Here is a 453,173-nt window from a genome sequence, read left to right as displayed (position 1 = left end):
CATATCGACCCCGTGGTGCTGGGCGCCTGCGCGACCGCCGGGGCCATCGTGGGCGACTCGATCGGCTACGCGATCGGGCGCAAGGGCGGAAAGCCGCTGCTGGAGCGGCTCGGGCGGCGTTTCCCCAAGCACTTCGGGCCGGACCAGGTGGCCGTGGCGGAGCGCTCCTTCGAGAAGTGGGGCATGTGGGCCGTCTTCTTCGGGCGGTTCGTGGCGCTGCTGCGGATCTTCGCCGGGCCGCTGGCGGGCGTGCTGCACATGCCGTACTGGCGGTTCCTGATCGCGAACGTCCTCGGCGGAGTCCTGTGGGCGGGCGGCACGACGGCCGTGATCTACACCATCGGGGTCGTCGCCGAGCCGTGGCTCAAGGGGTTCTCCTGGGTGGCCCTCGCGCTGGCGCTGCTGTTCGGGCTCGCGGTCACGGTGGTGGTGCGCGGCCGGATGAAGAAGGCCGCCGCGGCGGCGCGCGCCGAGGCCTCTTCCGAGTCGGAGTCGCCTTCCGCCTCGGCCGTGCTCGCCGACTGAGCGGCTCTTCCCCCGAACCGCCCCGTCCGGCCCCGCCCCGGGTTGTGGGGCGGGGGAGGGATCCTCAGGCGTCCGGGGTCACCGAGGCGCGGTGCTGCTTGGCCAGCTCGTTGTACATCAGGGCGTTGACCTTGATGCCCTCGCGCTCCTCCTCGGTCAGCTCGCGCCGGACCTTCGCCGGGACGCCGGCGACCAGCGAGCCGGGCGGGACGATCATGCCCTGCGGGACCAGGGCCTGGGCCGCCACCAGCGAGCCGGCGCCGATCACCGCGCCGTTGAGGACCGTCGCGCCCATGCCGATCAGGCAGTCGTCCTCGACCGTGCAGCCGTGCACGACGGCGTTGTGGCCGATGGAGACGCGCTCGCCGATGGAGACCGGGAAGCCGGGGTCCACGTGCACGGTGCAGTTGTCCTGCACGTTGCTGTCGGCGCCCAGGGTGATCGGACCGCAGTCCGCACGGAGCACCGCGGAGTACCAGATGCTCGCGCCCGCGCCCAGCCGTACGTCGCCGACGACCACGGAGGTGGGCGCCGTGAAGGCGGAGGGGTCGATCTCGGGGTTCTTCCCGTTGACACCCGCCACGAGTGCCTGGGCCGCCTGCTGCGTCATGTGTTCTCTTCCTCCGGCTGTACGTCGTGTCGCGCTACCGGCACCGTAGGGCACGCGGTCCGCGCCTCCCGAGATGGGGTGAAGATCACGGCGCGGTGCGGGGTCCGGCACGCTACGGTGACCCGGTGGCGAAGAACCAGAACACGTTCTCATCCCTGACGGCCGTGCGCCGTCGGCTCGCGGCACGCGTCGTCCACGCGGGCTGGCGCTGGATGCAGCGGGCCGGTGCGGTCACCGCGCAGACCCCGGGACCGTTGCGGTTCGGCGCGATCGGGCACGCGACCCGGCTCGCCTTCCCCCAGGGCACGGTCTTCGGCGAGCCCTGGATCAGGCTCGGCGACCACTGCATCATCGGTGAACAGGTCACGCTCACCGCCGGCATGATGCCGGACCTCGACCTCGGCGCCGAGCCCATGCTGATCCTCGGCAACGGCGTGGTCATCGGGCGCGACAGCCACGTCATCGCCGACGCCCGGATCGAGATCGGGAACGACACCTTCTGCGGCCCCGGGGTGTACATCACCTCCACCAACCACAGCTACGACGATCCGCACGAGCCCGTCGGCAAGCAGTGGCCGCGCAGCGCCCCGGTGGAGATAGGGCCGGGCTGCTGGCTGGGCACTGGCGCGGTGATCCTGCCCGGAGCGCGACTGGGCCGCAACGTGGTCGTGGCCGCGGGGGCCGTCGTACGGGGCGAGGTGCCGGACCACGCCGTGGTCGCCGGGGCGCCGGCCCGGATCGTCCGCCGCTGGGAGCCCGGCACGGGCTGGCAGCCGCCCCTGCGCACACCGGCGCCCGTGCCGATCCCCGAAGGGGTGACGCCGGAGCAGCTCCGCGCGCTGGCCGAAGTGGGGGAAGCCGAATGAACACCACGATCCGGGTGGGCCGGGCGGCCCGCGCCACCGGGCTCGTACTGCGGCCCTGGTGCGAAGCCGACGGCGAAGCGCTGGTCGAGGCGCACCGGGATCCCGCGATGCGGCACTGGCTGACGCGGCACGTGGACGACGCCGAGGACGCGCGGCGCTGGCTGGAGGAGCAGCGGCTCAACTGGGAGAGCGGGGACCGGCTGGGGTTCGCCGTGTACGAGGCTGCGGGCTCGGGCGAGGACCTGGACGCGGGCTCGGGGTCGCTGGCCGGGAACGTGGTGCTGAAGCGGGCCGCCTCCCGCTCGGGCTCGGCCGAGGTCGGCTACTGGACGGTGGCGTCCGCGCGGGGCCGGGGGGTGGCCTCCCGGGCCCTCGAAGCCGTCACGGACTGGGCGTTCGCAACCTTCTCGGCCGACGGCCCGGACCGGTTGGACCGGCTGGAGCTGATGCACCAGGTGGACAACCTCGCCTCCTGCCGCGTCGCGGAGAAGGCCGGTTACCGCCTCGACCGGGTCCTCCCGGCCGTTCCGCCCTACCCGCTGGACGGACATCTGCACGTCCGCGGGGCGAAGGACTCGAAGCTCTCGGCCGTCTCTTTCGGATCTTGCCGGACCTGACCGACAAGATCCGAAAGAGACGACCTAGCCGGCCGCGAGGAGGACCGTGCCCGCCAGGGCCAGGCCCGCGCCCGCGGCCTGGACCGTGCGCAGCCGTTCCTTGAGGACGGCGAAGGCGGCCAGCGCGGTGATCACCGGGTAGAGCGAGGAGAGCACGGCGGCCACGGTGACCGGTCCGTGCTGGGCGGCGAGGGAGTAGGTGCCGTTCGCGGCGACGTCCGCGAGCCCGACGAAGGCGAGCGCCGGCAGCAGCCCCCACAGGATCCGCAGCCCGCCCGCATCCGCGGGGAGGGCCGGGACTCCGCGCCGGGTCTGGACCCAGAGGGCGGTGCCGCCGACCGCGACGTTGGTGACGCGCTGCACGAAGAGCGCGAGGAACAGCCCCGGGATCGTGGAGGAGGCGGGTGCGATCAGGGCCATCACCGCGCCGAAGCCGAAGGCCGCCACGAGCGTGAGGACGACGGCCCGCCGCTGTACGGGGGCGCCGCGCAGCTCGGGGCCGCCCGCGAGGACGATGCCCGCGACGGCCACTGCGATCCCCGCGAACTGGCCGATGCCGGGCCGCTCGCCCAGCATCAGCCCGGCAGCCACCGGGACCACCACGCCGAGCGAGCCCAGCGGGGAGACCACGCCCATGGGGCCGAGCGCGAGCGCCTTGTAGAAGCTGAGCATCGCGACCGGCCCCACCAGGCCCGCCCCGACCGCGAACCAGAGCTGCGGTCCGGCCTCCCGCCAGGCGCCGGTGCCCAGCACGACCGCGCCCAGCGCGATGACGGCGACGATCTGGGAGGCCACGACCACGGTGAGGGCCGGGAGCCTGCGGGTCAGCAGCCCGCCGCCGAAGTCGGCCAGCCCCCACAGGACGGCTGTGGCAAGCGCGAACAGGGCGGTCATGGCAGGACCTCGCAGTACAGTGCGGTGGATGATGGAGTGCAGCGTCTTATACGACGTGCACACCGCACGATAGTTCAGCCTGTTGCACTGTGTCATTCAAAATCTTGGACTCCACGTCCATGATGTTGGACGGATTGGACGGTAGGGGTGTCGGACCTCGAACAGCTCACCCAGGCGCTGGCCCGGAATCTCAAGCGCTGGCGCGGTGAGCGCGGCTTCACCCTGGAGGCCCTCGCGACCCGTGCGGGGGTGAGCCGCGGCATGATCATCCAGATCGAGCAGGCCCGTACGAACCCCAGCGTCGGCACCACGGTCAAGCTGGCCGACGCGCTCGGCGTCAGCATCACCACCCTGCTCGACTACGACCGCAGCCCGCAGGTGCAGGTGGTGCTGCCGGGACAGGGGGTTCGGATGTGGTCCACCGCGGGGGGCAGCGGCGCGAGCATGCTGCTCGGCGACGACCGGCGCGGGCCGGTGGAGATGTGGACCTACCGCCTGGAGCCCGGCGAGGGGACCGCCTCGGATCCGCATCCGTCCGGCACCTTCGAGATGCTGCACGTCACGGCGGGGGAGCTGACGCTGGTGGTCGACGACGAGAAGTACCTCGTACCGGCGGGCGGTGCGGTCTCCTTCGAGGCGAACGCCCCGCACGCCTACCGCAACGAGGGCTCCGGGCCGATGGAGATGACCATGGCGGTCTCGATCCCGCCGGTGTCCCTGCCGACCGTTTCCGAGGCGCCGGCTCAGCGCTGACCGGCCGCCGTCCGCTGGCGAAGGAGCTCCGGCGGTCCACGGGGCTGCCCTTGGTCGCCGTGCGCAGGGCGGCGCGCTTCCCGCCGGGCAGGGCCGGAGCCGTGGTGAGCGAACCGGTGCAGCGGCCGCGCCGGAACTCGGCCCGCATTCCGTGGGCCTCGCCGATGCCCAGTTCCGCCGCCGCGCGCCGGACGATCTCGTACGGGCTCCCCGAGATCAGCACCGTCCGCAGCCCGGCCGAGTGCAGCAGCCGCACCAGCTCGTCGGCGAAGGGGAGGATCCGCTTGCGGGCCGCGGGCCAGGCGGCCTCGCCCGCCTGCTCCACATCCCTTCGGGGCGCACCGGCGAGGGCCCGCGCGAAGTGGGCGTAGAACCTGGCCGCGGTGGCGGCGTGGGCGGCGGCCCGCTCCTCGCCCTCGTGCCCGTCGGCCTTGCCGCCGGCGCCGTCACGGGCGCCGTCCTTGCCGGTGTCGTCGTGGTAGCCGGCTATCGCCGCGAGCGCCGCCCGGCCGGCCGCCGGATCGCAGACGCCGCCGGTGATCAGGGATTCCACGAAGGGGGCGGCGAGCGAGCCTTCCGCCAGGGTGCCGTCGAGGTCGAGGAGCCGAAGGTGTGCGCCTCAGAGCGCGGGGATCTCGATCGCCGGGCAGCGGTCCATGACCATGTCCACGCCGGCCGCACGGGTGCGGTCGTAGGCGGCCTCGTCGATCACGTTCAGCTGGAACCAGACCGCCTCGGCGCCCTTCGCGACGGCCGCGTCCGCGACCGCGCCCGCCAGGGCGCTGTTCACGAAGACGTCCACCACGTCCACCTTGAACGGGATCGCTTCCAGCGAGGCGTACCCCGGCTCGCCGTGGACCGTCTCGGCCTTGGGGTGCACGGGGACCACGCGCTTGCCGTACCGCTGGAGCACCTCGGCCACGCGGTAGGCGGCCCGCTCCTGGTTGTTGGACAGGCCCACCACGGCCCAGGTGTCGCCGAGCTCGGTGAGGATCTTGCGGATGGTCGCGGAATCGCCGTACACGTGTGCCGCCTCCTGCTGTTTTGCATGCCTGGTGACTACTGCCAGCTGGATCAACGGAAAAGACACATGTCCGATTCCCCGTAGGGTGGACCGGTGAAGGCAGACCAGTACGTGACGGTGTCCCGCGAGGGCGTGCACGAGACGGAGATCAACCGCTCGCGCTTCCTGTGCGCGCTCGCCCCCGCAGCGACCGAACGGGAGGCGCAGGAGTTCGTCGCACGCATCCGCAAGGAGCACCCCACCGCCTCGCACAACTGCTACGCCTACGTCATCGGCGCCAACGCCTCCGTCCAGAAGGCCAGCGACGACGGGGAGCCCGGCGGCACCGCCGGGGTGCCCATGCTCCAGATGCTGATGCGCCGCGACATCCGCTACGCCGTCGCCGTCGTCACCCGCTACTACGGCGGCGTGAAACTCGGCGCCGGCGGGCTCATCCGCGCCTACGGCGGGGTCGTCGGCGAAGCCCTCGACGCGCTCGGCACCGTCACGCGCCACCGCTACCGGCTGGCCACCGTGACCGTCGACCACCAGCGGGCCGGGAAGACCCAGAACGACCTGCGCTCCACCGGCCGGACCGTGGTGGACCTGCGCTACGGGGCTGCCGTGGAGATCGAGGTCGCCCTCCCCGAGGCCGACCTGCCCGCCTTCGAGTCCTGGCTGGCCGACAGCACCGCCGGCAGCGCCACCCTCACCCTGGGCGGGGAGACGTACGCGCCCTGAGCGGCCGGTGCGGGGCGGGGGAGGCGTTAGCGTAGAGGGGTTCAGGGTTCATCCAGCAGGGGGATACGGTATGCGCGGCGGGGCCGGCGAGTGAAGTTCCTGCACACCTCCGACTGGCATCTGGGCCGGTCCTTTCACCGGGTGAACCTGCTCGACGCCCAGGCCGCCTTCATCGACCACCTGGTGGAGACCGCGCGCGAGCGCGAGGTCGACGCCGTGCTCGTCGCCGGTGACGTCTACGACCGGGCCGTGCCGCCGCTGCCCGCCGTCGCGCTGTACGACCAGGCCCTGCACCGGCTCGCCGAGCTCGGGGTGCCCACCGTGATGATCTCCGGCAACCACGACTCCGCCCGCCGCCTCGGGGTCGGGGCCGGGCTGATCGGCCGGGCCGGGATCCACCTGCGGACCGACCCGGCCGGGTGCGACGACCCGGTGGTGCTGGCCGACACACACGGGGACGTGGCGTTCTACGGGCTGCCGTACCTGGAACCCGCGCTGGTCAAGGATGAACTCGGGGCAGGAAAGGTGAGCCACGAGGCGGTCCTGGGCGCGGCCATGGACCGGATCCGGGCCGACCTGGCCGGGCGCGCGCCCGGCACCCGCTCCGTGGTCCTCGCGCACGCCTTCGTCACCGGCGGGCAGGCCAGCGACAGCGAGCGCGACATCACCGTCGGCGGGGTCGAGGCCGTGCCGGTCTCAGTCTTCGACGGGGTCGACTACGCCGCCCTCGGCCACCTCCACGGCTGCCAGACGATCAACGAACGGGTCCGCTACTCCGGTTCCCCGCTCGCCTACTCCTTCTCCGAAGCCGACCACCGCAAGACCACGTGGCTGATCGAGCTGGGCGCGGAAGGGGAGATCGCCGGCGCCGAGCGCATCGACGCTCCCGTGCCGCGCGGGCTCGCCCGGGTTCGGGGGCCGCTGGAGGAACTGCTCTCCGAGGACGCGTACACCCGGTACGAGGACCGCTGGCTGGAGGCCACCCTCACCGACCCCGTCCGACCCGAGGACCCGATGGCCCGGCTCACCTCCCGCTTCCCCCACACCCTGAGCCTCGCCTTCGACCCCGAGGGGCGCACCGAGGACGGCGGCGGTTCTTACGCCCAGCGGCTCAAGGGGCGCAGCGACCAGGAGATCGCCGAGGACTTCGTCACCCACGTGCGCGGGGGCGGCGGCTTCTCCGACGAGGCCGAACGGGCCGTCCTCCAGGGCGCCTTCGACGAGGTACGGGCCGAGGACAGCCGGCAGGAGACCCACCGATGAGGCTGCACCGGCTGCGGATCACCGCCTTCGGCCCCTTCGCCGAACCGCAGGAGATCGACTTCGACGCCCTCTCCGGCGCCGGGATCTTCCTGCTGCACGGACCCACGGGAGCCGGCAAGACCTCCGTCCTGGACGCCGTCTGCTACGCCCTCTACGGTTCGGTGCCCGGCGCCCGCCAGGCCCCCGGCACCAGCCTGCGCAGCGACCACGCCGCCGGCGACACCCCGACCGAGGTCACCCTCGAACTCACCGCGGGCGGGCGCCGCCTGGAGATCACCCGGCGCCCCGAGCAGGACCGGCCGAAGAAGCGCGGCACGGGGACGACGAAGGACAAGGCGCAGAGCTGGCTGCGCGAGTACGACCGCGAGTACGACCGCGAGGGCGCAGGTGACGGGGGCGGGGAACGCTGGCGCGCGCTCAGCCGTTCCCACCAGGAGATCGGCGAGGAGATCGAGCAGCTGCTCGGCATGAGCCGCGAGCAGTTCTGCCAGGTCGTGCTCTTGCCGCAGGGCGAGTTCGCGCGCTTCCTGCGGGCCGACGAGGCGGCGCGGGGCCGACTGCTGGGCCGGCTCTTCGACACCCGCCGCTTCGCCGCCGTCGAGACCCTGCTGGGCGAGCGGCGCCGGACCGCCGAGGCCAAGGTCCGCGCCGGGGACGAGCAGGTGCTGCACACCGCCCAGCGCCTGGCGCAGGCCGCCGGAGACAGCGCCGACCTGCGGGCCTGGCCGCTGCCCCGGCACCAGCCCGGCGACCCCGGACTCGCCGAGGCGATCCGCGCCTGGGCCGCCGTCGCGCGCTCCTGCGCCCGTGAGCGGCTCACCGTCGCCGAATACGCGCTCGCCGCCGTCGAGGGGCGCCACGCCGCCGCCCGGCGGGCCGCCGAGGAGGCGCGCGAGCTCGACCGGCTGCAACGCCGGCATGCGGAAACCACCCGCCGGGCGGCCCTGCTCGCCGAGGCCGCTCCGGAGCGGGAGAGGGTGCGCGCCCTGCTCGACCGGGCCCGCCGCGGAGCCCTCGTCGCCCCCGCGCTGGAGCTGCGCGGAGCCGCCGCCGGGGCGCACATGGCCGCCGCGCACGCGGAAACCGTGGCCCGGGCGGTGCTCCCGCCGCAGTACGCCGAAGCGGGCACCGAGCAGCTGGCCACGCTGGAACAGGGGCTGCGCGGGGACCTCGGAGCGCTCGGAGCCGCCCGCCGGGCCGAGCAGCGCAGCGCCGAGATCCGCCGCGAACGCGCCCACCTGGAAAGGGAATCCCGGGCCGCCGAGGAACAGCAGCAGGAGGCGGCCGAATGGCTCGGCCGCTGGGACGACGCCCGGGCCGCCCTGGCCGGGCGGGTGGACGCCGCCCAGCAGGCCGCGACCCTGGCCGAGCAGCTCGCGGGCAAGCTGGAACCCGCCCGGCTGCACCTGCACGCCGCCGAGCGCCGCGACGCCTTCGAGGCCGACGCGGAGCGGGCCCGCGGCGAACTGCTCACCGCGCGCGAGGAGTCGACCGCCGCCCGGGAGCACTGGCTGGAGCTCAAGGAGACCCGGCTGCGCGGGATCGCCGCCGAACTGGCCGAGGCCCTGGTGGCGGGCGAGCCGTGCGCCGTCTGCGGAGCCGCCGAACACCCCGCCCCGGCCCGGCCGGCCCCCGGGCACGTGGACAGCGCCGCCGAGGACGCGGCGCACGCCCGCTTCGAACAGGCCGAGGAGCGCAGGGCCGAGGTCGAGCGCAGGCTGGCCGCAGCCCGGCAGGCCCGCACCGAAGCCGCGGCCGCCGCGGGCGGGGCCACCACCGCCGAGCTGCGCGCACTCGCCTCCGACCTGAGCACCCGGCACGCCGCCGCCCACACCGCGGCCGCCGGACTGCACGCCGCCCGCGAGCGGCTCGACCGCGCCGAGCGGGAGCACGCCGTGCGCAGCGCCGACCGGCTGGAGGCCGAGGTCCGGGCCGCCGGGCGGGCCACCCGCCGCGAAGCCCTCGACCAGGAACAGGCATCGCTGGAGACGGAGCTCGCACAGGTACGGGGAGACGCGCCCAGCGTCGCCGCCCGCGCCGAGGTCCTCGAGGACCGGGTCCGGATGGTCACCTCGGCCTCGGCCGCGCTGCGCCGGGCCGAAACCACCGCCGCACGGCTGAAGGAGGCCGACGGGCAGCTGGCCGACGCCGCCTTCAAGGCCGGGTTCGACACCGTCGAGGAGGCGGCCGACGCCGTACTCCCGGAGTACCAGCGCACCGGCCTGCAGCACCGGATGGACGCCTGGCAGGCGGAGGAGGCCATGCTGGCCGACCGCCGCGGGGAGCAGGACACCGCCGCGGCGGCGGCCCTGCCCCCGGCCGACCCGGAAGCCGCCGGGGCCTACGCGGACCGGGCCGCCGCGAAGCTCCGTAGCGCCGGATCCGCCGTCGACGCCTCCCGGGTGCGCTGCGCCGAACTGGACCGGCTCTCGCAGCAGGCGGAACGGGAACTGCGGGCCCTGGGCCCGCTGCGCCAGGCCTACGAGCGGGTGGCCCGGCTCGCCGGACTCACCGCGGGCACCTCCGCCGACAACGAACGCAAGATGCGGCTGGAGGCGTACGTGCTCGCGGCCCGGCTGGAGCAGGTCGCGGCGGCCGCGACGGTACGTCTGCTGCGCATGTCCGGCGGCCGCTACACCCTCGTCCACTCCGACGCCAAGGCCAGCGGACGCGGGCGTTCCGGGCTCGGACTGCACGTGGTCGACGCCTGGACCGGCAGCGAGCGGGACACCGCCACGCTGTCCGGCGGCGAGACCTTCTTCGCCTCGCTCGCCCTCGCGCTGGGCCTGGCCGACGTGGTCACGGACGAGGCGGGCGGTATGCGGCTCGACACCCTCTTCATCGACGAGGGCTTCGGCAGCCTCGACGACCAGGCGCTGGACGAGGTGCTCGACGTACTGGACTCGCTGCGCGAACGCGACCGCAGCGTCGGCATCGTGAGCCACGTCGCCGACCTGCGGACCCGGGTGCAGGCACAGCTGGAGATCGTCAAACAGCGCGGCGGCTCGGTGGTGCGCCACCGCACGGCCGCCGGAACGGGCTGAGCGGACGACGCGACGGACCGGCCGGCCCCCGTACGGAGGCCGGCCGGTCCGTCCGCGGTCAGAGCTTCGACAGCTCGTCCACCAGGTCGTCCAGGCCCAGCGAACCCTGGGACAGCGCCGCCATGTGCCACGCCTTCAGGTCGAAGGAGTCCCCGTGCGCGGCCCGCGCGTTCTCACGGCCCAGCAGCCAGGCGCGCTCGCCCAGCTTGTAGCCGATCGCCTGGCCCGGCATCGACAGGTAGCGGGTCAGCTCGCTCTCGACGAAGTCGGCCGGCCGGCCGCTGTGCAGGCCGAAGAACTCCTGCGCCAGGTCCGCCGTCCAACGCTCGCCCGGGTGGAACGGCGAGTCCGCCGGGATCTCCAGGCCCAGGTGCATGCCGATGTCCACGATGACCCGCGTGGAGCGCATCATCTGGGCGTCCAGGTAGCCGAGGCGCTGCTCGGCGTCCTTGAGATAGCCCAGCTCGTCCATCAGCCGCTCGGCGTACAGCGCCCAGCCCTCGGCGTTGGCGCTGACGAGGCCGACGCTGGCCTGGTAGCGGGAGAGCTGGTCCGCGACGTGCGTCCACTGCGCCAGCTGGAGGTGGTGGCCCGGAACGCCCTCGTGGTACCAGGTGGAGACCAGGTCGTACACGGGGAAGCGGGTCTGGCCCATCGTCGGCAGCCAGGTGCGGCCGGGGCGGGAGAAGTCCTCGGAGGGGTTCGTGTAGTACGGGGCCGCCGCGCCGCCGGGAGGGGCGATCCGCGACTCCACCCTCTTGACCCGCTCGGCGAGTTCGAAGTGGGTGCCGTCGAGGTTCTCGATGGCCTCGTCCATGAGGCCCTGGAGCCAGGCCTGGACCTCGTCCACGCCCTCGATGTGGGTGCCGTGCTCGTCCAGGTACTTGAGCACCTCCCAGGGGCCCGCTTCCGGCAGGATCTTGGCGGCTTCCGCCTTCATCTCGCCGAGCAGCCGGTGGTACTCCGACCAGCCGTAGGCGTACGCCTCGTCCAGGTCCAGGTCGGTGCCGTTGAAGTAGCGCGACCAGCGGGCGTAGCGCTCGCGGCCCACCGGGTCGGGCTGCCCCTCGATCGCCGGGGCGTACACGTCCCGCATCCAGTCGCGGAGTTCGACCACGGCGGCGGTCGCGGCGGCGGCCGCTTCGTCGAGCTCGCCGCGCAGGGCCTCGGGGCCGCCGGCCGCGAACTCGGAGAAGAAGCCGACGGAGGCCTCGCCCGCCTCGTCGGCCGCCCCGCCGGCCCAGCCGGTGAGCTGCTCGATGAAGGTGGCGGTGGGGCGCGGGCCGCCGTACAGGCCGCGGTCCAGGCCGAGGGCGAGGCACTCGCGGTAGCCCGCGTAGGCGGTGGGAACGGCGCGAAGCCGCTCGGCGATGGCGGCCCAGTCCTCGTCCGTGTCGGCCGGGGTCAGGGTGAAGATCTCGCGGACCGAGTGCGCCGGGGAGTGGATGTTGCTGACGGCGCGCAGGTCCTCGTCGGCCTCGTGGACCGCGAGCTCGGCGGTGAGGCGCTCGCGCAGCAGACGGGCGCAGCGGCGCTCGACGTCGGTGTCGGCGCCCGGCTGCCGCTCGGCGGCGTCGAGCAGTACGAGGGTGGAACGGGAGAGCTCGGCCGCGGCGGCGCGTCCCGCGGGGGAGAGGTCCGGGAGCTTGTCGGAGGATGCGGCGACACCGAGGTAGGTGCCCATGATCGGGTCGATGGCGATGAGGTCGTCGACGTAGGAATCGGCGACCTGGCGGGGCAGTCGTGCGGCGCTGTCGCTGGCGAGGATGTCTGACATGTGGACATCTTCATACGGGGGACGGGGCCGCGTCATCACCGAGTGGCCCCAAACTACTGTCGGGACGTCCGCGGGAGGGGCGCCGGACGTTTCCCGGAAGGCCGACACCGCCGCCGGAACCGGGCCGGATCCTGATCGGATCCGGCCCGGAGGTCAGTGCTGCGTACGGGGCAGACCGCGGGATTCGGCGGGGAGCTCGTACGGAAGCCGGGAGTTGACCGGGGTCGCGTCCAGCCGGGCCGTGATCACCAGGGTGCCCTCCTCGATCTGGTAGTCGAGGGGCAGACCGAGGCCGCGCATGGCGGCGACCATGCCGGTGTTGGAGGCCTGGGTGACGGCGTACACGCTGTCGCACCCGGCCTCGATGGCCATGCCGATCAGCCGGCCCAGCAGCTCGGAGCCGATGCCGCGGCGCTGCCAGTCGTCCTCGATGAGCAGCGCGACCTCGGTCTCGTCGCCGTCCCAGAGCAGGTGGCCGAGGGCGACGAGCTTGCCGGAGGCGGTGGTCGCGGCGAGGGTACGGCCGAAGCGCGGGCTCAGCAGGTGGCCGAGGTAGCGGTCGGCGTCGGCGACGGGGCCGTGGTAGCGCAGCGACAGGGTGCGCTCCGAGCAGCGGTCGTGCATCGCGCGGGCGGCGGCCAGGTCGGAGCCGTCGGCGCGGCGGACGGTGATCTCGTTGCCCTCGGGCAGCGTCAGTACGTCCTGGCTGCGCGGGACGCGCGGCCCGAGCCGGGCGTCGAGCTCGACGAGCGCGCGGGCGCGGGCGAACTCGGTCGGGGTGAAGGGCAGGTAGGGCCGCTCGATGGTGATCGCTCCGCCCGACGGGTCGCGCAGCCGCATGACCGTGGCCTCCAGGACCCCTTCGACCGGGGCGTCCGCGCCGGCGTTGGGGCGGCCGGAGAGGGTGGTGGCCGGGATGGAGTGGATGGTGCAGCGGCCGAGCAGCTGGCGCAGGGCGAGCGGGAGCTCGGCGGCGTCCAGCGCGGTGCGGGTCGCCAGGCCCAGGACGCGGGTCGGGGTGTCGACGAGGTCGTGGGCGTCGGCCCGCTCGATCCAGGTGCTGTGGCCGCCCGCGCCGGCGATGGCCCGGATGAGGTCGGCGGAGGGCAGCTGCTGCGGGGCGCGCAGCAGGAACTCGTCCACCGTGCCGCCCTCGGGGAGCGGGTGCGTCTGGAGGGTCAGGATGTCCACGCCGCTCCGGGCGAGGGCGGTGCAGATCGCGGCGAGGCTGCCGGGCTCGTCGCGCACCGTGGTCCGCATCCGCCACAGCGTGGTGGTGAGTGCGGAGTCCGAGGCCGGTCCGGCCGCGGTGGCGGTCGTGGTGGACACGGCGACGGCCGCCGCGCCCGGAGGGGCGGGAGCCGTACCCGGGGGCGGCGGCGCATGGCTGTGGCGCCGTGCCCACCAGGTGTGGAACGCGGCCGTGACCAGGAGCGCCACGGCCGAGGCGACGAGCATGACGGGGCCGCGCGGACCGTGTGCGACGAGATTGGCGATGCCGTCGGCGACCGCTACGGCGCAGAAGAGGGCGGCGAGTTCGACGAGGTCCCGGCGCCAGTGGTGGCGGTGGGGACGCTGGGAAGAGGCAGGAATACGCTCAGTCATGCAGACCACTGTGACGCAGGGGTGTTGCGTGATCACGAACGATCTGTGACCGACTGGTTAAGGATCCATCTGGCCGATTTCGCCCTGTTTTCCGGCTGATTTCAGATACCGCGCGTGAGGCGGGCTCCCGGGGCGCCCGCCGGGACCGGCCTCCGGGGGCGCCCGCCGGGACCGGCCTCATCCCCCTACTGTCCCACCCTTCCGGGCTGCAGCGTCTGTGTGAAGAGCACCCCGCCGCCCTGGCGCCGCAACCGGACGGTGAGCTCGCCACCGTCCCCGTCGATCTCTACCTCGCCGTAGTACGGGGGGTTCTCGGACGGGGACATGTTGGCGAGCGGCGCGGACTGCACGTACGCCGCCTCCGGGCCGAAGGTGGCGTCGAGCCGGCCCGCCGGGAAGCCGCCCGCCCCGATGGGGCCGGAGACGAACTCCCAGAACGGCGCGAAGTCGGTGAAGGCGGCCCGCTCGGGCGCGTAGTGGTTCGCGGCCGTGTAGTGGACGTCGGCGGTGAGCCAGAGGGTGCCGGTGACGCGCTGGTGCTTGATGTGGCGCAGCAGTTCGGCGATCTGGAGCTCGCGGCCGAGCGGCGCACCGGGGTCGCCCTGGGCCACGGCCTCGAAGTTCGCCGTCCCGTCGGCGACCACGATGCCCAGCGGCATGTCGGCGGCGATGACCTTCCAGGTGGCACGGGAGCGCGAGAGCTCGCGCTTGAGCCAGGCCAGCTGCTCCGAGCCGAGGATGCCGATGGGGTCGTCGGTCTGGCGGTCGGGGGAGTTGGCGTCGCGGTAGGTGCGCATGTCGAGGACGAACACGTCGAGCAGCGGCCCGTAGCGCATCACCCGGTACATCCGGCCCTCGGCGCGGCCGCCGCGCAGGTCGGTGACGGGGAAGTACTCGCCGAATGCCTGGCGGGCCCGGCCGGCGAGGGTGTCGATGTCCTTCACCGTGTACCGGGGGTCGTCGAGGATCTGGCCCGGGTACCAGTTGTTGCGCACCTCGTGGTCGTCCCACTGGGCGAGGACCGGCACCTGGGCGTTGAAGTCGCGCAGGTTGCGGTCGAGGAGGTTGTAGCGGAAGTTGCCGCGGTACTCGGCGAGGGTCTCGGCGACCTTCGCCTTCTCCTCGGTGGTCACGTTGTGCCACAGGGTGCCGTCGCGCAGGGGGACGGAGGCCTGGAGCGGCCCGTCGGCATAGATGGTGTCCCCGCTGAAGAGGAAGAAGTCGGGGTCGCGCAGCCGCATCTCGTCGAAGACGCGGTAGCCGCCGATCTCCGGGTTGATGCCCCAGCCCTGGCCCGCGAGGTCCCCGGACCACAGGAAGCGCACGTCGCGGCGGCGGGAGGCGGGGGTGGTGCGGAAGGTGCCGTGGACCGGCTCGCCGGTGCGGCGCGGGTCGTCGGGGTCGGCGAGGACCACCCGGTAGTGGATCTGCTGGCCGGGCGGGAGCTCGCGCAGGGAGGCGGTGCCGGTGAAGTCGGTGCCGGGGTCGAGGAGCGGGCCGCGGTGGCGGCGGACGGCGTAGCGGAACGATTCGCTCGGCGAGGTCTCGACGTACATCCGCGCGGGCCGGTCGGACCGGGTCCAGACGGTCGCCGAGTTGGCGGTGATCTCACCGGACTGGACGCCCCAGAGGGCGTTCGGGCGGCCGGACCGGGTGAAGGCGGGCGCGGGGGCGGCGTACGCCGGGAGGGCGAAGGCGCCGGACAGGGTGCTGGACAGGGCGAGCCCCACCGGAACGGCGAGGGATCCGCCGAGCAGGGAGCGTCGGGTGTGCGGCATCGGTGCCATCGGTGCGTCTCCATGGGCCGGCGGGACGGGCCGGACCAGTGTGCCGCCGTACACCGGCCGCACACCGGCCCGCCCACGTCGTGCACGCGAACCGTGCGTGAACACTGATGAGCGGGCGGGCCGGGCGGTGGCCGGGCGGATGAGTCTCCGTCAGCAGGTCACGGGGCGGGGCTGGTTGTGGCCAGGGGCGTCGTGCTCCTGCCGGCCTCCGTGCCCGTCGCCGTACGGGCCGTGTCCAGGACGACCCGGGCGACGAGCGCCGGGTCGTCGTTCATCGGGACGTGCCCGCAGCCCGGGAGCCGCACGAGGCGCGCGCCCGGGATGGTGTGCTTGGCGCGTATGCCCTGGCGGCGCAGGAGCAGCCGGTCGCGGCTGCCCCAGGCGATGGTGACCGGCAGTCCGGGCAGGTCGTCGGTGAACCGTACGGAGCCGCCCGCCGCCAGGGTGTCCTCGAAGCCGGTGGCCTCGCGCAGGGCGAGGGTCTCGGCGACCACGGCTTCGGGGGAACGCCGGGCGGGGCGCGCGTAGATCGTGCCGGTGAGCGCCGCCCGGCCCGCGCCGCTGCGGGAGAGCCGCTCCACGGCGGAGCGGGGCAGCGCGGTGGCGCCGACGCGCATGGCGCGCAGGGCGGCGAAGGCGTAGCGGCGCTCGCCCTCGGACCAGAAACCGGCGGGGGAGAGGGCGGTGACCGAGCGGGCCAGGCCGGCGCGGCCCATTTCGAGCGCGAGCAGACCGCCGAGGGAGTTGCCCGCCACGTGCGGGCGCTCGACGCCGAGGGCGGCGCAGAGCGCGCCGAGCGCCGGGGCGACGGTGCCGAGGTCGTACGGAACCCCGTGCGGCAGCGGCTCCGAGGCGCCGAAGCCGGGCAGGTCGACGGCGATCACGTCGTGTTCCGCGGCCAGGATGTCGGTGACCGGGCGCCAGGCCTGGAGGTGGTGGCCGATGCCGTGGAGCAGCAGGAGCGGCTCGCCCGCGCCCTTGCGCTCGTAGGCGGCGGTGGTCGTGCGGGTGCCCAGCGGCGAATCGATCGTGAAGGAGACCGTGGCGGTCATGCTGCTCCTCGTCGGGGTCGGGCGGACGCGTGTGAGACAGGTTGTCAGTAGTGTCTCCCGCCATGATTACCGCCGGGTAGCCCCCGACATCAAGAGCTCTGGTAGCGGCTGCCCGCGAACATCCCGTGAACGGGTTGATACATATGCCCGATCTGCCCGGCAAAGGGATGAGGATTGGTCTTGACCAAGGGGTAGCGCCGTCCTATCGTCGCAGGGATAGTGCAGGAACCTTTAATAAACAAAGGCGCGGAACTGCCGCTGGAACACGGCGATTGCAGCGATTGCAGGAGGAGTCAGGGTGGGGACCACGCAGCTCGAATCGGTGCCGGAGCCGAAGTACTGGCACCTCAAGACCGTCCTCACTGAGGCGCTCGACCGGGACTTCGCCGTGGGCGAGGTGCTGCCCAACGAGCGTGAGCTCGCCGCCCGCTTCGGCGTCGCCCGTGCCACCCTGCGCCAGGCCCTGGAGCAGCTGGAGCTCGAAGGCCGCCTGCAGCGCCGCCGCGGCGTCGGCACCACCGTCGCCCCGCCGCGCGTGGGCGTGGCCGTCGGCAACACGCAGCACGGCTGGCCCGGCGAGAGCATCGACGGCTGGGACCCGGTGGACGCGGCGGAGGCCGTGCCCGGTGCGGCCGTCCTGAAGCTCCTCGGTACCGCCGCCGGCGAACCGGTCCTCGCGGTGCGCCGGACCCGCATCGAGCAGGGCCAGGTCCTCGCCGCCGAAATGCTCTACGTGCCCGCCGCCTCGGTGCCCGGTCTCTCCGGGATCGACGCCCCGGCCGGTCCGGCGCGCGCCCGCGCCGTCATGCGGGAGCTGCAGCGGCTCGCCCTCGACGGGCAGGACCGCTCGGTGGAGCTCGGCTCGGCCCGCGCCGACGACGCGAAGGAACTGGACCGGCTGCCCGGCGCCCCGGTGCTCCTGGTCACCACCCGCTACTTCACCGCGGCGGGCACGGCGGCCGTCTCGGTGGCCACCTACCGTGCGGACACCTGCCGCCTCACCTTCGGTGACTCCGGCGACGTCCAGATCACGCACGACGCGCGCGTCGCTTCCTGACCCGACCCACCAGCTGCCGGGCGGCCCACAAGCTGCCGGCCGGCCCGCGAGGGCCGGCCGCGTCGGCTCCGGCTGCGAAAGCTCCGCGGAGCGATCCGCCGGCCCGGCCCTGGGTACGGGCCTTCGCGGGGCCCGGCCGCGCCCCGGGCCGACCGTGCCGCCCCCGCCCCCGAGAGGAACTATCGGCGGCGGGCCGTCACCGTCTTCTCCACCGCGAACAGTTCCTCTTCCACGTGGTCCAGGGCCAGCCGCAGCGCTCCCGTGGCCACCGCCGCCTCGCCGAGCATGGACAGGGCGACGCGCGGCGGGCGCAGGCAGTACCGCTCCAGCTCCCGGCGCAGGGGGTCCAGGACCCCGTCCAGGCCGGCCGCCCAGCCGCCGACCACCACCAGCTCCGGATCCATCGCCAGCACCAGCGCCGCCACGTCGTGGACCAGCCGCTGGATGAACCGCTCGACCGCGGCCACCGCGCGCCCGTCACCGCGCCTGGCCATCGCGAAGACCTCCGCCACGGCCGGCTCGTCCAGCGGGTGCAGGGGTTCATTCGTGGTCGACAGGAGCCTCTCCGGGGTGACCTCGCGGCCCAGCAGGTGCAGCGCGCCGATCTCGCCGGCGGCCCCGCCGAAGCCGCGGTGCAGGCGTCCGCCGATCAGGGAGCCCGCGCCGGGGCTCAGCCCGGCCATCACGAAGACCATGTCGTCCGTGTCGCGCGCGGCGCCCTTCCAGTGCTCGGCGACCGCAGCGGCATTCGCGTCGTTCTCCACCTGCACCGGACAGCGGAAGGAACGGCGCAGCCGTTCGCCGAGCGGCAGCCCGGTCCAGCCGGGCAGGGCCGTGCCGAGACGTACGGTGCCGTCGGCCTCCACGATTCCGGGGCTGCCCACGCCGACGGCCCGCAGGGAGTCCCGGGGCACTCCGGCCTTGCGCAGCAGATCGGCCACCGCCGTGCGCACCCGCTCCAGGCGCTCGTCGGCCGAAGCGGTCTCGGCGACCTCCTTGGTACCGGCGCCGATCACCCGCCCGTCCAGCCCGGACAGCAGCACGGCGATCCGGTGCGAACCGATCTCCACGCCGAGCAGGTGTCCCGCCTCCGCGCGGAAGCGGAAGCGTCTGGCCGGCCGCCCCTGGCGCCGCGCGCCTTCCTCCGCATCCGCTTCGACCACGAGCCCGGTGCCGATGAGTCCCTCGACGACCCCTTCGACGGTCGGCCGGGAGAGCCCGGTCACCCGCGTGAGATCGGTGAGGGTCGGTGATTCGGCGGCGCGCAGTGCCCGCAGTACGACGGCGGAGTTGATCCGCCGGAGCAGAGAGGGGTCCCCGCCGGTCAGCTGCCCCAACGTGTGTCCTCCCAGCTAGCGAGCTTGTCAGGCGGATCGTACTGCGGACCCGATGCGACGGCGAGAAGCAGCCCCCCATCGGCCGGAATCAGCCCCTCCTCCCGCTGGCGCTCCCGCGGCTCCCGCCGGTCAGGCAGGGGACACGAACCCGGACTCGTACGCGGTGATCACGGCCTGGGTCCGGTCGCGTGCGCCGATCTTTCCCAGGATCGCGCTCACGTGGGACTTCACCGTCTCCGTCCCGACGATCAGCTCGCGGGCGATCTCGATGTTGGTCAGTCCCTTCGCCATCAGCCGCAGCACGGCCTCCTCGCGCTCGGTCAGCGCGGCCCGCTCCAGAACCGTCCGGGCCTGCCGGTTTCCGTACTCGGCGGCGAGGGCGCGCACCGCCGCGGGGAAGAGCAGCGTCTCTCCTTCCGCGACCAGTCGTACCGCGTGCACGATCTCCGACGGCCGGGCCCTCTTCAGGAGGAACCCGTCCGCGCCCGCCCGCAGTGCCTGGTAGACGTACTCGTCGTTCTCGAAGGTGGTGACCACGAGGATCTTCGGCGGGGAGTCCACCGACCGCAGGACCGCCCGGGTCGCCTCGATCCCGTCGAGCAGCGGCATCCGGACATCCATCGCGACGACATCCGGTCGCAGCTGCCGTACGAGCGGGACCACGGAGGCGCCGTCGGCGGCCTCGCCGACCACCTCGATGTCGGGCTGGGCATCCAGGACGGCGCGCAGACCCGCGCGCACCAGGGGTTCGTCGTCGACGAGCAGTACGGTAACCGGCATCCGGTCAGCGTATTCGCTCCAGCGGAAGCCGTGCGCGCACCCTCCAACCGCCCCTGTGCAGCCCGGTGTCGACTTCCCCGCCGAGCAGTGCGGCCCGTTCCCGTATTCCGCGCAGTCCGCTGCCGCTGCCGGCCATGACGGTCGGCCGCTCCGGCAGCGGATTGCTCACCTCCAGGTCCAGCCGGTCGGCGACCATGTCGATCCGCACCCGTACCGGCACGGGACCGCAGTGCCTCAGCACATTGGTGAGGGCCTCCTGAAGGATCCGGTACCCCTCCTGGGTGACCGGTCCCGGCAACTGGTCCAAAGGGCCCGTGAGTTGCGCGTCGACGGTGGCGCCGGAGGCGCGCGCCGACTCCAGCAGCCGGTCGGCCTCCGCCAGGGTCGGGCGCTGGGAAGGCCGCTGACCGGACTCCCGTAGGACGAGCAGCACCCGTTCCAGGTCTTCCAGCGCGGCCCGACCCGTCTCCTCGATCGCGTTCAGGGCGCGGGCGGTGAACTCGGGGTCGCCCGCGGCCCGCGCGGCTCCCGCCTGCACGACCGCCACGGTCAGCGCGTGGCCGATCGAGTCGTGCAGCTCCCGCGCGATGCGGGTGCGCTCCAGCAATTGCTCGGTACGCGCCTCCAGCGCCGTCAGCCGCTCCGCCGCCGAGGGGCCCAGCAGCCGACGGGCTATGGCGGTGATCAGGTCGCCGAGCAGGACGATGACGACGAGCAGCAGGACCAGCGGCACCGGGGCCAGCAGCCACGCGGCCCAGGGCGGGGGAGTGAACGGCAGCACGTTGTCCGTGGTGACCGTCCCCCCGAGCGCCGTCGTGATCAGTTCGACCGTCAGCACCGGCAGCCATACCGTGGAGAACAGGGCGGCCATCGAGACCACGAGCCGGATCTCCAGCCACAGCAGCGTGCGCCAGCGGTCGCTCCACCGCTTGGACGCGACGGTGCTGAAGCTGTTCTCCTCCTCGCCCCGGGAGTCACGGTCGCGCGGCGTGAGGAGGAACTGGGCCTGGAGGCCCTCCGCCAGGCGCATCCAGGGCAGCAGCCCCAGCGGGACGACTATCAGCAACGGCGCCCACGGAGCCGCAGGTTCTATGAACATCCACACGGCCAGCATGAGCACGGGCACACACAGGTGCACCCAGCGCGAGTAGGTCACCGGTCGGAGCGCGGCGCGGAACAGTCGGTACATGCCCTCATCGTGGCAGGTCGCGGCTTTGTGGCGTCTCCCCCACGTGGGGGAGACGCCACCCTCGCTTGGGGGAGGAAGAGGGGTGGGTCGCACGGCGAACCTTGAGACATGAACAGCATCGAGATCCGAGAACTGACCAAGGAGTTCGGCCGTACCCGGGCCGTGGACCACCTCACCTTCGACGTCATGCCCGGCCGCGTCACCGGGTTCCTGGGGCCCAACGGCGCCGGGAAGTCCACCACGATGCGGCTGCTGCTGGGCCTGGACCGGATCACCTCAGGGACGGCCACCATCGGCGGCCGGCGGTTCACCGACCTTCCCGACCCCCTCCACCAAGTGGGCGCCCTGCTCGACGCGCAGTCGGCGCACGGCGGTCGGACCGCCAGGGACCACCTCCGCTTCATCGCCGCGGCCAACCGTGTTCCGACGAGCCGGGTGGAGGCGGTCCTCGAGCAGTCGGGAATCGCCGCGGCGGCCAAGCGGCGGATCAAGACCTTCTCCCTCGGCATGCGCCAGCGCCTGGGCATAGCGGCAGCCCTGCTCGCGGACCCCGGCGTGCTGCTGCTGGACGAGCCCACCAACGGCCTCGACCCCGAAGGCATCATCTGGATCCGCGAGCTCATGCGGGGCCTGGCCGCCGAGGGCCGCACGGTGCTCGTCTCCAGCCACCTGATGACCGAGACCGCCGCCCTCGCCGACCACTTGGTGGTGCTCGGACAGGGCCGCCTGCTGGCCGACACCCCGATGGAGGACTTCATCGAGGCCCGCAGCACCCCGAGGGTACGGCTGCGCACCACCGACCCGGTCCGGCTCCGGGCGGCCCTCGCCCGGGAGGACTTCGAGCTGGTCACCGCCCAGGACGGGCGGTGGACTGTGGAGGGCATACAGGCCGAGCGGCTCGGGGTGCTGGCCGCCGCCGAAGGCATACCGATGCTGGAACTGGTCGACGAGCGGGCCTCGCTGGAGGAGGCCTACCTCGATCTCACCGCCGAACACGCCCAGTTCGCCGCCACCCGCTGACCCGTCACTTCCAAGGAGGCTCCTTCATGAGCACCGCTCTGCCCACCGCCCCCGTCCTGCACTCGGAATGGATCAAGATACGTTCCCTGCGCGGCACTTTCGGAGCCCTGATAGCGGTCTTCGTAGCCACCGTGGGAATCCAGGCGCTGGCGGCCGCGCTGATAGGCCGGACGGAGGCCGGCGCCATGGGGGATGATCCGCTCCTCGCGGCCTTCTACGGGATCAACTTCGGCCAGGTCGCGGCCTTCGCCTTCGGCGCCACCGCGCTGTCCGGCGAATTCCGCAACGGAGCCCTGCGCACCTCGCTGACCGCGGTCCCCAACCGTGCACGGTTCTACCTGTCGAAGATGGCCGTGGTGGGCGGACTCGCCTTCCTGGCCGGACAGCTCGCCGGCATCGCGACGTTCCTCGGCGGTCAGGCGTTCATGGGCTCCTACGCCCTCGACCTGGGCAGCCCGGGAACCTACCGTGCGATCTTCGGCTGCGGCATGTACCTCACGCTGATGGCCCTGCTGGCAGCCGGGCTGACGGCCGTACTGCGCAGTGCGACGGTCACCCTGAGCCTGCTCATACCGTTCGTGCTGATGGTGTCCTTCGTCCTGGGCGCGGCCTCCGAGGGCGTCGCCCGGTACCTTCCGGACCGCGCGGGCCAGATGATGATGCGCCTGGACCCGTCGAGCGGCCTCGCCCCCTGGACCGGTCTCGGGGTCCTGGCCCTGTGGGCCCTGCTCGCGGTGGCCGCCGGATGGCTGTCCATACGACGCCGGGACGCGTGACGCCGGGCCGCCGGAAGCCCGTCCGGCGAGGCGGACAAATGCGGTGGACCGTGTGGTGCGGCCCTGCAAGGCTCTACGGATGATCATCCTTGCCGACGACCTCGGCCACCTCTCCTACACGGTCACCGGTGAAGGCCCGCCCGTCGTGCTCGTGCATGCCGGCATCGCCGACCACCGCATGTGGGACACGGTCGTGCCCGCCTTGGCGGAGCACCACACGGTCATCCGCTACGACCTGCGCGGGTTCGGCGAATCCGCACCCCCGTCCGGACCGTTCAGCGAGACGGATGACCTGTGCCGCCTCCTGGACCGTCTCGGCCACGAGAGCGTCCCGCTCATCGGCGCGTCCTGGGGTGGCCGTGTGGCGGTGGACTTCGCCCTCACCCACCCGGGGCGGGTGCGGTGCCTGGCCCTGCTGGCTCCGCCGTGGCCCGGCCATGACTGGTCGGCGGACATGGTGGAGTACGACGAGGCCGAGACAGCGGCCCTGGCCGCGGGCGACATCGACACCGCGGTCCGCGTGAATCTGGACATGTGGCTGCGCGGACCGTCCCGCGGCTGGGAAGACGTGGCCCCAGGGCTGGCCGAACGACTCCGCACCGCGGTACGGACGTCGCTGGTGAACCAGGAAACCGTCGCAGAGCACTCCCGAGGCCGCGCGGAGGGCGACATCGCCACGATCGGCGTTCCCACCCTGGTCGGAATCGGCCTCCTCGACGTCGCCGACTTCCAGGACATCGCCCGCCGGTACGCCACCGGGATCCCCGGTGCCACCTTGGTCGAGTTCGCGGCCGCGGCCCACCTCATCGCGCTGGACGCACCCGCCGAACTCGCCGCGGCGCTCCACCCGTTCCTCGCCCGCTGAGGAGGACGGGGACGGGCGGAGGTCCGGACCGTCTAGAGGCGAGTGCCTCCGCTGGCGTCGATGATCTGGCCGGTCACCCAGCGGCTGTCGTCCGAGGCCAGGAAGGAGACCACGTCCGCGATGTCCTGCGGTGTTCCCACCCGGCCGAATACCGATTTGGCGGCGGTCTCCCGCCAGGCCTCCTCGTCGAAGCGGAGCCAGCTCGCGTTGGAGTCGGTGTCGATGTAGCCGGGGGCCACCGAGTTCACGGTGATGTTCCTGGCCGCGAGGACCTTGGACAGGATCAGCGTGAAGGTGTCGAGCGCGCCCTTCGTCGTGCCGTAGGCGATGACCTCGGTGAGCGCGAGCCGAGTGACCGCGGAGGAAATGTTGATCACCCGCCCGCCGTCGCGGAGCCTGCCGAGGCCCTGCTGGACGATGAAGAACGGCGCCCGTACGTTCACCGCGACCATCTCGTCGAAGTCGGCCCGGGTCGCGTCCTCGAACTCGTCGCGCAGGGCGACCGCGACATTGTTCACGATGATGTCGAGCCCGGTGTCGCCACTGCCGTCGTACTTCGCCCGCTGCTCGTCGAACCCGTTCCAGAAGCGTTCGGTGTCCCCGTCCGTGCCGAGCTTCGCGCCGAAGGCGAACGCCCGGCCGCCGCCGTCGATGATGGCGTCGACGGCCTCGGCGGCGGCCTGCTGGCTCTCGGAGTAGTGGATGCCCACCAACGCGCCGTCTGCGGCGAGCTGTTCGGCTATCCCGCGCCCGATGCTGCGGCTGCTGCCCGTGACCACCGCGGTCTTGCCTGTCAGTCTGTCCACTGTCCTGGGCCCCTCAAGAGTCGTTCCGCTGGATGGAACTCGATGGACGACCCGAGGGTAGGTACGGCGTATTCCGGCGAGCACTCCGTTTCTTGCGGCCCTTGTGGAACGGTGCGGTCCGCCTTGGATCTCCGGTGGGCGGGCTGTCGCTAGCGCTGGTGCCGGATGGCGTGGACCAGGCCGGCGACGAGGTTCGCCCGCTCGGGCATGGCTTCGACCACCAGGTACTCGTGGTCGGCGTGGGCGCCGCCGCCGACGGCTCCGAGGCCGTCGAGGGTCGGTACGCCCAGGGCGGCCGTGAAGTTGCCGTCGCTTCCGCCGCCGACCGCCTTGCCTTCGAGGCCGGGGAGCAGCCGTTCGGCCAGCGCGAAGAGTTCGGACGAGGCCGACTCGGGCATCGGGGGGCGGCCGACGGATCCCTGTACCGAGATCTTCGCCTCGTCGAGGTGCGGGGACAGGGCCGCGAACGCCGATTCGATGCGCTCCTTCTCGCCGGCCGACTCGACCCGGACGTCGACGACGAGGGTCGCCTCGGCGGGGACCACGTTGTCCAGGGTTCCCGCGGCCGCGACGGTCGGGGTGACGGTCGTGCCGATGTCGGGCCGGGCGAGCGCCGCGATGTCCAGTACCTGGTGGGCCGCTTCGATCAGGGCGTTGACCCCGGCCGCGGGCTCGAGGCCCGCGTGGGAGGCCCGCCCCGCGATGGAGACCTGGAAGGTGCCGCAGCCCTTGCGGCCGGTCTTGAGGGCACCGCCGTCGGCGGCGCCCTCCATCACGAGTACGGCGCCGCAGGCCAGGGCCCGTTCCTCGATGAGGGGGCGGGAGGAGTGCGAGCCGACCTCCTCGTCGGCCGTCACCAGGATCTCGACCCCCGACAGGTCGGCGAGCGTGGCCAGGCCGTGCACGGCCTGCACCAGACCGCCGAGCATGTCGAAGACCCCGGGGCCGGTCGCGTGCCCGTTCTCGACCTTGAACGGGCGGCGTTCGAGGGTGCCGAGCGGGAACACCGTGTCGTGGTGGCCGAGGACCAGCACCTTGGGAACGCCGCCGGCCGACCAGTGGACGTGCGGACCGGCTTCGCTCTCCACCAGGACGGCCTGACCACCCAGGCGGCTCTCGATGAAGGCGGCGACGGTCTTGGCCGATGTCGCCAGGGCGTCGAGATCGCGCGAGGGGGACTCGACCTCGACGAGAGTCCTGAGGTCCTCGATCATCGCGTCAACACTCACCGGGACCGCCGTGTGCATCTTCATACCGCAAGGGTATCCAGCGCGCGCCGGTCCGCCCCGCGCAGATCGCCCGGACAGGGCTACGCGGCGCCGCCGCCGGGACCGGGGAAGGCGGGGGAGTCGGCGGCCGCGCGCAGGCGGGCGTACTCCTGGGCCATGGACTCGGCGGTCCAGTGGGCGTTGAGGCCGCTGGGGTTGGGGAGCGCCCAGATCCGCGTGGAGCCGATGGTGCGCTCCTGCGGGCCGATCTGCGCCTTCCGCTCGCCGAAGGCGGTGCGGTAGGCGGTGACTCCAACCACGGCCAGCCACTGGGGGCTTAGCCGTTCGACCTTGGCCGTCAGGAGGCGTCCGCCCTCGCGGAACTCCTCGGCGCTCAGCTCGTCGGCGCGGGCGGTGGCGCGGGCCACCACGTTGGTGATGCCGAGGCGGTGGGAGAGGAGTTCCTCCTGCTCCGCCGGGGCGAAGCGGCGCGGGGTGAAACCCGACAGGTGCAGGACCGGCCAGAAGCGGTTGCCGGGCCGGGCGAAGTGGTGGCCCGTCGCGGCGGAGAGCAGGCCCGGGTTGATCCCGCAGAAGAGCACACGCAGACCGCCCGCGACCACGTCCGGGAGGACGCGGTCGCGGGCGGCGTTCAGCTCGTCGGGGGTCAGAGGATCGACCCGGGGGTGTAGCCGGCGGCCTCCGGGTGCTCCTTGGTGATCTCCTCGATGCGCGAGACCACCGCGGCGACCTGGTCGCCGGCGGCACCGGTGAAGGACAGCTTGTCGGCCATCAGGGCGTCGAGCTGGGCCCGGTCCAGCGGCATCCGCTCGTCGGCGGCCAGCTTCTCCAGCAGTTCGTTGCGCTCGGCGCCCTGCTCGCGCATGGCGAGGGCGGAGGCCACCGCGTGCTCCTTGATGACCTCGTGGGCGGCCTCGCGGCCCACCCCGGCCCGCACGGCGCCCATGAGGACCTTCGTGGTGGCGAGGAAGGGGAGGTAGCGGTCCAGCTCGCGGGCCACGACGGCCGGGAAGGCGCCGAACTCGTCGAGGACCGTCAGGAAGGTCTCCATCAGGCCGTCGAGCGCGAAGAACGCGTCGGGCAGGGCGACCCGGCGGACCACGGAGCAGGAGACGTCGCCCTCGTTCCACTGGTCGCCGGCCAGCTCGCCGGTCATCGACGCGTAGCCGCGCAGGATGACCATCAGGCCGTTGACGCGCTCGCAGGAGCGGGTGTTCATCTTGTGCGGCATCGCGGAGGAGCCGACCTGGCCGGGCTTGAAGCCCTCGGTGACCAGCTCGTGGCCGGCCATCAGGCGGATCGTCTTGGCGATCGAGGACGGGGCGGCCGCCAGCTGCACCAGGGCGGTGACCACGTCGTAGTCGAGCGAGCGCGGGTAGACCTGGCCGACGGAGGTGAAGGCCTGGCCGAAGCCGAGGTGGGCGGCGATCCGCTGCTCCAGGTCGGCCAGCTTCGCGGCGTCGCCGCCGAGCAGGTCCAGCATGTCCTGGGAGGTGCCGACCGGGCCCTTGATGCCGCGCAGCGGGTAGCGGGTCAGCAGGTCGTCGAGGCGGCCGTACGCGACCAGCAGCTCGTCGGCCGCGGTGGCGAAGCGCTTGCCCAGGGTGGTCGCCTGAGCGGCGACGTTGTGGGAGCGGCCGGCCATGACCAGCTCGGCGTGCTCGCCGGCCAGCTTGCCGAGGCGGGCGAGGACGGCGACCGTGCGGTCGCGGGCCAGCTCCAGCGAGAGCCGGATCTGGAGCTGCTCGACGTTCTCGGTGAGGTCGCGCGAGGTCATGCCCTTGTGGACGTGCTCGTGGCCGGCGAGGGCGTTGAACTCCTCGATGCGGGCCTTCACGTCGTGCCGGGTGACCTTCTCGCGCTCCGCGATGGAGGCGAGGTCGACGGTCTCCAGGACGCGCTCGTAGTCGGCGAGGGCCTCGTCGGGGACCTCGATGCCGAGGTCCTTCTGGGCGCGGAGCACGGCGAGCCACAGCCGCCGCTCCAGCGTCACCTTGTACTCGGGGGACCACAGGACGGCGAGCTCCGCGGAGGCGTAGCGGCCGGCCAGGACATTGGGGATGCGGGGCTTGGCAGTCACGTGGAGGGATTCTACTTGGGCCGCGGCTGTGTGTTTACGCAGGTAGGGGGCCCGGCCCGGATTGTGGCTTGCTACGAGGGCCTGCGAAGGTCCACGAGGGCCTACGAGGGCCTACGGGAGCCGCTCGCCCCTCGGAGCCTCGTAGGCCAGCAGCTCCGGGCGCTTGGCCGGGCGGCCGTCGCCGCTGGAGCGGCCGGTCAGGCGGCGGCCGACCCAGGGGATCAGGTGCTGCCGCGCGAAGCTGAGGTCCTGTGCGCGGCGCCGGGCCCAGCCGGGCGGGAGTGAGGGCGGCAGTTCGGTGCGCCAGTCGGTCTCGGGGGGCAGGCCCAGCGCCTGCCAGACGGCCTCCGCCACCCGGCGGTGTCCCTCGGCCGTCAGGTGCAGCCGGTCCACGTCCCACATCCGGGGATCCCCGAGCACGGCGGCCCCGTACAGGTCGACCACGAGGGCCCCGTGGCGCGCGGCGAGCTCCTCGATGATGACGAAGAGCTCCTCCATACGGGGGCGGAAACGTTCCATCACGGGTCCGTTGCGGCCCGGGGAGCGCATCAGGACCAGCGTCTTGCAGGAGGGGGCCAGCAGGCCGACGGCCTCCTCCAGGTGTCCGCGCACCCGGCCCATGTCCACCTTGGGGCGCAGGGTGTCGTTCAGCCCGCCGACCAGGGCCACCACGTCGGCGCCCATGGCGGCCGCCGCCGGTGCCTGCTCCTCGGCGATCTGCCCGATCAGCTTGCCGCGGACCGCGAGGTTCGCGTAGCGGAAGCCGGGCTCGCGCGCCGCCAGGCGGTCGGCGAGCAGATCGGCCCAGCCCCGGTAGGAGCCGTCGGGAAGCAGGTCGGACATGCCCTCGGTGAAGGAGTCGCCGACCGCGACGAAACTGGTGTAAGACGCATTCATCTCCATGGCGGGAGCGATGCTACCGCGCGGTACGCCGTTCTCGCAGCGGTACCCCGCCCCCGGAGCCCGGGGACGGGGTACCGCGCGCCGCCTCGGCCTAGGCCGAGGCGGGATTGCCGAACAGCTCCCGCAGGACGTCCTCCATCGTGACCAGGCCCGTCATGGCGCCGTCCGCCCCAAGGACCGCCGCCAGGTGCGTACGGCTGCGCCGCATCGCGGTCAGCACGTCGTCCAGCGGCGTCTCCGCCCGTACCTGGGCGATCGGCCGCAGCGCCGAGACCGGGAAGGGCTCGTCGCGCTCCGCCGCGTCCAGGGCGTCCTTGACGTGCAGGTATCCCAGGATCCGGTGCTGTGCGTCGATCATCGGGAAGCGGGAGTACCCCGACTCCGCCGACAGCCGCTCCAGCCCGGCCGGGGTGATGCCCTCGCGGGCCGGAACCACCCGGTCCGCCGGCAGCACCACATCGGTCACGGGCCGGCGCCCCAGCTCCAGGGCGTCGTGCAGCCGCTCGCTCGCCCGGCCGTCGATGAGCCCCGCGTCACTGGAGTCCTTGACGATGCGGGCCAGCTCGTCGTCCGAGAAGGTGGCCGTGACCTCGTCCTTCACGTCCACGCGCAGCAGGCGCAGCAGGGCGTTGGCGAAGGCGTTGATCGCGAAGACCACCGGCTTCAACGCCCGCGCCAGGGTCACCAGCGGCGGCCCCAGCAGCAGCGCGGTGCGCACCGGCTCGGCCAGCGCCACGTTCTTCGGCAGCATCTCGCCGAAGAGCATGTGCAGGTACGTGGCCAGCGCCAGGGCCACCACGAAGGAGATCGCGTGGGTCAGGCCGGCCGGCACCCCGAAGAAGTCGAAGGCCGGAGTCAGCAGGTGCGCGATGGCCGGCTCGGCCACCACACCCAGCACCAGGGTGCACAGGGTGATGCCCAGCTGGGCCGCCGCCATCAGCGCGGACACGTGCTCCAGGGCCCACAGCACGGCCTTGGCGCGCCGGTCGCCCTGTTCGGCGTAGGGCTCGATCTGGCTGCGCCGGACCGAGATCAGCGCGAATTCCGCGCCGACGAAGAAGGCGTTGACGACCAGGGTCGCCAGGCCGATCAGCAGCTGGACGGCGGTCATCGGGCCTCCTCCCCGTCGTTGTCGGACGGCTCGGCCGGCGCGTGCAGCAGCACCCGCGCGGCCCGTCGCCCACTGGCGTCCACCACGTCCAGGTGCCAGCCGTCGAGCTCCAGGCTGTCGCCGACCACCGGGATCCGCCCGAGTTCGGTCGCTATCAGACCGGCCAGGGTCTCGTACGGACCGTCCGGCACGCGCAGGCCGATCCGCTGGAGCTGGTCGGTACGGGCGGAGCCGTCGGCGGAGAACAGCGGGCGCCCGGCGTCGTCCACCCCGGCCGAGTCCAGGTCGGAGGTCTCGTGCGGGTCGTGCTCGTCGCGGACCTCGCCGACGACCTCCTCGACGATGTCCTCCAGCGTGGCCACACCGGCCGTGCCGCCGTACTCGTCGATGACCACGGCCATCGTCTGCTTGCCGGACAGCCGGTCCAGCAGCCGGTCCACGGTCAGCGACTCCGGTACGAGGAGGGGTTCGCGCAGCAGCGAGGAGACGGGGTGGTGGTGGCGCTGCTCGGCGGGCAGCGCCAGTACGTCCTTGATGTGGACGGTGCCGACGACGCTGTCGAGGTTGCCCCGGTAGACGGGGAAGCGCGACAGGCCGGTGGCCAGTGTCGCGTTCGCGACGTCCTCGGCGGTGGTCTGCAGCTCCAGGGCGGTGACCTGGACCCGCGGGGTCATGACGTTCTCCGCGGTCAGGTCGGCGAGGTTCAGGGTCCGCACGAACAGCTCGGCGGTGTCCTTCTCCAGGGCGCCCGCCTTCGCGGAGTGCCGGGCCAGGGCCACCAGCTCCTGCGGGGTGCGCGCCGAGGCGAGTTCCTCGGCGGGCTCCAGGCCGAACCGGCGGACCATGTGGTTCGCCGTGCTGTTCAGATGGCTGATCAGGGGTCTGAACGCCCGGCTGAAGACCCGCTGCATGGTGGCGACCCGCTTGGCGACGGCCAGCGGAGAGGAGATCGCCCAGTTCTTGGGCACCAGCTCGCCGACGACCATCAGGACGACGGTCGACACCACGGTGCCGAGGATCAGGGCGGTGGTGGACGCGGCGCCTTCGGACAGCCCCATGGCCTTGAACGGGCCCTTGAGCAGGGCGGCGATCGAGGGCTTGGAGATCATGCCGATGACCAGGCCGGTCACGGTGATGCCGAGCTGGGCGCCGGAGAGCTGGAAGGTCAGGCTGCGGACGGCGGCCATGGCGCTGTCGGCGCCGCGCTCGCCGCGCTCGACGGCGCGCTCCAGTTCGCTGCGCTCGATGGTCGTCAGCGAGAACTCCGCGGCGACGAAGACCCCGCAGGCAAGGCAGAGCAGCAGCGCCAGGACGAGCAGGAGCACTTCGGTCATCGGTGGTTCACCTCCGTCCCATGATCAGTCAGGAGGAGGAGTGTCGCGCGATGTCGCGGGAGCGGATGACGGGGACTGGGAGGCTCGCCCATGGGCGGACGCTCACACCTTTCGTTACATGGAGAAACCGATGGATACATCGTAAAGGAAGGGCAAAGAGATCTGCTCACTCTTTTGGTGGAGCCCGTTCGGCCGTGATGGGATCCGCACATGAACGATCTTCACATCGAACCCGCCACGGCGGCGGACCTCGCCACCGTCCTCGACTTCTGGAAGGCCGCCGCCGAGGGCACGAGTATCAGCGACGACCTCGACGGCGTCGAGCGGCTGCACGCCCGGGATCCGCAGTCGCTGCTGCTCGCCCGGCGCGACGGCGAACTGGTCGGCACGGTCATCGCGGGGTTCGACGGCTGGCGATGCCACCTGTACCGGCTCGCGGTGCACCCGGCCCACCGCCGCCAGGGGATCGGCTCGGCACTTCTGGCCGCCGCCGAGGAACGGTTCGTGGCGCTCGGCGGACGGCGCGCGGACGCGATGGTGCTCAACCGGAACGAGCGCGGACAGCGCGCGTGGGTGGCCGCGGGCTACCACCCCGAGGACCACTGGACGCGCTGGGTGAAGCCGCTGAACGGGTGACGGCGCCGGCCCTCAGGCAGGCCAGGCCGTGAGGAACGACCGCTCCGACCACGTGCCGTGCAGGGGCGGTGCCAGCCAGCCGGGGGCCGCCGCGCGGAAGGCCGCGGGATCCAGGGCTCCGGCGCCCTCCGCGATCGCGCCGAGCAGGGGGAGCGCGGAGACGGCGGGCAGGTCGGCCAGGTTGCAGCGGGCCGCCAGGCCGGGGTCGGCGGGCCAGCTGCCGATGACCAGGCCCAGGGCGGCGAGGCCGCGGGTCCGCAGGGCTTCGGCGGTGAGGGCCGTGGAGTTGAGCGTGCCCAGGCCCGCCGGGGCCACGATCAGGGTCGGGGCTCCGAGCCGCCGGGCCGCGTCGGCCAGGGTGTGGCCCGCCTCGTCGAAGCGGACCAGGAGGCCGCCCGCACCCTCGACCAGGACCAGGTCGTGGGAGAGGGCGAGCCGGTGCGCGGTTTCCGCGATCGCGGTGGGGGAGACCGTCGGGAGGGAGGCGCGGCGGGCCGCGGTGTCCGGGGCCAGCGGCTCCGGATAGCGGGCCAGTTCCACCGTGGTGACGGCGGAGCCGGCCAGCCGGGCGGTCTCCGCCACGTCACCGGGCTCGTCCGGGCCCACCCCGGTCTGGGCCGGCTTGAGGACGGCCACCGAGAGGCCCGCGGCGAGCGCCGCCGCGGCGAGTGCCGAGGTGACGACCGTCTTGCCGATCTCGGTGCCCGTACCGGAGACCATGACGATCCCGGGCGAAGGCGCCGTGGACCGGGGTGCGAAGGCGCCGGGCGTGAGGGTGCCGGTCATGTCAGGCCTCCTTGGCGGCCGCGAGGACTCCGCGGCAGATGCGGGCCACGTCGGCGTCGCCCGTGACGAAGGGCGGCATCGTGTAGATCAGGTCCCGGAACGGGCGCAGCCACACGCCCTCCCGGACCGCGGCCCGGGTGGCGGCCGACATGTCGACATCGTGGTCGAGCTGGACCACGCCGATCGCGCCCAGGACCCGTACGTCCTTGACTCCGGGCAGGTCCGCGGCCGGTGCCAGGCCTTCGAGCAGGCCCGCTTCGATCCGCTTGATCTCGCGCTGCCAGTCCTGCCCGAGGAGCAGGTCGACCGAGGCCAGTGCCACGGCCGTGGCCAGCGGGTTGCCCATGAAGGTCGGTCCGTGGGCCAGTACGGGGACTTCGCCCCGGGAGATCCCGTCCGCCACGCGCTCCGTGCACAGGGTGGCGGAGAGGGTGAGGTACCCGCCGGTCAGCGCCTTGCCCAGGCACATCACGTCCGGGGTGATCCCGGCGTGGTCCGCCGCGAACAGCGCGCCCGTGCGGCCGAAGCCCGTGGCGATCTCGTCCAGGATGAGCAGGACGCCGAACTCGTCGCACAGCTCCCGCAGGACCCGCAGGTAGCCGGGGTTGTGGAAGCTCATGCCGCCCGCGCCCTGGACCACCGGTTCCACGATCACCGCGGCCAGTTCGTCCGCGTGGGCGGAGACCAGGGAGCGCAGGTGGGCCACGTACGCGGGGTCCAGCGGGGCGGAGAAACCGCTCGGCGGGGCGTCCGCGAAGAGCTGGCGCGGGAGCATGCCCGACCACAGCTCGTGCATGCCGCCCTCGGGGTCGCAGACGGCCATCGGCTGCCAGGTGTCCCCGTGGTAGCCGCCCCGCCAGGTCAGCAGCCGGGTCTTGCCCGGCCGGCCCACGGAGCGCCAGTACTGGAGGCACATCTTCACCGCGACCTCGACCGAGACCGAGCCGGAGTCGGCGAGGAAGACGTGTTCCAGGCCGGCCGGGGTGATCTCGACGAGCTTCGCGGCCAGCCGGACGGCGGGCTCGTGGGTGAGACCGCCGAACATCACGTGCGACATGCGGCCGAGCTGGCCGATCACGGCCTCGTTCAGCGCCGGGTGGTTGTACCCGTGGATCGCCGACCACCAGGAGGCCATGCCGTCGACCAGCTCGTCGTTGCCCTGAGCCGTTTCGGCCAGCCGCAGCCGGACGCCCGAGGCGGAGGCGACGATCAGGGGCTCCTGGCGTCCGGGCATCGGGCCGTAGGGGTGCCAGACGTGCTGCCGGTCCAGCGCGAGCAGTTCGGCGGCCGGCAGCGCGTCGGGCGAGTGGTGCAGGTCAGGCATTGGGAGCGAGGTCCGTTCCCGCGCCACGGCGGCGTACCGCCACCAGACCGGAGCGGACTTCGCCCGCCTCGGCCTGGGCGGGTACGGGGGCCTCGTGCCCGGCGTGCCCCGAGCAGCCGCCGCACGCCGAACCGCAGCCGGCCTCGTCCGCCGAGGAAGAGGAGGCGGACGAGCCGCAGACGGAGGCGCCCGCACCCTGCGAGCCGCAGCCGCCGGTGGCGGCCGCCGCCTGCTCGGAGCGGTGCGCGGGCAGGGTCGTCGTACCGGCGCCCTCCACCTCGAAACCGGCGTCCGCGATCATGTCGAGGTCGGCCTGTCCGGCCTGGCCCTCGCTGGTCAGGTAGTCGCCCAGGAAGATCGAGTTGGCCACGTGCAGTGCCAGGGGCTGCATGGTGCGCAGGTGCACCTCGCGGCCGCCCGCGATCCGGACCTCGACGTCGGGGCAGACGAAGCGGACCATCGCGAGGATGCGCAGGGCGCGCTGCGGGGTGAGGTTCCACTCCTTGGCGAGCGGGGTGCCCTCGAAGGGGATCAGGAAGTTGACCGGCACCGAGTCGCTGTCGAGCGCGCGCAGCGCGTAGACGACGTCGACCAGGTCCTCGTCGCTCTCGCCCATGCCCGCGATCAGACCGGAGCAGGCCGACAGCCCGGCGGCGTGCGCCTTTTGTACCGTGTCGACCCGGTCCGCGTAGGTGTGGGTCTTGGTGATCTGGCCGTACGTGGCCTCGGAGGTGTTGAGGTTGTGGTTGTAGGCATCCGCGCCCGCGTCCTTCAGGCGCTCCGCCTGGCCGTCCGACAGCAGACCGAGGCAGGCGCACACCTCGACGCCCTCGTTGTTCTCCTTGATGGCCTCGATGGTCTTGCCGACACGGTCCACGTCGCGGTCCGTCGGGCCGCGCCCGCTCGCCACCAGGCAGACCCGCTTCGCCCCGCCGGCCACGCCGGCGGCCGCGGCCTGGGAGGCCTCCTCGGGCTTCAGCCACGTGTACTTGAGGATCTCGGCCTTCGATCCCAGCCGCTGGGAACAGTACGAGCAGTCCTCCGGGCACAGCCCCGATTTGAGGTTCACCAGGTAGTTCAACTTGACCCGGCGGCCGAACCACTGGCGACGCACCTTGCCGGCCGCCGCGACCACGTCGAGCAGTTCGTCGTCAGAGGTAGCCAGCACGGCGAGTGCTTCTTCACGGGTCGGCAGCTCGCGCCGCAGCCCCTTGTCCACGAGGGTGTTCAGCAGGTCCATGACGCCGATCCTGTCCCACGTGACCACTCCCGGCCAAGGAGAGATCCAACAACATGGCTTGAAGAGAGTGTGTGTATCGCCACACCTGGCGGTCGAGTGGTGACAGCTAGGGTCGGTCACGTCTGTGGACTGCCGACAAAACGCGAGGACTGACGATGCCCGACCAGCACACCGCCGCCCCCGCGGACGTCTTCTCCTGGATCGACGACGCCGAGCGGGCCAGGGAACAAGCCGGACTTGTCCGGACGCTGCGCCCGCGCCCGGCCTCCTCGCCGCTCCTCGACCTCGCGAGCAACGACTACCTGGGGCTGTCCCGGCACCCCGAGACCGTGCGGGGCGCACGTGAGGCGGCCGAGCGCTGGGGCGGTGGAGCCACTGGATCCCGCCTGGTCACCGGCACGACCGAACTTCATGCGGAGCTCGAGCGGGAGCTCGCCGCCTTCTGCGGGTTCGAGGCCGCGCTGGTCCTCTCCTCCGGGTACGCGGCCAACCTCGCCGCCGTGTCCGCGCTGAGCGGCCGAGGCACCCTCGTCGTCTCCGACGCCGCCAATCACGCCTCGATCGTGGACGGCTGCCGGCTGTCCCGCGCCGAGATCGCCGTCGTCCCGCACTCCGACCCGCAGGCTGCGCGCAAGACCCTCGCCGGGTACGAGGGGCGGGCGCTGCTGGTCAGCGACTCGGTGTTCTCGGTGGACGGGGACGCGGCTCCGCTCGCCGAGTACGCCGAGGCCTGCCGGGCCGAGGGCGCGGCCCTGCTCGTGGACGACGCGCACGGACTCGGTGTCCTGGGCGAGGGCGGCCGGGGCGCGCTGGCGGCCGCCGGGCTGGCGGGTGCGCCCGGGGTGGTCGCGACGCTGACCCTCTCCAAGTCGCTGGGCAGCCAGGGCGGGGCGGTCCTCGGGCCGGCCAAGGTGATCCGGCACCTGGTGAACACGGCCCGGACCTTCATCTTCGACACCGGGCTGGCCCCGGCCGCGACGGGCGCCGCCCTGGCCGCCCTGCGCCTGCTGGAGCGGGAGCCGCAGCGTGCGGAGCGGGCCCGCGAGGTGGCCGCCGATCTGTACGGGCGGCTCACCGCGTCCGGCCTGACCGCGGCCCGGCCGGACGCGGCCGTGGTGTCGGTACGGGCCCCGTCGGCTTCGGCGGCACTGCGCTGGGCCGCCGACTGCCGCGAGGCAGGTCTGTCCGTGGGGTGCTTCCGCCCGCCGTCGGTGCCGGACGGCATCTCCCGGCTGCGGCTGACGGCGCGGGCCGATCTCACGGGGGACGAGATCGGCCGTGCGGTGGAGACGATCCTGCGGACCGCTCCGCAGGGGGCCACGGACCGCTAGGCGGACCCACGGGCCGGTGGGCCCACGGACCGCCGGACGGAGCTACGGGAGCAGGTCGGCCCGTACGGAGACGAGGAAACCGTCCCAGGCCGGCCCGGTGAAGAGCACGGCCGGGCCGTCCGCCCGCTTGGAGTCGCGGACGGCCAGCAGGCCGCCGGTGAGCACGGCCGTTTCCACGCAGTTGTTCATTCCGGTGCTGCGGCTACTGCGCCGCCACCTCGCGCTGTTCAGAAGTCCGCTGGTGGATAAGGGGGTTGCGGACACGGGGGTGCCTCCTTACGCGTCGTCAGCGAGGGCGCTGATGAGATCCGACGAATCGCGGGGCGGGAGGGCGTGCGCCTGAATGCTGCGGAACGCGGCGCTGTACGCCTCAAGGTCTTCCTTCCGCTCCAGATAGAGGCTACTCGTCAAATGGTCGAGTACCACCACATCCAGATCGGCGATGTTCGGAAATGAGAAAATAACGAACGGTCCGGTCAGGCCGAGATGCCCCCCCACGCTGAACGGCAGTACCTGCAGCCGCACTTGGGGCAGTCGCGACACCTCCACCAGGTACCGCAGCTGCTCGGCCATCACCCCCGGTCCGCCGATCTTCCGCCGCAGCACCGCCTCGTCCAGCACCGCGCTCAGCTCCAGCGGCGGATCGGCCCGCAGGACGGACTGGCGCGCCAGCCGTACGTCGACCAGCGCGTCGACCTTCGGCTCCGGAAGCCCGCCCAGCGCGGCCCGGGTCACCGCCCGCGCGTACTCCGGGGTCTGCAACAGGCCCGGCACCACCGAGAGTTCGACCGTACGGGCCGCGCGCGCTCCGGCCTCCAGGCTGATGAAGTCCCGGTACTCCTGCGGCAGCAGCCCCCGGTAGTCGTGCCACCACTGGCGCCCCCGCCCGGTGTCGGCGCCTGGGGCGGGGCCCGCCGCCGAGGCGGACAGGGCCTCCAGCAGCGCGCGCTCCTGCGGGCTCACGACCTCCCCGTAGGCATCGAGCAGCAGCCGGATGTCCTCCAGCTTGACGCCGCTGCGCCCTGTCTCGATGCGGCTGATCTTCGACTGGTGCCAACCCACGAGCCGGGCCGCCTCACCACTGGTGAGTCCGGACCGGTCGCGCAAGGCGCGCAGTTCCTCGCCGAGCTTGCGCCGGCGCACCGCAGGACCGTGCTGCACACCTGCCTCCTTTCACCGGCACAGGTCGCACCAGTCTGCCGTCCAAATACGCTCTTCCGTAGCAGAGTTCACCGCATCGAGCGACAGATATATGCATATGTTGGGGGATCGGCAGAAACGGCGGGACGATGGGTGGCACTCTGGCGTCCAGCACAGATCCGGGGCGATTGCGCTCCGGTGGGAAAGGGACCGTCGCCATGGCAGATCACCAGGAAGCATCCGTCACTCTGCCGAGCGATCCGGCTTCGGTCAGGGCCGCCCGCCGTTACGTCGCCGAGGTGCTGGACGGGTGGGGACTGCCCGAGGGGACCGACACGGCCGACAGCGTGCGGCTGATCGTCTCGGAGCTCGCCACCAACGCCGTGCAGCACACCTTCGGCCAGTCGCCCACCTTCACCGTGGACATCCGCCTCGACCGCGAGGAATGGCTCCGCGTAGGGGTCACCGACAGCCACCCGCGCTGGCCCAAGCGGCTCCCGGCCGCCGTCCAGCAGGACAACGGCCGGGGCATGGTCATCATCCGCTGGCTCACCGCGGAAGCGGGCGGCCGGCTCTCCGTCAGCCCGACGGAGGACGGCGGCAAGACCGTGTGGATCGCCCTGCCCTGGGCGGTCGGCGCCCCGGCGAGGACCACCCAGGGCTGCTGAGCCGCGGCCCGCGGAGCGGCCGACTGCCGGATCAGGCGCCGGCGCGCTCCGAGACGCTGCGCTCTATGCACAGTTCGTTGCCTTCCGGATCAGCGAGCACCACCCAGCCGGTGCCGTCCTCCCGGCGGCGGTCGTCCAGCAGCTTCGCGCCGAGCCCGATGAGGCGCTCGACGTTCTCGTCGCGGGTCCCGGTCGTCGGCATGATGTCCAGGTGGACCCGGTTCTTCCCGGACTTCTCCTCCGGGACCCGGATGAAGAGCAGTCCGGGCACGCCCGGCTGACCCGGCACCAGCAGGATCTCGGGGTCTTCCGCGAGGTCGTCCGGGTGGATCGGGAATCCCGTGACGGCGGACCAGAACTGCGCCAGCCGGTAGGGCTCCTGCGCGTCGATGGTGATGTGGTGGATGGGGTTCGCGAACATCGTGCTCCTCGTGGGTGTCGACCGCGTCGACGGCCGTGGCGGTCCTGTATACGGGAATCGGGGCCGAAGGCTCCCCGAATTGAACCGGGTACCTCCCCGAAACGTGGGTTAACTCGGCGGAAAAATGCGGTCCCTAGCGTGTCGGGCACGTCCTCCGGTCAATGAGCGCCCATGGATCGGCAAAGGGCTGGTCCGTGCTGTGGAAAGCCTTTCCCCGCGTTGGGGCAAGAGACGCTTGATACGGATACGCGCAGGTCAACAAAGTGTTGAAGCCGTCTAGGGTCGGCTCGGCGCGATGCTGATCATGTCCCGGAAGCTTGGTGATTGCTGTGCAATTGACCCCCCACGAGCAAGAGCGACTGCTCATCCACGTCGCTGCGGACGTGGCCGAAAAACGTCGGACGCGCGGTGTTCTCCTCAACCACCCCGAGGCGATCGCCCTGATCACCTCGCACATCCTCGAAGGCGCCCGCGACGGGCGGACCGTGGCCGAACTCATGGCCTCCGGCCGCACCGTGCTCTCCCGCGCCCAGGTCATGGAGGGGATACCCGAGATGATCCACGACGTCCAGGTCGAGGCGACCTTCCCGGACGGCACCAAGCTCGTCACGGTCCACGACCCGATCGTCTGAGAGGGAGTACCCCCATGATCCCCGGCGAAATCGCCTACGGGGACGGTCCGGTGCGCCTCAACGAAGGCCGGCCCGTCACCCGCATCACCGTGCTCAACGCCGCCGACCGGCCCGTCCAGGTCGGCTCGCACTACCACTTCGCCGAGGCCAACCCCGGCCTCGACTTCGACCGTGCCGCCGCCCGCGGACAGCGGCTCGACATCGCCGCCGGCACCGCGGTCCGCTTCGAGCCGGGCATCCCGGTCGCCGTGGACCTCGTACCGCTGGGCGGGCTGCGCACCGTACCGGGACTGCGCGGCGAGACCGGAGGGCCCCTCGATGTCTGAGATATCGCGCCAGAACTACGCCGACCTCTTCGGTCCCACCACCGGCGACCGCATCCGCCTCGCCGACACCGACCTCTTCGTCGAGATCGAGCAGGACCTCGCCGGCGGCCCCGGCCGGGCCGGCGACGAGGCCGTGTTCGGCGGCGGCAAGGTCATCCGCGAGTCCATGGGCCAGGCCCGCACCACCCGCGCCGAGGGCGCCCCCGACACCGTTGTCACCGGCGTGGTGATCATCGACCACTGGGGCATCGTCAAAGCCGACGTCGGCATCCGCGACGGCCGGATCTGCGGCATCGGCAAGGCCGGCAACCCGGACACCATGGACGGGGTCGATCCCGCACTCGTTATCGGGCCCGAGACCGAGATCATCGCCGGCAACGGGAAGATCCTCACCGCCGGAGCCGTCGACACCCACGTGCACTTCATCTCCCCGACCGTGATCGAAGAGGCCCTGGTCTCCGGCATCACCACCCTCGTCGGCGGCGGCACCGGACCCGCCGAGGGCAGCAAGGCCACCACCGTCACCCCCGGACCCTGGCACCTGGCCCGCATGTTCGCCGCGCTGGAGTCCTACCCCGTCAACATCGGCCTGCTCGGCAAGGGCAACACGATGTCCCGCGAGGCCATGTACTCCCAACTGCGCGGCGGAGCACTCGGCTTCAAGCTCCACGAGGACTGGGGATCCACCCCCGCCGTCATCGACGCCTGCCTCACCGTCTGCGAGGAGACCGGCGCCCAGGCCGCGATCCACACCGACACCCTCAACGAGGCCGGATTCGTCGCCGACACCCTCGCCGCCATCGGCGGACGGACCATCCACTCGTACCACACCGAGGGTGCGGGCGGCGGGCACGCACCCGACATCATCACCGTGGTGTCCGAGCCGAACATCCTGCCCAGCTCCACCAACCCGACCCGGCCGCACACCGTCAACACCGTCGAGGAACACCTCGACATGCTGATGGTCTGTCACCACCTCAACCCCGCCGTCCCCGAGGACCTCGCCTTCGCCGAGTCCCGGATCCGGCCCTCCACGATCGCCGCCGAGGACGTCCTGCACGACCTGGGGGCCATCTCGATCATCTCCTCCGACGCCCAGGCCATGGGCCGTGTCGGCGAGGTGATCATGCGCACCTGGCAGACCGCCCACGTGATGAAGAAGCGGCGCGGATTCCTGCCCGGCGACGGACCCGCCGACAACCACCGGGCCCGCCGCTACGTCGCCAAGTACACGATCAACCCCGCCGTGGCCCAGGGACTGGCCCGGGAGATCGGCTCCGTGGAGACCGGCAAGCTCGCCGACCTGGTGCTGTGGAACGCGGCCTTCTTCGGGGTCAAGCCCGAACTGGTCATCAAGGGCGGCCAGATCGCCTACGCCCAGCTGGGCGACGCCAACGCCTCCATCCCCACCCCGCAGCCGATGCTGCCCCGCCCGATGTTCGGGTCCTACGGGCGCGCCCCCGGCCTCAACTCGGTCAACTTCACCGCCCAGGCCGCCCTCGACGACCAACTGCCCGAACGGCTCGGACTCGGCAAGGAGTTCGTCGCCATCGAGAGCACCCGCAAGGTGACCAAGGCGGACATGCGCAACAACGACGCCATGCCCAGGGTCGAGGTCGACGCCGACACCTTCACCGTCACCATCGACGGCGAGGTGGTGGAACCGGCCCCGGCGGCCGAACTGCCCATGGCACAGAGATACTTCCTCTTCTGATGAGCCTCGCAGCCCTCCTCGTCCTCGCCGACGGACGCTTCCCCGCCGGAGGCCACGCCCACTCCGGCGGGGCCGAGGCCGCCTGCAAGGCGGGCCGGATCCACGACGCCGCCACCCTGGAGGAGTTCTGCCGGGGCCGGCTGCACACCGCCGGACTGGTGGCGGCCGCCCTCGCCGCGGCCGCCGCCGACGGACTCGACCCCGCCGCCCTCGACGAGGCCGCCGACGCCCGCACCCCGGTGCCCGCCCTGCGCACCGCCGCGCGCAGGCTCGGCCGGCAGCTGATGCGGGCCGCCCGGGCCACCTGGCCCGGGGCGGAACTCGACGCACTGGCCGCCGCGTTCCCGCGCGGGGCGCACCAGCCCGTGGTGCTCGGCGTCACGGCCCGCTCTGCGGGGCTCGGGGCGCTGGACGCCGCGCACGTGGCGGCGTACGAGAGCGTCAGCGGTCCCGCGACCGCCACCGTTCGGCTGCTCGGGCTGGACCCCTTCGAGGCGAGCGGGGTCCTGGCCCGGCTCGCCCCCGAGCTCGACTCCGTCTCCCGGCAGGCGCAACGGGCCGCCGTGCGCGCCCGCATGGAGGGACCGCGGACCCTGCCCGCGGCCTCCTCGCCCCTGCTGGACCTCGCGGCGCAGGCCCATGCCGACTGGCCGGTACGCCTCTTCGCCTCCTGAGGCCCGGAAAGCGGCCTCACGCGCCCTCACGCGCCCTCACCAAGGAGAACCCCCCCATGCACCTCGACCACGGCGTGACCTTCCCGCACCGCCACACCCACAGCGCCGACGCGGACCGCCCCGACGGCACCCGCCGCGCCCTGCGCATCGGCCTCGGCGGCCCGGTCGGCTCCGGCAAGACCGCCACCGTCGCCGCCCTCTGCCGGGTCCTGCGCGCGGAACTGTCCATGGCCGTCGTCACCAACGACATCTACACCCGTGAGGACGCCGAGTTCCTGCTCCGCGAGGCCGTGCTGCCGCCCGAGCGGATCAGCGCCGTCGAGACCGGCGCCTGCCCGCACACCGCCATCCGCGACGACATCTCCGCCAACCTGGAGGCCGTGGAAGAGCTGGAGGAGAGCGTCGGCCCCCTCGACCTGATCCTCGTCGAGTCCGGCGGCGACAACCTCACCGCCACCTTCTCCCGGGGCCTGGTCGACGCCCAGATCTTCGTCATCGACGTGGCCGGCGGAGACGACATCCCGCGCAAGGGCGGCCCCGGCGTCACCACCGCCGACCTGCTCGTCGTCAACAAGACCGACCTCGCCCCCTACGTGGGCTCCGACCTGGGCCGGATGGCCCGCGACGCCGCCGAGCAGCGCGGCGAACTCCCCGTCGCCTTCCAGTCCTTGCGCGGCGAGGAAGGCGTGGCCCCGGTGGCCGCCTGGGTCCGCGAGCGGATCGCCGCCTGGGCCGCCAAGTGAGCCCTGTGGTGGCCGGCGCGGCCCCCGCCGGAACCCCGGCCCCGGCCCACGCCCCGGCCCCGCTCCCGGCCCTCCCCCCGGCCGGGCTGCGCGCCACCGCCCGGATCGGCGCCGTGGCCGACGGCCGCGGCGGCACCGCCCTGCCCCTGCTGGCCGGTGAGGGGCCGCTCGCCCTGCGCCGGACCCGGGGCGAGGGGGCCGAGGCCGGGGTCATGCTGGTCGGCGCGATGAGCGCCCCCCTGGGAGGCGACCACCTCACGGTCGAGGCCGACGCCGGCCCCGGTGCCCGGCTGCTGCTGCGCTCGGCGGCGGCCACCCTGGCGCTGCCCGGCCGGCACGGGGAGCCCGCCCGCTACGACGTCCGGCTCGACCTGGCCGCGGACTCGGCGGTGCGCTGGCTGCCGGAGCCGCTGGTCTCCGTGCGCGGCAGTGACCTGCGGGTCCGCACCCGCGTCGAACTCGCCCCCACCGCCCGGCTCCTGCTGCGCGAGGAGCAGGTGCTGGGCCGCACCGGGGAGGCACCGGGCCTGCTGCGCAGCCGGCTCACCGTCAACCGGGGCGGCCGGCCGCTGCTGGACCAGGAGCTGGCCTGCGGCCCGGGAGCACCGGACGGCTGGGACGGCCCGGCGGGACTCTCGGGGCACCGGGCGATCGGCCAGCTCCTGGTGGTGGACCCGGAGTTCGAGACGGCTCCGCCGCGGGCCGCAATGCTCGGACCGTTCGCGGCGGCCACCCCGCTTGCGGGCCCCGCGGTCCTGGTCACGGCCCTGGCGCCGGACGCGCTGCAACTGCGCGAACTGCTCGACGAGGCTTGGCGCACCTACGGTTGGTGAAGCCCCGGATGAACGGGGTCCGAACCCGGGACGAACCAGACACCGCTCAGCGGTACACGCATTTCCGGATATCGGGTTGGCAAAGAACACGGCCGTGCTCTGTCGCACGGTCCATGTGAGGCGAAAGTATCCCCCTGCACGCCGACACCGACCCACCCGCCCGAACCACGCCGCCCATGGCGGCAGATGACGCAGGGGGAACAACCACGTGATACGCAACGCGGCGCTGGGGAGCGCCGCCACACTGATCACCGGCACGCTCGCGGCGAGCCTGCTGCTCGCCCCGTCCGCCTCGGCCGCCCAGGCCTTCCCGTCCGGACGTGACAACGGAGCTGCCGAGGCGATCGGTACGCAGATCGCCGCCGCGCGCGCTGCGCGCGCCGGGATCGACTGGAAGGACTGTCCTGCCGACTGGGGCTTCGCGGCCCCGATCCAGTGCGGCTATGTGAAGGTCCCGCTGGACTACAGCAAGCCGTTCGGCAAGACGATCGACCTCGCGGTCGACCGCGCCGTCAGCACCGGCACCAAGGAAGAGCGCCAGGGCGCGCTCGTCTACAACCCCGGTGGTCCCGGTGGTTCCGGAATGCGCTTCCCGCGCCGCACCACCACCAACAGCCCGCTGTGGATCAACACCGCCAAGGCGTACGACTTCGTGGGCTTCGACCCGCGCGGCGTCGGTCACTCGGCGCCGATCTCCTGCATCGACCCGCAGGAGTTCGTCAAGGCCCCCAAGGCCGACCCGGTCCCGGACAGCGAGGCCGACAAGCGCGCCCAGCGCAAGCTGGCGGCCGAGTACGCGGACGGGTGCAAGGAGCGCAGCGGCGAGATGCTGCCGTTCATGACCACGCCGAACATCGCGCGTGACCTGGACGTCATCCGTGCCGCCCTCGGCGAGAAGAAGCTGAACTTCCTCGGCGTCTCCTACGGCACCTACATCGGCGGGGTCTACGCGACCCTGTTCCCGACCCACGTGCGCCGCATGATCGTCGACAGCGTGGTCAACCCCGACCAGGACAACATCTGGTACGAGGCCAACCTCGGCCAGGACGTCGCCTTCCAGATGCGCTGGAACGACTGGGAGGACTGGGTCGCCAAGAACGACGCCTCCTTCCACCTCGGTGACACCCGCGCCAAGGTCGAGGCCAAGTGGCTCGAGCTGCGCGCCAAGGCCAAGGCCAACCCGCTCGGCGGCGTGGTCGGTCCGGCGGAGCTCCTGGGCTTCTTCCAGAGCGCCCCGTACTACGACTCCTCCTGGGTGCCCGTCGCCCAGACCTGGAGCAAGTACGTCGCCGGTGACGAGCAGGCCCTGATCGACGCCATCGCCCCGGACATGAGCGACATCCAGGGCAACATCGCGTCGGAGAACGGCAACGCCGTCTACACCGCCGTCGAGTGCGCCGACGCCAAGTGGCCGACCAGCTGGGCCAAGTGGGACCGGGACAACAGCAAGCTCCACGCCAAGTACCCGTTCCTGACCTGGTCCAACGCGTGGATGAACCTGCCCTGCGCGACCTGGAAGTCCAAGCAGAGCAGCCCGATCGAGGTCGGCGCCAAGCACGGTCTGGCCCCGGTCCTGATCGTCCAGTCCGAGCGGGACGCGGCCACGCCGTACGACGGCGGAGTCTCGCTCCACAACCGGCTCGCCGGTTCCCGTCTGATCACCGAGCAGAACGCCGGCTCGCACGGTGTCACCGGTCTGGTGAACCCCTGCATCAACAGCCGCGTGGACGCCTACCTGCTCACCGGCAAGGTCGACGCCCAGGACGTGAAGTGCGGCCCGCACGCCACTCCGGTGGCACCCGCCCCGGCCGCGGCGAAGTCCCTCGCCAAGACCGCGACCGCGGACGTCCAGGCGCTCGACGAGCTCCCGTCCATCCGCTAGCGGACACCAGGTAGCCGAATCGGCTCCCTGTGCGCGGGAGAAGGCTCAGCGCGTCTTGCGCCGGGCCTTCTTCCGCGCTTCCTCTTCCTCGGCCTTGACCTCGGCGGCGTACCGGTCCACGTACTCCTGGCCGGACAGCTCGAGGATCTCGTAGATGATCTCGTCGGTGACGGCCCGCAGCACGGCCCGCTCACCTTCCATCCCCTCGTACCGGGAGAAGTCCAGCGGCCGGCCGAAGCGGATCGTGACCCGCCGGATGCTCGGGATCTTCTGCCCGGGAGGCTGGATCTCGAAGGTGCCGACCATCGCGCACGGCACGACGGGCACCTTGGCGCCCAGCGCCATGGCCGCGACTCCCACCTTTCCCTTGTAGAGCCGCCCGTCGTGCGAGCGGGTTCCCTCCGGATAGATGCCGAGCAGCTCGCCCTTGGAGAGCACTCCGAGCCCCTCGCGCAGCGCGGCCTGCCCGGCGTCCTTGCCGGAGCGGTCCACCGGGATCTGCCCGGCGCTGCGGAAGAATGCCGCGGTGAGCCGGCCCTTGACGCCGGGGCCGGTGAAGTACTCGGCCTTCGCGAGGAAGGTGATGCGCCGCTTGAGGATCGCGGGCATCAGGAAGTGGTCGGAGAAGGAGAGGTGGTTGCCCGCGATGATCGCGGCCCCGTCCTCGGGGATGTTCTCCAGTCCTTCGATCCGGGGCCGGAACAGCAGCCGCAGCAGCGGCCCGAGGATCACGTGCTTGAGCAAGTGGTAGAACACCAGGCCGCTCCCGTCGACATCCCGTTGTCACGGACATCTTACGGACGGTCAGCCGCGGGACGCAGGGGGCGGTGGGGTCGGACCCGCGGGCGGGCAGGGCTTCCCGTTCGGGGCAGGGGGGATTCCGGGAGGGCGCGGGGGGCGTCGCGCACTCACACGCTGCGGGAGGCGGCCATTCCCGCGGTCAGTAGCCCCAGCACCACCCAGCCGAACCACAGCCAGCCGTTGCTGCCGAGGGCCACCGAGTACGTGGCGATTACCACCAGGGAGGCGAAGGTCATCACGGCCATCGCCTTCACGGATCCGGTCATGCCCCATGGTGGGGCCTGAGGGCGGTCCTCCGCTACTGGCCACGCGCCTGAAGCGAGGCGAGATATGAGTTGTACGCCGCCAGCTCCTGATCACCGTTGCGGTCCTCGGACCGGTCGGAGCGCTTCGCGGCCCGCTGCTCCGAGTGGTACCACTGGTAGACCAGCGCGATCAGCACCAGCACCGAGGGGATCTCGCTGAAGGCCCAGGCGATGCCGCCGCCCCACTGCTGGTCCAGGAGCGGGTCGATGCCCAGCGAGGCCGGCGGGTTCGCGTACGTCTTGACCATGGGCTGGCTCGCCATCATCAGCGCGATGCCGAAGAAGGCGTGGAAGGGCATTCCGGCGAACAGCTCCAGCATGCGCATCACGTAGCCGGGGCGGTGCGGGCCCGGGTCCACGCCCATGATCGGCCAGAAGAAGAAGAGGCCGACGGCGAGGAAGTGCACCATCATCGCGATGTGGCCGGTCTTGGACTCCATCAGGAAGTCGAAGATCGGGGTGAAGTACAGCCCGTAGAGGCTCGCGATGAACAGCGGGATGGTGAACACCGGATGGGTGACCACCTTCATGTAGCGGCTGTGCAGGAGCATGAGCAGCAGCTCGCGAGGCCCCTTGTGGCCGCGGGCGGCCGGCGGGAGCGCGCGCAGGGCCAGCGTCATCGGGGCGCCGAGCAGCAGCAGGATCGGGCTGAGCATGCTGATCACCATGTGCTGGACCATGTGCACGCTAAACATGACCATGCCGTAGTCGTTCAGCTTGGTGCACATCATCAGCATCACCGTCAGCACGCCGATGGTGAAGGCGATCGTCCGGCCGACCGGCCAGGAGTCCCCGCGCCGCAGCAGCCGCACCACGCCCCACCCGTACAGGGCCAGGCCCAGGAGCGAGCCGATCAGGAAGAAGGCGTCGAAGGAGAACTCCAGCCCGCGCCCGAGGGTGAAGGGCGGCAGGTCCATGTCCATATCCATGTCCATGCCGGCGTGCGCGAGGTAACTCAATCTCTTCACTCCCTTGACCTGTGATGCCCCACCACAGTAATGCCGCCCCCGGACGGAAAATCCGCCGGGGGCGCCCTTTATGGGAGTGATACGCAAAAGAGGGGAAAGATCACAGAACGGTCTGGGCCTCCGCGTACCGCTCGGCCGGGACCGTCTTGAGGGTCTGGACCGCGTCGTCGAGCGGGACCATCACGATGTCCGTGCCGCGCAGTGCCGTCAGCATTCCGAACTCGCCCCGGTGCGCCGCCTCCACCGCGTGCCAGCCGAAGCGGGTGGCCAGGACCCGGTCGTACGCGGTGGGCGTGCCGCCGCGCTGGACGTGGCCCAGGATGACCGGGCGGGCCTCCTTGCCGAGGCGGTCCTCCAGCTCCACGGCGAGCCGGTTGCCTATGCCGGCGAACCGCTCGTGCCCGTACATGTCGGTGCCGCCCGCCTCCAGCGCCATCGAGCTGCCCTCGGCGGGCTTGGCGCCCTCGGCGACCACGACGATCGCGAACCGCTTGCCCTGCGAGAAGCGCTCGCCGACGATCGCGGTCAGTTCCTCGATGTCGAAGGGCCGCTCCGGCACGACGATCGCGTGCGCGCCGGCCGCCATGCCCGAGTGCAGGGCGATCCAGCCGGTGTGGCGGCCCATGACCTCCACGACCATCACGCGCTGGTGGGACTCGGCGGTGGTCTTCAGGCGGTCCAGCGCCTCGGTGGCCACCCCGACGGCGGTGTCGAAGCCGAAGGTGACGTCGGTGGAGGCGATGTCGTTGTCGATGGTCTTGGGGACGCCGACGATCGGGAGACCGCCCTGGGAGAGCAGGTTCGCGGCCTTGAGGGTGCCCTCGCCGCCGATCGGGATGATCGCGTCGAGGCCGAGGTCCGCGACGTGGCCGCGGGCCCGCTCCACGCCGTCGCGCAGATGGGCGGGCTGGACCCGGGAGGAGCCCAGAATCGTTCCGCCCCGGGCCAGGATGCCGCTGACGGCGTCGAGGTCGAGCTTGAGGTAGTCGCACTCCAGCAGACCGCGCCAGCCGTCGCGGAAGCCGATGACCTCGTCCCCGTGGTCGACGACGGCGCGGTGTACGACGGAGCGGATGACGGCATTGAGCCCGGGGCAGTCGCCTCCGGAAGTGAGCACACCAATGCGCATGGCAGGAAGGACCTTTGCAACGTGGGCCGACGACCGGACCACGTCGTCCGGTTGGAACTACCCTGCACCCTACAAGTGGAACGCCGGTGGACTGAACCATCCTCCACATGCTGGTCGGACAAGTAGTACGAACGCACGTCGGCCCGGACTCCACCAGGGGAATCCGGGCCGAACGAGGGGTGCCGCCAGGGGGCCGTGCGGACTACGCGGGCTGCGCGGCCGCCGCGATCCGCTCCGCGCGCAGGGCGTCGTACCAGCGGTCGTCGATGGGCGGCAGCGCGTTCACATCGAGGGCCAGCTTCAGCAGCAGGTCCGCGATCTGCGGGTTGCGGGCCATCACGGGACCGTGCATGTAGGTGCCGAACACCGTGTCGTTGTACGCGCCCTCGGTGCCGTCACCGGTCCCGTTGCCCCGGCCCATCGACACCCGGGCGAACGGCCTCGCCGTCGGGCCCAGGTGCGTGACGCCCTGGTGGTTCTCGAAGCCCGTCAGCTGCGGCAGGCCGAGCCGCGGGTCGATGTCCGCCAGGACGTCGCCGACGCACCGCTCGCCCTCGCCGCGCACGGTCACCACGTCGAGCAGGCCGAGGCCCTGCTGGCGCTCGCCGACGTCGTTGACGAACTCCTGGCCCAGGATCTGGTAGCCGGCGCAGACGGAGAAGACGATTGCCCCGTTCGAGACGGCACGCTCCAGACCGCCGTCGCGCACCAGCCGCTCCGCGGCGAGGCGCTGCGGCCGGTCCTCGCCGCCGCCGATCAGGTAGATGTCGCCCGAGGTGGGGATGGGCTGGTCGCTGCGCACGTCCACGCGCTGCACGTCCAGGCCGCGCCGGCGGGCCCGGCGCTCCACGACGAGGGCGTTGCCCTGGTCTCCGTACGTGCTGAGCAGGTCGGGGTAGACCCACACCAGACGCAGGCTGTTGTCGCTCATGCTCTTGTCCTTATGGGTACTAGTTGCCGACGCGGCGGCGCACGTCCTGGAAGGCGGTGTAGTTGGCGATCAGCTCGATCTGTCCGGGCGGCGCCAGCTGCACGGCCTCGTCGAGGGTCTCGCACACCCGGAAGTCCAGGCCCGCGACTTCGAGGCGGACCGCGAGGTCCAGCTTGCGGTCGCCGATCACGAAGATCGGGTGCCCGGCCAGGCGCGGGTAGTCCACGTCCCACAGCCACGAGGTGTCGGTGCCGTCCGCGCCGCGGGCGTTCACGGACAGGATCACCGGGGTCGGCGGCGGGTCGATCAGGGAGAAGGTCTCCAGCCAGCCGGCCGGGTTCTTCGCGAGCAGCAGCCGCAGCTCGCGTCCCTGGAAGCTCACCACGTCGTAGCGGCCGGCCACGGCCTGCACCTGGTACATCCGCTCCAGCGCCACCTGCGGCGGGACGCCGAAGACGGCGGCCACGGCGGCCGAGGTGGCCGCGTTGGCCTTGTTGGCGCGGCCCGGCAGCTGGAGGTTGATCGGCCAGGCGCTGCCGTGCGGGTCGAGCACGTGGTCGCCGGAGAGCACCCAGCTCGGGGTGGGACGCCGGAAGCCGCACTCGCCGCAGTACCAGTCGTCGCCCGGACGCTGCATGACGCCACCGCAGGAGGGGCACGACCAGGCGTCGTCCTTCCACTCCTGGCCGGCGGCCACCCACACCACGTTCGCCGAGGACGAGGCCGCCCACACGATCAGCGGGTCGTCCGCGTTCGCGATGACGACCGCCTTGGAGCCGGAGAGGCCCTCGCGCCACTTCTCCGCGAGCATGCGGGTCTCGGCGGCGCGGTCCAGCTGGTCGCGGGAGAGGTTGAGCAGGGCGATCACCTTGGGGGTGACGTCCCGGGCCACCCCGGCCAGGTACTTCTCGTCCACCTCGATGACGCCGTAACGGGCGTCCGAGCCGCCCGCCAGGGCGGAGGTGATGCCCGCGGGCATGTTCGCGCCCAGCGCGTTGGAGACGACCGGCCCGCTGGCCCGCAGGGCCTCCGCGATCAGCCGGGTCGTCGTGGTCTTGCCGTTCGTCGCCGAGACGAGGACGACGTCGAGATGCTGCGCCAGCGCGCCCAGGAGATCGGGGTCGAGCTTGAGCGCGACCTTGCCTCCGATCACCGATCCGCTTCCGCGTCCCGCGGCCCGCGACACCGCCGCCGCGGCCTTGCCCGCCGTCACGGCCAGCTTGGCCCGCGGCGAAAGCGGCTCTGTGTTGCCTGCCATCGTCCCTTGTCCTCCTTGCGTCGGTCGCCCCCAGCCTATCCATGACCTGCCCGCGCCCTGACCGCGGCGCCCCCGGTCCGCCGAAGATCTCCTCATATAGTCGCCCGTCGTACTCTTACGGCCATGCGACAGCGCCCCATCCCCGGTACCTCCGGCATCGTCCGCACCATGAGCCTGCTGGGCGACCCGGTGCTCCATTCCGCTTGCGCGGAGGTCACCGAATTCGGACCGGCCCTCGACCGGCTCATCGAGGACATGTTCGCCACGATGTACGCGGCCCAGGGCGTCGGCCTGGCCGCGAACCAGATCGGCGTCGGGCAGCGGGTGTTCGTCTACGACTGCCCCGACGACGAGGACGTCCGCCACGTCGGGCACATCGTCAACCCGCGGCTGGTCTCCGCCGACGGGGACGAGTACGCCGGGCCCGAGGGCTGCCTGTCCCTGCCCGGGCTGGAGGCGTCCACGGTCCGCTTCGACGAGGCCGTCGTCGAGGGGGTCACCTCGGACGGGGCGGCCGTGCGGATCTCCGGGACCGGGTTCTTCGCGCGGTGCTTGCAGCACGAGTGCGACCACCTGGCCGGTGGCGTGTACGCGGAGCGGGTTACGGGGCTGCGGGCGCGCAAGCTGCGCAAGCAGATCCGCAAGACGGACTGGGGCGCCGCCGGGATCCACGTCCTGGGGGAGTGATCCCGGCGGAGCCGGGGTTCCCGGGGCTCCGCCCCGGACCCCGCGCCTCAAACGCCGGCGGGGCTGGATTTGCCAGGCGGGGCTGGATTTGCCCGGCGGGCTCAAGGTGCCCCGCAGAACTCAGAAGCCGGGGCCGTCCTCGCGGTTGCCGGCGGTGGCCAGGCGGCCCCACAGGAGGTCGGTGAGGCCGGTGACGAGCTCCGCGCGCTCGCAGGGGCGCTCGCCGAGCCACCAGTCGCCCGCGGCGTGCATCATGCCGACGATCCCGTGACCCCACACCCGGGCCAGGCGTTCGCCGCCGGGGCCGAGGTCCACGCGTTCTCCGATGACCTGAGCCAGCTCCTCGCCGAGGCGCCGCAGCAGCGGGGCCGAGTGCAGGCCCACGTCGAAGCCGCGTTCGGGGGCCTGGGAGTCCTCGGCCGGGTGCATGAGGAAGCGGTAGACCTGCGGGCGGGCCTCGATGGCGGCGAGATAGGTGTCGAGGGTGGCCTCCACCCGGCTGCGCCGCTCGGCGGGGGCGTCGAGCGCCGCGCGCAGCGAGTCGAGCAGGGCGTCCGTGTGCCGGACGGCGAGGGCCTGGTAGAGGCCCGCCTTGTCGCCGAAGTGCCGGTAGAGGATCGGCTTGGTGATGCCGGCCTCCGCGGCGATGGCGTTCATGGACGCCTTCGGCCCGTCCCGCAGGACGACCCGGTCGGCCGCCTCCAGCAGTTCCCGCCGCCGGCGCTCGGCCGTTCCCGGCTCGCCGGCCTGCTGTGTGCTCTCCATGACGTGTTCCACTCCCCGCCCTTGCGATGTCCTGACGCCCACGCAACGTAACACCCCGCACACCCTGGCGATCTCATCGGCGGTCCGCCGTTGCTGCTGCTTGACAGTGCTTACCGGCCGGTAACAGACTGGTCGGACAGATGGGGTTACCGTTGGTAACTGCTTGTACGGCAGCGCGATACGAAAGCTGGAGGGGACATGGCGGAGTTCACCATGGAGCTGAACGACGACCAGAAGCAGGTACGGGACTGGATCCACGGCTTCGCCGCCGACGTGATGCGCCCCGCTGCCGCGGAATGGGACGAGCGCGAAGAGACTCCGTGGCCCGTCATCCAGGAAGCCGCGAAGGTCGGCATCTACTCGCTCGACTTCTACGCCCAGCAGTTCTTCGACCCCACCGGCCTCGGCATCCCGATGGCCATGGAAGAGCTGTTCTGGGGCGACGCGGGCATCGCGCTGTCGATCGTCGGTACCGGGCTCGCCGCCATCGGCGTCGTCGCCAACGGCACCGAGGAGCAGATCGGCACCTGGATCCCGCAGATGTACGGCACCCCCGACGACGTGAAGGTCGCCGCCTTCTGCTCCTCCGAGCCGGACGCCGGTTCCGACGTCGGCGCGATGCGCACCCGCGCCGTGTACGACCAGGCCACCGACGAGTGGGTGCTCAACGGCACCAAGACCTGGGCCACCAACGGCGGCATCGCCAACGTCCACATCGTCGTGGCCGTCGTCGACCCCGAGCTCGGCACCAAGGGCCACGCCTCCTTCATCGTGCCGCCGAACACCCCCGGGCTCTCCCAGGGCCAGAAGTTCAAGAAGCACGGGATCCGCGCCTCGCACACCGCCGAGGTGGTCCTGGAGGACTGCCGGATCCCCGGCTCCTGCCTGCTCGGCGGCAAGGAGAAGCTGGACGAGCGCCTGGCGCGCGCCCACGAGCGGGCCAAGGAGGGCGGCGGCGAGCGGGTCAAGAACGCCGCGATGGCCACCTTCGAGGCCTCCCGCCCCGCCGTCGGAGCCATGGCCGTGGGCACGGCGCGCGCCGCGTACGAGGTCGCCCTCGACTACGCGAAGACCCGTACGCAGTTCGGCCGGCCGATCATCGACAACCAGGGCGTGGCCTTCCAGCTCGCCGACATGCGCACCTCCATCGACGCGGCCCGTCTGCTGGTGTGGCGCGCCTCCTGGATGGCGGTCGCGGGCAAGCCGTTCACCTCGGCCGAGGGCTCGATGTCGAAGCTGTTCGCGAGCGAGGTCTCCAAGAAGGTCACCGCGCAGGCGGTCCAGATCCTGGGCGGCAACGGCTTCACCCGCGAGTACCCGGTGGAGCGCATGCACCGGGACAGCGCGATCTACACCATCTTCGAGGGTACGAGCGAGATCCAGCGGCTGGTGATCGCGCGCACGATCTCGGGCATGCCGATCCGCTAGCGCGGGGCCGGACGGTGGCTGGACAGGGGCTGGAAGGGGGCTCGAGCGGGGCTCGGAGGGGCTCAAGGGGTCCCCTTCGGCGCAGGGGCCCTGTGCGGCGCGGGAGAGGGCCCCGTCAGCGCAGGAGGGCCCGCAGGGCGCGGCCGAAGAGGAAGCGGGCGGCGGCGGCCGTCAGGGGGGCGAAGAGGCGGGGGAGGCCGCGCAGGCGCAGCTCCTCGCGCCATTCGGCCTCGCAGCCGCCGCCGGGCGCGGGGCGGATTTCGATCTCCGCCCAGCCCGTGACGGCGCCACCGCGTTTGACCAGGCGGACCAGGCCCGCGGAGGTGTCCGCGGGGGGCTGCCAGACGGTCACTTCCATCGGGTCGTCGAACGTGATGCTTCCCACGCCCGTGCGGGCCGTGAAGCGCGTTCCGACGTGTGTGGGAGGCGCCGTCTCGATGATCGTCCGGGTGAGCGGAACCTGTGAGCCGTGGCGTTCCCAGTCGGTCAGCCGCCGCCATGCCTCGGCGGGTGCGAGACGAGTTCGGTGAATGATCCGGATAGCGGGCATGAGCGCATGGTAATCGGGCATACACACCCTGAACTGGACGGCGAATATGGGTTCCGTCCAGGGGTGGCGATCAGCAATACTCACCGCCACCGTGGATCGCGGATTCGACCGGGTGACCACCGGCCCTCCCGCCCCACTCTGCGAGGAGGTGCGCCATGTGCTCCCACCAGCCCCCCTGCCCGACCGCCGACAGCGCCGATCACGACGCCGCCCGCACCGTGGCCTTCCATCCTGAACAAGGCTGGAATCTGCTCTGCAACGGCCTCGTGGTCTTCGACGACACCGGTGAACTGCTCCCCGACGGCCGCACGGTGGAACCCCGCCGCCCGGCCCTGGTCTGAGCGAGGAGGCAGCATGCGCCAGCAGCTGATCCGCAAGCCCGTCCCCAAGCCCGCCCCCCGAGACCTGGATCTGCGCACACCGTCGGGCAGACCCCTCCCGTACTGACGGGAGCCCCGGGATTACGCGGTGTCCACCGGCCGCAAGCTCAGCCGGTGGGCGCCGAAGCACCACCCAGGAAGGCGTGCTCGTACGCCTCGTCGCCGATCGCCGCCCTGGCCTGCCGCTCGCCCTCGTCGCGCAACGCCGTCAGCGAGGGGGATCCCATCTGCGGCCGCCCGACCGTGCGCCACCACGCGTGCCCGGTGCCCAGCAGCCGCGCCGCCAGTTCGCCGTCGCCCATGGCCGCCACCGCCGCCGCGAGCAGGTCCAGGCCGAGCGCGATGCCGAAGCGGTCGCCCAGCAGCCGCTTGCCCGAGAGCATCGCCCGTACGTGCCGGGCAGCCTCCCCGTGGTGCCCGAGCCCCAGTGCCGCCACGGCCAGGACGTAGTCCGCGTACGCCCGCAGCCAGCGCTCGCCCAGCTCCGCGCAGGCCTCGCGCAGCCCTCCCGCCTCGTGCATGGCCTCCTCGAAGCGCCCGAGGTCGCACAGGGCGTAGGCGGTGGCCAGCCGGCACAGCAGCCAGCCCGGGCCGCTGGTGCGGCCGCCGTGGCCCGCGCGGGCCCGGGGACCCGCCAGCGCGAGCGCCCGTACCGGATCGCCCGGCATCAGCACCGCGACCGCGAGCAGATAGGCCGCGCGCAGCTCCGGTTCCGGGTCGGCCAGAGCGGCCGCCGCCCGGGCGCACTCCTCGCCGACCCGCCGGGCCGTCTCCAGGTCGCCCTGGACCAGGGCCGTCAGCCCCAGCGCCCACAGCCCCTGGGTGTACGCGGCTCCGGTGGGCCGGGCCGCGCTCAGGGCCCGTTCCACGAAGCCCCGGCCCTCTTGGACGTGCCCGCAGGAGAACCAGAAGAACCACAGGGCTCCGGCCGTCTCCAGGGCCGCCGCGGGATCCGAGCCGATCAGATGCTCCAGGGCGGTACGCAGCTGCGCGTGCTCCGCGGTCATCCTGCGGTACCAGTCCACCTGGCCGGGGCCCAGCCAGCCCCGCTCGGCGGCCTGCGAGAGCGCCGCGTACCAGTGGGCGTGCCGGTCGGCGAGGGTCCGTACCTCCCCGAGCTCCACCAGCCAGTCCTGGCCGTACTCGCGGATCGTGTCCAGCATCCGGTAGCGGGCGCCCGCGCCGCGCTCCCGCGTGATCCGCACCACCGACTTCGCGACCAGGCCCGACAGCACCCGCTCCACGCGCCCGGCGGGCAGCGGACCGCCCGAGCAGACCGCCCGCGCCGCGGCCACGTCGAAGTCCCCGGTGAAGACCGAGAGCCGGGCCCACAGCAGCCGCTCCACCGGCTCGCACAGCTCGTGGCTCCAGCCGATGGTGGTCCGCATCGTCTGATGCCGGGGGAGCCGGGCGGCGGCGGTGGTGTCGGACAGCAGGTCGAAGCGGACGCCGAGGCGCTCCGCCATCTGCTCCAGGGTCCACAACCGCATCCGGGCGCCGGCCAGTTCGAGGGCGAGCGGGATCCCGTCCAGGCGGCGGCACACCTCGAGGGCGACGGCCGCCCGCTCCGGATCGGCGAAGGCGGCAGCGGCCTGGGGGGTGGCGGCCAGGGCGCGGGCCCGGAAGAGGGCCAGGGCGTCGCTGTCGGGGCCGTCGCAGGGCAGCGGACTGACCTCGACCACCTTCTCGCCGGGGGAGGCGACCGGTTCGCGGGAGGTGATCAGGACCGTCAGCCCGGGGGCGGACTGCAGGAGTTCGCCGACGAGGTGGCGGCAGGCGGCGACCAGGTGCTCGCAGGTGTCGAGGACGAGCAGCAGCTCCTTGTCGGCCATCCACGCGCACAGTTCCTCGTCCAGCGGGCGCGGGGACTGGTGGGCGAGACCGAGGGCGTGCGCGACGGTGGCGGTGAGCAACTCGGGGTCGCGCAGGGGCGAGAGCTCCACCCACCAGACGCCGTCGCGGCGGTGCTGGCGGGCATCCGCGGCGGCGCGCAGCGCGAGCCTGGACTTGCCGACGCCGCCGACGCCCGTGAGCGTGACCAGCCTCTGCCCGCGCAGCAGTTCGTACAGCAGGCCGAGTTCACGCTCGCGGCCCACGAAGCTCGCCGTCTCCGGCGGCAGGTTTCCCGGCACGGCGCCAGAGTCTGGCTCAGCGGGGCCGTCCGCGGGATCTGGCTGATTGTTGTTGACCGAGTACTCACCGAACACGCATGTATTGTGCGCGATCTTCTTTCCCCGCAGTGCCGTTCGGGGCAGATCGGAGGGACGGAGTCTGGTTACGGTGCGGCGAGTACGACCCGCCGCTCGGCCGAAAAGGCTCCCCAATTGCCGTCGGGCAGCCGGGCCCGCAGCTTCACCGTCCATACGGTGCCCGCCGGTTCGGTGACCGAGAGGCGGTGTTCCGCGCGGCCGGCCGGGACCGCGCCCGTACCGAACTGGATGACGGTGGTGGGACGGCCGTTGACGTAGAGCTCGTACTCGCTGGTCTCCTTGCCGGTCGGCGGGGCGGTCCAGGCGAGGGTGACCGCGCCCGGTGAGGCGAGCGCCGTGAACTCGGCGGGGGCGGTGTCGGGCCGCTGCCCCGGACCGGCCGGAGTGGTCACGTCCACCGGCGGGCCGTCGGGGGAGGAGTTGTCGGCGCCGTCGCGGGCCCTGACCGTGAAGGTGTACACGGTGTCGGGCTGGAGGCCTTCCAGGGTGGTCTCGGTGGTGCCGGGGCCGACCGTGTGGATCCGGGCGGTGCCCTGGTAGACGTCGTACGCGGTGACCCCCGCGTCATCGGTGGCGGGGGCCCAGCTCAGCACCGCGGAGGTGGGTCCGAGCGCGCGTCCGGCCGCTCGGGGCGGGGCCGTCGGCGGCTGCCGGTCCTCGGCCTTGGCGGCGGGGGTGGTGGCGGAGGCGGAGGCGCTGGGCGGCGAGGTGTTCCCGGCGGCGTCGCGGGCCCGGACCGTGAACCCGTACGCGGTCTGCGGGGTGAGCCCGGTGATGTCCACCATCGTCTTGTCGGCGGGGAGCTCGCGGACCAGGCTGCCGGCCTGGAAGACCAGGAAGGAGGTCACCCCGTCGGCGGGGGCGGCCGACTGCCACATCACGTGGACCGAAGTGGCGCTGCCCGCCTGGGCGGTGAGCTCGGCGGGGGCGTGCGGGGGCGTGGTGTCGGCCGAGGTGCACGCCGTCAGGGCGGCCGCGGCGAGGGCCAGTGCCAGTGCCAGGGTCAGGGGCAAGGCCGGTGCGGGGGACGGGAGCCTCGCTGCGGTGCGTGGCGCGGGGTGGTGCACGGCGGCGCCCTCTTCCTCCGGCTCTTAATGGTCTAGACATATATGGCACGCCCTGCGGCGGCCGGGCAAGACCCGCGCGTTCGTCTTCTCCCGTCCCCGTCTGGCATTATTGCGATCTCTTTGCAATAAGCAGGATTTTTCATCAGATAGTGATCGAAAGCAGCAGGGAAGTGCACAGCATGAGGGCCCGGACCATACGGGGACCGGTCGGCGCGACCGCGGCCGCCGCACTCATCACGGGCCTCGCGGCCTGTTCGGGCCCCACGGGAGGAACCGCGTCCGCGGGACCGGACTCCGCCGTGGTGGGCATAGCCAACGAGCCGGAGACCCTCAGCCCCCTGCTGGGCTACGGCAAGGACGGCAACTCGAAGATCTTCGACGGGCTGCTGGCCCACGACGCGGACATGAAGCTGAAGCCGGCCCTGGCCCAGGCCCTGCCGGAGGTCTCCGCGGACGGGCTCACGTACACCTACCGGCTCCGCCAGGGCGTGAAGTTCAGCGACGGGCAGCCCTTCGGCGCCACGGACGTGGTCTTCACCTACCGGACGATCCTCCACGAGAAGACCAACAACGCCTCCAAGTCCGAGCTCGACGCGATCGCCGGCGTCGAGGCCCAGGGGCAGGACGCCGTCGTCTTCCGCCTGAAGTACCCCTACGCCCCGTTCGCCGAGCGGACCGTCCTGCCCATCGCCCCCGAGCACATCGCGGGCCGCCAGGACGTCAACAGCGGGGACTTCGCCGCCAAACCCGTCGGCACCGGACCGTACGTGCTCACCGCCTGGTCCAAGGGCGAGAAGCTCAGCTTCAAGGCCAACCCGTCCTACTGGGGCGGCGAACCCGCGGTCAAGAAGTTCACCATGGCCGTCATCAAGGACGACGACGTACGCGCCACCCGGCTGCGCTCCGGAGAACTGGACGGGGCGATCCTGCCGCCGAACCTGGCCGGGGCGTTCAAGGGCGACGAGGCGCGAAGGACATGGACGGCCAAGACCTTCGACTACCGCAACGTCACCATGCCGACCGACAACGAGGTCACCGGTGACGTGGCGGTCCGCCGGGCCCTCGACCTCGCCGTGGACCGCGGCGCCATGGTCGACAAGCTCCTCGAAGGCGCCGGCAAGGCCGCCTACGGCCCCGTCCCCACCGGCAGCCCCTGGTTCGCGGCCGGCACGGAGCGCGCGCACGACCTCGCCGGGGCCAGGAAGATCCTCGACGAGGCGGGCTGGGTGCCCGGCGACGACGGCATCCGCGCCAAGAAGGGCCTGCGGGCCACCTTCCCGCTGTGGCACACCTCCGGGGACAAGATCCGCCAGGACCACGCGCTGGCCTTCGCCTCCGACGCCAGGAAGGCGGGCATCGAGGTCAAGATCGAGTCCGGCAGCTGGGAGGTCATCGAGCCCCGGATGAAGACCGACGCCGTCCTCGCGGGCGGCGGCTCCCCGGCCGACCCCGACTTCGACCAGTACCTGACGCTGAACTCCTCGCTCGCGGGCGACGGCTTCAACAACATGGCCCGCTACGACAACAAGACGGTCGACCGGGCGCTCCTCGACGGCCGCAGGAGCGGCGACCCGGCCGCCCGCAAGGCCGCGTACGACACGGTCCAGCGCGAGCTCGTCAAGAACCCCGGCTACATCTACCTCACCCACATCGACCACCTCTACGTGGTCAACGACAAGTGGGACGGCCCCTCCACCCAGGTGGAGCCGCACGACCACGGCCTCGGCTCCGGCCCCTGGTGGAACATCGAGAACTGGAAGCCGAAGCAGAAGTGAGTCCGGCCAAGTGACCACCCGCACCACCCGCACCCGCACTGTCCGGCCTCCCTGGCGGCCGATGGCGCGCATGGCGGCGCGGCGGACCCTGTTCGCCGGACCCGTCCTGCTCGTCGTCACCTACGGGGTCTTCGCCGTCGCCGAGCTGTCCCCCTTCGACCCCGTCAAGGCGTACGCGGGCACCGCCGGGCTCACCGCCCCGCAGGCCGAACTGGACCGGCTGGCGGCCAACCTCGGCGTGGACCAGCCCCTGACCGCGCGCTGGTGGGAGTGGCTCACCTCGGCGCTCACCGGCGACCTCGGCACCTCCGCCGTGATGCGCCAGCCGGTCGCCGACGTCATCGGCGAACGGCTCGGCTGGTCGGCGCTGCTCGCCCTGAGCGCCTTCGCCGTGGCCCTGCTGCTGGGGACGGGGCTCGGAGTGCTCGCCGCGCGCAGACAGGGCGGGCTCCTCGACCGGGCCGTCTCCGCGCTCGCGTACACCCTCGAAGCGGCCCCGGCCTTCTGGCTGGGCCTGCTCGCCATCTGGTTCTTCTCGGTGCGGCTGGGGGTCCTGCCCTCCGGCGGCCTGACCGACGCGGGCAGCGACGTGGTCACGGCCGGGCAGGTCGCCCGCCACCTGGTGCTTCCCGCGCTGGTCCTGGGGCTCTCGCAACTGCCCTGGTTCTTCCTGTACGTCAGGCAGGGCGTGGCCGACGCGTTGGAAGAGGACCCCGTACGGGGCGCTCGTGCGCGGGGCGTGGGTGAGCGGCGGGTACTGCTCGGGCACGGACTGCGCTCCGGAATGCTCCCGATGCTGACCCTGATCGGGTCGCGGGTACCGGAGCTGATCACCGGCGCCCTGCTGGTGGAGACCGTCTTCAGCTGGCCCGGCATCGCGGCGGCCACCGTGCAGGCCGCGACCTCCGTGGACTTCCCGCTGCTGGCCGCGCTGACCGTGCTGGCCACGGCCGCGGTACTGGCCGGGAACCTGCTCTCCGACCTGCTCTACGGACTGGCGGACCCGAGGGTGGGCTTCGATGGCTGACACGGCAAGGGCCGCGGGCCCCGCGGGGGCGCCCGCGGCCGACGCGGCCGAGGTCACCTGGCGCTCCCGCGGGAAGGGCCGGCGCTCGACGCGCACGATCCGGGTGCGGAGCTCAGCGGTGTGCGTCGCGCTCCTCGCCCTGGCGGTCCTGCTCGTACCGCCGCTGGCCCAACTAGACCAGCAAACGGTCGACTTGTCGGCAAAACTCCTGCCGCCCTCGTGGGCCCACCCCTTCGGCACCGATGACGTGGGCCGCGACCTGCTGCTGCGCTGCCTGTACGGGCTGCGGGTCTCGCTGCTCGTCGGCCTGGTGGCGGCGCTGGCCGCCACCGTCATCGGCACGGCGGTCGGCGCGGCCGCCGGGGCGCTCGGCGGATGGACGGACCGGTGCGTCATGCGTGTGGTGGACGCCCTGTCCTCGATCCCGCACCTGCTGCTGGGCATCTTCATCGTGGCGATGTTCCGTCCGGGCGTGTGGCCGGTGGTCGTCTCCGTGGCACTGACCCACTGGCTGTCCACCGCCCGCATCGTCCGGGCCGAGGTGCTCTCGCTGCGCTCGCGGCCCCATCTGGACGCGGCCGTCTCGGGCGGCGCCTCCCGGCTGCGGGTCACCGTCCGCCACCTCGTGCCCGGCGTGCTGCCACAGGCCGCACTCGCGGCCGTGCTGATGATCCCGCACGCCATGTGGCACGAGTCGGCGCTGTCCTTCCTGGGCCTCGGCCTGCCCGCGCACCAGGCGAGCCTGGGCAACCTCGTCCAGACGGCCCGCGGTTCCCTGCTCGCGGGCGACTGGTGGCCCACCCTCTTCCCCGGGCTGTTCCTGATCCTCCCGACCCTGGCGATCGCCGGCCTCGCGGGCGCCTGGCGCGAGCGCCTCAATCCCCGACGCCGCTCGGAGCTGTCGCTGTGACCGACCACACCGCAAGCGGCCCCGCCGCGCCCGTCCTCACCCTGGACCGGCTGTCCGTCCGCTTCCGCATGCGCGGCGGCCGACACGTCCGGGCCGTCACGGACGCCACCCTCACCCTGGCTCCGGGCGAATGCCTGGCCCTCGTCGGCGAGAGCGGCTGCGGCAAATCCGTCCTCGCCTCCGCCCTCCTCGGCCTGCTCCCCGGCAACGCCGAAACCTCCGGCGCGGCCCGCCTCGCGGACGGCACCGACCTCCTCGCCCTCGACGAGCGGACCCTCGCCCGGACCGTCCGGGGCCGCCGCGTCGCCCTGGTCCCGCAGAGCCCGGCCGCGCACCTCACACCCGTCCGCACCATCCGGTCCCACCTCGAGGAGACGGTCCGGGAGCTGACCGGAGCCACCAAGCCGGAGCTCCGGGAGGCGGCCGAAGCCGCGGCCGAGCGGGCCGCGTTCCCCGGCACGCACCTCGACCGCCACCCCCACGAGCTCTCCGGCGGCCTCGCCCAGCGCGCGGCCACCGCCCTCGCCCTGATCGGCGACGCCCCCCTGCTCCTCGCCGACGAGCCGACCACCGGGCTCGACCGGGACCTCGTCCACCGCACCGTCGACGAGCTGAGGGCCCACACCCGGGCGGCCGGCCGCGCGCTGCTGATGATCACGCACGACCTCGCGGCGGCCCAGCGCATCGCCGACACCGTGGCCGTCATGTACGCGGGCCGCATCGTGGAAACGGCCCCCGCCACAGCCTTCTTCGGTGAACCAGGGCCTCGGCACCCCTATGCCCGCGGGCTCCTCGACGCCCTTCCGGAGCGCGCCTTCGTCCCGATCCCCGGCGCCCCGCCCGAACTGGGCGCCCTCCCGCCCGGCTGCGCCTTCGCCGCCCGCTGCCCCCTGGCCGACGCCCGCTGCCGCGCCGAGGTGCCCGCGCTCACCGAAGGGGTGGCCTGCCACCATGCTTGAGCTCACCGGCATCACCGCCGGATACGACCGCCGGGCCCCCGTCGTGCGCAACGCGCACCTGAGCCTGGCACCCGGCGAAGCCCTCGGACTGCTCGGCCCCAGCGGCTGCGGCAAGTCCACCCTGGCCAGGGTCGCGGCCCTGCTGCACCGGCCCGACCGGGGGACCGTGGCCTTCGACGGCCGCGCCGTGACCGGCTTCCGGCACAGGGCGCCGCGCTCCCTGCGCACCGGCGTCGGCGTGGTGTTCCAGCAGCCCCGGCTGTCGGCGGACCCCCGGCTCAGGCTGCGCGACCTCGTCGCCGAACCCCTCCGCGCGACCGGGCGGCGTAGCGAAGTCGACTCTGTCGTCCCCGAGTTGGCGGACCGGGTCGGCCTCGGCGACGACCTGCTCGCCCGGCGGCCCCACGAGGTCAGCGACGGCCAGCTGCAACGGGCATGCCTGGCGCGGGCGTTGGTGCTGCGGCCGCGCTGGCTGGTGTGCGACGAGATGACCGCGATGCTCGATGCCTCCACCACCGCAGCCCTGGTCGGCGTGGTCGAGGAGTACCGCGCGCGGACCGGCGCCGGACTCCTGGCGGTGGGCCACGACCCCGTGCTGCTCGGACGCTGGTGCGACCGAACGACCCGCTGGGAAGAGATCGTCAAGGATTGAACCCCGGTCACGGACGGTCAACACCCGTTTGGCGGACACGAGTTTCGCTCTAAGGGCCCTCTTCCTGCGCCACCATGGCGCCGCACAAGGAGGTGTTCCGATGGTGATCTCCCTCTCCGTCGTCGTCCTGCTCCTCGTCCTCGCGTGGATCTTCATGCGCGGTGGCGGCCTCAAGTTGTCGCACGCGCTCGTCTGCGTGCTGCTCGGCTTCTACCTCGCGAGCAGCAGCCTGTCGGCGACCATCCAGCACGGCGTCTCGGCCACGGCGGACGTGGTCGGCGGCCTGAAGCCCTGACCGGCCCCCGGGGCCCTGGCCGGGTCCCGGCGGGCTCCTGAAACCCTGACCGGCTCGCCGCACGGCCGGGGTGGGGCAGCTCGCCCCGGAACCGGCCGACGGCGGACGCTGACCGCATCGGCATTCATCCCGTTCCTCCATGGACTCCTTCGGCACTGCGACCTACCGTCTGGCGGCGGCGCGACGTCGGACGCGGTGTCAGCAGAGCCGCGGACCATGGAGGAAGCCCGGATGTTCCCAAGAGCGCTGAACCGTGCGGTGCTGCCGGCCCTGGCCGTCTTCGCGGTGGTCTCCGGATTGTCCCCGGCCGCCGCGGACGGGATACCCCTGGCCCCCGGCCACCGCCTGGTCAGCCACTACGAGGGCGGTCCCGCCACCGCCGCTCCGCTGCCCGGACAAGCCCCGCCGCAGCACCCGTTCATGGCCCCCAACGGCCGCAGCGGCATGCACTCCGACGCGTCGGGCAGCGCCACCTCCCCCTGGTCCGGGCCGCTCGGCAGGAAGCCGACGGTGACGAGCGAGAAGATCGCGGCCCTCGGCGGCGAATGCGCCACCGCCACCTTCGACTCGGCCGGCCGGCTGGTCACGGTGTGCGGCACCTTCAGCGGCTTCAAGGTGGAGCTGCTGGAACCGCGCACGCTCGCCCCGCTCGCGGAGTACCAGCTCCCGCAGCGCTCCTCGACGGTCCGGGCGATCAGCACCCTCGACCTGTCGAAGATCTTCAAGGACACCTCGGGCGGCGCCTACTTCTACCTGGACAACGAGGACCGGGCGGTGCTGGCCGACTCCCGCCAGCACATCCTGCGCCTCTCCCACGCCCAGGGTCCCGACGGCACGTGGCGGTTCAGGGCCGACGACGACTGGGACCTCACCGGCCAGGTCCCGCACGACTGCGCGGACTGGACCAACCTGCGGCCCACCGGCACCTGCGACCCCGTCACCTCCGTGATGCCCGACTGGAACGGCCGCATCTGGTGGGTCACCCGCCAGGGCCGGGTCGGCACCGTGGACCCGGCGACCTCGCGGATCCGCTCGATCCGGCTGCCGGGGGAGGAGATCCAGAACTCCTTCTCGGTGGCCGAGGACGGCGTGTCCATCGTCACCGACCACGCCCTCTACAGCTTCCGCGCCGACGCCGACGGCACCCCCGTCGCCCAGTGGCGCCAGACGTACGACCGGGGTACGGGGACCAAGCCCGGCTCGGTGAACCAGGGCTCGGGCACCACCCCGGACCTCTTCGGCGACGGCTACGTCGCGATCACCGACAACGCCGACGACCGGATGAACGTCCTGGTCTACAAGCGGGGCACGGACGTGCCCGAGGGACAGCGGCTGGTGTGCAGGGTGCCGGTCTTCGGAGCGGGCGCCTCGACCACCGACAATTCCCTGATCACCTGGGGCAACAGCATCGTCGTGGAGAACAACTACGGCTACGAGAACATCACCTCGCTGGTCCTCGGCAAGTCGGTCGTCGGCGGCGCCAGCCGCATCGACGTGCGGGCCGACGGCAGCGGCTGCGACACGGTCTGGCAGAGCCCGGTCCGCTCGCCCTCCGTGGTCCCCAAGCTCTCCACCGGGAACGGGCTGCTGTACTTCTACGAGAAGGAACCGAACATCTGGGGGATCGACGCCTGGTACCTGACGGCGGTGGACTTCCGCACCGGCGAGCGCCGCTGGCGCCGGCTCACCGGCACGGGCCCGCTGTACGACAACAACTGGGCCCCGATCACCCTGGGCCCCGACGGCACCGCCTACGTGGGCGTCTTCAACGGCATCGTCGCGGTCCGCGACAGCGGCTGAACCCGCCCCCGCTCAGCCGCCGACGCGCTCGATGGCCACCATCGCCGCGTCGTCCCCCAGCTGGCCGCCCGGTGCGTGGGCCAGGAGGTCCGCGCACAGGTGGCGCAGGAGGGCGTCCGGGCCGTCGCCGGGCCAGTCCGCGGCCCGCTCCGCGAGCGGGTAGAACGCACCCGAGGCGTCGCGCGCCTCGATGACCCCGTCCGTGTACAGGAGCACCACGTCGCCCGGCTCGAAGGAGAAGGACTGCGGGGCGAAGCCGGTGTCCACGAACTCCGAGAGGCCCAGCGGCGGAGCCGGATGGTCCACCTGGAGGGGTACGACGAGGCCGCCGCGCAGCAGCAGGGGCGGCGGGTGTCCGCAGCTGACGAGCCGCAGGGAGGGTTCCCCGTCGGGGATGTCGAGGACGGCCGCGGTGGTGAAACCCTCCGCCGGCTGCCCGGGGCCGTCCGCGTCCCGGTCGGGATCGGTGGCCACGGCGGCCTCCAGATGGGCGACGAGCCCCGGCAGATCGGCCTCCAGGTGGGCGGCGGCCCGGAACGCGCCGAGGACGATCGCGGCGTCCCCGACCGCCTCCAGGCCCTTGCCCCGGACGTCGCCGATGATCAGCCGGGTGCTCTCGGCGGTCCGCGCAGCCGCGTAGAGGTCGCCGCCGATCTGTGCCTCGGCCTCGGCGGCCAGGTACACGGAGGCGATCCGCAGCGGTCCCATCCGGTCGCGCAGCGGCCGCAGGACCACCTGCTGGGCGGCCACGGCCACGGAACGCAGCCGGGTGAGCTGCTCCTCGTGGAGCTCGCGCAGGTGTGCGAAGAAGGTAACGAAGGCCGAGATCAGCACCAGCGCGATGATCTGGAAGGTGTGGTTGAGGTCGGTGAGGGTGGTGCGGGCGATGGCGACCGCCACCTGCGCCGCCACCGCCACCGCCCCGACGAATCCGGTCATCCGGGGCCCCGCGAAGGAGGCGGTCAGGGCCGGTGCGGCGACGAGGAAGGGACCCAGATGGACGTCCGGCGGCGCCAGGACGTCGACCACCGTCACCACCGCGATCAGGGCGAACGGGACCGACAGGAGCACCGCGCGAGATTCCCGCAACCGGCGTGTGCGTGGGTACGGCGGCCGAGGATCCATGCCTCCTGCATACACCGCCGGGGCCCGGACCGCGCGGCACCGGCGCACGGCAGCGGGCTCCACCCGTCCCGGCCGGTGGGCCGGGGCGGGTGGAGCCCGGACGGTTCTCGGATCAGGGTGTCGCGGCGGGCGTCAGCTCACCTGGAGGGTGACGTCGTCCACGACGAAGGAGGTCTGCAGGGACGGGTCCTCCACGCCCTGGAACTTCAGGGTGACGGTCTGTCCGGCGAACCGGGAGACGTCGTAGGTCTTGAGCACGTAGCCGGAGGTGGCGTTCACGTTGGACAGGGTCTCCAGCGTCTGGCCGCCCACCGAGACCGTGAAGGTGTCGTAGACCGTGTTCTCGGTCTCGTCGGTGTCGATGTGCAGGTAGAAGCCGAGCTGGTACGAGGCGCATCCCGACGGGACGGTCACGGACTGCGTGGCGCTGTCGGTGTGGGTCTGGCCGTAGCCGACCAGCCACGCCATGTACGAGCCCCCGTGCGGGGCCTGGCCGGCCTGGTTGGTGATGACGCCCGAGGTGGTGGTCCAGGGGCTGGTGCCGCCCTCGAAGCCGCCGTTGGAGACGACCTGGCGCGGGGTGCAGGTGGAGGTGCCGTTGACGGTCAGCGTGTAGGTGGTGCCGTGGCTGACGGTGCCGGTGCCGGTGACGGTCAGGGTGTAGGTGCCGGGCACGGTGCTCGCCCCGACGGACACGGTGAGCGTCGAGGAGCTGCCGGACTGGACGGAGGTGGGGCTGAGCGTCGCGCTCACGCCGGCCGGGGCGCCGGTGACCGACAGGGAGACGGTCTGGGCGGCGCCGCTGACGGTGCCGGTGGCGACGGTGGAGGTCAGGCTGGAGCCCGGGTTCGCGCTGCCCGCGGCCGGGGAGGTGCTGATCGAGAAGTCCTGCGCCGGGGTGGTCCCGCCGACGGCCTGGTTCCAGATCGTGTAGGCGACGCCGTCGGCGCTGCGGTCCAGGACCGTCGCGTTGATGTTGCTCGAGGTGTCGCAGGAGCTGTGGTAGCAGGAGTCGTACGCCGCGTTCGCGGTGCCGCCCCACTTGGTGGCCTGTGCGGAGGTCTTGCGGGCGCTGGCGCCGGCCGCGTAGCCGGAGGTGGCGATGCCGCCCTGCTGGAAGGAGTAGTCGTCACTGCGGCCCTGGCCCTCGGTGTTCTCCTCGGGGGCGAGGTTCAGCGAGGTCCAGTACGCCTTGAGCGGTGCGGCGGCGGTGGAGGTGAGGTTGTTGATGAAGTAGCCGCCGTTGGGCGAGCCGACCATGTCGAAGTTGTAGTAGGCCTTGATGGCCGACTTCTGGGTGCTGGTCAGCTGGCCCACGTAGAACTTCGAGCCGTTGAGGCCCTGCTCCTCGTCGGTCCACCAGGCGAACCGCACGTGCTTGGTCATCGTCGGGTTCTTCTGGGCGAGGACCAGCGCGTTCTCCAGCAGGGTCGCTGAGCCCGAGCCGTTGTCGTTGATGCCCGGACCGGCCGAGACGCTGTCGAGGTGCGAGCCGAACATGATCGTCTGGTCGGCGGGGCCGCCGGGCCAGTCGGCGATCAGGTTGTTCGACGGGTAGGTGCAGGAGGAGCAGTTCTGCTCGGTGACCGTGTAGCCGGCGGCCTGCAGCTTGCCCTTGATGTACGCCACCGACTGGGTGTAACCGGCGCTGCCCGCACGGCGGTTGCCGCCGTTCTGGGAGGCGATGGTGTTCAGCTGGGTCAGGTGCGCCTGGACGGCGGCCACGTCGATGTTCGGCGCGTTGGGGTCGGGCGGCGTGGTGCCGCTCACCGTGAGTGCGTAGTCGACGGTGTGCGAGAGGCTGGTGCCCTGACCCTTGACGACCACGGTGGAGGTCCCGGGAGCCGCGTTCGCGGACGCGGTCAGGGTCAGCGTCGAGGGCTGGCCGGACTGCACGGTGGCGGGGCTGAAGGAGGCGCTCACCCCGGCCGGCAGGCCGGACGCGGTGAGGGTCACCTGCTGGGCCGTGCCGGTGGAGATCGCGGTGGCCACGGTGGTGGTGGCCGAGGCGCCCTGCTGGACGGTGCCCGAGGACGGGTTCAGCGAGAGCGAGAAGTCGCTGTTCTGGCCGCTCGGGGTACAGGTCGTGTCACCGGACTGGGCGGGCACGCTGATGGCGTCCCAGGCGGCCTTGGTCTTGTTGAACAGGTCGCAGGTGGCGTCCAGCGACTTGGCGGAACTCAGCGTCGCCGTACGGTACTTCTTGTACGACATGCTGGAGGTCTTCAGGAGCATGCCGCCGTAGAAGATCTTGCCCGCGTTCTGCACGCCGACGCCGGTCAGCGTCGACTGGTTGCAGGTGCTGCTGTTCGGCTTGCCGCCACCGGGGCTGGTGCCCTCGGCGAGCAGGTAGAACCAGTGGTTCAGCGGGCCCGCCGCCGCGTGCACCTCGGTGTTGGGTATCGAGGAGCTGTAACAGGACGGGTTGTTGCTGATGGCCGACGGGTTGTACATGTTGCGGATCGGACCGTTGCCCTGGAGGTTGATCATCTCGCCGACGAGGTAGTCCGGAGTGTCGTACGGCGAGGGCTCGTTGGCGTACGCCTCGGTCAGCGCGCCGAAGATGTCACCGGTGGCCTCGCCCAGACCGGCCTCCTGGCCGCTGGTGCCGCCGGGGGTGTTGGAGTCGATGGCGTGCCCGTACTCGTGGGCCACCACGTCCACGCCGGCGATCCACTCGTTCGCGCTGTTGTGCCCGATGGTGACCGAGCTGCCGTCCCAGTACGCGTTCAGGTCGCTCAGGCCGACCTTGCCCGGGAAGCTCTGCCCGTTGCCGCTGACGCCGTTGCGGCCGAGCCACTGGCTCAGCATGTCCCACTGCTTCTGCGCCGCGAACATCAGGTCCGTGCAGCCGGTCTCCTTGGAGGTGGCGTTGCCGGTGCCCCAGGAGTCCGAGGACTTGGAGAAGACGGTTCCGGTGCTGTAGTCGGCGCAGCTCAGACCGGGCCGGTTCGGGTCGCGCAAGGAGTACGTGGAGCCCGAGGCGGTGGTGCTGATGGTCAGTGGGTTCGGGCCGTTCCACTTGCTGGTGCCGGTGCCCGCGACCACCTCGTCGAAGCGGTCGACGACCTTGCCGGTGCGCGCGTCCACGAAGACGTGCAGCTTGCTGGGCGCGGTGGCGGTCCGCCCGATGAGCACCGTCTCCCAGGCCAGGACGGACTTGTCGTCCTTGAGCTTGACGACGAGCCGGCTGCTCTGGACCCGGTCGGTGGCGGCCTGCTCGCCGCGCGAGACGGCCTCGGCGGCCTTCGCGGTGACCGACGGGGTGGTCGCCACGTCGATGACGGCCGAGGAGGCCGACTGGAGGGTGCGGACCCGTCCCTCGCCGTCGGCGAGGACCACCGCGTCGCCGCCGACGACCGGCAGGCCGCGGTAGCTGCGCTCGTACGCGACGGAGTACAGGTCCTTCACCCAGGGGGTGACCAGGCGGCGCTCGTACTGCTGCTGGGGCGAGTTGACCAGGGTGTCGAGGCCGCTGCGCACGGCCGCGTCGGCCGCGGCGACAGCCCGTTCGGCCTTGGTCGGGGGCGCGGGGTCCGACTTCTGAGCGGCGGAGGCGGCGGTGGCCAGCGTGCCGGCGAGGCCCGCGGTCAGCACCATGGCCGCGGCTGCGGCCATCCATCTGGTGGGCTGCAAGAGTCCACTCCGATTCTGTGTGGGGGGTGAGAAAGAGATGAGAATCTGGCGTTCGCGGCTGAGTATGGGCGTGTCCATGACGAGAATGGGACATCTCTGCGTGCATAAGACCGGCGTTATGGTGCGGGCGGGTGACGCTGCGTAAGCTGCCGGGATGCAGCTGGAGTTGAGGCATCTGCAAGCCGTCTGCCAGATAGCGGAAACCGGCAGCCTGGGGGGAGCGGCACGGAGACTCGGCGTCTCCCAGCCCGCGCTCTCCGCCCAGCTGCGAAGGATCGAACGGGTCACCGGCGGCGAACTCTTCGTCCGCGGCCGGCGCGGCGTGGAACCCACCCCCCTCGGCCAGTTCGTCCTCGCCAAGGCGCGCCGGGTGCTCAGCGAAATGGACGCCCTCGGCGCCGAGACCCGCGCCCGGACGGCCGGCGCCCCGCTGCGCCTGGGCTGCATCCTGCTCGTGCTCGTCGACGGCCTGATCGCACAGCAGGACCTGGCCCTGTCCGGCCGCGAGATCACCGTGGACCTGGAGGACTCGGTGACGGCGCTGGTACGGATGCTCGGCGCCGGCCGCTACGACGTCATCGTGTACGGCGAGGTGAACGACCACGAGGTCCCGCTGCCCGGCGGAGTCCTGGCCCGGACCCTGGTCTCCAGGGAGCCCTTCTGCATCCGGCTGTCCGCACGGCACCCACTGGCCCGGCTCGAAGCCCTCGACCTCGCCGACCTGGCCGAAGACCAGTGGATGACCCTGGTGGAGGACGACGACGGCGGCCCCGAGGCGCTCGTCGAGGCCTGCGCGAAGGCCGGGTTCGCCCCCTCACTGCGCTACCGGATCACCGACCGCATGATGCAGTACGACCTGATCTCCGCGGGCCGCGCCGTGTCCCTGTGCCAGCCCACCGCCCCGGCCGTCGCGGGCACGGTGGTGCGGCCCCTGATCGGCGCACCGGTCACGGGGCGCATCCGGCTCGCCTGGAACCGCTCGACGGTCTCGGCCCGGCAGGCGGAGCTCTTCTACCGCTCGGCGGCCCTGGCCTACCTGGCCAACGTGGACAACAACCCCTTCCACCGGGTCTGGTGGGACCGGCATCCCGAGGTCCACCCGTCCCTGGACTGACCCCGTCGACCCCTCCAGGCGCACCTCACCATGCCTGCTCCCCGGGATGCGGGGAGGTCTGCACGACCTCGCCGACCCGCTCGGTCACGGCCGTGGCCTCCTCCCGGGGCAGTGCGTCCGTGATCAGTACGTCGACCTCGTCGAGGGTCGCGAAGGTGGTGAGCCCGACGGCCGACCACTTGGTGTGGTCGGCGAGCAGCACGCTGCGCCGGGCCGAACGCAGGAACGCCCGGTTGGTCTCGGCCTCCCCGAGGTTCGGGGTGGTCAGCCCGGTCGAGGTGCCCAGTCCGTGGCAGCCGAGGAAGAGCAGGTCCACGTGCAGGCCGCGGATGGCCTGGTCGGCTATGGGGCCGACGAGGGCGTCCGAGGGGGTCCGGATCCCGCCGGTGAGCACGACCGTGGTGGTGGACCCGGAGCGGCGGGCGGCTTCGAAGACCTCGGCGGTGCGGATCGAGTTGGTGACCACGGTCAACTCCGCTACCTCGGTGAGCTCCTTGGCCAGGGCGTGCGTGGTGGTCCCGGCGGACAGGGCGATCGCCGATCCCGGCATCACCAGGGAGGCGGCGGCCCGGGCGATGGCTCCCTTCGCGGCGGTCTCCCACTCGGACTTGGTCTCGAACCCGGGCTCGTGGCTGCTGGGTTCGCCGCCGAGCACGGCGCCGCCGTGCACCTTGCGCAGCAGCCCCTCGCGGGCGAGGGCGTCCAGGTCCCGGCGGACGGTCATGTCGGAGACGCTCAGGGTCCGGGTCAGCTCGTTGACCCGGACCCCGCCGCGTTTGCGCACCTCTTCGAGGATGAGGGCCCGGCGCTGATGGGCCAGCAGATTGCCGTTGTCGACCATCCCGAAAGCATCCTGAGGGGTCGATCAGAAGTCAACAGACCCCAACAGGCCTGTTCTTTACCGCAGTTGTGCTCATCGCCTTGACTTGTGGGAGCAACGGCAGTGTGATGTGGGCCGTTGCGGTGAAGTCCGTTCGGTCCTGAGGGATTGTGCGGAGAACCCGCCGGTCCGAACGCGCGCTTCCGCACACATTTCCCCGTGCCGCACCCCTCGGCTGACCCCTTCCCCAAGGAGCCGTTCGTGTACGCGTTACGCAGCACCACCTTCGGCCGCCGCCTGACCACGGCCCTCGCCGCGCTCCCGCTGCTGGCGGGCGCCCTCGCGGTGGCCGCTGCCTCGCCCGCCGCGGCCGTGGCCGACGGGCAGGCGCTCACCCCGCCCATGGGCTTCAACAACTGGAACTCCACCCACTGCCGGGCCGAGTTCAACGAGGCGATGGTCAAGGGCATCGCCGACCTCTTCGTCTCCAAGGGCCTCAAAGCGGCCGGGTACCAGTACGTCAACCTCGACGACTGCTGGGCCCTGCCCAACCGGGACGCCTCCGGCAACCTGGTCCCCGACCCGGTGCGCTTCCCGAACGGGATCAAGGCCGTCGCGGACTACGTGCACGGCAAGGGGCTGAAGTTCGGCATCTACACCAGCGCCGGCACCAAGACCTGCGATACCGCCGGGTTCCCGGGCGGACTCGGCCACGAACAGCAGGACGCCAACCTGTTCGCCTCCTTCGGGGTCGACTACCTCAAGTACGACAACTGCAACAACCAGGGCGTCGACGCCAAGAAGCGCTACACCGACATGGGCAACGCGCTGAAGAACACCGGCCGCCCGATCGTGTACTCGCTGTGCGAGTGGGGCCAGAACCAGCCGTGGACCTGGGCTGCGGACGTCGGCCACCTGTGGCGCACCACCGGGGACATCGGCGACAGCTGGTCCTCGATGATCGGCATCGCGCACGCGAACCAGCAGCTCGCCGCGTACGCCGGACCCGGCCACTGGAACGACCCGGACATGCTGGAAGTCGGCAACGGCGGGATGACCGCGGCCGAGTACCGCACCCACTTCAGCCTCTGGTCGATGATGTCCGCGCCGCTGCTGATCGGCTCCGATCTGCGCAAGGCGACCACCGAGACCTTCGACATCCTCTCGAACCCCGACGTCATCGCCCTCGACCAGGACCCGCTCGGCAAGCAGGGCACCGTGGTCTCCGCCAACGGCGGCCAGGTCGTCATGGTCAAGGAGCTCAAGAACGGCGACCGGGCGGTGTCCCTGACCAACGAGAACGGCTCCACCGCCACCCTCTCCACCACGATGGACGCGCTCGGCAACGGCAACCGCGCCCCGTACTCCCTCAAGGACCTGTGGAGCAAGGCGGTGACGACGAACACCACCGGGAACATCAGCGTCTCCGTGCCCGCGCACGCCACCGTCGTCTACCGGATCACCCCGGGGCCCCTGGTGGTCCCGCCCTCCGGCACCACCCCGCTGTCCAGCCTCTCCTGGACCGGCGCGAGCAGCGGCTGGGGGCCGGTGGAGAAGGACCGGAGCAACGGCGAGCAGGCCGCGGGCGACGGCAGGACCCTCACCGTCAACGGGGCCACGTACGCCAAGGGCCTGGGCGTGCACGCGGCCAGCAGCATCAGCTACCACCTCGGCGGAGTGTGCACGGCGCTGACCGTGGACGTCGGGGTCGACGACGAGAAGTCCTCCAACGGCTCGGTGGTCTTCCAGATCTACCGGGACGCGGTGAAGGTCGCCGACAGCGGGCTGCTGACCACGGCCGACCCGGCGAAGAGGCTCACCGCCGACCTGACCGGCGGCCAGACGCTCAAGCTCGTCGTCACCGACGGCGGCAACGGCATCAACTCCGACCACGCGGACTGGGCGGCTCCCCAGCTGACCTGCAACTGACCGACCCGAAGAGGGAGTACCCGTAGATGTCCACGCAATCGAACCCCGGCAGATCGCGCCGCACCGCCACCCTGACCGGCATGCTCGCCCTCGCGCTGACCGTCGCCGCCTGCTCCTCCGGCAAACCCTCCAGCGAGGACGACGGCGGCAGCGGCAGCGGGGACGGCGGGACCGTGAGCGGACAGATCTCCATCGCCTACCTGCAGAAGCAGGGCGATCAGGAGTACTTCGTCTCCGAAGCCGCGGGCGCCAAGAAGAAGGCCGAGGAACTGGGCGTCAAGCTCACGGTGGTCAACCTGGGCAACGACGCCTCGAAGACCATCACCGAGGTCAAGTCGGCCATCGCGCAGAAGAACAAGGGGATCATCATCGTCGTGCCGGAGTCCGCGGTCGGCCCGCAGGTGGTCGCCGAGGCCAAGAAGGCCGGAGTCACCCTCCTGACCTCGGATGACCAAGTGTGCGCCAGCGGGCCCAAGCCCGCCGACTGCGACAAGGCGGACCTGGTGGCACGGGTGGGCTTCTCCGGCACGCAGATGGGTACGGAGATCGGCAAGCGGGCCGCGGCCGAGTTCGCCAAGGCCCGGTGGAGCGCGGCGGACACCCGGATCGTCTACGCCTGGAAGCAGGACACCACCGTCTGCACCGATCGGATCAACGGGGCCAAGGCCGCCTGGAAGCAGGCCGGGGGCCCGGAGGTGCAGGCCATCGAGCTCGGCACGGACAACACCCCGGCCGGATCCCAGTCCAAGGTGGAGGCGACGGTCACGGCCAACCAGGGCGTCAAGCACTGGGTGGTCATGGGCTGCAACGACGAGAACGTCTCGGGCGGGGTGAAGGGCCTGAACAACGCGGGCGTCAAGGGCGCCGACATCATCGGGGTCGGCCTCGGGGCCTACCTGGCCTGCAAGGACTGGCAGGCCGGCGCCGACAACGGGATGCGGGCTGCGCTCTACATCCCCGGTGACGAGGTCGGGAAGCTGGCCGTCCAGGCGATGTACGACAAGCTCAAGAACGGGACTCCGTTCACCCCCGAATCCTTCGCCCCGACCAAGATGGTCGACGCGGGGAGCTGGAAGGCCGCGGGCTTCGGCTGCAAGTGAGGGAGGTGCGTGCACACGATGAACGCCACACGAGCGGCCGGACTCCGCGTGGCGGAGGTCTCCAAAACCTTCGCCGGGGTCCCGGCGCTGCGGGGGATCGGCCTGGAGTTCCCGGCCGGTACGGTCACCGCGCTGATGGGCGAGAACGGCGCGGGCAAGTCCACGCTGCTGAAGATCGTCTGCGGTGACCTGCCGGCCGACTCCGGCTCGGTGCTGCTCGACGGCACCGAGCTGCACCTCCACTCCCCGGCCGACGCCCGGTCGGCCGGCATCCGGCTCATCCCGCAGGAACCCGAGATCGTCCCGCACATCAGCGTCGCCGAGAACGTCTACCTCGGCGCCCTGCCGACCCGCGGCGCCCGCCGCTTCGACCGGGCCGCCCTGCGCCGACGCCTCGAAGCCGACCTGGTCCGCATCGGATTCGAGAAGGTCCTCGACCCCGACACCCTCGGCATCCACCTCACCGCCGCCCAGCGCCAACTCGTGGAGATCCTGCGGGCGCTGACCGGCGACGCCAAGGTGATCGCCTTCGACGAACCCACCTCCTCGCTCTCCGAGCACGAGGTGGAATCCCTCTTCGCCCTCATCCGGCGCCTGCGGGAACAGGGCCTCGCCGTCGTCTACGTGTCCCACCGGATGCGGGAGATCTTCCGGCTGGCCGACCGGGTGGCCGTCCTGCGCGACGGCGCACTGGTCGGGGTGAAGGAGGCCGGGGACACCGACGAGGCCGAGATCGTCCGCATGATGGTCGGCCGGGACCTGTCCGCGATGTTCGCCCGCACCCGCGTGGCCACCGACCGGGTGGTCCTCGACGTCCGCGAGGTCACCACCGACGACGTCCGCGACATCAGCTTCCAGGTCCGGGCCGGAGAGGTGGTGGCCCTGGCCGGACTCGTCGGCGCAGGTCGCTCCGAACTGGCCCGCGCCCTCGCCGGAGACCTCCCGCTGCGCGGCGGGACCATCGGCGTGGGCGGCCGGACCCTGCGGCTGCGCCGGCCCTGCGACGCCGTCCGGTCGGGCATCGGCCTCGCCCCCGAGGAACGCAAGTCCCAGGCCCTCTTCCTGGACCGCTCGATCCGCGACAACACCGCGCTGGTGGTGCTGGACCGGCTCAGCCGGCTGCGCTTCGTACGGCGCGCGGCGGAGCGGGAGCTGGCCCGGGAGTACACCGACCGGCTGCGGGTGCGCGCCCCGTCCATCGAGAGCGAGGTCCGCACCCTCTCCGGAGGCAACCAGCAGAAGGTGGTGCTGGCCCGATGGCTGGCCCGCAGGCCCGAGGTCCTGATCCTCGACGAGCCCACGCGCGGGATCGACGTGGGAGCCAAGGCCGAGATCTACCGGATCATCGCGGACCTGGCCGAGGCCGGTACGGCGCTCCTGGTCATCTCCTCGGAACTGCCCGAGGTACTGGGCCTCGCGGACCGGATCCTCGTCATGCAGGGCGGCCGGATCACCGGCGAGCTCGGCCGGGACGAGGCCACGGAGGAAGCCGTCCTCGCGCTGGCCATGGCGGACGACCTGACCGGAGACGGAGTACGGACATGAAGGCGACCCCCGCGACGCGCGCGGCGCAGGCACCCGCGCAGGAACACGTGACCGGGCCGGCCGCCCCCGCGGGCCCGGGCGGCGCCCGGCGCCGGGCGGCCGCCGCCCTCGCCGGGATCGGCGGCCAGAACCTCAGCCTGATCGGCGCCCTCGTGCTGGTCCTGGCCCTCTTCGGCTCCCTCAACTCCGCCTATCTGACCTGGGCCAACATCAAGGTCATCGGCGACGCGGTGACCATCTCCGGGCTGCTCGCCCTCGTACAGACCGTGGTGATCATCTGCGGCGCCCTGGACATCTCCGTCGGCTCCCAGGTGGGCGTGGCCTCGGTGGTCTCCGCGATGGTGTTCACCTCCACCGGCTCGAACGCCCTGCTCGGCATCGCCGCCGCCCTCGGCGTCGGACTGCTGGCCGGGCTCGTCAACGGGGCGGTCATCGTCTACGGCCGGATCAACCCGGTGATCGCCACCCTCGCCACGCTGGCCGCCTACAAGGGAGTGGCGCAGCTCCTGTCCAACGGCGCCGCCCAGGGATACGTCAGCGGGGACGACGTCTTCGTCTTCCTGGCGAACGGCGCGGTCCTCGGCATCCCGGTCCTGCTGTGGGTGCTCGCCCTGGTGACCGTCGCCATCCACCTGCTGCTGAAGTACACCGACATCGGCCGCAACATCTACGCCATCGGCGGCAACGACACGGCCGCCCGGCTCGCGGGCATCCACATCAACAAGTACCTGATCGCCGTCTACGGCCTCGCCGGAGTCGTGGCCGCCTTCGCGGGCGTCCTGCTCACCGCCCGCACCGGTTTCGGCCACCCGGTCTCCGGCAGCGAGGGACTGGAGCTCAAGGCCATCACCGCGGCGGCCCTCGGCGGCTGCCTGCTGGCGGGCGGCAAGGGCGGTGTCGGCGGCACCCTGCTCGCCATCACCCTGCTCGGCGCCCTCGACAACGGACTGACCGTGCAGGGCGTCAACCCGTTCTGGCAGAACGTCGCCCAGGGGACCCTGCTGGTCGTCGCCGTCGTCATCCAGAAGCGCCGCGCGGGCGAGCGTGCCGTGGGGCTGCCCACGTAACGGTCCCTGACGTCATTTCACACGCCGTACATGGAAAGGGCTTTCGGCTCCCTTTACGCTCTGGGGCATGGCAGTGGCCGCCACACCATTTCCCCTTCGAGCAGGAGGAAATACCGATGAGCGAGAGAGCCCGGACGCAGGTCAGCAGGAGAGGATTCCTCGCGGGCACGGCAGCGGCGGCAGCCGCGACCGCCGTGCCCGCGATCGGCCAGGCGGTGGCGGCCACGCCCGCGGCAGCCGCCGCGACGGCTTCCGCCGGCCGTCCGAACATTCTGCTGATCGTCACCGATGACCAGCCCAAACACACCGATTGGGCGATCCAGAAGACCATCGGCTGGATAGCCGGCCAGGGCGTGAAGTTCACCCACGGCCACGTCACCACCCCCCTGTGCGCACCCTCGCGGTCCTCGGTCTTCTCCGGCCGCTACGCCCACAACCACGGCGTCCGCAACAACGCTTCGGCGGCGGCCCTGGACCAGAACACCACCGTCCAGCGCTATCTGAAGCAGGCCGGATATCGCACCGGACTGTTCGGCAAATACCTGAATTCCTGGAAACTCGCCGACGCTCCGCCGCATTTCGAGGAATTCGCGCTGCTCCAGCCCGCGTACGTGGACGCCAACTGGAACGTCGACGGCACGGTCCAGACGATCAACGGCTACACCACGAACATCATCAAGAACCGGACGCTGGCCTTCCTGGACAAGGCGGCCACCGACGACCGCCCCTGGTTCGCCTACGTCACCCCGTACGCCTCGCACGGGCCCCGCACCCCCGAGCCCAAGTATGCGGGCACCGCCGTTCCCGAGTGGAACGGGCGCCCCTCCGTCACCGAGGACGACCGCAGCGACAAGCCGCCCTACATCCAGAACGCCACCGGCACCCTCGCCGACGGCCGCCGCATCCGCGCCGAGCAGCTGCGCACGCTGCTGTCCGTGGACGACGCCGTCCAGGCCTTCAAGGACAAGCTGGCGGCCCTCGGCCAGCTGGAGAACACCCTCGTCATCTACATCGGCGACAACGGCTTCGGCTGGGCGGACCACGGCTGGACCGCCAAGTCGGTGCCCTACGCCCCCGCCCACGAGGTGCCGTTCTACCTCTCCTGGCCCGCCGGGGGACTGGGCGCAGGCACCGTGGACGACCGCATCGTCGCCAACATCGACATCGCGCCCACCATCCTCGACGCCGCCGGGATCAGCCCCGACACCCCGCAGGACGGCAGTTCGCTGCTGACCCCGTACAGCCGGGACCACCTCCTGGTCGAATGGTGGAAACAGGGCACCGGAGCCGACCACAACACCTGGTCCTCCTACGTGGCCAAGGACGAGCAGTACGTGGAGTACTACGCCCTGCACACCGACGCCAGTGGCACGGTGTCCGGCACCGGGCAGGTGAAGTTCCGCGAGTACTACGACCTCGCGGCCGACCCCTACCAGCTCACCAACAAGCTCCACCAGGCCACCCCGGCGCAGGAACGGGACCTGGGAATCCCCGCCCTGGCGGCCCAGCTCGCCGCCGACCGGACCCGCTAGATCCGTACGTACTCACCGGAGCCACCGTGTCTTTGCCGCTTCCCTCCTGCTGCGCCCCGGGGCAGCACGCCCCGGCCGCCGCCCCGCTGTTCGCCGTGCCCGCGGTTCCTTCCGCTCCCGCGGCTCCGGCGGCTCCCGCAGCTCCTGCGGCCCGCCGGGCCCGCGGGCTGCTCGATCTGCCCGGCGGGCGGTTCCTCATGGGCACGCAGGACGCGGACGGATTCCCGGCCGACGGTGAGGGCCCGGTCCGTGAAGTGGAGGTGACTCCCTTCCGGATCGGGCCGACCACGGTGACCAACGCCCAGTACGCCGCCTTCGTCAAGGCCACCGGCCATGTCACCGAGGCCCAGGAGTTCGGGTTCTCCTTCGTCTTCGCCGGTCTGCTGGCGCCGGAGCTCGCTGCCGCAGCGCCTGCCGTGGCGGGCGTTCCGTGGTGGCGGGCGGTCTCCGGAGCCGACTGGAAGCACCCCGAGGGCCCCGGGTCCTCCATCGCCGCCCGGCAGAACCACCCCGTGGTCCACGTCTCCTGGAACGACGCCCAGGCCTACTGCTCCTGGTCCGGCACCCGGCTGCCCACCGAGGCCGAGTGGGAGTACGCGGCCCGCGGCGGCCTGGAGCAGCGCCGCTACCCCTGGGGCGACGAACTCTCCCCGGGCAACAGCGCGATGCTCAACATCTGGCAGGGCGAGTTCCCCGACCGCCCCACCGGTCCGCACCTGGGCACCGTGCCCGTGAAGTCCTACCGCCCCAACGGGTACGGGCTCTACAACACGGTCGGCAACGTGTGGGAGTGGTGCTCCGACCCGTTCGCGCCGGACGGCGCCTCGCGGGCCATGCGCGGGGGCTCGTTCCTGTGCCACGACTCGTACTGCAACCGCTACCGGGTCGCCGCCCGCAGCTCCAACACCCCCGACAGCTCCACGTCCAACATCGGCTTCCGGGTAGCAGGCTGAGGCGGCGTCAGCTCTCTCCGGCGAGTCCGGCCACGTGGTCGGCGATCATGTCGAGGATCTCGGAGGCTGCCTTCTCGTCGCCGACGGCGAGGAAGTTCAGGGTCACCCCGTCCGTCATGGCCGCCAGGTAGCGGGCCAGCACGGACACCGGGACGCTCAGCTCGAACGGGGTGATCCGGCGCAGCTCCTCGAGCAGCTCCCCGTACGTCTCGCAGTACAACTCGTACTGCCTGCGCGCCAGATGCCCGAACCCGGGCTGGCGCAGGGCGTACTGGGTGAGCTCGTAGGTGAGCATGTGCTCGCCCGGCCGGGCCGCCACGTGGTCCCAGTAGGCCTGGAAGCCGGCCCGGACGGTCTCGCGCAGGGTCTCCCGGGGCTGGATCGCCGCCTTCACGAGCGTGATGTAGTGGCCGGTGATCGTCTCCATGACCGATTCCAGCAGGGCTTGCTTGGAGTCGAAGCAGTAGTGGAAGACGCTCAGGGACACGCCCGCCTCGGCGGCGATCGACCGGGTCGTGGTCCGTGACACACCGTCGCGGGTCATCGCGCGGATCGCGGCCTCCGTCAGCTGCGTGCGCCGGTCGGTCAGCGGCATCCGTGCCATGTGTGCGTCCCCCTCGTTCCTGGTGGTGCTCCGCGCGCGGCGTCCGGGGCGGCCCGGCCCCGGACGCCGCGCGCGCGACCTCTCTCAGCTGCTGTATACGCCGACTTCGTACAGGGAGTAACCCCACTGGGTGCCGCGTCCCGCTCCGTGGACGCGTACGTACCGGGCCGGGACCCCGGCGAACTGCGTCGTGTCCAGACCGCCGTCACCGGTGGTCGTGGACCAGGCCGTCTGCCAGTTCGCCCCGTCCGTGGAGACCTCGATGCGGTACGACTTCCCGTACGCGGCCTCCCAGTCGAGGGTGACCCGCTTGACCAGGTTCACCGAGCCCAGGTCGAGCTGGATCCACTGGTCGTCGTTCCATTCGCTGGCCCACCGGCTTCCCCGGTCGCCGTCCACGGCCTTGCCGGACGCGAAGTTGACGAACGGGTTCCACCACTCCGCCGAGCTCGCGGAGGAGGCCGCGCCGGCCGCGAGGTTCACTCCGGCCCTGTGCTGCTCGGTGGCGCCCCAGGTGCGCAGGTAGGACTCGGCGCCCTGGAACAGGTCGTCGACCACGCCCTGCCCGCCGACCAGTCGGATGTCTTCGATCCAGTCGGGCACCATGCCGTAGTGCGCGGCGCCGTCGGTGTTGAAGTCCCAGGTGCGCTGGCCGGCGGTCTGCTTGTCGATGACCGAGCCGCCGTCGGTGCTGCGGAACGGGTACGTGACCGGGGTGGGCGCGTCGGCCCCGCGCGGGCCGGGCCAGCCGCCGACGCCGTTCATGTCGGTGCCGTAGCCGTAGCCGACGTGGTACTTCTCGCGCAGGGCGTCCGTGCGCTTGGCCTCCGCGCTGAAGGCCTCGGAGCCGCTCATGTACTGGGCGACGAAACCGCCGAGCTTGTAGAGCCGCTCCATCCAGCCGAGGTCCATCCAGCTGTGGGAGGAGATCACGCCCGGGTAGGACTCGGACTCCAGGATGTCGAAGGCCTGGCCCGCGGCCTTGACGCTCATGTGGTCCACTTCGAGCATCATCTTGCGCTTCATCATGCCGCGCACCGCGTAGTCACCGAGGTCGGTGAGACCCCGGGTGTTGCACTGGGCGCCCGAGGCGTACGAGGGCACCGCCACCCCGGCGGGCAGCTCCTTCACGGCGTTCGGCGCGGCCCCGAGTCCGATCGGGTTGTCGTGCTGCGGGCCCTTGCACTGCTCGGTCTGCCAGAAGGTGCCGGTCGACAGGAACTGCCCGACGTTGATGGCCGTTCCCAGGGCGCCCTCGTCGAAGCGCACCCCGCACAGGGCGTTGTCGAACTTGTGGCACAGGAACATGCTGCGCACGCCGAGCCCGTACAGCTCGTCGAGGCCCTTGTCGATGTCCTGCTTGCTGCACTGCGCGATGTCCAGGATCTGCTTGCAGCCGAAGGGCTCGGAGGTCTCGACGCCGAGCACGACGGCGAGCTTCCCCTGCTTGACGACCTCGCGGGCCTGCGCGGAGTCGGTGACGATGCGGAACCACCCCTTGCCGGGGCCGCCGTACATCTTGTCGATGTAGGCCTGCATGTCGTAGCTCTTCTTCGCCTCCAGACGGATGGCGGTCATCTCGTCGCAGCTGCGGTCCTTGAAGAAGTAGACCGAGCAGATCACGCCGTTGGTGACGAGGTCGTTGACGAGCACGCGCTGGCCACCGCGCCAGGCCCGCTCGATCCAGGCGTAGTAGTTCTGCTGGTGGGTCAGCGAGTCGTGGGCGGGCCAGTCCTTGAAGGTCGGCCAGCCGTCGGGGTCGTGCTTGCCGTCACCGCCCTTGGTGACGAAGTCGAAGATCGCGAGGCTGCCGTCCGGGTAGTGCTCGGGACAGTCCTTGAGCGCGTCGGCGACCCCGAGGTCGGAGAAGGGCTTGCCGCAGATCAGTCGGCCGCCGAAGCCCTCGTTGGACATGATGTGGTCGTGGGCGTCCACGAAGCCCCGTACGTTGCCCTGGGCGTCGGTGCCCTTGAAGGGCTCGCCGGTCACGTTGATCCCGGAATCGGGAGCGGGCCGTGCGGTGGGGTTCCACCAGCCCGCGTCGGCCGCCGCGCCCGGCACGGGGCCGAGCACCATGGCCAGCAGGCCGAGCAGCAGCGTCAGGATCGCGAGGGGTTTGCGTCTGGGGCGGGGGTGCGGGTGTCGGCTCATGGCCACTACTCACGTCCTCGGTCGGCGGAGGGCGCGGTCGAGGACACAGTCCACCGGGGGCATGACCACCCTGGCGCCTGATTGTCATGTCCCGCGCAAGCATTGCGTCGAGAATCGCGACTGCGCCAACCAGAGTCAAGAGTCCGGGACAACTGACCTGATGAATCGTCACTTTGGCGTGATCTGGAGGGTGCGCCGGGCGCGCGTCCCCATCGCACGTTCACATGTTCTCCGTTTCTGCTTCACCGATCCGTGTGCCCCATAGCGCTGTGCCCCGTGGATTGTCATGGCCGCGGCCATGGGTGGATGGCCGGTTTCAGTCCACGCACGGCTTGTGGGGAAGGGGGTGGCCCGATGCCTCGACCACGTTTTCTGTTCGTCTCATGGGTGGACGTCGAGAGACGTCACGTGCCTGCGCAGACGGCGGGGGGACTGCGCCGGGCACGGCGGGACGGCCTGGACAGCGGGCCCGACGCCGTGACCTGGCGCCTGGTGGGCGCCAACAACCACGAGCTGGGACGAAGCCCGTACGTGCACGGCACCCTGGCCGACTGCTGCGAGGCCGTCGAACGGCTCCAGGAGCGGATCGAAGAGGCCGCCCCGCTCGTGACCATGTCCACCGGAACGAGCGCCGGAGCCACCGGCACCGGCGCCTGGACCTGGCAGCTCGCCCTCGACGGCGACTGCGCCGCCGTCTCCACCCGCACCTTCCGCCGCCAGCGCGAATGCCGCCACAGCTGTCAGCTGTTCCTGGCCGCCGCGGCCGGGGCCCAGGTGGCCTCCGCGATCACCTACACCCGGCGGCTGCGCGGCCTGCGCCTGCCCGGCGCAGGCGACGTGCCCGGGCCGGCCCTGCGCGGGGGAGGCCTGCGATGACCGCCACCACCGTGATCCCTCCCGACGCGCCGCAGGACGAGCACGTCACCCCGCGTCCGCTCGCCAGGAGCGCGGACCCGGCCGACCGGGTCTTCCGCGGATCGGCCCGAACCGCCGGAGCGGCGGTGCTCCTCGTCATGACCCTGGTCGGCATCTTCCTCGGCGTCCGCCCTCAGGGATTCGAACGGGCAGCTGCTCTTCATGGAGCGGGTACCCCGGGCCGATGTCGTGCGCGCCATCGCCGCAGTGGACGAGAAGTAGGGGGGCATCATGCGTCGACGTATGGGACGACCGGGACTGCTCGGCGCGAGCCAACCCCCGTCGGCCCCCGCCCAGGCGGCCCCCGTGGACCGGGTCGGCCAGCTCACCGCGCTGGCCGAGCTGAAGGCGCAGGGGCTGCTGACCGACGAGGAGTTCACCGCGGAGACGGCCCGCGTACCGGCGTCCTGACCCGCCGCGGAGTCCCGCGCCCGGCAGCCGCGTTCGCCACGGCGGGCTCCGCGGGCCGGTCTGGGAGAGGGAACCGGGATCGTGCGGGCCGCGTCCCATCGCCGACCGGGTCATCCGCCGCGGGGGAGGTCAGGGAGGTCATGGGATGCGTGGACGAGCGGGGACGGTTCTCGCGGTGCTGCTGTTCGTGGCCGGCTGCGGCTCCGGAGCGTCGGCCCCCGGGCCGGGGGCCACGGTTCGGCCGACGGGCGGGGGCGTGGCCTCCGTCGGTGATGGCTGCGCGCAAGCCACGGACGTGACCGGCGCCGAGGTGACCGTCACCGAAGCGGACAACGGCCGCCGGATCTGCCTGGACCGGCACGGCAGCGTCCGGGTGTCGCTACGGGGGACGCCCGCCGCCACGGTGACCGTCTCCGGGACGGCGCTCGCCGAGGACGAGGGCTCGGGCCCGGTGTTCCGGGGCGTGTCGCCCGGTACGGCCGTGCTGAAGTCCACCGTCAGGTCCTGTCCGGAGCAGGCCCGGCCCGGCGCGGTGAACTGCCTCGCGATGGCGGCCTGGCAGGTCACCGTGGTGGTCCGCTGAAATCCTCGTCACCCGACGCCCCACGGCCGGACGGGCCCGGACCGATATCAGCGGTCCGGGCCCGCCCCCTTTCATGTGCGCGTCAGTGCGTCAGTGCGTCATCGCGTCAGCCGGTGGTGACCGCGGTGTCGTCGATCACGAACGAGGTCTGCAGGCTGGAGTCCTCGGTGCCGGTGAACTTGACCGTCACCGTCTGCCCCGCGAAGGCGGACAGGTCGAGGGTCTTCTGGACGTAGCCGGTGTTCTTGTCGAGGTTGGAGTACGAGGCCAGGGTGGTGGAGTTGGCCTGCACCGTCAGCTTGTCGTAGGCGGTGGCGGTGGTCGTCTCCGCGGTGTCGATGTGCAGGTAGTAGCTGAGGGTGGCGTGGCAGCCGGAGGGGATCGTCACCGACTGGGAGAGCGAGTCGGTGTGCGTGGCGCCATAGCCGTTGAGCCAGGCCTTCCAGGATCCGGAGTGCGAGGCCTCGCCGCTGCCGTTGTCGACCACGCCGGTGGTGGCGGTCCAGGGGCTGGCGCTGCCGGTTTCGAAGCCCGGGTTGCCGAGGAGCTGCGTGGCGCCGCAGCTGCTTCCGGTCGGGGTGACGGTCCAGGTGAAGGAGGTGCTGCCGGCCGCGTTGGTGGTGTCCTTGGCCGTGACCGTCACGTTGTAGCTGCCCGCGGTGGTCGGGGTACCGCTGATCAGGCCGGTCGAGGCGTTGATGGACAGCCCCGGCGGGAGTCCGGTGGCGCTGTAGGCGAGGGTCTGGCCGCTCGCGGAGTCGGTGGCCTGGATCTGGAGGGAGGCGGCGGTGTTGACGGTGGTGCTCCGGCTGCCGGGGTTGGTCACGGTGACGGTGTTCCCGCCAGTGGAGCCGCCGGTGAAGGCCGCGACGCCGTTGGGGGTGCCGAGACCGGTCGGGCCGTCGTAGCCGGACTTGGCGGTGCAGAGGTAGCTGCTGCCGCAGGAGCCGTTGGCGCCGCTGGTCACGTCGTTGAGCGAGGAGGTGTGGGCGTACGGGTACGAGGACGGGTAGCCGCCCGCGGCCGGGGTTCCGGCGAGGGCGTAGACGGAGGCGATGATCGGCGCGGAGGCGCTGGTGCCGCCGTAGACGTTCCAGCCGCTGGCCTGGTAGCTGTCGTAGACGGCGAGGCCGGTGGCCGGGTCGGCGACCGCCGAGACGTCTGCGACGGTGCGCTTGGCGCAGCCGCTGTCGGTCTGCCAGGACGGCTTGGTGGTGAAGCCCGAGCAGCCCGAACCGGCGCCGTTGCCGCCGGAGGTGGTGCCCCAGACGGACTCGGACCAGCCGCGCGTGGTGCCGCCGGCGCGGCTCAGCGAGGTGCCGCCCACGGAGGTGACGTACTGGGAGGCCGCCGGGTACTCGACCCCGTAGCCGCTGTCACCGGAGCTGACGGTGATCGCGACGCCGGGGTGGTTGAAGTACGAGGCGTCGGAGCTCGCGTCGGTGGAGTCCTCGCCGCCGCCGTAGCTGTTGGAGACGTACTTGGCCCCCATGGTCACCGCACGGTTCACGGCCGTGCCCAGGTCGGCCATGGACGGCTGGTTCGCCTCGACGAGCAGGATGTGGCACTGCGGGCAGACGGCGCTGACCATGTCCACGTCGAGGGAGATCTCGCCCGCCCAACCCGAGTCGGCGGTCGGGTAGGTGGTGCCGCCGTTCTGGTCGACCTTCTTGAAGCAGCCGTTGGCAGTGGTGCAGGCCGGGAGCCCGTACTGGGAGCGGTACGTCGCCAGGTCCGACTCGGCGTTCGGGTCGTCGTAGGCGTCGATGATGGCGACCGTCGCCCCGGCGCCCGCCGTGGCCGGAAGGGCGTACGCGCCCTGCAGATCGGTGGGGCCGTAGCCGGACGGCAGGATGTTCGGGGCGAGGCTGAGCTGCTGCTCGAGGTCGGTGCGGGCCAGGGCGTGGCAGGCCATGAAACCGGCCTTGGCGGGCTCCGAGCAGAGCCGCTGGGTGTGCACGGCGGTGGCGGCGGTGGTGGTGGGCGCCGCAGAGGTCGCGGAGGCCGCCGAGGGCGGGGCGAGCGCGAGTAAGCCGCCGGATATCAGCGCCGCGGTCGAGAACGCGGCGGTGGCGGCGCGACGCGTCAGGCTTCTGGCGCGGCTGGTGGGTTTCGATTGCAATGAACTGCCCTCCATGGGGGGTTGGATCACCGCGGCGCGGGATGTGGGCCCTCATGGCATGACATGTCATGGCCATGACATGTCAAAGCGAGGGGCGCCGCGGGCGACGAGTGGCGCGGGTTCATTGGTGCCGACATCGCTGCCGGCATCGCTGCCGGCATTGCTGCCGACTGCCACCACGTTCAGTGGTGGCCATCGACGAAGGTAGTGAGGAGCAGGCCCAAGGGAATACCCGCCGAGTGCAAAGGATTGCTCTCGGTCAGTGAACTCCGGGTATAGCGTGTGCTGCCATGAAGTTGGACGATGCTGCGGTCAACGACCTTGTGGGGCTTGGTCTTTCGCGCTACGAGGCACGGGTCTACCTCACCCTGGTGAGGCGGGAGTCGTACACCGCGGCGGAGGTCGCCCGCGCCGCGGACGTCCCCCGCCAGCGGGTGTACGACGTGCTCGACGCGCTGGTGCGCAGGCGCCTGGCCATCCCCCGCCCCGGACGGGTGGCGGCCTTCTCCGCCGTGGCGCCCGAGCTGGCCCTCACCCGGCTGATGACCCTCCAGAGGGAGTCGCTGGAGCGGCTTGACCAGGCCTCGGCCGCCCTCGCCGCGGCGCTGACCCCGGTCTGGACCGCCGGACGGACCCACACCGACCCGCTCGACTACATCGAAGTGCTGCGCGACCCCAAGGCGATCGCCGAACGGTTCGCGACCATCCAGGAACAGGCCGCCCACGAACTGCTCAGCTTCTGCAAGCCGCCCTTCGTGGCGCCCGCGGCCAACAGCGAGGGAGTCGAGGCGGTCCACCGGCTGCGCCGCGCAGGCGGTACGGCCCGCGCCGTCTACACCCACGACGCGCTCGGCGACGCGGAGGTGTTGGAGAACGTGCGCCGGTTCGGCGAAGCGGGCGAGGAAGCGCGCTTCGCCCCGGAGCTCCCGATGAAGCTGATCGTCGCCGACGCCTCACTCGTCCTGTGCGACATGCCCGACCCGATGGCCGAGACCCGCGCCACCACCGCCCTGTACATCGAACACCCGGCGCTGGCAGGCTGCTTGCGCCTGTCGTTCCTCACGGTCTGGGAGCAGTCCGTGAGGTTCCCCGAGTAGCCGGGCCGGTCCGGCTGCGGCGACGACGAAGCCCGGTCCGGCTGGTGGCCGGACCGGGCTTCAGGGGCTACGGGAGGCGCGGCAGCGTCAGCACTTCGCCGCCCGGGCCCGCTCCGCCGCGGCCATGACCGCATCGGCGATCCTGTCGGCCCGCACGCGCCGGCGGAACCAGCGCGCCATGTTGCTCTTCTGGCACACGATGGAGAAGGCGTTGCCGCCACTTCCGCGCACCCCGATGTCCATCCCGTAGTACACGCCGGACACGTCGGTGATGTCCACGAGCGGAATCAGCTTCCAGGACCAGAAGTTGCGGATGGCCAGAACGTCCTCACGGATCTCCATGCGGGCCCGCACCAGCACCACCGCGACATCGAGGACGACGCCGAGGGCAACTGCCATCAACAGCCAGTCCCCGCCAGTCCGATCACCCTGCTGGTGATCCTTTCGTTCCATGACTGTTCCGACATGTGCGACGACTCGTCTCCTGGCAGTGGTGCATTTACTTCGGCAGTTTCATCGGGCGTTTCTTCCGGTCCGCCTTCTTCAGGACGTCCCGTCCGGTCCACCCGAAATAGGTGTCGAGCCGTAGGCCGACGACAGCGGCCAGTCCGCCCACGGGCACGATCCAGAGCAGTCCGGTCACGATGCCGGCAAGGGCGACGCAGTATCCCGTGATTCCGATCCAGCGGAACCTTGCGCCCTTGGGTGCCCTTGCCGTGCGCCATGCGAAGAATACGAGGATCAGCGCGAGGATTACCCAGCCGACTGCCGGGATCTCAGAAGCGTGATATCCCTCGATCATGCGTTGCTCCTTCGATCGGGAAGGCGGCTCAATATCCGCTCATGACCCATCCGGTGCCCATGGTGTGGCCCGCCATACGGGCGCGGCCGGCCGATTGGTACATGGCGTTCAGGAAGTTGGTGTTTCCGCTTCCGAAGATGTGCAGTCCGCGGACCGCTTTCACCTTGGAGAAGCCGTAGTCGACGGCGACACCCCCGGCGAACTGGCCCCACCCACTGCCCGTGCGTCCTCCTTTGCCTTCTTGGCCCGCTTCTCGGCGTCCTCCTTGGCCTTCCGCTCGGCTTCCTGGCGCTTCTTCTCCGCGGCCTTCCGCTCGGCCCCGGCCTTGGCTGCGGCTTCACGGGCCTTTCGCTCGGCCTCCATCTTCGCCACCCAGGCCTGCCAGGCCCGGTAGGCGGCCTGCGCGGCCTCCCAGGCCTTTCGAGCCTGTTCCTTGAGCCAGTTGGTGATGGATCCGAAGAAATTGCCGTCAGGGTCCGAATTGATCAGCGGGTTGTTGTTGCCGTAGGTGTAGCCGTGCATTTGCTGCGGGTCGGTCGTATCGATGATCGGGTCGACCGAGATGAACCGTCCGAGCGTGGGATCGTACTCGCGTGCGCCGAGGTGGGTCAGGCCTGTGGAGTCCGTGGTTCCGCCGACGATCCCCTTCGGTCGGTTCGGGGAACGTAGCCAGGATCACCATCCCCAAGAAGGACTTCATCAGCGGGCGCCAGCACTCCTGGATGGTGCGCGCCGAAGACGGCCGGGCCAACTCCGGCTGGTCCGGGGTCTGTCGCTTCATCGTCGACCAGAACGTCCCGAGCACGCCGCCCGACATCAACTCACCGGAATTCCCGAACGGTGCGGGCGGCAAGCCCGAGCACACCTCTCCCGCCCGGACCGAGGGCAGCTTCACCTTCACCCCGGGCCAGGCCACAGGAGTCAAGAAGTACGAGTACTGGAGCGAGTGGTCCCAGCAGCGGGTCACCAAGGACGCCGAAGCCGACGGCCGACTGGCCGTCCGGCTCACCCCGCCCGCCGCCGGCCCGGCCCGGATCTACGCCCGCTCGCTGACCGCCGGCGGCAACCCCTCCGACGTGCAGACGTACCTGTTCTACGCCAACACCCCGGATATCAAGGGCGTCCCGGGTGACCTGAACGGCGACGGCAACGCCGACCTGTACGCACTGGAGTCCGCCGGCCGGCTGCGCATGTACGCGGGAATCGGCGACGGCACCGTCAGCAAGTGGCGCGAGGCGTCCGGGCTCTCCCTGGCAGGCTCCCTGATCACCCACCGCGGTGACTGGACGGACAACGGCTACGAGGACCTCGTCGCCACGATCGGAGCCAAGGGCAGCCGTACGGCCCACGTCTTCCCCAACAACGGGTACGGGTACGCGTGCAGCCGGTACGAAGAGCAGGCCCCCGACGCGGTCTGCACGGACGAACGCCGCGATCTGCGCTTCGCCGACCAGGCCGACGACCACATCAGGGACGCGGACCAGATCCTCGCCGTCGGCGATGTGGACGGCGGCCCCGAGGAAGGCGTCCCCGGCTACCCCGACCTCTTCGTCAAGGAGAACGGGCTCCTGTGGCTGTACTTCGGCAGCCCCTCCGGCTACCTCGACGACAACCGGGACCCGGTCCTGATCGGCGAGGGAAACTGGTCCGACTTCGACCTGGCCTCGCCCGGCGACCGCACCGGCAACGGCTTCGCCGACTTGATGACCCGGCACAGGTCCACCGGCGATCTACGCCTCCTGGAGTCCACCGGCCCTTCCATCGATGGCCTCGGTGGCCCGGCCGCGGGCACGCTCATCGGCGACTCCTGGACGGCGGCCAACCGCCCGCTGCTGACGGCGGCCCAGGACGCGGACGGCGACGGCCGACCGGACCTGTGGGCCACCACGGGCACGGGCGGACTGCAGTTCTACCCCAACGCCACCGGCCGCGGCACCCAGGTCGGCTCAGGAAGCTGGGAGGTGTTGTCCCAGCTGAGCTGACCCGATGTGAGCCGGGCGGGCCGGCAGGCCCTAGGAGTTGCTCCACCCGGTGGTGTTGGAATACGAGTCCAGCAGGTCCACCACGAAGATCAGGGTCGAGCCCGCCGGGATCAACCGCGAGGGCGACTGCTTGCCGTAGCCCAGGTGCGGGGGAACGATGATCTCGCGCCGACCGCCGACCTTCATCCCCCTCACCCCCCGGTCCCAGCCCTTGATGACCTTGCCGCCGCCCAGGGCGAACTTGTACGGCTCGCCCCGGTCCCAGGAGGCATCGAACTCCTTCCCGGTCTCGAAGGTCACCCCGACGTAGTGGACCCTGACCACCATGCCCGGCTTGACCTCGGCCCCGTCCCCGACGACCAGGTCCCGGATGGTCAGCTCGGCAGGAGCCTCACCCTCCGGAACCTGGACCTCGGGCTTCGTCAGTTCACTCATCGCAGCCCCGTCACTCTCCAACGGCAAGCCCCCGCGGGGACCGGCCGGACACATGGACAGCCCATGCGGTAGGTGCCCACGCTACCGAGAACGCCGACCGGTGCGGCGCCGCGGGCTACGCGTCGCCGGGAGCGTGCAGCTCTCCCGTCCGGGCCACGCGGGAGTACCAGTGAGCGCTCGATTTGGGCGTGCGCTTCAGGGGGTCGTAGTCGACGTGGATGGCGCCGAACCGTTTGGCGTAACCGTAGGACCACTCGAAGTTGTCGAGCAGGGACCAGAGGAAGTAGCCGCGTACGTCCACCCCGTCGGCGATCGCCCGGTGCACGGCGTCGAGGTGGGAGTGGATGTAAGCGGCCCGCTGCGGGTCGTGGACCGTGCCGTCCGGACCGACCTCGTCCTCGTACGCGGCGCCGTTCTCGCTGATGACGAGCGGCAGACCGGGGTACCGGGCCGCGGTCCGCGTCAGCAGGTCGTACAGGGCGCTCGGATCCACCGGCCGGCCCATCGCCGTACGTTCACCCGGAGCCCGGTGGAAGGCGACCTCGTCCGCGCCGGGCCAGGGCGAGTGCTCGCTGTTGCCGTAGCCGTCGTCCTGCGGCTTCCGGGCCCCCGGCGCCACGTGCGAGACGACCGTGGGGGTGTAGTAGTTGACGGCGAGCAGGTCCAGGGGCTGGTGCGCCGTGGCGGTGTCGCCGTCCCGGACGAAGGACCAGTCGGTCAGGTGCGCGGTGTCGACGAGCAGGTCCTGGGGGTACGCGCCCTCCAGCATCGGGCCGAGCCGGATCCGGTTGCCGACGGCGTCGATGCGCCGCGCCGCGTCCCGCTCCTCGGCCGACGGGGTCAGCGGGCGGAGCTCGTGGAGGTTGAGGGAGACCGCGATCTGCGCTTCCCCGGGCAGCGCGGCCCGCAGGGCCTGGACGGCGAGGCCGTGGCCGAGGTTGAGGTGGTGAGCCGCGCGCAGGGCTGCGACCGGATCGGTCCGGCCCGGGGCGTGGACGCCGGAGCCGTAGCCGAGGAACGCGCTGCACCAGGGCTCGTTGAGCGTGATCCGGCGCTTGACCCGGTCGCCGAGGGCGTCCGCCACGAGGCCCGCGTACTCGGCGAACCGCTCGGCGGTCGCGCGCTCGGGCCAGCCCCCGCGTCCTCCAAGTGCTGGGGGAGGTCCCAGTGGTAGAGGGTGAGGGCTGGTTCGACGCCGGCCGCGAGCAGCTCGTCCACCAGCTTGCGGTAGAAGTCGAGGCCCTTCTGGACTACGGGGCCCCGGCCGGTCGGCTGGACCCGGGACCAGGAGACGGAGAACCAGTAGGCGCCCAGGCCGAGTTCGGACATCAGCAGCCCGTGCGGCAAGGTCGTGCTCCGACGACGCGCCAACTGTGGAAGAGCTCCCACTGGTCGGCCCAGACCGTAGCGTCAACTGGCGCCAAGTAAAAGAGGGGTTGGGTGAATTCGCCGCGGAATGCATTCGACTCTTCACGCGTCTTGACGCCGCCGTGCGCCGTCTGCACATTGGGAGCGCTCCCACTGTGCGGAGCTTGTGCGAAACCGTTCTTCCACCCCGTCTCCCCGAGCAGCCGGAATCCCCCACCCCGAAGAGGAATTCGTATGCGATCTTCGCCGAGCCATGCCGCCCGCAGCTCGCTGGGCCTGCTGGGCGCACTGCTCACCGCCCTCGTCTCGATGGCCGCCCTGCTCACCGCCGCGTCGGCGTCGCAAGCCGACACCACGATCTGCGAAACGTTCGGATCGGCGACGATCCAGGGCCGCTACGTCGTCCAGAACAACCGGTGGGGCACCGGCGAAAGCCAGTGCATCGCCGTCACCGACTCGGGGTTCAGGATCACCCGGGCCGACGGGTCGGTCCCCACGAACGGCGCCCCGAAGTCCTACCCGTCCGTGTACAACGGCTGCCACTACACCAATTGCTCGCCCGGCACGAACCTCCCCGCCCAGCTCCGTACGGTGTCCACCGCGCCCACCAGCATCTCGTACGGCTATGTCAACGACGCCACGTTCGACGCCGCGTACGACATCTGGCTCGACCCCACGCCCCGCACCGACGGCGTGAGCCGGACCGAGATCATGGTGTGGTTGAACAAGGTCGGACCGGTCCAGCCCGTGGGCTCCCCGGTCGGCACCGCCACCGTCGCCGGGCGCCAGTGGGAGGTGTGGTCGGGCAACAACGGCTCGAACGACGTGCTGTCGTTCGTCGCCCCGTCGGCGATCAGTAGCTGGACCTTCGACGTCATGGACTTCGTCCAGCAGGCCGTCTCCCGGGGGCTGGCGCAGAGCAGCTGGTACCTGACGAGCGTCCAGGCGGGCTTCGAGCCCTGGCAGAACGGCACCGGCCTCGCCGTGACCTCGTTCTCCTCCACGGTCAACACGGGCTCCACCGGTGACCCGGGGACCCCCGGAGGCCCCACGGCCTGCAAGGTGACCTACGCGCCGAACGTCTGGCAGGGCGGCTTCACCACCGACGTCACCCTCACCAACACCGGCTCCACCAAGGTGAGCAACTGGAAGCTCGCCTTCACCCTGCCCTCCGGACAGCAGATCACCAACGCCTGGAACGCGAACGTCGCCCCGTCCTCAGGAGCCGTCACGGCCGGAAACCTGGCCCACAACGCAGAGATCCCGGCCGGCGGCCAGGCCGCCTTCGGATTCCAGGGCACCTACAGCGGCACCTTCACCAAGCCCTCCGCCTTCAGCCTCAACGGGAGCGCCTGCACCCTCGCGTGACACGCGCCCGGCCCCGCTCCTGACGGTCGTGAGCGGGGCCGGGTCGTGGTGCCCGTGGTCAGGATGCGATCGGGTGCTGCTCCAGGAACCGGGCCAGGGCCTCGGCGACCGGCCGGGACCGTTCGATGTGGAGCAGATGGCCGACGCCGCCGATGACGCACTCCTCGACGTCGGGCACGTTCTCGCGGAGGAACTCGGCGACCTCCACCCACAGCCGCAGAGTGTCGCTTCCCAGCAGGGACAGCACCGGTTGGCGGATCGCCACGGCGTCTTGCGGGCCGAACCGCCACTCGGCCAGGGCGGGGAGCTCGATCCCGAAGAACGTGTCGGCATCCTTGACCGCCTGCTCGACGCCGCCCGGCATGCGGTCCTCGAGCAGGGCCCGGCAGCGTTCCCCGTCCATGCCGCTGACGAGGGACAGGAACAGCTCGACGGCGCGTTCGGCATCCCCGTCGGCGTACGCCGCGAACGCGGGCGCCGCCTGAGCGAAGAACGCCTCGCCCGAGGGCACGGACAGCAGGGAGAGCTCCAGCAGGGCGACCGTCGCGATGCGGTCGGGGTAGTCCTGGGCCAACTGGGCGGCGACCGCCGCGCCGCTCGAGTGTCCGGCGACGTGGGCGCGGTCGATGCCGAGGTGGTCGAGCAGCGCGATGGCATCGGCGGCGTGGTCGGCGACGGCGACCGGCCCCGGGGTGCGGGTGCTGCCGCCCCAGCCGCGCTTGTGGTAGCGGACCAGCCGGTAGCGCTCGGTGAGTGCCGGTTCGGCGAGGAGCGGGGCGAACCCGTCGGCGAGGACCGGGCTGATGAGCAGGACCGGCTCCCCGGTTCCGCGGATCTCGTGTTCCAGCCGGATGCCGTTGACGGTGGCGGTGTCCATGATGTCCTCCTATGTGGTTGTGGCTCACCATGGAGGCGTAAGCAGGACGCTTACCGCCGTAACCGATCGAAACCGGGACCGAGGCAATGCCCGTGACTGACGCCACTGGGGACGGAACCGGCCTGGAGCGGGCGCGGAACGCCGCGGCCCGCGGAGCGTGGTCGGACGCCTACGCCGGGTTCCTGGCGGCCAGGGAAGCCGGCGATCTCGACCTGAAGGGGCTCGCCGAATTCGCCGACGTCGCGTACGCCGCCGGACACCTTGACGTCACGATCGAGACCTGGGGACAGCTCCACGGCGAACTGTCCCGGCTCGGCGAGGACAACGCCGCGGCCGGAGCCGCTGTGCGGGTCGCCATGCACCTGCTGTTCGACACCGCGCTCATGGCACCCGTACGAGGGTGGCTGCGCCGCGCGGACCTCCTGCTCGACCCCCTGCCCCCGCTGACCGCCGCGCACGCGTGGTTCGCGGCGGTGCGCACCTTCGAGCGCCTCCTCAGCGGAGACCTGGAAGCTGCGCGAGACTGGGCCGATCGGGCGATCGAGACGGGTTCGCACACCGATCCGGCGGCAGCGGCGATCGGGCGCGTGGCCCGGGCGAGACTGGTGATCCTCGACGGCGACGTGGAACGGGGCCTGGAACTCCTCGACGACGCCGGCACGGCGGCGATGGCCGGCGACCTCGATGCGCTGTCGACCGGAGTCGTCTACTGCGAGCTGGTGTGCGCACTGCAGGGCCTGGCCCAGTACGACCTGGCCGAACAGTGGACCGAGGCGATGGAGCGGTGGGCGCGCACGAACGCCATCGGCAGCCTGCACGGCCGGTGCCGGGTGCACCGGGCCGAGATCCTGCGGCTGCGGGGCCAGTGCGCGAGCGCCGAGCAGCAGGTGCTGCTCGCGTGCGAGGAGCTGCGCCCCTATGCGCGGCGCGAGCTGGGCTGGCCGCTGACGGAGCTGGGCCGGATCCGGCTGCGGCGCGGCAACCGGGCCGGCGCGCAAGAGGCGCTCCTCGCCGCCCATCGCCTCGGGTGGGATCCGGAACCCACGCTCTCGCTGGTCCGGCTCGCCGAAGGCGACGTCGACACGGCGGCCGCCGCGATCCGGGAGGCACTGGCGCGGCCGCTGCCGGTGCCGTCGAAGGAGCTGCCCCCCACCTCCGAGCTGCGGCGGGCACCGTTGCTGGACGCGCAGGTCAGGATCGCCATTGCCGGCGCCGACCTGGAGACGGCACGGGTCGCGGCCCGCGAGCTCGAGGAGGTGGCCGTCGCCTTCGAGAGCAACGCGCTCGCCGCATCGGCACTGCGGGCTCGGGGTGAAGTCCTGCTCGCCGAGGGCGATGCGGCGAACGCGTCCGTCCTCTTCACCGATGCCGTCCGGGCCTGGAACGAGGTCGGCGCCCCCTACGAGACGGCCGAGTGCCGCCTGCGGCTCGCGGACGCCCAGCGGGCCCTGGGCAACCTCCGGGCCGAGACCCTGGAGCGGGAGGCGGCCCGCACCGAGCTCGATCGGATCACCCGCGCTCCCGAGGCCGAGGAGCTGCAGACCGACCCGGGAGAGCCATCGGACTCCTTCGTCCGGGAGGGCGACTACTGGAGGGTCGTCTTCGACGGTCTGCGCATGACGGCGCGCGACAGCAAAGGCATGCACCACCTGGCCCGCTTGCTCGCCGCGCCGGGCCGGGAGTTCCACGTCCTCGACCTCGCCGCCGCCGACACCAGCGACCCGGCCGCCGCAGCCGGGCTCGGCCGCGTGGGCGACGCCGGTCCCCTCCTGGACGCCCGCGCCAAGCAGATGTACCGCCGACGGCTCGCGGAGATCGAGGAAGACATGGAGGAGGCCCGCGCCGACAACGACATCGCCCGGCAGGAACAGACCGAACTCGAACGTGGATTCCTGATCAGCGAACTCACCCGGGCCGTCGGACTCGGCGGCCGCGACCGGCACGCCGGCGCAGCCTCCGAACGGGCCCGGGCCGCCGTCACCCAGGCCGTACGCAAGGCCATCGGCCGTCTCCGCGACGTGTCGCCGCCCCTCGGTGACCACCTCGACCGGACGATCCGCACGGGAACGTACTGCGTCTACGTCCCCGATCCGCGCGTTCCTCCCTCGTGGCACACGTGAGGGGCGAGCACTAGGGTCGGCCCATGAGTACGGCTGACGACGACCGCGCCGCCCTTGACCTCCTCGACGCCCACATGGAAGACCTGTGGCGGGCGGCCGGCGAACTCCAGCGGGGAAACCGGGCCGTCGTCCCCGAGGCGCCTCGCGGGCTGGGCGGGGCCGTTGCCGCTGCGGACGGTGCGGCCGCGGAACTCCTGCGGTGGGGGTACGGAGAGCTGGCCGGCATCCCGCGCTCACCGGCCGACGCGTTCGCCCGCGGCGTCGGCAGCACCCTCATGGAGCTGCGGCGGCGCCGCAGCCCCTGGAACGCGGCGGCCCTGCGGCTGCTGCAGGACCCGTACGTCTTCCTCGCCACCGGTCCGCGCCGGCACGAAGACTGGGGCGAGGACGTGCTCGCGCTGATGCACCGCGAGGTCCTGGACCCGCGCGGCTGGCTGAGGATCGACGCCGACCGCACCAGCGATGCCCGCCACGTCGTGCCGGCGTACCCCTTCGATCCGCCGCCGGCCGCCGGGGTCCGGGACCGCCTGTACGAACTGGAGCCGACGGGAGCCGTCACCGCGCTTGCGCTCATGGCGGAGGAATGGGGCGACTGCCGGCCGGTCCGGAACCGGCCGGAGCGCGACGCCCTGCTGGCCGACGCACGGCTTCTGCTGGACCGCTACGGCCCGGACGCCCAGTTCTGGACGAACGCCCGGGACGCGGCCTCGGACCCCGCCCGGGACTTCGTCCAGGCCGGCCTCAAAGGGACGAGGATCAATGCGTTCCTCACCGGCGAGTACATCAACGGCCTCGACCTGTCCGAAGAACTGGGCCTCGTCGCCGTGTCCGGCGACGAGGTCGGGGTCTTCTGGACCTTCGGCGCGCACTGACACCGGCCCTCCGCGAGCTGCTGGTACGTGCGCCCCGATGCTTCGGTCGCGGCCGCCCGAGCGAGAGGTTCTTCGTCTCCGGCTGGTACCGCGGATGCACCGCCGCTGACCAGCCGAAATGGTGATGGCCGTTGCGGCTGGCCGGTGGCTGGTCCGTGGCTGGTCCGGATCCTTGCCATGGCCCGAACGGCCCCAGGAGGCGGTGTCGTGCCGACCGGGCACACGATGGATCTGTGGAGACCGGTTCCCGCAGGGCCCGCCTGAGCGGCTCGGGGCCTGACGGCGACCGCGGACGCAGGGCAAGGAGGCTGCGGCGTTGGGTACAGGTGCCAGATGAATGAGCGCATCCCGGTCGACGAGCTGATCGGCGGCGCCGCGCAGGCTGCCGGCGGGTGGCTGGGCGCACTGCCGGTCGCGCTGGTGGCCACCAGCGCGGACGGAACGATCGTGCGCTGGAACCAGGTCGCGCAGGAATTGCTCGGCTACGCCCCGCCGCAGATGCTGGGGCGCAACATCGCGGACCTCCTCCATCCGGGATCCGATCGCAGTCTGGGCCGCTCCCTGTGGGAAGCCGCGGCCGCCGGGCGGGGCGTGATGGGCACGGTGACCGCCTGGCACCGCGACGGGCACCCCTTGGAGGTGGAGATCTGGGCCTCACCGGTGTCCGACCGCCGGCACGGCGCGGCCACGGTGCTGGCCTTCGCCGCCGATGCACACGCGGCACGGCGTATCCGGGGGTCGTCGGCGGTGTGGGACGGCTTGTTCGCCCGCTCCCCGGTCGGCATCGCGATCCTCGACTCGCAGCTGCGGTTCCTGCAGGTCAACGCCGCGCTCGAAGCCATGAACGGCCTGCCGGAATCGGCACACGTGGGACGTCGCCTGGCCCAGATCCTCCCGGAGGTGAACGCCCGCGAGATGGAGGAGGCCATGCTGCAGGTGCTGGAGACCGGGCGGCCGGTCCTGGACCGCCGCCGTACCGGACGGACGCCGGCGGAACCGGACCACGACCGTGTGTGGTCGTGCTCCTACGTCAGGGTGGAGGATCCCGCAGGCATGTCGATCGGCGTCATCGCCTCGCTCGTCGACATCACCGAGCAGCAGCGCGACCACGTCGAAGCCGAAGCCGCACGGCGCCGGCTCGCCATGCTCAGCGAGGCAAGCATCCGCGTCGGCTCCAGCCTCGACCTGGAGCGCACCGCGCAGGAACTCGCCGATCTCGCCGTACCGCGCCTCGCCGACGCCGTCACCGTGGACGTCCTGGACGCGCTGGCGCGCGGGGACGAGCCCGGCATGGGGCTGACCGGCGGGGTCGCCCTGCGGCGCCTCGGCAAGGCCCCGCTGTCCGGATCCAAGGTGACCGACGTCCTCGCCCCCCTCGGCAGGACCCTCGTCTTCCCCGTCGCCGCCCCCTACACGCAGGCCCTCGCGGCCCGGCACCCCTTCCTGACCACCCGTCTCGACGAACAGGCCGTCGCCCCCGCCGCCCGGTACTCGGCCGAGCCCGCACAACTGGTCGCGGTGGGTGTGCACTCCTTGGTCATGGTGCCCCTGGTGGCCCGGGACACGGTGCTCGGCGTCGCCACCTTCTACCGCACCCGCCCGGTGGGACCCTTCGGATCCGAAGACGTCACCCTCGCCGGTGAACTCGCCGCCCGCGCCGCGCTCAGCATCGACAACGCCCGGCTCTACCACCACGAGCACGACACCGCGGTCGTCCTCCAGCGCAGCATGCTCCCGCAGCACATCACCCCGCCGCCCGGCATCGCGGTCAGCCACCGCTACCTCCCCGCGAGCGATGTCAACGAGATCGGCGGGGACTGGTACGACGTCCTGCCCGTGTCCGGCGGCAAGGCGGCCCTGCTCATCGGCGACGTCATGGGGCACGGCATCGCGGCCGCCGCGGTCATGGGCCGGCTGTCCGCCTCCGTACGGGCCCTCGCGCGCCTGGACCTCTCGCCCGTAAGGCTGCTGCACCAGCTGGAAGCCGTCCTCGGCGATCTGGCCGAGCCGATGCTGGCCACCTTCCTGTACGTCGTCTGCGACCCGGCCACCGGACACTGCACCGTCACCCGGGCCGGACACCCACCGCCCGCGCTCGTACTCCCCGACGGCACGGTCCGGCTCCTTGACACCCCGCCCGGCGTCCCCCTGGGGGTCGGGGGCGTCGCCTTCACTCCCACCGAGATCGACGTGCCTCCCGGCAGCCTCCTGGTGCTCTACACCGACGGACTGATCGAAGCCCGGGGCAGCGACCTCGACGAGCGGCTCGCCGAGCTGACGCGACTGCTCGCGGATCCGCAGCGGCAGCTGGACCACCTGTGCGACTCGCTGATCACCCACCTCGTTCCGGCGGCGGCCGACGACGACGTCGCACTCCTGGTCGCCTGCATCGGCGGAGTGACCTGAGGCAGATGTCCGTGGCCTGCGGGGCCCGGGTCACTACCCCTGCCAGATACTCCGGTACGCCTCCTGGTAGCCGCGCGGGTCCCAGGACGTGGCCCCGCCGCTGTTCTCGGCCGTCACCACGTGAGCGGGTGCGACGTAGCCACTGGCGGGCCCGCCGGCGAAGGCGCGGTTGAGCTCGTCGACGATCTGCCACCCCTGCTGGGCCAGCGGTTCGGGGACGGTGGCGGCCTGGAAGCGCCGGCTGTTGATGCGCTGGAAGGCGGAAGGATCGCCGTCGCCCGCGCCGATGTTGAAGGGCGGTCCCTCGCCGGGGCGTCCGGCGGCCTGCAGCGCCGGGGCGGCATCGGCGAAGTAGAGGTCGTTGATCGCGACGGAGTGGGTCCACCGGCCCCGGAAGCGGGACATCAGGGAGGAGACCTCCCGTGGGGTGCGCTGACTCGCGTCCGGGATCGGGACGTTCTCGGTTGCCAGCAGCGTCACCCCGGGGCAGGTGGCGAGCTGCCGTTTGATCAGATCGGACTTGTTGCGGGCGAACGGAATGGAGTCATCGGTGAAGAGGACGACCCCGGCGTCGCCCCCGGACCGGGCGATGACCCAGTCCGCGCTCACCCTCGCGACCTCCTCCACCTGCGTGGTGATGTTGGTGAACAGCCGGGGATTCGTACTCGGTCCGGGGGAGTCGACCGCGTGCCAGCCGATCAGCGCAATGCCCGCGGCCGCCGCCCGCGCGGTCTGCTGCGCGGTGAGCAGGGGATCGAAGCCGCCGATGACGATGCCCGAGGGCTTGAGGGTGACCGCCTGGCTGAACGCGGCCTGGATGCCCGCGGGGGTACCGTCCCCGTCGATCACCCGGACCTGCCAGCCGATGGCCGCCGCGGCTTCCCGGACGCCCTTGGCGACTCCGGCGACACCGGGGTTGGTCATGGTCTGGGCGACATAGACGATGGTCTTGTCGGGAACCGCCCGGGGGCCGGTCGTGGGGCCGTCCCAGGAGAGGCCCGTGCGCTCGGCCCGCCCGACGGCCTCCTTGGCCCGTACGAGTGCGGCCGGGCAGCCGGCGGCCTTGGGCGAGGACGCGGCAGAGGTCCGCGACGAGTCGCCTCCGCAGCCCGCGACGAGGGTGGCGGCGGCCGCCCAGAGGACCGCCGCCGCGAGGACTCCGGTGCGATTCGCGTACACGATGCTGATGCTCCTGACCGGGGACTGGGCTTATCGGGACCTGGCTCATCGGGATTCGGCTGCCTGCGCCCCCGATGGCCCGGGAGGTTCCTCGGGCGGGGGAAGGTCCGTCGCGGCCCGTGCGCGCAGCCGCCGCCTGGCCGCGTAGCCGGCCAGGCCGACCGCCATCAGCAGCGTGCCCCCGTTGAACAGCGGCGTGGCCCAGAACTGGGCGCCGAGCTGGCCGATCCCGGCGAGCCCGACGGCGAGCACACTGACGGCCACGAGGGTTCCGAGCGCGTTGGCGCGGCCGGGCCTGATCGTGGTGGAGCCGAGCAGCGCGCCGACGAAGGCGGGCAGCAGGTAGTCCAGGCCGACGCTCGGGTTGCCGATCTGCTGCTGTGCGGCGAGCAGGACCCCTGAGACGCCCACGACCAGGCCCGATCCGGCGAAGGCGTAGACGGAGTACCTGTGGGTGGGGATGCCGATGATGGAGGCGGCGCGGGGGTTGGAGCCGATGACGTACAGGTACCGGCCGAACGGCAGCCGTTCCAGCACCACCCAGAGGACGACGACAGCGGCCAGGACGTAGAAGGCGGGCACCGGCAGACCGAGGAACCGGGCGTCGTAGAGGCCGGTGAAGGAGGCCGGCAGGCCTTGCGGACCGGGCACGATCCTGCTGCCGTCGGTGAGCCATCCGGTGAGGGCGTACATGATGCTGCCGGTGCCGAGCGTGGCGATGAGGGAGTCGATCCGGGCGAATTCGACGACGGCACCGTTCAGGGCGCCGACCAGCGCCCCGCCGAGGACGACGGCGAGACAGGCGACCGGCCAGGGCGTCCCCTCTTCGACGACGAGGTGCATCACCAGCACGTGCGCCAGGCCCAGCCCGTACCCGATGGACAGGTCGAACTTGCCGGTGACGATGGGGATCGTCGCCCCGAGGGCGAGGAGGGCGGGGATCGACTGGTTGGAGAGGATCGAGGACACGTTCTCCCGGGTGGGGAAGGTGTCCGGCAGGACGATGGAGAAGACCAGGAAGAGCAGGGCGGTCAGGGCCGGCAGGCCGTAGGTTCCGATGAGGTGCCCGCGCGGGGACTGGGGGGTCACAGGACCGTCGTGCTTCCGGTGATCGCGGGCATGGCCGAGGCGGCACGGGTGAGTTCGGCGGGCGTCAGGGCGGCACCCGCCTGCTCTGCCACCACCGATCCGCGTACGAAGACCAGAGCACGGTGGCAGAGGTCCGCGACCTCCTCGAAGTCGGTGGACACCAGCAGGACAGCCAGGCCCTCGGCGGCCGCTTCGTCGAGCAACCGGTGGATCGCCGCCTTGGCACCGACGTCCACGCTCGCGGTCGGCTCTTCCAGGATCAGCAGCCGCAGCCGCCCGCGCAGCGACCGGCCGAGCACCACTTTCTGCTGATGGCCACCGGACAGGGTGGCGATGGGCACCTCGCTGTCCGCAGGGCGCACCGAGAACCGTTCGATCAGGGCTGCGGCCTCGCGCCGCTCACGCCGGGGGCCGAGCCAGCGCCACACCGGCACACCGGCCGCCCGGGGGTTGGCCAGGAAGTTCTCCCGGACCGTCAGATCGGGGGCGCAGCCCTCCTCCTGGCGGTCGGCGCCCACGAAGCCCACTCCCCGGCCGAGGGCGGCGGCCACGGTGCGCGGGTGGTACGGCCGCCCGTCGAGCAGTGCCCGCCCGCCGAGCAGGGGCAGCGCGCCGGCGAGAGCCCGGCCCAGGTGCATGTGGCCGGCGCCGGTCAGCCCGACCATGCCGAGGATCTCCCCGGGCGCCAGATCCAGGCTGACGGGCCGGGTCCGCCGAGTGGTCACGGAGTCGAGGCTCAGCAGTGGAGGACGGCCGGTGGGCACGGCGGCGGCCGGCCTTCGCCGGGCCGGTGCGCCGCCCGCGATGTCGTGGACCAGGCGGGCGGGACCGTACCCGGCGAGCGGTCCTCGGCTGACGAGGCGGCCGTCGCGCAGAATGGCGAAGGCGTCGGCGACCCGGTACACCTCGTCGAGCCGGTGGCTGACGTAGAGGACGGCGTGCCCCCGGTCGCGCAGTGTGTGCAGGACGTCGAAGAGTCGGGCGCAGTCGGCGGCGGGGAGCGTGGCGGTCGGCTCGTCGAGGACGAAGAGCTCCGTCCGGCGTGCGAGGGCCCGGGCGATGGCGACCAGGGAACGCTCGGCGGGCGCGAGGTCCGCGATCCGGGCGTCGGCGTCCAGGTGTCCGGCGACGATCCGCAGGGCCTCGGCGCACTGCTCCCGGGTCCGTCGCCAGGAGATCAGGCCGTGGCGGCGCGGGTAGCCCGTTCCCAGGGCGATGTTCTCGGCGACCGTCATCCACTCGACCAGGCCGAGGTCCTGGTGGATGAAGGACATCTTTCCGGAGGCGGCTTCGGACCCGAGCGGGTGCCCGGCCACCGTCACCTCGCCCTCGTCGGCCTGGTGGACCCCGGCGAGCACCTTGATGAGCGTGGACTTCCCGGCGCCGTTGGGGCCGAGGAGGGCGAGGACGCTGCCGCCGTGGAGGTCGAGGCTGACCCTGTCCAGCGCGACGGTGCCGCCGAACCGCTTGCCGAGACCGCGCATCCGCACGAGGGGTTCCCTGCCGGAGTGCGCGGGCGGGCGGCTCGCCGAGGTGTCGGAAGTGTCATGAGCGTCATGCACGGATGTCTCCGGGGCCGACCTCGGATCCCCCTCTCGGGAGGGTGGGACAGAGAGGATGTTAATGGGCATCAGGGTGCAATTGCGCACATGACGGTAATTACGCTGTATCCAGCGCGCATTCGGCCCAAATGACCTTGCCGTGTGGGGTGTAGCGGGTGCCCCACGACCGGGCCAGTTGTGCGACGAGGAACAGGCCGCGCCCGCCCTCGTCCGTGTTGGCGGCCCGGCGCATGTGCGGGGCGGTGCTGCCGCCGTCGGAGACCTCGCAGATCAGGGCGCGGTCGTGGATCAGGCGCACCTGGATGGGCTCGGAACCGTAGCGGATGGCGTTGGTGACCAGCTCGCTCAGCAGCAGCTCGGTGGCGAACGCGAGTTCGTCCAGCCCCCAGTGGGCCAGCTGGCGGGTGGCGGCGGCACGGATGTCGGAGACCCGCGCGGGATCGGCCGGCAGGTTCCAGGCCGCGATCCGGTCGGCGGGCAGGGTGTGGGTGCGGGCGACGAGCAGCGCGATGTCGTCCGAGGGATGCTCGGGCGCCATGGCGTCCATGACCGCCTGACAGGTGTCCTCGGGACTCCGGTCCGCGTGGGTCAGGGACTGCTGCAGCTGGTCGAGGGCTACGTCGATATCGCGGTGGCGGTCCTCGACGAGCCCGTCGGTGTAGAGCACGAGCGTGCTGCCCTGGGGCAGCTCGATCTCGGCCGTCTCGAAGGGTAGACCGCCCAGGCCCAGCGGGGGCCCGGCGGGCAGGTCGGGGAAACTCACGCTGCCGTCGGGAAGGACCAGGGCCGGCGGAAAGTGGCCGGCCCGGGCCATGGTGCACTCTCGCGAGGTGGGGTCGTAGACGACGTACAGACAGGTGGCGCCGACGATGCCGGTGCTGCCCGTGGTGTGGTCGTCGCCCTCCTCCCGGTCCAGGCGCACCAGGAGGTTGTCCAGGTGGGTGAGGAGCTCGTCGGGGGCGAGTTCCAGTTCGGCGAAGTTGCGTGCTGCGGTCCGCAGCCGCCCCATCGTGGCGGCGGCGTGCAGCCCGTGGCCGACGACGTCGCCCACGAGGAGGGCGACGCGGGCGCCGGACAGCGGGATGACGTCGAACCAGTCACCGCCCACTCCGGATTCGGCGGGCAGGTAGCGGTGGGCGACCTCGACGGCACTCTGCTCGGGCATGCCGCGCGGGAGAAGGCTGCGCTGGAGCGCCAGCGCCAGGGCGTGTTCCCGGGTGTAGCGGCGGGCGTTGTCGATGCACAGGGCGGCGCGGGCCGCGAGTTCCTGGGCCAGCCGGCTGTCGTCGTCCCCGAAGGGGGCGGGGTCCTGCGAGCGGTAGAAGCTCGCGATGCCCAGCAGGACTCCGCGGGCGAGGAGCGGGACGGCGATGAGGGAGTGCACGCCGCGCGCCATGATCTGCCCGGCGCGCTCGGGGTCCTGGGCGATCCAGCCGGCCGCGGACTTCAGCTCGGGCTCCAGGAAGGCGTGCCCTTCGGTCAGGCAGCGCATGATGGGATTCCCGGGGAGGAGCTCCACCTGCCGTCCGGCCGGGTAAAAGGGGCAGTCGTCGCGGATGCCGTGGACCACCGTTCGGTACAGACCGGTCCCGGGACCGGTGGGGTCGTCCCCGCGCAGCACCGCCTCGGGCAGGTCGACGGTGACGTAGTCGGCCAGGGCCGGGACCGCCATCTCGGCGAGCTCCCGGGCGGTGCGGCTCACGTCCAGGGTGGTGCCGATGCGGGTACTGGCCTCGGCCAGCAGTTCCAGGCGGCGCCGCGCCTCGATGGCGTACCTCCCGACTTCGGGCTCACCCACCAGCACCAGTCCGCGGACCGTGGCGGGGCGAGGCTCGGCGGTGAGGGGTGGCGGTCCGGCGGGAGCCGGTCCGGCGCGGGAGGGTTCGGCGCCGGAAGGTGCGGTGCGGGGCGAGACGGAGAGGTGGTGGACCGGCGAAGTGCTGCTCCTGAGCACGGCCTCGACGACCATTCCCTCCACCCCGGAGCGGCTCGTGACCGGGCGGCTCAGCAAGGTGGCCTCCCGGCCGTGCGGGAGTGCCACGTCGACGGCAGCCTGCCGGGACGAGGAGATCAGCTCGGTAGCCCTGTCCTTGAGGATCGCCTGATCGTGCGGGTCCAGCTCGGGACCGACCGGTTCGTCCCGTTCGTTCAGCCCGGCCGACTCGGCAAGGACGGCCGCCCCGGCGAAGTGCCCGTCCTGGGCGCCCCTGCCCGGCAGGGCGCGCCGTTCGGCATCGAGGTACGCCCGCAGCAGCCCGCGCTCGCGCTCCGAACTCTGTTCCGTCAGCCGCTGCTCGATCGTCGCGGCGGCCCGGCGGAGCAGGAGGGCGAGGGCGGGGCGCTCGTAGGCGTGCGGGTACCCGAAGCAGAGCACGCCCGCGATGCGCCCGCTGATCTGGTCGCGGATGGGGATGGCGCAGCAGGCGTTCGACTGGGCGCGTTCGGCGAAGTGTTCCGCGCCGTAGACCTGGATGGGGCCCCGTTCGGCGAGCGCGAGGCCGATGCCGTTGGTCCCGGCGAACCGCTCGGCGAAGACGAAGCCGGGCATGCTCTGGATGGGGGGCAGGCTCCGGGCCAGGGATGGCTCGCCGAAGCGGCGTTGCAGTACCGTGCCGTTCGCGTCGGCGACGGAGATGTTCATCCGACTGCCGGAGAACCGGGACTGGAGCTGGTCGAGGACGGGTCCGGCGGCCCGTACGAGTCGGCTGTCCGGATCGAAGTCGTCCCGGTAGGGCAGCTCGGTCTGGTCCGGTGAGAGTGCCAGGAGCCGGCAGCGGAGCCACGAGTTCAGGATCGGACTTCGTACCCCGGTTCCGACCGACTCGCCCACCAGGAACCGCTCACGGGAGCGTGCGGGGCCGATCTGCTCTCCCGTGACCCCCATCTGCATCACTTCCCCTTGCCGGCGCTGGTCCGTGCTGGTCCGTGCGGCCCGTGCGATGAAAGTTGCATCAGTGCGTTTTGAGTATATTCCTGGCTAATTGAAGCTCTACAGGAGGGCGACAGGATTGACCGGTGATCCCGTCCCGCCGGGGACGTCGAGGGGTGTCACGACGATCATGAACTCGTAGCGTCCCGCCTCCGCGCACGCGGTGGACAGCGCCTCCAGGTCCAGGTTGTCCAGCAGGGGCACCCCCATGGCCGCGATGGCGAGGGCGTGCACCGGGGAGTGGAGGCCCTCGACCGGGGAGGGGCGTACGTCGCTGTCTCCGTCCGCGCCGAGCAGGCTGATCGCACGCTCGGCCAGCAGTGGCATCGCGTCCACGTGGAAGCCCGCACTCGCCGCGTCCACGTCCCACGGGCCCAGTTCGCGACGGCGCCGGAACCGGCCGGAGCGCAGCAGCACCGCACATCCGTCGTCGATCCCGACGCCGAGCGCCCGCTCGGCGGCGATGACGTCGCGGGCGCGGACCGCGTGTCCGGGCTCCAGCCAGGCGGTCCCGAGGACGACGGGCAGGTCGAGGAGCACGCCCTTGGCCACGAGCGGGCCCAGCGCCGCCACGGAGCCGAAGCGGGCACCGCCGGAGCCGATGACCTCGCGCGCCGGGTGGCCCTCGTACAGCAGCCCCCGGTAGGCGATGTGTGACAGCGCGTCGAGGTGACTGACGGCCTTGCCGTGGTAATCGACGGCGAGGAAGTCCTTGTGGGTGGCCGGTTCCGGGGGCTCCACGTCGCCGAGGTCGGACATGTAGTGCAGGGCGGGCTTGGCGTTGTCGGGGCCGGGGCGGGTGTTCCAGGGCAGCCCCATGGATACCGCCGTACCGTCCCGGACGAGGGTGGCTGCCCGACGTACATGGTCCGGGGTGACCCGGTTCCAGGCACCCCGGTCGGCCGGGGTCCAGCGGCCCCACGTACGGACCGAGGCGAAGAGGGCGTCGAATTCCTGGCGGGAGACGCGGGGAGCCTCCGCGGGGTGGGTGCTCATGGGGTCGGCGGCGCTCCAGACTCGGTGGGCGGGGCGGCGGGGGCGGCCCGTCGTGCGCGCATCCCTACCCGTTCCCGGTAGTGGTTGGACGTCCGCGGGGACCGGTGAACCTGAGTGGCGGCCATGCCGCCGGGCGGGGCAGGCTGTACTCATGAGAGCGCCCTTGCGCTCGCCCCCGGGGGCCGGCGGCCGCCACCAGGTCTTTTTCGCCCTCGCGGAGTGGGTGCCCTTCGCGATAGCCCTGCTGGTGCTCGTCATCGAGCTCACGCCCGCGCACGTGGTGTACACAGGCCCCCTGCTGGTGGCGACACCTGCTCTGGCGGCCGTGACGATGGGCCCCAAGGGCACCCTCGCGGCGGCCGGGGTGGCCGTCGGCGTCAGCGCGACCACCGCCACCTACAACCATGCCTGGGGCGGCCAGCAGGTCTACGCGAACTTCCTCGCCCTGTCCCTGGTCACGGTGGCGAGCTTCACGACGAGCCGCGCCGCGCGCACGCGCCGGGAGAACGAGCTCAACCAGGTCCGCCGGATCGCCACGGCCGCCCAGGACGTCCTGCTGCGGCCCGTACCGGCCCGGCTGGGCCCCCTGCGAGCGGCCAGCATGTACCTGGCGGCCGAGTCGGGCGCGCAGATCGGCGGCGATCTGTACGACGCCGTCCAGACCCGGTACGGGGTGCGGATGATCGTCGGGGACGTCCGGGGCAAGGGACTGCCCGCCGTACGGGCCGCCGCCGTCGTGCTGGGCGCGTTCCGGGAGGCCGTGCACTACGAGGACGACCTGGTGGAGGTCATGAACCACTGCGGCGAGGCCCTGCGGAGGGACACCGTCATGGCGGGCCGGGGCGGGGTGGGTGGCGACGTCGACCGCCTGGAGGGATTCGTCACCGCGGTCGTGGCCCAGATCCCGCACAGCCACGACGTCGAGGTGATCAACCGGGGCCACCCGCCGCCACTGCTGCTCCGCGACGGCACGGTCCGCTCCCTGATGCCCACGGCCCCGCCTGCCGCCGCTGGGTCTCGAGGAATTCATCAGCGGCCCTCCCGAGCGGCCGGACACCAACCCCCACACCTGGGCGGACCCGCTCGGCCTCTCCCCGTGCCCGCCCAAGGGGGAGAAGAGCAACCCGTTCAAGCTGCGGGCGGACGCCGAACGCGGAGCGTTCGACGCCGCGGGAGTTCCCTTCGGAACCACCCCCGATGCCGAATGGATCGTCATGGGCGACAAGACACTGAAGAACATGCCCGGACACGTCTACTCCAGCGATCCGACCCACTGGGGCAACTTCCGGCAGTTCGAAACACCGAACGGCTCCAGGGTCGTCGTCGAGCACACCGACGATCCCGCCGGACCGCACTTCCACGCGGGCGGACCGAAGGGAAGCACGCTCGAGGACCAGTCGCGGTCAGGAGTGAACTTCGGCTGGGACAACACCGTCGACGGCTACGGGACAATGGAACGCTACCGAGCCATCGACAAGCCCGGCGGAGACCACCACTTCTTCTACGAGGGAAACTGAATGCGAACCAGCGAGGAGAACCTCGTCGAGCTCATCCGGAGCAGTGGCCTCCAGGTGGAAGCCGTTCAGGGGAACGAACCCGGTCCCTCGGTCGACGCGGCCTGGCGAGCCATGGCGGGGTTCGGCGTGGAGCCCAGCGCGTCCTTCCCCTTGAAGGGAGACCTCGCAGGGGCCCACAGGCTGTGGCTCGAACACGCGCGTCGCGCCGATGTCATCGGCGAGGACGGGACCTTCCTCCTCACGGCCGTCGTGACCGGAAGCTCCGGGGTCGGCTGGGTCCGCGTACGGCTCACGGACACCGCCGACGTGTCCCGACTCGTCGACGACCAGGGACGCATCGAGTTCATCGCCCGCTCCCGAGCCGGCGACCACATCTGCGGGATCACCGCGGAGGAGTACGACTACTGGATCGTCGCGCTGAGCCTCTGATCCCCGGCAGTGTCCACCCCATCGGGAAAACGCTTGGACCCCGCGGGTGCGTGTGCGGGACACTCCCTTCTCTGACCTGACGGTCCGACAAGGCAGGGTTGGGATGGGATCGCCCGAATCGCAGAGCACGTCACCGCGCAGGAGTCCGGTGCTCCTCGCGCTTCGTTACTACGGACGGGAGTTGGCTCGGCTCCGGTGGCTGACCGCCCCCGCGATGCCGCTCCGGGCGCTGGGCAACATCGGCATCCACTCCATCGCGCTGCTGGTCGTCGCGAAGCTCGTCGGCCGGATCGCCGGGGCGATCCGAACAGTGGTGGAGCCCTGGGGTGGACGACGCCCTACGTACTCTGGTTCGCCGGGGTACTGCTGGTCTCCGAGGCGCTGTGGCGCGCCGGACTGCACTGCCTGAACCGCCTCGACGCCCGCGGCATCGAGCAGCTGTACGTGACCGGCATGGACGAGTTGTTCGCCAAGGACGCCGCGTTCTTGGCGTCGGGCAAGGCGTGGACCGACAGCGGGGAGGTCTACGAAGTCCACTCGCTGAAACGTCGTGCTGCTACCGCGACGCGTCCTGTCCCCATTCCTTCGGCGTTCGTGCGGATGCTTCGCGGGCACATCGACCGGTTCGGAGTGCGCCCGCCGGGCCGGGCAGAGTATCGAGGTCCTCTTCCGGCACTACGCCAAGTACCTCTCCGGCGTTCAGGACCACGCGAACCACCTGATCGAGCAGTCCATGCAGCAGTGGGACCAGCGCGCCGGGTCCGCTCCGGGGGACGGATGAACATCGGGTCTGGTCCGTGACTGGTCCGGAACTGCTGGTCAGGGGTGGGATGGCCATGGGAGGAACTGGGAGTGATGGAATATCTCGGGCTTGCTTCTTGGAGATCTGTCGAGGGCGCCTGACCTGGGTAAAACCCCAGGTCAGGCGCCTTTTTTCGGGCCTCTAGAAGAAGCCGAGCTTCTTCGGGGAGTAGGAGACGAGAAGGTTCTTCGTCTGCTGGTAGTGCTCCAGCATCATCTTGTGGGTCTCGCGGCCGATGCCGGACTGCTTGTAGCCGCCGAAGGCCGCGTGGGCGGGGTAGGCGTGGTAGCAGTTGGTCCAGACGCGGCCCGCCTGGATCGCGCGGCCGGCCCGGTAGGCGGTGTTGATGTCGCGGGTCCAGACGCCCGCGCCCAGGCCGTACGCCGTGTCGTTCGCGATGCGCACGGCGTCGTCGAAGTCCTGGAAGGAGGTCACCGAGACCACCGGGCCGAAGATCTCCTCCTGGAAGATCCGCATGCGGTTGTCGCCCTCGAAGATGGTCGGCTGGACGTAGAAGCCCCCGGCCAGTTCGCCGCCGTGCTCGACGCGCTGACCGCCCGTCAGGATCTTCGCGCCCTCCTGCTGGCCGATCTCCACGTACGACAGGACCTTCTTCAGCTGCTCCTCCGACGCCTGCGCGCCGATCATCGTGTCCGTGTCCAACGGGTGGCCCGGCACGATCAGTTCCGTACGCGCCACGGCAGCGTCGAGGAAGTCGCCGTAGCGGCCGCGCTCGATGAGGGCGCGCGAGGGGCTGGTGCACACCTCGCCCTGGTTGAGGGCGAACATGGTGAAGCCCTCAAGGGCCTTGTCGCGCAGGTCGTCGTCCGTGGTCCAGATGTCGTCGAAGAACAGGTTGGGGCTCTTGCCGCCCAGCTCCAGCGTGACCGGCTTGAGGTGTTCTGCCGCGTACTGCATGATCAGCCGCCCGGTGGAGGTCTCCCCGGTGAAGGCCACCTTCGCCACGCGCGGGCTGGACGCCAGCGGCTTGCCGGCCTCCTCGCCGAAGCCGTTGACGATGTTCACCACGCCCGGCGGCAGCAGGTCGGAGATCAGGCTCATCCAGTAGTGCACGGACACCGGGGTCTGCTCGGCCGGCTTCAGCACCACCGTGTTGCCGGCGGCGAGCGCCGGGGCCAGCTTCCACACCGCCATCAGGATCGGGAAGTTCCACGGGATGATCTGCGCGACCACGCCCAGCGGTTCGTGGAAGTGGTAGGCCACCGTGTCCTCGTCGATCTGGCTCAACGCGCCCTCCTGGGCGCGCAGGGCCCCCGCGAAGTAGCGGAACTGGTCGATGGCGAGCGGCATGTCGGCGGCCAGGGTCTCGCGGATGGGCTTGCCGTTCTCCCAGGTCTCCGCGACCGCGAGGGCCTCCAGGTTCTGTTCCATCCGGTCCGCGATGCGCAGCAGCAGCGTGGAGCGCTCGGTGATCGAGGTACGTCCCCACGCGGGCGCGGCCGCGTGCGCCGCGTCCAGCGCGCGCTCCACGTCCTCGGCCGTACCGCGCGCGACCTCGGTGAAGGTCTCGCCGGTCACGGGGGAGGGGTTGGGGAACCAGCGGCCGAGGGCCGGCTCCACGTACTCGCCGCCGATGAAGTGGCCGTAGCGGGACGCGTACGACATGAGCGCCCCTTCGGTACCGGGCGCAGCGTAACGGGCCATGGTGGTCCTCCCCTTGCCGGGCGCCGGCCTCCGTCGGACGGCGCTCGCGGTGAGGCTAGGGGTGGACAGGTTGCGGGTACGTTGCACGGTCGCGCGGTAAACCCCTGTGGGAGGGGGCGAGTTGCGTCCTGGGGGTGCCATTCGGTGCGGGTGCGGGTGCGGGTGCGGGTGCGGCCCCAAGTCCAGGTCCAGGTCCAGGTCGAGGTCCAGATCCAGATCCAGGTCCGGTTCCGGGCCCGAGCGCCGGGAGCTTCGGCCCGAGTTCCGTGTCCAGGGCCCGTACGCGGTCCAGCGCGGCCGTCCGGTCGCCGGCGGGCAGCGCCGCCGCCAGGGCCCGCCACGCCTCCGGGTCCTCCGCACCCCACGGACTGCACACCCAGTCGGTCAGCAGCCCCGCGTCGGCCCGTGCGATCACGGCGGCCCGTGCCTGGTCCTCGATGCGGCGCCGCAGTCGGACGATGCCCGGCGCGGCGGACGCGGGAAGCAGGGGACCCGGGTAGCGGGCCAGCGCCGCCGAGACCGCTCCGGTGGCCAGGTGGCGGGTGACGGCGGTGAAATCGGCCTCCAGCGGCGCCGCCGTGCGGTACGGGCGGGAGAGCGGGGCCCCGGGACCGAGCACAACGCGCAGCCGGGACATTTCGGCACGCAGGGTCACCGGGGACACCGACTCGTCCTCGTACAGGGCGATCGCCAGCTCGTCCCCCGACAGGCCCTCGGGATGGTGCGCGAGCAGTGCCATGATCTCGCTGTGCCGCCGCCCGAGCCGGATCTCGCGGCCGTCGCCGACCAGCAGCGCCTCGTCCCGGCCGAGCGCGGTGAGCGTGTCCCCGGTGGCCGTCGGGACCGCGGGTGCCAGCAGCGCCAGCTGGGCTTCCGCCGCACGCGCCACCGCCCGTACAAAGGCGAGGGAGTGCGGGTGGGCCAGCCAGTCGCCGCCGGTCACGTCCACGGCGCCGAGCAGCCGGCCGGTGCGGGGATCGCGGACCGGAGCCGCCGCGCAGGTCCAGGGATGCACCCGGCGGCTGAAGTGCTCGGCGCCGAAGACCTGGACCGGTTCCCCGACCGCCACCGCCGTGCCGGGCGCGTTCGTGCCCATGTCCGTCTCCGACCAGCTGGCCCCCGGCACGAAGCCGAGACCTTCGGCCCGGCGCATCGTGGCGGTCGCTCCCTCCACCCAGAGCAGGCTGCCCTGCGCGTCGCACACCGCCAGCAGGTGTTCCCCGTGCGCGGCGAAGGCCCCGACCAGGTCCCGGAACAGCGGCAGCACCCGGGCCAGCGGATGCTGCTCCCGGTACGCCAGCAGCTCCGGCCCGGCCAGTTCCACCCGGGGCGTGCACTCCGGGCTGACCCGGGCCCGGGCGCAGCGGCGCCAGGACCTCGCGATGACCGCCCGGACCGGGGCCTCGACCCGCCCGTCCCGGGTGAACGCGGCGTGGGCCCGTCGCAGTTCCCGCGCCCGCCGGGCGGGATCGGCCCCGCCCGGCAGAGCCACCGAAGGATCGTCCATGTAGCCTCCCGTGCCGCCGCGGTGCCCTGGTGCCCGGAGCGCCCCCATCGTCGTCCGGCCCCGCCGCCCCGACAAGCGGTACGTCGGCCAGTGGACCGACCAGTCCCCGCCGTCCCGCGTCCAGGGCGGGCGCGCGGCCGGGAACGCGGGAGCGGGGGTGGGCGTTGAGTGGGGTAGTGGCCGACGGAGGAAGAGGTGTCCGCAGATGTCCAAGAGCGGAAAGGTCGCGGTTGCCGGAGTCGCGGCAGCCATCGTGTTGTTCTGGGCGGTCGGGTTCTGGGCGGGACTGCTGGTCCTGATCGGTGTGCCGACGGCTGCCTACCTGCTGTTGGACTCCTCCCAGCGTCGTAGGCTGCGGGGTATCTCGAGGAAGCAGATCGGCCGCTGAAGGCGGCGCGATGGGACAAAGGGGGGCCATGAGTACGGCACGGGCAGGACAGGTCGCGGCGGTCAGCAGCAACGGTGTCTATTCGTTCACCAAGCCCACGCGCGAGAGCATCACGCTCCTCGCAGGGCTCGGGGTGGAAGGCGACGTCCACGCGGGGACCACGGTCAAGCACCGCTCCCGCGTGGCCCAGGATCCGACGCAGCCGAACCTCCGGCAGGTGCACCTGATCCACCGGGAGCTCTTCGAGGAGGTCGCCGAAGCGGGGTACGAGGTCGCTCCGGGCCAGCTCGGGGAGAACGTCACCACGGAGGGCATAGACCTCCTAGGCCTGCCGACCGGCACGCTGTTGCGCCTGGGCCCGGACGCGGTGGTCGAGGTGACCGGCCTGCGCAACCCCTGCCAGCAGATCGACGGGTTCCAGTACGGGCTGCTCAAGCAGGTCGTGAGCCGGGACGACGAGGGCAGCCTGCTCCGCAAGGCCGGGATCATGGGTGTGGTCCACCGGGGCGGCACCATCCGCCCCGGCGACACCATCGAGATAACGCTCCCGCCGACCCCGCACGTCCCGCTCGACCGCGTCTGAGCCGAACCGGCTCCCGGTCTCCCCTCGGCCTAGGCCGGCCGCACCGCGACGCGGTCCAGCGCCGCCAGCAGTCGAGACAGTTCCGGGAGCTCGGCGTCCCCCTCGGGGGGCACCGGCAGGACCTCGCCCGGCTCCTCGTCCAGCAGGACGAAGGCCGCCCCGCCGGTGCGGGCCACCAGCGACCACCCGGGCCCGTCCACCCGTAGCGTCCGGGTCTCCTCGCCCGCGAAGGACGACCGGACCCGGCCCGGCGGCGGCGGGCTCTGCGTGTACCCCAGAGCCTCCTTCAGCGCCCGCGCCAGCCCCGGGTGCGAGGCCGCGGCCGCCCCGCCGTCCGTGGCGACGCGCTCGCTCCACTCGCTCCACTGCCGGGCGATCTGGTCGGCGCCCATCCGCCGCTGCGCCGCCCCCCAGGCCTCGGCCGACGGGGGTGCGAGCGGCACCCGCCCCGTGCCGTCCGCGCCCTGTTCCGGATCGTGCGGTTCCGGTATCCCCGCGGCGGCCACCGACAGCTCCAGCGGCCAGCCGGCCAGGGAGACCACGATGGAGCGTTCGTCGGGGGACAGGTCGTACTCCATCCCGCAGTCCCACGAGGCGATGGCCATGGCCACGAGGGAGACGTCGTCCACGACGACCGTCCAGCGCGCGCCCACCTCGTCCTGCCCGAGCACCAGCCCGTATCCGGCTGCCGCCGGGGGCACGCCCAGCAACGAGCAGGCCTCGGGGAAGTCGTCACCCAGGATGCTCGGGAACTGCGCGGGGGTCAGCAGTACGGCGGTCAGCACGTACAGCGAACCGCCCTCGTCCTCGTCGGACACGTGGCCTCCCGTAGCTCTCTTGTCGGCGCACCCTAACCAGCGGGTAACCGCCGCGTCGAGAGCGCGCGGGAGACGATTTCCAAGCCCGTTCAGGGCGTGCGGACCGCCAGTGCGAGGAAGCGGGCGTCCTCGTCGGCGTACGAGGTCAGGCGCCAGCCCGAACCGGCCAGCAGCGGGCCGAGGTTGTGCTCGGCGCGCAGGTCCTCGGGGGTCAGCGCGCGGCCGTGGCGCGCGGCGAGCGCGGCTCGCCCGATCGGGTGGAACAGTGCGAGCCGGCCGCCGGGGCGGACCACGCGGGCGAGTTCGCGCAGGTTGGCCGCGGGCTCCGGCAGGTGGGCGATCAGGCCGGCGGCGAACACCGCGTCCAGCGCCTCGTCGCGCAGCGGCAGCCGGACCACGTCCGCGAGCAGCAGGGTGCCCTCGGCGTCCCGGCCGGCGTCCCGCGCGGCGCTGAGCATCTGCGGGGTGACGTCGGCGCCGAGCACGGTTCCCGACGGGCCGACGGCCGCGCGCAGCGCGGTCAGTGCCCGCCCGGTGCCGCAGCCGGCGTCGAGCACCCGGTCCCCGGGCCGCAGTCCGAACTCGGCCACGGCGGCCGTGAAGGCCGGCCCGTCCCCGGGGAACTTGCGGTCCCAGTCGCCCGCGCGTGCTCCGAAGAACTCCTGGACGTGGTGCTGGTCCTGTGCACGCTCCTGCGTGCGGTCTTCGCTCATGCGCCCATGATCCCCCACGCGCACGCTGGCACATGCCTGCGGAACGTGTGCAAGGTGGTACGTGGTGTGATCGAAGATGAACGTAGCTCTGTCATATTCCAGCAGTTCCAGTGGCTTTCGAAATGCTCCCCTTGTTCGCGCCCTCACCCGGACTAGCGTCCCGTGGCCATGGGACACCTGGACCACGCCGCCTATGGCTGGCTTACCCCCGCGCTGTCATACGTGATGGCTTCGATCGGCGCTGCCCTCGGGCTGCGCTGCACCGTCCGCGCGCTCGACGCGACGACCGGATCCTCCCGCCGCAACTGGCTCCTCACGGCGGCCTCCGCCATCGGGACCGGCATCTGGACGATGCACTTCGTCGCGATGCTCGGCTTCCACGTCACCGGAACCGAGATCCACTACAACGTGCCGCTGACCATCCTCAGCCTGCTCGTCGCCATGGTCGTCGTCGGAGCCGGAGTCTTCGTCGTCGGCTACGGCAAGGACCGCGGCCGGGCCCTCGTCCTCGGCGGCCTCACCACCGGCATCGGCGTCGCGAGCATGCACTACCTCGGCATGGCGGCCCTGCGCCTGCACGGCACGGTCTCCTACGCGCCGCTGACGGTCGGGCTCTCCGTCGCCATCGCCGTCGTCGCCGCCACCGCGGCCCTGTGGGCCGCGCTCAACATCAAGTCCCCGATGGCCGTCGCCGTCGCCTCGCTCGTCATGGGCGCGGCGGTCAGCAGCATGCACTACACCGGCATGCTCGCCGTCGCCGTCAACGTCGTCCCCTCGGACGAGGCGCTGCCGGGAGCCACCGCCATGCAGTTCATCTTCCCGCTCGCCGTCGGCCTCGGCTCCTACCTCTTCATCACCTCCGCGTTCGTCGCGCTGTCCCCGACCGCCGACGAGCGGACGGCCTCCGCCGCGGCCTCCGCCGACCGGCGCCTCGGTGAACAGGGCGCGCCCGCTTCCGTCCTCTGAGCCCGCGGCCACCCCGGCCGTCGCCCGCGGTCGCCCGTCGGGGCCGTGACCGCCCGCCGCCCCACCGCCCACCGCCCCGCTTCCGCCACCGTCCCGCTTCCGCCGCCGTCCCCGCCAACGCCATCGCCCCGCCGCCGTCCCCGCCACCGTCACCTACGCCCGCACCGCCCGGAACGAGGAGCCCATGCGCAGACCCCGCAGATCACCGGAAGCAGCGGCGCAGCGGCCGCCCGCGCCTGCGGACGCCCGCGCCAAGGGGACGGGCCGCCGTGCGCACGCCGGGCCGCCCGCCGAGGAGTCGGCGGACCGCGAGGGCCGCGCCCCGTTCCCCGTCATACCCGGCGGGGGCAGCGGCAAGGGCGGCCGTGCCGGCGGCGGTACGAGGCTGCGGCTGCGCCCCGCCACCGTCCGCGCGAAGATCGTCTCGCTGCTGATGGTGCCGGTGGTCTCGCTGCTCGCCCTCTGGGGCTTCGCCACCGTGGACGCCGCCCAGGACATCGGCCGCCTGAGCCGTGCCCAGCAGGTCGACCGGGAACTCAGGGCCCCCGTCGCGGCGGCCGTCACCGAGTTGCAGGCCGAACGCCGCGCCGCCGTCCGGCTGCTGGCCGACCCCACCGCCGGACAGGCCGCGACCGCCCAGGCCCCCGGCCAGCCCGGCGCCCTGGACCAGCAGGCGAGCCGCACCGACACCGCCGTACGGGCACTGCGGCTCGGCGACCGCAACACCGTGGCCGACTCCGGCGACTACCGGACCGACATCGTGGTCCGGCTGCGCGCGTTCGTCGCCGCGGCCGAAGCGCTGGGCCCGGCGCGCAAGGACATCGCCGAGCACCGTGCCACCCTGGACGCCGCCTACGAGACGTACACCGGCTTGATCGATTCGGCCCTGGAGGTCTGCGGAGCCCTCTCCGGCGGTGGCCGGGACGCGGAACTCGGCTCCGACGCCCGGGTCCTGCTGGAGTTCGCGCGAGCCGGGGAGCAGCTGTCGCGGGAGGACGCGCTGCTGACCGTGCCGGGGCCGCGCAGCGCCGAAACGACGCGCCGCCTGACCGGCGCGGTCGAAACCCGCCGGGCCCTGACGGACGCCGCCGCCCGGGACCTGCCCGAAGCCCAGCAGGGCGCCTGGCAGTCGGTGGCCCGGAGCGCCGTCTACGCCGATCTCACCGGAGCCGAGGACCAGGCGCTGGCCGCTCCGGCGGGCGGAGCCGCGAAGGACACCTCGGCCAAGGATCCCGCAGCCAAGGACACCCGCGCCGGGGCGGCGTCCGGGGCGGCGGCCGCGACCGTACCCGTCGGCTGGGAGGCCGCGTACACCTCCGTCTCCGCCTCCATGCGGGAGATCGGGAACGCTGCCCACGCGGCCTCCGCGGACCGCGGCGACCCGGTCGGCGCGGGGGTGGTGAGCCCCGCCGGAATCGCGGTGGTGCTGGGTCTGGCCGCCGTGGCCGCCTCGCTCGTCATCTCGGTCCGCATCGGCCGCGCCCTCGTCGTCGAACTGGTCTCGCTGCGCAACACCGCTCTGGAGATCGCCCACCGCAAACTGCCGCACGCCATGGACCGGTTGCGAGCCGGTCAGGACATCGACGTGGCCGCCGAAACCCCGCCGGGCCCGGCCGCCGAGGACGAGATCGCCCAGGTCGGCGAGGCGCTGGCCACCGTCCACCGGGCCGCGCTCAGCGCCGCCGTCGAACGCGCCGAACTGGCGAGCGGCGTGAGCGGGGTCTTCGTCAACCTTGCCCGGCGCAGCCAGGTCCTGGTGCACAAGCAGCTCACCCTGCTCGACTCGATGGAACGCCGCGCCGACGACCCGAACGAGCTCGGCGACCTCTTCCGCCTCGACCACCTCACCACCCGGATGCGAAGGCACGCGGAAAGTCTGATCATCCTGTCGGGTGCGGCCCCGGGCCGTGCCTGGAGGATGCCGATCCCGCTGACCAACGTCGTACGGGCCGCGGTCTCCGAGATCGAGGACTACCCGCGCGTCGAGGTCCGCCAGCTCGCGGAGGCGGCCGTCATCGGCGGGGCCGTGGCCGACCTCACGCACCTGCTCGCCGAACTCATCGAGAACGCGACCCAGTTCTCCCCGCCCCACACCAAGGTCCGGGTCAGCGGAGAGCCCGTCGGCGCCGGCTACGTCCTGGAGGTCGAGGACCGGGGACTCGGCATGGGCCGCGAGGCCCTCCAGGAGGCCAACCGGCGCATCGAACAGTCGGAGGCGCTCGACCTCTTCGACAGCGACCGGCTCGGGCTCTTCGTGGTCAGCCGCCTCTCCGCCCGCCACGGAGTGAAGGTGCACCTGCGCATGTCGCCGTACGGCGGCACCACCGCGGTGGTGCTGCTCCCGAACTCCCTGCTCCAGGGGGCCCTCACGGCCGCCCCGCCCGTCGGGGACCGGCCGCGGGAGCGCCGCCCCGCGTCGGAGCCGGCCCCGGAGCAGGCCCTCGAGCGGGTGCCGGAGCCGTCCCCGGCGATGAGCGTCGTACGGGACGACGTGCGCGGGATCCCGGTCCCGGACCGCAGCCCCCTGCGGGAGGAGCCCCTCCCCGCCCCGGTGGCCCCGATCCGCCCGCTCGGCTCCGGCGGCGCGGGTCCCCGTACGCCCGCCCCGGCGGTCGCGGCGGCCTCCCCGACGGCCTCCGTGGCCCGGGCCGCTTCCCCGGCCCCGGCCGGGGCCACGGTGACCGAACTGCCGCGCCGGGTCCGCCAGGCCAGCCTCGTCCCGCAACTGCGCGAGGCCCCCGCCGCCAAGGCTCCGGCCCCGGCACGCGGCACCGAGGACCCTCCCGGGCGCAGCCCCGAGCAGGCGCGCGACCGGATGGCGGCGTACCGGGCCGGCTGGGTGCGCGGCACTCGGGCGAGCACCGGGGCGGGCATCCACGAGAACTCCCCCCACGCAGGCAGCGAAGGCGAAGGCGAAGGAGCACGGTGATGATCGAACACCAGAGAATCGACCTCGACGGCATCCGCAGGTCCGGGGAACTGGACTGGCTGCTGGACGACCTCGTGGTCCGGGTCCGGGAGGTCCGGCACGCGGTGGTCCTGTCCAACGACGGTCTGGCGGTGGGTGCTTCCAGCGCGCTCAGCCGGGAGGACGCCGAACACCTGGCGGCCGTGGCCTCAGGCTTCCACAGCCTGGCCAAGGGCGCGGGCCGGCACTTCCACGCCGGGGGCGTGCGCCAGACGATGGTGGAGATGGACGAGGGCTTCCTCTTCGTCGCGGCCGCCGGAGACGGCTCCTGCCTGGCCGTGCTCAGCGGGGCGGGCGCCGACATGGGGCTGATCGCCTACGAAATGGCCCGGCTGGTGAAGCGGGTCGGCGAACACCTGTACACCCCGCCGCGGTTCTCGGCACGCCCGCCGGCCGCCGGTTGAGGGCGGCGGTCCGGAGCATGAACGGCCAGTGGTACGACGCCGACGCGGGCCCGCTCGTCCGTCCGTACGCCATGACCGGCGGGCGTACGAAGCCGGGGCCGCACGGGGTCCGGTTCGACCTGATCGCCCTGGTCGCCGTGGACCCGGCGGGGACGGACGAGGCGGCCGAGTCGCTGCTGGAGCCCGAACACCGGGCGCTGCTCGGCCTGTGCAGGGACGAGACCCAGTCGGTGGCGGAGCTCGCGGCGGACGCGGACCTGCCCGTGGGCGTGGTGCGGGTGCTGCTCGGGGACCTGCTGGAGGCCGGACACGTCAAGGTGAGCCGGCCGGTGCCCCCGGCGCAGCTGCCGGACGAGCGGATTCTGCGTGAAGTCATCGAGGGATTGCGAGCGCTGTGATGGGACTGCACGACAACGCGGGCGCCGGAGCCGGAGCGGGCGCCGGAGGCGGAGCGGGTGCCGAGGACGGCGAGCTGGCCGCGCTCGCGCTGAAGATACTCGTGGCGGGCGGCTTCGGCGTGGGCAAGACCACCCTGGTCGGGTCGGTCAGCGAGATCCGGCCGCTGCGGACGGAGGAACTGCTCAGCGAGGCGGGGGAGCTGGTCGACGACACGGGCGGGGTAGACCAGAAGACGACGACGACCGTGGCCATGGACTTCGGGCGGATCACCATCCGGTCGGGGCTCTCGCTGTACCTGTTCGGGACGCCGGGGCAGGACCGTTTCTGGTTCCTGTGGGACGAGCTGTCGCAGGGCGCGCTGGGAGCGGTGGTGCTGGCGGACACGCGCAGGCTCGAGGACTGCTTCCCGGCGGTGGACTACTTCGAACACCGGCGGATCCCGTTCGTGGTCGCCGTCAACTGCTTCACGAACGCGCGGCGGTACGCCTCGAACGAGGTGGCGCGGGCGCTGGACCTGGATCAGGGCACACCGGTGGTGCTGTGCGACGCGCGGGACAAGGATTCGGGGAAGGAAGTGCTGATCCGGCTGGTGGAGTACGCGGGGCGGGTGCACACGGCCCGGCTGCTGGAGTCGGTGGAGCCGCAGGCCGATTCGGTATGAGGCGGACCGGCCCGCGGGCACGCGTGTCAGTCGGTTCGGACGGTTCGGTCGCTTCAGTCGGTGATCCCGTTCACGGTGATCACCTTCTCGATTCCGACGCGGACGAGGAGTTCACCGGGAACGGCGTTGCGGCGGCCGAAGGCCTCGCCCTGCTCCTCTCCCATGTACCGGGCGCCGATCCGGGAGGCCCACGGGAGCATCTCGTCCAAGTCCTCGCTGATCTCGGCGCGGCCCTGGAGCACGACGTAGGAGTACGGAGGCCGGTCGTCGTCCACACAGAGCGCGACCCGGCCGTCACGGGCCAGATTGCGCCCCTTGACGGTGTCCTTCCCGGTGTTGAACACGAAGGAATCCCCGTCGAGAACGAACCAGATGGGAGCGATGTGGGGGCTTCCGTCCGCTCGGACGGTGGACAGTTTTCCGGTGCGAGTGGAGTGGGAGACGAACGCCCGCCATTCCTCTTGAGTCATCTTCTTCACCATGCGTCCATCCTCCTTGCCGGAAAGCCGCTGGTGGGGAAGGCTGGCGGCACGAGTGGTGAGGGGTGGGGCGCGGCCGGGCCGGGCGCGTCGACGGGGAGGGACTGAATATGGCTCTGGACAAGCAACTGGACTGGTTGCTCGATGATTTGACCCGCCGGGTCCAGCAGGTCCGGCATGCGGTGGTGCTCTCCAACGACGGCCTGGTGACGGGGGCGAGTGCGGGCCTCGCGCGGGAGGACGCGGAGCACCTGGCGGCCGTCGCGGCGGGGCTGCAGAGCCTGGCGAAGGGCTCGGGGCGGCATTTCCGGGCGGGCGAGGTGCGCCAGACGATGGTCGAGTACGACGAGGGGGTCCTCTTCGTGATGGCGGCGGGGGCGGGCAGCTGCCTGTGCGTCCTGAGCGCTGCCGAGGCCGACATCGGTCACGTCGCGTACGAGATGACGCTGCTGGTGAACCGGGTGGGGGAGCACCTGGGGGTCGCGGAGCGGCGGATCACGGGGGGCTGACCGGGGCCGGTCCTGGGACGGCCCTGAGCTGACCTGCTCTGACCTGGGCTTTTCTGGATATCCACAGCCCCAGCGCGATGTCGTCGCGCTGAGTTACGTTCTTCACACACAGTAATCACTTCTGGTGGGGAGAGCGTGATGACGAAGACGATCGTGCGCGGGGAAGCGGTGGAGGGCCTCGTGGGCGGCGGACGGGCCGCGGGGGAACTGGGGCTGAGCCGGAGCGAGTTCGCCCGCGCCGTACAACTGGGCATCGTGCGTGCCGGGCCGCCGGGACCCGGCGGCGCCGCACGCTTCACCCCGACCGAGCTCGGCCGGGTCCGGTCGGCCGAAGGGTCGCCCGACACGCTGCGCGGGCTCGTGGAGACGGTGGCGGGAGCGGAAGCGGCGGCCGCCGCCCTGGGAGTCGGCCCGAGCAGGTTCACCCGGCTCGCGCGCTGCGGACACGTCACCCCGGTGGGGTACCGGATCAACCGGTACCGGGCGGTGGTCTGGCTCTATCTGACCGCGGAGCTACGGGACTTCGCGGCCGCCAAGCCCGGGATGCTGCGCGGGAGCGCCCCGCCGGGGGACCGGGAGCTGGTGGCGGCCAAGGCCGACCTGCGGCCCCGGAAGTGGCGGGAGCGGCACGTCGGGCTGCTGCTGAGACGGACCGCCGACCCCTGGGAGCGGGCGGCCGTACTGGCCTCCGTGCTCCCGGAATCCGATGTGCGCGAGACCGCACCCGACCCGGCCGAGCGGATCCTGCTCGCGGGGCTCGCTCCACCCGCGCCCTATGGGCATCCGCAGCTCCCGGCGGCCGCCGCCGTGGCGGCCCGGCTGCTGGTGGCGGAGGATCCGGACGAGATCCTCTGGTACCGCACCAGCCTGGACTTCGCGCTGACCGGAGCCCGGGGTCAGTCGAAGTCGACGGGGGAGAGGGGGCCGACGTAGACCCAGGCTCCGGCCTCGCGGGAGAAGCTGCTGTGTTCGTGCAGTGAGCCGGTGTGCCGGCCCTCGCGGTAGTGCGCCCGGAACTCCACCGAGCCCTCCGTCTCGAACATGCCGCCGCGCCCGGTGGACAGGATCTCCAGTCGCTCCCAGCGCTGCCCGGGGTCCAGCTCGAGGCTGCCCGGCCGGGTCGAGGGATGCCAGGAGCGCAGCAGGTAGGCGGTGTCGCCGACGGCGAAGGCGCTGAAGCGGGAACGCATCAGCAGTTCGGCGGTGGGCGCCTGCCGCTCGCCGGAGTGGAAGCGGCCGCAGCACTCCGGGTAGGCGGCGGGCAGCCCGCAGGGGCAGGGCAGGGCCGGGGTGGGCATGGGTGCACTCAGTTCTTCGGGGAGGGGGCGGACTACTGGGGCGACACGGGCGGCTTGGACGCCTTGGCGCCGTACGGGCGGAAGAGGCCTTCCTGGACCACCGAGACCAGCAGCCGGCCCTCGAGGTCGTAGATCCGGCCGCGGGCCAGACCCCGGCCGCCGTGCGCGATGGGCGACTCCTGGTCGTACAGGAACCACTCGTCCGCCCGGAACGGCCGGTGGAACCACATGGCGTGGTCGAGGGAGGCCATGTCGAAACCGCGCATGCCCCACAGCGGTTCCACGGGGATGCGCACGGCGTCGAGGAGGGTCATGTCACTGGCGTAGGTGAGGGCGCAGGTGTGCACGAGCGGGTCGTCGCCCAGCGGGCCCACGGCGCGCATCCACACCGCGCTGCGCGGATCGGCGCCCTTGAGCTCCTCGGGGGTCCAGCGGAGCCGGTCCACGTACCGGATGTCGAAGGGCTGGCGGCGGGCCATCCGCTCCAGTGCCTCCGGCAGCGCGCCCAGGTGTTCGCGGATCTCGTCCACGACCTTCGGGAGCGTGTCCGGGTGCGGGAAATGGCGAGGACGCAGCTGGTGCTCGATGCTGCCCTCCTCCGGCTGATGGAAGGAAGCGGTCAGATTGAAGATGGTCTTGCCCTGCTGGACCGCGGTGACCCGGCGGGTGGTGAAGGAGCGCCCGTCGCGCACCCGCTCCACCTGGTACACGATCGGCACCCCGGGGATACCGGGGCGCAGGAAGTACGAGTGGAGGGAGTGGACCGGCCGGTCGCCCTCGGTGGTGCGGCCGGCCGCCACCAGGGCCTGTCCGGCGACCTGGCCGCCGAACACGCGCTGGAGGGACTCCTGGGGGCTCGCGCCCCGGAAGATGTTGACCTCGATCTGCTCCAGGTCGAGCAGATCGACCAGCCTCTCGGCGGGGTTCGTCATCAGAGGATCTCCACTGTCGGGGCCGGCGCCCGTGGTGGCGCCGGTTCGGTTGCGGTTGCGGGTCCCCCCGGACGGAACCCGGGGGAGGTCAGAGCTGGCCGAGCTCGCCGACCGAGGTGACGCGGATGACGGCCCGGCCCTCCTCGTCCGACGCCGCGAGGTCGACCTCGGCGCTGATGCCCCAGCCATGGTCCCCGTTGGGGTCCGCGAAGGTCTGGCGGACGCGCCACAGGCCGTGCGCCGGGTCCTCCTCGATCTGGAGCAGCTTGGGGCCGCGCGCGTCGGGACCGGTACCGAGGTCGTCGTACTCGTCCCAGTAGCCGTCCAGGGCGTCGCCCCAGGCATCGGCGTCCCAGCCGGACTCGCCGTCCAGCTCGCCGAGCACGTTGACGTGGTCCAGGGCGGCCAGCTCCACCCGGCGGAACATGGCGTTGCGGACCAGGACGCGGAAGGCGCGGGAGTTCGCCGTGACCGGCTTGACCTGGTCGGCCTTCTCCTGGGCCTGCTCCGCCGTCTCCACCTCCGGGTTCGCCAGCTGCTCCCACTCGTCGAGCAGGCTGGAGTCGACCTGGCGGACCAGCTCGCCGAGCCAGGCGATCAGGTCCTGGAGGTCCTCGGACTTGAGGTCGTCGGGGATGGTGTGGTCCAGCGCCTTGTACGCGCTCGCCAGATAGCGCAGCACGATGCCCTCGGTGCGGGCGAGTTCGTAGTACGAGGTGAACTCGGTGAAGGTCATCGCGCGTTCGTACATGTCGCGGATGATCGACTTCGGGGAGACGGGGTGGTCGCGGACCCACGGGTGGCTCTTGCTGTACACGCCGTAGGCGTGCAGGAGCAGCTCTTCGAGGGGCTTGGGATAGGTGATCTCCTGGAGCCGCTCCATGCGCTCCTCGTACTCGACCCCGTCGGCCTTCATCGCGCCCACGGCCATGCCGCGTTCCTTGTTCTGCTGGGCGGCGAGGATCTGGCGGGGATCGTCCAGCGTGGACTCGACGACGGAGACCATGTCCAGTGCGTAGGAGGGGGACTCCGGGTCCAGCAGGTCGAAGGAGGCCAGTGCGAAGGTGGACAGCGGCTGGTTGAGCGCGAAGTCCTGCTGGAGGTCGACGGTCAGCCGGATCGAGCGGCCCTCGGCATCGGGGGTGTCGAGCTTCTCGACCACCCCGCCGTCGAGCAGCGAGCGGTAGATCGCGATGGCCCGGCGGATGTGCCGCAGCTGGGCCTTGCGCGGCTCGTGGTTGTCCTCCAGCAGGTGGCGCATCGCCTGGAAGGCGTCGCCGGGCCGGGCGATGACCGACAGGAGCATGATGTTGGTGACCTTGAAGCGCGAGGTCAGCGCCTCCGGGTCGGCGGCGATCAGCTTCTCGAAGGTCGTGTCCGACCAGGCGACGAAGCCCTCGGGGGCCTTCTTGCGGACCACCTTGCGGCGCTTCTTCGGATCGTCGCCCGCCTTCGCCAGGGCCTTCTCGTTCTCGATGACGTGCTCGGGCGCCTGGGCCACCACATAGCCCGCCGTGTCGAAGCCGGCCCGGCCGGCGCGGCCGGCGATCTGGTGGAACTCGCGGGCGCGCAGCGTGCGGACCCGGGTGCCGTCGTACTTGGTCAGCGCGGTGAACAGCACCGTGCGGATCGGGACGTTGACGCCGACGCCCAGGGTGTCGGTACCGCAGATGACCTTCAGCAGGCCGGCCTGGGCCAGCTTCTCCACCAGGCGGCGGTACTTGGGCAGCATGCCCGCGTGGTGCACGCCGATGCCGTGGCGGACGTAACGGGAGAGGTTCTGGCCGAACTTGGTGGTGAAGCGGAAGTTGCCGATCAGATCGGCGATCTTGTCCTTCTCCTCGCGCGTGCACATGTTGATGCTCATCAGCGACTGCGCCCGCTCGACCGCCTGGGCCTGGGTGAAGTGCACGATGTAGACCGGCGCCTGCCGGGTCTCCAGCAGCTCGGTGATGGTGTCGGTGATCGGCGTCGTGACGTACTCGTACGAGAGCGGGACGGGCCGGGTCGCGGAGCGGACCATCGAGGTGGGCCGGCCCGTGCGCCGGGTCAGGTCCTCCTCGAAGCGCTTCATGTCGCCGAGCGTCGCCGACATCAGGATGAACTGCGCCTGCGGCAGCTCCAGGATCGGGATCTGCCAGGCCCAGCCGCGGTCCTGCTCGGCGTAGAAGTGGAATTCGTCCATCACGACCTGGCCGATGTCGGCGTACTTGCCGTCGCGCAGGGCGATCGAGGCCAGCACCTCGGCGGTACAGCAGATCACCGGGGCGTCCGAGTTCACCGAGGCGTCGCCGGTCAGCATGCCGACGTTCTCGGTGCCGAAGAGCTTGCACAGGTCGAAGAACTTCTCCGAGACCAGGGCCTTGATCGGAGCGGTGTAGAAGGTGACCTTGTCCTGGGCCAGTGCCGTGAAGTGGGCGCCCGCCGCGACCAGGCTCTTGCCGGAGCCGGTCGGGGTGGAAAGGATCACGTTCGCGCCGGTGACCACCTCCATCAGCGCCTCCTCCTGAGCCGGGTACAGGGTGATGCCCTGGTCCTCCGCCCACGAGGAGAAAGCCTCGAAGAGGGCATCGGGGTCGGCGTTCGGCGGGAGCTGATCAATGAGGGTCACACCCCCCATCTTGCCTGGCTTCCCCCCGGATGAGGGAACCGGCGGACGGAAGGAAGATCATCGACGGTACGCTGTGCCGTCGACACGGCCCGAGCGACACCGTCAACAGGGCCCGACCAGCACACAAACGGGGCGGGGAACGACCATGATGGGTCCGGCGCACTCACTGTCGGGGGCAGCGGCCTGGCTGGGGGTGGGCGCGGCGGCAGCCGCCGCCGGGCACCCGATGCCCTGGCCCGTCCTCGTCGTCGGAGCCCTCATCTGCGCCGGAGCCGCCCTGGCCCCGGACCTCGACCACAAGTCGGCGACGATCTCCCGCGCCTTCGGCCCGCTCTCCCGGGGCCTGTGCGAGGTGGTCGACAAGATCTCCTACGGGGTCTACAAAGCGACCCGGGCCCCGCGCGACGCCCGCCGCACCGGCGGCCACCGCACCCTGACCCACACCTGGGTCTGGGCCGTCCTGATCGGCGCCGGCGCCTCCGCGCTCGCCGTCACCGCCGACCGCTGGGGCGTTCTCTTCCTCCTCTTCGTCCACCTGGTCCTCGCCGTCGAAGGCCTGCTGTGGCGGGCCGCCCGGATGTCCAGCGACGTCCTGGTCTGGCTGCTCGGCGCGACCAGCGCCTGGATACTGGCCGGGGTGCTCGACCAGCCCGGCAACGGCTCCGGCTGGCTCTTCACCGGCCCCGGCCAGGAGTACCTGTGGCTCGGGCTGCCGATCGTGCTGGGCGCCCTGGTCCACGACATCGGCGACGCCCTGACCGTCTCCGGTTGCCCGGTCCTGTGGCCGATCCCCATCGCGGGCAAGCGCTGGTACCCGATCGGCCCGCCGAAGATGATGCGCTTCCGCGCCGGCAGCTGGGTGGAGCTCAAGGTCCTCATGCCGGTCTTCATGCTCCTCGGCGGAGTCGGCGGCGCCTCGGCCCTCGGGTTCTTCTAGTCCCGCCGAGCGCCCGGCCCGCTGCCGGACCGGAACGCCCCTGACAGCCGTGGCCGTCAGGGGCGTTCTGGCGGGCAGGCCGGTCAGCCGTGCCAGGAGCGCCACAGGGCCGCGTACGGGCCGTCGGCCGCGACCAGGGCGTCGTGCGAGCCGAGCTCGCTGATCCGGCCGTCCTCGACCACCGCGATCACGTCCGCGTCGTGCGCGGTGTGCAGCCGGTGCGCGATCGCGATCACCGTGCGGCCGTCCAGTACCCGGGCCAGCGAGCGCTCCAGGTGCCGGGCCGCACGCGGGTCCAGCAGCGAGGTCGCCTCGTCCAGTACCAGCGTGTGCGGGTCCGCCAGCACCAGCCGGGCCAGCGCGATCTGCTGCGCCTGCGCCGGTGTCAGCGCCGTGCCTCCGGAACCGACCTCGGTGTCCAGGCCGGCCTCCAGGGCCCGCGCCCACCCTTCCGCGTCCACCGAGCCGAGGGCCTCCCACAGTTCGGTGTCGGCGGCCCCGGTGCGTGCGAGGCGCAGGTTGTCGCGCAGCGAGCCCACGAAGACGTGGTGCTCCTGGTTGACCAGGGCCACGTGCTCGCGCACCCGCTCCGCCTGCATCCGCGACAGCCGCGCCCCGCCGAGGGTGATCTCGCCGGTCCGGGGCGCGTAGATGCCCGCGAGCAGCCGGCCCAGCGTGGACTTGCCCGCGCCCGAGGGCCCGACCAGGGCCATTCGGGTGCCCGGCGGCACCGACATCGACACCTGGTGCAGGACGTCGACGCCCTCGCGGTAGCCGAAGTGGACCGCGTCCGCGCGGACGTCACGGCCGTCCGGGGAGACGGCCGCGTCCCCCGCGTCCGGCTCGATCTCGCGTACGCCCACCAGCCGGGCCAGCGAGACCTGGGCGATCTGCAGCTCGTCGTACCAGCGCAGGATCAGGCCGATCGGGTCGACCATCATCTGCGCGAGCAGTGCGCCCGTGGTCAGCTGCCCCACCGACATCCAGCCCTGGATCACGCAGTACCCGCCGATCATCAGCACCGCGCCGAGGATCGTCACGTACGTGGCGTTGATGACGGGGAAGAGGACCGTCCGCAGGAACAGCGTGTACCGCTCCCAGGCCGTCCACTCCTTGATCCGCCGCTCCGACAGCTCGATCCGGCGCGCGCCGAGGCGGTGCGCCTCGATGGTGCGGCCGGCGTCCACCGTCTCGGTGAGCACGGCCGCGACCGCCGCGTACCCGGCCGCCTCCGAACGGTAGGCCCGGGGCGCCCGCTTGAAGTACCAGCGGCAGCCGATCACCAGCACGGGCAGCGACACCAGCGCGGCCAGTGCCAGTGGCGGCGCGGTCACGGCGAGGGCCCCGTAGAGCAGCCCCGCCCACACCACGCCGATGGCGAGCTGGGGCACGGCCTCGCGCATGGCGTTGGCCAGCCGGTCGATGTCGGTGGTGATCCGCGAGAGCAGGTCGCCGGTTCCGGCGCGCTCCAGCACGCCGGGCGGCAGGCCCACCGAGCGGACGAGGAAGTCCTCGCGCAGATCGGCCAGCATCTCCTCGCCGAGCATCGCACCGCGCAGCCGGACCATCCGGACGAACAGGGTCTGGACGACCAGGGCCAGCGCGAACAGCAGTCCCACGCGCCCCAGATGCAGTTCGCGCGCCCCTGCCGTGAGCTGGTCCACCACCTGGCCCAGCAGGTACGGGCCCACCATGGAGGCGATCACTGCGACGGTGTTGACCGCCACCAGGACCACGAAGGCCCGGCGGTGGCGGCGGAACAGGCCGCGCACGTAGCCCCGTACGGTCGCCGTCGTGCCCACGGGCAGGGTCGCGGCCGTTTCGGGGGCCGCCGGATCGTATTGCGGCGGCGCCACGCCGATCATGCGGATTCCTCGATCTCTGTGAGTACGGCGTCCGGCCGTCCGGCCTTCAGCTGCGCGAGCCGTTGCTCGTCCTCGGTCTCGCGGGTGACGACCGCGCGGTAGCGCGGTTCGCCGTGCAGCAGTTCGCGGTGCGTGCCGCTCGCCGCCACCGCGCCCTCGTGGATCAGTACGACCCGGTCGGCGTGGTCCAGCAGCAGCGGCGAGGACGCCAGCACCACCGTCGTGCGCCCGGAGCGGAGCTCCGCGATCCCGTCCGCGATCCGCGCCTCGGTGTGCGAGTCGACCGCCGAGGTCGGCTCGTCCAGCACCAGCACCTCCGGATCGGTGACCAGCGACCGCGCCAGCGCGAGCCGCTGACGCTGCCCGCCGGACAGGGACCGGCCGCGCTCGGTGATCCGGGCGTCCATCGGGTCGTCCACCCCGTCCGGGGCGGACTGCAGCAGCGCGTCCAGCACGTCCGCGCACTGGGCCGCCGCCAGCGCCGCGCGCGGCTCGACCGTCCCGGAAGCCGGTACGTCGAACAGTTCGCGCAGCGTTCCGGACAGCAGCACCGGATCCTTGTCCTGTACGAGGACCAGCGTCCGCGCGGTGTCCAGCGCGAGCTCGTCCAGCGCGACCCCGCCCAGCAGGACGGAGGGGCCGGAGCCCTCGTCCATCGGGTGGCCGCCCAGGCGTTCGGCCAGCCGGCCCGCCAGATCGGGGTCCCCGCACACCACGGCCGTGAACCGGCCCGCCGGGGCCAGCAGCCCGGTCTCCGGGTCGTACAGGTCGCCACCGGAGGCGGGAGCCTGGGCCTGCGCCTTCGTCCCACCGGCGGCCCCGGCCTCGGCCTCGGCTTCCGTCCGGGTCAGTGACAGCACCCGGGCGGCCCGCTTCGCCGAGGGGCGCGAGAAGGAGTACGCCATCGCGATCTCCTCGAAGTGCCGCAGCGGATACAGCATGGTCGCCACCGCACTGAAGGCCGCGACGAGTTCGCCGACCGCGAGCCGGTCGTCCAGCACGAGCGCCGAGCCGTACCAGACGACCGTGATCAGCAGGATGCCCGGCAGCAGCACCTGGATCGCGGAGATCAGGGCCCACATCCTGGCACTGCGCACGGCCGCCTTGCGGACCTCCTGCGAGGCCTCGCGGTAGCGGCTGAGGAAGAGTTCCTCTCCGCCGATGCCGCGCAGCACGCGCAGGCCCGCCACGGTGTCGGAGGCCAGCTCGGTGGCCTTGCCCGCCTTCTCCCGCTGCACGTCGGCGCGCTGGGTGGCGCGCGGCAGCAGCGGCAGGACGGCCAGGGCGAGCACCGGCATGCCGATGGCGACCACCACACCGATGGCGGGGGCGTAGAAGAGCAGCGCCACGCAGCCGATGAGGAGGGTGAGAGCGGCGGCGAGGAAGCGGGAGACCGCCTCGACGAACCAGCCGATCTTCTCCACGTCGCCCGTGGACACCGCCACCACCTCGCCCGCCGCGACCCGCCGGGTCAGGGCGGCGCCCAGCTCGGCGGTCTTGCGCGCCAGCAGTTGCTGGACCCGCGCGGCCGCGGTGATCCAGTTGGTGACGGCGGTCCGGTGCAGCATGGAGTCGCCGAGCGCGATCGCGACGCCGAGCAGCGCGATCAGGCCACCGACCCACAGCAGCCGGGTGCCGTCGCGGTCGACGACGGCGTCGACACCCAGGCCCACCGCGTACGGCAGCCCGGCGATACCGCAGAAGTGAAGCATTCCCCAGCTCAGGCTTTTGGCCTGTCCGCCGAGTTGGCCGCGCCCCAGCCACCACAGGAACCGGGGGCCGGAGCGAGCGTCCGGTACCCCTGGGTCCGGATACGGTAGATCGCTGATCTGCATGACGCCCCATGACTGGTCGAGAGTTCCAAACCGTGCAAGGTTCGCGTTCCGGACCGGGTCGGGGCAATCGATTTTCCGTTGGCCAAAGCATTTCCGGCCAGGGCTTCCGGAGTCAGGGGCGAGTGGCGCGCTCCAGTTCCAGCAGGGCCGAGTAGTAGCTCCGGCCGGTGGCCCGGTCCATGCCCACCTCGCACATCCGGTTCGCCGACAGGTGCGCGTCGAATTCCCGCGCCGTCACCTCGGCCGCCTCGCGCGCCGTCGCCGACTCCGTCAGCTCGGGGTGCAGCATGCCGCGGTCGCCGGCGAAGGCGCAGCACCCAGCGTCGTACGGGACGACCACCTCGTCCGCGCAGGCCTCGGCCACCGCCCGCAGCTGCGCCTCGTCGTCCAAGTGCCGCATCGAACAGGTGGGGTGGAGCACCGCGGACCCGATCGTGCGCCGGATCTCCAGGTGCGGGAGCAGTTCCTCGGCCGCCCAGACGATGGAGTCGACGATCCGGAGCTCGGCGTGGAGCGCCCGGTTGTCGTCCGTGAGGTACGGGACCACCTCGTGCGAGATGCCCAGGGTGCAGGAGGACGCGTCGACCACGAGCGGCAGCCGCCCCCCGGCCGTCCAGCCCCAGGCGGCCTCCACGATCCGGTTGGCCATCACCCGGTTGCCGGCCTCGTACCCCTTGGAGTGCCAGATCGTCGCGCAGCACGTTCCCGTGACGTCCCGGGGGATCCACACCGGTTTCCCGGCGCGCTCCGAGACCGCCACCACGGCCTCCGGGAGGGAGGGGCCGGGTCGGCCGTCGGGGCCGCCGAAGATCCGGTTGACGCAGGCCGGGTAGTACACGGCGGCGGCGCCGACCCGCCGGGTCGCGGGCAGCTTCCGGGCGGCGGCGCCGGGGATCTGCGGCAGCCACTCCGGGACCAGGTCCGGCCGTACGGCTCTGCGCGCGAGCCCCGTCACGGCCTCCAGCACGCGGTCCCCGACGGTGTCGGTGATCTTGTCGGCGGCGGCCACGGCCAGCCGGGCGGCGGCCTCGACGGTCCGGAACTGCTGGGCGGCCAGCGCGGCGGTGCGCTCCTCGCGCGGGCTGTGGCGGCGGTGGCGGAAGTCCTTCATCAGGGCGCCGGTGTCGATGCCCACGGGGCAGGCGAGTTTGCAGGTGGAGTCGCCGGCGCAGGTGTCCACGGCGTCGTAGCCGTAGGAGTCGAGCAGTCCGCCCAGGACGGGGGAGCCGGGCTGCTGGCGCATCATCTCCCGGCGCAGCACGATCCGCTGGCGCGGAGTGGTCGTCAGGTCCTCGCTGGGGCAGGTCGGTTCGCAGAACCCGCACTCGATGCAGGGGTCGGCCACGGCCTCCACCTGGGGGATCGTCTTCAGGCCGCGCAGGTGTGCCTTCGGGTCGCGGTCGAGGAGGATCCGCGGCGCGAGCACCAGGTCCGGGTCGAGCACCCGCTTGGTGCGCCACATCATCTCCGTGGCCCGGGGTCCCCACTCCAGTTCGAGGAAGGGGGCCATGTTGCGGCCTGTGGAGTGCTCGGCCTTCAGGGAGCCGTCGAAGCGCTCCACGGTGAGCCGGCAGAAGGCGTCCATGAAGGCGGCGTACCGCTCGACGTCGGCCGGTTTGGCGGCGTCGAAGGCGAGGAGGAAGTGGAGGTTGCCGTGGGCGGCGTGACCGGCGACGGCGGCGTCGAAACCGTGCTCCGCCTGGAGTTCGAGCAGGGCCTCGCAGGCCTCGGCCAGCCGGGACGGGGGGACCGCGAAGTCCTCGGTGATCAGGGTGGTGCCGGAGGCGCGGGCCCCGCCGACGGCGGTGACGAAGGCCTTGCGGGCCTTCCAGTAGCCGGAGATGGTCTTCGTGTCGCGGGTGAAGGCATTGGTCACCGAGGCCACCGGCGCGACCAGGTCCAGCCCGGCCACCACTCCGGCGGCGCGCCGTTCGTACTCCGCGCGGCCGGCTTCGTCCGGGGCGCGGAACTCCACGAGCAGGGCGGTGGTGTCCTTGGGCAGCTCCGCCCAGTCGGCGGGCACGCCCTCCACGGCCACCGAGGCGCGCAGGGTGTTGCCGTCCATCAGCTCGACGGCGATCGCCCCGGCCTCGTTGAAGAGCGGTACGGCGGCGGCCGCGGCGGGCAGCGAGGGGAAGAACAGCAGTGCACTGGTGAGATCGCGGTCCAGCGGCAGGGTGTCGAAGACGACCTCGGAGATGAAGCCCAGGGTGCCTTCGGAGCCGACCATCAGCCCGCGCAGGATCTGCACCGGTGTGGAGCCGTCGAGGTAGGCGTCGAGCCGGTAGCCGGTGGTGTTCTTGATCTCGTACTTGGCCCGGATGCGGGCGACGAGCTCCGGGTCGGCCTCGATCTCCTTCTTGATCTCCATCAGCCCGTGGCACAGGGCCGGCTCGGCGTGGGCGAGCTCCTCGTCGGCGAGCGGATCGGCGGTGTCGACCACGGTGCCGGTCGGCAGGACGAAGGTGAGGGAGGCCAGGGTGCGGTACGAGTTCCTCGTGGTCCCGGCCGTCATGCCGGAGGCGTTGTTCGCGACGACTCCGCCGAGGGTGCACGCGATGGCGCTGGCCGGGTCGGGGCCGAGGACGCGGCCGTGGCGGGCGAGGGCGGCATTGGCCCGCAGGACGGTGGTGCCCGGCTGGATCCTGGCCCGCAGGCCCCCGTCCAGCACCTCGACGCCGGCCCAGTGGCGGCGGACGTCGACCAGGATGTCCTCGCCCTGGGCCTGGCCGTTGAGCGAGGTGCCCGCGGCGCGGAAGACGACCTCGCGCTGTTTGCCGTGGGCGTAGGAGAGGACGGCGGAGACGTCGTCGATGTCCTCGGCGACCACCACGACCTGGGGTACGAACCGGTACGGGGAGGCGTCCGAGGCGTAGCGGACCAGGTCGGAGATCTTCCAGAGGACCTTGTCCGCGCCCAGCAGCTCGGTCAGGTCGTGGCGCAGCGTCTCGGGAGTCCCGGTCGCCCGCCGGTCGGGCACCCGGTCGGGGGCGGGGGCGCTGATGCTCCGCGGCCGCAGGGCCCCCGGCTTCGGTTCCAGCAGCGGCATGCGCAACCCCTCAACTCGCTCGACTCACTCGTTCGGCGCAGTCGCGGCCTTCTCCCGGCCGGCCCGCCGACTGGTCAGCAGTGCAGCTCCGGCGGGGCGTCCGCCAGGGCGTTCAGCAGGCCGCCGAGCACCTCGCGCTGATCGGCGGTCAATGGAGCCAGGATCTCCTCTGCGGCGTCGGTTCGCGCGTTGCGCAGCCGGCGCAGCGTGGCGCGGCCGTTGTCGGTGAGCTCGATCCTTATGACGCGGCGGTTCGACGGGTCGGGGACGCGGCGCACGCGGTCGGCGGCCTCCAGACCGTCGACCAGTGTGGTCACGGCGCGGGGCACGACCTCCAGGCGGGCGGCGAGGTCCGCCATCCGGGGCGGCTGACCGGCGGAGAGATGGGCGACCGTGCGCAGCAGCCGGGACTGTGCCGGGGTGATTCCGAGCGGCTCCAGATGGCGCTTCTGGATGCGGTGGAGCCGCCGGGTCAGGCGCAGGAGCTGCTCGGCGAGCACGCTGTCGGTGCTGTCGGCTCGGTCTGCGGGCTCGGTCTCGGAAGCGGTACTCATGCTGCGGTCCTCATAATGGGAACAGTATCAGGACCAGATTCATTGTGAGTATAGGTAACAATGAGCTATGCTCATTCGAGTCCGGTCAGCTGTCATGAAGGAGGCCCATGCGCCCCAAGGAACCCGAGTGGACGCCCTCGAAAGAATCCCTCGACCCCAGTGGTCCCACCCCGGCCGAGCGGCCGCGCGAGCTGCGCCGCATCGCAGGCCTGTTCCGGCCCTACCGCGGCCGCCTCGGTATCGTCGCCGTACTCGTCGCCGCGTCCTCGCTGGTCGGCGTGGCTTCGCCGTTCCTGCTCAAGGCGATCCTCGACACCGCGATCCCGCAGGGCCGCACCGGGCTGCTCAGCCTGCTCGCCCTCGGCATGATCGCCACCGCCGTGGTGACCAGCATCTTCGGCGTGCTGCAGACCCTGATATCCACGACGGTCGGCCAGCGGGTCATGCACGACCTGCGCACCGCCGTCTACGCGCAGCTCCAGCGGATGCCGCTGGCCTTCTTCACGCGCACCCGCACCGGCGAGGTGCAGTCCCGCATCGCCAATGACATCGGCGGCATGCAGGCCACGGTCACCTCCACGGCGACCTCCCTCGTCTCCAACGCCACGGCCGTCATCGCCTCCGTCGTCGCGATGCTCGCGCTCGACTGGCGGCTCACGATCGTCTCGCTGCTCCTGCTGCCCGTCTTCGTGTGGATCAGCCGCCGCGTCGGCAGCGAGCGCAAGAAGATCACCGCGCAGCGCCAGAAGCAGATGGCCACGATGGCCGCGACGGTCACCGAGTCCCTTTCGGTGAGCGGCATCCTCCTCGGCCGCACGATGGGCCGCGCCGACTCGCTCACCACCTCCTTCGCTGAGGAGTCCGAGAAGCTCGTCGACCTCGAAGTGCGCTCCAGCATGGCCGGGCGCTGGCGGATGTCCACCATCGGCATCGTCATGGCCGCCATGCCCGCGCTCATCTACTGGGCGGCCGGCATAGCCCTGCAGACCGGTGCGCCCTCGCTCTCGGTCGGCACGCTCGTCGCCTTCGTCAGCCTCCAGCAGGGCCTGTTCCGGCCCGCCGTGAGCCTGCTGTCGACCGGCGTCCAGATACAGACCTCCCTCGCGCTGTTCGCCCGCATCTTCGAGTACCTCGACCTGCCGGTGGACATTACCGAGCGCGAGGACCCCGTCCGCCTCGACCGCGCCAAGGGCGAGGTCCGGCTGGAGGACGTCCACTTCGAGTACGACGCCAAGAGCGGCCCGACGCTGACGGGCATCGACATCACCGTCCCGGCCGGGGGCTCCCTCGCCGTGGTGGGTCCGACCGGATCCGGCAAGAGCACGCTGAGCTATCTCGTGCCCCGGCTCTACGACGTCACCGGCGGCCGCGTCGCCCTCGACGGGGTCGATGTGCGCGACCTCGACTTCGACTCGCTGGCGCGCTCCATCGGCGTGGTCTCCCAGGAGACCTACCTCTTCCACGCCTCCGTCGCCGACAACCTGCGCTTCGCCAAGCCGGACGCCACCGACGAGGAGATCGCCGAGGCAGCCCGCGCGGCCCAGATCCACGACCACATCGAGTCCCTGCCCGACGGCTACGACACCTTGGTCGGCGAGCGCGGGTACCGGTTCTCCGGCGGCGAGAAGCAGCGCCTGGCGATCGCCCGCACCATCCTGCGCGACCCGCCGGTCCTGATCCTCGACGAGGCCACCAGCGCCCTGGACACCCGCACCGAGCATGCCGTTCAGCGGGCCATCGACAACCTCTCGCAGGGCCGCACCACCATCACCATCGCCCACCGCCTCTCCACCGTCCGCGACGCCGACCAGATCGTGGTGCTCGACGGCGGGCGGATCGCCGAGCGCGGGACCCATGAGGAACTGCTGGCGGCCGACGGTCGGTACGCGGCACTGGTCCGGCGGGACCGGGAGACCGCGCTCAAGCCGGAGACCCTCACTGCGGACGGACTCAAGCGGGGTGCGCTCAAGCCGGAGCCGCTGCGCGGGACCGAAGCAGCCCCTGTAAATGTGTGATCGTATGACTGGAACACGGGCGAGATGTCATAAATCCGACGCTTCGCGGGTTAGCGTTTCCGTATGCGTCAAGAGAACCGGCCGCCACCACCGCGCCGTTCCCGGCTGACCCGCCGGGGTCGGCTGGCGCTCTTCCTCGCAACGCTCGTGGGACTCGGGACGGCCGTTCTGATCCCACTGGTACCCGGTGAGGAAGCGCCAGAGAAACCGCGCCAGTTGCTGATCCCCGAAGGCTGGCGGGCCCCGCAGGTCTACGCCGCCATCGACCGCGAGCTGAAGCTCCCGGCCGGCTCCGCCCAGGCGGCCGCCGCGAAGACCGCACTGCCCCTGCCCGCAGAGGCCAAGGGCAATCCGGAGGGGTACCTCTTCCCGGCCACGTATCCGGTGAATTCCCAGTCCACCCCGGCCACGCTGCTCACGTACATGGTCGAGACGGCCAACAAGAAGCTGGCCACCAAAGCCGTCGCCGACGGCGGCAAGGCCCACGGGATGACCCCGTACCAGACGGCCACCCTCGCCAGCATCATCGAGGCGGAGGCCGACACCCGCGTGGACATGGGCAAGGTCGCCCGAGTGGTGCACAACCGGCTGGCGAAGTCGATGCCGCTCCAGATGGACTCCACCATCAACTACGCGCTGAAGCGTGCCACGGTGGACACCAAGCTGAGCGAGACGAAGATCGACAACCCCTTCAACACGTACGAGCGCCAGGGCCTGCCGCCCACGCCGATCGACAGCCCCGGCCTGGACGCCATGGCGGCCGCGGTCGCGCCGCCCCCGGGGGACTGGCTGTACTTCGTCACCGTGAAGGCGGGCGACACCCGCTTCTCGAAGACGTACGAGGAGCACAAGCGCCACGTGGCCGAGTTCAACCGGCTCCGGTCGGCCTCCAAGAAGACCTGACGGGGACGGCAGGTCCTAGCTAGGACAGACGGGCCGGGGTGCGCGTGAGCAGCCGGTGGATCTCGCGGACCGCGGAGCCGCCGGCGCGGTTGGCGCCGATGGTCGATGCCGAAGGTCCGTAGCCGACCAGGTGGATCCGCTCGTCGCGGACCGCGCGCGTGCCGTCGAGCCGGATGCCGCCGCCCGGTTCGCGCAGGCGCAGCGGGGCCAGGTGGTCGATGGCCGCGCGGAAACCGGTGGCCCACAGGATCACGTCCGCCTCCACCCGCCGCCCGTCGGCCCAGGCCGCCCCCCGGGCCGTGAGGTGGTCGAACATGGGGCGGCGCTCCAGCACCCCCGAGGCCAGGCCGCCGCGGACCGCCTCGGTCAGCGCCAGCCCGGTGACGCTGACCACGCTCCGCGGGGGCAGTCCCTGCCTGACCCGGTCCTCGACCAGGGCCACCGCCGCGCGGCCCTCGGCCTCGCCGAAGTTCCCGTCGCGGAACACCGGAGGCCGCCGGGTGACCCAGGTGGTCTCCGCCGCCACCTCGGCGATCTCCAGCAGGTGCTGTACGGCCGAGGTGCCGCCGCCCACCACGATGACCCGGGCTCCGGCGAACTCGCCCGGCCCGGGATAGTTCGCCGTGTGCAGCTGGCGGCCGCGGAAGGTCTCCTGACCGGGGTAGCGCGGCCAGAACGGCCGGTCCCAGGTCCCGGTGGCGTTGATCAGTGCCCGCGCCGACCAGGCGCCGGACCCGGTCTCCACGAGCAGCCGCCGGTCCGCCGCCCCCTCGCGGACGGCCGTGACGTCCACGGGGCGGTGCACGTGGAGCCCGAAGCGCTCCTCGTACGCGGCGAAGTACTCGGAGATCACCTCGGAGGACGGACGCAGCGGATCGGCCCCGGTGAGCTCCATCCCCGGCAGTGCGTGCATCCCGTGGACCTTGCCGTAGGTGAGCGAGGGCCAGCGGAACTGCCAGGCGCCGCCTGGACGGGGCGCATGGTCCAGGACCACGTGCCCGATGCCCGCCCGCGCCAGGTGGTAGGCACTGGACAGCCCCGCCTGCCCCGCACCGACCACCACCACGTCCACCGCTGCCGCGTCCCGCTCCAAGAAATCGTTCACGGTTCTACCAACCGGGCGCGGTGGCGGGATCTTCCCGCGGGTCCCTACGTCCTGCGGAAACCACCGGCCTCCGTTACGCCCGCCCACCGGCCTCCGTTACGCCCGGCTCGCGCGCAGTGTCGCCGGGACCGGGCCGACGGGCTGGAGGGTGAGGCCCGGGAGGACCTCGGCGCGGGTGGAGCCCGTGTCCAAGTGGAAGCGCTGGGCCAGGACGGCCAGGACGAGGGCGGCCTCGACCAGGGCGAAGCGGGCGCCCAGGCAGGCGCGGGGGCCGCCGCCGAAGGGGAACCAGGCGTGCTCCGGGACCGGATGCGGGGCGGTCCCGTCGGTGGACCAGCGCTCGGGGCGGAACGCCTCCGGCTCCGGGAACCAGCGCGCGTCCCGGTGCATCGACCACGGGCTCACCCATACCGACAGCCCGGCCGGGACCGGTCGCCCGCCCAGCTCCGCGCCCTCCGTGGCCACCGCCGAGATCAACCAGATCGGCGGATAGATCCGCAGCGCCTCCTTGACCACCTGCTGGGTCCAGGGCAGCCGCGCGTAGTCCTCGTAGGTCGGCAGACGGCCGCCGAGTACCCGGTCGAGCTCCTCCGTCAGCCGCTCGCGGGCCTCGCTCGCCCCCGACAGCAGTTGCCAGGCCCAGGTCAGGGTGGTCGAGGTGGTTTCGTGGCCGCCGATGTAGAGGGTGATCGACTCGTCGCGCAGTTCCGTGCGCGACAGCGGCGCGCCGTCCTCGTCCCGGGCGGCGAGGAGTCGGCTCAGCAGGTCGTCCCGGTCCTCGCCGGCCGCCGAGGCCGCCTCGTGTTCCCGTATGACGTGCTCGATCTCCCGGTCGAGGACGGCCACGGCCTCCCGCATTCGGCGGCGGCCCGGGGTCTGGATCCACGGCGGCAGGAACAGGGTCAACCCCCGGAACTCCGCGCTCAGTTCCCGCTGAGCCGTGGCCATGGCCGCGCTGATCGGCTCCTCACGTCCGGCGGCGTCGCTCCCGAACAGGGTGCGCACCGCGATCCGTTGGGTGAGACCGGCCATCTCCCTGTGCACGTCGATCCGCTCGCCCTCGCGCCAGCCGGTGGCCAGCGCGTCGGCGCACTCCACCATCGTGGCCGCGTACGAGCGCACTTGGCGCGGGCGCACCGACGGCTGGACCAGCGCCCGCTTGCGCCGCCAGTCGTCGCCGGTGGCGACGACCACCCCGTTGCCGAGCAACTGGCGGAAGGCCCATCCCAGTTCGGTCGGCCTGAAGGTGGACTCGACGGCGCCCAGCAGCTCGCCCGCGTGCTCGGGCCGCGAGACCAGCACATTGCGCTGGGGGCCGAGCGCCCACGGCACCCAGTCGCCGTACTCGTCGCGCAGCGACTCGAAGAAGGCCAGCGGATCGCGGGCGAAGGCGGGAAGGTTCCCCACCAGGGGCCACCGGCGCGGTCCGCGCTCGGCGCCCGGAGGCAGCAGTGTGGCGCTCACCCCGGCATGGTGACAGCGCCGCCCCCAAGGCGCCAGGGGTCGGAGGCCGGGCCCGGATCGGCTTCGGGCCGGGCTCGCGCGGGGCTCCGGCCGTGCTCGCGTCGGGCTCCGGCCGGCCCGGCCCGGGTTCAGGCGGCCAGGCGCTCGGTGAACCACGCGTAGGCGGTGTCCGCGCTGAACTCCCGCTGTCCGGAAGGGAAGAGCAGTCCGGCCTCCGCGAAGGCCGGGTCGTCGGCGGTGGCCGCCACGTACGGGATCGCCACGCAGTCCATGCCCGCCGCCCGGGCGGCCAGGGCGCCCGGCGCCGCGTCCTCGACGACCACGCAGTCGGCGGGCTCCGCGCCCAGGCGCCGCGCCGCCTCCAGGAACACGTCCGGCGCGGGCTTGCCCTGCGCCACCTCCTCGGCGGAGACCACCGTGGTCAGCAGCGCGTCCAGCCCGGTACCGGCCAGGACCGCGTCGATCGCCTCGAGCGAGGACCCGGAGGCCACCGCCATCGGGACGCCGTCGGCGTGCAGCCGCTCCACGAAGGTGCGCATCTGCGGGTAGGCCTCGGTGTGCGTGCGGGCGAGCTCCAGGTAGGCGGCGTTCTGCTCGGCGAGCAGCTGCTCCACGGGGGCCGGGATCGCGTACCGCTCCCGGAGGATCTCCAGGGTCTCCAGCGTGCCGATGCCGATGTACCGGGAGTGCTCCTCCCACGTGAAACCGGGGACGCCGTGCCGCTCCAGGGTGCGGCGCCCGGACTCGTAGTAGTTCGGCTCGCTGTCCACGAGGGTGCCGTCGAGATCGAATATGACGGAGATCATGCGGTGTGCCCGTCCTGCCTGTACGGTCCTGTACCTGTCCGCACCATCTTGTCAGGATTTGGGTGCGGCCCGGCCCACGGATTCGACCAGCGGCAGCAGCCGGTGCGGCACCCGCTCGCGCAGGGCCACCTCGGTCCGGGTGCGGACCACGCCGGGGAGGCGGATCAGCTGCTGGATCACGTCCTCCAGATGCGCGTTGTCCCGGGCGGCCACTCGGGTCAGCAGGTCCCCGCCGCCGGTGATGGAGAAGGCCTCGATGATCTCGGGTACGGAGGACAGCGCGTCGCCGACCTCGTCCAGGTGCCCCTGGGTGACCTCGATGTGCACGAAGGCCAGGACAGGATGTCCGAGCGCGGCGGGGGACAGCACGGGCCCGGTCCCGGTGATCACTCCGGTGCGCTCCAGCCTGTCGAGCCGGGCCTGGAGGGTGCCGCGCGCGACTCCCAGGATCCGGGCGTACTCGCGGATGCTGGTGCGCGGCTGCTCGATCAGCAGGCGCAGGATCCGTGTGTCGAGCTCGTCCACAGCCATGCCGCGACTGTACCAACGCCGGGCCCACGAGCCCGCCCGGCGCCCCACCCCGACCCCCGCCTCACACCCCCTGTGACCTGCGAAGGCGTCGCGGCGGCCAAGGCAGGAACCCGCTGGTCCGCGCGCGGTACTCCGCATACCCGGGCCGGTCCGCCATGTGCCGCTCCAGAAGCCGCTTCCCGCTGCCCGCGATCAGCAGGTACGACATCACGAGCGGGGAGAGCACCGACACCGCCACCGCTCCGGCGGAGGTCCAGGCGGTCAGGGACAGGCCCCACCACACACAGAAGTCGCCGAAGTAGTTCGGGTGCCGGGTCCACGCCCACAGGCCTCGGTCCATGATCCGTCCCCGGTTCGCCGGGTCCGCCTTGAAACGGGCGAGCTGCCGGTCGCCCACCGCCTCGAAGCACAGGCCGCACAGCCACAGCACCGTGCCCGCCACGGCCACGCCGCCGGGGCGGCCGTCCGCGTACGCCGCCGCCTGCACGGGCAGCGACACCAGCCAGACCAGGGCCGCCTGGAGGAGGTAGACCATGCGCAGGGCGTACAGGCTCCGGTTTCCCGGGGCCTTGGAGAGCATCCGCTCGTAGCGCGGGTCCTCGCCGTGTCCCCGGCCGCGCCAGGCGATGTGCCCGGCCAGCCGCAGCCCCCACACCACCGCGAGGGCGGCCGGCAGCGAATGACGGCCGCCCGACGCGGCGTACGTGGCCGCGGCGACCGCCACGAAGCCGAGGCCCCAGGCCACGTCGACCACCCGGTGCATGCCGAGCCGGACCCCGACGGCGAAGGCGGCCAGCATGACGGCGAGCGCGGCCCCCGCCGAGACGGCGAGGTTGAGGGCGAAACCTCCCCAGTTCACCGGGACCCCGCCCCTTCGGCGGCGCCGGTACGGGAGGTGAGGAGGAACTGGTGGACGTCCAGATAGCCCGAGGCGAAACCGGCCTCGCAGTACGCCAGGTAGAAGGTCCACATCCGGCGGAAGGTCTCGTCGAAGCCCAGCGCCGCCACCCGGTCGGCCCGCTCGGCGAAGCGCTCCCGCCACAGCCGGAGCGTCTGCGCGTAGTGGGCCCCGTACCCCTCGCACCGGATCACCCGCAGTCCGGTGTGGCGGCGCGCCGTCTCCTCCACCACCCGCACCGACGGCAGCATCCCGCCGGGGAAGATGTACTTGTGGATCCAGGTGTACGTGTCCCTCGTGGCCAGCATCCGCTCGTGCGGCATGGTGATCGCCTGGAGCGCGACCCGCCCGCCGGGCGCCAGCAGCCGGTCCAGGGTGGCGAAGTACTCCGGCCAGTACTCGGCGCCGACCGCCTCGATCATCTCGACGCTCACGATGGCGTCGTAGCTGCCCTCGGCTTCCCGGTAGTCGCACAGCCGCACCTCGACGAGGTCCGTGAGTCCGGCGGCCGCGACCCGGACCAGCGCCAGCTCCCGCTGCTCCCGGGACAGCGTGAGGGTGACCACCCGGGCCCCGCGCCGAGCGGCCCGGATCGCCAGCTCGCCCCAGCCGGTGCCGATCTCCAGGAGCCGGGTGCCTGGCCCCACGGCTGCCAGGTCCAGCAGCATGTCGATCTTGCGGTGCTGGGCGGCGGCGAGCTGGTCCGGTCCGGCCGGCAGGGCGCTGAACACCGCCGAGGAGTAGGTCATCGTCGGGTCGAGGAACTGCGCGAACAGCTCGTTCGACAGGTCGTAGTGGCGCCGGACGTTGGTCCGGGAGCCGTCCGGGGTGTTGTGGTCGGCCGCCGGACGCCGGGCCGCCCACAGTCCGCGCAGCCGCTGGAGCGGGGCCGGGACCAGGGCCGTCACGTGCCCGGCGAGGACCGTCAGCACGGCGACCGGATCCCGGGCGTCCCACTCCCCGGCCAGGTAGGACTCGCCGAAGCCGATCAGTCCCTCGGCCGCGATCCGGCGTTCGAAGGCCGCCGGGTCGTACACCGCCATCGCCGGACCGCCCCGCCCGAGGGTCCCTTCAGGGCCCATCCGGACCTGGAGCGGCAGCCGGTCCAGCGCTCTGCGGATCAGCAGCCGCCCGACGGCGGCCCTGGTCCGGGAGCAGGGCGGCACGGCCGGAGCGGCGAGGGGAGCCGGCCCGGCCGTGACGGGCCGGTCCGCGCCACCGATGTCACCGGCGCCGTTGGTCGTCGTGGTCACTTCAGCCCCTCCTGGGGGACGTGTCGGGGGCGCGGCCGCACCGGCAGCCCGCGCAGCCACAGCCGGATGCCGTGGTACCGGATGCCGGCGCTGACGGCGGCCGTGGACCACGGGTGACGCAGTGCGGCGCGAAGCACCCCGCGGGCGTCGGCGGGGCGCCGCTCGCCGCGGACGGTCGCGGTCAGGCGGGCTCCGTCGCCGCCGCCCGCCAATCGGACGGTCAGCGCGAGGCGTTCGCCCGGCTCGGGCAGCCGCATCCGGTAGCCGCCCTCCACCGCGAGGAAGGGGGAGACGTAGAACTCCTTGGGGACGACGGGGCCGCAATCCGGTCCGGTTCCCGGATCGGATCCGGTCTCAGGGGGCAGCAGGTAGCAGTGCCGCTCGCCGTAGGTGTTGTGCACCTCGGCGACCACATGGCGCAGGGCGCCGTCCGGGCCGTGGCACCAGTAGACGGTCAGCGGATTGAAGACGTGGCCCAGTACACGGGCGTGCGCCAGCATCAAAACCCTTGACCCGGGCGGGAGTCCGGCGCGGCGCGCGGCGAGGAAACCGTCCAGCCCGGCCCGGACGGAGCGTGCGTCGCCCCCAAAGTGGTCACGCGGGTAGAAGCGGGCGAGTGGCCCCAACAGCCCGGGCAGAACGGGCAGTTCGTCGAGATCCACCAGCCACAGGTAGGTACGGTGGCGGATCCGGTAGTGGCTCCCGCCCGACCGGACGTGCCGGATCTCGGCTTCGTAGAGGCAAGGTGTCGCGACGGCTGCCGTCCGGGGCGTCATGACGGGGTCAGCAGGTTTCACCACGCCACCCCCAGCGCCGCGGCCGCCTCCACGCCCGAGCGGCAGCCGTCCTCGTGGAACCCCCACCCGTGGTACGCGCCAGCGAAGGCCGTCACCGGCCCCGACAGGGCTGGCAGCAGCCGCTGCGCCGCCACCGACTCCACGGTGTGGACGGGGTGTTCGTACTCCATCTCGGCCAGCACCAGCTCCGGCCGCACCCGGTCGTCCGCGTTCAGCGTGACCACGTACGGTTCCGGCCCGTCCAGCCCCTGGAGGCGGTTCATGTCGTAGCTGACCCGCACGTGCGCGTCGTCCGGCCGGCACCCCGACAGCCGGTAGTTCCAGCACCCCCGGGCCCCGGCCGCGCGCGGCAGCACCGAGGCGTCCGTGTGCAGCACGGTCCGGTTGCGGGAATAGCCGAAGGCGCCGAGCGTGCTGCGCTCCGCGGCCGTCGGATCGGCCAGCAGTCGCAGTGCCTGATCGGCGTGGACGGCGACGACCACCGAGTCGTACAGGTCCGTGGCCCCGCCCTCGGTGGTGACCGCCACGCCCCGAGGGGTGCGCGCGATCGCCCGTACCGGCGCGGCCGCGTAGACCGTGTCCAGGTGCTCGCGGACCCGCTCCACATAGCGCGCCGAGCCGCCTTCGACCGTACGCCAGCGCGGCGAGCCGCCCACCGATAGCAGCCCGTGGTGCTCCAGGAAGCGGAACAAGAACCGGGCCGGGTGCCCCAGCGCCGTGTCCGGCGGGCACGACCACACCGAGGCCACCAGCGGGATCGCGAAGTGCGCGGTGAAGTAGGGCCCGAAGCCGCCCCGGTCGAGGAATTCGGCCAGCGTCCACTCGTACGGGGCTTCGCGCGCGGCCAGCAGCCGCCGCGCCCGCCGGTGGAACACCGGGACCTGCGCCAGCATCCGCAGATAGGCCGGGTTCACGGCGGAGCGGGGCCGGGCGAACAGCCCGCGCGGCCCGCGCGCTCCCGCGTACTCCAGCCCGCACCCCTCGCAGCGCACGGACAGGCTCATCGTCGTCGGGCGGGTCGCCACCCCCAACTCGCCGAAGAGCCGCCGCAGATGCGGGTAGGTGCGGTCGTTGTGGACGATGAACCCGGAGTCCACCGCCCGCACCACACCGTCCGCGCCCTTCACCTCGTGGGTGTGGGCGTGCCCGCCCAGCCGGTCCTCGCCCTCGTACAGGGTCACCTCGTGGGAACGGGCCAGCACGTACGCCGCCGTCAGCCCCGAGACACCCCCGCCGACCACCGCCGTACGCGGGCGTGCCCCACCCCGCTCCGGGCCCCGCTCCCGAGCTCGTCCGCTCATCGTGTCGCTCCCTCCGTCACCGGTACTTCGGAGCCGAGGGGGGCTTTGGATGTGCCATCCGGAGGAATCAGTGTCCGATCCCGCATCCGCCGCGGCGCGCACCGGGGAATCGATGGGGGGAGCATGAAGAGCGCACTGCTCGGGGCGGGAGAAGCGGAGACAGCCATGACGGGCGAGAACTGCCTGGTCACCGGGGCCACCGGCTACATCGGCGGCCGCCTGGTACCCGAACTCCTCGACGCCGGACACCGAGTCCGGTGCCTCGCCCGCGACCCCGGGAAACTGCGCGACCACGCGTGGGCCGGGCGCGCCGAGGTGGTCCGCGGCGACGTCACCGACCCGCGGAGCCTGGCTGCCGCGATGGACGGCATCGACGTCGCCTACTACCTCGTGCACGCCCTCGGCACCGGATCCGGCTTCGAGGAACGCGACCGCGAAGCCGCCCGCACCTTCGCCCGGCAGGCCCACGCCGCTGGAGTCCGCCGCATCGTCTACCTCGGCGGCCTTACTCCGGCCGACATGCCCGTCCAGGCGCTCTCCCCGCACCTGCGCTCCCGCGCCGAAGTCGGCGAGATCTTCCTCGCCGGGCCCGTCCCGGCGACCGTCTTGCGCGCCGCCGTCGTCATCGGCTCCGGCTCGGCCTCCTTCGAGATGCTGCGCTACCTGACGGAGCGGCTGCCCGTCATGGTGACCCCGAGCTGGGTCGGCACCCGCTGCCAGCCCATCGCCGTCCGCGACGTGCTGCGCTACCTCGTCGGCAGCGCGGGCATGGCGCCCGAGGTCGACCGGGCCTTCGACATCGGCGGGCCCGACGTGCTCACGTACGAGGAGATGATGCGCCGCTACGCCGCTGTCGCGGGACTGCCCCCACGGCTCATCCTGCGGGTTCCGATGCTGACCCCGAGGCTGTCCAGTCACTGGATCGGCCTCGTCACCCCGGTACCGCGCGCGCTGGCTCGGCCCCTCGCCGAATCCCTGCGGCACGAGGTGGTCTGCGCCGAGCACGACATCGCCCTCCACGTTCCCGATCCGCCGGGCACGCCCATCGGCTTCGACGAGGCCCTGCGACTGGCGCTCCGACGGATCCGGGAGGCCCGGGTCACCACGCGCTGGTCCTCGGCCGCGCTGCCGGGCGCACCGAGCGACCCGCTGCCCACCGACCCCGACTGGGCGGGCGGCAGCCTCTACACCGACCGGCGGGAGCGTGCCGTCGACGCCTCGCCCGAGGCGCTGTGGCGGGTGGTGGAGGGGATCGGCGGGGAGAACGGCTGGTACTCCTTCCCCCTGGCCTGGGTCCTACGGGGATGGCTGGACCGGCTCGTCGGCGGAGTCGGGATCCGACGCGGCCGCCGCGACGCGACCCGGCTGCGGGTCGGGGACTCCCTCGACTTCTGGCGGGTCGAGGAGATCGTCCCCGGCCGCCTGCTGCGCCTGCGAGCGGAGATGCGGCTGCCAGGCCTGGCCTGGCTCGAACTCCATGCCGACGCGCCGGGACCGGGCGAAGCGGGCGCCGCCCGCTACCGGCAGCGGGCGCTCTTCCATCCGCACGGACTGCTCGGCCACCTGTACTGGTGGAGCGTGTCCCCCTTCCACGCGCTGGTCTTCGGCGGCATGGCCCGCAACATCGCCCGCGCGGCGCAGCGCCTGGACCAGGACCAGGCCTGAGAGGTGGGATGCCGCCGCATCCGAGAGGGAGGCCTATGCCGAAGAACCACACGACAGGCCCTCCCGCCCCACCCACCCCACGCGGAGCCAACCCCCATGAACCTTGCGGTGGTCCTCTACACCTCCGACCTGCGGTTGCACGACCATCCACCGCTGCGCGCCGCCCTGTCCTCCTCGGAACAGGTGGTCCCGCTCTTCGTCCGGGACCCCGCGGTCACCGCGCCGCCCAACCGGCTCGCCTTCCTCGCCGACTGCCTAGCCGACCTCGACGCGGGACTGCGCGCCCGCGGCGGCCGCCTCGTGGTCCGCTCGGGAGACGCCGTGGCCGAGACCGTCTCCCTCGTACGGGAGGCCGACGCCGACGAAGTGCACATGGCGGGCGGCGTCAGCGCGTACGCCCACGCCCGCGAAGACCGGTTGCGCGCCGCCCTCGAAGCCGAGGGGCGGCGGCTCTACGTCCACGACTCCGTGATCACCGCCCTGGCCCCCGGGGCCGTCCTTCCCGCCGGGTCCGACCACTTCGCCGTCTTCACCCCGTACCACCGCCGCTGGTCGGAGCGACCCCTGCGCGCCGCCGCCCCCGCGCCCCGCGGCGGCGTCCGGGTCCCCGACGCCGTCCGCTCCGATCCGCTGCCGGAACGCGCCGCCGTCACCGGCACCTCCCCGGGACTGGCCCGCGGCGGCGAGGGCGAGGCCCGAAGGCTGCTCGCCCGCTGGCTGCGCTCAGGCCTCGACCGGTACCCGCAGAACCACGACGACCTGGCCGGCGACGCCACCTCCCGGCTCTCCCCGCACCTGCACTTCGGCACGCTCTCGCCCACCGAGGCCGTCCACCGGGCCCGCGCCGCCGGGGGCCCCGGCGCGGAGGCCTTCGTACGGCAGCTGTGCTGGCGCGACTTCCACCACCAGGTGCTCGCCGCCCGGCCGGCGGCCGCCACCCGCGACTACCGTGCGCGCGGGGACCGCTGGCGCACGGGACCCGCCGCCGAGGAGGAGATCCGGGCCTGGAAGGAGGGCCGGACCGGCTACCCGGTGGTTGACGCGGCCATGCGCCAACTGGCCCACGAAGGCTGGATGCACAACCGCGGGCGGCTCCTGACGGCGAGCTTCCTCGCCAAGACCCTCTACGTGGACTGGCGCGTCGGCGCCGCCCACTTCATGGACCTGCTCGTCGACGGGGACCTCGCCAACAACCAGCTGAACTGGCAGTGGGTGGCGGGCACGGGCACCGACACCCGCCCCAACCGGGTCCTCAACCCCGTCCGCCAGGGCCTGCGTTACGACCCCACTGGCGGCTACGTGCACCGCTGGGTCCCCGAGCTCGCCGGACTCCCCGCGCCGCGGGTGCACGAGCCGTGGCGGCTGCCCGGACTGGAGCGGGCCCGTTACGACTACCCCGACCCGGTGGTCGAACTCGCCGACGGGCTCGACCGCTTCCGCCGCGGCCGCGAGGAGGGCGCCGGGTGACGGCCCGCCGCCCCGCCGCCCCGTACGGTGGAGCGGTGGAGCCCGAACCCCCGCAGCCCCCGCCCGCCGCGCTGGCCACCGGCGCCGTCGCCCGCCACCTCGGGGTCTCGCCCACCACGCTGCGCTCGTGGGAGCGCCGCTACGCCATCGGCCCGGCCCGCCGCGAGGACGGCCGCCACCGGCGCTGGACCCCCGGGGACATCGCCCGCCTGGAACTGATGTGCCGCCTCACCGCCCAGGGCGTACCCCCGTCCGAAGCGGCCCGGGTGGCTCGGGCGACGGACCCCGGGGCCTTCGCCGACCCGGTGGAAGGGGTGTCGGCAGGGGTGGCCCCCGGGGCTCCGGGCGGGCCCCGCGCGCTGCGCCTCGGGGATGTCCGGCCGGAGTGCCGGGGACTCGCGAGGGCCGCCGTGCGACTGGACGCGCAGGCGGTGGAGGAGCAGCTGGCCGGCGTCCTCGCGGAGCTCGGCCTGATCACCGCGTGGGAGGAGGTCATCGCGCCGACCCTGCACGCGGTGGGCCGCAAGTGGGCCTCGGCGGGGGAGCGTTACGTGGAGGTGGAGCACCTGCTGTCCTGGTACGTCTCCTCGGCGCTGCGCCGGATCCGCCCCGCCCCGGAGCCGCTGCCCGCACCTCCCGTGCTCCTGGCCTGCGCGCCCGGGGAGCAGCACAGCCTGCCCATGGAGGCACTGGCCGCGGCCCTCGGCGAACGGGCCCTGCCGGTCCGGATGTTCGGAGCCGACCTGCCCGCCGACGCCCTGCGCGAAGCCGTGCGGCGGACGGGCCCGCGCGCCGTCGTCCTGTGGGCGCAGTCCCGTACGACCGCCGACAACGCCCTGGCCGGATCGCTCGCCGGCATCGAGTGGGGTCCGCGCGGCGCCCGCGGGCACTCGGCCCTGCTGCTCGCCGGGCCGGGCTGGGGTGCCGGATCCGCCGTCCCGGCCGCCGCGCCGCCGCCCCCGCCCGCGCGCACCGAGCGGCTGTTCGGGCTGCGCTCGGGGCTGGCGGTCATCGAGTCGGTTGCGGCAGGCCGGGCTCCAGCGACTGCCGCAGGACGTGCAGCGCCCGCCGCATATGGCTCTTGACGGTGCCGAGCGGCAGGCCGGTGCGGTCCGCGATCTGCGACTGGGTCAGGTCCGCGTAGAAGGCCAGGCGCAGCACCCGCTGCTGCGCCGAGGACAGCCGGGCCAGTTCCCCGAGCACCAGCACCCGTTCCACCGCCCGCTCCGGCCCCGGCTCCTGCTCCGGCCGGGTCCGGTCGCAGACCAGGCCGGCGGCCTCGGCCAGCCGGGCCCGGCGGGTCCGTGCGGCCAGGGCGTCGGCCACCTTGTGCCGCGTGATGCCGGTCAGCCAGGCCCCGAAGCCGCCCGGTCCGGGGCGGTAACCGCCACGGCCCCGCCAGGCGGCGAGGAACACCTGCTGGGTGACGTCCTCCGCCTCACGCTCGTCGCCGAGCGCCCGGCGGGCGAGCGCGTGCACCAGGGGCCGCCAGCGCCGGTACGCCGCTTCCACGCAGTCCTCGTGGCCCGCGACGAACCCTGCGGCGACGCGTGCGTCGTCCTGGCGGAACTCGCGGAACTCGCGGAACTCGTGGTCCTTGCGGTCCTCGTCGTCCGTACCGGCCCTGTCGGCTTCCTCGTCCATGCCCCGAGCCTGGCGAGCACGGCTTCCCGGGCCAACTTGCATCGCTTGCGCATCGAATCCCCCACATCACACCGGCGGGCGCGGCCGCCCGTGCCCGTGCGTCCTCCGACGCCGGCATGGAGCAGGGACTAGGGTCCTGAGCGTGAGTGATCTGCTGCTGGTGAGGCACGGCGAGACCGCGTGGAGCGTGAGCGGGCGGCACACGGGACGCACCGACGTCCCGCTGACCGCGCACGGAGTGGAGGAGGCGATCTCGCTCGCCCCGTTCTTCCGGGACCGCCATCCGGCCCTGGTGCTGACCAGCCCGCTGCGCCGGGCCGCCGCCACGGCCGAGCTCGCCGGGCTGCCCGGAGGCGTAGCCGATCCCGATCTGTACGAGTGGGACTACGGCGGCTACGAGGGCATCACCACCGCGGAGATCCTGCGCGAGCGCCCCGACTGGTCGCTGTGGACCGACGGGGTCCCGCCCGGGGACGCCGAGCACCCGGGCGAGAACGCGGCCCAGGTCGGCGCCCGCGCGGACCGGGTACTGGCCCGGGTGGCCGACCTGCTGGACGCGGACGGGGGCAATGTCGTCCTGGTGGCCCACGCGCACCTGCTGCGCGTGCTGACCGCCCGCTACCTCGGCCTGCCGCCCGAGGCCGGACGCCTCTTCCTGCTCCGCACGGGCACCTTCAGCGTGCTGTCCAGGGAGCACGGCCTCCCGGTCGTCGCGGGCTGGAACACCAGCCCCTGACCCCAGTGCTGTGGCCGCCGACCTCCCCGGTCCCCGCCTCGCGTGCCGACCGGGTCTGCGTGACGATGCGTACATGGCCCATGAAGACGCGGGCGGACATACGGGGATCCCGGAAACGGACCCGGACGCGAGGCTCCAGGCCAACGCGATCGGATTCCTCGACGCGCTCGTCATCGGTTTGAACTCGACCTCGCCCGCCTACTCCCTGGCCGCGGTCATCGGTCCGATCGTCGCCCTCGCCGGGATCTACGCGCCCGGCGTCATGCTGGCCTCCTTCGTCCCGATGCTGCTGATCGCCGCCGCCTTCTACTACCTCAACAAGGTCGACCAGGACTGCGGAACCACCTTCTCGTGGGTGACGCGGGCCATGGGCCCCTGGGCCGGCTGGCTCGGTGGCTGGGCCATCGCGATGACCGGCGTCCTCGTCATCGGCTCGCTCGCCGACGTGGCCGTCCACTTCGGACTGCTCGCCGCCGGTCTCGACGGCTGGGCGGCGAACGAATGGATCCGCCAGGGCCTGACCGTCGTGGTGATCCTGGCCATGACGGCCGTCTGCGTCATCGGTACCGAGATGTCCGCCCGGCTCCAGGACGTCCTGATCCTCGCCCAGGTCTTCTTCCTGCTGGTCTTCGCGGTGGTCGCCATCTACCGGGTCTACGCGGGCACCAGCACCCTCGACGGGATCAGACCCTCGGTGGAATGGCTCAACCCCTTCGGCGCCGGCGGCGCCGCCCTGACCGGCGGACTGCTGCTCGGCGTCTTCATCTACTGGGGCTGGGAATCGGCGGTCAACCTCACCGAGGAGGTGGAGGACTCCGCCACCGCGCCGGGCAAGGCCGGCATCTGGTCCACCGTGGTGCTCCTGGTGACCTACCTGTCGGTCGGCTACGCGGTCGTCGCCTACGCGGGCACGAAGTTCCTCTCCGAGAACGCGGGCGAGGAGGAGGCCGTCTTCGCCGTCCTCGCGCACGAGGTCATGGGCGGCTGGGACTGGGTCGTCCTGCTCGCCGTCTGCACGTCCGCCCTCGCCTCCACCCAGACCACGATCATCCCCGCCTCCCGCACCGCCCTGTCCATGGCCCGCCGGCACGCCCTGCCGCCGCACCTCTCGCACATCCACCCGCGCTTCCACACCCCGGACGTGAGCACCTGGTGGGTGGCGGCCATCGCCATCGGCTGGTACCTCGTCGTCAACCAGATCAGCGAGAACGCCCTCCTGGACTCCCTGACGGCCCTCTCCCTGCTCATTTCCTTCTACTACGCGCTCACCGGCGTGGCCTGCGCCGTCTACTACCGCCGCCACCTGCTGGAGAGCGTGCACAACTTCCTGCTGATCGGCCTCGGCCCGGTGATCGGCGCGGGCCTGCTGGCCTGGCTGCTGGTGAAGTCGGTCGCGAGCATGTCGAACCCGGAGAACTCCGCGAGCGGTGGCTCCTGGTTCGGACTGGGACCGCCCCTGGTCATCGGCATCGGGATCGCCGTCGTCGGAGTGCTGGTCATGTGCTTCTGGCGGATCCGCGACGGCCGCTTCTGGCAGGAGCGGCGCGGCGTGGCCGACCCGGACCTCGTCCGCGGGTTCAAGAAGCCCTGAGCAGTCCGTGAGAGGAGCCCCGATGTCCGTAGTCCTCGGGTACGACGAGTCGCCCGGCGCGGAACGCGCCCTGCGCGTGGCGCTGGAGGTGGCCACCGCCTTCGGCGAGCCCCTCGTCCTCGTCTACGGGGCGGCCGCGCCCGGCGCCACCGGCGAGGAGTACCGCGCGCACCGCGAAGCCGTCCGCGAGGCGGGCCGCAGCGCGCTCGCCCGAGCGGTGGAGGCCGCCGACGAGGCCGGGGTTCCCTCCACGGTCGAGGTGATGGACGAGAAACCGGCCCAGGCGCTGCTCGACGCCGCGGAACGCCACCAGGCCCGGGTGATCATCGTCGGCAGCTGGGGTGACAGCCCGATCCGCGGAGCCCTCCTCGGTTCCACCCCGCACAAACTCCTGCACCTCTCCCCGGTGCCGGTGCTCTGCGTCCCGACGGAGAGCGCCGCGTACCCGTAGCCCATTGCCCGTAGCCGCGTACCCGTAGCCCCGTAGCCGGGTCCGCATAACTTTCGTTGCCCCTCCCGGGCCGATCGTTACTACTGCGCGCCGTTGCCGTTCCTCGAAGCTGGCCATGTGTATGACCTGCGAAAAGACCAAGCAAACGTGGACGACACCGACCGGCCGCCCTCCGCGGTGCACCGAGGCGGGCGCAGGAAGGCGCCGGTGCTCTTCAAGGTCCTCGCGGCCGTGGCGGCCCTGGGCCTGCTCCTGCTCGGTGTGCTCAGCACCCCGGACCGTGCGCTGACGTGCTCGTCGGAGGTGATCGGGGAGCGGGAGATGGTCCGCATCAGCGGACCGAACGGCAGGACGGCCGATGTCCTCGCCATGATCGACACGGGTGCGTCCGCGTCCTCGATGGACACGGCGCTGGCCAAGGACCTCGGCTTCGACCTCGCCAAGGCCCCCCGGGTCACCGTCGGCTCGGCCCTCGGCCGCGAGGAACGCCCCGTGGTCGACTCCACGATGCACCTGGCCGGCCGGACCTTCACGGCCAAGACCAACGTCAACAACCGGTCCAAGCGCGAGACCCCCGTGCTCCTGGGCCGCCAGGACGTCCAGGGACTCCACGTGGCCGTGGGCAAGCGGCTGCTGACCCAGCCCGACGCGGCCACCGCGCCGTCCGCCCTGCGGATCCTGTTCACCAAGGCACCGGCCATCGACCCCGTCTCGATGATGGCGCTGCTTCCCCTGGCGGCCCTCCTGATCGTCCTGTTCCGCGTCGTCGTCGGGCTGAACACCCTGGGCACCTTCAGCCCGGTCCTGCTGGCCCTCGCGTACGCGCAGTCCGGCCTGCTCCTGGGCGTACCGCTGACCCTGCTGATGTTCGCCTTCGGCTTCTCCATGCAGCCCCTGCTGCGCCGCCTGCACCTGCCGCGCGTCGCCCGCCTCGGAGTGCTCATCGCCGTGGTCACCTCGGGACTGATCGCCGCTCAGCTCACCCTGGGGGGCTTCGGGCTCTCCGACGCGTGGGGCATGTCCCTCCCGGTCGTCGTCACCGCGATCATCACCGAACGGCTGTGGGAGCAGTGGGACCTCGACGGCATCCGGTCCGCCGGCGTCGGCGCCGCACTGACCATGGGCACCGCCGTACTCGTCGCGCTGCTCCTGCTCACCCCGCACGTACGCCACCTCGCGGAAGCCGTACCGCTGCAGTTGGCGCTCGTCTGCGCCGTATGGACGGCGATCGTGGGAACCTACTGCGGGCTGCGGCTGAGCGAACTCTTCAGGTTCGCACCGGCGGCCAAAGCCCAGGACGTCGCCGCGTGAACCGGTTCCGCGGCTGGGATCCGGTGATGGGCATGAACCTGCGCAACGCCCGGATCGCCGAACACAATCCCTCGGCCGCCATCCGGCTGGTCAACGACAAGTACGCCACCAAAGCGGTGCTGGAGTCCGTCGGCGCGCCCACCTCACCCACGCTGGCCCTGCTGCGCTCCCGCCGGGAGATCGCCGCACTGGACTGGGACGCCCTGCCCGACTGCTGGGCGCTGAAACCGAACCAGAGCCTGGGCGGCAACGGCATCCTGCTCGCCTTCGGCAGACGGCGAAGGCAATGGCACTCCTCCTCCGGCAAGAGGATCGCCCGGGCGGTGGTCGCCGAGCAGCTGCGGCGCATCCTGGACGGGGAGTTCTCCCCGCGCCCCACCGACTGGGCGATGTTCGAACCACTGATCCGGGCCCATCCGGACCTCGCGCGCCTCTCCCACCAGGGGCTCCCCGACATCCGGGTGATCTGCCTCGGCGACCGGCCGCAGCTGGCGATGCTCCGTTTGCCTACCCGCTTCAGCGGCGGCCGGGCCAACCTGCACCAGAAGGCCATCGGCGCCGCCGTCGACCTGGCCACCGGGCGGATCACCCACGCGCTCGTCGGAAAGGAGCCGACCGAGACCCACCCCGACACCGGCGAACTCCTGATCGGCAGGGCCGTGCCGCACTGGCCGCAGGTGCTCGACGCGGCGCGCCGGTGCGCGGGCGCGACGGGCCTTCGCTACCTGGGCGCGGACATAGTCGTCGACGCCGACCGGGGGCCGCTGATCCTCGAGGTCAATGCGCGCCCGGGGCTCCAGATCCAGAACGTCACCGGGCACGGCCTGATGACCGCGACCGCACCCGTAGCCATGACCACACCCCTGAGGAGGCACTGATGCGCTGGACCGCACTGGTGGCCAAGATCGTCGTCGCCGGGGCAGCCGGTGCGTTCCTGGCCGTGAGCGCCGCCGGGGCGCCGCCGCCGCGGCAGACGACCGGACCGGAAGGCTCCGGTGAGGCGCCCGCTGGCCAACACCGGGGCGCGGAAGGGCCGTCCGCGAGCTCCACCGGACGCTGAACCCAGCGGATCACCGGCCGGGTGCGAGCCCGGCGCCGTGGGCCAGGACGGCCGCCTGGACCCGGTTGGCGCAGCTCAGTTTGGTCAGCATCCGGCTCACGTACGCCTTGATCGTGCCTTCTCCGAGGTGCAGTTGCTTGCCGATCTCCGCGTTGGAGGCGCCGGTGGCGACCATGGCGAGCACGTCGAGTTCGCGGCCGGTGAGATCGGCGATCAGGCCGAGCCGCGGGTCGGCCGGGCCCTCGTGGCTGCCGAGGTACTGGTCGATGAGGTGCCGGGTGATCTGCGGGGACACGATCGGCGCACCGCCCGCGACCGTGCGGACGGCCTGGATGAGTTCCTGAGGGGTGCTGTCCTTGAGCAGGAACCCCGCGGCCCCGGCCCGCAACGCCCGCTCCACGTAGGCGTGCTCGCCGAAGGTGGTCAGCATGAGGACACGGACCGAAGGGGCCCGGGCGGCGATCCGCTCCGCCGCGTCGAGGCCGTCGGTGCCCGGCATCCGGATGTCGAGCATCGCGACGTCGACCCGGTGTTCGACGGCCAGGTGCAGCGCCTCGTGGCCGTCCGAGGCCTCGGCCACCACCTCGATGTCGACGGCGTGTTCGAGGACCAGCCTGATTCCGGCGCGGACCAGTTCCTGGTCGTCGGCAAGGAGAACGCGTATCACAGCAGGAACCTCGTGGTGTGGGGAGTCGGTGCGGACGGACACTCCTACGGCCGCCCCCCGCGGCGTGTTCGAGGATGTTGGTCAGCGCCTCACGGATCACCCGGGGCGCCGCGCGACGGGCGGAGGATGTCGCTCCGGGGAGCCGGTGCGACATCCTCCTTCCCTTCGTCCGTCCCGTTCTCAGACGGCGGGTACGGCGGGCTGGGACTGGGTGGAGCAGTGGATGCCGCCGCCTCCGTAGGCGATGTTGTCGATGTCGAGCTGGACGATGTCGCGGCCGGGGTACTTGGCCTGCAGGATCGTGTAGGCCATGCCGTCGGCGAAGGGGTCGCCGAACTGGGGAACGAGAACGGCCCCGTTCACGGTGTAGTAGTTGGTGTAGCTGGAGAGGAACTCCGTGCCCTTGCCGCGGATTTGGGTGCGGTCGGGGCCGGGGAGCTCGGTGATGGCCAGCGGCCGGCCCTGGGCGTCGGTGGCGCCCTGCAGGATCCGCTTGGTCTCCTCGTAGACCGCGACCCACTTGGGGTCGGCGCGGGGACCGGGCTTGTCCAGGATGACCTGGCCGGGCGCGGTGAAGCGGGCCAGGCAGTCGATGTGGCAGTCCGTGATGTCCGCGCCCGCGAGGCCGGGGACCCAGATGACCTTGTCGATCCCGAGCGAGGACTTCAGCGCCTCCTCGACCTGCGCCTGGGTCCTGCCCGGGTTGCGGTTGTCGTTCACGAGCGAGCTGACGGTGGCCAGCAGGGTGCCCTGGCCGTCGGTCTCCAGGGAGCCGCCCTCGCCCACGAACGGGGCCTGGATCCGGTTGACACCGTACTGACCGAGGAGGGTCGCGGCGGCCGCGGCGTCGTTGGCGAAGGGCTGGTAGTAGGTCGTGCCGGTCTTGCCCCAGCCGTTGAAGTTGGTGTCCACGCCGGCGATCGCGCCGGGGCCCACGACGAAGGTGGGGCCGAAGTCGCGGATCCACAGGTCGTCGTTGGCTATCTCGATGACCTCGATGCCGTGGACGGCGCCGTTTCCGCAGGCGTACCTGGCATCGGCGGCCAGCTCGGGACGGGCGAGGATCACGACGGGCTCGAAGCGCGAGATCGCGTACGCGACGTTGGCGATGTCCCGGCGCACCCCGGAGAGCCGGCCGGGCCAGATCGAGGACAGCGCCGGCCAGGCCATGAAGGTACGGGTGTGTACGTCGCTCTCCAGGGGCAGCCGCAGCGCGGCGGCGGAGGCGGTGTCCGCCGCGAACGCGGGCGCGGACAGGACCGAGCCGGCCGCCATCAGGGGCAGGGCCGCCGCACCGGCCTTGAGCAGGGTGCGACGGGACGGAACGGGCTGGGCCATGGGGCTCCCTTGTGAGGGTGGGGGATGGCGATGTGCCCGCATCCTCTCCCTAACTGAAAATTCAGTCAATCCTTTGGAGTGGGAGATTCCCCTTTGTTGGAAGCCACGAAAGGACGGAGCCCCGCCATCCAGTGGCGGGGCCCGTCCTTTCATGCGTCCGGTTCGGCCGGTGGCTCAGTCCTTGTCGTGCCCGGACTGGTGGGTCTGCCCGGTCTGCTCGGGACGGGCGGCCAGCGTGCGCCGGACCTGATCGAGGAGGGCGCTCGCGTCCGCCTCCGCGCCGGACCGGCCGGCGGGTTCGTCGGCCCCGCGCAGTGCGTCGACGATCTCCTTGAACTGGTCGTCCCAGTCGTTCTGGTAGACCTGCTCGTGCTCCTCGGCGCCGCCCGGCTGGCGCAGGCCGAGGGTGAGGTCGACGACCTTGCCGATGAGCGCGGTCATCCCGAACGAGAAGAGGCCGAGCACCAGTACGGCCACCAGCTGCTTGCCCAGCAGGTCCCAGCCGCCCCCGTAGAACACGCCCTTCTTGCCGGTCATCGCGCCGGTCGCCGCGAGGCCGACCATCAGCATGCCGAACAGGCCGCCCCAGCCGTGGATGCCGACCACGTCCAGGGTGTCGTCCACGCCGAAGCGGTACTTCCAGCTGATCGCGAACGCGCAGGTCAGACCGGCCAGGAAGCCGATGATCGCGGCCCACGCCATGCTGACGCCGCCAGCCAGCGGGGTCGTCGCGACCATGCCGGTGACCGCGCCCATGGACATGTCGAGCAGCCCGACCTTGCGGGTGCGCAGGTAGACGGTCACCGCCCAGCCGGCCATGGCGGCGCCGGCCGCCAGCTGGGTGTTCATGACGCCCATCGCCGCCGCGCCCGGGGTGCCCAGCGACGAGCCGGTGTTGAAGCCGAACCAGCCGAACCACAGCAGGGCGAGGCCGATCACGACCAGCGGGAGGTTGTGCGGACGGATCTTCGTGCGCTCGAAGTCCTGCCGCTTGCCCGCCACGAGGGCCAGGGCGAGTCCGGCCGCGCCGGAGCTCAGTTCGACGACCGTGCCGCCGGAGAAGTCGACCGCCCCGACCTGCTTGCTGACCCAGCCCTCGGGCGAGAACACCCAGTGCGCCATCGGAATGTAGACCAGCAGGGTCCAGGCGCCGACGAAGGCCATCCAGCCCTTCATCGTCGCCCGCCCGGCGACCGAACCGCTGATCAGGGCGACGGTCACGATGGCGAACGACATGTGGAAGACCGAGAAGATGACGGTGGGGACCCCGTCGGTGGTGCTGTCCATGCCGACGCCGGTCATGAACAGATGGTCCAGTCCGCCGATCAGCCCGTGCCCGCCGGCGTCCGGGCCGAACGCGAGGGTGTAGCCGACCGAGAACCAGACGATGGTCACGACCACCAGGCACAGGAAGCACATCTTGAGCATCGCGATGACCTGGCTGGTCTTCACCATGCCGCCGTAGAAGAACGCCACGCCCGGTGCCATCAGCAGCACCATGGCGGACGCCATCATCAGCCAGGCGGAGTTGCCCGAATCCACCGGGCCGGCGGCCAGAAGGGGAGCCAGAGCGGGAGCCAGAACGGGAGTCACTTCTCGTTCTCCCGTCGCTCCAGCACCTCGCGCAGTTCGGCGAGCAGCTGATGGTCGGCTGCGGCGGAATCCGCCTCCCGCTGGTCGGCGCCCACGGCCACCGGGACCCGGGCCTGGATCAGGCGGGAGCGGATCTCGGCGATGGTCTCGTCGTCGTAGGCCTGCTCCTCCTCCTGGCCGGGGACGTGCTCGTACTCCTCGTCGGCGCGGAAGCCGATGGTCTTCTCGATCACCTTGGCGATCAGCCAGGTCGCCGAGAAGGAGAACAGCGCGCAGGCCAGGACCGCGACGGCCTGGCGCCAGAGCAGGTCGCCGCCGCCCCCGTAGAACAGGCCCTTCTTGCCGCTCATCTGGCTGGTGGCGAACAGGCCGATGGCCAGGGTGCCCACGATGCCGCCGAAGCCGTGCACCCCGACCACGTCCAGGGTGTCGTCGTAGCGCAGCTTGTACTTGAAGTTGATCGCGAAGGCGCAGACCACACCGGCCATGAAGCCGACCGCCAGGGCGCCGGCCGGGGAGATCTCACCGCAGGACGGGGTGATCGCCACCATGCCGGCCACGGCTGCGCCGGCGACGCCCAGCATTTCGACGTGTCCGAGCTTCCACTTCTCGATCAGCGGCCAGCCCACCATCGCGCCGGCGGCGGCGAGCTGGGTGTTGAAGAAGGCCATCGGGGCGGTGCCGCCGGTCTGCAGGGCGGAACCGGCGTTGAAGCCGAACCAGCCGAACCAGAGCAGGGCGAGGCCGATCACGACCAGCGGCAGATTGTGCGGGCGAATGGCCTCCCGCTCGAAGTCCTTGCGCTTGCGGACCACGATCGCCACGGCGAGGCCGGCCGCGCCGGAGTTGATCTCGACCGGGAGGCCGCCCGCGAAGTCCAGTGCCCCCAGGTGGGCGATGACCCATCCGTCCGGGGCGAACACCCAGTGCGCCATCGGCACGTAGACCAGCAGCGTCCACGCCACCACGAACGAGAGCCAGCCGCGCATGGTGGCGCGTCCGGCTATGGATCCGCTGATCAGCGCCACGGTGATGATGGCGAACGCCATCTGGAAGGCGGAGAAGATCACGGTGGGGATGCCGGTGGTGCCCCAGAGGCTCGTCATCCCCACGTCGTGCATCATCCAGTGCTCCGGCGTGCCGATGAGGCCGAGGCCGCCGACGTCCTTGCCGAAGGCCAGGCTGTAGCCGATGGCCAGCCACAGCAGGGTGACGAGGGCCAGGCAGACGAAGCTCATCTTCAGCATGACCAGGACGTGTTTGGTCTTGACCATGCCGCCGTAGAAGAAGGCGAGGCCGGGGGTCATGAGCAGGACCATGGCGGTGCTCGCCATCAGCCATGCGGTGTTGCCCGTGTCGAGCGTGGTAGGCATCCGGGTCTCTCTGGGTCGGGGGCGCCGTGGGTGGGCAGCGGTGGGGGACCGTGCCCGTGGGGCTGGGAGGGGACGACGACGTGGACAGCCGACCCGAACAGCGACTTCCATAATCCGGAATATTTATTCCGCATTGAGGGAACCTAGGGTCGCGTCACGCACCCGTCAACGGCTTGTTGAAGGCCTTGGGGGTTTCTTGAAGGCCTTGGGTTTTTCTTTAGGTGGACGGCAGGATCCCGCGGTGTCGGCCCGTTGGCCCCCTGTGGCCGAAGATCGCAGGTCTGAACTGTGCCAATGGCCCAGCCTTGGGGAGCTCGGTTGAGCCATTGCCCCCACAGGTGCTTATCTGTGTCGTATCCATGTACTTTCGGCGCCGCGCAGCGCCGGCCGGCAACGAAGCCGGATCCGGAGCGCGGCGCCTTCGCCGTGCCCGTACGCCGCCCACCACCCCCGGGCGGCCGCCGGGTCGGTGCGCACCACTGCAAGGGGGGCGGCACACCGCCGTGAAGAGGATGTTCGTGGCTCCGGACCCGGGGCGTGCAAGGCTCAGGAACTCGGCTCGTGCCGTCGTCGGCGTCGGGCTCGCCGTGGCGGTGGCCGAACTGTGCGGGCTCTCGCTCGTCGCGTCGATCACCGGGGGACTGGCGGCTCTGCTCGTGCTCTTCACGGTGCTCGACTCGACCGTGCGGGCCCAGCGGGTGACCACCGCCCTGCTGCCGGTCGCCGGCTTCCCGGTGCTGACGCTGGCCACCACCCTGCACGGGGTCCCGCTCGCCCGCGACGCGGCCTTCCTCGCGGTGGTCTTCGCCGGGGTCTACGCCCGCCGTTTCGGCCCGCGCGGACACGCCCTGGGGATCTTCGGATTCATGATGTTCTTCGTCACCCAGTTCCTGCACGCGCAGCCCGCCCAGCTCCCCGAGCTGTACATGGCCGTCGGGCTGGCTCTGCTGTCCGCCGGGTCCGTCCGCTTCCTGTTCTGGCCCATCGAGCGGCGCACCCCGCCCGCCGCCGCGCCGCCCGGACTGCCCGGCACGGGGCTGGCCCGGCCCACCACCCGGCAGGCCTTCCAGGCCACCGCAGCCTGCGCCTTCGCGCTCGGCATCGGCCAGGTGCTGTCCGAGGACCGCTGGTACTGGGCCGTCGGCACCGCCTGGTGGATCTTCGTCAACACCGCCTCGCGGGGCGAGACCCTGGTCCGGGGCTTCCGCCGGGTCCTCGGCACGGTCGTCGGCATCGCCGCCGGACTGCTGATCGCCGTGCCGCTGCACGGGGCCCCCGCACCCACGGCCGCGCTGGTCGCCGTATGCGTCTTCGGGATCTTCTACACGGCCGCCCCGTCGTACTCCTGGATGATGTTCTTCGTCACCGTCATGGCGGGTCTGCTCTACGGGCTCCTCGGCGTGCTCCACCCCGGCCTGCTGCTCCTGCGCTTCGAGGAGACCGCCGTCGGCGCCCTCGGCGCCGCGCTCGCCGTCGTACTCCTGCTGCCCGTCACCACGCACGCCGCCAACGACGCCTGGATCCAGCGCGCCCTGCACTGCGTACGGGCTTCCACCGCAGCCTCCCTCGACCGGCTCGCCGGGGACCCCGACGCCGATCCGGCCCCGCACGCCGCCGAGCTCGAACTGCTGCTGGGCCGGGTGCGGATGGCGCTCGCGCCCCTCGTCCACCCGCTGAGCCCGCTGCGCGCCCGCAAGGCGCGGGCCCGCCAGGTCCTCGGACTGCTCGACGACTGCGCCCGCGAGGTGCGCGGACTGGTGGCCGTCGCCGCCGACCCGCAGGCCTCGCACGATGCCCGGCTCGCCGCCGCCTGCTGGCGGGTGGAGGCGGCCGTGGAGACGCTGACCACCCCGCACGGAGCCCCGGAACCGGCGGCCGCGCCCGTACCGCGCCCGCATGCGGGCGAGCCGGCCCTGGCCCATCTGCACGGCCTGGAGCACGCGTTGGTCGCCCTGCACGTACCGCTGCGCACCCACCCGCGGGCCCCGCTGGTCATCAGCGCCTGATCTGGCCGCGGATGGTACGCCGCGCCAAGTCCCGCGCGCAGGCCGATGGATGAAGATCACACGGAGGAGTGTTCCGGGCGCGCCTCCCACGCGCCGCTGACCTGCGGCGTGTACAACGGGTGATTGTTCATTGCACATTCATCCGGCATGGCCGAATCGGTGCCGTGCGGGGTGGATCTGGTCGGACTGGGGGTAACCGCCCGGAATGGAAATACTTCAACAGCGCTCCACCACCGCTCAAGTGTGGGAAGCGGCCGAGGAGTTCATCCGTCTGTTCCACAGGGAGAATCCGGACGCCGGTGATCCGCGGGCGCGGCTCGCCGCCGTGCGGGCCGAGCTCGCCGAGACGGGCACCTACCGGCACACCCCCGAGGAGCTCGTGCACGGTGCCCGCGTGGCCTGGCGCAACAGCAACCGCTGCATAGGCAGGCTCTACTGGAACTCGCTGCGCGTCCGCGACCGCCGCGGGCTCACCGACTCCGACGAGATCGCCGCCGAGTGCTTCGAGCACCTGCGGGAGGCGACCAACGGCGGCCGGGTCCGGCCCACCATCACGGTCTTCGCCCCCGACGCCCCGGACCGCCCCGGCCCGCTGATCTGGAGCGAGCAGCTGATCCGGTACGCCGGATACGGGGACCACCACTCCATAACCGTCGGCGACGCCCGCAACGCCCCGCTCACCAGCGCGCTGCTCGCACTCGGCTGGTCCCGCGGCCCCGGCACCCCCTTCGACCTCCTCCCGCTGGTGGTCCAGGGCGTCGACGACAAACCCCGCTGGTTCGACGTCCCCGCGGACGCCGTGCTGGAGGTGCCCATCGAGCACCCCGACGGAGCGCGGGGCGGCGACGGCTGGACGGACTGGGGACTGCGCTGGCACGCGGTGCCCGCCATCTCCAACATGTGCCTGGAGATCGGCGGCATCCACTACCCGGCCGCGCCCTTCAACGGCTGGTACATGGGTACCGAGATCGGCGCCCGCAACCTCGCCGACACCGACCGCTACAACCTCCTGCCCGCCGTCGCCCGCCGCATGGGACTCGACACCGCCAGCGACCGATCGCTCTGGAAGGACCGGGCGCTCGTCGAGCTCAACCGGGCGGTACTGCACTCCTTCGACCGGGCCAAGGTCACCATCGCCGACCACCACACGGAGTCCCGGCGCTTCCTGACCCACATGGAGAAGGAGGAGCGCAAGGGGCGGGACGTGGGCGCGGACTGGTCCTGGATCGTGCCGCCGATCTCCGGCTCGGCGACCCCCGTCTTCCACCGGACGTACGAGGACCGGCCGAGCGCGACCGCGTACGTCCACCATCCCGGCGCGCAGGAACGGGCCCAGGGGCGGGACTTGGTCTAGACCCTTCTGTTAACGTCGCTCCCGGACGATCCGAAAGCAGCCGAGAGGGGCCTCCCGTGGGCGAAGCGGACAGTGGTGTGGGCGGTACGGACCGTACGGTCCCCGGCGGCGGACACCGGGCCTGGATCGGCTCGTTCACCTCGGGGGGCGGCCGCGGGATCACCACCGCGACCGTGGATCCGGCCACCGGGGCACTGACCGCGCTCTCGGCGACCAAGGCCGTCGAGGACCCCTCGTACCTCGCCCACGACCGCCGCACCGACGTGCTCTACGCGGTGAGCGAGACCGAGCGCGGGGCGGTGGGCGCCTTCCGGCCCACCGCCGAGGGGCTGAGCGCCCTCGGCCCGGCGGCCCGGGTCGGGGGCTCCGGCCCCACCCACCTCAGCGTGTCCGGGCGCCGGCTCCTGACGGCCAACTACACCTCCGGCAGCGTCAGCAGCCTCCCGCTCGCCGCCGACGGGGCCATCAGCGCCGCCGGCGGGCCCGCGTCCGTACTCGCGCACCACGGCTCCGGCCCCGACGCCGGCCGGCAGGAAGGACCGCACGCCCACCAGGTGCTGCCCGACCCCAGCGGCCGCTGGGTGCTCAGCGTGGACCTCGGCACCGACTCGGTACGGGTCTGCGTGCTCGACCCGGCCACCGGTGCCCTGCGCGTCCACGCCGAGACCGCGCTGCGCGCCGGGACCGGCCCCCGACACCTCGCCTTCCACCCCTCGGGCGAGGTGGTCTACGTACTGCACGAGCTGGATCCGCAGCTGACCGTCTGCCGCTGGAACGCCGGGTCGGGCGAACTGGAACCGGTCGCCGAGGTTCCGGTGGCCCCCAAGGGCGCTCCAGGGACTCCGGAGGCGTATCCCTCGGCGATCGTCGCCTCGCCCGACGGCCGCTTCGTGTGGGCGGCCGTCCGCGGCGCCGACACCATCGCCACCTTCTCGCTCGCCGCCGGCCCCGAGAAGCCGCAGCTCACCGGCTCGGTGCCGTGCGGGGGGAACTGGCCGCGCGACCTCGCCGCCGATCCTTCGGGCCACCGGCTGTACGCGGCCAACGAGCGCTCCGGGGACGTCACCTGGTTCGACGTGGACCCGCTGACCGGCCAGCCGCGCCGGGCCGGTTCGCTGGCCGTGCCCGCCGCCACCTGCGTGGTCTTCGGCTGAGCCTCTTCGGCCTGCGCCGACCCGTACGTACGAGAGCCCGTGCCCCGGATTCCAGGGGCACGGGCTCTCGTACGTACGGGTATGAGCGGGAGGGGTCAGTGGGAGGCGGCGCCCTGCGGGATGCCGAGGGCGGCGGAGTACTGGGCGACGGCCAGCTTGCCGAGCGCCGGGTACGCGCCGAGCACCTCGGCGGAGCTGCAGTCGGCCTCCTTGCAGGCGGTGTCGAGGAGCCCCTCGGCAGCCTCCGGGCCGACCAGGTAGGGGGCCAGCGCCAGCTGGGTCGAGCCCTCGCGGCGCAGCTGCTCGGCGGTCGCGGCCACCGAGCCCTCCTCGTCCAGCGCGGCGGCCATCACCGGCACCGCGAGGCGGGCGGCCAGCAGCATGCCGGTGATCCCGGCGGCCCTGACGGCCTCCTCGCCGCCCGTGGTGACCAGGACGATGCCGTCGGCGGCCGTGGTGACGCTGAAGAGCCGGGCGCGGTCGGCGCGGGCCAGCCCCGCCTCGGAGAGCCGCACGTGCAGGGCCTCGGCCAGCAGCGGGTGCGGACCGAGCGGGTCGGCCAGCTCGGCGGCGGCGGAGGAGTCCATCAGCGCCTGGCGCACGCGCCGCAGCAGGTCCCCGTCGGGTCCGGCCAGCAGGGGCACGACCACGGCGTCGGGGCCGGTCGGGGCCGGTACCTCGTGCCCGGCGGCGCGGGCGAACTCCGCGCGCGCGGCGCGGTCCCGCGCGACGGCGGTCAGCACGCCCGACAGGGACGGGAACTCGGTCGAGTCGTCCCCGTCGAGGAAGCCCACGCGGGCATCCAGGCCGGGCAGCTCGGAGCGGCCGATGCTGACGATCTCTTCCGCGAGGCTCCGAGAGGAGGCCGAAGGGGCACCGGGCACGGCGAGCACCAGCGCGGGCGCGCCCTCGGGCGCCACCGCGGGCTCGGGCCGGCGGTGCCGCCCGGTCTGGCGGGGTCGCGGCATTCGTACGGGCAGGCCATTTGCGGGCCCAGTGGGGGAGCTCATGGCGCCGCATGCTACTGGCTTATCGGAACCGGGTGTTCGGGCAGGGCCTTCTCGGGCGGCATCTGTCCGTATTTATCCGCGGAATGTCATATACGGTTCAACCGATCGGTTGCCCCGGGTGGTCAACCAGCTGCGGGGAGCCGCCAGTCCACCGGCTGCGCGCCCTGGCGGACCAGCAGGTCGTTGACCCTGCTGAAGGGCCTGGAACCGAAGAATCCGTTGTCCGCGGACATGGGGGAGGGGTGCACCGACTCCACGGCCGGCAACTCGCCCAGCAGCGGCCGCAGGTTGCGGGCCTCGCGTCCCCACAGCACCGAGACCAGCGGTGTGCCGCGCGCAGCCAGCGCCCGGATCGCCTGCTCGGTGACGGCCTCCCAGCCCTTGCCCCGGTGGGCATTGGGCTTGCGGGGGGCCGTGGTGAGCGAGCGGTTCAGGAGCAGGACGCCCTGCCGGGTCCACGGGGTCAGGTCCCCGTTGGCCGGCTTGCCCGTCCCCAGGTCGGCGTGGAGCTCGCGGAAGACGTTGTCCAGGCTGGGCGGCCACGGGCTGACCTCGGGGGCCACCGAGAAGGACAGGCCCATCGCGTGCCCCGGTGTGGGGTACGGGTCCTGCCCGACGATCAGTACCTTCACCTCGTCGAAGGGCTGCTGGAACGCGCGCAGGACGTTCGGCCCGGCCGGGACGTACGTTCTCCCCGCCGCGATCTCGGCGCGCAGGAAGTCGCCCATCGCGGCGATCTGCGCCGCCACCGGCTCCAGAGCGCGGGCCCAGCCCGGCTCGACGATCTCGTTCAACGGTCGTGCTGCCACGGTCGGTCACTCTACTGGCTCAACGGATCACGGGAGGACCGCCGCCCGTACGCACAGCACGTCCGGCAGGTGCTCGGCCAGCAGTTGCCAGCTGTCCCCGTCGTCGTGGCTCGCGTAGAGCTCGCCGTTGCGGTTGCCGAAGTAGATCCCGGCCGGGTCCGCGTCGTCCGTGCAGAGCGCGTCGCGCAGCACCGTGCCGTAGTGGTCCCCGTCCGGCAGGCCCTTGGCCAGGGGCTCCCAGCTCGCGCCCGCGTCCCGGGTCCGGAAGACCCGGCACCGGTGCTCCGCCGGGACCCGGTCGGAGTCGGCGTTGAGGGGGAAGACGTAGGCCGTGTCCGGCCGGTGCGGATGGGCGGCCACCGCGAAGCCGAAGTCCGAGGGCAGGCCGGCGCCGATGTCCGTCCAGCGGGTCCCGGCGTCGTCGCTGCGGTAGACGCCCCAGTGGTTCTGCAGGTACAGCCGGTCCGGGTTCCCCGCGTCCTGGGCGATCTTGTGCACGCACTGGCCGAACTCGGGATTCGGATCGGGCAGGAACACCGCCGAGACCCCGCTGTTGGACGGGGTCCAGCTGGCCCCGCCGTCCCGGGTCCGGAACACCCCGGCGGTGGAGACCGCCACTGTGACCAGGTCCGGGTCGGCCGGGTCGGTGACCACCGTGTGCAGGCCCTCGCCGCCGCCGCCCGGGACCCACTTGTCCCGGCTCGGGTGCTCCCACAGCGGCCGCACCAGCTCGAAGGACTCGCCGCGGTCGGTCGAGCGGAACAGCGCGGCCGGCTCGGTCCCCGCGTAGACCACGTCCGGGGCCTCGGGTCCGGCCGGGTGCAGCTGCCAGACCCGCTCCAGGGAGGCTCCGGTGTCCTGGGGGAACTTCACGGCCGCCGCGGCGGGCTCGTTCCAGGTGGCGCCCAGGTCGTCGGAGGTGAAGACGGAGGGCCCCCAGTGCGAGCTGTCCCCGCCGACCAGCAGCCGGGGCGCGGGGCCGCGCCGGTCGACGGCGACGGCGGAGACCGCCTGGGCGTTGAAGTGCGGCCCGTCGAACGCCCATGTGCCGTCGGTGCCCCGACGGCCGATGAACAGTCCCTTACGGGTTCCCGCGAGCAGTAGCACGTCGGTCATGGCCGATACCTCCGGACGTCGTTGTCCCTATACGGCGGCTTTCGAGCCAGTCTGCACCCGGCCGCTGACAACGGCCCCGCCGCGCCGCGCCGACGGCTGGCTGCGCCAGTCGGTTGTACGAGAGGCTTCTTAGTACGAGCTAATCCGTAGTATGGTTTTTCACGTACCAGCCTGCGGACCCCGGGTGGCTGCCCGGCGCCCGCCTGTGACCGTCCGTGATCACTGGAGAGTCCTCGTGAGTACTGCCGCCGCCGTCCCGGCCGAGTTCGCCGCCCTGTTCGCGCCCTGGACCCTGCGCTCCGTCACCATCCCGAACCGGGTGTGGATGGCCCCGATGTGCCAGTACAGCGCCGAACCCGACGGCCCCGCCGCGGGCGCCCCGGGCGAGTGGCACTTCGCGCACTACGCCGCCCGCGCGGTCGGCGGCGCCGGCCTGATCATCCAGGAGGCCACCGCGATCTCCCCGGAGGGCCGGATCTCCCCGTACGACCTCGGCATCTGGAACGACGCCCAAGTGGAGGCGCTCCGCCCGATCGTCGCCTTCATGAAGGCCCAAGGGACCGTCGCCGGAATCCAGATCGCGCACGCCGGCCGCAAGGCCTCGACCGAGAGCCCCTGGAAGGGCGGCCGGGTGATCGACCCGCAGGCGCCGCACGGCTGGCTGCCCAGCGCGCCGAGCGCGCTGCCCTTCCGCGAAGGCGATCCGGTTCCGCACGAGCTGACGGTCGATGAGATCCACGGGATCGTCGACGAGTTCGCGGCCGCCGCCGGACGCGCACGGGAGGCCGGCTACCAAGTGGTCGAGATCCACGGCGCGCACGGCTACCTCATCGGCGAATTCCTCTCCCCCCACAGCAACCGGCGCACCGACACCTACGGCGGCTCCTTCGAGAACCGCGCCCGCTTCGCCCTCGAAGTCGTCGACGCCGTCCGCACGGTGTGGCCCGAGGAACTGCCGCTGTTCTTCCGGATCTCCGCCACGGACTGGCTGGAGGAAGCGGGCTGGACCGCGGACGAGACGGTCCGGCTGGCCGGACTGCTCGAGGAGCACGGGGTGGACCTGCTCGACGTCTCCACCGGAGGCCTCGCCCCGCACGCCGACATCCCGGTCGGCCCCGGCTTCCAGGTGCCCTTCGCCGCCCGCGTCAAGGCGGAGACCGGCCTCCCGGTGGCCGCCGTGGGCCTGATCACCGAGCCGGAGCAGGCCGAGAAGATCCTGGCCAACGGGGAGGCCGACGCGATCCTCCTCGGCCGCGAGCTGCTCCGCGACCCGTACTGGGCCCGGCGCGCCGCCGCGGAACTGGGTGCGACGGCCCCGGCACCGGGCCAGTACGCCCGCGCCTGGTGAACGCGGGATCGTACGAGGCGTGTTCTACGATGGGCAGCGCAGCTTCGCCGGAAACCAGCCCAGTGAGGGAGAGAACGTGACGGATACGGCCAACGTCCGCGTCCTTGACCATCCCGAGCTCGGCGAAATCCGGCTCGAGAGCGTCCTGCACGCGCTGTCCGACCCGATGCGGCTGTCCGTGGTCCGGGAATTGGCGGCCTCGGACGTGGAGCAGCCCTGCTCCGCCTTCGCACTGCCCGTCACCAAGTCGACCTGCACGCACCACTTCCGCGTCCTGCGCGAGAGCGGCGTCGTCCGCCAGGCCTACCAGGGCACGGCCAAGATGAACGAACTGCGCCGGGCCGATCTGGAGGCGCTCTTCCCCGGTCTCCTCGACCGCATCCTCGCGGCCGCTGCGGCCGAGGAGGCACGGCTCTCGGGCTGAGGCGCGCGGCCTGCCGGCCGGGTCGGGACGGGGATCGAGCCGGCCGGGCCGATGCGGGGATCGAGCCGGGCCGGGCCGGGCCGCGTACCGGCCGGCGCTCCGGCTCAGCCGGAGCCGTCAGCCGCGGCCAGCAGGCCCGCCCAGTCGGGGATCTTGACGGAGCGCCGGCCCAGGGAGCGGCCGAGCTCCGCCTCCGCCGTCTCGATGGCCAGCCACCCCGGCCACTCCACCGGCCGCAGCCCCGCAGCGCGCAACGCCTCCAGCGGGTCCTGCGGCAGCTCGCGCCGGGCCAGCGTCCCCGCGTCCTGGAGCAGCGACGAGGCCGTCTCCTTGGCGCACGGCCGGTTGGTGCCGATCACCCCGGTCGGGCCGCGCTTGATCCAGCCCGCCACGTACTCGCCGACCGAGGCGCGGCCCGCGCGCAGCACCCGGCCCGCCGCGTGCGGGACCGTTCCGGTGCGCTCGTCGAAGGGCAGGCCGGGCAGCGGAACCCCCTGGTACCCCACCGAGCGCAGCACCAACTGCGCCGGGAGGTCCTCGTAGACCCCGGTGCCGGTGACCCCGCCCCGGCCGTCGGGGGCCGTCCGCTCGAACCGCATTGCGGCGACCCGGCCGCCCGGACCTCCGAGCACTTCCACGGGGCGCAGGAAGAAGCGCAGCTCGATGCGCCGGTGCGCGCCGCCTCCGGTCGGAGCGGGGCCGGCTTCCGCCCAGCCGCGCAGGACCTCCACATTGCGGCGGTTCACCGCGGGCAGGGCCGCGCCCGGGTCGGCGTACGCCGGATCCAGGCCCAGCTCCGCCGGGTCCGCCACGGCCGCCACCCCCGGGAGCGTGCCCAGTTCGCGCAGCTCCTTGGTGGTGAACTTCCCCTGCGAGGGCCCGCGCCGGGCCACCATCCGCACCTCGCGCACCCCGCTGGCGCCCAGTGCGCCCAGGGCCGGCTGCGGCATGTCGGTGGGAGCCAGCTCCGGTACGCCCCGGGCCAGGATCCGCGTCACGTCCACGGCGACGTTGCCCGCGCCGATCACGATCGCCGAATCGACTCCCGGCAGGCCGAAGGCCTCGGCGGCCGCGTCCGGATGACCGCTGTACCAGGCCACGAACGCCGTCGCGGAGTGGACGCCGGCGAGGTCCTCGCCGGGGATGCCGAGCAGCCGGTCCCGGGCCGCGCCGACGCAGTAGACCACCGCGTGGTACAGCTCCAGCAGCCGGGCGGTGGACAGTCCCGGGCCGCCGACCTCGACGTTGCCGAAGAACCGGATGCGCTCGTCCTCCAGTACGGTCCGCAGACTGCCCTGGAGCGACTTGATCTTCTCGTGGTCGGGGGCCACCCCGTACCGGACGAGCCCGTAGGGGGCCGGCAGCCGGTCCAGTACGTCGACCCGCACGCCCGGGACCTCGCGCTGCTGGACGAGCGTCTGGGCGGCGTAGACCCCGCTGGGGCCCGAACCGACGACGGCGATACGAAGCACGGCGGAGCTCCTCACGCAGGTGCTCCCAGCATGACACCGGGCGCCCGGGACCGGCAGCCCTGGCGGGCATCCGGGGACCGGTGGGGCCACTGAGGGGCGTGAGGGGCCTATCGGGGGCCGGTGGGGGCCACCGGGGGAGAGGGAAACGTTCCGCCGGGCGGTCCGCCCTCCGGCGGGACCCCGAGCTCCCAGTCGAGCCCGTACCGCTGGAAGAGCTCGGCCCGCAGCCGCGCCGCCGGCATCGGCGCCCCCGGCAGCAGCACCGCGACCACCGCGCCCATCAGCAGCGCCCGCAACAGCGGGTAGTCGGTGTCCACCTCCGCGGAGCCGTACCGCACGACGGTGTCCCGCAGCAGTTCCGCGAGCCGCTGCTGCTCGGCGCACTGTACGAAGCCCTCCGCCTGGAGGATGCCCGCCATGTGGGTCCGCATCAGCCGCGGCTGGTCCCGGGCCAGCCCGAGGATCGCGTCGATGGCGCGGGCGAGCCGCTCGCGGCCGTCCTCGGTGTGCGGCTGCCGCTCCAGCGCGGCTTCCAGGGTCAGGTGCATCAACCGGTGCACGGCGGACTGGAGCAGTTGGCGTTTGCCGGGGAAGTAGTAGGACACGAGGCCGCGGGCCGCGCCCGCCCGGTCGGCGATGTCGCCGAGCTTGGTGGCTTCGTACCCGCGCTCGGCCACGAGTTCGACCGTGGCCTGCAACAACCGCTCCCGGGAACGTCTCCGCAATTCTTCATTGACCGATGCGCTGCGCGGGGACATGCTTGCTCCTGCGTTGACTGGCTCAGAGCCAATATACTCAGCGCGCGGGAAAGTCTGCCCTGGGTGAAACGGGGGATCGCCCAGGGCAGGCCCCACCGGCAGCGGTCGGCGCCGCGAGGGCCACAGCAGCCCCGGGGGCCGCAGCAGCCCTGAGAGTCACAGAGGTCCCGAGGGTGACAGCGGTCCCGAGGGCCACCAGGGCCACTCCCAGCAGCCAGCCCGCCAGGACGTCCGTGGGCCAGTGGACCCCTAGGTAGAGCCGGGTGAAGCCGACCCCGAGGACCGAGACCGCGACGAGCGCCCGGGCCGGGTACGCGTACCGGCGCGGGGCCCCGCGGGGGACCAGCCACAGCAGCAGGCCGCAGACCACCGTCGCCGTCATGGCGTGGCCGGACGGGTAGGCGGCGTACTGCGCGGAGTCGACCGGATCCGGCCATACCGGACGCTCCCGCCCCACCAGCGCCTTCAGCCCCTGCTGCACCGCGGAGGCCGTGAGGGTGAGGAGCGCGATCCGAACCGCGCAGCAGCCCCGGCCCCGCCGCCACAGCCAGAGACAGGCCGCCGCGACCAGGGCCCGCATGGTCCACGGATCCCAGAACCAGTCGGTGAGCACCCGCATCACGTGGGTCACCGAGGGGTGGGCGACGGCGTGGGCGTGCATCCCCCGCACGACCCGCCGGTCGAAGGCCACGAGCGGCCGCCAGCCGGCCACGACCAGCAGGGTCAAACCGGCGGCCGCCACCGCAGCGCCCACGCCCACGGCCCGCGTACCGCCCCGGCCCCGGCTCCCGCCTCCGGTCCGCCCCCGCAAGTGATCGCTGCGCATGCGCCGATCCTCGCACCGTGGCTGTGAACAGCACTCCTACGACTGGCGGGACGGCATTGCTCCGGTCAGCGACTTGAACAGGTGCACGACCGCGTGCCCGCCGGGGACGCCCGGGGTCCGGCCGGTCTCGGCATACCCGTGGCGTCGATAGAAGTCGGGGGCCTGGAACGTGAACGAGGAGACGGAGAGACGATCGCAACCGCGGCGCCGCGCCTCCGTCTCGGCCGCCAGCAGGATCCTGCTGCCCCAGCCGTCCTTGCGGCTCTCCTCGCGAACCCACAGCAGGTCGATGTCGCAGAGGCCGCCCCAGGTGCGTGCGGTCAACCCGCCGACCAGCCCGCCTGCTTCGTCGGTGACCTTGATCGAGAACGTGCCTCGGTCGGGAGCGCCCGTGGCGGCGCTGTTGAAGGCGATCAGCGCCTCGGTCAATCGGTCGTTGAGCTCGGTGTCGCCCCCGCCGACGGTCAGGGACGGGCCGGAGCCGTGGTCAGTGGTCACGGCGCGGAGTATCTCAGCCGGCCCGGCCCCGGGGCACGCGATTACTGACGCCCTGCGTCAGTCGCTGGCAGCCTGGACCAGCGCGCTCAGTCCCGGTCCGAACGCGACCAGCAGGGGGATCGCCGGAGCCAGTGTCGCCAGGGCCGTCAGCCGCATCCGGTGTCCCGCCGAGAGCCGTGGTGCGGCCGAGAGCAGTCTGCGCACCCGCTGCGGGACGTGCGCCTGCGGATCGGAGTACTGGCCGAAGACCCCGCGGTCCTCGTTCAGCCCGACCAGGGCCAGGGCGATGGTGAGGCGCCCGTACCGCCGGGAGGCCACGTCGTCGGCGGCCAGCTCCACCAGCCGGTGCATCTCCGCTTCGAACGCGTCGAAGACCGGGACCTGCGGGAACCCCCGGGACAGTGCCCGCGAGCAGTGCAGCAGCCAGTCGTGCCGGGCCGCGGCGTGACCCTGTTCGTGCGCCAGCACGGCGTCCAGCTGGCTGCCCTTGAGCCGGCCCAGCGCCGCCGTCGTGACCACCAGCCGCGGGGCCGGACCCGGCAGCCACCAGCTGTCGGGTCGCTGCCCCTCCAGTACGACGAGCCGGGCCCCGGTGGTCTCCTCCCCGGGCAGCAGCGGGGCCTGGAGGAGCAGTTCGGCGCCCTGCGTCCGCCGCCGGGAACGGGCCCGCAGGACCTCCCGGGTCAGCATCGCGCCGGTCCACAGCCCGCCGCCCGCCAGTACGAGGGCGGTCGCGATGGCCCAGGCGCCGCCCGCGGCGCCGAGCGCGTACGCGTCGACCACCCGGTGCGGGGCGGGCGCGAACAGTCGCCCCCGGACCGCCTGCCAGGCGCCGGCCGCGCTCAACAGCATCGACAGCGCGAAGCACAGGAGCACGGCGCCCACCACGCACTGCCAGGCCCACAGGGCCACGACGGGTTCACGCTCGGGCCATTGGGCCCGGGCCAGCACCCGGGGTGCGAGCATCGCGGTCAGGACGCCGAGCAGCAGGAGAGCGGCGGGGACCATCATGGGCCCAGCCTATGAGCGCACGCCTACCTGCGGGTAGGCGTGCGGTGAAGGGTGACGCAGCACACGTTTGCCCGTACGCCTTCCTCCGGGCGCCCGCAGCCTCACATCATCAGCAGCATCGCCAACATGCCCATCCCCATGGTCAGTCGGCAGGCCCGGATCACCTCCGCCGGTCCGGTGGGGGACGCGGCAGGGGCGTCGGAGTGCGCCCCGGCGCCGCCCGCCGTGACCAGCCGGGCCCCGCCCAGCACCACGTACCCGGCGTAGTAGACGAGCAGCAGCCCGGTCACCAACGGCAGCCCGCCGCCGTGCCCGTGGCCGGCGCCCCCGCCGTGACCGGCTCCCGACGCGGCTCCCGACGCGGCGCCCGTCCATGCCGCCAGCGCCATGTAGACCATGGTCAGCGAGCCCACCAGATGGTGCGCGTGGTGCAGGCCCCCGCGCAGCAGCCAGAGCGCGTGCAGCGCCGCGCCGCAGAAGACGGCGCCGAGCACCGGGGCCTGCCAGTCGCCTCCCAGACCCAGGGGCACCGCCATCAGGGCCATGCCGAACCCCATCACCGCCTCTCCGGCGGCAGCCGAACCGGCGCCGGATCTGCCGGCCCGCCGAAGGCAGTACGCGCCGCTCGTCGCGCAGAGCAGGACGAGCAGCCAGGCGGAGACGGAGGAGGAGAGAGACATGGTGGAACCGTGCACGGCGGAACCTCCCGGTTCGTCGGCTTCAGTCGGCTTCACCGGAAGAGATGCCCCCGTCGCACGGCCCGCACGCCGCCCGGGGATAGTCTCTGTGTGCCGTACACGGCACCTCGTACCGCACCCGGACATGTCGTTTCCGGACATGCAGTCCCGAAGAACGGAGCCCTCGATGCCGAGCGCCGACCCCCAGGCCCTGACCTTCCGCACCGCCGTGGAGGCCGACGTCCCGGCACTGGTGGAACTCGTCGAGTCGGCCTACAGGGGGGACGCGAGCCGCGCCGGGTGGACCACCGAGGCCGACTTCCTGGACGGTCAGCGCACCGACGAGGCGGGCGTCGCGGGGATCGTCGCGCACCCCGACGGCATGCTGCTCGTCGCGGAGCGCGCGGGCGAGCTCGTCTCCTGCTGCCACCTCGAACACCGGGGGGACCACGTCTACTTCGGGATGTTCGCGGTCCGCCCCGGACTGCAGGGCGGCGGCCTCGGCAAAGAGGTCATGGCCGAGGCGGAGCGCCGCGCCCGCGAGCAGTGGGAGGCCAAGGAGATGCGGATGACCGTGGTCAACGTACGGGAGGAGCTCATCGCCTACTACGTGCGCCGCGGCTACGAGCGCACCGGCGAGATGAGCCCCTTCCCCTACGGGGACGAGCGCTTCGGCGTCCCGCTCCGTGACGACCTGGCCTTCGAGCTGCTGGTCAAGTCGCTGTAGTCCGGGGACGCGTCAGCGCTTCAGGCGGTGAAGCGGCCCGTGGAGCGGATCTCCGGGAAGTCGGTGACCACGCCGTCGAGTCCGAGCGCGCGCGCCAGGCGCAGATGGTCCAGGCAGTTGACCGTCCAGCCGATCACCCGGAGCCCGGCCTCGTGCGCCGACTCCACGGTGTTCAGGGTGAGGTGGCGGATGTTGAGGGCGAGCGTCTGCACACCCGCGTCCACGGCCCGGCCGACGGTCGCCTCGGCGTCCGCCGCGCTCTGGTCGGCGTAGAGCGCGGTCCGTACGCCCGGCACCAGCCGGCTCGTCTCGCCGAGTACCTCGTCGCGGAACGAGGCCACCTCCACCCGCCCGGTCAGATCGCGGCCGAGCAGCAGCTCCGCCAGCGCCGTGGCGACGCCCAGGTCGTGCACCTGGACCTGGAGCGGCGCCCGGACCGCGTCCAGGACCTCCTCCAGGACGGGCACGTGCTGGCCGTACCCGGCATCCAGTCCGCGCAGTTCGGCCAGGGTCAGGTCGGTGACGGCTCCCGAGCCGTCGGTGGTCCGGTCCACTTCGGCGTCGTGCAGGACGACGAGGGTGCCGTCCTTGCTGAGTCGTAGGTCGAGGGCGATGACGTCCATGCCGGAGCGTTCCGCGCGGACGAAGGACCGCATGGTGTTCTCCGGTTCGACACCCATGACCCCGCGGTGACCGATGGTGAGGAAAGTCAAGGTTCTCTCGCTTCCGTCGACGGCGGCTCCCCGCGCGGTCGCGGTGTCCCGACCGGCCGCGCGCGGTGAGGACGCATGCTAGTGCGCCGCGCGGGCGATGAGACCGTCCGTGCAAGGCCTCCGAAACGCTCGCCTGCCGCCTCCCGCCGGGCCTGCGCGGGCTCCGGAGCCCGCGGCGGGGTCCGCCGCGTCACCCGGGCGTGGGCGCGTCCCCGCTGCCTTGACGTTCCTGCTGGACCGGGTCGGCCGGGTGGGCCGGGTCGGCCCGCTCCGCCGCGTGGGCCGCGCCGGGCAGCTCCGCCAGGTCCGCCAGCAGGGTCCGGGTCAGTTCCAGCTCGGCCAGGTGCTGCCGCTCGCTCCAGCGCAGCGCCAGGGTGGGGAACGCCCAGTCCGGCTCCTCGGCCGCGTGCGCCATGGCCTCCCGTACGGCGGCCAGTTCGCCCGTGGTGCGCTCCAGGTGCTCCGTCACCATCCGCCGCAGCAGTTCGGGCTCCGCCAGGTGCCCGAGCCAGACCCGCAGCAGCAGCCCGTGCTTGAGCACCGGGGGGCCGGCCTCGGAGGAGTCGGCGGCCCAGCCGGCCAGCGCCTCGCGCCCGGCGGGGGTGATGCCGTAGCGGCGCTTGGCCCGGGCCTCCTCGGGCCCCGAGCGCACGGACGCCGCGTAGCCGAGTTCCTCCAGGCGGCGCAGCTCGGCGTAGATCTGGCTGATCGCCGGAGACCAGTAGAAGAAGCGGAGGGAGGAGTCCGCCCACTTCTTCAGTTCGTAGCCGGTCCGCTCGCCGGGGAAGGAGAGCAGACCCAGTACGGCCCATGCGGTCGGCGGTAGCTCTTGCTTCTTCGGCTTCTGACTACTAGTCATATTTCTAATTGAAGTGAGACCGGGTACGGGACGCAACCCTGGAGGCATAAGTGAAGTTCTCCGTCATCTTCGAGGCGCAGTTGGCCGACCCGACCGTGGAGCGCGAGCACCAGGTCATCCGTGACTGCGTCGAGCAGGCGGTGCTCGCCGAACAGATGGGATTCGACCGGATCTGGGCCGTCGAGCACCACTCGCTTAAGTGGTACGCCCACATGTCCGCCCCGGAAATTTTTCTGAGTTTCGTCGCGGCCCGGACGAACACCATACGCATCGGCCACGGAGTCGTGTGCATGCCCTTCAACTTCAACCACCCCGTGCGGGTCGCCGAGCGGGCCGCGATGCTCGACCTGCTGTCCGGCGGACGCGTCGACCTCGGCGCGGGCCGCGGCGGGACCGCCCAGGAGACCTCGCTGTGCGGGGTGGACAAGGACCGCACCACGGCAGAGGTGGAGGAGGCGCTGCGGATCATCGGGAAGGCCTGGCAGGGGGAGGAGCTGGAGTATCACGGGGAGCTCATCGACATCGATCCGCATCCGATCCTGCCGAGGCCCAGTCAGACACCGCACCCGCCGCTGTTCCTGGCGTGCAGCCGGGGCGAAACGCTGGTGCAGGCCGCCGAGCTGGGCGTGGGGGCGCTGGTGATGGGCTTCGCCGGGCCGGAGTCCATCGCGCGGATGCGGGCCGTGTACGACGGCGCGATAGCCGGCCGGGACGGCGGCCGCTTCGTCTCCACCGTGGTCAACGACCACTTCTCGGTGCTCTGCCCGACCATCGTGCTCGACGACCCGGAGGAGGCCCGCCGGATCGGCGTCCGGGGGCAGCGGTTCTTCGCGCAGTCCATCGGCCACTGGTACGGCGGCGCGGGCGTTCCCGACGAGGCGGTGGTTGCGGGCGCCGACGAGGAGGCGGAGATGCGCAAGGCCGCCGAGCAGGTGGTGGCCCGGCTGCACGAGCTGGACATCCCGGTGCGGCCCACGTCCACGGCCACCTTCAACGCCGACCACGCCTACGGGAGCGCGGACGAGGCCATCGCGTACGCGGAGCGGCTGAGGGAGGCGGGGGCCGACGAGATCATGTGCCTGATCCAGATGGGGACCGTGCCCCAGGAGGCCTGCCTGGAGACCCTGCGGCAGTGGGGCGAGAAGGTCATCCCGCACTTCCGGAAGGCGTAGGGCCGCCGCCGTGAACGAACCGAACCCGCCGGCCGGTGCTCCGGCCGGTCGCACCGCCCCTGCCGGTCCCGTCGCCCCTGCCGGCCCCACCATCCCGGCCGGCCCAACCGTCCCGGCCGGCGCCGCTTCGTGGACCGACCGGCTCGATCCCGCCGCCCGGCCCTACGCGGACGCCATGGCCGCCTTCTTCCCCGACCTCGGGGGCGCCGTCACCGAAGCGCGGGAGGCCCGCCGGATCCTCGCCGCCGCGCCCGCGACGGCCGCGCCGCTCGCCGTCGGCTCCGTCGAGGACCGGGAGATTCCCGGGCCGGCCGGTGCGCCGCCGGTTCCGGTGCGCGTCTACCACCCCGACCCCGAGGAGTGGCCCGGGGCCCGGCCGACCGTGGTGTTCTGCCACGGCGGAGGCTGGGTGCTGTGCGACCTCGACACCCACGACGCCACCGTCCGGGCGCTCTGCCGCAGCTCCGGGGCCGTCTTCGTCTCCGTCGACTACCGGCGGGCACCCGAAGCCCGCTTCCCCGCCGCCGTCCACGACGCGTACGCCGCCCTGTGCTGGGCCGACGCGCACATCGGGGAGCTGGGCGGGGACCCGGCCGCCCTGGTGGTGGCCGGGGACAGCGCGGGCGGGAACCTCGCCGCGGCCTCGCTGCTGATGGCCCGGGACTGCGGGGGACCGGCCGTCGCGCTCCAGGTACTGATCTACCCGTGCCTGGACGCCGGGCAGGACACCGAGTCCTACCGGAGCAACGCCGAGGGCTACTTCCTCACCGCCGCGCACCTGCGCTGGTTCTGGGAGCAGTACCTGGGGCCCGGCGGCGACGGCCGCGACCCGCTGGCCTCCCCGCTCGGCGCCGATCTGCGGGGGCTGCCCCCCGCGCACGTGGTGGTCGCGGAGTGCGATCCGCTGCGGGACGAGGGGGTGGCGTACCACCGTCGGCTGATCGGGAGCGGAGTTCCTTCGGCCCTTGACGAGCATCCCGGGATGTTCCACGGGTTCCTCGCGCTGGCCGCCGTGCTCCCACAGGCCCGCCAGGCCTTGGCGCGACTGGGCGGAGTCCTCGATTCCATGCATAAGAACGGGAAGACTTCCGGTGAAACTGGGGGTGACGCAGGATAATTTCCCGGATTCCCTCTTGAGCAGGAGAGCCTCACATGCATACGCTGTCTTGACGTGAGGTTCTCCTGTGGAGGAAGTGACATGACGGAAACTCTTGTGCCGGGTATCGGCGGTGCCGTGATAACCGCCGGTGTACGGGTGGTGGACCACCCGGCGTGGCCCGAGCTCAAGGCCGCCGTGGAGGAGATCCGGCCCTGGCAGTCGGCCGACGGCTCCATCGACTTCGAGGCCGCGGGCGCGCCCGCCCGCGCCGCCGCCGAGGTCGCGGTCGAGCGCGTGGTCTCGGGCATCGAGGCCCTGTCGCCGCTGCTGCCACACGGCGGCGCGTACCACCGTGCCCTCGTCGGCGACCTGCGCAAGTGGGCCGCCGATGGTTTTGCCGTGCCGGACTTCCTCGACTCCCTGCTGGCCTTCCACCCGGCGGCCGAGCGCGCCGACGGGCTCCAGCACCTCGTGGTCTTCCCGATGTACACCCAGAACGGCAACCCGGACCGCAACCTCGAAGCCGTCGTGCTGAAGATGGTGTGGCCCGAGTGGCTCTCCGAGCTGGAGCGCACCCGGTACGACAACCCGCTCTTCCTCGGCATCACCTTCGAGGACTTCACCCCGGGCTACGACACCCACTCCGCGGTGCTCTTCCCGGAGACCATCGCCGTGCGCGAGGCCCCGGAGCGCTTCACCTGGGGCGGGATCTTCTGCGACCGCGAGGCCGCCCGCTACCGCAAGGTCACCGAGGCCGCCGTCGACATCCTGGGCATCGAGCTGCCCGAGGACATCGCCCGCATGGTCGAGGACCAGGAGCGCTGCGAGAAGGCCTTCGTCCTGTGGGACATGGTCCACGACCGCACCCACAGCCACGGCGACCTGCCGTTCGACCCCTTCATGATCAAGCAGCGCCAGCCGTTCTGGATGTACGGCCTCGAAGAGCTGCGCTGTGACCTCACCGCCTTCAAGGAGGCCGTGAAGCTGGAGTCCGAGGGCAACGAGCACGGCCGTGACGTGCAGTACGCCGTCCTCTTCGACCGGATGTTCCGCTTCCCGGTCTCCGGCGACCGCAACCGCAACTACGACGGCCTCGGCGGCCAGCTCCTCTTCGCGTACCTCCACAAGCACGACGTCGTGCGCTGGACGGACAACAAGCTGAAGATCGACTGGATGCGCGCCCCGCAGGTCACCAACCAGCTGTGCGCCGAGATCGAGGACCTCTACCGGGCCGGGATCGACCGCCCGAAGCTCGTCCACTGGTTCAAGGCCTACGAACTGGTCGCCGAGTACCTCGCTCCCCACCCGGGATCCCGCTGGGCCAAGGGCCCCGACGCCCTGGACCTCACGCAGCCGCCGCGCAAGCTCGTGGACGACGTGCTTCCCGACGAGTTTCCGCTCAGCATGTTCTATGAAGCCCTCGCCAAGAAGCTCAAGGGCGTGATCGCTTCGACCAAGGGCATCACCGCCCAGAACACGGAACACGCAGAGCGGGCCGCCGCGTGAGCGCTCGCCCACAGGAGGCTGCACAGATGAACGGCTCGAATGGCAACGGGAACCTCCACGGCGCGGTGGTAGCGGTGGCAGGGGCCGGCGGCCCCGCCGGGCGCGCCACCCTGCTCCGCCTCGCCGAGGCCGGTGCCGTGGTCGTCGCGTCCGACGCCGACCCGGCGCGGCTCGCGGAGGCCGTGGACGCGGCCCGCTACGCCCACGGCGGCGCCACCATCACCGGTGACACCGTGGACCTGCTCGACCTGGCCGCGACCAAGGCCTGGGCCGAGCAGACCGAGAAGGAGTTCGGCCGCATCGACGGCCTGGTCCACCTCGTCGGCGGCTGGCGCGGCAGCACCACCTTCACCGACACCGACCTCGCGGACTGGGACTTCCTGGAGAAGCTCCTGATCCGCACCGTCCAGCACACCTCGCTCGCCTTCCACGACGGACTGCTGCGCAGTGACCGCGGCCGCTACGTCCTGGTCAGCCAGTCCGGCGCGCACAAGCCGGTCGCCAACAACGCCGCGTACAACGCGGGCAAGGCGGCCGCCGAGGCGTGGACGCTGGCCATGGCCGACTCCTTCCGCAAGCTGGGGGGCGAGGACGGTCCCGGAGCCGCGGCTGCGATCCTGGTCATCAAGGCACTGGTGCACGACGCGATGCGCGCCGAGCGTCCCACTGCGAAGTTCGCGGGCTTCACCGACGTCAAGGAGCTGGCCGAGGCCATCGCCGGCGTCTGGGAGCGGTCCGCCTCCGATGTGAACGGACAGCGTCTGTGGCTCACTCCCCAACCGTGAAGAACGCTGCCGTGAAGAACGCCGCCGTGAAGACCGCGATCAGGAAGTCCCAGGCGAAGACCGACGCCCGCCGGCACCACGACCCGGCGGTACGCGGCTTCGCCAGCGACAACTACGCCGGGGTGCACCCGGAGATCCTGGCGGCCGTCGCGCTGGCCAACGGCGGCCACCAGGTCTCCTACGGTGACGACGAGTACACCGAACACCTGCAGACGGTCTTCCGCGGCCACTTCGGCGCGCACGCCGAGGCCTACCCGGTCTTCAACGGCACCGGCGCCAACGTGACGGCCCTGCAGGCCCTCACCGACCGCTGGGGCGCGGTGATCTGTGCCGAGTCGGCGCACATCAACGTCGACGAGGGCGGCGCGCCCGAGCGGATGGCGGGCCTGAAGCTGCTCACCGTCCCCACCCCGGACGGCAAGCTCACCCCCGAGCTCATCGACCGGCAGGCCTGGGGCTGGGAGGACGAGCACCGGGCGATGCCGCAGGTCGTCTCGATCACCCAGAACACCGAGCTCGGCACCGTCTACACCGTGGACGAGATCCGGGCCATCTGCGAGCACGCGCACGGCAAGGGCATGAAGGTCCACCTCGACGGTGCCCGGATAGCCAACGCCGCGGCCTCGCTGGACGTGCCGATGCGCGCCTTCACGAACGCCGTCGGCGTGGACGTGCTGTCCTACGGCGGCACCAAGAACGGGATGATGGCCGGAGAGGCCGTCGTCGTGCTGAACCCGGACTCCGTCCGGCAGATGAAGCACATCCGCAAGATGTCGATGCAGCTCGCCTCGAAGATGCGCTTCGTGTCGGTGCAGCTCGAAGCGCTCCTCGCGAAGGACCTGTGGCTGCGCAACGCCCGCCACGCCAACGCGATGGCGCAGCGGCTGGCGGCCGGGGTGCGCGAGACGGACGGGGTGGAGATCCTCTACCCGGTGCAGGCGAACGCCGTGTTCGCGCGGCTCCCGCACGCGGTGACGCGGCGGCTCCAGGAGCGCTACCGCTTCTACTTCTGGGACGAGATCGCGGGCGACGTCCGCTGGATGTGCAGCTACGACACCCAGGAGGAGGACGTGGACGGCTTCCTCCAGGCCCTCAAGGAGGAGCTGGCCCGCTAGCACCCTCCATAGACATGCGAAAGTCTGCATAGGTATGCTCCTGGATCATGAAGTTGATCCAGGAGCATTCCGACGTTGCCGCCTATCTGGCGGCCGATGAAGCGGTCGATCACGACCACCCGCTGGTCCAGGAGACCGCCGACGCCCTGTGGGCGGCCACCGGCGATGCATATTCATACGCCAAGGTCGCTTTCGAGTTCGTCCGCGACACCATCCCGCACACCGCCGATTCCGGGGACGACCGCGTCTCCTGGCGCGCCTCCGACGTACTGGCCACGCGCAACGGCATCTGCTATGCCAAGTCCCACGCGCTGACGGCCCTGCTGCGCGCCCGGTCCATCCCGGCCGGGCTCTGCTACCAGCTCCTCGGCGACGACGACGGGTCGAACCTGTTCGTCCACGGCCTCGTCGCGCTGCGCCTGCCCGGCAGGGACGACTGGTCCCGGGTGGACCCGCGGGGCAACAAGCCCGGCGTGGACGCCCAGTTCACCCTCGACCACGAACAACTGGCCTTCCCCGTCCGCCCGGAGCTCGGCGAGGTCGACTACCCCGAGCTGTACGCGGCGCCGCACCCGGCCACCCTCAAGGTGCTCCAGGAGTCCGCGGACCGGCCGCAGTTGTGGCGGAGCCTGCCGACGGGGCTGTAGCCGGGAGAGCGCCGGTCGCGACCGGGACCCCGTCCGTCACCGGCCCGGGTACGGCCACCAGCGCGTGCAGCAGGGCGCCGGCCAGCTGCAGTGCGGCGATCCCGAGCAGCAGGATCCACGGCGGCGCGTCGGCGGCGAGCCCCACGAGGGCGGCGCCGGTGGACGCGGCCGTCACCTTGAGCCCGGCACCGAGGGTGAACACCTGGGTGCGCACCCCGTCCGGTGCGTACTGCGAGCGGATCCGCAGAGTGGCCGTGAGCAGCGGCCCGTCGCACACCCCGGCCGCGGCGAACGCCACCGCCGTGAGCGCGACCGAGGGCGCGAACGCGGCTGCGGTGAGCGCCACCCCGGTGGCCGCCATGGCCCAGCGGGCCAGCTTGCCCGGCGCCACGGCCGTGATCCGGCCCAGGGTCAGGGCGCCGGTCAGGGCGCCCAGGGCGAAGGCCGTCATCAGCACCCCGCCGCCGCGCGGACTGCCGAGCGCGGTGGCCAGGAGCACCGAGGTGGTGGTGAGCGAGCCGATGCCGACGAAGGCCAGGGTGGTGGCCGAGGTGACCGCCCGCAGCTCCCGGACGCGCCACAGGGCGGCCAGCCCCGCCCCCAGCCCGGCGCGGGGTGTTCCGGGGGTGGGGCCCGCGCTCCCGTGGTTCCCGTACGGAAGGGTGGCTGCCAGCGCCGCCGCCAGTGCGCCGGAAGCCGCCAGGACCGCCATCGCCGGACCGGCCGAGGCGAAGGCCGCCACCAGGCCGACGGCCGCCGGGGCGGTGACGGCGGCGCCGTTGTAGGTCGACGCGTCCCAGGCGTACGCCCGGTCACGCGCCGGACCGGCCGGGACCAGGCCCGTCACCAGACTCGACAGCCCGCCCGTCACCATCGGCCCGCAAGCGCCGCCGAGCACCGCGACGACGAGCACCACGGGTGTCGGAGCCCGCCCGAGGATGAACGCCAGGGTCGCCACGGCCGTGGTGAATCCGGCCAGCGCGCCCACGTGGAACCGCCGCGGGCGGCGCGACCTGGCCGCGGCGGCGCCCGCGAGCGGAGCCGCCAGTACGTGCGGGGCCAGCCAGGCGGTCAGGACGAAGGCCCCGTGCGCCGCGCTTCCGGTGCGTTCCAGGGCGAGCAGCACCACCGCCATGCCCATGCCCTCGGAGGCGAACCGCGCGGCAAGTGCCGCGGCCAGGTACCGCCCGAACCCCTGCATCCCAGGCCCCCCTGCGTCAGGCAATGCCGTCGACGGGGCCGACGTTACGCCATTCGGGTTCGGGCGGAGAGGGGCGAGGTGCCGGGATGGTGCCGGGCCGGCCGCGGGTTTCGGTCAATAGGAAACTTTCCTGTCTGATATCGTTGTCGACTTGGCAGGCGCATGGGTATCTTCGGCCGCAGGAGTCCCCCCACGGACCCTCCTCGCGGACCCCCGCACCCTCCTCGCGGAGCTCCGCACCCTTCCCCCCACCTCCGACCGGAAGGCGCTCCCATGCGCTTAGGAGCCTCCATCGGGCCGGCCGCGACGGCCCTCGCCCTGGCCGCGGCATTGGCCCTAGCCGTCACTCCCGCCGCACACGCCACCCGCCTCGCCCCTGCCCGGGCGGTCGCCCCAACCGCCTTCGCCCACCCCGGAGTTCTCAACAGCCGCGCCCAACTGGACTTCGTACGCACCAAGGTGCAGGCCGGACAGCAGCCGTGGAAGGCGGCGTTCGACGACATGCGGGCGAGCGGGTACGCCTCCCTGTCCCGAACGCCCAAGCCGCGCGCCGTAGTCGAATGCGGTTCCTACTCCAACCCGGACATCGGCTGCTCCGACGAACGCGAGGACGCGATCGCCGCGTACACCGACGCGCTCGCCTGGTACATCACCCGCGACCCCGCGTACGCGAAGAAGTCGATCGAGCTGATGGACGCCTGGTCCGCCCGGATCAAGAGCCACACCAACAGCAACGCCCCGCTGCAGAGCGGCTGGGCGGGTTCCACCTGGCCGCGCGCCGCCGAGATCATCAAGCACACCTACACCGGAGGATGGCCGAACCAGGGGCGCTTCGCCACGATGCTGCGCGAGGTCTACCTGCCCGAGGTGATCAACGGGAAGCCGAACAGCAACGGCAACTGGGAACTGATCATGATGGACGCGGCCGTGGGCATCTCCGTCCACCTCGACGACCGCGCGTCCTACGACAAGGCGATGGCGATCTACCTCGGCAGGGTCCCCGCCTACTTCTACCTCGCCTCCGACGGCCCGCAGCCCAAGTACCCGCCGCGCTCCACCATCGACACCAGGAGCGAGCTCATCGACTACTGGCACGGCCAGGGCACCTTCGTGGACGGTCTGGCCCAGGAGACCTGCCGGGACTTCGGCCACACCGGCATGGGGATCGCCGCGACGATGCACGTGGCCGAGACCTCGCGCATCCAGGGGCGGGACCTGTACCCGGAGTTCAAGGACCGGTTTCGCTACGCGCTGGGATTCCACGCCAAGTACGAGCTGGGGGAGGCCGTGCCGGCCTCGCTGTGCGGGGGGAGCCTGACCAAGGGCCTCGGCCCGGCCACCGAAGTCGGCTACAACGCCCTGCACAACCGGCTCGGCGTCGCCATGGAGAACACCGGCAGGCTCACGGAGAGCCGGCGCCCGGCGGGTACCGAAAACCATTTCGAGGCGTGGGAGACGCTGACACACGCCGACAACCCGAACTGACCCGCACGGTGCGGCCCCGCCACCCGGCGGGCCGCACCCCCTCCGGAAGACTCAGCCGGCTTCCTTGACCTGGGCCGCGGTCGGCGCGGTGCCGCCGAGGTGGGCCGGCAGCCACCAGGAGTCGTCCGCACCCCTGGGCTTGGCCGGATAGGCGCTCTGCGCGGCGTCCAGCAGCTCCTGCACCCGCTCGCGCACCCGGCGGGTGATCGCCCCGGCGTACTGGTCGGAGGGCGCCTCCAGCGGCTCGCCCACGCGCATCATCACGGGGATGTGGCTGCGCTTGAGGTCCTTGGGGCGGCCCTTGGTCCACAGCCGCTGCGTACCCCACAGGGCCACCGGGATCAGCGGGACCCCGGCCTCCTGCGCCATCCGGGCCGCGCCGGACTTGAAGCTCTTGAGCGTGAAGGACTGGGAGATCGTCGCCTCCGGGAACACACCGATGATCTCGCCGGCGCGCAGCGAGTCCAGCGCGTGCTGGTACGCCGTCTCACCCTGCGCGCGGTCCACCGGAATGTGCTTCATCGCGCGCATCAGCGGACCGGACACCTTGTGCCGGAACACCGACTCCTTCGCCATGAAGCGCACGAGGCGCTTCTGCGGGCGGGCGGTCAGCCCGGCGAAGATGAAGTCGAGGTAGCCGATGTGGTTCGACACCAGAACCGCTCCGCCCTTGCGGGGGATGTTCTCGGTGCCCTTCATGTCGATGCGGACGTCGAGCGCACGGAACAGAGCGTGCGCAGCGCCGATGACCGGGGGGTAGACGAGCTCAGCCATGGTGGGGAGACCCCGCTTTCTGCCTGGAGGTGCTCCCGGCCGGAAGTTACGGCAGCGTAGGTACGCGGCCATGGGGATCGTGCCCCATACGGGAGCCGCAGGCCAGCCCAGACGCCTGCACCCGGCGAGATTCTCATCACGCCGGGAATGCGGCGCGCCTGCGGGGCGCTCGGATCAGCGTACGAACGTACCGAGATGATGTACGGACACACATACGGCCAGCGTATGGACGCGCGCATGGACGTGGGTGTGGACGTGGGTGTGGACGTGCCGGCGGTACGAGGACGGCGACGAGGGGAGTGGGCGTGCACGGGCACGAAGGGGGTGACGGGGCGGGCCTTCGGCTGGGCGCCCCGGAGCTGGGCGCGGAGCCGGGGGAGCGGGCCACCCTGGTGCAGTTCTCCAGCGCCTTCTGCCAGCCCTGCCGGGCCACGCGGCGGATCCTGGCCGAGGTCGCCGGCATGGTCGAGGGCGTCGCGCACATCGAGATCGACGCCGAGGAACGGCTGGAACTCGTACGGGCCCTCGGGATCGAGAAGACGCCGACGGTTCTCGTCCTGGACGCGGCCGGCCGGATCGTGCGGCGGGGCGTGGGGATGCCGCGCACGGTCGACGTGATCGCCGCTCTGGGGGAGGCCGTATGACGCTCGCGCCGGGTCCGGAGCGCCGGTACGCGCGCCCGCACGCAGAGTGACGCGCCCTACATCTGTCCGCTGCGGCTTGACTGTGTACACGGGTGATCGCCAGGCTGGCGACATGCGGTATGAACTCCTGCTTTACGGACGGGGAATCCCTTCATGACGGCTCCGACGGCTCCGTCCCCCCGATCCGGCACCGGCCTGCCCGGCTCGCCCGACCTGTTGCGCTCGGTGTTCCGCCGGCACGCGGCGGGCGTCGCCGTGATCACCGCCGACAACGGCGGCCGGCCGGTGGGCTTCACCGCGACCTCGCTCAACTCCGTCTCGGCGGACCCGCCGCTGCTGTCGTTCACCATCGGCACGGGGTCCTCCAGCTGGCCCGGGGTCCGGGACTCCGAGTACCTCGGCGTCCACATACTCGGTGAGCACCAGAGCGATCTGGCGGGCCTGTTCGCCCGGAACGGAGCCGACCGCTTCGGTCCGGCCACCGACTGGGCGCCCGGACCGTACGGGGTTCCGGTGCTGGACGGAGTCCTGGCCTGGCTGGTGTGCCGCATCGTGGCGCGCGTGCCGGCCGGTGCGCACCGGGTGGTGATCGCGGAGGCGGTCGCCGGGGATCCGGCGGGGGACCTGGCGGGCGAGGGGCGCCCGCTGCTGTACCACCAGGGGCGCTTCAACGCGTTGCGCGACTGAATCGTCCCTGCTGGGACGGGTTCCGCCCGCGTTGGCCAGATCACAGTTCACGGGCCTTGCAACCTGGCGGGACCCGCTGTGTACTGACGAGTAACATTCCCTTCGGAGCGCGGGCCGCCCCGGCGGGAACGGCCCGAGATGGCGCCTATGCTGCCTGAACAAGGCGGTACCAGAAATGTCGATGCGGTAGGAGAGCCGGCGTGAGCCTGAGGATCGTTGTCTGTGTGAAGTACGTGCCCGACGCCACTGGCGACCGGCAGTTCACCGAAGACCTGACCGTCAACCGCGACGACGTCGACGGCCTGCTGTCGGAGCTCGACGAGTACGCCGTCGAGCAGGCGCTGCAGATCGCCGACGAGGCCGACGACGCGGAGATCACCGTCCTGACGGTGGGCCCCGAGGACGCGAAGGACGCGCTGCGCAAGGCGCTGTCCATGGGTGCCGACAAGGCCATCCACGTCGAGGACGACGACCTGCACGGCAGCGACGTCATGGGCACCTCGCTGGTGCTGGCCAAGGCGATCGAGAAGGCCGGTTACGACCTGGTCATCACGGGCATGGCCTCGACCGACGGCACCATGGGTGTCCTCCCGGCGATCCTGGCCGAGCGCCTGGGCGTCCCGCAGGTCACCCTGCTCTCCGAGGTCAAGGTCGAGGACGGTGTCGTCACCGGCCGCCGCGACGGCGACTCGGCGAGCGAGCAGCTGGAGGCCTCCCTCCCGGCGCTCGTCTCGGTGACGGACCAGTCGGGCGAGGCCCGCTACCCGTCCTTCAAGGGCATCATGGCCGCCAAGAAGAAGCCGGTGCAGTCCTGGGACCTGGAGGAGCTGGAGATCGAGTCCGACGAGGTCGGTCTCGAAGGCTCCTGGACCGCGGTCGACTCCGCGACCCAGCGTCCGGCCCGCACCGCCGGCACGATCGTCAAGGACGAGGGCGAGGGCGGCAAGTCGCTGGCCGAGTTCCTGGCCGGCCAGAAGTTCATCTAAGAGCTTCAGCCCTCTCGCAACGCCCCCTGACTACTTCGCATTCGCAGGAGCATCCCCATGGCTGAAGTCCTCGTCTACGTCGACCACGTCGACGGCGCCGTCCGCAAGCCCACTCTCGAACTGCTGACGCTGGCCCGCCGCATCGGCGAGCCCGTCGCCCTGGCCCTGGGCGCCGGCGCCGAGGCCACCGCCGCCGTGCTCGCCGAGCACGGTGCCGTCAAGGTCCTCACCGCCGACGCCTCCGAGTTCTCCGACTACCTCGTCGTACCGAAGGTGGACGCGCTCCAGGCCGCGTACGAGGCCGTGAACCCGGCCGCCGTGCTCGTCCCGTCCTCCGCCGAGGGCAAGGAGATCGCCGCACGCCTGGCCGTGCGCATCGGCTCGGGCATCATCACCGACGCCATCGACCTGGAGGCCGGTGAAGAGGGTCCGGTCGCGACGCAGGCCGCGTTCGCCGCTTCCTTCACCACCAAGTCCCGCGTCTCCAAGGGCACCCCGGTCATCACCGTGAAGCCGAACTCGGCCCCGGTCGAGGCCGCTCCGGCCGCCGGCGTCGTCGAGGCGCTCGCCGTCACCTTCGGCGCCCTGGCCACCGGCACCAAGGTCACCTCGCGCACCCCGCGCGAGTCGACCGGCCGCCCCGAGCTGACCGAGGCCGCGATCGTGGTCTCCGGCGGCCGCGGCGTCAACGGCGCCGAGAACTTCCACATCATCGAGGCGCTCGCGGACTCCCTCGGTGCGGCCGTCGGCGCCTCGCGCGCCGCCGTCGACGCCGGCTGGTACCCGCACTCCAACCAGGTCGGCCAGACCGGCAAATCGGTCTCCCCGCAGCTGTACATCGCCTCCGGCATCTCGGGCGCGATCCAGCACCGCGCCGGCATGCAGACCTCGAAGACCATCGTGGCCATCAACAAGGACGCCGAGGCCCCGATCTTCGACCTGGTCGACTACGGCGTGGTCGGCGACCTCTTCGCGGTCGTCCCGCAGCTGACCGAGGAGATCAAGGCGCGCAAGGGCTAGTCCCTCGTCCGCAGGTCTGACCTGCGGGAAGTGCTCTCCGGGGCCGTGTGGTGTTTCTCACCGCGCGGCCCCGAGTCGTTTGTCCAGGACGGCCGAGGGACCATTGACTGAGCGGAACCCCGTGGCTAAATTCTGCTATGCGGATGAAAGATTCCGTGAAGCGGAAAAGAGGAGAGTGCACGATGGGTCAGCAGGAGAAGGTGGCGACGAGCCTCGCAGGCGCGGTCAGCGAGGGCATCAGCGCTTCCCTCGCGCCGGTGGACGCGGAACTCGCGCGCCACTACCCGGGCGACCCCGGCACCCGTCAGCCCATCCACACGGTCTACGTCCCCGGTGACGTCTTCGATGCGGACACCATCCGCTCCTGGGGCGACCAGGCCCTCGCGGCCCTCGACGAGCACGCCCCGGACGCCGCGACCTTCGCCAAGGTACTCGGCATCTCGGACGAGCTGGCCGTACCGGTCTACGACCGCGTCCGCGCCAAGCTCGCCACCGAGCCGATCGAGGACCTCCGCGTCGACTTCGAGGACGGCTTCGGCGTCCGCTCCGACGAGGAGGAGGACCAGGCCGCCGCCCGCGCCGCCCGCCTCATCTCCGAAGCCTTCTCCAACGGCACGAACGCCCCGTACATGGGCGTCCGCATGAAGTGCATGGAGTCCAACGTCCGCGACCGCGGCATCCGGACCACCGACGTCTTCCTCTCCGGCCTGCTCGCGCACGGCGGCCTGCCCGAGGGCCTCGTCCTGACCCTGCCCAAGGTCACCTACCCCGAGCAGGTCACCGCCTTCGTCAAGCTGCTGGAGGCCTTCGAGACCTCCCGCGGCCTGCGCCCGGGGCGCATCGGCTTCGAGATCCAGATCGAGACCAGCCAGTCGATCCTGGCCTCCGACGGCACCGCCGCGGTCGCCCGCATGATCGAGGCCTCGAAGGGCCGCGCCACCGGCCTGCACTACGGCACCTTCGACTACAGCGCCTGCGTCGGCGTCTCCGCCGCCTACCAGTCGAGCGACCACCCCGCCGCCGACCACGCCAAGGCGGTCATGCAGGTCGCGGCCGCCGGCACCGGCGTACGGGTCTCCGACGGCTCGACCAACGTCCTGCCGATCGGCACCACCGAGCACGTCCACGAGGCCTGGAAGCTGCACTACGGCCTCACCCGGCGCGCCCTGGCCCGCGCCTACTACCAGGGCTGGGACATGCACCCGGCGCACCTGCCGACCCGCTACGCGGCCGTCTTCGTCTTCTACCGCGAGGGCCTCGAAACGGCCGCCGCGCGCCTGAAGGCGTACGTCGCCAAGATCGAGGGCGACGTCATGGACGAGCCCGCGACCGCGAAGGCCCTGGCCGGCTACCTCGTACGCGGCCTCGACTGCGGCGCCGTCGGCGCCGACGAGGTCACGGCCCTGACCGGCCTGACCCGCGCGGAGCTCGACGCCTTCGCCATCCCGCGCCGCTCGGCGACGATGACGGCCACCGCCTGACGCAGCCGACGCGGACGGCCCGGCCCTGGATCACCGGGGCCGGGCCGTCGGCGCGTGCGGGGTCGGCAGGAGCCGGCAGCACAGGGTCAGCGGCGACGACGCTTGACCATCACCGTGACGGCGAGGCCGAGGCCCACGGCGACGGCGGCGCCGAGTGCCGGCCACTGCCAGGAGATGCCCGCATGCGCGTCCGCGGCTTCCGCCCGGGGTGGCACCGAGGCTGTCGAATCGGCGCCGGGGGCGGGGGTCTTCGCGGCGGCCGGCGGGGCCAGGGGGTCGACGTCGGGCGCCCCCGGGTCTCCCTCGTGGTCGAGCAGTACCTTGCGGGGGCGGGCGATTCCGTAGCCCACCCAGTCGCTGCGCTTGGATCCGTCGGTGGGGGCTCCGGCGGTCTGGATCAGGACCCGGGCCACCTGGTTCGCGGTCCAGTCGGGGTGAGCCGACCACACGAGCGCGGCGGAGGCGGAGACCAGACTGGTCGCGAGCGAGGTGCCGCCGTTCCTCGTGCACCAGCCCTTGTTCTCGTCGCATCGGATCTGGGCCTTGCTTCCCACCGACGACAGGTCCGTGTCGGGCCCGTGGCTGCTGAACGGCATGGCCGTCCCGTCCTCGTCGATGGCTCCTACGCCGATGACTCCCGGCAGGGCCGCGATCGCGTTGGTCCAGTTCTTGCCCTCGCCCTCGTTCCCCATCGCGGCAAAGATCAGCAGCCCCTTGCTCTGGGCGTACTCGACAGCCGGCTTGACCTTGTCTATCGGCCAGCTCGAATCCATGCCGATGGACAAGTTGATGATCTTGGCTCCGTTGTCGGCCGCGTACCGGATTCCCCGGGCGGCTTCGGACGGCACCATGAACGCCATGGGCGTACCGACGCTGGTGCGGATGGGCAGTACCTTGGCGCCGGGGGCGAGGCCCTGTGGGCTGCCCGCTGAGCCGTCGCCGACGATCGCCGCGGTCATGGAAGTCCCGTGCCCGATGAAATCCCCGTGCGGCGGATAGGTGAAGTCCGGGCGCCCGACGGGCGGCTCCATGAACGAGACGCCTTCGAGGACTCGCCCCTTCAGTCCTGGCAGGTCCGTGACACCACTGTCGATGACGGCGACCGTGATGCCGCTGCCGTCCGCGACCTTCCACATCTCCTGGGCCTTCATCTTCGTGAGGTAGCCCGGCGCGTCGGTGTCCGCGGCCGCCGGCACCGCCGTGCCTGCGCCGACCGTCAGCACCGCCGCGACGACGCCCGCCGCCCTCCGCCACGACCCGTGTCGACGTATGGTGTCCTGCATTTTTCGCGCCTCTCTGTGCCCAAATATCCATACGCCCATGCGCTGGACAGGGATGTGAAGTGCCCGGACGGCACCGGCCTCGGTCCGTACGGGATCAGGGTGTGCCCGGCTCAGCCGCCGGAGGCGCGGAACGCGATGGCCCCGTAGAAGGGAGAGACCCCCGTTTCGACCATCACGAGATTGCCCTTGCGGTAGTCGACGACGAGTGACGAGACGGGAAAAGCAATGTCCGGCGCGGTGACCGTGCCGATCTTGGCAGGGGTCCCGTCCTTGGCCGCGTACGACTGGATGCTCATGTCGCTGACGGCCTTTCCGCCCAGCACGTAGACGGCGTCCTTGCCCGTGCCGAGGAACCGGGGCACGGTCGCCGTACCGACCGGCTTGCTCCACATCTGCGTGCCGGTGGCCAGGTCGTAGGCGACTACGGAGGCGGGGACGGTCAGGCTCGTGGTCTCTCCGGCGATCACGTAGGCGGTGGTCGCGTCGGCGTCGAAAGCGATGTCGAAGCGTGTTGTCCGGTTGGCCAGTTCCATGGGGTGCAGCAGCACGGGGCCCACGGTGGTGGCGAGCGGGATGCGACGGGCGACGCCGCCGTCGCGGCCGAAGGTGACGAGCTCCGGGGGCGGGGGGTTGGCCGCGAGCCCGTCGGGCAGGAGCAGTGCCGCCGGAGCGCCGTTGCCGACCAGCCGCACAAACCCGTCCTTCGGAGGGGTCATCGGCACGGCGGTCGCGTCCATCTGGCGTCCCTTGGCCGCGTCGAGGGTGCTCACCGACCAGGTCCAGTCGGCCGTGCCCTGGGTCTCCACCCCCATCATCACCGTGATGCGGTCGCCTCGCGCGGTCATGGCGGTGTTCCGGACGTGGAGGCCCGCCCTGGGACTGACCCAGGTCCACGCCACCTTCTTGTCCGGACGCAGGGCGACCACGGTGTTCGGCGTCATCACGGCCAGGACGTCACCCTCCACGAAGGCGAGCGCGGCGCTTTCGTCGGTGACGGCCTTCCCGTCCACCGGGACTCCGGCCACCTGCGTGGTCCAGCGGACGGCGCCGCCCTTGCGGGTGTCGATCAGCGACACTTGGTCGCAACTGGCGGTGGAGGCCGTTTGGTTGCCCTTGACCCAGCCGATGGCACCGAGCCCGCCCTTGCTGAGGCCTTCGGTCATTGCGCACGGATGCATGTCCGGCTCGGGCGGGGTGACGGTGCCGAGCCGGTTGCCGGTCTTCGAGTCGTAGATCTCCACGCCGGTGCGGCGGCCGATGTAGTAGGCCGTGTCCGTGTTCCAGTTGCCGAGCAGTTCGACGAGGAGGGTGTCGCCCTTGACCGGAGGCGTCTTCCAGGCCTGAGCCATGAGGGCGGGCGCGTACGGTCCCTCGGGGCCTTTGCCGGTCGCGGAGTCCTTCCCGCCCGCGACCACTCCGCAACCGGCGATTCCGGCGGCCCCGGTGACGAGGAGCGCCAGAGTGACGGCGCCGGCCCGCGTCCACCGTCCGGCACTCCGCCGTGGGAGGGCCGGGGCCGATCTGGCGGGCTCTGATGCCTGGTGTGCGGAGGAGGTCGATATGTGGGCGGGCACGGGTGACGCCTTTCGGTTTGCTTTTCGATAGTTTGCTGATTGTACGAGGGCCGGGGAACTTGTCGCGCTTGCGGGCCAGTTCTGCGCGATCGCCACCGGGCCCGTCCCAGTCGAAGCGCACCGGAAGGTACTTGACCCCGTTGATGAAGTCCGAGCGCAGCCGGCGGACCTCGCCCGCCAGGCCGAAGTCGGGGTGGCGGCGCAGCAGTTCGCGGACCAGGGCCTTGATCTGTGTGCGGGCGAGACCTGCGCCGAGGCAGCAGTGGGGTCCGCCGCCGCCGAAGGTGACGTGGTCGTTGGGGGTGCGGCGGAAGTTGTGGATCGAACCTCCCCAGCGCAGGAACTCCTCGGCGCCCTGTTCGCCGGCCTCGTCACCGGCGGGGTGAGCTACCTCGGCGGCGTGTACCCCGCCCTGTCCGCCCTCGCCGGGCTCACCGCCGTCGGCGAGGCCGTGCCCGGGTTGCGGTCGCTCATCCGGTGACCGGCGGGAGCTCGCCCGAGCCGCGGGGGATCAGGCGGGTGGGGAGTTCGATGCGGGACGGGGGGAGGTCGGCGCCCGCGAGCCGCTGGAAGAGGCGGTCCGTGGCCACCCGGCCCAGGGCCGCCGCGTCCTGGGCGACGACAGTGATGCCGGGGCGCAGCAGGTCGGCGAGCTCGAAGTCGTCGAAGCCGACCAGTGCCACGGGGAGGGGCCGGGCCGCGAGGACCCGTACGACCGTGACCGTCACGCGGTTGTTGCCGGCGAAGACCGCGGTGACCGGCTCGGTTCCGGAGAGCATCGCGCGCGCGGCGGCCGAGACGCGGTCCGGGGCCGTCGCGCCGAGGGAGACCCACGATCCGGCGACCGGCAGCCCGGCGGCCTCCATGGCCGCGCGGTAGCCCCGTAGCCGCTCGGTGGCGGTGTGGATGTGCGGATGGTCGCCGATGAAACCGATCCGGCGGTGTCCGGCCGCGATCAGGTGGGCCACCCCGTCCCGGGCGCCGCCGAAGCTGTCGGACAGGACGACGTCGGCGTCGATCCGGCCCGCGGGTCGGTCCACGAACACCGTGGCCACCCCGGCGCGGATCTCCGGCTCCAGGTAGCGGTGGTCGTCCCCGGCCGGGATCACGATGAGGCCGTCCACCCGGCGCGCGCACAGCGCGAGCGCCAACTCCCGCTCGCGGTCCGGGTCCTCGGCGCTGGAGCCGTTGATGAGCAGGGCGCCGTGCGCGCGGGCCACCTCCTCGACGGCCCGGTTGAGCGGACCGTAGAAGGGGTCGGCGAGGTCCTCGAGGACCAGGCCGACGGTGGCGGTGCGGCCCTTGCGGAGCACGCGGGCGCTGTCGTTGCGCCGGAAACCCAGCGCGTCGATGGCGTCCTGGACCCGCTTCTCGGTGTCGGGGGTGACCCCCGGCTCGCCGTTGACCACCCGCGACACCGTCTTGAGGCCCACGCCGGCCCGGGCCGCCACGTCCTTCATGGTCGGCCGGTTGCCGTAGCGGGGTTCGGACGGGCGGCGGGTGTGCGGCACGGTGGTGAAGCCTCCGGGACGGTGGACGGCAGGGCGCAGCGGCAAGGCCCTGACCTTGAGGATAAGCACTCACAGGGACAGCGGGGTTTCCGTGGCAGGGTGGTGCGGGCAAGCCACTGGGGGCATCGGGAGAGGGGTAGACGTGATTGTCTGGATCAACGGCACTTTCGGCGCCGGGAAGAGCAGTACGGCCCGTGAACTGACCGGACTCCTGCCGGACAGCACCCTGTTCGACCCGGAGTTCATCGGTGACGCCCTACGGGTGCTCCTGCCGAGCAAGCGCCTCGCGGAGGTCTGCGACTACCAGGACCTGCCGAGCTGGCGGCGGCTCGTCGTGGACACGGCGGCGGCGATGCTCGCCGAGGTGGGCGGGGTGCTGGTGGTCCCGATGACCCTGCTGAGGCAGGAGTACCGGGACGAGATCTTCGGCGGGCTCGCGGCGCGCAGGATCGCGGTGCGGCATGTGCTGCTGGCCCCGGAGGAAACGATCCTTCGGGAGCGGATCGCCACCCGGGAGGAGCCGGGGTCGGCTCAGGACGTGGACGTCCGGGTACGGCAGTGGGCGTACGAGCACATCCCCACCTACCAGCACGCGCTGGGCTGGCTGACGGCCGACGCGCACGTGGTCGACAACGGCGCCCTGACCGTACGGGAGACGGCGGAGCGGATCGCCGAAGCCGTACGCACCGACGCGGCCCGGGTCTGCGACATCGTGCAGACCCCGCAGCCGACGCGGGAGACCGTGGCCGCAGGGGTACTGCTCTTCGACGACGCGGACCGGGTGCTTCTGGTGGATCCGACGTACAAGGCGGGCTGGGAGTTCCCGGGGGGCGTGGTCGAGGCGGGCGAGGCTCCGGCGTGCGCGGCCGTGCGGGAGGTCGAGGAGGAGCTGGGGCTCGTCCTGGCCCGTCCGCCCGAGCTGCTGGTCGTGGACTGGGAGGCGCCGGGACCTCCGGCGGGGTACGGGGGCCTGCGGCTGCTGTTCGACGGCGGTCGGCTCCCGGCGGCGCAGGCCGGACGGCTGCGGCTGCCGGGGCCGGAGCTGCGGGCCTGGCGGTTCGTGACGGAGGCGGAGGCGGCCGGGCTGCTGCCGCCGGTGCGCTACGAGCGGCTGCGCTGGGCCCTGAAGGCCCGCGAGCGCGGCCGCGCGCTGTACCTGGAGGCGGGCCGGGCGGTGCCGTAGCCGGCCCGGGCCGGCTAGTGCGTCTCGGTGCCGGCCGCCTCCGCCGCCGCGCGCAGGACGGCCGTCGTGTCCACCGTCAGGGGGTCGCCGTGGCCGAAGCAGGCCACCGACGGGGACAGGGCCGCCAGGCGGCCGAAGGTCGCGATGGCCTCGGCGCGGTCCACGTTGAAGACGCCCAGCATCACCTGGCCGACCCCGGCGATGCAGTCGCCGGTGAACAGCACGCCGTGCGATGGGAGATGGACGCCGATGCTGCCCGGAGTGTGACCCGGGGCGTGGACGATGACGGCGCCGCCGCCGAAGGGGAGCACCTCGCCGTCCGTCAGTTCCCGGTCCACCCGGGTCGGCGGGGCCTGCGGGACCGTCAGGCCGTGTGCGTACAGCGGCCGTTCCCACTCCAGGAGCACCGGCTCCGGCACCAGGAGGTCGCCGCGGACGACCGGCGCGTCCAGTCGGTGCGCCAGTACCTCCGCGCCCCAGCGGGCGGCGAGTTCGCCCGCCGCGCCGACGTGGTCGCGGTGGCAGTGGGTCAGGACGATCCGCTGCAACTGCTCGGGGCGCAGCCCGAGGGAACGTATCGCCCCCTCGATCGCGGCCGCCGCACCGGCATGGCCCGCGTCGATCAGGGTCAGGTCCGCTCCGTCGCGCCAGAGGTAGGCCTGGCCGATGGGGAAGCGGAGCATGTGGAGCCGTTCGGGGATGACTTCGACAAGATCCATCACCCGAACGTATGCGCACGGCACCCGCTCCCGGCCGAGATACGCCGAGAGCGGGGTTCGCCCGTAGCGGAGCTTCAGACAGCCGTCAGGCGCGCTTGGACTCCGCGTAGTTGACGAGGAACAGGGCCTCCGTGACCGAGAGGCGCTCCAGCTCCTCCGGGGACACGCTCTCGTTCACCGCGTGGATCTGGGCCTCCGGCTCGCTCAGGCCGATCAGCAGGATCTCGGCCTCCGGGTACAGCGAGTTCAGCGTGTTGCACAGCGGGATCGACCCGCCCATGCCGCTGATCTGCATCTCCTGACCCGGGTACGCCACCGCCATGGCCTCGGCCATCGACGCGTACGCCGGGCTGTCGGTGTCCGCCTGGAACGGCTGGCCCTGACCGACGACTTCGAGCTCCAGGCGCGCCTTCCACGGGGTGTGCGCCACCATGTGCGCCTCCAGGAGCTTGATCGCCTCCGAAGTGTCCACGCCCGGCGGCACCCGCAGGCTGATCAGCGCGCCCGCGCTCGCGTGCACCGACGGGGTCGCGCCGACCACCGGCGGGCAGTCGATGCCCAGCACGGTGACCGCGGGCCGGGCCCACAGGCGGTCCGCGACGGTGCCCTCGCCGATGAGCTCGACCCCGTCCAACACCTTCGCGTCGGCACGGAAGTCGGCCTCCGGGTACTGGAGTCCCTCCCACACCGCGTCCGAGGCGAGCCCGTCCACCGTGGTCGAACCGTCCGCCGAGCGCAGCGAGGCCAGCACCTGGATCAGGGCGGCCAGCGCGTCGGGGGCCACCCCGCCGAACATGCCGGAGTGCAGGTTCCCGCCCAGGGTGTCGATCTTGACCTTCAGCAGGGTCATCCCGCGCAGGGTCGCCGTGACCGTGGGCAGGCCCGTACGGAAGTTGCCCGCGTCGCCGATCACGATGGTGTCCGCGGTCAGCAGCTCGGGGTGGGCCGTCGCGTACTGCTGCAGACCGCCCGTGCCCTGCTCCTCCGAGCCCTCGACGATCACCTTCACGCTCACCGGCACACCGCCGTTGGCCTTCAGGGCGCGCAGCGCGAGCAGGTGCATGATGAACCCGCCCTTGCAGTCCGCCGCGCCGCGCCCGTACCAGCGGCCGTCGCGCTCGGTCAGCTCGAAGGCGGGGGAGATCCAGGCCGCGTCGTCCAACGGCGGCTGCACGTCGTAGTGCGCGTACAGCAGCACGGTCGGCGCGCCCGCCGGACCGGCCAGGAAGCCGTAGACCGACTGGGTGCCGTCGGGGGTGTCGAGGAGGGCCACGTCCTGGAAGCCCTCGGCTCGCAGCGCGTCCGCCACCCAATTGGCCGCGGCCTCGCTCTCGCTCTTGGGGAACTGCCCCCAGTCCGCCACCGACTGGAAAGCCACCAGCTCCGACAGCTCCTGCTTGGCGCGGGGCATCAGCGAGGCGATGGTTTCGGCGATCGGGTGCGAAGACATGGGCACGCTCCTACTGGGTGCGACGTTGGTGTACGTGTACGCCTCCCGCAGCCGCGGGGTGGGCGTATGCGGGATGAGGCAAAGACAGTGCCGATCCTCGCACAGCGGGGCGACCCGGCTCGCGCCGTAGGATTTCCCCGGCATCGGAGCAATGGCATGAACCGCAGGATCAGGAGCAGCAGCACATCGTGAGCAGCGACGAGAGCGACAGCGGCGACGTACGCGACGCGGCAGCAGGGCAGGCCGCTCAGGGGGCGGACGCGGAGACGGCCGGGGAGACCGGCGAGGTGTGGGACGTGATCGTGGTCGGGGCGGGACCTGCCGGGTCCTCGGCCGCACATGCGGCGGCCACCGCCGGGCGGCGCGTCCTGCTGCTGGAGAAGGCCGAACTGCCCAGGTACAAGACCTGCGGCGGGGGCATCATCGGCCCCTCGCGCGACGCCCTCCCGCCGGGCTTCGTACTGCCCCTCAAGGACCGCATCCACGCGGTCACCTTCTCGCTCGACGGGAAGTTCACCCGGACACGGCGCTCGAAGCAGATGCTGTTCGGGCTGATCAACCGTCCCGAGTTCGACGCGGCGCTCGTCGCCGAGGCGGAGAAGGCCGGCGCGACCGTCCGTACGGGTACGGCCGTATCGCGGGTGGAACAGCACGGGGCCTCCGTTCCCGACCGGCGGACCGTGGCCGTGGTGCTCGCCGACGGCGAGACAGTGCTGGCGCGGGCCGTGGTCGGCGCGGACGGCAGTGCGAGCCGGATCGGCGCGCACGTCGGGGTCGAGATGGACCAGGTGGACCTCGGTCTGGAGGCGGAGATCCCCGTGCCGGACACCGTCGCCGAGGACTGGAAGGGCCGGGTCCTCATCGACTGGGGCCCGATGCCCGGCAGTTACGGCTGGGTGTTCCCCAAGGGCGACACCCTCACCGTCGGGGTCATCTCGGCGAAGGGCGAAGGGGCCGCGACCAAGCGGTACCTGGACGACTTCATCGCCCGGCTCGGCCTGTCCGGCTTCGAACCGGCGATCTCCTCCGGCCACTTGACCCGCTGCCGCAAGCCCGGATCGCCGCTCTCGCGCGGCCGGGTGCTGGTCGCCGGCGACGCGGCCGGGCTGCTGGAGCCGTGGACCCGGGAGGGCATCTCCTTCGCGCTGCGCTCGGGGCGGCTCGCCGGTGAGTGGGCGGTGAAGATCTCCGAGGCCCAGGACGCGGTGGACGCGCGCCGGCAGGCGCTCAACTACGCCTTCGCGGTCAAGGCCGGACTGGGCGTGGAGATGGGAGTCGGCAAGCGGATGCTCACCGTCTTCGAGTCCAAGCCGGGCGTCCTGCACGCGGCGATCACCGGCTTCCGGCCGGCCTGGCTGGCCTTCGCGCGGATCACCCGGGGGTCGATGACGCTGGCCGACATGGTGCGTACGTACCCGCTGGCGCGCAAGGCGCTGCACCTGCTCGACGCCCGGCAGGCGCGCGGCCGGGGCGAGGGCCAGGTGCAGGGCCAGGCCCAGGCTCCCGAGCGGGTGAGCGGAGCGGGTCAGGGTGGTGCGAAGCCGGGAGAGCCGCAGGGCGAGACGTCCAGCGCGGCGCCCGGCGGACCTCAGGGCTGATTCCGGGGCCTGGCCCGTGGCCCGGCCCGTGGCCCGGCCCGGGGCGAGGCTCGTTTCCCGGTGGGGGAGCGGGTGGGAGCGGGCTCGTGGAGCCGTTCGGGGTGGCGGTCCTGCCGGATCTTCCGGCGGGGCCGCCGCCGTGTTTTGCGGGTCTTGCGGGTTTTGCGGGTCTTCCGAGGTGGCGCACGATCAGCCGGTGACCGTGATGCGGAAGACCGGGTGGTCGCCGGCGGCGGCCCGGAGCTCGGCCTCGGGGGAGTTCACGGTGATGCCCTTGAAGAACCGGTTGACCTCCCAGCCCCACTTCTTCAGGTACCCGCGCAGGACGACGGCCTGCTCGGCGGGGTCGGTGAGCTCGGTGACGGTGAAGCTGCGCACCTTGCGGCCGAGGCGGAGCTCGCCGCCGCCCGCGGCGCGCATGTTGCGCACCCACTGCGAGTGGCCGCGGGCCGAGACCAGGTACTGCACGCCGTCCTGCGTGTACGGGTTCACCGGGATCCGCTGCATCTTTCCGGACTTGCGGCCGCGTACCGACAGCTCGGCCGTGCCCGCCAGGCTGATGCCGAGGCGGGCGAGTTTGCCGAAGAGGGCGTTGAAGCGGATGGCGATCGGGCCGGACGTGACGTAGTAGGGCGTGGGCGCGTCCATGGCAGCCTCCGGGGCGTCGAGGAGAGGTTGGGAGAGCACTGCTCTCGCTTGAGATCAGTGTGCACGGAGCGGGGATCCAAATCAAGAGCAGTGCTCTCGGAATGGATCGGCGCTCCCTTTTTTGGGCACTGCTCTACCTGCATGCCACACTGACTCCCATGAGCACCGTGCGAGGGGCCAGGGAACGGGCCCGCATCGAAGTCACCGCCGCCATCAAGGACGAGGCGCGCCGCGCGCTCGCGGCCGAGGGCGCGGCCAAGCTTTCGCTGCGCGCCGTGGCGCGGGAGCTGGGCATGGTCTCCTCGGCCCTCTACCGCTACTTCCCCAGCCGTGACGATCTGCTCACCGCGCTCATCGTCGACGCCTACAACAGCGTCGGCGCCGCCGCGGAGGCGGCGGACGCCCGGACGCTCGCCGCCGGCGCCAGTGCGACCACCGGCGCCGCCGCCACCCGCGCCACCGCCACCGCCGGCGCGCCCCGGGCCCGCTGGATCGCGGTCTGCGAAGCGGTCCGCGCCTGGGCCCTGGAGCACCCGCACGAGTACGCACTGATCTACGGATCCCCCGTCCCCGGCTACAGTGCGCCCAGCGACACCGTCGGCCCCGCCTCCCGCGTCGGCAACACCCTCATCGGGATCGTCCGCGCCGCCTACGAGGGCCGCGGCCTCGCGCTCCCGCCGCTCCCCGCCGAACTGCGGCCCGAAGCCGTCCGGATGACCGAGGACTTCGCCGCAGGCCTGCCCCCGGAGGTCACCGCCGCCCTGGTCGCTGCCTGGGCGCAGCTCGCCGGGCTCGTCTCCTTCGAGCTGTTCGGCCAGTTCAACCGGGTCGTCGAGGACCGTGACACCTTCTTCACGCACGCCGCCGGCCAGCTGGCGCACGGGGTGGGACTGCCCGCCGTGTGAGGGTGCGGGGAAAGTTCGCTTGTCAGTTCCTCCTACCGAAGCGGAGGATTCCGGCCTGACGTGCCCGGCCGCCCGTCTAGTGTTCCTCGGGTCGCGTACCCGTCGTACCCGTCGTCCCCCGCCGTCGCCCGAGGAGCAGTCATGACCCGCGCCGCGAAGGCCTTGTACGCCGTCGTCGCCACCCTGTTACTGGCCGCGCCGGCGCCCGCCGTCACCGCCTCGGCGACCTCGGGCCCGGCGGCCGCGTCCGCCGCGGGCCCCGCCCCCGCCGTGGCCCCCGCCGTGACCCCGACCCCCCGGATACCCGGCGTCCGGGGTCTGGAGATAGCCGTGCCGGCGTACGTCTGGGCCAACGACCCGATGCTGGTCGACCTCACCGCCACCGGCCCGGCCGCCTCCGTCGTCGTCCTCAACCCGGGCAACGGCGACTCCCCGTTCGACGCCCCCTGGCAGGCCCGCGCGGACGCCCTGCGCTCCGGCAGCACCTCGACGGGCGAGAAGACCAAGGTGCTCGGCTACGTCCACACCGACCACGGCAACCGGGACCTCGCCGCCGTCGAGGCTTCCGTGGACAACTACCTGAAGACCTCCGACGGACGCCTCCACGTGGACGGCATCTTCTTCGACGTCGTCAGCCGCGACTGCGGCCCGGCCAACGCCGTCCGCGACCACTACGCGGAGCTGCGCCGGTACGTCCAGGACACCATCGAGGCCATCGCCCCGAACGCCCCGGACCTGGTCGTCAACAACCCCGGCACCGCCATCGCCGACTGCTACCTGGAGCCCGGTCACCGCACCGCCGACATCTTCGTCACGTACGAGGACACGTACGCGGCCTACGCGGGCGGCGGCTGGCTCGGCGGCAACGTGTTCAACGACCTCACCGGCTACCGGGCGGGCGCCGAACTCGACCCGAGCGGAACGGCGTTCTGGCACCTCGTCCACGACGTCCCGGACGCCACCGCGATGCGCGCCACGCTCCGCACGGCCTTCGAACGGGGCGCGGGCTACGCGTACGCCACCAACGCGCAGATGCCGAACCCGTGGAACGCGCAGCCCAGTTGGAAGTACCGCTCCCAGACCACCTACGCCTCCTCCCTCGGCTGAGCGCACCGGACACCAGGGTCTGTTCTAGCGCCCGTCGTTCTCCGGGCGCCGGGAGAACCGCCACAGGAGGCGCGTGACCCTGAGGAGGAACACCGCTCCGGCCAGGGTGCCGCCCACCGCCGCCAGGATCCGTGCGGCGGTGGGGGAGAGGTCGAAGGCCAGGGCGGGTCCGTAGACCGCCGCGAAGGTGAGGGCGGCGGCGAAGGAGCCGCTGATGAACGCGTACGCGATCTCGATGGTGATCGCGTCCCGGTCCGCCTGGCTGCGTCGCCCCATGCCCGCAGTGTCACAGCGTCCGGCGCACCGCCACAAGGGCGCCCCGCCGGCGGTGCGTCAGATCCCGGCCCGCTCCACCCAGAGCCGAGCCAGCTCCGCATCGCCCGTCACGCCCGGCCCGGTCAGCGGCAGCCGGTTCCACAGCGCCGCGTACAGCCAGGCGGCATCGCCGGTCAGGGTGCAGTCGGCCGCCTCGGCGTCGGTCCCGCCTTCGGTCCCGCCCGGCACCGTGCGGGCCGGGTCCTGCGACAGGTGCACGTCCCACTCCGCGCCCGTGTCCGAGGTCCGCACCCGCAGCACCCGCGGCTCAGCCGTCCGCACCCGGCTCTTGGGCCGTGCGTGGAAGCCGGTCAGCAGCTCGTCCACCCCGTCGGCCGCGAACAGCGGCTCCACCGGCCCGAAGGCGGCGCCCAGCGCCGCCTCCGCGTCCAGCCGGTGGACGGTGGTCTCATGGGCCTGGCGGCGCGCCCAGAACGCCAGCGGCGACGGCGGAGCCGTCGGCAGGAAGGTCCAGCACGCCACGTCGGCCGGGGCCTCGCTCAGCGTCCGCACCAGCGCGGAGTGGCCCTCGCGGAACCAGGCCAGCAGCTCCGCGCCCGCCAGTTCCGGCGCCCCGGGGAACGGCGCCGGCTCCACCAGGCCCTCCCGGACGTACCCGGCCGCCCAGCGGTGCACCGAGCCGGTGTGGCGCAGCAGATCGGCGACGTCCCAGTCGGGACAGGTGGGCACCGGTGCGTCCGTCCCCGCCCGTTCGGCGGCGGAAGCCATCAGCTCACCCTCGCGGGCCAGGGTCTTCACGTATTCGATGATCTCCATATCGGGAGTTTGCCAGCCGGACGCACAATGGACGACATGGACGGCGAACCCTTCCCGCACGAGCTCTTCCCGCGCGAGCGCACCGAGATCGTTCCCGGCGCCGTGCACGTGCCCGACTGGCTGGACCCCTCCCGGCAGCGGGAGTTGCTGGACGCCTGCCGCTCCTGGGCCAGGCCGCCCGCCGGACTGCGCACCGTACGCACCCCGGGCGGCGGGACGATGACCGCCCGGCAGGTGTGCCTGGGGCTGCACTGGTATCCGTACGGGTACGCCCCCACCGCCGTGGACGGGGACGGGGCCCCGGTCAAGCCGATGCCCGACTGGCTCGCGCGGCTGGGGCGGGAGGCGGTGGCCGTCGCCTACGGGGACATGCGGAGCCTGGACGACACGCGGAGCCTCGACGCCGGGCCCGGGGCGGCCGAGTACGACATCGCCCTGGTCAACTTCTACGGGGGCGACTCCCGCATGGGCATGCACCGCGACGCCGAGGAGCGCTCCCCGGCACCGGTGGTCTCGCTCAGCCTGGGTGATTCATGCCTCTTCCGCTTCGGCAACACGGCCTCGCGCGGGCGTCCGTATCAGGACGTTGAGCTGCGCAGCGGGGATCTGTTCGTCTTCGGCGGACCGGTCCGACGGGCCTATCACGGGGTGCCGAAGGTCCTGCCCGGGACCGCCCCGCCCGGACTCGGGCTGACCGGTCGGCTGAACATCACACTCCGCGTCGGCGGCCTCGGCTAGCGGACGGCGTTCGCGGTGCTCCGGTCGTGCGAGGATCGCTGTCATGAACGGCAACGGGGCCCCGCCGCGGGTGGGGGATGTGACCACGGTGTCCGCCGGGACCGAGGGGACCGACGGGATCGAAGGGGCCGCCGTGTCGGCCGGGCCCATCGAGTCCGGGACACCGCCCACCGCGCCCACCGGCTCCGCGCGGACCAAGCTGGAGCGGGGCCGCGGCGCGCTCGGACCGGCGCTGGAGCTCGTCCACACCGGCCGGGCCCCGACCCGCGCGGTCCTGACGGCGGAACTCGGCGTCACCCGCGCCACCGCCGGAGCCGTGGCCGCCGAGTTGGAGGCGCTCGGCCTGATCCGGGTCGACTCCCGCCCCGGCGGGGCCGGCGGCGCCCAGGGCCGTCCCTCGCACCGGCTCTCCGTGGACGAGAACGGCCCGGTGGCGCTCGCCGCACAGGTGCACTCGGACGGGTTCCGGGCCGCCCTGGTCGGCCTCGGCGGCCGGATCGTGGCCACCGCCCCCGGCCGGGTGCCCGTGACGGCCGACCCGGCGCAGGTGCTCCGCGCGGTCGTCGAAGCGGGCGCCGCGCTGCTCGAGGAGACCGGACGGCGCTGCGTGGGCGCCGGTCTCGCGGTGCCCTCGGCGGTCGCGGAGCCGGAGGGCACGGCGCTGAACCCGCTGCACCTGGCCTGGCCGGCCGGCTCTCCCGTACGGGCCATCTTCGCCGAGTGTGTCAAGGCCGCCGGCATCGACGGCCCGGCGCTGACCGGCAACGACGTCAACCTCGCCGCGCTCGCCGAGCACCGGCACGGCGCCGGGCGCAGCGCGCAGCACCTGCTGTGCGTGGCCACCGGGCACCGCGGGGTCGGCGGAGCGCTGGTGCTGGACGGCCGCCTGCACAGCGGGAGTTCGGGCCTGGCCCTGGAGGTCGGCCACCTCACCGTGAATCCGGAGGGGCGCCCCTGCCACTGCGGCAGCCGCGGTTGCCTCGACGTGGAGGCCGACCCGCTGGCCTTCCTCACCGCCGCCGGGCGCATCCCCGGCCCCGAGGTGTCGCTGCTCCAGCAGGCCCGTGACCTGCTGCGCGAGGAGTACGCGGAGCCCGGCGTACGGGCGGCCACCGAGGAGCTCATCGACCGGCTCGGCCTCGGCCTCGCCGGGCTGGTGAACATCCTGAACCCGGACCGGATCATCCTCGGCGGGCTCCACCGCGAGCTGCTCCACGCCGACCCCGAGCGGCTGCGCGCGGTGGTCGCGGACCGCAGCCTGTGGGGGCGCAGCGGAGGCGTGCCGATCCTGCCCTGCACGCTCGACCACAACAGCTTGGTCGGAGCCGCCGAGCTGGCGTGGCAGCCGGTGCTGGACGACCCGCTCGGGACCCTGGGGACCGCGGCCTGACCTCCTGGCCGCGGCTCCGGCGGGCTTCGGCGGACCCCGGCCACAGCACTAGCCGGGCCGGGCGCCGACCGAGGCTGCCACCGACAGGGCTGCGGAGACGGGCCCGGGGGCGACGGCGGCGGACGGGGCCGGGGCAAGGCCTCGTACCGGCTTCTCGGCCAGGTGCGCCGGATGGGGCGCCAGGGCCGCCGGATCGGGTGCGGCGCGCAGGGAGAACCACACCAGCTTGCCCGGGGTGTCGGCCCGGTGCCGGGCTCCCCACGCTTCGCTGACGGCCGCCACCAGCGCGAGACCGCGTCCGGAGGTCTCCAGGGCGTCGGCCCCCCAGCTCTCCAAGGATTCCGACCCGGACTCCGACCCGGATTCCGACCCGGACCCGGATGCGGACTCCGAATCGGACCCGTACTCCGCCTGGGCTCCGGTCCAGACCCCGGTTCCGGCCGTCGTCCGGAGGACCGGCAGGCGCGGATCGCTGTCGTAGACCGAGACGGTCAGGCGGCCGAGCCGGAGCTCGATCTCGACCGTGCAGGTCTTGTCCGGCTGCGCGTGACGGTGGACGTTGCTGAGCAGCTCCGTCACACCGAGCGCAGCCCGGTCTATGAGCGGATCGAGCTGCCAGTGGCGCAGTTGCGCGGAAACGATTCGGCGGATCTGTCCGATCCGCAAGGGCAGGGCCTGCAGTTCGACTACGCAGTGCCTGCGGGAATGACTGATCACGGCTGCGACTCCCCGACATCAGTGTTACGGGTGCTGCACCCTCGGTGACACCTCCCCAGGGTCACCCACGGTGGGCCCGTGTGCAACCGAACGCCACCGAAAGCAATTCGCATGGATACCCAAAGTGACTGTTTGTGCAGGTGAGGGGGGTACATTGCGAGAGCGGGAGCCGAGTGGCGCACGAGGCGCAAGAGGTATGCGCGGCGCGTGAGACGCGGGCCCGCCGAGCACTCGGGGTAACGGGACATACGAAGGAGCACGGCGCATGAGCACCACCGGTACGACTGCCACGACCATCGACGTCGACCGCAGCGACGCGGACTACCGCGCCTGGCTGAAGGAAGCCGTCCGCAAGGTCCAGGCGGACGCCAACCGCTCCGCCGACACCCACCTGCTGCGCTTCCCGCTCCCCGAGGCCTGGGGCATCGACCTCTACCTCAAGGACGAGTCCACCCACCCGACGGGCTCGCTCAAGCACCGCCTCGCCCGTTCGCTGTTCCTCTACGCCCTCTGCAACGGCTGGATCCGCCCCGGCCGCCCCGTCATCGAGGCCTCGTCCGGTTCCACGGCCGTCTCGGAGGCCTACTTCGCCAAGCTGATCGGCGTCCCGTTCATCGCGGTGATGCCGCGCACGACGAGCCCCGAGAAGTGCCGGCTGATCGAGTTCCACGGCGGCGAATGCCACTTCGTCGACGACTCGATGAAGATGTACGAGGAGTCGGCGCAGCTCGCGGCGCGGACCGGCGGGCACTACATGGACCAATTCACGTACGCGGAGCGGGCGACGGACTGGCGCGGCAACAACAACATCGCAGAATCGATTTACCAGCAGCTGCGCCTGGAACGGTTCCCCGAGCCCGCGTGGATCGTGGCCACCGCCGGCACCGGCGGCACCTCCGCGACCATCGCGCGCTACGTGCACTACATGCAGCACGACACCCGCATCTGCGTCCCGGACCCGGAGAACTCCTGTTTCTTCGACGGGTGGACGAAGAACGACCCGCACGCGAGCAGCGACTGCGGATCGCGCATCGAGGGCATCGGCCGGCCCCGCATGGAGCCGAGCTTCGTACCCGGTGCCATCGACCGGATGATGAGGGTCCCGGACGCGGCGAGCGTCGCGGCCTGCCGTGCGCTGGAGGCCGCGATCGGCCGCAAGGCGGGCGGTTCCACGGGCACCGGCGTGTGGAGCGCGCTGAAGATCATCTCGGAGATGGTGGCGGAGGGCCGCACGGGCAGCGTCGTCACCCTGTTCTGCGACGGCGGCGAGCGCTACCTCGACAAGTACTACTCCGACCAGTGGCTGGCGGACCAGGGCCTCGACATCGCCCCGTACCGGCAGACGATCGACACCCTGCTGGCCACCGGCGTGTGGAGCGAACCGGCCGCCTGACGGTCGCGGCCCTGGCCCGGGTTGATCCAAACTGGCTACGCTGTGCGGACTTTGGGCACGGCGAGGGACGGGGGAGCCATGGCGGAGATCGTGGACGGCGCGGGGATCGGCGGTGCCGGCGGTGGTGTCAGCAGCGGCAGCGGCGCCGGTGGCCGTGAAGGCGCGGGTGAAGGCACGGGTGAGGGCCGGGGCGGGGGCGGACCGCTGGCCTGCCCCCGGTGCGGCCGGGAGGACCAGGTGTTCGGCGTGGCCGCCGCGTACCTCCGGGCCAAGGCCGAGCTCAAGGAGGAGACCGGCAGGGGCGAGGACGCGAAGACCACGACCCGCTCGGAGAATTCCGCGCTGAGCAAGGCCCTCTCCGTCACCCCGATCGAACCGGACACCAACATGGGGTGTTGGGGGGCGACGCTCCTCCTGGTGTCGGTCGGAGCCTTCGTCTGGGGCGGGATCGTGGGCAAGTGGTTCGACACCGAGTCGGCCGTGCGGTTCCTCCCCGGGACCGCAACCGACGGGTCCTCCCTCCCCGTCACCTCCGGGGCCTACCTGGGGTGGATCTCCGGCGCCGCGCTGGTGCTCGGCGTCCTCCTCCTGGCCCTGTCCCGCCGGTCCCTGAGGGCCTGGCGGCGCCGGACCGAACCGGGCCGGGCGGCCGCCGACCGGGTCTGGTCCGAAGCCTGGTACTGCGGCCGGTGCGGCACGGTCCACTTCTCCGGCGAACGGGCCATGAGCTTGCAGGAGTTCCGGGTCCGCGTCTGGTCGGCCGGCGGCTACGGAGACCTTGCCGCGCGGCATCCGGCGATCTGATCCGTGACGGGGCTGTGGCGACAGCCCCGTAGGAGTGGCGGCCGGCCGTCTACTGATCCGCCCCGCGCCGGTCCGCCAGCCGCCGGTCCAGGGTGCGGACCGCCGTGCGGAAGGAGTGCCCCAGGCCCGGCCGGGCGGCGGCGAGGGCGAATCGGAAGGCGGCCGAGCCGTCCGCGCTGAAGGTCCAGCGGACGTGCGTGCCGGTGCCGACGGGGGTGAGGCGCCAGTCCTCCAGCAGGGCCCGTACGCCGGGGACGTTGGTCTCGTCGACCCGGTACGCGTAGCGCTGCTCGGGATCCGAGGCCATGATCGTCTCCTGGAACCGGACCCCGCCCATCAGCTTGATCTCGCGCCCCGCGCCGCCCTGCGTGGGCCGGGCCAGGGTGACCGCCCTGAACCAGCTCGGCCAGCCCTCGACCTCCTCGGCCAGGGCCCGGTACACGGCCCCGGGTCCGGCCGTGCTCCGGGTGGCGAAGGACAGGCGGACCGGGGCGTCCTCGATGAAATCCAGCCCTACCGGGCGGAGTCGGCGTGCCATGGCGGTACTCCCAGGGTTCGGTCGGTCGGTAGACAGGTCGTCGGGTTCGGCGGGTCGGGGATGCGGCGGGCCGGTGCGGCAGCCACCCTAACTGGCGGGCCGTCAGATGTCCGCCGCGGGGGTGGCACACCCGTTTCCCGGACCCGGCGACAACCTGGACAATGCCGTGCATGCTTATCAGAGCAGCGCACATCGACGAACTGCCCCTCCTCCAGGACATCGAGAGGGCCGCCGGCGAATGCTTCCGGGCCATCGGCATGCCGGAGATCGCCGACGACGAACCGCTCCCGCTCGAGGAACTCCTCGGCTACCGGCGGGCCGGGCTGGCCTGGGTCGCGGCCGACGGGGCGGGCACGGGAACACCGGTGGGCTATCTCCTCGCCGACCGGGTGGACGGGAACCTCCACGTCGAGCAGGTGTCGGTGCACCCGGACAGCGCCCGCCGGCGCATCGGACGCGCCCTGCTGGAGCACCTCGCGTGCCGGGCCGGCGCCGAATCCGTCCCCGCGCTGACGCTCACCACCTTCACCGACGTCCCGTGGAACGCCCCCTACTACCTCCGCTGCGGATTCCGCACCCTCGGCGAGAGCGGCCTCGGGCCCGGGCTGCGAGACATCCGCGACCGGGAGGCCGAACACGGCCTCGACCGCTGGCCCCGGGTGTGCATGCGCCGGGACCTGTGAGCGGCGGACGATCAGACGGCGGGCGCCGGGACCACCGGGGTCACGGGGACCACCGGCAACTCCGGCAGGTCCGCCGGGAACAGCAGGGTGAGATCGTCCGTACTCGGCTCCGACAGCTGCGCCACCCGCCCCGCGTGCCGCTCGACCATCGACTCGAAGGTCTGGCGGGCGGTGCGGCCGTTGCCGAAGGCCGGGCCCTTGGGCAGATCGGTGAAGTACTCGAGCAGCGCCTCGGAGGTCTTCTCCCCGAGCCGGTACTCGTGCTCCTCGGTCTGCTGCTCCACGATCCGCAGCAGTTCCTCCGGTCCGTAGTCCCCGAAGGTGATGGTCCGGGAGAACCGCGAGGCGACGCCCGGGTTGACGGTCAGGAAGCGGTCCATCTCCGCCGTGTATCCGGCGACGATCACCACCACCGCGTCCCGGTGGTCCTCCATCAGCTTCACCAGGGTGTCGATCGCCTCGCGTCCGAAGTCGCGTCCCGAGTCCTCGGGCGCCAGCGCGTACGCCTCGTCGATGAACAGCACCCCGCCGCGCGCCCGGTCGAAGGCCTCCTGGGTGCGGATCGCCGTGGACCCGATGTGCTCGCCGACCAGGTCCACCCGGGAGACCTCCACCAGGTGGCCGCGCTCCAGCACGCCGAGGGAGGCCAGGATCTCCCCGTACAGCCGGGCCACGGTGGTCTTGCCGGTGCCGGGGGAGCCGGTGAAGACCAGGTGGCGTCGGACGGAGGCCGCCTTGAGGCCCGCCTGCTGGCGGCGCCGGCCCACCTCGATCATGTCGGTGAGTGCGCGGACCTCGCGTTTGACGCTGTCCAGCCCCACCAGCGCGTCGAGCTGCCCCAGCACCTCGCCGGAGCCCCGTCCGGCCGCGGCCGGGCCGTCGGCGGTCGGGTCCGGCTCGTCGGCCGGCCGCGGGGCCGGCACCCGCGGCGTCGCGGACCCCTGGGCTACGGGGCTCTGCGCGGCCGAGACCGTACGGATCCCCGCGCGCTCCCCGGCCGCTGCCGCCCCCGAGGCCGAGTGCGCGGCGAGCCGCGGCCCCGACTCGTCGCTCGTGCAGTCCTCGGCGACCGGGCCGTCCTCCGCGAACTCGTAGCCCCCGCGCGCCGAGCGCTCGGTGTGGCAGCGGCTCAAGGTGGTGCGGCAGCCGTCGATGACGTGGAAGCCGAAGCCGGAACTGCCCGTGACCCGGCAGGCGGTGAAGGTGCCGCGGCCGCCCGCCGACACGTAGAACCCGGCTTCGGCGGGGGAGGTGACCGTGACCCGCTCCAGTGCCGGATCGGCGCCCTTGGTGACGATCACGCCGGTCTGCACGGAGTCGATGGTGCAGTTGGCGAGGGTGCCGCCACTGCCGTGGTCGCGGAACCAGGCCCCGGTCGCCGCTTCCCTGATCCGGCAGTCGTCCAGCTGGGCCGTCGCCCCGTCGCTCACCGAGACCGCGGTGTTGCGCACCTGGGAGAGGTCGCTGTCCACGACATCGGCGCGCGAACCCCGGTCCAGGACGAACAGCGCGTCCGGCACGTCGTGGATCCGGCAGGAGTCCAGCGAGGCGCTGGCGCCGTCGCTGATCCAGACGGCGGGGTAGTCGCCCGTGCTGTCGTGGATCTCGCAGGATTCGGCGATCACCCGGGTGCCCGGGTCCCACACGGACAGGCCGTTGCGGCCGAAGCGGCGCACGGTGGTGCGGCTGAGCGTGAGCACCGAACGGGAGCGTAGGTCCACCGCGTTCTCCGGGATGTCGTGGATGTCGCAGCCCGCGAGGGTGAGCACGGCGTCCGTGTCGAGGGTGACCCCGTCGGCGGAGGTGCGGTGGACCGAGCAGTCGGTGAGCACCGCGCCGGCCCGCGCCGCGATCTGCACGCCGGCGCCCTTGATCTCGTAGACCTCGCAGCCCAGCGCCTCCAGGCCCGAGCCCTCGCCGGTCACCCCGATGCCCGCGCCCGTGGCGTGGTGGATCCGGCAGCGCTCCAGCCGGGGGCGGCCGCCGCCGCGCACCGAGACCCCGGCCTGCCCGGCGGCCACGACCTCGCACTCCTCGAACACGCCGCCGCCGCCGTCCAGCACGGAGATCCCGACCCCGGCCGGATTCTCCACGGTGCAGCGGCGGACCAGCGGCCGGGCCCCGCTGCCGCGGACCTCGATGCCGGCCGCGGACCGCGTGCTCACCCGCAGGTCGGTCAGCTCGGGGGAGCCGTCCTCGACGAGCAGCGCGGGAGCCGCCCGGTCCTGGCCCTCCAGGTACAGGTCCTGGACCACGGCCGAGGCGCGGATGGTCAGCGCGACCCCGTCGAGCGGAGCGATCCGCACCGAGCCCACGGCACCTTCCGGCCCGCGCAGGGTCACGGCGTGGTCGAGCACCAGGTTCTCGCGGTAGGTGCCGGGCGCGATGGACAGGACGTCCCCGTCACCCGCCACGGCCAGCGCGGCGGTCAGCGTCGGATATTCACCGGAGCGGCGCCGCCACCGCGAAGACCCGCCGTGCGTCACCTGGACCGTGCCCTGAGCCATGGTGCTGTCGTGCCCCCGCCCTCGTGTTCGCGTGTTCCGTTGCGCGTGTTCGTTTTCCCGCGCTGCCGAAGAGACGGTCGAGACCGTGGCGACGGTTCCGGCCGCCCCACCGTAGCGCGCGCGGGGCCGGTGAGTTGCCAGGTCAGCTGCCCGCGCCCGCCCGACCCCAGTCGGGTCCCGCAGCGGCCCACGCGCGGTCCAGCCGTATGTACCGCCTATGCATGAGCCTACGTACGACCAGGCGGCGGACCGTCTCCACCAGTCCGGCGATCCCGAGGGCCGCCGCCAGGCCCGCGACCCCCGCGTGGATGGTCGCGGAGGACGGGTCCAGGGGCTGCCCGACCAGCCGGCCGTGCGTATCGGTCCATATCCGGAACCGGTCGCCGGGGTGCGGCGGTTCCTCCGCGGCCGGCACCGTCCCCTGGTGGCTGCTGCCGTCGGGAGCGGTCCACGAAGCGACGATCTGCGTGCGCTGCGGGGTCTGCCGCTGCGCCGCCGGATCGGTGGCCGCGCCCGCGAGGGTATCCGGGGTCGGCCGGACCACCACCGCGGGAATGAGGTACCGCTCCTGCCGCTGTTCGCGCGCGGCCCGCTGCAGGGTGCCGTCCACCCGCAGGCCGGCGGCCCAGCCGATGGCCGGAGCCACCACCAGAACACACACGAGCGCGGCGAACGCCACCCACGCCTCGAAGAGATCAGTCTGGCGCCGCAGCGGATTGCGCCGCCAACGCCACACACCCAATGCTGTCCGCACGGTCCGGCTCCCCCAACTTCTGCCAGTCTCCGTCTGCCTGCCGATCCAGCCTCCCGCATGCCCCGATCGTGCGCATTCCGGGACTCGCGAGACTTGTGTCACCCGATCCGGTACATGTCGATGGACGAAGCAGAACCCTCACCCCGCACCCCTGCACCGCTCGGCTCTCCTCGCACCTTTCTCGCAGCTTCCCCGTACGTCTCGAATGTTCCAACGGGCAGGTCGCGGCGGTTGGTTCCAGGGAATTCGAAGAGCCCCCCGAACGTGTCATTCCGCCGCGCGGTCGGCCGGTCGTGCCGCCGCGCGTGCTGCCGTTCGTCGGGCCATTCGTCAGGCCGCCCGTCCCGCGGTCACGCGGGTCGATCCGTCGTCCGCCCCGCGGTTCACTCCAGGACGCGGACCTCGTCGCCGACGCGGACCGTGCCCAGCCGCACCGGCACCAGCTGCCGTCCGAAGGCCAGCGACTTGCCGATCCGACGGTGCTTGGCCAGGGTCTTCAGGGGCTCCTTGCCCCGCTCCGCCGTGACCTGGTCGGTGGTCGTGACGATGCAGCGCCCGCATTCGCGCACCCCGCGGAAGACGGCGTCGCCGATCGCGATGCGCCGCCAGTCGTCCTCGGCCCACGCCTCCGCCCCGGAAACGACCACATTGGGGCGGAAACGGTTCATCGGGAGCGGCCCCTCGTCCGGGTGGTCCCCCTGTGCGATCAGCGAGTTGAGGGCGTCCAGCGAGGCGAGGGTGGTGATCAGCAGCGGGTAGGCGTCGGCCAGGCTCACGGTCTCGCCGGGCAGGGCGTAATCCGGATCCACGGGCCGGCGTACGGCCGGTTCGTCCATGTGCACCAGGTGCGCCGGTACCCCGAGGTACGCACCGAACCAGTCGGCCGCCGCACGCGCCGCGGCCACGGTCTCGATCTTCTTTCCGAACAGCGCCACCGGTTCCAGCGTCCCCGGCTCCGGTACTTCCACCGCCAGGTCCGCCATGCCCGGCGCCGACAGGGCGATCCCGCCGCCCCCCAGCGGACGGGCGCTCGCCAAGGCCAGCCTCGGCTGCTGGCGTTGGGTGATGACCGCGCCCTCGCCGTCCACCACCGCCCACCGGCGGTCACCGGACAGACCCCAGGGCTCCACGATCGCCTCGTCGGGAGCTGTCCCCGCTACCGACTTGACGGGATGTACGTGGAGCGCCTGGACATGCATGTTCGACATGAGGGCATACTGCCAGCCGCCCTCGGGACCTCCGCCACGACCTCCGTGCTCCGTGGGTCAGTAACCCCGCCCCTGCGGCTGGTACGGACGGCCGTACGGGTCCTCGTACGAGGCGGCCGGGACCGGTGCGGGCTGCGCCTGCATCGGACGCGGCGCCGCCGGGCGCATGGCCTCGTAGCCGGTGCTCGTGGCGACCGGGCGGGGCTGCTGCGGCTGGGGCTGCGGGACGTACCCCGCGCGGGCCGCGAACGGCTGCGGCGGGATGTACGAGGCGGGCGCCTGCTGCTGCATCTGCTGCTGCATCTGCTGGTACGCCGGCTGCTGCGGGGCCTGCTGCTGGTACTGGTACCCGTACGACGGGACGTGCTGGTGCTGCTGCGGCAGGGCCGGCGGGAGCGCGGCCGGCAGGGCGGGCAGCGAGGACGGGAGGGCCGGGAGGTATCCACCGCTCGAATAGCCCGAACTCGGGGAGTCGTAGGCGGCCGGGACGCGGATCGGAGCGATCTGCGGGGTGCCGCGTTCGGCGACGAGGGAGTCGTAGATGGGGGTGTCCGGGAAGGAGGGCGCGGAGTAGTAACCGCCGCCATAAGTGGAGCGGGGGGAGGTCATGGACCTAAGTTAAGCCCACGACTTCACCGGGTCCATAGCGAGGTGGACCGAACACCGCCCTGACCTGCATATTCGCAGGTCAGGGCCACAGCTTTCACTTCACGTTCACGTGCACGATTCGCCACTTCCGCCCCGTCTTGCTCCTACTCGTACTCGCCGGTTGGGTGGTGCACCGATATGGAGCCGGAGGCCCGCCGGCCGCGTGCTGACAGAGCGTCACAACTCGGTGACCTCGGATGACATGGTTTCGGGTGGGGACGACCGGTTTCAGGCGTCGCCCGGGCGGGCATAGGTACGGCCTTTCCATGACGCCCCGCGTCCGCGGTAGTGCTGCACGGCCGAGTCGACGGTCATCAGGAGGTACAGCAGCGCGGTGAGCGGAAGCAGCGGCGCGAGGGCGGGCGGCTGCCGGTAGTACCGCAGCATCGGCAGGTACGTGGCGGTCATCAGCAGCCAGGCCGGACCCCCGGCCCAGGCGACGGCGGGGCTCCCGGCCGCGAGGCCCGCCAGGAGGGCGGCGGGCGGCACCAGGTAGACGAGGACCAGCCCGGCCACCGTCCCGGCCAGCAGCGCGGGCTGGTGGCGGAGTTGGGCGTACGCGCTGCGCGAGACCATCCGCCACAGGTCGCCCAGGGAGTCGTACGGGCGCACGCTGTCGACCCGCTCCGCGAGGCCGAGCCAGATCCGCCCGCCGGTGCGCTGGACGGCGCGGGCGAGGGAGACGTCGTCGATGACGGCCTGGCGGATCGAGTCGGGCACCCCGGCCCGTACGGCCGCCTCGGTGCGCAGCAGGACGCAGCCGCCGGCGGCCGCCGCGGTGCGGGCGTTCGGGCGGTTGATCCAGCGGAAGGGATAGAGCTGGGCGAAGAAGTACACGAAGGCGGGGACGATCAACCGCTCCCACGCGCTGACGGCACGCAGCCGGGCCATCTGTGAGACGAGGTCGAGACCGGCGGTCGTGGCCGCGGAGACCAGCTCGCGCAGACTGTCCGGCTCGTGGGCGATGTCGGCGTCCGTGAGGAGGAGGTAGGCGGGTGGCGGCACGGAGGGGGGCGACGGCGCGGACGGGGCGGGCGGCGCGGACGGGGTCGACGGGGTCGACGGGGCGGGCGGGGCGGACGGGGCGGACGGGGCGGGCGGGGCAGACATCGGGTTCACGGCGTGGGTGATGCCGTGCCGGAGCGCCCAGAGCTTGCCGGTCCAGCCGGGGTCGGGATCGCCGGGGGAGAGGATGGTGAGGGGGAGTCCGGGGTGCGCGTCGGCGAGCCGGCGGGCCAGGGCGGCGGTGCCGTCCGAGCTCCCGTCGTCGACCAGGATGACCTCGGCCTCGCCGGGATAGTCCTGCGCGAGCAGCGAGGGCAGGCTCAGCGGCAGGACCGCGGCCTCGTCCCTGGCCGGGACGATGATCGCGACGGACGGCCAGTGGGCGGGTGCGTGCCGGGGAGGCAGCCGGTTGTCGGTCCGCCAGAACATGCCCTGGCCGAAGGTGAGCCAGAGCCAGACGGCGAGCGAGACGCAGGCGGCGACGAGGAGGGGACCCATTCCGGCAGTGTGCCGCGCGGGGCGGGCCGCGGGGGGTCGGGACACCGGCTGTCGGGGGCGTTCGACGGCGGACGGAACCGATACCGCAGGCGGCGGCGTCCCCGGATGTACAAGATCGTCAGTGAGTGCGGAGGAGTGCGTGATGACCGGCACGGCCACCCGATACCTGTATCTCGTCCGGCACGGCGAGGCATTGCCGGACGAGAGCGGGCTGACAGAGGACGGCCGTCGACAGGCCTCGCTGCTCGGTCAACGCCTCCGGGACATCCCCTTCACGGCCGTGCACCATGGTCCACTGCCCAGGGCCGAGCAGACCGCGCGGCTGATCGGCGAGCACCTGAAGGACGTACCCCTCAAGGTCTGCGACGTCGCCGGTGACTACGTCCCCCACGTGCCGGCGAGGGACGAACTGCCCGCGGAATCGGCCGACCTCTTCCTCCGCTTCCTCGCTGATGTCCCCGACGAGGAGCGGGAGCACGGGCCCGCGCTGGCGCGACGGGCGCTGGACACGTTCACCGGGCCGGTGGACGGTGAAGAGGACCGGCACGAACTGGTCGTCACCCACAACTTCCTGGTCGCCTGGCTCGTCCGGGACGCCATGCACGCGCCGAAGTGGCGCTGGCTCGGCCTCAACCACGGCAACGCCGCCCTCACGGTCATCCGCTACGCGCCCGGTCGGCCGGCCTGCGTCCTCGTCTCCAACGACATGCGGCACCTGCCCGCCGAACTGCGCTGGACCGGGTTTCCCCCCGAACTGCACATCTGACCGCGCCCGCCGACAGCCGGGCCGCGGTGCCGTCGGCCCCGGGCGGGCGGGGGGATCGATTAAGGTGACCAAGTGAAGATCGCCCTCATGGACTCCGGCATCGGCCTCCTCGCGGCGGCCGCCGCGATGCGGCGGCTGCGGCCGGACGCCGAGCTGGTGCTGTCGTGCGACCCCGACGGGATGCCCTGGGGTCCGCGGACCCCGCAGGACCTCACCGGGCGGGCTCTCGACGTCGCCCGCGCCGCCGCCGCGCACCGGCCGGACGCGCTGATCGTGGCCTGCAACACCGCCTCCGTCCACGCACTGCCGGCCCTGCGCGCAGAGCTGGAGCCCGCGATCCCGGTCATCGGGACCGTGCCGGCGATCAAGCCCGCCGCACTCTCCGGAGGCCGAGTGGCCATCTGGGCCACCCCCGCCACCACCGGCAGCCCCTACCAGCGCGGTCTCATCCGGGACTTCGCCGAGGGGGCCCGCGTCACCGAGGTGCCCTGCCCCGGACTGGCCGACGCCGTCGAGGCCGCCGACGAGGCCGCCGTCGTACGGGCCGTGGCCGCGGCCGCCGCGCTGACCCCGGCCGACGTCACCGACGTGGTGCTCGGCTGCACGCACTACGAGCTGGTCGAAGCCCCCATCCGGGCCGCCCTCGCGGCGCGCACGGGTGGCGCCCGTCTCGTCTACCACGGCTCCGCCGAGCCCGTGGCCGTGCAGGCGCTGCGCCGCCTCGGCGCCCGGCCCGAACCGGGCCTGCCGCGCACCGGCAGCCTGACCGTCCTGCTCAGCGGCCGTCCGGGCGCCCTTCCGGGAGCCGCCCTCACCTATGCCGAAGGCCGCCTCCTGGCCGGTCAGAACGCGGCCGTCGGGGGCTGACCCGGGCTGAGCCTTCAGGGCCGATCAGCAGCCCCGATCCATCCCCGGGCCCTGCAAGATCCGAAAGAGACGGTCTAGCCCTGCTCGGCTACGTCTACGGCCGCGCCGCCCGCCTCCGCGAGGCGCCGGGCCAGGTCGCGCAGGTCGGCCGCGTCCAGCGTGCGCTCTCCGAAGCCCGGCAGGGGGACGTGCAGAGGGGCGGTCCATGCGTCCGGGACGGCCGCCTGGCCGTAGCGGGCCCCGGCCAGGATGCCGGTGACCGCAGCCACCGTGTCGGTGTCGCCGCCCAGGTCCACGGCGGCCCGTACGGCATCCGCGAAACCGCTCGTGGTGCGCAGCGCCCACACCGCCGATCCCAGGCACGGCCAGACCGCCCCGTTGAACTCGGTGGCGAGCTCCGGATGCCAGTCCGGGGCGAGGACCCGGGCGTACCGCTCGCGGTGGTCCGGATGCACGGCCTCCAGCGCCGCGGGAAGCGCGGCCAGCGGATCGGCTCCGTCCAGGGCCACCCGGACGAGCTCGTGCAGGACGGCCGTACCCTCCCAGGCGGCCCGGTCCCCGTGGGTGAGCGCCGCGATCCGCCGGGCCGCGTCCATCGTGGCCTCCCGCCCGGCCGGCGCGAAGTACACCGCCGAGGTGGAGGCCCGCATCAGGGAACCGTTGCCGGCGGCCCGGACGTTGATCTGGAAGTGCAGGGCTGCGGCGAAGTCCCAGGCTTCGCCGTTCGTCAGCACGTCCTCCGTCTGGAGCCCGATGTCCTTCGGGTCCGCGGCCGCCCAGCGGCGGAACCGGTCGAAAACGTCCGGCAGGTCGAGCCCGCCGCGCTCCAGCAGGGATTCGCCGACCAGGACCGCCATCTGCGTGTCGTCGGTCGCCTCGCCCGGATCCCAGCCGCCGCCCCCGCGCATCTCCTCGCCGCGGGCACTGAACTGGCCGGCGGGGCCGAACTCGTAGGGCGCGCCGAGAGCGTCACCGGCCGCCGAGCCGAGCACGGCTCCCACGGCGCGGTCGAGTCGGGTGGTCATGCCTCCTCCTCCTCCTTCGGTTCGCGGCCCTCGGGGTCTTCGGCGGCCGGCGCGGCGCGCGCGAAGGAGTCCAGGTCGTCGAGCCCGGCCGCGGCCAGTGTGCCCGGGGCGCCGGTCAGGAGGCGGAGTGCGGCTCCGTGCAGCGCGAGCGTGAGGGCGTGGGCCTGCTCCGGACCGTACGGCATTCCGGCTGTCCGCAGCAGCTGCCCGTATGCGGCGGAGTCCGACGCCGCCCTCCCCGGGCCCGCCACAGCCGAGGAGGTGCGGCCGGCCTTCGGCTCCCGGACACTGCACCGCTTCGTGACCTTCCGCCGTCCGGCCCTGCGCGACGTGCCGGTCGGCCTCCTGCCGGGCGGCGGGGGGTTCGAAGACCTCGATGTGAAACGGGTCCGGAGAGCCGGTGGCGTGCGTGCGGAACGTGAGTACGCTGCTACACATGACGGTTCACCCCCCGGGTCCGCTCTGGACGGGCCGGGCATCCAACCGCGTGCAGTGGCTGCTCGCGGGGGCCGGTGCGGCCTGCCTGGCGCTCGGCGTCGAGCTCGCCGTCGACTATGCCTGGGACGTGGGCATCGTCGCGCTCCTCATGGCGGTGATCGGCTGCCTCGCCGTGGGCCTGCTCATCCTCTTCGGCACCCTGGCCTTCGTCCACGTGGCCGTCACCGTGGACGCCGAGGTGATGGAGGTGCGCTGCGGGCACATCGGCGTGCCCCGCCGGAAGATCCGGCTGGCCGACGTGACGTCCGCCGAGTTCCTGCCCCGGATCACCCCCCAGCAGTGGGGCGGCTGGGGCTACCGCTGGCGCCCCGAGAGGGGGACCGCCGTGATCGTGCGGCGCGGCGAGGGCCTGGAACTGCGGCTCGGGGACGGCAAGCTCTTCACCGTCACCGTGGACGACGCCGAGAACGCGGTCCGCGTCATCCGCACCCATCTGCGCGCCCTCGCCCACTGAACCGTGCGACGGCACGGTCCACCGGCACAGTCCACCGGCACAGCCCGGGGACGTACACTCCGCCAGATGAGCAGCAGTGCGACCCGCCCGGCGGGGAACGAGCCCCCGAAGCCCGCCGACCCGACCGAGGCGGGACCGGAAGCGGATGCGGAAGCGGAACCCCGATCGGGACGCGAAGCGGAACCGGGAGCGGCGGCCGGTTCCCGCCTCCGACGCTGGGCCGGGCGGCTGAAGCGCCCCGCGCTCGCCGTCGCCTCCGGCCTGCTGCTCTATCTCAGCTTCCCGCCCCGCCCCCTGTGGTGGCTGGCCCCCTTCGCCCTCGCCCTGCTCGGCTTCTGCCTGTACGGGCGCCGCGCGCGGGCCGGCTTCGGTCTGGGCCTCCTGCACGGGCTCGCCTTCCTGCTGCCCCTGCTCGTCTGGACCGGCGAGGGCGTCGGCCCGGTCCCGTGGCTGGCCCTCGTCACCCTCGAATCGGTCCTGATCGGATTCACGGCCCTGGGGATCTCCCTCGTCAGCCGGCTTCCCGGCTGGCCGCTGTGGGGCGCAGCCGTCTGGATCGCCGGCGAGGCGCTGCGCGCCCGCGCCCCCTTCGGCGGCTTCTCCTGGGGCAAGCTCGCCTTCGGCCAGCCCGACGGGATCTTCCTGCCGCTCGCCGCGCTCGGCGGCACCCCGCTGCTCTCCTTCGCCGTGGCCCTGTGCGGATTCGGGCTCTACGAGGTCGTGCGCGTCGGCGCGTCCACCCGCCGGGCCACCGCCGCGCTGCTCGCCGCCACCGCCGTGGCCGCCCCGCTCGCCGGGGCGCTCGCCGCCCGGCCGCTGGTGTCGGTCGCGGCCGAGGACGGCACCGTCACGGCCGCCGTCATCCAGGGCAACGTCCCGCAGACCGGTCTGGACTTCAACTCCCAGCGCCGCCAGGTCCTGGACAACCACGCCAACCGCACGCTCCAGCTCGCCGAGGACGTCAAGCTCGGCAAGGTGGCGAAACCGGACTTCGTCGTCTGGCCGGAGAACTCCTCCGACATCGACCCCTTCGCCGAGCCCGACGCCTACACGGTGATCGACAACGCCGTCAGGACCATCGGGGTTCCCGTGGCGATCGGCTCCGTACTGGTCCCCGAGACGGGGCCGCTGCGCAACACGATGATCCTGTGGGACCCCGTCAAGGGCCCCACCGACACCTACGACAAGCGCAAGATCCAGCCCTTCGGCGAGCGCATCCCGATGCGGTCCTTCGTCCGGCTCTTCAGCTCCGACGTCGACCGGGTACGGCGCGACTTCGGCCCCGGCAAGGAGCCCGGCGTCTTCGACATGGCGGGCAGCGGGGTCGGCATGGTCACCTGCTACGAGGCCGCCTTCGACGACGCCGTCCGCTCCACCGTCCAGGCGGGCGCCCAGGTCCTCGCGGTGCCCAGCAACAACGCGACCTTCGGCCGCACCGAGATGACCTACCAGCAGCTCGCCATGGACCGGGTCAGGGCCGTCGAGCACAGCCGCACCGTGCTGGTCCCGGTCACCAGCGGGGTCAGCGCCGTCATCCGCCCCGACGGCACGGTCGTCAGCAAGACCGAGATGTTCACCGCCGACGCCCTGGTCGAGACGATTCCGCTGCGATCGAGCCAGACCCCCGCCACCCGGTTCGGCCCGCTCGCCGAGTACTTCCTGCTGGCCGTCGCGGCCTTCGGGCTCGGCTGGACGCTCGTCCGCCGGATCGGCAGGGCCGGCAGGGCCGGCAGGGCCTCGTAGGGTCGAGCGGCATCGCAGGGCCGGAGTCCTCGTAGGGTCGGGGGATGACCACACCCGATTTCATCCGGACCCTGCGCGCGAGCGCCGGGCACCAGCTGCTCCTGCTCCCCGGCGTGACCGCCATCGTCGTCGACGACGAGGGGCGGGTCCTGCTCGGGCGGCGCGCCGACACCGGGCGGTGGTCGGTGATCGGCGGGATCGCCGAGCCGGGGGAGCAGCCGGCCGAAACGGCGGCGCGCGAGGTGTTCGAGGAGACGGCGGTGCGGTGCGTCCCCGAACGGGTGGTGCTGGTGGAGATGCTGCCGCCGATCACCTATCCGAACGGCGACGTCTGCCAGTTCCAGGACATCACCTTCCGCTGCCGGGCCACCGGCGGGCGAGCCCGGGTCAACGACAACGAGTCGCTGGAGGTGGCCTGGTTCGCGCCCGACGCGCTGCCCGAGCCCCTGGAGTCCTTCGCCGTGGACCGGATCCGGCGGGCCCTGCGGGACGAGCCGACCTGGTTCTCGGTACCCGACGGAACGGGGGCCCAGACCGAGGCCCAGCCCGCGACCCAGACCGAGCCCGCGCCCCGCGCCTAGTCGGCCGGGTTCCTCCGGGTTCCTCAGTCGCTGTCGGCGGCCTCGCGGTAGAGCTCCACCGCCTGGTCGCCCATGACCGCGCTGTACGAGACCTCCGGGACGTCCCCGCCGCCCTGGTAGCCGCCGAGCACGCCCGCCAGGGCGCCGTCCACGAGCCAGGGGCTGCCGCTGGTCCCGCCGCTGAGGTCCGGGCACTCGATGCGGCGCTGGGTCTCGGAGAACAACGTCGTGGTGTTGGCGCACCGCAGCGGGGAGTCGTCGCTGCTCGGGTAGCCCACGATGGAGAACGTGGCGTCCGCCGACTGCTGCGCGGCTATCGGGAAGGCGCCGACCAGGTCCTCGACGGACTCGCCCTGCCGGTCGTCGGCCGGGACCACCGTCGCGAAGGCGATGTCGTCGTCCGGGTCCTGGCCGTCCTTCCAGTCCGGGGCCATGTAGGCGCTGGTCAGCTTCCACAGCCCGTACGGGGCCTCGCCGTCCCGGTATCCGGGCGCGAAGTAGGTGCTGTCCAGGCTGTCCAGACAGTGTGCGGCGGTGGCGATCACATCGCGGTCGTCGCTGCGCACCACGGCGGCGGTGCAGAAGTGCCCGCCGTCGAGGCCGCCCGAGAAGAGCGCGCCGACCCGCCCGGCCGTGGCATCGGCGGCGGCCGTGGTGGTGACTCCGAGCGGGGGCCCGGCGAACGCGGCGGGGATGTTCAGGCTCAGCAGGGCCGTCGTCGAGGCCAGTGCCAGGAGGATCCGGGTCGCGCGCCGGCCACGGGCGCGGGGGCGGCGTTCCGGTCGGGAGGGGATGCGCTGGATCATGTAGAGAGCATCTCGGGCGAACCTGTGGCCGGAGCCGAGTCTTCCCTGAGAATCGGCTGTGAATCAGTGGTTCCGGTGTGGTTCTCACGCGGTTCTCAGACGGCCGCGCACGGCCAGGCATGGCCAGGCACAGCCGGGCACGGCCGCGCAGCTTCCTCAGAGCCGTTCGTACACCGTCACCCGGCGGCCCCGGACCTGCCGGTCCTCGACCACCTTGAACTCCGCCTTCAGGACGGCGGTCTTCGCCCGGTCCGCCTCGGAACCCGACGGCCTGGCCTTCGGACCCGAGTCCGTCACCAGCAGAATCCGCCGGGGCGCCTCCAGCGCCGCCCGGATGGCGGCCGGCGAGGCCTCCTCGCCCTTGAGGGTGCCCGATTCCGCGGGGCCGCGCGCCAGCGCCACGTCCGCCAGGCCCGCGAACGCCCCGGGGGAGACCAGCGCGGTGTCCCGCCGGGCCGCCGGTACGAAGAGCACCGCGTCGCCGGCCTGCTTCAGCCGGGCCACCTCCCCCGCCACGGAGAGCACGTCGTCGATCCGGCTGGCCGGGGACCTGTCGGCGAGCGCCACCGGCAGCACCGCCAGCGCCGAGACCCCGACCGCGACCGGCACGAGCGAGGCCGAGGCCCGGGGCCACCGGGGCGCGAGGCCCCGTACGGCCGCGGCCAGCCCGGCGCCGATCAGCAGGGCCAGACCCAGCATGGAGAACAGCACGTACCGGTCCAGGAAGAGCGGCTGGACCAGCGAGGCCGCGGCCAGACCCAGCAGCGGAACCGCCAGCAGCGGCAGCCCGACGGCGGCCGCCGACAGCCGGTGCGGCCGGCCCGGGCGGGGCCCGTTCCACCGGTCCGCCCACGCTCCGATCGAGCCCACCGCCAGCAGGACCGCCGGACCTGTCAGCATGGTCCAGGTCAGCGGCGGTATCCACGACACCTGGCCGGACTGGGTCCGGCTGAACAGGATCAGCGGCAGCGCCCCGGCCGCGGCCGCCGCGGAGGCGGCCAGCCAGCGGGCGAGGACACCGCGCCCGGCCCCGGCCCACCACAGGGTCAGCGCGTGCGCGGGCAGGATCAGCAGCGAGAACCAGTTCAGCAGGGCGCAGACCAGCACGAGGGCCCCGTACGCCGTCCAGCGCGGCCACGTCCGCCGCCCGGCGCCGGGTCGGGGCCGGGCCAGCAGCGAGACCAGCAGCAGGGTCGAGACCCCGGCGCCCCCCGCGACCAGGGAGTACGCGCGGCCCTCCTGGAGCTGGAACTGCACGGCCGGCAGCAGCCCGAGGGCCAGCCCGCCGCCCAGCCCCGCCCAGGGCCCGGCCAGCCTGCGCCCGATCAGTGCCACACAGGCGGCGGCGACCGTCATGGCCAGCACCGAGGGGAGGCGCAGGGTCGTCGTACTCGCCCCGAACCATTCGAAGAGGACGTGCATCAGCAGGTAGTACGCCCCGTGGACGGCGTCCACCGTGCCCAGCATGTGCCAGATCTCGCCGACGGAACGCCCGGCCACCTGCCAGGTCGCCGCCTCGTCCCGCCACACGCTGTTCTGCCGGGAGAGCCCCCACAGACCGAGCGCCAGGGTCCAGAGGGCCGGAAGCAGCCAGACGACGCACCGTCGGCTGCCCGCGCGGACAGGGGATATGTGGGATGACATGAAGGCGTACGGGTCCTCGGTCGTCTGTTCGGATGGAAAACACCAGTCTATGGACGACACGGACGGTTTACGGACCAGCTGTTGTGCACGACGGAGCGTGATCACACGGCCCGCCCGCCCCTAGCCTCGCGGCAGAAGGTACGCAGAAGGCACACAGGAGTACGAACGAGGGGCGGTACCCGGTGAACTGGCTGATCCACGACTACCGCGAGAGCGATCTCGCGGCCGTTGTCCATCTGATCGACACCACGGCCGAACTCGGCCAGGAGTCCGTCTTCTCCCTCGCCGAGTGCATCAGCGCCCTCACCGACCGGCAGCCCTGCGTGGTCGCCGTCCACCAGGGCGTCCCGATCGGCGCCGCGCTCGCCTGCGTCACCGGCGAACGGGCCTGGGTGATGCGCATCGCCATCGCCTCCGGCTGGCGCGGCCGGGGCCTGGCCAGCGCCCTGCTCGTCGAGCTGGAACGCCGGCTCATCGCCGCCCGCGTGGGCCGCATCGCGTACGTCCTGCCCGAGGAGGACCTGCTCGGCGAAGGACTGCTCAACGCCGGCTACACCCGGCAGCCGGCCGTCGCCTACTTCGAGAAGACCGAGCCGCTGCACGGACCGGCCGCGGGCCTCCTCGACGACCTCGGCGGACGATTCCTCCCCAACGACCTGTGGGTCAAGGTCGCCGGCATGGAGAAGGAGAAGGACCTCATCGAGCGGCGCGTGGTGCTCCCGCTCGCCGAGCCCGAGCGGGCCGCGGTGCACGGGGTCCGGCCGCCGCGCGCCATCACCCTGTTCGGCCCGCCCGGCACCGGCAAGACCACCTTCGCCCGCGCCATCGCCTCCCGGCTCGGCTGGCCCTTCGTGGAACTGCTGCCCTCCCGGCTGGCCGACGAGGGGAACCTCGCCACCGCGCTGCGCGACGCCTTCTCGCGGATCGCCGAGCTGGAGCGGGTGCTCGTCTTCATCGACGAGGTCGAGGAGATCGCACCCGTGCGCACCGAGCCCGCGCAGCCCGGCGGGATCCACGGGGTGACCAACGAGCTGCTCAAGCTGATACCCGGCTTCCGGGAGGGCGACGAACGGCTGCTGGTCTGCGCGACCAACTCCATCCGCTCCCTCGACCCGGCCTTCCTGCGGCCCGGCCGGTTCGACTACCTGATCCCGATCGGCACCCCGGACGCGGGTGCCCGCGCCGCCATCTGGGCCCGCTACACGGCGGGGCGCGGCGATGTGGACGTGGCGGCGCTGGTGGAGGCGAGCGAGCTGTTCACCCCGGCCGACATCGAGCACGCGGCGCGGATCGCGGCGCAGGTGTCCTTCGAACGGGACCTGGAGGCGGTGGGCGCGCGGGGCGCGGCGGCGGCGCAGCTGGGCGCGAGCACGGAGGACTACCTGGCGGCGGTCGCGCAGTGCCGGCCGACGGTGACCCCGGCGATGACGGGGGAGTTCGCGGCGGACATAGTCGCGCACGCACGATTCTGAGGGGTGGCAGCCTGAGGCGCGGCGGCCGGAAGGGCTGTGGCCTGAGGCGCGGCGGCCCGAGGGGCGCCGACCGGATATGAAAAATGGCCCGCAGCCACTCCCCAAAGCAGCTGCGGGCCTCCCGCGCGGACTTGTGATCCGTTGCGGGACGACCACGTTCCGGTTGGGGGTGTATCGCCGGCTGGAACGTGGACGTGAGAGGTGCCGGGGAAGCGTCCCTGAGCTTTCCTCGACATCTCCGAGTCAACCAGCGAAGGGGGTACGGGCACCTCGGCCGGACGGTCCCGGACGGCAGGCCGGAAGAACGGCTCCGCCCGCCGGGCCGTAGGCCGAAAGGAGGACCGGGGTTAGGGTCGGGGGCATGGCCTTCGTCGTCTTCATGACCATCCCGGGGCTGGCGCTGCTGCTGACCGCCATCGCCTTCCTCGACCTGACGCTGGAACGCGCGGGCCGCGCCGGACTGCTGCCCTGGCGCTGGAGCGGCCGGCAGGGGCAGATGTCCTCGACCGGTTTCGAGCAGCTGCACGCGAGCTTCTCGCCGGGCAAGCAGAACGAGCTCAAGGAGCGGCAGAGCGCCCTCGTCATGCGCGACGACGAGGAGGACGGCGCTCCGCCCCGCTCCCGCGTGGACCTCGACGGCGGCCGCGCGGTGATCCGTCTGACGGCTACGGGCGGCAGCGGTACGTGAACTCCGCCGCGGCCGTCCGCTGCGTGGGGGACACCAGCTGCAGTTCGGCCTTGGCGGGGTAGGTTCCCGCGCCCTGGAAGGTCCACAGCAGGTGCAGCCGGGCCTCCCGCTGCCCGCTGGGAACCCGCTCCGTCAGCTGCTCCGAGCGCGTGCCGTCACTGCGCAGCCAGCGGTAAGTGAGCACCCCCGCACGCCCGTTGGTCCGTACGACGGCCACCACGTCGGCGGTCGCATCGCATGCGGGGCCCTTGGGGTCGGTGGCGACCGTCACGTCGCGGACCTCCAGGGCGGGTCCGTAGTGCTGCCAGCCGAGGTAGACGAGGACGCCGAGCAGGACCAGGACCGCCAGGGTGTAGCGCCGCCACTCGCCCTTGCGGCGGAGCGGGGCCGGCTCCGGGTACAGCGGGAACGGCAGCGGGAGGGCGGCCGTCACCCCGGGCCCGAACCGCAGGACCGAGCCCTCCACCCGGTCGGGCTCGGCCCCGCCGGGCACGTCGAAGCGCTTGGTCTGCGCGGGGAGCTGCACGGTGCCCTGCTCCGGGCCTGAACCCGGGCCGGCCTCCGGCCCGGAATCCGGGGTTGGCTCCGGCTCCGGCTCCGGGCCTTGGGGCGGACCGCTGATCCAGTGGCTGCCGAGCACGGTGGCGCTGTAGTCGTCTTCGCCCTGCGGGGCGCGGGGATCGCTCATCGGGGCACCTGGACGCAGGCCTGGAACTGGTAGGTCGCGTAGGTGTACCGCTGCTTGGGCGCTGCGGGCACGGTGGAGACGCGCACCGTGAGGTAGCAGGCGCTGCTCGCGCGCGGGAGGGTGTGGCTCGTCGACACTCCGGTCGGTGATCCGGCGGGAGCGGTGAGGCTCTCGGCCCCGTTCGCGAAGGAGAGGTCGTTCGGCGCGGTCCCGAGGAACCATTCGAGTGTCACGGTGGCGGGTCCGCCTTTCGCGTTGAGGCTCACGGCCGCGTTCACCGTCGCGCGCACGGGTTTGAGGTTGACGGACACCGAGGAGACGCTCACGCCCGGGGTCGGCGTGGGCGTCGGCGAGTTGGTGGGTGTCGGCGTCGGGGACGGCGGGCTGCTGTAGCTCGGCGTGGTGGACGCGGACGCCGACGCGGACGGCGAGGGGGTCGTACTGGGCGACGGGCTCGGGCTCGCACTCGGGCTGATGCTCTCGCTCGGCGAGGCCGAGGGGCTCGGCAGGCCCACCGGGGAGGCCGGGGCGTCCCCCGCGGCGCTGGAGGTCGCGAAGGCGTTCAGGGCCTTCGCTCCGCCCGGCTCCGCACCGACCGCCTGGTAGCCGAGTACGGCCACTACGGCCAGCACCAGCGTCGCCCCGGCCGCGACCAGGCCGCGGCGGCCCGGGGTCCACCCGGACGGCGGCTTCGGCAGGGTCGTCGTGGCCAGTGCGGTGGTGCCCTGAGCCGGGGCGGCGGCCGAGGGGAACAGCAGCGGCAGCAGGGCCGCCAGGGCGGCGAGCTTGCGCTGCCCGCGCTCCTCCCAGTCGGGCCCGTACGCGGCCTGCGCGACGCCCTCCAGCTCCGCCACGAACTCCTCGGCGTTCTCCGGACGCTGCCGCGGGTCCTTCGCCAGTCCTCGCCGGATCAGCGGGCGCACCGGCTCCGGGGCCTCGGTCTCGGGGACCGGCGCCTCGACGTGCTGGACCGCGAGCTCGGCGAAGCTCTGCCCGTCGTAGGGCTTGCGGCCGGTCAGGCACTCGAAGAAGGTCGCCGTCGCGGCGTACACGTCGGCCGCGGGGGAGGCCGGCCGGCCCTGCCACTGCTCCGGGGCCATGTACGCGGGAGTGCCCGCGGCCCCGGGGGTGGCGCCGAGCGGGGTGGCGATCCCGAAGTCCACGAGCTTGGAGGTGCCGTCGCCCGCCACCAGGACGTTCGCCGGCTTGTAGTCGCGGTGGACCACACCGGAGCGGTGGGCGTCGGCCAGGCCGAGCAGGGAGCCCTTCAGCAGCACCAGCGCCGCTTCGGGGCCGGTCCGACCGCTCTGCTTGAGCAGCGCGTTCAGCGGTATGCCGTCCACGAGCTCCATCACGATGGCGGCGCCGCCGGGCGCCTCCACGTACTCGTACAGCCCGACCACGTACGGGGACCGCAGTTCGCCGAGCAACTGGGCCTCGGCCCGGAACTCCCGGACGAAGGCCGGGTTCTCGAGCATCCGGTCGCTGAGGTACTTCACCGCCACCGCGGTGCCGGTGCCCTCGTGGACGGCGAGCACCACGCGGCCGCTGGCGCCCGTGCCGAGCTCGCGGATCTCCGAGTAACCGGGAACCGACCACATGCCGTTCATGCCTTTCCCCCTGCCGTGGCGTGACCGCGCCCCGGGGCCGGTCGTCCCAGGCGATCGGCCATCACCTGGGACACATTCCCGCCACGGCTGGTTCCCGTCCGCGCGGTGCTCTCGGCGGGGTGGGTCGGGGCGGGACCTCAGGCGGCCGCGGCCCGCGCGCCGATCATGGCGTGCAGCCGGTCGGCCGCCGCGCGTCCGAAGTCTGGATCGTTGATGTGGGTGTCGTAGTCGTACAGCCGGGCAGCGCTGCCCCGCAGTCCGTCACGCAGTGCCGAGAACAGTGCCCGGTCGGCGTCGGGGTCATGGTAGGGGCCACCGGGCGCGCCGAGCGTGGACAGTCCGCGCAGTGGGACGCAGACCGCCGTGGGGCCGGTGGCCGCACGGAGTTTGGCGGCGACCCGGCGTCCGAGTTCGGCGCATTCGGCCCCGGTCGTACGGATCACCGTGATCGAGGGGTTGTGGACGCGGATCCGGCGGTACCGGACCCTCTCGGGCAGGCTCTCCATCGGCCCGAACTTCACCATGTCCAGCGCTCCCAGGCTCACCACCTGGGGGATCCCGGCCCGCCCGGCCGCGCTGAGCCGGTCGGGACCGGCGGTGAGGATGCCGCCGCACAGGTCGTCGGCGAGCTCGCTGAGCGTGAGGTCGAGGACGCCCGCGAAGATCCCCTGGCCGGCCAGTTTCTCCAGGGTGCGGCCGCCGGTGCCGCTGACGTGGAAGACCAGGACCTCGTAGCCGAGCTCGGTCAGCCGTTCACGGGCGGCGTCCACGCCGATCGTGGTCACCCCCGCCATGCTCGCCGCGATCAGCGGGCGGCTGCCCTCGCCCAGCCGGGCCGGCCGCCGCAGTTCCATGGAGGCGCGCTGGAATCCCTTGGCCATCGCGGCGACGGCTTCGACGGCGTTGGTCAGGACGGGTGCGGAGATGCTGTTGATCCCCGCGATGTCCACGACGCTGTACATCATCGTGATGTCCGCCGATCCGACGTACGGGGCCACGTCCCCGGACGCCATCGACGAGACCATCACCTTCGGAACGCCCAGCGGCAGTGCGCGCATCGCCCTCGTGGCGATGGAGGTGCCGCCGCTGCCGCCGATCGCGAGGACTCCGTGGAGCCGCCCTTCGGCGTGCAGGCGTAAGAGGGTCGCTTCCGCGCCCCGGGCCATCGTGGTCACGGCCGCACCCCGGTCGGCGGCCGCGCGTAGCTGTGAGAGTTCCGTTCCCGCTGCCCGCGCGACCGCTTCGCGCGGCACATCGGCGGGCACCCGGGGCTCGTCCATGATTCCTGTGTCGACCATGACCACTTCGACGCCGGCGCGCAACAGCCTCTCGCGCAGCCAGCCGTACTCCACACCCTTGGTGTCCAGGGTTCCCACCAGCACGACGTTCGTCATAGGTGCAATGTCCATGCAGGTGGGGTTTGTTGGCAAGTAAAGGGCAGGTCAACCCTCATTCTTCAAGAGTTCGGACAATCGCTCCAGAAAAGGGATTTGAGCCACCACCAGTTTGTTTCGGGCCATCGGGGGAGAAAACCACTCCACCCGGTCCAACTCGGGGAACTCCGCGGTGCGTCCCGATTTCGGCGGCCATTCCATGGTGAAGGTGCCCGGTACCGCCAGTGCCGGATCGAGATCCGCCCGTACCGCCCAGATCGTCACCAGCTTCCCGCCGATCATCCGCACCTCTCCCAGCGGCAGGTACGGGCCCTCGGGCGGCGGCAGCCCGATCTCCTCCTCGAATTCCCGGCGGGCCGCGTCGCGCGCGCTCTCCTCCGGTCCGTACTCGCCCTTCGGGATCGACCAGGCGCCCGCGTCGCGCCGCTCCCAGAGCGGGCCGCCCATATGGCCGAGCAGTACTTCGAGGCCCGCGTCCCCGGATTCCCTGAACAGGAGCAGACCGGCGCTCCGTTTGGTGGTCATGTGCTCATCTATGCCCCGTACGGCGGGAGTCAGTGCTCGTGCGGTCCCTGGCGGTGGACCGGGCCGTGGGAATCCGCGCAGTGCGGGTCGGAGGGATCCTCGCCCGGGCGGCCGACGGTGAGCAGGGAGTCCTGGGCGTGGTCCACCTGGAGCGTGGTGTGCGTGATCCCGTACTCCTTGGCCAGCAGGGCCTCCAGGTCCCGGCGCACGGCGTGGCAGTCGCCCTCCTCGTCCACCAGCACGTGCGCGGACAGCGCCGCCTGACCGGAGGTGATGGTCCAGATGTGCAGGTCGTGGACCTCGGTGACCGGTGGCTGCCCGACGAGGCGGTCGCCGACCGCGTCCGGGTCCACATGGGCCGGAGCGGCCTCCAGGAGGATCCGCCCGGACTCGCGGACCAGACCGTAGCCCGCCTTGACCATCAGGACGACCACGACGAGCGAGGCGATCGAGTCGGCCTGCCGGAATCCGGTGGTGAGCACGATCAGACCCGCGACGGCGGTGCCGATGAAGGCGAACAGGTCGTTGAGGATGTGCTGGTACGCGCCCTCGACGGCCAGGGAGGTGCGGTTCGCCTTCGAGATGCACCAGGCCGCCGCGATGTTCACGACGATGCCCGCGAGCGCCGTGACCAGGACCAGTCCGCCTTCCACGGGAGGCGGATCGAGCAGCCGGCGTACCGCCTCGTACGCCAGCCAGACCGCCAGCAGCAGCAGGGTGAGCCCGTTGGCCTGCGCCGAAAGTATCTCCGCGCGCTTGAGGCCGTACGTGAAACCGCCGCGCGCCGGCCGGGCCGCCAGCCGCATCGCGATCAGCGCGAGGACGATCGAGACGGCGTCCGTCAGCATGTGCGCGGCGTCGGAGATCAGCGCCAGGGAGTGCGCCAGGACGCCGATGACCACCTCGATGGCCATGAAGCCGACGATCAGGCCGAGGGAGATGCCGAGCCAGCGGCGGTCCGCGTCGATGGAGACGCCGTGGCTGTGGCCCCCGTGACCGTGGTCGTGGCCGCCATGACCGTGGTCGTGGCCGGTGCCGGCGTCGTGCTCGTGCTCGTTTTCGTGCGGCGCGTGGTCCTGCGCGCTCATGGCGTCCCCCATCAATCGTTCCGTGTTCCCGCTGGATCAGGCCGGATGCGTCGCCTGAAGTGAAGCGCACCTCTCGAAGATGGGCAAAGGCTGCAACGGGGACCGTTGTCATTACCCATAACGCCGCTCTGACCTGCGGTGATGTCGAACCCTGCCGAGCTGCTCCGATCGTGGGAAAATCGCCCTATGGTCCAGCGCCATGGTGCGGCGACCGCGCCCGAGCTCGTACTCGAAACCGACCGGGGCTCTACCGCGATGAGCCCGCGCCGGACGTACCACGTCGGCCGCGACCCCCTCTGCGAGATCTGCCTCGACGACGCTCGCGTCTCCTGGCACCACGCGGTGCTGCGCCCCGACGGCGACCACTGGACGCTGGAGGACGAGGGCAGCACCAACGGCACCTGGGCCGACGGCCACCGCGTCCAGGAGTGGGCCGTCGGGGTCGGCAGCGAACTGCGCTTCGGCAGCGCCGCCGACGGCCCGCGCGTACGCTTCGTCGACCCTGGACCGGGCGCCTCCCACCCCTCCTCCGTCTCCCACCCGGGCCTGACCAGCACCTTCCGCGCCCCGACCTCGGTGCTCCCGCTGGCCGCCAGGGCCGCCGTCCGGATCGGCCGCGCCCCCGAAAACGACCTGGTCATCGACGACCTCGTCGTCTCCCGCAGGCACGCCGAACTGCGCGCCCTCGCGGACGGCACCTACGAGATCGCCGACCTCGGCAGCCACAACGGCACCTACCTCAACGGCGCCCGCGTCGACCACGCCGCCATCGGCGAAGGCGACATCGTCGGCATCGGTCACTCCGCCTTCCTCCTCGTCGGCGACCAGCTGCAGGAGTACGTCGACACCGGCGAGGTCTCCCTCGACGTCCAGGGCCTCGGCGTCGCCGTCGACAACGGCCGCAAGACCCTCCTCGACCAGGTCTCCTTCCCGGTCGGCGCCAAATGCCTGCTCGCCGTCGTCGGCCCCAGCGGAGCCGGCAAATCCACCCTGCTCGGCGCGCTGACCGGGCTGCGCCCCGCCGACCGCGGCACCGTCCTCTACGACGGCCGCGACCTCTACCGCGACTACGCCGAACTGCGCAGCCGCATCGGCCTCGTCCCGCAGGACGACATCCTGCACGCGCAGCTCACCGTCCGGCGCGCCCTCACCTACGCCGCCGAACTGCGCTTCCCCCAGGACACCGCCAAGGCCGAACGCCAGGCCCGGGTCGACGAGGTGATCGGCGAACTGGGCCTCGTACAGCGCGCCGACCAGTCCATCCACAGCCTCTCCGGCGGCCAGCGCAAACGCGTCTCCGTCGCTCTGGAACTGCTCACCAAGCCCTCGCTGCTCTTCCTCGACGAGCCCACCTCCGGTCTCGACCCCGGCATGGACCGCTCGGTGATGCACATGCTGCGCGGCCTCGCCGACGACGGCCGGACCGTCATCGTCGTCACCCACAGCGTGCTCAGCCTCGAGGTCTGCGACCGGCTGCTGGTCCTCGCACCGGGCGGACGCATCGCCTATTTCGGGCCGCCCCAGGAAGCACTGGCCTACTTCGGTTTCGCGGAGTGGCCGGAGGCGTTCGAGGCGTTCGAGGACCAGCAGGGCCGCGACTGGGCCGGGGAGTACCGCGCTTCCCCCGCCCACCGCCGGCACGTCGACATCACCGCACGTCGGCCCCTGCTCGCCGGACAGGGACCCGGACGGCCGGGTGGGGCCCCGGCGCAGGCGCCGCCGAAGGCGCAGAGCTGGGGCTCCCAGCTGTCCACCCTGGTCCGCCGGTACGGCGCCGTGCTCGGCGCCGACCGCACCTTCCTCATCATCATGATCGCGTTGCCGTTCATGATGGGGGCCATGGCCCGCGCACTCGCCGGGAACACCCTCACCGCCGAGACGGCGCTGAACGCCCTGCTCATCCTGTGCATCGGCGGCGTGCTCACCGGCGCCGCCAACGCCGTGCGCGAGCTCATCAAGGAACGGGTGATCTACCAGCGCGAGCGCGCCGTCGGGCTGTCCCGCTCCGCCTACCTGATGTCCAAGGTGGTGGTGCTCGGTACGATCACCGTCCTGCAGGCCGCGGTGCTGACCGTCGTCGCCCTCGGCGGAGTGAAACTCAACGCCCCGGGAGGCCAGGGCGTCTTCATGCCCCCGCTGATCGAGATCGCCCTCGCCGTGGCCCTGCTGTCCTTCACCGCCATGATGCTCGGCCTGATGATCTCCGCCCTGGTCCGCAAGGAGGAGGTCACGATGCCGCTGCTCGTCCTGATTGCCATCGTCCAGGTCGTCTTCTGCGGCACCCTGCTGAAACTCACCGGTGTCCCCGTCATCGAGCAGCTGGCGTGGTTCGCGCCCTCCCGGTGGGCCATGGGCGCGATGGCCGGCACCATCGGCCTCTCCCGGATCGTCCCCGGCCAGCTCACCAGCGACCCGCTCTTCGCCCACGAGAAAGGGGTGTGGCTGCTCAACATGGGCATGCTCGTGGCCTTGTCCGTGCTCTTCGGGATCGTGGTCCTGCGGCTGCTGCGCCGCCACGAGCCCGCGATCATGCGGAAGTAGGGCAGATGACGACCCCTGGCGGGGCCCCCGACTTCCGGCCCACGCACGTCGTACCCCAGGAGGGCCTGCCCGCCTGGGAGGGGCCCGACCTGTCCCGGCCGACCACCCCCTTGGACGCCTTCCTGCCCGTGCGGCTGCTGGCCCGCCGCGGCGAATGGGGGGAGATCCTGTGCGCCAACGGCTGGTCCGCCTGGGTGGACGGCCGCCTGCTGGTCGCCGTCCCGCAGCCCCCGCCGACCGGGGGCCGCCCGATCACGCGCACCGAGGACCCGCAACCACTGCTCGCGGGGGCCTGCGAGGAGCTGGACCGCTACCGGCGGGCGGTGGCGGAGCTCGCCGCCGGGAGGGTGGACGCCGAGGCCTTCCGGCGCGTCGTACGGGGACTGCGCGCCGGGGTCGTCGTCGACGGGGAGTCCGTGTGGCTCTACGACGACACGGCGGGACGGTGGATGTACGCGGACGGGAGCCGCCTGACCACCTACGCGGTCGTCTCCGGACCGGGTGCCCCGCCCGCGCGGGAGACGCCGCCGCGGGAACCGGACAAGGCAGGAGTGGCCGACGTACGACAGAACCCGGCTGAGCCCGCGCCCGCGCACCCGCTCACCACGGTCGTCACCCCGCCGCCGCCGTCCGGGCCGGAGGCGGGATGACGGGCCCGGCGGCGGACGGGGACCCGGCGCGCGGGCGCTCGTCCGACCTGCGGGGACGGCGGATCGCCGGCTACGTGGTGGAGGAGGAGATCGGCCGCGGCGGGATGGCGGTCGTCTACCGGGCCCACGACGTACGGCTCGACCGGACGGTGGCGCTCAAGCTCCTCGCGCCCGAACTGGCGCGCAACGACACCTTCCGGCAGCGGTTCGCGCACGAGTCGAAGGTCGCGGCGGCCATCGACCACCCGCACATCGTGCCCGTCTTCGAAGCGGGGGAAACGGACGGCCTGCTCTACATCGCCATGCGGTACGTGGCCGGCCAGGACCTGCGGGCCCTGCTCGACCGGACGGGCCCGCTGCCCGTGGACACGGCGGCCCGGATCGCCGGGCAGGTCGCCTCGGCGCTGGACGCGGCGCACGCCCACGACCTCGTCCACCGGGACGTCAAACCCGGCAACATCCTGGTGGCCGAGGGCACCGACAGCGACCACCCGGAGCACGTCTACCTGACGGACTTCGGCCTGACGAAGAAATCGCTGTCGCTGACCGGGTTCACGAGCGTCGGCCAGTTCGTCGGAACCCTGGACTACGTGGCGCCCGAGCAGATCTCCGGGAAGCCGGTGGACGGCCGCTGCGACGTCTACAGCCTCGGATGCGTGGTCTACGAAACCCTGACCGGCGGCCCGCCGTTCCAGCGCGACGACGACATGGCCCTGCTCTGGGCCCACCAGTACGACCCGCCGCCGCCGTTGTCGTCGCGGCGGCCCGGCCTGCCGGCCGGGGTGGACGAGGTGCTGGCGCGGGCTCTGGCGAAGTCGCCGGAGGACCGGTGGGGGAGCTGCCTGGAGTTCACGGGGGCGCTGCGGCGGGCGGGGGCCGGGGCGGGGTCGGACCCGGTGGTGCGGGTTGCGACTCGCGTGGCGGTGGCCGAGGCCTCCGACGGGCCGCCGCCACCGCCGCGGTGGGCCCTGCCGGTGTTCTAGTGCCGCGTCAGGCAACGTTTGCCCCTCAAGGAGCGGCGCCCGGTGCGTGCTCTCGGCGTGCCGGCCGGAAGCGCTTGTACTGGACGTACTTGGCTTTTGGCCGGTGCGGCGAGAGTGCGTGCCGGGCGTCGCGACGGGGCGAACGTTGCCTGACGCGGCACTAGCCCGGTCTCTCCCGAAAAGGGACGGCCTAGTCGCCGTCCGGGGAGGGTACGCAGACGACGTGGGCGGTGACCTCGGCGTGCGAGGCCGAGGCGTACCAGCCCTTGCGGCCGGCGCCGTCGAGGACGGGGTGGCTGGCCAGGACGGCGTGCCGGAGCGAGCCGTCGCGGGCGCGGTCCCAGCGCGCGGTGGAGTACCCACCGGACTGCACGGTCGTGCCGCGCGGGCAGAACACCCGGCTGACGGAGACGGCTGCGGCGCTGGCGTCCTCGTGGCCGGCGTCGCCGGAGAGGTAGCGGGTGCCGGGGCCGGTCGCCTGGGTGGGGAGGGCGGTGGAGAGGGTCAGCGCGAGCGCGGAGAGGGCAAGCAGACCCGCGGCGTGAAGCGGCCGGAACAGGCCTTTGGTCATGTTCACGGAGGCGAGCGTGACACGCAGAAACGATCCCCCGATGAACCGATTTCTGTCGATTCACCCGTACGGCGCAATTGTCGGTCGGCGGTGTCGGCGGCGGGGGAGGAGTGCGCCGAGGAACCCGGCGGCCGCGCCCGCGACGAAGGCGAGGCCGACCGTACGCCAGAGGACCGCGCGGAGCTCGACCTTGCCGCTGAGGTCGCCGACGTCGCCGATGCCCAGTACGGACAGGCCGAACTGGGCCTGGACCCGGCCCAGCAGGCAGACCGCCAGGGTGGCCAGCGCCAGGGCCACCGCCAGGTGGAGGGCGTGCTGCCAGGGCCGGACATGGGCCGGGGAACGGGCGGCCGCCAGCGCGCCCGCACCGATCAGCAGCACGGCGGCGAGCACCACCAGCCACCACACCCGGGAATCCCGCTCCGCGAGCGAGGCCACGTCTACGGTCGACAGATCGGAGCCGGAGCCCGAACCGGTGGCGCGCAGCACCTGGTCCAGGGCCTGGGGCATCGGCAGCCCGAACGGACCCTCGACCTTGCCCTCCCAGGCCCCGCCGAAGCCGATCGTGAGGGCGAACCAGACCAGGTTCGGCAGGCCCAGCAGGACCACCGCCAGGGTGCGGCTCGCATGCCCCTGGGTCGCGGCCACGACCAGGCCGGCGCCGATGCCGATGACCACGTACGCCAGCAGCAGCGCGACCACGGCGGATGCCGCCGGCCGCACCGCCGCGTGGAAGCGGATCAGTGAGGCCGGGAGCGGCGCGCGGCGCGAGACGAGGAGGGCGATCAGCAACAGGCCCAGGATCCATAGCAGTCCGAAGCCGAGGGTGGCGGGGATCGCGGCTTTGAAGCCCACCGTCGGTGTGGAGTCGAGGAGTTCGCCGAGGTCTCCGATGGCCGAGTTGCCCGTGGAGATCGTGAAGTCCTGGCGGGCCAGGAGGGCGGTGCCCGTCAGCGCGGCCAGCCAGAGGAGCACCAAGGGTGCGGCGCGGGCGAGGAGTTCGCGCGGTCCGGTGACCGCCCGGTGGCGCAGGGGGCGCAGGAAGAGCAGACCGGCGGTCAGCGCCCCGGCCAGGCTGACGGAGAGGGGGAGTACCGACAGGCTGGCGTCGGCCCCGGCCAGGAAACCGGCCCCGCCCGTCACGTCGACGGAGCCGCCGGCCGCCATCACCACGACGGCGGCGACCACGTGCGCGAACCCGCCGCCCGGCAGGTCTCCGGCTCCGGCCAGGGACAGGCCGGCCGCGGAGACCGCGGCCATCACGACGAAGCCGGCGAGGACGGCCACGAGGGCGTCGCGCCAGGCTCGCGCGGTCGATGCCGAGGTCGTCGCGTGGGGCATTTCGGGATCAATCACTCCGCCACCGTAGGCATCCCCGGCTTGCGGCCACCACCCGGACGGCGCACACAATGGTCGACAGGAGCGTCAGAAATCCGGAGATGTCCGCGTATCCCCTGCGGAACATCCATATGGACCGGACTCCTCCGCCTGGGAAGAAGAGCCCGTGACCACACAACCCTCCGGTGAGCAGCCGCCGCAGCCCCCGTCACATGCTTCTCCGTCCGACTCCGGGCGGCCCACGGGTCCGCCTTCCGGGCCGCTGTCCGGCGGACGGGAAGGCCCTCCGTCCACGCCGCCCGGCCCTCCTGGGGGATCGGGCGGTGCGGGCGGTCCGACCGGTGGTCCGACCGGGGGAGCGTCCGGGCCGCCGCCGAAGCCCTGGTGGCGGTCGGTTCCCCGGCTCGCCACCGCGGTCGTGGCCCTCGCCGCCGCCGTGACCCTGGCCGTCGTGCTGACCAGGCCGACCGGTGGCGGCACTGGCACCTCCGCGGGCGGCGAGGTGTTCCTGCAGCCCGTTGCCGCGTCCGGGCCGGACCCCTTCACCGAGTCCACCGCCGCCGCGCAGGCCACACCGCCGCCGGAGAGCCCGCCGCCCGGGAGCATGCCGCCGTCCGCGGCCCCCGCCACCGGGGGCACGGTCACGCGGAGCGTCACCGGGTCCTCGCCGGGCCTCTACGGGGGCACGAAGAACGTGGCCAGCTGCGACGTCGAGAAGCAGATCAAGGTGCTGTCGGGGCAGCCGGCGAAGAACGCCGCGTTCGCCTCGGCGCTCGGCCTCCAGCCGTCGGCCGTACCCGGCTACCTCCGCTCCCTCACCCCGGTCCAGCTGCGGATGGACACCCGGGTCACCAACCACGGCTACCGGGACGGCAGGGCCACCTCCTACCAGGCAGTGCTCCAGGCCGGGACGGCCGTGCTCGTGGACGACCGGGGCGTGCCGAGGGTGCGGTGCGCGTGCGGGAACCCGCTGGGGTCGCCGGTGGCACTGCGGGCCGACCCGAAGCGCTCCGGACAGCCCTGGACCTCGTACCAGCCCGCGCAGGTCGTGGTCATCGCGCCGTCCGTGACCATCGTGAACAAGTTCGTGATCTACGACCACCAGGACCGCCACTGGTACGAGCGCGACCGGGGCGACCACCACGGCAAGCACGACAAGCCGATCCCGCCGCCGGTCTTCCCGACCCCGTCGCCGGTGACTTCACCCCCGGTCACTTCCCCGCCGGCGACTTCACCGCATGTCACGTCTCCGCCTGTGACCTCCCCGCCTGTGACCTCCCCGCCTGTGACCTCTCCTCCGCCGTCGTCGGAGTCCCCGTCGCTCTCACCCTCGGCATCCGAGTCCCCGTCGGAGTCCCCGTCGGAGTCGCCTTCGGAGTCGCCTTCGGAGTCTTTGTCCGAGTCGCCTTCGAAGTCCTCCGAGTCCCCGAAGGCCGTACCGTCCGAGTCCGAGTCCGCATCTGCCTCCGCCTCCGCCTCCGCGTCCAAGTCGGCTTCGGAGTTGCGGTCCGCGTCGGCGCGCCCGTCCGAATCGCCTTCGGAGTTGCGGTCCGCGTCCGCGAACCCGGTCGAGTCACCTTCGGAGTTGCGGTCCGCGTCGGCGCGCCCGTCCGAGCCGTCTTCGGAGTCACGATCCGCGTCCGCGAACGAGCTCCCGGCCGTGACCGAGTCCGCTTCCGCCCCGCCTTCTGCCCCGCGGCAGGAGGTCCCGAAGTCCTCCGTACCGGCGGTACCGGAGTCCCCGGTGCCGTAGTCCGGCCCCGGACCGGAGCGCTGCGGAGCATGCAAAAGCCTCCCCGGGGGCCCAGTGGCCCTCGGGGAGGCATCGGGAGCGTCATCGCACGGGTTGCCGTTAGCGGACGCGGCCGTACATGTTCGGGTTGTACGCGCTGAAGCTGGAGATGCGGACCTGCTTGCCCGGGCGGGGGGCTTCGAGGTATTTGCCGTCGCCGAGGTAGATGGCGACGTGGTGGATGCCCGAGGCGCTGCCGTTCGAGGTCCAGAAGACCAGGTCGCCGCGGCGCAGTTCGGAGCGGGAGATCGGGGTGGTGGCCCGGTACTGGTCGGAGGCCACGCGGGGGAGGTAGATGCCCGCGGAGCGGTAGGCGGCCTGGACCAGGCCCGAGCAGTCCCAGCCGTGCGGGCCGTTGCCGCCCCAGACGTAGTTGTCGCCGAGGTGGCTGTTCGCGAAGGAGATGGCGCCCTCGGTGCCCTGGCGGACGGGGGTGCCGGTGCCGGAGCCGGTGCCGGAGCTGCTCGAGGAGCCGCCGGAGGAGCCCGAGCCGCTGGAGGAGCCGGAGCCGCCCGCGTAGCGTTCGTACTTGTCCTGGTGGCTGGTCCAGCGCCACCAGCCGGTCCCGTCCTTGTACCAGTACACCCGGTCCGTCGAGTCCCAGCCCGCGCGGCCGCGGAAGGTCGGCTCGGAGGTGCGGACCGACGAGGACGAGGACGAGGACGAGGACGAGGCTGAGGAGCCTGATGAGGGCTTTGAGGCGCTGGAACTGCCGCCGTTCGCCACGTACTTGCTGTAGTGGCTGGTCCAGCGCCACCAGCCGGTCGCGTCCTTGTACCAGTACTTCGAACCGTCCCAGCCCGCGCGGGCCGGAGCCGGTTCGGCGGAGGCGGCGCCCACGCCGGTGCCCATCAGCAGGGTTGCACCGACGGCCGCGACCACGGCTCCGCGCAGGGTGCAGCGGCGGCGGGCGGCCGCCTTGACGGCCGTCGTGCCCCGGGCGCAGCCGGCGCAGTCGCAGGTGTCGGGTATCTCTTCGGTGAACTCGGGCGTGCGCATGCAGGATTCCTTATCCGTCGGGGGCGTTTTTCAGTGGGCGTCGGCGGCGGGGCCGCGCGCCGTGTAGAAGGCCACGGTCAAGTCCTTGACCAGGGCCTTGCGTTCGTAGTCGTCCAGGCCCACGAGCCCGCGGTCCGACATCCGGTGAACGGTGTCGTCGACCGCGTCGAGAACGGAAGTCAGGACGGAGTCGCGGTGCCGGGCGTCGATGGAGGCGATCCGGCGGCGCTGCATCGCGGCGGCGACCTCGGGTGCGTACTCCACGTTCAACGGCCGGGCGGAGAAGACCTCGATGCCGACGGCCCTGCACTCGGCGGCGAGCATCCGGGTGAGCTCTTCGCCCACGGCCTCGGTGTCGCGCAGGGTCTCCGGTTCGGCGGGTGCCGGGTCGAAGGAGTCGGCGGGCATCCGGGAGAGCACCCGGGCGACCGCGGACTCCACCTGTCCGCGCAGGTAGGAGGTGTGGTCGTCCACGGCGAGCAGTGCGCGGGCGGTGTCCTTGACCCGCCAGACGACGAGGACCACCGACCGCAGCGCGGTGCCCTCGGCGTCGACGACGCACAGCGGCTCGCTGCGCCAGTGCCGCAGCCGTACGTCGACCCGTGCGTGCCGGGGCAGTGGGCTGGACCAGACGAGGCCGGTGCGCCGGATCGTGCCCCGGTAGCGCCCGAAGAGGGTGAGCGACCAGGCGTGGCCGGTACGGCCGCGGCGCAGTCCGGAGAGGGCCGCGAGGGTGAGGAGCGCGCAGCCGACGAAGAGGGCGAGCGGCCAGGCCTCGGCGGGGGAGGTGGAGGGGCGGAGCTCCTCGTACCGGGAGAGGGTGGCGGCGCCGCCCGTGGCGAGCACGGCGACGGCCAGGGCCCACCACCCGGAACAGGCCCGCGCGCGGCGTTCGGTGAGCTCAGGATCGAGCACGGCGGGCAGCGTCCGGGGGGAGGGCGTCGGAGCCACCGGTGAGGCGGGCCGGGGTATCGCCCCGCGGACGGCGGACTGGCGGAGGGTGTCGTATTCCGGAGGTCCGGCCGCCGCTGCAGGGGACGGGCCGCCACCACGGGAGGCCTGGGCCCCCGGGATGCCGGGGCCGGCTGGGGTGGCGGGGTAGACGTGGGCTCCGGGTGCGGCCGGGTAGACGTGGGCTCCGGTGGTGCCGGCGCCGCTGCCGTCGGCGGTACGGGCGGGTGCTTCGGCCGTCGTCTCGTCGCGGAAGAGCGGGCCGAGGACGAGGGGATCCCGGTACGGTCGCACGACGAGGCTGCCGCGGCCGGTTCGCGGGCCGGTGGCCCCACCGGGGTTCCGGGCGTCAACGGAGCCGCCGGGCGCGGCGGATATCCGGTCCGGGGGCGGCGCCCCGTCCTGCTGTTCCCGCGTCCCTCCCTCCGCCCCTCCCTTCCTTCCGTCGGCCGGGCCTCCGGTCGTATTCGGCTCTTGCGACAAGCCACACCCCACACAGCCGTGGCGTCAATGTCCCTGTGTCGGAGGGCTTCTGACGCCGCTAAAGATGATCATGAACTGATCAATCTTCGCGAAATCGTACAAGTCGTCCATTCGGCAAAGGTCACGACAGGCCGGGGCTTTAGTCCTTTTTCGTGGGAATGCGACCGAAAGTGGAGGCGACTAGCGCATACGGAGGGTGACAATGCGCCCGACACGCCGGACCCGTCCTGTGCGCATCGCGACGCCCACGAACGCCCGCCGCCCCGCGAACGGCGCGCCCGCCCGAAGGGTGAGACCCTGAAGGCGTGGCCGACAGGGGAGTGACCCCTCAGGTCGAGTGGCCCGCCCGACCGGACACGAGCCTCGCGCTCAACCGCATGGGCACCTTCGACTGGGACCTCGACAGCGGGCAGATGTATCTGGACGCCACCGCTCTCGAGGTCGTAGACCTGCGCCCCGAGGAGTTCACGGGAACCCCCGCCGGGCTGCGCGCCCGACTCGCCTCCGGCGAGGAGACCCGGCTCGACGCGCGGGTCGCGCAGGCGCTCAAGGGCGGCCGCAGCCATTACGGGGCCTACGTCCGCAGCCGCGCCCGGGACGGGTCCCCGGGCTGGACCCACATCCAGGGCCACATCCTGCGGGACCCGCACGGGCGCCCGTACCGGATCATCGGGATCATCCGCGACGCCGTCCACGACCCCGGCGAGCCCGGGGCCGGCGGGGAGCGGGACGAGGGCCGGCGCAGGCTCACCGGGGTCGTCGAGCGGACCACGGCGATCCTCGCGCACGCCCGCACCGTCAACGACGTCACCGACATCCTCAAGGACCCCGAGGCCCTGGGCCACCTCGGCGCGGTCAGCGTCATGCTCGGCGTGGTCGACGGCGGCCGCATCCACCTGGTCGCGGAGGGGCGGCTCGGCGCGTACGTCCCGGAGACCGAGTACACGCGGATCGACGCCCCGCTGCCGATGAGCGAGGCCGTACGGGGCCTGCGGCCGGTCTACCTCGGCTCCCGCGAGGAGTTCCAGGCCCGCTACCCGCTGCTGTGGCCGTACATCGAGCCGCTCGACGTCCGCAGCGGGGTCTACCTGCCACTCATCGCCCAGGGGCGGCCCATCGGCGCCCTCGGACTGCTCTACACGCGGGACGGAGACTTCACCGCCGAGGAGCAGAACGTGCTGATGGCCCTCGGCAGCGGCATCGCGCAGAGCCTCCAGCGCGCCATCCTCTTCGAGCAGGAGCACGATCTCGCCGAGGGCCTCCAGCGGGCCATGCTGCCGCGCCGGATACCGGAGGTGGCGGGGGCGCGGATCGCCGTACGGTACCGGGCGGCCCGGATGGGGCGGGACATCGGCGGCGACTGGTACGACGTGATCCCGCTCGACGGCGGCCGCGTCGGCGTGATGATCGGCGACGTGGAGGGGCACGACACGGACGCCGCCGCGGTCATGGGTCAGCTGCGGATCGCGCTGCGCGCGTACATCTCCGAGGGGCACACCCCGGGCGCGGCCATGGCGCGGGCCTCGGCCTTCCTCCGGGAACTGGAGACGGAACGGTTCGCCACGTGCACGTACGCCGAGATCGACCTCACCACCGGCGCCTGCCGACTGGTCCGCGCCGGGCACCTCGACCCGGTGGTCCGGCGCGGTGACGGCAGCTGCCACCGGATCCAGGTGGTGGGCGGGCTGCCGCTGGGCCTGCCGGCCACCGAACCGTCGGACGGCCGCGCCGCAGGTACGGGATTCCCCGTCACCAGCCTCGACCTGCACCCCGGCGACACCCTGCTGCTGTGCACGGACGGCCTGACCGACCGGCCCGGCCAGGACACCGAGACGGGGATGCGGGAATTCATGGAGGCCGTCCGGAGCGGACCGGCCGACGTGGAGGAACTCGCCGACGTCCTGTGCGACCTGGTCGGCGACTCCGGCGGCGGGGACGACATGGCCCTGCTCCTGCTGCGCCGCCGCGGCGCCCCCGCCCCGCGCGGCGGAGGCCCGCTCCGGCACAGCCTGAACCCCGGCGACCGCGACGCCCCGGCGATGGCCCGGCACCTGATCCGGGCGGCGGTCGCGGCCTGGGGCGCGTGGGACCAGGCCGACGAGATCGAGCTGGCGGCGGACGAGCTGATGACCAACGCCCTGGTCCACACGGACGGGGTCGGCCAGGTCAGCATGCGGCTGACCCCGGACGGGCGGATCCGGATCGAGGTGGAGGACACCAGCAGCGCCCTGCCGCGGCAGCGCGAGGCGGGCGACTGGGCGGTGTCGGGGCGGGGGCTGCTGCTGGTGGACCGGCTGGCGGACGCGTGGGGCGTGGAGCCGCGGGGCGGCGGGAAGTGCGTGTGGTGCGAGTTCACCATCCCGGTCCGGCCGCCGGCGGCGGGGTCCGCGCCTGGAGGTCCCGGCGAGCCCGGCGCGTCCGGCGGTCCCGGTCCTCGGTTGGTGTGAGGGCTACGCGGCCTCGTACGGGCCCTGCGCGGCCTTGATGGTCTGCAGGGCCGTCAGCCTGCGGACGAAGCGGATCGCGAGGACGGCCGCCGCGGCGATCAGCAGACCCTGCGGGACACCGGCCGTGGCGGCGCCGGAGAGCTCCTCGAAGGTGTCCGCCCGGTCGTACAGGTAGGTGAAGATCCGGTCGGAGATCAGTGCCGCGACCCAGGTGAGCCACCAGGCCGTGACGGGGGCCTCGGACAAGGACCGGTAGGAGCCGTCCTTGCGCAGCTGGATGCTGGCGGTCCACATCTCCTTGGCCATGGTGTAGGGGATGAAGAGGTTGCCGACGGGGACGAACCAAGCGCCGACAGCCCAGCCCTGGGAGCGCGTGATCGCACCCGGGTTGAAGATCTCGGAGTTGCCGTGGGCGCGGTGGAACCAGATGACGAACAGGACCGCGGTGGCGAGCATCAGCGGAAGCTGGAGGACGGTGTCGACGACCAGCAGGCCCTCCGGCAGGGTCGCCTCGGGCAGGGGGCCCGTGTAGTTCCCGGTGCCCGCGATCGAGCTCGCGTACAGGCTCAGGCCCGCCGCGACCAGGCTCATCACGCCGGTCAGCGCGAGCAGTACGGTCGTCGCCGTCGCGAGGCCCTGCGGCGAGCGCAGCCTGGTGAGCGGCTCCGAGGCGTGGCCGGCAGGTGGTGGGCCGGGCGGGCTGAAGGACATGAGGTGGTACCCCCCACGGGAACGCGTGACCTACGGAGAAGGGCCCACTGCTCCGCGGGCGCGGTCGAACATATGTCAGCTCCCGGACCCACGTCCAATGGCCTTTTGCGAGGTCAAATGGCTGATTCGTACGAGGGCCGCGCTGTGTTTGTCGGTTTGTATGCCTCGGACGGGTCGATCCTGCCTGGGTGCCGACCCTGCGCCCGCGCCTCCCCGTCCTGCCCGTCCTGCTCACCGTGCTCCTCGTCGCCCCGGTGGGCCACGCCGCCGCGGCCGGGCCGGACGCCGGAGGCATCGAGACCGCCCGGACCTCCCGGCAGGTCGCCCCCGGGATCCGGCTGGAATCGTACGACCGGCTCGAAGCCGACCGGTGGCTGCGGATCGACGAGCTCGACGTCGACCTCGGCGGTCCGGGCGGCGGCTCCGGCGCTGCTCCCGGGGCGCGGGCCGAGTACCTGGGGGCCGGCGGGGGCCGCGGGGTCGCCACCGTCGCCGACTCCGCCGCCCGCCACCCCGCCGGGCCCGGCCGTCGCGTGGTCGCCGCGGTGAACGGGGACTTCTTCGACATCCGGGGTACGGGCGCCCCCCTCGGCCCCGGCATCGGCGCCGGCCGGTTGCTGCACGCGGCTTCCCCGGGCGCGGGTCAGGCGGTCGCCTTTGGCGCCGACGGCATCGGCCGGGTGCTGCGCATCGCCCTGGACGGGAGCGTCACCCTGCCCGGAGGCGCGGTCCGCCCGCTCGCCGGGTACAACACGGCCCGGCCGCCCGCCGAGGGCTTCGCCGCCTACACCGCCGACTGGCCTGCGGCCGAACTCCCGCCGCTCGGCCCGGCCGTGGAACTGCGCGAAGGCAAGGTGGCCGCCGTGCGGGCGGCCGTACGCAGGCCCGCGCGCCGGGAGCGCCCCGCACCCGGCACCACCCTGCTGGTCGCCGGCGGCGCCGCGGCGCCCGAACTCGCCGCCCTGCGGCCCGGGGACGCGGTCACCGTCACCGCCCGGCCCGCCGTGCCCGGGGGCGGACCGCTCCCGGTCGGCGCCGTCGGCGGCCGGGAGGCGCTCGTCGTGGCCGGGGTCGCGCAGAACCACGACGGCGAGCCGAACAACACCGCCGCCCCGCGCACCGCCGCCGGGTTCTCCCGCGACGGCCGGCGGCTGCGCCTGGTCACCGTGGACGGCCGCCAGCGCGACAGCGGAGGCCTGACGCTGACGGCGCTCGGCCGGATGATGCTCCGGCTCGGCGCCTACGAGGCCCTCAACCTGGACGGCGGCGGATCCTCCACCCTGCTCGCAGCCCTGGCCGGCGATACGGCCCTGACCTTGGAGAACTCCCCGTCCGACGGCCACCTCCGCCCGGTCCCCAACGGGCTCGTACTGACCGCCCCGGCGGGCTCCGGCCGGGCCGCCGGGTACCGCGTGGAGCCCCTGGGCGGCCTCGATGGCGCTGCGGCCCGGCTCTTCCCCGGGCTCAGCCGGACCCTCACCGCCACCCCGTACGACTCCGCGCTCGGCCCCGTATCCGGACCGGCCGGGGCGGCGGCCCCCGTCTGGTCCGCCGAGGGGGACCGCGCGCGGATCGACCCCGCCGGGCTGCTGCGCGGGCTGCGCCCCGGCCGGGTCGACGTGCACGCCCGGGGCGGGGCGGCCCACGGAGCCCTCGGCCTGGACGTCCTCGGCCCGCTGGCCGGGGTCCGGGCCACCCCGGACCGGATCGGGTTCGCGCAGGAGGGGGAGAGCGCCCGGTTCACGCTGACCGGGTACGACGCGCAGGGCGCCGCCGCCGCCGTCGAACCCCGGGACGTGACGCTGGAGTTCGACCGCTCGCGGTGGAGCGTCGCCGAAGACGGGCGGGGAGGTTTCACCGTGACCGCCCGGGTTCCGCACGCCACCGGTCAACTGCGGGCCACCGTACGGGGGAACCGTGCCGTGACGGCCGAACTCGCCCTCGGCGCAGGGCTGTCGGACAGGTCGCTCGCGGACCTCGAAGACGCCGACCGGTGGACCGGCCGGGGGGCCGCCCCGGCGCAGGGCCACCCCGGCCGGGGGCTCGCCCTCACCCTCCCCGCCGCCGCGCAGGCGGACCCCCCGCCGAACGCCGCCGCGGCCCCGCCCCGGCCGCTCCCCGTGCCGGAGCTGGCCCGCTCGCTCTCGCTCTGGGTCGACGGCGACGGCTCCGGAGCCCGGCCCGCCGTGGAACTCGCCGACGCGGACGGGGGAGTGGTCACCCTCCGCGGGCCGGCCGTGGACTGGACCGGCTGGCGGGAGATCAGCCTCCCGCTCCCGGCGACGGCGGAGCGTCCGTACGCCGTGACCCGGCTCTCGGCCGCCGCCGGCCCGCGCCCGGCGCGGCTGCTGCTGGACACGCTGACGGCGCGGACCCCGCCGACCGGGTACGTCCGTACGCCCGTCACTCCGGATCCGATCGTGGCCACGGCTGCCCAAGTCCGGGCCAGGCCATGGCGTTTCACGGTCCAGCCAGCAGCGGTCGCCACTCCGGGAGCCTCCCCGGGCGCAGACTTCGCCCTGCCCGGCACGGCCCGCCCCGCCTTCGTGCACCGAGGCGTACGGTTCCTGTCGCTCGAAGCCGGGCTCCGCACCCTCGAAGGCGGCGGCCTCGCACGGATCACGGCCTTGCGCACCGCTCTCGCGACCGCCGCCCGGGAGCCGGGCACGGGCGCGGTGGCCGTCGTACAGCCCTACGCACCCAAGGCAGTTGACCGCAAGGAGGCCGCCCTGGAGCTGCGCTACCTGGCGGAGTTCCGGCGCACCACCGGCAAACGGGCCGCCGTCATCACCCTGGACGCCCCCCGCTTCGCTGCCGGCCGCACCGAAGGCGTCCTCACGGTCGCGACCCCGCGCACGGCCCGCACCCTGATCGGCGCGGACCCCTTCGCACCGGGCGACTGGCTCTCGGTACTGCCTTCCGGGGGCTGAGGCGCCTCTTGGGCTAGATGGTCCGGACCCGGGGGAGGCCGAAGGCGGCCATGCGCTTCTCCTCGTAGGAGAGGAAGCCGAGGCTGCGGTAGAACGCGGCGTTCTTCTGGCCCTGCGGGGTCGACTCGTGGTCGGTGGAGAGCAGGAAGAAGCGGCAGTGCGCGTACCGGGCCTTGAGGTGTTCGAGCAGGGCCCGGCCGATGCCCCGGCGGTGGAACCTCGGGTTCACCAGCAGGTCCTGGACGTAGCAAATGCTCTCGTCGTCCGAGACCGTGCGGGCGAGCCCGAGCAGGGTGCCGGACTCGTCCCGGGCCGTGACGACCAGGTGCGAGTTGGCAAGGCCGCGGCACAGCTTGTCGACGTCACGGGTGTAGCCCACCCACTCGACGGAGTCGTAGAGCTCGAACATCTCCTGCGGATCGAACACGGTCTCCTGCGCTATGAGCATGCCTCCGCCTCCCCCTTCTCCGTCCCTGCCCCCTTGCTCACCCACGGTTCAGCCGGTGATCCTGGCCGTGAACGCGTCCAGGTTCGCGAGGGCGCGGGCGATCTTCTCGTCCACCGTCAGCGTCTCCTCGAAGCCCCTGGTCTTCAGCTTCGGCTGCCGCTTGCCCCTGATGTAGAGGGAGCAGGCGAGGTCGGCGCAGATGTACGTGCCGACCGTGTTGCCCTCCCGGCCGCGGGCGCCCGCGAGCGGGGCGACGAGGAGGGTCACACCGGAGGAGGCGTGGCCCGTCAGGCAGATCTGGCAGATGCTCGACTTGAAGCCGCCCACGCGGTTCGCGGACGGTACGCGCAGCGAGATGCCGACGGCGCCGCCGTCCGCCGCGGGCCGTACGAGGTGTGCGCGCTGCGGGGCGCCCGGGTCCACCCAGCCGAGGAAGTCGAGGTCCTGCCAGGGGAGTTCGGCGAAGTCGGCCGGCAGCTTCATGCGGGCGGCCTCGCCCTTGGTGCAGTTCACGAAGGACGAGCGGATCTGTTGGTCGTTGAGCGGGTCCATGGTCATGCACGCTACGGGGTGACATCGGCCCTGGCCAGCCGATTTCCGCCGGTCAGAGCCCTGGGCGCCGGCCACGGCCACGTTGACATCCACGTACACGGCCACGGCCTAGAGGCGGACGAGTGTGACCTCGGTCGCCTTCACGCTGGTCCACACCTCGGCGCCGTCGACGATGCCCAGTTCGGCCGCCGCCTCCGGGGTGATCTCCGCGACCAGGTCCGGGGCCTGCTCCGAGCCGACCAGCACGCGCAGGCGGCTGCCGACCGAGGTGATCTCCCGTACGGTGCCGGGCCAGACGTTACGGGGACTGCCGCTCGGACGGTCCCGGTGCACGGACACCGCCTCCGGGGCGATGATCGCGAGTGCCTGCGCGCCCGCGGGCAGCGCCTCGGCCACCACGAGGCGGCCACCGCCGGCGAGTTCCAGCCCGTCCGCCGACGCCGTCCCGGGCCAGGCGTTGCGGCCGAGCATGCGGGCCACCCAGGGGGACCGGGGGTGGCGGGTGACTTCGGAGGGCGGGGCGTCCTGGAGGGTGCGGCCGTCGGACAGTACGAGGACGCGGTCGGCGAGGGACACCGCCTCGACGGGGTCGTGGGTGACGATCAGGCAGACTCCGCCGAAGTCGGCGAGGTGGGTGCGCAGGGTGTGGCGGACGTGGGCGCGGGTGGTCTGGTCGAGGGCGGCGAGGGGTTCGTCGAGGAGGAGCAGTCGGGGGCGGGCGGCCAGGGCGCGGGCCAGGGCCACGCGCTGGGCCTGGCCGCCGGAGAGCTGGGCGGGTTTGCGGTGGGCGAGGTGGCCGACGCCGAGCCGGTCCAGCCAGGCCTGCGCCTCGGCGCGGGCCCGCGCGCGCGGCACCCGGCGGGCGCGCAGCCCGTACGCGGTGTTGGCGAGGGCGCTCAGGTGGGGGAAGAGGGCTCCGTCCTGGGGGACCCAGGCGACCTGCCGTTGGTGCGGGGGGAGCGCGGTGACGTCGAGGCCGCCCAGTTTCAGTTCGGCGTGGGCGCGCGGGGTCAGGCCGAGGAGGGCGCGGAGCAGGGTGGTCTTGCCCGCGCCGTTCTCGCCGACGACGGCGATGGTGGTGCCGGGTTCGGCTTCGAGGGTGAGCTCGTTGAAACCGGTGACCGTGGCGTGCAGCGGCCAGGCGGAGGCCGTCGGTGCGGAGGCCTGGTCCGCCGGGGCCGCCGCCGTCTCGCCCGGAGCCGTCGTGCCCGGAGTCGCGGAGCCCGGAGTCGCGGAGCCCGGCGCACCCGCCGGGGCCGCGCCGTCCATCGGGTGCGGACCGGGCGCCTCCTCGGCGATCACGGGTGCTTCGGCGGAGCCGCGGGCGGCGGGAGTCCCCGTCCACCTGCCGCGCAGGCCGATGAGCACGCCCATGGCGATCGCGAGCAGCAGCAGGGATACGGAGGTGGCGGCCTCGGGCTGGTCCTGGAGCAGCAGGTAGACCTGGAGCGGCAGGGTCTGGGTGGTGCCGGGCAGGTTGCCCGCGAAGGTGATGGTGGCGCCGAACTCGCCCAGTGCGCGGGCCCAGGTCAACGCGGCACCGGCGATCAGCCCCGGGGCCACCATCGGCAGCGTCACCGTGAGGAACACGCGGAGCGGAGTGGAACCGAGGGAGGCCGCGGTCTCCTCGTAGCTCTGCTTGAGGCCGCCGAGCGCGCCCTCCAGGCTGATCACGAGGAACGGCATCGCCACGAAGGTGGCCGCGAGGACCGCGCCCGAGGTGTGGAAGGGCAGCGTGATGCCGAACGTGCCCTCCAGCCAGGGGCCGAGCAGCCCGCGCCGGCCGAACCCGAGCAGCAGGGCCACACCGCCGACGGTGGGCGGCAGAACCATGGGGAGCAGGACGAGCGAGCGCACCAGCGCCTTGCCCGTGAACTCGACGCGGGCCAACAGCCAGGCGAGCGGCACCCCGAGGACGAGCGAGAGGCCGAGGGCCCACAGGGACACCAGCAGCGAGAGCTTGAGCGCCTCCACGACGCCAGGACTGGTGAGGTGCGTGCCGAGCTCGCTCCATTGGGTCCGGCTGAGGATGCCGATCAGCGGCATCAGCAGGAACGCCACGGCGAGCAGCGCGGGGAGCGCGAGGGCCACGGGGGGCCGGGCGCGGTGGGTACGGAGTCTGCTCATATCGGGTTCCTGGCTGAGAAGCTGCGGCGGCGGGTGAAGCGTAGTGCGCGGGCGCGAGCGCCCGGACATGAAGAAGAGGGGCTGCCCGTCCCCCCGGACCGGGCAGCCCCTCTCCCTCACAGGAGCCAGTCGGCGGTTACGCCTTCTGGAAGCCCGCGTCCTGGAGGATCTTCTGGGCCTCCGGGGTGCTCAGCCACGCCACGAACGCGGCCGCGGCCTCGGGGTTCTTGGAGCCCTTGAGCGAGGCGGCCGGGTAGGAGGCCACGGCGTTCTCGGCGTCCGGGATGTCCACGACGACGACCTTGTCACCGGACTTGAGGGTGTCGGTCTTGTAGACGAGACCGGCGTCCGCCTCGCCCAGCTCGACCTTGCTCAGCACGGCGCGGACGTTCGGCTCCTGGGAGACCGGCTTGACCTCGATCTTCTGCGCGTCGAGGATCTGCTTGCTGTAGCGGCCCACGGGGACCTCGGGCGCGGCCAGCACGACCTTGATCTTGGTGTCGGCGAGGTCCTTGAGGCCGCCGATCTTGAACGGGTTGCCCTTGCCGGTGGCGATGACCAGACGGTTCTTGGCGATGATCGCCGGGTCGTTGGTCTGGGCCAGCAGGCCTTCCATGGTCTTGGTGTCCGCGGTGACCAGCGCGTCGGCCGGGGCGCCCTGCTTGACCTGGGCGGCGAGCTCCTGCGAACCGGCGAAGGAGAAGGTGACCTTGGTGCCCGGGTGCGCCTTCTCGTACGCGGCGCCCGCGGTCTTGAAGACGTCGGTGAGGGAGGAGGCGGCGAGCACCGTGAGGTTCGCGGCCTTCGGCTCGGCCGAGGCGGACGCGGAGGTGCTCGCGGAGGCGCCGGCGTCCGTCTTCTTGTCATCGTTGCTGCCACAGGCGGCGAGCGCCGGCACGAGCAGGGCGGCGGTCAGGGCGAAGGCGGCGGTACGGCGGTTCAGCGGCAGGATCGGGGACATGAGCTGGTGCTCCTCGGTCGGGTCGGCGGCCGGCCTGGTGCCGGGTCCGCGTGGTGGTGACCCGCGCCGGTGACGGGCGGAGCGGGTGGGGGACGGGCGGAGCGGGTGGGGGACGGGCGGAGCGGGTGGGGGACGGGCGGAGCGGGTGGGGACGCGATCCTCTTCGGTTCAGGCGCGGTCGATGTGCACGCTGGTGGACTTCACGCGGGCGGTGGCCTGCATGCCGACCTCCAGCCCGAGCTCCTCGACGGCCTCGCGGGTGAGGAGGGAGACCAGGCGGTGGGGACCCGCCTGGATCTCGACCTGGGCGGCGACGTCGCCGAGCTTGACGGCGGTCACGATGCCGGGGAAGGCGTTGCGCGCGGAGGTGTACGTCTCCCCGTCCTCGGTGTGGGCACCCTGGGCCACCTCGATGGAGAACGCGGCCAGGGCGCGGCCGTCGATCAGACGGCGGCCGCCCTCGTCGCGGTGGGTCGTGACTCGGCCGGCGTCGGCCCAGCGGCGTGCGGTGTCCGGGCTGACGCCCAGGAGGCGTGCCGCCTGACCGATGGTGTAGGACTGCATGTGCGACAAGGTAGGGGCATCCGTTCGGCATTTGCAATTCCGTTGGGATGATGTACATGGCAGATGCCACCCATCTTGTGGTAACCGCTAAAAGCTGTTCCGCTTTCGCCGGTCCGGATGGCTAAAGTCGGGGCATGGCTGAAGAAGGAACCACGGAGACGGGATCGGCGCGGGTCGACGTGTGGATCTGGTCGGTCCGGCTGACGAAGACGCGGGCGATCGCGGCCGCGGCCTGCCGGGCGGGCCACGTGAGGGTCAACGGTGAGCGCGCCAAGCCGGCGCAGTCCGTGCGGGCCGGGGACGAGGTGCGCCTCTTCCATGCCGGGCGGGAGCGCATCGTGGTGGTCCGGCGCCCGGTGACGAAGCGGGTCGGCCCTCCGGTCGCCGCGGAGTGCCTGATCGACAACAGCCCGCCGCCGCCGACCCCCGTGGAGGCGGCCGTGGTCGGCATCCGCGACCGTGGCGCGGGCCGCCCGACGAAGCGCGAACGCCGCGAGATCGAGACGCTGCGAGGCGGTCGCCCGTAGCGACAGGAGCGGTCACCCGAAGCCCGGTCCGGCATGCAGCCGGACCGGGCTTCGTCGTTTTCAGAATTTTCTGCAAGGGATTGCTCAGCTTCTCCCGATAAGGGCGGGGTGGGGGCGGTAATGGCGGGCGGAGCCGCGACATTTCTGGTTCACAAGGGCTTCACGCGCTGGTGACATGGCCAGTAGCCTCGCGCAAAACCTTGCGGCAAGTTTTCAATGCCGCGGAGCCGCAGGGCTGTTGGGCCCCGCTTCGAGGAGCAGACCTTGAGATCACCTACGCGATCACGCCGCCCACGCCGCCTCCGAGGGCGCTCGACGGCCCTGGCCCTGGCCGTCGCCGGAGGATGCCTGGCGACCGCCCTGCCGGCGGCCCCGCATGCCGCGGCCGCCGCCTCCGCGACGACGACCGCCACTGCTGCGACCGCTGCCGCTGGGACTGCCGCCGCGGCTTCCGACAGCACGGCGACGGTCTTCTACTACACCAAGACCCGCAACTGGACTGCGTACAACCTGCATTGGGCCCCCGACGGTGGCTCCTGGACGACCGTCCCCGGCGCCGGGATGGAGGCCGCCTGTACCGACTGGGTGAAGAAGACCGTCAGTCTCGGTGCGGCCGCCGGTCTCCAGGCGACCTTCAACAACGGCCAGGGCACCTGGGACAACAACGGGGGCAAGAACTACGCCCTGGGAACCGGCGTGATCACCGTCAAGGACGGGGTCGTGGCCCACAGCGATCCCTGCGCCACGGACCCCGGCACCGGCACGGGCACGGGAGCGTCCGCCACCGTCTACTACTCGACCACCGCCGTCGGCTGGCCGACCGTGAACCTGCACTGGGCCCCGACCGGCGGCTCCTGGACCACCGTCCCCGGCGTCGGCATGGACCCGGCCTGCGCGGGCTGGGTCAAGAAGACGGTGGCCCTCGGCTCCGCCTCCGGACTCGCGGCGACCTTCAACAACGGCAACGGGATCTGGGACAACAACAGCGGCAAGAACTACGCCCTCGGCCCGGGCCTCTCCACGGTGAAGGAGGCCAAGGTCACCGCGAACGCCACCGACCCGTGCGCCGCCGCCGTCCCCGACACCACCGCGCCCACCGCCCCCGCCCGCGTCCAGGCCACCGCCACCGACGTGTCCACCGTGGTCACCTGGGACGCGGCCACGGACGACCGGGGCGTGACCGGCTACCAGGTCACGCGCACCGGGGGCACCGGGGGCGCCGTCGTCACCAGCGTCGCCTCCACCGTCCTGACCGAATCGGGGCTGGAGGAGCGGACCGCCTACACCTACACGGTCAAGGCGGTGGACGCCGCCGGGAACCTCTCCGCCGCCTCCGCCCCGGCCGCCGTAACCACCGGCACCCGGCCCCCGGCCCCGGCCGGTTCCGTCCCGCTGGGCGGCGACCCGCGCAAGGACCCGATCTACTTCGTGCTCACCGCCCGCTTCAACGACGGCGACAGCTCCAACAACCGCGGCGGCAGCCAGAACGTGAAATCGGGCAACGCGGCCAACAACGACCCCATGTTCCGGGGGGACTTCAAGGGTCTCGTCGAGAAGCTGGACTACGTCAAGGCTCTCGGGTTCTCCGCGATCTGGATCACCCCGGTCGTCCTGAACCGCTCCGACTACGACTACCACGGCTATCACGGCTACGACTTCTACAAGGTCGACCCCCGCCTGGAGTCGGCCGGCGCCTCCTACCAGGACCTGATCAACGCGGCCCACGCCAAGGGCATCAAGATCTACCAGGACGTGGTCTACAACCACAGCTCCCGCTGGGGAGCCAAGGGCCTGTTCACCCCCACCGTCTACGGGGTCCGCGACGCGCAGTGGTCCTGGTACTACGACGAGAAGCAGTCCGGCTTCGAGTACGACGGCCTCACCGTCGACCCCAAGAGCGGCAAGTCGTACTACAACGGCGACCTCTGGTCGACCGCCGAACCGGCCGGCAACACCTGCCTCAACTGGGGCGTGCCCACCGGGAACAAGAGCGCCGAGGGCTACACCGTCTACAACTGCCAGTGGCCCAGCCCCACTTCCGGCATGTTCCCCAAGGCCCTCTACCACCAGTGCTGGATCGGCAACTGGGAGGGTGAGGACGCCCGTTCCTGCTGGATCCACGAGGACCTCGCCGACTTCAACACCGAGAACCCCACCGTCCAGAACTACCTGATCGGGGCCTACGACAAGTACATCGACATGGGGGTCGACGGCTTCCGCATCGATACGGCCGTACACATCCCCCGCGTCACCTGGAACCGGCACTTCCTGCCCGCCATCCAGGCCCGCGTGGCCCAGCAGTTCGGCGCCCAGAAGGCGAACGACTTCTACGTGTTCGGCGAGGTCGGCTCCTTCGTCAACGACAAGTGGAACCGCGGATCGGCCAACCAGTCCGCCCAGTACTACACGTGGAAGGAGTCCACGACGTACAGCGCGGACGACGCGACCGCCGCCGTCCAGCAGTACACGGGCGACAACGACCCGGCGAAGCAGCCGACCAGCACCAACGCCTTCCTCAGCGGGAACCTCTACCACGCCCCCGACCGCAGCATGTTCTCCGGCATGAACGTCATCGACATGCGCATGCACATGAACTTCGGGGACGCGAACAACGCCTTCCAGAACGGCAAGGACTCCGACGACAGTTACAACGACGCCACCTACAACGTCGTCTACGTCGACAGCCACGACTTCGGCCCCGGCAAGTCCTCCACCCGCTACGCCGGCGGCACCGACGCCTGGGCCGAGAACATGGCCCTGATGTGGACCTTCCGCGGCATCCCGACCCTGTACTACGGCTCGGAGATCGAGTTCCAGGCCGGAAAGCAGATCGACTGCGGCCCGACCTGCCCGCTCGCCACCACCGGCCGGGCCTACTACGGGGACAAGCTCGCGGGATCGGTCACCGCCTCCGGCTTCTCCAAGGTCGCCACCGCCACCGGAGCCGTCGCCGTCACCCTCGAATCGCCGCTCGTCAAACACCTCCAGCGGCTGAACGAGATCCGCCGGGCCGTCCCGGCACTCCAGATGGGCCAGTACTCCACCGAGGGCATATCGGGCGGGATGGCCTTCAAACGCCGCTACACCGACACCGCCACCGGCGTGGACAGCTTCGCCCTGGTCGCCGTCACCGGCGAGGCCACGTACACCGGCATCCCCAACGGCACCTACAAGGACGCGGTCACCGGCGACGTGCGGACCGTCACCGACGGCAGGCTGTCCGTGGCCGCTCCCGGCAAGGGCAACCTACGGGTCTACGTGCTGGACCTGGGCGGCCGCAACGCCGCCCCGGGCCAGGTGGGCACCGCGGGCCCGTACCTGAAGTAGCCCCACCCCCGGCGCCTTATTCGACCAAACGTTCGAATGAGGCGTTAGGCTGGACCCATGCACGCACTCCAGGGCTCGCTCTTCGACCAGGGCGACGAGATCCGGTTCGCCCCCCGCCTGGCTCCGCTCCGTGCGGAGCTGGGCGCGGGCGCCTGGGTGGACCACCTGCCGGGCTGGCTGACAGGGGCCGACGCCCTGTTCGAACGGCTCGCGGCCGATGTGCCCTGGCATGCCGAGCGGCGCCAGATGTACGAGCGCACGGTGGACGTGCCACGGCTGCTCGCCTTCTACGGGGAGGGCGAGCGGCTCCCGCACCCCGCCCTCACCGAGGCGCGCGACGCGCTGAGCCGCCACTACGCCCCCGAGCTGGGCGAGCCCTTCGCCACCGCGGGACTCTGCCTCTACCGCGACGGCCGCGACAGCGTCGCCTGGCACGGCGACCGCACCGGCCGCTCGGCGACCGAGGACACCATGGTCGCGATCCTCTCCGTCGGCGACCCCCGCGACCTGACCCTGCGTCCACGAGAAGGCGGCCCCACCCTCCTGCGCCTCCCACTGGGCCACGGCGACCTGGTCGTCATGGGTGGCTCCTGCCAGCGCACCATGGAACACGCCATCCCCAAAACGGCCCGCGCGGTGGGCCCCCGGATCAGCGTCCAGTTCCGCACGCGCGGGGTGCGATGAGCGGATGGCCGCTGATACTGGCGCGATGGCCGCCGACTTCACGTACGACCCTCCGCAGGAGTATCCGACCGTGGTCCACGACCGGTGGGGCCGGTTCGAGACCACGCTGGTCAACGACGGGCAGAACCTCTAGCTCGCGCTGAGGGGCAATCGGTTCGAGGGGGCCATGCCGGATGGTCTGGAACTGGCGGAACCCGTCATGGAGGGATGCGAGCAGCCGCCGGACCTCGCGGACGGCGAGCTGGCCTCGTGCACCGTGGAGTGGCGGATGCCGCTGACGGTCGCGGGGATCGAGACGGGGGTCGCCGACCTGCGGGTCCGGCTGCTCCTGGGCGACCCGGACCCGCGCCGGGGCGTGGACTCGATCGAACTGGAGCTGGAGTTGGCGCTGCCGACCGGGACCGTCGGGACGGCCAAGAGCCACGGGTGGATGGAGGACGCGCTGTTGGACCTGCAAGGGCAGCTGGCCGAAGGCGTGTCGCTTCGAGCCTGCATCACCTGTGCATTCTCCGACTACAGTCCGGCAGGGGCCGGTCTCTTCGGCACCATGGCCTGCTTCCGTGGCAGCAAGGACGCGTACCGCGCCGTGCGGACCAAGTGGGACCTCTTCAGGCTCTTGCCCGAGAGCTCCGGCTGGGTGCAGGAGACATTCCTCTGCGACCAGTACGGGCGCCGCGCCTCAAACACCGGATACCGGGGCTGAGGGCAGGGTCTAAGCCGCGTCGAGTTCCTTCGCCGGGCGGGTTGCGGAGGCTGCTGCGTGGAGGGAGCGCAGGGCCAGGAGGAGGATGCCGATGTCGTCCAGGTAGACCGGGTCCGGGATCAGGTCCACCGGGGAGATCGTGTAGATCACGGCCGCCCAGAACAGGGCCTTGTCGCGCAGTGGGATCCCCGCGTCGCGCAGGAGTTTGCGGGCCGCGAAGACCCGTACGAGCAGGACCGCCGCGGTGACGGCCAGGCCGGCCGCGAGCACTGCCGCCACGACGAGCCAGGCCGTCGTCGCGTCCATCAGGCGCTCTGCTCGCGCAGCCGCCGGCTGACCTCGCCGAGTCCGTCCGCGAGCACGTCGAGCTGCTCTGGGGTGAGCACGTCCACCAGTACCTCGCGGACCTTGGCCACGTGCCCGGGCGCGGCCTCCGCCAGTCGGGCGCGGCCGGTCTCGGTGAGGACGGCGTAGACCCCGCGGACGTCGGAGGGGCAGGTGCGGCGGCGGACCAGGCCGGTCTTCTCCATCTGGGTGACCTGGTAGGTCAGGCCGCTCTTGGAGTTGATCAGCCCGTTGGCGAGCTCCGTCATGCGCAGTTCGCCCTCGGGGGCCCTGGCGAGCCTCACGAGGATCTCGTACTGCGGGTGGGAGAGTCCCGAATCGTCCTTGAGCTGCTGGTCGAGGCGGCGGTTGACCAGTGCGGAAGCCGCCAGGAAGCCTTCCCAGGCGCGCATCTCGCGGTCGTCCAGCCATCTCGTCTCAGCCATGGGATCAGCCTACACGGATCGTTCCAATTTGAATCAGCGTGCGATCCGTGGTTAGGGTGCGGTGAAGGTTGTTTGAATTTGAACAACAGCCGCTTCCTGCTGTCCGTCCGACCGGAAGGCCCCCGTCCCCATGACCAGCACCTCCGTCGCCGCGCCGCCGTCCGCCGCTTCCGCCGCGCCCGCCGCCCCCGTCGCCCTCTCCACCCCCGGCCACGACGTCGGCCTGCTCCTCCTGCGCCTGGTCCTCGGCCTGACCATGGCCGCCCACGGCACCCAGAAGCTCTTCGGCTGGTTCGGGGGCGGGGGCATCAGCGGCACCGGGAAGTTCTTCACCGCCAGCGGATATCCGGCGGGTGACGCCATGGCCGCGATCGCCGGACTGACCGAGACCCTCGGCGGCCTCGGCCTCGCCGCCGGGCTGCTCACCCCGCTCGCGGGCGCCGCCGTCGTCGGCACCATGATCAACGCCATCGCCGTCCACGGCGCCGGCTCCTTCTTCGCCCCGCAGGGCGTCGAGTACGAGATCCTGCTCGCCACCGGCGCCGCCGCCCTCGCGCTCACCGGCCCCGGCCGCTACGCCGCCGACCGCTTCCTGCCCGTCCTGCGCGGCCACCGCCTCGCCCACGGCGCACTCGCCGTCGGCCTCGGCGTCGTGATCGCGGGCGCGATGCTCCTCGTACGGAACTAGTCGGCTCAGTGGGCTCGGCGGGCTCGGCGGCGGACCGGCCTCGCCGGTGCCGGCAAGGAATCCGGTTGCCGAGCCCGGTCGGGAGTACCCAGAATCGGCCGCATGGGCAACGTACTGACGGCGGAACAGGTCGAACGGTTCGTCACGGACGGCTTCGTGCGGCTGCCCGAGGCGTTTCCGCGTTCACTGGCGGACGAGTGCCGGACGTTCCTGTGGCGCGAGACCGGGCTCGATCCGGACGATCCGGAAACCTGGACCGAGCCCGTCGTCAGGCTCGGCGGCTACGCGGACGAACCCTTCCGGCGCGCCGCCACCACCGAACGCCTGCACGGAGCCTTCGACCAGCTCGTCGGCCCCGGCCGCTGGACACCGCGCGTCGGTCTCGGAACCTTCCCCGTCCGCTTCCCGCACCCGGCCGCACCGGGCGACGACGGCTGGCACATGGACGGCGGCTTCACCGCCGAGGGCGAGGCGGGATACCGGGTCGACGTCACGTCCCGCGGCCGGGCCCTGCTGATGCTCTTCCTCTTCTCCGACGTCGACGCCGCCACCGCGCCGACCAGGATCAAGGTCGGCTCCCACCTGGACGTCCCGTCCTTCCTGCGGCCCGCCGGTGACGCGGGCACGGACCTCTTCGCCCTCTGTGCGGAGATGGACGAGGCGGGTCGGCTCGATGCCCCCGACCGGCCGCTGGCGCTGGCCACCGGCCGGGCCGGTGACGTCTACCTCTGCCATCCGTTCCTGATCCACGCCGCCCAGGCCCACCGCGGCACCGTCCCGCGGTTCATGGCGCAGCCGCCGCTGGTGCCGGTGGGCCCGCTCGACCTGGACCGCCACGACGGCGCGTACTCGCCCGTGGAGCGTGCGGTGCGGCTGGGCCTCGAACAGTCGGCGCGCACCTGAGCCCCTGACCCGTACGGCTCGATTCAACCGGGGCATTCGGGGGAAGGGGGCATAAATGACACAACCCATCGAAGACTACGCACTCATCGGCGACCTGATGACCAGTGGACTGGTCGGCCGCGACGGGTCCATCGACTGGCTGTGCCTGCCGCGCTTCGACTCGGCCGCCTGCTTCGCCGCGCTCCTCGGCGACGAGGAGAACGGCCAATGGCGCATCGCCCCGGCCGCGGCGCCCGACTCCGCCCGCTGCACCCGCCGCGGCTACATCGACGGCACGCTCGTCCTGGAATCCTTCTGGGAGACCGAGGACGGAGCCTCGTTCAAGGTCATCGACTTCATGCCGCAGCGCGACACCGCCCCCGACGTCATGCGGATCGTCGAAGGGCTCAGCGGAGTGTCCGCCGTGGGCAGCACCCTGCGCCTGCGCTTCGACTACGGGCGCGTCGTCCCCTGGGTCCGCCGGTGCGACGGCGCCCGCGAAGGTGACAGGGTCGCCGTCGCCGGACCCGACTCCGTATGGCTGCGCAGCGAACCGCCCGTGCCGACCTGGGGCGAGGACCTGAGCACCCGCTCCGAGTTCACCGTGGCCGCCGGCGAACGCGTCGCCTTCGTCCTGACCTGGCACCCCTCGCACGAGGAGCGGCCCGAGCCCCTGGACCCGTACGGCGCGCTGGAGCAGAGCGTCGCCGACTGGCGGGAGTGGTCCTCCCAGTGCCGCTACGAGGGCCCCTACCGGGAGGCCGTGATCCGGTCCCTGATCACCCTCAAGGCCCTCACCTACGCCCCGACCGGCGGGATCGCCGCCGCCGCGACGACCTCCCTGCCCGAGGAGCTCGGCGGCGTCCGCAACTGGGACTACCGCTACTGCTGGCTCCGCGACTCCACCCTCGCCCTCGGCTCGCTGCTGGCCACCGGCTTCCTCGAAGAGGCCCGGGCGTGGCGGGCGTGGCTGCTGCGGGCCATCGCGGGCGACCCCGCCGACCTGCAGATCATGTACGGGATCGCGGGCGAGCGGCGGATCCCGGAGAGCGAGCTGCCGTGGCTGAAGGGGTACGCGGCCTCCGCGCCGGTCCGGGTCGGCAACGCGGCCGTCGACCAGCTCCAGCTCGACGTCTACGGGGAGGTCCTCGACTCCCTGTACCTGGCCAGATCCAACGGACTGCCCGCCGAGCACCACTCGTGGCGGATCCAGCTCTCCCTCCTCGACTTCCTGGCCGACAACTGGCACCGCCCGGACGAGGGACTGTGGGAAGTACGCGGCCCGCGCCGCCACTTCACCCACTCCAAGGTGATGGCGTGGGTGGCCGCGGACCGGGCGGTGCGCACGCTGGAGCTCAACCCCGCACTGCCCGGCGACGTGAAACGCTGGCGGACCATGAGGGACGCCGTCCACCGCGACGTGTGCGAGAACGGCTACGACGCCGAACGGGGCACCTTCACCCAGTACTACGGCTCCCGCGAGCTGGACGCGGCCACCCTCCTCATCCCGCGCGTCGGCTTCCTGCCCCCCGACGACCCCCGGGTGATCGGCACGGTCGACGCGGTGCGCGCGGAACTCGGCCGCAGCGGGCTCGTCCGCCGCTACAGCACCGAGGGACCCTCCGTGGACGGACTGCCCGGGGACGAAGGGGCCTTCCTCGCCTGCTCGTTCTGGCTGGCCGACGCGCTGCACCTGACCGGCCGGGAGAAGGAGGCGCGGGAGCTCTTCGAGCGGCTGCTGGCCGTACGCAACGACGTGGGGCTGCTCGCCGAGGAGTACGACCCGGTCGCCGGCCGCCAACTCGGCAACTTCCCCCAGGCGTTCAGCCACGTCGGGATGGTGAACACGGCGCTGACGCTGGGCGGAGGAGGCGTGCTGCCGGGCTGACGGCGGACCGACCAATCCCCGGGGCCCTGTCGGGGTCCGAAGGGTCGCGTCAAGTGGGAGTCCGGATGTCGGGCGGAATCGTCCCGGATTCCGAGTGGTAGCCAGGTGATGGTCCGGGCGGCAGCAGGGCGGCGTCGGCTACCGGCTGCGGTTGAACGGGAGGCGGCCGAGGGCCACCGCCATTCCGCAGGTGTCCGTGAGGGCGGAGAAGACCAGGCCGCCCGCGATGCCGGCGCTGAGCAGCGTGAACGCCGGGTGCGCCAGCAGGCCCAGGAGCAGGCCGAGGAGGACGAGCGAGCCGGCGGTCAGCCGGACCTGCCGCTCCATCGCCCAGACGTTCCGCGGACCCCCGGCGGGGTAGTCGAGCGGGTGCCCGTGCGCCGACCAGGAGCTGGTGCCGCCGGTCAGGCTGGTGGCGGGGATGCCGTGTCCGGCGAGGGTCCGGGCCGCGTTCTGCGAGCGGGTGCCCGAGGCGCATACGAGGAGCAGGCCCTTCTCCTCGGCGGCCCGGCGCAGCTCGGGCAGGGAGCGGGCGATCCGGTCGAGCGGGATGTTCAGCGCGCCGGGCAGGTGGCCGGAGGCGTACTCGCCCGGGGTGCGGACGTCGACGATCGCGAACTCGGTGTGGCGGGTGTGGGCCTGGCCGACGTCGAGGAGGGCGGGGTTGCTGCTCATGAGGGGGCTCCTTCGTGGGGCGGGGGTCGCCGGAGCGGGTGCGCGCGCACGGGGTGAGGGGGTCGCGGGCGCACCCCGAGGCGGTACGGGCTCGGGTGCGGGGCGGGAGCAGGCAGACGTCAGCTGTGACAACAGGAGCGCGACAGGAGGCGCTGGATGACGGCCATGGCGCGGAGCATAGACGAACGGGGTGCGTGCGCAAGACACCCGTTCCGCCATCCGAGACGCGGCCGGGCTCAACGGGGCCGCGGGCCGTCGCCCGTCCGGGCCGCCTCGCGGCGGCGCAGCAGCTCGCCGGTGGCCGCGTCGGCCGGCAGGAACGCCTCCAGGTGCAGCTCGGCCAGGGTCACGTCCACGGCCGTGGCGAACGAGGTCAACGTGGTCAGCAGGCGCAGCTCCCCGTCGGCGGAGCGCAGCCGCAGGGGCACGGCGAAGCCCAGGTGCTCGGACGGTGTCGGGGTGGCGGCGGGCAGGTATCCGGTCAACTCGGCGATCAGTGCGTCGAGTTCGGGATCGGGATGGGCCGTCGCGCGGGCCCGTAGGCTCTCCGTGACGTGCCGCCCCCACGCCGCCAGGTTCACCACGCGCGGGCCCATGCCCTGCGGATGCAGGGCGAGCCTCAGCACGTTCACGGGCGGCGCCAGCAGGTGGGCGGCGGAACCTTCGGTGAGGACGTCGAACGCGGCGTTCGCCAGGAGGAGTTCCCCGCGCGGCCCGGCCACCACCGCCGGATACGGCAGGTGCCCGGTCAGGATGGACCGCAGCGCGTCCATGGCGGGCCCGATGCTCTCCGCGTCCCGCGCCGACTCGGCGTACACGGGGGCGTAACCGGCGCTGAGCAGGAGGGAGTTGCGCTCCCGCAGGGTCAGCCCCAGTGACTCGGCCAGCCGCACCACCATCTCCCGCCCCGGCACCGAGCGGCCGTTCTCGATGAAGCTGAGGTGGCGCTGCGTGGTCCCGGCCAGGGTGGCCAGCTCCAGCTGGCTCATCCGCCGCAGCGACCGGCGCCGGCGCATCTCGCGGGCGAACGGGGACGGCGCGGAGGCGGGCGCGGAGCCGGAGGAGGCGGAAGCGGGGGAGGAGGGAGCGGTGGTGGTGGCCATGGGCCCTTTCTAGCCGCCGCTCCGGCGGAGCTCTCCATTCCCCGGAGGGAATTGCCGCGCGTGTCCCGGCGCCGGAGCATCGGCGTCATCGGATGCGAGGCGACGACCGGCCCGGAGGCAGAGATGCGTGCGTACCACGTGGAGAAGTTCGGCACGATCGAGGGGATCGTGCTGCGGGAGGACGGCGGCGCGCGGCGCCCCGCTCCGGCCGGGCCGACCGGGATCGTGGTGCGCCTGCGGGCCGCCTCCCTCAACAAGCGCGACCTGCTGATCCTGAACGAGCGCTACCCGCTGTCCGCCGTGCCCGGGGTGGTCCCGCTGAGCGACGGCGCGGGCGAGGTGGTGGCCGTGGGGGAGGCGGTGACCCGGTTCGCGGTCGGGGACCGGGTCTCCTGCGCCTACTTCCCGCACTGGCGGGACGGCCGGATCAACCCCGGGCTCGTCGGCCAGCCCGGCTGCACCTTCGACGGGATGCTCGCGGAGTACGCCGTACTCGACGAGGAGTGGGCGGTGCGCGTCCCGGACCACCTGACGTGGGAGGAGGCGGCGACCCTGCCGTGCGCGGCGGTCACCGCCTGGAACGCGCTGACCGGCGGGGAGGGCGGAGCGCCGCTGCCCGGGCAGAGCGTACTGACCCTGGGCACCGGCCCGGTCGCGCTCTTCGCGGTGCAGTTCGCCAAGCTGCTGGGCTGCCGGGTCGTCTCGACGACTTCCGGCGAGGAGAAGGCGGACCGGCTCAAGGCACTGGGGGCCGACGCGGTCGTGAACTACGCACGCACCCCTCAGTGGGGAGCCGAAGTGCGGGAGCTGACCGGGGGCGCCGGCGCCGACCTGGTGGTCGAGACGGGCGGGCCCGACACCATCGAGCAGTCGGTCCGGGCCAGTTCGCTCTACGGGCAGATCGCCCTGCTGGTCACCGCCAGTGCCACGCGGTCCGGGATCGAGATCTCGCACGCCGCGTACGCGTCGAGCCTGGCGACGATCCGCCGGGTCTTCGTCGGCAGCCGCACGCAGTTCGAGTCGATGAACGCGGCGATCTCGGCGCACGGGCTGCGCCCGCTGATCGACCGGGTGCACCCCTTCGAGGAGGCGCGGGAGGCCTACCGGGGCTACGCGAAGGACGCGCCGTTCGGCAAGGTGGTGATCCGGATCGGGGAGTGACCCCCGGGAGGGGGCGGGCCGGGTGCGGAGCCGACGGGATTCGAACCCGCGGGGCCGGTGGGCGGGTCCGCCGCCCGGCCGCTAGTCGGCGGTGCGGGGACCCCCGCACCGCCGATCGCATTGGACCGCTCTGCCACGGCCCCGCACCCTGTGGGACCGCGCGGTCCCGTTGTCGTGGACCTTACAGAGCCGGAGCGGCGACCGCAGCAGGGTTCTTCTCGGCCGGGGCCTCGTCGTCCTCGGGGATGCTGACCAGCCAGCGGGTGTCCTTGCGCGGCCGCAGGTACAGCGCCCAGTAGAGCGTCGCGAAGGCGGTGATACCGCCGGTCCACAGCAGGTACTGGGTCTCCTGCTGGGTCAGGATGTACGCGAACACCAGGATCAGCACGATCGGCACGGCCGGCCACAGCGGCATCCGCCAGGCGGAGCGTTCGCGGTGCGCCCCGCGACGGCTGAACAGCGCGGCCACCGCGACGAGCAGGTACATGCCGGTCACCGAGACGCCGGTGACCCCGTAGAGGGTGTCGAGGTTGACGAAGCACATCAGCGCACCCGGGACGCCGACGAGCAGGGTGGCCACCCACGGGGAACCGAAGCGGCCGAGGCGCGAGAGCGCGGCGTTGACGGGGGCGGGCCAGGCCTTGTCGCGGGCGGAGGCGAACAGCACGCGGGAGTTCTGGATGACCATGACGATGCCGGCGTTGACGATGGCGAGGGCCACGCAGAGGCTGACGAAGGTGCCGACGGCCGAGTTGGACCAGGCGGTCACCATCGAGCCGATGTCGCCGGAGGCCAGCGCCTGGAGGTCGGGGGCGCCCATGGTGATGGCGATGACCGGGACCAGGATGACGGCGGAGGAGATGGCGAGGGTGGCGAGCACGGTCCGCGGGACGTTGCGGCGCGGGTTCTCCAGCTCCTCGGAGAGGTAGACGGCCGTCGAGAAGCCCTGGGTGATGAACAGGGCGACCGCGAGTCCGGAGACGACCATCAGCGGGGTGACGGCGGAGATGCCGCCGCCCTCCACCGCGGCCGAGCCGTGCACGAGGGCGTCGACGCCACGCTCGCTGTGGGCGAAGCCCAGTACGGCGACGAGTGCGGCGGCCACGACCTCCAGGACCAGGAAGATGCCGGTGATCCAGGCGTTGGCCCGCAGGTCGAGGAGACCGGCGAGGGTGGCGAGCAGCATCACGCCGGCGCCGGCGGCCGGGGCCGGGATGTCGATCAGCGGGGAGAGGTAGTCGGCGGTGCCCATGGCTATCACGGGCGGCACGATCATCACGACCAGGAGGGACAGGACGAACACCAGCCAGCCGGCGAGCCGGCCCGACATGGTGGAGACCATCGCGTACTCGCCGCCGGCGCTGGGGATGAGCGTGCCGAGCTCCGAGTAGCAGAACGCGACGCCGATGCAGAGCAGCGAGCCGATGGCGATGGTGAGCGCGGTCCACGTGCCGAGGCTGGCGAACAGGTCGGGCACGACGACGAAGAGGGTCGACGCGGGCGTCACGCACGACAGCGTGAGCAATGTGCCACCGACGACGCCGATGGAACGCTTGAGCTTCTGCGGGACGGGCCCGGTGGCGGGGGCGAGGGCCTGAGGGGCGCTGATCGTGTCAGACATCGTGCGGTGTTCCGATCGGCAGATGCGGTGAGTGAGCGCGGGAGCGGTATCGCCTCCGAGGCGGTGGTGAGCAAGGGTGTTTCGGTGGCTCCCGGTCCCGTATGGAAGCTCCGCGAGATCCGCAGGTCAAGAGCTGTTCACCTGCGGATTCCATCGTCTGGGACCGGGGTGGCTGCCATTTACGGCGTTAAGGCCGTGTAAACGCTGCACGAACACCATGTGCGATAACCGCACGTGACCGCGGGTAAATTTTCTTCCGCTTTGCCCACCCGCCGCGTTCCCGTGTCCGTGTCACGGGCGGAGCGGGAGCCCGGCCGGGATGCGTTCGAGCACGCCGCCCGCGAAGGTGTCGTAGAGGGGGAGCGTCTCCAGGTGGACGTAGCCGATGTGGCAGTCGCAGACGGCCAGCGGGCAGGGCCGGGGGCGCAGAGCGGCGCGGTACGAGCCGTCGTAGAGGTTGCCGAGCTCCGCCTTCACGAAGTGGCAGCGGCGGACCGTGCCCGCGCCGTCCACCGAGATCACCGAGGCGCCCGTACGGCACGGGAGGCCCGCCGAGCGGTGGGGGTGGCGGCTGAACGGGAAGAGCGGGTCCAGAGCCGTCCAGTCGGCCGCCTCCGGGTCGGTGTACGCGTGGCCCTCGGCGGCGTTGATCCACAGGTACACCTCGGGCGGCAGGGCGGCCCGCAGCCGCCGGGCCTCCGCCAGGTGCTCCGGCAGCCCGACCACCCCCACGCTGAAGCGCACCCCGGCGGCCGCCAGGTCCCGGCACTTGCCGAGGAAGCGCTCGTACGGGGTCTGCCCCGGGTGGTACGTGCACCACAGCGCGAGCGTGTCCAGGTCGGCCCCGGCGGTCCAGGCGGTGCGCCCGCTCAGGTTGGTCTGGATCGCGACGCGGCGGACGTGCGGCAGGTGCGACAGCTCCACCAGCGCGCGCCGGTACCAGGAGCGGACCAGGCCCTCGCCCCACGGGGTGAACAGGACGGACAGCCGGTCGGCGGTGTTTCCCGCCGCCCAGGCGGTGAACCGCTCCAGCGCCGCACGGTCGGCCGTCAGCGTGTCCCGGCTGTCGCGCCGCTTGGCGAAGGGGCAGTAGGGGCAGTCGTAGTCGCAGGAGGCGAGCGGACCCCGGTAGAGGACCGTCAGGTCCATGCCGGGCGCCTCCACGGCCGCCCCGGGCGCATAGAGGGCGGTCCCCGGCGCCCCCGGGTCCGTTCCGGGCACTTCCACGGCCGTCACTTGCGCTCGTACGCGGCCATCACGGCCCGTACGTCCGCCGAGAACAGCGCCGGGCCCGCCGCGTCCGAGTGCGCCAGCCCCTCCGGAGTCAGTCGGAGCAGCGCGGCGTCGTCCACCAGCCACCCCCGCTCCGCGAAGGCGGCCAGCTCCGCCGGGAAGTCCTCCCACGGGCTGCTCCCGAACCGCCCCCGGTACTCGGCCACCGGCATGCCCCGCGCCTGGAGCAGGGACTGCAGCAGGTGTCGCCGCCGGGCCTCCTCCGCGTCGATCCACCGGCCGTAGTCGGCCCGGGCGAAGTCCGCCTCCGGGCGGCCCACGTAGTCGTCGACGATCGTACGGATCTGCCGCATGTCCACCGCGTAGTCGAAGGAGTAGTGCAGGTCGGCCGTGTACGAGCGCGCCCCGCAGCCCAGCCCGACCATGCCGTCCGTCTGGCAGGCGTGGTCCGCGGGGCCCTCGGCGCTCTGCGCCGGCGCGTCCGCGCGGCGGAACATCCGCATCGACACCTGCTCGTACCCGGCGGCCAGCAGACGGTCCCGGCCCGCCCGGTAGAGCCGCAGCCGCTGCTCGTCCCAGGCGGCCGGGGAGTCGTTCGGCCGACGGCCCAGGCCCGTCAGCGGCCGCACGTACAGCGGGTACAGGTACAGCTCCTCCGGCCGCCACGCGAGGGCGGCGTCCAGCGAGTACCGCCAGCTCTCCTCGGTCTGGCCGTCGATGCCGTAGATCAGGTCGATGTTCAGGACCGGGATCGCCGCGTCCCGGATCCGCGACAGCGCCGCCTCCACGTCCGCGCGCTTCTGCGGCCGCACCGCGGTACGGGCCTCTTCGGCCACGAAGCTCTGTATGCCCAGGCTCAGCCGGGTCGTGCCCCGGTCGGCGAGGACGGCGAGCCGGTCCGCCGTGGCGGTGGCCGGGGAGGCCTCCACCGACAGCGGGACCGCCCGTAGATCGGCGCCCGCGCGCTTCTCCGCGATGTCGCAGAGCCGCTCCAGCTCGGAAGCCGTCAGGAAGGTCGGCGTCCCGCCGCCGAAGGCCGCCGCCGCGAACCGCACCGGCTCGTCGGGGCCCAGCGCCTCGCGGACCGCCGTCGCCTGCCGCTCCAGCGCGTCGAGGTACGCCGTGGTCAGGCCTTCCGGGGCGCCGATCCGGGTGAAGAGGTTGCAGAACCCGCAGCGCACCTCGCAGAAGGGGATGTGCAGGTAGAGGGAGAGCGCGTCCTTGGGCTGCTCCGCCCACAGGTCGCGCAGCGCGGGCCGCTCGGGGAGCGGGCGGTACGCCGTCTTGTGCGGGTAGGCGTAGACGTAACTCTCGTAGGGCGTAGGTGAGTTGAGGGTGGTGGAGTTCATCGGCCGGTCGGCCCCTTCTGGTCCAGGAAGAACTGTGCGTAAGGGACCGTCCAGACGGCCTCGTGGGCGAGCCGGTGCCCGGTGTACCCGTCGTCCCCGTACGTCGTCCCGTGGTCGGAGCAGACGACCGCGAAGCAGCGGCGCCGCGCGCTCATCGCGTCGAAGAGCCTGCCGATGTGCCGGTCCACGTACTCCAGCGCGGCCGCATGGGTCTCCCACGAGTCCCCGGCGGCCGCCGAACCGGCGGGCGAGTGGAACCAGTTGGGCTGGTGCATCGCGGACACGTTCAGGAAGAGGAACAGCCGCCGGCCATGGGGGAGGCCGGCCACGACCCGCTCGGCGCACGCCACCTGCGCCTCGAAGGAGCGGGGCGAAGCCACCCCGAACTCCGGCTCCCAGTGGCTCTCCTGGAACATCCCCGGCAGTACGGATCCCAGCGCGGCCCGCTTGTTGAAGAAGCCGACCCCGCCCACGCACACGGTCCGGTATCCCGCCCCGGCCAGCCCCGCCACCAGGTCCGGGGTGTCGAACACCCAGGTGCGCCCGGCGGTGGTCTCGCTGCCCTCGAACCGGGCGGCGAACAGCCGCTCGTGCGGGCCCGGCCCGTCGGGAGTGGGCAGGAAGCCCGCGAACATCGCCTGGTGGGAGGCGTAGGTGAAGCTCCCCGGCGCGTGCCGCCGCTCCCACACCCCGCCGGGCAGGTGCGCCGCCAGATGCGGGATCCGGCCCTCGGCGGCGAGCCGCTCGGCCACGTCGTGGCGCAGGGTGTCGAGGGTGACCAGCAGCAGGTCGTCGCGGCCGACGACCTCGTTCATGTCGGGGGCGCAGGCGGCTCCGGGGCCGGCGGCGGGGTCAGTCGTGGGCGGGGGCGAGTGCATGGTGTTCCTGTGGTTCCCGTCGTACGGCGGCCACTTGGGCCGCATAGGTGTCGAGCCCCTCGGCGGGCGAGCCGGGCAGTCCGGTCAGCCGGGGCAGCAGATCCCCGAAGGCGTTGACCTCGCCCACCGCGAACCCCCGCCAGCCGGTGCCCGGCAGCAGGTCCACTCCCACGCACGGGGTGCGCGGAAAGGCGGCCGCGGCCCGCTCGCAGACGGCGAGGGCGTCCGCCTCCCAGCTGCCGCCCGCCGCCTTCACGGCGGCCACGGCGGCCGCCAGATCGCCGCGCGCACCGCCCAGGTGCAGATTGGTCAGCGGTCCGGCGGCGGTGCGGACCACGGCGTGCGTGGCCCGGCCGCCGATGACGACGATCCGCAGATCGGCGGAGCGGCCCTGCTGGGAGGCCTTGGGCAGCCAGCGCTCGATGTGCAGGCCGTCGGGGGCGAGGGAGTCGACGATCGCGCCGATCACCCGCTCGTCCTCGTACCGGCGCAGCCGCAGCGAGTTGTGCAGCGCTCCGGACGGGGCCCGCTCCACGGAGGTGGTGGCGCGGATCCGGCCGCCCGCGCCCGTCTCCAGGGCGAGCACCCCGGAGGCCGAGGAGCCGTGCGCGAGCTTCACGAACGCCCGGCGGTGGCCGGGGCGCGCGAGCACCGCCCGTACCTCCTCCCAGCCGCCCACGGGGGCGGCGACGGCGGCCGGGCCCGAGGTCGGCGAGGCCGGTACCGGGATGCCGGCCGACTCCAGCATTCCGTGGCAGAGCCGCTTGTCGAACAGCGCCGCCAGCTCCGCCGGATCGCCCAGCAGCCTCCCGCCGGCCGCCCGCACCCCGTCCGCCACCGCGTGCACGGCTCCGGTGAACCGGCGGTACCAGAGGCCGGTTCCCTCGACCCGCGTGGTGTCGGTGACCCCGCGCAGCAGCCGCTCCACCTGCGGATCCTCGCCGGGCGAGTCGATCCGTACGCTCTCGCCCGCCCGGAAGACGGCCCGGCCGTGCAGCACGTCCAGCCACGGCACCACCCGGGCTTCGGGCAGACTGGCGGCGCGCACGGCGTCCTGGAAGAGGGCGACCCGGCGGTTGCCCGGATTGCCCACCACGGCGAACTCGACGGCGGACGCGGAGGCTACGGCGGCCGCTGCGGCCATGGCGGACGCGGAGGCTACGGCGGGTGCCGTACGCGTCACTCCGCCACCGCGATGTAGCGGTACGCGGTCCCGTCCTCGTCGACGTCGTTCTCGTCCGCGACCTGGTGGTCGCCGAGGTCCACTTCCACCCCGTGCGGCGCCAGCGCCGCGCATATCCGCTCCCGGAGCGGCTCGCTGACGTAGTGGTGGTGCAGGTCGAGCCTGGTGAGGTGGGTGAGCGGCCCGCCGGCCAGCAGGGCTTCGACGCCCACGTCGTCCAGGACGCCCATGGACAGGTCCAGGACCTCCAGCCGCTCGACGACCGGAGCCGTGGCCAGGGCCTGCGCGATCTCGTTCTGGATCTCGCTGTTGCGCAGCGCGAGCCGGCGCAGCGCGGGCAGCCGGCGACCGGTCAGGAACGGCTCCAGGTCGGTGATTTCCGCGTCCCCGCCGTAATCGGGCGTGCCCAGCCACAGGTCGAGCTCGGTGAGCGCGGGCAGTTCGCTCGCGGCGACCCCGCGCACCACCTCCCGCGGGAGCCCGCCCGTCTCGATGCGCAGCACGCGCAGCGCCTCGTGCCGTACGGGCGGGAAGAGCAGGCCGTCGCCGCCGCGCACCCCGAACTCCTCGAGCGCGGGATAGGCCCGCAGCAGCGGGCCCACGTCCGACTGATGGATCCAGGAGATCTCGCACTCCTCGAAGGTGACGTCGCCGATGAACAGCGCCCCCAGCGCGGGGAACCGGTCCGCGGCCTCGGCCAGCGCCGCTATCAGGGCCTCGTTGGAGGTGTCGTACGCCTCCGACCAGCCGCCCACGATCAGCGACCGGACGGCCCGGGTGTCCACGGAGTCGGCGAACCGGGCGAAGACCTCGGGCCATTCCTCCTCGGCGTCGTACACGTCCGCCGAGAGCCGCCAGGCCACGGACCCCGCCTCGGGCAGCGCACGGGTGTCCTTCGGCCCCGGGAAGTCGAAGGCCGGCAGGCCGCCCAGTTCACGCAGGTGCTCACCGATGGTCATGTGCGCTGCTCCTGATGGTGGCGATGGGTCGGAAGGGTGTCCTCCGTCCTCCGACAACAGTTCTACCAAGCCCCGCCGACATCCCGACCGCCGGAGGGTGCCGACCGGACCCGGCCGGCCGGCACCCTCCAGCGGCCATCCCGGCGGTCAGCGCTTGCGGTAGCCCCGCGCGTCCTCGGCGGCGGCCAGTACCGCATCGATGTCGCCGCCGATCGCCGAGGTCAGCGTGATGGCCACGGCGCCCTCCAGGAACGGCGCGTCCACGATCCGGGTGCCTTCCGGCAGCTGCGAAGGCACCTCGCCGAGCAGGGACTTCACGGTCAGCACCGCGCTGCCCATGTCGCACAGCAGGGCCACGCCCACGCCCTCGTCCACCGTCCGCGCGGCCGCCGTGATCAGCTCCGCGCTGGTGCCGATCCCGCCGTCCGGGGTGCCGCCCGCCACCGCGAGCGGCGCCGGGTCCACCGAGCCGAGCAGCGCGCCCGACAGCGCGGCCACGGACTCCGCGACCGCCTTGCTGTGCGAGACCAGGACCACGCCGACCCGGCCGGTACGGGTCTTCGCGGCGGGCTGGGCGGCCGCGGCCGGGGCGGCGGCCGACTCGGCCACGGCCGGTTCCGCGACTGCCGGCTCCGCAGCGGCCGGCTCCTCGGGCGCGAGCGACACCTCCGGCGCGTCCACCGCTTCGCGCAGGGCCTCCATCAGCAGGGCCACGGAGTTGGCCCCGGCGTCCTGGTGGCCGATGCTGCGCTCGCCGAGGTAACTGGCCCGGCCCTTGCGGGCTTCGAGCCCCTCGGTGGCGTCGGCGCCCGCGCGGGCCGCGGAGACGGCTTCGTCCAGGGCTTCGCGCAGCGGCCGGTCCGCCTCGGCGGCTTCGGACAGGGCCGCCACGGCCGGGGCCAGGGCGTCCACCAGCGTGGCGTCGCCGATCTCGGCGCCGCCCAGCTTCTGCACCGACCGCAGCCCGGCGCCGAGCGCGGCGCCCAGCTCCAGGACGCTCGGAGCACCGGTGTCGCCGAGCACCTTGCCCGTGCGGCGCAGGGCGGTGCCGAACAGCGGCCCGGAGGCTCCGCCCACCGTGTTCGTCAAGGTGGTGCCGGCCAGGGTCAGCAGGGCCCCGGGAGTGGCCGGCCGCTGCTCGGCCACGGCCGCTCCGACGGCGCCGAAGCCCCGTACCAGATTGGCCCCGTGGTCCCCGTCGCCGATGACCGCGTCCAGCTCGGTCAGGCGCGCGCTGTCCCGTCGTACGAGCCGGTTGGTCTCGGCGATCCAGCGGCGGAAGTAGGCGGTGTCCAGCGCGGGGGCCGTGGCGGGGGTCGTCGCGGACGGGGTGGTCGGTGCGGCGGTCATGGGGATGGCTCCTGGATGGGGGTGTCGTTGAGGGGGCGGTCGGGACGCGGGTCAGCAGCCCCAGCGCAGGGACGGGGTGTCCACCGGCGCGTCCCACAGGCGCAGCAGTTCCTCGTCGGCGCGGCACAGGGTGAGGGTGCAGCCGGCCATGTCCAGGCTGGTGACGTAGTTGCCGACCAGGGAGCGGGCCACGGTGATCCCGCGTTCGTCGAGCACCTTCTGGACCTCGGCGCGCATGATGTACAGCTCGACGGGCGGGGTCCCGCCCAGGCCGTTGACGAGCAGGATGACGGGGGCGCCGGCAGCCTCGGGGAGGTCGTCGAGGATGGCGTCGAGCATCGCCCCGGCGGTCTCGGCGGCGGTCATCAGCTTCCGGCGCTCGCGGCCGGGCTCGCCGTGGATGCCGATGCCCAGCTCGATCTCGTCCTCGCCGAGCGTGAAGTTGGGGCTGCCCTTGGAGGGGGTGGTGCAGGAGGTCAGGGCGACGCCGTAGCTGCGCGAGTTCTCGTTGACCTTGCGGGCGACCGCGGCGACCTCGGAGAGCGGGGCGCCCTCCTCGGCGAGCGCACCCGCGATCTTCTCCACGAACAGGGTGGCGCCGGTGCCGCGGCGGCCGGGTCCGTTCGCGGTCCGGGCGACGGCCACGTCGTCGTCCACGACGACCTGCTCGACCTTGACGCCCTCGTCCTCGCAGTCCTCGGCCGCCATCGTGAAGTTGAGGATGTCGCCCGTGTAGTTCTTCACGATGTGCAGGACGCCCGCGCCCGCGTCGACCGCGCAGGTGGCGCTCGCGATGGTGTCCGGCACCGGGGAAGTGAACACCGGGCCGGCCACGGCGGCCGCCAGCATGCCGCGCCCGACGAAACCGGCGTGCAGCGGCTCGTGCCCGCTGCCTCCGCCCGACAGCACCGCGACCTTGCCGGCCGGATTCCCCACCACCGACCCGGCGGCCCCGGCCGCCCGCGTGACGATGCCCTTCTCCGCCTCGACGCGGAGCCCCGGGTGAGCGGCGGCCATTCCGCGCAGTGCGTCGGCGACGACGCTCTCGGGGGAATTGATGAGCTTCTTCACGGGGGCCTCTTTCCTGAAACGTGACACGTCGAACATGGAACGTGGAACGCGAACGTGGAACGCGAACACCGACCCGGAGCGAAATTGGAATTGCGGGACGGTATTCACTCGGCACCGTCGCCGACCAGCCACCGCTTCCCGGCCACTTGGCTCGAACTTTACTCGGGCGGACCTTCGGAACGAGCCGGGTCCTTGGTCCCGGATCCGGCCGCGGAAAGGCCTGTCCGCAAGGGGACCGTGCATATCTCCGCCGCCGCCGTAATCCGTGATAGGGATGAATAAGCAAGCCGAAATGAATTCGCAATGAGGAGGATTCACGTGAAGACCGTCGGTACCCGCATGATGATCAGCCCGCCCAATTACGTGCAGGGCGCCGGAGCGATGAACGACCTGGGCGAGCACACCGCGCACCTCGGGACGAACGCCGTCGTACTGGCCGACAAGGGCGTCTGGGGCTTCGTCGACGCGGCCGTCACCGCCTCCCTCACCGCCGCCGGGGTCAAGCTGACCAAGGAGGTCTTCGGCGGGCTCTGCACCCAGAAGGAGATCGACCGGGTCGCCGCGGCCGCCAAGGCGGCCGGTGCGGACGTCATCATCGGCATCGGCGGCGGCACCTCGATCGACACCGCGAAGGCCGTCGGCCACGCGCTGGGCGACATCGCCGTCGTATCGGCCCCCACCGTCGCCTCCACCGACGCGCCGACCAGCGCGCTCGCCGTGATCTACACCGAGGAGGGCGCCTTCGAGCGCTACTCCTTCTTCCGGCGCAACCCCAACCTCGTCCTCGTCGACACCGCGCTGGTGGCCAACGCCCCCAGCCGCTTCATCGTCTCCGGCATGGGCGACGCGCTCGCCACCTGGTACGAGGCCCGAGTCTGCGTCGCCGCGAACCGCGTCGCCATGGCCGGCGGCCTCGCCACCGAGGCCTCCCTGAGCCTGGCCCGGCTGTGCTGGGAGACCCTGATGGAGTACGGCCCCCAGGCCCGCCTGGCCGCCGAGGCGCACGTGGTGACCCCGGCGCTGGAGAAGGTCACGGAGGCCAACACCCTGCTCTCCGGCCTCGGTTTCGAGTCCTGCGGCCTCGCCGCCGCGCACGGCATCCACAACGGCCTGACCGTCTCGCACAAGGTCCACGGCATGATGCACGGCGAGAAGGTCAACATCGGCACGCTCGCCCAGCTGATCCTGGAGGGCGCCCCGACCGACGAGCTGGACACCTACCTGCGCTTCAGCCGCGCCGTGGGCCTGCCCACCACCCTCGCCGAGATCGGCCTCGGCGACCCGGGCCGCGAGGAGCTCCTCGCCATCGGGCGCGCGGCCACCGCGGAGGGCGAGACCACGCACAACATGCCGTTCCCGGTGACCCCGGACATGGTCGCGGACGCCCTGATCGCGGGCGACGCGTACGCCCGCGCCACCGCCGGAAAGTCCGGCAAGGGCTGCTGAGTTCCACGGGCGCGCGGTCCTACGGGGCTGCGCGCCCGGTCCTGGCCGCCAGCAGCAGGGCGATGTCGTCCGGCCGGTCGGTGGAGTTCCCGGCCTCGCCGACCAGCAGGTCAGCGGTCTCCGTCAGCGGGCCCGGGCCGGCCGCGGCCAGTGCGGCCCGCAGCCGGTCCACCCCGATGTCGATGTCGGTTCCCGGGGTCTCCACCAGCCCGTCCGTGTACAGGGCGAGCACCGCCCCCGATTCGATCCGGAGCTCGGTGAGCGGATAGTCGGCTTCGGCGTCGACGCCGAGCACCACCCCGCCCGGCAGGTCCAACACCTCGGTCCGGCCGTCCGGATGCCGCAGCAGCGGCTGCGGGTGACCGGCCCGGACGGCGTGGGCGAGGCCCGTCGCCGGGTCGAGCAGTACGTAGCAGGAACTGGCGAACTGCCCCGGGTCGAGGCCGATGAGCAGCCGGTTCGTGCCCCGCATCACCTGCTCCGGGGTACTGCCCGCCAGAGTGAACGCCCGTACGGCGCTGCGCAGTTGACCCATGGTGGCCGCGGCCGCCACCCCGTGGCCCTGGACGTCGCCGATGACCAGAGCGAGGCGTCCGCCGTCCGCCTCGATCACGTCGTACCAGTCGCCGCCCACGTCCATGCCCGCGGTGCCGGGCAGGTAGCGGCCCACGGTGACCACGTTCTCGTGCACCGGCAGCCGGTGCGGCAGCAGCGCCGCCTGGAGCCCGCGGGCCAGCTCCGCCTCGCTGTCGTAGCGCCGCGCCCGTTCCAGGGCCTGCGCGATGAGCCCGGCGAGCGCCGTGAGCACCGTACGCTCCTCCGGGCTGAACCCGCGCGGGGCGTCGAACCCGAGGATGCACGAGCCGACCGGCCGGCCGGAGGCGATCAGCGGAAGGAAGGCACGGGCGCCGAGGTGGGCGTCCAGCGGGATCCCCGGATAGGCGTCGGCCAGTCGCTCCATCGACTCGAAGAACAGCGGCCGGCCCGAGGTGAGGGTCTCCACCCCCGGCAGCCGGGTGTCCAGCGAGACCCCGTCGAACCGGTCGAGGAACCCCTTCGGGAAGCCGGTCTCCCACGCCAGGTGCAGATGCCCCTCGCCGAGCAGGTAGATCGCCAACTGGCGGCCGCCGAAGGCCGGGAGGAGCTCCTCGGTCACCACCGCCGACACCTGGCGGGCCGTCACCGCCTCGGTCAGCGCGATCGCGAGGGCCACCGGCCGGTACAGGGACGAGGCCCGGTCGGCGGGCGAACCGAGGCCGGGCGAACCGAGGCCGGGCGAACCGAGGCCGGGGGAGCCGAGCCCGCCGCCGGGCCGGATCACCGATTCGGGGGCGTACGCGGGCGGTTCGGCCGGTCCGATGGTGACGGTGATCCCGTCGCTTCCGGGGTGCAGGCCCACCGACAGCCATTCCCCGGGCTCCTGTTGCCCGTGCCGGGCCTGGAAGTACACGGGCTCGGGGGCCAGGTACACGGCCCGGAAGTGGTCGTCGTACGCCGGGTGCCCGAGCCAGGGCAGGGCCTCCCACAGCATCCGCCCGGTCAGCTCCGGTCCGCCCTCGGCCCCGAGCAGGGTCCCGGCGCCGGTGCGGGCGGCGGAGTTCACGAACCCGATCGTGCCCTGCCGGTCCACGGACAGGACGGCCTGCTCCAGCCGGTCCACGACCGTACGGGCTGCGTCGCGGCCGCCGTCGCCATCGGAGCCGGAGTCCGATCCGCGTGCGCCCGGGCCCGCGGAGTCGGCGGGCCCGGGTACGCACACCGGGTCGCCCTCCCAGGCCACCGGCGTCCCGCCCGCGGTGAGCTCCGCCAGCTGCCGGGCCAGCCGGTCCGCCACCGCGCGCAGCCGCGCCCGGTCGCCCGCCGGGACCGGGACCCCGGGCGTCGCGGGGCGCAGCACCACGAGGACCCCGTAGCGCTCCGGCCCGCGGGCCACCGGCTCGTACAGCGAGCCGAAGGGGAACGGCAGCCCGGCCATCAGCTGGGGGAAGCGCCGCATCGCCGATTCCGCGTCGGGCAGGTGCACGGACTGCCCCGAGCGGTACGCCTCCGCGACCGGGTAGGGGCGGTTCACGTGCATCCGCCACCAGGGCCGGAACAGCGGCCCCGGAATCCCGGTCAGGACGGCCATCCGCAGCAGTCCCTCGGTGCCGGAGCGCAGGTAGACCCCGCCCGCGTACCCGTCGGCGGCCACCACGGCGTCCAGGGCGGCCCGCGCGAGCACCCGGGCCGCGGTGCCGTCGGCGGGGCCGCCGATGTCCCCTCTCGCCGTCACCCCTTCAGGATGCGCTCGGGACCCGGCCCCCGCACACGGCCCCGCGGACGGCCGTCGCGCACGGTCCGCGCGCACCGTGCGACGGGAACCGGGTGCGCAGCAACCACCGCGCCCTCGAAGGTCAGGCCCGCGAACGGGTCCCGGCCGGCGCGCGGTCCCGGTAGCCCGCCACCACCGCGGCCCCCGCCACCAGCAGCACCACGGCCACCGTGCGCAGGGCCGCCCCCATGGCGTCCGTGAAGGCCGCGACCTGCGCGGGGCCCTGCGGCACCCCGTGGAACCGGGAGGCGAGCACCGTGCCGACCACCGCGACCCCGAGCGCCGCGCCGATCTCGCGGGCCGCGGTGTTCACCCCGGAACCCAGCCCGGCCTGGTGCGCGGGCAGCTCGGCGACCACCGTCAGGGTCAGCGCGGGGGCGCACAGCCCGGTGCCGACCGACAGGACGAGCAGGTAGAGCGCGTAGAGGGCGTACGGGGTGCCCGCGTCGGCTGTGGACACCAGCAGCAGTCCGCCGCCGATCAGGCCGAGCCCGGCCCCGACGGGCAGCCGGGGTCCGGTCCGCTCCTGGAGCCGGGCGCCGTACTTGGGCACCAGGGCCATGCCCACGGTGAGCGGGACGATCGCGAAGCCCGTCTGGGCCGGGGAGAAGCCCTTCGCGTACTGGAGGTACTGGGCGTTGACGAAGAACAGCGAGAACAGCCCGAAGAAGGCCGCGCCGATGCCGAGCGCACCGGCCCGCAGCCTGCGCGAGGCGAAGATCCGCGGATCCAGCAGCGGGCGGGCGGCGCGCAGCCCGTAGCCGGTGAAGGCGGCCAGCAGGGCCGCGCCCGCGCCGAAGGAGGACAGCACCCGCACCGATCCCCAGCCGTACGAGGGCCCCTCGATGATCGCGTAGACCACCGCGAGGAGCGCTCCCGCGAGCAGGGCCGCCCCGGCCGGATCCACGGAGGCTTCACGGCGTGCGGGCGTACGGGGCACCGTGCGGGCGACGGCGAGCGCGAGCAGGATCCCGAGCGGGACCACGGCCCAGAACAGGGCCCGCCAGGTCAGGAACTGCCCGGCGAGGCCGCCGCCCACGTTGCCCGCCAGGCCCCCGAGGCCGGCGGCCAGGGTCCAGGTGGCCAACGCCTGCCCGCGTCGCTCGGGCGGGGACAGGTGGATCAGGACCGACATCGTGGCGGGCATGATCAGGGCCGCGCCCGCCCCGCACAGGCCGCGCCCCGCGATGAGCAGGGCCGGGCCGGCGCAGAGCGCGCTGACCGCGCCGCCCGCGGCGAACAGCAGCAGCCCGGCGAGCAGGGCGCCCTTGCGGCCGTACCGGTCGCCGAGGGCACCCGCCGGGATCAGCAGCGCCGCGAAGACGATGACGTACGCGTCGACCGTCCACAGCAGCTGCTCGGGGGTGGGGTGCAGGGTGGAGGCGGCGAGCTGCGGGATCAGCAGGTTGACGGCGGCGACCATGCCCTGGGCGACCAGGACGCAGGCACACAGCACCAGCAGGGCGGCGCGGGTGAGCGCGGGTGCGGGTACGGGTGCGCCGGCAGGTGCGGCGGCGGGTTCCCGCTTCTTGAGGGCATGGCGGAGCACGGCTCCTCCTCGGAGTCGGTGGGTTTGAGGTGGGAGTGGGGGCGGGGCCGGCGTCCCGGGCCCCGTCCTCACCGTAGGGTCGGGATGACCTGCTTTCCAGTGCAAGTTATGCAAGGGATCCATGCACATGACGCAATCCGGAGCGGCCTCCGGCCTCGACCTGAACCTGCTCGTCGCCCTGGACGTCCTCCTGGAGGAGTCGAGCGTGTCCCGGGCCGCCGCCCGCCTGCACCTGTCCGAGCCCGCGATGAGCCGCACCCTCGGCCGGATCCGCAAGGCGCTCGGCGACCCCGTGCTGGTCCGCGCCGGGCGCACCATGGTCCCCACCCCGCACGCCCTCGCGATCCAGGTCGAGGTCAGGGCGGTCGTGGAGCGGGCCCACGCGCTCTTCCTGGCCGGCGGCCGGGTGGACCTGGCGAGCCTGACCCGCACCTTCACGGTGCTGGCCAACGAGTTCTTCACCGCCGTCTTCGGCGCCCGGCTGTTCGCCCAGGTCGCCCGGGAGGCGCCGGGGGTCCGGCTGCGGTTCCTCGCGGAGAGCCACACGGACGTGCCCGCGCTGCGCGAGGGCGTCGCCGACCTGGAACTCGGCGTGATCGACACGCGTTCCCCGGAGGTGCGCACCGAGCACTTCGCCGACGCGCGCATGCTGGGCGTCGTGCGCGGCGGACACCCGCTGCTGCGGGGGCGGATCACCGCCCGGCGGTTCGCCGGGGGAGAGCACCTGATCGCCTCCCGGCGCGGCCGTCTGGAAGGCCCGGTGGACGGAGCCCTCGCCGAACTGGGCCTCACCCGGCGGGTGGTGGGCAGCGTCGGCACCTTCCCCGCCTCCCTCTTCGTGCTCCGCGAGAGCGACCTCATCGGCCTGATCACCAGCCAGGCCGCGCCGCTCGCCGCCGCGCTGGGGCTGGAGACCTTCGAGATCCCGCTCGACCTGCCGCCGCTGCCCTTCGGCATGGCCTGGCACCCGCGCCACGACGCCGACCCGGCGCACGCCTGGCTGCGCGACCGAGCCCGTGCGCTGATGCCGGCCGGGGGGTAGCCGGGCCCTGAATCCGGCGCCCGTCTCCCGCCCGTCTCCGCCGCCCGTCTCCGCCGAACGGCCGAGGCCGGGCCGGGACCGGTGGGCTGAAAGTCCCTGCTGATCAGGGACTTTGCGCGCCTTACCGGAGCACCCGGGACTGCTTAGGTTTGCCTAAGTAGAACCGAAGAAGGAGGTCCGGTGCCGTCGCTCAACGACAGCCGTCCCGGGACGACCGTACGCATCACGGGGATCGACCCCGGTCAGGCCGGCGGAAGCCGGCGCCGGCTCCTGGAGTTCGGCTTCGTGCCGGGCGCCGACGTCACCGTGATCGCCCGGGGTGCCACCGGGGGCCTGCTCGTCGGGCTCGGAGACACCCGGGTCGCGTTGGACTCCCGTACCGCCGGCCGGCTGAGGTGCGGCCGATGAGCTGTCACGGCACCGAGGGCGCCCGGACGGCCACCCTGGACCGCGGGGCCGGCGCGCCGGTCGTGGCCCTGGTCGGCAACCCCAATGTCGGCAAGTCGACCCTCTTCAACGCCCTCACCGGCGCCCACCAGCACGTCGGCAACTGGCCGGGCAAGACGGTCTCCGTGGCCCAGGGCGACTGGCGCACCCCCGGCGGCCGCCGGCTGCGCGTCGCCGACCTGCCCGGCTCCTACAGCCTGCTGCCCGACTCCCCGGACGAGGCGCTGGTGCGCGACGTCCTGACCGCGCCGCCCGGCGAACGGCCCGACGCGGTGGTCTTCGCCCTCGACGCGGCCAACCCGGCCCGCAACCTGTACCTGCTCTCGCAGATCCTCGACACCGACATCCCCGTCGTGGTCGCGCTCACCATGACCGATGTCGCCGCCCGGCGCGGCACGGCCCCCGACCCCGGCGCGCTGGCCCGCGAACTGGCGCTGCCCGTCGTGGCGGTGGAGGGGCGCAGCGGAACCGGGCTGGACCGGCTCGCCGACGCGGTGGCCGAGGTGCTGGACACGCCCGCTTCGCCCTCACCCTCGCGGTCCGCCTGGGCGGACGGTTCGCCGGTGGCCGCCGAGCTGGCCGCGCTGGCCGACCCCGCCCGCGAGACGGCCGCGCGGACTGCGCAGCCGGCGAGGTGGCTGGCCGTCAGCCTGCTCTGCGGGGAGGAGCCGCCCGGGGTCCCGGCCGCGCTGGCCGAGCGGTCGCGGGCGGCCGCGGACCGTCTCGCCGCGGCCGCGCAGGAGGTGGACACCGACGCCGAACTCCTCGTGGCCGAGGCCCGCTACGCCTGGGCGCACGCCGTCATCGAGCGCGCCGCGCCCCGCCCCGCGCAGTCCCGCCCCACCCTCACCGACCGGGTGGACCGGCTGCTGCTGTCCCGGACCTTCGGGATCCCGTTCTTCCTCGCCGTCATGTGGGGCGTCTTCCAGGCCACCACGGTCCTGGCGAAACCCCTTCAGGACGGCCTCGGCGACTTCGTCTCCGGCCCCGTCAGCGGCGGGGCCGAGCGGCTCCTGGAGGCCGTTCGCGCGCCGGGCTGGCTGACCGGCCTGCTGGTGGACGGCCTGATCAACGGGGTCGGCCAGCTGCTTACGTTCGTACCCCTGATGATCATCATGTTCCTGCTGCTGGCGCTGCTGGAGGACTCCGGCTACTTCGCCCGCGCCGCCTTCGTCGCCGACCGCCTGATGCGTACCCTGCGCCTGCCCGGCCGCGCCTTCCTCCCCCTCGTCGTCGGCTTCGGCTGCAACGTGCCCGCGCTGGCCGGCACCCGCATCCTGAACCGGCGTTCGCACCGACTCCTGGTCGGCCTGCTCATCCCCTACATGAGCTGCACGGCCCGGCTCGCCGTCTACGTGATGATCGCGGGGGTCTTCTTCGGATCGAACTCCGGCACCGTCGTGTTCTTCCTCTACGTCGCCTCCGTGCTGCTGGTGGTCGGCATGGGCCTGATCCTGCGGCCCCTCCTCTTCAGGGACATGAAGGAGGAACCCCTCGTCCTGGAACTGCCCCCGTACCGGCTGCCCACCCTGCGCGTCACCGGCGCCCAGGTCCGCCTGCGGCTCACCGCCTTCCTGCGCACCGCGGGCGGGATCATCGTGGCCACCGCGGCCGCCGTCTGGCTGCTCATGGCGATCCCCTCCGGCACGGGACTCGGCGGCTTCGGCAAGGTGGACGTGGAACAGAGCGTGTTCGGCACCGTCACCCGCGCGGCCGCGCCCGTCGTGGCCCCGGCCGGATTCGGCGACTGGCACGCCACGGCCGCGCTCGGCACCGGGCTGATCGCCAAGGAGGGCGTGATCTCCACCCTCGCCCAGACCTACTCGGCCGAGGAGGAGGGCGACCCGAAACTCACCGCGAGCCTGCACGCCACCTTCGACGAATCCTCCGGCGGCCACGGGCGGGCGGCCGCGCTCGCCTTCCTGGTCTTCATCCTCGCCTACACCCCCTGCATGGCCACCCTGGCCGCACAACGGGCCGAGATCGGCACGCGGCTGACCGTCATCGGCTTCGGAATCCAGCTGGCCGCGGCCTGGCTGCTGGCCGTCGGGGTCTTCCAGATCGCGAGGCTGGTGTGGTGAGCGGGGCCGGTGGGACCGGCCGCGGGCCCGGCGGAGGTTCGGGCGCAGCCGACCCGGCCGGTGGGCCCGACCCGGCCGGTGGGCTGCCCGCGGACCCCGCGCCCCGTGCGGCCGGGGGGCCCGGCATGCTGCGCAGGCTGCTGCGGGCCTTCGAGGAGGCCGCCCCCGGAGAGGGGCTCGCGCAGGTCGCCGACCGGCTCGGCATCGGCAGGAGCGAGGCGGCCGACCTGGCCGCGTACTGGGTCCGCAAGGGCCGGCTGCGGCGCGAGGAGATCGGCGCCCCGGACTGCTCGGGCTGCTCCTTCGCCTCGCGCTCCTGCACCACCTGCCCCACCGCCTCCGCGTCGCCGCGGCCGGTCCTGATCGCGCTGAGCCCCGTACGCTCCGCGGACCCCGCGCGCTCCGAAGGCCCCGGGTCCACAGGTCGCGTGAGCCCTACACGCCCCGTACGCCCCGTGCGCCGCGCCGACTGACCCGAACGCCTCCCCCGTCCGGGGGAGGTCCGGCCCGGGGAGCGATCTGCGGCACCGCAGCCCGGGCAGGCTTGCGGGCATGCGACAGCAGTACGACACGTCAACGCCCCCGGTGGCCTTCTCGCTGGCCGACGCCTTCACCCTGCGCACCGCGCTCGACGCCCTCGGCGGGGTGCGCGGTCTGGACACGATCGACCTGGCCTGCGGACACGGAGGGACCACCCGGATGCTGGCGAGCGGGGGTGCCCGCCGCACCGTCGGCGTCGACAGCTGCCCCGAACGGATCCGGCGGGCCCGGGAGAACGGGGCCCCCGTCGAGTACGTCCTCCTCGACGACGCGGCCGGGACGTCGGAGCTGGCGGCCGGGATGGCGGAGCTGGGGCCGTTCGACCTGGCCACCGCCGTCTACCTGTTCAACCAGGCCCACGACAGGACGGCCCTGCACGCCCTGTTCCGGGCCGTCCGGGCGGCCCTGCGTCCCGGCGGGCGGCTCCTGGCCATCGTGCCGAACCCGGGCGCCTTCCCGTACGCGGACTGGTCGCCGTACGGGATCAGCGTCGTCGAGCGGGCTCCGGGCGGGGACGCGCCGCTGCTCCGGGCCCGGCTGGAGACCGATCCGCCGGTGCCCTTCGAATGCCGGGAGTGGGCGCACGCCGACTTCGCCGAGGCCGCCGCCGACGCCGGCTTCGCGACCGTCTCCTGGCAGCCGACGAGGACGCCCCCGGCGTGCGCGACCCGCGACGAGACCTACTGGTCCCGCTACCGCTCCGCCCCCGTCGGCTCCCTCATGAACTGCGTGGCCTGACCCCGCCCGGGGGCCGGCCCGGGGGTCAGGTCTCCGACGCCGTCGCGCGGATCAGCTCCACGATCCGGTCGCGCGCCGCCCGGCCCTCCGGGAGCGGCAGCAGCGGGTACACGTGCGGCAGCCCCGGCTCCTCATGGAACTCCACCTCGGCGCCGTCCGCCCGGGCCCGCCGCAGCAGTTCGCGGCTGTCGGTCGTCAGGAGGTCCCGGGTGCCCGTGAACACCGTCAGCGGGGCCAGTCCCGCGAACGATCCGTGCAGCGGGCTCACCCGGGGGTCGTCGGCGGCCAGGTTGCCCGCGTACAGCCGCCCGGCCTCCAGGAGCCCAGGACGGGCCAGCATCGGGTCGTCCGGCTCGATGGCCGCCTGGTCGGGATGGCTCATGGACAGGTCCAGCCAGGGCGAGATCAGCACGATCCGGGACGGCTGCGCCCCGGTGCGGTCGCGCAGCCGCTGGGCCGCCGCCAGGGCCAGCCCGGCGCCGGCCGAGTCCCCGACGAGTACGGTGCCGCCCGCCCCGCCGCTCGCGATCAGTCCGCTGAGCAGGTCGGCGGCGACCGGGACGGTCCGGTCGGCGGTGCCGCGCGGGGCCAGGATGTACGCCGGTACGACGACCCGGGCGCGGGCCTGCGTCACCAGGGTCCGGATCAGGGACCAGTGCGGGCGCATCAACTCGCGCACGTAACCGCCGCCGTGCACGTACAGCACCTGGGCGGCCGGTTCGGCCCCGAGCGGGGAGACGTCGTACACCGGCCAGGCTCCGACGAAGGTCCGCGAGACCTCCGCGACCCGGCCCAGCGAATGCGGCGGCAGATGGGACGCCGGCCGGCGGGCCGATTCGGCCACCCGGGTCCGGACCGCCTCGGCACTCCCGAACCGTCTTCGCCGCCCCGCCGCGATCAGCGCGACCGAAAGCGCTCTGCTGCGCAGACTCGGCACGCCCCTCACCTCCCCATTCCCGGCCCGGACCGCTCACCGGTCCGTCCCCTGCCCGACACCTGAGGAGCATAGGCGTGAAGCTGCCCTGTGGACCCGCTTAAGAAATCCTCGATGGACTGATCACCCCCAGGTCGGCAGATTGGTGACCGTCCGAACGCCGCCGGGCCCGCACGCCCCGTAGCGCTTCCTTCCGCATGCCTGGAGCCACCCCCATGAAGGCACTCGTCAAGCACAAGGCCGAGCCCGGGCTGTGGCTCATGGACGTTCCCGAGCCCGAGTACGGCCCTGGCGACGTGCTGATCAAGGTGCTGCGCACCGGCATCTGCGGGACGGACCTGCACATCCGCTCCTGGGACGGCTGGGCGCAGGGCGCCGTCAAGACCCCGCTCGTACTCGGTCACGAGTTCGTCGGCGAGGTCGCGGCGCTCGGCGCGGACGTCCACGAGGACATCGAGGTCGGCGCCCTGGTCAGCGGCGAGGGCCACCTGGTGTGCGGAAAGTGCCGCAACTGCCTGGCCGGGCGACGCCACCTGTGCCGCAGCACGATCGGCCTCGGGGTCGGTCGCGACGGCGCCTTCGCCGAGTACGTGGTCCTGCCCGCGCAGAACGTGTGGGTGCACCGGGCCAAGGTCGACCTCGACGTCGCGGCGATCTTCGACCCCTTCGGCAACGCCGTGCACACCGCGCTCTCCTTCCCGCTGGTCGGCGAGGACGTACTGATCACCGGCGCGGGCCCGATCGGGATCATGGCGGCGGCCGTGGCCCGGCACGCGGGTGCGCGCAACGTCGTCATCACCGACGTCAGCCCGGAGCGCCTCGAGATCGCCCGCAAGGCGGGCGCCACGCTCGCGCTGGACGTGCGCGAATCGACGATCGCGGACGCGCAGGCGCAGCTGGGGCTGCGCGAGGGCTTCGACGTCGGCCTGGAGATGTCCGGCCGCGGCGAGGCGATGCGCGACATGATCGACAACATGACGCACGGCGGCAAGATCGCGATGCTGGGCCTGCCGGCGCAGGAGTTCGCGGTCGACTGGGCCAAGGTCGTCACCTCGATGATCACGATCAAGGGCATCTACGGCCGAGAGATGTTCGAGACCTGGTACGCGATGACCGTGCTGCTGGAGGGCGGGCTCGACCTCAGCCCCGTCATCACCGGCCGCTACGCGTACGGGGACTTCGAGGCCGCGTTCGACGAGGCCGCGACCGCGCGCAGCGGGAAGATCATCCTGGACTGGACGGCGTAACCGCCCAGCCTCAGCAAGCCACCTCCCTCCGGCCGGGCCCCGCCCACCCTCCCCCCTCCGCGGGGCCCGGCCCCCTCCCTCCTCCCCTCCGCCGCACCAGGCCGCACCAGGAGAAAAGAGAGCACCGCACATGTTCGAGACCGTCCGCGAGGACTTCCGCGCCACCCTCGACGAGATCCGCGCCGCCGGGCTGCACAAGCCCGAGCGCGTCATCGGCACCCCGCAGAACGCCGCCGTCGCCGTGACCTCGGGCGGCGCGTCCGGTGAGGTCCTCAACTTCTGCGCCAACAACTACCTCGGCCTCGCCGACCACCCCGAGGTCGTCACGGCCGCCAAGGAAGCCCTCGACCGCTGGGGCTACGGCATGGCCTCTGTGCGCTTCATCTGCGGTACGCAGGAGGTGCACAAGGAGCTGGAGGCGCGGCTCTCCGCCTTCCTCGGCCAGGAGGACACGATCCTCTACTCCTCCTGCTTCGACGCCAACGGCGGAGTCTTCGAGACCCTCCTCGGTCCCGAGGACGCGGTCATCTCCGACGCCCTCAACCACGCCTCGATCATCGACGGCATCCGCCTGTCGAAGGCCCGCCGACTGCGGTACGCCAACCGCGACCTGGCCGAGCTGGAGACCCGGCTCAAGGAGTCGCAGGACGCCCGCCGCCGTCTGATCGTGACGGACGGCGTGTTCTCCATGGACGGCTACGTCGCCCCGCTCGCCGAGATCTGCGACCTGGCCGACCGCTACGACGCCATGGTCATGGTCGACGACTCGCACGCCGTCGGCTTCGTCGGCCCCGGCGGCCGCGGCACCCCGGAACTGCACGGGGTCATGGACCGCGTCGACATCATCACCGGCACCCTGGGCAAGGCGCTGGGCGGGGCCTCGGGCGGCTACGTCGCCGCGCGCACCGAGATCGTCGAGCTGCTGCGCCAGCGCTCGCGCCCGTACCTCTTCTCGAACTCCCTCGCCCCGGTCATCGCGGCCGCCTCCCTCAAGGTCCTCGACCTGCTGGAGTCCGCCGGCGACCTGCGCGACCAGCTCGCCGCCAACACCAAGCTCTTCCGCACGAAGATGACCGAGGCGGGCTTCGAGATCCTGCCCGGCGACCACGCCATCGCCCCGGTGATGATCGGCGATGCGGCGAAGGCGGCGAAGATGGCGGAGCTGCTGCTGGAGCGCGGGGTCTACGTGATCGGCTTCTCCTACCCCGTGGTCCCGATGGGCGCGGCCCGCATCCGCGTCCAGCTCTCGGCCGCCCACTCCACGGCGGACGTGGAGCGCGCGGTGGCCGCGTTCATCGACGCGCGGTCGGCGCTGGCGGGCGCCGAGTCCTGAGCCCTGGCCGGCAGGTGACCGCCGGCGGTCCGGGACATCCGGCACGTGACCGCCGGCGGTCTGGGAAATTCAGCCCCGCCGGCGTTTGAGGCGCGGGGTCTGGGGCGGAGCGCCAGGGGCCTCGGGCGGAGCGCCGCCCCTGGGCTTCGGGTGCGGCCCGCACGGGCCCCGCGAGCTGCGAGAATGGCAGCGTGATCGACCCCCGGAGGCTGCGCATCCTGCGGGCCGTGGCGGACCACCGTACGGTGACCGCCGCGGCCGCAGCCCTGTACCTCACCCCCTCCGCCGTCTCCCAGCAGCTCGCGGCGCTGGAGCAGGAGACCGGGCACTCGCTGCTGACCCGCAGCGGGCGGGGCGTACGGCTCACTGCCGCCGGGGAGATCCTGCTCGGGCACGCCCACGAGGTGCTGGCGCAGCTGGAGCGGGCCGAGGCCGAACTCGCCGCCTACGCGGGCGGCTCGGCGGGCGAGGTCACCGTGGCCGCCTTCGCCACCGGCATCGCCGAGGTGCTGGCCCCGGCCATCGCCCGGCTCGCCGTGGACCACCCCGGGATCCGGCTGCGCGTACGCGACGCGGAGGGCGACCAGAGCCTGCCGCTGCTGCTCGACGGCGAGGCGGACCTCGCGCTGGCCGTGGAGTACCGGGGTGCGCCCGGTGCGGGCGACGGCCGGCTCTCGGTGCTCCCGCTCTACGCGGAGCCCTTCGACGCGGTCCTCCCCGCCGGGCACCCGCTCGGCGATCTGCCCGAGGTGTCGCTGGCCGACCTCTCCGACTCGGACTGGGTGGGCCAGTACCCCGGCAACCCCTGCCACGACGTGATGCAGCTGGCCTGCGAACTCGCCGGGTTCCAGCCCCGGTTGGTGCACTCCTCCGATGACTTCAGAGCCGTGGTCGCGCTGGTCGGCGCGGGAGCCGGGGTCGCTCTCGTACCGCGCTCGGCGCTGCGCGGGATGGACCTCAAGGAGGTCCAGGTCCGCCCGGTGGCCGGCCCGGCGGCGACCCGCCGGGTCTTCGCCGCCACCCGGCGCGGGGCCGAGGCGCACCCGCTGATCGCCCCGGTCCTGGCGGCCCTGGTCCGCGAGGCGGGCCGGCTCCCGGAGCACTGAACCCCGCGGGGTCGGGCCCGGCAGGATCCGGAGAGGCGTCCTAGACCCGGAACACGGCGCCCGGCGAGGCGTGCTCGACCGGACCGTCGAACCGGGTCGCGGCGCGGGCCACCGCGTCCCGCGGATCGAGCCCGCGGCCCACGTGCGTGACGATCAGCCGCCCCGCACGGGCGGCCCGCGCGGTGTCACCGGCCTCCTCGGGAGTGTGGTGCACCGCTTCGCCGTCCGCGGGCGGTCGCGTACTCTCCGCCTCGCAGAGCAGTACGTCGCACCCCTCGGCGAGGCCGGTGAGCCCGGGGCAGGGAGCGGTGTCCCCGGAGTACACCAAGGACCGCCCGCCCCCCTCCACGCGCACGGCGAATGCGGGCATCCCGTGGTCCACGGCCCGGCTGGAGAGCGTGAGCGAGCCGACCCGGACCCGGTGCCCGTCGTAGAGCTCCTCAACGGCGAAGGCGGATTCGACGGGGCTGCGCACGGGACCGTTCGTGAGGAACCCGGCCAGCCGGTCAGCGGTCCCCGGCGGTCCGAACAGCGGGATCGGCGCCTTGAGCCGGATGTCCGCGTAGAGCAGGCCGTAGTACGCGGTGAGCAGTTCGGCGGCGTGGTCGGCGTGCAGGTGCGAGATCCAGACGGCGTCCAGCTCGCCCAGTGCGACGTGCTGTTGCAGCGGCCCGAGCGTCCCGCTCCCGGCGTCCATCCACACCCGGGTTCCGCCGTGGGAGACCAGGTAGCCGGAGCAGGGATTGTCCGCGCTCGGATAGGGCGTGGCGCTGCCCAGGACGGTGAGGCGCAGAAGATCGTCGGTCATTACGGGAGTCTAGGGCTGTAGCCGGTACAGCACTTGGGGCCGCCCCTCGGGGACTCAGGCCCGGATGACCTCCACGCCCGCCGCCTCGAAGGCCTCGGCGACCGCCGGGGAGAGTCCGGTGTCCGTCACCAGGATGTCCACGGCGTCGGTGGCGACGATGCGGGCGAAGGCGCGGACGCCCAGCTTGCTGGAGTCGGCGGCGATCACCACCCGCCGGGCCCGCTCGCAGAGCAGCCGGTTCATGGCCGCCTCGTCCTCGTGGCGGGTGGCGGCCCCGTCGGCCGGGTCGAAGGCGTCCACGCCGACCACGGCGGTGTCCACGGAGAGCTGCCCGAGCACTTCCATGGCGAGGGGGCCGGTGAGCTCGTAGGACTGGGGCCGGGCCACGCCGCCCGTGAGCACGATCTTGAACTGCGGTCTGATGACCAGTTCGCCCGCGATGTTGAGGGCGTTGGTGACCACGGTGAGGGCGGGGGAGCCGGTGGCGAGGTCGGGGCGGGCGGCCAGGGCCCGCGCCACCTCGGTGGTCGTGGTGCCGCCGGTCAGGCCGATCACCTCGCCCCGCACGATCAGCGCGGCGACCGTCTCGCTGATGCGGCCCTTCTCGGCGGCCCGGCGCGAGGTGCGGTAGCGCAGGGGGAGTTCGTACGAGACCCCGTGCAGGACCGCTCCGCCGCGCGTGCGGACCAGCAGCTGCTGTTCGGCGAGCTGGTCGAGGTCGCGGCGGATGGTGGCGGCGGACACGCCGAGGGCCTCCGCGGCGGGTTCCACTTCCAGCTCGCCCCGCTCCACCAGCAGGTCCAGCAGTGTCTGCCAGCGTTCCTTGCGGGTCATCGGCCGCCCCTTCGGTCTTCGCTTCACTGTTCGCTTCGATGGTCCCTCTTGGCCTACGTGCAGGCCTGCGTATCGACATTAACGCAGGAGATCATCCCCGAGATGCTTGAAGTTGCGTGAAAGTGCCCACTATCTTGCAAGAACACGCATTCAGGGGTGCACGCACCGCGCTAGGGAGCCGCCATGAGCCACGTCGCGTACGAGTTGGGCACGCAGCCCGCATGCTGGGAGCGGGCCGCCGAACTGGCCCCGGAGCGGCGGTCGGTGCTGCCGCGGCCGGGGGAGCGTACCGCGATCGTCGGATGCGGGACCTCGTACTACATGGCCCAGGCCGCCGCCGTGTTGCGCGAGGAGGCCGGGCAGGGCGAAACCGACGCCTTCCCCGCCTCGGAGTTCCCCCACCACCGCCGCTACGACCGGGTCATCGCGCTGACCAGGTCCGGGACCACCACCGAGGTCCTCGACCTGCTGGCCGGCCTGCGGGACGCGGGCGTACCCACCACCGCCGTCATCGGGGATCCTTCCACCCCCGTGATCACCCTGGCGGACGAGCTCGTCGTACTGGACTTCGCGGACGAGCAGTCCGTGGTCCAGACCCGCTTCGCCACCACCGCCCTCACCCTGCTGCGCGCCCACGTCGGACTGCACACCCCGTCCGTGGTCGCCGACGCGCGCGCCGCGCTCACCGCCCCGCTCCCGGCCGAGCTGGAGACCCGCGGGCAGTTCACCTTCCTCGGGCGCGGCTGGAGCGTAGGACTCGCCAACGAAGCCGCGCTGAAGATGCGCGAAGCGGCCCTGGCCTGGGCCGAGTCCTACCCGGCCATGGAGTACCGGCACGGGCCCATCAGCGTCTCCGCGCCCGGCACCGCCACCTGGTCGATCGGCGAGGCGCCCGAGGGGCTCGCCGAACAGGTCCGGGGGACCGGGGCCCAGTGGGTGGCCGGACACCTCGACCCGCTGGCCGAGCTGGTCCGCGTACACCGCCTGGCCGTCGCCGTCGCGGCGCACCGGGGGCTGGACCCGGACGCACCGCGCAACCTGACCCGCTCGGTGATCCTGACCACGGGCGAGGAGGCCGTCCGATGAGCCTCGTCTCCGCCGGAGCGCTCGTCCGCGAAGCGGCCGCCAAGGGCCGGGCCGTGGCCGCCTTCAACATCATCACGCTCGAGCACGCCGAAGCCGTCGTCGCGGGCGCCGAAGCGGCCGAAGTGCCCGTGATCATCCAACTCAGCGAGAACGCCGTCAAGTTCAGGGGCGGGCAGCTGCTGCCCATCTCCCGTGCGGCGGTGGCCGTGGCCGAGGCCGCCGGGGTTCCGGTCGGCCTGCACCTGGACCACGTCAAGAGCTCCGACCTGCTGCGCCAGGCCGTGGACGCCGGATTCAGCTCGGTCATGTACGACGCCGCGCACCTCTCCTACGCCGAGAACCTGGAGGCAACCCGCTCCGCCGCCGACTGGGCACACGCCAACGGGCTGTGGATCGAAGCCGAGTTGGGCGAGGTCGGCGGAAAGAACGGGGCCGCGCCGCTGGACCCGCACGCACCCGGCGCCCGTACCGACCCCGACGAGGCGCGCCGATTCGTCGCGGACTCCGGAGTGGACGCGCTGGCCGTGGCGATCGGCAGCAGCCACGCCATGACCAGCCGGACCGCGGCCCTGGACCACGCACTGCTCGCCCGGCTCGCCAAGACGGTGGACGTGCCCCTGGTGCTGCACGGATCCTCGGGCCTGCCGGACGGGGAGCTCGCGGCGGCCGTCGCCGGAGGCATCCGCAAGGTCAACATCGGAACCGCGCTCAACGTGGCGATGACCGAAGCGATCCGCACACACCTGACCCCGGCGGACCCGCGCCCGTATTTGACCGCCGCACGGACGGCTATGAAATCAGCCACGGTGGCTATGATCAGCGCCCTGAACTGACGGGATCGGGCAACGGGGGGACTTGATGGGCGCACAGCGGGGCCACACCAGCAGACGGGGGCTTCTCCTGGGACTGGGGGCCCCGCTGCTCCTCGGCGGAGCCGGGCTCACCTACGTGCTGTGGCCCGAGAAGGCGGCCGGCATGAAGGTCCGCACCGACCTGGAACCGCTCAACCGGCGCTTCTGGACCGCGCTGGGCGACGTGTCCGACGCGCACTGGCTGGGCTACGACGCAGACGAGCCGGGCGCCGCCCGGACCGTACCGAGTCCGGACTCCCGGGTCCGCCTGGTCGGCCTCGCCCACCTCGAGTCGGGCACCGCGAAGCGCATCCTGCGCGACCCGGCCCACAAGTTCGAGGTCACCACCCTGTCCACGCTGCCCGCCGAGCTGAAGCCGTTCGTGCCCAGCGGCGCCGGCTGGCAGAGCAGCGAGACGTACAACAAGGCGGCACTCGCGGAGGGGCTGGGCGTGATCCCTTCGGGCTCGTTCTGTTTCGACGGGATACGCGACCTCGTGTACTTCGACTACACCTTCCTCTACACCTGACCCGCCCCGGGCTCACGGGAACCGGGGCGATGGCCCGCTGAGCCCGCCGACCGCTGACCCTTCCGGATTCTTGCAACAGGTTCTAGTCTGCCCCCGCATCGGCGATGGACGCCCGCGCGACGACCAGCCACGAGAGACCCGGAGGGGCCGTGCACCTCGAATACACGCCTGAGCAGCAGCAGTTGCGCACCGAGCTGCGCGCCTACTTCGCCGAGCTGGTCCCCGAGGACGTCTACGCCCGGTACGAGGACCCGGCCGCGCAGAAGCGCTTCTACCGCGAGACCATCCGCCGGCTCGGGGCCGACGGCTGGCTCGGGGTCGGCTGGCCGAAGGAGTACGGCGGCCGCGGCATGTCGCCGATGGACCAGTTCATCTTCTTCGACGAGGCCGCGCAGGCCGTCGTACCGCTCCCGCTGATGGCGCTCAACACCGTCGGTCCGACCATCATGCAGTTCGGCACCGACGAGCAGAAGGCGTACTTCCTCCCCAAGATCCTGGCCGGGGAGATCGACTTCGCCATCGGCTACAGCGAGCCCGACGCGGGCACCGACCTCGCCGCCCTCAAGTGCAAGGCCGTCCGCGAGGGCGACGAGGAGACCGGCACCTACGTGGTCAACGGACAGAAGATCTGGACCACCAACGGCGACACCGCCGACTGGGTCTGGCTCGCCGTCCGCACCGACCCCGACGCCCCCGCCCACAAGGGCATCACCATGCTCCTCGTCCCGACCAGCGACCCCGGATACTCCTGCACCCTCATCAACACCCTCGCCTCGCACGACACCACCGCCAGCTACTACGAGGACATCCGCGTCCCCGCCGGCCGCCGCGTCGGCGACGAGAACAAGGGCTGGCGGCTGATCACCAACCAGCTCAACCACGAGCGCGTCACCCTCGCCGCCCACGGCACCATGGCGATCCGTGCCCTGCACGACGTACAGCGCTGGGCCGCCGACACCAAGCTCGCCGACGGCCGCCGCGTCATCGACCTCTCCTGGGTCCGCGGCCGCCTGGCCCGCACCCACGCCCGCCTCGACGCGATGAAGCTGCTGAACTGGCAGATGGTCAACGCCGTCCAGGACGGCACCCTCACCCCGCAGGACGCCTCCGCCGTCAAGGTCTACGGCTCCGAAGCGCGCAGGGACGCGTACGCCTGGCTGATGGAGGTCGTCGGCGCGGCCGGCTCCCTCAAGGACGGCTCCGCGGGCGCGGTCCTGCACGGCGAACTGGAGCGCGGCTACCGCAGCGCGGTCATCTTCACCTTCGGTGGCGGCAACAACGAGATCCAGCGCGAGATCATCTCGTGGATCGGCCTCGGCATGCCGCGGGTCCGCCGCTGACCTCGTGTGACGGGGACCGATCCGAAAGAGACGGCCCAGTAGTGCGCGGGGGCGGGACCGGCGCCTCAGACCTGCCCGGCCCCGCCGTCCACGAAGAGTTCGATGCCCGTGATGAAGCTGCTCTCCCCCGAGGCCAGGAAGAGGGCCGCCGCGGCCACCTCCTCGGGGCGTCCGGCCCGGCCGAGCGGAACCCCGGCGGTGGCCCGCTCGCGTACGGTGGCCGGTGCCTGGGCCAGGGCGGGGGTGTCGATCGGCCCCGGGCTGAGGGTGTTGACCCGGATCGAGCGCCCCGCCAGCTCCAGCGCGAGGCTGCGCGCGAGCGACCGTACGGCCGCCTTGGCGGCGGCGTACACCCCGTACCGCGTGGACGCCGAGGAACCGGCCGCCGAGCCCAGCAGGATCACCGAAGCGCCGTCGCGCAGCAGGGGCAGGGCGCGCTGGACGGTGAAGAAAGCGCCCCGGAAGTTCAGGTCCGAGGTGGCGTCGAACTGCTCCTCGGTGAAATCGGCGAACCCGCCGGCCGGTCCGCCGCCCGCGTTGACGACCAGCACGTCGATCGCCTCGCAGCCCGCGTCCGCGACCGCCGCGTAGAGCCGCTCCAGGTCCGCGACCCGGGAGACGTCCCCGCGCACGCCGACGGCTGCGGGGCTCCCGCCCAGCTCCGCGACCGCCGCGGCCAGTTCGGCTTCCCGCCTGCCGGTGATGAAGACCCGGGCGCCCTCCCGGACGAACCGGTGCGCGGTCGCCAGGCCGATGCCCGCCGAGCCGCCCGTGACGACGGCGACCTTGCCGTCGAGCTGTCCCGAACCCGTACCCGTTTCCGTACCCATGTCGATACCCGTACGCATACCCGTGCTCCTCGTCCGAGGGGGAGCGGGTGCGGTCCGCCGACGGCGCATGTTAGTCGGGCGCACCGGCCCCGGTGGGGTGGAACGCCGGAATCCCGGGCAGGAGCAGGGTAGGAGCCGGGCACGGGCAGAGTCCGGCGCAGGGGGAGCGGGAGCGATCATGAGTGCAGCGGACGGCGGCCCCGACCCGGGGCTCTACGGACCCGGGTCCGTCACCTGGCAGTGCCACGGCGACCCGATGATGTGGATCGCCGGGGTCCGCGCCCTCTACCTCCAGGCCCTGCATCCGCGCGCCGTCCGCGGGGTGATGGAGAACTCCGACTTCCGGCGGGACGCCTGGGGCCGGCTGCTCCGTACCGCCGACTTCGTCGGCACCCTCACCTACGGCACCACCGAGGCCGCCGAGCAGGCCGGGGCCCGCGTCCGGAAGATCCACCGCACGCTGTCCGCGACCGACCCCGTCACCGGGGAGCGCTTCCCCGTCGACGACCCCGAGCTGCTCCTGTGGGTCCACTGCGCCCAGATCGACAGCTTCCTGCACATCATCCGCCGCTCCGGCCTCCCCCTCGGCCCCGGCCAGGCGGACCGCTACGTGGCCGAGAACCGCGTCAACGCCCGCCTCGTCGGGCTCGACCCGTCCGCGGTCCCGGGGGACACGGCCGCCCTCGCCGCCTACTTCGAGCGGGTCCGCCCCGAGCTCGCCGCCGGGCCCGACGCCCGCGCCGTCGACGAGTTCCTGCGGAGCCCGCCGATCCACCCGCTCCTGGTCCCTGGCCGAAATCTGGTGTGGCGCCCGCTCGCCGCCCTGGCCTACGGATCCCTCCCCGCCTACGCGCACCAGCTGTACGGCCGCCCCGCACCGGCCCCGCGCAGCGTCACCAGGCGCCTGCGCCTCACCGGTAGCCTGTTGCGCAGCATTCCCGCAGGTCTGCGCTGGCAGCTGCCTCCAGGTCACATCTTGAAAGCGATGCGCCGCATGGGCCCCGGGAGCCGCCCCTCCCCGTACACACTTCGTACGGCGGCGGCCATACTGGACCGGCCGGGGAGGGCATAGCACGACACACGGGGGCGACTTCAAGACATGGCGGAGTCCAGACTGATCCAAGGCCGGTACCGGTCCCTCGACCTGATCGGCCGCGGCGGCATGGGCGAGGTGTGGCGGGCCCGAGACGAGTCGCTGGGGCGGCACGTGGCCGTCAAATGCCTCAAGCCCATAGGGCCCGAGCAGGACGCCCACTTCACCCAGGTGCTGCGCGAGCGCTTCCGCCGTGAGGCGCGCGTCGCCGCGTCCCTCCAGCACCGGGGCGTCACCGTCGTCCACGACTTCGGCGACGACAGCGCCTCCGGAGGCCCCCTCTACCTCGTCATGGAGCTGCTCGAAGGCCGCAACCTCAGCCAGCTCCTGGAGGACAACGAGGCGCGCCCGCTCCCCGTGGACGTGGTCGTCGACATCGCCGAGCAGATGGCGGCCGCCCTCGGCTACACCCACGACCAGGGCGTGGTCCACCGCGACCTGAAGCCCGCCAACATCATGCGGCTCACCGACGGCACGGTGAAGATCTGCGACTTCGGCATCGCCCGCCTCGCCGCCGACATCGGCTTCACCGCGAAGCTGACCGGCGGCGGCATGGCCATGGGGACCCCGCACTACATGTCGCCCGAGCAGATCGCGGGCGGCGAGGTCGACCACCGCAGCGACCTCTACTCCCTCGGCTGCGTCCTCTACGAGATCGCCACCGGGGCGCCGCCGTTCGACCTTGGCGACTCCTGGTCCGTGCTGGTGGGCCACCGCGACACCGCGCCCGTACCGCCGCGCGAGCACCGCCCCGAACTGCCCGGCTACTTCGAGCGGCTGGTGCTCGACCTGCTGGCCAAGCGGCCCGAGGACCGGCCGGACGACGCCCGTCGGCTCCACCGGCTCCTCGTCGAGGCCCGGCTCGGCTCCGGCGCGCTCCCGGGCGGGCCGTCCGGCGCGGGGGCCGCGCTGCCCGGATGGGCCGGCGGGATGACCGCCGGGCGCAAGGCCGGCATCGAGGCCCGCCCCGCGAGCGGGGAGTGGGCCGTCCTGACCGGCTCCTGGACGGCCGCGCGCTCGGGCGCGGACCGGCCCGCCGGGTCTGCCGGGGCGCCTTTGGCGGGGTCCGACACCGGGTCCACCGGAGCCTCGGCCGAATTCGCCGCCGGGTCCCTGCCCGGGTCCGCCGCCGGGCTTCCGGACGTGGCGTCCGCCGCCGTCCGTCCGGACGGCGACCCCGTGCCCGCCACGGGTCCCGGCACCGCCCCCGCCCCTGCCCCCGCCCTGTCCGTCGTCCGGCCGCGCCCTGCCGAGGACCCACGGCTCACCGCCGCCTACGGGCTCCCGCGCGGCCCCGGCGCCGACCCCACCGGCACCGCCGCGCTCGCCGCCGGCCACACCCGGGCCTTCGCCCTCAGCCGGGCCGGCCGCACGCACGAGGCCCTCGCCGTGTACGCGGCCGTGGCCGACGGCAGGGCCCGGGTCCTCGGCCCGGACCACCCCGACACCCTCGCCGCGCGGCAGGAGGCGGCGTACGAGACGGGCCTGCTCGGCCGCCACCAGGAGGCCTACGAGGGCTACCGCGCAGTGCTGGCCGCCCGCGAGCGGACCGTGGGACCGCACCACCCCGACACCCTGCGCTGCCGGCACAACCTGGCCTGCGCGCTCGGGGCCCTCGGCCGCTACGCCGAGGCCCACACCACCGCCGCCCAGGTCGCCGCGGACCGGGCGGCCGCCCTGGGCGCGGAGCACGCGGACACCCTGCTGACCCGATACGAGGTGGCGTACGCCCTCGGCCGCCTGGAGCGCTGGGAAGAGGCCCTGGAGGGCTTCCGGCACGTGGCCGCCGTACGGGAGCGGGTGCTGGGCCGCGACCACCCCGACACGCTGGCCGCGCGGTACGAGGCGGGCATCGCGCTGGGCCGTACCGGCCGCTCGGCCGAGGCCCTGGAGCTGTTCCGGGCCCTGGTCGCCGACCGCACCCGCGCCTACGGGGCCGTCGACCCCGAAACCCTGCGCGCCCGGCACGTCCTGGGGGTCAACCTGGGGCGCCTGGAGCGCTGGGAGGAGGCCGTGGCCGAGGCCCGGGAGGTGGCCGCGGCACGGGCGAAGGCGCTCGGCCCCGAACACCCCGACACGCTGGTCAGCCGCCGGGAACTCGCCGTGGGACTGGGACGGCTGGGCCGCTGGGACGAGGCGCTGCCCGTCTACCGGGAACTTTCCGGCATTCGCGAACGATCCCTCGGCGACGACCACCCCGACACGGTCGCCGCCCACGCCGACGAAGCGCACTGTCTGGAGCGGCTGGGTCAGGTGTGTTACCAAGAGCCATGACGACCTCGCGGGGCTTCGGTACGGATGTCTACGACGCGGTGATCGTGGGCGGCGGCCACAACGGCCTGGTCGCCGCGGCCTACCTGGCCCGGGCCGGCCGCTCGGTGCTGGTCATGGAGCGCCTCGGCCACGCCGGCGGGGCAGCGGTGTCCACCCGGCCGTTCGCGGGCATCGACGCCCGCCTTTCCCGGTACTCGTACCTCGTCTCGCTGCTCCCGGCGAAGATCGTGCGCGAGCTGGGCCTGGAGTTCGCCGTACGGGGGCGCTCGGTCTCCTCGTACACCCCCTTCGAGCGCTCCGGCCGCCCCGGCGGGCTGCTCGTCGGCGGCGGCGAGGCGCGCACCAGGGAGTCCTTCGCCCGGCTGACCGGCTCCGACCGGGAGTACGAGAGCTGGCGCGCCTTCTACGGGACCACCGGGCGGGTCGCGGCACGCGTCTTCCCGACGCTGACCGAGCCGCTGCCCACCCGGGCGGAGCTCCGGGCCCGCGTCGACGACGAGGCGGCCTGGCGGATGCTGTTCGAGGAACCGATCGGGCGGGCGGTGGAGCGGGAGTTCACCGACGACCTGGTGCGCGGGGTCGTCCTCACGGACGCCCTGATCGGCACCTTCGCCGATGCCCACGACCCCTCGCTCGCGCAGAACCGCTGTTTCCTCTACCACGTCATCGGCGGCGGCACGGGGGACTGGGACGTTCCCGTCGGCGGCATGGGGGCGCTCACCGACGCCCTGGCGGGAGCCGCACGGGCGGCCGGGGCGGAGATCGCCACCGGGCACGAGGTGGTGCGCATCGACACGGACGGCACGACCGCTCCGGCCGAGGTGGCCTTCCGGACGCAGACGGGGGAGGGCCGGGTGGCCGCGCGGGTGGTGCTCGTCAACGCCTCGCCGCAGACCCTGGCCGCCCTGCTGGGCGAGGAGCCCGAAACCCCGGCCGCCGAGGGCGCCCAGCTCAAGGTCAACATGCTGCTGCGGCGGCTGCCCCGGCTGCGCGACACCTCCGTGGAGCCGCGCGAGGCCTTCGGCGGGACCTTCCACATCGCGGAGGGGTACGAGCAGCTCGCGCGCGGGCCTACGCGGAGGCCGCGACCGGCGAACTGCCCTCCGTACCGCCCTCGGAGATCTACTGCCACTCGCTGACGGATCCGACGATCCTGGGGCCGGAGCTGGTGGAGCAGGGCTACCAGACCCTCACGCTCTTCGGACTCCACACCCCGGCGCGCCTGTTCGACCACGACAACCGGGGGGCGAGGGAGGTCCTGCTCACCGCCACCCTCGCCCAGCTCGACGCCCACCTGGCCGAACCGATCACCGACTGCCTGGCCTTCGACACCGACGGCCGTCCCTGCATCGAGGCCAAGACCCCGCTCGACCTGGAACGCGAACTGCGCCTGCCCCGCGGCCACATCTTCCACCGGGACCTGTCCTGGCCCTACGCGGACCAGGACGGCACGGGCGGCGCAGACGGCGCGGGCGGCCGCTGGGGAGTGGAAACCGCCCACCGCAACGTACTGCTGTGCGGTGCGGGGGCGGTGCGCGGCGGCGGCGTCAGCGGGGTCCCCGGGCACAACGCGGCGATGGCGGTACTGGGGCACTGAGGGGCCCCGGCCCGGGGGGGCGGTCCCCCGGGTCAGGCGACGGGGTCGATCACGACGATCGGGATCTCCCGGCTCGTCTTGGTCTGGTACTCGTCGTACGAGGGCCAGTGCTTGACCATCAGCGGCCAGAACGCGGCACGCTCCTCGGAGGTCGCGGTGCGCGCGATGCCCTGGACGACCTTGGGGCCGACCTGGACGCGGACCTCGGGGTGCTCGCTGAGGTTCCGGTACCAGAGCGGGTCCGCGGGGTCGCCGCCCTTGGACGCGACGATGAGGTAACGGCCCCCGTCCTCGCCGTAGATGAGGGGGGTGCGCACGGGCTTGCCCGACTTGCGGCCGACGGTGGTGAGGAGCAGGGTCTGGGTGTTGTTCCAGAACTGCCCCTCGGTCCCGCCCGAACCGACGTACAGCTTGACGTGATCGAGGGTCCAGCCCGGCTTGGGGTCGATGGGGTTGTCCCAGTCGATGGCGCTCATACGGCTCTGCCTGCCTTCGTGTTGAAAAGTCAACAAACCTCAACAACGAGCATGAACCGCCGGGGGCACGGGTGTATTCCGCCGACCGGGTGGCGCCACGCCATGGCCTTTGGGTGGCCGGCGCGGCGGGCGGGGAGTCGGGGTGCGGCTGGATGAGGCGGAGGGGCTGCTGCGGGTGCTGCCCGCGGTGATCCCGCACGGGCAGCCGAGCCGGTGGCGGCGGCCGCCGGCCGTGCGGATCGCCCGTGGCGAGTGGGTCAGCTGGCGGATCAACTACCGGTTCCCCAGCGCCCACGGGGACCTGTGGACCTACCGGCTCGACACCTTCGACATCGCCCACGGCCCGGTCCCCGCCCCGACCTTCCGGACCACCGCGCCCACCCGTCGAGTCGACGAACGCGCCGTACTGCGCTGAGCGCCGGGGCCCGGCCGCCCGGCCGTCCCGCGGGGCTAGTGCTGTGACCGGAAAGGTTCACCGGGTCGCGGCGCCCGGCACGGCACCTCGCCGCGTTGTCGGACCGAGGCGGTACGTCCAGTACGAGCCGCGGTCCTCCGCCTTGCGATGCACCGCACCGGACGCCGCGACCCGGCAAACCTTTCCGGCCACAGCACTAGTCCGCCGAGCGGGTCCAGCCCGTCGCCTCGATGCGGGACGCGTCGTCGGGGCGGTCTTCGGCGAACAGGAGGTGGGCGGGCTCCGATACGCGCAGGACGTCCACGTAGATCCCGCGGCCGACGTAGCGGCCCTGGGCGGTGTGGCGGAAACGGAGGCGGACCTCGCGGCCGGCCCAGGCCGCGAGGGGGGCTTCGAGCCGGTGCCAGATGCGGCCCGACCAGCCGGTGAGGGCGCCGTCCGGCCATTCCTCGGTGGCTCCGCCGGTGGTGCGGACGGTGGTGAAGGGGAGCGGCTCCCAGGTCCGCCCGTCGGCGGAGGCCTCCACGTGCAGGGATCCCGTGCCGGGCACGGTGTCCCACCACAGCGCGCAGCGCAGTCGGGCGGATCCGGTGGCCGGGGTGAGGGGAGGGAGGGTCAGGGTGCCGGAGGCGCCGGTCTCCATGCCGGAGTACCAGGCCGGGCCGCCGTGCTTCGTGCGGACGGGGACGGCGCGGGCGAAGCGGTTGCCGACGGCGACGCGGGGGGCGCTGCCGGCGCGCCAGGTGCGCACGGGGTGGACGGAGTTGCCGAGCAGGATCAGGAAGGAGTCGGTGGAGGGGTCGAGGACGAGGGAGGTGCCGGTGAAACCGGTGTGCCCGGCGGAGTGCGGGGTGGCCATGGCTCCCATGTACCAGTGCTGGTAGAGCTCGAAGCCGAGTCCGTGGTCGTCCCCGGGGAAGGCCGTGTTGTAGTCGGTGAAGAGCAGCTCGACGGAGGCGGGGCGCAGGATGCGCTTGCCGGCGTAGCTCCCGCCGTCGAGGAGCGTGCGGGCGAGGACGGCGAGGTCCCAGGCGGTGCCGAAGACGCCGGCGTGGCCCGCGACGCCGCCCAGCGCGTACGCGTTCTCGTCGTGGACCTCCCCCCAGACCAGCCCGCGGTCGAGCCCGGACCAGGGCGGGCGCTGCACCTCGGTGGCGGCGGTGACCCGGCGCCAGGAGGCCGGCGGGTTGTAACGAGTGCGGTGCATACCGAGTGGAGCAGTGATCTCGTCGTGGAGCAGGAGATCCAAAGTGTGACCGGTGATCCGTTCCAAGAGCAGCTGGAGGGTGATCAGGTTCAGGTCCGAGTAGCGGTAGACCGTCCCGGGGGTCTCCTGCGGTGCCACCGACCACAGCAGCCTCAACTGCCCCGCCCGGGTGGACTCCTTGTAGAAGGGGGCCCAGGACCGCAGCCCAGAGGTGTGCGTGAGCAGCTGGCGGACGGTGATCGACTCCTTGCCCCCGCCCGTGAACTCGGGCAGGTACCGGTTGACCGGCGCCTCCAGCTCGAGGCGCCCGCGCTCCATCTGCTGCACCGCCAGCAGCGAGGTGAACAGCTTCGACAGCGAGGCCAGGTCGAAGACCGTGTCCTCGGCCATCGCGATGCGCTCGGCGGCCGGGAACTCCCGTACCCGGTCGGTGCGCCCGTCGTAGTCGCAGTACCGGACGGCGTCGCCCACCGCCCGGTGCAGGGCCACGGTCCGGCCGCGGCCGGCGAGGACCACGGCCCCCGCGTAGTAAGGGTGTTCGGGTGAGGGGCCGAGGAACCTCCGCGCCTCGTCAACCGCACCTTCGAGGTGCTTCTCCAACAGCCCGGCCTGGCGGGCGGATCCGTAGCGCAGCCGCAGTCCTTGCATGGCGCGCCGCGCCGCGGGCCCGGCGGCGCCCCCGGCGGCCCCCGCGGATCCGGGCAGCGCGGCCTGGAGCACGAGCACACCCCCGAGCGCGAGCAGCCGTGCGCCGAGCCGCCGCCGCGTGAGCCCGCCACCGCTCCCGGAACTCGGCGCGCTCTCGTCGCCGCCCTGCTCACTACCGACGCTTCCACGCAGGCCCCCCACGTCACCCGGCCCGGCACCTGCGTCGCCCGGACCACCGCCCGCGCTGCGTTGCGCGCAGCCCAGACCGATGCCCACGCCGCCCCGCGCGTCGCCCGCGCCCGCGCCACCGTGGCCGTCGGCGTCCTTCGTCTCACCGTCGTTCCCGGTTGCCGTTCGTGCCTCCATGACCGGTCCTCCCGTCCACCGTCGAGCCCTCCCGAAGTATCTGCCCGCCCGTCCCGCACCTCCCGCAGTGACCGGGCCGCAAAGAATCTGACGCTGCATCAGAAAATCTCTTCCCTCGGCGCCCCCGCTGCGGCATCCTGCCGCCCATGGAGACGGAGCTGAGCAAGAAACTCGGAGTCGAACACGCCATCTTCGGCTTCACGCCCTTCCCGGCGGTCGCCGCGGCCATCACTCGCGCGGGTGGTTTCGGGGTGCTCGGAGCGGTGCGCTACACCGCCCCCGACGACCTCAAACGCGACCTCGACTGGATGCAGGAGCACACCGACGGCAAGCCGTACGGCCTCGATGTCGTCATGCCCGCGAAGAAGGCCGTGGACGGCATCAGCGAGGCCGACATCGAGGCGATGATCCCGGCCGCGCACCGCGAGTACGTGCGCGAAACCCTCGCCAAACACCACGTCCCCGAGCTCGCCGAGGGCGAAGCATCCGGCTGGCGCATCACGGGCTGGATGGAGCAGGTCGCCCGCAACCAGCTCGACGTCGCCTTCGACTACCCCATCAAACTCCTGGCGAACGCCCTCGGTTCCCCGCCCGCCGACGTCATCCAGCGCGCCCACGACCACGGAGTCCTCGTCGCCGCCCTCGCCGGCAGCGCCAAGCACGCCCGCCGCCACGCCGAGGCCGGGATCGACATCGTCGTCGCCCAGGGCTACGAGGCCGGCGGCCACACCGGTGACATCGCCACCATGGTCCTGGTGCCCGAGATCGTCGAGGCCGTCGCCCCGATCCCGGTCCTCGCCGCGGGCGGCATCGGCAGCGGCGAACAGGTCGCCGCGGGCATCGCCCTGGGCGCCGAGGGCGCCTGGCTCGGGTCCCTGTGGCTCACCACCACCGAAGCCGAGATGCACTCCCGCGCCCTCACCGAGAAGCTCCTCGCCGCCGGCTCCGGCGACACCGTCCGCTCCCGCGCCCTCACCGGCAAGCCCGCCCGCCAGCTGCGCACCGAGTGGACCGACGCCTGGGACGACCCGGAGGGCCCCGGCGCGCTCCCGATGCCGCTGCAGGGCCTGCTCGTCGCCGAGGCCGTGTCCCGCATCCAGAAGTACGAGATCCAGCCGCTGCTCGGCACCCCGGTCGGCCAGATCGTCGGCCGGATGAACAGCGAGCGCAGCGTCCAGGCCGTCTTCGACGACCTCACCAGCGGCTTCGAACGAGCCATCGACCGCATCAACCGCATCGCCGGCCGAGCCTGAGAGGCGTGAGCAGCAGCATGACCGACACGCAGACCCGAGGTCAGACCGAGCAGCCCCCGAACGGCTTCTGGGCCCAGGCCGCCGCCGACCCCGACCGCACCGTCCTGGTCACTCCCGAGGGCGAGGAGTGGTCCGCGGCCCGGCTGCACTCCGACGTCAACCGGCTCGTGCACGGCCTGCGCGCCGCGGGCCTGGAGAAGGGTGACGTCTTCGCCGTCGTCCTGCCCAACAGCGTCGAGTTCCTCACCGCCTACCTCGCCGCCTCACAGGCCGGCTTCTACCTCGTCCCGGTCAACCACCACCTCGTCGGCCCCGAGATCGCCTGGATCGTCTCCGACTCCGGAGCCAAGGTCCTCATCGCCCACGAGCGGTTCGCCGACGCCGCCACCGCCGCGGCCGACGAGGCCGGGCTGCCCGCGAGCCACCGCTACGCCGTCGGAGCCGTCGCGGGCTTCCGCTCGTACGGCGAACTGCTCGACGGGCAGAGCGACACCGCCCCCGGGGACCGCACGCTCGGCTGGGTCATGAACTACACCTCCGGTACCACCGGCCGGCCGCGCGGCATCCGCCGTCCGCTGCCCGGCAAGCTCCCGGAGGAGACGTACCTCGGCGGCTTCCTGGGCATCTTCGGCATCCGGCCCTTCGACGGCAACGTCCACCTGGTGTGCTCGCCGCTCTACCACACGGCCGTACTGCAGTTCGCGGCCGCGGCCCTGCACATCGGGCACCCGCTGGTCCTCATGGACAAGTGGACCCCCGAGGAGATGCTCCGCCTGATCGACTCCCACGCCTGCACCCACACCCACATGGTGCCGACGCAGTTCCACCGGTTGCTGGCGCTCCCGCAGGACACGAAGGACTCGTACGACGTCTCGTCCATGCGGCACGCCATCCACGGCGCCGCGCCCTGTCCCGACCACGTCAAGCGGGCGATGATCGACTGGTGGGGCCGGTGCGTGGAGGAGTACTACGCGGCGAGCGAGGGCGGCGGCGCCTTCGCGACGGCCGAGGACTGGCTGAAGAAGCCGGGAACCGTCGGCAAGGCCTGGCCGATCAGTGAACTCGCCATCTTCGACGACGAGGGCGAGCGGCTGCCCGCCGGCGAGCTCGGCACCGTCTACATCAAGATGAAAACCGGCGGCTTCAGCTACCACAAGGACGAGGGCAAGACGAAGAAGAACCGCATCGGCGACTTCTTCACCGTCGGCGACCTCGGGCTGATGGACGAGGAGGGCTACCTCTTCCTCCGCGACCGCAAGATCGACATGATCATCTCGGGCGGGGTGAACATCTACCCCGCCGAGATCGAATCGGCCCTGCTCACCCATCCGGCGGTCGCGGACGCCGCGGCCTTCGGCATTCCGCACCCCTCCTGGGGCGAGGAGGTCAAGGCGGTCATCGAGCCCGCGGAGGGGTTCGTGGCGAGCGACGCGCTGGCGGCCGAGATCCTCCAGCACTGCGAGCGCCAGCTCGCCGGGTACAAGCGGCCCAAGACCGTGGACTTCATCGAGACCATGCCGCGCGACCCCAACGGCAAGCTGTACAAGCGCCGCCTGCGCGAGCCGTACTGGGAGGGCCACGAGCGCGCGATGTAGGGGCGCCTCGCGGTCACCCCGGGCGTGGCGGCCGGTCCATGGCGGGCCGGTCCGCCACGCCCGGACGCATCGTGAGAAGTCCCACGTCAGGGGCGTGGAGGCGGGTCTTGCGGCGCACCGGGGGGACAGTTCTGGCAAGTTGGCTGATATGAGTACGGCAACGCACAGATCCCCCCTGACCGACTGGACCGTGATGGTCCCCGTGGTGGCACTCGTCGCGCTCGCCCTCAGCTGGGGGCGCGACCTGCCGTCATTCGCCGTGGCCCTGGTCGCCCTGTGCCTGGCCGGCGCGGTACTGGCCGCGGTCCACCACGCCGAAGTCGTCGCACACCGGGTCGGCGAACCCTTCGGCTCCCTGGTCCTCGCGGTGGCCGTCACCGTCATCGAAGTGGCCCTGATCGTCACCCTGCTGGCCGACGGCGGTGACAAGACCGCCTCCCTCGCCCGGGACACCGTCTTCGCCGCCGTCATGATCACCTGCAACGGCATCGTCGGCCTGTCCCTGCTCGTCGGGGCCCTGCGCAACCGCGTCGCCGTCTTCAACGCCGAAGGCTCCGGCGCCGCCCTGGCCACCGTCGCCACCCTCGCCGTACTCAGCCTCGTACTGCCCACCTTCACCACCAGCAAGCCGGGCCCCGAGTTCTCCACCGCCCAGCTCGCCTTCGCCGCGAGCGCCTCACTCGCCCTGTACGGACTGTTCGTCGCCGTGCAGACCGTCCGCCACCGCGACTACTTCCTGCCCGTGGACACCAAGCGGATCCGCAAGGAAGCCGCCAAAGCCGCAGCCGCGGCCGCCGCGGGCGAGGACGACGAACACGCCGAACCGCCCACCGCACGCGCCGCCCTCATCAGCCTCGGCCTGCTCCTCGTCGCGCTCGTCGCCGTGGTCGGCAACGCCAAGGCCGTCTCCCCGACCATCGAACGCGGGGTCGCCGACGCCGGCCTGCCCTACGCCGTCGTCGGTGTGATCATCGCCCTGCTCGTCCTGGCTCCCGAGACCCTCGCCGCCGTCCGCGCCGCCCGCCGCGACCGCGTCCAGACCAGCCTCAACCTCGCCTACGGCTCCGCCATCGCCAGCATCGGCCTGACCATCCCGGCCATCGCACTGGCCTCCGTCTGGCTGACCGGCCCCCTCGTGCTCGGCCTCGATCCGACCCACATGGTGCTCCTCGCGCTGACCATCGTCGTCAGCGCCCTCACCATCGTCCCGGGCCGCGCCACCCTCCTCCAGGGCGGAGTCCACATCGTGCTGCTCGCCGCCTACCTCTTCCTCGCCGTCAGCCCCTGATCGTGCCCCGGTACGCGTACGGCCGGCCGCCCCCTCCGAGGGACAGGGGGAGCGGCCGGCCGTACGCGTCGGAGCCCTTCGGTCAGCGCCGCTCGCGCGGCCGGACCACCTTCAGCTGCGGCGAAGTGAGGATGTCCCACTCGCAGAACCGCGACTTCACCCAGCGTTCCTGCGAGAAGAGCCGGGTCTGGTCGGCGTAGTGGGGGGAGTTCGGATTCGAGGACTGGCCGTACGTGAGCAGCGTGCGCGCCACCGGGCAGCGGCTGCCGTCCCAGCCGACCGCCTGGATGTGGCTGGAGCCGTGCACGACCTCCGGGTAGCCGCCGGCCGCCGCGTTCCACGGCGCCTCGATCTTGTTCCAGACGCCCAGCGCCTCGGTCCCGCCACCCACCGGCAGCTTCTCCCCGCCGCGCACCACGAACTGGTTCTCGCCGAGCGGGGCGTCCAGCGCGATGCCCGCCGCCTTCAGCTCCGCGACCGTGTCGGCGAGCGCCCGCCCGATCCCGGGCGCCGCCTGGTTGAGCGTGCGCGGGGTGCGGACCGGATCGGCCGCCGAGAACGGCACCAGCCACAGGTCCTTGGCCGCGGTGTTCGCGGTCAGCTTCCGCCAGAACCGGTCGAAGAGCAGTGCCCCGCGGCTCGAGGTGTCCGCCGTGCGGTCCCAGGCCGCCAGCACCCCGCAGGCCGCCGAAACATCGACGGCCCTGCCGTCGCTGCCCGTGGCCGTCCCGCCGGGCAGGGCCGCGCAGGCCTTCGCCGCGTCGGCCGCCGCCAGGTCACCGGCCGGGACCCGGTTCGCGAACTGCTGCTTCTGCAGGTCGGCCACGCTCAGCCCGCCCTTGGCCGCCATCGCGGACACGTCCTCCACCGCACCCCGGGTGCGCAGCGAGCGCGGGGTGGCCGTGCTGCCCCAGATCCGCTCGTAGCCGGTGACCGGAGTCGCGGCGTTGGCCAGCCAGGCGCTGTCGTTGGAGTTCTCCGCGTACGGGGCGTCGCGCAGCGTCGGCGCCTTGCCCGGGCCGAAGATCCCGGGCTGCACCGCGTCCGGGTCCGAGCCGAGGGTGCAGTCACCGCGCGAACCGTCCAGCACCGCCAGCCCCGAGGACGGGTACGTGGCCCTGCCGAGCGGGGTCGAGCAGCGGGCCACGAGCTCGTCGGTGATCCGGGGGAGCACCTGCGACTGGGTGAAGAGGGTGCCGCCCGCCGAGTCCGCGGCGATCGTGTTGACCCACGGCAGGCCCTGGGTGCGCCGCAGGGCATCCTGGATCCCGGCGACCGAGCGGGCCTTGCCCATGGCCAGGGCGGTGTCGGAGCCGCGCAGGTTCGAGGCGTTGGGGTCGTTCAACGCGTACGCGGTGGTCGCCGTCCAGGGCAGCGGGAGGCCGGCGCCGAGGTTGGAGACGACCGGGCCGTAGCGGGTCCACCACTGGGTGCGGGTGACCGGATCCGTGCTGCCCGCCACCTGGACGGCGACCTCGCGGCGGGTCATCTTCTCCGGCTTCCCGTCCACCAGGTAGGCGGTCGGGTCGGCGGGGTCGAGGACCAGCTGGTGCAGGTTGAGGGGGGTGCCGGTGGCCACGGTGTGGCTCCAGGCCACCTTCTCGTTGAAGCCGATGTTCACCACGGCGGTGCCGAGCAGCGAGCCGCCCGAGACGTTCAGCTCGCCGGGGATGGTCTGCTGCGACTGCCAGAACCGGCGGCCGCCCTGCCACGGATAGTGCGGGTTCCCGAGCAGCAACCCCTTGCCGTTCGCGGTGGTGGAACCGGCGAAGGCCACCGCGTTGGAACCCATGTCGTAGCGGGTGGTGTCGAAGAGCTCCCGGGCCGCCTCGGCCGCCGCGGCGGGATCGGGATCGGCGGTGGCGCCGGTGTTGTCGGTGCCGATGGTTCCTCCGGTGCCGCTGGTGCCACCGGTTCCGCCGGGGACTGCGCCGCGGGCCGTGGCGGCGCCCGGCGGCTGCGCCGCGGTGATGCCGTCGACGGCGCGGCCCTGGCCGCCGAGCACGGAGACGGCGTAGCCGCGGGCGGCCACGTCGGTGACGCCGACCGGGTGGACCCACTTGGCGTCCTTGCAGGCCGGGTCGGTGATCTTGTTCTGGGCGAGCCAGGCGTTGTAACCGGCGGCCCAGCCGCGCATCAGCTCCTTGACGTCCTTGCCCGGCCCGGCCGGCGCGGGCGCGGCGAGCAGCTTCTCCACGGCGCCGGAATCGCGGACGCCCTTGAAGTAGAGGTCGCTGGAGAGGTTCTTGGCGGCGGAGGACAGCGAACCGTCGGGCGCGGCATCGGGGCCGAACCAGCGCGAGCGCTCCCCGGAGACGGTCAGGAACCCGTCGGCCAGCACGCACACCTGGTCGGCGGCCTGCGCCCAGCCGGTGCCGAAGCCGAGGTGGGCGTAGTCCTGGGCCACGATGTGCGGGATGCCGTTCTCGGTGTACCGGATCACGGCGGACAGACCGCCGCCGGACGGTCCGGAGCCCGGCGGGGCCGCTGCCGCGGCGGAGGCCTGGGGTATCGCGGCCGTGGCGGCGAGCAGGGTCGCGCCCGTGAGGGCGACGCGGCGGAGGAGCGGGCGGGTGCGTGCGGTGCGGCGGCGTCGGTCGAGGCGGTGTTCATCAAGAAAGTGCAACGTGCCTCCCAAATAGCCTGCGGACGGGCCGGGTTGCCCGTACAGGGTGGTCGGAGCCTTTCGTGCTCCCACACTCACGCAGGCGCTTGACGTCCTGTCAACATCCCGTTTGGTATCTCTGGTATCTCTGATGTCCCGGGTATCCCCGGTGTCGCGGATGCCCCGCTCATTGACCTCGTGCGTACGAGGAGACGAGGATCCCGGTATGACGCAAGTGCGGAAGAACACGGTCGACGGACTGGTCCACGACAGCGCCCGACGCGTCCCCGACCGGACGGCCGTCCGCTACCGCGAGCGGACCTGGACCTACGCGGAACTCGACGCGGCCGTCTCCACGGGCGCCGCCGTGCTGCGCGGCCGGTACGGACTGGCCGAGGGGGACCGGGTCGCGACCTTCGCGCACAACTCCGACGCCTACCTCCTCGCCTTCCTCGCCTGCGCGCGGGCCGGGCTCGTCCACGTCCCGGTCAACCAGAACCTCACCGGCCAGGACCTCGCGTACATCCTGGAGAACTCCGCGAGCTCGCTCGTCCTCGCCGACCCGGACCTCGCCGGGCGGGTCCCCGCCGGGTTCGCCGTACGGCCGCTGCGCGACGCACCCGGCTCCTTCCTCGGAGAGCTGGCCGAACCGGCGCCTTACGCCCGGAGCGAGGACCCGTCGCTGTTGGCGCAGCTGCTCTACACCTCCGGGACGACCGCCCTGCCCAAGGGCGCGATGATGACGCACGAGGCGCTCTGCCACGAGTACGAGAGCGCCATCGGCTCCCTCGACCTGACGGAGGAGGACCGGCCGGTCCACTCCCTGCCGCTGTACCACTCGGCGCAGATGCACGTCTTCCTGCTGCCGTACCTGGCGGTCGGCGCCCGCAACACGGTGGTCGACGCCCCGGTCGCGGCGGAGATCTTCGACCTGGTGGAGGCGGGGGAGGCGGACAGCCTGTTCGCGCCGCCGACCGTGTGGATCGGCCTGGCCAACCACCCGGACTTCGCCGTGCGCGACCTGTCCGCGCTGACCAAGGCGTACTACGGGGCCTCGATCATGCCGGTGCCCGTACTGGAACGGCTGCGCGCGCGGTTGCCCGGACTCGGCTTCTACAACTGCTTCGGCCAGAGCGAGATCGGTCCGCTGGCCACGGTGCTGCGGCCGGAGGAGCACGAGGGGCGGATGGACTCGTGCGGGCGGCCGGTCCGCCACGTGGAGGCCCGGGTCGTCGACGAGGACGGGGCGGACGTGCCGGACGGAACCGCCGGGGAGGTGGTGTACCGGTCCGCGCAGCTGTGCCAGGGCTACTGGAACGACGCGGAGGGGACGAAGAAGGCCTTCCGCGACGGCTGGTTCCGCTCCGGGGACCTCGCGGTCCGGGACGCACAGGGGTACTTCACGGTGGTGGACCGGGTGAAGGACGTCATCAACTCGGGCGGGGTGCTGGTCGCCTCCCGGCAGGTGGAGGACGTGCTGTACACCCACCCGGGCGTGGCCGAGGCGGCCGTGGTGGGCCTGCCGGACGAGCGGTGGATCGAGGCGGTCACGGCGGTGGTGGTCCCGCGGGGCGAGGTGACGGAGGCCGAACTCATGGCTTACGCCCGCGAGGAGCTGGCTCATTTCAAGGCCCCGAAGCGGGTGGTCTTCGTGGACGCCCTGCCGCGCAACGCGAGCGGCAAGATCCTCAAGCGCGAGCTCCGCGACCGCTTCTCGGACCCCGCCTGACGGGCCTTAACCTCGATGCCGTGACCAAGACCTATGTGCTCGACGGTGAACGGATCCGCACGCTGGAGGACTTCTGGCTCATCATCGGTGAGGCGGTGAACGGCCCCGGCGGCTATTTCGGGCGGAACCTCGACTCCTTCAACGACTGTCTGCGCGGCGGGTTCGGAACCCCCGACGACGATGACTTCAAGATCGTGTGGCTCCGACACGAAGTGTCGCGGCGGACGCTCGGACACCCCGAGACGGCTCGCCATCTGGAGGAGGTCCTGGGGCGCTGCCATTCGACGAACCGCCCCCGCGTTGCAGAAGAGCTGGCCGCGGCGCGGCGCGGGCAGGGGCCGACCGTCTTCGACTGGCTCGTCGACATCGCCGAGGGGCAGGCCCCAGGAGTGCTCGAGCTCCGCTGATCCCCGATGCCTACTCCGCGAGGAGGCCGGTGGTGCGGAGGCGGCGGAAGGTGAGGTGTTCGTGGACGAGGCGGCCGACGAGGGCGCCGCCGTACACCACGAAGCCGACGCCGACGAGCCAGGACTGGACGACCAGGAGGGTGCCGAAGGGGCCGTAGGTCACGGCGTTGGAGGCGATCAGGGGGGAGAACACCAGCTGCGAGAAGATCCGCAGGCCCAGCAGGCCGAGGCTGGTGGCCGCCGCTCCCGGGAGCAGCGCGCGCCAGCGGACCCGGCCGCCCAGGAGCATCCACTGGGAGGACCAGAAGAAGAGGCCGGTGCCGATGACATCGCCCGTGGTGCCCAGGATCGTGCCGGGCGCGTCGTCCGAGGGGGAGGGGATGGCGACCAGGAGCGCCAGGTAGCAGACCAGCAGGGCGAGCCAGACGATGTGCCGCCACATGGTGTGCCAGCGGGCCGTGGGCAGGTCCCAGACCTTCTCGTACCCGGTCTGCACCGCGGAGCCGAAGGTCAGGCCGAAGACCGCCAGGGCGGCGAGCCCGAAGGCCGTGGTCCGCTCCAGCGCCTGGTCCGCGGCCCCGAACAGCATCTCGACCCGCTCCCGCGAGTACGCCGTCACCCCCAGCGCCTGGCCGAGCCACCGGCCGAAGCCCGAGCCGCTGCCGGGCGCGGCGGCCGCGACGACGACCAGCAGCGGCACCAGGGTCAGGAAGCCGAGGGCCGCGAAGCCCATCGCCCGGTGCATCAGCTCCATCTCCCGGCCACGGCTCCAGGCCAGCCCGGCCTGGGAGGCCTGGAGCCGGTCGTGGATCAGCCGGAAGTACGTGGTCACGCCTCTTCCCCTACCCGGACCGGCCCGCCGGTTCCCGGCAGGTCCCCCGAAGTGGCCCGAAGGGGTGGATCGGAAGGCCGCCGGTGGCTCCGGAGCCGGCCGCCGGTGGCTCCGGCGCCGCTCCGTGGCCCCGCGGGTGCGGCCCCGCGGGTGCGGGGGGCTCAGCCCTCCCGGAGGTCCACCATGCGCTTGATCTTGCCGACCGAGCGCTCGAGGGTCTCCGGATCCACCACCTCCACCGCGACCGAGACCCCGATGCCCTCCTTGACGGCCCGCACCACGGCGGCGGCCGCGGCCTCCCGCTGACCGGGGTCGCTCTCCCGGCGCGCCTCCACCCGTACCGTCAGGGCGTCCAGTCGGCCCTCCCGGGTCAGGCGGAGCTGGAAGTGCGGAGCGAGGGCCGGTATGCGCAGGAGGACCTCCTCGATCTGGGTCGGGTAGAGGTTCACCCCGCGCAGGATGATCATGTCGTCGCTGCGCCCCGTGATCTTCTCCATCCGGCGGAAGGCGGGCCGGACGGTACCGGGCAGCAGCCGGGTCAGGTCCCGGGTGCGGTAGCGGATGACGGGCATCGCCTCTTTGGTGAGCGAGGTGAAGACCAGCTCCCCGGACTCGCCCTCCGGCAGCACGGCGCCCGTCAGCGGGTCGACCACCTCCGGATAGAAGTGGTCCTCCCATATGTGGAGGCCGTCCTTGGTTTCAGCGAACTCCTGTGCGACCCCCGGACCCATCACCTCGGACAGGCCGTATATGTCCACCGCGTCGATGTCGAGCCGTTCCTCGATCTCGCGGCGCATCTCCTCCGTCCACGGCTCGGCTCCGAAGATCCCCGTCCGGAGCGAGGTGGCGCGCGGGTCGATGCCCTGGCGCTCCATCTCGTCCAGCAGCGTCAGCATGTACGAGGGGGTGACCATGATGACCTCCGGTCGGAAGTCCTGGATCAGCCGGACCTGGCGGTCCGTCATCCCGCCCGAGGCCGGCACGACCGTACAGCCCAGGCGCTCCGCGCCGTAGTGGGCGCCCAGGCCGCCGGTGAACAGGCCGTACCCGTAGGCGATGTGGACCATCTGGCCCGGTCTGCCGCCCGCCGCGCGGATCGAGCGGGCGACGACGTCCGCCCAGGTGGACAGGTCTCCCTCGGTGTAGCCGACGACGGTCGGCCGGCCCGTGGTGCCGCTCGACGCGTGGATGCGGCGCACCTCGGGGCGCGGGACCGCGAACATTCCGAAGGGGTACTGATCGCGCAGATCGCCCTTGGTGGTGAAGGGGAAGAGGGCGAGGTCGGCGAGGGAGCGGCAGTCGTCGGGATGGAGGCCGGCCTTGTCGAAGGCCTGCCGGTAGAAGGGGACGTTGTCGTAGGCCCGCCGCAGGGTCGCCCGCAGCCGTGCCAGCTGGAGCGCGGCCAGCTCGTCCGGCCCCATCCGCTCGCCCGCGTCGATACCGCCGTCCGCGCCGTCGGGCGTCCGTCCGCCGTGGCCCCTCGTGTACGCGTTCATGTGCCGCCCACCCCTTCCGAGTCAACCGACCGATCATTCGGTAGATTGCCGGACCTCGGCGGCCAAATCAATTACTCGAACGGGTGATCGTCTGCTGGGATGATCCCCATGTCGATCTCCAACCATTCCGCCACCCGCTCCACCTGCACCTTCACCACATACGACGGAACCGAACTCGCCTATCACGCACAAGGTGAAGGAGAGCCCCTTGTCTGCCTTCCCGGCGGCGCCATGCGGGCCTCCGCTTACCTCGGCGACCTCGGCGGGCTGTCCGCCGGACGTCGCCTGATCATGCTCGACCTGCGCGGCACCGGGGACTCCGCGATCCCGGCGGACGAGTCGACGTACCGCGTGGACCACCAGGTCGCCGACGTCGAGTCGCTGCGGATCCACCTCGGCCTGGAGAGCATGGACCTGCTGGCCCACTCGGCGAGCGGCAACCTCGCGCTGCTGTACGCGGCCGCGCATCCGCAGCGGCTGAGCAGGCTGGTCATGGTCACTCCGACGGCCTGGGCCGTGGACCTCGTACAGGACCCGCAGGAGCGCATGGAGACTTACCTGCTCAGGGCGGGCAGCGAGCCGTACGCCACGGCCATCGCGGCCTACGGGCGGGTGATCGCGAGCACCGGATCCGGCGGCGCCGTCGACAAGGCCGACTGGGAGGCGTCCATGCCGCTCGCGTACGGGCTCTGGGACGAGACGGCCCGCGCCCACGTGGCCGCGAACGCGCGCCAGCAGAACGCGGAGGCGGCCGCCGCCTACGGTGGCCCGGGCGCCTTCGACCCGCCCGTCACCCGGGCGGGCCTGCGCCGGGTGGCGGGCGAGGTGCTGGTACTGGCCGGGGAGCTCGACGGCAATCCCCGCCCGGCCCTCGCCGCCGGCCTCGCGGAGCTCTTCCCGCACGGCATCACCGATGTCCAGCCGGGTGGCGGCCACTTCCCGTGGCTGGACGACGCGGACTGGTTCTCGGCGCGGATCGAGCGCTTCCTGGACACCGGAGCCTGAGCGCCGACCGCGCCGACCGTTGTTTGGCCGGCGACCGCGCCGACCCGTGCCCGGGCGGCGACCGCCGGGACGGGGGCGTACGGTCGAACCAGGGGCTCCGGTGAAGGGAGGCGGCGGCCGTGTCCGTCATCGACCCCGCGGTAACCGTCCGCCTCGGCGCCCCTGGTGCCCGCCGCCTGGCCGGCCTGCTCTCCGAGGTGGCCCACCTGCTGGAGGACCCCGGCCCGCTCCGCCTCACGGAGGCCCAGTCCGACGTGCTGGGCCAGGGCACGGACCGCCCCGAGCTGGCGGCCTGGACCCGCATGCTCGCGGCCGAACTGCTCAGCCGTCTCCAAGGGTCTTCGTCGGATCCAGGCCCCGGCCGCGCGCCGCACCGGGCGGATGCGGAAGGCCCCGCACCGCGCGGCTCGCGCGATACGGGGCCAGGGCCCAAGGGCTCCGGTCACACCGCTAGTGGGCCGCGTCCGCGTCCGCCTCCGTAGCCACCGACTTCGCCCACCGGTAGTCCGCCTTGCCGCTTGGGGAGCGCTGGATGGCCGGGGTGATGACCAGCTGGCGGGGGATCTTGTAGCCCGCGAGCTTGGTGCGGCAGTGGGCCTGGATCTCGTCCAGTGTCAGGGCGGAGGCGCCCTCGCGGACCTGGACCACCGCGGCCACGTGGCTGCCCCACGTCGGGTCGGCGACCCCGGCGACCAGGGCGTCGTAGACGTCCGGGTGGGACTTGAGCGCCTGCTCGACCTCCTCCGGGTACACCTTCTCGCCGCCCGTGTTGATGCACTGCGAACCGCGGCCGAGGACGGTCACGATGCCCTGCTCGTCCACCGTCGCCATGTCGCCGAGCAGCACCCACCGCTCCGATCCCTTCTGGAAGAAGGTTTCGGCGGTCTTGGCCGGGTCGTTGTAGTAGCCCAGCGGTACGTAGCCGCGCTGCGCGAGCCGCCCGGGTTCGCCGACCGGCACCGGCTCGTGGGTGACCGGGTCCACGACCTGCGTCCGCTCGTTGACCTCCAGCCGGAAGCCCTTCTCGGGGCCGGAGTCGTTGGTGGCGCGGCCGTTCGAGCCGGACTCGGACGAGCCGAAGTTGTTCAGGAGCATCACGTTCGGGACGAGCGCCTGGAACTCGGCGCGCACCGTCTCCGACATGATCGCGCCGGAGGAGGAGACGCTGAAGAGGGAGGAGAGGTCCGTGCCCTTGAGGGGACCGTTCAGGGCGTCGATGAGGGGCCGCAGCATCGCGTCGCCCACCAGCGAGACGCTGGAGACCTTCTCCTTCTCTATGGTGCGCAGCACCTCCTCGGGCGCGTACTTGCGGTGGATGACCACCCGCTGCCCGTAGTTGAAGGCGATGAACGAGGTCAGGGTGGAGGTGCCGTGCATCAGCGGGGGTGCGGGGAAGAAGGTCAGACCGGCGCCCTTCGACGCCACCCGCTCCGCCAGCTCCTCGGGCCGCTTCACGGGTTCGCCGGAGGGCTCCCCGCCGAAGAGGCCGGCGAAGAAGAGGTCCTCGGCGCGCCACATGACGCCCTTGGGCATGCCGGTCGTACCGCCGGTGTAGATGATGAACAGGTCATCGGGGGAACGGGGCGGGAAACCGCGCCCGGGAGAGCCGGCGGCCTCCGCGTCCGCGTACGCGACCGGTGCGATCGAGGGCTCCGGAGCACCCTCGGGGGTCGGCCCGACCCGGATGAGGTGGCGGAGCTTCGTCGTCTGCGGCAGCGCCGCCGCGACCCGCTCGGTGAACTCGCCCTCGAAGACGAGCGCCGCCAGATCGGCGTCGTTGTAGAGGTAGACGAGCTCCTCCTCCACGTACCGGTAGTTCACGTTCACCGGCACCAGACGGGCCTTCAGGCAGGCGATGACGGTCTGGAGGTACTCGATGCCGTTGTAGAGGTGCAGGCCCAGGTGCTCACCGGCCTTCAGGCCGCTGTCCAGCAGATGGTGCGCGATGCGGTTCGACGCCGCGTCCAGCTCCGCGTACGTGAGGCGGCGCTCGGCGCCGGTCCCGGGGTGGTCCACGTACACGAGGGCCTCGCGGTCCGGGACCACGTCCACGACCGACTCGAACAGGTCGGCAATGTTGTACTCCACCGGTCCTCCTGACCCAGAAAATCCCATGGCTGGTCTGCTCGGCGGTCATTAGAGCGTCGCCAACCCCAACTGGGAAGGGGACCGCCCAATAAATCTGACTGGGTGTCAGAAAACTATTGAACTGCACTCGCCCCTCCTGCAACCTGTTCTAGGTCTTGAGACGGGAGGACGGCAATGGGTGGGACAGAACACCTGACCGTGGAACGCCACGGCGCCACGCTGGTGCTCACCATGAACAGGCCAGAAGCGAAGAACGCGCTTTCGCTGCCGCTGTTGGTGGGGCTCTACGACGGCTGGCTGGAGGCGGACGCGGACGACACGATCCGCTCGGTGGTGCTGACGGGCGCCGGCGGCGACTTCTGCGCCGGAATGGACCTGAAGGCGCTGGCCGGCAAGGGCATGGCGGGCGACCACTACCGGGACCGGCTCAAGGCCGACCCGGACCTGCACTGGAAGGCGATGCTCCGCCACCACCGCCCCCGCAAGCCGGTCATCGCGGCGGTCGAGGGCTACTGCGTGGCCGGCGGGACGGAGATCCTGCAGGGCACCGACATCCGGGTGGCGGGGGAGGGTGCGACCTTCGGCCTGTTCGAGGTCAAGCGCGGACTCTTCCCGATCGGCGGCTCGACGGTGCGGCTGCCCCGGCAGATCCCGCGCACGCACGCGCTGGAGATGCTGCTGACCGGGAGGCCCTACGCGGCCGACGAGGCGGCGCGGATCGGGCTCATCGGGCGGGTGGTGCCGGACGGCACGGCGCTTGCGGCTGCGCTGGAGATCGCGGAGAAGATCAACGCGTGCGGGCCGTTGGCGGTGGAGGCGGTGAAGGCCTCCGTCTACGAGACCGCCGAGATGACGGAGACCGAGGGGCTGGCCGCCGAGCTCCGCCGGGGGTGGCCGATCTTCGACACCGCGGACGCCAAGGAGGGGGCGCGGGCCTTCGCCGAGAAGCGGGCCGCGGTGTATCGGCGGGAGTAGACGACCGCCGTGCCGGTGCCGTGCCCGGTGGTGCCGGGTCCGTGCGCCGGTGCCGGGGGCCGGCCCCCGGACCCCCGCGCCTCAAACGCCGGCGGGGCTGACTTTGCCCCGCCCGAACATCGGAGACCAACCCATGACAGCCCCCTCGCCACCCGAGATCCTCCGCGCGCCCCTCGTCGTCGAGTTCCCCTTCACCCGGTCCCTCGGGCTCGTGCAGAGCGCCTTCCTGACCGGGCTGCGCGAAGGCGTCGTGCTCGGGGTCACCACCGCCGACGGCAAGGTGATGGTGCCGCCCGTGGAGTACGACCCCGTCACCGCCGAGGAGATCCGCGACCTGGTCGAGGTGGGCGTCACCGGGACCGTGACCACCTGGGCCTGGAACGGCTCCCCGCGCCGGAGCCAGCCCCTGGCCACCCCCTTCGCCTGGGTCCTGGTGCGCCTCGACGGCGCCGACACCGCGATGCTCCACGCCCTCGACGTGCCCGGCCCCGAGGCCGTGCACACCGGCATGCGGGTCCGGGTGCGGTGGGCCGCGGAGCGGACCGGGGCGATCACCGACATCGCCTGCTTCGAGCCCGCGCAGCCCGGGGACGGGGACGAGACGGCGCAAGCCGCCCCGCACGACGGGGAGTTCGCGGACGCCGTCACCGGCATCGTCGCCGAGGCCCGGCTGGACTACACCTACAGCCCCGGCCGTGCGCAGACCGCGTACATCGCCGGACTCTCCGAGCAGAAGACCATCGGCGAGCGCTGCCCCTCCTGCCACAAGGTGTACGTGCCCCCGCGCGGCGCCTGCCCCACCTGCGGGGTCGCCACCACCGACCGGGTCGAGGTCGGCCCGGCGGGCACGGTGACGACGTACTGCATCGTCAACATCAAGGCCAAGAACCTCGACATCGAAGTCCCCTACGTCTACGCCCACATCGCCCTCGACGGCGCCGGCCTCGCCCTGCACGGCCGGATCGGCGGGATCCCGTACGACCAGGTCCGCATGGGCCTGCGCGTGGAACCCGTATGGACCGAAGGCGGCCGCTACCCCGACCACTACCGCCCCACCGGAGAGCCGGACGCGGACTACGACGTCTACAAGGAGCTCATCTGATGCCGGACACGACCAGGCACGCGCGCGAGGTCGCCGTCGTGGCCTTCGCGCAGAGCGACCACCGGCGCCGCACCGACGAGCTCAGCGAAGTCGAGATGGTCATGCCGGTCCTGCACCAGGTGCTGGCCCAGACCGGCCTGAAGGCGGGCGAGATCGGCTTCACCTGCTCCGGTTCCAGCGACTACCTCGCGGGCCGGGCCTTCTCCTTCACCATGACCCTCGACGGGGTCGGCGCCTGGCCGCCGATCTCCGAGTCCCACGTGGAGATGGACGGGGCCTGGGCCCTCTACGAGGCCTGGGTCAAGATCCAGACCGGCGAGGCCGACACCGCGCTCGTGTACTCGTACGGGAAGTCCTCCCCGGGCTCGGTGCGCGACGTCCTGACCCGCCAGCTCGACCCGTACTACGTGGCTCCGCTCTGGCCCGACTCCGTGGCCCTGGCCGCCCTCCAGGCGCAGGCGCTCATCGACTCCGGGGAGACCGACGAAGCCGCGCTCGCAGCCATCGGCGCCCGCAACCGGGCCTCCGCGAGCTCCAACCCCTACGCCCAGCTCAGCGGGGCCGTCCCGCAGGGCGACTACCAGGTGGCCCCGCTGCGCACCGGCGACTGCCCGCCCATCGGCGACGGCGCCGCAGCCGTCATCCTGGCCGCCGGGGACGTAGCGCGGCGGCTCTGCGAACGGCCCGCCTGGATCACCGGCATCGACCACCGCATCGAGGCGCACAGCCTGGGGCTGCGCGACCTCACCGACTCCCCGTCCACACGGATCGCCGCCGAGCGCGCGGGCGTCTTCGAGGGCCCGGTGGACACCGCCGAACTGCACGCGCCGTTCTCCTCCCAGGAGGTCGTGCTGCGCAAGGCCCTGGGACTGGGCGATTCCGTGAGCGTCAACCCGTCCGGCGGGGCGCTCGCCGCCAATCCGGTCATGGCCGCGGGCCTGATCCGGATCGGTGAGGCGGCGGCCCGCATCCACCGCGGCGAGTCCGACCGTGCCGTCGCGCACGCCACCTCCGGCCCCTGCCTCCAGCAGAACCTGGTCGCCGTCCTGGAAGGGGACCGAGCATGAGCACATCGGGTGCATCGGGCAAGGAGCCGGTGGCCGTCGTCGGCATCGGCCAGACCAAGCACGTCGCCGCCCGCCACGACGTCTCCATCGCGGGGCTGGTGCGCGAGGCTGCCGCCCGCGCGCTCGCGGACGCCGAGCTGACCTGGGCGGACATCGACGCGGTCGTCATCGGCAAGGCCCCCGACTTCTTCGAGGGCGTGATGATGCCGGAGCTGTACCTGGCCGACGCCCTCGGCGCGGTCGGCAAGCCCATGCTGCGCGTGCACACGGCCGGTTCGGTGGGCGGCTCCACGGCGCTCGTCGCCTCCAACCTGGTGGCCGCCCGCGTCCACCGCACGGTGCTGACCCTCGCCTTCGAGAAGCAGTCCGAGTCCAACGCGATGTGGGGGCTCTCGCTGCCCGTCCCCTTCCAGCAGCCGCTGCTGGCCGGGGCCGGCGGGTTCTTCGCCCCGCACGTGCGCGCGTACATGCGGCGGACCGGCGCCCCCGACACGGTGGGTTCCCTCGTCGCGTACAAGGACCGCCGCAACGCGCTGAAGAACCCGTACGCGCACCTGCACGAGCACGACATCACCCTGGAGAAGGTCCAGGCCTCGCCGATGCTGTGGGACCCGATCCGCTACTCCGAGACCTGCCCGTCCTCCGACGGAGCCTGCGCGATGATCCTCACCGACCGGGCGGGCGCGGCCCGTTCGCCGAAGCCGCCGGCCTGGGTGCACGGAGGGGCGATGCGCAGCGAGCCGACCCTCTTCGCGGGCAAGGACTTCGTGTCCCCGCAGGCGGGCAAGGACTGCGCGGCCGACGTCTACCGGCAGGCCGGGATCACCGATCCGCGCCGGGAGATCGACGCGGTGGAGATGTACGTGCCCTTCTCCTGGTACGAGCCGATGTGGCTGGAGAACCTCGGTTTCGCCGAGGAGGGTGAGGGCTGGAAGCTCACGGAGGCCGGGGTCACCGAACTCGACGGAGACCTTCCGGTCAATCCGTCGGGCGGCGTCCTGTCCACCAACCCGATCGGCGCCTCCGGCATGATCCGCTTCGCGGAGGCGGCCCTCCAGGTGCGCGGCCAGGCCGGGGAGCACCAAGTCCCGGACGCGCGGCGGGCGATGGGGCACGCGTACGGAGGCGGGGCGCAGTTCTTCTCAATGTGGCTGGTCGGAGCCGAGCCGCCGGCCTCCTGACCGGCCTCCTGACACGCTTCCTGACCGGACGCGGACCGGATACCGACCGGACACCGACCGGAATTCCGTTTCCGGAAAGGGTGCCGCACCGGCCACGAGTGACGCACCGTGGCCTGTGCGGCACGCCGTGCGATGGCTAACCTGGCCCCGGGACGACGTACCGGGAGGAGCACGCACGTGGCAGAGAGCATGACTTCGCAGGCGCCGGCCGGCTGGAGCAAGCCGGACCTCGATCTGACCGAGGCGGACTGGCAGTCGAGCAGCCGGGGGGCGGGTGACGTCCAGATCGCCTTCGTGGAGGGGTTCATCGCCATGCGCAACGGCGACCGCCCCGAAAGCCCCTCGCTGATCTTCGCGCCGGACGAGTGGCGCAAGTTCGTCCTGAACGCGCGGGGCGGGGAGTTCGACCTGACGTAGCGGCACCAGGCGATCCGGCCCGGCAGCCCCTCCTGTTCCGTCGAGGGGCGGCCGGGCCGTTCGGCGCCCTCCTGCCGGTCCGCCGCCGAACCGCCGCCGGAAGCCCGGATATCCACGTGCCTCCCAGCGGCCGAACCGGCATCATGGCCGGCATGACGATCACCCGCCGAAAGGGCCGTGCCGCGTAACCGGCCGGGCGCGCTGCGCGCCGCACGAGGACGGTTCGAAGGCCGTCGTCCACCCGCCTGGGCACGCAAGCTGCCGCCCGTCGACCGGATGTCCGCCGCCGCGAGCGCGGAGGTGCACTGGGTCGAGCATCTCGGCGTCGGGCATCACGGCCTGGAACACGAGGGCAGGCTCGCGGGCCTCCTGCGCTCCTACCGCGCGTTCCTGGCCCGGCCCGGCGGCCGGCTGCGGCTGACCCCCTCCTCGTGCCTCTCCTGTCCGAGTTGCGCGCTCGACGACGTCGCCGAAGTCCGCGACGCGATCGCCGAGAGCTACCGGACCCTGCCACCCCTGGCCCGGTCCGCGCTCGGCCGTCTCCTGCGTGACCTGGACGCCGAATTCCGGCGCCGGACCTTCCCCGACCCGGATCCGCCGGCTGCCCACTGGGCCTACTGGTTCGAGTACGTCGACGACTGGGCGGAGTGGGGCGGCGTCCCGCTCGCGTGGTGGCACCGCCGCCTCTACGAGGGCATGTGACCGGGCTCAAGGATCGGGCCCGGTGCCCGGGGCCCGGTGCTCGGGGCTCCGTCGAACGCCCCTGGCGATGCCGGTGGCGATCCGGTCATATCGGGATGATCGGTAAGGTGGCCGCATGAGTGGAGAGAGCGACCTGCGGAAACTGCTGAGCGGAATGCGGCCGGAGCTGAACGACGGGCTGTACGTGTTCTGCACCATCCCCGGAGACACCGACCCGGAGGCCCTCGCCGGGCTCACCCCCGTCGCCTCCATCCTGGAACCCGAGGGGCTCACCCTCGTCCTGGGGCAGGAGGAGGCCGACGCGGCCGGGCTGCCCTACGAGTACACCGCCGGGTGGATCACCCTGCGCGTCCACTCCGCGCTCGACGCCGTCGGCCTCACCGCGGCCTTCGCCACCGAACTCGGCGCGCACGGCCTGAGCTGCAACGTCATCGCCGGCTACCACCACGACCACCTCTTCGTCGCCGCCGACCGGGCCGCCGAGGCCGTGGCCGTCCTGGAGGCGCTCGCGGCCCGCTCCGCAGAGGGCTGAGCCCGCCGGGAGGGGCCGCGGGAACCCCTCCGGACGGCCGCTGAAAAGAAGATCAGCATGATTTTCCGCGCCGGGCTTCCCGCGCGGGCGCGCGGGCGTACGCTGATCCCCCGAACAGGCCTGGGGGGTACCAGCCATGACGGACCGCCGGACCCGCAAACGGCGCACGATGTTCGAACGCGAGGCGGAGCTCACCACCGTGGACGAGGCCCTGGACCAGCTCACGGGTCCCGGGCCCGACGCCGACGGAGCCCTGCTGGCCTTCTCCGGACCCGCCGGCCTCGGCAAGACCACGCTCCTCGCTGAAGTCCGCCGCCGCGCCCACGCCAGAGCCTGCACCGTCCTCGCCGCCCGCGGCGGCGAACAGGAACAGAGCCAGCCGTTCCACGTCGCCCGCCAGCTCATCCAGCCCCAGCTGGCCGGAACCACCGACGAGGAACTGCGCGCCGCGCTCGGCAGCTGGTACTCCATCGTCGGCCCCGCCCTCGGCCTCTGCGCCGCCGAACAGGGAGCCCCGCCCGACCCCCAGGGCCTGCGCGACGGACTCGACTGGGTCCTCACCCACCTCATCGTCCAGCGCGCCCCCGTCACCCTCGTCCTCGACGACGCCCACTGGGCCGACCCCGAGTCCCTCTCCTGGCTCGCCGCCTTCGCCCCGCGCGCCGAACACCTCCCGCTGCTCCTCGTCGTCGCCTACCGGCCCGACGAACTGCCCGCGCACGCCGAAGCGTTCCGTACGCTGCCCGGTCGCGCGGGACACCGCCCGCTGGCCCTCGCGCCGCTCACCGCCGAGGCCGTCTCCACCCTGGTCCGCGAGTCCGTCGGGGACCACGCCGACGATGCCTTCTGCCGCGAAGCCTGGGCCGTCACCACCGGCAACCCCTTCGAAGCCGTCGAACTCGCCGTGAAGGTACGGGACAAGGGCCTCGCCCCCGTCGAAGCCAGCGCCCCGCTGCTGCGCGACCTCGCGGCCGCCCAGCGCGGCAGCGGGCTCGTCGCCCGCCTGCACAGCCTCGGCCCCTCCACCGTCCGCTTCGCCTGGGCCTGCGCCGTCCTCGGCACCGACATTCCCCGGGAACTCGCCGCCCGGGTCGCCGGACTCGGCACCGAGGAGGCCGTCGACGCCACCGGACGGCTGCGCGACGCCCGCATCCTGTCGGCCGCAGTGGAAGCCGCCGCCGAAGCCGCAGCCGCCGCAGCCGCCGGACCCGGCGGCCGCGACGAGGCCGGGCTGGAGTTCGTCCACCCGCTCATCGCCACCGCCATATACCGGGCCATCCCCGACGCCCTGCGGGTCGCCCTGCACGGAAAGGCCGCCGCGGCCGTACTCGACGCCGGGCTCGGGCCCTCCGCGGCCGCCCGCCACCTGCTGGAGACCCACCCCGAGAACGACCCGTGGGTGGTGCGCACCCTGCGCGAGGCCGCCGGCGAGAACCTCCGGGCCGGTGCCCCCGAAGCCGCCCGCCGCCAGCTCGCACGGGCCCTGCGCGAACCCCCGGACTTCGACGAACGCGCAGCCGTCCTCTACGAGCTCGGCTGCGCCTCCCTGCTCACCGAGCCCGCCAACACCGTCAACCACCTGCGCGCCGCCCTCGCGGAGCCCTTCGAGGACCAGACGCTGCGCCAGGACATCGTGATCCGGCTCGCCCAGGTGCTCTCGCACAGCGACCGCCTCGCCGAGGCCTCCGAGTCCCTCGCGCGGGAGATCCCCCATGCCCAGGACGTACGGGCCCGGCTGCGCCTGCAGTCCGAGCAGTTCATGTGGGACGCCTTCAACGCCGCCGAGACCGACTCCCCGGCCCGCTCGCGGCGCCTCACGAAGCTCGCCGACCGGCTCACCGGCCGCGATCTCACAGAGCGGTACGTCATCGGGCTGCGCGCGTGGGACGCCTGCCTGCGCGGAGAGCCGGTGGACGTGGTCCTTCACCACGCGGGGCGGGTGCTCGAGACCGGGTTCAGCTGGGCGTACGCGGACCGCGGCTTCGAGGTCCCGGTCCTGGTGGCCATGGTGCACATGTACGCCGACCGGCCGGACCGCGCGGAGGAACTGTTCGAGGCCGGCACCGCCGAGTTCGAGCGGCAGGGCTGGCGCGGGGCGCACCTGTCCTTCGCGTACAGCCTGCGCGCGTACATCCGCTACCGGCGCGGACGGCTCGTCGAGGCGGAGGAGCTGGCCCGGGCCGGGCTGAGGCTCGCCGAGCGCGTGGGACGCCGTACGCCCGTGCACTGGTACGCCATCGCGATCCTCGTCACCACCCTGCTGGCGCGGGGCCGGGTGGACGAGGCCTGGGAGCTGGCACGGGAACACGAGTACGGGGAGCCCTTCCCGTCGGCGGTGGTCTTCCCGGACTCCCAGACGGTCTACGCGGAACTCCTGCTCGCCCGCGGCCAGGCGAAGGCGGCGGCCGCCGAGCTGGAGGCGGTGGGCCGCAGGCTCACCCCGCGCGGGATCCAGAACCCGTCCTGGTGCCCGTGGCGGCTCCTGCTGGCACGCGCGGTTTCCGCGGAGGACCCGGCGCGGGCCCGGGAGCTGGCCGCGGACGCGGTGCGGCGGGCCCGTGCCTTCGGGGCTGCGTCCGGCATCGGCCAGGCCCTGCGGGTGGCTGCGGAGGTGGCTTCGCCGCAGGACCGGCCGGCGCTCCTGGAGGAGGCCGTGGAAGTCCTGTCGGCTTCCCCCGCCGGGTACGAGCTGGCGCTTGCGTTGGCCGTGCTGGGGGCGGAGCGGGGGGACGCCGAGCTGCTGCGGCGGGCGGCGGTCGCGGCCCGGGAGTGCGGGGCGGACGGGCTGGCGGGCACGGCCACGGCCGCGCTGCTCGCCCTCGGCGGTGCCCTGCCGTGCGGCTCCGCAGCCGACGCGGGCCCGCTCCCCGCGCTCTGACCCTGCGGGGCTGGTCCCCTACCCGCCCTTCCACCGTTCCCCGGGCTCTGCCCGGACCCGGTCCTCAAACGCCGGACGGGCTGGATACATCCAGCCTCGCCGGCGTTTGAGGCGCGGGGTCCGGGGCGGAGCCCCGGGGAACGGTGGAAGGGCGGGGAGGGGACCTTCGCCCCGCGCAGCGGCGCACCCGCGGCCGGGGCCGGGGCCCGTGGGTCAGGGGAGCGGCCCAGGGTGCCCCGGGTCGAAGGGGAGGGGAGGGCCGGGAAACGCGGGCGGGCACGTACCATTGGCGGCATGTCCTTCCTCCGCCGCCACCGCGCCGCCACACCCGCCGGCCCGGACTTCGACGTCCTGGCCATGGACCCGGGGGACTGGCCGGGCAATCTCGGGGCCGGGCTGCTGCCCGCGCCCGACGGCAGCTGCCAGGGTGTCTTCCTCCGCTACGACCTGTTCGGCGGACGCGGCCCCGCGATGATCATCGGGAACCTCCCCGAGGGATCCCCCGCCCGTGACCTCTCCGAGGGGCAGGTCCCCTTCGAGGTGGCCCAGCTCCTCGACGCCCTCGAGAACGACGAGGACGTCGAGGTCACCGGAGCCGAGGACTGCCCCGTCATGCAGGGCGACAACCTCCTCATCGTCCGGAAGATCAAGCTCTCCGAGACGCGGATCAGCTGCGTGCAGTTCGACCGCAGCGACAACGTGCTGGTCACCATCGCGAGCTGGGACCGGCCCATCACCGACGACCTCTACGCGCTCCTGAAGCCGCTCCCGGCGGAGCTCTTCCAGCAGGGCTAGTCCACGGCCGTCACCCGTTGGCTATGTCGTTCGCCGCGACGTAGCCGAAGGTCATCGCGGGACCGATGGTCGATCCGGCCCCCGCGTAGCTGTGTCCCATCACTGCCGCACTCGCGTTGCCCGCCGCCCACAGGCCCTGGATCACCGATCCGTCGGCCCGCAGCGCGCGGGCCCGCGCGTCCGTGACGATGCCGCCCTTCGTGCCCAGGTCACCCGGCACGATCTTGAAGGCGTAGAACGGCGGCGCCCAGATGGGGGCCAGGCACGAGTTCGGCGTGACACCCGGGTCCGTGTAGTAGTGGTCGTAGGCCGTGTCGCCCCGGTGGAAGTCGGGGTCGGCGCCGTTCCAGGCCTGTGCGTTGAACCGGTTGAGGGTGGAGCGCAGGGCGCCCGACGGCACACCGATCTGGTTGGCCAGCGCGTCCCAGGTCCACGCCTTCTTGGCCGCGCCCACCTCGTACCAGGAGTCGGGGAAGACGATGGTCGGCAGGATGTCCTTGAACAGGTACTTGTTGCGGTAGTTCTGATCCACGATCAGCCACGCGGGGATGTGCGATCCGGTCGCCGCGCGGTCCTTCTCGTACATCACGTGCACCACATCGCTGTACGGAGCGGCCTCGTTGACGAAGCGGGCACCGTTCCCGTTGACCATCAGGCCGCCCGGCAGGGTCCGTTCGGCCAGGCAGAAGTACGGCTCGTTCGGCAGCGGGATCGAAGGGCCCCACCAGGCGTCCTCCATCAAGGCCAGTGCCGCGCCCGCCCGTTGGCCCGCGCGGATGCCGTCGCCGGTGTTCTCCTTCGCGCCGACCGACCACTGGGTGCCGATCGGCTGCTGCTGGTACTGGGCCCGCATCTGCGCGTTGTGCTCGAAGCCGCCCGAGCCGATGACCACGCCCTTGCGGGCCCGCACGACGCCCCGTACGCCCTCCTTCTCCACCACCACGCCGGTGACCGCGCCGCCCTCCTGGACCAGGTCGACGAGGGGGCTGTTCAGCCACACCGGAACCCCGGCCTGCATCAGTCCGGCCCGCAGACCGGTCGCCAGGGCCTGGCCCATGGTCAGCGGCTTCTGCCCGCACAGCGCGGCTGCCGTGCCGCGCGCCAGGCATTCGGTGGACACCGCGAGGCCCTTGGCGCTGACGGCCGCCAGGTTGAGCCACTTGTAGTCCTGGCTGAAGACCACCATTCCGGCCGGCACCGGCATGTACGCCGGGTTCAGGTGCGCCAGTTCGGCGCCGAGGATGTTGCCGTCGATCTGGTCCGGCTCGATGGAGCGGCCGTTCGGGAGCCCGCCGGGGAGGTTGGGGTAGTAGTCGCTGTAGCCGTCCATGAAGCGGAAGCGCAGCGGGCTGTTGGCCATCACGAAGTCCAGCATCCGGGGCCCGTTGGCGAGGAAGGCCGCCTGCCGGTCCGGCGAGGAGCCGTTGCCGACCACCGCGGACAGGTACGTCGCGGCCTTCGCCGGGGTGTCGGGAACCCCGGCACCCAGGATCACGGAGTTGTTCGGCAGCCAGATGCCGGCGCCCGAACGGGCGGCGGATCCGCCGAAGGTCGGGGCCTTCTCGACCACGAGCACGCTCAGGCCCCGCTTGGCGGCGGTGAGCGCGGCGGTCATCCCGGATGCCCCGGATCCGACCACGACGACGTCGTACTCGCCGAGCGGGGGCCCGTCTTGGGCACTGTCGGCACGCGCCGCCGCGGCCGGCAGCACGGTGGCGGCCAGCACCCCGGCGCCGGTCCCGGCGAGGACCGTCCGGCGGGAGGGGAGGGCGGGACTCGGTTCGGTCATGGGCAGGCTCCAGTGGCGTGGGGCGGGAGGGAGTGGATCCAGCATTCTGATGCTGAGTCAGAAAAGGTGTTCGGGGGATCATGTGAAGTCAAGGCATACGCGCCAGTTCGGGCCGGTCGGGAATCGGCCCCCGGACATGCAAAATCCCGTGGCCCGCACACCGGATGTGCGCACCACGGGATTTCGGGGCCGGCCGGACCGGGCCGTTACGCCGCTCTGCCCGGCAGGATCCGGAAGGGACGGCCTAGTTGTCGTACGGGGTGACTCCGCTGAGCACGAGTCCGGGCCGGTCGGCCGACGGTGCGTAGTTGGCGTACGGAGTGACCCCGCTGAGCACCAGTCCGCTCCCGCCCGTCGCAGGGGCGGCCCCCGCGACCGCCGTCACCGCCGCTGCCGCGAGCCCCGCCGCCAGCACGACGGCCGCCACAACATTGCGCATGCACATGTTTCCTCCCCTGTGCCGCCCCGCACGCGCGGGGGGCGGACACCAGTGTGCCCGCCCCCCGCGCATCCGCCGGTTCCTCAGCGCGTGCCGACCGCCGCACGGACCGCTCTGCGGGCCATGCCCGCGTCGTCGTGCAGGCGACGCAGCAGCAGCCGCTGCTCCTCGCCCGAGGACAGGGCGCCCGCCGCTACGGGCTGGGCCGGGCCGGTCGCCAGCATCGAGCGCTGCACCGCCGTCTCGGCCATCCGGATCTCCCGGGTCAGCACCAGCATCAGGTTGACCAGGAAGGCGTCCCGCGCGGCCGGACCGGCCGCCTGTGCCATGCGGCTGATCTGGGACCGGGCGGCCGGGGCGTCGCCCAGTACCGTCCAGAGCGTGGCCAGGTCGTAGCCGGGGCGGTACCAGCCCGCGTGCTCCCAGTCGAGGAGCACCGGACCCGCGGGGGACAGCAGCAGGTTCGACAGCAGTGCGTCGCCGTGGTTGAACTGCCAGGGGTTGCCTGAGAGCTTCACCCCGTGCAGCAGCTTCTGCAGGTCGCCGAAGTCACGGTCGGTCAGCAGGCCCTGCTGGTAGTCCCGGGCGATCCGCCGGTCGTAGTCCAGGGGCCTCGTGAACAGCTCCTCGGCCGGCTGCCAGCCGTTCACCTGGCGCACCGCGCCCAGCGCCGCCCGCAGATCGGGGCGCGGCGGGGCTTCCACCGGATGCCGCTGGAGCGCCGCCACCCGGCCCGCCATCCGCTCGACCACCAGCGTGCAGTTCTCGGGGTCGGCGGCGATCAGCCGAGGCACCCGGACCGGCGGGCGGTGCCGGACGAACGTCCGGTACGCCGCTATTTCGTGCCGGTACCGCTCGCACCACTCGGACGAGTGATCCAGTAAAACCTTCGCGACGGCCGTCATCCGTCCGGTGGTTCCCACCAGCAGGACCGAACGTCCGCTGCGCCGCAGTACCTGGACCGGTGCGAACTCCGGACAGATGCGCTGCACCGAGGCGAGCGCCGTGCGCAACTGCGCACCCTGCGGCCCCGAGAGGTCGATCCGTCCGCTGAGAGGCTGTGATCCGGTCCCCGGCAGTCGCCGCGCCCGTACGGCGCCCGGCGCCGCTGCCGCGGGGCGGCCGGGTTCGAGGTAGGGGCCGCCGCCCGCGGGGAAAGTGCGGTGCGGCCGGACCGGGGCGGACACGGAGGTCGTTGCTGCGTACATGGCGTTACGGATCCCTTCGTGCGCCGACGAGTTGCGTACGCCGCCCCGCCGGATCCCGTGCATCACCCTGGGGAGTTCCGCCGGTGACCGGGTCGGGGAGGCGCATTCCTACCTGACACCCGGCCGTGGGTGGCGGACCACATTGCGTGCCCTGGCGAACCCTGGCGAATAGTCGCTCGGCATCTGACGGGGGGCTACTGTCAACTCAGCCGAGAACCTGGGGGCTTGACGTGAGCAAAGGACCAAACACCCGTCTGAACGACCTGTTCGGCCTGGCCGGCTGGTCGAAGGGCGAACTGGCGAGGATGGTCAACCGGCAGGCGGCCTCCATGGGCCACCACCAGCTGGCCACGGACACCTCGCGGGTGCGGCGCTGGATCGACATGGGGGAAACCCCGCGCGAACCGGTGCCCACGGTACTGGCAGCACTGTTCACCGAGCGGCTCGGTCGTGTCGTGACCATCGAGGACCTCGGGTTCGTACGACAACGGCGCTCCGCCAAACGGCAGCCGGACGGGGAGAAGGAGAACCCCGACGGAATGCCCTGGGCGCCCGAACGCACAGCCGCGGTCCTCACCGAATTCACGGGAATGGACCTCATGCTCAACCGTCGCGGTCTGATGGGCGCGGGTGCCGCGCTCACCGCCGGCTCAGCCCTCAGCAACGCCATGTACGACTGGCTCCACACCGACCCGGCCCGCGCCAAGGGCGCGCAGCGCCACGACGAGTACTTCCAGGCCGAAGGAGTAGGTTCCGACCGCTACGAGGCCGCGCCGATCGGCTCCCAGGAGATGGAGGCGCTGGAGCACTCCGTGGAGGTCTTCCGCGCCTGGGACGCCTCCAGAGGCGGCGGCCTCCAGCGCAAGGCCGTGGTCGGCCAGCTCAACGAGGTCGGCGGCATGCTCGCGTACCACCACCCCGACCACCTCCAGCGGCGCCTGTGGGGGGTGGCGGCCAACCTGGCGGTGCTGGCGGGCTGGATGTCCCACGACGTGGGCCTGGAGCCGACCGCCCAGAAGTACTTCGTCATCGCCGCGCACGCGGCCCGCGAGGGCGGCGACCGGCCGCGCGCGGGAGAGGCGCTGTCCCGCGCGGCCCGCCAGATGGTCCACCTGGGCAAGCCGAACGAGGCCCTCGACCTGATGAAGCTGGCCCAGTCGGGCTCCGGAGAGCAGACCCTGCCCCGCACCCGCGCCATGCTGCACACCATCGAGGCCTGGGCCCAGGCCGCGCTCGGCAAGGGCCAGGCGATGCGCCGCACCCTCGGCGAGGCCGAGGACCTCTTCGTCTCCACCTCGGGAGACGTGCCGCCGCCCTCGTGGATGCAGCACTTCGACGAGGCCGACCTGCACGGCATGCAGGCGCTGGCCTTCCGTACCCTCGCCGACCACGATCCCTCGGCGGCGCCGATCGCCCAGCGGCACGCCAAGGAGGCCCTGCGGCTGCGCGCGGACGGCCACCAGCGGTCGAAGATCTTCGACTACATCTCGATGGCCTCGGCCTGCTTCATCGCCAACGACCCCGAACAGGCCGACCGCTACGCCCGTCTCGCGCTCGTCTCGATGAACGAGACCTCCTCGCACCGCACATGGGACCGGCTGCGCGAGATGTACCGGCTGACCGGCCACTACTCCGGCTTCGCCGGCATCGAGGACCTCCGCGAGGAGATCAAACTGGCGCTCCCCAACAGCCCGGTGACCACGCGCACGGTGTGATGCGCGTACGGGCGGGGGCCCGCCGGGGGGACCGACGGGACGAGCAAGGCCGCGCCTTCCGGCGCGGCCTCGGGATCAGCATGTGGATCGGTGCGTGGACCGGTACGCGGTGCGGGTGCGGACGGCGGCTGCGCGCGGCTACACGTTGATCCGGGCCACCAGCACGCAGGCGTCGTCCTCGCGCTCGCCCTCGCCGAACTCCCCGATCACCAGCCGTACGCAGTCCTGCGCCGACCTGGCGGCCGAGAACTGCGGCGCCAGCGCCAGCAGTCGCTCGGTCCCGTCGGCCCTGCTGAACTCGATGCTGCGCGGGGTCAGTCCGTCGGTGTGCAGGACCAGTACGTCGCCCACCTCCAGCCGCTCCTCCGCCTGACCGTACGAGGCACCGGAGGTGGCTCCCAGCAGCACGCCCTCCGGCGGCAGCAGGGCGCGGCCCTGGCCGCGGCGGAAGAGAAGCGGGGCGGGGTGGCCGGCCTGCGCCCAGGACAGCACCCGGCGCGCGGGATCGTAGCGACAGCACACCGCGGAACCGAGAGCGGGCTGCACGGAGGTTTCCAGGAGCTGGTTCAGCCAGCCCATCAGGGGGCCCGGCTCGATGCCGGCCATGGCCATGCCGCGCAGGGCTCCGAGCATCATCGCCATGCCGGAGGTGGCGGTCACACCGTGGCCCGTCAGGTCACCGACCGTCAGCATCGATTGTCCGTGCGGCAGTTCGAGGGCGTCGTACCAGTCGCCGCCGATCAGGGCGCTGGTCGCGGAGGGCAGGTAGTGCGCGGCCACGTCCAGGGCCCCGGTGCTGTCGTGCGGGAACCGCAGGGAGCCGCGCCACGGGGGGAGCACGGCTTCCTGCAGCTCGACCGCCAGCCGGCGCTCGGTCTGCGCGATCTCCCGCCGGCGCTGCAGCGAGTCACGGGACTCGCGCACCGCCCGCTGGCTCCGGCGCAGTTCACTCACGTCCCGCAGCACGGCCCACATGGAGGCCGTGCAGCCGTCGGAGTCGAGTACCGGCTCGCCCCTCATGTGCAGCGTCCGGACGCGGCCGTCGGCCCGGACGATGCGGAACTCGCCGTCTATCGGCTTGCCGTCCACCAAGCAGGCCGTGACCATCGCGGTCAGCACCGGCTGGTCCTCGGAGAACAGGGTGGAGCCCAGTTCATCGAGGGGCAGCGCGCCGCTCTCGGGGGAGCGGCCGAAGATCTGGAACAGCTCGTCGGACCAACTGACCTCGTCGGTCAGCAGGTTCCACTCGGCGCTGCCGACCCGGGTCTGCTGCGCCTCCACCCCGGCGGGCCCGATCTCCGGGGCCGGGGGCGCCAGCGGCAGCTCGACGGCTTCGGGAACGGTGGGCGGCAGCCCTTCCTTGAGCTGGCCGAGGTGCTCGCGGAGGTCGTCGAGGTGGTGCACGGCGAGATCGCAGAGCGCGCGCTGCCACCGGCCCTGGGCATCGTCGTCGTCGACCACGGTGTCGCGGCGGACGGCGTCGACTTCTCCCCGCAACCGTCGGGTCTGGGAGATCAGCGCGTCCACCGACCCGGGCTCCGGAGGCTGCGCGGGACGGTCCGCGTACAGGTGGGACGGCATGAGAACTCCGATACAGGCGCGGCACGGCCAAATCTGAAAGGTAGGACCGGTTCTGAAGGAAGGGCCGGTAACGACTGTGGCACAGCCAGCGACGGCCTGTAAGGCGTTTGGCAACATCTGCGGCGGTCTTGCTTAAGGCATATGCCTGCGGCCTCCCGGCCCCTTGCGGGTGTACGAACGAATCCGGTCAGCCCTGCCGACGGGGGCGGAGCGGGCGCACTCGAAGGGCGCCCGCTCCGCCCCCCGGCCACCCCCGTTTCCCGTCCTGCGCCCGCGGCCGGAAACCGGCCTTCCGGACGAGGGCGGTCGATCGTACGGCCGAGGTGTGCGAGGAGCACCCTGCATCGAACTCGCGCAGGTCCGCCCGGAACCCGGATCAACACCACCGTGCGCGCACCCCCCCGAACGGAGGACGCCGTGCTCCGCGGGCGGGCGGCCGCTCCCGACTTCCCACCGCATCCGGTGATCGCTACCCTACGTGTCGGTAATGAGCCGGGGAGGCTCGCTTCGGCGGGCTGCGCGCAGGGTGGGGACACAACGACATGACCGGGCAGAGCCATGCGCCGACCGAGGAACACAGCGGGAGTCGCTCCACCGGAGGCCGGAGCCGCCGCTCCTTCCTCACCTACCTCGTCGCGGCGCCGACCCTGGCCCTCGTCACCCGCGCCGGCGCCGACGTCCTCGCCCCGCAGCCCGCGCACGCCGTGATCCCGACCTTGCCGGCCCCCGCCGACCTCGTGGACCTCGGCGACCTGTTCATCCTGGCCGGCGCCCCCACCTCAGCCCTGCTCGCGCTCGTCGTCGAGGCCGACGGCACCATCCGCTTCCGGCTGCCCCGCGAAGAAGTCGGCCAGGGGCTCACCACCGCCGTGGCGATGCTCGTCGCCGAGGAACTCGACGCGCCGCTGGCCGGCGTACGGATCGAGCTGGACGACGCCCGCCCCGAGCTGCTCTTCAACCAGCTGACCGGCTCCTCCAACTCCATCCGCTCCCTCTACGGCCCGGTCCGCCAGTGCGCCGCCACCGCCCGCGCCCGCCTCGTGGCGGCCGCAGCCGTGCGCTGGAGCCTGGCGGCCTCCTCCCTCACCACCGCGAACGGCGCCGTCCGCGCCCCTGACGGCCGCACCGCCGGATACGGCTCCCTCGCCGCCGCGGCCGCCGACCCCGCCCTGATCGTCCTGGGCGCCACCCCCAAACAGGCCGCGAAGCACACCCTCGTCGGGAAGCCCACCACCCGGATCGACGCCCGCGCCATGGTCACCGGCGCCCAGCGCTACACCCTCGACCTCGACGTGCCCGGGGCCAAACCCTGCGTGGTCCGCCGGCCGCCCACCCTCGGCGGCAGCGTCCGCTCGGTGGCCAACCTCGCCGCCGTCCAGGCCATGCCCGGGGTCCTGCACGTGGTCACCATCGCCACCGGGGTCGCCGTCGTGGCCGAGACCTTCGGCCAGGCCCTCGACGCCAAGGCCGCCCTCCAGGTCACCTGGGGCCCCGGCCCCGCGGACCAGCTCTCGGACGCGCAGGTCCGTACGAAGCTGCGCGCCGCCACCGCCCCGCTGCTGGTGCCACCGCTGCTCACCGCCTACGTGGACGCCGAGTTCGACTTCGCCTTCGTCAGCCACGCCCCCATGGAGACCAACTCCGCCGTCGCCGACGTCCGCGAGGGCAGCGCCGAGATCTGGTCCGGGCTCAAGTCCCCGATCGTGGCCCGCGAGACCATCGCCGCCGATCTCGGGCTGCCGCTCGACAAGGTCACCGTCCACGTGGTCCAGGCCGGCGGCTCCTTCGGCCGGCGGCTCTTCTTCGACGCGGCCCTGGAGGCGGCCCGGGTCTCCAAGGCCTGCCGCCGCCCCGTCCGCCTGATGTGGACCCGCGTCGACGACACCCGGCACGGCCGGATGCGCCCCGCCACCCATCACAAGATCCGCGCCACCCACGCCCTCGGCGAGGTGCTCAGCTTCGAACACCGGGTCGCCGCCGCCGAGACCGACTTCCGGCACGGCCTCGGCGAGATCATCACCGCCACCGCCGCGAGCCTGCCGCTCGGCATCGCCAACGCCACCCTCGCCCAGACCCTGTTCCTGACCACCATCAAGTCCCCGTACCACTTCGGGCTCACCACCCAGGTGCTCACCGAGGTCCCGACCGGGGTGCCCACCGGCTCCTGGCGCTCGGTGTACTCGGCGAACACCCGCGGCGCCGAGGAGATCGTCGTCGACGAGCTGGCCGCCGCCACCGGACGGGACCCGTACCAGTTCCGCCGGACGTTCCTGAAGACGGCGGCGCAGCGGGCCGTGCTCGACAAGGTGGCCACGGAGGGCGGCTGGGGCCGGGCGATGCCCGCCGGATGCGCCCAGGGCATCGCCTTCCACGAGGAGTACAAGTCCCGGACCGCCTGCCTGGTCGAGATAGACACCCGGGACCCGGAGCACGTCCGCGTCACCAAGGCCGTCATCGCGGTGGACGTGGGCCTGCCCGTCAACCCGCGCGGACTGGAGGCCCAGATGATCGGCGGCCTGACCGACGCCATCTCCACCACGCTCAAGGCCGGCCTGCACCTGGACAAGGGCCTCCCGCTGGAGGGCAGTTACAGCCAGTTCCACTGGGCCAAGCAGCGCGACACCCCGAGGGACGTACGGGTCTTCGTGCTCCCGGCGACCGGAACCGAGCCGGGCGGAGCCGGCGAGCTCGGCCTGCCGGCCGCGGTGGGCGCGATCGCCAACGCCTACGGCCGCGCCACCGGCACGAAGCCCCGTAGCTTCCCCCTCGACTTCGACGTCGACTTCACCCCCTACCCCCGCTAGTCCAGGAGCTCATCCGTGCCCTCGCACACCTTCACCGTCAACGGGCAGAGCGTCACCGTGGACGCGCCCGACGATCTGCCCCTGCTGTGGGTGCTCCGCGACATGCTGGGCGTCCGCGGTCCCAAGTACGGCTGTGGGGTGGACGTCTGCAAGGCCTGCACCAGCCACCTCGACGGGGTGGACGTCCGCCCGTGCGTGGTGCCGGTCTCCGCGTGCGCGGGCAAGTCGGTGACCACCATCGAGGGGCTGGCCGACGGCGACGTGCTGCACCCGGTGCAGGAGGCCTGGCTCGAACAGGACGTCGCCCAGTGCGGGTTCTGCCAGCCCGGCCAGATCATGGCGGCCGTCGCCCTGCTGAAGCGCACCAGCGCGCCGACCGAGGAGGACATCGACGCGATCGCCAACATCTGCCGCTGCGGCACCTACTTCCGCATCCGGGAGGCCATCCGCAGCGCGGCGGCCAAGATGTGAGCAGAAGCGGCCGGGGCGTGGGCGCCGGTGGCCGGGACATGAGCAAAGGACGGGCCCCGGCTTCCCCCGTTGCGTTCCGCCGACAACCGGGGCCCGACCGCTCATGTCGAGCCTAGGCGGCGGCCACCGCGCCCGCAGGGTCCGTTCTGCCCAGTGAGCCCGCGAGACGGGTGTCACAGCGCACAGTGTGCCGGGGATGGTTGAATGCGGCGCCGCCGCCGAACCCCCTGAAGGAACCTCCCATTCAGTCCCGCCCCGCACCCTCGCAGCCCGCCGACCGGTCCCGCTCCGACGACGTCCTCAAGCTGCACCGCCTGGCGCACACGGGCGGCTCCGCCGCGGTGCTGGAGTGGCTCACCACCCGGCTGGGCGGCTGGATCGGGCTGATGGACACCGAGCAGCCGCACGGGCCCGAGGCCGCCGTACTGGGCGCGGCCGAGCTGGCCGCACGCGGGGCCGGCTCCGCCGTCCTGCGGCACGACGGCTCCACGGCGCTGCTGTTCGCACTGGACGAACGGCGCGCCCTGGCCGCCGTACTGGAGTCGCCGCACCACCCGGGAGCGCCCGCGCTGCTCGCGGACGCCACCGTGCCGCTGGCCCTGGTGCTGCGCGCCGAGGAGGCGGAGCGGCGCGAGGAACGGGCGGCCGCCGCCGAGGCGATGGTCCGCGAGTCCGTCCTGCACCTGCTGATGAACGGCGTGCTCTCCACCGCCCGTCAGATCGCAGAGACGCTCGGGCCCTCGCTGCCCGATCCGCTGCGGATGTACGTCGTCGAGTGCGGGACCGGGGAGCGCACGGCGGTGGCCCGGCTGTTCATGGAACTGACGGGCGGTCGGGCCTGGATCGTGCGCTGCCCGGTGTACGTGCACCACCTCATCGTGCTCGTGCCCACCGACCTGGCGGCGACCTCGGCGGACGACGACCCGCTGGCCGGGGCCCTGACGGCGGCCGCCCGCCACTGCACGGTCGGCGTCAGCGGCCGGTCCCCCCTCCGCGAGGCCCCCGCCGCGTACGCGCAGGCCTTCCACGCGCTGGCCGTCGCGCGCGGCCTGGGCGAACGCCACGCCCGGTTCGGGCCCGGCCCGGAGCTGGCGCTCGCCGCGCACGGGGCCGGGGCCGGATGGGCCGCCGCGCTGCTCGCGCCGCTGCACGCGTACGAGCCCCGGCGTCCCCAGGACCCCGGCGCGCAGGAGCTGAGGGCCACCGCCCACGCGTGGCTGAACTTCACCTCGCACGCGACCCGCCTGCTCAAGGTCCACCGCAACACCCTCGCCGGGCGGCTCCGGCTGATCGAAGCGGTGCTCGGCCTGGACCTCGGCGGCATCAAAGACCAGGCGGCGCTGTCGCTGGCGCTCCGGCTGACCGCGGGCGGCCGCGGCGCCGACCGGGCGGGCGGGGGAGCCCTGCCGGCCGCGGGCGCACTGGACGACGTACTGCGCGATCCGGCGACCAGGGAGTGGGCCCGGGCCCATCTGGCGCCGCTGGCCGGGCCGGACGCCCCGGCCGGAGCGCGCGAGACGGTGCGGGTCTGGCTGCGGCACGATGCCCGGCTGGTCCCGACGGCCGGGGCGCTCGGCATCTCGGTGGCCGCCACCCGCAAGCGCGTCGGCCGCATCGAGGTGCTGCTGGAGCGCTCGCTGCTCCAGTCGCCGAGTGCCCGCTACGACCTGTGGCTGGCCCAGCGGGCCGAGGAACTGGCGGGTTCCACCCCGTGACACATGTCCGATAGCAGGTGAATTGCAGCAGTTTTGACCGATCATGCCTGAATGAGGCGTATCAATGCGAAACGTGTGCTGGTCGGCGAACCGCTCGACACCGCGCGTCTGGGTGAGACCCTGCTGCCCAAACGGCTCGCGCTCCCGATCTTCTGCAGCGACCCGCTCTCCTCCGTGGCCTACGCCACCGAGGAGATCCTGCTGATCCTCGCGCTCGGCGGGGTCACACTGCTCCACCTCGCCTGGTACGCGGCCGCAGCCATCGTCTTCCTCCTCGTGGTCGTCGTCGCCTCCTACCGGCAGACCTGCTACGCCTACCCGGGCGGCGGCGGCGCCTACATCGTCAGCTCCAAGAACCTCGGCCCCACCGCCGCCCTCACCGCGGCGAGCGCCCTCCTCGTCGACTACGTCATGACGGTCGCCGTCTCCGTGGTGTCCGGCGTCTCCGCCATCACCTCCGCCGTCCCCTCCCTCTCCACCCACGAAGTCCCCCTGTCTGTGGGTTTCGTGGTGCTCCTGACCCTGATGAACCTGCGCGGCGTAAGGGAGTCGGGCCGGGTCTTCGCCGTCCCCACCTACGGCTTCGTCCTCGTCATCTACCTCATGTTCGCGGTGGCCGCCTACCGGCTGGCGACCGGTGACGTCATCCGCGCCGAATCCGCCGAACTGCCGATCACGGCCGAGGGCACGTACGCCGGGCTCGCCGTGGTCCTGCTCGCCCTGCGGGCCTTCGCCTCCGGCTGTACCGCGCTGACCGGAGTCGAGGCCATCAGCAACGGGGTCCCCGCCTTCCAGAAGCCGAAGAGCAAGAACGCGGCGACCACCCTCGCCGCGATGGGCGTCCTCGCCGTGACCATGTTCGCCGGGATCACCGTCCTCGCAATGAACTACAAGGTGCACGTGGCGGCCGACCCGACCGAGCTGGGCCTGGCCCCCGGAACCCCGATGTCCACCGCGCTGGCCCAGATCGGCCGGGCCACCTTCGGCAGCTGGGACTTCCTCTTCTACCTGCTCCAGGCCGTCACGGCCGGCGTGCTGATCCTCGCCGCGAACACCGCCTTCAACGGCTTCCCGATGCTCGCCTCGATCCTGGCCAAGGACCGGTACGTACCGCGCCAGCTCTTCAACCGCGGCGACCGGCTCGTCTACTCCAACGGCGTCGTCCTGCTGGCCCTGGCCGCCATCGCCCTCATCATCGCCTTCGACGCCGAACTGACCCGGCTCATCCAGCTCTACATCATCGGCGTCTTCGTCTCCTTCACCCTCTCCCAGGCGGGCATGGTCCGGCACTGGAAGCAGGAGCTCGCCTCCCCCGAGACCCGCAAGGAGGAGCGGATCCACATCCACCGACGGCTCGCCATCAACGCCGTCGGCGCGGCCATGACCTCCGTGGTCCTGGTCATCGTCCTGATCACCAAGTTCACCCACGGCGCCTGGCTCGTCGTCATCGCCATGCCGCTGCTCTTCATCGGGATGAAGGGCGTCCGCCGCCACTACGACACCGTCGCCCGGGAAGTCGCCGTCGCCCCCGGGGTCAAACCGCGCAAGCCCGCCCGCCACCATGTCGTCGTCCTCGTCGCCTCCGTGCACGCGCCCACCCTCAAGGCCCTCGGCTTCGCCATGGGGCTGCGGCCCGACACCCTGACGGCCCTCTCCGTGGCCGCCGACGAGGAGGACGCCAACCGGCTGCGCGCGGACTGGGCGGAGCACGACCCCGGCATCCCCCTCAAGGTGCTGCACTCCCCGTACCGGGAGGTGGTCGGGCCGGTCCTGTCCTACGTGCAGGAGCAGGCGGCCGCCGAGGGCACGGACATGCTGTCGGTGGTGATCCCGGAGTACGTGGTCGGGCACTGGTGGGAGCAGCCCCTGCACAACCAGAACGCGCTGCGGCTCAAGGCGCGGCTGCTGTTCACGCCGGGGGTGGCGGTAATCGACGTGCCGTACCTGCTGGAGTCCGCGAAGGGCGCGAAGTCGACGGAGGGGGCACAGGACCGGGCGAAGTAGCGGGGGCGGTGGCGGGCGCGGTGGCGGGGGCCCGTTCCGCCTTCCGGTGCTGGGTGACCGCCGTGTGCGCCAGCGCCAGCTCCACCACGTGCGCGGGATCCGAGAGGGTGCGGCCGGTGAGCTGCTCCAGGCGGCGCAGCCGGTTGGAGACGGTGTTGCGGTGGCAGTACAGCCTCTGCGCGGCGTACGTGGTCGAGCCCTGGCAGGTCAGCCAGGTGCCCAGGGTGGTCAGCAGCACCCGGCGGTCCTCCGGCGCCAGCGCCAGCACCGGACCCAGCACCACCCGGCGCAGCCGGTCGGCGAGTTCGGGCTCCGCCGCGACCAGCGCCGCGGGCAGCTGTTCGTCGAGCAGCACGGTCCGCGGGCCCTTCTCGGCGGATGCCGTGCGCAGCGCGAGGACGGCCAGCAGGCGGGCCCGCGCCAGCTCGGCGGGCGCCGTCACCACCGGGCTGACCCCGGCGCTCGCGCCGAGCGGTGCGAGCAGCTCCCGTACGGATTCCAGCGGATGGTGGCCCAGCTCCACGAGCCCGGTCTCCCCGTCGCCGCGGATCCGCCACAGCACGCGCGGGGCTCCGGTGGGCGGGGGTCCGGCGGTTGGGGGTCCGGCGGGTGCGCCGGAGCGGGAGTCGGAGCCCGAGCCGGCGCCGGAGTCGGGCCCGGCTCCGAGGACCGCCACCGCGAACCGGCCGCGCTCCGGCAGGCCGAGCCGCTCCGCCGCGCGGGCGGCCTCCGCGGCGGATCCGGTTCCGTCGAGCAGGGTGTCGAGCAGGGCCGCCCGGAGCTCGCGTTCGCGCTCGCCGGGGACCGCCTCGGCCCGGCGGTACGACTCGGCCGCAGCGTCCGCCATCCGGTCGATGACGTCCCACAGCGCGGGCGCCCCGGGCAGCAGACGGGGCAGCGCGGCCCGGTCGTGTGCGGCGACGGCCTCGGTCAGGGTCTGCCACAGCAGCCGGCCGCAGAGCCGGTACATCCGCAGCAGGGAGTCGAGCGGCAGCCCCTGCCCGGCGCGGAGCGCGCCCTGGGCGCGGGCGTCGGAGAGGTCGGGCGGCAGGCCGCGGGAGGCACGGACCAGGTCCTCGACGGCCTGGCGCAGGACGTGCTGGATCCGGTCGCGCAGGGCGGCTCGGCCGAGCAGGGCGGCGTAGGCGGCGTAGGCCGGGTCCTCGGCCGACGTGCGGTCGGCGAGCCGCTCCGCCGCCACCGGTATCCGGCGGTTCAGGTCCTCGCGTATCTCCTCGATGATCCGCTCCATGACCGGAGGGTGGCACGGCGGAGGGGGTGCTGGGGAGGGCCGCGACGGTGCCGTGTCCGCTAGCGTGTCCGAAGCACTCCATGTGCAGTGCATATGCGGCGGTCATAACGACACCCCCGTCGCACCGCTCACCCCGTGCCCACACCGTCAGGGATCCCCCCATGCGCCAGAATCCGGAGCGCCGCGCCGCGCTGCTCGACGCCGCCATCGAAGTGCTCGCCCGCGAGGGCTCGCGGGGACTGACCCTGCGCGCGGTGGACGCGGAGGCGGCCGTGCCGACCGGTACCTCCTCCAACTACTTCGCCAACCGCGCCCAGCTCCTCGTCCAGATCCTGCACCGCACCCGTGAGCGGCTGACCCCCGACCCGGCGGAACTGGCCGGCCCCCACGACACCAAGGCGCTGCCCGGCCGCCTCCTGGAGCGCATGCGCCGCGAACGCAGCGTCCACACGGCGATGCTGGAGCTGCGCCTGGAGGCCACCCGGCGGCCCGAGCTCCAGGAGGCGCTGGCCGGGTTCCAGGGCGCCGAACTGGAGGCCGACATCGACCGGCACATGGCGGCGGGGCTGCCGGGGGACCGGCAGGGCGTGGTGCTGCTGTACCTGGCCATGCTGGGGCTGATCGTGGACGACCTGACCGCGCCCGGACTGCTCGACCCCTACCCGGTGGAGGGGCTCATCGAAGCGATGGTCGAGCGCCTCCTCCCGGAGCGCCCCGCGGACTGACTGTCGTGTCCGTGGGGCTATCCGGTGGGGACAGCGGCATTCAGTGGCTGACGGACTGGAACGCCTGGTACGTCAGCGTCTCAAATGAACTTAGGGCTTCCTGGGCGGACCTCTGTTTCAGGTCTGCGCGGAAGGCGGCTGTGGTGCGGGCAGGGTGTGGACGCCTGCGGTGTGCCGCGTGCCTGTGCCGCTGGATGCGGTACGGGTGCTCATCGTGTGCGGTGCCTGCCGCCTGTGCCGCCGCTGGGTGCGGCGATTCGGTGGCTACAGCAGCCGCCCCGCCGGATGCTTTCCGCCCGGTGCGGACCCGGGCGGGGCGGGGACCCCGCGTCGCTTCCTGGGCACGGGGCGGATCCTCGTGGGCCCACCTCCAAGCGGCAGGCCGTTCTGTGCCCCGTACAACGACACCCTGAGTCGCCAGGACACGGCCGAAATTCCGATCAGCAGACCAGCGAATCGCCCGAGCTGGTCTGCTGCTTCGCGCTCGGCGAGGAGTGCTGGCGCGGCGGCCACCGGCCCGACTTCCTCCTCCCGGAGCTGGTCGAGGCCAAGATCCTCGCCCCGGACGGCAGCTGTGCCCGCCCCGAGGACGAACCCTGCGCGGACCGCGACCGCCTCACCCTCTCCGTACTGGAACACCGCTTCGCCCTGTCCCTGCCGCGCCGCCTGGTGGAAGAGGCCGCACTCCCGGCCTTCGTGACCTGCACGCATTAGGGGCGGGGCGTCCGCGGCTCAGCCCGCGTAGTCGCGTATCACCCGGCGGGCTAGCTCCTCGCGAAGCGGAGCGAGTTCGGCCGCGACAGCCGCGATGCGGGAGGAGTCGAAGACCACCTCGGCCTGGTGCGGGGTGCTCGACAGCAGACAGCGGCGCCGCAGGTGGGTCGGCGGGTGGGTGTCGTCGACGGAGTGGCCGCGCCGGGCGGAAACCCGGCGCAGCCGCTCGTACTCGCTCTCGGGCACGGAGCCCATCCGTGCGGCGAGCCGCTCCCAGAGTCCCCGCTCGGCGGCCTCGCGCGCCTCGCGGCCTGCGGATCCACCGCGGACCCGGGCCGCCACCGAATCGCGCCGCAGCTCGCCATGGACCGCGCCGCCGATCAGCGACCGGTCCATCAGCAGGACGGCAGCCTCCGTGGACCCGGCGCGGGCCGCTCCGGTGTCGGCCAGGTACTCCGCCCGCTGCGAAGCCCGCATCGTCAGGGCGTCGAGCACGTGGATCAGCCCGTACACCGTCGAACGCGGCAGGAACAGCACGAGGTTCAGGAACCAGTCGAGCGGGCTCCCGGCGGGTGCCGGGAGCAGGAAGTAGTGCCATTGGGTCAGGGCGCGCATCGCCCCGTGCGTCACGAACAGGGAGCGGACGTCGCCGTTCGCGAAGTGCCCGAGCTCGTGCCCGAGCAGGGCCACCCGCTCCTGCGGCGAGAGGATCTCCCAGAGTCCGAGCCCCAGGCGCAGTACGCGCCGCTGCCGGATCCCGTAGCCGGTGACCGCCGCGTTGGCCACCGGGTCCACCACCACGACGTGTACGCCCGAGGTCCCGACGGCCGCCGCGACCTCGTCGACCAGCTCGAACAGCCGCGGGGCGTCCGCCCGGTACAGCACCGGCGCGTGCTTCGGCAGCCGCTGGGGCTTCGGCCACAGCACCGCCACGATCCCCAGCAGGAGCGCACCGAGCAGGGGCTGGACCACGGTGTACCAGCCCCCGATGATCAGCACCCCCGCAAACACCACCAGCCCCACGGTCACCGCGTGCACCAGCAGCGAGATCCCGATGGCCAACACGGCGGACGCGTCCAGCCGTCCGGGCCCGGCCTCGCCCCCGCTCCCCGCGATCTCGGCCGCCAGCTGTTCCCCGTACTGCCGGGCAAGGCGCCGCCGTACGGCCGCCACGCGCCCCCGGTCGGGGTCCGGAGCGCCCGGATCCACGTTCCAGTCGCATTCCTCGCACCAGTCGACGTACCGCTCGTCCACGGTGGCGGTGGCCCCGCACTCCGGGCACCGGCGCAGCTCCGCCGATCTCGTGACGCTGCTCGTTTCCATGTTCTCCGGTCCCCTCCCCGCCCCGGACCTGGTGCGATCCGTGGTCCGCGCAGGATAGAGGGGCCCCGTACGGCCCCGCGGAGGCGGGGCGTGGTCAGCCGCCGAGCTGGCGTGAGAGGTGGCGGACCATCGAGTCGGTCGCCGGGTTCCGGTCGCCGGCGCGGACGGTGGCGTGGATGTCCCGTACGAGGTGGGCCGGTTCGGCGATGTCGTGGAAGGAGATCGCGGAGCGCCGGTCCGCCGCGCTCTGCGGCACCAGGGCGACCGCGAAGTCCGCGGCCACCAGGGAGAGCAGCATCGGGTAGCTGTCGGCGCGGAAGGCGATGTCCGGTTCGAAGCCGGCGGCCCGGCAGATCCCCTCGGTGACCGCCTGGAACCCGGTGCTGGGCGTGGTCGAGGCCCAGGCGGTACGGGCGAAGTCGCCGAGCCGGACCGGCCCGTCGAGCGGCGGCCTGGCGTGCGGGCCCACGGCGAGCAGCAGTTTCTCCCGGCGCAGCAGCACCTGCCGCAGCCCGCGCAGGTCCGGTTCCGGGAGGTGCGGGTACTGGTGGGTGACCGCCAGGTCCAGGCTGCCGGCCGCCAGCGACGGCAGGGCCAGTTCCGGTTCCAGCGCGGTCAGGCTGACGTCGAGCCCGGGATGGGTCCGGCGGAACGCGGCCAGGGCCGGCACGGTGAAGGGCTCGGCGGCGGAGGCGAAGGTGGCGATGCGCAACTGGCCGTCGCGCAGCCCCGCGATGTCGCGCAGTGCCTCCTCGGCGGCCTCGATCTCGGTGAGCACGCGGGTGGCGTGCGTGACCAGGGTGTGCCCTGCCGCGGTCAGGCGTACGCTCCGACCCGAGCGCTCCAGCAGCGGGCAGCCCGTCTGGCGTTCCAGTGCGGACAGCTGCTGGGAAGCGGCGGAAGCCGTGATGTCGGCGCGCAGCGCGGCACCCGCGATGGTGCCCGTACGCGCGAGGTCGACGAGCAGCTTCAGTTTCCGGGGGTCGAGCATTAGTTGATCTTATGCTCAGGTTTACGCGAGTCCGCTGGTTTTGCGGCCGGTGAGCGACTTTGATGGGTTTGCCAGGCCTCGTACCGGAGCAGGGGGACCACTCATGGGCACCGACCACAGTCAGAAGGACAGCGCGGACAGCGGTAGCGGCACCACTGCCGCACCCACCCTCATCGGTTCCGTTCAACGGGCGTTGCGTCTAGTGGAAGCGATGTACGCGGAGGGCGGGGCGACCGCCAAACGGCTCGCGCGGCTGACCGGAATCCCGCTGCCCACCGTCTACCACCTGCTGCGGACCCTCACCCACGAGGGCTACGTACAGCGCGAGGGCGGGGCCTTCCGGCTCGCGGACGATCTGCCGCTGCCGCTCGCCTCGTGATCCCGGTGGCAGGCGCCCGGATCCGCTTGATCGAAACCAATGATCAAATTCCGATGTGTTCCGGCCAAGCTGTCACATGCGACCGCGCATGTTCCAGCGGAAAATGCCAGAACGCCCTTTCGCACTGTGGAAGTTGAGTAAGTTCCCTTCTGTCGCGCCGTACGACCGTGCACCACGCACGGTCCGGCCGGGAGGGGAGCCCGCGTGCCCGGGATCGACGAATGCCTGCTCGAAGCCATGGCCCTGCCTGGTGCGAGGGGGGCCGCGCTGGTCGACTGGAGCAGCGGACTCGCCCTCGGCACCGCAGGGGACTCACCGGTCGGGGACCACGAGACCACCGCCGCCGAGACCGCCGAGTTGGCGAGGGCCGCCGCCGAGTACGAGTCCTTCGCCCTGCCCGAACCACCGGCCGGCTCCGCCGAAGCCGCCGCGGCCGGGCTGCCCGTCGAGGACCTGATCGTCACGACCCGGACCGGCTACCACGTACTCCGCTTCGTCGAAACCAGCTTCGACAGCAGCGTCTTCCTGCACCTGTGGCTGGACCGGACCGAAGGCAACCTCGCCCTCGCCCGGCACCGGCTGCGCACCCTCGCCGAAGGGCTGGTGCTCAAGTGAACGCCACCGCCGCCCCGTCGGCCTCGTCCCCCGCCGCCGGTCCGGTCGCCGTCTCGCCCCTGCTCACCCGCCTCGCCGCCGAGCGCGCCACCGGAGCCCTGTTCCGCGAGCGCGGCACCCTCTTCCTGGAGGACGGCCGGGTCGTGCACGCGGAGAGCCCGGCCACCCCGGGCCTCGACGTCCTGCTCACCACCGGCGGCGGCCTCGCCCCCGAACGCTGGACCGAGGCCGTGAACCAGGCCGGCGCCCGCCGCCAGGTCGCCCGCTTCCTCGTCGACAGCGGAGGCATGGCGGGCGGCGAGCTGGAGATCTGCCACCTCGCCGCGATCTTCGACGCCGCCTTCTTCGCGCTCACCCCGGGCAGCGGCCCCTCCCGGTTCCGCCGCGGGGCCACCCACTGGATCGGTTCCGTCCGGTCGGTTCCGGCGGAGGCCGTGGAACGGGAGACCCGGCGGCGCCGGGAGCTCCTCGACGCGGTCTGGCCCTACCCGCTGCTCGACACCTCCCCGGTCGTGCCGCGCCCTGCGGCCCCGGGCCAGACCGTCACCGCCCGGCAGCGGATCCTGCTGGCCCGCGCGGACGGCGTACGCACCCCCGCCGACCTCGCGTGGGTCCTGGGCCGGCCCGCGTTCCACACCCTGCTCGACGTACGGCGCCTCGCGGCGGCCGGACTCGTCGAGACCCCCTACGCGCCGGCGGCGGGTCCGGAACCCGTCCCGGAGCCCTCCCTGCCCGAATGGATGACGCAGTCGCAGTCCCCGGACGTGGCGCTCCTGCGCCGGTTACGCGACGCACTGGAGGCAAGCCTGTGAGGCTCCCGCTGCGACCGGTCCTGCGCGCCGACCGCTCCGAGCGCAGGCAGTCCGAGAGGAGAAGGACCGACATGAGTACGGTGCCCGCCGAAGCCGAGGCCGAGATACTCGCCGAGCTCCGGCGGCTGCGCTCCCGGGTCCCCCAGCTGACCGGTGCCCTCGCCGCGAGCTCCGACGGGTTCGTCCTCGCCCAGGACGGCGCCGCCGCCGAGGCCGAGTCGGTGGCCGCCCTGACCGCGGCCGCGCTCGGAGTGGCCCAGCGCCTCAGCGACTGCACCGGGCAGGGCGGCTTCCGCGAACTGCTCGTGCGCGGGGAGGAAGGCTACGTCGCCACCTACGCCGCGGGCGACGCGGCGGTACTCACCCTGACCGCCGAGCAGCGGGTCAACGTAGGGCGCCTCCACCTGGAGGCCCGGCGCTCCAGCCTGCGCATAGCCGAGCTGATCGACCACAGCCTCGGCCGCCGGGGCCTGGGCCAGGCCACCTGACCCCGAGAGCCCCCGGCCGCGCGGGGCCGCGTACCGACCGGCCGCCCACCGACCGGCCGCCCACCGACCAGCCATGCACCGACAAGCCACGTACCGACCGAATCCCAGGACAGCCGAACAGAAAGAGGAATGATCCATGGCCAACATCGAAACCGCACTCAAGGAAGCCACCGCCACCATCGACGGCGTGCTCGGCGCGGCCCTGGTCGACTACGCCAGCGGCATGGCGCTCGGCACCGTCGGCGGCGGCAAGGACCTCGACCTCACGGTCGCGGCCGCGGGCAACACCGACGTGGTGCGCGCCAAACTGCGCACGATGGAGATGCTCAACCTCAAGGACGAGTCCATCGAGGACATCCTGATCACGCTCGGCAGCCAGTACCACCTGATCCGGCTGCTGAAGGGCCGTGGCTCTTCGGGGCTCTTCCTCTACCTGGCGCTCGACAAGAACCGCGCCAACCTCGCGATGGCGCGCCACCAGCTGAAGAAGATCGAGTCCGAGCTCGAAGTCTGACCGGTGTCGCCGAGGCGGCGGGCGGCTGAATCCATCACCGCCCGCCCCGGCGGCTACGTGTTCGAGGAGTAACCCACAGGAGTGCAATCCGGACGGGACACGGAGCGGTCCCGGTCCCGCCGATGAATTTCGGGCCCCGGGCCGGTCTGTATGTACGGGACCACGGGACGCAATCGTGTCCCGTCCGTACGCGCACACTCTGGAGGCAGTCATGGCCGACACGGCAGGCAACGGGTTCACCACGTGTCTGTGGTTCGACGGCAACGCGGAAGCCGCCGCCGACTACTACCTGTCCGTCTTCAAGGACGGCAAGCTGGGCCGCATCGCCCGCTACAACGAGGCGGGTCCCGGACCGGTGGGCGAGGTCATGGTCGTCGAGTTCGAGATCAACGGCCAGAAGTTCGTCGGCCTCAACGGCGGCCCCCAGTTCCCCTTCACCGAGGCCGTCTCCTTCCAGATCCACTGCGCCGACGACGCCGAAGCCGACTACTACTACGAAGAGCTGACGAGCAACGGCGGCCAGGAATCCGCCTGCGGCTGGGTCAAGGACAGGTTCGGACTGTCCTGGCAGGTCGTCCCGGACGGAGCCATCGACCTGATCTCCGACCCGGACCCGCAGCGCGCCGCCCGCGCGACCGCCGCCATGATGAAGATGAAGAAGCTCGACGTGGCGGAGATGCGGCGGGCGGCGGACGCCGCCTGAGCCGTCTCCTACGTGCCGACCGCGAGCTTCGCCCGGTCCGCATCCGGGAGCCAGTCGCGCTCCGGCGCGTAGTCCAGCCAGCGCCGGGCGCGGCCCGCTTCGGTGAAGCCGCGCAGCAGGGTGTCGAGCATCGGGTGGCGGTGGGCCGTGCGCCAGGCGAGCGACCACGCGTACAGGGGGGTCGGCGCGACCAGCGGGATCGAGCGCAGCCCCGCGGCGTCGGGCAGCGGCGCGTCGGCGGGGAAGAGCGTGAAGCACGCCGCGTCGGTGCGAAGGTGCTGGACGAGATGGTCGACGCCCAGATTGGGGCCGCCCTGACGCCGTGCGATCCCGAAGCGGTTGGCGAAGCACTGCATGAAATCGAGACGGGTCGGATCGGCCGGACACCACAGAGTGCTGTCGTGCAGGTCCGCCGGGCGAAGCTCGTCCGCGCCGGCCAGCTCGTGGGACGCGCCGACCACCGCGTCGACGGGCTCCAGGCGCACGAGCTGCTGGGCGAGGCCCGCGTCGCGTCCACCGGGCAGCGGGTGCACCCGCCCGAAGCCGAAGTCGGTGTCACCGGCCAGCAGCGCATCGGCCGCTGACGCCCAGTCGCGTGCCGGGCCCGGCTCCCAGGGCACCGAGCCGAGCGCGTCCGCGGCCTGCGCGATGGTGCGCATCGGCGCGTAGAGGTGGCCCCACACATCGATCCGTACGCTCTGGCCGACGCCCACGGCCGCCGCGACCGCGCGCTCGCCGGCCGCGAGGGCCTCGCGTGCGGCGGACTCGAACCGCTCACCGGCCTCGGTCAGCCGTGTGCCGCCGTCGCGCTCGAACAGCCGGACGGAGAGCAGCGACTCGAGGCGGGCTATGCGCTTCGACAGCGCCTGCTGGCTGGTGCCCAGCCGTGCGGCGGCGCGCCCGAAGTGCAGCGTCTCGGCGGTCGCGGCGAACGCACGGACCAGGGTGAGGTCGAGGTCCATGCCGCTGACCATAGCCGACAACTGATCGTTGTCGGCCGGGCAGTTCCGTGGTTGGCCGGGCAACCGCCCCGACCGGTGGGATGGGGGAACGGAACGAACTTCTTCGTGACCACGACCAGCCGAAGGAATCAGAGCATGACCGAGACCACCGACCCCAGGACCGTCGTCATCCGCTACGTCGAGGCCGTCCGCGACGGCGACGCCGCCGTCATCCGCGGGAGTTTCGCCGAGGACGCGACCTGGCACTTCCCGGGAGACCTGCCGATCTCGAAGGTGTGGCGGGGCCGCGACACGATCGTCGAGGAGTTCCTCGGCGGCATCGGACCGCTCCTCGTTCCCGGCACCGTGGAGATCGAGCTGGTCGGCACGGTGGCCGAGGGCGACCGAGTGGTCGCCGAGTGGACCTCGAAGGCGCAGACCGTGCACGGCGGCACGTACGACAACCGCTGCATCGGGATCTACACGGTCCGCGACGGCCGGATCGCCTCCGTCGTCGAGTACTTGGACACCCGGCACGTGGCGGCGGCCCTCTTCCCGAAGCTCCGCGCCTGATGGCCGGGCCCGGCCGGCCTTCCTGGACCGACCGGGCTCATGCGATCCGCCGGAGCAGCGCCGGCAGGGCGGTGCCGATCGGTTCGCGGATCACCTCGTCGGCGAGGGAGTCGTACGGGGTCTCCTGCGCGTTGACGATGACCAGCCGGGCCCCGGCCTCCGCTGCCATCCCGGCCAGCGAGGCCGCGGGCTGCACCTGCAGGGTCGACCCGACGGCCACGAAGACCTGGCACCCCTTGGCCACGGCGACGGCCTGCGCCAGGACCTCGGGGTCCAGCCGCTCGCCGAACATCACGGTCGCCGCCTTGAGGATCCCACCGCACACGAGGCAGGCGGGATCCGGCTCCCCGGCGGCGACCCGGGCCAGGGCATCGTCCATCCCCGACCGGGCGTGACAGGCCGTGCAGACCACGGACCGGGCCGAGCCGTGCAGCTCGAACACCTTGCGCGCGGGCATCCCGGCGAGCTGCTGGAGCCCGTCCACGTTCTGCGTGATCACGCGCACCGGGGGCCCGCCGCGCTCCAGTTCGGCCACGGCGAGATGCGCGGCATTGGGCTGCGGCACGAGCGCGCCGATCTCCGCCCGCATCAGCCAGGACCGCCGCCGGATCTCCGGATCGGCCATGTAGTACTCGTAGGTCACGAGCTTCTCGGCATCGGGCTCGCGCCGCCACAGCCCTTGCGGCCCCCGGTAGTCCGGAATCCCGGAATCGGTGGACATCCCGGCCCCACTGAACACTGCTACGAGCGGCTTTCCCATGCGGTGACCTTAGAGATCGCGGGGGCCCGGCCGCGATCCCTTTTCCCCCTGCATAAGGTCACCGCATGGAAGACGTGGGCGGTACCCCGGGATCCGTGACCGGCCGCCGGAGCGGGCAGGGGCTCTACCCGTACCGGGTGCGGGGGCGGCGGCGCAGCGGGACGGTGCTGTGGCGGCCGGGCCTGCGCGACGGCGAGCCCGACGAGGTGTTCGCCGTCCCGCACGGGAACGCGGCCGGGGACACGGCCGGGGACGGAGGCGGGGCCGGGTGGCGGGTGCCGGTGTTCACGACCGGGCGCCAGCCCGGGCCGTACACCCGCCGGCACGGGCTGCGGCTGGTGACGGCCGAGGCCAACGTGCTGGAGCTGGTCAGGGCCGAGCGCTGGCTCGCCGACCCGGTCCGCCGCGCCGTGCCCGCGGGCGACGTGCTCGGAGCCTGGAACTTCTTCGAGGACCTCGCCCGCGGCCTGCGCACGGTCGACGCGCTGCCCTCGCAGGGAGCGGTGCACGACAGCGCGTACGACAAGCTGTTCGGGGACGAGTGCGACGAGTGGACCCCGGCCGAGCGGGCCTGCGTGCTGGAGCTGCTCACGGCCGGGACGGCGCTGTGGAACACCTGCCCGGTGGTCGTCCGGCCGCGCTGAGGGAGTCAGGGCTGCGGGTGCGGGGCCCGCTCCGCGTCCAGCAGCTCCTGCAGCCGGGGGACCGCGAAGTCCACCAGGGCGGGCACGGGCAGGAGGCGGCAGGGCGCGCCGCCCACCCGCGACTGCGCGATGCCCGCGTGACGCTCGAACTCGGCGCCCACCACCGGGAAGTGCGTGTCGTTGTCGTTGCCCACGTCGGGGGTCTCGACCCAGACCCGCTCCCCGGCCACCTCCATCGGGAACCTCCGCACCCTCAGCCGCGGCCTCGGGGCGAGGGACTCGACGTAGTGGAGGAAGGAGTTGCGGTTGTGGCCGACCCCGATCAGCAGGATGTGCGCACCCAGATCGTGCAGCCGGCCGAACGGAGAGGTCCGGCCCAGCGCGAAGCCGAGCGACTGGCCGGACGTGACCTCGGCCGCCCGGGCGCCCACCGCCGCCACCGAAGCCTGCGGATGTCCGCTGCGCACGCTGTCGGGCAGGGCCCGCAGGGCCTCCGGTACGGAGCCCAGCGCGCGCGTGACCGGCAGCCCCGGGTGGAACAGCGGCACCGCCGCCCGCCGCGCCGCCACCTCGGGGCCGGGCACACCCACGTGCTCCGGGTCCGGATCGGCCACCTCCCAGGTGAACGCGGGTACGGCCACCGTCCCGGAAGGACCCACCGCCTCGCGCAGGCTCGCCACCACCGCGGCGGCTCCGCCGTCCACCCGCCCGAGGCTGGACAGCGACGCGTGCACCATCAGCGCCATGCCCTCCTCGACGCCGGCTTCCCGCCAGCCCGCCACCAGACCGTCCGCTCCCAGCATGAAATGCGCCCTTCCTCACCCCGGGGCACACCGGATCCGTGGTCCCCGCACCGAAAATCGTACGGGGGTCGCGCGAAGCTCCGTAGGGTGGCCGGCATGGCGACCACCGTCCTTTACTGCTCCGATCCGCTGAACGAACGCCGGGTCGACTCCCACTTCGCGGCCGAGGCCGGCGCGCTGCGCGCCGCCGGAGCCGCCACCGCGCTCATCGACCACGACGCGCTGCTCGCCGGGGACGCGGAACGGGCCGTGGCCAGGGTGCCCGCCGGGGCGGGGGAGCTCTGGTACCGGGGCTGGATGATCCCGGCACGGCGGTACGCCGAGCTCGCCGCGGCCCTGCGCGAACGCGGCAGCGCCCTGCGCGTCAGCCCCGAGGCGTACCGGCGCGCCCACGAACTGCCCGGCTGGTATGAGGCGTTCGCCGGGCTCACCCCGCCCAGCGGCTGGCTGGCGACCGCACCCGGGAAGACCCCCGACCCGGCGGAGCTCGCGGAACTCGCCGCGGCCCTCCCGGCCCGCTCCGGCATCGTCAAGGACTACGTCAAGTCCCGCAAACACCAGTGGGCCGAGGCCTGCCACCTCCCCGACCTCGCCGACCGGGCCGCCGTCCACCGGGTGGTGAGCCGCTTCGTGGAACTCCAGGGCGAGGACCTCTCGGGAGGAGTGGTGCTGCGCGCCTTCGAGCACTTCACGGCGGCCGGGGACGCGGCCACCGAGGTACGGGTGTGGTGGCGCGGCGGCGAACCCCGCCTGCTGACCGCCCACCCCGACAGCCCGCACGCGGAGTTCCCGCCGCCGGAGCTCGGCCCGGTACGGGCCGCGGTTTCGGCCCTGGACTGTCCCTTCGTCACCACCGACCTCGCCCTGCGCGCGGACGGGGTCTGGCGGGTGGTCGAGGTCGGGGACGGACAGGTGAGCGATCTGCACCGGCAGGCCGATCCGGCGGCGTTCGCCCACCTCCTGACGGCCGGTTAGGCAGGGCTGCACACGCCCTTCGCATCTGGTACAACACCGGACATGACGGGATTCGAGATCAACGGCGCGAGCGCCGCGGACATGGCGCTGATCCGGGACTGGGCCGACGAGGAGGGCTGGAACCCGGGGGACTCCGACCGGTTCGCGTTCGCCGTGGCCGACCCGGCCGGCTTCCTCGTCGGCCGGCTCGGCGGGGAGCCCGTCGCCTGCATCTCGGCCGTCCGGTACGGGGAGGGCTTCGGCTTCATCGGCTTCTACATCGCCCGCCCCGAAGTCCGCGGCCAGGGCTACGGCATGCGGCTGTGGAAGGCCGGAATGCAGCGGCTCGACGGGAGGCTCGTCGGGCTGGACGGAGTGGTCGAGCAGCAGGACAACTACCGCAAGTCCGGTTTCCGCTCGGCCTGGAACAACGTCCGCCACGAAGGCGCGCCGCGCGCCGCCGCCGCTCCCGCGGACGGGGCGGAACCCGGGAAGGCGTCCACGACCGCCACCGGGGTGGAGATCGTGGACGCGGCCACCGTGCCCTTCGGGCAGCTCGCCGCCTACGACCGCAGGTTCTTCCCCGCGCCCCGTGACGCCTTCCTGGCCGCCTGGATCGGACTGCCGGGCCGGACCGCCCTCGCCGCCGTCCGGGACGGCCGGATCGAGGGGCTCGGCGTGATCCGGCCGTGCAGCGGCGCTTCGCGGGTCGGCCCGCTCTACGCCGCCTCCCCGGCGGTGGCCTCGGCCCTGCTGCTGCGGCTCGCGGAGCACGCCCCGGACGGGGTGGTCGCCGTGGACGTACCCGACGCCCACCCGCGCGCCACGTCCCTGCTGGCCGGTCTGGGACTTGACCCGACCTTCGAGGCGGCCCGGATGTACACCGGCCAGGAACCGGACGTGGACCTGACCGGCATGTACGGCGTGACCAGCCTCGAACTGGGCTGACGGGGGCGGGGGCGGGGGCGGAGCAGGCGGTGGGCCCGGCTCGGGCTCGGGGTCAGATGCCGAACAGCAGGCCGGTGCTGTTCCGCAGCCCGCACGAGTTGGCGTAGGTGTACGAGTAGGTCAGGTGCCGGCCCTGCCACACCCCGTCGGCCGTCACCGTCACGGGGGCCCACTCCCTGGTACACGCCGCGTCCGCGCGGGGCTCGGCGAGTGCGTCGAGCTCGGGTCCGTTGGCCCGTAACTCGGCGCAGGCGGCGGCCGCGGCCGGGTGCGTTCCGCCGGGCCGGGGCGCGCAGGTGAGGGTGGCCGCGCGCAGCACCGTACCGTCGGTGGCACTGGAGCCGTCCGTGACGGTCAGGACGAGTGCGGACGGTGCGTAGAGGACTTCGGTGCCGGTCGGTGCGGCGCCGGCCGCGCCGGACCCGGCCAGGGCGGTGAGGGCGGCGAGCCCCATGGCGGCGGACGAAAGCCCCAGACTCCTGGTGATGGACCGCATGTCGAACACTCCTAGCGTCGTTGCGTCGGATAACGGACGGGAGTCTTGCCCATGCGGAAGCGGAACGCCCGTTCGCACCTCTACTTCTCGTCACCGAACGCGCACGCATGACCGCAGACCGCAGCGGTGCCCGGGCGCTGACCTGTGGGGCAACGCCCGGCGGAATCGGCCGAACACGCTCGGTAATCCAGGTCTCCGGCTGTGGCTCGCGGCTCGCGATCGGACGGCGGAGCGCGGAGGAGGTCGCGGACGAGAGGGCGGACGAGGGGGCGGGCGGTCCTCCCGGGCCGGCACCGGCTATATTCCGGTCCGACGTTCCGACATGCGGAGATGGCGTGCAGAAGATGGCTGAAGTTGCCGGGGCCGCCGCCTCGTCCGACGGCGCCGCCGTCCGCGAACCGGTCGCCGGCTGGGTGTACCTGTGGGCCATGGCGATGGCCGTGTGCGGTGTCGTGATCCTGGTCGGCGCCGGATGGCTGGACGCGGCGGCGGTGCATGCCTGGCGGACCGTCTGCCTCGCCGTCATCGTGCAGGCGCTGCCGTTCCTGCTGCTCGGCACGGCGCTGTCCGGTGCCATCAACGCCTTCGTGCCCGAGGGCGTGTTCACCCGGGTGCTGCCCAAGCGGCCGGCGCTCGCCGTCCCGGTCGCAGGCCTGGCCGGAGCGGTCCTGCCCGGCTGCGAATGCGCGTCGGTCCCGGTCGCCAACAGCCTGATCGGCCGAGGAGTCACCCCGGCCGCGGCCTTCGCCTTCCTGCTGTCCGCCCCCGCCATCAACCCCGTCGTGCTGACCGCCACGGCCATCGCCTTTCCCGGCAGCCCCGCCATGGTCCTGGCCCGGCTCCTCGCCTCGCTCGCCACCGCCGCGGTGATGGGCTGGCTCTGGCTCTGGCTGGGCCGCGAGGAGTGGCTGCGTCCTGCCGCGCGGTACACCGGTCATCAGACGGGGCGCAGCCGCTGGAGCGAGTTCCGGCTCGGTTTCCAGCACGACTTCCTGCACGCCGGGGGATTCCTGGTCCTCGGGGCGATGGCGGCGGCCACCTTCAACGTGGCGGTCCCGCGCTCGGTCCTCGACGTGGTCTCCGGCTCGCCCTGGCTGTCCGTGCTCTTCCTGGCGGCCCTCGCCATCGTCCTCGCGGTGTGCTCCGAAGCCGACGCCTTCGTGGCGGCCTCGCTCACCGGCTTCTCGCCCATGGCGCGGCTGGCGTTCATGGTGGTCGGCCCGATGGTCGACCTGAAACTCATCGCCCTGCAGGCGGGCACCTTCGGCCGGCCCTTCGCGGTCCGCTTCTCCACCGCCACGACCGTCGTGGCGGTGCTGTCCAGCGTCCTGATCGGAGGAGTGCTGCTGTGAAACGGTCGGCGCAGGCGTTCCTGCTCCTCCTCATCGGCTCCGGCCTGCTGCACGTCTCGCTGTTCACCGATCTGTGCCTGAGGTACGTCAAGCCGGGCATGCGGCCCGTACTGATCGCCTCCGGTGTCCTGCTGCTGGTGCTCGCGACGGCGGACGTCTGGCCCCGCATCGGACCGAACGCGCGGCGCGGGGCCACGAAGACCCACGAGCACGCGGCCGACGACGGCGACGAGCCCGACGATGTGGCTCAGCCCGCACACGGCCACGGCCACGACCATTCCGGCGTCCCCCGGGTGGCCTGGCTGCTGTTCCTGCCCGCCCTGAGCCTGCTCGTGTACGCCCCGCCCGCCCTCGGCTCGTACACCGCCTCCCGCGAGACCGCCAAGGTCGTCGTCACGGAGCAGCAGACCTTCGAGGCGCTGCCCGCCACCTCACCGCTGCCGATGACCCTCACGCAGTTCACGCGACGCGTGCAGCAGGACAGCACCCAGGCCATAAGCGGGCGGACGGTCCGGATGAGCGGCCTGGTCACGCTCGGTCAAGGGCATGACGGCTGGTACCTCACCCGGATCCTCATCTCGTGCTGCGCCGCGGACGCGCAGTCCGTAAAGGTCCGCATCCACGGCGCACCCTCCCTGCCCGCCGACACCTGGGTCTCGGTCACCGGCACCTGGCACCCCGGCGGCACGCTCGGCACACAGTCCGCCCCGGCCGAACTGGACGCCAGCACGGTCGAGAAGATCGACCGGCCGGTCAACGGGTACAGCGACAGCCTGCCGATCGCCCCCTCGCGTTGAAGGCTCGCTGACGGCACTCCTCCTGCGCGTCAGCTCGCGGCGGCGCGCGGGGCGTACAGGTCGAGGAGGCGGGTGCGGGTCTGGTGGAGTCGCAGGGCCAGGACGCGGCCGACCCAGTGGCCGATGGCGGAACCGAAGGCCGGGTCGGCGTCCATGAGCATGCGGACGGTCGTGGCGTCGAACTCGTAGGCCCGGACCGGGGTCATCGCCTCGGCGCCCAACTGCCACACGTACGGGGCGAACAGCCATGACCAGCCCACCAGCTCGCCGGGGCCCAGGCTCTCGATGGGAGTGGGGCGGCGGCCGGGTACGGGGATCTCGAGCGTCACCGTGCCGGAGCGCACGATCCAGAAGGATTCCGCCCGGGTGCCCTCGTCGAAGATCCGCGCACCCTCGCGGAAATTGACCTCACGGGCGTGGGACATGAGCCGTCCACGATGCTCGGTGGACAGGACGGCAGCGATCCGGATGGGGGAAGGTGTGCTCACGACGGCCTCCGATCGGGACCCCCCGCTCCCCCCAGTGTCGCCGACGCAGGGCCGATTCGAAGCTCGGTGTCGGGAGGATGAACCCATCAGGCCCGGAACAAACCCCTCCGGTCAGAACGGGCTGCTACTGCGGGGGCTCCGGACGCCCCGCCTAGTCCTCCGCGCCGGCCTCCAGGCAGGCCAGCTCCATGGCATCGAGGACCGCCTCGTGGCTGCGGCTGCTCAGCTCCGCGACGTTCTCGATCTGCGCCGTGGCCCAGGCCGCCAGCGTCATCACCAGCACGCGGAGCCCGTCCGTGCCGAACTCGGCCAGGATCTCGTCGGCGGTGATCATCGCTTCCTCGGGCACCTGCTCCGGCGGTTCGAGCCCGACGAGCCCGCGGAGCAGGCCCAGGGTGCGGCGTGAGATCTCCGGCGTCATCCTCGCCAGCCGCATGTCTTCTTCTTCGTCCATCCCGCCCCACCCCTTCGGTCCCGCGCCGTCCCCCCAGGGCACGGTAGAGGGCGCGGCCCCGAGTGGGGCGGCAATCGTGAGAACCGGTCCTGCGTCTCCCGTCCTCGTCCCCCGTTTCCCGGCCCGTGCGTCCCGTCGGTCCGCTCACTCGCCTCCCCGTCCTGCGTCAGCCGCCGGACCGGTTCGCGGTGGATGCCTCCCGGGTCGTCGCGGGCAACAGGAGTCCTGCGGTTTCCTCGTGGTTCCCGCGCCTCGCCCACTCCAGCGGTGACAGCCCGCTGCCGCCGTCCTCGCGCAGGTCCGGATCGGCCCCGTGCGCGAGCAGCGCGCGTACCGTTTCGGTCTCTCCCCAGGACGCGGCCGCGCACAGCGGCGTCCCGTCCGTCGGGCCGCCGCTCTCGGCGTCGGGGTCGGCGCCGTGCGCGAGGAGCCGGCGTACGGCGTCGGGGGCGCCCCGCACGGCTGCCGCGTACAGGGCTGTCGTGCCCTCCGGGTCCCGTGCGTCGGGGTCCGCTCCCGCCCGCAGCAGAGCGGTGACGCGGGCATCGGGGCCGAGCGCGGCCGCCGCGACGAGGGCGCGGGAGAGCCGCTTCTGGGTACGCCGCTTCATGTCCGCGGCGCCTTCGTGCCGCCGAGCCGCTCGCCGAGCGCGGGCAGGCCCGGCCCCGACAGCAGGGGCAGCGCCGCGGAGTGCCGGCCGGTCACCAGCAGCAGGAGCGCGGAGACCGGGCCCTCCACGACCGGATCCCTGTCGCCGCCGGAGCCGGCGACCGACCAGTCGCAGTCCGTGGCCGCCAGGCGGAAGCCCGCCAGCCGCCGCCGGGCGTGGAACGGGAACCCCATCGACCAGGCCCGCTGCGCGGCGGTCGCCGCCGCGTCGGTGGGCATCGGGCGGGTGCGGCCCAGGGGGACGGTGATGTCCTGCCCGTGCACCAGGATGTCGAGCATCGGTTCCAGGAGGGTCACGCCCGGTGCCTTGCGGCGGGATCCGGCCATCGCGCGCAGCCGGGGCGCGTACTCCGGGACCGGGCGCACGGATTCCCGTACGGCGGTGTCGTGGATCATGCGGTCGAAGCTGCCCCGGGCCCGCACGGTGGCCACCAGTGCCGGGAAGAGGCCCAGGTGGGCCAGGGTGAGATGGGCTACGACGTCACGCACCCGCCACCCCGCGCAGAGGGACGGGGCCTCCCATTCCGCCGGGCTCAGGTCGTCCAGGAGGTCGGCCAGGGAGAGCCGCTCGCTGTCGATGGTCCGCCATACGTCGTCGGGGTTCATTCGGACCGTGCCGGTCATGTCGATCGACCTCCTGCTCCTGCTGACGACATCCCGTGCAATGGAATTTGGTCAGCCTCTCTGTCTAATATTGGTCAGAGAGACTGACTGAGTCAAGGGTGGTGCGAGATGGCCGGGGACGAGGGCGAACTCAACCTGGGACTGCTGTGCTTCATCGCCTACCGGGCCATGGAATCAGGCGTCTTCGACGCCCTCGCGGCGGCCGGCTACGACGATCTCACCGTCGCCCAGGGCCGCGTCTTCGCGCGCATCGGACCGGACGGCACCCGGGTCACGGACCTGGCCGAACAGGCCCGGATCACCAAGCAGACCGCGGGTTTCCTCGTCGAACAGCTGGAGCGGGCCGGCTACGTCCACCGCACTCCCGATCCGACTGACGCCCGCGCCCGGCTGGTCCGCATCGCGCCCCGCGGCGAGGCCGCCGTGGCCGTCGCGCGGGCGGCGGAGGCCCGGGTCGACGGGGAGTGGACCCGCCACCTCGGCGCGCGGGGCACGCGAGAGCTCCGCAGCGCCCTCACCCGGCTCCGCGAGGTCGCCGACCCGTACCGGTGAGCGTCCCCCGGTGCGGGTCCGGGGTCGGGGCCACGTGCGGCAGCCGCCGTTACGGCCGGGCGCCGTGGTGGACGTGGTGGACGTGGGCCAGTACCTGCCGGAGCAGGGCGGCGACGTGCGCGTCGTGGAGTTCGTAGACCACGCTGCGCCCGTCGCGCCCGTCGCGCCCGTCGCGCCTACCGCGCCTGCCGGTCACGAGGTCGAGGTGGCGCAGGAGCCGCAGGTGGTTGGAGACGGTGGGCTGGCCGAGGGCGAGGTCCTCGGCCAGTTCACCGACCGAGCAGGGGGCCTGGAGCAGGCGGGCGAGGATGCGGATCCGGGCCGGTGAGGCCAGGCCCTGCATGACCTCGGCGAGCGCGCCGAGCTCATCAGCGCCCTGCTCGCCCTCACCGTCCACCTCACGGGTCTGACCCTCCAGCTCACCGGCTACGGCGGCGGCCCCGCCCCAGGGGCCCGCTTCGTCGCCGCGTACGTCTTTGGCGGGTTCTTCACCCTCCGCGAGGCCGTCACCGCCGTGCGTGCGGGCCGCTTCCAGGTCGACTTCCTCATGCTCGTCGCCGCGGCCGGCGCCGCCGCCATCGGCCGCTGGGAGGAGGGCGCCGCCCTCCTGGTCCTCTTCAGCCTCGGTCACGCCCTGGAGGGCTACGCCATGGGCCGCGCCCGCCGCTCCATCGAAGCGCTGGGCGCGATCGCCCCGCGTACCGCCCTTGTGCGGCGGGGAACCGCCGCTCCGGCGGAGGTGTCGGTGGAGGAACTCGCGGTCGCGGACACCGTCGTGGTCCGCCCGCACACCCGCGTCCCGGCCGACGGGTTCGTCGTCGTGGGCGCCAGCAGCGTCGACCAGTCGCCCATCACCGGCGAGAGCGTCCCCGCCGACAAGACACCGGTCGCCGATCGGACCGCCGCCCTCGCCGACCCCGGCGGGATCGGCCCGGACAGCCGCGTCTACGCCGGCACGGTCAACGGAGCAGGGGCCCTCGACGTGGTCGTCACCCGGCTCGCCGCCGAGAACACCCTGGCCAGGGTCGTCCGGATGGTCCAGGACGCGGAGGGGCGCACCTCGCCGACGCAGCGGTTCACCGAGCGCTTCACGAAGTTCTTCGTACCGGGTGTGCTCGCGCTCGTCGCCGTACTGCTCGCCGTCGGCGCGTTCACGGCGGAGCCCTTCGCCGACACCTTCTACCGCGCCATGGCCGTCCTCGTGGCCGCCAGCCCATGCGCCCTGGCCACCCCCGCCGCCGTCCTCAGCGCGGTCGGCAGGGCGGGGCGCCGCTGGAGGAGTTCGGCCGGATGCGGACCATCGCCTTCGACAAGACCGGCACCCTGACCGAAGGCCGCCCCCGCCTCACCGAGATCGAGCCCGCCTACGGAGCCGGGCGCGAGGAACTGCTGCGCACCGCCGTGGCCGCGCAGCGGCTCAGCGACCACCCGTTGGCCCAGGCCGTCGTCCGCGACGGCTCCGGACTCCTGACGCGGGCGGCCACCGGGCCGCGGGCCGCCACGGGTCCAGAGACCGGCACCGCCCCTGAGGCCGTCAACCTGCGGGCCGTCATCGGGCGCGGGATCGCCGCCGAGCTCGACGGCGAGCCGGTCCACATCGGCAGCCTGGCCTACGCCGACAGCCTCGCGGGTCCGCCCGTCCCGGCCGCGCTCCGCGAGCGCACGCAGGCCCTCACGAGCACCGGCCGCACCACCATGCTGGTCCGCCGGGGAGACCGCTGGCTCGGCACCCTGGGCCTGATGGACGCGCCGCGCGGCCCCGGACCCGGACCTCCTGTGTCGGCGCCGCAGGAGGTCTTTCCAATCCGGTTGCGCCGGGTCCGCCGGACTGGTGATGATCTCCCCATGACGATGCGAAAGGGCGTACTGCGCCCGGGGCTGTGAGCCCCCGACCGCCGGGCCCTCGCGGCCCGGCCGACCGTGTTGACGCCTGGCTCGCGGAGGCCGTGCGCGAGGATCCGGGCAACACCGCCCTCTGGGAGGCGCGGAGTTCGGTTTTCAAGGCCGTCGAGGGCGACCGCAGCGGCCCGGAGACGGCCCGGCTCGCCTCCCTGACCACCGATGCACGTGCCGGCGTACGGCTGCTGGCGCTGGGGCTGTTCACCGACCTGGCGTCCTGCACCCCTGACTGGCCCGCGGCGGCCGGGGCCGCGCTGGCCCGGCTGTCGGATCCCGAAGAACCGGTACGGCGCGCGGCCGCCTGGCTGCTGGCCGAGGCGGACCGGGGCCGGGCCGTGGAACTGCTGACCGGCCCGGTGGACGGGCCGGTCCCGCTGGACGCGGTGGCGCGGCTCGCGCTCGCCGAGGCCCTGCTCGTGAGGGGCACCGGGCGCGTCGAAGGCGACGAGGGCCTGGCGGAGCGGCTGCGCACCGACCCCGATCCGGCGGTCAGACTGCGCGTGTCCCCGGCCCCGGACAGCCCCGCGGTACTCGCGGACCTGGACGCCGCCGGGATGCGGATCGGCCGTGCCGGGGGCCGGCTGGAGTGGCGGATCGGCACCCTGTGGGGGCTGGCCGCGCGGCGCTCCGATGCCGAGAGCGCCTGTTACGCCCGGGTGGCGATGCTCGCGGCCCGTCCGATGCCGGTGACCAGGCAGGCCGCCGTGGACATGGCCGGGGTGGCACTGCGCCACTGGCGGGCGGCCCCGGCGGCACTCGCGCCGCACCTGCGGCCGCTGCTGAGCGACCCCTGGGCCAGGGCGGGGGCCCTCGCGGTCCTCGGAGCCTCGCTGGAGGCCACCCGGCTGTGCCGGGAGGAACTGGCGGCGGAGCTGACGGCACCGGTCGCGCCGGCCGCACCGGTCGCACCGGCCGAGCCCGGCCGGGAGTCCTGGGGAGGCTCCCGCCGCGAGACGGCCACCCTCGCGCTCTCCAGGATCGGGGACGTACGAGCGCTGCCCGAGCTGTGCCGGATGGTGCGGCACGGAGGCCTAGGGGTGGGGGAGGCCGTGCGAGGGCTGGCCGACGTACCCGGTACGGACCTCGCCCCGCTCGTCGCGGCGGCCACGGAGCTCCTCGACCGGTGCGGGGAGGACGGGAACGCCCGGGCGCTCGACGTGCTGGCCGCGTGCGGAGCGGCCTCGGCCCCCGCCGTCCCGCAACTCGTCCGGCTGCTGGGCTCGGTGGCCCGGGCCGATGACGGCCCGGGCACCCGCCCGCGCCCCGGCCCCCGCCCCGTACGGTTGACCCAACTGGTCTTCCTGCTCGGGCAGATCGGCCCGGAAGCGGCCCCCGCACTGCCCCTGCTCGAAGCCCTGGCCGCGGAGGGGCGAGGGGAACGGGCCGGGCTCACCACCATGGCGCTGATCCGGATCTCCGGGGAGCGCCGGCGGGCCGAGGAGGCCTTCGCGCGACTGGGCGACAGCCCGCGCGAAGTCGCGACGGCCGCGAACCTCCTGGAATGGCTGGCCGGGCACGGCGGGCTGGAGCCCGGCCACGTGGCGTACCTCCGGGAGAAGACCGCCGACGGGCCGCACGCGCACCCGCGGCTGCTCGCCGCCCTGTGGCGGCACGCGGGGGCGGAGGCGGATGGGGCGGCCGAGGCGGCCGGAACCCTTCTCGACGCGCTCCTGAACCCTTCCGGGAGCAGCGAACTCAACCTCCACGCTTGCCGGATCCTGACCGGAATGGGCCCCGCGGCGGCCCGGGCCGTACCCGCGCTGACCGCCGTGACGGAGGGGCGCATCCGCCTGCCCGAGTACACCGGCGACGAGGACGAGGACATGCGGGAGGACGAGCGGCTGCTCGGGGCCGCACACGAAGCCCTGCGGCGGATCGGTGAGACGGCCTAGTGCCGCGTCAGGCCGTACCGGCCGCGCGGACCTTGGCGAGCGCGCCGGGGCGGGGGACGTCGTCCACCGTGAGACAGATGCCGAAGACGCGGTCGTGGCCGGTCCATCCGTTGACGTGGCCGCGGTTGTTGGAGATCTGGACGCGGCGCCGCGGCGCGTCCACCGCCGTCACCAGGTGCAGGTACACCGTGCCGGAGACCCGGGCCAGGACGATGTCCCCGGGTTCGAGGAGGGCGGGGTCGGCCGGGGCCACGCGGACCCGTTGGCGGCTGCGGACGAGCGGCACCATCGAGGTTCCCGTCGGCCGGAACTCCACCGTCGAGCCCTCGCGGACGCGGTCTGCTTGTACGTCGAGCATGCCCATCGGGTGAGTGTGCCCCTGCGTTACCGCGCAGGGGTACCGAATTTCGGCCGCCCCGTCAGGAGGCGGGCGGCGGCTCCACCTCCAGGAATCGGCGCCGGCGCGGGCCGCGGTACAGCAGGCAGACCCATCCCAGCGGTTCGAGCACCGCCGCGCAGGCCGTCAGGCGTTCCTGTTCCTCCTCGGCCGCGCCGCCGCCCGGCGGGCCGAGCCAGGTCACCTCCACGCGGTCCTCCCCGGATGCGGCCGGACCCACCCGGTATCCGGTACGGATGCGCCGGACCTCGGCGTCCTGGGGATCCTGCGGGTCCTGCGGATCCTGTGCCGACGCGGGGATCCCCGCCGCCTCCAGTACGAGGGCCACCGCGCGCGGCATCAGGCGCAGCTCCCAGGGGGCGGGAACCGCGGCGCCCGCCGGACCGTTGACCAGTCGGCGGATCTGCAACAGCCCCTCGTACGCGGTACGGAGCTCCGCCGCCCGCCCCGCTTCGGGTGGTGGCGGGCCGTCGCCGCTCGCCGGTTCGAAGCTCTGCCCGGGTGTGGTCACTTGGCCCTGCCCCCTATGGTCGTTCAGTCCGTGGGTCTGTGAGTCAGTGGGCCGTGGGCCGTGGGCCGTGGGCCGTGTGCCGGTGGGCCCGTGAGTCCGTGGGGCCGCGTCTGAGTACCTCACACCCAACAGCCTGAGTATCCGCCCCGATTCCCCGGCGCGCCCCCGCTGATCGAATGGGGACATGACCTTCGAGACCGCCTCCGCCGCCACTGCCGCCGCCACCGCGCGCACCGCGAACCGCCCGCGCGTACAGCAGCGCGTGACCACCGCCGGTTCGGCGCTGGCCGTGGCGCTGGTTCCGCTCGTGGTCGGAGTCCTGGTCGCCAAGGGGCTCGCCGCCGACGCCCACGCCCCCGTCAACGCCCTGATCACCGGCGGCGGCCAGCGCGCCGGGCTCCCCCGGGGCGAGTGGGGCCGGCGCGGCCACGACACGATGCGCCGCCTGCGTACGGCCCGGCGGGGTACGGTCCGGGGCACCGTACGGGGCTGCGCCTACGTGTGCGGCCGCCGCCCGGCCGGTCGCTGAGCCCGCAGCCAGGCATCGGCGGCCGCCGGGGAGCGCAGCCGGACCACCCGCAGCGGGGCGAACCGCGCGTCACCGGCCAGCAGGGCGATCTCCGCGCGCCGGGACCCGTGGCGCGACCAGGCCCACCACGCGGGATGGTCGGCGCGCAGCCACTCGCGCCACCGCTCCCGGTTGCCGCCGAACAGCCGCTCCCGCAGCAGGCTGCGGCGCAGCGAGCGCAGCAGCACCCGTCGCATGACGACGTGCCGGGGGTGGTCGAGCCACACCACGGTGTCGGCCCGCCGCCACAGCAGTTCGCGTACGCCTTCGGGCCCGTACGAGTCGAGGACCCACCGCTCGCCCGCCGCGATCCGGGCCGCGTCGGCGGCGTAGGAGGGACTGACGGCCCACCCCGGACCGGCGAAGTGGAGGGCGTCCATTTCGTGGTACGGCAGCCCGAACCGCCGACCCAGCTCCCGCGCCAGAGTGGACTTGCCGGCTCCGCTGATGCCGACCACGAGTACCCGCTGCATCAGCGGAGCCTACCGAGGCCCGTGGGCCGTGTGGGTCTGTCGGTCAGGAGCGTCAGACGCCGAGCGGCTCCTGGAGCTCCGTGACCCACTGGTCGCGGTCCTCGGGGCAGGCCAGGGTCAGTTCGCGGGCGTAGCCGGACGAGCGCTCCCCGTTCGCGTCGATCCACTGGGCCAGGGCCTGTGCCGTCGGCAGCACGGAGTCCATCGAACCCCGGTGCACGACCGTCGCCGCCCGTTCGACGGCGGGCAGCACGACGATCCGCACCTCGCCCCCGAGGTCCTCGGCCCGGACGCCGGCCGCCACCGGCAGCCCGGCGTGGACCAGGACGGCGCCGGGACGCGCCGCGTCCCCGGCGTCCTCGTAGTACGCGACGCCCGGTGCGGTGGGCGTCACCCCGGCGTCCTCGATGCGGCGGCACAGCTCGTCGTAGAGCGGGCCGATGACCGGGGTGATGTCCCCGGGCTCGTAGCTCGCCGCGACCCCGCTCAGTTCGGCGAGGCGGACGGGCGGAAGGCTCTTCACGACGATGTCGATGGAAGACATGGTTCCCTCGTTCTCGATGATCCGGAGCCTCGTCTCGACCTGGGCCAGCCGGGCCGCCGCAGCGGCCATGGCCGACTCCAGTTCCGCCTGCCGCAGCCGCAGCATGCCGCGCAGCTCCTCCGAGCCCACGAGCTCGTCGAGTATCGACCCCACCTGGTCCAGGCTGAAGCCGAGCTCCTTGAGCGCGATGACACGGTTGAGGCGGGCGAGCTGCCCGGCCTCGTAGTAGCGGTAGCCGCTGGCGGGGTCGACACGGGCCGGGCGCAGCAGTCCGAGGGCGTCGTAGTGACGCAGCATGCGGACCGACACCCGGCCGTGCTTGGCGAAGTCTCCGATGGTGAACATGACGCCTTCCAGTGGAGGCCCTGACACGGTGTGAGGGTCAAGCCCGACCAGAATATCCAGTTGTCCTTGCAGGTCAGCGGCCGGACTGGCGAAGGCAGAGGTCCACGATCGACGGCGGTACGGAACCCTCGGCGGCGGCGCACAACTCGTCCAGGCTGGGCGGCGGGGCCGGTTGCCGTCCGGTCCGGGCGGGCGCGGTCTTGGGGGGATGGGGATGGCGCGGGGCGGCGGGCTTCGAACGGTGCTCGGCCCCCTTGCGGGGTGCGTTCGCGGGGCGGCGGGCGGGGTCGGGGCCCGACGCCCCTGGACCGGCGTCGGCGGTGGGCGCGGTGGGGGCGGGGAGCCTGCCGAGGGGCAGCCCGTGCGGATCGGACGCGTTGACCGGACCTCCTGGTCCGGCTGGTCCCGTGGGTCCGGCCGGTGCACCGGCTCCGGCAGAACCTTCCGCAGCGGCGGTATCGGGCGCGTCGGCGGGCGGTACGGAGGCATGCGCGGGCCCGTCGGAAGCCTGCGGGCCGACCGACACGCAGCCGGCGCTCGCGAGCAGCGCGAAGAGGGAGAGGGGCAGGACCCGGCGTAACTGCATCGGACCACCATGCCGCACGGGTGGCCCTGCCCCGTCCCGCGCCCGTGCGTGCGGGTGAGGCCGCGGCGGGCCGGGGGAGGGCCCTGATGCTCCGAAGGCGTTGCCGGAACGGTTCGCCGGGGCCACCCTGATCGTTTCTGCCAGGCCGGGAGGTTTCACCGGTCCGGGAGCACGCGTGCGTGGACGGGGGTGGACCGGAAGGGAAATCCCGGACAAGGTTCGGGATGGGAACGACAGTGCGGATGCCGGGGGAGGCGCGACCTCCGGCGCTCCGAGCTGCCGTACCGGGCCCGCGGACGGGCCTGCCCGGCGGCGCCTGCCCGCCGGGTGGAGGTCCACGGCCCGCCCGCCTGCCCGCCCGTTTGCCCGCTTGCCCGTACGGAGTGCCGACCCATGACCGCAGCTGCCGCGCCCGGCAACGACAGCCCTTCGACGCCTGCCCTCGATTCCGATCGCGATCCCGACCCTGGGCAGACCCCTGAGCCGATACCCGACTCGGTCCCCGAGCCGAGCCCCGAGCCGAGCCCCAAGTCGCCGCCCAAGTCGCCGCCCACGGCGCCGACCCCCGTCGCCCCGGACCCCGCCCGGGCGGTCGCGGGATGGAAGGGATGGGGCGCCGTGGGCGCCGTGGCGCTCGGGATCTTCTGCCTCATCACCTCCGAGCTGCTGCCCGTCGGGCTGCTCACCTCGGTCGGCGCCGAACTCGGGGTGTCCGACGGCACCGCTGGACTGATGGTCACCGTGCCGGGGATCGTCGCCGCGTTCTGCGCACCGCTCGTCACCGTCGGTGCCGGCCGGCTCGACCGGCGCTTCGTCCTGGTCGGGCTGATCGCCCTGATGGCCGTAGCCAACCTCGTCGTCGCCCTCGCCCCGGGGTTCGGAGTGGTCCTCGCGGCCCGGCTGCTCGTCGGGGTCAGCGTCGGGGGCTTCTGGGCCATAGCGGGCGGGATCGCAGTGCGCCTCGTACCCGAGCGGCACGTCGGCCGGGCCACCGCACTCGTCTTCGGAGGAGTGCCCACGGCCTCGGTGCTCGGCGTCCCCGCCGGGACGCTGCTCGGCGAACTCGGCGGCTGGCGCACGGCCTTCGCCGCCGTCGGCGGACTCGGACTGCTCACCCTGGCGGCCCTGCTCCTGCTGCTGCCGCCACTGCCGCCGACCCGACGCATCACCTTCGCCCAGCTCCCCGCTCTCCTCCGGCACAACCGCGGGGTCCGGGCCGGGGTGGCGGTCACCTTCCTGATGGTGACCGGGCAGTTCGCCGCGTACACGTTCGTACGGCCGATCCTCCAGGACGTCTCGGGCGTCGGTGCGGGCTTCGTGAGCACCCTCCTGCTGGGTTACGGAGCCGCGGGCGTGGCGGGCAACTTCCTGGCGGGCGGGCGCGATGCGCACCGTACGCTGCTGGCGGTCGGCGCCTCGCTCGCGGTGATCCTCGCCTTGATCGCCACGCTGTCGGGGGCGGTCGCCGGGACGGTGCTGCTGCTGGCGTGGGGGCTTGCCTTCGGCGGGGTCGGGGTGAGCCTCCAGAGCTGGATGATCAAGGCGGCCCCGGACGAGGCGGAGGTCGCCTCCTCGCTGATGGTCGCGATGTTCAACCTGGCCATCGCGGCGGGCGCGCTCTCCGGCGGGCTCGTGGTCGACGGGATCTCGGTGTCCGCCGCCCCGTTGACCGGAGCCGGCCTGATGGGCCTGGCTGCCGTCACGGTCTGGGTCACCTCCGTATCGCGAAGGGCGCGGGCCACGGTCGCGGCGGCCCCCGCTCAGGTGCTGCCCGCCACCGCCCGGGAGGGTTCCGCGGCCGACCACCGGTAGACCGTGGACCGGGAGGTGACCGTCCGTTATGCGGACGGACGGCGGATCGGCCCGGCGGAGAGCTCGACCCCGAGGGGATGGTTTCGGCGAAGAGTTCGCGTACACATCGGATGGATGGGGCGCATCGGACATCCGGCTTGACCTGGGGCATCCCAGGGGGAAAGAGTGCGCCGGTCGAGCACCACCGTCCGGATCGCTGATCGCGTCGCAGTCCACGTCGCCGTCCGTGCCGCCGGGCGGCAAGCGCCACCGCATGAGCTGCACTTCGGAGATGTCCCACATGTCAATATCCGTCCGCTCTCCGCACCCCTCGGCTGCTATCGGCGGTTCCCCCGCCGTGGCGGCCATCGGCGCCGTGCCGCCGTCGATCGGCGGGGCCGTGGCCCCGGCCGCCGGAACCGGTATGGTCCTGATCGCCCGGCGGCGCAGGGCCTGACCGGCCGGGCAGGGGGCCGGCACCGCACCGCCGCGCCGGCCCCCGCACCCGCCGGGAGACAACCGTGTCCCCAGACCCAGATGAGAGCGGCCCCGCCCCCGCCGACCGCCTGCTCGTACGCCCTTACGTGGCCCCCGCGCCCCCGCCGACCGGGCCGTCGGCCCAGGCCCCGGTGTCGGCCTCCGCACCGGTCCCTCCTTCTGCCGTTCCTGCCGCTGCTTGGCCTCCGACCGGGCCGGTGACAGGTCAGGGCGCGGGCCCGGTGTCGGCTCCGGTGCCCGGTGCGCCCGCCGGTCGGGCACCCGAGGCGGCGCCTTGGTTCGCGATGCCTTCCGCGGCGCCCTCCGCCATGTCCGCCGCGGTGCCGGAGCCGCTGTTTGCCCCCGGGCCGGGGTCCGGGCCCGCTCCGGAACAGACCCGCACTGCCGAGCCCATGTCGACGCCGCCTTCGTCGGCCACCGCGCGGGTGTCCGTGGCCGACCCGCGCAAACAGGGCGGCAGTCGGCTCGCGTTCGCCGTCCTCGCCCTGCTCGCACTCGCCGTGGCGGGCGCTCTGACGCTCCTGCTGAGCGGCCCCGAGCAAGAACCGCCGGGGGCCGTCACGCGGCCCGACCTCTCGGTTCCCGTGCTCCCGGCGCGGAGCCCGGGGGCGGGCGAGGAACCCGCGCCCACGGGTGAGCCCGTAGGCCCGACCGGAACCGGGAGCCCGGCGCGGTCCGCGACGGCCCCGCCCGCCCCCGGTCCGGGGAACAGCGCCGGCCGGGAGCCCGGGCCGTCGGGGTCGACCGGTGCCTCGCCGACGCCCGCGGGGGCCGGGACGCTGCGCCCGGGGGACAGCGGGCCCGAGGTGCGCACCCTCCAGGGGCGGCTGTACGCGCAGGGGTTCACGTACGTCTCCGTCACCGGGGTCTACGACGAACAGACCCGGCGCGGCGTCACCCAGCTCCAGCAGAACCGGAGCATCAAGGGCGACCCGCAGGGCGTCTACGGCCCGAACACGCGGGCGGCTTTCGCGAGCGACTAGGTCGGGCCGGGCTCAGCGTCCGCCCGCGACGCGGAGGACCGTCCCGGTCGTGTAGGCCGAGTCCGGGGACAGCAGCCAGGCGATGGCCGCGGCGACCTCTGTGGGCTGCCCGGCCCGCCCGAGCGGGATCTCGGCGGCCGCGAGCGCAGGGCGGTCGGGGTCGCCCATGGCGGCGTGCATGTCGGTGTCGATGATGCCGGGCGCCACGGCGTTGACACGGATCCTGTCCGGCCCGAGTTCCTTGGCCAGCCCGAGGGTCAGGGTGTCGGTGGCGGCCTTGGTCGCGGCGTAGTGGACGTAGCGGCCGGGGCTGCCGAGGGTGGCGGCCGCGGAGGAGACGTTGACGATCGCCCCGCCGCCGGACGCGGCCATGTCCCGGGCGGCCCGGCGGCAGCAGAGCAGGTATCCGAAGAGGTTCACGTCCAGTACGCGGCGCAGATCCTCGGTCCGGATGTCGGCGAGGCGACCCGGCGTGCCGGTCACCCCGGCATTGTTGACCAGGCCGGTCACCGCGCCGAACTCGGCCCCGGCGATGTCGAAGAGCCGGTCGACGCCGGACTCCTCGGAGCAGTCGCCGCGCACGGTCACACAGCGCGCGCCGGCTGCCCGTACCCGCTCGGCGGTGGCTTTGGCGGCGTCGTCGTCATGGAGGTAGCCGAGCACGAGGTCGTGCCCGTCGGAGGCGAGCCGGACGCAGGTGGCGGCGCCGATGCCGCGGCTGCCTCCGGTGACGATGGTGACCGGACGACGTGACATGTGAGCCTCCTGTGTAACGCAGTACGAATGCCGTGCCCGCGTCCATGATCGCTGCCCGCGAGCCCGTCGGCGTGGCCGGGGGTGTACCCGCCCACCCTGGCGGGCCGTATGCGCGGGGGTGCCGGATGTTCGGTCGCGCCGACCCCTGTCGCCGGCCCCGTGTCACGTCCGGCACGCACCGGACGCCGCTCCTTGACCCGGAAGCGCAGGCCCTAGCATCGCGATAAGCGATGGACCAGCGGAAATCGTGGGCCGCAGAGTGGCCTCCGATACCTGACGCCTCACCGAGCCGTCACCCAGCCATCAGTAAGCCGACATTTCCGAGGAGCACCGCCATGTCGACTCTGCGGGTCACCGTAGAAGAGCTCGCCGTCCATCCGCACCCGAACGCCGATGCGTTGGAGCTCGCCCAGGTGGGTCTCTACCGGGCCGTCGTGGCCAAGGACGCCTACCGGACCGGCGACTACGCGCTCTACATACCCGAACAAGCCGTACTCCCCGCCGCGTTGATCGACGAGCTCGGGCTGACCGGCCGCCTCGCGGGCGGCGACGCGAACCGGGTCAAGGCCGTCCGGCTACGCGGAGAGCTGTCGCAGGGCCTGGTGTGCCGTCCGCGCGCGCTGGCGGACGTGGATCTCGTCCTGGCGGCCAAAGAGGGCACGGACTTCGCGGAGTTGCTCGGCATCACCAAATGGGCCCCGCCCATCCCGACGACGATGAACGGAGACGTCGAGGCCACCCCCGAACTGCTGCCGTGGGTGGACATCGAGAACCTCCAGCGCTACCCGGACATCTTCGAGCCCGGCGAGCCGGTCGTGCTCACCGAGAAACTGCACGGCACCGCCTGCCTGTTGACGTACCTCGCCGAGGACGGCCGGGTCCTCGTCTCCTCGAAGGGGTTCGGGTCCAAGAGCCTGGGCCTCAAGGAGGACGAGCGCAACCTCTACTGGCGGGCCGTACGAGGCCACGGAGTCCCCGAGGCCGCCGCCGCGCTGGCCGATCGGCTCGGGGCGACCCGGGTCGGGATCTTCGGCGAGGTCTACGGCAGGGGGGTCCAGGACCTGGCGTACGGGACCGAAGTGCACACGGCGGAGACCCCGCCCGCGTACGCGGTCTTCGACGTCTCCGCCGAGATCGACGGACAGGTGCGCTGGCTGGACCCCGCGGAGGTCTTCTCGGACGGTGAACTGCCGCTGGTGCCCAAGCTGTTCGAGGGGCCGTACAGCCTCGATGCGGTGCTGGAGTGGGCGAGCGGACGCGAGACCGTGTCCGGCCGGAGCCTGCACCTGCGCGAGGGCGTGGTCATCCGCCCGGCGGTGGAGCGCTACAGCCCGGTGGTCGGCGGCCGCACCATCGCCAAGGCGGTCAGCCCCGCCTACCTGACGCGCAAGGGCGGCACGGAGTACGAGTGAGCGCGGACCGACCGGTGAGCTGCCGGGCGCGAGCCCCGCGCCCGGCACGCCCACCCGGATTCCCGCCCGCCTATCCTGGCCGGATGCCTCGTGCATGACGTTGCCGCCGAACTGGCCGACAGGCTCGCCGAGTTCAACCCCGGCCCGGCCTTCGACCGCGAGGCCGTGCTGTTCGGTGCTGCGACGCACGACATCGGCAAGACGGTGCATCCCGCCGAGCTGAGCGGGCCGGGGTCCGCGCACGAGCGGGCAGGCCGGGAACTCCTCCTCGCCCACGGGTTCACCCCGGCGCAGGCCCGGTTCGCAGCCACGCACGCCTCCTGGTCGGCGGCCGGGGTGAGCGTGGACGAGCTGCTGGTCAGCGTCGCCGACAAGGTCTGGAAAGGCCAGCGGATCACCGATTTGGAGGACCTCCTCATCGACCACCTCGTGCGGGCGGCGCCCGGCACGGAGCGCTGGGAGGCGTACCTCGAACTCGACGCGCTGCTCGCCCGCATCGCCGAGGGCGCCGACACCCGCCTGGCCTTCCAGGCCGTGCATCCGGTCCACCCGCTCCACGCCTGACCCCGCCCCTGGCTTTGGCCCGGGTTGAGGTTCAGGGAGCGACGGGCTTGTCGGCGGGCTTGTAGATGAAGCCGGTCAGTGGTGCGAGGACCTTCCAGTCGAGCGTTTCGTAGAGCGCTCGGCCCTGGACAGTCGCGCCCAGGGTGCCCGTAGCCGCACCGGTCTCGACGGCCGCGTTGGTGAGGGCCCCCATCACCACCGTCCCGAGCCCCAGGCGCTGGTGAGCCTCTTCGGTGACGATCTGATCGAAGACGCAGGAGGCGCCTGCCAGGCCGATTTGGCCGCGCGCGGCGAGCTCCCCGTCGGCGGCCAGAACGCGCACGCTGATGACCTCGCCGGCGGTCTCGGTGGTGGCCGTGTAACCGTCAGGCGCGCGCACCACGGACGGACGCAGGTCGACGGCCATCAGGAAGCCGGGATCGGTCGGCTCCCACTCGGGCGAGAACCACGGCCCCATGAGGTCCGGTTCCAGAAAGGCCTTGATCCAGGTGGCCGGTTCGGTGATCGCGCCGACGAGCCCGCGGGCGGTCTCGGCATCGGCGTCGAGCAGGACGTGACGGACCACCTGGTCCGTCAGCCCGACCTGGATACTCAGCCCCCACGGCACGTCCACCGGCTTCGGCGTCTGCCGCGAGACGGTCCATCCGTCGACCCATGAGCGCGCGAGATCCCACATCTGGACACCCCTCTGAGTAATGACTCAAATCCGTGTTCGGATATTACACAAGCGCGCCGACAGTCGGCGGCGGATCGCCGCGCAAGCCCAAGGGGGTCCCTGCCGGGGTGGGGGCTTCTCGGCCCGGAGTTGTGTTCCATCTCCGCTTGTTTCGTTAGGCGTTGACAGTCGGTCGGGAGCGCCGGGATCATCTGGGAGAGCGCTCTCCCGGTGATCCCGAATGGTTGGTGTCAAGGTGGACATGTACGACGGCGACGTGGAACGGCTGGCGGACAAGCTGGATGCCGTACAGCGGGTGCGACTGCTCACCGGGGCCGATACCTGGCGGACCCGGCCCGAACCGGACGTCGGGCTGCGGGAGATCGTCTTCTCCGACGGGCCGGCCGGCGTGCGGGGGCCCGGCTGGGACGAGCGGTTCACCTCGGCCCTGCTGCCCTCGCCCACCGCCCTGGGTGCGCTCTGGGACGAGGTGCGGGTCCGCCGCCTCGGCGAGCTGCTCGGGGACGAGGCCCGCCGCAAGGGGGTGTACGTCCTCCTCGCGCCCACCCTCAACCTGCACCGCAGTCCACTCGCCGGACGTCACTTCGAGTGCTTCGCCGAAGACCCGCTGCTCGCGGGGCGTACGGGGGCGGCCCTCATCCGCGGTGTCCAGTCGAAGGGAGTGGCCGCGACCGCGAAGCACTACGTCGCCAACGACTCCGAGACGGGGCGGCTCACCCTCGACGTGAGACTCGACGAGCGCGTGCTGCGCGAGCTGTACCTCGCGCCCTTCGAGGCCGCCGTCCAGGCCGGGGTGTGGCTCGTCATGTCGGCGTACAACAAGGTCAACGGTACGACCATGAGCGAAAGTTCCCTGCTCGCCGACCCGCTCGAGGGGGAGTGGGGCTTCGACGGGGTGGTCGTCTCCGACTGGGGAGGCGTGCGCTCCACCGTGGCCTCGGCCGTCGCCGCGCAGGACCTCGAGATGCCGGGCCCCGGCGGACCGTGGGGCGAGGCGCTGCTGGAGGCCCTGCGCACGGGCCGGGTCCCGGCCGAGGCGTTGGAGCGGAAGGTGCGCAGACTGCTGCGCCTCGCCGGGCGCGTGGGCGCTCTCGGGGGCCTGCCGGCCACTCCTGGGCCTGCCGAGTCGGCGGATCCTGCCGGTCCTGCCGGTCCTGCCGGGTCCGCCCAGGGCGCCGGGTCCGCCGAGTCGCCGGAGCGGTACGTCCGCACGGCCGGGGCCCCGGACCCCGTCGGCGCCCGCGGCTCCGGGAGTTCTCTGCGCGCGGCCGGGCCTGCCGAGGTCACGGACCCCGAACTCGGAATCGACCCCGCCCCCGCCGACAGAGGCATCCGCGTCCGCCAAGAGCTGCGCGCCGCGGCTGCCGCGAGTTTCGTGCTCCTGGAGAACCGCGGCGTGCTGCCCCTGGACCCCGAGGCGCTGCGCAGCGTCGCCGTGATCGGGATGCACGCCGAGGAACCCCGCGTCCAGGGCGGCGGCAGCTCCGAGGTGTTCCCGCAGCGCGTGGTCAGTCCGCTCGACGGGCTGCGGGAGGCGCTGCCGCCCCGGGTCCGGGTCGTGTACGAACCCGGTCCCGCGCCCGAGGGCGGCGGTGGGTCGTCTCCGCTGGGGGCGCGGTACGGCCGCGATCCGGAGAGCGGCGAGCCGGGCGTGCGGCTGCGCGTGCTCGACGCCGCCGGGGCGGTGCTCTGCTCGGAGCACCAGCCGTCCGGGCGGGTCCTGGAACCCGCCCTGCCGCCCGGCGCCCACACCATCGAGCTCGCCGCCGTACTCCACCCCGACGCGACCGGACCCTGGACCCTCGGGCTCGGCGGCTTCGGCGCACTTCAACTCACTGTGAAGGGAACGACCTTGCTCGCCGGCGAGTTCCCGCCCGGGACCGACGATCCGGCGGTCATCCACGTCCGCCCGCCCCAGCACACCGTCCGGGTCCCGCTCACCGCGGGCCGCCCCGTGCACGTCGTCGCCCGCCGCGCGCTCGCCCCCGGCACCGGCCGGGCCACCGTCCTCACCGCCGCCCCGCCGGTACCCGACCCGGCCGGAGCCCTGGCGGCCGCCGTGGCCGCCGCCCGGCTCGCCGATGCCGTCGTCGTGGTCGTCGGCACCACCGAGGGCGGGGAGTCCGAAGGTTCCGACCGCGAGTCGCTGCGACTGCCCGTGCCCCAGGACGAGTTGGTTGCGGAGATCGCCCGCGCGAATCCTCGTACCGTCGTCGTGGTCAACTCCGGCGGGCCCGTCGAACTGCCCTGGCGCGAGGCCGCCGGAGCCGTGCTGCTCACCTGGTTCCCCGGCCAGGAGGGCGGGCACGCCGTCGCCGATGTGCTCCTCGGCCGCGTCGAGCCCGGCGGCCGCCTCCCCACCACCTGGCCGGCCGCCCTCGCCGAGGCCCCCGTACGCACCACGCAGCCCATCGACGGCCAACTCCCGTACGAGGAAGGGCTGCACATCGGCCACCGCGGCTGGCTCCGCACGGGTGCGCAGCCCGCGTACTGGTTCGGGCACGGACTCGGCTACACCACCTGGGAGTTCGAGCGGATCGGAGCACCCGAACCGGCCCCCGACGGAGGGTTCGAGGTCCCCGTGACCCTCCGCAACACCGGCACCCGCGAAGGCCGCCAAGTCGTCCAACTCCACCTCTCCCGCCCCGATTCGGCGGTCGAACGCCCCGTGCGCTGGCTGGCGGGATGGGCGGCCGTGGAGGCGGAGCCGGGGCGGCGGGTGACGGCGTACGTACGGGTCCCCGTGCGCGCGCTCCAGTACTGGAACCCCGGCTCCCGCGGCTGGGTCACCGAACCGGGCCGCTTCGACGTCCTCGCCGGTCGCAGCGCCGGCGACCTCCCGCTGCGGACCGGGCTCGACGTCTGAACGCGGGCGGCTACAGTGCCGCCATGGACGCAACGAGCGCGGGGACCGGGGCCGGAGCCGGGACGGCCCCGACCCTGGAAGACGTGGCGCGCGCCGCCGGGGTGTCCCGGGCCACGGTGTCGCGCGTGGTCAACGGCGTCCGCAACGTGGACCCGGTCATCCAGCAGGCGGTCCAGCAGGCCGTCGCCGCGACCGGGTACGTACCGAACAGGGCGGCCCGCTCGCTGGTGACCCGGCGCTCGGGCGCGGTCGCGCTGGTGGTGTCGGGCGCGGGAGCCGACGCCGACCGGGTGTTCCAGGACCCGTTCTTCGGGCGGGTGGTCAGCGGAGTCGTACGGGCGCTGCGGCCGCGCGGGGTGCACCCGGTGCTGATGTTCGCCGACGGGGAGCAGGACCGGGCGCAGGTGCTGGCGTACCTGGCGCAGGGCGGCGCGGACGGCGTGCTGCTCGTCACCACCGACGGCCACGACCCGCTGCCCGGCATGCTCGCGGCGGCGGCCCTGCCCGCCGTGCTCTTCGCGCGGCCCACGCCCCCGGTCCCGCTGGACTGGGTCGACCTGAGGCACCGCGAGGGCGGGGGGCTCGCCGCGCGGCACCTGCTGGCGGGGGGCCGCCGACGGCTGGCCGCGATCGGCGGCCCGGCGGACGTACCGGCGAGCCGGGAGCGGGTGGCGGGGTTCCGCGAGGCGCTGCCGGGCGGCGGCGCCGCGGTGCGGGTGGTCGAGGCGGACTTCACGCTGGACGGCGGGGAGCAGGCGATGCGGGTGCTGCTGGCCGAACAGCCGGACCTGGACGGGGTGTTCGCGGCGAACGACCTGATGGCGCAGGGCGCCTGCCTGGTGCTGCGCGAGCACGGCCGCCGGATCCCCGAGGACGTGGCGGTGGTCGGCTTCGACGACTCCGCCGCGGCGGTGGCGGCCCGGCCCCGGCTGACGACGGTCCGGCAGCCGGTGGAGGACATGGCGGCGGAGATGGTCCGCCTGCTGCTGGACCGGGTCGCGGGCGTGGCCGCCACGGAGCCGGTGGCGGTGCTGTTCGAGCCGGAGCTGGTGATCCGCGACTCCGGGTGACCGGAGGCCCGGGCGTGCCGGTGGGCCGCTGCGCGGGGCTTCTCCCCGCCCCGCCCTTCCACCGTTCCCCGGGCGAAGCCCGGACCCGATGCAGGGCTGCGCCCGTCCCCGGCTTCCGGGCTGCGCCCGATGCCGGGCTGCGCCCGTGGTGGGTTCCGGGGTTGCCCGGACCTGCCCTGTCCAACGGGGGTTCCCGACCCCCGCTACCCCCGCCTCGCCGCCGCCTCGCCCCGGACCTCCAGGGCCGTCTGCCAGCCCGGGGCTTCCGCGGGGGGTTCCGGCGGGGTGCGGCGGCCGCCCGTGGTGAAGAAGGCGGCCAGGGGGAGGGTGGCCGCGCCCACCGTGACCGCGTCGGGGCCCAGTGAGCCCATGTCGATGGTGACCCGGGCGGCCGGGTGGCGCAGGGAGTACCGGGTCGCGTGTTCCCGTACCGCCGGGAGGATGTGGGGGCCCAGCATCAGGCCCGCCCAGCCGCCGATCAGGATCCGCTCCGGCTGGAAGAGGTTGATGACGTCCGACAGGCCCGCGCCCAGGTACTCCGCGGTTTCGTCGAGGACCTCCAGGGCCACCGGGTCGTTCGCGCGCGCCGCCGCGAGCAGCGCGGCCAGGGCGTCCTCCTCGTGCCCCGACCCGGCCCCCGGGTCTCCGCCCCGCTCCGCCCAGCGTGCCAGCAGGGACTCCGCCCCCGTGTACGCCTCCAGGCATCCCAGGGCCCCGCACCGGCAGCGCCGCCCCCGGACCTGGACCGTCAGGTGGCCCCACTCCAGCGGGGCGCCCTCGGTGGCGCCCCCGTCCGGGGAGCCGTCGGTGATCAGGCTCGCGCCGACGCCGGAGCCGAAGAGCACGACCACCGCGTCCCGCGCCCCGCGCCCGGCCCCGAACCACATCTCCGCCTGGCCGAGCGTGCGGGCCCCGTTGTCGATGATGTACGGGACCTCGGGCGGCACGGCTCCCGTTTCGCGCAGCAGTGCTTCGAGGGGGACCGCGTCCCAGCCGATGGTCTGGCCGTGCACCACGGTTCCGCCGGGCGCGTCGCGGTCCACGATGCCGGGAACGCCGATCCCGACCCCGAGGAGCCGCTCCGTGCCCACTCCGGCCTCCGCGAGCACGGTGGCGATCCCGGTCCGTACGTGGTCGACGATCGGTCCGACGTCGTAGCAGCCGCGCGGCTCCAACGGCATTTCTGTGCGGGCCAGTTCGGTGAGGGTGAGGTCGAAGAGCTCTACCCTGACGCGGGTTTCGCCGACGTCGATGCCGATCATGTGCGCGCTGTCGGGGGCGATGCGCAGCAGCGTACGCGGGCGCCCGCCGTCGGAGTCGACGATGCCGGCTTCCTCCAGGAGGCCGTCCGCGACGAGTTCGCCGACGACGTTGCTGACGGATCCCGAGCTGAGCCCGGTCGCGGGCCCCAGCTCCTGTCGGCTCATCGGCCCGCCGAAGTACAACCGCTGCAGCACGGCGCTGCGGTTGCCCCTTCGCAGGTCCCGCACCGTACGTCCACTGCGCCCCGTGGTCATGTGGCTCCTTCCGCCCTGACATCGATCGCAACATACCCTTGCGCGACCCCTTGACGCGACCCTTTCACGAGGCTTAACTCACGTCCTAAATTAAGGCCTGGAACAAACGGAGTGGCCGAGACCCGGTTCACACCCGGTTTTCACGTCACGCCCCGGCCTTGTCGTCGAACTCTGTAGCACGTTGTCGAAAGGGACCGAGCCGCCATGCGCAGAACCCGAGCCGTCGCCGTCACCGCCGTCACCGTCTCCATGCTCGCAGCCGCCACCGCCTGCGGGGGCGGAACCGCGGACAACGGGGGCGGTTCCAACACGGCCCCCAAGGAGCTCACCTACTGGGCCTCCAACCAGGGCCCCGACATCGCGGCGGACCAGGCGACCCTCGGCCCTGAGCTGAAGAAGTTCGAGGAGCAGACCGGCATCAAGGTCAAGCTCGAGGTGGTCCCCTGGGCGGACCTGCTGAACCGGATCTTGGCCGCCACCGCCTCCGGTCAGGGCCCGGACGTCCTCAACATCGGCAACACCTGGTCCTCCTCGCTCCAGGCCACCGGGGCCCTGCTGCCCTGGGACGCCAAGAACTTCGACGCCATCGGAGGCCGGAGCCGCTTCGTCGACTCGGCCATCGGCTCGGCCGGCGCCGCGGGCAAGGACCCGGCCGCGGTCCCGCTCTACTCGATGTCGTACGCGCTCTACTACAACAAGAAGATGTTCCAGGAGGCGGGCATCGAGAAGCCCCCGGCCACCTGGGACGAGATGGTCACCATCGGCCAGAAGCTGTCGAAGGACGGCAAGTGGGCGCTGGGCGCGGAAGGTTCGAACCTCTCCAACAACATCCACCAGGCCTTCGTCTTCTCCCAGCAGCACGGCGCGAACTTCTTCGACGCGGGCGGCAAGCCCACCTTCGACACGCCGGAGAACGTCGACGCCGTCAAGCAGTACGTGGACCTGATGGCCAAGGACAAGATCATCGCCCCGGGCAACGCCGAGTACGACAAGAACCAGTCCCTCTCGGACTTCGCGAGCGGCAAGACCGCCATGGTCCTGTGGCAGAGCGCGGCCAGCAGCTTCAAGTCCCACGGGATGAAGGAGGGCGACTGGGGCGTGGCCCCCGTCCCGGTTCCGGCCGGCGGCGCCCCCGGTGCCGGCAAGAACACCAACTCCATGGTCGCCGGCATCAACATGGCCGTCTTCAAGAACACCGACAACCTCGACGGCTCGCTGAAGTTCGTGAAGTTCATGACCAGCGACGAGGAGCAGAAGCTCCTCAACAAGACCTACGGCTCCATCCCGCCCGTCAAGGCCGCCCAGACCGACCCGGCCTTCGCCGACGCGGACCTCACGGTGCTCCGCAACACCCTCTCCACCAGCGCGGCCCCGCTGCCGCAGGTCCCCGAGGAGTCGCAGTTCGAGACGGCCGTCGGCACCGCCGTCAAGGAGCTCTTCGCTGACGCCGCGGCCGGCCGTCCGGTGACCACCGACTCGGTCAAGGCGAAGCTCACCAAGGCCCAGCAGCAGATGCAGAAGTGAGCCCCGTCCCATGCCCGCAGCAGAACAAGCAGCAGAACAAGCAGTAGAACGAGCGGCAGAAAAAGCGGCAGAAAAAGCGGCAGGACAGGCAGGAGGGCGACCGGTGGAGCAACCGGTCGCTCCGGTCACCCTGAAGGGGAGGGTGCGGCGTACCACTGCCCGAGTGCGCCGCACCGGGCGCGTGCGCCGCGCCGCCCTGCCCTACCTCCTGCTCCTGCCCGCCCTCCTCCTCGAACTGCTCATCCACCTCGTCCCGATGGCGATGGGCATCGCGATGAGCTTCCGGCAGCTGACCCAGTTCTTCATCCGGGACTGGTCCAGGGCCCCCTGGACGGGCTTCGACAATTACGAACTCGCCGTGGACATCAACAAGCCCGTCGGCGAGGCCCTGCTCGGATCCTTCTTCACCACCTGCCTGTTCACCCTGCTCTCGGTGGGCCTGTGCTGGTTCCTCGGCACGGCCGCCGCCGTGTTCATGCAGGAGACCTTCCGGGGCCGCGGCGTCCTGCGCGCCCTGTTCCTGATCCCCTACGCGCTCCCCGGCTACGCCGCGGTCATCACCTGGGCGTTCATGTTCCAGCGGGACAACGGGCTGGTGAACCACGTCCTCCACGACCAGTTGGGCATCGGCGGCGCCGAGCACACGTTCTGGCTCCTGGGCGACAACAGCTTCTGGGCGCTGCTGACCGTATCGGTCTGGAAGGGCTGGCCGTTCGCGTTCCTCATCGTGATGGCCGCCCTCCAGAACATCCCCAAGGACCTCTACGAGGCGGCCGCGCTGGACGGGGCCGGCATCTGGCAGCAGATCCGCCGGATCACCCTGCCCTCGGTCGGGGCCGTCAACCAGGTGCTGGTCCTGGTGCTGTTCCTGTGGACCTTCAACGACTTCACCACGCCGTTCGTCATGTTCGGCAAGTCCGCGCCCCCCGCCGCCGACCTGATCTCGATCCACATCTACCAATCCAGCTTCGTGACCTGGAACTTCGGCACCGGCTCGGCCATGTCCGTCCTGCTGCTGCTGTTCCTCCTGGTGGTCACGGCCGGCTACCTGATCTTCACGACGCGGGGACGGAGGAAAGCCGATGGCTGACCAGGGCCGCCGATACGGCGCGAGCGGTGCGCGAACCAAGTCGCCGCTCGACCCGCCGGCCTCCTTCAAAGTGGTGCGGGCGGTCTTCCTCGTCCTCCTGGCCGCCTTCGTCCTGCTGCCCGTCTACGTGATGGTCACCAGCTCGCTCAAACCCCTCAAGGACGTGGCCGGACAGTTCCACTGGATCCCCAGCGGGCTCACCGTGCGCCCGTACATCGACATCTGGCACACCATCCCGCTCGCCAAGTACTTCATGAACTCGCTGATCGTGGCGGGTGCGGCGACCGCCTGCTCCGTCGTGATCGCCGTCTTCGCGGCGTACGCGGTCAGCCGCTACCGCTTCCGCGGCAAGCGTCTGTTCACGGTGACGGTCCTGTCCACCCAGATGTTCCCCGGGATCCTCTTCCTCCTCCCGCTGTTCCTCATCTTCGTGAACATCGGCAACAGCACCGGGATCGCGCTGTACGGGTCCCGGGGCGGACTGATCCTCACCTACCTGACCTTCTCCCTCCCCTTCTCCATCTGGATGCTCATCGGGTACTTCGACTCGGTGCCCCGCGACCTCGACGAGGCCGCCACCGTCGACGGCTGCGGCCCGATCGGGGCGCTCTTGCGGGTCGTGATCCCGGCCGCCGTCCCCGGCATCGTCGCCGTCACCGTCTACGCGTTCATGACCGCCTGGGGCGAAGTGCTCTTCGCCTCCGTGATGACGAACGACGACACCCGCACCCTCGCGATCGGACTGCAGGGCTACTCCACGCAGAACGACGTCTATTGGAATCAGATCATGGCCGCCTCGCTCGTCGTCAGCGTCCCCGTCGTCGCCGGATTCCTCCTGCTTCAGCGGTACTTGGTGGCCGGACTCACGGCAGGAGCCGTCAAATGACCCTTTCGGAAACCCGTTTCGACACCGCCGCCATCGGCATGACCGCTCTCGACCCGGCGGCCGCAATCGACCTGGCCGCCCTGCCCCGAGAGTTCGCCTGGGGCACCGCGACCTCCGCCTACCAGATCGAGGGCGCCGTGGCCGAGGACGGCCGCGCCCCCTCCATCTGGGACACCTTCACCCGCACCCCCGGCGCCATCGACGGAGGCCACACCGGAGACACCGCCTGCGACCACTACCACCGATGGCGCGAGGACATCGGCCTGATGCGCGGGCTCGGCACCAACGCCTACCGGCTCTCCATCGCCTGGCCGCGCGTCGTGCCCGGCGGCGACGGCCCGGTCAATGCCAAGGGGCTCGACTTCTACGACCAGTTGATCGACGGACTGCTCGCCGCCGGGATCGAACCGTCCGTCACCCTCTACCACTGGGACCTCCCGCAGGCCCTCCAGGACCGGGGCGGCTGGCCCGAGCGGGCCACCGCCGAGCACTTCGCCTCGTACGCGGGCGTCGTCGCCGAACGTCTCGGCGACCGCGTCACCCAGTGGGCCACCCTCAACGAGCCGCTGTGCTCGGCGTGGATCGGCCACCTGGAAGGCAAGATGGCCCCCGGCTGGACCGACCTCACGGCCGCCGTCCGCGCCTCCTACCACCTGCTGCTCGGCCACGGCCTGGCAGCCCGGGCGATCCGTGCCGCAGCACCCGGCGCGCAGATCGGCATCGTCAACAACCTCTCCACCGTGGAGCCGGCGAGCGACAGCGAGTCCGACCGGGCCGCAGCCCGGCGGATGGACGGCCACGTCAACCGCTGGTGGCTCGACCCCGTCCACGGCCGCGGTTTCCCCACCGACATGCTGGAGGTCTACGGGGTCGACCTGCCCGAGCAGCCCGGCGACCTCGACACCATCGCCGCCCCGCTCGACTGGATCGGCCTGAACTACTACTTCCCGCAAATAGTCGCCGCCGACCCGCACGGCCCCGCCCCCCACGCCCGGATGATCGACCGGCCCGGCGTCCCGCGCACCGGAATGGACTGGGAGGTGGACGCCGGCGGCCTGGAAACCCTGATCATGCGGCTGACCGAGGAGTACGGGGCCCGGCGCATCCTCATCACCGAGAACGGATCCTCCTACGCCGACACCGTCTCCGCCGACGGCAGCGTCCACGACCCCGAGCGCACCGCGTACCTGAGCGCCCACCTCGCCGCCTGCGCCCGCGCGGCCCGCCGCGGCGCACCCCTGGCCGGCTACTACGCCTGGTCCCTCCTCGACAACTTCGAATGGGCCTACGGCTACGACAAGCGCTTCGGCCTGGTCCACGTGGACTACGACACCCAGCGCCGCACGGTGAAGACCAGCGGCCGCCACTACGCCGACGTGATCGCCGCCCACCGCGCCCTGTAGACACCGCCCGCACCCGTACCGCCCGCACCCGTGCCGCCCCACCGGCCGCTCCGCCGCGCCGCGCCCGCCCGTCCTCCCCGGGCGGGCGCGGCTTTTCGTGGTGGGATGGGGAAGGGGCAGACACCACCGGTTCACGGAGAGGCGAGGGCGATGTCCGAACACGCAGAGGGCACCATGCGGGCGATGACGTACGACACGTACGGCGGAGTGGAGGTGCTCTCCGAGACACGGATCCCGTTGCCCAAGGTCGGACCCGGTGAGGTCCTCGTCCGGGTCCGGTGCGCCTCCGTCAACCCGGTGGACTGGAAGATCATGGCGGGCGGGCTCGACGGGCTCATGGACGTCGTGTACCCGGTCGTGCCCGGCTGGGACGTGGCCGGAACCGTGGAGTACGCGGGCATCGACACCCCCGAGTTCACGACCGGCGACGAGGTCGTCGCCTACGCCCGCAAGGACTACGTGCACGGCGGCACCTTCGCCGAGTTCGTCACCGTGCCGGTACGGGCCCTCGCGCACAAGCCTGTCTCCCTGAGCTGGCAGCAGGCCGCAGGGCTGCCGCTGGCCGGCCTCACCGCGTACCAGCTGCTGACGCGCCTGGACACCGGCAAGGAAGACACCGTCCTCATCCACGGAGCCGCCGGCGGCGTCGGCTCCCTCGGCGTGCAGATCGCCCGCGCGCTCGGCGCCCGCGTCATCGGCACCGCCTCCGCCCGTAACCACGATCGGCTGCGCGAGCTGGGCTGCGAACCCGTCGAGTACGGGGACGGCCTCGCCGGGCGGGTCCGTGCGCTGGCTCCTGACGGGGTCACCGTCGTCGCCGACTTCGTCGGGGGAGTACTCGACACCACCCTGGAGGTATTGGCCGACGGTGGTCGGCACGCCTCCATCGCCGACCACACGGTGCTCGGTGCCGGGGGCCAGTGGATGTGGGTGCGGCCCTCCGGCGCCGAGCTCGCCGAGCTCGGCCGAATGGCCGACGCCGGACAGCTCACCGTCAGCGTCGCCGAGACCTTCCCGCTCGCCGATCTGGCGGCCGCCTTCGAGCTCAGCCGGTCCGGACACACCGCCGGGAAGATCGTCCTGGAGGTTTGAGCCTTCGGGTACGCACAACCGCGCGCCGCCCGGGTCAGGTCCGGGCGGCGCGCGGGGTCTGTGGTGACGTCGGGCCCAGGATCAGGCGTAGACGCCGAAGTGGAACAGGGAGTAGCCGTAACCGGTGCCCCGCTGGGTCATGTCGAGGCGTACGTACCGGCCCGACGCGGAGATGTCGAAGTCGTCGATACCGCCGTCACCGGTCGAAGTGGCGAACGCCGTCCGCCAGTTCTGCCCGTCGTCCGACACCTGGATCGTGTAGGCCTTCCCGTAGGCGGTCTCCCACACCAACTGCGCGTGCTTGAGCTGCTTCACCGACCCCAGGTCGACCTGGAGCCACTGCGGATCGGCCCAACTGCTCGCCCAGCGCGTGGCATTGTTCCCGTCCGTGGCCAGCTGCGGGGTGCACGGGCAGCCGCCCCAGCCGTCGTTCTGGAAGGTGGAGGCGGTCGTCGGCCGGTTCAGCGCCACGTTCGTACCCGCCACCGGCGGCGGCACCACCTTCACCGAGCGCTGCTCGACGCCCACGTTGCCCCGGCCGTCCTTGACCTTCACGTAGAGCTTCCATGCGCCGGTCTTGGCCGGGGCCGTGGCCTTGAGGGTGCCGTTGCCCAGGTTCGTGAAGGGCACGGAACTCAGCCCGTTGCCGCCGTCCACGTACTTGCTGCCCCAGAGCACCTCGTACGAGAGCTGGTCGCCCTCTGGGTCGGTCGCCGGAGCCTGGATCGTCACCTCCTTGCCCGCCGGGACCGCGCCCGGGTCGGGAACGGAAGGCACCGAGACGGTCGGCGGCAGGTTGTCGCCGGCCGTGTTCCCGCCGAACGCCCGCTTGACCGCGTAGTACATCTTGCGGCGCTCCCCGGCCGGGGTCAGGTTGAACCAGTGGCCGCCGAAGTCGTACTCGGTGCCGTAGTGGAAGACCGTCGCGCCCAGTGCCACCCCCCGGTGGCCGGTGACGCAGTTCCACGCGTTGGTGTACCCGTCGGCCTTGGCCTGGTCGCCGGGCTCCAGCGGGACGCCGTTCGCGTCGCCCGGAACCTCCCACTCACCCGCCGGGCCGGTCTCCGTGATGATGTACGGCTTGTTGTAACCACCCTGCTCCCAGGCCTGCTTGACCCCGCAGACCTCCTTGTAGGAGTTCACCGCGTAGAGGTCCAGGTCGGGGGAGTTGCGCTTGTAGTACGTCCAGGCGCCCACCCACGCGTCGGTGGAGGTGACGGGGTGGTTGGCGTCGATGCGGTGGATGGCCTTCGCCACGTCGTTCACGAAGGTCGTGTACGCGTTGCGCTGGTTCTCCAGCTCCGTCCCGCTGTAGCAGTTCTGCAGGCCGAGCACCGACTCGTTGCCCACGTTCCACATCAGGACGGCCGGGTTGTCGCGGTAGGTCTGCACCCACTTGGTGAATTCGGCCATCATGTTGTTCTTGTACGTCGTGTCCGTGACGTAGTTCGTGCAGCCGCCGCTGCCCGGACCGCCGCCGGGCTGGAGCCAGAAACCTGCCACGACCTTGATGTCGTTCGCGGCGGCGGCGTCGAACAGCTGGGCGCTGCTCCCGTCCGTGCCCCAGGTGCGGATGGTGTTGGCGCCCAGCGACTTCACGTCGGGGAGCAGGCGCGCGGCGTCGGCCGGGGAGGGGCCCCAGGTGACGCCCTTGACGAGGTACGGAGAACCGTTCACGGTCAGCTGCCAGTTGCCCTGGGAGCCGGTCACCTTCACGACGCTGCCGGCGGCTTGAGCCGGGCCCGCGGGGATGAAGGTGACGACGCCCGCGAGCAGGGCGGCCGTGGTGACGGTGCTGCGCATGCGGGAGAGCATGCAGGAACCTCCTTGGGAGGGGGTGGAGTGCGGGTGGGGGGAGCGGACGGTGCGGAGTCCGCCGTCCGGTGCTGCGAAGTCCCCTACGGGAGGCGGTAGTCCGGGCCGAGTACGGCGCCGGCCGCCGGGTGGGTCTCGTCGTAGCCGCGGGCGTTGCACTGGAGCCCGCCCTTGATGCAGTGCTCGACCATGGCGTTCAGGGTCCGGTCGTCCCACGCGTTGAAGAAGTCGTAGTGGAAGGTGTGACCGGCGCCGCTGGACAGCCTGACCTGCGACATGTCACCGCTGACCGGGAAGGCCATCTTGAATTCGACCATCGGCACCGCGACCGGGTGGTCGGCGGGGCAGACGTTGTCGTTGTTGCCGGGCTTCACGACCGGATAGGCCATGTGGGCCTTGTGGTCCGGGGTGTCGAGGTTCTTCCCGTCCCAGCAACTGGGCGACTGCATCCGGATGTTGAGCTGGGTCCCGGCCGGGCAGTTGGCCGGGAACTCGACGTTCTTGAAGCTGTCGCCGCACTCCCAGCCCTCGACCCAGCCCTTGTTGGCGCGGAACTCGGCCGCGCTCTGGGTCGGGCTGCCGACCACGAAGCGCAGTCCCTTGGGGAAGGGGCGCACGCTCGTGTAGTCGGTGACCCCCGTCTTGTAGTAGATGACCTGGGGGCCGGTGGGCAGGATCTTCTGGCTGCCGTTGAAGAGGCTCGGCATCCAGTAGCCGGACAGGTCGCCGACCGCGTTGCAGGCGGTGCCGCCGGCGCTCAGGGAGGCGGTGGTGCTGTTGCCGTCCGTGCCGGTGTTGCCCAGGAAGGTGTGGTCGTGCGAGGCGCCCGGCCGTCCGGCGAAGACGATCGGGTCGTCCGGGGCGGTCTTGGTGACGGCACAGTTGGCCTGGAACTCGTGGAAGTAGCGGTCCGGCGGGTTGTTCCACGACGGGGTCACGCCGGTCACCTGCGGCACGGCCGGGATGTATCCGTCGCCGTCGGGGTCGTCCCCGGTCGCCAGCGGGGCCACGGCGGAGTGGTCCATGCCCATGTGGACGGAAGCCGAGTCGGGGGTGGCCTGCGCGGTGAGCGCGGTGGCGCCGAGACCGGCGGCCGCGGTCACGGCGACGGCCGCCGAGACCAGCAAGGCGGACAGGGTCCGCGGTCGGAGTTTCATCGTCTGGACTCCTTCGGATGGGTCGGATGGGTCGGGGCCCGAGAGAGGTGGGAGAGCGCTCTCTCGGGTGGCCCGGATAACGCGGGACGGCCTGGGGCCGCCCCGCGTCATCCGGGGGTCAGGGGTCGATCGGGGTCGATCAGGGGAAAGAGACGACCGTGGACGGGGTGGTCGACGTACCCGAGGTCGCCGCGCCCGTGTTGTTGACGACGTGCGCGTACTGGCCGTTGCCGCCCAGCGAGACGACGAGGAGGTCGTGGAACTTCACGCCCGGCTTCACCGGGACCTCGAAGCCGTGGTCCTGGACGATCGTCGGGTCGACGTTGTAGTAGCAGTAGCTGCCGAGCCCCCAGCCCTCGTGGGTGTTCACCGAGTCGGCCACCTTGTAGGCCGCGAAGCCCCGGACCGAACCGTTCTGGACGGCGGCCTGGTTGGGGGCGTCGTACGACTTCTCGTTCTGGAAGAAGATCGTGCGGCCGCGCTCGCCGTTCCACTCGACGTCGTACTTGTTGAAGTGCTCGACGAACAGCCCGGTGGCCAGTACGTCGTCACCGTTGACGCGGAACCCGTAGTCGGAGCGGTTGGTCTCCCAGCCCACCCCGTCCCCGTGGTCGGCGCGCCAGATCCAGGTGTGGTCGACGATCGTGCTGCGGCTGTTGATCACCATGCCGGCCGTGGCCTTGCCCGCTCCGGCGCCGCCGACCCGGATGAACACGTCCTGGACGGTGGTCGGGTTGTTCGCGTGGTCCGTGGTGGCGCCGGCCGGGCCGACCTCCAGCAGGGAGGGGGAGTTGACGGTGCCCGCGTCGATCAGGAAGCCGGCGAGCTTGACGCCGTCGACGTCGGCGACCTTCATCGCGGTCACCCCGTTGTCCGGGACGATGGTGGCGAGACCGAGGCCGAGGACGACCGTGTCGGCACGGTTGACCTGGATGGTCTGGTCGACGTGGTAGACGCCCGGGGTGAAGAGCAGGTGCAGGCCCTGGGCCAGCGCCTGGTTCATCGTCGCGGCGCTCGTGCCCGGCTTGACCACGTAGAACTGGCTGAGCGGGATCGAGGTGCCCTGCGGGGTGCCGTTGCCCCAGGAAGTGCCGCGCGCGTTCACGCGCTTGGCCGGGACGAACACCTTGTACTCGGCGCCGTCCAGGTAGAGGAACGGCTTCTCCCGGGAGACCGGGGTGGTGTCGAGGGTGGTGTAGCGCGGCTCGGGGAAGCTCTGCGCGGGCGCGCCCTGGGTACCGGAGAACACCTGGTTCCAGACGCCGTTGGACCAGCCGCCGATGGAGCTGTCACGCGTGTACCACTGCTGCTGCGAGTAGTTGCCCACCTGGCCGTCGATCTTCGAGTCGGCGATGTAGCCGCCCGAGGCCCAGCCGTAGCCGGAGGGGGCCAGGTTGAGGCCTCCCTTGACGTGCATGCGGCGGAACGGGGCCGCCTGCGAGACGGCCCAGCGGTCGGTGCCGTTGACCGGGTTGAGCGCGAGGTTCTCGGCCGAACGCCAGAAGTTCTGGGTGGCGTTGCCGTTGAACCAGCCGGCGTCGACGGTCACGTCGCCGTTGATGGTGGTGTCGTCCGGGTTCAGGCCGAGACCGGAGATCGAAGTGTAGAAGCCGATCTGGGCGTTGAGGCCGTTGTACGTGCCCGGCTTGAAGAGGAACTGGTAGCGGCCGGAGCCGAACTGCGCCGACTCCTGCTGGGCGAAGACCTGGTCCAGCTTGGCCTGGATGTTCGGCGTGGAGGGATCGAACACGATCACGTTGGGGCCGAGGTCGCCGCCGCCCGGGAGGGCCGGTCCGGTGCCGGTGGTCCCGTAGACCTGGAACTCCCAGAGCGAGTAGCCGTATCCGGTGGTGCGCTGGGTGCCGTACACGCGGACGTAGCGGGCGGTGCCGGTGATGTCGTGGGTCTGGACGCCGCCGGTGCCGTTGGCCGTCGAGTAGGCGGTGGACCAGTTGGCGCCGTCCGTGGACAGCTCGACGCGGTACGCCTTCGCGGCGGCGGTCTCCCAGCGCAGGACGACCTGGCTCATCTGGGCGTTGGCTCCGAGGTCCACCTGTATCCACTGCGGATCGGCGAACTGGCTGGACCAGCGGGTGCCGTTGTCGCCGTCCACGGCGGCGGAGGCGGGGGTGCCGGCGCCCTCGACGGAGGAGGCGGTGGCGGGCTTGCCCTGCGAGAGGAGCGTGGGCGCCGCGGTCGCGGCGGTGCTCGGGAGGAGCACGAGGAGGGCGGCGACCAGTGCCGCCGCGAGGGCGGCCACGGAGATCTTCGAGGGGCCGCGGCGGGGTGGGGCGCTCCGCCGGGGAGGGTGATCGGAGAGGAGGGGCATGCGGGGCTACTCCTGACGTTGGGGATCCGGGGGGATCGAAGCGTGAGTGAACTGCCCCGCCGAAGGCCCGTCAAGGGTTTGAGCGTTCATGAACTGAAGATCAAACGGTGTGTCAAACACGCATCAGGCCTGTGAACTTGGAGTTTCTTCAATCCTTGTGAAAAGTGTTGACGAAAAAACTTGCCAGGGCTCTACTGAGGCTCTGACCGCTCCGTCTCGCCGTGCCCGCTACGGCGGGACGGGGCTCGGTCCAGGAGTCTCCCGTGCGTTCGGAGATTGTCGGCTGACTTGTAGTCAGGGGCGCTTCCGTGTTCGTTACTTGTCGATGCGGTGCGGGTTCCCCAGTGGGTTCAGGGGAGGTCGGGGACGGCGCCGCCGTCCACCCGGGCCACTTCCGTACCGGGGAGCCTCGCCGACCAGAGGGGCGTGACGGCGGCCAGGGCGGTCGCATCCGGCGGCGTCGAGCCGAGGCCGATCGCGTAGCGAGCCAGGGTCCGGGTCCGCTCGAAGGGGCGGGGCCAGGCATGGGCCTCCCCGCAGCCCGCCCCGGACAAGGCGTCGAGCAGGGCCAGGACCCGGCCGCGCATGCGGCCGAGGTTCTCCTCGAACTCGCCGGGCCGTTCCCCCGTCACCGTGACCACGGCCCAGGCGGCATGGCGGCGGTGCAGGGGAGGAGGGGTGGCGGCGAAGCCGTCGGCGGCGCCGCCCTCGAGAGCCTCCCAGGCGGTGTACAGCTCCCGCCCGAGCAGGTCCCGCGTCCCGGGCCCGACCTGGGTGGTGCAGCTGCGGACGGGCGCGGAAGGGGTGAGAACGGTGACGCCGCCATCGGAGACACCAACACCCGGGCCGTCGCCGGGACCGCCGAGAAGGCCGTCGCCGGGACCCTCCCCGGGCAGAGCCACCGCCATGCGCCAGTCCCAGGCGGCCCAAGTGGCGAAGAACTCCTGGAGCAGTTGGCCCGGGGCGAGGCCGGGGAAGGTGCGCACCGTGTGCGCGGCCAGGACCGTCCAGGCCAGGCCGGGGAGCCCGCCGAAGGGGGCCGAGTCCAGGCCGCGCGAGCGGGCCCAGGCCTTCACCTCGCGCGCCAGCCGGGCGAACGCGGCGTGCTCCGGGCCCACGAAGGCCCGTACCGCGTCCGCGTCGCTCACCGCGCTCAGGGCCACCGCCGCTGCCGGGCCGAGCTCTGCACGCCTGGCCACCGCTTCCTCGGGGGGCATCGAGCCGGTGGCCACGAGGACGAGGTCCACGTCCAGCGTGGTTACGACCGATGCTGCCGCGGCCGCCCCCGCGGATCCCGGCTCGGGCGCGCCCGTCGAAGCCGGCCCTCGCTCCGTCACGCGCAGACGCAGCCCCGGTACCCGGGCGCCCCTCACCTCCCGGAGGCGGTCCGCTTCCGGGAAGGCCGCGGCCAGCCTTGCCCGTACCTCCGCGATGTCGGCGGTTCCCGGCAGGCACGCCACCAGGTCCAGGTCCGCGTCCGGCAGGGCGCAGCCCATCCGCCGCGAGCCGACCACGTGTACGGCCGCCTCCGGCAGCGCCGCCGCGATCCGTGCCGTGACCCGTGCCGCGCATCCGGTCGGCGCCGGTTCTCCGTCGAGAGCCCGCGGGTCTGCGCCGAGACCCTCCGGGTCGGCGATCGGCCGCGTCGGCTCCGTCTTCTGCCGGGCCCCGCCGGTCGCGGGCTCCGCCGCCCAGCGGACCTCGCCCGTCCCGAGCCGCACCGTCGCGCGGACCTGCATCGGCCCGTCCCCGCGCCGCGACAGCACGGCCAGGGTGTCCACGCGCGCCGAACGGCCGCCGCCGAGGCGCGCCGTGAGCTCGGCCTCCGCGCGACCCGGATCCTGGCTGCGGCCCAGCGTCAGGTGCGGGGTGTAGCCCTCGCTCCGGCCCCGGCACCCCGGGAACCGTTCCTCCAGGGCTCGCCTCAGCTCCTGCCACGGCGCGTCGCCGGCCGCCGCCGGGTCCAGCCACAGGGTCGGGCCGAAGCGGTACACCCCTTCCAGGCGGGCCGTGAACTCTGCTGTCCGCGCCGCGACTTCCGACAGTATCGGCAGCGCCGCCTCGAAGGAGGACTCCGGTACGAACCCAAACAGCACGTTCACGTGCGCGGGCCAGCGTCCCGCCTGCGGATCGTGTTCCCGCCGCACCGCCTCCACCGCCGCGTCGTGCGGGGGCAGCCAGGCCACCGCCGTCCGTGCGGTCGGCCGTGCGTCCAGCAGCTCGCCGCCCGCTCCGTCCGCCGGCCCGAACTCCATCGTGGCCTCGACCCCGTAGTGGTCGGAGATGAACAGCCCGTCCGGAGCAGGGGAGTTGCCACGCAGCGCGGCCTGCGTCACCCGGACTCCGCTCGAGCGCAGCAGGATCCGGTCCAGCCGTGAGGCGCGGCCCGTCAACGAGCCGACGGCCGCCAGGGGGTTGGCCACCGGGTCGAAGGTGGGTGTCTGGTCCGCCGCTCCGTGCACTTCGTTCCACGCGTCCCGGAGCCCCAGTGCGGCCGCCGGTCCCTCGGTCCCCGAGCGGCCGTCGTTGAAATCGCCGAGCACTGCGATCGCGCCCGCTTCGACTCCCGCCAACCCCTCCGAGATCCGGGTCAGTTCGACTGCCCGCCGGGCGGCTCCGTTCTCGGTGTGATCGCTCGTCAGATGGGTGGCGGCCACCACCAGCGGCCCACCGGCCGTGTCCACGGTGACGGCGACGACCGCCTTGTGCGGTCCGAGCGCGTGCGCGCCCGCCTCCCGCACCGGAAGCCGGCTGAGCACCAGGAGCCCGCTCTCGGCCACGTCCCGACCGCGGGGATCGGCGGCGACCGTGTACTCGGCCCGTACCCACGGCTCGGCGAGCAGCATGGCGAGCAGCTCCCGCTCCACCTCCTGGAGCGCGATCACATCGGCGTCGGCCGCCGCCAGGTCGGCCAGCAGCAGCGGCCTGCGCCGCGCGGTGGAGATGTGGGGGGCGTCGTACCGGTCCCAGAGCGTGTTCCACGTCAGCAGTCGCACCCGGGCGGGCCCCGCCCCGCGCGGCCCGTCCTCGGGCGCAGGCAGCCAGGCGCCGTCGCCCGCCGGGTCCCAGGCGTAGGGCGTCCGCGCCGTGAAGAACGGCGCCCGCAGCAGTCGCGGATCGCGGACCTGCCCGGCCGGGGTGCTGCCGATGAGGTCGATGCCCGTCGCCCGGTCCCACACCAGCTCGCCGTCGGCCTCGACGAACAGCACCCGGTGCCACGGGACGTCGCCGCCGGGCACGAAAGAGGGCAGCGGGACCCGTTTCGGCGGCGCGCCGCGCTGGAGCAGCCCGAGCGTGAACCGCGCCGGGTCGAAACGGGGGTCCCAGCGGACCTGGTGGTAGAGCTCTTCGCTGGTACGCATCAGCCGACCTCGCCCGTCGCAGTCGCAGTCGCAGCCGTCGTCGCGGCCATGGACGCCGCCGCCGTGGTGATCGTGCCCGCCGTGTCCTCGACGGTTCCGCCCGCCCCGATGTACCAGGTCCGGTGCGCCTCACCGGGGTACGGAGGCGCGAACCGGTGCAGCTGCGAGGTCAGCACCTGCGCCGGTACGGGGTGTGCGCGCCGGGAGTTGCGGCGCAGCAGCTCCGCCTCCTCGACGAGGACGACCGCGTGGGTGACCAGCGCGTTCCGCCGCCGCGCGATCGCGCCGGCCAGCCCGCGCTGCTGCCGGGTGAGCGAGGTGGCGTCCCAGACCACGGTTCCGCCGGACCGCGCGGCTGCGGCCAGCGCCGAGTCGAGCCGGTCCAGGCCCTCGCGGAGCACGTCCGCGTTGTCCCGCTGTCCCGAACGGGAACCCCGGGCCGTGCGCAGATCGTCAAGACTGATGTACTCCTCCACCCCCGACAGGGTGCGGGCGTACGTGCTCTTTCCGCTGCCCGAAGGGCCGGACAGCTGCACCAGCCGGGGGTAGGACGCGCCGTCCCGCCACCGCCAGGTCGCCGCCACCGCCTCCTCCGGGCCCGTCAGCTTGCCCTGCCCGTACGCCTCGCGGGCCTCGGCCCAGCAGCGGTCCGCCGCGTCGGCGTCGCCGATCCCGGCGGCGGCCAGGGCCGTGCGCAGCCCGGCCCGCAGCGGTTCCAGCGGCGCGGGCCCGAGCAGCCCCGCCTCCTCGGCGCACAGGGCGGACCAGTCGACGGCTTCCACGGCTTCAGCGGCTTCCACGGCTTCGGTGGCTCCATCGGCCTCGCGTGCCCCGGCTGCCCCGAAGCCCTCCCCGGCCCCGCCGCCGCCCGGCCCGGCCGGAACCGCCCGCGCCAGCGCGTGCAGCACCCCCAGGTCGACGGCCTCCGCCATCCCTACCAGCCCGGCGTGCCGTTCGGCGTCCGGGTAGGGGAACGGTCTGTGCAGCGCCGGATACAGGCCGACCAGGTCCGCGACCCGCCGCGCCGTGGCCATCCCGAGCGGCCCCGCCGCCAGCCGCGCCGCGAGCCGGGCCCGCGGTACGCCGTGCAGCGCGGCCGCCAGTATCCCGGCCAGCCGCTCCTCCCCGGACCGCCGCGCGCCCAAGCCGTCGATCCGCCCGGCCACTTCGGCGACGAGGTCCGCAACACTGCCCCCGGCCTCCGGAGGAACGATTCCGCCCCCGGCCGCCGCCGGATCGGTGTCGGCCCCCGCGGTGCCGCCCGCCATCCCCACCGCGCGCAGCAGCCCGGCCACATCCGGTTCGGCGCCCGACCGTACGTCCCACAGCGCGGCCGCCGGTCCGAGCCCGTTCGGCACCACCTGCGCGTACATCCAGTGCGTGTCCGTCTGCACGTGGCCGCCGCGCACCCACTTGGCCACGCGGCGCCCGAAGTCGGCGCGCTCGAAGCCCGCCACCGTCCGGACGACGTACCCCTCCTGGCGCGCGGTGTCGAGCCGCAGCTTGCGCAGCGCGCGCTCGTCGAAGACGCCGCGCCAGAGCACCCGCGGTGCGGGCACACCGAGGCCGCGCAGGAACGCCACGGTCCGGTCCCAGTCCAGGCAGTGGTCGCCGTCCCACACCGAGAACGCGTAGAACCACGCGTCGAGTTCCTCGTACGCCAGCGAATGGCGGGCGTACATGTTCTCCCCGCACACCCGCCAACCGGCCGGGATGCCGCCGCCGATACGGCTCTGCAGTCCCTTCACCCAGGCCCGTGACGGATGGTGGCCCGAGTCCAGCGAGCGCGCGTGCAGGCCGTCGGAGTAGAGGGTGGTGTTCTCCCCGTCGAGCTTCTCGGTGACCACGACCTCCCGTCCGGCCAGCCCTGCCAGGCCGTCCGCCCCGGTGGCCCGCAGGTCGTCCGAAGTCACGCCCGGTGACCAGGGCAGATGCGTGGTCCGGGGGTAGTGGGTGCGCATGGTCCGCTCCTGCTCGACGACGGTGGTGCCCGGTCACTCTAGGTAGCCGGGCCCGGCCGGGCCAGCGAATAACGGTCGTGCGGCTGGGTAGTCGACGCTCAGTAGCCGATGTGCAGTACCCGAGGCCTCAGTACCCGAGGCTTCAGTACCCGGTGCTCAGTACCCGATGGTGAACCGCTTGCCCGCGTGCGCGTCGCGCTCGATCTCGTCGACCAGCGCGACGGCGTAGTCCTCCGTGGAGATCAGGCTGTGGCCCTCGTCGTTCACGACGAGATCGTCGTCGCCCAGGCGGTACGTACCCGTCCGCTCGCCCGGCTCGATCCGCGCAGCCGGGCTGAGGTTGGTCCAGCGGACCTCGTCCACCGGCACGGTGCGCAGGAAGTCGAGCGCGTCCCCGTGGGCGTGCATGACGGCGAGGACGGGCTCGGGGATTCCGGCCTGGTCCCACACCAGCGGCCCGCCGGGGGTGCGCAGCGAGCCGGCGCCGCCCACGGTGATCACCCGCGGCCGGGATCCGTCGGCGCCGAGCGCCTGGACGCCGCCGATCAGCGATTTGACGGCGCTGACGAGGGTGCCGGGATCTCCGGGGCCCGGTCCGAACGCGCTCACCACCACGTCCTGCCCGGCCGCCGCCTGGGTCACGGACGCGGGGTCGAGGACATTGCCGCGTACGACGACGGCGGTGCCCGCGTCCGCCCCGGAGAGGCGTGCGGGGTCGCGTACGACGGCCGTGACCTGGTGTCCGCGCCCGAGTGCTTCGTGCAGCACCCGGGATCCGATGGTGCCGGTCGCGCCGAAGAGTGCGATCTTCGCCATGGCGACTCCTGGGGGGTGGAGGCTGTGGGGACCCCGGTCGGGGCCCGCCGGGCCCATCCAAGCGAATCCCGCCGCCCGAGCCCGGCAGCGCCACGCGGTCGGAAGGGGTCCGGCCGGTCAGTGGCACAGCGCCACGATGGCCGGGTCCACCGTCCCCCGGGCCGCCGCGCACAGCGGCGCCATGTCGTAGCTGCGGTTCGGCGCGGGCCGGGGCTTACGGGGCTTCGCGGCCGGAGCCGCACCGGGCGCGGCGGCGGGCCGGCCGGGCTTGGCCCGCCGGGGCCGCTCCGGCCGGTCCGGACCGGCCTGGCGGCGCCGAGCGGCCCCCGACTCCGCCCCGTCCCGCTCCCCGTCCCGCTCGGCGGCGCCGGGCACGGACACCGGCACCCCGGCGTCCGGAGCGAGGGACGCGTCCGGCGCGGCGGGGGACGCGGGAGCGGGCGCGGTCTCGGGGAGCCGGCCCAACGGCCTTGCCTCCACGGTCGGTTGCGCCGGCAGGGCCGTCCGCACGCCCGTCGGCACCAGTCGAGTCCCGGGCCCCGTACCCGGCGCGTCCGGCCGTACGGTCACACACCCGGCCGTCAGGGCCAGCGCGACAACGATCAGGGGCACCCACGGTCCCCGGCACGACTCCATGCGCCCACCCTGCCGCACGAACTCCCGGCCTCCCGCACGCGCTCACCCACACGGGTGGCGTGAGGAACACCGGAGCGGCCCGGGCCGGAGCGGGCCGGAGCGGGCCGGAGCGGGCCGGAGTGGCGCGCCCTGCACAGCGCCCCTCAGCCGCAGGTCACGCTGTCGCGCGGGGTGTAAGTGGTCTTCATCGTCTGCCGCTTGACCTCTTGCCCGCCCTTGACGAACACCCGGTCCACGGCGACGTCGAAGCCCTCCAGCGGGGACTGCGGCTCGCACTTCGGGCCGGTGTCCGTGCGGGTGGCGGGCGGCTTGACGTTCGTACGGGGACCCTTGGTCGCGCGTATCTCGTCGTACTGCTTGGTCCCCAGGAAGGTGATGGTGATCGAGGTGTCGGTCGCCTCGGCCTGGATGTAGAGGGCCTTGCCCGAGTCGTTGGCGAAGCGCAGGTCCAGGCTGCCCCAGGCGACGGTGGCCTCGCGGCCCTCCGGATAGCGCTCGATGTAGAAGGAGTGGGCCCCGTACTCGACGGGCTTGACGCCCGAGAAGAACATCGCGTTGAAGACGGTGGTGGCGACCGCCGAGACCCCGCCGCCCGAGGCCTTCTCGTACTGGCCGTTGTTGATGATGAGGCCGTCGACGAAGCCGTTCTCCTCGGTCCGCTCGCCGACCCGGCGGTTGAAGCTCCACGTCTCGTCGGGCATCACGAGCGAGCCGTCGATCAGCTCGGCGGCCCGGCCGATGTTCGTCGTCCGGTACGGGGCTTTCTCGAACTCGACCGTGAACGTGGACATCTGCTCCTTGATGCCCAGCTGTTCGACCGTGTCCTTGGACAGCTTCGGCCGCACGGCCTCCGTGGGGACCTCGCCCGTACGCTCCGCGGCGCCGGTCCGGGTCAGCAGCGGCAGCACGGCGGCGCCGAGGCCCTGTTCGCTGATCCGGCGCCCGGGGGTGCCCTCCTCGGCGACGGCCACCCGCCCGGCGGAGTCCGTGCGCAGCTTGGCCTCGACGGGGCCCGGCGTGGCCAGACGCAGCGGCCCGGCGAGCTCGGGGTCGGCGAGCAGCGCCTTGGCGTCGAGGGAGGGGGCGAGGCGGCCCTGCCCGTCGTCCTCGAGGGAGAGGTGCTCGGCGAGGACGGCGGGGCCGACGGGTATGCGCTTGCCGTCCACGGTGAGGGTGACCGGCGCGGACACCGCGGGCTCGGCGAACCCCTTCAGGGCCCGCTCCGTCTCCTGCTGCCCGATCCGGGGCTCCGTGCGCCGGACGGGCAGGTCGACGGGCTCCTTGGCCCCGGCAGCGGTCCGGGGGTAGGCGGAGCGCAGCACTTCGAGGGAGCCGTCGACGTCGAGAGCGGTGCCGGTGACCGGGGTCACGGCCTTGGCCCTGCCCTTCTCGAAGGAGATCGCGCCCTCCCGGGCCTCCTGCCCGGCCTTCGCCGCGATCCCGTCCAGCGTGGTGCGGGCCGTCTTCTCGTCGAGCCGGACCACCGGCTCGACGTCGGAATCGCCGGAGGAGAACAGCCGCCCGATCACGCTGACGGGGCCTGAACCGGAGCGCGCCGCCCGGTCGGCGGTGGCGCCGGTGTCCAGGGACAGGCCGAGCGTGCCCGGGTGCGCCTGCTCGGAGCGCTCCCCGATCCGCAGCCCCAGCGGGGCCGCGGCGGACGGGCCGAGCTCCCGGTCCAGGGTCTGGCGGGCCTCGGTGCGGCTCATCCCGCCTATGTCGACTCCGCGCACCTTCGTACCGGCGGCGACCTCCTCGCCCGCCAGCAGCAGGCCGGCGGCGTACAGCCCGCCGAAGCCGAGGACCGCCGCGCCGCCGGCCACGCCCGCGACGCCCGGCACGCTCCACCGCTTACGGGTGGCCGCCCGGGTGCCCGTACGGGGTGCGCGTCGCATGTCGGGGTCTCTCCTCGCTCCGGTGACGTGGTCGGACCGGCGGTTTTCAGGCCGCCAGCCCGCCCTCGCAACCTAGCAAGATCCATGTAACCGGGTAATAAAGAGGTATAGGGCTGGTAAAGGGGAGGGAGTGGCCTGCGTAACCCGGGGGCCGTCCGCACTGTTGCACAGGCGGCGGGTCCACCCACGGTGAACGCCCCTACGTTGATGGGAGTCCGATGCCGCAGCTGACCGACGAGGCCACGAAGTACGACGAGACCGCGAAGTACGACGACGCGGCCACGAAGAACGACGCGGCCACGAAACGCGACGCGGCCACGAGGACCGACGCGGTCGACATCCCGGCCCCGAGCACCTGGATGACACCGGAGGAGTACGGGGCCTCGCGGGCCACGGTCTGGGCCGGCGCCGTGGTCCTCGTCACCGACCCGGAGGGGCGCGTACTCCTCCAGAGCGTCGACTACCGCTCCGACCGGCTGCTTCCCGGCGGCGCGGTGGACGCGGCCGAGGCGCCGTCCGCGGCGGCCGCCCGCGAGGTGCGCGAAGAGCTGGGAGTCGAGGGCCACTACCCGCGCGGCCTCGCCGTCGACTGGATCCCCGCCGACGCGCCCGGGTTCCCGCCCGCGATGCGCTTCCCCGGGGAGATCCTGCACGTCTTCGACGGAGGCACCTGGAGCCGGGAGCGGATCGAGTCCGTCCGGCTCCCCGCGCAGGAGATCACCGGCATCCACTTCGCCGAGCCGGCCGATCTGCCCGGCCTGATGGACGCGGGCGACGCCCGCCGCGCCCTGTCCGCCCTGCGGGCGCGGATCAACGGCGGCGGCACCGCCCTGCTGGAGGACGGCCGCCCCACGACACCCACCGCCCTGGACCGGCTCGGCGTCCTGCGCACCCACCGCCCGCGTCAGCACGGCACCTGGCACCCCGGACCGGCCCCCGCCCCCGCGCACCTGCCGCTGCGGGACCCGGCCGGCTGGCTCTTCGCCCCCGACGGCCGGGTCCTGCTGCTCATCGCCCGCGCCACCGGCACGGCGCACCTCCCGTCCCCGGAGGCGGGCCCGACCACGGGCGCGTTCCCGCTGGGCCACCGGTACGCCGACCAGTGCGCGCACCCCCGTACCGCCGCCCGGCTCACGGCCGTGCCACCGGGCCCCGACCCGGCGTACGCGCGCCTCCTGGCCACCCCCGAACAGGTCCGCGAACTCAGCGACTGGGGCCCGGCCGGCTTGGAGGAGCTCGCCGCCGTCCACGCCGCCCGCACCCACCTGTCCCTCCCTTCCCCGCCCCGCACCCCGCCGACGGAACTCCCGCAGGAGGGCTGCCGCTGGTGACCCCGGCCGGGGGCCCCGGCCCTCAAACCTCGGACCTCGATCCCCGGCCATCAATCCCCGGTCCGCGGCCCGCGGTCCCGCAGCATGGGGGGATGAGCGAGACTGCGATCACCTACACCGTGTACGTCCAGGCCGACCCCGCCCGGGTGTGGCAGGCCCTGACCGAGCCCGCGTTCACCCGCCGCTACTGGGGGCTCGACTTCGAGACCGACTGGCGGGTGGGGTCGACCATGGACTGGGTGGAGCGCGGGGCACGGACCAGCGATCCGGAGCAGGTGGTCCTGGAGTGCGTACCGAACCGGCGGCTCGCGTACACCTGGCACACCTTCACCCCGCAGTGGGCGGCCTCCGTCGGCATCGGCGAGGAACTCCGCGCCGAACTGGCGCGCGAGCGGCGCACGAAGGTGACGTACGAGATCGAGCCGGTCGGGGACACCCTCGCGCGACTGACCATCCTCCACGAGGACTTCGAACCGGGCGGCACCCTCATCGGCATGTGCGGCCGCGCCTGGCCGATGCTCGCGTCCAGCCTCAAGACCCTCCTGGAAACCGGCGCCCCGCTGCCGGAACAGGGCCACGCCAACACCCAGGGCGCGGGCGGCTACGAGTCCCACGAGGCGAGCTAGTGCTGGACGTGACCCGATCGCGCGGCACCCTCCCACGAGCGCCGGATGCCAGCCTGTGATCATGGTGGGAAACCGCCGACCTGGAGCGCTGATCCGCCGACATGTCACTCTCACTCGCCGAGATCCTGGACGAGGCCGCCGCCGGCCGCTTCCCCGCGCCCGACGGAACCACCACCGTCGTGCCCCAGCCGAACGCCCGCGACGCGGGAGTGCTCGCCTTCACCGCGCACTCCGTGGTCTTCACCGACGAGGACCCCGACTGGGTGCGCTCCACCCTGGCCGCCATCGACTGCGACGGCCTTGCTGCCACCATGAACCCGCGTTTCCTCGTCGCGCTCCTGGACCGCACCGGCCGGAGCCACGACACCACCGACCTGCTCACGGTCGCCGAGGCGCTCCCCGGCCAACCCGCCCTGGAACTGAGGGAGATCGAAGACCCGGATCACCCCCGGGTCCGCCGGGCCCGGGTCCGCCGTGACGGCGTACGGGTCTGGGCGACGCCCACCGGCGGGGGAGTGGTGATACTCGGCCGCGGAGTGGCGGGCCGCTGGGAGACGGCCATCGAGGTGGACGAGGCCGCCCGGCACCGGGGACTGGGCCGCGAACTGGCCCGCGCCGCCCGCCACCTGGTCCCGGACGGGGCGCCGCTCTGGTCCCAGCAGTCCACCGGCAACACGCGCAGCATCCGGGCGTTCCAGGCCGCCGGATACCGCCCGGTCGGCGCGGAGGCCCTGATGCTCGCTCCGGCCCCGCAGGACCGCGCGGTGGCTCCGGCCTGAGGGAACGGCCCCGAAGCCACCCTGACCACCGGCCGTTCACCGGGGTCGTGTGGAATGGCGGCATGGGGAGAAGCGAGTACCAGATGCGCCAGGGGGGTGGCCCGGCGAACCGGGCCGAAGGGACGACCGCGGCCCTCGCGCCGCCCGAGCAGCCGCCCGGAGTGCCCGCGGCGCCCGCGGTACCCGCCCAGCGGGTCGCCGAGCCGTCCGGGCAGCCGGCCGAGCACTGGCGCTACGCCCGGCATTTGGAATCCCTGGCCGCCGCGTCCGGTGAGCCCGCGGAAGCCGAGGCCGTGGCCGCCGTCCTGCGCGATCCGGACCCGGTGATGGCCGAGAGCGCCGTGGTCACGCACCTGGACCGGCGGGCGGCCCGGCTCCTGGCCGACGAGGCCTTCCCCGCCTGGGCGCGGGCCGTGGGCGAGGCCCTCGCCGGTCGTACCTTCGCCGCCCGCCGGCTGCGGGAGTGGACCCTGCTCAAGGACATCACCCGGGGCGAGCCCTGGTCACGGGCGGAGCTCCTCGCCGCCTCCGACTGGTGCCAGCGCACGGCGGCCCAGTCGCTGCACGCGGACGAGGCCCTGCGGCTGCTCGCCGCCGAGGCCCGTACCCGCCGGGTCCGCAACGCGGCGGCCCAGCGGCTGCTGCGACGGGCGGCGTGACTCGGCACCGCGACCGAGTCTGGCGGGACATCGGGACATCTGGACATCTGGACATCGGGATATGACGGAGGTGCCGGCCCCCCCCGCAGGGGAAGCCGGCACCTCCGCTCACCTCGTCACCGCACCGCGGTCTCCCGCTACTTCGTGCCCCGTCGTACCCGGGCCGCCGCGCGGGCCTCCGCGGCCTGCCGGGCCTCGATGGTCTTACGGGACTCCTTGCCCTTGCCGGGCCGCCCGGGCCGGGTCCCGATGCCGCGGAAGCCGAGTTCCGTGCCCGAGGGCCGGCCCTTGGCGTCGGTGGCCGCGGCGCCGGCCAGCGGCACGCCGGACGGGGCCTTCGCGCCGGTGATCCGGCTCAGCGCCGCCTCGCCGGAGCGGACCTGGGTGATGGTCGGGCGGATCTTGGCGTCGGCCATCAGGCGGACGATGTCGCGCCGCTGGTTCGGGGTGACCAGGGTGACGACCTTGCCGGACTCCCCGGCGCGGGCCGTGCGGCCGCCGCGGTGCAGGTAGTCCTTGCTGTCGGCCGGCGGGTCCACGTTGACCACGAGGTCGAGGTCCTCGATGTGGATGCCGCGCGCGGCGACGTTGGTCGCGACCAGGACGTTCAGCAGGCCGTCCTTGAACTGGCCCAGGGTCCGGGTGCGCTGCGGCTGCGACTTCCCGCTGTGCAGCCCCTCGGCCCGTACGCCCATGGCGCGCAGGTGCTTCACGAACTGGTCGACGCCGTGCTTGGTGTCCAGGAACATCAGCACCCGGCCCTCGCGCGCCGCGATCTCCGTCGCCGCCGAGACCTTGTCGGCGGCGTGGATGTGCAGCACGTGGTGGTCCATCGTGGACACCGAGGCCGACTGCGGGTCCACGGAGTGGCCGACCGGGTCCTTCAGGTACCGCTGGACCAGCTGGTCCACGTTGCGGTCCAGGGTGGCCGAGAACAGCATCCGCTGGCCGGCGTGGTGGCACTGGTCGAGGATCTCGGTGACCTGCGGCATGAAGCCCATGTCGCACATCTGGTCGGCCTCGTCGAGGACGACGATCTTCACGCGCTCCAGGTGGACGTCGCGCCGCCCGATCAGGTCGCTGAGCCGCCCGGGGGTGGCCACCACGATCTCGGCGCCGGTGCGCAGCGCGCCCGTCTGCTTGCCGATCGACAGGCCGCCGACGACCGTGGCGATGCGCAGCTTCAGGGCCTGCGCGTACGGGGACAGCGCCTCGGTGACCTGCTGCGCCAGTTCGCGCGTCGGTACGAGGACCAGGGCGAGCGGCCGCTTCGGATCCGCCTGCTGTCCCGCCGTCCGGGCCAGCAGCGCGAGCCCGAAGGCGAGCGTCTTGCCGGAGCCGGTCCGGCCGCGGCCGAGGATGTCACGGCCCGCGAGGGAGTTGGGGAGGGTCGCCGCCTGGATGGGGAACGGCTCCGCCACCCCCTGGTCGGCCATCGTCGTCACCAGCTCAGGGGGCAGGCCGAGCTCCGAGAAGGACTCCACCGGCGGCAGCGCCGGCGTGGTCGTCCGGGGCATTGAGTACTCGCCCTGGGGGCCGAGGGTCCGCGGGGTCTTCCCGCCGCCCTTCGCACCGCCCTTCGGGCCTGCCTTCGCTCCGGGCTTGATGCCGAAGCGCCCATGAGGTGACGGGTTCTTCATGCAGAACCTTCCGTGAGACGCACAAGATGATCGGGAGCGCGACGCGAACGTCGCCAAAAGGCAAATTTTACCATCGGGCCTACGGGGCCACAGGCCCGAGCTCCGCGGCCCGCACCCGGTCGAGATGGGCGGTGACCTCGGCCGTCGCCCTCCCGAACCAGTCCGCGATGACGGCGATCTCGTCCGGGGAGTATTCGGCGAACACCGCGCCGAGCCGTGCGTAGAAGGGCTCGTAGACGGCGAAGACCCTGGCGGCGGCCGCCGGGTCGGCGACCACCCGCACCCGGCGCCGGTCGGTTGGGTCGGGCTGCCGGCTCGCGTAGCCGGCCCGCTCCAGGCGGTTGAGGACCCCCGTCACGGCCCCGGTGGTGAGGTTCGTGAGCTCGGCGAGGTCGCCCGCGCCGAGGGGGCTGTCCCCGGCGCCCAGGATGTGGCCCAGGCAGGTCAGGTCCGTGACGTTCAGCCCCAGCAGCTGCGCCACCTCCTGCTGGCCGAGGATGCCGAGGGCGACGTACCGGTCCATGCGCGAGAGCGCCTCCTGGACCGTGGCCGCGGGGCGGGGCTTGCCCTGCACGCGGTTACTCCTTAGCATCTAAGTTACTTAGCTCGTGAGATAAATGGCTTTCTCCGTGAGAGAACGCCGTTCGAGCCTACTGAACCCACCGAATGAACCCACCGAACCAGGGGAGAACGATGAGCGCCCACGGCCACGTAGACCTCGGCCACACCGTGGCCGGCTGGACCGGTACGGCGATCGCCCTCGTGGGCTGTTCGGCGGCGGGCACGGCCCTGTGCGCGTCCTGGACCCCCGGCATCTGGATCGGCCTCCTGGTCGTGGTCGCGGCGGGGATCGTCACCTGGCTGCTCCACCTCGCAGGCTGGGGCAAGCCGAGCGGCCCCCGTCCCGAGGACCAGTGGGACTGGCGGGTCCGCGACACCGCCGCGCACAGCGGTCACGCCGACTGCCTCGGCTGCCGGGTCAGCGGGCCGCGGCGAGCGAGCGCAGCAGCCCTTCGGCCTCGATCCGCCGCGTCGTTGCCCGCTGCGGATAGCAGCGCATGAACATCCGGGTGAAGTGCTCCCCGTAGTGGATGACGGAGCCCTCCGCGGCCCGGCCCTGGTCGAGCGGGCGGATCCGGGCGCCGAAGCGAGGCTCGTGGAAATAGGCGAGGGCGTGGCGCTCCCGGTCGGCCAGCCGCACCTTGTGGGGGGTGGACAGCAGGGCGCCGCCGGTCATGAACTGGAGGATGTCCCCGGGGAAGACGGTCAGCACCCCGGGCACCGGCCGCACGAAGGTCCAGCCCGGCCGGTTCTCGGCGAACCCCGCCGAGCTCTCGCCCGGCAGCCAGTTGCGCGGGCGGGGCTCGCCCGGCACCGGGGGCCGTACCCAGAGCCCGCCCACCTCGTCCTGCGCGGCGATCACGAGGAGCCCGTAGTCGGTGTGGGCGCCGATCCCGCGCTCGGCGGTCCGCGCGGCGGCCGGGAAGCGCAGCACCCGCATGTGGTGCCAGCCGCCGCGGGTCAGCCCCGCGAGCCGGTCGATGCCGGCCGGTCCCAGGCCCAGCCCCAGGGCCACCAGCCGCAGTAATCGTTCGCCGAGCCCGCCGACTCCCGCCAGGTACGCCTCCATGGCCGCCCGGTACTCCTGACCGGGCCAGGGGACCGGGCCGTGGCAGGGCAGCCCGGCGGCCGCGCCGGGATCCGCGGGACCGATGTCCGGGGTGATGGTGAAGATCTCCGAGGCGTCCGGCCGCCCCGCCGTCACCTCCTCGCCCGAGGCGATGTACCCGCTGTACGAGGTGTCGTTGACGTACGCCGCCTTCTCGGCCGCAGGCCGGGCGAAGAACCGCCCGCTCACCGCCAGCGCGGCCCGCGTGCGGGCTTCTTGCGCGGGATCGGCGGCCACCTGGAAGATCCCGTCGCGCTGCCAGGCGCGGACCATCGCCCCGCCCAGTACGGCGTCCGCCGCCGTCCCGGTGATCCGTTGCGGCACTCGGAAAGTCGCGAGCTCGCCCATGTCGGTCCCCTTTCGAAGGGCCCTCCAAGGCCCGTGTGAAGGCCTGCTCCCTCGTTTCACGGACGGGACGGAGAAAAGTTCGAATAGCGGGAAGCACCCCGGTTGGCCGCGCTTGGCGTGTGCTCGGGCCGATCAATGGGCAGGATCGGGACCGGCCGCGTGTGCGGCCGGTGGAACGTTGTGAAGGATCAGTACAGATGGCAACAGGCATCGTGAAGTGGTTCAACTCGGAGAAGGGGTTCGGCTTCATCCAGCAGGACGACGGCGGTCCCGACGTGTTCGTGCACTTCTCCGCCATCCAGACCACCGGCTTCAAGGAGCTGGCGGAGGGGCAGAAGGTCGAGTACGACGTCACGCAGGGCCCCAAGGGACCCCAGGCGGAGCAGGTGGTGGGCCTCTAAGGCCGCTTCACGAGCCCGGCAGGTGAGCTGAGCCCCGTCCGCTCCTCGGGCGGGGCTCACGCGCGTGCGGCGCGGACCGGTAGCGTGGTCCGGATGATGACGGGCACGCCGGACACCCGGCTGATCGTGTTGCGCGGCAACTCCGCCTCCGGCAAGTCCTCGGTCGCGGAGGAGATCCGCGACCGCCACGGCAGCGGCATCGCGCTCGTGGGCCAGGACACCCTGCGACGGGTCGTCCTGCGCGAACGCGACACCCCCGGCGCGGCGAACATCGGGCTGATCGGCAGCGTGGCCCGGTACGCGCTGGACCACGGATTCCACGTCATCGTCGAGGGCATCCTCTACGCGGACCGCTACGGCCCCATGCTCGACGCCCTGCGCGCGGCCCACCGGGGGCGGACCCACTTCTACTACCTCGACGTGCCGTTCGAGGAAACCGTGCGGCGGCACGCGGGCAAGCCCTACGGCGCCGAGTTCGGGGAGGCCGAGCTGCGCGAGTGGTACCGGCCGCTCGACCTGCTCCCCGGGGACTGGGAGAGCATCGTCGAGGCCGCGGACTCCCTGGAGGACACCGTGGCCCGGGTGATGGAGGAGACCGGGCTGGCCTCGGGCTGAGGGGCCCAGTGAGGGCTTGCGCGGTCTAACCGGCGCGGTGCAGGGCCAGCAGCAGCGTCCAGATCCGGTCCGCCAGCTCGGACGGGTCCGACAGGTCCGCCGGGAACTCGCCGTGCAGCCAGTCCGCGAGGATGCCGGTGAAGGCGGCCGCCACCGCCGAGGCGACCAGATCGGGCCGGGGTGCCCCCACCGCCGCCCGCTCGGCCCGGCTGCGGGCGCGCAGCTCCCGGTGCAGGCGCTCGCCCAGCGGGCCGCCGCCGCCCGGCAGGAGCAGGGTGCGGTGGAGCGGGGCACGGTCGGCGGCGCCGGCGAGGAACTCGGCCAGCGCGGCGGGCGGGCGGGCCGGAGCGGGGGCCGAGGGCCCGGTCTGCCAGGCGTGCAGGGCGTCGACCGCCGCGTGCACGACGTCGGCGCACGCGTCCACCGCCAGCGCGGTGAGGTCCTCGTAGTGCAGGTAGAAGGTGGCGCGGCCGACGCCCGCCCGGCGGACCACCGCCGAGACGCTGACCTCGGAGAGCGGCCGGTCCGCGCATTCCGCGAGGAGGCTCTCCCGCAGCCGCGCCATGGTGCGCGCCGTACGGGGGTCGGTGTTCGGCCGGCCGGAGGTCACGCGGCGAGCAGCGCCGCACCCAGGGCGAGGGCGCCGGGCAGTGCCTGGGCGAAGAGGATCCGGCGGTTGGCGGTCGCGGCCCCGTACACCCCGGCGACGATCACGCAGACGAGGAAGAAGACCTGCGTGGCCAGTGAGTCGATGACGAGCGACCAAACCAGGCCGGCCGCGAGGAACCCGTTGTAGAGGCCCTGGTTGGCGGCGAGCGGGGCGGTCAGGCGGGCGGTGTCGGCGTCGAAGCCGTGCAGGGACCGGCCGGGCGGCCGCTGCCACAGGAACATCTCCAGCACCAGGATGTACGCGTGCAGTGCGGCGACGAGGCCGATGAGGATCGTTGCGACCGTGTGCACGGCCACCTCCCTGGGGGCGGGGTGAGCGAAGACCGGTCCGTCCGACTTCCTGGACAACTGTACAGGAAGTGCTGTCGCGGTCCGAGCCCCGCGACGCGGATACCCTGGCCGCATGACTGCGCTCGTATATGAAGACTTCGGCACCGGACGACACCGCGAGGCCTCGCTGATCCGGCACGCGCTCGGCAGCGTGCACGACGAGGCGCTGGTCGCGGGCCTGGCGGGCGGGATCGGCTTCATGTACTTCGTGTTCGAGTACGCCGGCCGCCCGCCGATGCCGACGATCGTCGCCCAGGCCCACCCCGACCCCTGGGTCCAGGTGGCCCTCGGCCGCCTGAACATCCCCTACGAGGCCACGCGCAGCGCCAAGCCCCGCTGGAACCGGGTCGAGGCCGCGCTCGACGCCGGCGCTCCGGTGTTCTGCACCGTCAACAGGTCCGCCCTGCCCTGGCACGGCCCCGCCGCCGTGGCCGAGCTGGCCGCCGCGGATCCGTACGTGGTGGTCGTCGTCGGCTACGAGGGCGACACCTACTACGTGGAGGACGGGGCGGCGACCCCCTACGCGATCGGCCGCGAGGAGTTCGGCGCCGCCTGGTCCGGACACAAGAAGGGCCGCCACCAGATGGTGGTGACCACCGGCAAGCCCGCCGGGGAGACGGACCCGGACGCCGCGATCGCCCACACCGTCGGCCGCCTCACCGGCCCGGTCCTCGGCAACCACTTCGACGTCAACTTCGGCTTCTCCGGCATGGAGAAGCTCGCCGCGCAGCTGCGCGACACCACCACGAAGGCGGGCTGGGAGCGCCGGTTCGCCACCCCCGAGGCCTTCGCGCTGGGCACCGGACGGCTGCACGCCTGCCTGGAGGAGGAGTGGACCTCCCCGGGCGCCACCCGGCCGCTGTACGCGGACTTCCTCGACCTCGCCGGGCACCCGGAGGCGGCCGGCCTCTTCCGGAGCTCCGGCGGGCAGTGGTCGCGGCTCGCGGAGCTGGCCCGTACGGCCGACCCGGAGTCGGACGCCGCCGCACGGCGGGAGCTCTTCGACGCCTGCGCGGAGCTGGTGGACGGCGCCCTGGCGCTGGAGCGTGAGGCGGCCGCACTGCTGCCGGAGGCCGCGCCCGGCGCGTAGGCGGAGCCCGGCGGACGGATCACCGGGGCGCGGCTGATCAGGGACGTGCCTGCGCCAGCGGCTCGGCGGCTCGGGGCACTGACCGGACGGACGCTAGCGGGGCTCCTCGACCGTGATCGCCGACACCGGGCATGCCCGGGCGGCCTCCCGGAGCAGGGGGCTGCCGGCGCCGTCCTCGCGTCCCGGCAGCAGCGCGCCGAAGCCGTCGTCGTCCTGGGTGAACACCCCGGGCGCCGTCAGGGCGCACTGTCCGGCCCCGATGCAGACGCCCGTGTCGATGGAGATGCGCGCAGTGGACATCGGGCTCCTCACCAGGCCACAGGGAGTTCGATCATGCCCTGGATGGTGTCCCCGGGCTTGAACGGGATCAGGTCGGGCCGGGCGGCCAGCCGCAGCCCCGGCAGCCGCTCGAAGAGGGTGCCCAGCGCGATCTCCATCTCGGCGCGGGCCAGGTTCTGGCCCAGGCACTGGTGGATGCCGAAGCCGAAGGCCAGGTGGTGCCGGGTGGGCCGGTGCCAGTCCAGGTCGTCGGGCTGCGCGAACACGGCCTCGTCGCGGTTGATGACGGAGGTGGAGAAGATCACCCCGTCGTCGGCGCGCACCGTCACCCCGCCGATCTCGATGTCCTCCCTCGCCACGCGCAGCATGCCGTCCGCGATCGACAGGAACCGCATCAGCTCCTCCACCGCCGCCGACATCAGGGCCGGGTCGGCGCGCAGCTCGGCCAGCTGCTCGGGGTGGTTGAGCAGGGTGAACGTACCGAGCGAGATCATGTTGGCGGTGGTCTCGTGCCCCGCGATCAGCAGGATCGCGGCCAGCGAGACCAGTTCCTCGACATCGGTCTCCCCGGTCTCCAGCCGCTGGGTGATCAGTTCGTCCAGCAGCCCGTCGCCCCGGTGCTCGCGCTTGTGCCCGATGAGCTCGCGCAGATAGCCGTTGAGCTGATCGCGGGCGTCCTCCACGTCGGCGACTTCCGGTCCGCGCAGCAGCCTGCGCGACTGGCTCTCGAAGAACTCGTGGTCCTCGTACGGGACTCCGAGCAGCGCGCAGATCACCATCGAGGGCACCGGCAGGGCGAAGGCGCCGACCAGTTCCGCGCGCGGGCCGGCCGCGACCATCTCGTCGATCAGCCGGTCCACGGTCTCCTGGATCCGGGGCCGCAGGGCGGCGGTCCGCTTCAGCGAGAAGCTCGGGATCAACATCCTGCGCTGGGTGTTGTGTTCGGGGTCGTCGAGGCCGAGCAGGGCGGTGGGCCGCTTCTGCAGGCCCTTGAACCGCCGGGTGGGGGTGGGGAAATCGGGGTTCAGCCGGTCGGCGGAGAGCCGGCCGTCGGAGAGCAGGGCCCGCGCTTCGGCGTGCCCCGAGACCACCCATACGGAGCGGCCGTCGAAGAGCGTGACCCGGGAGAGCGGCCGGCCGGTCCGCAGTGGTTCGTAGGCGGCCGGCGGGTGGTAGGGACAGGTCCGGTCCTGGGGGAAGGCAACGGTTTTCTCGGACATACAACACCTCGCACGCGGTGGTTCCGTTTTGCCGGAACCCATTACATGCCTTAGGCACCTATCCGATCCATGTGACTTTCAGCCAGATTGCTTGGCTTCGCCTGGACGGCCCAACGGCCTAGAGATGGGGGTCCAGGAAGGCGCGGAACTCCTCGCGCGTCATCGGCCCGGCCTGGGTCGCGACCGCCTCGCCGCCCTTGAGCAGGACGGCGGTCGGGGCGCCGGTGACCTCGTACCGCTTGGTCTGCGCGGGGCAGCGGGTGATGTCCGTACGGACGGCCGTCAGCCGCGTCCCGTACTCCTGGGCCAGCTCGGCGACGACCGAATCCATCGCGCGGCAGGCCTCGACGGCCTTCGGCCAACTGCCGCAGAAGTAGGCCAGCACGGGCCCGTCCGTCATGCCGAGGATGAACTCGAACTCCTGGTCCTCCAGTGGCTGGTGTACCAGACGTGCCATGGGTGGTGCTCCGCTCCGTGTGCCGTGCGATCGGGAAGGTGGCTCCCATCATCGCCGGTCGGCGGGCACCGGCCGCCGCGGCCCCGCCATCCCTCTGGCCAGGGCGTTGTCAGTGCCGTCTGTGAAGCTGGGCGACATGGACGACAGGATGCTCCGGCGCCGGGTCTACGGCGCCGACCACGACGACCCCGACCCGGGTCCGCTCCAGGGGCACGCCTACGGCGAGCTCGTCGGCGGCCCGCTCGACGGGCTGCTCCTCGACATCACGGGCTGGAGCGGGCCGCAGCTCGCCGAGGAGGCCCGGCTCCCGACGGAGATAGGGCGCTACGGCCCGGGCGGCCGGGCGCACTACCGCCGTCGCACACAGGATCCCGGCCACTGGGACTGGACGGGCGACAGCCGCTGAACTCAGCGGGTCGCCGCGGACCGGCTCACGCTGCGGGCCCACATCACCAGCGGGACCTGGAGCGGCAGCCGGCCGACGGCGACGGCCCGCAGGGCGGGGGAGCGGCGGCGGGCGTCGGCGGCCATCTTGACGTTCGCGGGAAAGACGCCGACGAAGAACGCCGCCGTCGCCATCGCCGCGACGCGACGGGTGCGCGGGTGGGCGACCCCGGCGGCCAGGGCGAGCTCCGCGACACCGCTCGCGTACGTCCACCGGCGCGGGCTGCCGGGCAGCGAGCGCGGCACGATCGCGTCGAACTGCTTCGGGACGACCGCGTGCGCCACCGCCGCACTGGCCAGCAGACCGGCGAGGAGCAGGGGTGAGGACGGTATGCGCGGCATCGGGGATCCTCTCGAAGGGGCCTGGGCCCGGCGATCCTACTCGTCGGTAGCGTCCGGTGGGCGCGCCTTCGGCGGTTGCGGCGGGCAGTCCCGGAAGATTCTTTGAAGAATTTCCGGGGGAGCTGTCGATCCGGGCGGCCCCCGTTCGACGCAAGGGTGAGAGGCGGGGACAGCCCCCGTCCTTCCCGACCGAGGAGTCACCATGCCGCGCTTCCTTTCGATGGTCCGCATCGACGAGCAGAGCCTCACCCCCGAGACCCCCTTCCCCGCCGACTTCGAGCAGCGCATGGGCGGACTGCTGGAGGAGATCACCAAGGCCGGGGTCATGCTGGACACCGCCGGCCTGCTCCCCACCTCCGAGGGGACCAGGGTCACCTGGTCCGGCGGCAAGCTCAGCTACACCGACGGCCCCTTCACCGAGACCAAGGAGGTCGTCGGCGGGTACGCCCTGATGCAGTGCAAGGACAAGGACGAGGCGCTGGAGTGGACCAAGCGCTTCCTGGAGGTCCACCCGGAGAGCTGGACGGTCGGCATCGAGCTCCGCCAGATCGACGAGGGCCCCGGTCCGCAGGCCTGATCCTCTCCGCGTTTGCCCCGCCTCCGCGTTTGCCCTGCCTCGTCACGGCTGCTCTGATGGGTGGCCGTGACGGCAGTGAATACGACCCGTGCGGTCGAAGCGGTGTTCAGGATCGAATCCGCCCGGATCATCGCGGGCGTGGCCCGCATCGTGCGCGACCTCGGCATCGCCGAGGAACTCGCGCAGGACGCGCTGGTCGCCGCGCTGGAACAGTGGCCGCAGTCGGGTGTCCCGGACAAGCCGGGCGCCTGGCTGATGGCCACCGCCAAGCACCGCGCCATCGACCTCGTCCGCCGCAAGGAGACCTACGCGCGCAAACTCGCGGAGGTCGGCCGCACCCTGGAGGACGAGCCGCCGGCCTCGGAGTCCGCCGAGCTCGCCGACCCCGAGGCCATCGACGACGACCTGCTCCGGCTGATCTTCACCGCCTGTCACCCCGTGCTCGCCACAGAGGCCCGGATCGCGCTCACCCTGCGCCTGATGGGCGGGCTGACGACCCAGGAGATCGCCCGCGCCTTCCTGTCCTCCGAGCCCACGGTCGCCCAACGCATCGTCCGGGCGAAGCGGGCCCTGGCCAAGGCGGCGGTGCCCTTCGAAGTCCCGTACGGGGCCGATCGCGAAGAGCGCCTCGCCTCCGTGCTGGAGGTCATCTACCTCGTCTTCAACGAGGGCTACTCGGCGACCGCGGGCGACGACCTGGTCCGGCCCGCGCTCTGCGAGGACGCCCTGCGCCTGGCCCGCGTCCTGGCCGGCCTGATGCCCAAGGAGCCCGAGGTCCACGGGCTGGCGGCGCTGCTGGAGTTCCAGGCCTCCCGCATGGCCACCCGCACCGGCCCGGCCGGCGAGCCGGTGCTGCTCGCCGACCAGAACCGGGCCAGGTGGAACCGCATGCTGATCCGGCGCGGTGTCGAATCCCTGAGCCGCGCCGGCACCGGCCCCTACTCGGTCCAGGCCGCCATCGCGGGCGTGCACGCCGCCGCCGTCCGCTACGAGGACACCGACTGGCCGACGATCGCCGCCCTCTACGGGCGTCTCGTCCGGCTCGTCCCCTCACCGGTGATCGAGCTCAACCGGGCCGTCGCCGTCTCCATGGCCGAGGGGCCGCAGGCGGCGCTCCCGCTGGTGGACGCCCTGGCCGCGGAACCGGCCCTGCGCGCCTACCACTTGCTGCCCAGCGTACGGGGCGACCTGCTGGAAAGGCTCGGCCGCCCGGCGGAGGCCCGCGCGGAGTTCGAGCGCGCCGCCTCGCTCACCCACAACGCCAGGGAGCAGGCCCTGCTGCGCGAGCGCGCGGCCCGGCTGGCCGACTGAGCCTCGGCCCCGGCCGCTCCTGGTGGCCCCGCCGCCTCAGGGGCGCCGGGCGAACGCCGCCACGTCGAGCGGGGTACGGGCGACTGGCCGGCGCGGCGAAGTCAGCGCGATCGGCCGGCGGAAGGAGCCGTGGCGGGCGATCTCCCGGACCGTCTCGCGCAGTGCCTCCTGGAATCCGTCCATCGTGCGGCGGGCCGCGGGGGTGTCGGAGTAGATCGAGTTCATGTGCAGCCCGTCCGCGTCCCGCTGGAACCAGGAACAGGCCCCGTTGGCCTGCGCCGACCACACGTGGGAGGTGGGCCGCCAGTCCTCGTGCCGTTCGGCACCCGGGCACTTGCGCATGTCGATGTACGAGAAGAAGTTCACCGGGTACGGCCAGGAGCGGGCGGCGAACTCACGGGGTGCCAACAGCTCCCAGGCCCGCACGAAGGGCACGTCCACATGGCCGATCATCTCGCCGAACCCGGCCCGCACCGAGGCCATGACCTGCGTGAAGTCCCGTCCGGGCGAGGCGTCGAACTCGATGGGCATGGTGTTGACGAACCACCCCACCGAGTTCGTCCACTCGGCGCGGCCGCGCTCGCTCACCGGCATGAACCCCCGGTAGACGCCCGGACCGCCGGCCTCGCGCAGACAGACGGCGACGGCGGCCAGCACCCCCATGAACGGCTTGCCGTCGACCGCCAGACAGGCCTTCTCGAAGACCTCCGCCTCGGCGGCGTCCAGCAGCGGCGAGGCCTCGTTGACGATCGAGTACATCCGGCCCGGTTCCACGCCCAGTTCGAGCGGGAAGCGCGGGAAGAACTCCCCGCCGCGCGCCATGAACTGCTTCCAGTAGCCGAGCCGTTCGTCGTCGGCGGCGATGGACAGGTAGCGGCGGCGCTGCTCCTCGGCGAAGTCGAGATAGCTCGCCGCGGGCGCCGGGTCGATCTCCTCGCCGCGGCGCAGGGCCTCGTAGCCGCTCTGAACCTCCTGGACCACGATCGGCATCGACATGCCGTCGCACACGATGTGGTCGAAGGCGAGGTAGACGGTCGCGGAGTCCTCGCGGAGCACCGCGCCCATCGTGAACAGCGGCCAGGACAGGGTGTCGATGCTCCGCTTGAACCGTTCGACGAGGAAGCCGGTCAGCTCCTCGGTGCGGTCGAAGGAGGCCACCTGCACTGTGTCGAGGGCCAGTTCCTCGGCGGGGATCGGCGCGCACGCCAACTCCCCGGCCAGCCGCCGGAACTCGCAGCGCAGCACCTCGTGACGGCGTACGAACGCCAGCAGCGAGCGGGTCAGGGCGTCTTCGTCCAGCACGCCCGCGACCTCGAAGGTGACCGCGATCCACGAGGCGACGGGATCGTCGGCCGCACGGCTCTCCTCGGCGACGGTGAAGTGCTTGTCCTGGTTGAAGGAAGCCCTCCTGCCCGCCGCGCCGCCCAGCCCGTCGGCTTCCGCCGCCGCAGTGGACCGCAACCGCCACTCGACGACCCGGCCGGGTGCCATGTGGTGCATCTCCAGAGGAAACTGCCGCATTCCGTCATCCCTTCGTCCCCCGAGTCAACCCCGAGCCCCTAACGACACCCGGGCCACGGAAGTGACGCGCACCAGCCGGTTCACCGGTGGGGGAGGGGGCAGCGGCGGGCGCGGAGCAGGCGGTGCAGGAGCAGGCGGCCCCGGGACGGACGGGGTGGGGGCGGGGCGGCAGCGGGGGCGCGGGGTGCGGCAGCCCGGCTCGCGCTCGCACCCGTACGCCGCTACTGCGGGGAGCTGCCTCCGTCGGGGCGCAACTCGATGTGGTCCGCCGCGAGGTCCACCGCCACCCGGTGCTCCATCCCCAGGGCCTCCAGGAACTTCTGCGGGAGCTGCACCCGGCCCGTGCGGTCCAGCATCACGTACTCCCGCTCGCTCACCGACTCGGCGCCGTGCTCGTCGGTGACCGTGCGGCGCAGCACCTCGCTGCTCGTGCGGCCGTCGCGCATCGCCACGGTGCGCCGGACCTCGCCCGCGACGAGCGGGTCGTGGGTCACGATGACCACGGTGGCGCCCAGTTCCCGGTTGACGGTGCGGAACGCCTCGAAGATGGCCCCGCCCGTCTCGGAGTCCAGCTCGCCGGTCGGCTCGTCGGCGAGCAGCACCGCCGGGTCGTTGGCCATCGCCACCGCGATGGCCACGCGCTGCTGCTGTCCGCCGGAGAGTTCGGCGGGGCGCCGGCCCGCCAGGTCGCCGATGTGGAGGGCTTCGAGGAGCTCCCCAGTGCGGACCGCGTGGCGCTTGGCGGCGCCGCGCCCGGTCCCCTTCAGCTGCATCGGCAGGGAGATGTTCTGGGCCGCCGTCAGGAAGGGGAGGAGGTTGCGGGCCGTCTGCTGCCAGACGAAGCCGACCGCCTCGCGCCGGTAGCGCAGCCGGTCGCGTGCGGACATCTCCAGCAGGTCGTAGCCGCCCACGCTGGCGCTGCCGGCCGTGGGGACGTCCAGGCCCGCCAGGATGTTCAGCAGGGTGGACTTGCCGCTGCCGGAGGCGCCGACCAGGGCCATCAAGTCACCCTTTTCCACGGTCAGTTCCAGTCCCTGGAGGGCCTGGACCTCCACGCCGTCCGTGCTGAAGATCCGCACCAGGCGGTCGCAGGCGATGGCCGTGTCCGCGCCGTGGCGCACGGGCTCGGCGGCGGCCAACGCCTGCTGCCGCAGCTCCTCGAAGGTGGGCTGGTCGCTGTGGGCCGGTCGGTTCACCGCTGGTCTCCCGCTCTCAACTCGGTAGTGATCTGTCGCCTGCCGGATATCGCCGCCTCGGCGAGCACGGCCACCGCGACGAGGACTGCCAGGCCCAGCGCCTGGATCAGTACGGGCCGGGCGAGGAACCCCAGGCCGGTCGCCACCTTCGCGCCCACCAGCGTCGACAGGTCCACGGCCGGACCCAGCAGGGCGAGCGCTCCCGCCGCCACCAGGGCCCCGCCGAGGGCGGCGGCCAGCGCCAGCGGCACCGACTCCGTGAGGATCAGCAGCAACGCCTGCCGGGGTCGCAGGCCCATCGTGCGCAGCCTCGCGAGCAGCGCCGCGCGGTCGGGGGCGGCCCGGACCAGGGTCAGCAGCACCGCCAGCACCGCGAACCCGGCGGCTGCGGCCAAGGTGGCCCAGAACAACCGCTCGGCCGAGCGCTGGAGCGGGTCGGAGCCCAGCTCGGCGGCCTCGGCCGAGCTGGTGCGGACGCGGTAGAGCCCGGCGGTCGCCGCCGGGTCGGCGGCGCGTACGAGCCCCTCCAGCCGGTGCTGGTCGAAGGAGCCCAGCGCGTACCAGCGGTCGGGGGCGCCCAGCTTGGGCAGGGCGGCCGTGACCGGACCGGCCGGCACCACCACCGTGGCGGACTTGGCGCCCGGCCGGGCGGGCGTGCCGTCGATCACGCCGGCGACGGTCAGGTGGAGGTCGCCGGCGTCCATACGCAGCAGGTACGAGGAGAGGTCCTCCGCGGCGAGGTCTGCGCTGACGAGCGCCGGTATGGGGGCGGCGGAGGTGCCCGAAGGCGCCGGGGCGCCCGGCGCGCCGCCCGCGAGCGCGGCCGGGTCGAACGTGCCGCGCCCGATGGCCCGGGACAGCTCCGCGTACGCCACCGGGTCCGCGACCACGACGCTGACCTGGGTGGTGCCCGGCTTGTTGCCGATCAGGAAGGCGTTGTCCTCGGTCCACACGTTCAGCGACGACCGTACGCCGGGCAGCGCGGCCGCGGCCTTCGTCAGGGACTCGGGGAGCGTGCTGCTGGGCGCCGCGATCTGCGCGTCGCCGCCGATGGCCTGACGGACCACCTCGAGCCGCACGTCCTGCACCGCGGTCAGCACGGTGCCGCCGAAGCCGCCGGTGGTGACGGCCAGCAGCAGTGCCACCAGCGGGAGTACGGACGGGCGTGACATGCCCCCGGCGCCCCGCGCGGCGCGCGCCAGCCCGAGGAAGCCGATCAGCCCCGGGCCCCGCCCGGCCGCGCGGGCCAGTGCCCCGACCAGGGCGGGCTGGACCCGGGCCAGCAGCAGGCCGCCGCAGAGCGCGAGCAGCAGCGGGGCGGCGACCAGCAGCGGGTCGACCCCGGAGCCGGCCGGGGCGATCCCGCGCGAGCGGACCTCGAACACGGCGGCCGCGGTGGCGGCGAGCACGAGCAGCTCGACGACCAGGCGCCGCCGGGGACTGGGCCCGCGCGGCGGCGACAGCAACACGGCGGCCCGCAGGGGGAAGGCCAGCAGTGACACGAGCGTGGCGGCCGAGGCGGCGAGCACGGTGGCCGTCACGCGGGGGGTCGGCAGCAGCACCACGGCGAGGGCCGTCGCGAGGGCGGCGGCCGGCAGGACCGTGACGGCGCTCTCCGCGAGCAGCCGGCGCACGATGCCGGCCCGGGACCCGCCGCGGGCCAGCAGCAGCCGCAGCTCGGATCCCCGTCGGTCGCCGGTGAGCGCGGCCGCCAGGCAGAACACGACGAACGCGACCCCGGCCGCTCCGGCCGGGCCCATCGCGGCGAGGGGCGCGGCCGCCCGCTGCCGGGCCTCGGCCTGTTTGAACAGTTCGGGCAGGCCGGAGGCGATGTCCAGATCGGACCGGTGGGTGTCCCAGCCCAGCTGGGTCGCGGTCGGTCCGGCCATGTAGGAGGCGACCTCCTTTGCCGTGTCGGGCAGTTGATCGGCGCGCAGGTTCCGGGTGTCGACCGGGATCCGCCAGAAGTCCCGGGCCTTGCCTTGGCCCCATTCGCCGAGCCGGTCCAGCGATTCCGGGGCGATGAGGCCCGCGGTCTGCCAGTAGGTGAGCGGCGGGCGGGTGGGCGTGGGGGAGAGGCAGGCGCGGGTCAGGCAGGCGAGATCGGTCCAGTAGACGTCGGCCTCGTCGTTCGCGGCGTACAGCCCGACCACCTCGGCCTCGAGCGGTCCGGACGAGCCCGCGGCGGCCTCCAGCACCATCCCGACCCGGGCACCGATGGACCGTGCGGCGCTCTGCGAGAGCGCGACGGGAATGGGACCGCCGGGCTCGGGGGCACCGGGCCATCGCCCCTCCACGAGCCGGACGTGTCCGGCGGCCTCGCGCAGGTGGTAAAGGGAGAGTTGGGGGGATATGCCGTCGGGGTGGGCCAGTCCGGGGTTGAGGAGTGGCCGGGCGTCCGCCGAGGATCCGTGGACGGGACCGCTGGGAGCGACGCGCAGGAGCGGACCGGTACCGGAGACCAGAGCGGCCAGCACCTCGTCCAGATCCTTGGCGTTCGGGTTCGTGGGGCGGACAGGCGCGGTGACCCACAGGCTGGTCGGGCTCGGACCGCGTGACTTCAGGAAGGACCGCAGAGCCTGGTCGGCGCCCCGGTCCTCGGCGCGCGGCAGGGCGGCGGAGAGCAGGACGGCGACAAAGGCCAGGGCCACCGCGAGCAGGGTGGCGAGCGGGGTCGCGCGCAGCCGGGTCCGCACCCAGGGGGCGGGCGCGGGTACCACGTGGGAGGGGGTCCCGCCCTGGGCGGTCCCGGGAGGCTCCGCGCCGTCCGGAGTGCGCCGCTCGGAGTTCGTCGCGGCCGGCCCGGTCATATCTCCTCCATGTGCCGCAGCCGGTCGGCTGTCTTCAAGGTGTTCCGGTTGCGCAGGCCGCCGACGACCGCCGACAGCAGCGGCACCGCGGCGATGGCGGCGGCCAGCAGCAGGGTCCGCGCCGTGGGCAGGTCCACCAGCACCTCCGGCATCGGCCGCCCGGCGGTCGGCGTCAGCACCATCAGCGGCACCACGAGATGAACGATGACACCGCCCAGCCCCAGCCCGGCGACGGTGCCCAGGCCGACGAGTACGCAGCTCTCGGCCGTGGCCGTCCAGGCCAGGTCCCGCCGGCGTGCCCCCAGCGCCAGCAGCACCGAGAACTCCCGGGCCCGTTCGCGGGAAGCCGCCGCGGCCGAGGCCGCGAAGCCGATCGCCGCCAGCACCGCGCAGGCCACCGCCAGCGCGGCGAGCGCTCCCTGCGGCCCCGCGCTGAGCGGGTCGTCCAGCAGGGTCCGGGCCACCTCCTCGCGCAGCCGCACCTGCTGGACGCCCGCTGTGGAGCGCAGCTCGGCGGCGGCGCGGGCCGGCGCCGGGTCGTCGGCAGAGGCGGCCGGCATCCACCACTCGGTGGGCGCCGGGAGCTCCAGGCCGCCGGCCGCCAGTACCCGGCTCGCCGTGGCCAGGTCGACGGTGATCGCGGTGTCTCCGGCGACCGGCAGCGTGCCGACCGCCGCGGTGACGCGTACCGGCACGGTGGCGTCGCCCAGCTTGACGGGCACCAGATCACCCACGGCCGCGCCGACCGCGGCCAGATAGGCCCGGGTGGCGATGCCGGGGACCTCGGACTCCGCGGCGGCCGGCGGGGCCAGGGTGACCAGTACGCCGCCGGCCTCGAAGGGGCCGGCGTGGTAGCGCAGCCTGGCCAACGCCGGGACGCCGCCCGCGGCGGAGGCGGGTAGTGACTCGGCGGACGGGGCGCCGTGGTTGAGCGCCGGAGCCGTGAGCCTCCAGTCCGAGGTGGCGGCAACGACGGGAACCGCCGCGCCGTCGCGGGTCTGCGAGACGGCGAGGCTCCGTATGGTCAGTTCGTCGAACCTCTTGCTCGGATCAGGGGTGTCCACGTCGTCGATGTCGGGGTTCCAGCGCGTGTGGTCGTACGTGAATACGAGCCCGGCCAGGTGCAGCGGAGTGGCGGCCGAGCCGAGCGGGGCGCCGACGAGCGAGTCGAGGTTCACCGACACGGTGGCCTCGCCGTCCTCGGGGAGCTGGGCCAGCGGACTCCGGTACGTGATGCCGAACCGGTCGCGCAGCATCAGGCCCACGCTCGCGCGGCCGGCCGCGCCGACACCCCGTACGGCGACGGCGAGGTCGATGCGCTGCGGGCTGTCGGGCAGCGGGATGCCGGAGGCGGCCGCCGCCCCCCGCCCCGACGTGGAGACCAGCGGCGCGAACAGCTCGCGCAGGGAGCGCCCGTTCCGCAAGTCGGGCCGCAGCGGAACCCGTTCGGCAACGGCGGCCGCGTCCAACGCCATCACCTGCGCGGTGCGCCCGCCCGGCAGCTCTTGCTTCGCACGGAGCGTCGGGATCACCTGCTCACCGCCGGGCAGAGCGCCGTAGCGGCCGGCCCGGCCCATCGGGGGCAGGTCGCTGCCGGAGATCAGCAGGCCCCCCGCGGTGGTGAAGTCGGCCTGGTCGCGCTGGGATTGGGACCAGGTCGTGTGCTGGCCGAGGGCGAAAGTCCCGCTGGCGACGGCGAGGACGAGCAGCAGCACCGGTCCGGTGGCACGGCGCGGCCGCCGGGCGAGTTGCCAGCCGACGAGCGCCGGACCCAGCCCCCGGCCGCGGGAGGCGATCCGCGCGCCGAGGCGCGCCGCGAACGGCAGCAGCCTCAGGACCAGCAGGGTGCCCGCGCACAGCGCGAGCGTCGGGGCGGCGACCAGCAAGGGGTCCACGCCGAACAGCGCCCCGGACGGATCGGCGGACGGGTCGGCGGAACTCGGCGCCGGAGTGGACCCGTTGGAGCCGTACCGGGAGAGCTGCTGGTAGGCGAGCACAGCCAGCGCCACCAGCGCCAGGTCCAGCCCGGAGCGGGCGGCGCCCGTGACGAGCGCCTGGCGGCGACCGGTCCGCCGCAAGGCGGCCGTCGCAGCGCCCAGAACGACGGGCAGGGTGGTCAGGAGGACGCAGCCGAGGGCGCAGCCCACCGCGACCGGCCAGAGCGACGGGCTGAGGGTGACGGTGAAGGGGATGCGGTCCAGTGAGCCGTATCCGCCGAGGAGGCGGAGCAACGGCAGGGCCAGCAGCGGTGCGAGGGCGGCGGCGGGCAGCGCGAGCAGCAGCGACTGGGCCGCTGTGAGGAGGGCGAGCCGACGGCGGGAGGCGCCGCGGGCCGTGAGCAGGACGCGCTCGCTCTCCTGGCGTTCCGTCAACAGGTGCGATACGAGCAGCAGCGCGGCTCCGGCCAGGACGGCGAGTTGTAGGGCGCCGACCAGCAGGGTGGACCGGGCCACGGTCAGGCCGGACTCCAACTCACCGAGCATTACGGGGAGTTCGGTGGTCGGATGCAGTCCGGAGGTGCGCTGGAACGCTTCGGCCGTCTTGGTCGCCCGCGCCCGGACCGCCTCGGTCCCGTTGATGTCGGCGGTGGCGAAGTCGGGGGTGAGGAGCACGGCGCGGCTGTCCTGTGCGAGGCCGCCGGTGGTGAATGCCGAGTCGTCCGCGAGCAGCGGGCCGTACGTGGCGAAATTGCCGACCTGGAGGCCGCGGGCGCCGAGCGGGTCGAGTTTCCAGTAGGCGGCGTCCGGGTCGCTCGCCGCGTAGACGCCGGTCACCAGCACGGTCAGCGAGGAGTCGACGCCGTTCCGGCCGTCGAGGCGCACCTCGGCCGGCAGCGCGTTCTCGGTCAGCCCGAGCCGGACCAGCGCCGCCTTGGGTACGGCCACGGGAACGCGGCTGCCCTGGCCGGAAACCGGCCCCGTCACGGGCTGTGGCCATGCACCCGCGAGAAGCCGTACGTGCTCCTTGGCGAAGGCCGCCAGCAGCGTCAGGTCGGCGTCCTTGCGCTGGGCGTGCAGACCGGGCAGCCCGTACGAACGGCTGCGTGCCACGCTCTCGGTGGTGGACGGGAACGGTCCGAACAGCTTGTCCGCGAAGCCCCGTACCGCCTCGTCGTCCTTGGAGCGGTCGGCCGCCGGATGTCCGCCAGTGACCAGTACGGTGCTGCGTGCGTGGTCGGGCCCCTGGAGCGCCTGGCGCAATCCGGCCTCGCCCACGCCGCGGGTGAACGCGAAGAGCGCGGTGAGCACCGTGGTGGTGATCAAAACGGTCAGCAGTACGGCGGCGGCGAGCGGCAATCGCCCGCGCAGCCGACGCACGACGAAGCCGAGCATGAGCGTGTTCCTCCCCCGCACCGGACGTGTCATCCCGGATAGCGGACGATGTTGCCAGAATCGATCAGATAGGGGAAGGGACTTGCGTGAATGGTGCATCAGATGAACAAATCGACGGGGACGGGCACGCAAGGGCGCGTTTTCGGACACGGGGGAGCCGCAGCATGACGCAGCAGCAGGAGTCGCAGCCACAGCGGGAAGGCGCCGCCACGGAGCCGCCGATGGTGGTCGTGGACGGCGTACGACGCAGCTTCGGCACCGGACCACAGGCCGTCCACGCCCTGCGCGGAGTGTCGTTCGAGGTCCGCCGCGGCGAACTCACCGCGCTCAAGGGGCGGTCGGGATCCGGCAAGACCACCCTGCTCAACCTGGTCGGCGGCCTCGACACCCCGACCGACGGCAGCGTCCGCGTCGACGGCACCGACCTGGCCGGCCTGGACGAGGAAGGCCGCCTCGCGCTGCGCCGCGACCGGATCGGCTTCGTGTTCCAGTCCTTCGGCCTGATCCCCGCCCTGACCGCCGCCGAGAACGTCGGGGTCCCGATGCGGCTGCGCAAGGTTCCGGCGAAGCAGCGCGAGGAGCGGGCCCGCACCCTGCTGGCCCTCGTCGGCCTCGCCGAGCAGACCGAGCAGCGCCCCGGCGAACTCTCGGGCGGGCAGCAGCAGCGGGTGGCCGTCGCACGCGCCCTCGCGAACGAGCCCGACCTGATCATCGCGGACGAACCCACCGGCCAGCTCGACTCCGACACCGGCCGCCAGATCATGCGGCTGCTGCGCGCGGTGGTGCGCAGCGAGGGGGTCACGGCGCTGGTCGCCACGCACGACCCGGCCCTGATGGAGCTGGCGGACCGGGTGGTGGAACTGCGCGACGGGCAGATCGTGGACGCGGAGACGGAGGCCTAGGCGGTCGGTGGCTGGGGCGGGTCGGACTTCGTCACTTCGTCAGGAGGTGCAGGCGCAGGGCGAGTTGGAGCTCCAGCGCCCGGGCGGGGGAGTTCCAGTCCTCGCCCAGGAGCCGGCCGATCCGGTCGAGGCGCTGCACCACCGTGTTGACGTGGATGTGCAGGGCGTCCTTGGCCTTGGAGAGGCTGGCTCCATGCGTGTAGTAGGCCCGGAGGGTCTGCACCAGCTCGGTGCCGCGCTGGGCGTCGTAGTCGATGACCGGGCCCAGCACCTGGTGGACGTACCCGCCGACATCGCCGCCCTCGCCGAGCAGGAGCCCGACGAAGCCCAGGTCGGCGAGGGCGGCGCCGTAGCCGGTGTGGCCCAGCGCGTGCAGGGCCTCCAGGCAGCGGACGGCCTGCGCGTACACGGCCGGCAGCCCGCCCGGACGGTCGGCCGGGCCGGCGGATCCCACGGTGACGGGCGCGCCCAGGGCCCTGCCCAGCTCCGCGGCCAGGGAGCGGGCGAGCTCCCCGGGCCGGTCGGCCGGGGCCAGGAGCACGATGTGGCCCTCGTGCAGCCCGGCCAGGCCGTCGAGGGCGCGCGCGTGCCGGGCCGTCTCCGCGGACAGCCGGGGCCGCAGGGCAGCGTCGCAGTGCAGCACCAGGATGGTGTGCGGGTGCGAGAGGTCGACGCCCAGTTTCCGGGCCCGGATCGTCTGGCTTCCGCTGTCGCGCGTCCGCCCGGGGCTCTGCGGGGTCAGTAGATCGCTGAGCAGTTCGCCGCGGACCCGGTCCTCGGCGTGGGCCACCGACCGGCGCAGCAGCAGGAGGAGCGCGGTGACCAGCCCGGTGCGCTCGAACAGCCGCCGGTCGGTGTCCGAGAGGTCCGCCCGCCCCGTCAGGGCGATGGAGCCGAGGAGTTCCGGCCCGGCCAGGACGGCGCAGACCCACACGCCGTCCACCGGAACGGCCCGGCCCCCGGACCGCGAAGCCGCGACCCCCTGGGCGGGCGGGCCGATCGGCCCGGTGGCGACCCGGGCCAGCTCGGTCCCGTCGGCATCGTGCACCACCAGCCCGCCCCGCAGCAGCGCGGCCACCTCCCGGGCCACGTCGGTGACGTCCCCGCCGCGCAGGACCAGGTCGGTGAGCCGGTCGTGGGTCTCGGTGGCCAGCCGCATGGCCTCGCTCTGCGCACGCGCCGTCTCGGTGGCGGAGTTGAGCTCCACGAGGGCCGTACGGGTCTCCTCCAGCAGCCGGGCGCCGTCGATGGCCACGGCCGCGTGGTCGGCGAGCGAGGACAGCAGCGCGACCGCGTCGGGGGCGAAGTCGCGCACCGAGCGGTCGGCCGCGTAGAGCACCCCTATCACGCGCGTGCCCACCCGCAGCGGGACGCCGAGGATGCCCCGCAGCCCCTCCTCGCTCACTCCGGAGTCGATGGTGCTGGTGTGCCGGAAGCGGTCGTCCACGCGGTAGTCGGCGCTGGCGTACGGGCGGGCGGTCTGTGCGACGAGGCCGCCGAGCCCCTCGCCCATGCCGAGCCGCAGCTGCTGGAAGGCGGCGGAGACGGAACCGTCGGTGACGCGCATGAACGTATCGCCCACGACCGGGTCGTTGAGCGTGAGGTACGCGACGTCCGTGCCCAGCAGGGTCCTGGCCCGTCGCACGATGGCCCGTAGCACCGCGTCGAGATCGCGCAGCGCCGCCAGGTCCCCGGCGGTGTCGAAGAGGGCGGTGAGTTCCGCCTCGCGCCGGCGGTGCTGCTCCAGGGTGCGGCGGATGTCCAGGGCCACCCCGGTCGCCTCCTCGACGAGCGCCTGTACGGCGGCAGGTGCCCCGGCGGTACGGGCCTGCGTGCCGGGCCGGGCGAACTCCTCGACGGGGGCGCCCCGGGCGAGCAGGTCGAGCAGTCGGCGCAGCGCGGCCACGGGCTCGTCGGTATCGGTCACGGGAGCCATGCTGGCAGCCCTTCGGCGCGGGGACGGGGACGGGGTCGGGGACGGGGTCCGCCCGCCGTACCCGGGAGCACCGGAGACGGCGGGCGGTGGAGTCGGCGGTCCTGGGCTTTCAGTCGGAGACCGCGGCCGCAGACCGGCCGGCACGGCCGTTCCCCGCGACGGCCTGGGCCCGGGCCTGGTCACCGGCCTCCGCCTTCGGCCGGGACAGGTCCCGGCCCCGGGTCTCGCGTGCGAAGGCGACGGTGAGGGTGGTGACGACGGCGGCCGCGGACAGGTAGACGGAGACCGGCACCGAGGAGCCGTAGTCCTTCAGGAGCTCGACGGCGATGATCGGGGCCAGCGCGCCCGCGACGATCGAGGCGAGCTGGGAGCCCATCGAGGCGCCCGAGTAACGGACCTTGGTGTCGAACATCTCGGAGACGAAGGCGGCCTGCGGCCCGTACATCGCGCCGTGCAGCAGCAGACCCGCGGTGACGGCCGCCGTGATGACGGCGAAGGACTTGGAGTCGACCAGGGCGAAGAACCCGAACGCCCACAGCGCCATTCCCACCGAGCCGATCAGCGTCACCGGCCGGCGCCCGATCCGGTCGGAGAGCGCGCCCCAGGCGGGGATGGTCACGAAGTGGACGGCCGAGCCGATCAGGAGCGCGTTGAGGGCGGTGGTCTTGGGGAGCCCGAGGTGGGTGGTGACGTAGACGAGGAGGAAGGAAGTGAGGATGTAGTACGAGATGTTCTCGCCGAACCGGGTGCCGATGGCGGTCAGCACCTGCCGCCAGTCCTTGCGGAACACCTGCACGACGGGCGCCTTCTCCTGCGCCGCGCCGCCCTTGGCGGCCTCGGCTTCGGCCTCGGCCTGCGCGGCGAGGAAGACCGGCGACTCGGAGACGGAGAGCCGGATCCACAGCCCGACCACCACGAGCACTCCCGAGAGCAGGAACGGAATCCGCCAGCCCCAGGCGAGGAACGTGGCGTCTGACTGCACGGCGGCGAGCAGCGCCAGTACGCCGGTGGCCAGCAGGTTCCCCCCGGGAGCCCCGGACTGCGGCCACGAGGCCCAGAACCCCCGGTGCTCGGCCCCGCCGTGCTCGGAGACGATCAGCACGGCCCCGCCCCACTCACCGCCCAGCGCGAACCCCTGCACCAGCCGCAGCGCGGTCAGCAGGATCGGAGCACCCACCCCGATGCTCGCGTGGGTGGGCAGCAGCCCCATCGCGAAGGTGGCCCCGCCCATCATGACCAGGCTGAGCACGAGCAGCTTCTTGCGCCCGACCTTGTCCCCGAAATGCCCGAACACCACCCCGCCCAGCGGCCGGGCCAGGAACCCGATGGCGTAGGTGAGGAAGGCGATCAGGGTGCCGGTGAGCGGATCGGCGGTGGGGAAGAACAGCTTGTTGAAGACCAGCGCCGCGGCGGTCCCGTAGAGGAAGAAGTCGTACCACTCGATGGTGGTCCCGATGAGGCTGGCGGCGACGATGCGTCTGATGCCGGACGGAGCCTGCGGGGCCGTTGCGGTGGAGGCCATGTGAACCACTTCCAGGGGTCTGCGGGGACGTCTTGTGTGGCCACAACGTAGGAGTCCGCAGGTCACCGGTATATGTGGCCGGTCATCACAATCAACCCCGACTGGGTGTGCCTGACCACCACACGGCCCGAACCCATCCCCTCATCCCCCTCTTGGCGAGGATGGCAAACCCCTGCCGGAATTGCTGAGTTGCACCTGTTTTGGGGAGGCGGTGCTGGCTCCCGTGCTGGTTTGGTGCTGACCAAGAGGCCCGCCCCGGAGCGCAGCGGCCGGTTGCGCGGAATGGGCGCCGGGCCGGAGCCCGTCGGCTGCCCGGATCCAGTTCCGCAGCGTCTCGGTGTTCACCCCGAGATCAGTCGCTCCTTTCTCCTGGACCATCAAGGTCCAAGTCTCTCCGGGGCCAAATCCGGGGTCAGGACTCCGGGTGCGCTGGCCCTGCGGCAGCGCACCCGTGCCGGGCTGTCGGTGCCGAACCGTCAGCCGCGCCGTCCTTCGCGGGCGAGGGCGGGCACGAAGCGGGCCGCGTCCAGGGTGCCGACGCCGGTGGCCATGTCGTAGCCGTTCACCGCGGTATAGCCGGTGACGCCCGCGTAGCTGTTGTTCGTACCGTCGTTGACGTCGACGATGCCGGTGGAGCGGTCGTAGGAGGAGCGCCCGTACAGGCAGTACAGAGCCTCGTGGATGTTGCCCAGGCGCTTGCCCGCGGCCTGGTCGGCCAGGGCCACGATGCCGGAGAACAGCGGGCTGGACTCGCTGGTGCCGCCGGAGACGTCCCAGCCGGTGGCCGCCGGGTCGTAGCTGGAGTACATCCACGCGCCGCCGTCGACCGCGGCGGCCATCGAGATGTCCGGGGTGCCGCGCCGATCGCCGACGATGTTCTTGACGCCGTCCTGGAACGCCGGACGGGTGAAGACGTGCGACTGGCCGCCGCCGCCCGCGCCGTTGTCGTTGTAGACGCTCTCGGGGGCGGTCCGCTTGCCCGCGTCGTTGAGGTGCAGCTGGGTGCCACCGACGGAGGTCACCAACGGGTCCGATGAGGGCCAGGAGTTGACGGGGTGGTCGTAGTAGCCGCTGCCGTCGGCGTTGTAGTCGGTGGCTCCGCCGTCGCCGGAGGAGGCGAGCACGGTGACGTTCTTGCGCGCCGCGGCCTCGAAGGCGTAGCGCAGGTTCTTGATGCTGGAGAAGTCACCCTTGTCGAAGCCGGGGAAGGTGTTCTCGGTCGCGCCGAAGCTCTGCGTGATCACATCGCCGATGCCGCGGTCGATGAGGGACTTCTCGGCGTCCATCATCTCCGGCAGGCCGGTGGTGCCTTCGGTCTCCGCGACCGCCGTCTCGACCAGGACGATCTTCGCGTCCGGAGCCACCGCGTGCGCCATCTCCACGTCGAGGGTCGTTTCACCGGCCCAGCCCAGCATGTCGGCGTTCTTCGGGTCCCACGCGGGGACGTTGCCCCACTTGACCACCTGCACCTTGGTGCTGGGTATCCCGAACTGCTTGCTGTAGATGTCCAGGTCGTGCTGGACGGTCGGCGAGCCGAAGGAGTCCACGATGACGATCGTGCGGCCCTTGCCGGTGATGCCCGCCTTGTAGAGCGGGTTCAGGTCGTACGCCTCGCGGTACTGCAGCGGGGTGTAGCAGGAGATCTTCCACTTGGTCCGGCACTCCTCGATGGAGAGCGGACTGCCAACGGCGCGCACCAGCTGGTGCCCCGCGACGGCCGGACGGGCCACGGTGCGCGGGACCGCGGAGGTGTGCGCGGAAGCGGTCACGGCCCCGGTCACCGGGGCGGCCGCCGCTGCGGTGAGCACGAGGCCGGCGGCAGCGGCCGTAGTGGCTGCGGTACGCGGCCACGTACGACGTCGAACTGGATGCATTTCAAACTCCTTGGGGGGTGGCGCCGCTCCACGGCTCCTCGGAGCGGCTCCCGTGATCTCACCCGCCAAGTCATGTGCAGGACAAGGGTGTTTGACGCTTGATGCCGAACGCTTTACCTGAATGCACCCTACGCCGCCTCCGTCACGCTCCGTCACCGGCGCGCGGTGGCGTTCGCGCCCCGGGGCGGCCGGGCGATCGGAGCAAGTGCCGCCCAATATCGCCCTGTTGGGCGCGCCCGACGTGACCGATGCCACTCCGATGTGTCCGATCAGTGAACGCCGAGCATCGAAATCCGGACCCGAGTCGGCTAATTTATGACGCGGTCCTGACACTGATCGAGATCGCTGGCAATCTCTCCCTGGGGCTGGCGACGGCGCTGCTCCTGCTCACCGACGCCGGCCGGTTCAGGCCGGGTGACAGCGTCCTGGTGCACTCGGCCGGCGGAGGCATCGGCAGCGCGATCGCCCAGCTCGTACCGCTGCTCGGCGGCGGCCGGCTGATCGGCACCGTGGGGCGGCCGGAGAAGGCCGCCGACGTCGAGAAGGGCGGCTACGACATCGCGATCGCCCGCGGCGACGGACTCGCCGAGGCGATCCGCGCCGCGACCGACGGCCACGGCGTCGACCTCGTCCTGGACCCGCTCGGCACCACGGCCCTCGCCAGGGTTGCCGCAGCAACCACCCGCATCCTCGCCTTCCTGGCGGAAGGCTTCCTCATGCTCCCCCTGACCGAACTGCCGTCACTCGCCGAAGTCCCCGCGGCCCACGACCTCCTCGCCGAGGGCCGCGCCACCGGCAAGTACGTCGCCCGCGTCAGCGCGGTCCGGCCTTGACCATCACCTGTCCTCAGGAGGGCTTGGTGGGGGAGAAGGCGGTGACGGTCACCTTGTTGTCGCACTCGGCGAAGACGCCGTCGTCCATGGCGATCTGGTGCGAGCCCGCGCCGGGGACGCCGATGACGAGGGTGGGGAAGCTGGAGGGCGTGGCGCCGGACACGCAGTAACCGTCGGCCTCGCCCTGGACGTTGACGAAGGTGAGCTTCGTCCAGGCCCGGGCGCCCGGGGCCAGGGACACCATTGAGGCCGATCCGCTGTGGGTGGTGGCGAGGGGGAGATTCTTGTCGGGCGAGCCGTTGCCGGCTCCGGCGACCGTCGGGAACCCGAGGAGCGTGCAGGGATGCTTCGAGGTGTTGGTCACCGAAACGATGGCGGCTCCCGTTCCCGTACCCGACGGCCGGACATCGGCCTGGTGGGCATCGGAGGCCTTGAGCTGGTCGATCGTGCAGGCCTTCGCCCCGCCGCCGCCCGCGCCGGGCTCCGAGGGGCTGGGTTTGCCAGTGCCCGTGCCACCCGTGCCACCCGTGCCGCCACCGGAGGAGGAGGTACCGCCCGAGGGAACCGGCTTCGCCGACGCCGAACCCGCGGGCGGCGTCGACGGCTTGGCGACCGCGCCGTCCTCACCGGCCGGAGTGCAGCCCGCCGCCAGAGCGGTGACCGCCACCGCCGCCACCAGCGCCGCCACGGTACGGCCGACACCTGCTGTGTACTGCATGACCACTCCTCGAGGTTCACCACCGGTACCGCACCGGCACTCGTGGAGGGACACACCATCACGCCCCACCCCGGTTCTCCACGACGCTGCACCGTGGCGGTTCCGTGACACGGCCATGACGAACGACAGGCCGTGCGCCATCGGGACGCCTTTGGGGGCGCCGGAGATGCCCCCGGCGAAGCGGATGCACCAGTCGTCCCGGGCCGCGCGGAGCTGCGTACGCGGGAAGGCCCGTGCCGGCCACCACCAGGGGATCGCTGCCGAGCGTCAGCACGGCGGGTACGGGGGCCAGGGCGAGCAGTGGACGACCCGGGCGCCGAGGAGATTGGCCGCGTAGCGGGCGACGAGCGACTCCGGCCGGTTGCCGGTGAGGAGGCAGATGCTGGCCGCGCGGCCGACGCAGCGGGCCGCCGGCGCTGCGGCCGCGCCGTGCACCCGGGGAGGCAGGGGGCGGATGGACCTGCTGTCCCTGCGCTGTTTCCAGGCCGTCGCGCGCCATCAGCACATCAGTCGCGCCGCCGATGAACTGCGGGTCGCCCAGCCCTCGGTGAGCCGGACGATCGCCCGGCTGGAGGCGGAGCCGGGCGTGCCGCTCTTCGACCGGCGGGGCCGCCGGATCCAACTCAACCGGCACGGCACGGCGCGGCCTTTCTGCGCCGGGTCGAGCGGGCGCTGGGCGAACTGGAGGACGGGTTCCGCCCGGACCGCCACACGAGGCCGACAACCTCCGCACCCCCGACGAGTAGCCCCGCCTGGACTACGACGGGATCTCCGCCGGCACCGTCTTCGTCGCAGTCCCCGGCAACCCCGTGTCCCCGGCACCCACATTGAAACCGGCTGGGCCTCCGCCCACGGCGAGCCGATCGTTCTCCTCGGGGAGGGGCAGTGCTGTCGGCGACAAGGACCACGACGCCCCCACACCCGAACTCCAGGTTCCGGCTCCGCCGTACCGACCTGGTCTTCGGCTTCGTCCCGGAGGCCGACTTCGAGGCGGCGGCTCCGCCGCTGGCAGCCGCGGCCACCGAAATCGAGCCCTTCACCGTCCGCCTCAGCGGTGTGGGCAGCTTCCGGCACCGTGCGTACGCCACCGTGTGGCTGGACCCCGCCGCAGCCGGCCTGGCCCCCTGGACAGCGCTCCAGGACACCCTGGTGGAGCCGTTTCCCCTGTGCCGCAGCCGATTCCCGCACTTCACACCACACCTGTCACTCGGGCATAGCCGTGACCCGCGGCGCCTGCCCCTGAAGGCGGGTCAGGCCGGCCCCGCCGTTACCGGCCCCGCCGCCCCAGTGCGGTACACGTCCCCTGGGGCTCACCCGATCCCCGCGAAGGGAGTGGTTGCCGTGGAGCGCACGACGTGCTGCGTGGTGGGAGGCGGGCCGGGAACCCTCCTTCCACCTGCGCATGAACACCGAGGCGACGCACCACCGGCGAGCTCAGGGCCACCCTCACCGTGGCCTGCGACGGCTGCGGCTCACTGGCCAGAGCACTGCCCGAACTCGGCCTGAAACACTTCCCGTGCCCCATGGACGCCTGGTGGTTCCGCCTGCCGCGGCGCGAAGACGACCCCAGCGGACTCGTGGGCGGCCTGGGCGACAGGTTCATCACCGCGCTCATCGACCGCGGCGACTACTGGCAGTGCGCCACGCTCATCCCCAAGGGAACCGACACCGAACGCCGTGCCGAGGGCCTGGAGCGCTTCATGACCCGGTTCACGGCCGCCGCCCCCTGGCTGGCCGACCGGAGTCACGCCGTCACCCTGGGACGAGGTGAAACTGCTCGACGTACGGCTCGAACGCCTGCACCGCTGGCACCGCCCCGGGCTGCTCTGCATCGGCGACGCCGCCCACGCGATGTCACCCGTCTTCGGCATCAACCTCGCCGTCCAGGACGCGGTGGCCGCGGCCCGCCACCTCGTACGTCCCCTGCGCGACGGCACCGTAGGCCTCCGCGACGTCCGCCGCGTCCAAACCCGTCGCTGGCCCACCACCGTGGCAACCCAAGGCCTCCAGCGCCTCGCCCACACCCAGGTCATCGGACCGCTGCTGGCCGGCCGTACCGCGTTCGGCGATCCCCGACGGGCCAAGCGGATGACGGAGCTCGTCACCGACTCGCGGTGGCTGAACCGGCTCCCGGCCTACTTCATCGCGTACGGAGCCCTGCGCGAGCGCCCCCCCGAAGGAAACGCTCCGCTGAACGACCACCCGGCAGGAGCCGCCGGGTTCCGCCACCAGCCGAGGACCGGGTCGACGTCGGAGATCGGACCAACCGAGGGCGTCGTACGGATCCCCGCCCGAATGACGGCGACGCCGAGATGATCGCCGTGGCGGGCGCTGCTGGCGGCAGGGTGGCGCGCAGAAACGGGGGGCTGGGGAGTCCGTGCCACTGGGCGGCGTCCCGCTCTGATCGTCTGGTTTGAACACGCGCCGACAGAACGGCCCTGGGGGCATACGCAGCCGGGGCTCGGGGAGATCGCGCCGGCCGGCCTTATGGGGCCACGATGGCTCCGGCGGTGCTTGCGATATCGGGAACTGGCTGCGTCTCGCAGGGCTGCTTCGTGCCTCGTCGTCCGTCGGTACGTCTCGCCTGCGCCCGAGTCCGAGGACGTCGAGGAGCTGCCCGCAGGCGGTCAGCGGAACCGCCAGGTAGGAGTGCGTGCCCTCCCGGGCGAGGAGCTCGGCGGAGGCGTCGGCGCGTGCGATGTGCCCCAGGTCCCGGCTGGTGATGAGCGGCACCAGGACGGGGCGACCGGTGGTCGTTCTCGTCCGGCGAGAAGCGGAAGTCTCCGAAGCGTGTCGCCGGCCGGGCGGGCCGCTGTGATTGGTGTGGGTGTGGGTGTGGGTGCGGGTGCGGGTGCGGGTGCGCGGCGTAGGCCCCGTCGGCGGGTGCGGGGCTGGTTGATGAGGGTGGGCATCCAGCCGACCATGACACCGCGGGCGTGTCGGATCGGATGCACGCCTTCGGCTCCCGTGGTGACCTCCTCGGATCCGATCCCGGGCAGGACTCGGCGTACCCCAAGCTGGACGTCGTCGTCGTGATCGCTCATGGAGCGGAACCGTAGGCCCGTACCGGGCGGGCGGGGACCTGCGGTGCACCCGTCCGGCGCATGCCCGCGGTCCGGTGGTCAGGTGTGGAGGCGGCTGTTGGTGCCGTCGTGGCTGTCGGCGTGCTCGTCGTCGAACCAGTAGTCGCCGGCGGCGAGGTAGCGGAAGGAGTGCGCGCTGTGGCGGGGAAGCGTGACGGTCGCGGTGCGGGTGCCGTCGCCTCGGGGCTCCAGGGGGTGGGCGGCGGGGTTCCAGTGGTTGAAGTCCCCGACGACGCTGACCGGGCCGTGGGGGGTGCCCTCGGGGAGGACGAAGGTGACTTGGGCACGGTTCTTCAATTGCTTGCGTTCGAGCACGGGAGGACTCCAGCCGCGAAGGGGAGAGGAACGAGCCCGCGCATCCTCGCGTGTGCGTGAGCCTGGTGTCGCAGTACACGGCTGCGGGCCGGGCGGAGGTCACTCGGTCGGCCCCCGGACGGACTGCTCACGAAGTGTCGGTGGTGGGGGATCAGCTGTTCAGGCGGGCCCGGATCAGGAGGTTGGCGTCCTCGGACAATCGGTCCCGGTGGTGCTGCAGCGCTGTGGTCTGGGCTTCGTGGCGCAGGGAGGGAAAGACCCGGGCCAGGAGATCGGACGCCAACAACACCATGAAATCGGTCATGCGCAGCCAACGACCGAGCTGCCGGGGGTGACGAAACGGTCGATCAGGCTGCACCACTCGTAGGAGGAGCCATGGCGTGGTGAAGACTGGAGTGCGGGTCCGCTCCGACGGAGCCTCGGCAGGGCCGAGGTTCGCCGCCGGATGCTGCCGACTCCCGATGGCCACCTTGCCGGTGCATGCGGTGGCGGGACGGGGAGCCGCGGAAGCATCGGTCGCCCAGGAGCTTGGGGAAGCCCGGGAAACAGAGTCCTGGCGGCACCGGGAGCTGTGAACCCAACCCTCCGGTGCCTTCGTCCTGGCCGGCCGCTGGACGCTTACTCCGAATAGCCCGCCGCGTGGATCTCAAACCCCTTGCTAGGCAACTGCTCGGAGAAGGTCTGGCGGGCTGGGACGACCTCAGGGTCGGCATGAGATCGAAGCGGCCCGCTCTGTCCTCACGCGCATGCCGCCGGGCGTGGCCGATCAGCGTTCGGCCGTGGTGTCTTGGGCGGTCGCTGATTTCTGGGAGAGACTCGGTTTCGAGGTGAGTTGTCAGGGAAGTCGCTCTGTGTGCTTCGGACCGGAGGCGCGCCGTGGGGGCAATTCTCGTTGCTCCCCAGCGTGCTGCGGTCTTTCGGCTCCCACGGCGAGTGATGACCACCGAGCCAGGGAGACGCGTGCCCATGACGCACGTAGGTATGTACAGCACTCGCCGCAAGCCCCCGCACGATGACGGCCCGGACACGTCGGCTGAGTTCCGCCGTATTGCATCTCTTCCAGAAGGGCCTGATAGGTCCGCGCTCAGGCAAGAGGTGGTGTGTGCCTGGATGCCGATGGCCGCACGGCTCGCCGGAAGGTTCAGCAAAGGCAGGGAGCCCCTTGAAGACCTTCGGCAGGTCGCCCAAGTGGGCCTGGTCAAGGCGGTTTCCCGCTTCGACCCGGATCTGGGCACTGCCTTCGAGGCCTTTGCCATCCCCACGATCGTCGGCGAGCTCAAGCGCCACTTCCGCGACAACCTGTGGGCGGTGCATGTGCCGCGACGGGTCCAGGAACTGCGCATCCTGGTCCGTGCGGCCGACAGGGCCCTGAGTCCTTCGACCGACGGCGGCGGCTCCGCGGTATCCGAGATCGCCGCGGTGACCGGCTTGACCGAGCAGGAGGTCCGGACAGGCCAGGGGGCTCAGCACAGTTGGTCCACCCTGTCGATGGAAGCCGCGCACGGTCACTACGACGACGCGTACTCACTGGCGGAAACCCTTGGCTGCGCGGAGCCCGGGTTCGACCGGATCGTCGACCGGGAGGCGCTCCGGCCCCTGCTGCGGGCGCTGCCCGAGCGCGACCGGCGGATCCTCTACCTGAGGTTCTTCTGCGAGATGAACCAGAGCAACATCGGCGAAGAGCTGGGTATGTCCCAGATGCACGTCTCCCGCTTGATCCGGCGCATCTGTGAGTCCCTGCGGGATCAGGTGATGGCCGAGGCCGCCTGAAGGCGCCGCCCGCGCGGCAGGTGGTCTTCGTGGGGGGTGGTGAACACGTTGTCGGCCAACGGCGTGCATCAGACCTGCGGTCGGGGGCACTCGGGGCTCAGGACGTGTACCGCACGCCCACAGCGAAGGAAGGCATCGTCATGTCGTCCCACACACACGGGCGGGGCCGAGCCTCGAGATTCGCGCCGCGCCGCTCCGCCGAGAAGGAGACGTTGACCGCCGCAGGGCGGGCGGGCTTCGTCGCACGGGGTGTCGTGTACGTGCTCATCGGCGCCCTGGCCGTCAGGATCGCCATGGGGAACGGTGGCGAAGAGGCGGACCGACAGGGCGCACTCCGCCAGGTCGCCGAGCAGCCCTTCGGGAGGGCGATGCTCTGGGCGCTCGTCGTCGGGTTCGGCTGCATGGCGCTCTGGCGGGGCGCTCGCGCGATGCTGACCGGCGGACCTCGACGGAAGGCCGTGGCACGGCTGTCGGACGGCGGCCGTGCGCTCTTCTATGCCGCGGTCTGCTGGGCGACCGCCGTGTACGCCGCCGGGGGCGGACAGGGCTCCAGTGGCAACGCGAAATCTCAGGACTGGACGGCATCGGTGCTGAAACTGCCGTACGGACGTGTTCTCGTGGGGGCCGCGGGCTGTCTCCTCATCGGCGTCGGCGTGGTGCTCGCCGTTCGGGCAGTTCTGCGGCGCTTCCTACGACAGTTGGACACCGGTGCCATGAGCCGCCGCATGCGCCAGATCGTGACCGGGCTGGGCGTGGGCGGAGGCTTGGCACGAGGCATCGTGTTCGGCGCGGCCGGGATCTTCATCCTGGTGGCGGCCGTCCAGTTCGATCCGAACGAGGCCAAGGGAATGGATGCCACGCTACGAAGCCTCACGCACACCCCGATGGGGCCGTGGTTCCTGGTCGCGGTGGCGGTCGGGCTGATCCTCTTCGGGGTCTTCTCCTTCGTATCGGCGCGCTGGCGCCGCATGTGACTCCTCACCGGAGGCGGCGGTCGCTGCGATGCCGACCGTGTCGGGTTGCTGCATGAGGTGTTCGACAATCCGGGTGTCCAGCAGCACCGGGGTCGCCGTGTCGGCAAAAGCCATCGCATCGGCCAACTCCCCAACGTCCAGCTCGGTCGGCATCCTGCAGTAGAGGTCAAGAACTTCCGGGATGATCGCCCCGATTTATAAAGGGAGCGCGAAGACCGCCCCAGCCCCGACGTGCGTGGCGGCTTGGGCGAACAAGGGCCAGCGGCCCTGAACCTCTCTGGTGTGCAGATCGGGTGTCAAAACGGCTGCGCCGACGGCGAATGCGTCCACGCACGGTCCTTCGCCCAGAGTCAGCTGTAGTTCTTCCAGTTGCTCACTGATGTCGTCGGTGCTGCACAACGGGTGACTGGCCGCGGTACGGGACATCGCCGACACTCCGGCCCCGCAGACCGGAAGCGCAGCCACCGCCGCGGTACACACATCCACCACGCCCACCCGCGCGCCACGCAGCGCCGCCTGTTCGGCCATCAGCACGCGGATCCGTGCCGACCGGCTTCGAGGCATCACAAGGGCCACCGAGTCCTGGCGTGGCAAGGGAATCGGGCCTGCCGCCAGGCCGTTCGCCTCAGGGGCCCATCCGGGTAGCGGATGCGGTGATGCTGGGCCTCCGGCTCCACCTTGCGCGCTTCCGGTGGGGCGTACTTTCGGCGGAGGTGGCCAAGTAGCCGAGCCAGCAGCCCGTGTACCAGGACAGGAGGCCCGCCTTATTCCGCTCCAGGTAGTGCGGTAGGTGATCGGACGGAAGATCCGCTCCCCGCAGCCAACTGCGTTGAGCGACAACATGCTGCCGGCGTCTGTGGCTTCCGTACAACAGCGCGACCCTCAGCCAGGTCTGACGGATGATCGAACGCCCTTGCTCTCAGCAACCTGCCATCGCACTAGCCGGAGCTGTCCGCGAAGGGGGCGAAGCCGTTCTCTTGCTCGCCGTCGGCATCCGCTTCGAGGTCTCGGCGACGCGGAAGGAGGAGAACTCCGCCCGGAGAATCCGAAACGGCCCGTTGGAGACGTGTGGCCGGCTTGTCTTGGTCCCTCTGTGGGAGTGGCTACTCACAGCTCCCGACCGCCTGGGACAGCGGGCGGGGCCCTCGGCGCTCATCAGCGGCTCTCGCGCCTGCGGTCGGTTCGGTTCGAGGTGGGCGTGGGGCGCTCCACTCAGTGCGACGCGGGTTCTGGGCCGGGGCTGCTGTGCGCGTTCGGGGCCGTACGTCATTGTCTGGGCCTTCTGAGGTGGGTCGACGAACTGCTCCTGAGTTTCGTCCTGTTGGGTCAGTTGCGCTCGCGAGCCACAGGAGGCAGCGGCCGCTCCTTGTCTGCTCGTGACCGCATCGGGGCCTGCCGGGCGGTGCCCACGAAGAGGTGGACACCACCGTCGGTGGTGGTGGTCAGTGCCTGAAGGCGTCCTTGGCCTTGCCGCCGGCCTGCTTCAGGTTGCCGGCGACTCGGTCGGTCTTGCCCTGCCTCTTCAGCCTCGGGTTGCGGGTGACTCGGCCAATGGCCTCAACGATCCGGCCTTTGAGTTCCTGTGCCTTGTTCCTGATCTTCTGTTCAAAGCTCACGACTGGCCTTTGCTCGTCTCGGGGTGGGTATCCCGCGCGTGATTGCCGTACGACTCGCCATTCCCGCGGGTGGGGCGGCGGCCTGTTACGCGTTACCCGCGGCTTCGGCCGTATCGGCGCCCGCCGCGACTGCGGCCACGGTTGCGCATGGCGAATCCGGCGACCCAGAGGACCAGCAGTACCACCGCGACGTACCAGAGGATCTGCAGGGTGAATCCGAACCCGAACAGAAGCAGGATCAGCAGAAGGAGAAGAATCCAGACCATTATGGCTGCGCCTCCACGCGGTCACAGGGACATGTCCTGCGTTTCGCGGGGTCTGGGCGAAGCGAAGGCGAAGGCTTGGCCCGGGAAATCGGGAGCACCACACAGCCCTACGCCGTCGGCGTCAGTCAACGCCGGGCGGCGATCGTTGTCAACGGGGCAGGATTGCTGGAGGGTTGTGGCGCGTCGGGCGGGCCGCTGGTGTGGACGGAGCCTCGGCAGGGGTTTGTGCCGGAGCCTCGGACGGTGGCAGGACGTGGTCCTCCCACCAGGACAGGCCCATCACGATGCCGAGCAGGACGAAGGGGAGCACGACCGGAACGATCAGCGCGTACATGTGGACCGCCAGTTGTCGGATACGTGCGACGCGGCAGGCAGCCGAAAGACGGTGCCCGCATGGGGCACATCGAGGCTGCGCCGGATCGCGTAGCGACGGCGACTGCGGGACGGCCACGCTCGTGACGAGGCGGGCTCCGGCATCGATGCGCAAGGTGCCCCCGAGGGAGCGCGATGACTTCTCTGCGCTGCCGGGGGCCGGGGCCGCACGACGCACGCTAGCCCTCCTCACGCTCCCTGAACAGGCGCAAGGCGGCCATCCGGCAATCGGCAGGGCTTCCCGCACAGGACCGTCTGCGACGCACGGGCAGGACTGGGTTGGTCGGAGAGTCACGTCCTCGTGGCAGTGGTGACCTGCTCCGCTCCGAGCGATCACGCGGGCTGTCCTGTGCACGCCGGCCTCCCCGCATTCCCGGAGCCAGTGTTACGTAGCCATCCACACGAGGCAGTACGCGTCGACAAGGGGCGCTACCCGTATCCCTTGGGCACGCTACGCTCCTCGGTGCGGCCCCAGCCCCTGGCAGCGATGACCTGTTCCGCTCCAGGGAGGCACGTCAGGTTCGTCCCGCTTGTCCTCCTCGTGGTGCTCTGCTTGGCTTCCTCAACCCCATCCGATGACCCTGTGTCAGGTGCTCCGGGGTGCTTTCCGCTCAGGCCGGACGCGATGACTGTGATGCGAGGTACGCATGATGCATCGAACGATCACGATCCATGAAGAGGCGCGGACGTTGACGGATGCGGGTTCGTTGGCGGATGACGCCCTGATCGCCGAGGTCCTCGAATTGCGTGCTGAGGTTGAGCAGTTGAGCAAGGCGCTGGAGAGTCGTGCGGTGATCGATCAGGCGCGGGGCATGGTGATGGCCCTGGCGTCGTGTTCAGGTGAGAAGGCCTGGGGTCTTCTGGTGGACGTTTCGCAGCACCGCAACGTCAAGCTCAGGGACGTAGCTGCGGCTCTGGTCGGCAGCATGGAGGGCGAGGTGCTCCCCGACACACTGCAACGTGCGCTGCGGGATGCCTTCCGCCGCCTTCACGCAGCCGATCGCCTGTGACAGCTCACGCCCACCGAGCAGCAACGGGAATTGTGACCTCAGCCCTCCGTTGCGTTCGTCTGATTGGGCTGCGGCAGCTTCGTCGGGGTGGCCCGTCTCTTGGACGGCAGACGGTCTCGACTCCCTCCTCTCCAGCCGATTGCCTGCCCATGGGAGTCCCGTCGGATGTTTGGTGGCAGGAGATGGGGGGACTCGGCCAGCGGCAGGGTGGGATAGGGAATCTCCCTTCCTGTTCTGATGAAATCCAAGGAGGGGAATTTAGTGAGTGATCTCTGGGGTTACGCTCCGGCCGTCGGCCACAACGCGGGAAATATGCTGGTCGGCTTCAAGGTGGAAGCCACCGACGGCAGCATCGGAAAGATCGTCAGGCATTCCGACCAGGCCGGCTTGTCCTACATCGTGGTCGACACCGGTGTGTGGATCTTCGGCAAGGATGTTTTGCTGCCGGCCGGCGTTGTCGAGCGCGTGGACGCGTCCGAGCAGAAGGTTTACGTGTCCCGGACGAAGGACGAGATCAAGGACGCGCCAGAGTTCGACAAGGACAAGCACTTGGGTGACCCGGACTACCACCAGCGTCTTGGCGCCTACTACCAGCAACTGCGTGGCTGACCGCGGCCGCGCGTAACCGCAGCGGTTTCGGCCGACCCAGAGACTTCCGGCCGGCCTGCACCGTCACCAATGAGGTGTGGCGGCCGGGTCGCCGGGAGAAAGTCCGCCGTGGTCTGAGTTGTGGGACGGGCGTTCCTGCAGGCGCTGCAGCCGGACAGGGGCCGTGAGGGCCGGCGCCGCTCTGGCCGCCGCCACCTCTGCTGACGAGTGTGCGATCAATTGGCCGGGTGACCCCCTTGCACCTGGCCTGTGCTGCGGAAATAGCGGTGGGTGACTGTTCGGGATGCGCGGGAGTGGGGGCGCTGTTTCGCTGGTGGCATCCGCTCTCCCCCCAGATCGTAGGAGTGATCATGAGCGTTGCAGGCGAGTCCGGCAGCCGTGCCCAGCAGATGCGTGACCAGGCACAGAAGCTCGAGCAGGCCGCGGAGCGTGCCACCGACCCTGCGGAGCGTCAGCGGCTGAAGGACAAGGCCCGCCGGATCTTGGACCAGAACAAGATGGAGAACGAGCGGGGCAGCCGGGACGTCGACCCCATGTGACGGGCCCCGTCTACCTGCACCGGCCGGTGACTGCCCACGCGATTCTCTGCGCGCGAGGGAGACGCCGGCCGGTGCTCTGTGCCCGTGCGCCGCAGGGTGCGTCGGGCCGCAGCTGGCGGGTCAGTGTGCCGGGCGACTGCGGTGTCGTACCGACGGCACGGCGAGATGGAGCACGTCGGCGAGGAGGGTGTACGCGTCCTCGGCGCCGGTCGCGCGAGAACGGTTTGGTTCCCGCGCTGGGTCCAGCCGGCTACCAGTAGTGCCGTCGTCCGCCGACCTTGTGTCCAACGGATCCCAGGATCCACAGGATGATGCCGACGACGACCAGGATGATGCCGATGGTCGACAGGATGGCGAAGCCGACCACGTAGCCGATGACCAGCAGGATGATTCCGAGGACGATCATGATGTCCCTCGATCTCGCGGAGTGATGCAAGGCCCCTGTTCCCAGGGTAGATCTACCCCCTGGCGGTGGCTTCCCGGGCATCGGAGTCCTACCGTGGAGAGACAGCGTGCGAACCCCTGGAGCGCGCCATGCTCCTCGTCCTCGGCCTCATCCTCTTGATCGCCGCAGTGGTCGTCGGCGTCGCCGGCGTCCTCACAAACGACGGCGCCGCCCACCAGCTGACCGGCGGATTCTCCGTTTTCGACTACCACGTCACCGGCTGGGCTCTCGCGTACCTGTCGTCCTCGGGCGGGCGATGCCGCGCCCGGACGGCGAGCGCCGCAGGGGGCTCAATCCGTTCAAGCACCGATCAGCACTGACCAGTGCATCTGTCGCGGCCCTCCGGGCGCCGTTTGGTTCGACCGGCACGCGGAGGTGCCAGGTATGTCCGTCAAGAAGGGTGCTGCCCAGGCCGTGTCCCAGGGGCAGCGTGTGGCTGACAGCCGTGCCCTGGAGGGCATGTCGAGGGTTGGACTCTCGGCCCGGGGAGTGATCTACGTACTGGTGGGGCTCCTGGCCGTGCAGATCGGTTTCGGAGGCCACAGTGGCAAGGAGGCCGACCGGTCCGGCGCGGTGAGGACCATCGGCGAGCAGCCGTTCGGCCGGGTGCTGTTGTGGGCGCTGGTGGCGGGGCTGGCGGCGATGGCGCTGTGGCGCCTGTCGGAGGCCGCGTTCGGGCAGTCGGTGACAGGCGGTGACAAGCGGACCCGGCGCTTGGGTTCTCTGGGGCTGGCGTTCTTCTACACGGTGATCTGCATCGGCGTGGTGCAGACCGCGTTGGTTGGCGGGTCTCCCGGGACCCGCGGCGGAAACGAGACGTCGAAGGAGTACACGGCGAGGGTGCTGAATTGGCCCCTCGGGCGGGTGCTCGTCGGCGTGGCCGGAGCCGTTCTGGTCATCGTGGGCGTGGTGATCGTGGTGCGCAGCGTGATGCGGAAGTTCGAGGAGAATCTCCGGACGGGCGAGATGAGTCCGCCGACGCGGCGGGTCGTCGCGGGTCTCGGCATCGTCGGTGGTGTGGCGTGCGGCGTGGTAGCGGCGGTGGCCGGCCTGTTCGTCCTGCTGGCCGCGGTGCGGTTCGACGCCGGCCGGGCCAAGGGCCTGGACGAGACGTTGCGTTCGTTCGCCGACACACCTGTAGGGCCGGTGCTGCTGATTGCCGCGGCGGTGGGCCTTTTGGTGTTCGGCCTCTACTCGTTCTGCGAAGCCCGCTGGCGCAAAGCCGCTGAGCATGGGGCTCCGGCAGGGCAGCCGAGGTCGACCGGGGATCCTGGTTCAGGGACGCGCCGAAGTGCGCCCTGACAACGGGATCTCGTCCGGCGGCCCACGCCGCCCGTCCCCGTTCGGGCGCTTGCGCAGCATGGTCCGCCGTACGCGGGCCGGGCGCCGGTGGGGGCGGATCAGCGAAATCGACCTGTGGCAGCTTTCGTTGGGGTTCGCGGCGCTCGGGTTCCTGACCCTGGTGCCACTGCTGATCGTCGTGTCCGCGGCCGACACGTCGGGCGGGCGGGGGTTCGCGCAGTGGCTCGGGGACGGGCTCGGCGTATCGACCGCGGCCAGGGTGGAGATCGAGCATCTGTTCGCCCTGCCGGGGGAGGCGTGGCGGACTACGACGGCGTTCGGCCTTGCCGTGCTCGCCGTGTTCGGCCTGTCCTTCGGCACCGTGGTGCAGAGCGGCTACGAGAAGATCTGGGACCTGCCCCCGGCCCGCTGGTGGGCCAGGTGGCGCCACGCACTGTGGCTCGCCGTCCTCATCGGAATCCTCTTCCTGTCGGCGATCACGCCGCTGTGGCGCGAGTCCCCCGCCCGCGGTGTCGTCACGGTACTGAGCGGCACCCTGTTCTTCTGGTGGTCCCAGCGACTGCTGCTCGGCGGCCGCGTCCCTTGGGCCGCCCTGCTGCCCGGGGCGGTGGCCACCATGCTCGGGCTGCTCGGCCTCAGGATCTTCTCCCGGTTCGTGTTCTCACCACTGATCGCATCCAGCGCCGTCACCTACGGCCCCTTCGGAACCGTCCTCGTCCTCCAGACCTGGCTGGTCGGCGTCGGCGTCGTTGTGTTCGGCGGGGCGCTGGCCGGTCGGCTGCTCCACGAAGAGCTCCTCCGAGCGGCAGGGGCGTTGAAACGTCGAGGGTGACTCCGGATCTCCCGCGCCCCTCCTCCGCCGGCCCGAATCACCGTCTGATCCTCCGAAGATCGGCAGCATCGGGGGTGGGGCGCTAGTGCTGTGGCCGGAAAGGTTCACCGGGTCGCGGCGCCCGGCACGGCACCTCGCCGCGTTGTCGGACCGCGGCGGTACGTCCAGTACGAGCCGCAGTCCTCCGCCTTGCGATGCACCGCACCGGACGCCGCGACCCGGCAAACCTTTCCGGCCACAGCACGAGGAACGGGGCAGCCGCTTTGAGTGGGGCAACTGTCGCGTTCGCGATCCGCCCCCTGCGGACCGCATTTGCTGGGGCCGGATACCGAGGTGATGGAGATCGGGACGGGCACGGGTGCGCTGGCACTTCACGCAGCGGGCAGGGGAGCCCGTGTCACGGCTGTGGATGTCTCCCGGCCCGCGGTGGCAGCAGCCCGCCTCAGCGCCCTCCGGCAGCGGCTGCCTCTGCGGGTACTGCATGGGGACTTCGCCGTACGGACGGCAGGGCGCCGCTTCGACGTCGTCCTGACCAATCCCCCGTACGTACCTTCCCCACGCGCCCGGCTGCCGTCGCACGGGGCGAGGCGGGCCTGGGACGCCGGCCCCGAGGGAGCCCCATCATCGACCGGATCTGTGTCAATGCCCCCGCCCTGCTGCGAGCCGGTGGCGTCCTGCTGATGGTGCACTCGCAGATGTGCGGAGCCGACACCACGGTGGATCGCCTGGCACGCGCCGGTCTGTCCGCACGGGTGACGGCGCGCGCCTCCGTGCCGTGGGGGCCTGCGCGAGTACGCGGCGCTGCGCTCCCTGTACCACCTCAAGGAGGATGACCCGCACGCCTGGGTCATCCCGCGGCTGACCGGCCGGGCCAAGGCCGCGATGGTGGCCATCGAGTACGACGAGTTCGGCGCCGGCCACCCCGACCGCATCCACGCCAGCTCTTCGCCGACCTCATGACCGACCTCGGACTCGACCCCACGTACGGCCGCTACCTCGACCAGCCAGGAACGCTCGACACTGCGCACACCACACCCTTGCCATCACGGTGACGTGCCCGGCCCGCCACGGCGCCGCAGACTCGGTACGAGCCCTCCTCGACCAGGCCCTCCCGGCACCTTGATCGGACCACGCCCTAGGCACTGTTTCTCGGATCTCCTGACGTGAGTGGGGTGTTGGGGTCAGGCTTGCCGTATGGGCCGTGGGGATCTGACGAACGCTGAGTGGGACCGGCTGGAGTCGTTCCTGCCTCCTGGTGGTGCTCGTGGAGGCCGGTGGAGTGATCACCGCCGGGTCATCAACGGGGTGCTCTACCGGGTCCGGACCGGTGTGCAGTGGCGGGATCTGCCGGAGCGGTTCGGGCCGTGGGAAACCGTCTATAAACGCCATCGCCGCTGGTCAGCGGATGGAACGTGGGCGATGCTGCTCTCTCGGATTCAGGCCGCCGAGGATGCCGCGGGCCGGATCGACTGGGAGGTGTCGGTGGACTCGACAGCAGTGCGGGCCCACCAGCACGCTGCCGGCGCGAGGAAGACACCGGCGGCATCCGGTCCTCAAAAGGGGGACGTTCGGGGGACGAACCAGGTCGATCCGGTGTTGCGGAAACTGGAGGTCCGGCTCGAAGAAGTGGTCAGATCGGCGAGTGCCTGGGACGCTCCCGCGGCGGATTCACGACCAAGATCCACCTCGTCGCGGACGGCCGATGCCGGCCTCTCGCCCTCCTCCTGACACCCGGACACTACGGCGACGGGCCCCAGTTCGAGCGGGTGCTGGAGCAGGTTTCCGTACCCCGCATCGGCGTCGGAAGGCCCCGCACTCGCCCCGACCATGTCCTGGCCGACAAGGCCTACACATCCCGAAGGAACCGCTGCTACCTGCGACGACGCGGAATCCGGCACACAATCCCCGAACGCCTCGACCAGCAAAGACACCGCAAGAACCGAGGTTCCCGAGGCGGCCGTCCCACCGGCTTCGACAGCGAGCGATACAAGAAACGCAACACCGTCGAACGAGCCATCAACCGGCTCAAGGGCTTCCGCGCCGTCGCCACCCGCTACGAGAAACGCGCCTACATCTACCTCGGCACCGTCACCCTCGCAGCCCTCATCATCTGGCTCCGCACATGATCCAAGAAACAGTGCCTAGTGCAGGATGCTCACGGCGCGGGCGATGACGAGGAGCGAGGTCATCAGGGCGGCGACGCTCTGCACGCTCATCATGAGCTTGGCTCGGGTGGACAGTGGCATGGTGTCGGTCGGGCTGAAGGCGGTTGAATTGGTGACGGACACATACAGGTAGTCCATCAAAGTGGGCACCCAGTCGGACTTGACGCTGGAGCCGTCCGCGACCTCCTGGACGGCGTCGTCGTTCTCGTCCTGGGAGAACCGGAAGTCCGCCAACGGCAAATCGGCGCGCGGCATTTGGGTACGGCTGACGGGGCCTCCCCGGTCCAGTTCCCAGTAGGCCAGGCCGAAGACGATGATGTTGGTCAGCCACACCTGGAACGCGGCCGTCAAGAGGGAGCCCCCCTCCTTCACCCCGGTCGAGACCAGGGCGTGGATCAGGATCCCCAGGGAGACCAGATTGCTTGCCGCGATGACCAGGACGAGCGTCAGGGACAGGACACGGGAGAGCCTGGTCTGGCGCGTGAGCCGTCTGGGATTGATCGCGATCAACGGGACGAGGAGCAGCAGTTCCAGGGCGAGCAGCACATAGCGTGGTCCGACCAGAAGCTGCTGCGGCAGCACCTCGTAGAGCCCGATCGCCACGACGGTCGCGATCACGGCAGGCAGCCGGGCTTCCCCACGCCGCTCGTGCCGGGGATGTCTGATTCGGGCATCGGCGCGACTGCGCGTCATAGCGTCCGTCCTCTTCTCGGTCGGCCTACCTGTCGCGCGGCCACTTCCGGGCCCGGAGGATCCCGGCCCTGGGCGCCGGCCCCACCGGCGCGCAGGGGAGTGCAGGGGAGTGCAGAGGGTGCATGCGTCGCACGAGCGTGTTGCGCGCCTGAGCTTCAAGCAGGATGCCCGGACTCCCGGTCCCGGACATCGCTGTGACGGAGCAGCGCGGGCGAGGTGCCTCGGGTGGGGCTGGCACCGGCTGACGGGGGCCAGCAGGAAGCGTACTTGGTCGCCACCCTCGATCCGCCCCTCGACGCGGCCGGTGAATCAGGTGCGACTCGGGTATCGGGCGGAGTCAGCCTGTTGTGGGGACGGCGGGCCAGGTGATGGTGGCGCCCCAGGTGAGTCCGGCGCCGAAGGCGGCGCGGACGGCGCGATGTCCGGGCCGGAGCCGGCCGTGGTCGAGGAGTAGGGGGACGGCGGCGGCTCCGGTGTTCCCGGTGTGCTCGATGTTGGTCAGCCACTGGTCGGTGTCGGTGTGGAGGTGGGCGGCGACGGCGCGGGTGATGCGGGAGGTGGCCTGCTGGACGGCGAACCGGTCGATGTCGCGCGGGGTCCACTCGGCGGCGTCGACCAATGAGGTGACGCCTTCGGTGATGCGGTGCAGGGCGTGGGCGGAGGATCGGTGCAGTTCATCCGCAGCCGGGGCTCCCGCCCGTGGGTGCGGCCGGTGATGTGGCTCTGGTCTCCGTCGCTGCCCAGGACGAACGGCCCCAGCACGCAGGGCTCATCGAGGTCGCCCACGCATACGACCATGGCGCCGACGCCGTCACCGAAGATTGCGGCGGTCTGCCGGTCCTCGGGCTCGAGGACGCTGGAGGTGGTCTCCGATCCGACGACCAGGACCCGGCCGAAGGAATCGGCAGTGATCAGGGCGCTCGCGGTCGCCAGCGCGTAGGCGAACCCGGAGCAAGCGGCCGCCCCACGTCGAACGCGGCGGCCTGCGCGAGTACGAGGCGTGCAGCGATCTCGGGGGCACCGGCCGGGCTGGGCCGGTCCGGGGTGAACATCGCCCGCGGCACCGCGTCCGCGACCGCCTCGCCGGAGCACTTCAAAGCCCGGGCTTTGGCCTCGGCGGCCGTGTGGTCTCTTCAAGTCCCGGTTGGCCCATCTGACGAAATGCTCCGCCCGCAAGGGTGTGAGCGGTTGAGGTACAGGAAGTGCGCCGAGATCACTCACAGCCTTGGGCCGGGGATTCCGGCGTCCGGGCGGGGTCGGGGGCGTCTGCGTTCTGGAGCGCGGTGCAGTCCGCACGGCCCGATATGACCGCCCGGCGGGCGGGTGGGAGAATTTCAGTACGGCGGGTAGAGCGCGCGTATGCGTGCGTGCATCCCGATACAGGACAGCAGGTCATGTCATGGCCAAGCAGCCGAAGCCGTCCCAGCCCCGCGATGGTGAGGGCATCAGTCGGCACAAGGGAAAGCAGCATGGTTGGTCTCCGGATGTGGACGGGACCCACCAGGAGGAGAACCCGAGCGCCCACCGCTCCTTCCACCCGGACAAGTACGCCCCGGCAAAGGGCCCTGGCAGGACGGTCTCCAAGGAGGAAGCGGGCAATCCTCACGGCAACCCCTCCAAGAGCCGGGGTGCCCGCGGGGAGGAGCGGAGCAAGGACTCGGGCTCGGGCGACAAGGGAATGCACGATCTCGGCCCGCGAGGCCGCTCCCAGCGTCCCAGCGGAACCAAGGACGCCTCCGCCTCCACCGGTGTGGACCCACAAGACCCGCCCGGCACGCGCAGCGCCGGATAGCGCACTTGCCAGGTGTCGTCTTCTCCTGGGCGGGGCCCGGAGGCACACAGCTGCCGCCTGGCGGCTTTCCCCGCCGCTCGGCGGGGAGTGGGGGTCGGCCCCAGCGACGGTGAGCGGCGAGGAAAGCATGTCAACGTCAAGTCATGAGGTGTTCGGCGCACCGTGCTGGGTCAGTCTGCTGCCCCAGGA

416 protein-coding genes, 1 tRNA gene and 12 pseudogenes (2 of these 429 cut by a window edge) are annotated in these 453,173 nt (G+C 72.6%); 221 read left to right on the top strand and 208 right to left on the bottom strand.

The window, feature by feature from the left end:
* Positions 1–525: the 3' portion of a DedA family protein gene (locus OG490_RS05845; protein WP_330295212.1), read on the top strand. Its footprint begins 147 nt before the window's first position; only the last 525 of its 672 coding nucleotides appear in the window; its start codon lies beyond the left edge, outside the window; its stop codon occupies positions 523–525.
* A 64-nt stretch (positions 526–589) separates the two neighbouring features.
* Here the strand turns inward: OG490_RS05845 and OG490_RS05840 are convergent, their stop codons facing one another.
* Entirely contained in the window at positions 590–1,135 is a 546-nt protein-coding gene (locus OG490_RS05840; RefSeq protein ID WP_330295211.1) for a gamma carbonic anhydrase family protein, read from the bottom strand.
* Between the two features lie 125 nt (positions 1,136–1,260).
* Here OG490_RS05840 and OG490_RS05835 point away from each other — a divergent pair, with 125 nt between their 5' ends.
* On the top strand, positions 1,261–2,001 hold the full coding sequence (locus tag OG490_RS05835) for an acyltransferase (RefSeq protein ID WP_330295210.1): 741 nt from the start codon (positions 1,261–1,263) through the stop codon (positions 1,999–2,001).
* Positions 1,998–2,618, top strand: coding sequence for a GNAT family N-acetyltransferase (locus OG490_RS05830; protein WP_330295209.1), 621 nt, complete (start codon positions 1,998–2,000; stop codon positions 2,616–2,618). The genes OG490_RS05835 and OG490_RS05830 overlap by 4 nt, the downstream gene beginning before the upstream one ends.
* Before the next feature lie 24 nt (positions 2,619–2,642).
* Here the strand turns inward: OG490_RS05830 and OG490_RS05825 are convergent, their stop codons facing one another.
* On the bottom strand, positions 2,643–3,512 hold the full coding sequence (locus OG490_RS05825) for an EamA family transporter (protein WP_330295208.1): 870 nt from the start codon (positions 3,510–3,512) through the stop codon (positions 2,643–2,645).
* Between the two features lie 147 nt (positions 3,513–3,659).
* Here OG490_RS05825 and OG490_RS05820 point away from each other — a divergent pair, with 147 nt between their 5' ends.
* Positions 3,660–4,265, top strand: coding sequence for an XRE family transcriptional regulator (locus OG490_RS05820; RefSeq protein WP_330295207.1), 606 nt, complete (start codon positions 3,660–3,662; stop codon positions 4,263–4,265).
* 25 nt (positions 4,266–4,290) lie between these two features.
* On the opposite strand, the pseudogene OG490_RS39130 reads toward OG490_RS05820, so the two are convergent.
* Positions 4,291–4,857, bottom strand: a pseudogene (locus tag OG490_RS39130) (HAD family hydrolase); the annotation flags it as partial.
* A gap of 27 nt (positions 4,858–4,884) precedes the next feature.
* The gene (locus OG490_RS05815; RefSeq protein ID WP_330295206.1) at positions 4,885–5,289 is read right to left on the bottom strand and encodes a CoA-binding protein; all 405 of its coding nucleotides are present in this window, start codon (positions 5,287–5,289) and stop codon (positions 4,885–4,887) included.
* Positions 5,290–5,382: 93 nt separating this feature from the next.
* Here OG490_RS05815 and OG490_RS05810 point away from each other — a divergent pair, with 93 nt between their 5' ends.
* From OG490_RS05810 to OG490_RS05800, 3 genes are all read left to right on the top strand, one after another.
* Positions 5,383–6,009 (top strand): YigZ family protein, encoded by a 627-nt coding sequence (locus OG490_RS05810; RefSeq protein WP_330295205.1) that lies wholly within the window; start codon positions 5,383–5,385, stop codon positions 6,007–6,009.
* 90 nt (positions 6,010–6,099) lie between these two features.
* Complete coding sequence (locus OG490_RS05805) at positions 6,100–7,272, top strand: exonuclease SbcCD subunit D (RefSeq protein ID WP_330295204.1); 1,173 nt, start codon at positions 6,100–6,102, stop codon at positions 7,270–7,272.
* The gene (locus OG490_RS05800) at positions 7,269–10,316 is read left to right on the top strand and encodes an SMC family ATPase (protein WP_330295203.1); all 3,048 of its coding nucleotides are present in this window, start codon (positions 7,269–7,271) and stop codon (positions 10,314–10,316) included. Before OG490_RS05805 ends, OG490_RS05800 begins: the two co-directional genes overlap by 4 nt.
* 58 nt (positions 10,317–10,374) lie before the next feature.
* On the opposite strand, the gene OG490_RS05795 is transcribed toward OG490_RS05800, so the two are convergent.
* The 4 genes from OG490_RS05795 to OG490_RS05780 all read right to left on the bottom strand — a co-directional run bounded on the left by OG490_RS05795 (position 10,375) and on the right by OG490_RS05780 (position 16,537).
* Entirely contained in the window at positions 10,375–12,093 is a 1,719-nt protein-coding gene (locus OG490_RS05795; protein ID WP_330295202.1) for a DUF885 domain-containing protein, read from the bottom strand.
* Positions 12,094–12,246: 153 nt separating this feature from the next.
* The gene (locus OG490_RS05790; RefSeq protein ID WP_330295201.1) at positions 12,247–13,698 is read right to left on the bottom strand and encodes a GNAT family N-acetyltransferase; all 1,452 of its coding nucleotides are present in this window, start codon (positions 13,696–13,698) and stop codon (positions 12,247–12,249) included.
* 185 nt (positions 13,699–13,883) lie between these two features.
* On the bottom strand, positions 13,884–15,485 hold the full coding sequence (locus OG490_RS05785; protein ID WP_443065760.1) for an alkaline phosphatase D family protein: 1,602 nt from the start codon (positions 15,483–15,485) through the stop codon (positions 13,884–13,886).
* A 158-nt stretch (positions 15,486–15,643) separates the two neighbouring features.
* A complete protein-coding gene (locus tag OG490_RS05780) occupies positions 15,644–16,537 on the bottom strand; it encodes an alpha/beta fold hydrolase (RefSeq protein WP_330295200.1) in 894 nt (297 codons plus the stop codon).
* Between the two features lie 298 nt (positions 16,538–16,835).
* On the opposite strand from OG490_RS05780, the gene OG490_RS05775 reads away from it, so the two are divergent.
* Positions 16,836–17,594 carry a GntR family transcriptional regulator gene (locus OG490_RS05775; protein WP_330295199.1) on the top strand — a complete coding sequence of 253 codons (759 nt, stop codon included), beginning with the start codon at positions 16,836–16,838 and terminating at the stop codon, positions 17,592–17,594.
* 179 nt (positions 17,595–17,773) lie between these two features.
* Here OG490_RS05775 and OG490_RS05770 read toward each other — a convergent pair whose 3' ends face one another.
* From OG490_RS05770 to OG490_RS05760, 3 genes are all read right to left on the bottom strand, one after another.
* Positions 17,774–18,931, bottom strand: a complete 1,158-nt coding sequence (locus OG490_RS05770) for an ROK family transcriptional regulator (RefSeq protein ID WP_330295198.1) — start codon at positions 18,929–18,931, stop codon at positions 17,774–17,776.
* Between the two features lie 129 nt (positions 18,932–19,060).
* On the bottom strand, positions 19,061–19,711 hold the full coding sequence (locus OG490_RS05765) for a response regulator transcription factor (RefSeq protein ID WP_330295197.1): 651 nt from the start codon (positions 19,709–19,711) through the stop codon (positions 19,061–19,063).
* 4 nt (positions 19,712–19,715) lie between these two features.
* On the bottom strand, positions 19,716–20,900 hold the full coding sequence (locus OG490_RS05760) for a sensor histidine kinase (protein ID WP_330295196.1): 1,185 nt from the start codon (positions 20,898–20,900) through the stop codon (positions 19,716–19,718).
* A gap of 108 nt (positions 20,901–21,008) precedes the next feature.
* On the opposite strand from OG490_RS05760, the gene OG490_RS05755 reads away from it, so the two are divergent.
* The 3 genes from OG490_RS05755 (at position 21,009) to OG490_RS05745 (ending at position 23,561) form a co-directional block, all read left to right on the top strand.
* On the top strand, positions 21,009–21,920 hold the full coding sequence (locus OG490_RS05755; protein WP_330295195.1) for an ABC transporter ATP-binding protein: 912 nt from the start codon (positions 21,009–21,011) through the stop codon (positions 21,918–21,920).
* 26 nt (positions 21,921–21,946) lie between these two features.
* A complete protein-coding gene (locus OG490_RS05750) occupies positions 21,947–22,696 on the top strand; it encodes an ABC transporter permease subunit (protein ID WP_330295194.1) in 750 nt (249 codons plus the stop codon).
* 79 nt (positions 22,697–22,775) lie between these two features.
* On the top strand, positions 22,776–23,561 hold the full coding sequence (locus OG490_RS05745) for an alpha/beta fold hydrolase (RefSeq protein ID WP_330295193.1): 786 nt from the start codon (positions 22,776–22,778) through the stop codon (positions 23,559–23,561).
* 32 nt (positions 23,562–23,593) lie between these two features.
* Here the strand turns inward: OG490_RS05745 and OG490_RS05740 are convergent, their stop codons facing one another.
* The 7 genes from OG490_RS05740 to OG490_RS05710 form a co-directional block, all read right to left on the bottom strand.
* Positions 23,594–24,367, bottom strand: a complete 774-nt coding sequence (locus OG490_RS05740) for an SDR family oxidoreductase (protein ID WP_330295192.1) — start codon at positions 24,365–24,367, stop codon at positions 23,594–23,596.
* Positions 24,368–24,516: 149 nt separating this feature from the next.
* Positions 24,517–25,614 (bottom strand): M20 family metallopeptidase, encoded by a 1,098-nt coding sequence (locus OG490_RS05735; RefSeq protein ID WP_443065932.1) that lies wholly within the window; start codon positions 25,612–25,614, stop codon positions 24,517–24,519.
* Positions 25,615–25,676: 62 nt separating this feature from the next.
* Complete coding sequence (gene mug, locus OG490_RS05730) at positions 25,677–26,246, bottom strand: G/U mismatch-specific DNA glycosylase (RefSeq protein WP_330300795.1); 570 nt, start codon at positions 26,244–26,246, stop codon at positions 25,677–25,679.
* Entirely contained in the window at positions 26,243–27,676 is a 1,434-nt protein-coding gene (purB, locus tag OG490_RS05725) for an adenylosuccinate lyase (protein ID WP_330295190.1), read from the bottom strand. The genes mug and purB overlap by 4 nt, the downstream gene beginning before the upstream one ends.
* A 111-nt stretch (positions 27,677–27,787) precedes the next feature.
* A complete protein-coding gene (locus OG490_RS05720; protein WP_330295189.1) occupies positions 27,788–28,579 on the bottom strand; it encodes an SGNH/GDSL hydrolase family protein in 792 nt (263 codons plus the stop codon).
* A 91-nt stretch (positions 28,580–28,670) separates the two neighbouring features.
* A complete protein-coding gene (locus tag OG490_RS05715) occupies positions 28,671–29,690 on the bottom strand; it encodes a hemolysin family protein (RefSeq protein ID WP_330295188.1) in 1,020 nt (339 codons plus the stop codon).
* Positions 29,687–31,024, bottom strand: coding sequence for a hemolysin family protein (locus OG490_RS05710; protein WP_330295187.1), 1,338 nt, complete (start codon positions 31,022–31,024; stop codon positions 29,687–29,689). The genes OG490_RS05715 and OG490_RS05710 overlap by 4 nt, the downstream gene beginning before the upstream one ends.
* A gap of 210 nt (positions 31,025–31,234) precedes the next feature.
* On the opposite strand from OG490_RS05710, the gene OG490_RS05705 reads away from it, so the two are divergent.
* On the top strand, positions 31,235–31,660 hold the full coding sequence (locus OG490_RS05705) for a GNAT family N-acetyltransferase (RefSeq protein ID WP_330295186.1): 426 nt from the start codon (positions 31,235–31,237) through the stop codon (positions 31,658–31,660).
* Between the two features lie 12 nt (positions 31,661–31,672).
* Here OG490_RS05705 and bioD read toward each other — a convergent pair whose 3' ends face one another.
* The 3 genes from bioD to bioB are packed head-to-tail and all read right to left on the bottom strand — an operon-like array spanning position 31,673 to position 35,010.
* Positions 31,673–32,446 (bottom strand): dethiobiotin synthase, encoded by a 774-nt coding sequence (bioD, locus tag OG490_RS05700; RefSeq protein ID WP_330295185.1) that lies wholly within the window; start codon positions 32,444–32,446, stop codon positions 31,673–31,675.
* 1 nt (position 32,447) lies between these two features.
* Positions 32,448–33,770, bottom strand: a complete 1,323-nt coding sequence (locus OG490_RS05695; protein WP_330295184.1) for an adenosylmethionine--8-amino-7-oxononanoate transaminase — start codon at positions 33,768–33,770, stop codon at positions 32,448–32,450.
* On the bottom strand, positions 33,763–35,010 hold the full coding sequence (bioB, locus tag OG490_RS05690; RefSeq protein ID WP_330295183.1) for a biotin synthase BioB: 1,248 nt from the start codon (positions 35,008–35,010) through the stop codon (positions 33,763–33,765). Before bioB ends, OG490_RS05695 begins: the two co-directional genes overlap by 8 nt.
* A 155-nt stretch (positions 35,011–35,165) precedes the next feature.
* Here bioB and OG490_RS05685 point away from each other — a divergent pair, with 155 nt between their 5' ends.
* Positions 35,166–36,341, top strand: coding sequence for an 8-amino-7-oxononanoate synthase (locus OG490_RS05685; protein ID WP_330295182.1), 1,176 nt, complete (start codon positions 35,166–35,168; stop codon positions 36,339–36,341).
* 42 nt (positions 36,342–36,383) lie between these two features.
* Here OG490_RS05685 and OG490_RS05680 read toward each other — a convergent pair whose 3' ends face one another.
* Together OG490_RS05680 and OG490_RS05675 are read right to left on the bottom strand one after the other, a co-directional pair.
* Positions 36,384–36,605 (bottom strand): DUF397 domain-containing protein, encoded by a 222-nt coding sequence (locus OG490_RS05680; RefSeq protein ID WP_330295181.1) that lies wholly within the window; start codon positions 36,603–36,605, stop codon positions 36,384–36,386.
* A gap of 12 nt (positions 36,606–36,617) precedes the next feature.
* Entirely contained in the window at positions 36,618–37,502 is an 885-nt protein-coding gene (locus OG490_RS05675; RefSeq protein WP_330295180.1) for a helix-turn-helix domain-containing protein, read from the bottom strand.
* 197 nt (positions 37,503–37,699) lie between these two features.
* On the opposite strand from OG490_RS05675, the gene OG490_RS05670 reads away from it, so the two are divergent.
* Positions 37,700–38,149, top strand: a complete 450-nt coding sequence (locus OG490_RS05670) for an ATP-binding protein (protein ID WP_330295179.1) — start codon at positions 37,700–37,702, stop codon at positions 38,147–38,149.
* Positions 38,150–38,180: 31 nt separating this feature from the next.
* Here the strand turns inward: OG490_RS05670 and OG490_RS05665 are convergent, their stop codons facing one another.
* The gene (locus tag OG490_RS05665) at positions 38,181–38,570 is read right to left on the bottom strand and encodes a VOC family protein (protein ID WP_330295178.1); all 390 of its coding nucleotides are present in this window, start codon (positions 38,568–38,570) and stop codon (positions 38,181–38,183) included.
* Between the two features lie 329 nt (positions 38,571–38,899).
* Between OG490_RS05665 and OG490_RS05660 the strand changes: the two genes are divergently transcribed.
* The 7 genes from OG490_RS05660 to OG490_RS05630 all read left to right on the top strand — a co-directional run bounded on the left by OG490_RS05660 (position 38,900) and on the right by OG490_RS05630 (position 45,374).
* A complete protein-coding gene (locus tag OG490_RS05660; RefSeq protein WP_330295177.1) occupies positions 38,900–39,202 on the top strand; it encodes an urease subunit gamma in 303 nt (100 codons plus the stop codon).
* A gap of 14 nt (positions 39,203–39,216) precedes the next feature.
* Entirely contained in the window at positions 39,217–39,528 is a 312-nt protein-coding gene (locus tag OG490_RS05655) for an urease subunit beta (protein ID WP_330295176.1), read from the top strand.
* On the top strand, positions 39,521–41,242 hold the full coding sequence (locus OG490_RS05650) for an urease subunit alpha (protein ID WP_330295175.1): 1,722 nt from the start codon (positions 39,521–39,523) through the stop codon (positions 41,240–41,242). The genes OG490_RS05655 and OG490_RS05650 overlap by 8 nt, the downstream gene beginning before the upstream one ends.
* On the top strand, positions 41,242–41,916 hold the full coding sequence (locus OG490_RS05645) for an urease accessory protein UreF (RefSeq protein ID WP_330295174.1): 675 nt from the start codon (positions 41,242–41,244) through the stop codon (positions 41,914–41,916). The genes OG490_RS05650 and OG490_RS05645 overlap by 1 nt, the downstream gene beginning before the upstream one ends.
* Positions 41,917–41,972: 56 nt before the next feature.
* The gene (gene ureG, locus OG490_RS05640; protein ID WP_330295173.1) at positions 41,973–42,659 is read left to right on the top strand and encodes an urease accessory protein UreG; all 687 of its coding nucleotides are present in this window, start codon (positions 41,973–41,975) and stop codon (positions 42,657–42,659) included.
* 86 nt (positions 42,660–42,745) lie between these two features.
* The gene (locus OG490_RS05635; protein WP_330300794.1) at positions 42,746–43,492 is read left to right on the top strand and encodes an urease accessory protein UreD; all 747 of its coding nucleotides are present in this window, start codon (positions 42,746–42,748) and stop codon (positions 43,490–43,492) included.
* 208 nt (positions 43,493–43,700) lie between these two features.
* Entirely contained in the window at positions 43,701–45,374 is a 1,674-nt protein-coding gene (locus OG490_RS05630) for an alpha/beta hydrolase (RefSeq protein WP_330295172.1), read from the top strand.
* 45 nt (positions 45,375–45,419) lie between these two features.
* On the opposite strand, the gene OG490_RS05625 is transcribed toward OG490_RS05630, so the two are convergent.
* The 6 genes from OG490_RS05625 to OG490_RS05600 form a co-directional block, all read right to left on the bottom strand.
* Complete coding sequence (locus OG490_RS05625) at positions 45,420–46,130, bottom strand: lysophospholipid acyltransferase family protein (protein ID WP_330295171.1); 711 nt, start codon at positions 46,128–46,130, stop codon at positions 45,420–45,422.
* A 152-nt stretch (positions 46,131–46,282) separates the two neighbouring features.
* Positions 46,283–46,441, bottom strand: a complete 159-nt coding sequence (locus OG490_RS05620) for a hypothetical protein (RefSeq protein WP_330295170.1) — start codon at positions 46,439–46,441, stop codon at positions 46,283–46,285.
* Positions 46,442–46,473: 32 nt separating this feature from the next.
* Positions 46,474–47,403, bottom strand: coding sequence for a cytochrome c oxidase assembly protein (locus OG490_RS05615; protein WP_330300793.1), 930 nt, complete (start codon positions 47,401–47,403; stop codon positions 46,474–46,476).
* 145 nt (positions 47,404–47,548) lie between these two features.
* A complete protein-coding gene (locus OG490_RS05610) occupies positions 47,549–48,577 on the bottom strand; it encodes a 6-phosphofructokinase (RefSeq protein ID WP_330295169.1) in 1,029 nt (342 codons plus the stop codon).
* Positions 48,578–48,779: 202 nt separating this feature from the next.
* The gene (locus OG490_RS05605; protein ID WP_330295168.1) at positions 48,780–49,508 is read right to left on the bottom strand and encodes a type 1 glutamine amidotransferase; all 729 of its coding nucleotides are present in this window, start codon (positions 49,506–49,508) and stop codon (positions 48,780–48,782) included.
* 19 nt (positions 49,509–49,527) lie between these two features.
* Positions 49,528–50,766 (bottom strand): MurT ligase domain-containing protein, encoded by a 1,239-nt coding sequence (locus OG490_RS05600; RefSeq protein ID WP_330295167.1) that lies wholly within the window; start codon positions 50,764–50,766, stop codon positions 49,528–49,530.
* 123 nt (positions 50,767–50,889) lie between these two features.
* Here OG490_RS05600 and def point away from each other — a divergent pair, with 123 nt between their 5' ends.
* Positions 50,890–51,453 carry a peptide deformylase gene (def, locus tag OG490_RS05595; RefSeq protein WP_330295166.1) on the top strand — a complete coding sequence of 188 codons (564 nt, stop codon included), beginning with the start codon at positions 50,890–50,892 and terminating at the stop codon, positions 51,451–51,453.
* Between the two features lie 120 nt (positions 51,454–51,573).
* On the opposite strand, the gene OG490_RS05590 is transcribed toward def, so the two are convergent.
* Positions 51,574–52,218, bottom strand: coding sequence for a TetR family transcriptional regulator (locus OG490_RS05590; protein WP_330295165.1), 645 nt, complete (start codon positions 52,216–52,218; stop codon positions 51,574–51,576).
* Positions 52,219–52,416: 198 nt separating this feature from the next.
* Here OG490_RS05590 and OG490_RS05585 point away from each other — a divergent pair, with 198 nt between their 5' ends.
* A complete protein-coding gene (locus tag OG490_RS05585) occupies positions 52,417–53,646 on the top strand; it encodes an acyl-CoA dehydrogenase family protein (RefSeq protein ID WP_330295164.1) in 1,230 nt (409 codons plus the stop codon).
* 115 nt (positions 53,647–53,761) lie between these two features.
* Here OG490_RS05585 and OG490_RS05580 read toward each other — a convergent pair whose 3' ends face one another.
* A complete protein-coding gene (locus OG490_RS05580; protein ID WP_330295163.1) occupies positions 53,762–54,196 on the bottom strand; it encodes an SRPBCC family protein in 435 nt (144 codons plus the stop codon).
* Between the two features lie 155 nt (positions 54,197–54,351).
* Here OG490_RS05580 and OG490_RS05575 point away from each other — a divergent pair, with 155 nt between their 5' ends.
* Positions 54,352–54,537 (top strand): DUF5999 family protein, encoded by a 186-nt coding sequence (locus OG490_RS05575; protein WP_330295162.1) that lies wholly within the window; start codon positions 54,352–54,354, stop codon positions 54,535–54,537.
* A 146-nt stretch (positions 54,538–54,683) separates the two neighbouring features.
* On the opposite strand, the gene OG490_RS05570 is transcribed toward OG490_RS05575, so the two are convergent.
* Both OG490_RS05570 and OG490_RS05565 read right to left on the bottom strand, forming a co-directional pair.
* Complete coding sequence (locus OG490_RS05570) at positions 54,684–56,708, bottom strand: ATP-binding protein (protein WP_330295161.1); 2,025 nt, start codon at positions 56,706–56,708, stop codon at positions 54,684–54,686.
* 143 nt (positions 56,709–56,851) lie between these two features.
* The gene (locus tag OG490_RS05565; protein ID WP_330295160.1) at positions 56,852–57,799 is read right to left on the bottom strand and encodes a fibronectin type III domain-containing protein; all 948 of its coding nucleotides are present in this window, start codon (positions 57,797–57,799) and stop codon (positions 56,852–56,854) included.
* A 233-nt stretch (positions 57,800–58,032) separates the two neighbouring features.
* Between OG490_RS05565 and OG490_RS05560 the strand changes: the two genes are divergently transcribed.
* The 7 genes from OG490_RS05560 (at position 58,033) to OG490_RS05530 (ending at position 65,271) form a co-directional block, all read left to right on the top strand.
* Positions 58,033–59,628 carry an ABC transporter substrate-binding protein gene (locus OG490_RS05560; RefSeq protein WP_330295159.1) on the top strand — a complete coding sequence of 532 codons (1,596 nt, stop codon included), beginning with the start codon at positions 58,033–58,035 and terminating at the stop codon, positions 59,626–59,628.
* Positions 59,629–59,689: 61 nt separating this feature from the next.
* On the top strand, positions 59,690–60,655 hold the full coding sequence (locus tag OG490_RS05555; RefSeq protein ID WP_330300792.1) for an ABC transporter permease: 966 nt from the start codon (positions 59,690–59,692) through the stop codon (positions 60,653–60,655).
* Positions 60,648–61,565: an ABC transporter permease gene (locus OG490_RS05550; protein WP_330295158.1), complete on the top strand. Its 918-nt coding sequence runs from the start codon at positions 60,648–60,650 to the stop codon at positions 61,563–61,565. Before OG490_RS05555 ends, OG490_RS05550 begins: the two co-directional genes overlap by 8 nt.
* A gap of 68 nt (positions 61,566–61,633) precedes the next feature.
* Positions 61,634–62,524, top strand: a complete 891-nt coding sequence (locus OG490_RS05545) for an ABC transporter ATP-binding protein (RefSeq protein WP_330300791.1) — start codon at positions 61,634–61,636, stop codon at positions 62,522–62,524.
* Entirely contained in the window at positions 62,517–63,176 is a 660-nt protein-coding gene (locus OG490_RS05540) for an ABC transporter ATP-binding protein (RefSeq protein WP_330295157.1), read from the top strand. Before OG490_RS05545 ends, OG490_RS05540 begins: the two co-directional genes overlap by 8 nt.
* Positions 63,177–63,276: 100 nt before the next feature.
* Positions 63,277–63,471, top strand: a complete 195-nt coding sequence (locus tag OG490_RS05535) for a hypothetical protein (RefSeq protein ID WP_330295156.1) — start codon at positions 63,277–63,279, stop codon at positions 63,469–63,471.
* A 231-nt stretch (positions 63,472–63,702) separates the two neighbouring features.
* Positions 63,703–65,271: a hypothetical protein gene (locus tag OG490_RS05530; protein ID WP_330295155.1), complete on the top strand. Its 1,569-nt coding sequence runs from the start codon at positions 63,703–63,705 to the stop codon at positions 65,269–65,271.
* A gap of 12 nt (positions 65,272–65,283) precedes the next feature.
* Here the strand turns inward: OG490_RS05530 and OG490_RS05525 are convergent, their stop codons facing one another.
* Positions 65,284–66,396 carry a PP2C family protein-serine/threonine phosphatase gene (locus OG490_RS05525; RefSeq protein ID WP_330295154.1) on the bottom strand — a complete coding sequence of 371 codons (1,113 nt, stop codon included), beginning with the start codon at positions 66,394–66,396 and terminating at the stop codon, positions 65,284–65,286.
* Between the two features lie 132 nt (positions 66,397–66,528).
* Positions 66,529–70,014, bottom strand: a complete 3,486-nt coding sequence (locus OG490_RS05520; RefSeq protein WP_330300790.1) for a M28 family peptidase — start codon at positions 70,012–70,014, stop codon at positions 66,529–66,531.
* A 172-nt stretch (positions 70,015–70,186) separates the two neighbouring features.
* Here OG490_RS05520 and OG490_RS05515 point away from each other — a divergent pair, with 172 nt between their 5' ends.
* The gene (locus OG490_RS05515) at positions 70,187–71,146 is read left to right on the top strand and encodes a LysR family transcriptional regulator (protein ID WP_330295153.1); all 960 of its coding nucleotides are present in this window, start codon (positions 70,187–70,189) and stop codon (positions 71,144–71,146) included.
* A gap of 25 nt (positions 71,147–71,171) precedes the next feature.
* On the opposite strand, the gene OG490_RS05510 is transcribed toward OG490_RS05515, so the two are convergent.
* Positions 71,172–71,987, bottom strand: coding sequence for a DeoR/GlpR family DNA-binding transcription regulator (locus OG490_RS05510; RefSeq protein ID WP_330295152.1), 816 nt, complete (start codon positions 71,985–71,987; stop codon positions 71,172–71,174).
* Between the two features lie 381 nt (positions 71,988–72,368).
* Here OG490_RS05510 and OG490_RS05505 point away from each other — a divergent pair, with 381 nt between their 5' ends.
* The 6 genes from OG490_RS05505 (at position 72,369) to OG490_RS05480 (ending at position 80,092) form a co-directional block, all read left to right on the top strand.
* Positions 72,369–73,895 (top strand): NPCBM/NEW2 domain-containing protein, encoded by a 1,527-nt coding sequence (locus OG490_RS05505; protein WP_330300789.1) that lies wholly within the window; start codon positions 72,369–72,371, stop codon positions 73,893–73,895.
* Positions 73,896–73,921: 26 nt separating this feature from the next.
* Positions 73,922–74,995, top strand: a complete 1,074-nt coding sequence (locus OG490_RS05500) for a substrate-binding domain-containing protein (RefSeq protein ID WP_330295151.1) — start codon at positions 73,922–73,924, stop codon at positions 74,993–74,995.
* An 18-nt stretch (positions 74,996–75,013) separates the two neighbouring features.
* Positions 75,014–76,540: a sugar ABC transporter ATP-binding protein gene (locus OG490_RS05495; RefSeq protein ID WP_330295150.1), complete on the top strand. Its 1,527-nt coding sequence runs from the start codon at positions 75,014–75,016 to the stop codon at positions 76,538–76,540.
* Positions 76,537–77,607, top strand: a complete 1,071-nt coding sequence (locus tag OG490_RS05490; protein WP_330295149.1) for an ABC transporter permease — start codon at positions 76,537–76,539, stop codon at positions 77,605–77,607. Before OG490_RS05495 ends, OG490_RS05490 begins: the two co-directional genes overlap by 4 nt.
* A 116-nt stretch (positions 77,608–77,723) precedes the next feature.
* Positions 77,724–79,139 (top strand): sulfatase family protein, encoded by a 1,416-nt coding sequence (locus tag OG490_RS05485; RefSeq protein WP_330295148.1) that lies wholly within the window; start codon positions 77,724–77,726, stop codon positions 79,137–79,139.
* A 32-nt stretch (positions 79,140–79,171) separates the two neighbouring features.
* Complete coding sequence (locus tag OG490_RS05480; protein WP_443065931.1) at positions 79,172–80,092, top strand: formylglycine-generating enzyme family protein; 921 nt, start codon at positions 79,172–79,174, stop codon at positions 80,090–80,092.
* Positions 80,093–80,099: 7 nt separating this feature from the next.
* On the opposite strand, the gene OG490_RS05475 is transcribed toward OG490_RS05480, so the two are convergent.
* A complete protein-coding gene (locus OG490_RS05475) occupies positions 80,100–80,696 on the bottom strand; it encodes a TetR/AcrR family transcriptional regulator (protein ID WP_330295147.1) in 597 nt (198 codons plus the stop codon).
* Between the two features lie 84 nt (positions 80,697–80,780).
* Positions 80,781–82,847 carry a galactose-binding domain-containing protein gene (locus OG490_RS05470; RefSeq protein WP_330295146.1) on the bottom strand — a complete coding sequence of 689 codons (2,067 nt, stop codon included), beginning with the start codon at positions 82,845–82,847 and terminating at the stop codon, positions 80,781–80,783.
* Positions 82,848–83,255: 408 nt separating this feature from the next.
* Between OG490_RS05470 and OG490_RS05465 the strand changes: the two genes are divergently transcribed.
* The 3 genes from OG490_RS05465 (at position 83,256) to OG490_RS05455 (ending at position 84,756) form a co-directional block, all read left to right on the top strand.
* Positions 83,256–83,723, top strand: coding sequence for a hypothetical protein (locus tag OG490_RS05465; RefSeq protein ID WP_330295145.1), 468 nt, complete (start codon positions 83,256–83,258; stop codon positions 83,721–83,723).
* A gap of 282 nt (positions 83,724–84,005) precedes the next feature.
* On the top strand, positions 84,006–84,173 hold the full coding sequence (locus tag OG490_RS05460) for an SHOCT domain-containing protein (RefSeq protein ID WP_330295144.1): 168 nt from the start codon (positions 84,006–84,008) through the stop codon (positions 84,171–84,173).
* A 145-nt stretch (positions 84,174–84,318) separates the two neighbouring features.
* Complete coding sequence (locus tag OG490_RS05455) at positions 84,319–84,756, top strand: hypothetical protein (RefSeq protein ID WP_330295143.1); 438 nt, start codon at positions 84,319–84,321, stop codon at positions 84,754–84,756.
* Between the two features lie 106 nt (positions 84,757–84,862).
* Here the strand turns inward: OG490_RS05455 and OG490_RS05450 are convergent, their stop codons facing one another.
* Positions 84,863–86,893: a putative Ig domain-containing protein gene (locus OG490_RS05450; protein WP_443065759.1), complete on the bottom strand. Its 2,031-nt coding sequence runs from the start codon at positions 86,891–86,893 to the stop codon at positions 84,863–84,865.
* Between the two features lie 275 nt (positions 86,894–87,168).
* Between OG490_RS05450 and OG490_RS05445 the strand changes: the two genes are divergently transcribed.
* On the top strand, positions 87,169–87,975 hold the full coding sequence (locus OG490_RS05445) for a TrmB family transcriptional regulator (protein ID WP_330295141.1): 807 nt from the start codon (positions 87,169–87,171) through the stop codon (positions 87,973–87,975).
* An 87-nt stretch (positions 87,976–88,062) separates the two neighbouring features.
* Here OG490_RS05445 and OG490_RS05440 read toward each other — a convergent pair whose 3' ends face one another.
* The 4 genes and pseudogenes from OG490_RS05440 to OG490_RS39125 form a co-directional block, all read right to left on the bottom strand.
* A complete protein-coding gene (locus OG490_RS05440) occupies positions 88,063–88,374 on the bottom strand; it encodes a hypothetical protein (protein WP_330295140.1) in 312 nt (103 codons plus the stop codon).
* Between the two features lie 100 nt (positions 88,375–88,474).
* Positions 88,475–88,777, bottom strand: a complete 303-nt coding sequence (locus tag OG490_RS05435) for a hypothetical protein (protein WP_330295139.1) — start codon at positions 88,775–88,777, stop codon at positions 88,475–88,477.
* 159 nt (positions 88,778–88,936) lie between these two features.
* The gene (locus OG490_RS05430) at positions 88,937–89,299 is read right to left on the bottom strand and encodes a hypothetical protein (RefSeq protein ID WP_443065758.1); all 363 of its coding nucleotides are present in this window, start codon (positions 89,297–89,299) and stop codon (positions 88,937–88,939) included.
* A gap of 3 nt (positions 89,300–89,302) precedes the next feature.
* Positions 89,303–89,389: pseudogene (locus OG490_RS39125) on the bottom strand (hypothetical protein); the annotation flags it as partial.
* Positions 89,390–89,499: 110 nt separating this feature from the next.
* On the opposite strand from OG490_RS39125, the gene OG490_RS05425 reads away from it, so the two are divergent.
* The gene (locus tag OG490_RS05425) at positions 89,500–90,759 is read left to right on the top strand and encodes an FG-GAP repeat domain-containing protein (protein WP_330295138.1); all 1,260 of its coding nucleotides are present in this window, start codon (positions 89,500–89,502) and stop codon (positions 90,757–90,759) included.
* A 30-nt stretch (positions 90,760–90,789) separates the two neighbouring features.
* On the opposite strand, the gene OG490_RS05420 is transcribed toward OG490_RS05425, so the two are convergent.
* Positions 90,790–91,194, bottom strand: coding sequence for an FKBP-type peptidyl-prolyl cis-trans isomerase (locus OG490_RS05420; RefSeq protein ID WP_330295137.1), 405 nt, complete (start codon positions 91,192–91,194; stop codon positions 90,790–90,792).
* 115 nt (positions 91,195–91,309) lie between these two features.
* A pseudogene (locus tag OG490_RS05415) lies at positions 91,310–92,523 on the bottom strand (glycoside hydrolase family 1 protein).
* A 273-nt stretch (positions 92,524–92,796) separates the two neighbouring features.
* Here OG490_RS05415 and OG490_RS05410 point away from each other — a divergent pair.
* Positions 92,797–93,930, top strand: a complete 1,134-nt coding sequence (locus OG490_RS05410) for a GH12 family glycosyl hydrolase domain-containing protein (RefSeq protein ID WP_330295136.1) — start codon at positions 92,797–92,799, stop codon at positions 93,928–93,930.
* A gap of 58 nt (positions 93,931–93,988) precedes the next feature.
* Here OG490_RS05410 and OG490_RS05405 read toward each other — a convergent pair whose 3' ends face one another.
* The gene (locus OG490_RS05405; protein WP_330295135.1) at positions 93,989–94,807 is read right to left on the bottom strand and encodes an alpha/beta fold hydrolase; all 819 of its coding nucleotides are present in this window, start codon (positions 94,805–94,807) and stop codon (positions 93,989–93,991) included.
* 92 nt (positions 94,808–94,899) lie between these two features.
* On the opposite strand from OG490_RS05405, the gene OG490_RS05400 reads away from it, so the two are divergent.
* The 3 genes from OG490_RS05400 (at position 94,900) to OG490_RS05390 (ending at position 100,205) form a co-directional block, all read left to right on the top strand.
* Positions 94,900–96,927, top strand: a complete 2,028-nt coding sequence (locus tag OG490_RS05400; protein ID WP_330295134.1) for a transcriptional regulator — start codon at positions 94,900–94,902, stop codon at positions 96,925–96,927.
* A gap of 23 nt (positions 96,928–96,950) precedes the next feature.
* Positions 96,951–97,799, top strand: a complete 849-nt coding sequence (locus tag OG490_RS05395; RefSeq protein ID WP_330295133.1) for a hypothetical protein — start codon at positions 96,951–96,953, stop codon at positions 97,797–97,799.
* Between the two features lie 333 nt (positions 97,800–98,132).
* Complete coding sequence (locus tag OG490_RS05390; protein ID WP_330295132.1) at positions 98,133–100,205, top strand: SpoIIE family protein phosphatase; 2,073 nt, start codon at positions 98,133–98,135, stop codon at positions 100,203–100,205.
* Positions 100,206–100,238: 33 nt separating this feature from the next.
* Here OG490_RS05390 and OG490_RS05385 read toward each other — a convergent pair whose 3' ends face one another.
* The 5 genes from OG490_RS05385 to OG490_RS05365 form a co-directional block, all read right to left on the bottom strand.
* Positions 100,239–101,384 (bottom strand): substrate-binding domain-containing protein, encoded by a 1,146-nt coding sequence (locus OG490_RS05385; RefSeq protein WP_330295131.1) that lies wholly within the window; start codon positions 101,382–101,384, stop codon positions 100,239–100,241.
* Positions 101,385–101,429: 45 nt separating this feature from the next.
* Positions 101,430–102,473, bottom strand: coding sequence for an ABC transporter permease (locus OG490_RS05380; protein ID WP_330295130.1), 1,044 nt, complete (start codon positions 102,471–102,473; stop codon positions 101,430–101,432).
* The gene (locus tag OG490_RS05375; RefSeq protein ID WP_330295129.1) at positions 102,470–104,035 is read right to left on the bottom strand and encodes a sugar ABC transporter ATP-binding protein; all 1,566 of its coding nucleotides are present in this window, start codon (positions 104,033–104,035) and stop codon (positions 102,470–102,472) included. The genes OG490_RS05380 and OG490_RS05375 overlap by 4 nt, the downstream gene beginning before the upstream one ends.
* 97 nt (positions 104,036–104,132) lie before the next feature.
* A complete protein-coding gene (locus OG490_RS05370) occupies positions 104,133–106,919 on the bottom strand; it encodes a SpoIIE family protein phosphatase (protein ID WP_330295128.1) in 2,787 nt (928 codons plus the stop codon).
* A gap of 105 nt (positions 106,920–107,024) precedes the next feature.
* On the bottom strand, positions 107,025–107,960 hold the full coding sequence (locus tag OG490_RS05365) for a cyclase family protein (protein WP_330295127.1): 936 nt from the start codon (positions 107,958–107,960) through the stop codon (positions 107,025–107,027).
* Here OG490_RS05365 and OG490_RS05360 point away from each other — a divergent pair.
* From OG490_RS05360 to OG490_RS05345, 4 genes and pseudogenes are all read left to right on the top strand, one after another.
* A pseudogene (locus OG490_RS05360) lies at positions 107,959–108,903 on the top strand (PP2C family protein-serine/threonine phosphatase); the annotation flags it as partial. The gene OG490_RS05365 and the pseudogene OG490_RS05360 sit on opposite strands and share 2 nt — an antisense overlap.
* Before the next feature lie 271 nt (positions 108,904–109,174).
* A complete protein-coding gene (locus OG490_RS05355) occupies positions 109,175–109,477 on the top strand; it encodes an HNH/endonuclease VII fold putative polymorphic toxin (RefSeq protein ID WP_330295126.1) in 303 nt (100 codons plus the stop codon).
* Positions 109,478–109,906 (top strand): hypothetical protein, encoded by a 429-nt coding sequence (locus OG490_RS05350; RefSeq protein WP_330295125.1) that lies wholly within the window; start codon positions 109,478–109,480, stop codon positions 109,904–109,906.
* A 103-nt stretch (positions 109,907–110,009) separates the two neighbouring features.
* Positions 110,010–110,392: pseudogene (locus OG490_RS05345) on the top strand (ABC transporter ATP-binding protein); the annotation flags it as partial.
* A 457-nt stretch (positions 110,393–110,849) separates the two neighbouring features.
* On the opposite strand, the gene exaC reads toward OG490_RS05345, so the two are convergent.
* Positions 110,850–112,373: an acetaldehyde dehydrogenase ExaC gene (gene exaC, locus OG490_RS05340; protein ID WP_330295124.1), complete on the bottom strand. Its 1,524-nt coding sequence runs from the start codon at positions 112,371–112,373 to the stop codon at positions 110,850–110,852.
* 55 nt (positions 112,374–112,428) lie between these two features.
* A complete protein-coding gene (locus tag OG490_RS05335) occupies positions 112,429–113,880 on the bottom strand; it encodes a GAF domain-containing protein (protein ID WP_330295123.1) in 1,452 nt (483 codons plus the stop codon).
* A 205-nt stretch (positions 113,881–114,085) separates the two neighbouring features.
* Here OG490_RS05335 and OG490_RS05330 point away from each other — a divergent pair, with 205 nt between their 5' ends.
* Positions 114,086–114,268 carry a hypothetical protein gene (locus tag OG490_RS05330; protein ID WP_330295122.1) on the top strand — a complete coding sequence of 61 codons (183 nt, stop codon included), beginning with the start codon at positions 114,086–114,088 and terminating at the stop codon, positions 114,266–114,268.
* Between the two features lie 28 nt (positions 114,269–114,296).
* Positions 114,297–114,851, top strand: coding sequence for an MOSC domain-containing protein (locus OG490_RS05325; protein ID WP_330295121.1), 555 nt, complete (start codon positions 114,297–114,299; stop codon positions 114,849–114,851).
* Between the two features lie 29 nt (positions 114,852–114,880).
* Here OG490_RS05325 and OG490_RS05320 read toward each other — a convergent pair whose 3' ends face one another.
* Positions 114,881–115,669 (bottom strand): hypothetical protein, encoded by a 789-nt coding sequence (locus tag OG490_RS05320; RefSeq protein ID WP_330295120.1) that lies wholly within the window; start codon positions 115,667–115,669, stop codon positions 114,881–114,883.
* Between the two features lie 89 nt (positions 115,670–115,758).
* Positions 115,759–116,382 (bottom strand): class I SAM-dependent methyltransferase, encoded by a 624-nt coding sequence (locus OG490_RS05315; protein WP_330295119.1) that lies wholly within the window; start codon positions 116,380–116,382, stop codon positions 115,759–115,761.
* A 168-nt stretch (positions 116,383–116,550) separates the two neighbouring features.
* Between OG490_RS05315 and OG490_RS05310 the strand changes: the two genes are divergently transcribed.
* From OG490_RS05310 to OG490_RS05290, 5 genes are all read left to right on the top strand, one after another.
* Positions 116,551–117,348, top strand: a complete 798-nt coding sequence (locus tag OG490_RS05310) for an MHYT domain-containing protein (RefSeq protein ID WP_330295118.1) — start codon at positions 116,551–116,553, stop codon at positions 117,346–117,348.
* Positions 117,349–117,532: 184 nt separating this feature from the next.
* The gene (locus OG490_RS05305; protein WP_330295117.1) at positions 117,533–120,277 is read left to right on the top strand and encodes a nitrate- and nitrite sensing domain-containing protein; all 2,745 of its coding nucleotides are present in this window, start codon (positions 117,533–117,535) and stop codon (positions 120,275–120,277) included.
* Complete coding sequence (locus OG490_RS05300; protein ID WP_330295116.1) at positions 120,277–120,720, top strand: roadblock/LC7 domain-containing protein; 444 nt, start codon at positions 120,277–120,279, stop codon at positions 120,718–120,720. Before OG490_RS05305 ends, OG490_RS05300 begins: the two co-directional genes overlap by 1 nt.
* 17 nt (positions 120,721–120,737) lie before the next feature.
* On the top strand, positions 120,738–121,118 hold the full coding sequence (locus tag OG490_RS05295; protein ID WP_330295115.1) for a DUF742 domain-containing protein: 381 nt from the start codon (positions 120,738–120,740) through the stop codon (positions 121,116–121,118).
* Positions 121,118–121,780, top strand: coding sequence for a GTP-binding protein (locus OG490_RS05290; RefSeq protein WP_330300786.1), 663 nt, complete (start codon positions 121,118–121,120; stop codon positions 121,778–121,780). Before OG490_RS05295 ends, OG490_RS05290 begins: the two co-directional genes overlap by 1 nt.
* A 53-nt stretch (positions 121,781–121,833) precedes the next feature.
* Here the strand turns inward: OG490_RS05290 and OG490_RS05285 are convergent, their stop codons facing one another.
* The gene (locus OG490_RS05285) at positions 121,834–122,262 is read right to left on the bottom strand and encodes a PPOX class F420-dependent oxidoreductase (RefSeq protein WP_330295114.1); all 429 of its coding nucleotides are present in this window, start codon (positions 122,260–122,262) and stop codon (positions 121,834–121,836) included.
* A gap of 107 nt (positions 122,263–122,369) precedes the next feature.
* Here OG490_RS05285 and OG490_RS05280 point away from each other — a divergent pair, with 107 nt between their 5' ends.
* The gene (locus OG490_RS05280; protein WP_112449847.1) at positions 122,370–122,768 is read left to right on the top strand and encodes a roadblock/LC7 domain-containing protein; all 399 of its coding nucleotides are present in this window, start codon (positions 122,370–122,372) and stop codon (positions 122,766–122,768) included.
* 138 nt (positions 122,769–122,906) lie between these two features.
* Complete coding sequence (locus OG490_RS05275; RefSeq protein WP_330295113.1) at positions 122,907–123,701, top strand: DUF6397 family protein; 795 nt, start codon at positions 122,907–122,909, stop codon at positions 123,699–123,701.
* Here the strand turns inward: OG490_RS05275 and OG490_RS05270 are convergent.
* From OG490_RS05270 to OG490_RS05260, 3 genes are all read right to left on the bottom strand, one after another.
* Positions 123,665–124,066: a YchJ family protein gene (locus tag OG490_RS05270; RefSeq protein ID WP_330295112.1), complete on the bottom strand. Its 402-nt coding sequence runs from the start codon at positions 124,064–124,066 to the stop codon at positions 123,665–123,667. The two genes, OG490_RS05275 and OG490_RS05270, sit on opposite strands and share 37 nt — an antisense overlap.
* Before the next feature lie 32 nt (positions 124,067–124,098).
* The gene (locus OG490_RS05265) at positions 124,099–124,998 is read right to left on the bottom strand and encodes an acyl-CoA thioesterase (RefSeq protein ID WP_330295111.1); all 900 of its coding nucleotides are present in this window, start codon (positions 124,996–124,998) and stop codon (positions 124,099–124,101) included.
* Between the two features lie 88 nt (positions 124,999–125,086).
* Positions 125,087–127,609, bottom strand: coding sequence for a DEAD/DEAH box helicase (locus tag OG490_RS05260; protein ID WP_330295110.1), 2,523 nt, complete (start codon positions 127,607–127,609; stop codon positions 125,087–125,089).
* 145 nt (positions 127,610–127,754) lie between these two features.
* Between OG490_RS05260 and OG490_RS05255 the strand changes: the two genes are divergently transcribed.
* Positions 127,755–128,546, top strand: coding sequence for a metal-dependent hydrolase (locus OG490_RS05255; RefSeq protein WP_330295109.1), 792 nt, complete (start codon positions 127,755–127,757; stop codon positions 128,544–128,546).
* An 83-nt stretch (positions 128,547–128,629) separates the two neighbouring features.
* Here the strand turns inward: OG490_RS05255 and OG490_RS05250 are convergent, their stop codons facing one another.
* The 4 genes from OG490_RS05250 to OG490_RS05235 all read right to left on the bottom strand — a co-directional run bounded on the left by OG490_RS05250 (position 128,630) and on the right by OG490_RS05235 (position 135,849).
* Positions 128,630–130,411 carry an ABC transporter ATP-binding protein gene (locus tag OG490_RS05250; RefSeq protein WP_330295108.1) on the bottom strand — a complete coding sequence of 594 codons (1,782 nt, stop codon included), beginning with the start codon at positions 130,409–130,411 and terminating at the stop codon, positions 128,630–128,632.
* Positions 130,408–132,246 (bottom strand): ABC transporter ATP-binding protein, encoded by a 1,839-nt coding sequence (locus tag OG490_RS05245; RefSeq protein WP_330295107.1) that lies wholly within the window; start codon positions 132,244–132,246, stop codon positions 130,408–130,410. Before OG490_RS05245 ends, OG490_RS05250 begins: the two co-directional genes overlap by 4 nt.
* 112 nt (positions 132,247–132,358) lie before the next feature.
* Positions 132,359–135,295 (bottom strand): FAD-binding and (Fe-S)-binding domain-containing protein, encoded by a 2,937-nt coding sequence (locus OG490_RS05240; protein WP_330295106.1) that lies wholly within the window; start codon positions 135,293–135,295, stop codon positions 132,359–132,361.
* 74 nt (positions 135,296–135,369) lie between these two features.
* Positions 135,370–135,849: a MarR family winged helix-turn-helix transcriptional regulator gene (locus OG490_RS05235; protein ID WP_330295105.1), complete on the bottom strand. Its 480-nt coding sequence runs from the start codon at positions 135,847–135,849 to the stop codon at positions 135,370–135,372.
* Positions 135,850–135,956: 107 nt separating this feature from the next.
* Here OG490_RS05235 and OG490_RS05230 point away from each other — a divergent pair, with 107 nt between their 5' ends.
* A complete protein-coding gene (locus OG490_RS05230; protein ID WP_330295104.1) occupies positions 135,957–137,864 on the top strand; it encodes an ABC transporter ATP-binding protein in 1,908 nt (635 codons plus the stop codon).
* Positions 137,865–137,927: 63 nt separating this feature from the next.
* Positions 137,928–138,767 (top strand): endolytic transglycosylase MltG, encoded by an 840-nt coding sequence (mltG, locus tag OG490_RS05225; protein WP_330295103.1) that lies wholly within the window; start codon positions 137,928–137,930, stop codon positions 138,765–138,767.
* 19 nt (positions 138,768–138,786) lie between these two features.
* On the opposite strand, the gene OG490_RS05220 is transcribed toward mltG, so the two are convergent.
* The 8 genes from OG490_RS05220 to OG490_RS05185 form a co-directional block, all read right to left on the bottom strand.
* Positions 138,787–139,872 (bottom strand): FAD-dependent oxidoreductase, encoded by a 1,086-nt coding sequence (locus OG490_RS05220; RefSeq protein ID WP_330295102.1) that lies wholly within the window; start codon positions 139,870–139,872, stop codon positions 138,787–138,789.
* Positions 139,873–139,968: 96 nt separating this feature from the next.
* Positions 139,969–141,336: a cytochrome P450 gene (locus OG490_RS05215; protein WP_330295101.1), complete on the bottom strand. Its 1,368-nt coding sequence runs from the start codon at positions 141,334–141,336 to the stop codon at positions 139,969–139,971.
* A 128-nt stretch (positions 141,337–141,464) separates the two neighbouring features.
* The gene (locus tag OG490_RS05210; protein ID WP_330295100.1) at positions 141,465–142,142 is read right to left on the bottom strand and encodes an HAD family hydrolase; all 678 of its coding nucleotides are present in this window, start codon (positions 142,140–142,142) and stop codon (positions 141,465–141,467) included.
* A gap of 51 nt (positions 142,143–142,193) precedes the next feature.
* Positions 142,194–142,673 carry an Lrp/AsnC family transcriptional regulator gene (locus tag OG490_RS05205; RefSeq protein WP_330295099.1) on the bottom strand — a complete coding sequence of 160 codons (480 nt, stop codon included), beginning with the start codon at positions 142,671–142,673 and terminating at the stop codon, positions 142,194–142,196.
* Positions 142,674–142,734: 61 nt separating this feature from the next.
* Positions 142,735–143,472 (bottom strand): DUF1295 domain-containing protein, encoded by a 738-nt coding sequence (locus OG490_RS05200; protein WP_330300785.1) that lies wholly within the window; start codon positions 143,470–143,472, stop codon positions 142,735–142,737.
* A 56-nt stretch (positions 143,473–143,528) separates the two neighbouring features.
* Positions 143,529–144,824, bottom strand: coding sequence for a class I SAM-dependent methyltransferase (locus tag OG490_RS05195; protein ID WP_443065757.1), 1,296 nt, complete (start codon positions 144,822–144,824; stop codon positions 143,529–143,531).
* On the bottom strand, positions 144,821–145,600 hold the full coding sequence (locus tag OG490_RS05190) for a DUF1365 domain-containing protein (RefSeq protein WP_330300783.1): 780 nt from the start codon (positions 145,598–145,600) through the stop codon (positions 144,821–144,823). Before OG490_RS05190 ends, OG490_RS05195 begins: the two co-directional genes overlap by 4 nt.
* Before the next feature lie 17 nt (positions 145,601–145,617).
* Positions 145,618–146,922 carry an NAD(P)/FAD-dependent oxidoreductase gene (locus OG490_RS05185; RefSeq protein WP_330295098.1) on the bottom strand — a complete coding sequence of 435 codons (1,305 nt, stop codon included), beginning with the start codon at positions 146,920–146,922 and terminating at the stop codon, positions 145,618–145,620.
* Between the two features lie 123 nt (positions 146,923–147,045).
* Between OG490_RS05185 and OG490_RS05180 the strand changes: the two genes are divergently transcribed.
* The 3 genes from OG490_RS05180 (at position 147,046) to OG490_RS05170 (ending at position 151,139) form a co-directional block, all read left to right on the top strand.
* On the top strand, positions 147,046–148,587 hold the full coding sequence (locus OG490_RS05180; RefSeq protein WP_330295097.1) for an SDR family oxidoreductase: 1,542 nt from the start codon (positions 147,046–147,048) through the stop codon (positions 148,585–148,587).
* Between the two features lie 96 nt (positions 148,588–148,683).
* The gene (locus OG490_RS05175) at positions 148,684–150,054 is read left to right on the top strand and encodes a cryptochrome/photolyase family protein (RefSeq protein ID WP_330295096.1); all 1,371 of its coding nucleotides are present in this window, start codon (positions 148,684–148,686) and stop codon (positions 150,052–150,054) included.
* A gap of 35 nt (positions 150,055–150,089) precedes the next feature.
* A complete protein-coding gene (locus OG490_RS05170) occupies positions 150,090–151,139 on the top strand; it encodes a MerR family transcriptional regulator (RefSeq protein ID WP_330300782.1) in 1,050 nt (349 codons plus the stop codon).
* Here the strand turns inward: OG490_RS05170 and OG490_RS05165 are convergent.
* Entirely contained in the window at positions 151,063–151,698 is a 636-nt protein-coding gene (locus OG490_RS05165) for an RNA polymerase sigma factor (RefSeq protein ID WP_330295095.1), read from the bottom strand. The genes OG490_RS05170 and OG490_RS05165 overlap by 77 nt on opposite strands.
* Positions 151,699–151,840: 142 nt before the next feature.
* Here OG490_RS05165 and OG490_RS05160 point away from each other — a divergent pair, with 142 nt between their 5' ends.
* The 6 genes from OG490_RS05160 to OG490_RS05135 all read left to right on the top strand — a co-directional run bounded on the left by OG490_RS05160 (position 151,841) and on the right by OG490_RS05135 (position 156,847).
* Entirely contained in the window at positions 151,841–152,434 is a 594-nt protein-coding gene (locus OG490_RS05160) for a histidine phosphatase family protein (protein WP_330295094.1), read from the top strand.
* 73 nt (positions 152,435–152,507) lie between these two features.
* Positions 152,508–154,025, top strand: a complete 1,518-nt coding sequence (locus OG490_RS05155; protein ID WP_330295093.1) for an APC family permease — start codon at positions 152,508–152,510, stop codon at positions 154,023–154,025.
* A 22-nt stretch (positions 154,026–154,047) separates the two neighbouring features.
* Complete coding sequence (locus tag OG490_RS05150) at positions 154,048–154,476, top strand: universal stress protein (protein ID WP_330295092.1); 429 nt, start codon at positions 154,048–154,050, stop codon at positions 154,474–154,476.
* A gap of 147 nt (positions 154,477–154,623) precedes the next feature.
* Positions 154,624–155,787: a 7TM domain-containing protein gene (locus OG490_RS05145; RefSeq protein WP_330295091.1), complete on the top strand. Its 1,164-nt coding sequence runs from the start codon at positions 154,624–154,626 to the stop codon at positions 155,785–155,787.
* A complete protein-coding gene (locus tag OG490_RS05140; RefSeq protein WP_330295090.1) occupies positions 155,784–156,665 on the top strand; it encodes a sugar-transfer associated ATP-grasp domain-containing protein in 882 nt (293 codons plus the stop codon). The genes OG490_RS05145 and OG490_RS05140 overlap by 4 nt, the downstream gene beginning before the upstream one ends.
* Positions 156,665–156,847 carry a hypothetical protein gene (locus tag OG490_RS05135; RefSeq protein WP_330295089.1) on the top strand — a complete coding sequence of 61 codons (183 nt, stop codon included), beginning with the start codon at positions 156,665–156,667 and terminating at the stop codon, positions 156,845–156,847. Before OG490_RS05140 ends, OG490_RS05135 begins: the two co-directional genes overlap by 1 nt.
* Positions 156,848–156,857: 10 nt before the next feature.
* Here OG490_RS05135 and OG490_RS05130 read toward each other — a convergent pair whose 3' ends face one another.
* From OG490_RS05130 to OG490_RS05115, 4 genes are all read right to left on the bottom strand, one after another.
* Complete coding sequence (locus OG490_RS05130) at positions 156,858–157,514, bottom strand: response regulator transcription factor (RefSeq protein WP_330295088.1); 657 nt, start codon at positions 157,512–157,514, stop codon at positions 156,858–156,860.
* 180 nt (positions 157,515–157,694) lie between these two features.
* On the bottom strand, positions 157,695–158,852 hold the full coding sequence (locus OG490_RS05125; RefSeq protein ID WP_330295087.1) for an agmatine deiminase family protein: 1,158 nt from the start codon (positions 158,850–158,852) through the stop codon (positions 157,695–157,697).
* Positions 158,853–159,026: 174 nt separating this feature from the next.
* Positions 159,027–160,445: an ammonium transporter gene (locus tag OG490_RS05120; protein WP_330295086.1), complete on the bottom strand. Its 1,419-nt coding sequence runs from the start codon at positions 160,443–160,445 to the stop codon at positions 159,027–159,029.
* Entirely contained in the window at positions 160,442–161,818 is a 1,377-nt protein-coding gene (locus tag OG490_RS05115) for an ammonium transporter (protein ID WP_330295085.1), read from the bottom strand. The genes OG490_RS05120 and OG490_RS05115 overlap by 4 nt, the downstream gene beginning before the upstream one ends.
* A gap of 512 nt (positions 161,819–162,330) precedes the next feature.
* On the opposite strand from OG490_RS05115, the gene OG490_RS05110 reads away from it, so the two are divergent.
* From OG490_RS05110 to OG490_RS05100, 3 genes are all read left to right on the top strand, one after another.
* The gene (locus OG490_RS05110; protein ID WP_330300781.1) at positions 162,331–163,824 is read left to right on the top strand and encodes an FUSC family protein; all 1,494 of its coding nucleotides are present in this window, start codon (positions 162,331–162,333) and stop codon (positions 163,822–163,824) included.
* A gap of 205 nt (positions 163,825–164,029) precedes the next feature.
* Positions 164,030–165,178 carry a nitric oxide synthase oxygenase gene (locus tag OG490_RS05105; protein ID WP_330295084.1) on the top strand — a complete coding sequence of 383 codons (1,149 nt, stop codon included), beginning with the start codon at positions 164,030–164,032 and terminating at the stop codon, positions 165,176–165,178.
* Between the two features lie 56 nt (positions 165,179–165,234).
* Positions 165,235–166,332, top strand: a complete 1,098-nt coding sequence (locus OG490_RS05100) for a lactonase family protein (RefSeq protein ID WP_330295083.1) — start codon at positions 165,235–165,237, stop codon at positions 166,330–166,332.
* Between the two features lie 95 nt (positions 166,333–166,427).
* Here the strand turns inward: OG490_RS05100 and OG490_RS05095 are convergent, their stop codons facing one another.
* The 3 genes from OG490_RS05095 to OG490_RS05085 form a co-directional block, all read right to left on the bottom strand.
* Positions 166,428–167,342 carry a sirohydrochlorin chelatase gene (locus tag OG490_RS05095; protein WP_330295082.1) on the bottom strand — a complete coding sequence of 305 codons (915 nt, stop codon included), beginning with the start codon at positions 167,340–167,342 and terminating at the stop codon, positions 166,428–166,430.
* Between the two features lie 122 nt (positions 167,343–167,464).
* A complete protein-coding gene (locus tag OG490_RS05090) occupies positions 167,465–168,151 on the bottom strand; it encodes a uracil-DNA glycosylase (protein WP_330295081.1) in 687 nt (228 codons plus the stop codon).
* A 27-nt stretch (positions 168,152–168,178) separates the two neighbouring features.
* Positions 168,179–169,267, bottom strand: coding sequence for a WD40/YVTN/BNR-like repeat-containing protein (locus OG490_RS05085; protein ID WP_330295080.1), 1,089 nt, complete (start codon positions 169,265–169,267; stop codon positions 168,179–168,181).
* Positions 169,268–169,502: 235 nt separating this feature from the next.
* On the opposite strand from OG490_RS05085, the gene OG490_RS05080 reads away from it, so the two are divergent.
* Together OG490_RS05080 and OG490_RS05075 are read left to right on the top strand one after the other, a co-directional pair.
* The gene (locus OG490_RS05080; protein WP_330295079.1) at positions 169,503–170,615 is read left to right on the top strand and encodes an NADH:flavin oxidoreductase/NADH oxidase; all 1,113 of its coding nucleotides are present in this window, start codon (positions 169,503–169,505) and stop codon (positions 170,613–170,615) included.
* 76 nt (positions 170,616–170,691) lie between these two features.
* Positions 170,692–171,039 carry an ArsR/SmtB family transcription factor gene (locus OG490_RS05075; protein WP_330295078.1) on the top strand — a complete coding sequence of 116 codons (348 nt, stop codon included), beginning with the start codon at positions 170,692–170,694 and terminating at the stop codon, positions 171,037–171,039.
* Between the two features lie 104 nt (positions 171,040–171,143).
* On the opposite strand, the gene OG490_RS05070 is transcribed toward OG490_RS05075, so the two are convergent.
* The 6 genes from OG490_RS05070 to OG490_RS05045 all read right to left on the bottom strand — a co-directional run bounded on the left by OG490_RS05070 (position 171,144) and on the right by OG490_RS05045 (position 176,284).
* Complete coding sequence (locus OG490_RS05070; protein ID WP_330295077.1) at positions 171,144–172,511, bottom strand: FAD-dependent oxidoreductase; 1,368 nt, start codon at positions 172,509–172,511, stop codon at positions 171,144–171,146.
* A gap of 107 nt (positions 172,512–172,618) precedes the next feature.
* Positions 172,619–173,269: a TetR/AcrR family transcriptional regulator gene (locus OG490_RS05065; RefSeq protein ID WP_330295076.1), complete on the bottom strand. Its 651-nt coding sequence runs from the start codon at positions 173,267–173,269 to the stop codon at positions 172,619–172,621.
* A gap of 37 nt (positions 173,270–173,306) precedes the next feature.
* Positions 173,307–174,095 carry a phosphatase PAP2 family protein gene (locus OG490_RS05060; protein WP_330295075.1) on the bottom strand — a complete coding sequence of 263 codons (789 nt, stop codon included), beginning with the start codon at positions 174,093–174,095 and terminating at the stop codon, positions 173,307–173,309.
* Between the two features lie 36 nt (positions 174,096–174,131).
* The gene (locus tag OG490_RS05055; RefSeq protein WP_330295074.1) at positions 174,132–174,593 is read right to left on the bottom strand and encodes a GNAT family N-acetyltransferase; all 462 of its coding nucleotides are present in this window, start codon (positions 174,591–174,593) and stop codon (positions 174,132–174,134) included.
* A 57-nt stretch (positions 174,594–174,650) separates the two neighbouring features.
* Positions 174,651–175,604: a M56 family metallopeptidase gene (locus OG490_RS05050; RefSeq protein ID WP_330295073.1), complete on the bottom strand. Its 954-nt coding sequence runs from the start codon at positions 175,602–175,604 to the stop codon at positions 174,651–174,653.
* A 101-nt stretch (positions 175,605–175,705) separates the two neighbouring features.
* Positions 175,706–176,284 (bottom strand): DUF5134 domain-containing protein, encoded by a 579-nt coding sequence (locus OG490_RS05045; RefSeq protein WP_330295072.1) that lies wholly within the window; start codon positions 176,282–176,284, stop codon positions 175,706–175,708.
* A gap of 184 nt (positions 176,285–176,468) precedes the next feature.
* On the opposite strand from OG490_RS05045, the gene OG490_RS05040 reads away from it, so the two are divergent.
* On the top strand, positions 176,469–177,008 hold the full coding sequence (locus tag OG490_RS05040) for a GNAT family N-acetyltransferase (RefSeq protein ID WP_330295071.1): 540 nt from the start codon (positions 176,469–176,471) through the stop codon (positions 177,006–177,008).
* Between the two features lie 20 nt (positions 177,009–177,028).
* Here OG490_RS05040 and OG490_RS05035 read toward each other — a convergent pair whose 3' ends face one another.
* Both OG490_RS05035 and OG490_RS05030 read right to left on the bottom strand, forming a co-directional pair.
* Positions 177,029–177,721, bottom strand: a complete 693-nt coding sequence (locus tag OG490_RS05035) for a glycerophosphodiester phosphodiesterase (RefSeq protein WP_330295070.1) — start codon at positions 177,719–177,721, stop codon at positions 177,029–177,031.
* A 190-nt stretch (positions 177,722–177,911) separates the two neighbouring features.
* The gene (locus OG490_RS05030) at positions 177,912–178,580 is read right to left on the bottom strand and encodes a PadR family transcriptional regulator (RefSeq protein ID WP_330295069.1); all 669 of its coding nucleotides are present in this window, start codon (positions 178,578–178,580) and stop codon (positions 177,912–177,914) included.
* 50 nt (positions 178,581–178,630) lie between these two features.
* On the opposite strand from OG490_RS05030, the gene OG490_RS05025 reads away from it, so the two are divergent.
* The 6 genes from OG490_RS05025 (at position 178,631) to OG490_RS05000 (ending at position 184,904) form a co-directional block, all read left to right on the top strand.
* Complete coding sequence (locus tag OG490_RS05025; protein ID WP_330295068.1) at positions 178,631–179,752, top strand: LLM class flavin-dependent oxidoreductase; 1,122 nt, start codon at positions 178,631–178,633, stop codon at positions 179,750–179,752.
* A gap of 10 nt (positions 179,753–179,762) precedes the next feature.
* A complete protein-coding gene (locus OG490_RS05020; protein ID WP_330295067.1) occupies positions 179,763–180,869 on the top strand; it encodes an alpha/beta hydrolase in 1,107 nt (368 codons plus the stop codon).
* Between the two features lie 81 nt (positions 180,870–180,950).
* The gene (locus OG490_RS05015; RefSeq protein ID WP_330295066.1) at positions 180,951–182,357 is read left to right on the top strand and encodes a DUF6421 family protein; all 1,407 of its coding nucleotides are present in this window, start codon (positions 180,951–180,953) and stop codon (positions 182,355–182,357) included.
* Between the two features lie 26 nt (positions 182,358–182,383).
* Positions 182,384–183,142, top strand: coding sequence for an SDR family oxidoreductase (locus OG490_RS05010; RefSeq protein ID WP_330295065.1), 759 nt, complete (start codon positions 182,384–182,386; stop codon positions 183,140–183,142).
* A 38-nt stretch (positions 183,143–183,180) separates the two neighbouring features.
* On the top strand, positions 183,181–184,257 hold the full coding sequence (locus OG490_RS05005) for a threonine aldolase family protein (protein ID WP_330300780.1): 1,077 nt from the start codon (positions 183,181–183,183) through the stop codon (positions 184,255–184,257).
* A 47-nt stretch (positions 184,258–184,304) separates the two neighbouring features.
* Entirely contained in the window at positions 184,305–184,904 is a 600-nt protein-coding gene (locus OG490_RS05000) for a transglutaminase-like domain-containing protein (RefSeq protein ID WP_330295064.1), read from the top strand.
* Here the strand turns inward: OG490_RS05000 and OG490_RS04995 are convergent.
* Positions 184,840–186,105, bottom strand: a complete 1,266-nt coding sequence (locus OG490_RS04995; protein ID WP_330295063.1) for an MFS transporter — start codon at positions 186,103–186,105, stop codon at positions 184,840–184,842. The genes OG490_RS05000 and OG490_RS04995 overlap by 65 nt on opposite strands.
* A gap of 273 nt (positions 186,106–186,378) precedes the next feature.
* Here OG490_RS04995 and OG490_RS04990 point away from each other — a divergent pair, with 273 nt between their 5' ends.
* On the top strand, positions 186,379–187,590 hold the full coding sequence (locus OG490_RS04990; protein ID WP_330295062.1) for an alginate lyase family protein: 1,212 nt from the start codon (positions 186,379–186,381) through the stop codon (positions 187,588–187,590).
* A 51-nt stretch (positions 187,591–187,641) separates the two neighbouring features.
* Here OG490_RS04990 and OG490_RS04985 read toward each other — a convergent pair whose 3' ends face one another.
* The gene (locus OG490_RS04985) at positions 187,642–188,364 is read right to left on the bottom strand and encodes a lysophospholipid acyltransferase family protein (RefSeq protein ID WP_330295061.1); all 723 of its coding nucleotides are present in this window, start codon (positions 188,362–188,364) and stop codon (positions 187,642–187,644) included.
* Positions 188,365–188,669: 305 nt separating this feature from the next.
* On the opposite strand from OG490_RS04985, the gene OG490_RS04980 reads away from it, so the two are divergent.
* The 5 genes from OG490_RS04980 to OG490_RS04960 all read left to right on the top strand — a co-directional run bounded on the left by OG490_RS04980 (position 188,670) and on the right by OG490_RS04960 (position 193,182).
* Positions 188,670–189,008 carry a TlpA family protein disulfide reductase gene (locus OG490_RS04980; RefSeq protein WP_330295060.1) on the top strand — a complete coding sequence of 113 codons (339 nt, stop codon included), beginning with the start codon at positions 188,670–188,672 and terminating at the stop codon, positions 189,006–189,008.
* A 153-nt stretch (positions 189,009–189,161) separates the two neighbouring features.
* Positions 189,162–189,695 carry a flavin reductase family protein gene (locus OG490_RS04975; RefSeq protein WP_330295059.1) on the top strand — a complete coding sequence of 178 codons (534 nt, stop codon included), beginning with the start codon at positions 189,162–189,164 and terminating at the stop codon, positions 189,693–189,695.
* 200 nt (positions 189,696–189,895) lie between these two features.
* The gene (locus OG490_RS04970) at positions 189,896–190,681 is read left to right on the top strand and encodes an electron transfer flavoprotein subunit beta/FixA family protein (RefSeq protein WP_330295058.1); all 786 of its coding nucleotides are present in this window, start codon (positions 189,896–189,898) and stop codon (positions 190,679–190,681) included.
* A 57-nt stretch (positions 190,682–190,738) separates the two neighbouring features.
* Entirely contained in the window at positions 190,739–191,701 is a 963-nt protein-coding gene (locus OG490_RS04965; RefSeq protein ID WP_330295057.1) for an electron transfer flavoprotein subunit alpha/FixB family protein, read from the top strand.
* 182 nt (positions 191,702–191,883) lie between these two features.
* Entirely contained in the window at positions 191,884–193,182 is a 1,299-nt protein-coding gene (locus tag OG490_RS04960; protein WP_330295056.1) for a DUF6986 family protein, read from the top strand.
* A gap of 86 nt (positions 193,183–193,268) precedes the next feature.
* On the opposite strand, the gene OG490_RS04955 is transcribed toward OG490_RS04960, so the two are convergent.
* Both OG490_RS04955 and OG490_RS04950 read right to left on the bottom strand, forming a co-directional pair.
* The gene (locus OG490_RS04955; RefSeq protein WP_330295055.1) at positions 193,269–194,465 is read right to left on the bottom strand and encodes a S8 family serine peptidase; all 1,197 of its coding nucleotides are present in this window, start codon (positions 194,463–194,465) and stop codon (positions 193,269–193,271) included.
* A gap of 110 nt (positions 194,466–194,575) precedes the next feature.
* Positions 194,576–195,814: a PQQ-binding-like beta-propeller repeat protein gene (locus OG490_RS04950; RefSeq protein ID WP_330295054.1), complete on the bottom strand. Its 1,239-nt coding sequence runs from the start codon at positions 195,812–195,814 to the stop codon at positions 194,576–194,578.
* A gap of 541 nt (positions 195,815–196,355) precedes the next feature.
* Between OG490_RS04950 and OG490_RS04945 the strand changes: the two genes are divergently transcribed.
* Entirely contained in the window at positions 196,356–196,520 is a 165-nt protein-coding gene (locus tag OG490_RS04945; RefSeq protein WP_330295053.1) for a hypothetical protein, read from the top strand.
* On the opposite strand, the gene OG490_RS04940 is transcribed toward OG490_RS04945, so the two are convergent.
* Complete coding sequence (locus OG490_RS04940; protein WP_330300779.1) at positions 196,510–197,499, bottom strand: LacI family DNA-binding transcriptional regulator; 990 nt, start codon at positions 197,497–197,499, stop codon at positions 196,510–196,512. The two genes, OG490_RS04945 and OG490_RS04940, sit on opposite strands and share 11 nt — an antisense overlap.
* Positions 197,500–197,692: 193 nt before the next feature.
* Between OG490_RS04940 and OG490_RS04935 the strand changes: the two genes are divergently transcribed.
* Complete coding sequence (locus OG490_RS04935; protein ID WP_330295052.1) at positions 197,693–198,733, top strand: NUDIX hydrolase; 1,041 nt, start codon at positions 197,693–197,695, stop codon at positions 198,731–198,733.
* 14 nt (positions 198,734–198,747) lie between these two features.
* Here the strand turns inward: OG490_RS04935 and OG490_RS04930 are convergent, their stop codons facing one another.
* Together OG490_RS04930 and OG490_RS04925 are read right to left on the bottom strand one after the other, a co-directional pair.
* Entirely contained in the window at positions 198,748–199,452 is a 705-nt protein-coding gene (locus OG490_RS04930) for an MBL fold metallo-hydrolase (RefSeq protein ID WP_330295051.1), read from the bottom strand.
* A gap of 85 nt (positions 199,453–199,537) precedes the next feature.
* On the bottom strand, positions 199,538–200,902 hold the full coding sequence (locus OG490_RS04925; RefSeq protein ID WP_330295050.1) for a dipeptidase: 1,365 nt from the start codon (positions 200,900–200,902) through the stop codon (positions 199,538–199,540).
* A 188-nt stretch (positions 200,903–201,090) separates the two neighbouring features.
* Between OG490_RS04925 and OG490_RS04920 the strand changes: the two genes are divergently transcribed.
* Entirely contained in the window at positions 201,091–202,500 is a 1,410-nt protein-coding gene (locus OG490_RS04920; RefSeq protein WP_443065756.1) for a geranylgeranyl reductase family protein, read from the top strand.
* A gap of 189 nt (positions 202,501–202,689) precedes the next feature.
* Here OG490_RS04920 and OG490_RS04915 read toward each other — a convergent pair whose 3' ends face one another.
* Positions 202,690–203,148 carry a nitroreductase family deazaflavin-dependent oxidoreductase gene (locus OG490_RS04915; protein ID WP_330295049.1) on the bottom strand — a complete coding sequence of 153 codons (459 nt, stop codon included), beginning with the start codon at positions 203,146–203,148 and terminating at the stop codon, positions 202,690–202,692.
* Between the two features lie 158 nt (positions 203,149–203,306).
* Between OG490_RS04915 and OG490_RS04910 the strand changes: the two genes are divergently transcribed.
* A complete protein-coding gene (locus tag OG490_RS04910) occupies positions 203,307–204,053 on the top strand; it encodes a TetR/AcrR family transcriptional regulator (protein WP_330295048.1) in 747 nt (248 codons plus the stop codon).
* A 141-nt stretch (positions 204,054–204,194) separates the two neighbouring features.
* The gene (locus OG490_RS04905; protein ID WP_330295047.1) at positions 204,195–205,160 is read left to right on the top strand and encodes a spherulation-specific family 4 protein; all 966 of its coding nucleotides are present in this window, start codon (positions 204,195–204,197) and stop codon (positions 205,158–205,160) included.
* A 24-nt stretch (positions 205,161–205,184) separates the two neighbouring features.
* On the opposite strand, the gene OG490_RS04900 is transcribed toward OG490_RS04905, so the two are convergent.
* Together OG490_RS04900 and OG490_RS04895 are read right to left on the bottom strand one after the other, a co-directional pair.
* On the bottom strand, positions 205,185–205,436 hold the full coding sequence (locus OG490_RS04900; protein ID WP_330295046.1) for a DUF6332 family protein: 252 nt from the start codon (positions 205,434–205,436) through the stop codon (positions 205,185–205,187).
* Positions 205,437–205,493: 57 nt separating this feature from the next.
* On the bottom strand, positions 205,494–206,252 hold the full coding sequence (locus OG490_RS04895; RefSeq protein WP_330295045.1) for a maleylpyruvate isomerase family mycothiol-dependent enzyme: 759 nt from the start codon (positions 206,250–206,252) through the stop codon (positions 205,494–205,496).
* Between the two features lie 36 nt (positions 206,253–206,288).
* Here OG490_RS04895 and OG490_RS04890 point away from each other — a divergent pair, with 36 nt between their 5' ends.
* Together OG490_RS04890 and OG490_RS04885 are read left to right on the top strand one after the other, a co-directional pair.
* On the top strand, positions 206,289–206,990 hold the full coding sequence (locus tag OG490_RS04890) for an alpha-ketoglutarate-dependent dioxygenase AlkB family protein (protein ID WP_330295044.1): 702 nt from the start codon (positions 206,289–206,291) through the stop codon (positions 206,988–206,990).
* Positions 206,991–207,033: 43 nt separating this feature from the next.
* The gene (locus tag OG490_RS04885; protein ID WP_330295043.1) at positions 207,034–208,380 is read left to right on the top strand and encodes an ROK family protein; all 1,347 of its coding nucleotides are present in this window, start codon (positions 207,034–207,036) and stop codon (positions 208,378–208,380) included.
* Positions 208,381–208,428: 48 nt separating this feature from the next.
* Here OG490_RS04885 and OG490_RS04880 read toward each other — a convergent pair whose 3' ends face one another.
* Entirely contained in the window at positions 208,429–209,097 is a 669-nt protein-coding gene (locus OG490_RS04880; protein ID WP_330295042.1) for an ATP-binding protein, read from the bottom strand.
* A gap of 265 nt (positions 209,098–209,362) precedes the next feature.
* Between OG490_RS04880 and OG490_RS04875 the strand changes: the two genes are divergently transcribed.
* Positions 209,363–210,490, top strand: a complete 1,128-nt coding sequence (locus OG490_RS04875) for a PLP-dependent cysteine synthase family protein (RefSeq protein ID WP_330295041.1) — start codon at positions 209,363–209,365, stop codon at positions 210,488–210,490.
* Positions 210,491–210,568: 78 nt separating this feature from the next.
* Positions 210,569–211,294: a hypothetical protein gene (locus OG490_RS04870; protein ID WP_330295040.1), complete on the top strand. Its 726-nt coding sequence runs from the start codon at positions 210,569–210,571 to the stop codon at positions 211,292–211,294.
* Between the two features lie 49 nt (positions 211,295–211,343).
* Here OG490_RS04870 and OG490_RS04865 read toward each other — a convergent pair whose 3' ends face one another.
* Complete coding sequence (locus tag OG490_RS04865) at positions 211,344–211,832, bottom strand: SRPBCC family protein (protein WP_330295039.1); 489 nt, start codon at positions 211,830–211,832, stop codon at positions 211,344–211,346.
* A 170-nt stretch (positions 211,833–212,002) separates the two neighbouring features.
* Between OG490_RS04865 and OG490_RS04860 the strand changes: the two genes are divergently transcribed.
* Positions 212,003–212,515, top strand: coding sequence for a GNAT family N-acetyltransferase (locus tag OG490_RS04860; RefSeq protein WP_330295038.1), 513 nt, complete (start codon positions 212,003–212,005; stop codon positions 212,513–212,515).
* 11 nt (positions 212,516–212,526) lie between these two features.
* Here the strand turns inward: OG490_RS04860 and OG490_RS04855 are convergent, their stop codons facing one another.
* The 5 genes from OG490_RS04855 to OG490_RS04835 form a co-directional block, all read right to left on the bottom strand.
* A complete protein-coding gene (locus OG490_RS04855; protein ID WP_330295037.1) occupies positions 212,527–215,022 on the bottom strand; it encodes a right-handed parallel beta-helix repeat-containing protein in 2,496 nt (831 codons plus the stop codon).
* A gap of 142 nt (positions 215,023–215,164) precedes the next feature.
* On the bottom strand, positions 215,165–215,776 hold the full coding sequence (locus OG490_RS04850) for an Rv1733c family protein (protein WP_330295036.1): 612 nt from the start codon (positions 215,774–215,776) through the stop codon (positions 215,165–215,167).
* 383 nt (positions 215,777–216,159) lie between these two features.
* Positions 216,160–216,984 carry an MOSC domain-containing protein gene (locus OG490_RS04845; protein WP_330295035.1) on the bottom strand — a complete coding sequence of 275 codons (825 nt, stop codon included), beginning with the start codon at positions 216,982–216,984 and terminating at the stop codon, positions 216,160–216,162.
* A 57-nt stretch (positions 216,985–217,041) separates the two neighbouring features.
* Positions 217,042–217,593 carry a DUF6643 family protein gene (locus OG490_RS04840; protein ID WP_330295034.1) on the bottom strand — a complete coding sequence of 184 codons (552 nt, stop codon included), beginning with the start codon at positions 217,591–217,593 and terminating at the stop codon, positions 217,042–217,044.
* A 267-nt stretch (positions 217,594–217,860) separates the two neighbouring features.
* On the bottom strand, positions 217,861–219,135 hold the full coding sequence (locus OG490_RS04835) for a glycosyltransferase (protein ID WP_330295033.1): 1,275 nt from the start codon (positions 219,133–219,135) through the stop codon (positions 217,861–217,863).
* Between the two features lie 142 nt (positions 219,136–219,277).
* Between OG490_RS04835 and OG490_RS04830 the strand changes: the two genes are divergently transcribed.
* Positions 219,278–219,901: a histidine phosphatase family protein gene (locus OG490_RS04830; protein ID WP_330295032.1), complete on the top strand. Its 624-nt coding sequence runs from the start codon at positions 219,278–219,280 to the stop codon at positions 219,899–219,901.
* 72 nt (positions 219,902–219,973) lie between these two features.
* The gene (locus tag OG490_RS04825; protein WP_330295031.1) at positions 219,974–220,768 is read left to right on the top strand and encodes a glutamate racemase; all 795 of its coding nucleotides are present in this window, start codon (positions 219,974–219,976) and stop codon (positions 220,766–220,768) included.
* A gap of 74 nt (positions 220,769–220,842) precedes the next feature.
* Here the strand turns inward: OG490_RS04825 and OG490_RS04820 are convergent, their stop codons facing one another.
* Together OG490_RS04820 and OG490_RS04815 are read right to left on the bottom strand one after the other, a co-directional pair.
* Positions 220,843–221,793, bottom strand: coding sequence for an ADP-ribosylglycohydrolase family protein (locus OG490_RS04820; RefSeq protein WP_330295030.1), 951 nt, complete (start codon positions 221,791–221,793; stop codon positions 220,843–220,845).
* Positions 221,790–221,978 carry a hypothetical protein gene (locus tag OG490_RS04815; RefSeq protein ID WP_330295029.1) on the bottom strand — a complete coding sequence of 63 codons (189 nt, stop codon included), beginning with the start codon at positions 221,976–221,978 and terminating at the stop codon, positions 221,790–221,792. Before OG490_RS04815 ends, OG490_RS04820 begins: the two co-directional genes overlap by 4 nt.
* Positions 221,979–222,229: 251 nt before the next feature.
* Between OG490_RS04815 and OG490_RS04810 the strand changes: the two genes are divergently transcribed.
* The 3 genes from OG490_RS04810 to OG490_RS04800 all read left to right on the top strand — a co-directional run bounded on the left by OG490_RS04810 (position 222,230) and on the right by OG490_RS04800 (position 225,069).
* Positions 222,230–222,745, top strand: coding sequence for a hypothetical protein (locus OG490_RS04810; protein ID WP_330295028.1), 516 nt, complete (start codon positions 222,230–222,232; stop codon positions 222,743–222,745).
* A 66-nt stretch (positions 222,746–222,811) separates the two neighbouring features.
* Positions 222,812–224,488 carry an apolipoprotein N-acyltransferase gene (gene lnt / locus OG490_RS04805; RefSeq protein WP_330295027.1) on the top strand — a complete coding sequence of 559 codons (1,677 nt, stop codon included), beginning with the start codon at positions 222,812–222,814 and terminating at the stop codon, positions 224,486–224,488.
* 44 nt (positions 224,489–224,532) lie between these two features.
* Entirely contained in the window at positions 224,533–225,069 is a 537-nt protein-coding gene (locus OG490_RS04800) for an NUDIX hydrolase (RefSeq protein ID WP_330295026.1), read from the top strand.
* A gap of 23 nt (positions 225,070–225,092) precedes the next feature.
* Here the strand turns inward: OG490_RS04800 and OG490_RS04795 are convergent, their stop codons facing one another.
* Positions 225,093–225,875 (bottom strand): trypsin-like serine peptidase, encoded by a 783-nt coding sequence (locus tag OG490_RS04795; RefSeq protein ID WP_330295025.1) that lies wholly within the window; start codon positions 225,873–225,875, stop codon positions 225,093–225,095.
* Between the two features lie 156 nt (positions 225,876–226,031).
* Positions 226,032–227,519, bottom strand: a complete 1,488-nt coding sequence (locus OG490_RS04790; RefSeq protein WP_330295024.1) for a hypothetical protein — start codon at positions 227,517–227,519, stop codon at positions 226,032–226,034.
* Between the two features lie 182 nt (positions 227,520–227,701).
* On the opposite strand from OG490_RS04790, the gene OG490_RS04785 reads away from it, so the two are divergent.
* Together OG490_RS04785 and OG490_RS04780 are read left to right on the top strand one after the other, a co-directional pair.
* On the top strand, positions 227,702–228,991 hold the full coding sequence (locus OG490_RS04785; protein ID WP_330295023.1) for an ATP-binding protein: 1,290 nt from the start codon (positions 227,702–227,704) through the stop codon (positions 228,989–228,991).
* A gap of 361 nt (positions 228,992–229,352) precedes the next feature.
* Positions 229,353–229,679 (top strand): DUF6191 domain-containing protein, encoded by a 327-nt coding sequence (locus OG490_RS04780; protein ID WP_330295022.1) that lies wholly within the window; start codon positions 229,353–229,355, stop codon positions 229,677–229,679.
* On the opposite strand, the gene OG490_RS04775 is transcribed toward OG490_RS04780, so the two are convergent.
* From OG490_RS04775 to OG490_RS04755, 5 genes are all read right to left on the bottom strand, one after another.
* A complete protein-coding gene (locus OG490_RS04775; RefSeq protein ID WP_330295021.1) occupies positions 229,657–230,367 on the bottom strand; it encodes a hypothetical protein in 711 nt (236 codons plus the stop codon). The two genes, OG490_RS04780 and OG490_RS04775, sit on opposite strands and share 23 nt — an antisense overlap.
* Positions 230,364–231,977, bottom strand: a complete 1,614-nt coding sequence (locus OG490_RS04770) for a serine/threonine-protein kinase (protein ID WP_330295020.1) — start codon at positions 231,975–231,977, stop codon at positions 230,364–230,366. Before OG490_RS04770 ends, OG490_RS04775 begins: the two co-directional genes overlap by 4 nt.
* Positions 231,978–232,114: 137 nt before the next feature.
* Complete coding sequence (locus OG490_RS04765) at positions 232,115–233,371, bottom strand: Tm-1-like ATP-binding domain-containing protein (protein WP_330295019.1); 1,257 nt, start codon at positions 233,369–233,371, stop codon at positions 232,115–232,117.
* Between the two features lie 48 nt (positions 233,372–233,419).
* Positions 233,420–233,896: an NUDIX domain-containing protein gene (locus OG490_RS04760; protein ID WP_330295018.1), complete on the bottom strand. Its 477-nt coding sequence runs from the start codon at positions 233,894–233,896 to the stop codon at positions 233,420–233,422.
* Positions 233,897–233,925: 29 nt separating this feature from the next.
* Entirely contained in the window at positions 233,926–234,984 is a 1,059-nt protein-coding gene (locus tag OG490_RS04755) for a cation diffusion facilitator family transporter (protein ID WP_330295017.1), read from the bottom strand.
* 186 nt (positions 234,985–235,170) lie between these two features.
* Between OG490_RS04755 and OG490_RS04750 the strand changes: the two genes are divergently transcribed.
* Genes OG490_RS04750 through OG490_RS04740 form a run of 3 tightly spaced genes read left to right on the top strand, consistent with a single transcriptional unit; the run spans position 235,171 to position 239,158 of the window.
* Positions 235,171–237,525, top strand: coding sequence for an ABC transporter ATP-binding protein/permease (locus OG490_RS04750; RefSeq protein WP_330295016.1), 2,355 nt, complete (start codon positions 235,171–235,173; stop codon positions 237,523–237,525).
* Positions 237,526–237,530: 5 nt separating this feature from the next.
* The gene (locus tag OG490_RS04745) at positions 237,531–238,175 is read left to right on the top strand and encodes a hypothetical protein (RefSeq protein ID WP_330295015.1); all 645 of its coding nucleotides are present in this window, start codon (positions 237,531–237,533) and stop codon (positions 238,173–238,175) included.
* Complete coding sequence (locus OG490_RS04740; RefSeq protein ID WP_330295014.1) at positions 238,172–239,158, top strand: serine/threonine-protein kinase; 987 nt, start codon at positions 238,172–238,174, stop codon at positions 239,156–239,158. Before OG490_RS04745 ends, OG490_RS04740 begins: the two co-directional genes overlap by 4 nt.
* 190 nt (positions 239,159–239,348) lie before the next feature.
* On the opposite strand, the gene OG490_RS04735 is transcribed toward OG490_RS04740, so the two are convergent.
* Positions 239,349–239,735, bottom strand: a complete 387-nt coding sequence (locus OG490_RS04735) for a hypothetical protein (protein WP_330295013.1) — start codon at positions 239,733–239,735, stop codon at positions 239,349–239,351.
* Between the two features lie 54 nt (positions 239,736–239,789).
* The gene (locus tag OG490_RS04730) at positions 239,790–241,085 is read right to left on the bottom strand and encodes a streptophobe family protein (protein WP_330295012.1); all 1,296 of its coding nucleotides are present in this window, start codon (positions 241,083–241,085) and stop codon (positions 239,790–239,792) included.
* A gap of 148 nt (positions 241,086–241,233) precedes the next feature.
* Here OG490_RS04730 and OG490_RS04725 point away from each other — a divergent pair.
* A pseudogene (locus OG490_RS04725) lies at positions 241,234–242,565 on the top strand (DUF6777 domain-containing protein); the annotation flags it as partial.
* A 354-nt stretch (positions 242,566–242,919) separates the two neighbouring features.
* On the opposite strand, the gene OG490_RS04720 reads toward OG490_RS04725, so the two are convergent.
* Both OG490_RS04720 and OG490_RS39120 read right to left on the bottom strand, forming a co-directional pair.
* Positions 242,920–243,858 carry a C40 family peptidase gene (locus tag OG490_RS04720; protein WP_330295010.1) on the bottom strand — a complete coding sequence of 313 codons (939 nt, stop codon included), beginning with the start codon at positions 243,856–243,858 and terminating at the stop codon, positions 242,920–242,922.
* A gap of 30 nt (positions 243,859–243,888) precedes the next feature.
* On the bottom strand, positions 243,889–245,103 hold the full coding sequence (locus tag OG490_RS39120) for an SPFH domain-containing protein (RefSeq protein WP_443065755.1): 1,215 nt from the start codon (positions 245,101–245,103) through the stop codon (positions 243,889–243,891).
* Between the two features lie 494 nt (positions 245,104–245,597).
* On the opposite strand from OG490_RS39120, the gene OG490_RS04710 reads away from it, so the two are divergent.
* Complete coding sequence (locus OG490_RS04710; protein WP_330295009.1) at positions 245,598–247,739, top strand: SpoIIE family protein phosphatase; 2,142 nt, start codon at positions 245,598–245,600, stop codon at positions 247,737–247,739.
* A gap of 3 nt (positions 247,740–247,742) precedes the next feature.
* On the opposite strand, the gene OG490_RS04705 is transcribed toward OG490_RS04710, so the two are convergent.
* Entirely contained in the window at positions 247,743–248,450 is a 708-nt protein-coding gene (locus tag OG490_RS04705; RefSeq protein WP_330295008.1) for a DUF4328 domain-containing protein, read from the bottom strand.
* Between the two features lie 188 nt (positions 248,451–248,638).
* Between OG490_RS04705 and OG490_RS04700 the strand changes: the two genes are divergently transcribed.
* Positions 248,639–251,380: a phosphodiester glycosidase family protein gene (locus OG490_RS04700; protein ID WP_330295007.1), complete on the top strand. Its 2,742-nt coding sequence runs from the start codon at positions 248,639–248,641 to the stop codon at positions 251,378–251,380.
* A 13-nt stretch (positions 251,381–251,393) separates the two neighbouring features.
* Here OG490_RS04700 and OG490_RS04695 read toward each other — a convergent pair whose 3' ends face one another.
* From OG490_RS04695 to OG490_RS04675, 5 genes are all read right to left on the bottom strand, one after another.
* Complete coding sequence (locus OG490_RS04695; protein WP_330295006.1) at positions 251,394–251,828, bottom strand: GNAT family N-acetyltransferase; 435 nt, start codon at positions 251,826–251,828, stop codon at positions 251,394–251,396.
* A 48-nt stretch (positions 251,829–251,876) separates the two neighbouring features.
* Positions 251,877–252,380, bottom strand: a complete 504-nt coding sequence (locus tag OG490_RS04690) for an FBP domain-containing protein (RefSeq protein ID WP_330300777.1) — start codon at positions 252,378–252,380, stop codon at positions 251,877–251,879.
* Positions 252,381–252,488: 108 nt separating this feature from the next.
* Entirely contained in the window at positions 252,489–254,507 is a 2,019-nt protein-coding gene (locus OG490_RS04685; protein WP_330295005.1) for an ABC transporter permease, read from the bottom strand.
* A gap of 136 nt (positions 254,508–254,643) precedes the next feature.
* Complete coding sequence (gene modA, locus OG490_RS04680) at positions 254,644–255,468, bottom strand: molybdate ABC transporter substrate-binding protein (protein WP_330295004.1); 825 nt, start codon at positions 255,466–255,468, stop codon at positions 254,644–254,646.
* Between the two features lie 168 nt (positions 255,469–255,636).
* Positions 255,637–256,032, bottom strand: a complete 396-nt coding sequence (locus OG490_RS04675) for a TOBE domain-containing protein (RefSeq protein ID WP_330295003.1) — start codon at positions 256,030–256,032, stop codon at positions 255,637–255,639.
* Positions 256,033–256,166: 134 nt separating this feature from the next.
* On the opposite strand from OG490_RS04675, the gene OG490_RS04670 reads away from it, so the two are divergent.
* The 5 genes from OG490_RS04670 (at position 256,167) to OG490_RS04650 (ending at position 261,273) form a co-directional block, all read left to right on the top strand.
* The gene (locus OG490_RS04670) at positions 256,167–256,559 is read left to right on the top strand and encodes an RNA-binding S4 domain-containing protein (protein ID WP_330295002.1); all 393 of its coding nucleotides are present in this window, start codon (positions 256,167–256,169) and stop codon (positions 256,557–256,559) included.
* 321 nt (positions 256,560–256,880) lie between these two features.
* Positions 256,881–259,886 (top strand): carbohydrate binding domain-containing protein, encoded by a 3,006-nt coding sequence (locus OG490_RS04665; protein ID WP_443065930.1) that lies wholly within the window; start codon positions 256,881–256,883, stop codon positions 259,884–259,886.
* A 57-nt stretch (positions 259,887–259,943) separates the two neighbouring features.
* The gene (locus OG490_RS04660) at positions 259,944–260,570 is read left to right on the top strand and encodes an alpha-ketoglutarate-dependent dioxygenase AlkB (protein WP_330295000.1); all 627 of its coding nucleotides are present in this window, start codon (positions 259,944–259,946) and stop codon (positions 260,568–260,570) included.
* A 4-nt stretch (positions 260,571–260,574) separates the two neighbouring features.
* Positions 260,575–260,703 (top strand): hypothetical protein, encoded by a 129-nt coding sequence (locus OG490_RS04655; protein WP_330294999.1) that lies wholly within the window; start codon positions 260,575–260,577, stop codon positions 260,701–260,703.
* Positions 260,704–260,709: 6 nt separating this feature from the next.
* A complete protein-coding gene (locus tag OG490_RS04650; RefSeq protein WP_330300776.1) occupies positions 260,710–261,273 on the top strand; it encodes a DUF6304 family protein in 564 nt (187 codons plus the stop codon).
* A gap of 9 nt (positions 261,274–261,282) precedes the next feature.
* Here OG490_RS04650 and OG490_RS04645 read toward each other — a convergent pair whose 3' ends face one another.
* Together OG490_RS04645 and OG490_RS04640 are read right to left on the bottom strand one after the other, a co-directional pair.
* A complete protein-coding gene (locus OG490_RS04645; protein ID WP_330294998.1) occupies positions 261,283–261,579 on the bottom strand; it encodes a YkvA family protein in 297 nt (98 codons plus the stop codon).
* Positions 261,579–262,043: a MarR family winged helix-turn-helix transcriptional regulator gene (locus OG490_RS04640; RefSeq protein WP_330294997.1), complete on the bottom strand. Its 465-nt coding sequence runs from the start codon at positions 262,041–262,043 to the stop codon at positions 261,579–261,581. Before OG490_RS04640 ends, OG490_RS04645 begins: the two co-directional genes overlap by 1 nt.
* 130 nt (positions 262,044–262,173) lie before the next feature.
* On the opposite strand from OG490_RS04640, the gene OG490_RS04635 reads away from it, so the two are divergent.
* The 3 genes from OG490_RS04635 to OG490_RS04625 all read left to right on the top strand — a co-directional run bounded on the left by OG490_RS04635 (position 262,174) and on the right by OG490_RS04625 (position 265,501).
* On the top strand, positions 262,174–262,731 hold the full coding sequence (locus OG490_RS04635; protein ID WP_330294996.1) for a DoxX family protein: 558 nt from the start codon (positions 262,174–262,176) through the stop codon (positions 262,729–262,731).
* 102 nt (positions 262,732–262,833) lie between these two features.
* Positions 262,834–263,634 (top strand): phytanoyl-CoA dioxygenase family protein, encoded by an 801-nt coding sequence (locus OG490_RS04630; protein ID WP_330294995.1) that lies wholly within the window; start codon positions 262,834–262,836, stop codon positions 263,632–263,634.
* 55 nt (positions 263,635–263,689) lie between these two features.
* Positions 263,690–265,501: a glycoside hydrolase family 15 protein gene (locus OG490_RS04625; RefSeq protein WP_330294994.1), complete on the top strand. Its 1,812-nt coding sequence runs from the start codon at positions 263,690–263,692 to the stop codon at positions 265,499–265,501.
* 138 nt (positions 265,502–265,639) lie between these two features.
* Here the strand turns inward: OG490_RS04625 and OG490_RS04620 are convergent, their stop codons facing one another.
* Entirely contained in the window at positions 265,640–266,176 is a 537-nt protein-coding gene (locus OG490_RS04620) for a rhodanese-like domain-containing protein (protein ID WP_330294993.1), read from the bottom strand.
* Between the two features lie 236 nt (positions 266,177–266,412).
* Positions 266,413–267,279, bottom strand: a complete 867-nt coding sequence (locus OG490_RS04615) for a helix-turn-helix domain-containing protein (protein WP_443065754.1) — start codon at positions 267,277–267,279, stop codon at positions 266,413–266,415.
* A gap of 123 nt (positions 267,280–267,402) precedes the next feature.
* On the opposite strand from OG490_RS04615, the gene OG490_RS04610 reads away from it, so the two are divergent.
* Positions 267,403–268,440: a zinc-dependent alcohol dehydrogenase family protein gene (locus OG490_RS04610; protein WP_330294992.1), complete on the top strand. Its 1,038-nt coding sequence runs from the start codon at positions 267,403–267,405 to the stop codon at positions 268,438–268,440.
* Positions 268,441–268,465: 25 nt separating this feature from the next.
* Here the strand turns inward: OG490_RS04610 and OG490_RS04605 are convergent.
* From OG490_RS04605 to dhaK, 9 genes are all read right to left on the bottom strand, one after another.
* Positions 268,466–268,583, bottom strand: a tRNA-OTHER gene (locus OG490_RS04605).
* Between the two features lie 38 nt (positions 268,584–268,621).
* Positions 268,622–270,061 (bottom strand): APC family permease, encoded by a 1,440-nt coding sequence (locus OG490_RS04600; protein WP_330294991.1) that lies wholly within the window; start codon positions 270,059–270,061, stop codon positions 268,622–268,624.
* A 291-nt stretch (positions 270,062–270,352) separates the two neighbouring features.
* Complete coding sequence (locus tag OG490_RS04595) at positions 270,353–271,210, bottom strand: STM4011 family radical SAM protein (protein ID WP_330300774.1); 858 nt, start codon at positions 271,208–271,210, stop codon at positions 270,353–270,355.
* A gap of 83 nt (positions 271,211–271,293) precedes the next feature.
* Complete coding sequence (locus OG490_RS04590; protein WP_330294990.1) at positions 271,294–272,643, bottom strand: STM4012 family radical SAM protein; 1,350 nt, start codon at positions 272,641–272,643, stop codon at positions 271,294–271,296.
* A complete protein-coding gene (locus OG490_RS04585; protein ID WP_330300773.1) occupies positions 272,640–273,458 on the bottom strand; it encodes an STM4013/SEN3800 family hydrolase in 819 nt (272 codons plus the stop codon). The genes OG490_RS04590 and OG490_RS04585 overlap by 4 nt, the downstream gene beginning before the upstream one ends.
* Before the next feature lie 37 nt (positions 273,459–273,495).
* Positions 273,496–274,665, bottom strand: coding sequence for an STM4014 family protein (locus tag OG490_RS04580; RefSeq protein WP_330300772.1), 1,170 nt, complete (start codon positions 274,663–274,665; stop codon positions 273,496–273,498).
* A gap of 35 nt (positions 274,666–274,700) precedes the next feature.
* Positions 274,701–275,663 carry an STM4015 family protein gene (locus OG490_RS04575; RefSeq protein WP_330294989.1) on the bottom strand — a complete coding sequence of 321 codons (963 nt, stop codon included), beginning with the start codon at positions 275,661–275,663 and terminating at the stop codon, positions 274,701–274,703.
* A gap of 147 nt (positions 275,664–275,810) precedes the next feature.
* Positions 275,811–277,013 (bottom strand): dihydroxyacetone kinase subunit DhaL, encoded by a 1,203-nt coding sequence (gene dhaL / locus OG490_RS39115; protein WP_443065753.1) that lies wholly within the window; start codon positions 277,011–277,013, stop codon positions 275,811–275,813.
* 51 nt (positions 277,014–277,064) lie between these two features.
* Complete coding sequence (gene dhaK, locus OG490_RS04560; protein WP_330294988.1) at positions 277,065–278,084, bottom strand: dihydroxyacetone kinase subunit DhaK; 1,020 nt, start codon at positions 278,082–278,084, stop codon at positions 277,065–277,067.
* A 318-nt stretch (positions 278,085–278,402) separates the two neighbouring features.
* On the opposite strand from dhaK, the gene OG490_RS04555 reads away from it, so the two are divergent.
* Positions 278,403–279,530, top strand: coding sequence for a glycerol dehydrogenase (locus OG490_RS04555; RefSeq protein WP_330294987.1), 1,128 nt, complete (start codon positions 278,403–278,405; stop codon positions 279,528–279,530).
* A 19-nt stretch (positions 279,531–279,549) separates the two neighbouring features.
* Here the strand turns inward: OG490_RS04555 and OG490_RS04550 are convergent, their stop codons facing one another.
* Together OG490_RS04550 and OG490_RS04545 are read right to left on the bottom strand one after the other, a co-directional pair.
* Positions 279,550–281,802: a PP2C family protein-serine/threonine phosphatase gene (locus tag OG490_RS04550; protein ID WP_330294986.1), complete on the bottom strand. Its 2,253-nt coding sequence runs from the start codon at positions 281,800–281,802 to the stop codon at positions 279,550–279,552.
* 121 nt (positions 281,803–281,923) lie between these two features.
* Positions 281,924–283,390 (bottom strand): MFS transporter, encoded by a 1,467-nt coding sequence (locus OG490_RS04545; RefSeq protein ID WP_443065752.1) that lies wholly within the window; start codon positions 283,388–283,390, stop codon positions 281,924–281,926.
* Between the two features lie 121 nt (positions 283,391–283,511).
* Here OG490_RS04545 and OG490_RS04540 point away from each other — a divergent pair, with 121 nt between their 5' ends.
* The 5 genes from OG490_RS04540 (at position 283,512) to OG490_RS04520 (ending at position 288,238) form a co-directional block, all read left to right on the top strand.
* Positions 283,512–284,432 carry a LysR family transcriptional regulator gene (locus OG490_RS04540; protein WP_330294985.1) on the top strand — a complete coding sequence of 307 codons (921 nt, stop codon included), beginning with the start codon at positions 283,512–283,514 and terminating at the stop codon, positions 284,430–284,432.
* Positions 284,433–284,612: 180 nt separating this feature from the next.
* Positions 284,613–284,840, top strand: coding sequence for a FeoA family protein (locus OG490_RS04535; protein ID WP_330294984.1), 228 nt, complete (start codon positions 284,613–284,615; stop codon positions 284,838–284,840).
* A complete protein-coding gene (gene feoB, locus OG490_RS04530) occupies positions 284,837–286,960 on the top strand; it encodes a ferrous iron transport protein B (RefSeq protein WP_330294983.1) in 2,124 nt (707 codons plus the stop codon). Before OG490_RS04535 ends, feoB begins: the two co-directional genes overlap by 4 nt.
* Positions 286,961–287,085: 125 nt before the next feature.
* Positions 287,086–287,433 carry a helix-turn-helix domain-containing protein gene (locus OG490_RS04525; RefSeq protein WP_330294982.1) on the top strand — a complete coding sequence of 116 codons (348 nt, stop codon included), beginning with the start codon at positions 287,086–287,088 and terminating at the stop codon, positions 287,431–287,433.
* Positions 287,434–287,512: 79 nt separating this feature from the next.
* Positions 287,513–288,238, top strand: a complete 726-nt coding sequence (locus OG490_RS04520; RefSeq protein WP_330294981.1) for a class I SAM-dependent methyltransferase — start codon at positions 287,513–287,515, stop codon at positions 288,236–288,238.
* 25 nt (positions 288,239–288,263) lie between these two features.
* Here the strand turns inward: OG490_RS04520 and OG490_RS04515 are convergent, their stop codons facing one another.
* Positions 288,264–289,175: an alpha/beta hydrolase gene (locus OG490_RS04515; RefSeq protein ID WP_330294980.1), complete on the bottom strand. Its 912-nt coding sequence runs from the start codon at positions 289,173–289,175 to the stop codon at positions 288,264–288,266.
* Between the two features lie 212 nt (positions 289,176–289,387).
* On the opposite strand from OG490_RS04515, the gene tdh reads away from it, so the two are divergent.
* The 3 genes from tdh to OG490_RS04500 all read left to right on the top strand — a co-directional run bounded on the left by tdh (position 289,388) and on the right by OG490_RS04500 (position 292,858).
* Positions 289,388–290,419, top strand: a complete 1,032-nt coding sequence (tdh, locus tag OG490_RS04510; RefSeq protein ID WP_330294979.1) for an L-threonine 3-dehydrogenase — start codon at positions 289,388–289,390, stop codon at positions 290,417–290,419.
* Between the two features lie 130 nt (positions 290,420–290,549).
* Entirely contained in the window at positions 290,550–291,752 is a 1,203-nt protein-coding gene (locus OG490_RS04505) for a glycine C-acetyltransferase (protein ID WP_330294978.1), read from the top strand.
* A 191-nt stretch (positions 291,753–291,943) separates the two neighbouring features.
* On the top strand, positions 291,944–292,858 hold the full coding sequence (locus OG490_RS04500) for a LysR family transcriptional regulator (protein ID WP_330294977.1): 915 nt from the start codon (positions 291,944–291,946) through the stop codon (positions 292,856–292,858).
* 40 nt (positions 292,859–292,898) lie between these two features.
* On the opposite strand, the gene OG490_RS04495 is transcribed toward OG490_RS04500, so the two are convergent.
* Both OG490_RS04495 and OG490_RS04490 read right to left on the bottom strand, forming a co-directional pair.
* On the bottom strand, positions 292,899–293,666 hold the full coding sequence (locus OG490_RS04495) for an MBL fold metallo-hydrolase (protein WP_330294976.1): 768 nt from the start codon (positions 293,664–293,666) through the stop codon (positions 292,899–292,901).
* A 54-nt stretch (positions 293,667–293,720) separates the two neighbouring features.
* Positions 293,721–294,500: a DeoR/GlpR family DNA-binding transcription regulator gene (locus tag OG490_RS04490; protein ID WP_330294975.1), complete on the bottom strand. Its 780-nt coding sequence runs from the start codon at positions 294,498–294,500 to the stop codon at positions 293,721–293,723.
* A gap of 183 nt (positions 294,501–294,683) precedes the next feature.
* On the opposite strand from OG490_RS04490, the gene OG490_RS04485 reads away from it, so the two are divergent.
* The 4 genes from OG490_RS04485 to OG490_RS04470 all read left to right on the top strand — a co-directional run bounded on the left by OG490_RS04485 (position 294,684) and on the right by OG490_RS04470 (position 298,306).
* Positions 294,684–295,586 (top strand): SIS domain-containing protein, encoded by a 903-nt coding sequence (locus OG490_RS04485; RefSeq protein ID WP_330294974.1) that lies wholly within the window; start codon positions 294,684–294,686, stop codon positions 295,584–295,586.
* Positions 295,583–296,419 (top strand): class II fructose-bisphosphate aldolase, encoded by an 837-nt coding sequence (locus OG490_RS04480; protein WP_330294973.1) that lies wholly within the window; start codon positions 295,583–295,585, stop codon positions 296,417–296,419. The genes OG490_RS04485 and OG490_RS04480 overlap by 4 nt, the downstream gene beginning before the upstream one ends.
* A 25-nt stretch (positions 296,420–296,444) precedes the next feature.
* Positions 296,445–296,966 (top strand): hypothetical protein, encoded by a 522-nt coding sequence (locus tag OG490_RS04475; protein WP_330294972.1) that lies wholly within the window; start codon positions 296,445–296,447, stop codon positions 296,964–296,966.
* 149 nt (positions 296,967–297,115) lie between these two features.
* Positions 297,116–298,306, top strand: coding sequence for an acyl-CoA dehydrogenase family protein (locus tag OG490_RS04470; protein ID WP_330294971.1), 1,191 nt, complete (start codon positions 297,116–297,118; stop codon positions 298,304–298,306).
* A 65-nt stretch (positions 298,307–298,371) separates the two neighbouring features.
* On the opposite strand, the gene OG490_RS04465 is transcribed toward OG490_RS04470, so the two are convergent.
* Positions 298,372–299,154, bottom strand: a complete 783-nt coding sequence (locus OG490_RS04465) for an SDR family NAD(P)-dependent oxidoreductase (RefSeq protein WP_330294970.1) — start codon at positions 299,152–299,154, stop codon at positions 298,372–298,374.
* Positions 299,155–299,314: 160 nt separating this feature from the next.
* On the opposite strand from OG490_RS04465, the gene OG490_RS04460 reads away from it, so the two are divergent.
* The 3 genes and pseudogenes from OG490_RS04460 (at position 299,315) to OG490_RS04450 (ending at position 304,100) form a co-directional block, all read left to right on the top strand.
* Positions 299,315–300,208 carry an oxygenase MpaB family protein gene (locus OG490_RS04460; RefSeq protein WP_330294969.1) on the top strand — a complete coding sequence of 298 codons (894 nt, stop codon included), beginning with the start codon at positions 299,315–299,317 and terminating at the stop codon, positions 300,206–300,208.
* A 27-nt stretch (positions 300,209–300,235) separates the two neighbouring features.
* Complete coding sequence (locus tag OG490_RS04455) at positions 300,236–302,503, top strand: serine/threonine-protein kinase (protein WP_330294968.1); 2,268 nt, start codon at positions 300,236–300,238, stop codon at positions 302,501–302,503.
* Positions 302,500–304,100: pseudogene (locus OG490_RS04450) on the top strand (phytoene desaturase family protein). The gene OG490_RS04455 and the pseudogene OG490_RS04450 overlap by 4 nt, the downstream one beginning before the upstream one ends.
* Before the next feature lie 32 nt (positions 304,101–304,132).
* On the opposite strand, the gene OG490_RS04445 reads toward OG490_RS04450, so the two are convergent.
* A complete protein-coding gene (locus OG490_RS04445) occupies positions 304,133–304,576 on the bottom strand; it encodes a nitroreductase family deazaflavin-dependent oxidoreductase (RefSeq protein ID WP_330294967.1) in 444 nt (147 codons plus the stop codon).
* A gap of 142 nt (positions 304,577–304,718) precedes the next feature.
* Here OG490_RS04445 and OG490_RS04440 point away from each other — a divergent pair, with 142 nt between their 5' ends.
* On the top strand, positions 304,719–304,991 hold the full coding sequence (locus OG490_RS04440) for a hypothetical protein (protein WP_330294966.1): 273 nt from the start codon (positions 304,719–304,721) through the stop codon (positions 304,989–304,991).
* A 196-nt stretch (positions 304,992–305,187) separates the two neighbouring features.
* Here OG490_RS04440 and OG490_RS04435 read toward each other — a convergent pair whose 3' ends face one another.
* The gene (locus tag OG490_RS04435) at positions 305,188–307,212 is read right to left on the bottom strand and encodes a serine hydrolase (RefSeq protein WP_330294965.1); all 2,025 of its coding nucleotides are present in this window, start codon (positions 307,210–307,212) and stop codon (positions 305,188–305,190) included.
* A gap of 146 nt (positions 307,213–307,358) precedes the next feature.
* Between OG490_RS04435 and OG490_RS04430 the strand changes: the two genes are divergently transcribed.
* From OG490_RS04430 to OG490_RS04420, 3 genes are all read left to right on the top strand, one after another.
* Entirely contained in the window at positions 307,359–308,465 is a 1,107-nt protein-coding gene (locus tag OG490_RS04430; RefSeq protein ID WP_330294964.1) for a nitronate monooxygenase, read from the top strand.
* Positions 308,466–308,482: 17 nt separating this feature from the next.
* On the top strand, positions 308,483–310,060 hold the full coding sequence (locus OG490_RS04425) for an acyl-CoA synthetase (RefSeq protein ID WP_330300769.1): 1,578 nt from the start codon (positions 308,483–308,485) through the stop codon (positions 310,058–310,060).
* A gap of 148 nt (positions 310,061–310,208) precedes the next feature.
* Positions 310,209–311,348: a calcium:proton antiporter gene (locus OG490_RS04420; RefSeq protein WP_330294963.1), complete on the top strand. Its 1,140-nt coding sequence runs from the start codon at positions 310,209–310,211 to the stop codon at positions 311,346–311,348.
* A gap of 82 nt (positions 311,349–311,430) precedes the next feature.
* Here the strand turns inward: OG490_RS04420 and OG490_RS04415 are convergent, their stop codons facing one another.
* Complete coding sequence (locus tag OG490_RS04415) at positions 311,431–313,974, bottom strand: penicillin acylase family protein (protein ID WP_443065751.1); 2,544 nt, start codon at positions 313,972–313,974, stop codon at positions 311,431–311,433.
* Positions 313,975–314,179: 205 nt separating this feature from the next.
* On the opposite strand from OG490_RS04415, the gene OG490_RS04410 reads away from it, so the two are divergent.
* Together OG490_RS04410 and OG490_RS04405 are read left to right on the top strand one after the other, a co-directional pair.
* Positions 314,180–315,682, top strand: coding sequence for a fatty acyl-CoA synthetase (locus tag OG490_RS04410; protein WP_330294962.1), 1,503 nt, complete (start codon positions 314,180–314,182; stop codon positions 315,680–315,682).
* Between the two features lie 20 nt (positions 315,683–315,702).
* Complete coding sequence (locus tag OG490_RS04405; RefSeq protein WP_330294961.1) at positions 315,703–316,089, top strand: barstar family protein; 387 nt, start codon at positions 315,703–315,705, stop codon at positions 316,087–316,089.
* Positions 316,090–316,099: 10 nt separating this feature from the next.
* Here the strand turns inward: OG490_RS04405 and OG490_RS04400 are convergent, their stop codons facing one another.
* Positions 316,100–316,843: a YhjD/YihY/BrkB family envelope integrity protein gene (locus tag OG490_RS04400; protein ID WP_443065929.1), complete on the bottom strand. Its 744-nt coding sequence runs from the start codon at positions 316,841–316,843 to the stop codon at positions 316,100–316,102.
* 239 nt (positions 316,844–317,082) lie between these two features.
* The gene (gene paaK / locus OG490_RS04395) at positions 317,083–318,417 is read right to left on the bottom strand and encodes a phenylacetate--CoA ligase PaaK (RefSeq protein ID WP_330294959.1); all 1,335 of its coding nucleotides are present in this window, start codon (positions 318,415–318,417) and stop codon (positions 317,083–317,085) included.
* 108 nt (positions 318,418–318,525) lie between these two features.
* On the opposite strand from paaK, the gene OG490_RS04390 reads away from it, so the two are divergent.
* Both OG490_RS04390 and OG490_RS04385 read left to right on the top strand, forming a co-directional pair.
* Positions 318,526–319,422, top strand: a complete 897-nt coding sequence (locus OG490_RS04390; protein ID WP_330294958.1) for an alpha/beta fold hydrolase — start codon at positions 318,526–318,528, stop codon at positions 319,420–319,422.
* Positions 319,423–319,541: 119 nt separating this feature from the next.
* A complete protein-coding gene (locus OG490_RS04385; RefSeq protein ID WP_330294957.1) occupies positions 319,542–319,904 on the top strand; it encodes a hypothetical protein in 363 nt (120 codons plus the stop codon).
* Here OG490_RS04385 and OG490_RS04380 read toward each other — a convergent pair.
* Positions 319,873–321,510, bottom strand: a complete 1,638-nt coding sequence (locus tag OG490_RS04380) for an acyl-CoA synthetase (protein ID WP_330294956.1) — start codon at positions 321,508–321,510, stop codon at positions 319,873–319,875. The two genes, OG490_RS04385 and OG490_RS04380, sit on opposite strands and share 32 nt — an antisense overlap.
* A gap of 174 nt (positions 321,511–321,684) precedes the next feature.
* Between OG490_RS04380 and OG490_RS04375 the strand changes: the two genes are divergently transcribed.
* The 9 genes from OG490_RS04375 (at position 321,685) to OG490_RS04335 (ending at position 331,159) form a co-directional block, all read left to right on the top strand.
* The gene (locus OG490_RS04375) at positions 321,685–322,485 is read left to right on the top strand and encodes a crotonase/enoyl-CoA hydratase family protein (RefSeq protein ID WP_330294955.1); all 801 of its coding nucleotides are present in this window, start codon (positions 321,685–321,687) and stop codon (positions 322,483–322,485) included.
* A 133-nt stretch (positions 322,486–322,618) separates the two neighbouring features.
* Complete coding sequence (locus OG490_RS04370) at positions 322,619–323,587, top strand: Zn-ribbon domain-containing OB-fold protein (RefSeq protein WP_330294954.1); 969 nt, start codon at positions 322,619–322,621, stop codon at positions 323,585–323,587.
* Entirely contained in the window at positions 323,587–324,654 is a 1,068-nt protein-coding gene (locus OG490_RS04365; RefSeq protein ID WP_330294953.1) for a thiolase domain-containing protein, read from the top strand. Before OG490_RS04370 ends, OG490_RS04365 begins: the two co-directional genes overlap by 1 nt.
* Positions 324,651–325,835, top strand: a complete 1,185-nt coding sequence (locus OG490_RS04360) for a thiolase domain-containing protein (RefSeq protein ID WP_330294952.1) — start codon at positions 324,651–324,653, stop codon at positions 325,833–325,835. The genes OG490_RS04365 and OG490_RS04360 overlap by 4 nt, the downstream gene beginning before the upstream one ends.
* A 189-nt stretch (positions 325,836–326,024) precedes the next feature.
* The gene (locus tag OG490_RS04355; RefSeq protein WP_371619550.1) at positions 326,025–326,252 is read left to right on the top strand and encodes a DUF397 domain-containing protein; all 228 of its coding nucleotides are present in this window, start codon (positions 326,025–326,027) and stop codon (positions 326,250–326,252) included.
* Positions 326,253–326,429: 177 nt separating this feature from the next.
* The gene (locus OG490_RS04350) at positions 326,430–326,954 is read left to right on the top strand and encodes a hypothetical protein (RefSeq protein WP_330294950.1); all 525 of its coding nucleotides are present in this window, start codon (positions 326,430–326,432) and stop codon (positions 326,952–326,954) included.
* Between the two features lie 115 nt (positions 326,955–327,069).
* Positions 327,070–327,486 carry an ACT domain-containing protein gene (locus tag OG490_RS04345; protein ID WP_330294949.1) on the top strand — a complete coding sequence of 139 codons (417 nt, stop codon included), beginning with the start codon at positions 327,070–327,072 and terminating at the stop codon, positions 327,484–327,486.
* Positions 327,487–327,622: 136 nt separating this feature from the next.
* Positions 327,623–330,364, top strand: coding sequence for an ATP-binding protein (locus OG490_RS04340; protein WP_330294948.1), 2,742 nt, complete (start codon positions 327,623–327,625; stop codon positions 330,362–330,364).
* Positions 330,365–330,658: 294 nt separating this feature from the next.
* Complete coding sequence (locus OG490_RS04335; protein WP_330294947.1) at positions 330,659–331,159, top strand: hypothetical protein; 501 nt, start codon at positions 330,659–330,661, stop codon at positions 331,157–331,159.
* Between the two features lie 10 nt (positions 331,160–331,169).
* On the opposite strand, the gene kstD is transcribed toward OG490_RS04335, so the two are convergent.
* The 3 genes from kstD to OG490_RS04320 form a co-directional block, all read right to left on the bottom strand.
* Positions 331,170–332,948: a 3-oxosteroid 1-dehydrogenase gene (gene kstD / locus OG490_RS04330; protein WP_330294946.1), complete on the bottom strand. Its 1,779-nt coding sequence runs from the start codon at positions 332,946–332,948 to the stop codon at positions 331,170–331,172.
* 244 nt (positions 332,949–333,192) lie between these two features.
* Complete coding sequence (locus OG490_RS04325) at positions 333,193–333,387, bottom strand: hypothetical protein (protein ID WP_330294945.1); 195 nt, start codon at positions 333,385–333,387, stop codon at positions 333,193–333,195.
* An 83-nt stretch (positions 333,388–333,470) separates the two neighbouring features.
* Positions 333,471–334,595, bottom strand: coding sequence for an aminoglycoside phosphotransferase family protein (locus OG490_RS04320; RefSeq protein ID WP_330294944.1), 1,125 nt, complete (start codon positions 334,593–334,595; stop codon positions 333,471–333,473).
* A 230-nt stretch (positions 334,596–334,825) separates the two neighbouring features.
* On the opposite strand from OG490_RS04320, the gene OG490_RS04315 reads away from it, so the two are divergent.
* Entirely contained in the window at positions 334,826–336,310 is a 1,485-nt protein-coding gene (locus tag OG490_RS04315) for a DNA-binding protein NsdB (RefSeq protein WP_330294943.1), read from the top strand.
* Positions 336,311–336,448: 138 nt separating this feature from the next.
* On the opposite strand, the gene OG490_RS04310 is transcribed toward OG490_RS04315, so the two are convergent.
* The gene (locus OG490_RS04310) at positions 336,449–337,891 is read right to left on the bottom strand and encodes a PP2C family protein-serine/threonine phosphatase (protein ID WP_330294942.1); all 1,443 of its coding nucleotides are present in this window, start codon (positions 337,889–337,891) and stop codon (positions 336,449–336,451) included.
* Between the two features lie 542 nt (positions 337,892–338,433).
* Here OG490_RS04310 and OG490_RS04305 point away from each other — a divergent pair.
* The 4 genes from OG490_RS04305 to OG490_RS04290 all read left to right on the top strand — a co-directional run bounded on the left by OG490_RS04305 (position 338,434) and on the right by OG490_RS04290 (position 344,885).
* Positions 338,434–340,695, top strand: a complete 2,262-nt coding sequence (locus OG490_RS04305) for a xanthine dehydrogenase family protein molybdopterin-binding subunit (protein WP_330294941.1) — start codon at positions 338,434–338,436, stop codon at positions 340,693–340,695.
* 15 nt (positions 340,696–340,710) lie between these two features.
* A complete protein-coding gene (locus tag OG490_RS04300; RefSeq protein ID WP_330294940.1) occupies positions 340,711–341,166 on the top strand; it encodes a (2Fe-2S)-binding protein in 456 nt (151 codons plus the stop codon).
* Between the two features lie 200 nt (positions 341,167–341,366).
* Positions 341,367–342,881, top strand: a complete 1,515-nt coding sequence (locus tag OG490_RS04295; RefSeq protein ID WP_330294939.1) for a helix-turn-helix domain-containing protein — start codon at positions 341,367–341,369, stop codon at positions 342,879–342,881.
* Between the two features lie 51 nt (positions 342,882–342,932).
* The gene (locus OG490_RS04290) at positions 342,933–344,885 is read left to right on the top strand and encodes an APC family permease (RefSeq protein WP_330294938.1); all 1,953 of its coding nucleotides are present in this window, start codon (positions 342,933–342,935) and stop codon (positions 344,883–344,885) included.
* On the opposite strand, the gene OG490_RS04285 is transcribed toward OG490_RS04290, so the two are convergent.
* Complete coding sequence (locus OG490_RS04285; protein WP_330294937.1) at positions 344,791–346,137, bottom strand: PucR family transcriptional regulator; 1,347 nt, start codon at positions 346,135–346,137, stop codon at positions 344,791–344,793. The genes OG490_RS04290 and OG490_RS04285 overlap by 95 nt on opposite strands.
* Positions 346,138–346,298: 161 nt before the next feature.
* On the opposite strand from OG490_RS04285, the gene OG490_RS04280 reads away from it, so the two are divergent.
* Both OG490_RS04280 and OG490_RS04275 read left to right on the top strand, forming a co-directional pair.
* Positions 346,299–346,862 carry a TetR/AcrR family transcriptional regulator gene (locus OG490_RS04280; RefSeq protein WP_330294936.1) on the top strand — a complete coding sequence of 188 codons (564 nt, stop codon included), beginning with the start codon at positions 346,299–346,301 and terminating at the stop codon, positions 346,860–346,862.
* Positions 346,863–347,147: 285 nt separating this feature from the next.
* Positions 347,148–347,576, top strand: a complete 429-nt coding sequence (locus OG490_RS04275; protein ID WP_330294935.1) for a hypothetical protein — start codon at positions 347,148–347,150, stop codon at positions 347,574–347,576.
* Between the two features lie 18 nt (positions 347,577–347,594).
* On the opposite strand, the gene OG490_RS04270 is transcribed toward OG490_RS04275, so the two are convergent.
* Together OG490_RS04270 and OG490_RS04265 are read right to left on the bottom strand one after the other, a co-directional pair.
* Positions 347,595–348,899 carry a M48 family metallopeptidase gene (locus OG490_RS04270; protein ID WP_330294934.1) on the bottom strand — a complete coding sequence of 435 codons (1,305 nt, stop codon included), beginning with the start codon at positions 348,897–348,899 and terminating at the stop codon, positions 347,595–347,597.
* 94 nt (positions 348,900–348,993) lie between these two features.
* Positions 348,994–349,890 carry a LysR family transcriptional regulator gene (locus OG490_RS04265; RefSeq protein ID WP_330294933.1) on the bottom strand — a complete coding sequence of 299 codons (897 nt, stop codon included), beginning with the start codon at positions 349,888–349,890 and terminating at the stop codon, positions 348,994–348,996.
* A 103-nt stretch (positions 349,891–349,993) separates the two neighbouring features.
* On the opposite strand from OG490_RS04265, the pseudogene OG490_RS04260 reads away from it, so the two are divergent.
* The 6 genes and pseudogenes from OG490_RS04260 to OG490_RS04235 all read left to right on the top strand — a co-directional run.
* Positions 349,994–350,236 (top strand): annotated as a pseudogene (locus OG490_RS04260) (helix-turn-helix domain-containing protein); the annotation flags it as partial.
* Positions 350,237–350,473: 237 nt separating this feature from the next.
* The gene (locus OG490_RS04255) at positions 350,474–350,884 is read left to right on the top strand and encodes a hypothetical protein (RefSeq protein ID WP_330294932.1); all 411 of its coding nucleotides are present in this window, start codon (positions 350,474–350,476) and stop codon (positions 350,882–350,884) included.
* Positions 350,881–351,696, top strand: a complete 816-nt coding sequence (locus tag OG490_RS04250; protein ID WP_330294931.1) for a transcriptional regulator — start codon at positions 350,881–350,883, stop codon at positions 351,694–351,696. Before OG490_RS04255 ends, OG490_RS04250 begins: the two co-directional genes overlap by 4 nt.
* A 71-nt stretch (positions 351,697–351,767) precedes the next feature.
* The gene (locus tag OG490_RS04245; RefSeq protein ID WP_330294930.1) at positions 351,768–352,184 is read left to right on the top strand and encodes a roadblock/LC7 domain-containing protein; all 417 of its coding nucleotides are present in this window, start codon (positions 351,768–351,770) and stop codon (positions 352,182–352,184) included.
* 136 nt (positions 352,185–352,320) lie between these two features.
* Positions 352,321–352,698 carry a hypothetical protein gene (locus OG490_RS04240; protein WP_330294929.1) on the top strand — a complete coding sequence of 126 codons (378 nt, stop codon included), beginning with the start codon at positions 352,321–352,323 and terminating at the stop codon, positions 352,696–352,698.
* Positions 352,699–352,909: 211 nt separating this feature from the next.
* Complete coding sequence (locus tag OG490_RS04235) at positions 352,910–353,401, top strand: VOC family protein (RefSeq protein ID WP_330294928.1); 492 nt, start codon at positions 352,910–352,912, stop codon at positions 353,399–353,401.
* Between the two features lie 8 nt (positions 353,402–353,409).
* Here the strand turns inward: OG490_RS04235 and OG490_RS04230 are convergent, their stop codons facing one another.
* Entirely contained in the window at positions 353,410–354,363 is a 954-nt protein-coding gene (locus tag OG490_RS04230) for a LysR family transcriptional regulator (protein WP_330294927.1), read from the bottom strand.
* A 135-nt stretch (positions 354,364–354,498) separates the two neighbouring features.
* Here OG490_RS04230 and OG490_RS04225 point away from each other — a divergent pair, with 135 nt between their 5' ends.
* Positions 354,499–354,915: a nuclear transport factor 2 family protein gene (locus OG490_RS04225; protein ID WP_330294926.1), complete on the top strand. Its 417-nt coding sequence runs from the start codon at positions 354,499–354,501 to the stop codon at positions 354,913–354,915.
* Between the two features lie 37 nt (positions 354,916–354,952).
* On the opposite strand, the gene OG490_RS04220 is transcribed toward OG490_RS04225, so the two are convergent.
* Positions 354,953–355,675 (bottom strand): SIR2 family NAD-dependent protein deacylase, encoded by a 723-nt coding sequence (locus tag OG490_RS04220; RefSeq protein ID WP_330294925.1) that lies wholly within the window; start codon positions 355,673–355,675, stop codon positions 354,953–354,955.
* 65 nt (positions 355,676–355,740) lie between these two features.
* On the opposite strand from OG490_RS04220, the gene OG490_RS04215 reads away from it, so the two are divergent.
* Positions 355,741–356,319: a hypothetical protein gene (locus OG490_RS04215; RefSeq protein ID WP_330294924.1), complete on the top strand. Its 579-nt coding sequence runs from the start codon at positions 355,741–355,743 to the stop codon at positions 356,317–356,319.
* 5 nt (positions 356,320–356,324) lie between these two features.
* Here the strand turns inward: OG490_RS04215 and OG490_RS04210 are convergent, their stop codons facing one another.
* Positions 356,325–357,122 carry an aminoglycoside N(3)-acetyltransferase gene (locus OG490_RS04210; RefSeq protein ID WP_330294923.1) on the bottom strand — a complete coding sequence of 266 codons (798 nt, stop codon included), beginning with the start codon at positions 357,120–357,122 and terminating at the stop codon, positions 356,325–356,327.
* A 96-nt stretch (positions 357,123–357,218) separates the two neighbouring features.
* Here OG490_RS04210 and OG490_RS04205 point away from each other — a divergent pair, with 96 nt between their 5' ends.
* Positions 357,219–358,097, top strand: a complete 879-nt coding sequence (locus OG490_RS04205; RefSeq protein ID WP_330294922.1) for an ATP-grasp domain-containing protein — start codon at positions 357,219–357,221, stop codon at positions 358,095–358,097.
* Positions 358,098–358,139: 42 nt separating this feature from the next.
* Complete coding sequence (locus tag OG490_RS04200) at positions 358,140–359,024, top strand: GNAT family N-acetyltransferase (RefSeq protein ID WP_330294921.1); 885 nt, start codon at positions 358,140–358,142, stop codon at positions 359,022–359,024.
* A gap of 52 nt (positions 359,025–359,076) precedes the next feature.
* Here OG490_RS04200 and OG490_RS04195 read toward each other — a convergent pair whose 3' ends face one another.
* The gene (locus tag OG490_RS04195) at positions 359,077–359,520 is read right to left on the bottom strand and encodes a subtilase-type protease inhibitor (RefSeq protein ID WP_330294920.1); all 444 of its coding nucleotides are present in this window, start codon (positions 359,518–359,520) and stop codon (positions 359,077–359,079) included.
* A 428-nt stretch (positions 359,521–359,948) separates the two neighbouring features.
* Between OG490_RS04195 and OG490_RS04190 the strand changes: the two genes are divergently transcribed.
* Complete coding sequence (locus OG490_RS04190) at positions 359,949–360,872, top strand: permease (RefSeq protein WP_330300767.1); 924 nt, start codon at positions 359,949–359,951, stop codon at positions 360,870–360,872.
* Complete coding sequence (locus tag OG490_RS04185; protein ID WP_330294919.1) at positions 360,869–361,669, top strand: TIGR03943 family putative permease subunit; 801 nt, start codon at positions 360,869–360,871, stop codon at positions 361,667–361,669. The genes OG490_RS04190 and OG490_RS04185 overlap by 4 nt, the downstream gene beginning before the upstream one ends.
* Before the next feature lie 29 nt (positions 361,670–361,698).
* On the opposite strand, the gene OG490_RS04180 is transcribed toward OG490_RS04185, so the two are convergent.
* The 4 genes from OG490_RS04180 to OG490_RS04165 form a co-directional block, all read right to left on the bottom strand.
* Complete coding sequence (locus tag OG490_RS04180; RefSeq protein WP_330294918.1) at positions 361,699–362,157, bottom strand: Crp/Fnr family transcriptional regulator; 459 nt, start codon at positions 362,155–362,157, stop codon at positions 361,699–361,701.
* Positions 362,158–362,308: 151 nt separating this feature from the next.
* Positions 362,309–362,611 (bottom strand): hypothetical protein, encoded by a 303-nt coding sequence (locus OG490_RS04175; RefSeq protein WP_330294917.1) that lies wholly within the window; start codon positions 362,609–362,611, stop codon positions 362,309–362,311.
* Between the two features lie 166 nt (positions 362,612–362,777).
* Positions 362,778–363,221, bottom strand: coding sequence for an ankyrin repeat domain-containing protein (locus OG490_RS04170; RefSeq protein ID WP_330294916.1), 444 nt, complete (start codon positions 363,219–363,221; stop codon positions 362,778–362,780).
* Complete coding sequence (locus tag OG490_RS04165; protein ID WP_330294915.1) at positions 363,218–363,904, bottom strand: maleylpyruvate isomerase family mycothiol-dependent enzyme; 687 nt, start codon at positions 363,902–363,904, stop codon at positions 363,218–363,220. The genes OG490_RS04170 and OG490_RS04165 overlap by 4 nt, the downstream gene beginning before the upstream one ends.
* Before the next feature lie 108 nt (positions 363,905–364,012).
* On the opposite strand from OG490_RS04165, the gene OG490_RS04160 reads away from it, so the two are divergent.
* Positions 364,013–364,456: a MarR family winged helix-turn-helix transcriptional regulator gene (locus tag OG490_RS04160; RefSeq protein WP_330294914.1), complete on the top strand. Its 444-nt coding sequence runs from the start codon at positions 364,013–364,015 to the stop codon at positions 364,454–364,456.
* A gap of 49 nt (positions 364,457–364,505) precedes the next feature.
* Here the strand turns inward: OG490_RS04160 and OG490_RS04155 are convergent, their stop codons facing one another.
* A complete protein-coding gene (locus OG490_RS04155; RefSeq protein ID WP_330294913.1) occupies positions 364,506–364,853 on the bottom strand; it encodes an ArsR/SmtB family transcription factor in 348 nt (115 codons plus the stop codon).
* A 117-nt stretch (positions 364,854–364,970) separates the two neighbouring features.
* Here OG490_RS04155 and OG490_RS04150 point away from each other — a divergent pair, with 117 nt between their 5' ends.
* From OG490_RS04150 to OG490_RS04140, 3 genes are all read left to right on the top strand, one after another.
* Positions 364,971–365,783 carry a P-type ATPase gene (locus OG490_RS04150; RefSeq protein ID WP_330294912.1) on the top strand — a complete coding sequence of 271 codons (813 nt, stop codon included), beginning with the start codon at positions 364,971–364,973 and terminating at the stop codon, positions 365,781–365,783.
* Positions 365,747–366,340: an HAD family hydrolase gene (locus OG490_RS04145; RefSeq protein ID WP_330294911.1), complete on the top strand. Its 594-nt coding sequence runs from the start codon at positions 365,747–365,749 to the stop codon at positions 366,338–366,340. Before OG490_RS04150 ends, OG490_RS04145 begins: the two co-directional genes overlap by 37 nt.
* 62 nt (positions 366,341–366,402) lie before the next feature.
* Positions 366,403–368,247: a hypothetical protein gene (locus tag OG490_RS04140; RefSeq protein ID WP_330294910.1), complete on the top strand. Its 1,845-nt coding sequence runs from the start codon at positions 366,403–366,405 to the stop codon at positions 368,245–368,247.
* A 7-nt stretch (positions 368,248–368,254) separates the two neighbouring features.
* On the opposite strand, the gene OG490_RS04135 is transcribed toward OG490_RS04140, so the two are convergent.
* A complete protein-coding gene (locus OG490_RS04135) occupies positions 368,255–368,611 on the bottom strand; it encodes a S26 family signal peptidase (protein ID WP_330294909.1) in 357 nt (118 codons plus the stop codon).
* 55 nt (positions 368,612–368,666) lie between these two features.
* Complete coding sequence (locus tag OG490_RS04130; protein ID WP_330294908.1) at positions 368,667–369,155, bottom strand: hypothetical protein; 489 nt, start codon at positions 369,153–369,155, stop codon at positions 368,667–368,669.
* Between the two features lie 184 nt (positions 369,156–369,339).
* Between OG490_RS04130 and OG490_RS04125 the strand changes: the two genes are divergently transcribed.
* Positions 369,340–369,684 carry a hypothetical protein gene (locus OG490_RS04125; protein WP_330294907.1) on the top strand — a complete coding sequence of 115 codons (345 nt, stop codon included), beginning with the start codon at positions 369,340–369,342 and terminating at the stop codon, positions 369,682–369,684.
* Here OG490_RS04125 and OG490_RS04120 read toward each other — a convergent pair.
* The 3 genes from OG490_RS04120 to OG490_RS04110 form a co-directional block, all read right to left on the bottom strand.
* The gene (locus OG490_RS04120) at positions 369,651–370,196 is read right to left on the bottom strand and encodes an adenylate kinase (protein ID WP_330294906.1); all 546 of its coding nucleotides are present in this window, start codon (positions 370,194–370,196) and stop codon (positions 369,651–369,653) included. The genes OG490_RS04125 and OG490_RS04120 overlap by 34 nt on opposite strands.
* A gap of 52 nt (positions 370,197–370,248) precedes the next feature.
* Positions 370,249–371,085, bottom strand: coding sequence for a MerR family transcriptional regulator (locus OG490_RS04115; RefSeq protein ID WP_330294905.1), 837 nt, complete (start codon positions 371,083–371,085; stop codon positions 370,249–370,251).
* 73 nt (positions 371,086–371,158) lie between these two features.
* The gene (locus OG490_RS04110; protein WP_330294904.1) at positions 371,159–371,671 is read right to left on the bottom strand and encodes a hypothetical protein; all 513 of its coding nucleotides are present in this window, start codon (positions 371,669–371,671) and stop codon (positions 371,159–371,161) included.
* A 618-nt stretch (positions 371,672–372,289) separates the two neighbouring features.
* Between OG490_RS04110 and OG490_RS04105 the strand changes: the two genes are divergently transcribed.
* The 3 genes from OG490_RS04105 (at position 372,290) to OG490_RS04095 (ending at position 374,943) form a co-directional block, all read left to right on the top strand.
* Positions 372,290–373,483: an MFS transporter gene (locus OG490_RS04105; RefSeq protein ID WP_443065928.1), complete on the top strand. Its 1,194-nt coding sequence runs from the start codon at positions 372,290–372,292 to the stop codon at positions 373,481–373,483.
* A 271-nt stretch (positions 373,484–373,754) separates the two neighbouring features.
* Positions 373,755–373,919: a hypothetical protein gene (locus tag OG490_RS04100; RefSeq protein ID WP_330294902.1), complete on the top strand. Its 165-nt coding sequence runs from the start codon at positions 373,755–373,757 to the stop codon at positions 373,917–373,919.
* Positions 373,920–374,352: 433 nt separating this feature from the next.
* Positions 374,353–374,943, top strand: a complete 591-nt coding sequence (locus OG490_RS04095) for a peptidoglycan-binding domain-containing protein (protein ID WP_330294901.1) — start codon at positions 374,353–374,355, stop codon at positions 374,941–374,943.
* 12 nt (positions 374,944–374,955) lie between these two features.
* Here the strand turns inward: OG490_RS04095 and OG490_RS04090 are convergent, their stop codons facing one another.
* Positions 374,956–375,699, bottom strand: coding sequence for an SDR family NAD(P)-dependent oxidoreductase (locus OG490_RS04090; RefSeq protein WP_330294900.1), 744 nt, complete (start codon positions 375,697–375,699; stop codon positions 374,956–374,958).
* Between the two features lie 335 nt (positions 375,700–376,034).
* Between OG490_RS04090 and OG490_RS04085 the strand changes: the two genes are divergently transcribed.
* Together OG490_RS04085 and OG490_RS04080 are read left to right on the top strand one after the other, a co-directional pair.
* On the top strand, positions 376,035–377,111 hold the full coding sequence (locus OG490_RS04085; protein WP_330294899.1) for an RNA ligase (ATP): 1,077 nt from the start codon (positions 376,035–376,037) through the stop codon (positions 377,109–377,111).
* A 90-nt stretch (positions 377,112–377,201) separates the two neighbouring features.
* Positions 377,202–377,675 (top strand): HD domain-containing protein, encoded by a 474-nt coding sequence (locus tag OG490_RS04080; RefSeq protein ID WP_330294898.1) that lies wholly within the window; start codon positions 377,202–377,204, stop codon positions 377,673–377,675.
* Between the two features lie 31 nt (positions 377,676–377,706).
* On the opposite strand, the gene OG490_RS04075 is transcribed toward OG490_RS04080, so the two are convergent.
* Positions 377,707–378,351, bottom strand: coding sequence for a GNAT family N-acetyltransferase (locus tag OG490_RS04075; RefSeq protein ID WP_330294897.1), 645 nt, complete (start codon positions 378,349–378,351; stop codon positions 377,707–377,709).
* Positions 378,352–378,592: 241 nt separating this feature from the next.
* Between OG490_RS04075 and OG490_RS04070 the strand changes: the two genes are divergently transcribed.
* Both OG490_RS04070 and OG490_RS04065 read left to right on the top strand, forming a co-directional pair.
* The gene (locus OG490_RS04070) at positions 378,593–381,217 is read left to right on the top strand and encodes a glycoside hydrolase family 3 C-terminal domain-containing protein (protein WP_330300766.1); all 2,625 of its coding nucleotides are present in this window, start codon (positions 378,593–378,595) and stop codon (positions 381,215–381,217) included.
* Positions 381,218–381,240: 23 nt separating this feature from the next.
* Positions 381,241–382,287 (top strand): LacI family DNA-binding transcriptional regulator, encoded by a 1,047-nt coding sequence (locus OG490_RS04065; RefSeq protein ID WP_330294896.1) that lies wholly within the window; start codon positions 381,241–381,243, stop codon positions 382,285–382,287.
* Between the two features lie 203 nt (positions 382,288–382,490).
* Here OG490_RS04065 and OG490_RS04060 read toward each other — a convergent pair whose 3' ends face one another.
* On the bottom strand, positions 382,491–383,804 hold the full coding sequence (locus OG490_RS04060; RefSeq protein WP_330294895.1) for an ROK family transcriptional regulator: 1,314 nt from the start codon (positions 383,802–383,804) through the stop codon (positions 382,491–382,493).
* Positions 383,805–384,008: 204 nt separating this feature from the next.
* On the opposite strand from OG490_RS04060, the gene OG490_RS04055 reads away from it, so the two are divergent.
* The 5 genes from OG490_RS04055 (at position 384,009) to OG490_RS04035 (ending at position 389,799) form a co-directional block, all read left to right on the top strand.
* Entirely contained in the window at positions 384,009–385,328 is a 1,320-nt protein-coding gene (locus OG490_RS04055; protein ID WP_330294894.1) for an ABC transporter substrate-binding protein, read from the top strand.
* A 10-nt stretch (positions 385,329–385,338) separates the two neighbouring features.
* Positions 385,339–386,418, top strand: a complete 1,080-nt coding sequence (locus OG490_RS04050; RefSeq protein WP_443065750.1) for a carbohydrate ABC transporter permease — start codon at positions 385,339–385,341, stop codon at positions 386,416–386,418.
* Positions 386,411–387,304, top strand: coding sequence for a carbohydrate ABC transporter permease (locus OG490_RS04045; protein WP_330294892.1), 894 nt, complete (start codon positions 386,411–386,413; stop codon positions 387,302–387,304). The genes OG490_RS04050 and OG490_RS04045 overlap by 8 nt, the downstream gene beginning before the upstream one ends.
* Before the next feature lie 38 nt (positions 387,305–387,342).
* Positions 387,343–388,707: a GH1 family beta-glucosidase gene (locus OG490_RS04040; RefSeq protein WP_330300765.1), complete on the top strand. Its 1,365-nt coding sequence runs from the start codon at positions 387,343–387,345 to the stop codon at positions 388,705–388,707.
* 174 nt (positions 388,708–388,881) lie between these two features.
* The gene (locus OG490_RS04035; RefSeq protein ID WP_330300764.1) at positions 388,882–389,799 is read left to right on the top strand and encodes an NADP-dependent oxidoreductase; all 918 of its coding nucleotides are present in this window, start codon (positions 388,882–388,884) and stop codon (positions 389,797–389,799) included.
* A gap of 81 nt (positions 389,800–389,880) precedes the next feature.
* Here OG490_RS04035 and OG490_RS04030 read toward each other — a convergent pair whose 3' ends face one another.
* The 8 genes from OG490_RS04030 to OG490_RS03995 all read right to left on the bottom strand — a co-directional run bounded on the left by OG490_RS04030 (position 389,881) and on the right by OG490_RS03995 (position 403,770).
* The gene (locus OG490_RS04030) at positions 389,881–391,614 is read right to left on the bottom strand and encodes a discoidin domain-containing protein (protein WP_330294891.1); all 1,734 of its coding nucleotides are present in this window, start codon (positions 391,612–391,614) and stop codon (positions 389,881–389,883) included.
* An 83-nt stretch (positions 391,615–391,697) separates the two neighbouring features.
* On the bottom strand, positions 391,698–392,771 hold the full coding sequence (locus OG490_RS04025; RefSeq protein ID WP_330294890.1) for a DUF1996 domain-containing protein: 1,074 nt from the start codon (positions 392,769–392,771) through the stop codon (positions 391,698–391,700).
* 139 nt (positions 392,772–392,910) lie between these two features.
* Positions 392,911–395,100 carry a discoidin domain-containing protein gene (locus OG490_RS04020; protein ID WP_330294889.1) on the bottom strand — a complete coding sequence of 730 codons (2,190 nt, stop codon included), beginning with the start codon at positions 395,098–395,100 and terminating at the stop codon, positions 392,911–392,913.
* Between the two features lie 350 nt (positions 395,101–395,450).
* Positions 395,451–398,462, bottom strand: coding sequence for a poly(A) polymerase (locus OG490_RS04015; RefSeq protein WP_330294888.1), 3,012 nt, complete (start codon positions 398,460–398,462; stop codon positions 395,451–395,453).
* The gene (locus tag OG490_RS04010) at positions 398,462–400,423 is read right to left on the bottom strand and encodes an RNA ligase family protein (protein WP_330294887.1); all 1,962 of its coding nucleotides are present in this window, start codon (positions 400,421–400,423) and stop codon (positions 398,462–398,464) included. The genes OG490_RS04015 and OG490_RS04010 overlap by 1 nt, the downstream gene beginning before the upstream one ends.
* Before the next feature lie 156 nt (positions 400,424–400,579).
* Positions 400,580–401,239, bottom strand: a complete 660-nt coding sequence (locus OG490_RS04005) for an NAD(P)-dependent oxidoreductase (protein WP_330294886.1) — start codon at positions 401,237–401,239, stop codon at positions 400,580–400,582.
* 117 nt (positions 401,240–401,356) lie between these two features.
* Positions 401,357–401,851 carry a hypothetical protein gene (locus tag OG490_RS04000; RefSeq protein WP_330294885.1) on the bottom strand — a complete coding sequence of 165 codons (495 nt, stop codon included), beginning with the start codon at positions 401,849–401,851 and terminating at the stop codon, positions 401,357–401,359.
* 167 nt (positions 401,852–402,018) lie between these two features.
* A complete protein-coding gene (locus OG490_RS03995) occupies positions 402,019–403,770 on the bottom strand; it encodes a VanW family protein (protein ID WP_330294884.1) in 1,752 nt (583 codons plus the stop codon).
* A gap of 218 nt (positions 403,771–403,988) precedes the next feature.
* Between OG490_RS03995 and OG490_RS03990 the strand changes: the two genes are divergently transcribed.
* From OG490_RS03990 to OG490_RS03975, 4 genes are all read left to right on the top strand, one after another.
* Positions 403,989–405,101, top strand: a complete 1,113-nt coding sequence (locus OG490_RS03990; protein WP_330294883.1) for an NUDIX hydrolase — start codon at positions 403,989–403,991, stop codon at positions 405,099–405,101.
* 92 nt (positions 405,102–405,193) lie between these two features.
* Positions 405,194–405,727: an SRPBCC family protein gene (locus OG490_RS03985; RefSeq protein ID WP_330294882.1), complete on the top strand. Its 534-nt coding sequence runs from the start codon at positions 405,194–405,196 to the stop codon at positions 405,725–405,727.
* A 101-nt stretch (positions 405,728–405,828) separates the two neighbouring features.
* Positions 405,829–406,506: a GNAT family N-acetyltransferase gene (locus OG490_RS03980; RefSeq protein ID WP_330294881.1), complete on the top strand. Its 678-nt coding sequence runs from the start codon at positions 405,829–405,831 to the stop codon at positions 406,504–406,506.
* A gap of 62 nt (positions 406,507–406,568) precedes the next feature.
* Positions 406,569–407,165 (top strand): hypothetical protein, encoded by a 597-nt coding sequence (locus tag OG490_RS03975; RefSeq protein ID WP_330294880.1) that lies wholly within the window; start codon positions 406,569–406,571, stop codon positions 407,163–407,165.
* A gap of 137 nt (positions 407,166–407,302) precedes the next feature.
* Here the strand turns inward: OG490_RS03975 and OG490_RS03970 are convergent, their stop codons facing one another.
* Both OG490_RS03970 and OG490_RS03965 read right to left on the bottom strand, forming a co-directional pair.
* Positions 407,303–408,805, bottom strand: a complete 1,503-nt coding sequence (locus tag OG490_RS03970; protein WP_443065749.1) for a DEAD/DEAH box helicase — start codon at positions 408,803–408,805, stop codon at positions 407,303–407,305.
* Between the two features lie 79 nt (positions 408,806–408,884).
* Complete coding sequence (locus OG490_RS03965) at positions 408,885–409,379, bottom strand: MarR family winged helix-turn-helix transcriptional regulator (protein ID WP_330294879.1); 495 nt, start codon at positions 409,377–409,379, stop codon at positions 408,885–408,887.
* Positions 409,380–409,498: 119 nt separating this feature from the next.
* On the opposite strand from OG490_RS03965, the gene OG490_RS03960 reads away from it, so the two are divergent.
* Entirely contained in the window at positions 409,499–409,867 is a 369-nt protein-coding gene (locus OG490_RS03960; protein WP_330294878.1) for an HGxxPAAW family protein, read from the top strand.
* On the opposite strand, the gene OG490_RS03955 is transcribed toward OG490_RS03960, so the two are convergent.
* Positions 409,785–410,822 carry a 2-oxoglutarate and iron-dependent oxygenase domain-containing protein gene (locus OG490_RS03955; RefSeq protein WP_330294877.1) on the bottom strand — a complete coding sequence of 346 codons (1,038 nt, stop codon included), beginning with the start codon at positions 410,820–410,822 and terminating at the stop codon, positions 409,785–409,787. The genes OG490_RS03960 and OG490_RS03955 overlap by 83 nt on opposite strands.
* Positions 410,823–411,019: 197 nt before the next feature.
* Here OG490_RS03955 and OG490_RS03950 point away from each other — a divergent pair, with 197 nt between their 5' ends.
* Both OG490_RS03950 and OG490_RS03945 read left to right on the top strand, forming a co-directional pair.
* The gene (locus tag OG490_RS03950; protein ID WP_330294876.1) at positions 411,020–411,223 is read left to right on the top strand and encodes a cold-shock protein; all 204 of its coding nucleotides are present in this window, start codon (positions 411,020–411,022) and stop codon (positions 411,221–411,223) included.
* 96 nt (positions 411,224–411,319) lie between these two features.
* Entirely contained in the window at positions 411,320–411,838 is a 519-nt protein-coding gene (locus tag OG490_RS03945) for a kinase (RefSeq protein WP_330300762.1), read from the top strand.
* A gap of 25 nt (positions 411,839–411,863) precedes the next feature.
* Here the strand turns inward: OG490_RS03945 and OG490_RS03940 are convergent, their stop codons facing one another.
* Complete coding sequence (locus tag OG490_RS03940; RefSeq protein WP_443065748.1) at positions 411,864–412,448, bottom strand: TetR/AcrR family transcriptional regulator; 585 nt, start codon at positions 412,446–412,448, stop codon at positions 411,864–411,866.
* Positions 412,445–412,798 (bottom strand): DUF1304 domain-containing protein, encoded by a 354-nt coding sequence (locus OG490_RS03935; protein ID WP_330294875.1) that lies wholly within the window; start codon positions 412,796–412,798, stop codon positions 412,445–412,447. The genes OG490_RS03940 and OG490_RS03935 overlap by 4 nt, the downstream gene beginning before the upstream one ends.
* Positions 412,799–412,910: 112 nt before the next feature.
* On the opposite strand from OG490_RS03935, the gene OG490_RS03930 reads away from it, so the two are divergent.
* Positions 412,911–413,927: a BtrH N-terminal domain-containing protein gene (locus tag OG490_RS03930; RefSeq protein WP_330294874.1), complete on the top strand. Its 1,017-nt coding sequence runs from the start codon at positions 412,911–412,913 to the stop codon at positions 413,925–413,927.
* A gap of 93 nt (positions 413,928–414,020) precedes the next feature.
* Here OG490_RS03930 and OG490_RS03925 read toward each other — a convergent pair whose 3' ends face one another.
* From OG490_RS03925 to OG490_RS03915, 3 genes are all read right to left on the bottom strand, one after another.
* Complete coding sequence (locus tag OG490_RS03925) at positions 414,021–414,227, bottom strand: ferredoxin (protein WP_330294873.1); 207 nt, start codon at positions 414,225–414,227, stop codon at positions 414,021–414,023.
* A gap of 8 nt (positions 414,228–414,235) precedes the next feature.
* A complete protein-coding gene (locus OG490_RS03920) occupies positions 414,236–415,426 on the bottom strand; it encodes a cytochrome P450 (RefSeq protein ID WP_330294872.1) in 1,191 nt (396 codons plus the stop codon).
* A 118-nt stretch (positions 415,427–415,544) separates the two neighbouring features.
* A complete protein-coding gene (locus OG490_RS03915) occupies positions 415,545–415,883 on the bottom strand; it encodes a thioredoxin family protein (protein WP_330294871.1) in 339 nt (112 codons plus the stop codon).
* Positions 415,884–416,019: 136 nt separating this feature from the next.
* On the opposite strand from OG490_RS03915, the gene OG490_RS03910 reads away from it, so the two are divergent.
* On the top strand, positions 416,020–416,289 hold the full coding sequence (locus OG490_RS03910) for a hypothetical protein (RefSeq protein WP_330294870.1): 270 nt from the start codon (positions 416,020–416,022) through the stop codon (positions 416,287–416,289).
* A 2-nt stretch (positions 416,290–416,291) separates the two neighbouring features.
* Here OG490_RS03910 and OG490_RS03905 read toward each other — a convergent pair whose 3' ends face one another.
* On the bottom strand, positions 416,292–416,669 hold the full coding sequence (locus OG490_RS03905) for a DoxX family protein (RefSeq protein WP_330294869.1): 378 nt from the start codon (positions 416,667–416,669) through the stop codon (positions 416,292–416,294).
* A gap of 202 nt (positions 416,670–416,871) precedes the next feature.
* Between OG490_RS03905 and OG490_RS03900 the strand changes: the two genes are divergently transcribed.
* Both OG490_RS03900 and OG490_RS03895 read left to right on the top strand, forming a co-directional pair.
* On the top strand, positions 416,872–417,246 hold the full coding sequence (locus OG490_RS03900; RefSeq protein ID WP_330294868.1) for a YciI family protein: 375 nt from the start codon (positions 416,872–416,874) through the stop codon (positions 417,244–417,246).
* A gap of 60 nt (positions 417,247–417,306) precedes the next feature.
* Positions 417,307–418,557 carry an RNA polymerase sigma factor gene (locus tag OG490_RS03895; protein ID WP_443065747.1) on the top strand — a complete coding sequence of 417 codons (1,251 nt, stop codon included), beginning with the start codon at positions 417,307–417,309 and terminating at the stop codon, positions 418,555–418,557.
* A 36-nt stretch (positions 418,558–418,593) separates the two neighbouring features.
* Here the strand turns inward: OG490_RS03895 and OG490_RS03890 are convergent, their stop codons facing one another.
* From OG490_RS03890 to OG490_RS03875, 4 genes are all read right to left on the bottom strand, one after another.
* The gene (locus tag OG490_RS03890) at positions 418,594–420,078 is read right to left on the bottom strand and encodes a condensation domain-containing protein (RefSeq protein ID WP_330294866.1); all 1,485 of its coding nucleotides are present in this window, start codon (positions 420,076–420,078) and stop codon (positions 418,594–418,596) included.
* A 221-nt stretch (positions 420,079–420,299) separates the two neighbouring features.
* On the bottom strand, positions 420,300–421,274 hold the full coding sequence (locus tag OG490_RS03885; RefSeq protein ID WP_443065746.1) for an ABC transporter ATP-binding protein: 975 nt from the start codon (positions 421,272–421,274) through the stop codon (positions 420,300–420,302).
* Positions 421,271–424,084, bottom strand: coding sequence for a hypothetical protein (locus tag OG490_RS03880; RefSeq protein WP_330294865.1), 2,814 nt, complete (start codon positions 424,082–424,084; stop codon positions 421,271–421,273). Before OG490_RS03880 ends, OG490_RS03885 begins: the two co-directional genes overlap by 4 nt.
* A complete protein-coding gene (locus OG490_RS03875) occupies positions 424,081–427,416 on the bottom strand; it encodes an FtsX-like permease family protein (protein WP_330294864.1) in 3,336 nt (1,111 codons plus the stop codon). Before OG490_RS03875 ends, OG490_RS03880 begins: the two co-directional genes overlap by 4 nt.
* Positions 427,417–427,580: 164 nt before the next feature.
* On the opposite strand from OG490_RS03875, the gene OG490_RS03870 reads away from it, so the two are divergent.
* Positions 427,581–428,318, top strand: a complete 738-nt coding sequence (locus OG490_RS03870; protein WP_330294863.1) for an ABC transporter ATP-binding protein — start codon at positions 427,581–427,583, stop codon at positions 428,316–428,318.
* A 31-nt stretch (positions 428,319–428,349) separates the two neighbouring features.
* On the opposite strand, the gene OG490_RS03865 is transcribed toward OG490_RS03870, so the two are convergent.
* The 3 genes from OG490_RS03865 to OG490_RS03855 all read right to left on the bottom strand — a co-directional run bounded on the left by OG490_RS03865 (position 428,350) and on the right by OG490_RS03855 (position 433,650).
* Complete coding sequence (locus tag OG490_RS03865; protein WP_443065745.1) at positions 428,350–430,254, bottom strand: helix-turn-helix domain-containing protein; 1,905 nt, start codon at positions 430,252–430,254, stop codon at positions 428,350–428,352.
* 109 nt (positions 430,255–430,363) lie between these two features.
* Entirely contained in the window at positions 430,364–431,776 is a 1,413-nt protein-coding gene (locus OG490_RS03860) for an MFS transporter (protein WP_330294861.1), read from the bottom strand.
* A gap of 476 nt (positions 431,777–432,252) precedes the next feature.
* On the bottom strand, positions 432,253–433,650 hold the full coding sequence (locus OG490_RS03855; RefSeq protein ID WP_330294860.1) for a S53 family peptidase: 1,398 nt from the start codon (positions 433,648–433,650) through the stop codon (positions 432,253–432,255).
* A 272-nt stretch (positions 433,651–433,922) separates the two neighbouring features.
* Between OG490_RS03855 and OG490_RS03850 the strand changes: the two genes are divergently transcribed.
* The gene (locus tag OG490_RS03850; RefSeq protein WP_330294859.1) at positions 433,923–434,483 is read left to right on the top strand and encodes a zinc-binding dehydrogenase; all 561 of its coding nucleotides are present in this window, start codon (positions 433,923–433,925) and stop codon (positions 434,481–434,483) included.
* A 13-nt stretch (positions 434,484–434,496) separates the two neighbouring features.
* On the opposite strand, the gene OG490_RS03845 is transcribed toward OG490_RS03850, so the two are convergent.
* Positions 434,497–435,201, bottom strand: a complete 705-nt coding sequence (locus tag OG490_RS03845) for a DUF4232 domain-containing protein (RefSeq protein WP_330294858.1) — start codon at positions 435,199–435,201, stop codon at positions 434,497–434,499.
* A gap of 267 nt (positions 435,202–435,468) precedes the next feature.
* Positions 435,469–435,636 carry a hypothetical protein gene (locus tag OG490_RS03840; RefSeq protein ID WP_330294857.1) on the bottom strand — a complete coding sequence of 56 codons (168 nt, stop codon included), beginning with the start codon at positions 435,634–435,636 and terminating at the stop codon, positions 435,469–435,471.
* Positions 435,637–435,655: 19 nt separating this feature from the next.
* On the opposite strand from OG490_RS03840, the pseudogene OG490_RS03835 reads away from it, so the two are divergent.
* From OG490_RS03835 to OG490_RS03820, 4 genes and pseudogenes are all read left to right on the top strand, one after another.
* Positions 435,656–435,900, top strand: a pseudogene (locus OG490_RS03835) (LysR family transcriptional regulator); the annotation flags it as partial.
* 186 nt (positions 435,901–436,086) lie between these two features.
* On the top strand, positions 436,087–436,707 hold the full coding sequence (locus tag OG490_RS03830) for a 2'-5' RNA ligase family protein (RefSeq protein ID WP_330294856.1): 621 nt from the start codon (positions 436,087–436,089) through the stop codon (positions 436,705–436,707).
* A 261-nt stretch (positions 436,708–436,968) separates the two neighbouring features.
* Positions 436,969–437,517, top strand: coding sequence for an FAD-dependent monooxygenase (locus OG490_RS03825; protein WP_330294855.1), 549 nt, complete (start codon positions 436,969–436,971; stop codon positions 437,515–437,517).
* A gap of 620 nt (positions 437,518–438,137) precedes the next feature.
* Positions 438,138–438,260, top strand: a complete 123-nt coding sequence (locus OG490_RS03820; RefSeq protein WP_330294854.1) for a hypothetical protein — start codon at positions 438,138–438,140, stop codon at positions 438,258–438,260.
* Positions 438,261–438,323: 63 nt separating this feature from the next.
* On the opposite strand, the gene OG490_RS03815 is transcribed toward OG490_RS03820, so the two are convergent.
* Together OG490_RS03815 and OG490_RS03810 are read right to left on the bottom strand one after the other, a co-directional pair.
* Positions 438,324–438,599, bottom strand: coding sequence for an isoamylase early set domain-containing protein (locus tag OG490_RS03815; RefSeq protein WP_330294853.1), 276 nt, complete (start codon positions 438,597–438,599; stop codon positions 438,324–438,326).
* A gap of 151 nt (positions 438,600–438,750) precedes the next feature.
* Positions 438,751–438,882 (bottom strand): hypothetical protein, encoded by a 132-nt coding sequence (locus tag OG490_RS03810; RefSeq protein ID WP_330294852.1) that lies wholly within the window; start codon positions 438,880–438,882, stop codon positions 438,751–438,753.
* Between the two features lie 683 nt (positions 438,883–439,565).
* On the opposite strand from OG490_RS03810, the gene OG490_RS03805 reads away from it, so the two are divergent.
* Both OG490_RS03805 and OG490_RS03800 read left to right on the top strand, forming a co-directional pair.
* Positions 439,566–440,369, top strand: a complete 804-nt coding sequence (locus tag OG490_RS03805; protein WP_330294851.1) for a SigB/SigF/SigG family RNA polymerase sigma factor — start codon at positions 439,566–439,568, stop codon at positions 440,367–440,369.
* A 140-nt stretch (positions 440,370–440,509) separates the two neighbouring features.
* Complete coding sequence (locus tag OG490_RS03800) at positions 440,510–441,343, top strand: DUF1206 domain-containing protein (RefSeq protein WP_330294850.1); 834 nt, start codon at positions 440,510–440,512, stop codon at positions 441,341–441,343.
* A gap of 195 nt (positions 441,344–441,538) precedes the next feature.
* Here OG490_RS03800 and OG490_RS03795 read toward each other — a convergent pair whose 3' ends face one another.
* The 3 genes from OG490_RS03795 to OG490_RS03780 all read right to left on the bottom strand — a co-directional run bounded on the left by OG490_RS03795 (position 441,539) and on the right by OG490_RS03780 (position 443,559).
* Positions 441,539–441,877 carry a hypothetical protein gene (locus tag OG490_RS03795; protein ID WP_330294849.1) on the bottom strand — a complete coding sequence of 113 codons (339 nt, stop codon included), beginning with the start codon at positions 441,875–441,877 and terminating at the stop codon, positions 441,539–441,541.
* Between the two features lie 908 nt (positions 441,878–442,785).
* Complete coding sequence (locus tag OG490_RS03790; RefSeq protein ID WP_330294848.1) at positions 442,786–442,959, bottom strand: CsbD family protein; 174 nt, start codon at positions 442,957–442,959, stop codon at positions 442,786–442,788.
* A 414-nt stretch (positions 442,960–443,373) separates the two neighbouring features.
* The gene (locus tag OG490_RS03780; protein ID WP_330294846.1) at positions 443,374–443,559 is read right to left on the bottom strand and encodes a hypothetical protein; all 186 of its coding nucleotides are present in this window, start codon (positions 443,557–443,559) and stop codon (positions 443,374–443,376) included.
* 688 nt (positions 443,560–444,247) lie between these two features.
* On the opposite strand from OG490_RS03780, the gene OG490_RS03775 reads away from it, so the two are divergent.
* The 3 genes from OG490_RS03775 to OG490_RS03765 all read left to right on the top strand — a co-directional run bounded on the left by OG490_RS03775 (position 444,248) and on the right by OG490_RS03765 (position 445,755).
* A complete protein-coding gene (locus tag OG490_RS03775; RefSeq protein ID WP_330294845.1) occupies positions 444,248–444,607 on the top strand; it encodes an ANTAR domain-containing protein in 360 nt (119 codons plus the stop codon).
* Positions 444,608–444,844: 237 nt separating this feature from the next.
* Positions 444,845–445,216: a PRC-barrel domain-containing protein gene (locus OG490_RS03770; RefSeq protein ID WP_330294844.1), complete on the top strand. Its 372-nt coding sequence runs from the start codon at positions 444,845–444,847 to the stop codon at positions 445,214–445,216.
* Between the two features lie 350 nt (positions 445,217–445,566).
* On the top strand, positions 445,567–445,755 hold the full coding sequence (locus OG490_RS03765) for a DUF6381 family protein (protein WP_330294843.1): 189 nt from the start codon (positions 445,567–445,569) through the stop codon (positions 445,753–445,755).
* Between the two features lie 250 nt (positions 445,756–446,005).
* Here OG490_RS03765 and OG490_RS03760 read toward each other — a convergent pair whose 3' ends face one another.
* On the bottom strand, positions 446,006–446,161 hold the full coding sequence (locus OG490_RS03760; RefSeq protein ID WP_330294842.1) for a DUF6131 family protein: 156 nt from the start codon (positions 446,159–446,161) through the stop codon (positions 446,006–446,008).
* 128 nt (positions 446,162–446,289) lie between these two features.
* Here OG490_RS03760 and OG490_RS03755 point away from each other — a divergent pair, with 128 nt between their 5' ends.
* From OG490_RS03755 to OG490_RS03730, 6 genes and pseudogenes are all read left to right on the top strand, one after another.
* Complete coding sequence (locus OG490_RS03755) at positions 446,290–446,520, top strand: hypothetical protein (protein WP_330294841.1); 231 nt, start codon at positions 446,290–446,292, stop codon at positions 446,518–446,520.
* 64 nt (positions 446,521–446,584) lie between these two features.
* Positions 446,585–447,502 (top strand): DUF1206 domain-containing protein, encoded by a 918-nt coding sequence (locus tag OG490_RS03750; RefSeq protein WP_330294840.1) that lies wholly within the window; start codon positions 446,585–446,587, stop codon positions 447,500–447,502.
* Between the two features lie 58 nt (positions 447,503–447,560).
* A complete protein-coding gene (locus tag OG490_RS03745; protein ID WP_330300759.1) occupies positions 447,561–448,334 on the top strand; it encodes a YhjD/YihY/BrkB family envelope integrity protein in 774 nt (257 codons plus the stop codon).
* Between the two features lie 336 nt (positions 448,335–448,670).
* On the top strand, positions 448,671–449,015 hold the full coding sequence (locus OG490_RS03740) for a methyltransferase domain-containing protein (protein ID WP_330294839.1): 345 nt from the start codon (positions 448,671–448,673) through the stop codon (positions 449,013–449,015).
* Between the two features lie 102 nt (positions 449,016–449,117).
* Positions 449,118–449,335, top strand: a pseudogene (locus OG490_RS03735) (iron-containing redox enzyme family protein); the annotation flags it as partial.
* A gap of 193 nt (positions 449,336–449,528) precedes the next feature.
* Positions 449,529–450,460: pseudogene (locus OG490_RS03730) on the top strand (IS5 family transposase).
* Positions 450,461–450,475: 15 nt separating this feature from the next.
* Here the strand turns inward: OG490_RS03730 and OG490_RS03725 are convergent.
* From OG490_RS03725 to OG490_RS39110, 3 genes and pseudogenes are all read right to left on the bottom strand, one after another.
* On the bottom strand, positions 450,476–451,117 hold the full coding sequence (locus OG490_RS03725) for a hypothetical protein (RefSeq protein WP_330294838.1): 642 nt from the start codon (positions 451,115–451,117) through the stop codon (positions 450,476–450,478).
* Positions 451,118–451,529: 412 nt separating this feature from the next.
* Positions 451,530–451,811, bottom strand: coding sequence for a 3-oxoacyl-[acyl-carrier-protein] synthase III C-terminal domain-containing protein (locus tag OG490_RS03720; protein WP_330294837.1), 282 nt, complete (start codon positions 451,809–451,811; stop codon positions 451,530–451,532).
* A gap of 122 nt (positions 451,812–451,933) precedes the next feature.
* Positions 451,934–452,284: pseudogene (locus OG490_RS39110) on the bottom strand (3-oxoacyl-ACP synthase); the annotation flags it as partial.
* Positions 452,285–452,678: 394 nt separating this feature from the next.
* On the opposite strand from OG490_RS39110, the gene OG490_RS03715 reads away from it, so the two are divergent.
* Positions 452,679–452,984, top strand: a complete 306-nt coding sequence (locus OG490_RS03715) for a hypothetical protein (RefSeq protein WP_330294836.1) — start codon at positions 452,679–452,681, stop codon at positions 452,982–452,984.
* Positions 452,985–453,111: 127 nt separating this feature from the next.
* Positions 453,112–453,173, top strand: the start of a protein-coding gene (locus tag OG490_RS03710; protein WP_330294835.1) for a VOC family protein. Its footprint extends 727 nt past the window's final position; 62 of the gene's 789 nt are visible here — the first part of the coding sequence; the start codon lies at positions 453,112–453,114; its stop codon lies off the right edge, out of view.

Origin of the sequence: Streptomyces sp. NBC_00503, assembly GCF_036346895.1 — a bacterium.
GTDB lineage: Bacteria > Actinomycetota > Actinomycetes > Streptomycetales > Streptomycetaceae > Streptomyces.
Note: the sequence above shows the minus strand (reverse complement) of the source record. Positions and strands in the feature narration are given on the sequence as shown.

Bases quoted from the DNA above. Each gene is read 5' to 3' on its own strand.
- OG490_RS05590 (WP_330295165.1), bottom strand. From the start codon at position 52,218: ATGGAGAGCACACAGCAGGCCGGCGAGCCGGGAACGGCCGAGCGCCGG.
- OG490_RS05455 (WP_330295143.1), top strand. From the start codon at position 84,319: ATGCGTGGACGAGCGGGGACGGTTCTCGCGGTGCTGCTGTTCGTGGCC.
- OG490_RS05200 (WP_330300785.1), bottom strand. From the start codon at position 143,472: ATGCTGGCCGCCTTCGCCGTCGGGGTCCGGCTCGGCATGCACCGGGTG.
- OG490_RS03905 (WP_330294869.1), bottom strand. From the start codon at position 416,669: ATGCCGCGCATACCGTCCTCACCCCTGCTCCTCGCCGGTCTGCTGGCC.
- OG490_RS04875 (WP_330295041.1), top strand. From the start codon at position 209,363: ATGAGCACCACCGGTACGACTGCCACGACCATCGACGTCGACCGCAGC.
- OG490_RS04780 (WP_330295022.1), top strand. From the start codon at position 229,353: ATGGCCTTCGTCGTCTTCATGACCATCCCGGGGCTGGCGCTGCTGCTG.
- OG490_RS05105 (WP_330295084.1), top strand. From the start codon at position 164,030: ATGGAAATACTTCAACAGCGCTCCACCACCGCTCAAGTGTGGGAAGCG.
- OG490_RS04505 (WP_330294978.1), top strand. From the start codon at position 290,550: ATGTTCGAGACCGTCCGCGAGGACTTCCGCGCCACCCTCGACGAGATC.
- OG490_RS05475 (WP_330295147.1), bottom strand. From the start codon at position 80,696: ATGGCACGGATGCCGCTGACCGACCGGCGCACGCAGCTGACGGAGGCC.
- OG490_RS03870 (WP_330294863.1), top strand. From the start codon at position 427,581: ATGACGCAGCAGCAGGAGTCGCAGCCACAGCGGGAAGGCGCCGCCACG.
- OG490_RS05295 (WP_330295115.1), top strand. From the start codon at position 120,738: ATGAACGGCCAGTGGTACGACGCCGACGCGGGCCCGCTCGTCCGTCCG.
- OG490_RS05580 (WP_330295163.1), bottom strand. From the start codon at position 54,196: ATGCCCGCTATCCGGATCATTCACCGAACTCGTCTCGCACCCGCCGAG.
- OG490_RS04355 (WP_371619550.1), top strand. From the start codon at position 326,025: ATGACTTCGCAGGCGCCGGCCGGCTGGAGCAAGCCGGACCTCGATCTG.
- OG490_RS04075 (WP_330294897.1), bottom strand. From the start codon at position 378,351: ATGTGGGATCTCGCGCGCTCATGGGTCGACGGATGGACCGTCTCGCGG.
- OG490_RS05265 (WP_330295111.1), bottom strand. From the start codon at position 124,998: ATGACGAACCCCGCCGAGAGGCTGGTCGATCTGCTCGACCTGGAGCAG.
- OG490_RS05575 (WP_330295162.1), top strand. From the start codon at position 54,352: ATGTGCTCCCACCAGCCCCCCTGCCCGACCGCCGACAGCGCCGATCAC.
- OG490_RS04390 (WP_330294958.1), top strand. From the start codon at position 318,526: ATGTCGATCTCCAACCATTCCGCCACCCGCTCCACCTGCACCTTCACC.
- OG490_RS04190 (WP_330300767.1), top strand. From the start codon at position 359,949: ATGGCGATGGCCGTGTGCGGTGTCGTGATCCTGGTCGGCGCCGGATGG.
- OG490_RS05045 (WP_330295072.1), bottom strand. From the start codon at position 176,284: ATGTCTCTCTCCTCCTCCGTCTCCGCCTGGCTGCTCGTCCTGCTCTGC.
- OG490_RS05685 (WP_330295182.1), top strand. From the start codon at position 35,166: ATGCCCGACCAGCACACCGCCGCCCCCGCGGACGTCTTCTCCTGGATC.
- OG490_RS03805 (WP_330294851.1), top strand. From the start codon at position 439,566: ATGACGCACGTAGGTATGTACAGCACTCGCCGCAAGCCCCCGCACGAT.
- OG490_RS03930 (WP_330294874.1), top strand. From the start codon at position 412,911: ATGACTGCGCTCGTATATGAAGACTTCGGCACCGGACGACACCGCGAG.
- OG490_RS04125 (WP_330294907.1), top strand. From the start codon at position 369,340: ATGACCTTCGAGACCGCCTCCGCCGCCACTGCCGCCGCCACCGCGCGC.
- OG490_RS03800 (WP_330294850.1), top strand. From the start codon at position 440,510: ATGTCGTCCCACACACACGGGCGGGGCCGAGCCTCGAGATTCGCGCCG.
- OG490_RS05705 (WP_330295186.1), top strand. From the start codon at position 31,235: ATGAACGATCTTCACATCGAACCCGCCACGGCGGCGGACCTCGCCACC.
- OG490_RS04020 (WP_330294889.1), bottom strand. From the start codon at position 395,100: ATGCCCCTCCTCTCCGATCACCCTCCCCGGCGGAGCGCCCCACCCCGC.
- OG490_RS04305 (WP_330294941.1), top strand. From the start codon at position 338,434: ATGACCGGGCAGAGCCATGCGCCGACCGAGGAACACAGCGGGAGTCGC.
- OG490_RS04695 (WP_330295006.1), bottom strand. From the start codon at position 251,828: ATGCTCATAGCGCAGGAGACCGTGTTCGATCCGCAGGAGATGTTCGAG.
- OG490_RS03975 (WP_330294880.1), top strand. From the start codon at position 406,569: ATGGGGAGAAGCGAGTACCAGATGCGCCAGGGGGGTGGCCCGGCGAAC.
- OG490_RS05720 (WP_330295189.1), bottom strand. From the start codon at position 28,579: ATGGAGATGAATGCGTCTTACACCAGTTTCGTCGCGGTCGGCGACTCC.
- OG490_RS04940 (WP_330300779.1), bottom strand. From the start codon at position 197,499: ATGAAGGACGTGGCGGCCCGGGCCGGCGTGGGCCTCAAGACGGTGTCG.
- OG490_RS04005 (WP_330294886.1), bottom strand. From the start codon at position 401,239: ATGGCGAAGATCGCACTCTTCGGCGCGACCGGCACCATCGGATCCCGG.
- OG490_RS04755 (WP_330295017.1), bottom strand. From the start codon at position 234,984: ATGAGCGCGCAGGACCACGCGCCGCACGAAAACGAGCACGAGCACGAC.
- OG490_RS03880 (WP_330294865.1), bottom strand. From the start codon at position 424,084: ATGACCGGGCCGGCCGCGACGAACTCCGAGCGGCGCACTCCGGACGGC.
- OG490_RS04985 (WP_330295061.1), bottom strand. From the start codon at position 188,364: ATGGCTGAGCTCGTCTACCCCCCGGTCATCGGCGCTGCGCACGCTCTG.
- OG490_RS04015 (WP_330294888.1), bottom strand. From the start codon at position 398,462: ATGCGTACCAGCGAAGAGCTCTACCACCAGGTCCGCTGGGACCCCCGT.
- OG490_RS05790 (WP_330295201.1), bottom strand. From the start codon at position 13,698: ATGACTGAGCGTATTCCTGCCTCTTCCCAGCGTCCCCACCGCCACCAC.
- OG490_RS03920 (WP_330294872.1), bottom strand. From the start codon at position 415,426: ATGTCCGAGAAAACCGTTGCCTTCCCCCAGGACCGGACCTGTCCCTAC.
- OG490_RS05410 (WP_330295136.1), top strand. From the start codon at position 92,797: ATGCGATCTTCGCCGAGCCATGCCGCCCGCAGCTCGCTGGGCCTGCTG.
- OG490_RS04865 (WP_330295039.1), bottom strand. From the start codon at position 211,832: ATGGCACGCCGACTCCGCCCGGTAGGGCTGGATTTCATCGAGGACGCC.
- OG490_RS04690 (WP_330300777.1), bottom strand. From the start codon at position 252,380: ATGGACCCGCTCAACGACCAACAGATCCGCTCGTCCTTCGTGAACTGC.
- OG490_RS04170 (WP_330294916.1), bottom strand. From the start codon at position 363,221: ATGAAGCGGCGTACCCAGAAGCGGCTCTCCCGCGCCCTCGTCGCGGCG.
- dhaL (WP_443065753.1), bottom strand. From the start codon at position 277,013: ATGACCGCCGCACCGACCACCCCGTCCGCGACGACCCCCGCCACGGCC.
- OG490_RS04465 (WP_330294970.1), bottom strand. From the start codon at position 299,154: ATGCGTACGGGTATCGACATGGGTACGGAAACGGGTACGGGTTCGGGA.
- OG490_RS04230 (WP_330294927.1), bottom strand. From the start codon at position 354,363: ATGGACCTCGACCTCACCCTGGTCCGTGCGTTCGCCGCGACCGCCGAG.
- OG490_RS04955 (WP_330295055.1), bottom strand. From the start codon at position 194,465: ATGCAGGACACCATACGTCGACACGGGTCGTGGCGGAGGGCGGCGGGC.
- OG490_RS03775 (WP_330294845.1), top strand. From the start codon at position 444,248: ATGCATCGAACGATCACGATCCATGAAGAGGCGCGGACGTTGACGGAT.
- OG490_RS04010 (WP_330294887.1), bottom strand. From the start codon at position 400,423: ATGCGCACCCACTACCCCCGGACCACGCATCTGCCCTGGTCACCGGGC.
- OG490_RS03980 (WP_330294881.1), top strand. From the start codon at position 405,829: ATGTCACTCTCACTCGCCGAGATCCTGGACGAGGCCGCCGCCGGCCGC.
- OG490_RS05150 (WP_330295092.1), top strand. From the start codon at position 154,048: ATGTCCGTAGTCCTCGGGTACGACGAGTCGCCCGGCGCGGAACGCGCC.
- modA (WP_330295004.1), bottom strand. From the start codon at position 255,468: ATGTCCCCGATCCTGCCGCTGAACCGCCGTACCGCCGCCTTCGCCCTG.
- OG490_RS04815 (WP_330295029.1), bottom strand. From the start codon at position 221,978: ATGCCGTACGGTCCGGAGCAGGCCCACGCCCTCACGCTCGCGCTGCAC.
- OG490_RS04685 (WP_330295005.1), bottom strand. From the start codon at position 254,507: ATGAGCAGACTCCGTACCCACCGCGCCCGGCCCCCCGTGGCCCTCGCG.
- OG490_RS05515 (WP_330295153.1), top strand. From the start codon at position 70,187: ATGCAGCTGGAGTTGAGGCATCTGCAAGCCGTCTGCCAGATAGCGGAA.
- OG490_RS05015 (WP_330295066.1), top strand. From the start codon at position 180,951: ATGACGGAAACTCTTGTGCCGGGTATCGGCGGTGCCGTGATAACCGCC.
- OG490_RS05240 (WP_330295106.1), bottom strand. From the start codon at position 135,295: ATGCCGCTGCTGGAACCGAAGCCGGGGGCCCTGCGGCCGCGGAGCATC.
- OG490_RS04620 (WP_330294993.1), bottom strand. From the start codon at position 266,176: ATGAGCAGCAACCCCGCCCTCCTCGACGTCGGCCAGGCCCACACCCGC.
- OG490_RS05185 (WP_330295098.1), bottom strand. From the start codon at position 146,922: ATGAGCGGACGAGCTCGGGAGCGGGGCCCGGAGCGGGGTGGGGCACGC.
- OG490_RS04400 (WP_443065929.1), bottom strand. From the start codon at position 316,843: ATGGAGCTGATGCACCGGGCGATGGGCTTCGCGGCCCTCGGCTTCCTG.
- OG490_RS05760 (WP_330295196.1), bottom strand. From the start codon at position 20,900: ATGTACCGACTGTTCCGCGCCGCGCTCCGACCGGTGACCTACTCGCGC.
- OG490_RS04645 (WP_330294998.1), bottom strand. From the start codon at position 261,579: ATGGACGCGACGACGGCCTGGCTCGTCGTGGCGGCAGTGCTCGCGGCC.
- OG490_RS04740 (WP_330295014.1), top strand. From the start codon at position 238,172: ATGACGGGCCCGGCGGCGGACGGGGACCCGGCGCGCGGGCGCTCGTCC.
- OG490_RS05655 (WP_330295176.1), top strand. From the start codon at position 39,217: ATGATCCCCGGCGAAATCGCCTACGGGGACGGTCCGGTGCGCCTCAAC.
- OG490_RS04775 (WP_330295021.1), bottom strand. From the start codon at position 230,367: ATGAGCGATCCCCGCGCCCCGCAGGGCGAAGACGACTACAGCGCCACC.
- OG490_RS05065 (WP_330295076.1), bottom strand. From the start codon at position 173,269: ATGTCCCCGCGCAGCGCATCGGTCAATGAAGAATTGCGGAGACGTTCC.
- OG490_RS05445 (WP_330295141.1), top strand. From the start codon at position 87,169: ATGAAGTTGGACGATGCTGCGGTCAACGACCTTGTGGGGCTTGGTCTT.
- OG490_RS04285 (WP_330294937.1), bottom strand. From the start codon at position 346,137: ATGGAGCGGATCATCGAGGAGATACGCGAGGACCTGAACCGCCGGATA.
- OG490_RS04280 (WP_330294936.1), top strand. From the start codon at position 346,299: ATGCGCCAGAATCCGGAGCGCCGCGCCGCGCTGCTCGACGCCGCCATC.
- OG490_RS05525 (WP_330295154.1), bottom strand. From the start codon at position 66,396: ATGGATCCTCGGCCGCCGTACCCACGCACACGCCGGTTGCGGGAATCT.
- OG490_RS04115 (WP_330294905.1), bottom strand. From the start codon at position 371,085: ATGTTCACCATCGGAGACTTCGCCAAGCACGGCCGGGTGTCGGTCCGC.
- OG490_RS03765 (WP_330294843.1), top strand. From the start codon at position 445,567: ATGAGCGTTGCAGGCGAGTCCGGCAGCCGTGCCCAGCAGATGCGTGAC.
- OG490_RS04120 (WP_330294906.1), bottom strand. From the start codon at position 370,196: ATGCAGCGGGTACTCGTGGTCGGCATCAGCGGAGCCGGCAAGTCCACT.
- OG490_RS05330 (WP_330295122.1), top strand. From the start codon at position 114,086: ATGTCCAAGAGCGGAAAGGTCGCGGTTGCCGGAGTCGCGGCAGCCATC.
- OG490_RS04045 (WP_330294892.1), top strand. From the start codon at position 386,411: ATGGCTGACCAGGGCCGCCGATACGGCGCGAGCGGTGCGCGAACCAAG.
- OG490_RS05275 (WP_330295113.1), top strand. From the start codon at position 122,907: ATGACGAAGACGATCGTGCGCGGGGAAGCGGTGGAGGGCCTCGTGGGC.
- feoB (WP_330294983.1), top strand. From the start codon at position 284,837: ATGAGCTGTCACGGCACCGAGGGCGCCCGGACGGCCACCCTGGACCGC.
- OG490_RS04445 (WP_330294967.1), bottom strand. From the start codon at position 304,576: ATGAGCGCCATCGACTGGGACAACCCCATCGACCCCAAGCCGGGCTGG.
- OG490_RS04705 (WP_330295008.1), bottom strand. From the start codon at position 248,450: ATGTCCTTCAGCCCGCCCGGCCCACCACCTGCCGGCCACGCCTCGGAG.
- OG490_RS04960 (WP_330295056.1), top strand. From the start codon at position 191,884: ATGGGTCAGCAGGAGAAGGTGGCGACGAGCCTCGCAGGCGCGGTCAGC.
- OG490_RS05420 (WP_330295137.1), bottom strand. From the start codon at position 91,194: ATGAGTGAACTGACGAAGCCCGAGGTCCAGGTTCCGGAGGGTGAGGCT.
- OG490_RS04425 (WP_330300769.1), top strand. From the start codon at position 308,483: ATGACCGACACGCAGACCCGAGGTCAGACCGAGCAGCCCCCGAACGGC.
- OG490_RS04990 (WP_330295062.1), top strand. From the start codon at position 186,379: ATGCGCTTAGGAGCCTCCATCGGGCCGGCCGCGACGGCCCTCGCCCTG.
- OG490_RS04575 (WP_330294989.1), bottom strand. From the start codon at position 275,663: ATGACCATCGGTGAGCACCTGCGTGAACTGGGCGGCCTGCCGGCCTTC.
- OG490_RS04870 (WP_330295040.1), top strand. From the start codon at position 210,569: ATGGCGGAGATCGTGGACGGCGCGGGGATCGGCGGTGCCGGCGGTGGT.
- OG490_RS03770 (WP_330294844.1), top strand. From the start codon at position 444,845: ATGAAATCCAAGGAGGGGAATTTAGTGAGTGATCTCTGGGGTTACGCT.
- OG490_RS05230 (WP_330295104.1), top strand. From the start codon at position 135,957: ATGCGCCCCAAGGAACCCGAGTGGACGCCCTCGAAAGAATCCCTCGAC.
- OG490_RS05310 (WP_330295118.1), top strand. From the start codon at position 116,551: ATGGGACACCTGGACCACGCCGCCTATGGCTGGCTTACCCCCGCGCTG.
- tdh (WP_330294979.1), top strand. From the start codon at position 289,388: ATGAAGGCACTCGTCAAGCACAAGGCCGAGCCCGGGCTGTGGCTCATG.
- OG490_RS05485 (WP_330295148.1), top strand. From the start codon at position 77,724: ATGAGCGAGAGAGCCCGGACGCAGGTCAGCAGGAGAGGATTCCTCGCG.
- OG490_RS05290 (WP_330300786.1), top strand. From the start codon at position 121,118: ATGGGACTGCACGACAACGCGGGCGCCGGAGCCGGAGCGGGCGCCGGA.
- OG490_RS04100 (WP_330294902.1), top strand. From the start codon at position 373,755: ATGTCCCACATGTCAATATCCGTCCGCTCTCCGCACCCCTCGGCTGCT.
- OG490_RS04290 (WP_330294938.1), top strand. From the start codon at position 342,933: ATGAGGCGTATCAATGCGAAACGTGTGCTGGTCGGCGAACCGCTCGAC.
- OG490_RS05010 (WP_330295065.1), top strand. From the start codon at position 182,384: ATGAACGGCTCGAATGGCAACGGGAACCTCCACGGCGCGGTGGTAGCG.
- OG490_RS05370 (WP_330295128.1), bottom strand. From the start codon at position 106,919: ATGGGGGTCACGGGAGAGCAGATCGGCCCCGCACGCTCCCGTGAGCGG.
- OG490_RS04635 (WP_330294996.1), top strand. From the start codon at position 262,174: ATGACCAGCACCTCCGTCGCCGCGCCGCCGTCCGCCGCTTCCGCCGCG.
- OG490_RS05615 (WP_330300793.1), bottom strand. From the start codon at position 47,403: ATGGACATGGACCTGCCGCCCTTCACCCTCGGGCGCGGGCTGGAGTTC.
- OG490_RS04630 (WP_330294995.1), top strand. From the start codon at position 262,834: ATGGGCAACGTACTGACGGCGGAACAGGTCGAACGGTTCGTCACGGAC.
- OG490_RS05250 (WP_330295108.1), bottom strand. From the start codon at position 130,411: ATGATCGGCGTGGCGCCGCCGCAATACGATCCGGCGGCCCCCGAAACG.
- OG490_RS04055 (WP_330294894.1), top strand. From the start codon at position 384,009: ATGCGCAGAACCCGAGCCGTCGCCGTCACCGCCGTCACCGTCTCCATG.
- OG490_RS04890 (WP_330295044.1), top strand. From the start codon at position 206,289: ATGGACGGCGAACCCTTCCCGCACGAGCTCTTCCCGCGCGAGCGCACC.
- OG490_RS04810 (WP_330295028.1), top strand. From the start codon at position 222,230: ATGACGGTTCACCCCCCGGGTCCGCTCTGGACGGGCCGGGCATCCAAC.
- bioB (WP_330295183.1), bottom strand. From the start codon at position 35,010: ATGGACCTGCTGAACACCCTCGTGGACAAGGGGCTGCGGCGCGAGCTG.
- OG490_RS05530 (WP_330295155.1), top strand. From the start codon at position 63,703: ATGTTCCCAAGAGCGCTGAACCGTGCGGTGCTGCCGGCCCTGGCCGTC.
- OG490_RS04845 (WP_330295035.1), bottom strand. From the start codon at position 216,984: ATGTCGAACATGCATGTCCAGGCGCTCCACGTACATCCCGTCAAGTCG.
- OG490_RS04820 (WP_330295030.1), bottom strand. From the start codon at position 221,793: ATGACCACCCGACTCGACCGCGCCGTGGGAGCCGTGCTCGGCTCGGCG.
- OG490_RS04360 (WP_330294952.1), top strand. From the start codon at position 324,651: ATGAGCACATCGGGTGCATCGGGCAAGGAGCCGGTGGCCGTCGTCGGC.
- OG490_RS04275 (WP_330294935.1), top strand. From the start codon at position 347,148: ATGCTTTCCGCCCGGTGCGGACCCGGGCGGGGCGGGGACCCCGCGTCG.
- OG490_RS04915 (WP_330295049.1), bottom strand. From the start codon at position 203,148: ATGGACGCGCCCACGCCCTACTACGTCACGTCCGGCCCGATCGCCATC.
- OG490_RS03960 (WP_330294878.1), top strand. From the start codon at position 409,499: ATGAGCGCCCACGGCCACGTAGACCTCGGCCACACCGTGGCCGGCTGG.
- OG490_RS04365 (WP_330294953.1), top strand. From the start codon at position 323,587: ATGCCGGACACGACCAGGCACGCGCGCGAGGTCGCCGTCGTGGCCTTC.
- OG490_RS05355 (WP_330295126.1), top strand. From the start codon at position 109,175: ATGGGCGACAAGACACTGAAGAACATGCCCGGACACGTCTACTCCAGC.
- OG490_RS05435 (WP_330295139.1), bottom strand. From the start codon at position 88,777: ATGATCGAGGGATATCACGCTTCTGAGATCCCGGCAGTCGGCTGGGTA.
- OG490_RS05490 (WP_330295149.1), top strand. From the start codon at position 76,537: ATGAAGGCGACCCCCGCGACGCGCGCGGCGCAGGCACCCGCGCAGGAA.
- OG490_RS04435 (WP_330294965.1), bottom strand. From the start codon at position 307,212: ATGGAGGCACGAACGGCAACCGGGAACGACGGTGAGACGAAGGACGCC.
- OG490_RS03760 (WP_330294842.1), bottom strand. From the start codon at position 446,161: ATGATCGTCCTCGGAATCATCCTGCTGGTCATCGGCTACGTGGTCGGC.
- OG490_RS04145 (WP_330294911.1), top strand. From the start codon at position 365,747: ATGCGGACCATCGCCTTCGACAAGACCGGCACCCTGACCGAAGGCCGC.
- OG490_RS04855 (WP_330295037.1), bottom strand. From the start codon at position 215,022: ATGGCTCAGGGCACGGTCCAGGTGACGCACGGCGGGTCTTCGCGGTGG.
- OG490_RS03915 (WP_330294871.1), bottom strand. From the start codon at position 415,883: ATGGCACGTCTGGTACACCAGCCACTGGAGGACCAGGAGTTCGAGTTC.
- OG490_RS04580 (WP_330300772.1), bottom strand. From the start codon at position 274,665: ATGGCCGCAGCGGCCGCCGTAGCCTCCGCGTCCGCCGTCGAGTTCGCC.
- OG490_RS05425 (WP_330295138.1), top strand. From the start codon at position 89,500: ATGGTGCGCGCCGAAGACGGCCGGGCCAACTCCGGCTGGTCCGGGGTC.
- OG490_RS04240 (WP_330294929.1), top strand. From the start codon at position 352,321: ATGGCCAACATCGAAACCGCACTCAAGGAAGCCACCGCCACCATCGAC.
- OG490_RS05450 (WP_443065759.1), bottom strand. From the start codon at position 86,893: ATGGAGGGCAGTTCATTGCAATCGAAACCCACCAGCCGCGCCAGAAGC.
- OG490_RS04975 (WP_330295059.1), top strand. From the start codon at position 189,162: ATGACGGCTCCGACGGCTCCGTCCCCCCGATCCGGCACCGGCCTGCCC.
- OG490_RS05785 (WP_443065760.1), bottom strand. From the start codon at position 15,485: ATGGCACCGATGCCGCACACCCGACGCTCCCTGCTCGGCGGATCCCTC.
- OG490_RS05285 (WP_330295114.1), bottom strand. From the start codon at position 122,262: ATGGTGAAGAAGATGACTCAAGAGGAATGGCGGGCGTTCGTCTCCCAC.
- OG490_RS04410 (WP_330294962.1), top strand. From the start codon at position 314,180: ATGACGCAAGTGCGGAAGAACACGGTCGACGGACTGGTCCACGACAGC.
- OG490_RS05300 (WP_330295116.1), top strand. From the start codon at position 120,277: ATGATCGAACACCAGAGAATCGACCTCGACGGCATCCGCAGGTCCGGG.
- OG490_RS05395 (WP_330295133.1), top strand. From the start codon at position 96,951: ATGAGTACGGCTGACGACGACCGCGCCGCCCTTGACCTCCTCGACGCC.
- OG490_RS05205 (WP_330295099.1), bottom strand. From the start codon at position 142,673: ATGGCTGTGGACGAGCTCGACACACGGATCCTGCGCCTGCTGATCGAG.
- OG490_RS03970 (WP_443065749.1), bottom strand. From the start codon at position 408,805: ATGAAGAACCCGTCACCTCATGGGCGCTTCGGCATCAAGCCCGGAGCG.
- OG490_RS05560 (WP_330295159.1), top strand. From the start codon at position 58,033: ATGAGGGCCCGGACCATACGGGGACCGGTCGGCGCGACCGCGGCCGCC.
- OG490_RS04540 (WP_330294985.1), top strand. From the start codon at position 283,512: ATGCACATGACGCAATCCGGAGCGGCCTCCGGCCTCGACCTGAACCTG.
- OG490_RS04660 (WP_330295000.1), top strand. From the start codon at position 259,944: ATGCACGCACTCCAGGGCTCGCTCTTCGACCAGGGCGACGAGATCCGG.
- OG490_RS05745 (WP_330295193.1), top strand. From the start codon at position 22,776: ATGATCATCCTTGCCGACGACCTCGGCCACCTCTCCTACACGGTCACC.
- OG490_RS04770 (WP_330295020.1), bottom strand. From the start codon at position 231,977: ATGAACGGCATGTGGTCGGTTCCCGGTTACTCGGAGATCCGCGAGCTC.
- OG490_RS04325 (WP_330294945.1), bottom strand. From the start codon at position 333,387: ATGCGCAATGTTGTGGCGGCCGTCGTGCTGGCGGCGGGGCTCGCGGCA.
- OG490_RS04800 (WP_330295026.1), top strand. From the start codon at position 224,533: ATGACCACACCCGATTTCATCCGGACCCTGCGCGCGAGCGCCGGGCAC.
- OG490_RS05270 (WP_330295112.1), bottom strand. From the start codon at position 124,066: ATGCCCACCCCGGCCCTGCCCTGCCCCTGCGGGCTGCCCGCCGCCTAC.
- OG490_RS04610 (WP_330294992.1), top strand. From the start codon at position 267,403: ATGCGTGCGTACCACGTGGAGAAGTTCGGCACGATCGAGGGGATCGTG.
- OG490_RS04110 (WP_330294904.1), bottom strand. From the start codon at position 371,671: ATGCAGTTACGCCGGGTCCTGCCCCTCTCCCTCTTCGCGCTGCTCGCG.
- OG490_RS03890 (WP_330294866.1), bottom strand. From the start codon at position 420,078: ATGCGGCAGTTTCCTCTGGAGATGCACCACATGGCACCCGGCCGGGTC.
- OG490_RS04480 (WP_330294973.1), top strand. From the start codon at position 295,583: ATGAGCCTCGTCTCCGCCGGAGCGCTCGTCCGCGAAGCGGCCGCCAAG.
- OG490_RS04175 (WP_330294917.1), bottom strand. From the start codon at position 362,611: ATGGACGAAGAAGAAGACATGCGGCTGGCGAGGATGACGCCGGAGATC.
- OG490_RS05645 (WP_330295174.1), top strand. From the start codon at position 41,242: ATGAGCCTCGCAGCCCTCCTCGTCCTCGCCGACGGACGCTTCCCCGCC.
- OG490_RS05050 (WP_330295073.1), bottom strand. From the start codon at position 175,604: ATGATGGTCCCCGCCGCTCTCCTGCTGCTCGGCGTCCTGACCGCGATG.
- OG490_RS05255 (WP_330295109.1), top strand. From the start codon at position 127,755: ATGATGGGTCCGGCGCACTCACTGTCGGGGGCAGCGGCCTGGCTGGGG.
- OG490_RS04205 (WP_330294922.1), top strand. From the start codon at position 357,219: ATGGCGACCACCGTCCTTTACTGCTCCGATCCGCTGAACGAACGCCGG.
- OG490_RS04860 (WP_330295038.1), top strand. From the start codon at position 212,003: ATGCTTATCAGAGCAGCGCACATCGACGAACTGCCCCTCCTCCAGGAC.
- OG490_RS04590 (WP_330294990.1), bottom strand. From the start codon at position 272,643: ATGAACTCCACCACCCTCAACTCACCTACGCCCTACGAGAGTTACGTC.
- OG490_RS04835 (WP_330295033.1), bottom strand. From the start codon at position 219,135: ATGGGTCCCCTCCTCGTCGCCGCCTGCGTCTCGCTCGCCGTCTGGCTC.
- OG490_RS05405 (WP_330295135.1), bottom strand. From the start codon at position 94,807: ATGGACACCGCCACCGTCAACGGCATCCGGCTGGAACACGAGATCCGC.
- OG490_RS05840 (WP_330295211.1), bottom strand. From the start codon at position 1,135: ATGACGCAGCAGGCGGCCCAGGCACTCGTGGCGGGTGTCAACGGGAAG.
- OG490_RS04035 (WP_330300764.1), top strand. From the start codon at position 388,882: ATGCGGGCGATGACGTACGACACGTACGGCGGAGTGGAGGTGCTCTCC.
- OG490_RS03745 (WP_330300759.1), top strand. From the start codon at position 447,561: ATGGTCCGCCGTACGCGGGCCGGGCGCCGGTGGGGGCGGATCAGCGAA.
- OG490_RS04495 (WP_330294976.1), bottom strand. From the start codon at position 293,666: ATGACCGACGATCTTCTGCGCCTCACCGTCCTGGGCAGCGCCACGCCC.
- OG490_RS05800 (WP_330295203.1), top strand. From the start codon at position 7,269: ATGAGGCTGCACCGGCTGCGGATCACCGCCTTCGGCCCCTTCGCCGAA.
- OG490_RS05390 (WP_330295132.1), top strand. From the start codon at position 98,133: ATGAATGAGCGCATCCCGGTCGACGAGCTGATCGGCGGCGCCGCGCAG.
- OG490_RS05460 (WP_330295144.1), top strand. From the start codon at position 84,006: ATGGGACGACCGGGACTGCTCGGCGCGAGCCAACCCCCGTCGGCCCCC.
- OG490_RS04095 (WP_330294901.1), top strand. From the start codon at position 374,353: ATGTCGACGCCGCCTTCGTCGGCCACCGCGCGGGTGTCCGTGGCCGAC.
- OG490_RS04375 (WP_330294955.1), top strand. From the start codon at position 321,685: ATGGGTGGGACAGAACACCTGACCGTGGAACGCCACGGCGCCACGCTG.
- OG490_RS03910 (WP_330294870.1), top strand. From the start codon at position 416,020: ATGGACGACAGGATGCTCCGGCGCCGGGTCTACGGCGCCGACCACGAC.
- OG490_RS05245 (WP_330295107.1), bottom strand. From the start codon at position 132,246: ATGCAGATCAGCGATCTACCGTATCCGGACCCAGGGGTACCGGACGCT.
- OG490_RS04225 (WP_330294926.1), top strand. From the start codon at position 354,499: ATGACCGAGACCACCGACCCCAGGACCGTCGTCATCCGCTACGTCGAG.
- OG490_RS04995 (WP_330295063.1), bottom strand. From the start codon at position 186,105: ATGCAGGGGTTCGGGCGGTACCTGGCCGCGGCACTTGCCGCGCGGTTC.
- OG490_RS05335 (WP_330295123.1), bottom strand. From the start codon at position 113,880: ATGGACGATCCTTCGGTGGCTCTGCCGGGCGGGGCCGATCCCGCCCGG.
- OG490_RS03985 (WP_330294882.1), top strand. From the start codon at position 405,194: ATGAGCGAGACTGCGATCACCTACACCGTGTACGTCCAGGCCGACCCC.
- OG490_RS04265 (WP_330294933.1), bottom strand. From the start codon at position 349,890: ATGCTCGACCCCCGGAAACTGAAGCTGCTCGTCGACCTCGCGCGTACG.
- OG490_RS04040 (WP_330300765.1), top strand. From the start codon at position 387,343: ATGACCGCTCTCGACCCGGCGGCCGCAATCGACCTGGCCGCCCTGCCC.
- OG490_RS05695 (WP_330295184.1), bottom strand. From the start codon at position 33,770: ATGCCTGACCTGCACCACTCGCCCGACGCGCTGCCGGCCGCCGAACTG.
- OG490_RS04965 (WP_330295057.1), top strand. From the start codon at position 190,739: ATGGCTGAAGTCCTCGTCTACGTCGACCACGTCGACGGCGCCGTCCGC.
- OG490_RS03945 (WP_330300762.1), top strand. From the start codon at position 411,320: ATGACGGGCACGCCGGACACCCGGCTGATCGTGTTGCGCGGCAACTCC.
- OG490_RS04060 (WP_330294895.1), bottom strand. From the start codon at position 383,804: ATGACCACGGGGCGCAGTGGACGTACGGTGCGGGACCTGCGAAGGGGC.
- OG490_RS05755 (WP_330295195.1), top strand. From the start codon at position 21,009: ATGAACAGCATCGAGATCCGAGAACTGACCAAGGAGTTCGGCCGTACC.
- OG490_RS05550 (WP_330295158.1), top strand. From the start codon at position 60,648: ATGGCTGACACGGCAAGGGCCGCGGGCCCCGCGGGGGCGCCCGCGGCC.
- OG490_RS05830 (WP_330295209.1), top strand. From the start codon at position 1,998: ATGAACACCACGATCCGGGTGGGCCGGGCGGCCCGCGCCACCGGGCTC.
- OG490_RS05605 (WP_330295168.1), bottom strand. From the start codon at position 49,508: ATGAGCGACAACAGCCTGCGTCTGGTGTGGGTCTACCCCGACCTGCTC.
- OG490_RS03875 (WP_330294864.1), bottom strand. From the start codon at position 427,416: ATGCTCGGCTTCGTCGTGCGTCGGCTGCGCGGGCGATTGCCGCTCGCC.
- mltG (WP_330295103.1), top strand. From the start codon at position 137,928: ATGCGTCAAGAGAACCGGCCGCCACCACCGCGCCGTTCCCGGCTGACC.
- OG490_RS05125 (WP_330295087.1), bottom strand. From the start codon at position 158,852: ATGGCCCAGCCCGTTCCGTCCCGTCGCACCCTGCTCAAGGCCGGTGCG.
- OG490_RS04795 (WP_330295025.1), bottom strand. From the start codon at position 225,875: ATGATCCAGCGCATCCCCTCCCGACCGGAACGCCGCCCCCGCGCCCGT.
- OG490_RS04720 (WP_330295010.1), bottom strand. From the start codon at position 243,858: ATGCGCACGCCCGAGTTCACCGAAGAGATACCCGACACCTGCGACTGC.
- OG490_RS04245 (WP_330294930.1), top strand. From the start codon at position 351,768: ATGAGTACGGTGCCCGCCGAAGCCGAGGCCGAGATACTCGCCGAGCTC.
- OG490_RS05535 (WP_330295156.1), top strand. From the start codon at position 63,277: ATGGTGATCTCCCTCTCCGTCGTCGTCCTGCTCCTCGTCCTCGCGTGG.
- OG490_RS04475 (WP_330294972.1), top strand. From the start codon at position 296,445: ATGGGCGCACAGCGGGGCCACACCAGCAGACGGGGGCTTCTCCTGGGA.
- OG490_RS04335 (WP_330294947.1), top strand. From the start codon at position 330,659: ATGTCCTTCCTCCGCCGCCACCGCGCCGCCACACCCGCCGGCCCGGAC.
- def (WP_330295166.1), top strand. From the start codon at position 50,890: ATGCGACAGCGCCCCATCCCCGGTACCTCCGGCATCGTCCGCACCATG.
- OG490_RS04750 (WP_330295016.1), top strand. From the start codon at position 235,171: ATGGTCCAGCGCCATGGTGCGGCGACCGCGCCCGAGCTCGTACTCGAA.
- OG490_RS05060 (WP_330295075.1), bottom strand. From the start codon at position 174,095: ATGCGCAGCGATCACTTGCGGGGGCGGACCGGAGGCGGGAGCCGGGGC.
- OG490_RS04670 (WP_330295002.1), top strand. From the start codon at position 256,167: ATGGCTGAAGAAGGAACCACGGAGACGGGATCGGCGCGGGTCGACGTG.
- OG490_RS04025 (WP_330294890.1), bottom strand. From the start codon at position 392,771: ATGAAACTCCGACCGCGGACCCTGTCCGCCTTGCTGGTCTCGGCGGCC.
- OG490_RS04065 (WP_330294896.1), top strand. From the start codon at position 381,241: ATGGACGCAACGAGCGCGGGGACCGGGGCCGGAGCCGGGACGGCCCCG.
- lnt (WP_330295027.1), top strand. From the start codon at position 222,812: ATGAGCAGCAGTGCGACCCGCCCGGCGGGGAACGAGCCCCCGAAGCCC.
- OG490_RS03990 (WP_330294883.1), top strand. From the start codon at position 403,989: ATGCCGCAGCTGACCGACGAGGCCACGAAGTACGACGAGACCGCGAAG.
- OG490_RS04070 (WP_330300766.1), top strand. From the start codon at position 378,593: ATGTACGACGGCGACGTGGAACGGCTGGCGGACAAGCTGGATGCCGTA.
- OG490_RS04840 (WP_330295034.1), bottom strand. From the start codon at position 217,593: ATGACCTCCCCCCGCTCCACTTATGGCGGCGGTTACTACTCCGCGCCC.
- OG490_RS04370 (WP_330294954.1), top strand. From the start codon at position 322,619: ATGACAGCCCCCTCGCCACCCGAGATCCTCCGCGCGCCCCTCGTCGTC.
- OG490_RS04485 (WP_330294974.1), top strand. From the start codon at position 294,684: ATGAGCCACGTCGCGTACGAGTTGGGCACGCAGCCCGCATGCTGGGAG.
- OG490_RS04930 (WP_330295051.1), bottom strand. From the start codon at position 199,452: ATGGATCTTGTCGAAGTCATCCCCGAACGGCTCCACATGCTCCGCTTC.
- OG490_RS05110 (WP_330300781.1), top strand. From the start codon at position 162,331: ATGTTCGTGGCTCCGGACCCGGGGCGTGCAAGGCTCAGGAACTCGGCT.
- OG490_RS05095 (WP_330295082.1), bottom strand. From the start codon at position 167,342: ATGAGCTCCCCCACTGGGCCCGCAAATGGCCTGCCCGTACGAATGCCG.
- OG490_RS04270 (WP_330294934.1), bottom strand. From the start codon at position 348,899: ATGGAAACGAGCAGCGTCACGAGATCGGCGGAGCTGCGCCGGTGCCCG.
- OG490_RS04220 (WP_330294925.1), bottom strand. From the start codon at position 355,675: ATGGGAAAGCCGCTCGTAGCAGTGTTCAGTGGGGCCGGGATGTCCACC.
- OG490_RS03865 (WP_443065745.1), bottom strand. From the start codon at position 430,254: ATGGCTCCCGTGACCGATACCGACGAGCCCGTGGCCGCGCTGCGCCGA.
- OG490_RS05305 (WP_330295117.1), top strand. From the start codon at position 117,533: ATGCGCAGACCCCGCAGATCACCGGAAGCAGCGGCGCAGCGGCCGCCC.
- OG490_RS04135 (WP_330294909.1), bottom strand. From the start codon at position 368,611: ATGGGCATGCTCGACGTACAAGCAGACCGCGTCCGCGAGGGCTCGACG.
- OG490_RS04615 (WP_443065754.1), bottom strand. From the start codon at position 267,279: ATGGCCACCACCACCGCTCCCTCCTCCCCCGCTTCCGCCTCCTCCGGC.
- OG490_RS03860 (WP_330294861.1), bottom strand. From the start codon at position 431,776: ATGGCCTCCACCGCAACGGCCCCGCAGGCTCCGTCCGGCATCAGACGC.
- OG490_RS05825 (WP_330295208.1), bottom strand. From the start codon at position 3,512: ATGACCGCCCTGTTCGCGCTTGCCACAGCCGTCCTGTGGGGGCTGGCC.
- OG490_RS05650 (WP_330295175.1), top strand. From the start codon at position 39,521: ATGTCTGAGATATCGCGCCAGAACTACGCCGACCTCTTCGGTCCCACC.
- OG490_RS04490 (WP_330294975.1), bottom strand. From the start codon at position 294,500: ATGACCCGCAAGGAACGCTGGCAGACACTGCTGGACCTGCTGGTGGAG.
- OG490_RS03740 (WP_330294839.1), top strand. From the start codon at position 448,671: ATGGAGATCGGGACGGGCACGGGTGCGCTGGCACTTCACGCAGCGGGC.
- OG490_RS04235 (WP_330294928.1), top strand. From the start codon at position 352,910: ATGGCCGACACGGCAGGCAACGGGTTCACCACGTGTCTGTGGTTCGAC.
- OG490_RS04600 (WP_330294991.1), bottom strand. From the start codon at position 270,061: ATGTCTGACACGATCAGCGCCCCTCAGGCCCTCGCCCCCGCCACCGGG.
- OG490_RS05670 (WP_330295179.1), top strand. From the start codon at position 37,700: ATGGCAGATCACCAGGAAGCATCCGTCACTCTGCCGAGCGATCCGGCT.
- OG490_RS05610 (WP_330295169.1), bottom strand. From the start codon at position 48,577: ATGCGCATTGGTGTGCTCACTTCCGGAGGCGACTGCCCCGGGCTCAAT.
- OG490_RS03950 (WP_330294876.1), top strand. From the start codon at position 411,020: ATGGCAACAGGCATCGTGAAGTGGTTCAACTCGGAGAAGGGGTTCGGC.
- OG490_RS05540 (WP_330295157.1), top strand. From the start codon at position 62,517: ATGCTTGAGCTCACCGGCATCACCGCCGGATACGACCGCCGGGCCCCC.
- OG490_RS05665 (WP_330295178.1), bottom strand. From the start codon at position 38,570: ATGTTCGCGAACCCCATCCACCACATCACCATCGACGCGCAGGAGCCC.
- OG490_RS04640 (WP_330294997.1), bottom strand. From the start codon at position 262,043: ATGGCTGAGACGAGATGGCTGGACGACCGCGAGATGCGCGCCTGGGAA.
- OG490_RS04210 (WP_330294923.1), bottom strand. From the start codon at position 357,122: ATGCTGGGAGCGGACGGTCTGGTGGCGGGCTGGCGGGAAGCCGGCGTC.
- OG490_RS05765 (WP_330295197.1), bottom strand. From the start codon at position 19,711: ATGCCGGTTACCGTACTGCTCGTCGACGACGAACCCCTGGTGCGCGCG.
- OG490_RS05710 (WP_330295187.1), bottom strand. From the start codon at position 31,024: ATGACCGAAGTGCTCCTGCTCGTCCTGGCGCTGCTGCTCTGCCTTGCC.
- OG490_RS05735 (WP_443065932.1), bottom strand. From the start codon at position 25,614: ATGCACACGGCGGTCCCGGTGAGTGTTGACGCGATGATCGAGGACCTC.
- OG490_RS03780 (WP_330294846.1), bottom strand. From the start codon at position 443,559: ATGTACGCGCTGATCGTTCCGGTCGTGCTCCCCTTCGTCCTGCTCGGC.
- OG490_RS03845 (WP_330294858.1), bottom strand. From the start codon at position 435,201: ATGCAGTACACAGCAGGTGTCGGCCGTACCGTGGCGGCGCTGGTGGCG.
- OG490_RS05165 (WP_330295095.1), bottom strand. From the start codon at position 151,698: ATGGACGAGGAAGCCGACAGGGCCGGTACGGACGACGAGGACCGCAAG.
- OG490_RS05325 (WP_330295121.1), top strand. From the start codon at position 114,297: ATGAGTACGGCACGGGCAGGACAGGTCGCGGCGGTCAGCAGCAACGGT.
- exaC (WP_330295124.1), bottom strand. From the start codon at position 112,373: ATGGCCCGTTACGCTGCGCCCGGTACCGAAGGGGCGCTCATGTCGTAC.
- OG490_RS05520 (WP_330300790.1), bottom strand. From the start codon at position 70,014: ATGGCCGCAGCCGCGGCCATGGTGCTGACCGCGGGCCTCGCCGGCACG.
- OG490_RS03955 (WP_330294877.1), bottom strand. From the start codon at position 410,822: ATGGGCGAGCTCGCGACTTTCCGAGTGCCGCAACGGATCACCGGGACG.
- OG490_RS05085 (WP_330295080.1), bottom strand. From the start codon at position 169,267: ATGACCGACGTGCTACTGCTCGCGGGAACCCGTAAGGGACTGTTCATC.
- OG490_RS05365 (WP_330295127.1), bottom strand. From the start codon at position 107,960: ATGAGCACCCACCCCGCGGAGGCTCCCCGCGTCTCCCGCCAGGAATTC.
- OG490_RS04430 (WP_330294964.1), top strand. From the start codon at position 307,359: ATGGAGACGGAGCTGAGCAAGAAACTCGGAGTCGAACACGCCATCTTC.
- OG490_RS05115 (WP_330295085.1), bottom strand. From the start codon at position 161,818: ATGCCTACCACGCTCGACACGGGCAACACCGCATGGCTGATGGCGAGC.
- bioD (WP_330295185.1), bottom strand. From the start codon at position 32,446: ATGACCGGCACCCTCACGCCCGGCGCCTTCGCACCCCGGTCCACGGCG.
- OG490_RS05500 (WP_330295151.1), top strand. From the start codon at position 73,922: ATGTCCACGCAATCGAACCCCGGCAGATCGCGCCGCACCGCCACCCTG.
- OG490_RS04585 (WP_330300773.1), bottom strand. From the start codon at position 273,458: ATGAACGAGGTCGTCGGCCGCGACGACCTGCTGCTGGTCACCCTCGAC.
- OG490_RS04165 (WP_330294915.1), bottom strand. From the start codon at position 363,904: ATGACCGGCACGGTCCGAATGAACCCCGACGACGTATGGCGGACCATC.
- kstD (WP_330294946.1), bottom strand. From the start codon at position 332,948: ATGACCGAACCGAGTCCCGCCCTCCCCTCCCGCCGGACGGTCCTCGCC.
- OG490_RS04215 (WP_330294924.1), top strand. From the start codon at position 355,741: ATGGAAGACGTGGGCGGTACCCCGGGATCCGTGACCGGCCGCCGGAGC.
- OG490_RS05030 (WP_330295069.1), bottom strand. From the start codon at position 178,580: ATGACTAGTAGTCAGAAGCCGAAGAAGCAAGAGCTACCGCCGACCGCA.
- OG490_RS04910 (WP_330295048.1), top strand. From the start codon at position 203,307: ATGAGCACCGTGCGAGGGGCCAGGGAACGGGCCCGCATCGAAGTCACC.
- OG490_RS05350 (WP_330295125.1), top strand. From the start codon at position 109,478: ATGCGAACCAGCGAGGAGAACCTCGTCGAGCTCATCCGGAGCAGTGGC.
- OG490_RS04310 (WP_330294942.1), bottom strand. From the start codon at position 337,891: ATGCCGTCCCACCTGTACGCGGACCGTCCCGCGCAGCCTCCGGAGCCC.
- OG490_RS05750 (WP_330295194.1), top strand. From the start codon at position 21,947: ATGAGCACCGCTCTGCCCACCGCCCCCGTCCTGCACTCGGAATGGATC.
- OG490_RS04345 (WP_330294949.1), top strand. From the start codon at position 327,070: ATGAGTGGAGAGAGCGACCTGCGGAAACTGCTGAGCGGAATGCGGCCG.
- OG490_RS05135 (WP_330295089.1), top strand. From the start codon at position 156,665: ATGCGCTGGACCGCACTGGTGGCCAAGATCGTCGTCGCCGGGGCAGCC.
- OG490_RS04905 (WP_330295047.1), top strand. From the start codon at position 204,195: ATGACCCGCGCCGCGAAGGCCTTGTACGCCGTCGTCGCCACCCTGTTA.
- OG490_RS04895 (WP_330295045.1), bottom strand. From the start codon at position 206,252: ATGGAGATCATCGAATACGTGAAGACCCTGGCCCGCGAGGGTGAGCTG.
- OG490_RS03750 (WP_330294840.1), top strand. From the start codon at position 446,585: ATGTCCGTCAAGAAGGGTGCTGCCCAGGCCGTGTCCCAGGGGCAGCGT.
- OG490_RS04520 (WP_330294981.1), top strand. From the start codon at position 287,513: ATGCGACAGCAGTACGACACGTCAACGCCCCCGGTGGCCTTCTCGCTG.
- OG490_RS04160 (WP_330294914.1), top strand. From the start codon at position 364,013: ATGGCCGGGGACGAGGGCGAACTCAACCTGGGACTGCTGTGCTTCATC.
- OG490_RS03925 (WP_330294873.1), bottom strand. From the start codon at position 414,227: ATGTCCACTGCGCGCATCTCCATCGACACGGGCGTCTGCATCGGGGCC.
- OG490_RS04925 (WP_330295050.1), bottom strand. From the start codon at position 200,902: ATGTCTTCGCACCCGATCGCCGAAACCATCGCCTCGCTGATGCCCCGC.
- OG490_RS04420 (WP_330294963.1), top strand. From the start codon at position 310,209: ATGAGTACGGCAACGCACAGATCCCCCCTGACCGACTGGACCGTGATG.
- OG490_RS05620 (WP_330295170.1), bottom strand. From the start codon at position 46,441: ATGACCGGATCCGTGAAGGCGATGGCCGTGATGACCTTCGCCTCCCTG.
- OG490_RS04830 (WP_330295032.1), top strand. From the start codon at position 219,278: ATGACCGGCACGGCCACCCGATACCTGTATCTCGTCCGGCACGGCGAG.
- OG490_RS04200 (WP_330294921.1), top strand. From the start codon at position 358,140: ATGACGGGATTCGAGATCAACGGCGCGAGCGCCGCGGACATGGCGCTG.
- OG490_RS05545 (WP_330300791.1), top strand. From the start codon at position 61,634: ATGCGCGGCGGCCGACACGTCCGGGCCGTCACGGACGCCACCCTCACC.
- OG490_RS05715 (WP_330295188.1), bottom strand. From the start codon at position 29,690: ATGACCGCCGTCCAGCTGCTGATCGGCCTGGCGACCCTGGTCGTCAAC.
- OG490_RS03995 (WP_330294884.1), bottom strand. From the start codon at position 403,770: ATGCGACGCGCACCCCGTACGGGCACCCGGGCGGCCACCCGTAAGCGG.
- paaK (WP_330294959.1), bottom strand. From the start codon at position 318,417: ATGAACGCGTACACGAGGGGCCACGGCGGACGGACGCCCGACGGCGCG.
- OG490_RS05280 (WP_112449847.1), top strand. From the start codon at position 122,370: ATGGCTCTGGACAAGCAACTGGACTGGTTGCTCGATGATTTGACCCGC.
- OG490_RS05780 (WP_330295200.1), bottom strand. From the start codon at position 16,537: ATGACCGCCACGGTCTCCTTCACGATCGATTCGCCGCTGGGCACCCGC.
- OG490_RS04950 (WP_330295054.1), bottom strand. From the start codon at position 195,814: ATGGCTCAGGCCTGGAAGACGCCTCCGGTCAAGGGCGACACCCTCCTC.
- OG490_RS04050 (WP_443065750.1), top strand. From the start codon at position 385,339: ATGCCCGCAGCAGAACAAGCAGCAGAACAAGCAGTAGAACGAGCGGCA.
- OG490_RS04320 (WP_330294944.1), bottom strand. From the start codon at position 334,595: ATGTACGCAGCAACGACCTCCGTGTCCGCCCCGGTCCGGCCGCACCGC.
- OG490_RS04765 (WP_330295019.1), bottom strand. From the start codon at position 233,371: ATGACGAACGTCGTGCTGGTGGGAACCCTGGACACCAAGGGTGTGGAG.
- OG490_RS05000 (WP_330295064.1), top strand. From the start codon at position 184,305: ATGAAGTTGATCCAGGAGCATTCCGACGTTGCCGCCTATCTGGCGGCC.
- OG490_RS05600 (WP_330295167.1), bottom strand. From the start codon at position 50,766: ATGGCAGGCAACACAGAGCCGCTTTCGCCGCGGGCCAAGCTGGCCGTG.
- OG490_RS03855 (WP_330294860.1), bottom strand. From the start codon at position 433,650: ATGCATCCAGTTCGACGTCGTACGTGGCCGCGTACCGCAGCCACTACG.
- OG490_RS04085 (WP_330294899.1), top strand. From the start codon at position 376,035: ATGTCGACTCTGCGGGTCACCGTAGAAGAGCTCGCCGTCCATCCGCAC.
- OG490_RS05180 (WP_330295097.1), top strand. From the start codon at position 147,046: ATGAAGAGCGCACTGCTCGGGGCGGGAGAAGCGGAGACAGCCATGACG.
- OG490_RS04455 (WP_330294968.1), top strand. From the start codon at position 300,236: ATGGCGGAGTCCAGACTGATCCAAGGCCGGTACCGGTCCCTCGACCTG.
- OG490_RS04460 (WP_330294969.1), top strand. From the start codon at position 299,315: ATGAGTGCAGCGGACGGCGGCCCCGACCCGGGGCTCTACGGACCCGGG.
- OG490_RS04340 (WP_330294948.1), top strand. From the start codon at position 327,623: ATGACGGACCGCCGGACCCGCAAACGGCGCACGATGTTCGAACGCGAG.
- OG490_RS05585 (WP_330295164.1), top strand. From the start codon at position 52,417: ATGGCGGAGTTCACCATGGAGCTGAACGACGACCAGAAGCAGGTACGG.
- OG490_RS03900 (WP_330294868.1), top strand. From the start codon at position 416,872: ATGCCGCGCTTCCTTTCGATGGTCCGCATCGACGAGCAGAGCCTCACC.
- OG490_RS05210 (WP_330295100.1), bottom strand. From the start codon at position 142,142: ATGATCTCCGTCATATTCGATCTCGACGGCACCCTCGTGGACAGCGAG.
- OG490_RS04900 (WP_330295046.1), bottom strand. From the start codon at position 205,436: ATGGGGCGACGCAGCCAGGCGGACCGGGACGCGATCACCATCGAGATC.
- OG490_RS05235 (WP_330295105.1), bottom strand. From the start codon at position 135,849: ATGAGTACCGCTTCCGAGACCGAGCCCGCAGACCGAGCCGACAGCACC.
- OG490_RS05510 (WP_330295152.1), bottom strand. From the start codon at position 71,987: ATGGTCGACAACGGCAATCTGCTGGCCCATCAGCGCCGGGCCCTCATC.
- OG490_RS04595 (WP_330300774.1), bottom strand. From the start codon at position 271,210: ATGGACCTGACGGTCCTCTACCGGGGTCCGCTCGCCTCCTGCGACTAC.
- OG490_RS04885 (WP_330295043.1), top strand. From the start codon at position 207,034: ATGAACGGCAACGGGGCCCCGCCGCGGGTGGGGGATGTGACCACGGTG.
- OG490_RS05430 (WP_443065758.1), bottom strand. From the start codon at position 89,299: ATGCACGGCTACACCTACGGCAACAACAACCCGCTGATCAATTCGGAC.
- OG490_RS05175 (WP_330295096.1), top strand. From the start codon at position 148,684: ATGAACCTTGCGGTGGTCCTCTACACCTCCGACCTGCGGTTGCACGAC.
- OG490_RS05440 (WP_330295140.1), bottom strand. From the start codon at position 88,374: ATGGCAGTTGCCCTCGGCGTCGTCCTCGATGTCGCGGTGGTGCTGGTG.
- OG490_RS05040 (WP_330295071.1), top strand. From the start codon at position 176,469: ATGCCGAGCGCCGACCCCCAGGCCCTGACCTTCCGCACCGCCGTGGAG.
- OG490_RS05495 (WP_330295150.1), top strand. From the start codon at position 75,014: ATGAACGCCACACGAGCGGCCGGACTCCGCGTGGCGGAGGTCTCCAAA.
- OG490_RS04195 (WP_330294920.1), bottom strand. From the start codon at position 359,520: ATGCGGTCCATCACCAGGAGTCTGGGGCTTTCGTCCGCCGCCATGGGG.
- ureG (WP_330295173.1), top strand. From the start codon at position 41,973: ATGCACCTCGACCACGGCGTGACCTTCCCGCACCGCCACACCCACAGC.
- OG490_RS05470 (WP_330295146.1), bottom strand. From the start codon at position 82,847: ATGAGCCGACACCCGCACCCCCGCCCCAGACGCAAACCCCTCGCGATC.
- OG490_RS05555 (WP_330300792.1), top strand. From the start codon at position 59,690: ATGGCGCGCATGGCGGCGCGGCGGACCCTGTTCGCCGGACCCGTCCTG.
- OG490_RS04760 (WP_330295018.1), bottom strand. From the start codon at position 233,896: ATGACCACCAAACGGAGCGCCGGTCTGCTCCTGTTCAGGGAATCCGGG.
- OG490_RS05155 (WP_330295093.1), top strand. From the start codon at position 152,508: ATGGCCCATGAAGACGCGGGCGGACATACGGGGATCCCGGAAACGGAC.
- OG490_RS05505 (WP_330300789.1), top strand. From the start codon at position 72,369: ATGGGCTTCAACAACTGGAACTCCACCCACTGCCGGGCCGAGTTCAAC.
- OG490_RS05190 (WP_330300783.1), bottom strand. From the start codon at position 145,600: ATGACGCCCCGGACGGCAGCCGTCGCGACACCTTGCCTCTACGAAGCC.
- OG490_RS04675 (WP_330295003.1), bottom strand. From the start codon at position 256,032: ATGCAGTCCTACACCATCGGTCAGGCGGCACGCCTCCTGGGCGTCAGC.
- OG490_RS04030 (WP_330294891.1), bottom strand. From the start codon at position 391,614: ATGCTCTCCCGCATGCGCAGCACCGTCACCACGGCCGCCCTGCTCGCG.
- OG490_RS04525 (WP_330294982.1), top strand. From the start codon at position 287,086: ATGCTGCGCAGGCTGCTGCGGGCCTTCGAGGAGGCCGCCCCCGGAGAG.
- OG490_RS05795 (WP_330295202.1), bottom strand. From the start codon at position 12,093: ATGTCAGACATCCTCGCCAGCGACAGCGCCGCACGACTGCCCCGCCAG.
- OG490_RS04745 (WP_330295015.1), top strand. From the start codon at position 237,531: ATGACGACCCCTGGCGGGGCCCCCGACTTCCGGCCCACGCACGTCGTA.
- OG490_RS03755 (WP_330294841.1), top strand. From the start codon at position 446,290: ATGCTCCTCGTCCTCGGCCTCATCCTCTTGATCGCCGCAGTGGTCGTC.
- OG490_RS04655 (WP_330294999.1), top strand. From the start codon at position 260,575: ATGGCCGCTGATACTGGCGCGATGGCCGCCGACTTCACGTACGACCCT.
- OG490_RS05315 (WP_330295119.1), bottom strand. From the start codon at position 116,382: ATGAGCGAAGACCGCACGCAGGAGCGTGCACAGGACCAGCACCACGTC.
- OG490_RS04090 (WP_330294900.1), bottom strand. From the start codon at position 375,699: ATGTCACGTCGTCCGGTCACCATCGTCACCGGAGGCAGCCGCGGCATC.
- OG490_RS04790 (WP_330295024.1), bottom strand. From the start codon at position 227,519: ATGTCATCCCACATATCCCCTGTCCGCGCGGGCAGCCGACGGTGCGTC.
- OG490_RS04625 (WP_330294994.1), top strand. From the start codon at position 263,690: ATGACACAACCCATCGAAGACTACGCACTCATCGGCGACCTGATGACC.